Annotated in this window: 420 protein-coding genes, 1 tRNA gene, 1 other RNA gene, 4 pseudogenes and 1 riboswitch (1 of these 427 running past the window's edge); of the genes and pseudogenes, 197 read left to right on the top strand and 229 right to left on the bottom strand. The window is 60.1% G+C overall.

The features are described from left to right. The first annotated feature begins 17 nt into the window (after positions 1-17). Positions 18-587: a glycerol-3-phosphate 1-O-acyltransferase PlsY gene (gene plsY / locus ACYZT4_RS23535; RefSeq protein ID WP_461983213.1), complete on the top strand. Its 570-nt coding sequence runs from the start codon at positions 18-20 to the stop codon at positions 585-587. Positions 588-610: 23 nt separating this feature from the next. On the opposite strand, the gene tsaD is transcribed toward plsY, so the two are convergent. Beyond that, the gene (tsaD, locus tag ACYZT4_RS23530; RefSeq protein WP_461983212.1) at positions 611-1,636 is read right to left on the bottom strand and encodes a tRNA (adenosine(37)-N6)-threonylcarbamoyltransferase complex transferase subunit TsaD; all 1,026 of its coding nucleotides are present in this window, start codon (positions 1,634-1,636) and stop codon (positions 611-613) included. A 199-nt stretch (positions 1,637-1,835) separates the two neighbouring features. Between tsaD and rpsU the strand changes: the two genes are divergently transcribed. From rpsU to ACYZT4_RS23505, 5 genes are all read left to right on the top strand, one after another. Then, positions 1,836-2,051 carry a 30S ribosomal protein S21 gene (rpsU, locus tag ACYZT4_RS23525; protein ID WP_002551877.1) on the top strand — a complete coding sequence of 72 codons (216 nt, stop codon included), beginning with the start codon at positions 1,836-1,838 and terminating at the stop codon, positions 2,049-2,051. Positions 2,052-2,543: 492 nt separating this feature from the next. Continuing rightward, a complete protein-coding gene (dnaG, locus tag ACYZT4_RS23520; RefSeq protein WP_461983211.1) occupies positions 2,544-4,523 on the top strand; it encodes a DNA primase in 1,980 nt (659 codons plus the stop codon). 67 nt (positions 4,524-4,590) lie between these two features. Beyond that, on the top strand, positions 4,591-6,441 hold the full coding sequence (rpoD, locus tag ACYZT4_RS23515; RefSeq protein ID WP_461983210.1) for an RNA polymerase sigma factor RpoD: 1,851 nt from the start codon (positions 4,591-4,593) through the stop codon (positions 6,439-6,441). A 124-nt stretch (positions 6,442-6,565) separates the two neighbouring features. Further along, positions 6,566-10,312: a bifunctional diguanylate cyclase/phosphodiesterase gene (locus ACYZT4_RS23510; protein WP_461983209.1), complete on the top strand. Its 3,747-nt coding sequence runs from the start codon at positions 6,566-6,568 to the stop codon at positions 10,310-10,312. A 15-nt stretch (positions 10,313-10,327) separates the two neighbouring features. After that, positions 10,328-10,404, top strand: a tRNA-Ile gene (locus ACYZT4_RS23505). 69 nt (positions 10,405-10,473) lie between these two features. Here ACYZT4_RS23505 and ACYZT4_RS23500 read toward each other — a convergent pair. Beyond that, a complete protein-coding gene (locus ACYZT4_RS23500; protein ID WP_461983208.1) occupies positions 10,474-10,779 on the bottom strand; it encodes a helix-turn-helix domain-containing protein in 306 nt (101 codons plus the stop codon). Then, positions 10,772-11,137 carry a type II toxin-antitoxin system RelE/ParE family toxin gene (locus ACYZT4_RS23495; protein ID WP_461983207.1) on the bottom strand — a complete coding sequence of 122 codons (366 nt, stop codon included), beginning with the start codon at positions 11,135-11,137 and terminating at the stop codon, positions 10,772-10,774. The genes ACYZT4_RS23500 and ACYZT4_RS23495 overlap by 8 nt, the downstream gene beginning before the upstream one ends. 492 nt (positions 11,138-11,629) lie before the next feature. Here ACYZT4_RS23495 and ACYZT4_RS23490 point away from each other — a divergent pair, with 492 nt between their 5' ends. Continuing rightward, the gene (locus ACYZT4_RS23490; protein ID WP_461983206.1) at positions 11,630-11,938 is read left to right on the top strand and encodes a DUF3077 domain-containing protein; all 309 of its coding nucleotides are present in this window, start codon (positions 11,630-11,632) and stop codon (positions 11,936-11,938) included. A 70-nt stretch (positions 11,939-12,008) separates the two neighbouring features. On the opposite strand, the gene ACYZT4_RS23485 is transcribed toward ACYZT4_RS23490, so the two are convergent. Continuing rightward, positions 12,009-12,656: a peptidase M41 gene (locus ACYZT4_RS23485; protein WP_461983205.1), complete on the bottom strand. Its 648-nt coding sequence runs from the start codon at positions 12,654-12,656 to the stop codon at positions 12,009-12,011. Between the two features lie 118 nt (positions 12,657-12,774). Between ACYZT4_RS23485 and ACYZT4_RS23480 the strand changes: the two genes are divergently transcribed. The 10 genes from ACYZT4_RS23480 to ACYZT4_RS23435 all read left to right on the top strand — a co-directional run bounded on the left by ACYZT4_RS23480 (position 12,775) and on the right by ACYZT4_RS23435 (position 23,706). After that, positions 12,775-13,236: an Lrp/AsnC family transcriptional regulator gene (locus ACYZT4_RS23480; protein ID WP_461983204.1), complete on the top strand. Its 462-nt coding sequence runs from the start codon at positions 12,775-12,777 to the stop codon at positions 13,234-13,236. 180 nt (positions 13,237-13,416) lie between these two features. Further along, positions 13,417-15,099 carry a flavin monoamine oxidase family protein gene (locus ACYZT4_RS23475; RefSeq protein WP_461983203.1) on the top strand — a complete coding sequence of 561 codons (1,683 nt, stop codon included), beginning with the start codon at positions 13,417-13,419 and terminating at the stop codon, positions 15,097-15,099. A gap of 12 nt (positions 15,100-15,111) precedes the next feature. Beyond that, positions 15,112-15,906, top strand: a complete 795-nt coding sequence (locus ACYZT4_RS23470; RefSeq protein ID WP_461983202.1) for a carbon-nitrogen hydrolase family protein — start codon at positions 15,112-15,114, stop codon at positions 15,904-15,906. Between the two features lie 48 nt (positions 15,907-15,954). Next, a complete protein-coding gene (gene pqqF / locus ACYZT4_RS23465) occupies positions 15,955-18,381 on the top strand; it encodes a pyrroloquinoline quinone biosynthesis protein PqqF (RefSeq protein WP_461983201.1) in 2,427 nt (808 codons plus the stop codon). Positions 18,382-18,536: 155 nt separating this feature from the next. Next, positions 18,537-18,611 (top strand): pyrroloquinoline quinone precursor peptide PqqA, encoded by a 75-nt coding sequence (gene pqqA, locus ACYZT4_RS23460; RefSeq protein ID WP_009045898.1) that lies wholly within the window; start codon positions 18,537-18,539, stop codon positions 18,609-18,611. Positions 18,612-18,683: 72 nt separating this feature from the next. Continuing rightward, positions 18,684-19,595 (top strand): pyrroloquinoline quinone biosynthesis protein PqqB, encoded by a 912-nt coding sequence (gene pqqB / locus ACYZT4_RS23455; protein ID WP_461983200.1) that lies wholly within the window; start codon positions 18,684-18,686, stop codon positions 19,593-19,595. A 147-nt stretch (positions 19,596-19,742) separates the two neighbouring features. Then, on the top strand, positions 19,743-20,495 hold the full coding sequence (gene pqqC / locus ACYZT4_RS23450) for a pyrroloquinoline-quinone synthase PqqC (protein WP_461983199.1): 753 nt from the start codon (positions 19,743-19,745) through the stop codon (positions 20,493-20,495). Next, the gene (gene pqqD / locus ACYZT4_RS23445; protein ID WP_461983198.1) at positions 20,492-20,767 is read left to right on the top strand and encodes a pyrroloquinoline quinone biosynthesis peptide chaperone PqqD; all 276 of its coding nucleotides are present in this window, start codon (positions 20,492-20,494) and stop codon (positions 20,765-20,767) included. The genes pqqC and pqqD overlap by 4 nt, the downstream gene beginning before the upstream one ends. Positions 20,768-20,771: 4 nt before the next feature. Next, positions 20,772-21,914, top strand: a complete 1,143-nt coding sequence (gene pqqE / locus ACYZT4_RS23440) for a pyrroloquinoline quinone biosynthesis protein PqqE (RefSeq protein ID WP_461988775.1) — start codon at positions 20,772-20,774, stop codon at positions 21,912-21,914. Then, positions 21,880-23,706 carry a S9 family peptidase gene (locus ACYZT4_RS23435; protein ID WP_461983197.1) on the top strand — a complete coding sequence of 609 codons (1,827 nt, stop codon included), beginning with the start codon at positions 21,880-21,882 and terminating at the stop codon, positions 23,704-23,706. Before pqqE ends, ACYZT4_RS23435 begins: the two co-directional genes overlap by 35 nt. Positions 23,707-23,805: 99 nt before the next feature. Here the strand turns inward: ACYZT4_RS23435 and ACYZT4_RS23430 are convergent, their stop codons facing one another. From ACYZT4_RS23430 to bioB, 12 genes are all read right to left on the bottom strand, one after another. Then, positions 23,806-23,964 carry a YqaE/Pmp3 family membrane protein gene (locus ACYZT4_RS23430; protein ID WP_007904205.1) on the bottom strand — a complete coding sequence of 53 codons (159 nt, stop codon included), beginning with the start codon at positions 23,962-23,964 and terminating at the stop codon, positions 23,806-23,808. Between the two features lie 371 nt (positions 23,965-24,335). Next, positions 24,336-26,114: an acyl-CoA dehydrogenase C-terminal domain-containing protein gene (locus tag ACYZT4_RS23425; protein WP_461983196.1), complete on the bottom strand. Its 1,779-nt coding sequence runs from the start codon at positions 26,112-26,114 to the stop codon at positions 24,336-24,338. A 188-nt stretch (positions 26,115-26,302) separates the two neighbouring features. Then, positions 26,303-28,099: an acyl-CoA dehydrogenase C-terminal domain-containing protein gene (locus tag ACYZT4_RS23420; RefSeq protein ID WP_461983195.1), complete on the bottom strand. Its 1,797-nt coding sequence runs from the start codon at positions 28,097-28,099 to the stop codon at positions 26,303-26,305. 90 nt (positions 28,100-28,189) lie between these two features. Further along, positions 28,190-29,479 carry a GGDEF domain-containing protein gene (locus ACYZT4_RS23415; protein WP_461983194.1) on the bottom strand — a complete coding sequence of 430 codons (1,290 nt, stop codon included), beginning with the start codon at positions 29,477-29,479 and terminating at the stop codon, positions 28,190-28,192. Between the two features lie 152 nt (positions 29,480-29,631). Next, positions 29,632-31,740: a cytochrome-c peroxidase gene (locus ACYZT4_RS23410; protein ID WP_461983193.1), complete on the bottom strand. Its 2,109-nt coding sequence runs from the start codon at positions 31,738-31,740 to the stop codon at positions 29,632-29,634. A 278-nt stretch (positions 31,741-32,018) separates the two neighbouring features. After that, positions 32,019-33,824, bottom strand: a complete 1,806-nt coding sequence (locus ACYZT4_RS23405; protein ID WP_461983192.1) for a phenylacyl-CoA dehydrogenase — start codon at positions 33,822-33,824, stop codon at positions 32,019-32,021. A 278-nt stretch (positions 33,825-34,102) separates the two neighbouring features. Then, positions 34,103-34,399 carry a pyrroloquinoline quinone biosynthesis protein PqqE gene (locus ACYZT4_RS23400; RefSeq protein WP_461983191.1) on the bottom strand — a complete coding sequence of 99 codons (297 nt, stop codon included), beginning with the start codon at positions 34,397-34,399 and terminating at the stop codon, positions 34,103-34,105. Positions 34,400-34,520: 121 nt separating this feature from the next. Next, a complete protein-coding gene (gene bioD, locus ACYZT4_RS23395; RefSeq protein WP_461983190.1) occupies positions 34,521-35,201 on the bottom strand; it encodes a dethiobiotin synthase in 681 nt (226 codons plus the stop codon). After that, on the bottom strand, positions 35,198-36,010 hold the full coding sequence (bioC, locus tag ACYZT4_RS23390; RefSeq protein WP_461983189.1) for a malonyl-ACP O-methyltransferase BioC: 813 nt from the start codon (positions 36,008-36,010) through the stop codon (positions 35,198-35,200). The genes bioD and bioC overlap by 4 nt, the downstream gene beginning before the upstream one ends. Then, the gene (locus ACYZT4_RS23385) at positions 36,003-36,734 is read right to left on the bottom strand and encodes an alpha/beta fold hydrolase (RefSeq protein WP_461983188.1); all 732 of its coding nucleotides are present in this window, start codon (positions 36,732-36,734) and stop codon (positions 36,003-36,005) included. The genes bioC and ACYZT4_RS23385 overlap by 8 nt, the downstream gene beginning before the upstream one ends. Continuing rightward, on the bottom strand, positions 36,727-37,905 hold the full coding sequence (gene bioF, locus ACYZT4_RS23380) for an 8-amino-7-oxononanoate synthase (protein WP_461983187.1): 1,179 nt from the start codon (positions 37,903-37,905) through the stop codon (positions 36,727-36,729). The genes ACYZT4_RS23385 and bioF overlap by 8 nt, the downstream gene beginning before the upstream one ends. A 159-nt stretch (positions 37,906-38,064) precedes the next feature. Then, positions 38,065-39,120, bottom strand: a complete 1,056-nt coding sequence (bioB, locus tag ACYZT4_RS23375) for a biotin synthase BioB (protein ID WP_461983186.1) — start codon at positions 39,118-39,120, stop codon at positions 38,065-38,067. Positions 39,121-39,213: 93 nt separating this feature from the next. On the opposite strand from bioB, the gene ACYZT4_RS23370 reads away from it, so the two are divergent. The 5 genes from ACYZT4_RS23370 to rarD all read left to right on the top strand — a co-directional run bounded on the left by ACYZT4_RS23370 (position 39,214) and on the right by rarD (position 45,095). Continuing rightward, a complete protein-coding gene (locus ACYZT4_RS23370) occupies positions 39,214-39,954 on the top strand; it encodes a ComF family protein (protein ID WP_461983185.1) in 741 nt (246 codons plus the stop codon). Between the two features lie 194 nt (positions 39,955-40,148). After that, positions 40,149-40,913 (top strand): TOBE domain-containing protein, encoded by a 765-nt coding sequence (locus ACYZT4_RS23365; RefSeq protein ID WP_461983184.1) that lies wholly within the window; start codon positions 40,149-40,151, stop codon positions 40,911-40,913. A 57-nt stretch (positions 40,914-40,970) separates the two neighbouring features. Continuing rightward, on the top strand, positions 40,971-42,872 hold the full coding sequence (locus tag ACYZT4_RS23360) for a PhoX family protein (RefSeq protein WP_461983183.1): 1,902 nt from the start codon (positions 40,971-40,973) through the stop codon (positions 42,870-42,872). 209 nt (positions 42,873-43,081) lie between these two features. Then, the gene (locus ACYZT4_RS23355) at positions 43,082-44,056 is read left to right on the top strand and encodes a serine/threonine protein kinase (RefSeq protein WP_461983182.1); all 975 of its coding nucleotides are present in this window, start codon (positions 43,082-43,084) and stop codon (positions 44,054-44,056) included. Between the two features lie 151 nt (positions 44,057-44,207). Continuing rightward, positions 44,208-45,095 carry an EamA family transporter RarD gene (gene rarD / locus ACYZT4_RS23350; RefSeq protein WP_461983181.1) on the top strand — a complete coding sequence of 296 codons (888 nt, stop codon included), beginning with the start codon at positions 44,208-44,210 and terminating at the stop codon, positions 45,093-45,095. Positions 45,096-45,311: 216 nt separating this feature from the next. Here the strand turns inward: rarD and ACYZT4_RS23345 are convergent, their stop codons facing one another. Then, positions 45,312-45,830 (bottom strand): glycine cleavage system transcriptional repressor, encoded by a 519-nt coding sequence (locus ACYZT4_RS23345; protein ID WP_045059928.1) that lies wholly within the window; start codon positions 45,828-45,830, stop codon positions 45,312-45,314. 535 nt (positions 45,831-46,365) lie between these two features. Here ACYZT4_RS23345 and ACYZT4_RS23340 point away from each other — a divergent pair. After that, positions 46,366-48,543, top strand: a complete 2,178-nt coding sequence (locus ACYZT4_RS23340; protein ID WP_461983180.1) for a malate synthase G — start codon at positions 46,366-46,368, stop codon at positions 48,541-48,543. 58 nt (positions 48,544-48,601) lie between these two features. Here ACYZT4_RS23340 and ACYZT4_RS23335 read toward each other — a convergent pair whose 3' ends face one another. Beyond that, positions 48,602-49,048, bottom strand: a complete 447-nt coding sequence (locus ACYZT4_RS23335) for a response regulator (protein ID WP_461983179.1) — start codon at positions 49,046-49,048, stop codon at positions 48,602-48,604. 254 nt (positions 49,049-49,302) lie between these two features. Between ACYZT4_RS23335 and ACYZT4_RS23330 the strand changes: the two genes are divergently transcribed. From ACYZT4_RS23330 to ACYZT4_RS23295, 8 genes are all read left to right on the top strand, one after another. Beyond that, positions 49,303-51,243, top strand: coding sequence for a putative nucleotidyltransferase substrate binding domain-containing protein (locus tag ACYZT4_RS23330; protein WP_461983178.1), 1,941 nt, complete (start codon positions 49,303-49,305; stop codon positions 51,241-51,243). Then, a complete protein-coding gene (locus ACYZT4_RS23325) occupies positions 51,240-51,947 on the top strand; it encodes a 3'-5' exonuclease (RefSeq protein ID WP_461983177.1) in 708 nt (235 codons plus the stop codon). The genes ACYZT4_RS23330 and ACYZT4_RS23325 overlap by 4 nt, the downstream gene beginning before the upstream one ends. Positions 51,948-52,177: 230 nt before the next feature. Further along, the gene (locus ACYZT4_RS23320; RefSeq protein WP_461983176.1) at positions 52,178-52,696 is read left to right on the top strand and encodes an RNA polymerase sigma factor; all 519 of its coding nucleotides are present in this window, start codon (positions 52,178-52,180) and stop codon (positions 52,694-52,696) included. Further along, a complete protein-coding gene (locus tag ACYZT4_RS23315; RefSeq protein WP_461983175.1) occupies positions 52,693-53,664 on the top strand; it encodes a FecR domain-containing protein in 972 nt (323 codons plus the stop codon). Before ACYZT4_RS23320 ends, ACYZT4_RS23315 begins: the two co-directional genes overlap by 4 nt. A 208-nt stretch (positions 53,665-53,872) precedes the next feature. After that, positions 53,873-56,299, top strand: coding sequence for a TonB-dependent siderophore receptor (locus tag ACYZT4_RS23310; protein WP_461983174.1), 2,427 nt, complete (start codon positions 53,873-53,875; stop codon positions 56,297-56,299). 72 nt (positions 56,300-56,371) lie between these two features. Then, complete coding sequence (locus tag ACYZT4_RS23305) at positions 56,372-57,502, top strand: PepSY-associated TM helix domain-containing protein (RefSeq protein WP_461983173.1); 1,131 nt, start codon at positions 56,372-56,374, stop codon at positions 57,500-57,502. Then, positions 57,499-57,687, top strand: coding sequence for a hypothetical protein (locus ACYZT4_RS23300; protein ID WP_461983172.1), 189 nt, complete (start codon positions 57,499-57,501; stop codon positions 57,685-57,687). Before ACYZT4_RS23305 ends, ACYZT4_RS23300 begins: the two co-directional genes overlap by 4 nt. Before the next feature lie 50 nt (positions 57,688-57,737). Next, positions 57,738-58,367 carry a glutathione S-transferase family protein gene (locus ACYZT4_RS23295; protein ID WP_461983171.1) on the top strand — a complete coding sequence of 210 codons (630 nt, stop codon included), beginning with the start codon at positions 57,738-57,740 and terminating at the stop codon, positions 58,365-58,367. 202 nt (positions 58,368-58,569) lie between these two features. On the opposite strand, the gene creD is transcribed toward ACYZT4_RS23295, so the two are convergent. The 3 genes from creD to creB all read right to left on the bottom strand — a co-directional run bounded on the left by creD (position 58,570) and on the right by creB (position 62,132). Then, positions 58,570-59,940 (bottom strand): cell envelope integrity protein CreD, encoded by a 1,371-nt coding sequence (creD, locus tag ACYZT4_RS23290; protein WP_461983170.1) that lies wholly within the window; start codon positions 59,938-59,940, stop codon positions 58,570-58,572. 84 nt (positions 59,941-60,024) lie between these two features. Continuing rightward, positions 60,025-61,452 (bottom strand): two-component system sensor histidine kinase CreC, encoded by a 1,428-nt coding sequence (creC, locus tag ACYZT4_RS23285; protein ID WP_461983169.1) that lies wholly within the window; start codon positions 61,450-61,452, stop codon positions 60,025-60,027. Beyond that, positions 61,452-62,132, bottom strand: coding sequence for a two-component system response regulator CreB (gene creB, locus ACYZT4_RS23280; RefSeq protein ID WP_461983168.1), 681 nt, complete (start codon positions 62,130-62,132; stop codon positions 61,452-61,454). The genes creC and creB overlap by 1 nt, the downstream gene beginning before the upstream one ends. Positions 62,133-62,296: 164 nt before the next feature. Here creB and ACYZT4_RS23275 point away from each other — a divergent pair, with 164 nt between their 5' ends. Then, positions 62,297-63,118 carry an RHS repeat-associated core domain-containing protein gene (locus tag ACYZT4_RS23275; protein WP_461983167.1) on the top strand — a complete coding sequence of 274 codons (822 nt, stop codon included), beginning with the start codon at positions 62,297-62,299 and terminating at the stop codon, positions 63,116-63,118. 43 nt (positions 63,119-63,161) lie between these two features. Here ACYZT4_RS23275 and rloA2 read toward each other — a convergent pair whose 3' ends face one another. Together rloA2 and ACYZT4_RS23265 are read right to left on the bottom strand one after the other, a co-directional pair. Continuing rightward, complete coding sequence (rloA2, locus tag ACYZT4_RS23270) at positions 63,162-63,665, bottom strand: retropepsin-like aspartic peptidase RloA2 (RefSeq protein WP_461983166.1); 504 nt, start codon at positions 63,663-63,665, stop codon at positions 63,162-63,164. Positions 63,666-63,833: 168 nt separating this feature from the next. Beyond that, the gene (locus tag ACYZT4_RS23265; protein ID WP_461983165.1) at positions 63,834-64,382 is read right to left on the bottom strand and encodes a DUF2780 domain-containing protein; all 549 of its coding nucleotides are present in this window, start codon (positions 64,380-64,382) and stop codon (positions 63,834-63,836) included. Positions 64,383-64,622: 240 nt separating this feature from the next. On the opposite strand from ACYZT4_RS23265, the gene ACYZT4_RS23260 reads away from it, so the two are divergent. From ACYZT4_RS23260 to ACYZT4_RS23245, 4 genes are all read left to right on the top strand, one after another. Next, positions 64,623-65,216, top strand: a complete 594-nt coding sequence (locus ACYZT4_RS23260) for a fasciclin domain-containing protein (RefSeq protein ID WP_461983164.1) — start codon at positions 64,623-64,625, stop codon at positions 65,214-65,216. 56 nt (positions 65,217-65,272) lie between these two features. Continuing rightward, a complete protein-coding gene (locus tag ACYZT4_RS23255) occupies positions 65,273-65,908 on the top strand; it encodes a sigma-70 family RNA polymerase sigma factor (RefSeq protein WP_461983163.1) in 636 nt (211 codons plus the stop codon). Next, complete coding sequence (locus ACYZT4_RS23250; protein ID WP_461983162.1) at positions 65,905-66,579, top strand: anti-sigma factor; 675 nt, start codon at positions 65,905-65,907, stop codon at positions 66,577-66,579. Before ACYZT4_RS23255 ends, ACYZT4_RS23250 begins: the two co-directional genes overlap by 4 nt. A 129-nt stretch (positions 66,580-66,708) precedes the next feature. Next, positions 66,709-67,761 (top strand): RHS repeat-associated core domain-containing protein, encoded by a 1,053-nt coding sequence (locus ACYZT4_RS23245; protein WP_461983161.1) that lies wholly within the window; start codon positions 66,709-66,711, stop codon positions 67,759-67,761. A 102-nt stretch (positions 67,762-67,863) separates the two neighbouring features. Here the strand turns inward: ACYZT4_RS23245 and fdhA are convergent, their stop codons facing one another. The 8 genes from fdhA to ACYZT4_RS23205 all read right to left on the bottom strand — a co-directional run bounded on the left by fdhA (position 67,864) and on the right by ACYZT4_RS23205 (position 77,736). After that, positions 67,864-69,063 (bottom strand): formaldehyde dehydrogenase, glutathione-independent, encoded by a 1,200-nt coding sequence (fdhA, locus tag ACYZT4_RS23240; RefSeq protein WP_247291052.1) that lies wholly within the window; start codon positions 69,061-69,063, stop codon positions 67,864-67,866. Between the two features lie 118 nt (positions 69,064-69,181). Continuing rightward, the gene (gene purU / locus ACYZT4_RS23235) at positions 69,182-70,039 is read right to left on the bottom strand and encodes a formyltetrahydrofolate deformylase (RefSeq protein WP_461983160.1); all 858 of its coding nucleotides are present in this window, start codon (positions 70,037-70,039) and stop codon (positions 69,182-69,184) included. A gap of 19 nt (positions 70,040-70,058) precedes the next feature. Beyond that, a complete protein-coding gene (locus ACYZT4_RS23230; RefSeq protein ID WP_461983159.1) occupies positions 70,059-70,691 on the bottom strand; it encodes a sarcosine oxidase subunit gamma in 633 nt (210 codons plus the stop codon). Positions 70,692-70,841: 150 nt separating this feature from the next. Further along, complete coding sequence (locus ACYZT4_RS23225; protein WP_461983158.1) at positions 70,842-73,859, bottom strand: sarcosine oxidase subunit alpha; 3,018 nt, start codon at positions 73,857-73,859, stop codon at positions 70,842-70,844. Beyond that, positions 73,856-74,185 (bottom strand): sarcosine oxidase subunit delta, encoded by a 330-nt coding sequence (locus ACYZT4_RS23220; RefSeq protein WP_461983157.1) that lies wholly within the window; start codon positions 74,183-74,185, stop codon positions 73,856-73,858. Before ACYZT4_RS23220 ends, ACYZT4_RS23225 begins: the two co-directional genes overlap by 4 nt. 30 nt (positions 74,186-74,215) lie before the next feature. After that, complete coding sequence (locus tag ACYZT4_RS23215) at positions 74,216-75,466, bottom strand: sarcosine oxidase subunit beta (RefSeq protein ID WP_007947735.1); 1,251 nt, start codon at positions 75,464-75,466, stop codon at positions 74,216-74,218. Positions 75,467-75,489: 23 nt separating this feature from the next. Then, a complete protein-coding gene (glyA, locus tag ACYZT4_RS23210) occupies positions 75,490-76,743 on the bottom strand; it encodes a serine hydroxymethyltransferase (protein ID WP_461983156.1) in 1,254 nt (417 codons plus the stop codon). A gap of 282 nt (positions 76,744-77,025) precedes the next feature. After that, the gene (locus tag ACYZT4_RS23205; RefSeq protein ID WP_461983155.1) at positions 77,026-77,736 is read right to left on the bottom strand and encodes a TraX family protein; all 711 of its coding nucleotides are present in this window, start codon (positions 77,734-77,736) and stop codon (positions 77,026-77,028) included. A gap of 133 nt (positions 77,737-77,869) precedes the next feature. Here ACYZT4_RS23205 and ACYZT4_RS23200 point away from each other — a divergent pair, with 133 nt between their 5' ends. Then, entirely contained in the window at positions 77,870-78,910 is a 1,041-nt protein-coding gene (locus ACYZT4_RS23200; protein WP_461983154.1) for a threonine aldolase family protein, read from the top strand. A gap of 74 nt (positions 78,911-78,984) precedes the next feature. On the opposite strand, the gene gbcB is transcribed toward ACYZT4_RS23200, so the two are convergent. Beyond that, positions 78,985-80,085, bottom strand: coding sequence for a glycine-betaine demethylase subunit GbcB (gene gbcB / locus ACYZT4_RS23195; protein ID WP_461983153.1), 1,101 nt, complete (start codon positions 80,083-80,085; stop codon positions 78,985-78,987). A gap of 281 nt (positions 80,086-80,366) precedes the next feature. On the opposite strand from gbcB, the gene gbcA reads away from it, so the two are divergent. Further along, positions 80,367-81,662 (top strand): glycine-betaine demethylase subunit GbcA, encoded by a 1,296-nt coding sequence (gbcA, locus tag ACYZT4_RS23190; protein WP_461983152.1) that lies wholly within the window; start codon positions 80,367-80,369, stop codon positions 81,660-81,662. A gap of 782 nt (positions 81,663-82,444) precedes the next feature. Here gbcA and ACYZT4_RS23185 read toward each other — a convergent pair. The 7 genes from ACYZT4_RS23185 to ACYZT4_RS23155 form a co-directional block, all read right to left on the bottom strand. Then, positions 82,445-83,011, bottom strand: coding sequence for a GNAT family N-acetyltransferase (locus ACYZT4_RS23185; RefSeq protein ID WP_461983151.1), 567 nt, complete (start codon positions 83,009-83,011; stop codon positions 82,445-82,447). Then, entirely contained in the window at positions 83,011-83,781 is a 771-nt protein-coding gene (gene etfB, locus ACYZT4_RS23180) for an electron transfer flavoprotein subunit beta (RefSeq protein ID WP_461983150.1), read from the bottom strand. The genes ACYZT4_RS23185 and etfB overlap by 1 nt, the downstream gene beginning before the upstream one ends. A 15-nt stretch (positions 83,782-83,796) precedes the next feature. Next, positions 83,797-85,017 carry an electron transfer flavoprotein subunit alpha gene (gene etfA / locus ACYZT4_RS23175; protein WP_461983149.1) on the bottom strand — a complete coding sequence of 407 codons (1,221 nt, stop codon included), beginning with the start codon at positions 85,015-85,017 and terminating at the stop codon, positions 83,797-83,799. After that, positions 85,017-86,966, bottom strand: a complete 1,950-nt coding sequence (dgcB, locus tag ACYZT4_RS23170; RefSeq protein ID WP_461983148.1) for a dimethylglycine demethylation protein DgcB — start codon at positions 86,964-86,966, stop codon at positions 85,017-85,019. The genes etfA and dgcB overlap by 1 nt, the downstream gene beginning before the upstream one ends. 111 nt (positions 86,967-87,077) lie before the next feature. Continuing rightward, positions 87,078-89,138: a dimethylglycine demethylation protein DgcA gene (gene dgcA / locus ACYZT4_RS23165; RefSeq protein WP_265041350.1), complete on the bottom strand. Its 2,061-nt coding sequence runs from the start codon at positions 89,136-89,138 to the stop codon at positions 87,078-87,080. Positions 89,139-89,153: 15 nt separating this feature from the next. Continuing rightward, positions 89,154-89,684 carry a DUF5943 domain-containing protein gene (locus ACYZT4_RS23160; RefSeq protein ID WP_003194877.1) on the bottom strand — a complete coding sequence of 177 codons (531 nt, stop codon included), beginning with the start codon at positions 89,682-89,684 and terminating at the stop codon, positions 89,154-89,156. Between the two features lie 75 nt (positions 89,685-89,759). Next, complete coding sequence (locus ACYZT4_RS23155; RefSeq protein ID WP_008033250.1) at positions 89,760-90,737, bottom strand: dipeptidase; 978 nt, start codon at positions 90,735-90,737, stop codon at positions 89,760-89,762. Between the two features lie 220 nt (positions 90,738-90,957). Here ACYZT4_RS23155 and ACYZT4_RS23150 point away from each other — a divergent pair, with 220 nt between their 5' ends. The 4 genes from ACYZT4_RS23150 to ACYZT4_RS23135 all read left to right on the top strand — a co-directional run bounded on the left by ACYZT4_RS23150 (position 90,958) and on the right by ACYZT4_RS23135 (position 92,583). Further along, positions 90,958-91,359, top strand: a complete 402-nt coding sequence (locus ACYZT4_RS23150; RefSeq protein ID WP_461983147.1) for a lysozyme inhibitor LprI family protein — start codon at positions 90,958-90,960, stop codon at positions 91,357-91,359. A 214-nt stretch (positions 91,360-91,573) separates the two neighbouring features. After that, positions 91,574-91,828 (top strand): type II toxin-antitoxin system RelE family toxin, encoded by a 255-nt coding sequence (locus ACYZT4_RS23145; protein ID WP_461983146.1) that lies wholly within the window; start codon positions 91,574-91,576, stop codon positions 91,826-91,828. Next, positions 91,812-92,135 (top strand): helix-turn-helix domain-containing protein, encoded by a 324-nt coding sequence (locus ACYZT4_RS23140; RefSeq protein WP_461983145.1) that lies wholly within the window; start codon positions 91,812-91,814, stop codon positions 92,133-92,135. The genes ACYZT4_RS23145 and ACYZT4_RS23140 overlap by 17 nt, the downstream gene beginning before the upstream one ends. Positions 92,136-92,166: 31 nt before the next feature. Next, positions 92,167-92,583, top strand: a complete 417-nt coding sequence (locus tag ACYZT4_RS23135; protein WP_461988772.1) for a DUF3010 family protein — start codon at positions 92,167-92,169, stop codon at positions 92,581-92,583. Between the two features lie 51 nt (positions 92,584-92,634). On the opposite strand, the gene ACYZT4_RS23130 is transcribed toward ACYZT4_RS23135, so the two are convergent. Next, a complete protein-coding gene (locus ACYZT4_RS23130; RefSeq protein WP_461983144.1) occupies positions 92,635-93,582 on the bottom strand; it encodes a GlxA family transcriptional regulator in 948 nt (315 codons plus the stop codon). A 206-nt stretch (positions 93,583-93,788) separates the two neighbouring features. Here ACYZT4_RS23130 and choX point away from each other — a divergent pair, with 206 nt between their 5' ends. The 6 genes from choX to ACYZT4_RS23100 all read left to right on the top strand — a co-directional run bounded on the left by choX (position 93,789) and on the right by ACYZT4_RS23100 (position 99,145). Continuing rightward, entirely contained in the window at positions 93,789-94,733 is a 945-nt protein-coding gene (choX, locus tag ACYZT4_RS23125; protein WP_461983143.1) for a choline ABC transporter substrate-binding protein, read from the top strand. A 74-nt stretch (positions 94,734-94,807) separates the two neighbouring features. Beyond that, the gene (locus tag ACYZT4_RS23120; RefSeq protein ID WP_461983142.1) at positions 94,808-95,695 is read left to right on the top strand and encodes a beta-keto acid cleavage family enzyme; all 888 of its coding nucleotides are present in this window, start codon (positions 94,808-94,810) and stop codon (positions 95,693-95,695) included. A 143-nt stretch (positions 95,696-95,838) separates the two neighbouring features. Further along, positions 95,839-96,804: an L-carnitine dehydrogenase gene (locus tag ACYZT4_RS23115; protein ID WP_461983141.1), complete on the top strand. Its 966-nt coding sequence runs from the start codon at positions 95,839-95,841 to the stop codon at positions 96,802-96,804. 124 nt (positions 96,805-96,928) lie between these two features. Beyond that, a complete protein-coding gene (locus ACYZT4_RS23110; protein WP_461983140.1) occupies positions 96,929-97,417 on the top strand; it encodes a thioesterase family protein in 489 nt (162 codons plus the stop codon). A gap of 12 nt (positions 97,418-97,429) precedes the next feature. Then, positions 97,430-98,593, top strand: a complete 1,164-nt coding sequence (locus ACYZT4_RS23105) for a gamma-butyrobetaine dioxygenase (protein ID WP_461983139.1) — start codon at positions 97,430-97,432, stop codon at positions 98,591-98,593. A 288-nt stretch (positions 98,594-98,881) separates the two neighbouring features. Continuing rightward, a complete protein-coding gene (locus ACYZT4_RS23100) occupies positions 98,882-99,145 on the top strand; it encodes a hypothetical protein (RefSeq protein ID WP_461983138.1) in 264 nt (87 codons plus the stop codon). Between the two features lie 43 nt (positions 99,146-99,188). On the opposite strand, the gene gbdR is transcribed toward ACYZT4_RS23100, so the two are convergent. Further along, on the bottom strand, positions 99,189-100,292 hold the full coding sequence (gbdR, locus tag ACYZT4_RS23095; protein ID WP_008044799.1) for a choline metabolism transcriptional regulator GbdR: 1,104 nt from the start codon (positions 100,290-100,292) through the stop codon (positions 99,189-99,191). Positions 100,293-100,760: 468 nt separating this feature from the next. Next, the gene (locus tag ACYZT4_RS23090) at positions 100,761-102,137 is read right to left on the bottom strand and encodes an L-serine ammonia-lyase (protein ID WP_461983137.1); all 1,377 of its coding nucleotides are present in this window, start codon (positions 102,135-102,137) and stop codon (positions 100,761-100,763) included. A 446-nt stretch (positions 102,138-102,583) separates the two neighbouring features. Here ACYZT4_RS23090 and ACYZT4_RS23085 point away from each other — a divergent pair, with 446 nt between their 5' ends. From ACYZT4_RS23085 to choV, 3 genes are all read left to right on the top strand, one after another. Further along, positions 102,584-103,531, top strand: a complete 948-nt coding sequence (locus tag ACYZT4_RS23085) for a choline ABC transporter substrate-binding protein (protein WP_461983136.1) — start codon at positions 102,584-102,586, stop codon at positions 103,529-103,531. Positions 103,532-103,597: 66 nt separating this feature from the next. Next, positions 103,598-104,443 (top strand): choline ABC transporter permease subunit, encoded by an 846-nt coding sequence (gene choW, locus ACYZT4_RS23080; RefSeq protein WP_133835662.1) that lies wholly within the window; start codon positions 103,598-103,600, stop codon positions 104,441-104,443. Then, a complete protein-coding gene (gene choV / locus ACYZT4_RS23075) occupies positions 104,440-105,618 on the top strand; it encodes a choline ABC transporter ATP-binding protein (RefSeq protein WP_461983135.1) in 1,179 nt (392 codons plus the stop codon). The genes choW and choV overlap by 4 nt, the downstream gene beginning before the upstream one ends. Positions 105,619-105,827: 209 nt before the next feature. Here the strand turns inward: choV and ACYZT4_RS23070 are convergent, their stop codons facing one another. Continuing rightward, the gene (locus tag ACYZT4_RS23070; protein WP_461988770.1) at positions 105,828-107,777 is read right to left on the bottom strand and encodes a BCCT family transporter; all 1,950 of its coding nucleotides are present in this window, start codon (positions 107,775-107,777) and stop codon (positions 105,828-105,830) included. A 378-nt stretch (positions 107,778-108,155) separates the two neighbouring features. Here ACYZT4_RS23070 and betI point away from each other — a divergent pair, with 378 nt between their 5' ends. The 9 genes from betI to yccS all read left to right on the top strand — a co-directional run bounded on the left by betI (position 108,156) and on the right by yccS (position 121,823). Beyond that, complete coding sequence (gene betI / locus ACYZT4_RS23065) at positions 108,156-108,749, top strand: transcriptional regulator BetI (protein WP_461983134.1); 594 nt, start codon at positions 108,156-108,158, stop codon at positions 108,747-108,749. Positions 108,750-108,856: 107 nt separating this feature from the next. Continuing rightward, positions 108,857-110,329: a betaine-aldehyde dehydrogenase gene (betB, locus tag ACYZT4_RS23060; protein WP_461983133.1), complete on the top strand. Its 1,473-nt coding sequence runs from the start codon at positions 108,857-108,859 to the stop codon at positions 110,327-110,329. 130 nt (positions 110,330-110,459) lie between these two features. Beyond that, on the top strand, positions 110,460-112,163 hold the full coding sequence (gene betA, locus ACYZT4_RS23055) for a choline dehydrogenase (protein WP_461983132.1): 1,704 nt from the start codon (positions 110,460-110,462) through the stop codon (positions 112,161-112,163). 274 nt (positions 112,164-112,437) lie between these two features. Next, a complete protein-coding gene (locus ACYZT4_RS23050) occupies positions 112,438-113,880 on the top strand; it encodes a TldD/PmbA family protein (RefSeq protein ID WP_461983131.1) in 1,443 nt (480 codons plus the stop codon). Then, positions 113,880-115,217 carry a TldD/PmbA family protein gene (locus tag ACYZT4_RS23045; protein WP_461983130.1) on the top strand — a complete coding sequence of 446 codons (1,338 nt, stop codon included), beginning with the start codon at positions 113,880-113,882 and terminating at the stop codon, positions 115,215-115,217. Before ACYZT4_RS23050 ends, ACYZT4_RS23045 begins: the two co-directional genes overlap by 1 nt. 170 nt (positions 115,218-115,387) lie before the next feature. After that, complete coding sequence (mdtD, locus tag ACYZT4_RS23040) at positions 115,388-116,815, top strand: multidrug transporter subunit MdtD (protein ID WP_461983129.1); 1,428 nt, start codon at positions 115,388-115,390, stop codon at positions 116,813-116,815. Between the two features lie 105 nt (positions 116,816-116,920). Next, positions 116,921-118,258, top strand: a complete 1,338-nt coding sequence (gene dbpA / locus ACYZT4_RS23035; RefSeq protein WP_461988768.1) for an ATP-dependent RNA helicase DbpA — start codon at positions 116,921-116,923, stop codon at positions 118,256-118,258. A 70-nt stretch (positions 118,259-118,328) separates the two neighbouring features. Beyond that, the gene (locus ACYZT4_RS23030; RefSeq protein ID WP_461983128.1) at positions 118,329-119,507 is read left to right on the top strand and encodes a BaiN/RdsA family NAD(P)/FAD-dependent oxidoreductase; all 1,179 of its coding nucleotides are present in this window, start codon (positions 118,329-118,331) and stop codon (positions 119,505-119,507) included. Positions 119,508-119,639: 132 nt separating this feature from the next. Then, the gene (yccS, locus tag ACYZT4_RS23025) at positions 119,640-121,823 is read left to right on the top strand and encodes a YccS family putative transporter (RefSeq protein ID WP_461983127.1); all 2,184 of its coding nucleotides are present in this window, start codon (positions 119,640-119,642) and stop codon (positions 121,821-121,823) included. A 108-nt stretch (positions 121,824-121,931) separates the two neighbouring features. Here yccS and ACYZT4_RS23020 read toward each other — a convergent pair whose 3' ends face one another. Continuing rightward, positions 121,932-122,669 (bottom strand): substrate-binding periplasmic protein, encoded by a 738-nt coding sequence (locus ACYZT4_RS23020; RefSeq protein ID WP_461983126.1) that lies wholly within the window; start codon positions 122,667-122,669, stop codon positions 121,932-121,934. A gap of 256 nt (positions 122,670-122,925) precedes the next feature. On the opposite strand from ACYZT4_RS23020, the gene ACYZT4_RS23015 reads away from it, so the two are divergent. Beyond that, positions 122,926-123,378, top strand: coding sequence for a GNAT family N-acetyltransferase (locus ACYZT4_RS23015; RefSeq protein ID WP_461983125.1), 453 nt, complete (start codon positions 122,926-122,928; stop codon positions 123,376-123,378). 31 nt (positions 123,379-123,409) lie between these two features. Here ACYZT4_RS23015 and ACYZT4_RS23010 read toward each other — a convergent pair whose 3' ends face one another. Genes ACYZT4_RS23010 through ACYZT4_RS23000 form a run of 3 tightly spaced genes read right to left on the bottom strand, consistent with a single transcriptional unit; the run spans position 123,410 to position 126,383 of the window. Beyond that, a complete protein-coding gene (locus ACYZT4_RS23010) occupies positions 123,410-123,706 on the bottom strand; it encodes a winged helix-turn-helix domain-containing protein (RefSeq protein WP_461983124.1) in 297 nt (98 codons plus the stop codon). Positions 123,707-123,721: 15 nt separating this feature from the next. Beyond that, positions 123,722-124,213 (bottom strand): M48 metallopeptidase family protein, encoded by a 492-nt coding sequence (locus ACYZT4_RS23005; RefSeq protein WP_461983123.1) that lies wholly within the window; start codon positions 124,211-124,213, stop codon positions 123,722-123,724. Between the two features lie 46 nt (positions 124,214-124,259). After that, complete coding sequence (locus ACYZT4_RS23000) at positions 124,260-126,383, bottom strand: putative bifunctional diguanylate cyclase/phosphodiesterase (protein WP_461983122.1); 2,124 nt, start codon at positions 126,381-126,383, stop codon at positions 124,260-124,262. Positions 126,384-126,703: 320 nt separating this feature from the next. On the opposite strand from ACYZT4_RS23000, the gene ACYZT4_RS22995 reads away from it, so the two are divergent. The 3 genes from ACYZT4_RS22995 to ACYZT4_RS22985 all read left to right on the top strand — a co-directional run bounded on the left by ACYZT4_RS22995 (position 126,704) and on the right by ACYZT4_RS22985 (position 129,047). Then, the gene (locus ACYZT4_RS22995) at positions 126,704-127,372 is read left to right on the top strand and encodes a polysaccharide lyase family 7 protein (protein WP_461983121.1); all 669 of its coding nucleotides are present in this window, start codon (positions 126,704-126,706) and stop codon (positions 127,370-127,372) included. Positions 127,373-127,599: 227 nt separating this feature from the next. Next, the gene (locus ACYZT4_RS22990; RefSeq protein ID WP_461983120.1) at positions 127,600-127,851 is read left to right on the top strand and encodes a helix-turn-helix domain-containing protein; all 252 of its coding nucleotides are present in this window, start codon (positions 127,600-127,602) and stop codon (positions 127,849-127,851) included. Beyond that, the gene (locus ACYZT4_RS22985) at positions 127,848-129,047 is read left to right on the top strand and encodes a type II toxin-antitoxin system HipA family toxin (protein WP_461983119.1); all 1,200 of its coding nucleotides are present in this window, start codon (positions 127,848-127,850) and stop codon (positions 129,045-129,047) included. Before ACYZT4_RS22990 ends, ACYZT4_RS22985 begins: the two co-directional genes overlap by 4 nt. A 69-nt stretch (positions 129,048-129,116) precedes the next feature. Here the strand turns inward: ACYZT4_RS22985 and fba are convergent, their stop codons facing one another. The 6 genes from fba to tkt form a co-directional block, all read right to left on the bottom strand. Next, a complete protein-coding gene (gene fba, locus ACYZT4_RS22980; RefSeq protein ID WP_046045276.1) occupies positions 129,117-130,181 on the bottom strand; it encodes a class II fructose-bisphosphate aldolase in 1,065 nt (354 codons plus the stop codon). Between the two features lie 239 nt (positions 130,182-130,420). Next, positions 130,421-130,753: an MliC family protein gene (locus tag ACYZT4_RS22975; RefSeq protein WP_461983118.1), complete on the bottom strand. Its 333-nt coding sequence runs from the start codon at positions 130,751-130,753 to the stop codon at positions 130,421-130,423. Positions 130,754-130,809: 56 nt separating this feature from the next. After that, the gene (locus ACYZT4_RS22970) at positions 130,810-131,031 is read right to left on the bottom strand and encodes a hypothetical protein (protein WP_461983117.1); all 222 of its coding nucleotides are present in this window, start codon (positions 131,029-131,031) and stop codon (positions 130,810-130,812) included. Between the two features lie 34 nt (positions 131,032-131,065). Then, the gene (locus ACYZT4_RS22965; protein ID WP_461983116.1) at positions 131,066-132,229 is read right to left on the bottom strand and encodes a phosphoglycerate kinase; all 1,164 of its coding nucleotides are present in this window, start codon (positions 132,227-132,229) and stop codon (positions 131,066-131,068) included. A gap of 12 nt (positions 132,230-132,241) precedes the next feature. Further along, positions 132,242-133,294: an erythrose-4-phosphate dehydrogenase gene (epd, locus tag ACYZT4_RS22960; protein WP_461983115.1), complete on the bottom strand. Its 1,053-nt coding sequence runs from the start codon at positions 133,292-133,294 to the stop codon at positions 132,242-132,244. A gap of 114 nt (positions 133,295-133,408) precedes the next feature. Further along, a complete protein-coding gene (gene tkt / locus ACYZT4_RS22955) occupies positions 133,409-135,406 on the bottom strand; it encodes a transketolase (RefSeq protein WP_461983114.1) in 1,998 nt (665 codons plus the stop codon). Between the two features lie 273 nt (positions 135,407-135,679). Here tkt and ACYZT4_RS22950 point away from each other — a divergent pair, with 273 nt between their 5' ends. The 4 genes from ACYZT4_RS22950 to ACYZT4_RS22935 all read left to right on the top strand — a co-directional run bounded on the left by ACYZT4_RS22950 (position 135,680) and on the right by ACYZT4_RS22935 (position 140,190). Next, entirely contained in the window at positions 135,680-136,675 is a 996-nt protein-coding gene (locus tag ACYZT4_RS22950) for an ArsR/SmtB family transcription factor (RefSeq protein ID WP_461983113.1), read from the top strand. An 18-nt stretch (positions 136,676-136,693) separates the two neighbouring features. Further along, positions 136,694-137,884, top strand: coding sequence for a methionine adenosyltransferase (gene metK, locus ACYZT4_RS22945; protein ID WP_461983112.1), 1,191 nt, complete (start codon positions 136,694-136,696; stop codon positions 137,882-137,884). Positions 137,885-138,036: 152 nt separating this feature from the next. Continuing rightward, positions 138,037-139,704: an NAD-dependent DNA ligase LigB gene (gene ligB / locus ACYZT4_RS22940; RefSeq protein ID WP_461983111.1), complete on the top strand. Its 1,668-nt coding sequence runs from the start codon at positions 138,037-138,039 to the stop codon at positions 139,702-139,704. Positions 139,705-139,794: 90 nt separating this feature from the next. Continuing rightward, positions 139,795-140,190 carry a DUF1090 domain-containing protein gene (locus ACYZT4_RS22935; protein WP_461983110.1) on the top strand — a complete coding sequence of 132 codons (396 nt, stop codon included), beginning with the start codon at positions 139,795-139,797 and terminating at the stop codon, positions 140,188-140,190. Positions 140,191-140,202: 12 nt separating this feature from the next. Here ACYZT4_RS22935 and ACYZT4_RS22930 read toward each other — a convergent pair whose 3' ends face one another. Beyond that, entirely contained in the window at positions 140,203-140,652 is a 450-nt protein-coding gene (locus ACYZT4_RS22930; RefSeq protein ID WP_461983109.1) for a c-type cytochrome, read from the bottom strand. A 128-nt stretch (positions 140,653-140,780) separates the two neighbouring features. Between ACYZT4_RS22930 and mltA the strand changes: the two genes are divergently transcribed. Beyond that, entirely contained in the window at positions 140,781-141,953 is a 1,173-nt protein-coding gene (gene mltA / locus ACYZT4_RS22925) for a murein transglycosylase A (RefSeq protein WP_461983108.1), read from the top strand. A gap of 90 nt (positions 141,954-142,043) precedes the next feature. Here the strand turns inward: mltA and ACYZT4_RS22920 are convergent, their stop codons facing one another. From ACYZT4_RS22920 to ACYZT4_RS22905, 4 genes are all read right to left on the bottom strand, one after another. Then, positions 142,044-142,427: an MAPEG family protein gene (locus ACYZT4_RS22920; protein WP_461983107.1), complete on the bottom strand. Its 384-nt coding sequence runs from the start codon at positions 142,425-142,427 to the stop codon at positions 142,044-142,046. 41 nt (positions 142,428-142,468) lie between these two features. After that, on the bottom strand, positions 142,469-143,302 hold the full coding sequence (locus ACYZT4_RS22915; RefSeq protein WP_461983106.1) for an EamA family transporter: 834 nt from the start codon (positions 143,300-143,302) through the stop codon (positions 142,469-142,471). 70 nt (positions 143,303-143,372) lie between these two features. After that, positions 143,373-144,254: a formate/nitrite transporter family protein gene (locus ACYZT4_RS22910; protein WP_461983105.1), complete on the bottom strand. Its 882-nt coding sequence runs from the start codon at positions 144,252-144,254 to the stop codon at positions 143,373-143,375. 101 nt (positions 144,255-144,355) lie between these two features. Next, on the bottom strand, positions 144,356-144,748 hold the full coding sequence (locus ACYZT4_RS22905; RefSeq protein ID WP_461983104.1) for an acyl-CoA thioesterase: 393 nt from the start codon (positions 144,746-144,748) through the stop codon (positions 144,356-144,358). A gap of 200 nt (positions 144,749-144,948) precedes the next feature. After that, a riboswitch (S-adenosyl-L-homocysteine riboswitch) is annotated at positions 144,949-145,047 on the top strand. A 23-nt stretch (positions 145,048-145,070) separates the two neighbouring features. Here ACYZT4_RS22905 and ahcY point away from each other — a divergent pair. The 4 genes from ahcY to ACYZT4_RS22885 all read left to right on the top strand — a co-directional run bounded on the left by ahcY (position 145,071) and on the right by ACYZT4_RS22885 (position 150,624). Then, the gene (gene ahcY / locus ACYZT4_RS22900; RefSeq protein ID WP_461983103.1) at positions 145,071-146,480 is read left to right on the top strand and encodes an adenosylhomocysteinase; all 1,410 of its coding nucleotides are present in this window, start codon (positions 145,071-145,073) and stop codon (positions 146,478-146,480) included. 184 nt (positions 146,481-146,664) lie between these two features. Continuing rightward, positions 146,665-147,510, top strand: a complete 846-nt coding sequence (gene metF, locus ACYZT4_RS22895; RefSeq protein ID WP_461983102.1) for a methylenetetrahydrofolate reductase [NAD(P)H] — start codon at positions 146,665-146,667, stop codon at positions 147,508-147,510. 194 nt (positions 147,511-147,704) lie between these two features. Beyond that, positions 147,705-148,520 (top strand): substrate-binding periplasmic protein, encoded by an 816-nt coding sequence (locus tag ACYZT4_RS22890; RefSeq protein WP_461983101.1) that lies wholly within the window; start codon positions 147,705-147,707, stop codon positions 148,518-148,520. Between the two features lie 223 nt (positions 148,521-148,743). Continuing rightward, the gene (locus tag ACYZT4_RS22885) at positions 148,744-150,624 is read left to right on the top strand and encodes a DEAD/DEAH box helicase (RefSeq protein ID WP_461983100.1); all 1,881 of its coding nucleotides are present in this window, start codon (positions 148,744-148,746) and stop codon (positions 150,622-150,624) included. A gap of 67 nt (positions 150,625-150,691) precedes the next feature. Here the strand turns inward: ACYZT4_RS22885 and ACYZT4_RS22880 are convergent, their stop codons facing one another. The 3 genes from ACYZT4_RS22880 to ACYZT4_RS22870 all read right to left on the bottom strand — a co-directional run bounded on the left by ACYZT4_RS22880 (position 150,692) and on the right by ACYZT4_RS22870 (position 153,880). Continuing rightward, positions 150,692-151,276: a YceI family protein gene (locus ACYZT4_RS22880; RefSeq protein ID WP_461983099.1), complete on the bottom strand. Its 585-nt coding sequence runs from the start codon at positions 151,274-151,276 to the stop codon at positions 150,692-150,694. Between the two features lie 32 nt (positions 151,277-151,308). Continuing rightward, positions 151,309-151,860, bottom strand: coding sequence for a cytochrome b (locus ACYZT4_RS22875; protein WP_461983098.1), 552 nt, complete (start codon positions 151,858-151,860; stop codon positions 151,309-151,311). Between the two features lie 253 nt (positions 151,861-152,113). Beyond that, on the bottom strand, positions 152,114-153,880 hold the full coding sequence (locus tag ACYZT4_RS22870; RefSeq protein WP_461983097.1) for a flavin monoamine oxidase family protein: 1,767 nt from the start codon (positions 153,878-153,880) through the stop codon (positions 152,114-152,116). A 222-nt stretch (positions 153,881-154,102) separates the two neighbouring features. Here ACYZT4_RS22870 and ACYZT4_RS22865 point away from each other — a divergent pair, with 222 nt between their 5' ends. Next, positions 154,103-155,509: an adenosylmethionine--8-amino-7-oxononanoate transaminase gene (locus ACYZT4_RS22865; protein ID WP_461983096.1), complete on the top strand. Its 1,407-nt coding sequence runs from the start codon at positions 154,103-154,105 to the stop codon at positions 155,507-155,509. A gap of 58 nt (positions 155,510-155,567) precedes the next feature. Next, on the top strand, positions 155,568-156,287 hold the full coding sequence (locus ACYZT4_RS22860; protein ID WP_461983095.1) for a 16S rRNA (uracil(1498)-N(3))-methyltransferase: 720 nt from the start codon (positions 155,568-155,570) through the stop codon (positions 156,285-156,287). Positions 156,288-156,313: 26 nt separating this feature from the next. Here the strand turns inward: ACYZT4_RS22860 and trhA are convergent, their stop codons facing one another. After that, positions 156,314-156,931: a PAQR family membrane homeostasis protein TrhA gene (trhA, locus tag ACYZT4_RS22855; protein WP_461983094.1), complete on the bottom strand. Its 618-nt coding sequence runs from the start codon at positions 156,929-156,931 to the stop codon at positions 156,314-156,316. A 131-nt stretch (positions 156,932-157,062) separates the two neighbouring features. Between trhA and ACYZT4_RS22850 the strand changes: the two genes are divergently transcribed. Then, positions 157,063-157,977, top strand: coding sequence for a LysR family transcriptional regulator (locus ACYZT4_RS22850; protein ID WP_461983093.1), 915 nt, complete (start codon positions 157,063-157,065; stop codon positions 157,975-157,977). Between the two features lie 112 nt (positions 157,978-158,089). Here the strand turns inward: ACYZT4_RS22850 and madM are convergent, their stop codons facing one another. The 10 genes from madM to ACYZT4_RS22800 all read right to left on the bottom strand — a co-directional run bounded on the left by madM (position 158,090) and on the right by ACYZT4_RS22800 (position 166,261). After that, a complete protein-coding gene (madM, locus tag ACYZT4_RS22845) occupies positions 158,090-158,854 on the bottom strand; it encodes a malonate transporter subunit MadM (protein ID WP_461983092.1) in 765 nt (254 codons plus the stop codon). Between the two features lies 1 nt (position 158,855). Continuing rightward, positions 158,856-159,272, bottom strand: a complete 417-nt coding sequence (gene madL / locus ACYZT4_RS22840) for a malonate transporter subunit MadL (protein WP_008026228.1) — start codon at positions 159,270-159,272, stop codon at positions 158,856-158,858. Between the two features lie 64 nt (positions 159,273-159,336). Continuing rightward, entirely contained in the window at positions 159,337-160,248 is a 912-nt protein-coding gene (gene mdcH, locus ACYZT4_RS22835; RefSeq protein WP_461983091.1) for a malonate decarboxylase subunit epsilon, read from the bottom strand. Continuing rightward, positions 160,245-160,865 carry a malonate decarboxylase holo-ACP synthase gene (locus ACYZT4_RS22830; protein ID WP_461983090.1) on the bottom strand — a complete coding sequence of 207 codons (621 nt, stop codon included), beginning with the start codon at positions 160,863-160,865 and terminating at the stop codon, positions 160,245-160,247. The genes mdcH and ACYZT4_RS22830 overlap by 4 nt, the downstream gene beginning before the upstream one ends. Then, positions 160,859-161,662: a biotin-independent malonate decarboxylase subunit gamma gene (mdcE, locus tag ACYZT4_RS22825; protein WP_461983089.1), complete on the bottom strand. Its 804-nt coding sequence runs from the start codon at positions 161,660-161,662 to the stop codon at positions 160,859-160,861. The genes ACYZT4_RS22830 and mdcE overlap by 7 nt, the downstream gene beginning before the upstream one ends. Beyond that, the gene (locus ACYZT4_RS22820; RefSeq protein ID WP_461983088.1) at positions 161,659-162,510 is read right to left on the bottom strand and encodes a biotin-independent malonate decarboxylase subunit beta; all 852 of its coding nucleotides are present in this window, start codon (positions 162,508-162,510) and stop codon (positions 161,659-161,661) included. The genes mdcE and ACYZT4_RS22820 overlap by 4 nt, the downstream gene beginning before the upstream one ends. Next, entirely contained in the window at positions 162,503-162,802 is a 300-nt protein-coding gene (locus ACYZT4_RS22815; protein ID WP_461983087.1) for a malonate decarboxylase subunit delta, read from the bottom strand. The genes ACYZT4_RS22820 and ACYZT4_RS22815 overlap by 8 nt, the downstream gene beginning before the upstream one ends. Continuing rightward, the gene (locus ACYZT4_RS22810; protein WP_461983086.1) at positions 162,802-163,677 is read right to left on the bottom strand and encodes a triphosphoribosyl-dephospho-CoA synthase; all 876 of its coding nucleotides are present in this window, start codon (positions 163,675-163,677) and stop codon (positions 162,802-162,804) included. Before ACYZT4_RS22810 ends, ACYZT4_RS22815 begins: the two co-directional genes overlap by 1 nt. Then, positions 163,677-165,347, bottom strand: coding sequence for a malonate decarboxylase subunit alpha (mdcA, locus tag ACYZT4_RS22805; RefSeq protein WP_461983085.1), 1,671 nt, complete (start codon positions 165,345-165,347; stop codon positions 163,677-163,679). Before mdcA ends, ACYZT4_RS22810 begins: the two co-directional genes overlap by 1 nt. A gap of 284 nt (positions 165,348-165,631) precedes the next feature. Next, positions 165,632-166,261 (bottom strand): transcriptional regulator, encoded by a 630-nt coding sequence (locus tag ACYZT4_RS22800; protein ID WP_461983084.1) that lies wholly within the window; start codon positions 166,259-166,261, stop codon positions 165,632-165,634. 419 nt (positions 166,262-166,680) lie between these two features. Between ACYZT4_RS22800 and ACYZT4_RS22795 the strand changes: the two genes are divergently transcribed. Further along, positions 166,681-167,055 carry a DUF6124 family protein gene (locus ACYZT4_RS22795; protein ID WP_461983083.1) on the top strand — a complete coding sequence of 125 codons (375 nt, stop codon included), beginning with the start codon at positions 166,681-166,683 and terminating at the stop codon, positions 167,053-167,055. Between the two features lie 104 nt (positions 167,056-167,159). On the opposite strand, the gene ACYZT4_RS22790 is transcribed toward ACYZT4_RS22795, so the two are convergent. The 6 genes from ACYZT4_RS22790 to pilG all read right to left on the bottom strand — a co-directional run bounded on the left by ACYZT4_RS22790 (position 167,160) and on the right by pilG (position 177,185). Further along, positions 167,160-167,615: a chemotaxis protein CheW gene (locus tag ACYZT4_RS22790; protein ID WP_461983082.1), complete on the bottom strand. Its 456-nt coding sequence runs from the start codon at positions 167,613-167,615 to the stop codon at positions 167,160-167,162. After that, complete coding sequence (locus ACYZT4_RS22785) at positions 167,608-173,547, bottom strand: Hpt domain-containing protein (RefSeq protein ID WP_461983081.1); 5,940 nt, start codon at positions 173,545-173,547, stop codon at positions 167,608-167,610. The genes ACYZT4_RS22790 and ACYZT4_RS22785 overlap by 8 nt, the downstream gene beginning before the upstream one ends. A gap of 51 nt (positions 173,548-173,598) precedes the next feature. Beyond that, positions 173,599-175,656, bottom strand: coding sequence for a methyl-accepting chemotaxis protein (locus ACYZT4_RS22780; protein ID WP_461983080.1), 2,058 nt, complete (start codon positions 175,654-175,656; stop codon positions 173,599-173,601). A 142-nt stretch (positions 175,657-175,798) separates the two neighbouring features. Continuing rightward, positions 175,799-176,344, bottom strand: coding sequence for a chemotaxis protein CheW (locus tag ACYZT4_RS22775; RefSeq protein ID WP_461983079.1), 546 nt, complete (start codon positions 176,342-176,344; stop codon positions 175,799-175,801). A gap of 10 nt (positions 176,345-176,354) precedes the next feature. Continuing rightward, a complete protein-coding gene (gene pilH, locus ACYZT4_RS22770) occupies positions 176,355-176,720 on the bottom strand; it encodes a twitching motility response regulator PilH (protein WP_071552979.1) in 366 nt (121 codons plus the stop codon). Between the two features lie 60 nt (positions 176,721-176,780). Continuing rightward, entirely contained in the window at positions 176,781-177,185 is a 405-nt protein-coding gene (gene pilG / locus ACYZT4_RS22765) for a twitching motility response regulator PilG (RefSeq protein WP_008152601.1), read from the bottom strand. 235 nt (positions 177,186-177,420) lie between these two features. Here pilG and gshB point away from each other — a divergent pair, with 235 nt between their 5' ends. From gshB to ACYZT4_RS22730, 7 genes are all read left to right on the top strand, one after another. After that, positions 177,421-178,392, top strand: a complete 972-nt coding sequence (gshB, locus tag ACYZT4_RS22760) for a glutathione synthase (RefSeq protein WP_461983078.1) — start codon at positions 177,421-177,423, stop codon at positions 178,390-178,392. A gap of 106 nt (positions 178,393-178,498) precedes the next feature. Beyond that, a complete protein-coding gene (locus ACYZT4_RS22755; RefSeq protein WP_461983077.1) occupies positions 178,499-179,398 on the top strand; it encodes an energy transducer TonB in 900 nt (299 codons plus the stop codon). 183 nt (positions 179,399-179,581) lie between these two features. Beyond that, positions 179,582-180,154: a YqgE/AlgH family protein gene (locus ACYZT4_RS22750; protein ID WP_461983076.1), complete on the top strand. Its 573-nt coding sequence runs from the start codon at positions 179,582-179,584 to the stop codon at positions 180,152-180,154. Next, on the top strand, positions 180,154-180,591 hold the full coding sequence (gene ruvX / locus ACYZT4_RS22745; protein ID WP_310843647.1) for a Holliday junction resolvase RuvX: 438 nt from the start codon (positions 180,154-180,156) through the stop codon (positions 180,589-180,591). The genes ACYZT4_RS22750 and ruvX overlap by 1 nt, the downstream gene beginning before the upstream one ends. Positions 180,592-180,686: 95 nt before the next feature. Next, positions 180,687-181,190, top strand: a complete 504-nt coding sequence (gene pyrR, locus ACYZT4_RS22740; RefSeq protein WP_461983075.1) for a bifunctional pyr operon transcriptional regulator/uracil phosphoribosyltransferase PyrR — start codon at positions 180,687-180,689, stop codon at positions 181,188-181,190. 27 nt (positions 181,191-181,217) lie between these two features. Then, the gene (locus tag ACYZT4_RS22735; protein ID WP_095164512.1) at positions 181,218-182,222 is read left to right on the top strand and encodes an aspartate carbamoyltransferase catalytic subunit; all 1,005 of its coding nucleotides are present in this window, start codon (positions 181,218-181,220) and stop codon (positions 182,220-182,222) included. Continuing rightward, entirely contained in the window at positions 182,219-183,490 is a 1,272-nt protein-coding gene (locus ACYZT4_RS22730) for a dihydroorotase (protein ID WP_461983074.1), read from the top strand. Before ACYZT4_RS22735 ends, ACYZT4_RS22730 begins: the two co-directional genes overlap by 4 nt. A gap of 108 nt (positions 183,491-183,598) precedes the next feature. On the opposite strand, the gene ACYZT4_RS22725 is transcribed toward ACYZT4_RS22730, so the two are convergent. Further along, positions 183,599-184,030 (bottom strand): NINE protein, encoded by a 432-nt coding sequence (locus tag ACYZT4_RS22725; RefSeq protein ID WP_461983073.1) that lies wholly within the window; start codon positions 184,028-184,030, stop codon positions 183,599-183,601. 250 nt (positions 184,031-184,280) lie between these two features. Here ACYZT4_RS22725 and ACYZT4_RS22720 point away from each other — a divergent pair, with 250 nt between their 5' ends. Beyond that, positions 184,281-184,901, top strand: coding sequence for a C40 family peptidase (locus tag ACYZT4_RS22720; RefSeq protein WP_461983072.1), 621 nt, complete (start codon positions 184,281-184,283; stop codon positions 184,899-184,901). Positions 184,902-184,960: 59 nt separating this feature from the next. Here ACYZT4_RS22720 and ACYZT4_RS22715 read toward each other — a convergent pair whose 3' ends face one another. Next, a complete protein-coding gene (locus tag ACYZT4_RS22715; RefSeq protein ID WP_461983071.1) occupies positions 184,961-185,995 on the bottom strand; it encodes a type IV pilus twitching motility protein PilT in 1,035 nt (344 codons plus the stop codon). A 57-nt stretch (positions 185,996-186,052) separates the two neighbouring features. Here ACYZT4_RS22715 and ACYZT4_RS22710 point away from each other — a divergent pair, with 57 nt between their 5' ends. From ACYZT4_RS22710 to ACYZT4_RS22670, 9 genes are all read left to right on the top strand, one after another. Then, positions 186,053-186,739, top strand: a complete 687-nt coding sequence (locus ACYZT4_RS22710; protein WP_461983070.1) for a YggS family pyridoxal phosphate-dependent enzyme — start codon at positions 186,053-186,055, stop codon at positions 186,737-186,739. Between the two features lie 35 nt (positions 186,740-186,774). Then, entirely contained in the window at positions 186,775-187,593 is an 819-nt protein-coding gene (gene proC, locus ACYZT4_RS22705) for a pyrroline-5-carboxylate reductase (protein ID WP_461983069.1), read from the top strand. A 24-nt stretch (positions 187,594-187,617) separates the two neighbouring features. Further along, positions 187,618-188,205: a YggT family protein gene (locus ACYZT4_RS22700; RefSeq protein WP_008026173.1), complete on the top strand. Its 588-nt coding sequence runs from the start codon at positions 187,618-187,620 to the stop codon at positions 188,203-188,205. A gap of 179 nt (positions 188,206-188,384) precedes the next feature. Next, positions 188,385-189,524 carry a homoserine O-succinyltransferase MetX gene (metX, locus tag ACYZT4_RS22695; RefSeq protein ID WP_461983068.1) on the top strand — a complete coding sequence of 380 codons (1,140 nt, stop codon included), beginning with the start codon at positions 188,385-188,387 and terminating at the stop codon, positions 189,522-189,524. 14 nt (positions 189,525-189,538) lie between these two features. Further along, the gene (metW, locus tag ACYZT4_RS22690; protein ID WP_461983067.1) at positions 189,539-190,159 is read left to right on the top strand and encodes a methionine biosynthesis protein MetW; all 621 of its coding nucleotides are present in this window, start codon (positions 189,539-189,541) and stop codon (positions 190,157-190,159) included. Positions 190,160-190,185: 26 nt separating this feature from the next. Continuing rightward, positions 190,186-190,620, top strand: coding sequence for a DUF4426 domain-containing protein (locus ACYZT4_RS22685; RefSeq protein WP_461983066.1), 435 nt, complete (start codon positions 190,186-190,188; stop codon positions 190,618-190,620). After that, complete coding sequence (rdgB, locus tag ACYZT4_RS22680; RefSeq protein ID WP_461983065.1) at positions 190,617-191,213, top strand: RdgB/HAM1 family non-canonical purine NTP pyrophosphatase; 597 nt, start codon at positions 190,617-190,619, stop codon at positions 191,211-191,213. Before ACYZT4_RS22685 ends, rdgB begins: the two co-directional genes overlap by 4 nt. Then, positions 191,210-192,415 (top strand): radical SAM family heme chaperone HemW, encoded by a 1,206-nt coding sequence (gene hemW / locus ACYZT4_RS22675; RefSeq protein ID WP_461983064.1) that lies wholly within the window; start codon positions 191,210-191,212, stop codon positions 192,413-192,415. The genes rdgB and hemW overlap by 4 nt, the downstream gene beginning before the upstream one ends. 22 nt (positions 192,416-192,437) lie before the next feature. Further along, complete coding sequence (locus ACYZT4_RS22670; protein ID WP_461983063.1) at positions 192,438-192,761, top strand: DUF3392 domain-containing protein; 324 nt, start codon at positions 192,438-192,440, stop codon at positions 192,759-192,761. A 131-nt stretch (positions 192,762-192,892) separates the two neighbouring features. On the opposite strand, the gene trmB is transcribed toward ACYZT4_RS22670, so the two are convergent. Genes trmB through thiS form a run of 3 tightly spaced genes read right to left on the bottom strand, consistent with a single transcriptional unit; the run spans position 192,893 to position 194,683 of the window. Beyond that, on the bottom strand, positions 192,893-193,618 hold the full coding sequence (gene trmB / locus ACYZT4_RS22665) for a tRNA (guanosine(46)-N7)-methyltransferase TrmB (protein WP_461983062.1): 726 nt from the start codon (positions 193,616-193,618) through the stop codon (positions 192,893-192,895). 9 nt (positions 193,619-193,627) lie between these two features. Continuing rightward, positions 193,628-194,422, bottom strand: a complete 795-nt coding sequence (locus ACYZT4_RS22660) for a thiazole synthase (RefSeq protein WP_150767690.1) — start codon at positions 194,420-194,422, stop codon at positions 193,628-193,630. Between the two features lie 60 nt (positions 194,423-194,482). Next, positions 194,483-194,683 (bottom strand): sulfur carrier protein ThiS, encoded by a 201-nt coding sequence (gene thiS, locus ACYZT4_RS22655; protein WP_461983061.1) that lies wholly within the window; start codon positions 194,681-194,683, stop codon positions 194,483-194,485. 243 nt (positions 194,684-194,926) lie between these two features. Here thiS and ACYZT4_RS22650 point away from each other — a divergent pair, with 243 nt between their 5' ends. Then, complete coding sequence (locus ACYZT4_RS22650; RefSeq protein WP_461983060.1) at positions 194,927-196,918, top strand: acyltransferase family protein; 1,992 nt, start codon at positions 194,927-194,929, stop codon at positions 196,916-196,918. A gap of 16 nt (positions 196,919-196,934) precedes the next feature. On the opposite strand, the gene ACYZT4_RS22645 is transcribed toward ACYZT4_RS22650, so the two are convergent. After that, positions 196,935-197,306: a DUF423 domain-containing protein gene (locus ACYZT4_RS22645; RefSeq protein ID WP_461983059.1), complete on the bottom strand. Its 372-nt coding sequence runs from the start codon at positions 197,304-197,306 to the stop codon at positions 196,935-196,937. A 74-nt stretch (positions 197,307-197,380) separates the two neighbouring features. On the opposite strand from ACYZT4_RS22645, the gene mtgA reads away from it, so the two are divergent. Beyond that, positions 197,381-198,103 (top strand): monofunctional biosynthetic peptidoglycan transglycosylase, encoded by a 723-nt coding sequence (mtgA, locus tag ACYZT4_RS22640; RefSeq protein WP_461983058.1) that lies wholly within the window; start codon positions 197,381-197,383, stop codon positions 198,101-198,103. Positions 198,104-198,257: 154 nt separating this feature from the next. Here the strand turns inward: mtgA and rpoH are convergent, their stop codons facing one another. The 4 genes from rpoH to ftsY form a co-directional block, all read right to left on the bottom strand. Further along, positions 198,258-199,112 carry an RNA polymerase sigma factor RpoH gene (gene rpoH, locus ACYZT4_RS22635; RefSeq protein WP_401354197.1) on the bottom strand — a complete coding sequence of 285 codons (855 nt, stop codon included), beginning with the start codon at positions 199,110-199,112 and terminating at the stop codon, positions 198,258-198,260. Between the two features lie 112 nt (positions 199,113-199,224). Then, positions 199,225-200,247: a permease-like cell division protein FtsX gene (gene ftsX / locus ACYZT4_RS22630; protein ID WP_461983057.1), complete on the bottom strand. Its 1,023-nt coding sequence runs from the start codon at positions 200,245-200,247 to the stop codon at positions 199,225-199,227. Then, positions 200,244-200,915 (bottom strand): cell division ATP-binding protein FtsE, encoded by a 672-nt coding sequence (gene ftsE, locus ACYZT4_RS22625; RefSeq protein WP_461983056.1) that lies wholly within the window; start codon positions 200,913-200,915, stop codon positions 200,244-200,246. Before ftsE ends, ftsX begins: the two co-directional genes overlap by 4 nt. After that, positions 200,912-202,372, bottom strand: a complete 1,461-nt coding sequence (gene ftsY, locus ACYZT4_RS22620; protein ID WP_461983055.1) for a signal recognition particle-docking protein FtsY — start codon at positions 202,370-202,372, stop codon at positions 200,912-200,914. The genes ftsE and ftsY overlap by 4 nt, the downstream gene beginning before the upstream one ends. A gap of 342 nt (positions 202,373-202,714) precedes the next feature. Between ftsY and ACYZT4_RS22615 the strand changes: the two genes are divergently transcribed. Genes ACYZT4_RS22615 through ACYZT4_RS22600 form a run of 4 tightly spaced genes read left to right on the top strand, consistent with a single transcriptional unit; the run spans position 202,715 to position 207,221 of the window. Next, positions 202,715-204,070 carry a M16 family metallopeptidase gene (locus ACYZT4_RS22615; protein ID WP_461983054.1) on the top strand — a complete coding sequence of 452 codons (1,356 nt, stop codon included), beginning with the start codon at positions 202,715-202,717 and terminating at the stop codon, positions 204,068-204,070. Further along, the gene (locus ACYZT4_RS22610; protein ID WP_461983053.1) at positions 204,063-205,553 is read left to right on the top strand and encodes a M16 family metallopeptidase; all 1,491 of its coding nucleotides are present in this window, start codon (positions 204,063-204,065) and stop codon (positions 205,551-205,553) included. Before ACYZT4_RS22615 ends, ACYZT4_RS22610 begins: the two co-directional genes overlap by 8 nt. Beyond that, positions 205,553-206,167 (top strand): 16S rRNA (guanine(966)-N(2))-methyltransferase RsmD, encoded by a 615-nt coding sequence (gene rsmD, locus ACYZT4_RS22605; RefSeq protein ID WP_461983052.1) that lies wholly within the window; start codon positions 205,553-205,555, stop codon positions 206,165-206,167. Before ACYZT4_RS22610 ends, rsmD begins: the two co-directional genes overlap by 1 nt. A 55-nt stretch (positions 206,168-206,222) precedes the next feature. Further along, positions 206,223-207,221, top strand: coding sequence for a hydrolase (locus tag ACYZT4_RS22600; protein WP_461983051.1), 999 nt, complete (start codon positions 206,223-206,225; stop codon positions 207,219-207,221). A 72-nt stretch (positions 207,222-207,293) separates the two neighbouring features. On the opposite strand, the gene ACYZT4_RS22595 is transcribed toward ACYZT4_RS22600, so the two are convergent. Together ACYZT4_RS22595 and ACYZT4_RS22590 are read right to left on the bottom strand one after the other, a co-directional pair. Then, positions 207,294-208,148 (bottom strand): sulfurtransferase, encoded by an 855-nt coding sequence (locus ACYZT4_RS22595; protein ID WP_461983050.1) that lies wholly within the window; start codon positions 208,146-208,148, stop codon positions 207,294-207,296. A gap of 70 nt (positions 208,149-208,218) precedes the next feature. Then, complete coding sequence (locus ACYZT4_RS22590; RefSeq protein WP_461983049.1) at positions 208,219-208,890, bottom strand: TetR/AcrR family transcriptional regulator; 672 nt, start codon at positions 208,888-208,890, stop codon at positions 208,219-208,221. A 146-nt stretch (positions 208,891-209,036) separates the two neighbouring features. Here ACYZT4_RS22590 and ACYZT4_RS22585 point away from each other — a divergent pair, with 146 nt between their 5' ends. The 5 genes from ACYZT4_RS22585 (at position 209,037) to ACYZT4_RS22565 (ending at position 213,718) form a co-directional block, all read left to right on the top strand. After that, on the top strand, positions 209,037-210,467 hold the full coding sequence (locus ACYZT4_RS22585; protein ID WP_461983048.1) for a coniferyl aldehyde dehydrogenase: 1,431 nt from the start codon (positions 209,037-209,039) through the stop codon (positions 210,465-210,467). 28 nt (positions 210,468-210,495) lie between these two features. Next, a complete protein-coding gene (locus tag ACYZT4_RS22580; protein ID WP_461983047.1) occupies positions 210,496-211,041 on the top strand; it encodes a twin-arginine translocation pathway signal protein in 546 nt (181 codons plus the stop codon). 53 nt (positions 211,042-211,094) lie between these two features. Then, the gene (locus tag ACYZT4_RS22575; protein WP_461983046.1) at positions 211,095-212,690 is read left to right on the top strand and encodes a GMC family oxidoreductase; all 1,596 of its coding nucleotides are present in this window, start codon (positions 211,095-211,097) and stop codon (positions 212,688-212,690) included. 115 nt (positions 212,691-212,805) lie between these two features. Next, on the top strand, positions 212,806-213,285 hold the full coding sequence (coaD, locus tag ACYZT4_RS22570; protein ID WP_003177462.1) for a pantetheine-phosphate adenylyltransferase: 480 nt from the start codon (positions 212,806-212,808) through the stop codon (positions 213,283-213,285). A 181-nt stretch (positions 213,286-213,466) separates the two neighbouring features. Beyond that, positions 213,467-213,718 carry a YfhL family 4Fe-4S dicluster ferredoxin gene (locus ACYZT4_RS22565; protein WP_461983045.1) on the top strand — a complete coding sequence of 84 codons (252 nt, stop codon included), beginning with the start codon at positions 213,467-213,469 and terminating at the stop codon, positions 213,716-213,718. A gap of 120 nt (positions 213,719-213,838) precedes the next feature. Here ACYZT4_RS22565 and ACYZT4_RS22560 read toward each other — a convergent pair whose 3' ends face one another. From ACYZT4_RS22560 to ACYZT4_RS22550, 3 genes are all read right to left on the bottom strand, one after another. Beyond that, on the bottom strand, positions 213,839-214,162 hold the full coding sequence (locus ACYZT4_RS22560) for a multidrug transporter (protein ID WP_461983044.1): 324 nt from the start codon (positions 214,160-214,162) through the stop codon (positions 213,839-213,841). A gap of 62 nt (positions 214,163-214,224) precedes the next feature. Beyond that, positions 214,225-215,037: a bifunctional DNA-formamidopyrimidine glycosylase/DNA-(apurinic or apyrimidinic site) lyase gene (gene mutM, locus ACYZT4_RS22555; protein WP_461983043.1), complete on the bottom strand. Its 813-nt coding sequence runs from the start codon at positions 215,035-215,037 to the stop codon at positions 214,225-214,227. A 53-nt stretch (positions 215,038-215,090) separates the two neighbouring features. Then, on the bottom strand, positions 215,091-215,906 hold the full coding sequence (locus ACYZT4_RS22550; protein WP_461988766.1) for an HDOD domain-containing protein: 816 nt from the start codon (positions 215,904-215,906) through the stop codon (positions 215,091-215,093). Between the two features lie 226 nt (positions 215,907-216,132). On the opposite strand from ACYZT4_RS22550, the gene ACYZT4_RS22545 reads away from it, so the two are divergent. The 3 genes from ACYZT4_RS22545 (at position 216,133) to ilvD (ending at position 220,857) form a co-directional block, all read left to right on the top strand. Further along, positions 216,133-217,329 carry a class I SAM-dependent rRNA methyltransferase gene (locus ACYZT4_RS22545; RefSeq protein WP_461983042.1) on the top strand — a complete coding sequence of 399 codons (1,197 nt, stop codon included), beginning with the start codon at positions 216,133-216,135 and terminating at the stop codon, positions 217,327-217,329. Positions 217,330-217,535: 206 nt separating this feature from the next. Then, a complete protein-coding gene (locus ACYZT4_RS22540) occupies positions 217,536-218,735 on the top strand; it encodes a Bcr/CflA family efflux MFS transporter (RefSeq protein WP_461983041.1) in 1,200 nt (399 codons plus the stop codon). A gap of 280 nt (positions 218,736-219,015) precedes the next feature. Next, entirely contained in the window at positions 219,016-220,857 is a 1,842-nt protein-coding gene (gene ilvD / locus ACYZT4_RS22535; RefSeq protein WP_461983040.1) for a dihydroxy-acid dehydratase, read from the top strand. Positions 220,858-221,060: 203 nt separating this feature from the next. Here ilvD and ACYZT4_RS22530 read toward each other — a convergent pair whose 3' ends face one another. Next, positions 221,061-222,128: an HAD family hydrolase gene (locus ACYZT4_RS22530; RefSeq protein ID WP_461983039.1), complete on the bottom strand. Its 1,068-nt coding sequence runs from the start codon at positions 222,126-222,128 to the stop codon at positions 221,061-221,063. 239 nt (positions 222,129-222,367) lie between these two features. Between ACYZT4_RS22530 and ACYZT4_RS22525 the strand changes: the two genes are divergently transcribed. Further along, positions 222,368-223,759 carry an L-cystine transporter gene (locus ACYZT4_RS22525; RefSeq protein WP_461983038.1) on the top strand — a complete coding sequence of 464 codons (1,392 nt, stop codon included), beginning with the start codon at positions 222,368-222,370 and terminating at the stop codon, positions 223,757-223,759. 88 nt (positions 223,760-223,847) lie between these two features. Here the strand turns inward: ACYZT4_RS22525 and ACYZT4_RS22520 are convergent, their stop codons facing one another. Beyond that, on the bottom strand, positions 223,848-224,360 hold the full coding sequence (locus tag ACYZT4_RS22520; RefSeq protein ID WP_461983037.1) for a dihydrofolate reductase: 513 nt from the start codon (positions 224,358-224,360) through the stop codon (positions 223,848-223,850). 99 nt (positions 224,361-224,459) lie between these two features. Between ACYZT4_RS22520 and ACYZT4_RS22515 the strand changes: the two genes are divergently transcribed. After that, on the top strand, positions 224,460-225,830 hold the full coding sequence (locus ACYZT4_RS22515) for a DUF2868 domain-containing protein (RefSeq protein ID WP_461983036.1): 1,371 nt from the start codon (positions 224,460-224,462) through the stop codon (positions 225,828-225,830). Then, entirely contained in the window at positions 225,823-227,199 is a 1,377-nt protein-coding gene (locus ACYZT4_RS22510) for a GTPase/DUF3482 domain-containing protein (RefSeq protein WP_461983035.1), read from the top strand. Before ACYZT4_RS22515 ends, ACYZT4_RS22510 begins: the two co-directional genes overlap by 8 nt. Positions 227,200-227,290: 91 nt before the next feature. Here ACYZT4_RS22510 and ACYZT4_RS22505 read toward each other — a convergent pair whose 3' ends face one another. The 7 genes from ACYZT4_RS22505 to ACYZT4_RS22475 all read right to left on the bottom strand — a co-directional run bounded on the left by ACYZT4_RS22505 (position 227,291) and on the right by ACYZT4_RS22475 (position 236,321). Then, positions 227,291-227,848: a phosphonate degradation HD-domain oxygenase gene (locus tag ACYZT4_RS22505; RefSeq protein ID WP_461983034.1), complete on the bottom strand. Its 558-nt coding sequence runs from the start codon at positions 227,846-227,848 to the stop codon at positions 227,291-227,293. Then, positions 227,848-228,981: a TIGR03364 family FAD-dependent oxidoreductase gene (locus tag ACYZT4_RS22500; RefSeq protein ID WP_461983033.1), complete on the bottom strand. Its 1,134-nt coding sequence runs from the start codon at positions 228,979-228,981 to the stop codon at positions 227,848-227,850. The genes ACYZT4_RS22505 and ACYZT4_RS22500 overlap by 1 nt, the downstream gene beginning before the upstream one ends. A gap of 145 nt (positions 228,982-229,126) precedes the next feature. Next, positions 229,127-230,152, bottom strand: coding sequence for a putative 2-aminoethylphosphonate ABC transporter substrate-binding protein (locus tag ACYZT4_RS22495; RefSeq protein WP_461983032.1), 1,026 nt, complete (start codon positions 230,150-230,152; stop codon positions 229,127-229,129). A gap of 39 nt (positions 230,153-230,191) precedes the next feature. Next, a complete protein-coding gene (locus tag ACYZT4_RS22490) occupies positions 230,192-231,916 on the bottom strand; it encodes a putative 2-aminoethylphosphonate ABC transporter permease subunit (RefSeq protein ID WP_461983031.1) in 1,725 nt (574 codons plus the stop codon). After that, entirely contained in the window at positions 231,916-232,992 is a 1,077-nt protein-coding gene (locus ACYZT4_RS22485) for a putative 2-aminoethylphosphonate ABC transporter ATP-binding protein (protein WP_461983030.1), read from the bottom strand. The genes ACYZT4_RS22490 and ACYZT4_RS22485 overlap by 1 nt, the downstream gene beginning before the upstream one ends. A gap of 157 nt (positions 232,993-233,149) precedes the next feature. Then, complete coding sequence (locus ACYZT4_RS22480) at positions 233,150-234,013, bottom strand: LysR family transcriptional regulator (RefSeq protein WP_461983029.1); 864 nt, start codon at positions 234,011-234,013, stop codon at positions 233,150-233,152. Positions 234,014-234,029: 16 nt separating this feature from the next. Continuing rightward, a complete protein-coding gene (locus tag ACYZT4_RS22475; RefSeq protein WP_461983028.1) occupies positions 234,030-236,321 on the bottom strand; it encodes a heavy metal translocating P-type ATPase in 2,292 nt (763 codons plus the stop codon). Positions 236,322-236,406: 85 nt separating this feature from the next. Here ACYZT4_RS22475 and cadR point away from each other — a divergent pair, with 85 nt between their 5' ends. Next, positions 236,407-236,877 (top strand): Cd(II)/Pb(II)-responsive transcriptional regulator, encoded by a 471-nt coding sequence (gene cadR, locus ACYZT4_RS22470; protein WP_461983027.1) that lies wholly within the window; start codon positions 236,407-236,409, stop codon positions 236,875-236,877. A gap of 102 nt (positions 236,878-236,979) precedes the next feature. Here the strand turns inward: cadR and ACYZT4_RS22465 are convergent, their stop codons facing one another. The 3 genes from ACYZT4_RS22465 to ACYZT4_RS22455 form a co-directional block, all read right to left on the bottom strand. Continuing rightward, positions 236,980-237,951, bottom strand: coding sequence for a thymidylate synthase (locus ACYZT4_RS22465; RefSeq protein ID WP_461983026.1), 972 nt, complete (start codon positions 237,949-237,951; stop codon positions 236,980-236,982). A gap of 50 nt (positions 237,952-238,001) precedes the next feature. After that, positions 238,002-238,814 carry a prolipoprotein diacylglyceryl transferase gene (lgt, locus tag ACYZT4_RS22460; protein WP_392892331.1) on the bottom strand — a complete coding sequence of 271 codons (813 nt, stop codon included), beginning with the start codon at positions 238,812-238,814 and terminating at the stop codon, positions 238,002-238,004. 83 nt (positions 238,815-238,897) lie between these two features. Continuing rightward, on the bottom strand, positions 238,898-239,680 hold the full coding sequence (locus ACYZT4_RS22455; RefSeq protein WP_461983025.1) for a sulfite exporter TauE/SafE family protein: 783 nt from the start codon (positions 239,678-239,680) through the stop codon (positions 238,898-238,900). A gap of 133 nt (positions 239,681-239,813) precedes the next feature. Here ACYZT4_RS22455 and ACYZT4_RS22450 point away from each other — a divergent pair, with 133 nt between their 5' ends. Then, positions 239,814-240,560, top strand: coding sequence for an NRDE family protein (locus ACYZT4_RS22450; RefSeq protein ID WP_461983024.1), 747 nt, complete (start codon positions 239,814-239,816; stop codon positions 240,558-240,560). Between the two features lie 104 nt (positions 240,561-240,664). Here the strand turns inward: ACYZT4_RS22450 and ptsP are convergent, their stop codons facing one another. Together ptsP and ACYZT4_RS22440 are read right to left on the bottom strand one after the other, a co-directional pair. Beyond that, positions 240,665-242,944 (bottom strand): phosphoenolpyruvate--protein phosphotransferase, encoded by a 2,280-nt coding sequence (gene ptsP / locus ACYZT4_RS22445; protein ID WP_461983023.1) that lies wholly within the window; start codon positions 242,942-242,944, stop codon positions 240,665-240,667. 22 nt (positions 242,945-242,966) lie between these two features. Beyond that, positions 242,967-243,446 carry an RNA pyrophosphohydrolase gene (locus tag ACYZT4_RS22440; protein WP_007945562.1) on the bottom strand — a complete coding sequence of 160 codons (480 nt, stop codon included), beginning with the start codon at positions 243,444-243,446 and terminating at the stop codon, positions 242,967-242,969. A 143-nt stretch (positions 243,447-243,589) separates the two neighbouring features. On the opposite strand from ACYZT4_RS22440, the gene ACYZT4_RS22435 reads away from it, so the two are divergent. Then, positions 243,590-244,246 (top strand): histidinol-phosphatase, encoded by a 657-nt coding sequence (locus tag ACYZT4_RS22435; RefSeq protein WP_461983022.1) that lies wholly within the window; start codon positions 243,590-243,592, stop codon positions 244,244-244,246. A 93-nt stretch (positions 244,247-244,339) separates the two neighbouring features. Here ACYZT4_RS22435 and ACYZT4_RS22430 read toward each other — a convergent pair whose 3' ends face one another. Beyond that, positions 244,340-244,765, bottom strand: coding sequence for a DUF2269 domain-containing protein (locus ACYZT4_RS22430; RefSeq protein ID WP_461983021.1), 426 nt, complete (start codon positions 244,763-244,765; stop codon positions 244,340-244,342). Positions 244,766-244,804: 39 nt separating this feature from the next. After that, positions 244,805-246,319 carry a threonine ammonia-lyase, biosynthetic gene (gene ilvA, locus ACYZT4_RS22425; RefSeq protein ID WP_461983020.1) on the bottom strand — a complete coding sequence of 505 codons (1,515 nt, stop codon included), beginning with the start codon at positions 246,317-246,319 and terminating at the stop codon, positions 244,805-244,807. A 148-nt stretch (positions 246,320-246,467) separates the two neighbouring features. Between ilvA and rpiA the strand changes: the two genes are divergently transcribed. Then, positions 246,468-247,142: a ribose-5-phosphate isomerase RpiA gene (gene rpiA / locus ACYZT4_RS22420; RefSeq protein ID WP_461983019.1), complete on the top strand. Its 675-nt coding sequence runs from the start codon at positions 246,468-246,470 to the stop codon at positions 247,140-247,142. 52 nt (positions 247,143-247,194) lie between these two features. Here rpiA and ACYZT4_RS22415 read toward each other — a convergent pair whose 3' ends face one another. The 4 genes from ACYZT4_RS22415 to ACYZT4_RS22400 all read right to left on the bottom strand — a co-directional run bounded on the left by ACYZT4_RS22415 (position 247,195) and on the right by ACYZT4_RS22400 (position 251,513). Further along, positions 247,195-248,112: an SdiA-regulated domain-containing protein gene (locus ACYZT4_RS22415; protein WP_461983018.1), complete on the bottom strand. Its 918-nt coding sequence runs from the start codon at positions 248,110-248,112 to the stop codon at positions 247,195-247,197. Positions 248,113-248,229: 117 nt separating this feature from the next. Then, positions 248,230-249,159: an SdiA-regulated domain-containing protein gene (locus ACYZT4_RS22410; RefSeq protein WP_461983017.1), complete on the bottom strand. Its 930-nt coding sequence runs from the start codon at positions 249,157-249,159 to the stop codon at positions 248,230-248,232. Positions 249,160-249,415: 256 nt separating this feature from the next. After that, positions 249,416-250,081: a fumarylacetoacetate hydrolase family protein gene (locus ACYZT4_RS22405; RefSeq protein ID WP_461983016.1), complete on the bottom strand. Its 666-nt coding sequence runs from the start codon at positions 250,079-250,081 to the stop codon at positions 249,416-249,418. A 37-nt stretch (positions 250,082-250,118) separates the two neighbouring features. After that, a complete protein-coding gene (locus tag ACYZT4_RS22400; RefSeq protein ID WP_461983015.1) occupies positions 250,119-251,513 on the bottom strand; it encodes an FAD-binding oxidoreductase in 1,395 nt (464 codons plus the stop codon). A 207-nt stretch (positions 251,514-251,720) separates the two neighbouring features. Here ACYZT4_RS22400 and serA point away from each other — a divergent pair, with 207 nt between their 5' ends. Next, complete coding sequence (gene serA, locus ACYZT4_RS22395; RefSeq protein WP_461983014.1) at positions 251,721-252,950, top strand: phosphoglycerate dehydrogenase; 1,230 nt, start codon at positions 251,721-251,723, stop codon at positions 252,948-252,950. A gap of 116 nt (positions 252,951-253,066) precedes the next feature. On the opposite strand, the gene ACYZT4_RS22390 is transcribed toward serA, so the two are convergent. Beyond that, positions 253,067-253,492 carry a DUF4399 domain-containing protein gene (locus tag ACYZT4_RS22390; protein ID WP_461983013.1) on the bottom strand — a complete coding sequence of 142 codons (426 nt, stop codon included), beginning with the start codon at positions 253,490-253,492 and terminating at the stop codon, positions 253,067-253,069. A 135-nt stretch (positions 253,493-253,627) separates the two neighbouring features. On the opposite strand from ACYZT4_RS22390, the gene ACYZT4_RS22385 reads away from it, so the two are divergent. Next, the gene (locus ACYZT4_RS22385) at positions 253,628-254,215 is read left to right on the top strand and encodes a transporter substrate-binding domain-containing protein (protein ID WP_461983012.1); all 588 of its coding nucleotides are present in this window, start codon (positions 253,628-253,630) and stop codon (positions 254,213-254,215) included. Between the two features lie 128 nt (positions 254,216-254,343). On the opposite strand, the gene ACYZT4_RS22380 is transcribed toward ACYZT4_RS22385, so the two are convergent. Further along, positions 254,344-254,823: a 2-thiouracil desulfurase family protein gene (locus ACYZT4_RS22380; protein ID WP_461983011.1), complete on the bottom strand. Its 480-nt coding sequence runs from the start codon at positions 254,821-254,823 to the stop codon at positions 254,344-254,346. A gap of 2 nt (positions 254,824-254,825) precedes the next feature. Further along, positions 254,826-255,458, bottom strand: a complete 633-nt coding sequence (locus tag ACYZT4_RS22375) for a 2OG-Fe(II) oxygenase (RefSeq protein WP_461983010.1) — start codon at positions 255,456-255,458, stop codon at positions 254,826-254,828. 108 nt (positions 255,459-255,566) lie between these two features. Between ACYZT4_RS22375 and ACYZT4_RS22370 the strand changes: the two genes are divergently transcribed. Beyond that, positions 255,567-256,319 (top strand): DUF2059 domain-containing protein, encoded by a 753-nt coding sequence (locus tag ACYZT4_RS22370; RefSeq protein ID WP_461983009.1) that lies wholly within the window; start codon positions 255,567-255,569, stop codon positions 256,317-256,319. Positions 256,320-256,355: 36 nt separating this feature from the next. Here ACYZT4_RS22370 and bipL read toward each other — a convergent pair whose 3' ends face one another. Beyond that, the gene (gene bipL / locus ACYZT4_RS22365) at positions 256,356-257,303 is read right to left on the bottom strand and encodes a phospholipase BipL (protein ID WP_461983008.1); all 948 of its coding nucleotides are present in this window, start codon (positions 257,301-257,303) and stop codon (positions 256,356-256,358) included. Between the two features lie 97 nt (positions 257,304-257,400). On the opposite strand from bipL, the gene ACYZT4_RS22360 reads away from it, so the two are divergent. Next, the gene (locus tag ACYZT4_RS22360) at positions 257,401-257,982 is read left to right on the top strand and encodes a DUF6436 domain-containing protein (RefSeq protein ID WP_461983007.1); all 582 of its coding nucleotides are present in this window, start codon (positions 257,401-257,403) and stop codon (positions 257,980-257,982) included. Positions 257,983-258,095: 113 nt separating this feature from the next. After that, a complete protein-coding gene (locus ACYZT4_RS22355) occupies positions 258,096-260,507 on the top strand; it encodes a penicillin acylase family protein (RefSeq protein ID WP_461983006.1) in 2,412 nt (803 codons plus the stop codon). Positions 260,508-260,642: 135 nt separating this feature from the next. On the opposite strand, the gene ACYZT4_RS22350 is transcribed toward ACYZT4_RS22355, so the two are convergent. Further along, positions 260,643-261,608, bottom strand: coding sequence for a GlxA family transcriptional regulator (locus ACYZT4_RS22350; protein ID WP_461983005.1), 966 nt, complete (start codon positions 261,606-261,608; stop codon positions 260,643-260,645). A gap of 188 nt (positions 261,609-261,796) precedes the next feature. Between ACYZT4_RS22350 and ACYZT4_RS22345 the strand changes: the two genes are divergently transcribed. After that, the gene (locus ACYZT4_RS22345; RefSeq protein WP_461983004.1) at positions 261,797-262,438 is read left to right on the top strand and encodes an HD domain-containing protein; all 642 of its coding nucleotides are present in this window, start codon (positions 261,797-261,799) and stop codon (positions 262,436-262,438) included. A gap of 45 nt (positions 262,439-262,483) precedes the next feature. Here ACYZT4_RS22345 and ACYZT4_RS22340 read toward each other — a convergent pair whose 3' ends face one another. The 8 genes and pseudogenes from ACYZT4_RS22340 to ACYZT4_RS22305 form a co-directional block, all read right to left on the bottom strand. Then, positions 262,484-263,374, bottom strand: a complete 891-nt coding sequence (locus ACYZT4_RS22340) for an ABC transporter permease subunit (protein WP_219095012.1) — start codon at positions 263,372-263,374, stop codon at positions 262,484-262,486. Beyond that, the gene (locus tag ACYZT4_RS22335) at positions 263,371-264,252 is read right to left on the bottom strand and encodes an ABC transporter permease subunit (RefSeq protein WP_461988765.1); all 882 of its coding nucleotides are present in this window, start codon (positions 264,250-264,252) and stop codon (positions 263,371-263,373) included. Before ACYZT4_RS22335 ends, ACYZT4_RS22340 begins: the two co-directional genes overlap by 4 nt. 35 nt (positions 264,253-264,287) lie before the next feature. Then, on the bottom strand, positions 264,288-265,430 hold the full coding sequence (locus tag ACYZT4_RS22330) for an ABC transporter ATP-binding protein (protein ID WP_461983003.1): 1,143 nt from the start codon (positions 265,428-265,430) through the stop codon (positions 264,288-264,290). A gap of 72 nt (positions 265,431-265,502) precedes the next feature. After that, the gene (locus ACYZT4_RS22325) at positions 265,503-266,600 is read right to left on the bottom strand and encodes a polyamine ABC transporter substrate-binding protein (protein WP_461983002.1); all 1,098 of its coding nucleotides are present in this window, start codon (positions 266,598-266,600) and stop codon (positions 265,503-265,505) included. A gap of 247 nt (positions 266,601-266,847) precedes the next feature. Further along, positions 266,848-267,960, bottom strand: a complete 1,113-nt coding sequence (locus tag ACYZT4_RS22320) for a polyamine ABC transporter substrate-binding protein (RefSeq protein WP_461983001.1) — start codon at positions 267,958-267,960, stop codon at positions 266,848-266,850. A 171-nt stretch (positions 267,961-268,131) separates the two neighbouring features. Further along, positions 268,132-269,496, bottom strand: a complete 1,365-nt coding sequence (locus tag ACYZT4_RS22315; protein ID WP_461983000.1) for an aspartate aminotransferase family protein — start codon at positions 269,494-269,496, stop codon at positions 268,132-268,134. Positions 269,497-269,557: 61 nt separating this feature from the next. Next, on the bottom strand, positions 269,558-270,916 hold the full coding sequence (locus tag ACYZT4_RS22310; protein WP_461982999.1) for a glutamine synthetase family protein: 1,359 nt from the start codon (positions 270,914-270,916) through the stop codon (positions 269,558-269,560). A 145-nt stretch (positions 270,917-271,061) separates the two neighbouring features. Beyond that, positions 271,062-271,334 (bottom strand): annotated as a pseudogene (locus tag ACYZT4_RS22305) (gamma-glutamyl-gamma-aminobutyrate hydrolase family protein); the annotation flags it as partial. A gap of 279 nt (positions 271,335-271,613) precedes the next feature. Between ACYZT4_RS22305 and ACYZT4_RS22300 the strand changes: the two are divergent. After that, on the top strand, positions 271,614-272,990 hold the full coding sequence (locus ACYZT4_RS22300; protein WP_461982998.1) for a glutamine synthetase family protein: 1,377 nt from the start codon (positions 271,614-271,616) through the stop codon (positions 272,988-272,990). Between the two features lie 199 nt (positions 272,991-273,189). Next, positions 273,190-273,828, top strand: a complete 639-nt coding sequence (locus tag ACYZT4_RS22295; RefSeq protein ID WP_461982997.1) for a TetR/AcrR family transcriptional regulator — start codon at positions 273,190-273,192, stop codon at positions 273,826-273,828. A 172-nt stretch (positions 273,829-274,000) separates the two neighbouring features. On the opposite strand, the gene ACYZT4_RS22290 is transcribed toward ACYZT4_RS22295, so the two are convergent. The 11 genes from ACYZT4_RS22290 to argE all read right to left on the bottom strand — a co-directional run bounded on the left by ACYZT4_RS22290 (position 274,001) and on the right by argE (position 286,205). Then, on the bottom strand, positions 274,001-274,216 hold the full coding sequence (locus ACYZT4_RS22290) for a TOBE domain-containing protein (protein WP_003229256.1): 216 nt from the start codon (positions 274,214-274,216) through the stop codon (positions 274,001-274,003). A gap of 107 nt (positions 274,217-274,323) precedes the next feature. Then, entirely contained in the window at positions 274,324-275,127 is an 804-nt protein-coding gene (gene ssuB, locus ACYZT4_RS22285) for an aliphatic sulfonates ABC transporter ATP-binding protein (protein ID WP_461982996.1), read from the bottom strand. Then, positions 275,124-275,906, bottom strand: a complete 783-nt coding sequence (ssuC, locus tag ACYZT4_RS22280; RefSeq protein WP_461982995.1) for an aliphatic sulfonate ABC transporter permease SsuC — start codon at positions 275,904-275,906, stop codon at positions 275,124-275,126. The genes ssuB and ssuC overlap by 4 nt, the downstream gene beginning before the upstream one ends. A gap of 8 nt (positions 275,907-275,914) precedes the next feature. Further along, the gene (gene ssuD / locus ACYZT4_RS22275) at positions 275,915-277,063 is read right to left on the bottom strand and encodes an FMNH2-dependent alkanesulfonate monooxygenase (protein WP_461982994.1); all 1,149 of its coding nucleotides are present in this window, start codon (positions 277,061-277,063) and stop codon (positions 275,915-275,917) included. A 40-nt stretch (positions 277,064-277,103) separates the two neighbouring features. Next, positions 277,104-278,069 (bottom strand): sulfonate ABC transporter substrate-binding protein, encoded by a 966-nt coding sequence (locus ACYZT4_RS22270; RefSeq protein ID WP_461982993.1) that lies wholly within the window; start codon positions 278,067-278,069, stop codon positions 277,104-277,106. A 102-nt stretch (positions 278,070-278,171) separates the two neighbouring features. Further along, a complete protein-coding gene (gene ssuE, locus ACYZT4_RS22265; protein ID WP_461982992.1) occupies positions 278,172-278,765 on the bottom strand; it encodes an NADPH-dependent FMN reductase in 594 nt (197 codons plus the stop codon). Positions 278,766-278,968: 203 nt separating this feature from the next. Continuing rightward, on the bottom strand, positions 278,969-279,607 hold the full coding sequence (locus ACYZT4_RS22260; RefSeq protein WP_461982991.1) for a peroxiredoxin: 639 nt from the start codon (positions 279,605-279,607) through the stop codon (positions 278,969-278,971). A gap of 291 nt (positions 279,608-279,898) precedes the next feature. Continuing rightward, positions 279,899-281,263, bottom strand: coding sequence for an OprD family porin (locus ACYZT4_RS22255; protein ID WP_461982990.1), 1,365 nt, complete (start codon positions 281,261-281,263; stop codon positions 279,899-279,901). Positions 281,264-281,640: 377 nt separating this feature from the next. Continuing rightward, positions 281,641-282,990 carry an OprD family outer membrane porin gene (locus tag ACYZT4_RS22250; RefSeq protein WP_461982989.1) on the bottom strand — a complete coding sequence of 450 codons (1,350 nt, stop codon included), beginning with the start codon at positions 282,988-282,990 and terminating at the stop codon, positions 281,641-281,643. Between the two features lie 522 nt (positions 282,991-283,512). Continuing rightward, positions 283,513-284,811: an amino-acid N-acetyltransferase gene (argA, locus tag ACYZT4_RS22245; protein WP_461982988.1), complete on the bottom strand. Its 1,299-nt coding sequence runs from the start codon at positions 284,809-284,811 to the stop codon at positions 283,513-283,515. Positions 284,812-285,056: 245 nt separating this feature from the next. Further along, the gene (gene argE / locus ACYZT4_RS22240) at positions 285,057-286,205 is read right to left on the bottom strand and encodes an acetylornithine deacetylase (protein ID WP_461982987.1); all 1,149 of its coding nucleotides are present in this window, start codon (positions 286,203-286,205) and stop codon (positions 285,057-285,059) included. A gap of 157 nt (positions 286,206-286,362) precedes the next feature. Here argE and ACYZT4_RS22235 point away from each other — a divergent pair, with 157 nt between their 5' ends. The 5 genes and pseudogenes from ACYZT4_RS22235 to ACYZT4_RS22215 all read left to right on the top strand — a co-directional run bounded on the left by ACYZT4_RS22235 (position 286,363) and on the right by ACYZT4_RS22215 (position 290,816). Next, entirely contained in the window at positions 286,363-287,730 is a 1,368-nt protein-coding gene (locus ACYZT4_RS22235; RefSeq protein ID WP_461982986.1) for a CYTH domain-containing protein, read from the top strand. 165 nt (positions 287,731-287,895) lie between these two features. Beyond that, the gene (locus tag ACYZT4_RS22230; RefSeq protein WP_461982985.1) at positions 287,896-289,680 is read left to right on the top strand and encodes a GspE/PulE family protein; all 1,785 of its coding nucleotides are present in this window, start codon (positions 287,896-287,898) and stop codon (positions 289,678-289,680) included. Positions 289,681-289,753: 73 nt separating this feature from the next. Next, positions 289,754-289,972: pseudogene (locus ACYZT4_RS22225) on the top strand (band-7 C-terminal domain-containing protein); the annotation flags it as partial. Between the two features lie 8 nt (positions 289,973-289,980). Next, entirely contained in the window at positions 289,981-290,430 is a 450-nt protein-coding gene (locus tag ACYZT4_RS22220; RefSeq protein WP_461982984.1) for an NfeD family protein, read from the top strand. 68 nt (positions 290,431-290,498) lie between these two features. After that, positions 290,499-290,816: a DUF2388 domain-containing protein gene (locus ACYZT4_RS22215; RefSeq protein WP_461982983.1), complete on the top strand. Its 318-nt coding sequence runs from the start codon at positions 290,499-290,501 to the stop codon at positions 290,814-290,816. Positions 290,817-290,951: 135 nt separating this feature from the next. Here ACYZT4_RS22215 and gcvP read toward each other — a convergent pair whose 3' ends face one another. The 10 genes from gcvP to ACYZT4_RS22165 all read right to left on the bottom strand — a co-directional run bounded on the left by gcvP (position 290,952) and on the right by ACYZT4_RS22165 (position 303,343). Further along, positions 290,952-293,825, bottom strand: coding sequence for an aminomethyl-transferring glycine dehydrogenase (gcvP, locus tag ACYZT4_RS22210; RefSeq protein ID WP_461982982.1), 2,874 nt, complete (start codon positions 293,823-293,825; stop codon positions 290,952-290,954). Positions 293,826-294,058: 233 nt separating this feature from the next. After that, positions 294,059-294,442: a glycine cleavage system protein GcvH gene (gene gcvH / locus ACYZT4_RS22205; RefSeq protein ID WP_461982981.1), complete on the bottom strand. Its 384-nt coding sequence runs from the start codon at positions 294,440-294,442 to the stop codon at positions 294,059-294,061. A 50-nt stretch (positions 294,443-294,492) separates the two neighbouring features. Beyond that, entirely contained in the window at positions 294,493-295,575 is a 1,083-nt protein-coding gene (gene gcvT, locus ACYZT4_RS22200; protein WP_461982980.1) for a glycine cleavage system aminomethyltransferase GcvT, read from the bottom strand. Positions 295,576-295,730: 155 nt separating this feature from the next. Then, complete coding sequence (locus ACYZT4_RS22195; protein ID WP_461982978.1) at positions 295,731-297,347, bottom strand: ABC transporter permease; 1,617 nt, start codon at positions 297,345-297,347, stop codon at positions 295,731-295,733. Positions 297,348-297,419: 72 nt separating this feature from the next. Beyond that, the gene (locus tag ACYZT4_RS22190) at positions 297,420-298,424 is read right to left on the bottom strand and encodes an extracellular solute-binding protein (protein WP_461982977.1); all 1,005 of its coding nucleotides are present in this window, start codon (positions 298,422-298,424) and stop codon (positions 297,420-297,422) included. 107 nt (positions 298,425-298,531) lie between these two features. Continuing rightward, on the bottom strand, positions 298,532-299,749 hold the full coding sequence (locus ACYZT4_RS22185; RefSeq protein ID WP_461988763.1) for a 2-octaprenyl-3-methyl-6-methoxy-1,4-benzoquinol hydroxylase: 1,218 nt from the start codon (positions 299,747-299,749) through the stop codon (positions 298,532-298,534). Between the two features lie 9 nt (positions 299,750-299,758). After that, a complete protein-coding gene (locus ACYZT4_RS22180) occupies positions 299,759-300,244 on the bottom strand; it encodes a DUF4442 domain-containing protein (RefSeq protein WP_461982976.1) in 486 nt (161 codons plus the stop codon). Beyond that, positions 300,237-301,424 (bottom strand): 2-octaprenyl-6-methoxyphenyl hydroxylase, encoded by a 1,188-nt coding sequence (gene ubiH / locus ACYZT4_RS22175; protein WP_461982975.1) that lies wholly within the window; start codon positions 301,422-301,424, stop codon positions 300,237-300,239. Before ubiH ends, ACYZT4_RS22180 begins: the two co-directional genes overlap by 8 nt. Then, positions 301,421-302,755 (bottom strand): Xaa-Pro aminopeptidase, encoded by a 1,335-nt coding sequence (gene pepP, locus ACYZT4_RS22170; RefSeq protein ID WP_461982974.1) that lies wholly within the window; start codon positions 302,753-302,755, stop codon positions 301,421-301,423. The genes ubiH and pepP overlap by 4 nt, the downstream gene beginning before the upstream one ends. A 27-nt stretch (positions 302,756-302,782) precedes the next feature. Beyond that, positions 302,783-303,343, bottom strand: a complete 561-nt coding sequence (locus tag ACYZT4_RS22165) for a YecA/YgfB family protein (protein ID WP_461982973.1) — start codon at positions 303,341-303,343, stop codon at positions 302,783-302,785. A gap of 201 nt (positions 303,344-303,544) precedes the next feature. On the opposite strand from ACYZT4_RS22165, the gene ACYZT4_RS22160 reads away from it, so the two are divergent. The 4 genes from ACYZT4_RS22160 to ACYZT4_RS22145 all read left to right on the top strand — a co-directional run bounded on the left by ACYZT4_RS22160 (position 303,545) and on the right by ACYZT4_RS22145 (position 304,969). Then, positions 303,545-303,754: a TIGR02449 family protein gene (locus tag ACYZT4_RS22160; RefSeq protein WP_461982972.1), complete on the top strand. Its 210-nt coding sequence runs from the start codon at positions 303,545-303,547 to the stop codon at positions 303,752-303,754. After that, the gene (locus tag ACYZT4_RS22155; RefSeq protein WP_007942435.1) at positions 303,751-304,068 is read left to right on the top strand and encodes a cell division protein ZapA; all 318 of its coding nucleotides are present in this window, start codon (positions 303,751-303,753) and stop codon (positions 304,066-304,068) included. Before ACYZT4_RS22160 ends, ACYZT4_RS22155 begins: the two co-directional genes overlap by 4 nt. A gap of 30 nt (positions 304,069-304,098) precedes the next feature. Further along, positions 304,099-304,277, top strand: a non-coding RNA gene (ssrS, locus tag ACYZT4_RS22150) — 6S RNA. A gap of 86 nt (positions 304,278-304,363) precedes the next feature. Then, the gene (locus ACYZT4_RS22145; protein ID WP_461982971.1) at positions 304,364-304,969 is read left to right on the top strand and encodes a 5-formyltetrahydrofolate cyclo-ligase; all 606 of its coding nucleotides are present in this window, start codon (positions 304,364-304,366) and stop codon (positions 304,967-304,969) included. 42 nt (positions 304,970-305,011) lie between these two features. On the opposite strand, the gene ACYZT4_RS22140 is transcribed toward ACYZT4_RS22145, so the two are convergent. Further along, positions 305,012-305,161 (bottom strand): hypothetical protein, encoded by a 150-nt coding sequence (locus tag ACYZT4_RS22140; protein ID WP_461982970.1) that lies wholly within the window; start codon positions 305,159-305,161, stop codon positions 305,012-305,014. Between the two features lie 201 nt (positions 305,162-305,362). On the opposite strand from ACYZT4_RS22140, the gene ACYZT4_RS22135 reads away from it, so the two are divergent. Continuing rightward, entirely contained in the window at positions 305,363-305,812 is a 450-nt protein-coding gene (locus ACYZT4_RS22135; RefSeq protein ID WP_461982969.1) for an EVE domain-containing protein, read from the top strand. Positions 305,813-305,858: 46 nt separating this feature from the next. Here ACYZT4_RS22135 and ACYZT4_RS22130 read toward each other — a convergent pair whose 3' ends face one another. Continuing rightward, positions 305,859-306,272, bottom strand: a complete 414-nt coding sequence (locus tag ACYZT4_RS22130) for a flagellar basal body-associated protein FliL (protein WP_461982968.1) — start codon at positions 306,270-306,272, stop codon at positions 305,859-305,861. A 150-nt stretch (positions 306,273-306,422) separates the two neighbouring features. Between ACYZT4_RS22130 and ACYZT4_RS22125 the strand changes: the two genes are divergently transcribed. Beyond that, positions 306,423-307,400: an NADPH:quinone oxidoreductase family protein gene (locus tag ACYZT4_RS22125; protein ID WP_461982967.1), complete on the top strand. Its 978-nt coding sequence runs from the start codon at positions 306,423-306,425 to the stop codon at positions 307,398-307,400. Between the two features lie 199 nt (positions 307,401-307,599). Here ACYZT4_RS22125 and ACYZT4_RS22120 read toward each other — a convergent pair whose 3' ends face one another. From ACYZT4_RS22120 to ACYZT4_RS22090, 7 genes are all read right to left on the bottom strand, one after another. Beyond that, the gene (locus ACYZT4_RS22120) at positions 307,600-308,268 is read right to left on the bottom strand and encodes a gamma-glutamylcyclotransferase (RefSeq protein WP_461982966.1); all 669 of its coding nucleotides are present in this window, start codon (positions 308,266-308,268) and stop codon (positions 307,600-307,602) included. A gap of 207 nt (positions 308,269-308,475) precedes the next feature. Then, a complete protein-coding gene (locus ACYZT4_RS22115; RefSeq protein ID WP_461982965.1) occupies positions 308,476-309,441 on the bottom strand; it encodes a CDP-6-deoxy-delta-3,4-glucoseen reductase in 966 nt (321 codons plus the stop codon). Then, positions 309,441-310,907, bottom strand: a complete 1,467-nt coding sequence (gene ubiD, locus ACYZT4_RS22110) for a 4-hydroxy-3-polyprenylbenzoate decarboxylase (RefSeq protein ID WP_007942423.1) — start codon at positions 310,905-310,907, stop codon at positions 309,441-309,443. The genes ACYZT4_RS22115 and ubiD overlap by 1 nt, the downstream gene beginning before the upstream one ends. A gap of 78 nt (positions 310,908-310,985) precedes the next feature. Further along, positions 310,986-312,941: an acyltransferase family protein gene (locus tag ACYZT4_RS22105; protein ID WP_461982964.1), complete on the bottom strand. Its 1,956-nt coding sequence runs from the start codon at positions 312,939-312,941 to the stop codon at positions 310,986-310,988. A gap of 143 nt (positions 312,942-313,084) precedes the next feature. Next, complete coding sequence (gene rho, locus ACYZT4_RS22100; protein WP_007942421.1) at positions 313,085-314,344, bottom strand: transcription termination factor Rho; 1,260 nt, start codon at positions 314,342-314,344, stop codon at positions 313,085-313,087. 261 nt (positions 314,345-314,605) lie between these two features. Then, complete coding sequence (trxA, locus tag ACYZT4_RS22095; RefSeq protein WP_003177349.1) at positions 314,606-314,935, bottom strand: thioredoxin TrxA; 330 nt, start codon at positions 314,933-314,935, stop codon at positions 314,606-314,608. 120 nt (positions 314,936-315,055) lie between these two features. After that, positions 315,056-315,763, bottom strand: a complete 708-nt coding sequence (locus tag ACYZT4_RS22090) for a FadR/GntR family transcriptional regulator (RefSeq protein ID WP_461982963.1) — start codon at positions 315,761-315,763, stop codon at positions 315,056-315,058. A gap of 255 nt (positions 315,764-316,018) precedes the next feature. Between ACYZT4_RS22090 and ACYZT4_RS22085 the strand changes: the two genes are divergently transcribed. The 5 genes from ACYZT4_RS22085 (at position 316,019) to ppx (ending at position 320,506) form a co-directional block, all read left to right on the top strand. Then, positions 316,019-316,804 carry a transporter substrate-binding domain-containing protein gene (locus ACYZT4_RS22085; RefSeq protein ID WP_461982962.1) on the top strand — a complete coding sequence of 262 codons (786 nt, stop codon included), beginning with the start codon at positions 316,019-316,021 and terminating at the stop codon, positions 316,802-316,804. Positions 316,805-316,825: 21 nt separating this feature from the next. Further along, positions 316,826-317,506 carry an amino acid ABC transporter permease gene (locus tag ACYZT4_RS22080; RefSeq protein ID WP_461982961.1) on the top strand — a complete coding sequence of 227 codons (681 nt, stop codon included), beginning with the start codon at positions 316,826-316,828 and terminating at the stop codon, positions 317,504-317,506. Next, complete coding sequence (locus ACYZT4_RS22075) at positions 317,503-318,153, top strand: amino acid ABC transporter permease (RefSeq protein WP_461982960.1); 651 nt, start codon at positions 317,503-317,505, stop codon at positions 318,151-318,153. Before ACYZT4_RS22080 ends, ACYZT4_RS22075 begins: the two co-directional genes overlap by 4 nt. Further along, entirely contained in the window at positions 318,140-318,877 is a 738-nt protein-coding gene (locus ACYZT4_RS22070; RefSeq protein WP_461982959.1) for an amino acid ABC transporter ATP-binding protein, read from the top strand. The genes ACYZT4_RS22075 and ACYZT4_RS22070 overlap by 14 nt, the downstream gene beginning before the upstream one ends. A 126-nt stretch (positions 318,878-319,003) precedes the next feature. Then, positions 319,004-320,506: an exopolyphosphatase gene (gene ppx / locus ACYZT4_RS22065; protein ID WP_461982958.1), complete on the top strand. Its 1,503-nt coding sequence runs from the start codon at positions 319,004-319,006 to the stop codon at positions 320,504-320,506. 145 nt (positions 320,507-320,651) lie between these two features. Here ppx and ppk1 read toward each other — a convergent pair whose 3' ends face one another. After that, positions 320,652-322,874: a polyphosphate kinase 1 gene (gene ppk1, locus ACYZT4_RS22060; RefSeq protein ID WP_461982957.1), complete on the bottom strand. Its 2,223-nt coding sequence runs from the start codon at positions 322,872-322,874 to the stop codon at positions 320,652-320,654. Positions 322,875-322,892: 18 nt separating this feature from the next. Next, entirely contained in the window at positions 322,893-323,906 is a 1,014-nt protein-coding gene (gene hemB / locus ACYZT4_RS22055; protein WP_461982956.1) for a porphobilinogen synthase, read from the bottom strand. 208 nt (positions 323,907-324,114) lie between these two features. On the opposite strand from hemB, the gene ACYZT4_RS22050 reads away from it, so the two are divergent. Continuing rightward, positions 324,115-324,747, top strand: coding sequence for a DedA family protein (locus ACYZT4_RS22050; protein WP_461982955.1), 633 nt, complete (start codon positions 324,115-324,117; stop codon positions 324,745-324,747). Here ACYZT4_RS22050 and ACYZT4_RS22045 read toward each other — a convergent pair. Then, positions 324,728-325,963 (bottom strand): sterol desaturase family protein, encoded by a 1,236-nt coding sequence (locus ACYZT4_RS22045; protein ID WP_461982954.1) that lies wholly within the window; start codon positions 325,961-325,963, stop codon positions 324,728-324,730. The genes ACYZT4_RS22050 and ACYZT4_RS22045 overlap by 20 nt on opposite strands. Before the next feature lie 115 nt (positions 325,964-326,078). Between ACYZT4_RS22045 and elbB the strand changes: the two genes are divergently transcribed. Beyond that, entirely contained in the window at positions 326,079-326,747 is a 669-nt protein-coding gene (elbB, locus tag ACYZT4_RS22040) for an isoprenoid biosynthesis glyoxalase ElbB (protein WP_461982953.1), read from the top strand. A 126-nt stretch (positions 326,748-326,873) separates the two neighbouring features. Here the strand turns inward: elbB and ACYZT4_RS22035 are convergent, their stop codons facing one another. Continuing rightward, on the bottom strand, positions 326,874-327,329 hold the full coding sequence (locus ACYZT4_RS22035; RefSeq protein WP_461982952.1) for a YaiI/YqxD family protein: 456 nt from the start codon (positions 327,327-327,329) through the stop codon (positions 326,874-326,876). Positions 327,330-327,374: 45 nt separating this feature from the next. Beyond that, entirely contained in the window at positions 327,375-329,273 is a 1,899-nt protein-coding gene (locus ACYZT4_RS22030; protein ID WP_461982951.1) for an FTR1 family protein, read from the bottom strand. A gap of 315 nt (positions 329,274-329,588) precedes the next feature. Here ACYZT4_RS22030 and ACYZT4_RS22025 point away from each other — a divergent pair, with 315 nt between their 5' ends. Genes ACYZT4_RS22025 through ACYZT4_RS22010 form a run of 4 tightly spaced genes read left to right on the top strand, consistent with a single transcriptional unit; the run spans position 329,589 to position 332,738 of the window. Continuing rightward, the gene (locus tag ACYZT4_RS22025; protein ID WP_461982950.1) at positions 329,589-330,983 is read left to right on the top strand and encodes a COG3014 family protein; all 1,395 of its coding nucleotides are present in this window, start codon (positions 329,589-329,591) and stop codon (positions 330,981-330,983) included. A gap of 15 nt (positions 330,984-330,998) precedes the next feature. Next, entirely contained in the window at positions 330,999-331,370 is a 372-nt protein-coding gene (locus tag ACYZT4_RS22020) for a YcfL family protein (protein WP_461982949.1), read from the top strand. 33 nt (positions 331,371-331,403) lie between these two features. Further along, the gene (gene lpoB, locus ACYZT4_RS22015; protein WP_461982948.1) at positions 331,404-331,991 is read left to right on the top strand and encodes a penicillin-binding protein activator LpoB; all 588 of its coding nucleotides are present in this window, start codon (positions 331,404-331,406) and stop codon (positions 331,989-331,991) included. A 3-nt stretch (positions 331,992-331,994) separates the two neighbouring features. Next, on the top strand, positions 331,995-332,738 hold the full coding sequence (locus ACYZT4_RS22010; RefSeq protein ID WP_461982947.1) for a penicillin-binding protein activator LpoB: 744 nt from the start codon (positions 331,995-331,997) through the stop codon (positions 332,736-332,738). 55 nt (positions 332,739-332,793) lie between these two features. On the opposite strand, the gene rhtB is transcribed toward ACYZT4_RS22010, so the two are convergent. The 3 genes from rhtB to ACYZT4_RS21995 form a co-directional block, all read right to left on the bottom strand. Continuing rightward, entirely contained in the window at positions 332,794-333,426 is a 633-nt protein-coding gene (gene rhtB, locus ACYZT4_RS22005; protein WP_461982946.1) for a homoserine/homoserine lactone efflux protein, read from the bottom strand. A gap of 117 nt (positions 333,427-333,543) precedes the next feature. Then, positions 333,544-334,125 (bottom strand): mechanosensitive ion channel domain-containing protein, encoded by a 582-nt coding sequence (locus tag ACYZT4_RS22000; RefSeq protein WP_461982945.1) that lies wholly within the window; start codon positions 334,123-334,125, stop codon positions 333,544-333,546. Then, positions 334,125-336,032, bottom strand: coding sequence for an ATP-binding cassette domain-containing protein (locus tag ACYZT4_RS21995; RefSeq protein WP_461982944.1), 1,908 nt, complete (start codon positions 336,030-336,032; stop codon positions 334,125-334,127). Before ACYZT4_RS21995 ends, ACYZT4_RS22000 begins: the two co-directional genes overlap by 1 nt. A 50-nt stretch (positions 336,033-336,082) precedes the next feature. Between ACYZT4_RS21995 and ACYZT4_RS21990 the strand changes: the two genes are divergently transcribed. Next, positions 336,083-336,547, top strand: a complete 465-nt coding sequence (locus tag ACYZT4_RS21990; RefSeq protein WP_461982943.1) for a TIGR02444 family protein — start codon at positions 336,083-336,085, stop codon at positions 336,545-336,547. Here the strand turns inward: ACYZT4_RS21990 and ACYZT4_RS21985 are convergent. Continuing rightward, complete coding sequence (locus ACYZT4_RS21985) at positions 336,544-337,623, bottom strand: AlgP family protein (RefSeq protein WP_461982942.1); 1,080 nt, start codon at positions 337,621-337,623, stop codon at positions 336,544-336,546. The two genes, ACYZT4_RS21990 and ACYZT4_RS21985, sit on opposite strands and share 4 nt — an antisense overlap. 192 nt (positions 337,624-337,815) lie before the next feature. Between ACYZT4_RS21985 and ACYZT4_RS21980 the strand changes: the two genes are divergently transcribed. After that, the gene (locus tag ACYZT4_RS21980) at positions 337,816-338,481 is read left to right on the top strand and encodes an FKBP-type peptidyl-prolyl cis-trans isomerase (RefSeq protein ID WP_461982941.1); all 666 of its coding nucleotides are present in this window, start codon (positions 337,816-337,818) and stop codon (positions 338,479-338,481) included. A gap of 62 nt (positions 338,482-338,543) precedes the next feature. Here the strand turns inward: ACYZT4_RS21980 and ACYZT4_RS21975 are convergent, their stop codons facing one another. The 7 genes from ACYZT4_RS21975 to ACYZT4_RS21945 form a co-directional block, all read right to left on the bottom strand. Next, entirely contained in the window at positions 338,544-339,002 is a 459-nt protein-coding gene (locus ACYZT4_RS21975; RefSeq protein ID WP_059403934.1) for an Rsd/AlgQ family anti-sigma factor, read from the bottom strand. Between the two features lie 176 nt (positions 339,003-339,178). Beyond that, positions 339,179-339,730, bottom strand: coding sequence for a disulfide bond formation protein B (locus ACYZT4_RS21970; protein WP_461982940.1), 552 nt, complete (start codon positions 339,728-339,730; stop codon positions 339,179-339,181). Positions 339,731-339,976: 246 nt separating this feature from the next. Continuing rightward, positions 339,977-341,215: a heme biosynthesis HemY N-terminal domain-containing protein gene (locus ACYZT4_RS21965; protein ID WP_461982939.1), complete on the bottom strand. Its 1,239-nt coding sequence runs from the start codon at positions 341,213-341,215 to the stop codon at positions 339,977-339,979. After that, positions 341,212-342,372 (bottom strand): uroporphyrinogen-III C-methyltransferase, encoded by a 1,161-nt coding sequence (locus tag ACYZT4_RS21960; RefSeq protein WP_461982938.1) that lies wholly within the window; start codon positions 342,370-342,372, stop codon positions 341,212-341,214. The genes ACYZT4_RS21965 and ACYZT4_RS21960 overlap by 4 nt, the downstream gene beginning before the upstream one ends. A 16-nt stretch (positions 342,373-342,388) precedes the next feature. Then, positions 342,389-343,156: a uroporphyrinogen-III synthase gene (locus ACYZT4_RS21955; RefSeq protein WP_461982937.1), complete on the bottom strand. Its 768-nt coding sequence runs from the start codon at positions 343,154-343,156 to the stop codon at positions 342,389-342,391. Continuing rightward, on the bottom strand, positions 343,153-344,094 hold the full coding sequence (gene hemC, locus ACYZT4_RS21950) for a hydroxymethylbilane synthase (RefSeq protein ID WP_461982936.1): 942 nt from the start codon (positions 344,092-344,094) through the stop codon (positions 343,153-343,155). The genes ACYZT4_RS21955 and hemC overlap by 4 nt, the downstream gene beginning before the upstream one ends. Positions 344,095-344,232: 138 nt before the next feature. Beyond that, complete coding sequence (locus ACYZT4_RS21945) at positions 344,233-344,979, bottom strand: LytR/AlgR family response regulator transcription factor (protein WP_461982935.1); 747 nt, start codon at positions 344,977-344,979, stop codon at positions 344,233-344,235. 459 nt (positions 344,980-345,438) lie between these two features. On the opposite strand from ACYZT4_RS21945, the gene argH reads away from it, so the two are divergent. Further along, positions 345,439-346,833 (top strand): argininosuccinate lyase, encoded by a 1,395-nt coding sequence (gene argH / locus ACYZT4_RS21940; protein WP_461982934.1) that lies wholly within the window; start codon positions 345,439-345,441, stop codon positions 346,831-346,833. Between the two features lie 54 nt (positions 346,834-346,887). On the opposite strand, the gene ACYZT4_RS21935 is transcribed toward argH, so the two are convergent. Then, positions 346,888-347,559 carry a glutathione S-transferase family protein gene (locus ACYZT4_RS21935; RefSeq protein WP_461982933.1) on the bottom strand — a complete coding sequence of 224 codons (672 nt, stop codon included), beginning with the start codon at positions 347,557-347,559 and terminating at the stop codon, positions 346,888-346,890. Positions 347,560-347,739: 180 nt separating this feature from the next. Beyond that, on the bottom strand, positions 347,740-348,399 hold the full coding sequence (locus ACYZT4_RS21930; protein ID WP_461982932.1) for a glutathione S-transferase family protein: 660 nt from the start codon (positions 348,397-348,399) through the stop codon (positions 347,740-347,742). A gap of 124 nt (positions 348,400-348,523) precedes the next feature. On the opposite strand from ACYZT4_RS21930, the gene ACYZT4_RS21925 reads away from it, so the two are divergent. From ACYZT4_RS21925 to ACYZT4_RS21915, 3 genes are all read left to right on the top strand, one after another. Further along, positions 348,524-348,808: a hypothetical protein gene (locus tag ACYZT4_RS21925; RefSeq protein WP_461982931.1), complete on the top strand. Its 285-nt coding sequence runs from the start codon at positions 348,524-348,526 to the stop codon at positions 348,806-348,808. A gap of 289 nt (positions 348,809-349,097) precedes the next feature. Continuing rightward, positions 349,098-349,343, top strand: coding sequence for a TIGR02647 family protein (locus tag ACYZT4_RS21920; RefSeq protein WP_461982930.1), 246 nt, complete (start codon positions 349,098-349,100; stop codon positions 349,341-349,343). Positions 349,344-349,538: 195 nt separating this feature from the next. Continuing rightward, positions 349,539-352,382 (top strand): class I adenylate cyclase, encoded by a 2,844-nt coding sequence (locus ACYZT4_RS21915; RefSeq protein WP_461982929.1) that lies wholly within the window; start codon positions 349,539-349,541, stop codon positions 352,380-352,382. A gap of 6 nt (positions 352,383-352,388) precedes the next feature. Here ACYZT4_RS21915 and rnk read toward each other — a convergent pair whose 3' ends face one another. The 3 genes from rnk to cyaY form a co-directional block, all read right to left on the bottom strand. Further along, complete coding sequence (gene rnk / locus ACYZT4_RS21910; RefSeq protein WP_461982928.1) at positions 352,389-352,799, bottom strand: nucleoside diphosphate kinase regulator; 411 nt, start codon at positions 352,797-352,799, stop codon at positions 352,389-352,391. A gap of 155 nt (positions 352,800-352,954) precedes the next feature. Next, complete coding sequence (locus tag ACYZT4_RS21905) at positions 352,955-353,182, bottom strand: DUF1289 domain-containing protein (protein ID WP_461982927.1); 228 nt, start codon at positions 353,180-353,182, stop codon at positions 352,955-352,957. A 4-nt stretch (positions 353,183-353,186) separates the two neighbouring features. Then, entirely contained in the window at positions 353,187-353,519 is a 333-nt protein-coding gene (gene cyaY / locus ACYZT4_RS21900; RefSeq protein ID WP_150631413.1) for an iron donor protein CyaY, read from the bottom strand. A 220-nt stretch (positions 353,520-353,739) separates the two neighbouring features. Here cyaY and lptM point away from each other — a divergent pair, with 220 nt between their 5' ends. Genes lptM through ACYZT4_RS21870 form a run of 6 tightly spaced genes read left to right on the top strand, consistent with a single transcriptional unit; the run spans position 353,740 to position 358,350 of the window. Further along, a complete protein-coding gene (lptM, locus tag ACYZT4_RS21895; protein ID WP_461982926.1) occupies positions 353,740-353,913 on the top strand; it encodes an LPS translocon maturation chaperone LptM in 174 nt (57 codons plus the stop codon). 9 nt (positions 353,914-353,922) lie between these two features. Then, a complete protein-coding gene (gene lysA / locus ACYZT4_RS21890; RefSeq protein ID WP_461982925.1) occupies positions 353,923-355,170 on the top strand; it encodes a diaminopimelate decarboxylase in 1,248 nt (415 codons plus the stop codon). A gap of 4 nt (positions 355,171-355,174) precedes the next feature. After that, complete coding sequence (dapF, locus tag ACYZT4_RS21885; RefSeq protein WP_017341442.1) at positions 355,175-356,005, top strand: diaminopimelate epimerase; 831 nt, start codon at positions 355,175-355,177, stop codon at positions 356,003-356,005. 13 nt (positions 356,006-356,018) lie between these two features. Further along, positions 356,019-356,744, top strand: coding sequence for a DUF484 family protein (locus ACYZT4_RS21880; RefSeq protein ID WP_461982924.1), 726 nt, complete (start codon positions 356,019-356,021; stop codon positions 356,742-356,744). A 2-nt stretch (positions 356,745-356,746) separates the two neighbouring features. Then, complete coding sequence (xerC, locus tag ACYZT4_RS21875; RefSeq protein WP_461982923.1) at positions 356,747-357,646, top strand: tyrosine recombinase XerC; 900 nt, start codon at positions 356,747-356,749, stop codon at positions 357,644-357,646. Further along, positions 357,643-358,350 carry an HAD family hydrolase gene (locus ACYZT4_RS21870; RefSeq protein ID WP_461982922.1) on the top strand — a complete coding sequence of 236 codons (708 nt, stop codon included), beginning with the start codon at positions 357,643-357,645 and terminating at the stop codon, positions 358,348-358,350. Before xerC ends, ACYZT4_RS21870 begins: the two co-directional genes overlap by 4 nt. Before the next feature lie 124 nt (positions 358,351-358,474). On the opposite strand, the gene sutA is transcribed toward ACYZT4_RS21870, so the two are convergent. From sutA to glnK, 4 genes are all read right to left on the bottom strand, one after another. Further along, positions 358,475-358,795: a transcriptional regulator SutA gene (sutA, locus tag ACYZT4_RS21865; protein WP_461982921.1), complete on the bottom strand. Its 321-nt coding sequence runs from the start codon at positions 358,793-358,795 to the stop codon at positions 358,475-358,477. 101 nt (positions 358,796-358,896) lie between these two features. After that, a complete protein-coding gene (locus ACYZT4_RS21860; protein ID WP_461982920.1) occupies positions 358,897-359,322 on the bottom strand; it encodes a secondary thiamine-phosphate synthase enzyme YjbQ in 426 nt (141 codons plus the stop codon). A gap of 213 nt (positions 359,323-359,535) precedes the next feature. Then, positions 359,536-360,873 carry an ammonium transporter gene (locus ACYZT4_RS21855; protein ID WP_461982919.1) on the bottom strand — a complete coding sequence of 446 codons (1,338 nt, stop codon included), beginning with the start codon at positions 360,871-360,873 and terminating at the stop codon, positions 359,536-359,538. A gap of 36 nt (positions 360,874-360,909) precedes the next feature. Beyond that, the gene (gene glnK / locus ACYZT4_RS21850; protein ID WP_002555808.1) at positions 360,910-361,248 is read right to left on the bottom strand and encodes a P-II family nitrogen regulator; all 339 of its coding nucleotides are present in this window, start codon (positions 361,246-361,248) and stop codon (positions 360,910-360,912) included. 417 nt (positions 361,249-361,665) lie between these two features. Here glnK and ACYZT4_RS21845 point away from each other — a divergent pair, with 417 nt between their 5' ends. Both ACYZT4_RS21845 and ACYZT4_RS21840 read left to right on the top strand, forming a co-directional pair. Next, entirely contained in the window at positions 361,666-361,926 is a 261-nt protein-coding gene (locus ACYZT4_RS21845; protein WP_461982918.1) for an accessory factor UbiK family protein, read from the top strand. Between the two features lie 535 nt (positions 361,927-362,461). Then, entirely contained in the window at positions 362,462-363,955 is a 1,494-nt protein-coding gene (locus tag ACYZT4_RS21840) for a YifB family Mg chelatase-like AAA ATPase (RefSeq protein ID WP_461982917.1), read from the top strand. Here ACYZT4_RS21840 and ACYZT4_RS21835 read toward each other — a convergent pair. The 3 genes from ACYZT4_RS21835 to ACYZT4_RS21825 form a co-directional block, all read right to left on the bottom strand. Beyond that, the gene (locus tag ACYZT4_RS21835) at positions 363,952-365,166 is read right to left on the bottom strand and encodes an aldose 1-epimerase family protein (protein WP_461982916.1); all 1,215 of its coding nucleotides are present in this window, start codon (positions 365,164-365,166) and stop codon (positions 363,952-363,954) included. The two genes, ACYZT4_RS21840 and ACYZT4_RS21835, sit on opposite strands and share 4 nt — an antisense overlap. Before the next feature lie 140 nt (positions 365,167-365,306). After that, positions 365,307-367,283 carry a methyl-accepting chemotaxis protein gene (locus ACYZT4_RS21830; RefSeq protein ID WP_461982915.1) on the bottom strand — a complete coding sequence of 659 codons (1,977 nt, stop codon included), beginning with the start codon at positions 367,281-367,283 and terminating at the stop codon, positions 365,307-365,309. 181 nt (positions 367,284-367,464) lie between these two features. Next, positions 367,465-368,385 (bottom strand): LysR substrate-binding domain-containing protein, encoded by a 921-nt coding sequence (locus ACYZT4_RS21825; protein WP_461982914.1) that lies wholly within the window; start codon positions 368,383-368,385, stop codon positions 367,465-367,467. A 158-nt stretch (positions 368,386-368,543) separates the two neighbouring features. Here ACYZT4_RS21825 and ACYZT4_RS21820 point away from each other — a divergent pair, with 158 nt between their 5' ends. Beyond that, positions 368,544-369,941, top strand: coding sequence for a NorM family multidrug efflux MATE transporter (locus tag ACYZT4_RS21820; RefSeq protein ID WP_461988761.1), 1,398 nt, complete (start codon positions 368,544-368,546; stop codon positions 369,939-369,941). Between the two features lie 101 nt (positions 369,942-370,042). Here the strand turns inward: ACYZT4_RS21820 and ACYZT4_RS21815 are convergent, their stop codons facing one another. Beyond that, the gene (locus ACYZT4_RS21815) at positions 370,043-371,716 is read right to left on the bottom strand and encodes a putative bifunctional diguanylate cyclase/phosphodiesterase (protein WP_461982913.1); all 1,674 of its coding nucleotides are present in this window, start codon (positions 371,714-371,716) and stop codon (positions 370,043-370,045) included. 264 nt (positions 371,717-371,980) lie between these two features. On the opposite strand from ACYZT4_RS21815, the gene rep reads away from it, so the two are divergent. Both rep and ACYZT4_RS21805 read left to right on the top strand, forming a co-directional pair. Continuing rightward, on the top strand, positions 371,981-373,990 hold the full coding sequence (rep, locus tag ACYZT4_RS21810) for a DNA helicase Rep (protein ID WP_461982912.1): 2,010 nt from the start codon (positions 371,981-371,983) through the stop codon (positions 373,988-373,990). Positions 373,991-374,058: 68 nt separating this feature from the next. After that, the gene (locus ACYZT4_RS21805) at positions 374,059-374,631 is read left to right on the top strand and encodes a xanthine phosphoribosyltransferase (protein ID WP_130211024.1); all 573 of its coding nucleotides are present in this window, start codon (positions 374,059-374,061) and stop codon (positions 374,629-374,631) included. Positions 374,632-374,760: 129 nt separating this feature from the next. Here the strand turns inward: ACYZT4_RS21805 and ACYZT4_RS21800 are convergent, their stop codons facing one another. The 6 genes from ACYZT4_RS21800 to dadA form a co-directional block, all read right to left on the bottom strand. After that, the gene (locus tag ACYZT4_RS21800; RefSeq protein WP_461982911.1) at positions 374,761-376,683 is read right to left on the bottom strand and encodes an acetyl-CoA hydrolase/transferase C-terminal domain-containing protein; all 1,923 of its coding nucleotides are present in this window, start codon (positions 376,681-376,683) and stop codon (positions 374,761-374,763) included. 135 nt (positions 376,684-376,818) lie between these two features. Further along, on the bottom strand, positions 376,819-377,232 hold the full coding sequence (locus tag ACYZT4_RS21795; protein WP_461988759.1) for a c-type cytochrome: 414 nt from the start codon (positions 377,230-377,232) through the stop codon (positions 376,819-376,821). 182 nt (positions 377,233-377,414) lie between these two features. Further along, complete coding sequence (locus ACYZT4_RS21790; RefSeq protein WP_461982910.1) at positions 377,415-377,963, bottom strand: cupin domain-containing protein; 549 nt, start codon at positions 377,961-377,963, stop codon at positions 377,415-377,417. Between the two features lie 124 nt (positions 377,964-378,087). Next, positions 378,088-379,164 (bottom strand): alanine racemase, encoded by a 1,077-nt coding sequence (alr, locus tag ACYZT4_RS21785; protein WP_461982909.1) that lies wholly within the window; start codon positions 379,162-379,164, stop codon positions 378,088-378,090. A gap of 96 nt (positions 379,165-379,260) precedes the next feature. Further along, positions 379,261-379,614, bottom strand: coding sequence for a RidA family protein (locus tag ACYZT4_RS21780; RefSeq protein WP_461982908.1), 354 nt, complete (start codon positions 379,612-379,614; stop codon positions 379,261-379,263). Beyond that, positions 379,586-380,890, bottom strand: a complete 1,305-nt coding sequence (gene dadA / locus ACYZT4_RS21775) for a D-amino acid dehydrogenase (protein WP_461982907.1) — start codon at positions 380,888-380,890, stop codon at positions 379,586-379,588. Before dadA ends, ACYZT4_RS21780 begins: the two co-directional genes overlap by 29 nt. A 156-nt stretch (positions 380,891-381,046) precedes the next feature. Between dadA and ACYZT4_RS21770 the strand changes: the two genes are divergently transcribed. Continuing rightward, positions 381,047-381,535 (top strand): Lrp/AsnC ligand binding domain-containing protein, encoded by a 489-nt coding sequence (locus ACYZT4_RS21770; RefSeq protein ID WP_003177284.1) that lies wholly within the window; start codon positions 381,047-381,049, stop codon positions 381,533-381,535. A gap of 7 nt (positions 381,536-381,542) precedes the next feature. Here ACYZT4_RS21770 and ACYZT4_RS21765 read toward each other — a convergent pair whose 3' ends face one another. Further along, positions 381,543-381,896 (bottom strand): YkgJ family cysteine cluster protein, encoded by a 354-nt coding sequence (locus ACYZT4_RS21765; RefSeq protein WP_461982906.1) that lies wholly within the window; start codon positions 381,894-381,896, stop codon positions 381,543-381,545. Positions 381,897-382,042: 146 nt separating this feature from the next. On the opposite strand from ACYZT4_RS21765, the gene ACYZT4_RS21760 reads away from it, so the two are divergent. Then, positions 382,043-383,335 carry an NAD(P)/FAD-dependent oxidoreductase gene (locus ACYZT4_RS21760; RefSeq protein WP_461982905.1) on the top strand — a complete coding sequence of 431 codons (1,293 nt, stop codon included), beginning with the start codon at positions 382,043-382,045 and terminating at the stop codon, positions 383,333-383,335. Positions 383,336-383,375: 40 nt separating this feature from the next. Here the strand turns inward: ACYZT4_RS21760 and ACYZT4_RS21755 are convergent, their stop codons facing one another. After that, positions 383,376-383,621, bottom strand: coding sequence for a DUF1127 domain-containing protein (locus ACYZT4_RS21755; RefSeq protein WP_461982904.1), 246 nt, complete (start codon positions 383,619-383,621; stop codon positions 383,376-383,378). Between the two features lie 178 nt (positions 383,622-383,799). On the opposite strand from ACYZT4_RS21755, the gene ACYZT4_RS21750 reads away from it, so the two are divergent. Next, positions 383,800-385,233: an aminotransferase-like domain-containing protein gene (locus tag ACYZT4_RS21750; RefSeq protein WP_461982903.1), complete on the top strand. Its 1,434-nt coding sequence runs from the start codon at positions 383,800-383,802 to the stop codon at positions 385,231-385,233. A gap of 70 nt (positions 385,234-385,303) precedes the next feature. Continuing rightward, positions 385,304-386,872, top strand: a complete 1,569-nt coding sequence (locus tag ACYZT4_RS21745; protein WP_461982902.1) for a phospholipase D family protein — start codon at positions 385,304-385,306, stop codon at positions 386,870-386,872. Between the two features lie 50 nt (positions 386,873-386,922). Here the strand turns inward: ACYZT4_RS21745 and ACYZT4_RS21740 are convergent, their stop codons facing one another. Together ACYZT4_RS21740 and ACYZT4_RS21735 are read right to left on the bottom strand one after the other, a co-directional pair. Next, a complete protein-coding gene (locus tag ACYZT4_RS21740; RefSeq protein ID WP_461982901.1) occupies positions 386,923-388,068 on the bottom strand; it encodes an MFS transporter in 1,146 nt (381 codons plus the stop codon). Positions 388,069-388,222: 154 nt separating this feature from the next. After that, positions 388,223-389,716 carry an aldehyde dehydrogenase gene (locus tag ACYZT4_RS21735; protein ID WP_461982900.1) on the bottom strand — a complete coding sequence of 498 codons (1,494 nt, stop codon included), beginning with the start codon at positions 389,714-389,716 and terminating at the stop codon, positions 388,223-388,225. A 249-nt stretch (positions 389,717-389,965) separates the two neighbouring features. Here ACYZT4_RS21735 and ACYZT4_RS21730 point away from each other — a divergent pair, with 249 nt between their 5' ends. Together ACYZT4_RS21730 and ACYZT4_RS21725 are read left to right on the top strand one after the other, a co-directional pair. Beyond that, complete coding sequence (locus tag ACYZT4_RS21730) at positions 389,966-390,328, top strand: cupin domain-containing protein (protein ID WP_461982899.1); 363 nt, start codon at positions 389,966-389,968, stop codon at positions 390,326-390,328. A gap of 97 nt (positions 390,329-390,425) precedes the next feature. Then, complete coding sequence (locus ACYZT4_RS21725; protein ID WP_461982898.1) at positions 390,426-390,647, top strand: hypothetical protein; 222 nt, start codon at positions 390,426-390,428, stop codon at positions 390,645-390,647. A gap of 89 nt (positions 390,648-390,736) precedes the next feature. Here the strand turns inward: ACYZT4_RS21725 and rpmG are convergent, their stop codons facing one another. Together rpmG and rpmB are read right to left on the bottom strand one after the other, a co-directional pair. Further along, on the bottom strand, positions 390,737-390,892 hold the full coding sequence (gene rpmG / locus ACYZT4_RS21720; RefSeq protein WP_095057645.1) for a 50S ribosomal protein L33: 156 nt from the start codon (positions 390,890-390,892) through the stop codon (positions 390,737-390,739). Between the two features lie 11 nt (positions 390,893-390,903). Further along, entirely contained in the window at positions 390,904-391,137 is a 234-nt protein-coding gene (gene rpmB, locus ACYZT4_RS21715) for a 50S ribosomal protein L28 (RefSeq protein WP_007894701.1), read from the bottom strand. A gap of 444 nt (positions 391,138-391,581) precedes the next feature. Between rpmB and ACYZT4_RS21710 the strand changes: the two genes are divergently transcribed. Further along, the gene (locus ACYZT4_RS21710) at positions 391,582-393,168 is read left to right on the top strand and encodes an ABC transporter substrate-binding protein (RefSeq protein WP_461982897.1); all 1,587 of its coding nucleotides are present in this window, start codon (positions 391,582-391,584) and stop codon (positions 393,166-393,168) included. A gap of 118 nt (positions 393,169-393,286) precedes the next feature. Here ACYZT4_RS21710 and radC read toward each other — a convergent pair whose 3' ends face one another. Beyond that, the gene (gene radC, locus ACYZT4_RS21705; protein ID WP_461982896.1) at positions 393,287-393,961 is read right to left on the bottom strand and encodes a RadC family protein; all 675 of its coding nucleotides are present in this window, start codon (positions 393,959-393,961) and stop codon (positions 393,287-393,289) included. A gap of 136 nt (positions 393,962-394,097) precedes the next feature. Between radC and coaBC the strand changes: the two genes are divergently transcribed. From coaBC to argB, 4 genes and pseudogenes are all read left to right on the top strand, one after another. After that, complete coding sequence (gene coaBC, locus ACYZT4_RS21700; protein WP_461988757.1) at positions 394,098-395,306, top strand: bifunctional phosphopantothenoylcysteine decarboxylase/phosphopantothenate--cysteine ligase CoaBC; 1,209 nt, start codon at positions 394,098-394,100, stop codon at positions 395,304-395,306. Between the two features lie 5 nt (positions 395,307-395,311). Further along, positions 395,312-395,767, top strand: coding sequence for a dUTP diphosphatase (gene dut / locus ACYZT4_RS21695; RefSeq protein WP_201115687.1), 456 nt, complete (start codon positions 395,312-395,314; stop codon positions 395,765-395,767). 284 nt (positions 395,768-396,051) lie between these two features. Beyond that, positions 396,052-397,428 (top strand): annotated as a pseudogene (locus ACYZT4_RS21690) (phosphomannomutase/phosphoglucomutase); the annotation flags it as partial. A gap of 25 nt (positions 397,429-397,453) precedes the next feature. Beyond that, entirely contained in the window at positions 397,454-398,359 is a 906-nt protein-coding gene (gene argB / locus ACYZT4_RS21685; RefSeq protein ID WP_008007602.1) for an acetylglutamate kinase, read from the top strand. A gap of 170 nt (positions 398,360-398,529) precedes the next feature. Here the strand turns inward: argB and pyrE are convergent, their stop codons facing one another. Further along, a complete protein-coding gene (gene pyrE / locus ACYZT4_RS21680) occupies positions 398,530-399,174 on the bottom strand; it encodes an orotate phosphoribosyltransferase (protein ID WP_461982895.1) in 645 nt (214 codons plus the stop codon). 82 nt (positions 399,175-399,256) lie between these two features. On the opposite strand from pyrE, the gene ACYZT4_RS21675 reads away from it, so the two are divergent. Then, positions 399,257-400,036 (top strand): exodeoxyribonuclease III, encoded by a 780-nt coding sequence (locus tag ACYZT4_RS21675; protein WP_008030595.1) that lies wholly within the window; start codon positions 399,257-399,259, stop codon positions 400,034-400,036. 62 nt (positions 400,037-400,098) lie between these two features. Here ACYZT4_RS21675 and gltS read toward each other — a convergent pair whose 3' ends face one another. The 3 genes from gltS to rph form a co-directional block, all read right to left on the bottom strand. Beyond that, positions 400,099-401,304, bottom strand: coding sequence for a sodium/glutamate symporter (gltS, locus tag ACYZT4_RS21670; RefSeq protein WP_461982894.1), 1,206 nt, complete (start codon positions 401,302-401,304; stop codon positions 400,099-400,101). A gap of 459 nt (positions 401,305-401,763) precedes the next feature. Beyond that, on the bottom strand, positions 401,764-402,132 hold the full coding sequence (locus tag ACYZT4_RS21665) for a DUF4870 domain-containing protein (RefSeq protein ID WP_461982893.1): 369 nt from the start codon (positions 402,130-402,132) through the stop codon (positions 401,764-401,766). Between the two features lie 29 nt (positions 402,133-402,161). Beyond that, positions 402,162-402,884, bottom strand: a complete 723-nt coding sequence (gene rph, locus ACYZT4_RS21660) for a ribonuclease PH (protein ID WP_461982892.1) — start codon at positions 402,882-402,884, stop codon at positions 402,162-402,164. Between the two features lie 281 nt (positions 402,885-403,165). On the opposite strand from rph, the gene ACYZT4_RS21655 reads away from it, so the two are divergent. The 6 genes from ACYZT4_RS21655 (at position 403,166) to ACYZT4_RS21630 (ending at position 408,460) form a co-directional block, all read left to right on the top strand. Further along, positions 403,166-404,029, top strand: a complete 864-nt coding sequence (locus ACYZT4_RS21655) for a YicC/YloC family endoribonuclease (protein ID WP_461982891.1) — start codon at positions 403,166-403,168, stop codon at positions 404,027-404,029. Between the two features lie 12 nt (positions 404,030-404,041). Beyond that, positions 404,042-404,662 carry a guanylate kinase gene (gene gmk, locus ACYZT4_RS21650; protein WP_461982890.1) on the top strand — a complete coding sequence of 207 codons (621 nt, stop codon included), beginning with the start codon at positions 404,042-404,044 and terminating at the stop codon, positions 404,660-404,662. 167 nt (positions 404,663-404,829) lie between these two features. Continuing rightward, positions 404,830-405,093, top strand: a complete 264-nt coding sequence (gene rpoZ / locus ACYZT4_RS21645) for a DNA-directed RNA polymerase subunit omega (RefSeq protein ID WP_007894670.1) — start codon at positions 404,830-404,832, stop codon at positions 405,091-405,093. A gap of 57 nt (positions 405,094-405,150) precedes the next feature. Further along, positions 405,151-407,256, top strand: a complete 2,106-nt coding sequence (spoT, locus tag ACYZT4_RS21640; RefSeq protein ID WP_461982889.1) for a bifunctional GTP diphosphokinase/guanosine-3',5'-bis pyrophosphate 3'-pyrophosphohydrolase — start codon at positions 405,151-405,153, stop codon at positions 407,254-407,256. A 25-nt stretch (positions 407,257-407,281) separates the two neighbouring features. Then, positions 407,282-407,662 carry a RidA family protein gene (locus ACYZT4_RS21635; protein WP_003229509.1) on the top strand — a complete coding sequence of 127 codons (381 nt, stop codon included), beginning with the start codon at positions 407,282-407,284 and terminating at the stop codon, positions 407,660-407,662. A gap of 57 nt (positions 407,663-407,719) precedes the next feature. Further along, the gene (locus ACYZT4_RS21630; RefSeq protein WP_461982888.1) at positions 407,720-408,460 is read left to right on the top strand and encodes a hypothetical protein; all 741 of its coding nucleotides are present in this window, start codon (positions 407,720-407,722) and stop codon (positions 408,458-408,460) included. 58 nt (positions 408,461-408,518) lie between these two features. Here ACYZT4_RS21630 and ACYZT4_RS21625 read toward each other — a convergent pair whose 3' ends face one another. Then, positions 408,519-409,376, bottom strand: coding sequence for an SDR family oxidoreductase (locus tag ACYZT4_RS21625; RefSeq protein WP_461982887.1), 858 nt, complete (start codon positions 409,374-409,376; stop codon positions 408,519-408,521). A gap of 188 nt (positions 409,377-409,564) precedes the next feature. On the opposite strand from ACYZT4_RS21625, the gene exbB reads away from it, so the two are divergent. From exbB to ACYZT4_RS21590, 7 genes and pseudogenes are all read left to right on the top strand, one after another. Then, a complete protein-coding gene (exbB, locus tag ACYZT4_RS21620) occupies positions 409,565-410,524 on the top strand; it encodes a tonB-system energizer ExbB (protein ID WP_461982886.1) in 960 nt (319 codons plus the stop codon). A gap of 6 nt (positions 410,525-410,530) precedes the next feature. After that, positions 410,531-410,959 carry a TonB system transport protein ExbD gene (gene exbD / locus ACYZT4_RS21615; RefSeq protein WP_461982885.1) on the top strand — a complete coding sequence of 143 codons (429 nt, stop codon included), beginning with the start codon at positions 410,531-410,533 and terminating at the stop codon, positions 410,957-410,959. Next, positions 410,956-411,708 (top strand): energy transducer TonB family protein, encoded by a 753-nt coding sequence (locus ACYZT4_RS21610; RefSeq protein ID WP_461982884.1) that lies wholly within the window; start codon positions 410,956-410,958, stop codon positions 411,706-411,708. The genes exbD and ACYZT4_RS21610 overlap by 4 nt, the downstream gene beginning before the upstream one ends. A 160-nt stretch (positions 411,709-411,868) precedes the next feature. Beyond that, complete coding sequence (locus ACYZT4_RS21605; protein ID WP_461982883.1) at positions 411,869-412,798, top strand: LysR substrate-binding domain-containing protein; 930 nt, start codon at positions 411,869-411,871, stop codon at positions 412,796-412,798. 9 nt (positions 412,799-412,807) lie between these two features. Continuing rightward, the gene (gene recG, locus ACYZT4_RS21600) at positions 412,808-414,883 is read left to right on the top strand and encodes an ATP-dependent DNA helicase RecG (protein WP_461982882.1); all 2,076 of its coding nucleotides are present in this window, start codon (positions 412,808-412,810) and stop codon (positions 414,881-414,883) included. A gap of 78 nt (positions 414,884-414,961) precedes the next feature. Further along, positions 414,962-416,362: an aminoacyl-tRNA deacylase and HDOD domain-containing protein gene (locus ACYZT4_RS21595; protein ID WP_461982881.1), complete on the top strand. Its 1,401-nt coding sequence runs from the start codon at positions 414,962-414,964 to the stop codon at positions 416,360-416,362. Between the two features lie 147 nt (positions 416,363-416,509). After that, positions 416,510-416,761: pseudogene (locus tag ACYZT4_RS21590) on the top strand (hypothetical protein). Positions 416,762-416,829: 68 nt separating this feature from the next. Here ACYZT4_RS21590 and ACYZT4_RS21585 read toward each other — a convergent pair. The 16 genes from ACYZT4_RS21585 to tssA all read right to left on the bottom strand — a co-directional run bounded on the left by ACYZT4_RS21585 (position 416,830) and on the right by tssA (position 436,225). Beyond that, positions 416,830-417,213 (bottom strand): helicase, encoded by a 384-nt coding sequence (locus tag ACYZT4_RS21585; protein WP_461982880.1) that lies wholly within the window; start codon positions 417,211-417,213, stop codon positions 416,830-416,832. A gap of 262 nt (positions 417,214-417,475) precedes the next feature. Beyond that, the gene (locus ACYZT4_RS21580) at positions 417,476-418,477 is read right to left on the bottom strand and encodes a serine/threonine-protein kinase (protein ID WP_461982879.1); all 1,002 of its coding nucleotides are present in this window, start codon (positions 418,475-418,477) and stop codon (positions 417,476-417,478) included. Beyond that, positions 418,474-419,202 carry a PP2C family protein-serine/threonine phosphatase gene (locus ACYZT4_RS21575; RefSeq protein ID WP_461982878.1) on the bottom strand — a complete coding sequence of 243 codons (729 nt, stop codon included), beginning with the start codon at positions 419,200-419,202 and terminating at the stop codon, positions 418,474-418,476. Before ACYZT4_RS21575 ends, ACYZT4_RS21580 begins: the two co-directional genes overlap by 4 nt. Further along, the gene (gene tssM / locus ACYZT4_RS21570) at positions 419,202-422,738 is read right to left on the bottom strand and encodes a type VI secretion system membrane subunit TssM (protein WP_461982877.1); all 3,537 of its coding nucleotides are present in this window, start codon (positions 422,736-422,738) and stop codon (positions 419,202-419,204) included. Before tssM ends, ACYZT4_RS21575 begins: the two co-directional genes overlap by 1 nt. Before the next feature lie 13 nt (positions 422,739-422,751). Further along, positions 422,752-423,627 carry a type IVB secretion system protein IcmH/DotU gene (icmH, locus tag ACYZT4_RS21565; protein WP_461982876.1) on the bottom strand — a complete coding sequence of 292 codons (876 nt, stop codon included), beginning with the start codon at positions 423,625-423,627 and terminating at the stop codon, positions 422,752-422,754. A 5-nt stretch (positions 423,628-423,632) separates the two neighbouring features. Then, the gene (gene tssK, locus ACYZT4_RS21560; protein ID WP_461982875.1) at positions 423,633-424,964 is read right to left on the bottom strand and encodes a type VI secretion system baseplate subunit TssK; all 1,332 of its coding nucleotides are present in this window, start codon (positions 424,962-424,964) and stop codon (positions 423,633-423,635) included. Positions 424,965-424,966: 2 nt separating this feature from the next. After that, complete coding sequence (gene tssJ, locus ACYZT4_RS21555) at positions 424,967-425,467, bottom strand: type VI secretion system lipoprotein TssJ (RefSeq protein WP_461982874.1); 501 nt, start codon at positions 425,465-425,467, stop codon at positions 424,967-424,969. Positions 425,468-425,472: 5 nt separating this feature from the next. After that, positions 425,473-426,669, bottom strand: a complete 1,197-nt coding sequence (tagH, locus tag ACYZT4_RS21550; RefSeq protein ID WP_461982873.1) for a type VI secretion system-associated FHA domain protein TagH — start codon at positions 426,667-426,669, stop codon at positions 425,473-425,475. 17 nt (positions 426,670-426,686) lie between these two features. After that, positions 426,687-426,827 carry a type VI secretion protein gene (locus ACYZT4_RS21545; RefSeq protein WP_461982872.1) on the bottom strand — a complete coding sequence of 47 codons (141 nt, stop codon included), beginning with the start codon at positions 426,825-426,827 and terminating at the stop codon, positions 426,687-426,689. Then, positions 426,827-429,418 carry a type VI secretion system ATPase TssH gene (tssH, locus tag ACYZT4_RS21540; protein ID WP_461982871.1) on the bottom strand — a complete coding sequence of 864 codons (2,592 nt, stop codon included), beginning with the start codon at positions 429,416-429,418 and terminating at the stop codon, positions 426,827-426,829. The genes ACYZT4_RS21545 and tssH overlap by 1 nt, the downstream gene beginning before the upstream one ends. 13 nt (positions 429,419-429,431) lie before the next feature. Then, positions 429,432-430,439 carry a type VI secretion system baseplate subunit TssG gene (tssG, locus tag ACYZT4_RS21535; RefSeq protein ID WP_461982870.1) on the bottom strand — a complete coding sequence of 336 codons (1,008 nt, stop codon included), beginning with the start codon at positions 430,437-430,439 and terminating at the stop codon, positions 429,432-429,434. After that, positions 430,403-432,190: a type VI secretion system baseplate subunit TssF gene (gene tssF / locus ACYZT4_RS21530; protein WP_461982869.1), complete on the bottom strand. Its 1,788-nt coding sequence runs from the start codon at positions 432,188-432,190 to the stop codon at positions 430,403-430,405. Before tssF ends, tssG begins: the two co-directional genes overlap by 37 nt. 19 nt (positions 432,191-432,209) lie before the next feature. Next, positions 432,210-432,617 (bottom strand): type VI secretion system baseplate subunit TssE, encoded by a 408-nt coding sequence (gene tssE / locus ACYZT4_RS21525; protein ID WP_461982868.1) that lies wholly within the window; start codon positions 432,615-432,617, stop codon positions 432,210-432,212. Positions 432,618-432,631: 14 nt separating this feature from the next. Further along, positions 432,632-434,107, bottom strand: coding sequence for a type VI secretion system contractile sheath large subunit (gene tssC, locus ACYZT4_RS21520; RefSeq protein WP_461982867.1), 1,476 nt, complete (start codon positions 434,105-434,107; stop codon positions 432,632-432,634). A 25-nt stretch (positions 434,108-434,132) separates the two neighbouring features. Continuing rightward, positions 434,133-434,636, bottom strand: coding sequence for a type VI secretion system contractile sheath small subunit (gene tssB, locus ACYZT4_RS21515; RefSeq protein ID WP_461982866.1), 504 nt, complete (start codon positions 434,634-434,636; stop codon positions 434,133-434,135). A 32-nt stretch (positions 434,637-434,668) separates the two neighbouring features. Continuing rightward, complete coding sequence (gene tssA, locus ACYZT4_RS21510; protein WP_461982865.1) at positions 434,669-436,225, bottom strand: type VI secretion system protein TssA; 1,557 nt, start codon at positions 436,223-436,225, stop codon at positions 434,669-434,671. 891 nt (positions 436,226-437,116) lie between these two features. Here tssA and tssI point away from each other — a divergent pair. From tssI to ACYZT4_RS21485, 5 genes are all read left to right on the top strand, one after another. Further along, positions 437,117-440,554 carry a type VI secretion system tip protein TssI/VgrG gene (gene tssI / locus ACYZT4_RS21505; protein ID WP_461982864.1) on the top strand — a complete coding sequence of 1,146 codons (3,438 nt, stop codon included), beginning with the start codon at positions 437,117-437,119 and terminating at the stop codon, positions 440,552-440,554. Continuing rightward, positions 440,547-441,215 carry a DUF2931 family protein gene (locus ACYZT4_RS21500; RefSeq protein ID WP_461982863.1) on the top strand — a complete coding sequence of 223 codons (669 nt, stop codon included), beginning with the start codon at positions 440,547-440,549 and terminating at the stop codon, positions 441,213-441,215. Before tssI ends, ACYZT4_RS21500 begins: the two co-directional genes overlap by 8 nt. Further along, positions 441,202-441,906: a DUF2931 family protein gene (locus tag ACYZT4_RS21495; RefSeq protein ID WP_461982862.1), complete on the top strand. Its 705-nt coding sequence runs from the start codon at positions 441,202-441,204 to the stop codon at positions 441,904-441,906. Before ACYZT4_RS21500 ends, ACYZT4_RS21495 begins: the two co-directional genes overlap by 14 nt. Before the next feature lie 383 nt (positions 441,907-442,289). Continuing rightward, positions 442,290-442,685 (top strand): DUF6124 family protein, encoded by a 396-nt coding sequence (locus ACYZT4_RS21490; RefSeq protein WP_461982861.1) that lies wholly within the window; start codon positions 442,290-442,292, stop codon positions 442,683-442,685. A gap of 232 nt (positions 442,686-442,917) precedes the next feature. Next, positions 442,918-443,436 (top strand): Hcp family type VI secretion system effector, encoded by a 519-nt coding sequence (locus tag ACYZT4_RS21485; RefSeq protein ID WP_461982860.1) that lies wholly within the window; start codon positions 442,918-442,920, stop codon positions 443,434-443,436. A 158-nt stretch (positions 443,437-443,594) separates the two neighbouring features. On the opposite strand, the gene ACYZT4_RS21480 is transcribed toward ACYZT4_RS21485, so the two are convergent. The 3 genes from ACYZT4_RS21480 to ACYZT4_RS21470 all read right to left on the bottom strand — a co-directional run bounded on the left by ACYZT4_RS21480 (position 443,595) and on the right by ACYZT4_RS21470 (position 445,407). After that, the gene (locus ACYZT4_RS21480) at positions 443,595-443,870 is read right to left on the bottom strand and encodes an HU family DNA-binding protein (protein ID WP_003195589.1); all 276 of its coding nucleotides are present in this window, start codon (positions 443,868-443,870) and stop codon (positions 443,595-443,597) included. Positions 443,871-444,062: 192 nt separating this feature from the next. Further along, on the bottom strand, positions 444,063-445,211 hold the full coding sequence (locus ACYZT4_RS21475) for an NAD(P)/FAD-dependent oxidoreductase (RefSeq protein WP_461982859.1): 1,149 nt from the start codon (positions 445,209-445,211) through the stop codon (positions 444,063-444,065). 28 nt (positions 445,212-445,239) lie between these two features. Next, positions 445,240-445,407 (bottom strand): rubredoxin, encoded by a 168-nt coding sequence (locus tag ACYZT4_RS21470; protein ID WP_007954349.1) that lies wholly within the window; start codon positions 445,405-445,407, stop codon positions 445,240-445,242. Positions 445,408-445,619: 212 nt separating this feature from the next. Here ACYZT4_RS21470 and ACYZT4_RS21465 point away from each other — a divergent pair, with 212 nt between their 5' ends. Together ACYZT4_RS21465 and ubiA are read left to right on the top strand one after the other, a co-directional pair. Beyond that, entirely contained in the window at positions 445,620-446,171 is a 552-nt protein-coding gene (locus tag ACYZT4_RS21465; protein WP_461982858.1) for a chorismate--pyruvate lyase family protein, read from the top strand. Next, positions 446,171-447,061, top strand: a complete 891-nt coding sequence (gene ubiA, locus ACYZT4_RS21460) for a 4-hydroxybenzoate octaprenyltransferase (protein ID WP_461982857.1) — start codon at positions 446,171-446,173, stop codon at positions 447,059-447,061. Before ACYZT4_RS21465 ends, ubiA begins: the two co-directional genes overlap by 1 nt. Before the next feature lie 132 nt (positions 447,062-447,193). On the opposite strand, the gene ACYZT4_RS21455 is transcribed toward ubiA, so the two are convergent. Further along, positions 447,194-447,586 (bottom strand): COG4315 family predicted lipoprotein, encoded by a 393-nt coding sequence (locus tag ACYZT4_RS21455; protein ID WP_461982856.1) that lies wholly within the window; start codon positions 447,584-447,586, stop codon positions 447,194-447,196. A gap of 152 nt (positions 447,587-447,738) precedes the next feature. Here ACYZT4_RS21455 and phoB point away from each other — a divergent pair, with 152 nt between their 5' ends. The 3 genes from phoB to ACYZT4_RS21440 all read left to right on the top strand — a co-directional run bounded on the left by phoB (position 447,739) and on the right by ACYZT4_RS21440 (position 451,314). Continuing rightward, entirely contained in the window at positions 447,739-448,428 is a 690-nt protein-coding gene (phoB, locus tag ACYZT4_RS21450) for a phosphate regulon transcriptional regulator PhoB (RefSeq protein ID WP_008150066.1), read from the top strand. A 136-nt stretch (positions 448,429-448,564) separates the two neighbouring features. Further along, positions 448,565-449,851, top strand: coding sequence for a phosphate regulon sensor histidine kinase PhoR (gene phoR / locus ACYZT4_RS21445; protein ID WP_461988755.1), 1,287 nt, complete (start codon positions 448,565-448,567; stop codon positions 449,849-449,851). Positions 449,852-449,973: 122 nt separating this feature from the next. Further along, positions 449,974-451,314 carry a hemolysin family protein gene (locus ACYZT4_RS21440; RefSeq protein ID WP_461982855.1) on the top strand — a complete coding sequence of 447 codons (1,341 nt, stop codon included), beginning with the start codon at positions 449,974-449,976 and terminating at the stop codon, positions 451,312-451,314. Between the two features lie 54 nt (positions 451,315-451,368). On the opposite strand, the gene ACYZT4_RS21435 is transcribed toward ACYZT4_RS21440, so the two are convergent. The 6 genes from ACYZT4_RS21435 to pstB all read right to left on the bottom strand — a co-directional run. Next, positions 451,369-452,265: a peptidoglycan DD-metalloendopeptidase family protein gene (locus tag ACYZT4_RS21435; protein WP_461988753.1), complete on the bottom strand. Its 897-nt coding sequence runs from the start codon at positions 452,263-452,265 to the stop codon at positions 451,369-451,371. Positions 452,266-452,351: 86 nt separating this feature from the next. Continuing rightward, entirely contained in the window at positions 452,352-452,663 is a 312-nt protein-coding gene (locus ACYZT4_RS21430; RefSeq protein WP_461982854.1) for a helix-turn-helix domain-containing protein, read from the bottom strand. A gap of 4 nt (positions 452,664-452,667) precedes the next feature. Continuing rightward, complete coding sequence (locus ACYZT4_RS21425; RefSeq protein ID WP_461982853.1) at positions 452,668-452,991, bottom strand: type II toxin-antitoxin system RelE/ParE family toxin; 324 nt, start codon at positions 452,989-452,991, stop codon at positions 452,668-452,670. A 286-nt stretch (positions 452,992-453,277) separates the two neighbouring features. Next, positions 453,278-454,186 carry a response regulator gene (locus tag ACYZT4_RS21420; protein ID WP_461982852.1) on the bottom strand — a complete coding sequence of 303 codons (909 nt, stop codon included), beginning with the start codon at positions 454,184-454,186 and terminating at the stop codon, positions 453,278-453,280. Positions 454,187-454,354: 168 nt separating this feature from the next. Then, positions 454,355-455,116, bottom strand: coding sequence for a phosphate signaling complex protein PhoU (gene phoU, locus ACYZT4_RS21415; RefSeq protein WP_008150055.1), 762 nt, complete (start codon positions 455,114-455,116; stop codon positions 454,355-454,357). Between the two features lie 117 nt (positions 455,117-455,233). Continuing rightward, positions 455,234-455,668, bottom strand: partial view of a phosphate ABC transporter ATP-binding protein PstB gene (gene pstB / locus ACYZT4_RS21410; RefSeq protein WP_150711387.1) — the 3' portion only. It continues 399 nt past the right edge of the window; only the last 435 of its 834 coding nucleotides appear in the window; the start codon falls outside the window, past its right edge; its stop codon occupies positions 455,234-455,236.

Below are 455,668 nucleotides of genomic sequence, written 5' to 3'. Positions count from 1 at the left end.
CGCCCGGAATAGTTAGCATGTTTTGGTTACTGGCGACTCTCGCCTACCTGCTCGGCTCGCTGTCCTTCGCCATTTTGCTCAGCCGCCTGACCGGTAGCCCCGATCCGCGAATGAGCGGCTCGGGCAATGCCGGCGCCACCAACATGTTGCGGCTGGCTGGCAAAAAACTCGCCATCCTGACCCTCATCGGCGACCTCTGCAAAGGCCTGCTGCCGGTGCTGATCGCCTGCGTTGCCGGCCTTTCACTGCAAGAACAGGCCTGGGTCGGCGTTTGCGCCGTGATCGGTCATTTGTTCCCTGTGTACTTCCGCTTTCGCGGCGGCAAAGGCGTCGCCACCGCTGCCGGCATGTTGCTGGGGCTTTACCCCCCAGCGGCCCTGCTGGCGGTGTGCGCGTGGTTGCTGACGTTCTACCTGACCCGCACCAGCTCACTCGCCGCACTGATTGCCACACCATTGACCCTGCCGCTGCTAGCCTGGCAGGAACCAGCGGCCTTGTTGCCCATGAGTGCGCTCACGGCGCTGATCGTCTGGCGTCATCGCGGCAATCTACGCGACCTGTTTGCCGGGCGCGAACGGCATTTTTAAATGCCGGACGCGAGCATCGCTCATCACAAGCCTGACAATTGCTCCATCGGCCAGCGCGCCTGCACGCTGATCGCCAGGCTTTCGTGCTGACCGGCTCGTAAGCGCTGGCAGCCGGCAAACGCGATCATCGCGCCGTTGTCGGTGCAAAACTCGGGACGGGCATAAAACACATCGCCCTTCAGATCGCCGAGCATTTTCTCCAGGGAAACCCGTAACGCTTTGTTGGCGCTGACGCCGCCTGCGATCACCAGACGCTTCATGCCCGCCTGCTTCAGGGCTCGCTTGCACTTGATGGTCAAAGTCTCCACCACGGCCTGCTGGAACGCCAGAGAGATGTCGCAACGGGCTTGCTGATTGTCGTCCCCGGCGCTGACGCACTGGTGCCAGGTGTTCAACGCGAAGGTTTTCAGGCCGCTGAAGCTGAACGCCAGGCCCGGCCGGTCGCACATCGGGCGAGGAAAGGTGAAACGTCCGGCAACGCCCTGCTCTGCCAGTTTGGCAATCTCCGGACCACCCGGATAATTCAGGCCCATCATCTTCGCGGTCTTGTCGAAAGCTTCACCGGCCGCATCGTCGAGGGTCTCGCCCAAAAGCGTGTATTGACCGATTCCGTCGACCTGAACCAGCTGCGTATGACCGCCGGACACCAACAAAGCGACGAACGGGAATTCAGGCGGTTTCGCCTCCAGCATCGGCGCCAGCAAATGGCCCTCCATGTGATGCACGCCAAGAGCCGGAATGCCCCAGGCAAAGGCCAGCGCCTGAGCGCAGGAAGCCCCCACCAGCAAGGCACCAACCAACCCCGGACCCGCGGTGTAGGCGATTGCATCGATCTCGGTCGGCACACAGCCTGACTCGACCAACACCTGACGAATCAAGGGCAGCATGCGTTTGACGTGATCGCGCGAAGCCAGCTCAGGCACCACGCCGCCATAGGCGCGGTGCAGGTCGATCTGGCTGAACAGCGCGTCGGCCAGCAGGCCACGTTCACTGTCATATAATGCGACACCGGTTTCGTCGCAGGAGGTTTCTAATCCCAGTACTAGCATGGGTTTGCGCCTTGTTTAGGCTGAATTCGAAGGCGCGCATAATAGTCGCCATGCGATGCCCCGACTAGCGGTTTTCGATCAGAGGCTTTGCATTCCGAGCGATGAGGGGTTAACATCCGCAACCCTTAAAAACCGACGTCTTCAAGTGCTCTTTTGCCGCGAGGATGTTGACCCCGGTAATGAATGAAGGTAGCTCTGGATGCCAGCCGTCAAAGTAAAAGAGAACGAACCCTTCGACGTAGCTCTGCGTCGTTTCAAGCGCTCCTGCGAAAAAGCCGGTGTACTGGCTGAAGTTCGTAGCCGCGAATTTTACGAGAAGCCAACTTCTGAGCGTAAACGCAAAGCAGCAGCCGCTGTTAAGCGTCACGCCAAGAAAGTTCAGCGCGAACAGCGCCGCGCCGTTCGTCTGTACTAAAACACAGACGATCGTAGCAAGCTTCTGCCAAGCCCGGCCCTCAGCCGGGCTGATGGCATTTGCGGACAACGCTTGATGCTTCACCGTCAAAGCCGCACATGCGACCCAGACAAACCTGCTTCACAGCGTCAGACCTGGCTCTTTTGCCAGCGGTGCACGTCTTTTCTGACGAGCCTTCCAAGGCTACTGACGAGCACACCCACTGATTCCTCTCACGACGATCAGCCCAAGGCACCCTCTTGCGTGCCCGCTTATGAGCTATCCGGGGCCATCAACTGGTCGCAGCGGATTCAGCGAAACACTTTCAAATAGTCGAATACTGGTCGAATACTTAATGGTATTAACGTCAGTGGATTTTCGGCAGATACACTCCCCGACAGCGATTACGCAGACGACACTGGTCGAGCCGCTTTTTTTGCGCGCCTCAAACAACGACCTGCGTTCGGCCACATTTCGTTTCGGGTCCATTTCAGCGCAGTTGACGAGAACGCCATGGCCGGGCTAATTCCCCAGAGCTTCATTGACGACCTTCTGAACCGCACCGACATCGTCGATGTGGTCAGCTCGCGCCTGCAACTGAAAAAAGCCGGCAAGAACCACACCGCCTGCTGCCCGTTTCACAAAGAAAAAACTCCCTCTTTCAGCGTCAGTCCGGACAAACAGTTCTACTACTGCTTTGGTTGCGGCGCCGGCGGAAACGCCCTCGGCTTCATGATGGACCACGACAACCTGGACTTCATCCAGGCGGTCGAAGAACTGGCCAAAGCCGCCGGCATGGAAATCCCTCGCGAAGAGAGCGGCCGGCCGCACAAGCCGCGGCAGCCGACCGATTCGCCGCTGTACCCGCTGCTCACCGCCGCCGCCGACTTTTACCGCCAGGCATTGAAAAGCCATCCATCGCGCAAAGCCGCTGTGGATTACTTGAAGGGTCGCGGGTTAACCGGCGAAATCGCCCGGGACTTCGGCCTAGGATTCGCTCCGCCGGGGTGGGACAACCTGTTCAAGCATTTGAGCAGCGACACCCTGCAACAGAAAGCCATGGTCGATGCCGGCCTGCTGATCGAGAACGCCGAGACCGGCAAACGCTATGACCGCTTTCGCGATCGCGTGATGTTCCCCATCCGCGACAGCCGTGGGCGCATTATTGCTTTCGGCGGCCGGGTATTGGGCGACGACAAACCGAAATACCTGAACTCGCCGGAAACCCCGGTATTCCATAAAGGCCAGGAGCTCTACGGCCTTTATGAGGCACGCAAGAACAACCGCAACCTCGACGAAATTATCGTCGTTGAAGGTTATATGGACGTCATTGCCCTCGCCCAGCAGGGCTTGCGCAATGCGGTCGCGACGCTAGGCACCGCCACCAGCGAAGAGCACTTGAAGCGCCTGTTTCGCGTCGTGCCCAACGTGCTGTTCTGCTTCGACGGTGACCAGGCCGGACGAAACGCCGCGTGGCGCGCACTGGAAGCCACACTGCCCTGCCTGCAAGACGGACGCCGCGCGCGCTTCCTGTTTCTGCCCGAGGGAGAAGATCCGGACACGCTGGTGCGCTCGGAAGGCACTGACGCTTTTCGTGCGCGAATCAACCAGCATGCGCAGCCTTTGGCGGATTACTTCTTTCAACAACTGACCGAGGAATCCGATCCGCGCTCGCTTGAAGGCAAGGCTCACATGGCCACTCTCGCGGCGCCGCTGATCGACAAGGTTCCGGGCGCGAATCTGCGCATTCTGATGCGCCAGCGCCTGACCGAGATTACCGGGCTCAGCGGTGTGGCCGTGAGCCAGCTGGTGCAAAGCGCACCGCAGGACGCGCCACCCGCCTACGACCCGGGCATCGATTACGACGCCATGCCGGATTACAGCGACTACCATCAGCCGCAGGCCCAAGACACCTATGCGCCGCAGCAAGAATGGACGCCGAAAAAACCCGGCGCCGGCGGCAAGAAATGGGACAAGAAACCCTGGAACAAGAATGGCAAACGGGGCGGTGATCGCGATCAACAGTCCGCTCCGCGCACACCCATTGCCGTAGAAGCGCCGACATTGATCGCGCTGCGTACGCTCATCCATCATCCAGAACTGGCCGGCAAGGTGGAAACCGCCGATCACTTCGCCAATGAGAGCAACACCTACGCGCAATTGCTGGTAGCCCTCGTCGAGGCCGTACAAAAAAATCCTAAGCTAAACTCAATTCAATTGATGGCCCGCTGGCATGGGACTGAACAAGGGCGACTGCTCAAGGCATTGGCGGAAAAGGAATGGCTGATTGATGGCGACAACCTTGAACAACAGTTTTTAGACACCATTACTAGGCTATCCGCCGGTCAACACACGGATAGCCTGGAAGCACTTATCAGAAAAGCACGACAGCCGGGATTGACCGCAGAGGAAGCAAATCAGATCGCAAATCAGATGCGCGACCTGTTAAATCGCAATAAGGCTCTACCAAACCCGACCTCAACTGGCGCGTGAGGTCATAGCTCAGGTATAATCCTCGGCTTGTTTTTTGCCCGCCAAGACCTTCAGTGGATAGGGTGTTATGTCCGGAAAAGCGCAACAGCAGTCTCGTATCAAAGAGTTGATCACACTGGGTCGTGAGCAGGGCTACCTGACTTACGCAGAGGTCAACGACCACCTGCCGGAGGATATTTCAGATCCGGAACAGGTGGAAGACATCATCCGCATGATTAATGACATGGGGATCAACGTATTCGAGGTTGCGCCAGATAAGGATTCTCTTATGCTGGCCGACGCCGATACCGACGAAGCCGCGGCCGAAGAGGCAGCAGCAGCGTTGGCAGCGGTCGAAACCGACATCGGTCGCACCACCGACCCGGTGCGCATGTACATGCGCGAAATGGGTACGGTAGAGCTCCTCACACGTGAAGGCGAAATTGAAATCGCCAAGCGTATTGAAGAGGGCATCCGTGAAGTGATGGGCGCAATCGCGCACTTCCCTGGCACGGTTGACCATATTCTCTCCGAGTACACCCGCGTCACCACCGAAGGTGGTCGCCTTTCCGACGTCCTGAGCGGTTATATCGACCCGGACGACGGCATTGCGCCGCCTGCTGCAGAAGTGCCGCCGCCAGTCGATCCGAAAGCCGTGAAAGCGGACGACGAAACTGACGACGATGACGCCGAAGCAACGACTGACGACGAAGAAGAAGCCGAAAGCGGTCCGGACCCGGTCATCGCTGCACAGCGTTTTGGCGCTGTCTCCGATCAGATGGAAGTCACCCGCAAGGCGCTGAAAAAGCACGGTCGTGGCAATAAGCTGGCAATTGCCGAGCTGGTGCTGCTGGCTGAGCTGTTCATGCCGATCAAACTGGTGCCGAAGCAATTCGAAGGCCTGGTCGAGCGTGTTCGCAGTGCCCTGGACCGTCTGCGTCAGCAAGAGCGCGCGATCATGCAACTGTGTGTTCGTGACGCTCGCATGCCGCGTGCTGACTTCCTGCGCCAGTTCCCGGGCAATGAAGTCGACGAAAGCTGGACCGACGCACTGGCCAAAGGCAAAAGCAAATACGCTGAAGCCATTGGTCGCCTGCAACCGGACATCATTCGTTGCCAACAAAAGCTGGTCGCGCTGCAAACCGAGACCGGTTTGACGATTGCCGAGATCAAGGACATCAACCGTCGCATGTCGATCGGTGAGGCCAAGGCCCGCCGCGCGAAGAAAGAGATGGTTGAAGCGAACTTGCGTCTGGTGATCTCCATCGCCAAGAAGTACACCAACCGTGGCCTGCAATTCCTCGATCTGATCCAGGAAGGCAACATCGGCTTGATGAAAGCGGTAGACAAGTTCGAATACCGTCGCGGCTATAAATTCTCGACTTATGCCACCTGGTGGATTCGTCAGGCGATCACTCGCTCGATCGCCGACCAGGCTCGCACCATCCGTATTCCGGTGCACATGATCGAGACGATCAACAAGCTCAACCGTATTTCCCGGCAGATGTTGCAGGAAATGGGTCGCGAACCGACCCCGGAAGAGCTGGGCGAACGCATGGAAATGCCTGAGGACAAGATCCGCAAGGTATTGAAGATCGCTAAAGAGCCGATCTCCATGGAAACCCCGATCGGTGATGACGAAGACTCCCATCTGGGTGACTTCATCGAAGACTCGACCATGCAGTCGCCAATCGATGTTGCCACCGTTGAGAGCCTTAAAGAAGCGACTCGCGAAGTGCTGTCCGGCCTCACTGCCCGTGAAGCCAAGGTACTGCGCATGCGTTTCGGCATCGACATGAATACCGACCACACCCTCGAGGAGGTTGGTAAGCAGTTCGACGTCACCCGTGAACGGATTCGTCAGATCGAAGCCAAGGCGCTGCGCAAGCTGCGCCACCCGACGAGAAGCGAGCATCTGCGCTCCTTCCTCGACGAGTAATGACAGCCCCCCCGGCCCAGGCCGGGGGGTTTTGCTATCTACAGATAAAACGCCTCGTACTTCCCCCCCCGCCGAATTGCCCGTCTACACTCGAAACATTCCCCCGAGCCATAACGAGACCGTTATGCCCAGACTGCCGACCGTGCTTTTTTTGCTGTCGCTGATGACCTGGACCGCAACGGCTGGCGCGCTGACTCTGACCGACGATGAACGTAGCTGGCTGGCGGCCCACCCGGACTTGCGCCTGGGTGTCGATGCGTCATGGCCACCCTTCGAGTTTCGCGACGATCACGGCCGCTATCAGGGCCTTGCGGCGGATTACATCGACCTGATTCGCCAACGCCTGGCCGTAAAACTCACGCCCATTGAGCCCGTGAGCTGGACGGCGGTTCTCGACCAAGCCAAACAAGCCAAGCTGGACCTGTTGCCGGGTATCATGTCGACCCCGGAACGCCAGACGTACCTGTCATTTACCCGTCCTTACCTGGATTTTCCGATTGTCATTCTTGCCCACGTAGGGGGCGCCCAGCCGCGCAAACTCGAAGACCTCTACGGCCTGAAAATCGCCGTGGTAGAAAACTATGCCCCCCATGAACTGCTGCGCACCCACCATCCCGATCTGAACCTGGTGGGCATGCCCAATGTCAGCTCAGCCTTGCAGGCACTGGCGACCGATGAGGTGGACGCCGTGGTCGGCGACCTCGCTTCCAGCGTCTGGAGCTTGCGTCAGCTCAAGCTCGACGGGCTCTACGTCAGCGGCGAGACACCGTATCGCTATCAATTGGCCATGGGCGTGCCCAAAGACAACAAGATCCTGGTCGGAATTCTGGACAAAGTCCTGGCTGACATGACTCCGGATGAAATCAGCGCCATCCAGGAACATTGGGTCGGCAACGTGCTCGATCACCGGACTTTCTGGTCCGACCTGCTGGTGTATGGCCTGCCGGGATTGCTGTTGCTGATCACCGTGCTGGCGGTGGTCATTCGGATCAACCGCCGACTGAGCTCTGAAATCGCCCGCCGTGTCGACCTTGAACAGGAACTGCGCAGCAGCGAATATCACTATCGCGGTCTCGTGGAAAGCCTGTCGGCTATTGCGTGGGAAGCGCGGATCACTGATTTTACCTACAGCTACGTCTCGCCCCACGCCGAAGAATTGCTGGGTTACCCCTTGGCCCATTGGCTGATTCCCGGCTTCTGGCGCAACATCATCCACCCCGCCGACCTGACTCGAGCCCAGACCTTCTGTGATCACGAAGTCCTGGCCGGGCGCGATCATAGCCTCGATTACCGGGTGATCACCGCCGATGGCCGCTGCATCTGGGTGCGCGACATCGTCAGTCTGATCGAGCATGGGCAAGAGCCGGTGATGCGGGGGCTGATGATCGACATCAGCGAAGCCAAGCGCACCGAAGAGGCGTTGCGCCTGTCGGAACAGAAATTTGCCTCGGTATTCCAGCAATGCCCGGACATTCTGGTCATCGCGCGACTCTCCGACGGCTGCCTGCTGGAGGTCAACGAAGCCTTCGAGGAACAGATCGGGCTAACGGCTGACGAGGTCATCGGCCAGACCGCCACCAACCTGAATATCTGGGGCATTCCCGGCGTCGGACCAGGCTTGCTCCAGCGCCTGCAGGCCGGCAGCATTCGTAATCTGGAGATGCCTTTTCGCCGCAGCAATGGCCAGGTGTTTACCGGGCTGATCTCCGCCGAGCCGTTCGACCTCGATACCACCCCTGCGCTCGTGGTGGTCGTGCGCGACATCAGTCAGCTCAAGGAAACCCAGCAACAGCTGCAAACTTCTGAGGAAAAATTCGCTAAAGCCTTCCATGCGTCACCCGACGGCTTGCTGCTGTCACGCCAGAGCGATGGCTTGTTGCTGGAGGTCAACGAAGGTTTCAGTCGCATCACCGGTTTCAACAGTGCGATGTCTGTGGACCGCTCGGCTCTGGAACTGGGTATATGGGTCAATCTCAACGAACGCAAACAGATGCTCGACCTGCTGCACCGCGATGGTTTCGTTCGCGATTTCAGTTGCCATATCCGCCGCAGCGACGGGCAGATCCGCCTCTGCGAGGTGTCGAGTCGGCCACTGCCGATCGGCGATGAAGATTGCATGCTGACCATTGCCCGGGACATCACCGAGCGCCACTTGATGCAGGAAAAACTGCAACAGGCGGCGACCGTATTCGAGAGCACTGCCGAGGGCGTGCTGATCACCGATACCCAACAGCACATTAGCGCGGTCAATCGCGCGTTCACCGAAATTACCGGCTACAGCGAAAGCGAAGCGCTGGGCCACACCCCGCGCCTGCTCGCTTCGGGCCTGCATGACAGCGCGTTTTACGCTGCCATGTGGCATCAACTGACAGCCGAAGGTCATTGGCAGGGCGAAATCTCCAACCGACGCAAGAACGGCGAACTCTATCCGAGCTGGCTGACCATCAGCGCCGTGCGCAACCGCGATAAGTTCATCACCCACTTCGTCGCGGTGTTCGCCGACATCTCCAGCCTCAAGCACGCCCAAGCCAAACTCGATTACCAGGCGCATCACGACCCGCTGACTGGCCTGCCCAACCGCACCCTGTTCGAAAGCCGACTGCTGACCGCGCTCGACAACCAGCGAGAAAACGGTGGCCAGGGCGCGGTGTTGTTCCTCGACCTGGACCGTTTCAAGCACATCAACGACAGCCTTGGCCATCCCGTCGGCGACTTGCTGCTCAAGGGCATCGCCGTGCGCCTCAAAGAGCAACTGCGCGACATCGACACCGTTGCGCGCCTCGGCGGCGACGAATTCATCATCCTGCTGCCCGGCCTGCAGCAGCCCAGTGATGCCGACAACATCGCAACCAAGTTGCTCAACTGCTTTGGCGCACCGTTTCAGGCCGGTGAGCATGAGTTCTTCATCAGCGCCAGCATCGGCACCAGCCTGTATCCCAAGGACGGCGGTGACGTTGCCACACTGGTCAAGAACGCTGACGCGGCAATGTACCGCTCCAAGGCCAAGGGCCGCAATCGGGTCGAAAGTTACACCCGCGATCTGACGGCCCAGGCCAGCGAGCGCGTCGCACTCGAGCATGAACTGCGCCGCGCCATCGAGCGCAATGAACTGTTGCTGCATTACCAGCCGAAAATCAGCGTGGACGACAACCGCCTGGTGGGCGCTGAAGCCCTCATCCGCTGGCGTCACCCGACTTTTGGCGACGTACCGCCGGAACACTTCATTCCGCTGGCCGAAGAAAACGGCATGATCCTGCAGATCGGCGACTGGGTGCTGGAAACCGCGTGCCGGCAGATGTACGACTGGCATCAGGCCTATGAATGCTTCGGCTCGCTGTCGGTCAACCTCGCCGGTGCGCAACTGCGTCAGCCCAACCTGCTCGGCCGGATCGAACAACTGCTCAAGGACAACGGTCTTCATCCCAATTTATTGCAACTGGAAATTACCGAAAACTTCATCATGAGCCAAGCCGAAGAAGCGCTGGCGGTGCTGCATCAACTCAAACACTTGGGTGTGCAATTGGCGATCGATGACTTCGGAACCGGCTATTCCTCCCTGAGCTACCTCAAGCGCCTGCCGCTGGATATTCTCAAGATCGACCAGTCTTTCGTCCGCGGCCTGCCGGACGATCCCCACGATGCAGCGATTGTTCGCGCCATCATCGCGCTGGGTCGCAGCATGCAATTCACCGTGATTGCCGAAGGTGTAGAGACCTTGGCGCAACAGCAATTTCTCGCAGAAGAAGGCTGCGAACAGATTCAGGGTTACATCATCAGCCAGCCCTTGCCCGCAGACGAATTCGCCGCGACGTTTCTTCGTATAGCCATATCAGATTTTTCGCATAGCACAGTCGAGAAACCGTCGTTATAATCCGCGGCCTACTGAGGGCCTATAGCTCAGTTGGTTAGAGCAGAGGACTCATAATCCTTTGGTCCACGGTTCAAGTCCGTGTGGGCCCACCAAACAAAAAAAGCCGCGCTTTATGCGCGGCTTTTTCGTATCTGATTGAACAGCAGCGTGACGGATGTCACTCAGTTGGCGAAATTCTCGATCCTGACCTGGCCTTCGGGAAAGGTCGCGATTATTTCCAGTTCGCCACCCATGGCGCGGATGTAATTACGCAAGGTGCTGATGTACATGTCTGTGCGCCGTTCCATTCTGGAAATGGCAGCCTGGTTGACGTGTAGCGCCTTGGCCAGCGTTTCCTGGCTTAGTTCTTGAGCCTTGCGGAGCTCGTGCAGGGGCATTTCCTTGAGGTGTTGCTGGAACAGCCGCTCCGCGTCAGCTCGTGATTCCGGCGTCATGCGCGCTTGAAGTTCAGCAAATTTCTTAGCCATCGTTACGGCCCTCTTTACTCAATATGTCCAAATGTTCGTCATACAATTTTTCTGCCAGCGGGACCTGCACTTCATACCAGCGGCTCTGACCAGATTTGTTGCCTCCGATTAAAAGCAACGCGCATCGGCGCGGATCAAACGCATAGAGCACGCGGTAGGGTAGACCCGCATGCTGGACCCGAAGCTCACGCAGATTCCCCAATCGCGAGCCCTTGATATCGCTGCTGTGGGGAAAACCCAAGCCTGGACCGAAGCCCCCCAGTAAATCGACGCAGGCTGACACTGAGGCTTGCTCCTTGGCATCCAACCCTTCCCACCAGCCTTCAAACTCATCGGTGTATTCAACTTCCCAACCCATACCAATATGCCATCCAAGGAATATGATCTCAAGGGAATAACTTTAGGCGGTATCGGCAGTGCGACCACCTCGGTTGCCATTGGCAATTGTTAGCGCTAGTTACTCGTCAAAGGCGGCAACAAGGCTTCTGAAGTTTAGTTTTGTTTACTTCTGGTGGCGCAATATCGGATGACGTCCGCAGACCTTGTAGGCAAAATCCGAATCGTGTTTTTTGGGCACTTTGATGCCTTGTTGCGCTTTTATTCGACGGGATACTCTCGGGACGTCGCTGACTATTCAGCGGTCGGGCTTGGAAACCCGCCGAAATTAATCGCAACAGCACTCCTCCAGGATTGAAAGCTTTGTAGCTTGCCCTCCTGATTCATGGCGGCTGTGCGCGGGACGTCTTCGGACGTGCCGGTTTCCTAATTTCCCGGTTTTCCAACCTGCGCGTAGCCGTCACCCATTCGCTTGGAAACGAATGCGACGCCACTTCAAATTAGGAGTTTCACCATGACAGATACAAATTCGCCCCACCCCTCAGACCTGAAAACCATTGGCCTCACCCCCTTTCTTTATTGCTTAAACCAAGCCCAGTTCCACGTCACCCGCGGCGTCCCTCTCGCCGACGCCTTGGCGCAAGCCTCCAATCTGCTGTGCCTCGCCAAAGAGCTGACCATCGAAGCGGCCTACGCCAAGGACACCGACCGCTTCGCCTGGGCTGCGCATTACTTGACGTCAATGAGCAAAGCGGTGGTCGATGATGTGATGAAGGTACTGGAGCGCGGACCTGATGGCCCCGAGATGAAATCCAGAAAATAGCGGCACATTGGCCGTGGAATGAGTCCCGGATATTCGGGGCTTTCACATCGCGATGGGACGGCGAGCGGTTTTACTTCCGAGCGTTCAAGACTTGTATGGCCCGCACTGCTGGCAACCCCTCAAGCATTTCACGCGTAACAACGACCTCATACGTATCCTCTGCCCTGCCCCACTGCTCAACGATTACCATGCGACTGACCAATGCCAAGGCTAACTCGGTAATCGTATCGGCTACATCCTCAACGACTGTTTGAGTACGCAACCACACCCGCTCGGTGATCACTTTAAGCTCCGCCGTGACACGCTCATGCGAGGTGGACTCCGTGCCAGGACAGGTGAGATTGCGCAGCAAATTCTGTAACTCCTTTATCTTCGCGTAATCCTGTTCCGCACCCAGCGCGCCCTGCAGGATCGCGATGGCCGACGACTTGTCGACACGTGGGCCGGTGGAGCGAGGTGAAGAGAGTGTTTGCCCCATGGCTCCTGCAAAGAGCACCATCATCCGCGCTTCCAGGTATTCCCTCATCGCGTCCAGCGAAGTAATTGGCCGCGCCAAAGTAATGGATGCACCCCCTAGATGCCGCAAGTCCATGGTCACGGACAGCGTCACGCCACCCGTTGCAAACCCCAGGGCGCGGGCGATGACGTAGTGGCCCATTTCGTGATGGGCAATCTGCAATGCGCGATCCCGCACAGCGGCGGGCATGTTTTTGATCATTGATTGCCCCGCAACCTGGAACTCGCATTTGGCTGTAATGAGCCTAGATCAGACATTCGATTTCCGAGATGTCCCTGTAACATGCAGAACCACTGTTCTGCACCGCTGGAGACGCCCCTTGTCCGACACCCGCCCGCCCGTCCTTGATGAAATCGACCGCCAATTGATCGCGGCTCTGCAGATCAATGCCCGCGAAAGCGTCGCCATGCTTGCCCGGCAATTGGGCATCGCGCGTACTACGGTGACTTCGCGACTGTCGCGGCTGGAAAAGGCCAAAGTCATCACCGGTTACGGCGTGCGCCTGGGTCAGCGGGTGGTGGACGGCGGGTTGCAGGCGTACGTGGGGATTACGGTGCAACCGCGGTCCGGCAAGGAAGTGGTGCGTCGGCTAAGTGCCATGGCTCAGGTGCAGCAGTTGTGTGCGGTGAGTGGCGAATTTGATTATGTGGCGTGGTTGCGCACCGATTCGCCGGAGCAGCTGGATCAGTTGCTGGATCAGATCGGGAGCGTGGATGGAGTGGAGAAGACGACTACGTCGATCATTCTCAGCAGCAAGATTGATCGGGGACAACCGGTTTAAACGCCGGCGCAGGCTTGAACGCTGGGCGGTATGCAGTGATCAATCGTCATAGTGATCAGTAAATTGGCAAATCGACGACACATTGCGCCTTATTAACGTGCTCTACGCTCTCTAGAATGGCTGCCATCTTTTCCTATACTCAGATGCGTATCCCGCATCCGGTCGCCAGCAAGGTCAGCCATGAACAACAACAATCGCCATCCTGCAGACGGTAAAAAACCAGTCACCATTTTCGGCCCGGACTTTCCCTTCGGCTTCGACGACTGGATCGAGCACCCGGCTGGCCTCGGCAGTATTCCTGCGCATAATCTTGGCGCCGAAGTGGCGATCGTGGGCGCCGGCATCGCAGGTCTGGTGGCCGCTTATGAGTTAATGAAACTGGGCCTCAAGCCGGTCGTCTACGAAGCGTCGAAACTGGGCGGCCGCCTGCGTTCGCAAGCGTTCAACGGGACCGATGGCATCGTCGCGGAACTGGGCGGCATGCGCTTCCCGGTGTCATCCACGGCGTTTTATCACTACGTCGACAAACTCGGCCTACAGACCAAGCCCTTCCCTAACCCGCTGACACCTGCCTCGGGCAGCACCGTCATCGACATTGAAGGCAAAACCCACTACGCACAGAAACTGGCGGATCTGCCTGCGCTGTTTCAGGAAGTGGCTGACGCGTGGGCGGATGCGCTGGAAGCTGGCTCGCAGTTTGCCGATATCCAGCAAGCGATCCGCGACCGCGACGTACCGCGCCTTAAAGAACTGTGGAACACCCTGGTTCCGCTGTGGGACGACCGCACTTTCTACGACTTCGTCGCCACTTCCGAAGCCTTCGCCAAACTGTCGTTTCACCACCGCGAAGTATTTGGCCAGGTCGGCTTCGGCACCGGCGGCTGGGACTCGGATTTCCCGAACTCGATGCTGGAAATCTTCCGCGTGGTGATGACCAACTGCGACGATCACCAGCATCTGGTTGTCGGCGGCGTCGAACAAGTACCGCAAGGCATCTGGCGTCATGTGCCGGAACGTTGCGTGCACTGGCCCGAAGGCACCAGCCTGAAATCGCTGCACCGCGGCGCGCCGCGCTCCGGGGTGAAAAAAATCGCCCATGCCGCCGATGGCCGTTTTGCGGTCACCGACAACAACGGCGACACCCGCGAGTACGCCGCCGTGTTGACCACCTGCCAGAGCTGGCTGCTGACCACCCAGATCGAATGCGACGAAACCCTGTTCTCGCAAAAAATGTGGATGGCCCTGGACCGCACCCGCTACATGCAATCCTCGAAAACGTTTGTGATGGTCGACCGGCCGTTCTGGAAGGACAAGGACCCGGAAACCGGCCGCGACCTGATGAGCATGACGCTCACCGATCGCCTGACCCGTGGCACCTACCTGTTCGACAACGGTGACGACAAACCTGGCGTTATATGCCTGTCGTACTCGTGGATGAGCGACGCGTTGAAAATGCTTCCGCACCCAGTGGAGAAACGCGTTGAGCTGGCGTTGAATGCGTTGAAAAAAATCTATCCGAAAGTCGACATCGCCGCCCGCATCATCGGCGACCCGATCACCGTGTCGTGGGAAGCAGACCCACATTTCCTCGGGGCTTTCAAAGGCGCACTGCCCGGCCATTATCGCTACAACCAGCGCATGTACGCGCATTTCATGCAAGACCACATGCCGGCTGAACAACGCGGGATTTTCATCGCCGGCGACGACGTTTCATGGACGCCGGCGTGGGTTGAAGGCGCGGTGCAAACGTCGTTGAATGCGGTGTGGGGCATCATGAAACACTTCGGCGGTGAAACTCACGCCGAGAACCCGGGTCCAGGAGATGTGTTCAACGAGATCGGTCCGATCGCCCTGCCCGAGTAAAAGGAGTTCCCAATGCGCGTAGCCCTTTACCAATGTCCACCGCTGCCGCTTGACGTCGCCGGCAATCTGCAACGCCTGCATCAGCTGGCGCTGGAGGCCAAAGGCGCCGATTTGCTGGTGCTGCCGGAGATGTTCCTGACCGGCTACAACATTGGTGTCGATGCCGTCAGCGTGCTGGCGGAGGTGCACAACGGTGAATCGGCGCAGCAGATCGCGCGCATTGCCAAAACCGCAGGCATTGCCATTTTGTACGGTTATCCCGAGCGCACTGCGGACGGGCAGATCTACAACGCCGTGCAATTGATCGACGCCAACGGCGAGCGCCTGTGCAACTACCGCAAGACTCATCTGTATGGCGACCTCGATCACTCGATGTTCAGCGCCGGCCAGGATGATTTTCCGCTGGTGGAGCTCAATGGCTGGAAGCTCGGCTTCCTGATCTGCTACGACGTGGAGTTTCCGGAAAACGCGCGACGCCTGGCGCTGGCCGGCGCCGAGCTGATTCTGGTGCCGACGGCGAACATGATTCCCTACGACTTCGTCGCCGACGTCACCGTGCGTGCCCGGGCGTTCGAAAACCAGTGTTATGTGGTCTACGCCAACTACTGTGGCAGTGAGGGTGACATCCACTATTGCGGCCAGAGCAGCATCGCTGCACCGGATGGCAGTCGCATCGCCCAGGCCGGCCTGGACGAAGCACTGATTGTCGGCGAGCTGGATCGTCAGTTGATGGTCGATTCCCGTGCCGCCAATCGCTACTTCCTCGATCGCCGTCCAGAGCTTTACGGTGAGTTGAACAAGCGCTAGCACTCCGTAATCCGCTAGCATTAGCGCTTCTCTGTTCTGGAAGTGCTCATGCCTGCGTTGAATCACCCTCGCCCCCACATTGAAACCCTGGCCAACGGATTGCGGGTGACCCTGCGTCATGCCCCGGATCTAAAGCGCTGTGCAGCGGCGTTGCGGATCGCTGCGGGCAGTCATGACGTACCTTTGGCATGGCCCGGTCTGGCGCACTTTCTTGAGCATCTGTTGTTTCTAGGCACTGAGCGTTTCCCCGCAGAACAAGGCCTGATGGCCTATGTACAAAGTCGCGGCGGACAGGTGAACGCACGCACCAGCGAACGCACCACAGACTTCTTTTTCGAGTTGCCACCTCAGGCGTTCAGCGCTGGTCTGGAGCGTCTGTCGGACATGCTCGCTCATCCGCGTATGAATCCGGACGAGCAGCTGCGGGAACGGGAAGTGCTGCACGCAGAATTTGTCGCCTGGTCACAGAATCCCACGGCGCAACAGCAGTTGGCGCTGTTGAATGGGCTGTCGCCAGCGCATCCGTTGCGCGGCTTTCATGCAGGAAACCGCGACAGCCTGCCGGTGGCGCAAGCAGACTTTCAGCAAGCGTTGAAGGGCTTCCATCGGCGGTTTTATCAGACCGGGCAAATGACGCTGAGCCTGGCCGGCCCGCAAAGTATCGAAGAATTGAAGAAAATGGCGCTGGGTTTCGGCGCGGCAATTCCTGTCGGCGAAACCGTCGCACAACAACCGCCTGTGCCGTTGATGGAATCCTCGGACACACGTTATCAACAGGCTGGTGAGCGTCGGCTCGACCTGCTGTTTACCTTAGAAGCATTGCCCAAAGCATCGGCCGAAGCGCTGGCGTTCCTGTGTCATTGGTTGAACGCCGCGAAACCTGGGGGGCTGCTGACTGAGTTGCGTGCCCAAGGAATGGCGGAATATCTGAAGGCCGCGCCGCTGTATCAGTTTGCCGGGCAGGCCGTACTGCACGTTGAATTCAAGACGACTGCACCGGCGAGTGTCCTGCGTGAAAAGCTCCTGGATTGGCTGGGCTTTTTTGCCTCTCGGCGAGATTGGGACAGCCTGCGTGAGGAGTACGCGGCTTTACTCTACTGCCAGCATCAGGTCAGCAGTGCATTGCAACTGGCCCGAATCGACAGCGAACAACTTGAAACCGGCTTATCCGAACAGGGTGTGGTCGCCCTCAAGGATATCCTGAAGAAAATGGGTGCTGTGGATAACTTCAGCAGCGCATGGAAACTGCCGACGCCCAATCCGTTCTTGCGCGCCGAAGCGCCTGCGCCACATGCCGGACTGATTCGCGGGCAAACCAGTAAGCACCGTGGCCTGCGCACGTTTGCCCAGGATCGTTCGCGCAGCCGTCGGGAACAAACGCCGATGCAATTCAGCCAGGCGTGGCCGGATAACACGGCGCAAGGCGTGATTTATCTGCGCTGGCGACTGGAAGCTGAACCGCATCCGGGCCTCCAACAGCGTCTGGAAAATCGTTTGCAGTCATTGTTTGAAGACGCCCGTCACGCCGGCGTCGACGTTGCCTTCAGCGCATCGGGCAATGAATGGTTGCTGAAGTTGACGGGACTGCAACAGCCGATGCCCGCCGTCCTCGAACATGTGCTGAAAGAACTGACACAACCTGATAGCGGGTTCTCACAGGAAGAACCGAAAAGCCCTGCGCTGATACCGATTAAACAACTGCTGAAGATGCTGCCCGATCTTTGCCATCAGCACACCGGAGTCTCGGATGACGTGCAGCAGCTGTGGTCGAGTGCGCGCTGGGACGGTCTGGCGACCGGTCTGACGGCACAGACCCAAGCGGCAATGGGCTTGGCCCTGAGTCGCGTGCCCGGCGTAGCGGATACCCTACCGGCTCCGCCATCCCCGATCTGTTCTCAACGCCTGTGGACAACGCTCGATACCGAATCAAGCGAACACGCATTGTTGCTGTTCTGTCCGACGGCCACTCAGGAAATCTTCGACGAAGCCGCGTGGCGCTTGCTCGCGCACATGGCGCAGACCCCGTTCCACCAGCGGCTGCGCGTGGATCTGCAATTGGGTTACGCAGTGTTCAGCGCACTGCACCAGATCCATGGGCAGACGGGCATTCTGTTTGGCGTGCAATCACCGAGCGTCGCACCTCTGGATTTGCTGCATCACATTGAACACTTCTTCAGCGAATTGCCCGAAATGATCGCAGGCATGGATGAGGTCGCTTTCAACGATCAGCGCCAAGCGTTGGCCGACCAGTTTGATGTCACTGCGCTCCCCGGCGCAAAAGCCGCCGAACTGCTCTGGCACAGCCGTCTGGCTAACCGCTCGTCGGATTATCTGACGCAATTGCCCTTGTCGATCCTGGCCATCGACCGCCAAGGTCTGATCGCCGCCGCCCATCGACTCATCAATGCCGAAGGCGGCTGGCGCGGACTGGCCAGCAGCTCGGAACCGGACGCACCTTGGCCGGTAAAAACATGATCATTACCGTTGGTGCAATTAGCTTTTTCCGGGAACGCAGGGCAATCGTTTGGTAATTTTGAGTAACATAGCCACCTAACTATCTGAACATCTCCGGCTGGAGGTGGACTATATGTATAGATCTCAACCGTCCCATCACCTGAAGGAGCGCTTCCATGTCCTGGTCCAAACCCGCTTACACCGACCTGCGTATCGGCTTTGAAGTCACCATGTACTTCGCTAGCCGCTAAGCTTGTCCTGCCGTTCAGCGCCTCGGTTTACCGGGGCGTTTTTATGTTCAGCGTTGAAATGATGGAGCGCCCATGTTCGTCCAGATTCTAGGTTCCGCCGCCGGCGGCGGTTTCCCCCAGTGGAACTGCAACTGCGTCAATTGCGCGGGGTTTCGCAGTGGCACCCTGCGGGCGAAGGCGCGGACCCAGTCGTCCATCGCGATTTCCGATGACGGCGTGAACTGGGTGTTGTGCAACGCCTCGCCGGACATCCGTGCCCAGCTCCAGAGCTACACGCCGATGCAACCGGGCCGCGCCCTGCGCGATACCGGCATTAGCGCGATTATCCTGATGGACAGCCAGATCGATCACACCACCGGCCTGCTCAGTCTGCGCGAGGGTTGCCCGCACAATGTCTGGTGCACCGACATGGTCCATGAAGACCTGAGCACCGGTTTCCCGCTGTTCACCATGCTGACCCACTGGAACGGCGGGCTGAACTGGAACCGCATCGAACTCGACCAGAGCTTCACCATCGCGGCCTGCCCAAGCCTGCGTTTCACCCCGCTGCCGCTGCGCAGCGCCGCACCGCCTTACTCGCCACATCGCTTCGACCCGCACCCTGGCGACAACATCGGCCTGATGGTCGAAGACCTGAATACCGGCGGCAAACTGTTCTACGCGCCCGGCCTGGGCAAGGTCGACGCGCCGTTGCTGGACATCATGGCCGGCAGCGACTGCCTGCTGGTGGACGGCACGATGTGGGACGACGATGAAATGCAGCGCCGTGGCGTCGGCACCCGTACCGGTCGGGAGATGGGCCACCTGGCGCAGAACGGCCCCGGCGGCATGCTGGAAGTGCTGGAGCAACTGCCCAATCAGCGCAAGGTGCTTATCCATATCAACAACACTAACCCGATTCTCGATGAAGATTCGCCGGAGCGTGCGGAGTTGCTTCGGCGCGATGTTGAAGTGGCGTATGACGGTATGAGTATTGTGCTGTAAGTGCCGAGACCGCTGCGCGGCCTATCGCTGGCAAGCCAGCTTCCACAGGGTTTTGTGTGCACCGAAAATCCACGGTAGGAGCTGGCTTGCCAGCAATGAGGCTCGACCAGGCAACATCAATTTCGCGGTCGTACCCGGAGAACCGAAATGACTGACACCGCACTGTCCCCCACTGAATTCGAAGCCGCGCTGCGTGCCAAAGGCGCCTATTACCACATCCATCACCCTTATCATGTGACGATGTATGAAGGCCGGGCGACCCGAGAGCAAATCCAGGGCTGGGTTGCCAATCGCTTTTACTATCAGGTGAACATTCCCCTGAAGGACGCCGCGATCCTCGCCAATTGCCCGGATCGCGAGATTCGTCGCGAGTGGATTCAACGCTTGCTCGACCATGACGGCGCCCCCGGCGAAGACGGCGGCATTGAAGCCTGGCTGCGCCTGGGACAAGCTGTCGGCCTCGACCCGGACCAACTCCGGTCCCAGGAACTGGTGCTGCCCGGCGTGCGCTTCGCCGTGGATGCGTACGTCAACTTCGCCCGCCGGGCCAATTGGCAGGAAGCTGCCAGCAGCTCGCTGACCGAACTGTTCGCGCCGCAGATCCACCAGTCGCGCCTCGACAGCTGGCCGCAGCATTACCCCTGGATCGACCCGACCGGCTACGAGTATTTCCGTACTCGCCTGGGTCAGGCGCGTCGCGACGTCGAACACGGACTGGCGATCACGTTGCAGCACTACACGACGCGGGTCGGCCAAGAGCGCATGCTGGAAATTCTTCAGTTCAAACTGGACATTCTTTGGAGCATGCTCGATGCCATGAGCATGGCCTACGAACTGAAACGCCCGCCGTATCACAGCGTGACCGACCAGCGCGTCTGGCACAAAGGAATCACCTTATGAGTTTCGATCGCAGCAAGACTCCGACCTGGCGTCCCGGTTACCGTTTCCAGTACGAACCGGCGCAGAAAGGCCATGTGTTGCTCTACCCGGAAGGCATGATCAAACTCAATGAAAGTGCGGCGCTGATCGGTGGTTTGATCAATGGCGAGCGCGATGTCGCGGCGATCATCAGCGAACTCGACGCGCAATTTCCCGGTGTGCCTGAACTCGGTGAAGACATCGAGCAATTCATGGAGGTCGCCCGTGCTCAGCACTGGATCGAACTTGCCTGATTCCGTGTCGGACAAGTTACCGCCCAAGCCGGAAATCGGCCTGCCGTTATGGCTTCTCGCCGAATTGACCTACCGCTGCCCGCTGCAATGCCCCTACTGCTCCAATCCGCTGGACTTCGCCGAGCAAGGCCGGGAACTGAGCACCGAGCAGTGGATCAAGGTGTTTCGCGAAGCCCGGGAAATGGGCGCGGCGCAGTTGGGCTTTTCCGGCGGTGAACCCTTGGTGCGCCAGGACCTCGCCGAGCTGATTGCCGAGGCGCGCAATTTGGGTTTCTACACCAACCTGATCACCTCGGGCATTGGCCTGACCGAACAGAAAATCAGCGACTTCAAGAAGGCCGGTCTGGACCACATTCAGATCAGTTTCCAGGCAAGCGACGAACAGGTGAACAACTTGTTGGCCGGCTCGAAAAAAGCCTTCGCGCAAAAGCTGGAAATGGCCCGCGCGGTGAAAGCGCATGGCTATCCGATGGTGCTGAATTTCGTCACCCATCGGCACAACATCGACAAGATCGACCGGATCATCGACCTGTGCATTGCCCTTGAGGCGGACTTCGTCGAGCTCGCTACCTGCCAGTTTTACGGCTGGGCGCAGCTCAATCGTGTCGGTCTGTTGCCGACCAAAGAACAACTGGTTCGCGCCGAACGCATCACCAATGAATACCGCGCCAAACTGGAAGCTGAAGGGCATCCGTGCAAGCTGATTTTCGTCACGCCGGACTATTACGAAGAACGCCCGAAAGCTTGCATGAATGGCTGGGGCAGTATTTTTCTGACAGTGACACCGGACGGAACCGCCCTGCCCTGTCACGGTGCCCGACAGATGCCGGTGCAATTTCCTAACGTGCGTGATCACAGCATGCAGCACATCTGGTACGACTCGTTCGGCTTCAACCGTTTTCGCGGTTACGACTGGATGCCCGAGCCATGCCGCTCCTGCGACGAGAAAGAAAAGGATTTCGGCGGCTGTCGCTGCCAGGCATTCATGCTCACCGGTGACGCCAGCAATGCCGACCCGGTATGCAGCAAGTCGGAACATCACGGCGTGATCCTCAAGGCCCGCGAAGAAGCCGAGCACGCGACCCAGACCATTGAGCAACTGGCCTTCCGCAATGAACGAAACTCACGACTCATCGCCAAAAGCTGAACCCTTCAGCGCCGCCAAAGCGGTCGCTGCCGGTATTGACTTTGCCGAATTGCAGGTGGGCCGGCATGGCCTGCTCTGGAACGAATACCGTCCCGAGGACGGCGCTTGCCGGATCTGGCATTGGCGCGACGGCCAGGCGCATTGCCTCACGCCAGCCGGGTTCAGCGTGCGCAGTCGGGTGTACGAATATGGCGGCGGCGCGTTTTGCCTGACAGATGACGGGGTTGTTTTCGTCAACGAGGCAGATCAGCAGTTGTATCGGCAATCACTGAAGGGTGAAACGCCGGTCGTGCTCACCTCAGGTGAATGCCGCTATGGCGATCTGCAATTTGCCGACGGGCAGGTTCTGGCGGTTGAAGAGCATGGGGACCGGCATCGCCTGGTGGCCATCGATCTGGTGGGCGGTACGCGTCATCTGCTGGCCGAAGGTGCGGACTTCTATGCCGCGCCGACGTTGAGTCCTGACGCCAAACGGTTAGCCTGGATCGAGTGGAGCCGTCCCCACCAGCCATGGACTGCAACTCGCTTGATGGTTGCAGAGCTTCAAAGTGATGGCCGCTACGCTCGATTGCGTTGTGTGGCTGGCGAAGGTGTTCAGGAGTCGCTGCAACAACCGCGATTCGATGACAGTGGTCGACTGTATTGCCTGACCGATCGCGACGGCTATTGGCAGCCGTGGGTGGAATCTGCTGAAGGATTTAGCCCGCTGGCGAGTGCCGCGGCTGATCATGGGCCTGCACCGTGGCAACTGGGTGGCAGTACCTGGTTTCCGTTGGATGACGGTCGTTATCTGGCCAGCTGGACAGAAGGCGGATTCGGCCGAATGGGCATTTGCGGTGACACCACAGAAGATTTCACCGGGGACTACAGCCGTTTCCGACATCTCGCACTGGATGATCAATTCATCTACTGCATCGCTGCCTCGCCGACCTGCTCGTCCGCCGTGGTCGCCATCGACCGCAAAACCCGACAGGTCAAGGTCTTGGCCGGGGGAATCGCTCCGCTGCCCGCCGAGCAGATCAGCGTCCCGCAAACCTTGCGTTACCCGAGCGGTTCGGGCGAGGCGCACGGCTTCTTCTACCCGGCAATGACCGGGGGCACGAAACCGCCACTGGTGGTGTTCATCCATGGCGGCCCGACTTCGGCGTGCTACCCGATGCTCGATCCGCGCATCCAGTATTGGTCGCAACGCGGCTTTGCCGTGGCCGACCTCAACTACCGTGGCAGCAGCGGCTACGGCCGAGCGTATCGTCAGGCACTGCATTTGAGTTGGGGGGAAGTGGATGTGGAAGATGCCTGCGCGGTGGTCAGCCACCTCGCCGAGCGTGGGTTGATCGACGGCGACCGGGCGTTTATTCGTGGCGGCAGTGCCGGCGGCTACACCACGCTGTGCGCACTGGCCTTCCAGAAAGTCTTCCGCGCAGGCGCGAGCCTTTACGGTGTCAGTGATCCCGTTGCCTTGGGCCGGGCGACCCACAAGTTCGAAGGCGACTATCTGGATTGGCTGATCGGTGACCCCGTCAAAGACGCCGAGCGTTATGCCGACCGCACACCGCTGTTGCATGCCGGCAACATCAGCGTGCCGGTGATTTTCTTCCAGGGAGAACTCGACGCCGTTGTCGTGCCGCAACAGACCCGCGATATGGTCGAGGCGCTGGAGCAAAACGGCATTCTGGTTGAAGCGCATTATTACGCGGACGAACGTCACGGCTTCCGCAAGGCCGGGAATCAGGCGCATGCGCTGGAGCAGGAATGGTTGTTTTATCGGCGGGTGATGGCGTTGTCGAACTGAGACCGAGGTGCGCCCTTCGCGGGCAAGCCCGCTCCCACAGGATCTGCGGCGTGCACAAACCCTGTGGGAACTATGGCGATCTGCCTGACGCCGCGATAGTTAACGCTTGGCGATGATGTAAACCGCATGCACGATCCCCGGAATGTAACCGCACAACGTCAACAGAATATTCAGCCAGAATGCGCCGGCAAAACCGACTTGCAGAAACACACCCAATGGCGGCAGCAGAATAGCGATGATGATACGAATGAAATCCATGGGTCAGCTCCTGATTAGAAGTGGACTCGTGTGAGCCCTACTGCTAATCGACCAATACCGTTCGTCAGGGTTCAGTGCGGTGCTTCAAACCCGTGTCTCCAATCTGTGTCCACGCACTGAAGAAAGTGGATGGACTGCGCGGAAAACTTTTCTGCAGACAAAAGAAAACCCCGCCGAAGCGGGGCTTTGCAGACTGTTTCCCTGACATCCATTTCACTCCGCCGTCCTGGCAGAATCCTACGTGTCCCTGTTGTTGCTAGTGCGCTTCCTGCGCGACGTCCATGTGAAGTAGATTAGCTGTGGATCCAATTTGCAGCTATGGGAGAACAGCAGCACGTCATGTAAGAAAATGCTTACATGCCGCTACAGGTTCAGAACTGTGCCGCGTCCAGCAGGAACAGCGACTCGCTACCCGCCTTCACCGACGCACTCAACGAATGGATACGCGGCAGCAGGCGGGCGAAGTAGAACCGCGCCGTGCCCATTTTGCTCGCGTAGAAATCTTCCTGTGTCTCTTTGCCCAAGGCCGCTTTGGCCATCAGTGCCCACATGTAGGCGTAGGCCACGTAACCGAAAGTTTGCAGGTACTCGACCGAGGCCGCGCCGATTTCATTCGGGTTGTTTTTTGCCCGGTCCAGCAACCACGCGGTCAACTCGTCAAGGGTGGTCACGGCATCGTTGAGCGGCTTGGTGAACTCGGCCAGTTCAGCACTGGCGGTCGCGGTGAAGTGACGAATCTCGTCGGCGAACAGGTTGTAATACGCCCCGCCGCTACCGACGATCTTGCGTCCTACAAGGTCGAGCGCCTGAATGCCGTTGGTGCCTTCGTAGATCTGCGTGATGCGCACGTCGCGAACCAGTTGCTCCTGGCCCCACTCACGGATGTAACCGTGGCCGCCGAACACTTGCTGGCCGTGAATGGTGGTTTCCAGACCGAGGTCGGTCAGGAACGCCTTGGCCACCGGGGTCAGCAATGCCACCAGGTCTTCTGCGCGTTTGCGGGTGTTCGCGTCTTCGCTGAACTTGGCCGTGTCCAGTTGCATGGCCACATAGGTCGAAAACGCACGACCACCTTCGTTCGAGGCTTTCATGGTCAGCAGCATGCGCCGAACGTCCGGGTGGACGATGATCGGGTCGGCCACTTTGTCCTTGTTCTGCGCGCCAGTCGGCGAACGGCTTTGCAGACGGTCGCGCGCATACTCGACAGCGTTCTGGTAGGAGCGCTCGCCCGTGGCCAGGCCCTGGATACCGACGCCCAGGCGTTCGTAGTTCATCATGGTGAACATCGCCGCGAGGCCTTTGTTCGGCTCACCGACCACATAACCCACGGCTTCGTCGAAGTTCATCACGCAGGTCGCAGACGCCTGGATGCCCATTTTGTGTTCGATTGAACCGCACGTCGCCGGGTTCCGCGCGCCCAGGCTGCCATCGGCATTGACCATGAACTTCGGCACCAGGAACAACGAGATGCCTTTCGGCCCCGCCGGCGCGTCCGGCAGTTTGGCCAGCACCAGGTGGATGATGTTCTCGGTCAGGTCGTGTTCGCCGCCGGTAATGAAGATCTTGGTGCCGCTCACCTTGTAGGAACCGTCGGCCTGAGGCTCAGCCTTGGTGCGGATAATCCCCAGGTCTGTACCGGCGTGTGGCTCGGTCAAACACATTGAACCGGCCCAGACACCGGCGTACATATTCGGCAGGTACGCGGCTTTCAGCTCTTCGCTGGCGTGGGCGTTGATCGACAGGCAAGCGCCGGCGGTCAGCATTGGGTACAGACCGAACGACAGGCTCGCGGAGTTGACCATTTCTTCGACCTGAGCCGAAACCGCCTTGGGCATGCCCATGCCGCCGTAGGCCGGATCGCCACCAACGCCAACCCAGCCGCCTTCGGAATACGTCTGGTACGCCTGTGGGAAACCTGCCGGCGTGGTGACGGCACCGTCCGCCCAATGGCAACCTTCTTCATCAGCCGCACGGCTAAGGGGTGCGATGCTTTTGCTGGTGACCTTGCCGGCTTCTTCAAGAATGGCTTCAACGGTTTCCGCATCGACCGTCTCGGCCAGCGCAGGCAACTCGGCCCAAAGTTTAGCGACCTCGAATACTTCATTGAGGACGAAGCGCATATCGCGCAGGGGCGCTTTGTAGTCAGCCATGGCAAACCTCGCAGGATCTTTACAGGTGATTCGTAGGAAAGGTGCTTTCGTTGGGTCCGAGTGTAACCCAACAACTTTTGCGACACATAGGGTCAGGCGGTGACCGATTTGTAATTTTTAGTCATCAACGCCTTATGCCTGTCAGAACGCCTTCGCGGGCTTGCCCGCGAAGCTTTTTCAGCTATTCGTCAAAGCGCAAACAACTCCGCCGGCAGATTCATCAGACAATCACTCCCCGCCTCGATAGCCGAACGATGAGCCCCAGTGCGCGGCAGCAGACGCTTGAAGTAAAACTCACTGGTCGCCAGCTTGCCCCGGCAGTAATCAGCATCACCACTACCCGCGTCGAGTTGCCCCTGAGCCACCAATGCCATGCGCAACCATAGATAGCCGAGGATGATGTAACCGCTGTACATCAGATAATCCACCGACGCAGCGCCGACTTCGTCCGGATTTTTCATCGCGGCCATGCCGACCCGAGTGGTCAACTCGCCCCACTGCTGGTTCAACTCGCTGAGCTGCGCCACGTAACTGGCGAGCTGCGGATGCCCGGCGTTCGTCGCGCAGAATTTGTGAACAATTTTGGTGAAGCCCCGCAGCAGTTTGCCCTGGCTGCCGAGGACTTTGCGTCCCAGCAAATCCAGCGCCTGAATGCCATTCGTGCCCTCGTAAATCGGCGCAATCCGACAATCGCGAACCAACTGCTCCATGCCCCATTCGCGGATAAATCCGTGGCCGCCAAACACTTGCATGCCGTGGTTGGTCACTTCCAGCCCGGTGTCAGTCATAAAGGCTTTGCAGATTGGGGTCAGGAACGCCAACAGGTCTTCAGCGTCCTGCCGCGCGGTTTCATCCGGGCTCAAGTGCGCAACATCCAATAACTGCGCGGTGAAGTACGTCAGGGCGCGGTTGCCTTCATTGAAGGCCTTCATGGTCAGCAACATCCGGCGTACATCCGGATGAACGATGATCGGGTCGGCGGCTTTGTCCGGGGCTTTCGGACCGGTCAGCGAACGCATTTGCAGACGGTCGTTGGCATACTTGATCGCGCCCTGAAAGCTCGCCTCACCCAAGCACAACCCCTGCATCCCGGTGCCGAGCCGCGCATGGTTCATCATGGTGAACATGCAGTTCAGGCCCTTGTTCGCCTCGCCTATCAAGAAGCCCTTGGCCTCGTCGAAATTCAGCACGCAAGTGGCCGAGGCCTTGATGCCCATCTTGTGTTCGATCGAGCCGCAGGACACGCCGTTGCGCTCGCCGGCTTCACCGTCGGCATCGGGCAGGAATTTGGGAACGATGAACAGCGAAATACCCTTGGTCCCCACCGGCGCGTCCGGCAGTTTCGCCAGCACCAGGTGAATGATGTTGTCGCTCATGTCGTGCTCGCCGGCAGAGATGAAGATCTTGCTGCCGGAGATCGCGTAACTGCCATCCGCCGCAGGCACGGCGCGGGTCTTGATGATGCCCAGGTCGGTGCCGCAATGGGCTTCAGTCAGGCACATAGTGCCGGTCCATCGGCCAGCGGTGAGTTTGTTCAGGTAGGTGTTTTTCTGCTCGTCGGTGCCATGGGCATGAATGGCCGACATCGCGCCGTGGGTCAGGCCTGGGTACATGCCCCAAGAGGTGTTGCTGGACGCGACCATCTCGCTGATGACCAATCCCAGAGAACTCGGCAGGCCCTGGCCACCATAAGCGGGGTCCGCCGCCAGACCATGCCAGCCGCCCTCGACGTATTGTGCGAAAGCTTGCTTGAACCCTGCAGGCGTCGTCACCACGCCATTATCGAAATGGCAGCCTTCTTCGTCGCCGCTGCGATTGAGCGGTGCAAGTACGTTTTCGCAGAATTTCGCGCCCTCTTCGAGGATCGCGTTGACCATGTCCGGGCTGGCGTCGGTAGCACCCAGCGCTGCGTAGTTGCTGTGAAAATCGAAGACGTGGTCGATCAGAAAGCGCATGTCGCGCAGGGGGGCTTTGTACTCGGGCATGGTCATTTCTCCGGCAGCAGATCCCTTAAACCTACTGCCGCCGACCACGCCCCACAATCACAGTCCAGACGCTGAATGCGCCATCATCACTCAACCCGCAGCAGCGTCCATGCGCACCGCGCCACGGCGGTTCTGCCCGTAAGCCACTACGCAATTTCGCCCGGCACCTTTCGCGGCATACAGCGCTTCGTCGGCGGACTTCAGGACTTTTTCCGGGTTGCGCTGCTCCACGCGTTCGGCGACACCGATGCTGACGGTGACCGACACACTTGAAGCGGCGGAACCGGCACGACGCTGTCGCCCCTGCTGATCGTCCTGAGGACGGTTGTCCTGGTTACGCAGTTGGATGTTGTAAGTGGCGATCGATTCGCGGATGACTTCCAGGTGCGGCATGCACTCTTCGAGCGTCTTGCCCGCGAACACCAGGGCAAATTCCTCACCGCCGTAGCGATACGCCCTACCGCCGCCGCCGATTTTCGACAACTTGCTCGCCACCAGCCGCAGTACCTGGTCGCCGACGTCGTGGCCGTGGGTGTCGTTGAATTTTTTGAAGTGATCGACGTCGCCCATGGCGAGTACGTAATTGCGCCCCAGACGCTGCATGCGCTCGTTCAACGCGCGACGTCCCGGCAGACCGGTGAGCTCATCACGGAAAGCCATTTGATAGGCCTCGTGGGCAACCGCCGCGGCAATCATCAGCATCACTTGGCTGCACATGATGTTGAGCGTAAACGGCAGGATGAACGTCTTCGGCAACGCCCAGAACAATCCCAGCAGCCCGACCAATTGCGCGGCATGCAAGGGCCGCGGGTTACGCCAGTATTGCCAGCTCAGCAGCACGAACGATGCGATAAACACCGGATAGGCCAACTGGATCAGGCTCATCCACGCACCATGCAGGGCAGGCCAGCGGATCTCCGACAACCACATCAGCAGCGCCTGTGGGTAACTTTGCTCCAGTCCCAGCGCCACACTGCCGACGGCCAGCAATACCGCGAAGCGCGCGACCATGTCCTGAAACAAATGAGTACGTTCCTGCCACGCCGCGAACACCCCGAATAACAATGGCAACAGCAGACAACACAGGTGAAAGACCACCGCGGCGTCTTCGCGCACTTTGCCATTGTCGCGGTAATAGTCGGTCTGGGTATCGAGCAGGTAGTAGGCGATGTACACCGTGACCATCAGAAACAGCTCACGCTGACGTCGGTAAACCGCGCAGTAAGCGCCGCCAAGCAACAGCACCAAGGTTGGCAGCACGTTGAACAGCGAAGTAAGGAAGACGTTCAGGTCTTTAACGTACGCAGCCGCAAGCCCCGCGATCAAAAGCAGAAGTGACGGTAGGAAATGACTGAAATGTACAGCGGAAGAACGCGGCAAGGGTAAAGCTCCGACCCGTCATGTCTATAGATGGCATTGTGCCCACCTCTATAACGGCAGTACTACTGATTTTCTGAGCGTTTAGCCAAGGTTTTTTTGACGCCGCATTACTGACTGCCATTCGGGCAGCCAGTAATGCGCGATTCACCCGATCAAAGGTCGTTGTTGAACGGCTGCAAGGGCCCTTCTGCGGCTGCGCGACCTTCCGCGCCAACGGGTTTAAGCGTGACCAACGCATCCGCGCCCTGCCGGGTGGTGATCTTCGGACTGACCGGTTTTGGCGTCACCGCGTTTTCATCCCCCACATGCCCTTGCGGAATCACCAGCGACGGATGATCGAACGGCGCTTGCTCCCACGCCACCCGAGGATCGGTCAGGCCGGTCTCCATGAATTTGACCAGAGCATCGATTTCTTCGGGCGTCAGGTTCAACGCGGTCATGTCCGGATCGAGGTTCGAGGTGTTGTGCTGATTCACACTGGCATGCTCGAAACCGCTGGTGTTGTTGGCTTCCGAACCCCGCCGGTCGCCGCCCCGGTTGTAGAACTCCATCACCTGTTTGAGCGTCGCGCGGCTGCCGTTGTGGAAATACGGACCGGTCAACGCGATGTTGCGCAGTGTCGGGGTCTTGAAGGCACCGTCGACTGCATCGCGGAAACCGACATTGGGTTTGAGCGTGCCGTCGCAAGGCAATGCCGCGCTCAAGGGCGCTTCGAAGGTGCACACGTCGACATCCAGCGGATCAGGCACTTTGTTGCCCTGGATCTGCGTGTTGTATTCGCGGGTGAACGCCAGTGGATTACCCCAGGCATCCGTCCCGCCGAGCGCGAGGTCTTCCGACGTCGGGCGCACACCGGTGTTGTAGAAGCCGTTGTCGTACAGCGTGGTCAGGTTGTCGCCCATGACCATCCGCTCGATGCGCTCACGGGGATGGAACAGCAAGCGACTGCCGGCGTTGGTCAGCTCGGCGCCGCCATGGCAATTGACACACTTGCCCTTGCCGAGAAACAGATTCATCCCTTGGACTTGTTGAGCGTTCATGGCTTGATGATCGCCTTGCAGGTAAGCGTCCAGCGGCGCCTGATCGGAGATCAGCGTCGATTCGTACATCTGGATCGCGAGCCCGAAGAACAACGGAAAGTTAGCCTCGATCTGGGTATACGGCGCACCACCGAGTGAAACCTGCTGCGTAGCGTTCCACAGCCGCGGCTGGAAGGCGTTTTTGATCAGCTCACGGTAAGTCGGCCGCCTTGCCCCGGACACCGGGCCGAGCACCGAGTCGGTGGAAGAAATCCGTTGCTGCTTGAGCATTAGCGTATCAAGCATGCGCCGGCCGATGTCGGCAAAGGTACGCCCGCCGCAGGACATTTCCACCGGGCTGCCCGGCGGTCCAACGGCTTGCGAAGCCGCCGACGCATCATTGAGCGCCAGCCGCACTTTGGTTGCCACACCGCTGCGGTCACTGGTGACGAAGATCCCGGCGTCGGGATCGCGATTGCCAAACGGCGAAAACCCGTTGAAGACGTTGTTGGCCCGACCGTCCCAGAAGTTGCGCACGTTGAACGCGGCGTTGATCACCGACGGCGCGTTACGTCCCGTCGCGCGACGGACATTGATGCCGCCGACCTGGTAAATGCCGTCCGGCTGCTGCGTGCACTTGTCGAAACGCGGTTGATTCGGTTTGACGAAGTTAGCGTCGAACACGCCTTGGGAGCCGATCACGTCGTCGGAGGAATAGACGATGGGCGAGTTGCGATCCAGCGGATTCGCCAGCACGTGGGTCGGAAAGTCGGTTTTCTTCAACGTGTAGTTCGGGCCGCCCTTGCCTGCGGACAGGGTCGCGTAGGACGCCACGTCGCCGGGAATATCGGAAGCCACGAACGGCTTGTTGAAGATCGACGTCACGTTCGGATTGGTGTTCGCCTGGCCGGGGTTGATCTGGTTGGTGATTCGGTGGTCAACCCCCGCATGGAAGTGACAGGACGCGCAAGCCGTAGCGCTGTCGCTGCCGACTTCCATGTCCCAGAACAGCGCTTTGCCCAGCAGGATCGCCGCGCCACGGTTGAGGACGTAGTCGGTCATCAGATCGACTTTGCGTCCGCCTTCGGTGCCGGAGGGGTCGGGCGGCAGCATGCCGCGAAGTGATTGCAGGGATGGGACTTGCGGAACGACGGGATCAACTTCCGGCGCGGTCGCAGCGAATGCGCCTTGGACAGGCAGCGCGATCAGGCAGGTCAAACGGAGTATTCGAAGGATGTTCATGCGCGTCACCCTAGTGGCACTGTCGATTTGATATCGAGTGGCCGGAAGCAAGGGATCGCTGGCAGAGAATTCTTGTTTTTTGCCGCCGGTTTCCAGGTGTTTTGCAAATAGTCTGCCAAGCGCTCAATGGCCTTGTATCAACATATTTCTGCGCCTCGATTAGCTTCAGGCCGGGGAAAACGGCCCCAACCCTGGGGTTTCTTCACCAAAGTTGAGTGCAAAAAAAACCGCTACTCCCGAAGGAGCAGCGGTCTTTTCAAAACTGACTGCGTGAAGGCTTAGTAGCCCAGCGCGAAGTCTTCTTCTTTCATGTCCATCAGGTTGTTGGCGCCCGACAGCATGGTAACAACGTGAGTGCGGGTACGCGGCAGGATGCGCTGGAAGTAGAAACGCGCGGTCTGCAGCTTGGCGGTGTAGAACGCGGTTTCGGTAGTGCCGGAGGCCAGTTTTTCGGCAGCCAGACGTGCCATGTCAGCCCAGAAGTAAGCCAGGCAGGCGTAACCCGAGTACATCAGGTAGTCCACCGATGCCGCGCCGACTTCTTCACGGTCTTTCATGGCGGCCATACCGACCTTCATGGTCAGCTCGCCCCATTCTTTATTGATCGCAGCCAGCGGTGCGACGAATTCCTGAACGGCTTCGTTGCCTTCGTTGGTCTGGCAGAACTTGTGGACGATCTTGGTGAAGCCTTTCAGGGCCTCGCCTTGCGTCATCAGCACTTTACGGCCCAGCAGGTCGAGTGCCTGGATGCCGGTGGTGCCTTCGTACAGCATCGAAATGCGGCTGTCGCGGACGTTCTGCTCCATGCCCCACTCAGCGATGAAACCGTGACCGCCGTAGATTTGCACGCCGTGGTTGGCGGATTCGAAACCGACTTCAGTCATAAAGGCTTTGGCGATCGGCGTCATGAACGCCAGCAGCGCGTCGGCTTTCTTCTTCTCTTCTTCGTCCACGCCGTACTTGACGATGTCGACTTGCTTGGCGGTGAAGTAAACCATCGCGCGGTTGCCTTCGGCGAACGCTTTCATGGTCAACAGCATGCGGCGCACATCGGGGTGCACGATGATCGGGTCAGCAGCTTTTTCCGGCGCTTTCGGGCCAGTCAGCGAGCGCATTTGCAGACGATCGCGAGCGTATTTCAGACCGCCCTGGAAGCCGATTTCGGCGTGGGCCAGGCCTTGCAGCGCGGTGCCCAGACGTGCGGTGTTCATGAAGGTGAACATGCAGTTCAAGCCTTTGTTCGCCGGGCCGATCAGAAAACCGGTGGCCGCGTCGAAGTTCATCACGCATGTGGCATTACCGTGGATGCCCATTTTGTGTTCCAGGGAACCACAGGTCACAGCGTTGCGCGCACCGAGCGAACCGTCTTCGTTCGGCATGAACTTCGGCACGATGAACAGCGAAATGCCTTTGGTGCCAGCCGGTGCATCCGGCAGGCGAGCCAGCACGATGTGGACGATGTTGTCGGCCATGTCGTGTTCACCGGCCGAGATGAAGATCTTGGTGCCGGAGACTTTGTAGGAACCGTCGGCCTGAGGTTCGGCCTTGGTGCGCAGCATGCCCAGGTCGGTGCCGCAATGCGGTTCGGTCAGGCACATGGTGCCGGTCCATTCACCGGAGACCAGTTTGGTCAGGTAGGCATGTTGTTGCTCCGGCGTACCGTGCTCGGAGATGGTGTTCATCGCGCCATGGGACAGGCCGGGGTACATGCCCCATGACCAGTTGGCTTCGCCGACCATTTCGCTGACTGCCAGACCCAGAGACTCCGGCAGGCCTTGGCCGCCGTGCTCTACGTCGTGGGCCAGGCTCGGCCAGCCGCCTTCAACGAATTGCTTGTAGGCTTCTTTAAAACCAGTCGGGGTTTTAACGCCGGACTCGCTCCAGGTGCAGCCTTCGATGTCACCCACGCGGTTCAGCGGAGCCAACACCTGCTCACAAAACTTGGCGCCTTCTTCGAGAATGGCGTCAACCATGTCCGGAGTTGCGTCTGCACAAGCCGGAAGGCTTTGATAGTGCGCTTCGTAGCCGAGCAATTCGTCACGAACGAAGCGAATATCACGCAAGGGGGCCTTGTAGTCAGGCATAGCGATAAACCTCTGCTGATGTAACCGGGAATGAACGACCGCGTTGATTTGTTGTGACGGTCAAACAGTTGTTTGAAACATACGTTTACGCCCAAATCTTGTCAAGCGTCGATCTTTTGCCGTTCGTCATCGCATCGTTTAAATGCCAGGCACGCGATAACGCTGCACCGTTGCGCTGGGCAACCTGCAGTAGAGGAAAGTTTAGTTGGAGGAGAAGGACTTACACACAAAAACGCCGCGAAGGGTCGCGGCGTCAGAGGTGTGAATTCAGCGGTGTATCAGGCGAATGTATCGATCAGCGTGCCGAGCATTTTATCGGAAGCCTTGGCGAGGGCGACGCCCGCCTCGACCTGAAACTTGCCTTGGGCCATTTCCACCATGTTACTGGCAAGGTCCGATTGCTGGCTGCGATCAACCGAACGCAGGCGATCGACCTGGACCTCGGACGACTGGCTGGTGACCGAACGCTCGATCGTATTGTTGGCGATCTGCCCCGAGGCCTGATCGACACGGTTCTGCCCTGTCTGAATAGTGCTCAGACCGGCATAAAAAGCGGTACTTCCTGAGATTTCCATCGGAGAACTCGTCCCTGTGAAGGATCAACAGCCGCCATTGAACCAGACCAGCGAGCAAAAGGCCCGACAAAAACACTAATGGCACAGTGCCTTGTCATAGTTAAAACCATTGCCTGAATTATCAGTCGAGCAAATCCAGTTGGAGATGCTCGGCAACCGCCTCGGCCGTGACCAGCTTGAGTCTCGGCACCCGCCCCAGGCACGGCGCGGGGATTCGCTCGGCCAGCGTTGCGAGGTTTTCCTCCAGCCGCGAGGTTTTCGCATCGATGATATTGGCCACCCAACCCGCCAGTTGCAGACCGTCTCGGGCAATCGCTTCCGCGGTCAGCAACGCATGATTGATGCAGCCCAAGCGCACGCCGACCACCAGAATCACTGGCAGATCCAGCGCAATGGCCAGATCCGACAAGTTGTCCTGATCCGCCAACGGCACGCGCCAGCCACCAGCGCCTTCGATCAGGGTGAAATCCGCCTGCCTGTCGAGGATCTGCCGCATCGGCGTCAACAGGGATTGCACGGTCAACGCGACGCCCGCCTCACGCGCCGCCAGATGCGGAGCGATTGCCGGTTCGAAAGCGACCGGATTGACCTGCGCATAGGTCAGCGGCAGCGAGCATTCGGCCAGCAACGCCAACGCATCGGCATTGCGCAGGCCCTTGGGCGTCACATCGCAACCCGACGCCACCGGTTTGCCCGCCGCCGTGCTAAGCCCCGCCAACCGTGCCGCATGCAGCAACCCGGCGGCGACGGTGGTCTTGCCGACGTCGGTGTCTGTGCCGGTGATGAAATACGCTGCGCTCATAAGGGTTTCTCCAAAACGGCATACACCACTTGATAAGTCGCCGGCAGTCCTTCGGCCTGACGAAATTGCTCATAAGCCTCGACCAGGCCAAGAATCCGCGTCCTGCCGGTCAAACCGCCCGGCCTGCCAGGGTTGAGATTGTGCGCCCCCAACGCCTTGAGTTCGTGGGTCAGGCTACGCACATCCGGGTAATGCAGCACATGCGGCCGGGTTTGCAGGTTCACGACCCGCAAACCGCTGGCCGCACACAGTTGCTGATAAACCCCGAACTCGCGGAAGCGATTGACGTGCACCATGCCATCCACCTCGCGCCAACTGTCACGCAACTCAAACAGCGTGCCCACGCACAGACTAGCAAATGCGAATTTCCCGCCAGGTTTCAGCACGCGATGGGCTTCGCTGAGTACCGAGGCAAAGTCCGCACACCACTGAACGGCCAAGCTGGAATAAATCAAATCAAAGGTTGAGTCGCGCAGGGGCAACCGCTCCGCATCCCCAGCGATGAAATGCGTGGCCCCTCCCAAGGGCCGCGCGTGATTGAGCATGCCTTCGGCGATGTCCAGCGCTACGCCGTGACTGGCCGCAAAACGCTCGCCCAGCACACGACTGAAATGCCCGGTGCCGCACCCCAGATCGAGCCAGCGACCGGGCACAAAATCCTCCGGCAAACGGCTCAACAATTGGCTGCCGACGTCACGCTGCAATTCGGCGACGCTGTCGTAGCTGGCCGCCGCGCGGGAAAAGGACGCGGCCACCTGGCGCTTGTCCGGCAAGCTGCCGGGCAGGTTGGGAAGGGATAAATCAGTCATCACCACACTCATGCAAAAAGGCCTGGATTGCCCCCGCCACACCGTGGGGATCTTCCAGAAGAAACGCGTGGCCGGCCTGTTCAATCAGACCGATTTCGACATCGGGCAGCAATGCCACCAGCTCTCCGGCAGCTTCGGCCGGGACCAACCCGTCGAGGCCGGCAAAAAGATGCAATTGTGGGCCCTGAAAATCCAGCAAGGCCTGACGGGTGCTCAATCCGCCGAGCAACTGCAGTCCACTGAGCAACGCGGCGACCGGGGTTTTCGGGGCCGCCGCCAGCAGGAGTCGGGCCAGCGAGCGAGGGTCGGCAGATCCTTGTGCGCATAGCAGGCTGAAGCGCTTCAAGGTTGCGCCGGGGTCCAGGCGAAAGCCGTTGAGGAAGGCATTGAAATCATCTTCGTGCATCGCGTTGGACCAGCCAGACCACGCCACAAAACACGGATTGCTTGCCAACGTCAGCAAACCGCAGCAGCGATCACCGCGCCGCGCCGCCAACCCGGAAGCCAGCATGCCGCCCAGCGACCAGCCACCCAGCCAGACATCCTGCGCGATGGTCGAATCCAGCTCATCGAGCCACTCTTCAAGGTCGCTGGATTCCAGCTCCGGCAACGGCTCGATCTCGACGCGCAGGTGTTCATCCAGCCCTTGCAAAGCGGCGGCCAACGGTTCCAGCGGAGAAATGCCGAGGCCCCAGCCGGGCAGCAGAATCAGACGATCACGCATGGCTCGACTCCGCTCCAAGTTGTTGAAAACAATCGGCCAGTCCCTCCAACAATAGCTGCACCTGCGACTCGCTGTGCGCGGCGGTCAGGGTTACCCGCAGCCGGGCGCTGCCGGCGGGGACGGTCGGAGGCCGGATCGCCGTGACCATCAACCCGCGTTCGCGCAACATCTGCGACAGCCTGACTGCGCGCCCGGCGTCGCCGATCATGATCGGCTGGATTGGTGTGAAACTGTCCATCAATGCCAGGCCGATCTGCTCGGCACCTTGGCGGAACTGGCGGATCAGCGTGTTCAGATGCTCGCGTCGCCAATGTTCGGTGCGCAGCAATTCCAGGCTTTTCAGCGTCGCGCAGGCCAGCGCCGGCGGTTGGCTGGTGGTGTAAATGTACGGGCGGGCAAACTGGATCAGGCTTTCGATCAACTCTTCGCTGCCGGCGACAAAAGCGCCGGCCGTGCCGAAGGCCTTGCCGAGAGTACCGACCAGCACCGGCACGTCGTCCTGACTCAAGCCGAAATGCTCGACGATCCCGCCGCCATTCGCGCCCAGCGGGCCAAAACCGTGGGCATCATCGACCATCAGCCACGCGCCTTTGGCCTTGGCTTCCCGCGCGAGCGCCGGCAGGTCGGCAATGTCGCCGTCCATGCTGAACACGCCGTCGGTGACCACCAGCGTATTGCCGGTCGCTTTCTCAAGACGATTGGACAGGCTCGCGGCGTCGTTGTGCAGGTAACGATTGAAACGCGCACCGGACAACAGGCCGGCATCGAGCAACGAGGCATGGTTGAGCCGGTCTTCCAGCACCGTATCGCCCTGCCCCACCAATGCGGTGACTGCGCCGAGGTTGGCCATGTAGCCGGTGGTGAACAGCAATGCGCGCGGGCGACCGGTTAGATCGGCGAGGGCTTCTTCTAATGCGTGATGCGGCGTGCTGTGGCCGATGACCAGATGCGAAGCACCGCCGCCGACACCCCATTTCAAAGCGCCGGCACGCCAGGCTTCGATCACTTGCGGGTGATTGGCCAGACCCAGGTAATCGTTGTTGCAGAACGCCAGCAACGGCTGGCCGTCGACCACCACTTGCGGGCCTTGCGGGCTTTCGAGCAAGGGGCGCTGGCGGTAGAGATTGTCGGCACGACGGGCAGCAAGGCGTGCGGCGAGATCGAAAGACATGCAGGCCTCAACTATCAAATGACACAGTTCCCTTGTAGGAGTGAGCCTGCTCGCGATTGCATAGTGTCAGTCGACATCGTCATTAAATGTCATACCGCTATCGCGAGCAGGCTCGCTCCTACAAGGTTTTTGCATTTCTTCAGAACGACCGAAGAAGCCTTAAACAGCAGCGTTATAAAACTGCTCGCTGCTCTTCTGCTCCACCAGCGCCTGTTCGATAGCCGCCTGATGCACCTCGTCGGCGTGCTCTTCGCGCGCTTCCGGCAGGATGCCCAGGCGCGAGAACAGTTGCATGTCCTTGTCAGCCTGCGGGTTGGCGGTGGTCAGGAGTTTGTCGCCGTAGAAAATCGAGTTCGCACCGGCGAAGAATGCCAGGGCCTGCATCTGCTCGTTCATCGCTTCGCGGCCGGCGGACAGGCGCACATGGGACTGCGGCATCAGGATGCGCGCGACGGCGAGCATGCGGATGAAGTCGAATGGGTCGATGTCTTCGGCATTTTCCAGCGGCGTGCCAGCGACTTTCACCAGCATGTTGATCGGCACTGATTCCGGATGCTCCGGCAGATTGGCCAACTGGATCAGCAGGTTGGCGCGGTCATCAAGGGACTCGCCCATGCCGAGAATGCCGCCGGAGCAGATCTTCATCCCTGAATCACGGACGTAAGCCAGGGTTTGCAGGCGTTCAGCGTAAGTGCGGGTGGTAATGATGCTGCCGTAGAACTCCGGCGAGGTGTCGAGGTTGTGGTTGTAGTAGTCGAGACCGGCCTTGGCCAGCGCTTCGGTCTGGTCCTGATCGAGACGACCGAGGGTCATGCAGGTCTCCAGGCCCAAAGCCTTCACGCCTTCGACCATCTTCAACACATACGGCATGTCTTTGGCCGACGGATGCTTCCACGCGGCGCCCATGCAGAAACGGGTCGAACCGATGGCCTTGGCGCGAGCGGCCTCTTCGAGGACCTTCTGCACTTCCATCAGCTTTTCTTTTTCAAGGCCGGTGTTGTAGTGACCGGACTGCGGACAATATTTGCAATCTTCCGGGCAGGCACCGGTTTTGATCGACAGCAACGTGGAAACCTGGACGCGGTTGGCGTCGAAATGCGCGCGGTGCACGGTCTGCGCCTGGAACAACAGGTCATTGAATGGCTGAACGAAGAGTGCTCTGACTTCGGCCAAAGACCAGTCATGACGCAGGGTTGCAGAAGTGCTGGCGCTCATGGGCGTTTCCTTTGTTTTATGCTGGGCAAGCGGTCGGCGGGACGCAATACCCACAGACGCGACACGGATGTTCGGCATATTTAAGGAAGAGCGATGCGCTGTCAACCACGATACGAAGGACCGGTTTACATCTGGTTAAAAAACAAACAGATCTGTTTGCTGTGTAACGAGCCGGCCGATGAAGCCACGCCCATCTGCCTGGGCTGCGAGACGGACCTGCCGTGGCTTGGCGACCACTGTCAGACCTGCGCGCTGCCATTGCCCGCGGCGGGCCTGACGTGCGGCCAGTGTTTGCAGCAGCCGCCTGCCTTCGAACAGGTGATCACACCCTGGACCTACAGCTTTCCGGTGGACAGCCTGATCACCCGGTTCAAGCACAGCGCGAAGTGGCCGTATGGCCGTCTGCTTGGCGAACTGCTCGCTCAATTCTTGCACCATCGGTTCGATGAATATCTGGCGCGGCCTGACGCGCTGGTCCCGATACCGTTGGCGACCAAACGTCTGCGTCAGCGGGGTTTCAACCAGGCGGCGATGCTGGCTCGATGGCTGAGCACCAGCCTGGATATTCCGTGCGAGGAAGCGCTGGTGAAGCGGATTCAGGACACCGATGCTCAACAGGATCTCAACGCAGATGCCCGCAAAAAAAACCTGCGTAATGCCTTCGCCCTGATTCCCAATGCACCGATCAAAGGTCGACATCTGGCGCTGGTCGACGACGTACTGACCACTGGCGCCACGGCTCAGGCACTGGCTCGAATGTTAAGGGAGGCTGGCGCCGCGCGGGTAGATGTCTACTGCCTGGCCCGCACTCCAAAACCCGGCGACACGGTCTGACATGAGGATACATAACCCTGCAGGAGCGAGCCTGCTCGCGATGGACGCCAACGATGGCGCGGGGTATCAGGATGAACGCAGTGCCCTTAGGTCCATCGCGAGCAGGCTCGCACCTACAGGGATTCCCGCTGACTTGACTCTCGCGCCAAGAGCCGCCAACGTCGTGCCCATCGCCACAGCCCAAAGCGTCCGCCATGTCTCTGCCTACATTACTGTCCCAGCACATCGTCCGTCGCCCGCAGCGCATTGCGTTGCTGCAGCACATCGCCGAACAGGGCTCGATCACCCGCGCCGCGAAAAGCGCGGGGCTGAGTTACAAAGCGGCGTGGGACGCCATCGATGAGCTGAACAACCTGGCGCAGAAACCGCTGGTGGAGCGCAGTGTCGGCGGCAGGGGCGGCGGTGGCGCAAAGCTGTCCAGCGAAGGCGAGCGCGTTTTGCGCCTGTATCAAAAGCTGCAAACACTGCAAGCCCAAGTACTGGAAGCCGCCGAGGATGCCAGCGACCTGGACCTGCTCGGCCGCTTGATGCTACGCACAAGCGCGCGCAATCAGCTGCACGGCAAGGTCGTGGCCATCGAAAGTCAGGGCCGCAACGACCTCATTCAGCTTGAACTGGCCGCAGGCCTGACCGTCGATGCGCAGATCACCCACGACAGCACCGTGCGCCTGGAGCTGGAACCCGGCACCGAAGTCGTGGCCCTGATCAAGGCCGGCTGGCTCGATCTGCTGGCCATCGAAGACGGCGCAACACCTGGACACAATGACCTGACCGGCATCATCGAAGAAATTCTCGACGCCGAAGACGGCCCCAGCGAAGTGCGCATCGGTCTGCCCAACGGCCAGACGCTGTGCGCGCTGGCCGAGCCGCTGCATTTGCGCACGCGCGGCCTGACCTTCGATAAAGCCGTGCGGGTGCAATTCGCCCCGTCCAACGTCCTGCTCGGTACACCGCTCTGAAACACAAGCGTCATTAACGCGCTTTAAGGTGACTGCAAAACCCGCAGGGAGCCTGATGTGAGCCTATTAGAAGACAACCAATCCACCGACCTCGAAACCATGGTCGGCCTCAGCCGCCGTGGATTCATCAGCGCGGGCGCCTTGTGCGGTGCCGCGATGTTCCTCGGTGGCAACCTGTTGAGCCGCAGCGTGCTGGCCGCCAGTGTCAGCGCCGGTTCCAGCAAACTGTTGGGTTTTGACAGCATTGCCGCCGCCACCAGCGACGCCATCACCCTGCCGGCCGGCTATAAATCCTCGGTGCTGATCAGCTGGGGCCAGCCTCTGCACAAGAACGGGCCCGCGTTCGACCCGAGCGGCAACGGCAGCGCCGAGCATCAGGAAGTGCAGTTCGGCGACAACAACGACGGCATGAGCCTGTTCGAGTTTCCCGGCGAAAAAGACCGGGCGCTGATGGTGATCAACAACGAATACACCAATTACCGTTACCTCTATGCCCACGGCGGCATGCCGCAATCGAAGGAAGACGTGCGCAAGGCGCTGGCGAGTGAAGGCGTGTCGGTGATTGAAGTACAGCGCAAGAACGGTCAATGGCAATTCGTCCAGGGTTCGCGCTACAACCGGCGCATCCACGGTAATGCACCGATCAGCCTGAGCGGCCCTGCCGTTGGCCATGACCTGCTGAAAACCAGCGCCGACCCGCACGGCAAGAACGTCCTGGGCACCTTCCAGAACTGCGCCAATGGCAAGACGCCGTGGGGCACCTACCTGACCTGCGAAGAGAACTTCACCGACTGCTTCGGCAGCAGCAACGCCGAGCAGAAATTCGACGCTGCGCAGAAACGCTATGGTGCCGTCGCCGCGAGTAAAGAAATCAACTGGCACCCGCACGACGATCGTTTCGATATGGCGAAGAACCCCAACGAACTCAACCGTCACGGCTGGGTGGTGGAAATCGACCCGTTCGACCCGAAATCGACGCCGGTCAAACGCACCGCGCTGGGCCGTTTCAAACATGAAAACGCTGCCCTGGCCGAAACCCGTGACGGTCACGCGGTGGTGTACATGGGCGACGATGAGCGCGGCGAGTTCATCTACAAATTCGTCAGTCGCGACAAGATCAACCACAAAAACCTCAAGGCCAATCACGACCTGCTGGACCACGGCACCTTGTACGTGGCGCGCTTCGACGCGGGCGACAGCAATGCCGATCACCCCAAAGGCCAGGGCGAGTGGATCGAACTGACCCACGGCAAAAACGGCATCGACGCCAGCAGCGGTTTTGCCAATCAGGCCGAAGTGCTGATTCACGCGCGCCTCGCCGCCACCGTCGTGAAAGCCACGCGCATGGACCGTCCTGAGTGGATCGTCGTCAGCCCCAAGGATGGCCAGGTCTATTGCACGCTGACCAACAACGCCAAGCGCGGTGAAGACGGTCAACCGGTGGGCGGTCCGAACCCTCGCGAGAAGAATGTGTACGGGCAGATTCTGCGCTGGCGCACCGACCGCGATGATCACGGCTCGAAAAGCTTCGCCTGGGATCTGTTTGTGGTCGCCGGCAACCCGGGTGTGCACGCCGGTACGCCGAAGGGCGGTTCGTCGAACATTACCCCGCAGAACATGTTCAACAGCCCGGATGGCCTGGGTTTCGACAAGGCCGGCCGGTTGTGGATTCTCACCGATGGCGACATCAGCAATGCCGGGGATTTTGCCGGCATGGGCAACAACCAGATGCTCTGCGCCGATCCGGTGACCGGAGAGATTCGCCGCTTCATGGTCGGGCCGATTGGCTGCGAGGTGACGGGGATCAGCTTCTCGCCAGACCAGAAGACGCTGTTTGTCGGGATTCAGCATCCGGGGGAGAACGGCGGCTCGACGTTCCCTGAGCATTTGCCGAATGGCAAGCCGCGGTCTTCGGTGATGGCCATTACGCGTGAAGACGGCGGGATCGTCGGCGCCTGATAAACCGTGATCGCGAGCAGGCTCACTCCCACATTTGATCTCCTGTGTGCCACACATTTTGTGCACACCACAGACCTCATGTGGGAGTGAGCCTGCTCGCGATGTTGTCAGCCCAAACACCCTACATCTCAACCCCAACCACTATAGACAGCCCGTCTGCGCTACCATGCTTGGCCGGACGCGGCAGCCTGCTGCGCGCAGGAGTCAGCATGGCCCACCCGTTTGCAACCCTCACCCCAGACCTCGTGCTCGATGCCGTCGAAAGCATCGGCTTTCTCAGCGACGCGCGCATTCTGGCGCTCAACAGCTACGAGAACCGCGTCTATCAGGTCGGCATCGAAGACTCCGAACCGCTGATCGCCAAGTTCTACCGCCCGCAGCGCTGGACCAACGAAGCGATTCTCGAAGAGCATCAGTTCACTTTCGAACTCGCCGAGTGCGATGTACCGGTGGTAGCGCCGATGATTCACAACGGCGCCAGCCTGCACGAGCACAACGGTTTTCGTTTCACCCTGTTTCCTCGGCGTGGCGGTCGTGCACCGGAGCCGGGCAATCTCGATCAGCTGTATCGCCTGGGCCAGTTGCTCGGGCGCTTTCACGCCATGGGCTCGACCAAACCGTTCGAACACCGGGAAGCGTTGGGCGTGAAAAACTTCGGCCATGACTCGCTGGCGACGTTGCTCGAAGGCAACTTCATCCCGAAAAGCTTGCTGCCAGCCTACGAGTCGGTGGCCCGCGACCTGCTCAAGCGCGTCGAGGATGTTTACAACGTCACGCCGCACCAGAACATCCGCATGCACGGCGATTGCCACCCGGGCAACATGATGTGCCGCGACGAGATGTTCCACATCGTCGACCTCGACGACTGCCGCATGGGCCCGGCAGTGCAGGACATCTGGATGATGCTCGCCGGTGACCGTCAGGAATGTCTGGGGCAGTTGTCGGAATTGATGGACGGCTACAACGAGTTTCACGACTTCAACCCGCGGGAACTGGCGCTGATCGAACCGCTGCGCGCACTGCGCCTGATGCACTACAGCGCCTGGCTCGCCCGCCGCTGGGACGACCCGGCGTTCCCGCACAGTTTTCCGTGGTTCGGAACGGAGCGGTATTGGGGTGATCAGGTGTTGGCATTGCGTGAACAGTTGTCCGCCCTCAACGAAGAACCCCTGAAATTGTTTTGACCCTGTAGGAGCCGGCTTGCCGGCGATGAACGTTAACGCAGTCTTCCAGATAAACCGCGTCATCGTTCATCGCCGGCAAGCCGGCTCCTACAAAAAACTCGACATGTCTATACAATCCCCTCTTTGTTAGCTGCCTAAGCAAGGATTCTGCATGCAAGCCGCCAACCCGCGCCGCGGGTACATCCTGGGCCTCACTGCCTACATCATCTGGGGACTTTTCCCGCTCTACTTCAAAGCCATCGCCAGCGTGCCCGCCGTGGAGATCATCATTCACCGCGTGCTGTGGTCAGCGCTGTTCGGCGCACTGCTGCTGATGGTGTGGAAGCACCCGGGCTGGTGGCGCGAGTTACGCGACAACCCCAAACGATTGGCGATCCTGGCCCTCAGCGGCACGTTGATCGCGGCCAACTGGCTGACGTATGTGTGGTCGGTGAACAACGGGCGCATGCTCGAAGCCAGCCTCGGTTACTACATCAACCCGCTGGTGAACGTGCTGCTGGGCATGCTGATCCTCGGCGAGCGGTTGCGGCGCATGCAGTGGGTCGCGGTTGGACTGGCGGCCGTCGGCGTGGCGCAACAGGTATGGCAAGTCGGCAGCCTGCCGTGGGTATCGCTGGTCCTGGCGCTGACGTTCGGCTTCTACGGTTTGATCCGCAAGCAGGCTCCGGTCAAGGCCCTGCCCGGCCTGGTGGTGGAAACCTGGATGCTGGTGCCGATTGCCATTGCCTGGCTGCTGTTCAATCAGACTGCCATCAGCGCCCAGCCTGAGTTCTGGACTACATCCGAAGCCTGGTGGCTGGTGGCTGCCGGTCCGGTGACATTGGTGCCGCTGGTATGTTTCAACGCCGCTGCACGGCATTTGCCCTACACGACATTGGGATTTCTCCAGTACCTGGCGCCTACGCTGGTGCTGCTGCAAGCCGTGTTGCTGTTTGGCGAGCATCTGTCGTCCAGCACCTTGGTCGCGTTCATCTTTATCTGGGCAGGTCTGGCTATTTACAGCGTCGATGCGTGGATAAGTTTGCGCCGTCGCAGCTGATCAAAAATCATACAAACCCCCGCAGGCCACGTCCCCCTTGGCCTGCAAGCATCGTTCCCAAGGTTATCCACAGCGTGATCCCCGCCGAATGTGCGCAACTTATTGAAACTGATGGTTTTTTGATCAGATCGTGAAGAAGCCCGGCCGGCGTGGGCTGGCGGGCTGTCTCTACAGGTTATCCACAGGCAGGTGCACGTATAACTTGGATAACCGCAGTCAGGCTTCACTGCGCAGGACCAATTCGACCATCAAATCGTCCGCCAGGGTTTCCAGGCGTGACTGCAGGACGTCCAGTGACAAGGTCAGCGGCACCGCGAGAATCGCTTCGGCGTGAAACAACGGCTCGCTGCTCATCGGTGCGGGACGCACTTCGGTCACCAGCCGCTCCAGATTGACCCCCTGCTCACTCAACAGGCGCGTGATGTCGCGCACGATCCCGGGACGGTCATTGCCCACCAATTCCATCGCGATGGGTTTCCAGGTGCAGGACTGCTCGATGCCGCTTTCGGCAATCAACACGCGAATGCCGTGGGCTGACAATGCCTGTAGGGCATCGACCAATTCGTCGTAGGCCTCCGCCGGCACACCCACCCGAAGAATCCCGGCGAACTGCCCGGCCATGCGCGACATGCGGCTTTCCAGCCAGTTGCCGCCGTGCTCGGCAATGCACTGGGCGATGCGCTCGACCTGCCCGGGCTTGTCCGGGGCGAAAACAGTGAGTACGAGGTGGTCCATGGCGCAGCTCTCTTTTGTTATTGAAAAAGAAGTATAGGCACCGGGCGATTCTGTGTTGAATCGTCGGACGCCATCGCTGGCAAGCCAGCTCCCACAAGCAGCGACCCAGACCCGTGGGAGCCGGCTTGCCAGCGATTCGGAGCACCGCCGATCTGAAGCAAACAACAAATCGTGTACAACTTCTTATATTTAACTGGAACAATCTCATGGTTTTTTGAGAACATCCCCATCCCCGACGTGACTGCAATGCGTCACGGGGTCGCAGAACGACGTAATTAGTCTGATTTTCACAAGCGCAATTCATCATGTAGTATGCCGCAGCGCGCACTACATAACGTTGGATCGATGTCCGCCACAGGCGCGATCGCAGCCCCGAAAGCCCAGTCAGCAAGGCCTCAACGCCGTTGATCGGTTCCATTCCAGCCGCCCGAAATGGCATGTACTGGTGGAAGGGGTTTGTGGTTTAAATAGCCGGGGCTTCATTGTTAATTTGAAGAGCTGAAAAGCGAAATAGCTGAGCAGAGTGAGGCAAGCAATGACTGAACACGTTCAAGTCGGTGGCCTGCAGGTCGCCAAAGTCCTGTTCGACTTCGTGAACAACGAAGCCATTCCCGGAACCGGCCTCACCGCCGATAAATTCTGGGCCGGTGCTGACAAGGTCATTCACGACCTGGCGCCGAAGAACAAAGCCCTACTCGCCAAACGCGATGATATCCAGGCTCGTGTCGACGGCTGGCATCAAGCCCGTGCCGGTCAACCCCACGATGCCGTGGCTTATAAAGCCTTCCTGCAAGACATCGGTTATCTGCTGCCAGAAGCGGCCGATTTCCAGGCAACGACGCAAAACGTCGATGACGAAATCGCCCGCATGGCCGGACCGCAACTCGTGGTGCCGGTGATGAACGCGCGTTTCGCGCTCAACGCCTCGAACGCCCGCTGGGGTTCGCTGTACGACGCGCTCTACGGCACCGACGCCATCAGCGAAGCTGACGGTGCGGAGAAAGGCAAAGGCTACAACAAGGTTCGCGGCGACAAGGTCATCGCCTTCGCCCGCGCCTTCCTCGACGAAGCCGCGCCATTGGCCGCCGGCTCCCACATCGATTCCACCGGCTACAAGATCGTTGACGGCAAACTGGTGGTCGCCTTGAAAGGTGGCAGCAACAGCGGCCTGCGCAACGACGCTCAGATGATCGGTTTCCACGGCGATGCCGCCGCACCGACCGCGATTCTGCTGAAAAACAACGGCCTGCATTTCGAAATCCAGGTCGACGCCAGCACCCCGGTCGGCCAGACCGATGCGGCCGGCGTCAAAGACATCCTGATGGAAGCTGCACTGACCACCATCATGGACTGCGAAGACTCTGTCGCCGCTGTCGATGCCGATGACAAAGTGGTGATCTACCGCAACTGGCTGGGCCTGATGAAGGGCGACCTGGCGGAAGAAGTGTCCAAGGGCGGCAAGACCTTTACCCGCACCATGAACGCCGACCGTACCTACACCGGCGTCGATGGCAAGGAACTGAGCCTGCACGGTCGTTCGCTGTTGTTCGTGCGCAACGTCGGTCACCTGATGACCATCGACGCGATCCTCGATAAAGACGGCAACGAAGTCCCGGAAGGCATTCTCGATGGTCTGATCACCAGCCTGGCGGCGATCCACAGCCTCAACGGCAGCAGCTCGCGCAAAAACAGCCGAACCGGTTCGGTCTACATCGTGAAGCCGAAGATGCACGGTCCGGAAGAAGCGGCATTCACCAACGAGCTGTTCGGTCGCATCGAAGACGTCCTCGGTCTGCAACGCAATACGCTGAAAGTCGGGATCATGGACGAGGAACGCCGCACCACGGTCAACCTCAAGGCGTGCATCCAGGCCGCCAGCGAGCGCGTGGTGTTCATCAACACTGGTTTCCTCGACCGCACCGGCGATGAAATCCACACCTCCATGGAAGCCGGCCCGATGGTCCGCAAGGCGGACATGAAGGCCGAGAAGTGGATCGGCGCTTACGAGAACTGGAACGTCGATATCGGTTTGAGCACCGGTCTGCAAGGTCGCGCGCAGATCGGTAAAGGCATGTGGGCAATGCCGGACTTGATGGCAGCGATGCTCGAACAGAAAATCGCTCACCCACTGGCCGGCGCCAACACGGCCTGGGTTCCATCGCCGACAGCGGCTGCATTGCACGCTCTGCACTACCACAAGGTCGACGTGTTCGCCCGTCAGGCCGAACTGGCCAAACGTGCGCGCGCCTCGGTGGATGACATCCTGACCATCCCGCTGGCCGTTAATCCCGACTGGACGCCTGAGCAGATCAAGAACGAACTGGATAATAATTCCCAAGGCATTCTCGGTTATGTCGTGCGCTGGATCGATCAGGGCGTGGGTTGCTCAAAAGTGCCGGACATCAACGATGTCGGCCTGATGGAAGACCGAGCCACGCTGAGGATTTCCAGCCAGCACATTGCCAACTGGCTGCGTCATGGCATCGTCACCGAAGAGCAAGTGCTGGAAAGCCTCAAGCGCATGGCGCCGGTGGTTGACCGCCAGAACGCCAACGACACGCTCTACCGTCCGCTGGCGCCGAACTTCGACAGCAACATCGCCTTCCAGGCGGCGGTCGAACTGGTGGTTGAAGGCACTAAGCAGCCGAACGGCTACACCGAGCCGGTGCTGCACCGTCGTCGCCGCGAGTTCAAGGCTGCCAATGGCCTGTAACTGATCGCCGGACAAAAAAAGGCCCTGATCTTCGGATCAGGGCCTTTTTTTTGGCGGATCAGGGTTCCATCCCCAACTCATGCTTGACCAGTCCCAACAACTTCTCGGTATCAATCGGCTTGAGCAGAAAATCCACCACGCTCAAATGCATGGCGGCAATCGCGTCCTTCACGTCGGCATCGCCTGAAACAATGATGATCGGCATCGCCGCCCGTACCGATTCGCGCACCTGACGGATCAGGTCCAGACCATCAACGTGGCCCATGCGCAGATCAGTGATCACCAGCCCGATCGAGGGTTTTTCGCTCAACATCTTCAGCGCCGTTTCGCCGCTGGCAGCGGTCATGCAGCGAATGCCATCCAGACCCAGGATTTCCGACAACAGTTCGCGCGCATCTTTATCGTCATCGACGATCAGCACCCGTTGCGGCGGCAGGTCGGGTTCCAGCATGACGGCACTCAGCGCCTCGCGCTCGGCGTCACTCAAAATATCGTGGTCGGACATGGCTTTCTCTAAGTGTTCAAATTCTTTCCCTAGCACAGTGGTGAGACATCGCTAAGCGGGGCATCAATGTGCACTTCGTCGGATTTATTTCCTATAGGGGAAAGGATAGGTTCTTCCGAAGATTGCGTAGGGTATTTCCGAAATTTCCTCACGGCCAGCGCCACCCTAGACTTACGTCCAATGGGCACCCTGCGCTTGGGGGCCGACCATGGCCGAGTCATCCGACAACAACAATTCGAAAAACGACTGCGGTAATGGTTATGAGTAAAGCGGACGCCTTCACCCAGGCAGGGAAAACCGCGGTGTTGCAAAACATCCAGGGCACATTGCAATTCCTTCAGCGCTTCCCGCCCTTCAATCAAATGGAACACGCGCACCTGGCGTACCTGGTTGAACAGTGCCAGCTGCGGTTCTACGCGCCCGGCGAGAGCATCATCAAGCCCGCCGATGGCCCGGTCGAGCATTTCTACATCGTCAAGCAAGGCCGCGTCGTGGGTGAACGTCCCCACACGGCCAAGGGCGGCACTGAAACCACGTTCGAAATCACCACCGGCGAGTGTTTTCCCCTTGCCGCGCTGCTGGGTGAACGCGCAACGCGCACCGAGCATCTGGCGGCTGACGACACCTTTTGCCTACAGTTGAACAAGCTGGCGTTTATCAAACTGTTCGCCCTTTCTCACACGTTTCGCGACTTTGCCCTACGCGGCGTCAGCAGTTTGCTCGATCAGGTCAATCAGCAGGTTCAGCAAAAAGCCGTGGAAACCCTCGGCACCCAATATTCCCTCAACACCCGGCTCGGCGAATTGGCCATGCGCCATCCGGTGACGTGCAGCCCGAGCACGCCGTTGCGCGAAGCCGTGACCCTGATGCACGACCAACAGGTCGGCAGCATCGTGGTGGTCGATGAACATAAAGTGCCGCTGGGGATTTTCACCCTTCGCGATCTGCGCCAGGTGGTGGCTGGCGGCACCAATGACTTCAACGAAGCCATCGAACGGCACATGACCCAGGCACCGTTTTTCCTGTCGCCGGACCACAGTGCCTTCGATGCGGCGATTGCGATGACCGAGCGGCATATCGCCCATGTGTGCCTGGTCAAGGATCAGCGCCTGTGTGGCGTGGTTTCGGAGCGTGATCTGTTTTCACTGCAACGGGTCGATCTGGTGCATCTGGCGCGCACCATCCGCAGCGCGCAGCGCGTGGAAAACCTGGTGGCGCTGCGCGGCGAAATCGGCCAGTTGGTGGAACGCATGTTGGCTCATGGCGCTTCTTCGACGCAGATCACTCACATCATTACTTTACTCAACGACCACACCGTGTGCCGGGTCATCGAACTGACCCTCGCGGAAAAAGGCGACCCTGGCGTGCCGTTCAGTTGGTTGTGTTTTGGCAGCGAAGGACGTCGCGAGCAGACGCTGCACACCGATCAGGACAACGGCATTCTGTTCGAGGCGCGTGACGCAGCGCACGCGGCAGAGATTCGCGGCAAGCTGCTGCCCATCGCCCAGCAGATCAACCAGAGCCTGGCGCTGTGCGGCTTCACCCTGTGCAAGGGCAACATCATGGCCGGTAACCCCGAGCTCTGCCTGTCCCGGGGGGAATGGGCACGACGCTTTTCGGCGTTTATTCGCGAAGCGACGCCGGAGAACCTGCTGGGTTCGAGCATCTACTTCGATCTGCGGGTGGTCTGGGGCGACGAGCACGGTTGCGAACAACTGCGTCGCGGCATTCTCGACCAAGTCGCCGACAACCGCCTGTTCCAGCGGATGATGGCCGACAACGCCTTGCGCAACCGTCCGCCGGTAGGACGTTTCCGCGAGTTTGTGCTGGCGCGCAAAAATGGCGAAAAGGCCACGCTGGACCTGAAAGTCCAGGGCCTGACCCCCTTTGTCGACGGCGCCCGCTTACTGGCGCTGGCCCACGGCATCGAGACCAACAATACGCTGGAGCGCTTTCGCCAACTGGTCGAAAAAGAAGTCATCGAACGCCTGGACGGTGCGGCGTACGAAGAGGCTTATCACTTCATCCAGCAAACCCGCATGCAGCAACATCAGCTACAGACCCGGGAGAACTTGCCCTACTCCAACCGCGTCGATCCCGACAGCCTCAATCATCTCGACCGACGGATCCTGCGTGAATCCCTGCGCCAGGCGCAACGCCTGCAAAGCAGCCTGACCCTGCGGTATCAGCTATGAGCCTGTTTTCGTGGCTGCGCCCGGCCGGTCCAATGGTGTCCGGCGAATTGCAGCAACGCCTGCAAAAATTGCCAACCGTTGGCGAGCTGAGTGAATGCAGTCTGCGCGAGCAGCGCTGGGTGGTGCTGGACCTGGAAACCACCGGGTTGAATCTGAATAGGGATCGGGTGCTGTCTATCGGCGCGGTAGTGATCGAAGACGGGGCGATCGACTTCAGCCAGCAATTCGAACGCACCCTGCAATGCGCCGACATGAAAGTGGCGCCCAGCGTGTTGATCCACGGCCTGGGCCCGAGCGCGATTGCCGCCGGCAGTGATCCGGCACAAGCGTTGGTCGAGCTCATGGAGTTTGTCGGCGACAGCCCGGTGCTGGCGTTTCACGCGCCGTTCGATCAGCACATGCTCGGGCGCGCGTTGAAAGATCATCTGGGCTACAAGTTGCAGCATGCATTTCTGGACGTGGCCGACATTGCGCCGCTGCTGTGCCCGCAGGCGCAGATTCGCGAAGCGGGGCTGGATGCGTGGATCGAGTGGTTCAAGCTCGACGTGTTTGAACGCCACAACGCCAGTGCCGATGCGCTGGCGACGGCGGAACTGGCGCTGATCCTGTTCAGCCGCGCTCGCCAGCAGCAGATTCACAGCCCGTTGAATCTGCAGCAGCGGTTGAGTCAGTGGAAACGCCGGCAGCGCGCCCCGTCGTTTTGAGCGCCACACCGCGTCCCCCTGTAGGAGTGAGCCTGCTCGCGATGGAGCCCCAACGATAACGCACGCTTTCTGGATGAACGTGTTGTCTGGGCATTTTTCGCGACAGGCTCGCTCCTACAGGTCCTGCGTCAACTTCCCACCCGACCAGCGGCCAATTGCTTACCACCCCCGCCTCTGCCACAATCGCGAACAATTCTCGTTAGTTAACACTTCCCAATCGGTGATGCTGCGTGTCGTCAGTCCAAAGCCCCCACAGTGAGCTCGTCGGTGCGCTATATCGCGACCACCGCAGCTGGCTATTGGCCTGGCTTCGACGCAATGTCGCCTGCCCGCAACGGGCCGAAGACCTGAGTCAGGACACCTTTGTGCGTTTGCTGGGCCGTGATCAGCTGAATGAACCTCGCGAACCGCGGGCATTTCTGGTGGCGATTGCCAAGGGCCTGCTGTTTGATTACTTCCGTCGCGCCGCGCTGGAACAGGCCTACCTCACCGAACTGATGCTGATCCCCGAAGGCGAACAACCGTCGGTGGAAGAACAGCAGATGATCCTTGAAGACCTGAAAAACATCGATCGCCTGCTCGGCAAGCTATCGAGCAAGGCGCGGGCGGCGTTTCTCTTTAACCGTCTCGACGGCCTTGGCCACGCGGAAATCGCCCAGCGGCTTGGCGTGTCGGTGCCGCGCGTTCGCCAATACCTGGCTCAGGGCATTCGTCAGTGCTACATCGCCCTGTACGGCGAGCCGGTATGAACCCGGTCAGTTCCAAGCCGGTTTCGGCGCGGGTGCTGGACGCGGCGATTGCCTGGCAATTGTCGCTGGATTCCGGCAACCCGGTGGAGCGCGAAGAGTTTGCCAAATGGCACGCCGCCCATGAGGAACACGCCCGCGCCTGGCGCCAGCTGGGCATGCTCGATCAGCGTTTCAGCGTCGCCAGCGGCCCGGCCCGTACCGCGTTGCTGCAATCGCGCGAAAGCATCCGCCGACGGGTGCGCAATCTGGGCAGCGGCATGGCAAGCGTCGTCGCGGTGATCGGCCTGGCGCTGTTCGCCGGCGAGCGTTACTTGCCGGTCGATTACTGGCTGGCCGATCAGCGTACCGCCACCGGCGAGCAACGGGTCCTGCGCCTGAGCGACGGCACCGTGATCAACCTCAACACCCACAGTGCGGTGGATGTGCGTTTTGACGAGAAGCAACGTCGGGTGATTCTCCAGGACGGCGAAATCCTCGTCGAAACCGGCCACGGTGATGCCCGGCCGTTTATCGTCGAAACCCGTGAAGGCAGCCTGCGTGCACTGGGCACGCGCTTCCTGGTCAAGCGCGAAGTGGAAGGCACGCGCCTGAGTGTCTTGAAATCCGCCGTGGCGGCCCATCCCGAGTCGAGCCCTGAAGAGCAGATTCTGCGCGAAGGCCAGCAAGTGCTGATGCGCAGCAACGGTTTGGGGCAGATCGTTGCCGCCAACCTCGGCGCCGATGCCTGGACTCGCGGCATGCTGGTGGTCGACAACGCGCGGCTGGGAGACCTGGTCCACGAGCTTGGGCGTTATCGCCGTGGGCATCTCGGTGTTGCGCCGGAGATCGCCGATCTGCGGATTACCGGCAGCTTTCCTCTGCACGACACTGATCTGGCGTTGAGCGCCCTGTTGCCGACCCTGCCGGTGAAGATTGAGCAGCAGACAGCGTGGTGGGTGACGGTGGCGAAGGCCGATCCAATGCCCTGATGTTCGTGGCTACAGGTCAATCGCTATCGCGAGCAGGCTCACTCCCACAAGGGATCGCGATCAAATGTGGGAGCGAGCCTGCTCGCGAAGAGGCCAGCAGCTTCACCGCGAATACTGAATACAAATTATTTTCATCCAGCCCTATCACTTTTGGATTTTCATTCGGCACCTAGGCAATTGAGAAGTATTCCCTTTCAGGAGCCGCTGTATGTCCCGTTCGCTAGACACCTTGTTGCGCCCCAGTTTGCTGGCGGTCGCCATTGCCCTTTGCTCCCCGTTAGCCAGCAGCCAACTGATCGCCGCTGAACAGGCGTCCAGCGTCCGCGCCTACAACCTGCCGGCCGCGCCATTGGCCAGCACCCTGAATCAGATCGCCAGCCAGTCCGGCCTGGCACTGTCGTTGAATCCAGCCTTGGAGGCCGGCAAAACGTCGGCCCCGGTGAACGGCCAGTACGATGCGGTCGGCGCTTTGCGCGCAGCCTTGAGCGGCACCGGTCTGCAACTGGAACAGAGCAGCACTGGCACCTTCAGCCTCGTCGCCGCACCTGAAGGGGTGATGGCGCTGCCGGAAACCGCGATCATTGGCGTTGAAAGCACTGAAAGTGCCTGGGGGCCGGTAGAAGGTTATCTGGCCAAACGCACCGCCGCCGGCACCAAGACCGACACCGCGCTGGTCGAAGCGCCGCGCTCGATTTCGGTCGCGACTCGCCAGCAGATGGAAGATCGCGGTGTACAGAATCTCGATGACGCGGTGCGTTACATGCCGGGCATCACCGCCAGCAGCTACGGCAGCGACACCCGAGCCGACTGGATTAGGGTACGCGGTTTCGAACCGACCCAGTTCCTCGACGGGTTACCGCTACCCAAAGGGTCTTACGCCAACCCGAAACAGGAAACCTGGAACCTTGATCGTCTCGCGCTGCTGCGTGGCCCCGCCTCGTCGGTGTACGGCCAAACCCCGCCGGGCGGTCTGCTCGACATGGTCAGCCGCCGTCCGAGTGCGGAGTCGAGCAATGAAATCCAGGTGCAATACGGCAGCGATAATCACCGCCAGATCAACTTCGCCAGCACCGGCAATATCGATGACGAAGGCCAGTTCCTCTACGGCGTAAGCGGCGTGATACGCGACAGCGGCACGCAGATCGACCACGTCGACAACAAGCGCTACAACATTGCGCCGAGCCTGACCTGGAACATCGACGACGACACCAGGTTCACCTTGCTGACGCAATTCACCCGTGACGATACCGGGATCACCAGCCAGTTCCTGCCGGTACAGGGCACCCGCATTCATTCGCCGCTCGGCGAGATTTCCCACCACAAGAATCTGGGTGACCCCGATTGGGAATACTACGACCGCACCTACTACGCGTTGGGTTACGCCTTTGAACATCGCCTGAACGATGTCTGGCAATTCAAGCAAAACCTGCGTTACACCAAGTCGGACTTGTCGTTCCAGGCCCTTACCCCCGGTGCCTATCCGTTCACCCAAGTCGATGCCAACGGTAACGTCGGCCGGACCAGTACCACGACCGACGAGGACATCAGCCAGTTCGCCGTGGATAACAACTTCCAGGCTGACTTCGCCACCGGCGACATCCGCCACACGCTGTTGGTTGGCCTCGATCACCAACGCAGCAATACCAACTACACCTCGATCTTCGGTGATGGCCTGACCACCAATGTCATTAAACCGATTTATGGCCAACCGATCGTACGTCCGCCTCGCTCCTCTGCGTTTTATGACTACGACCAGAAAACCTATCAGACCGGTGTGTATGTTCAGGACCAGATGGCCCTCGACCCATGGCGCCTGACCCTGGGCGGCCGTGAGGACTGGGTACACACGGGCACCGAGTTCTTCAACAAAAGTGACGCCACCAACACCGAGCGCAGCAAGAACTTCAGTGGTAACGCGGCGATTAGCTACGTGTTTGACAACGGTATCGTGCCTTACCTGTCTTACGCCGAATCCTTCCAGCCCACCACGGGTGCAATTGCCTCGAGTACCGAAACGTTCAAACCCACCGAAGGCAAACAGTGGGAACTGGGGATCAAGTACCAGCCGCCGGGTAGCAACACGCTGCTGAGCGCAGCGGTGTATGACTTGACCCAGCAAAACGTTTCGGCCACCACCACCGTTGGCGCTGTACCGATCACCAACCAGACCGGCGAAGTGAAGGTCAAAGGCCTGGAGCTGGAAGCCGTCTCCGACGTCACCGACAACCTGAAAATAATCGCCGCCTACACCCTGGCCAAATCCGAAGTGCAGAAAGGCGACTTCAAAGGCAACCGCTTGCAACTGATGCCCAATCAACAGGCTTCTCTGTGGGCTGACTACACCTGGCACAAAGGTGTGCTGGACGGCTTCGGCATGGGTGCCGGCGCGCGCTACACCGGCAATACCTACGGCGACCAGGGCAACACCTGGCTGGGCAAGGCTAACGCCTACACCGTGTTCGACGCCGCTGTTCATTACGACCTGGGGCGCCTGGACAACAGCCTGAAAGGTGCCTCGCTGGCCGTGAACGCGACCAACTTGATGAACAAGGATTACATCTCCACCTGTGACGGTTTTTACTGCTACTACGGCGACCTGCGCAGTGTCGTCGCCAGCGCAACCTACAAGTGGTAATCGCTTGATTTGATACACGCTGAAACCAGGCCGTCCTCCATGGACGGCTTTGGTATTTCTGAAGGCTATGAAATGAAAAGCAAAACAATCCGCCGCTGGTCCCTCGTCCACACCTGGACCAGCCTGATCTGCGCGGTGTTTCTGTTGTTGCTGGCCCTGACCGGCCTGCCGTTGATCTTCCATCACGAGATCGATCACCTGCTGGGTGATGCCGCCGAGTTGCCGTCAATGCCGGCCGATACTCCGCAGCTGAATTTGCAGCAATTGGCGCAGGCCGCGGAAAAACATCGTCCCGGCGAAGTCATGCAATATTTCGGTTTCGAAGACGACGAACCCAACGGCGCCGTCGCGATCATGGCCGCCACTGCCGGCACCGAACCGAATTCTTCGCACACCTTCATGCTCGACGCCCGCACGGGCGAAGCGCTGGAAATGCCGTCGGCGAATGGCGGTTTGATGATGGTCATGCTGCGCCTGCACGTGGACATGTTTGCCGGCCTGCCGGGCAAACTGCTGCTGGCGTTCATGGGCATCATGTTCGTCGCCGCGATGGTGTCCGGGACCGTGCTGTACTTGCCGTTCATGCGCCGGTTGAAATTCGCCACCGTGCGCCAGGACAAATCCACCCGCCTGCGCTGGCTCGACCTGCACAACCTGATCGGCGTGGTGACCCTGAGCTGGGCGCTGGTGGTGGGGGTCACCGGCGTGATCAGCGCCTGCGCCGACCTGCTGATCGCCGCGTGGCGCAACGACAGTCTGAGCGCGATGGTCGCGCCGTACCGCGACGCTCCACCGCTGACGCAACTGGCGCCAGCGACCCGTTTGCTCGACATCGCCAAGGGCGCTGCGCCCGGCATGCAGCCGGATTTCATTGCCTTCCCCGGCACGCGGTTTTCCAGCGAGCATCATTACGCGGTGTTCATGAAAGGCAGCACGCACCTGACTTCACATCTGCTGACGCCGGTGCTGATCGACGCCAGCACATTGCAGGTCACCGCTGTGGCTGAGCGGCCGTGGTACATGGACGCCATGGGCATGTCGCAGCCGCTTCACTTCGGCGATTATGGCGGCATGCCGATGAAGGTCCTGTGGGCGACGCTGGATGTGCTGACCATCATCGTGCTCGGCAGCGGCGTCTACTTGTGGGTGGTGCGGCGCGAAGCCACAAAACCCGCGCTGGAAAAAACGGAGAGCGTGGCATGAAACCCCGGCAGTCGAACTTCTGGAAAGTCTTCGCCGCGCCGCTGGTCATCGCGCTGCTGGGCGGGACGGGGTTGTTTGCCGCGTTGCTGGGCGATGGTGCGTGGGATGCGCTGAGCTGGCTCGGCCTCGGCATCCCAGCAATCCTCGCCCTGCGCGGCCTCCTGCAACGCCGCAAAACCCTGTAGGAGCATCAACGCGCTATGCTGCCGCCACAGTCCACCGCCGAGATGTTGCCATGTCCGCCCCGAGCATGACCCTCTACCACAACCCGTTGTCGCCTTTCGTTCGCAAAGTCATGGTGCTGCTCTACGAGACCGGCCAGCAAGACCGCGTCGCGCTGCAAACCAGCGTGCTCACGCCCGTCAATCCGGACTTGGCTCTTATCGACGACAACCCTCTGAGCAAAATCCCGGCCCTGCGCCTGGCCGATGGCAACGTCATCCACGACAGCCGGGTGATCCTCGATTACCTCGATCACCAGCACGTCGGCAACCCACTGATCCCCCGCGACGGTCCGGCCCGCTGGCGCCGCCTGACCCTGGCCTCGATGGCCGATGGAATCATGGACGCGGCGGTGCTGGTGCGTTACGAAGTCGCCCTGCGCGCCCCGGAAAAACACTGGGACGAATGGCTCGACGGCCAGCGCGACAAGATTCGCCGCGCGTTGGCGTTGATGGAAAAAGACGCGATTGCCGAACTGACCAGCCATTTCGATGTGGCGGCAATTAGCGTGTCGTGTGCGTTGGGCTACCTGGATTTGCGCCATCCAGACCTGGAATGGCGCGAGCTGAATCCGCAGTTGGCGGGGTGGTATTTCGAGGTGAGTCAGCGGGCTTCGATGCTGGCGACGATGCCTGAGGTCTAGATTTTCGCTGCCTGTTCCGGCCTCTTCGTTGGATCGCCGCCCGGAGCCGGCTCGCTCCCACATTTTGATCCGCTGTGGGAGTGAGCGCTCCGGTCGGCGTTCCGATGCATGCACCCCACCGGGTCAAACGCAAACCACTCAACAATCAGCGTCGCCAACACCTCCCCCTCCCGCTGATCCTCGCGCAACCCCAGCGACCGGCTCATTCCACCGTCCCAAGATCAAACTCCAACGGTTTGGCTACCTTCTGCCCAACCCCATACCAATCCAGCTTGCGCGTCAGCACCATAAACACGCCCAGCAACCCGAACAGCAGCAACGAGCCCATCAACAGCGCGTAGTCCTCGGCACTCAACAAGCCATAAAGCAGGCCATACAACGCCGCCAATCCCGCCGAAAAACTCAAGCCGTGCCGCACGCTGCGAAGCACGTGGCAGACGTAAAAGCCGATCAGCAGCACGCAACCGCTCGCCGATAACAAGTAGGCCAACGCAAAACCAATGTGCTCGGACAGCGACAGCAACAACAAGTAGAAAAACGCCAGGGCCACGCCCACCAGTGCGTATTGCACCGGGTGCACCGCGAGGCTTTTCAGGACTTCGAAGAGGAAGAAACCGGCGAAGGTCAGGACGATGAACAGCAACGCGTATTTGATCGCCCGGTCGGTTTTCAAATACTGATCCACGGGATCGATGAAGCTCACGCCGAAGCTGCGGCTGTTGAAGGCGTCACAGTCTTGAGCGGATACGCAAATGCTCAAGGCTTCTTGCAGATTGGTCGAGAAAAACGAGGTCTGCCAATTGGCGGTGAAGCCCAGGTCGGTAACTTCACGTTGCGCCGGCAGGAAGTTGCCGATGAAGCTTGGATGCGGCCAGTCTGCACCCAGCGAGACTTTGCTGGTCTTGCCTACAGGGAGGATCTGCAACTGGCCGGTGCCCTGCAGTCGCAGGTTGAAACCGAAGGCCAGTTCCGTCGCCTGGTTGGGGTTGAGCGCTGGCAAGGTCACATGCACGCCCTCGCCCAGCCAACCCACCTGGCTGCCGGGAACGAAGTCCAGACGCAGATCATTGAGCTCCAGTTTCAACGCATTTTCGATGCCGCGAATGTCGCTGATGCCGACCGCGAGGAACGGCTGGTCGAATTGGTAATCGGCGAAATTTTCCTTGATGCCCAACTGCGCCGGGATCGAAAAGTGACCGCTGATGCGGTTGTCGGCGTGGAACAGCCGCGCCTCGTAAATGCCCCGGGCGCGCAGTTCGGTCTTGGCCTCGCCATCGAGTTCGAAGCGCTCCGGCAGAAAATACAAACGACCGCGTTCCTCTCCGACTTCCTGATAGCGCTGGTTGGTTTTCTCGTTGAGTTTCCAGGTGCGCACCACTTTGCGGTACGGAACCACCATCAGCGGCCCGCTGATGCGCTGGCTGTAACTGGAACTGCGGGCGATGTCTTCAAGCACGCCGTCGCGCAGTTGTTGGCGGTCCTGGATGACGCCGTTGATCATCAGCAACGGGATCAGCAACAACAGAATCAGCAGGGCAATGGCCCCGAGTTTTAGGGTCAGATTTCGATTCATGGGACTCTCCCTGTTTGGATCGGGAGAGTGTGGGGACGTTATGTGGGGGATTTGTGGGGGGAATGTGGAGACTGTGTGCGATCTTTAGCGGTCGGAAGGCAAATGCATCGCCACTTCAACTCCATTCTCAACATTACCAACGCTCAATGTCCCGCCATGCAACTTCACCACTTCCTCTACAAAATTGAGCCCTAATCCGGTGCTCTTGCGCCCACTGTCCGGACGCGGCAAGGAATAGAAGCGCTCACTCAATCGCGGCAACGCATAGTCAGGAATCGCCTCGGCCTCGTTGAATAATCTGAATTCGACCTGACCGCCAACCTTCGCAGCGCTCAATCGCAGCCCGCCCTTCACCGGCGTAAAATCCAGCGCATTTTCCAGCAGATTGCTCAGCGCCTGACGCAACAGAAACGGCTCGCCGGTCAGCATCAGATCTTCGGTAATCACGTGTTCCACCCGCAACTGTTTGCCTTGGATACGCCCGGCCTGAGCGCTGAGCAATTCATCGACCAAAGTCGCCAACGGTATGGCCACCCGTTCCTCTAGCCCTTGCCGCTGCTCAACCTGGGCCAGGTTAAGCAGCCGTTCGATCAACTGCTGCATCCGCACACTTTCGCTGTCGATGTTGCTGACGAATCGCTGCCGCTGCGCCAACGGCATTTCACTCTGCAGCAATTCCGCCGCGCCGCGAATCGCCGCCAGCGGGCTTTTCAATTCATGGGTCAAGGTGTGCACGTAACGCTCGACATATGCCTTGCCTTCGAGCTGCGTGCGCATCTGTTCCACGGCGGTCGCCAATTGCTCCAGTTCGCCGCCGCGATAGTGCGGCACCTCGACCCGTCGCCCTTCACTCACAGCCTGTGCATAAGCGGTCAAGCGCCGCAGCGCCGCGCTCAACCACCACGACAACAGCGCGCCGAACAGCAAACCGAGACCGATCAGACCGGCGCCATACGCGAGCAACCGGCGCTCGGCACGATCCACGTAAGGCTGCAACGAACTATTGGGTTTGGCCACGGTGACCACGCCAATGATCTGGCCGTTGTCGCGGATCGGCGCGCCAACGTGCATCACCGAAGAGCTCGCATCGTTCGGATCGCTGCGACTGGAGCGCGCGCCGTACTCACCGCGCAGGGTCAGCAGCACGTCGTTCCAGCGCGAGTAATCCTGGCCCACCGCGACACCGCTGGAATCCAGCACCACAATGCCTTTGGCGTCGGTGACGTAGATGCGATGGTTGACCTGATTTTTCGGCAGTCCCCAGATGCTGGCGTTCGGTTGCCGTTCGCCATAGGCCTTGAGCAATTGCGGCCAACGGTTCTGATTGAGCGTGCCGGCCTTGAAATCATCTCGCAGGATTTCCGCCATCAGGTTGGCGGTGTCGACCAGGGTTTCTTCGGTGGATTGCCGCACACCGGGGCGGATTTCCTCCATTACGGTATTGAGCACGAAGTAGCCGGTCAGGCCGATGAACAGCACATAGACCAGGAAAATCCGGATGCCCAACGGCATCAGCTGTGTCCCGGGCTGTAGCTGTAACCGAGACCACGATGGGTCTGGATCGGCTCGGCATCGGCTTGCACCAGACGCAGCTTGGCGCGCACGCTCTTGATGTGGCTGTCGATGCTGCGCTCGTAGCCGGCGTCGGCGGCCACGCCCAGCGCATCGAGCAGTTGCTCGCGGCTGAACACGCGTTCGGGCTGTTCGAGCAGGCATTGCAGCAGGCGGAATTCATGGCGGGTGAGAGTCAGCAGCTGACCGCGATAGCAGATCTGCACGCGCTCGCTGTCGATGCGGAACAGCGGCGATGCCGCTTCAGCCACTGCACGCGGCGCCATGCGTTTGAGAATGGCCCGGACCCGTGCGGCCACTTCCCGCGGGCTGAACGGCTTGACCACGTAATCGTCAGCGCCGATTTCCAGGCCCACCACGCGGTCGATCTCCGCATCGCGGGCACTGAGAAAAATCACCGGCACTTCGCTGAAACGCCGCAGTTGCTTGCAGGTTTCAAAACCGCTGATGTCGGGCAGGCCGATGTCCAGGATGATCAAGTCGGCCGGTGTTTGCCGCTGATGATCGAGCGCCGCCGCGCCCAGGCTCAGCCACGTCGTGGTGAAGCCCTCGCCCTCCAAGGCGAAAATCAAAGTGTCGGCAATTGAGGCTTCGTCTTCGACAATCAGGATATGAGGCATGCCGTCCGGGTCTGGTAGTGGGGTGGAGCGAACGGTGAACCAAGGAGGATTCGGCGTCAATCGGGGTGCGGTAATTAGTGGTTTGGTCTGTAGGAACTAACAGTTTTGATAGTAGGCAATGACTGAAAAAAGTCCGATGCTGGAAACTTTTCTTAAGCGAACTGATGCGGGGCTGGCTAATGCCTACGAATTCAAGCAGATCAATTTTGTTAGCGACCGATCAACAGCGCTCGGTGTTTAGCGCCGTAGGTGAGGGTCCGCCCCTTCCCGTTGCCTATATGCCTTACGGGGATCGCCTACGGGTAAACGGCATGCTCAAGATGCTCGGGTTCAACGGCGAACTGCCTGATCCGCGTACAGGGCACTATCATCTGGGGAAGGGATATCGGCAGTTCAATCCACTGTTGATGCGTTTTAACAGCCCGGACAGTTGGAGTCCGTTTGGGGATGGGGGCCTGAATGCATATGCGTATTGTGGGGGAGATCCGATTAATCGGCACGATCCGACGGGACATACTTTTGTATGGCTGAAAATCGTTCGACGCGAATTCGGGTTAATGAGTCCCCCCAACCGGAGAGCGATCACGGTGAAAACGGTATTACCCCGATCACCTGACTTGGCTCAGATAAATACTCAAAAAAATATGCAACTACCCATCCCAGGTAAGCGAAGGCCTGAGCGAATTTCTCGTACACAAAATCGCTTGGAATCGAAACGCCAAAATCACGTTTTTCAAACTGAACACAATCCTGATAATCCTACTCAGAGCATAAGGTCGAAGGTGAAGCGCGACCGAAAGGTAGAATCGCTAAGGCAAAAGTACTCCAGGCTCGTCTCACAACATCACAACGCAGCGCGAACCCCTGTCGTTCCCGAACGCCAAAAATTCCTGACCTTTGCAGATTTTCATTCCATACACGAAGTCGAGATCTTGGTACCGGAACCTGTCGGCGGATTAGATCAGTTAGCGAGCATACGAAGGTGACAGCAGGCAACTCAGCGGAAATGCCTTGCCCCAAACACGGTATTTAACAATCCGGCTTATCCGCCGTAAACCGTCGCGCCGGATTCACCGCCGCCCCAAACTCACGCAGCGCTTTGGAACCAATCAATAACGGATAGTTAAAGCTACTGCGATCCGTCAGGTTGACCTCAACCGTGCGCTTGACGTTACCGAGGCACAATTCCAGATCCACCACTGGCCGCTTGGTTGGCGCTGCCGTGTCTTCATCTTCGTCTTCTTCAGAACGGGTCTTGATCTTGCTGATCCGCGCGATTTTGTGTTCGTAGACCTTATTGCTCGCCTCTTTGGTGGCGAGGCGGAAACGTACCCACTCGTCGCCGTCACGGGTGAAGGTTTCGATGTCCTTGGCCGACAGCGAGGCGGTCAAGGCGCCGGTGTCCATTTTGGCCTTGAGCACTTCGCCGCCGATTTCCGGGAGCGCGATGTATTCATAACGTCCGTACAGGGTCGGCTCGGCCGCCAGGACCGGCAGCGCCACGAGGGAAAGCAGGGCTAGGAGGGATTTCACGTGAGGGGCATCCTGGAAGAGTGGGCAGCGGAATTTTAGACCGTGGTTTGATTGATCGTTCCCCCGCTCTGGAACGATCGCTGAGATTAACGGTTTAAAGGTGAAACATTCGTCATCCCCGATTTGACCTCTCGCCCGAAGCTGATGAGCGCACCGGGCGCCACTGAATCAGCTGCCGGTACCCCAAATGCCGCCGAGGCTTTGCAGCAACGAACCGCCAACACCCTGCTGACCGAGGTATTGCAGAATCACCGGGGCAAACTGGCCGATCATCCCGCTGTCCATGCCCAAGGCGCTGAATGCGTTGTTCAGGTCGCTGGTGTCCTTGACGTTACCCAGCGCGTTATCCAGACCGGCCGCCTTGCCGGACGAACCGAGCAACCCGCTCAAAGCACCCAGTTCACCACCACCCGACAGCTTGTCGATGCCCGGTACGCTTTTTGCCAGTTCCGAATAGTCGGTCGAACTCAGTTTATTCTTGGCCAACCCGAGCATCGCCCCGGTGCCGCCCACGGCTTGTTGCGGCGTCACGTTCAATTGGCTGAGCGCGCTCAACAGGCCCGCCGTTTCAGACGTCGGTGCAGCCTTCGCAGCGGCATCTCCGCCCTGCATGCTCGCAGCCGCTTTGGTCACGTCGTCGAGGCTGAAGCCTGCGAAGACCGGGCTGGCCACCAGGGTCATGAACGATGCCAGGGCAAAACCGCGTGAAATCTTCATTCAGACATCCTCTATGAACACCGCCCGGTAATGGACGGCGAAAAACTGTGCGTTGGACTGGCATCCACAGGGATTGTTCCCAGCCTTGCGACGGCGAACATTCGTTCCATCCATGCCGGTGAAACGCAAAACCTGTGGGTGCTCAAAAGAATTACCACGCGCTGCATCCAGTCTCGGTAGGCCCGCGTATATCAAGCACGGACAGACACTCCTGGCCGATTCCCCACAAGGATCATCACCATGAAACGCACTTCGATCAAAACGCCGCTGATTGCCAGCCTGCTGACCCTGGCCCTTGGCGGCGGACTCAGCTTGAGCACCGTGCAAGCGGCGACCATGAGCCACGACAGCGTCATGGTCGGCGGGCAAAGCATGCTGCCGAGCAAAGACATCGTCGATAACGCGGTGAACTCCTCCGACCACACCACGTTGGTCGCAGCGGTGAAAGCGGCCGGGCTGGTTGACACCCTCAAGGGCAAAGGTCCGTACACCGTGTTCGCACCGGTCAATTCGGCCTTCACCGCCCTGCCCGCCGGCACTGTCGATACGTTGCTGAAACCGGAAAACAAGGCAGCGCTGAGCAAACTCCTGACCTACCACGTCGTCGCCGGCAAACTCGACATGATGACCCTCGCCGAGAAGATCAAGGCCGGCGGCGGTAAAACCGAACTCACCACCGTGGCAGGCGGCAAGCTGTGGGCGATGATGAACGGCCCGCACAACATCACCATCAAGGATGAAAAAGGTGACGTCGCCGACATCACCACCTACGACGTGTACCAGTCCAACGGGGTGATTCAGGTCATCGACAAAGTGCTGATGCCGAAAAGTTGAGTGGTACCGCCGGCCCTGCGCATCGGGGTCGGCGGATTTTTTCGAGGTGTCCGTCCGTGAATGGAACAACTGCGCGTCGTGTACTAACCTCTGGCTGCAATCGCCCCCTCACACAACTCGCTTCGATTGCCTGGAGAACCGTTATTTCCGTCGCCGACACCGATCAACTCAGGCAGCTCCTGGCCCAGTGCTCACTGGGTGACCGCCGCGCTTTCGAGACGCTTTACCGCAGTGTCGGCCCGCGTTTGCAGGGTGTTGCCCTGCGCTTTATGGGGCGGCCCGATCTGGCGGAGGAGGTGTTGCAGGAAAGTTTCGTGCGCATCTGGAACAACGCCTCGCGCTATGAGGCGCATCTGTCCGCGCCGTTGACCTGGATGATCAACATCACCCGCAATCAAGCGATTGACCAGTTGCGTAAACACCGCGACCGACCGCTGACCGAACTTGAAGAACAGGCGCTGGTGGATGAGAGTCCCTCGGCCCACGAACAATTGAGCAGCGCCCGCGAGGCCAGTGCCTTGAATCGCTGCCTGGACAGCCTTGAAGGCATGCAGCGCCAGTCGATCACCGTCGCGTACTTTCAGGGGCTGTCCTGCTCTGAACTGGCCGAACACCTGGCCGCGCCGCTGGGTTCGGTGAAGTCCTGGATTCGCCGCGGCATGGAGCGCCTGCGCAGGTGCCTTGAATCATGAACTATCAAACCCCGACCCTGCGCCGCGCCCTCGCCGCCGACTATGCGATTGGTTTGATGCCCTCTGCCGCACGTCGGCGCTTCGAACAATTGTTGCTGGACGACGCAGTGTTGCGTTCTGAACTGGCGCAGTGGCAGGAAAGCCTCGCCAGCCTGACCGACGCCCTGCCCGAACAACCGGTACCGGGTCGCGTGTGGCAAGGAATTACCGCGCGCATCGATCCGCAAGTGCTGCATGTGCCGCAGAAGCGTCCGTTCTGGAACTGGCTGCGGATTACCGCGGCAGTGTGTTCGCTGGTGATCGCGGTGACCTTGGGTGTGATCTATAACCGTGACAGTGCGCGTTACAGTGCGACATTGCTGACCGCCGATGCGCAGCCGGCGCTGAAGGTTGAGGCGCATGAGGGCTATCTGAACGTCGAGCCGCTGACGCTGGCGGCGGTTGATCCGCAACGCAGTCTGGAGTTGTGGGCGATTCCGGCGGATGGCAAACCGATTTCCCTTGGCGTGATTCCGGCGGGCGGCAAGGGTCGCGTAGTACTGAGCGACGCGCAGAAAACGTTGATCGCCAAGCCGATGGCGCTGGCGGTGAGTCTTGAGCCGAAGGGCGGGTCGCCGACCGGGCAACCGACGGGGCCGGTGTTGTATCAAGGGGCGTTGGCGGCGCTTTGAAACTGAAGGTTTTTCCAATGTTCGTGGGGAGGATCAGCTTGCGAGCCTATCAGTTCTGTTAGTAGGCAGTGCTGATGAATTGCGTCACAGTTGAACCCTGAAACGAGGGCAATTCGGGGGTTACATCTCATGCAGCAAAATAGCCTCGCGCTGCTCTGCAGCTACCATTACGACGCGCTCGATCGACTGATAACGAGTTCATCGCCGACGCAGGCCGCCGCCGTGCGTTTTTACCAGCAGGAACGCTTCGTCACCGAGATTCAGGGCGACGTGCAGCGTTCGATCATTCAGCACGAAGATCAACTGCTGGCGCAGCAGACTCGTCAGGGCAGCAATGCTGCGGCGACGACGACGACGTTGCTTACTACTGATCAACAGCGTTCGGTATTTAATGCGGTAGACGCTACTCATCTTCTCCCACTCGACTACACGCCCTACGGCAATGGATCGCTTGGGAACGGCTTACTCAACCTGCTCGGTTTTAATGGCGAAGGGCAGGATCGGGTGACGGGGTTGTATTTATTGGGGACTGGCTATCATCGACCGTTCAATCCAGTGTTGATGAGATTTATTTGTCCGGACAGTTGGAGCCCATTTGGAAAGGGTGGGCTGAATGCATACGCGTATTGTGCGGGAGATCCAATAAATAAATCCGACCCGACGGGTCATGTATTGGCTAAATTTTCAGGGCTTGCCAAGAAACTTGCTAACAATGTTCTTATGTTTGTTAGCGAGGAGAAAGGTATTAAAACTCTGAATCTGGATATTCACGGAGGCGTCGGCATCGTTAAATTCGCAAATAAAACGCTGGATGCAAATCAACTCGCAGCTGAGCTCACCAGCCGCAATGTAGTTTTTAGCGATTATGACGAAGCCCACCTAATTGCCTGTTTTTCTGCCAACTCAGGCAGCGACAATTCCGTATCTTTAGCTCAAACCTTCGCCAACACTACCAAACTCAAGACAACAGGCTACAACGGCAGAATTTTTCCGACAGATACCATTACCCCGCGAAAAGGCGCCCTATCTACAGTGGACATTGAACTAACTAACTACGGAGTCGCTACCGAAAATCCTTTCAAACGATCCGATAGCGAATACAAGCACTTCAATTATTCGCCTGTCGCGTTTAATCCACAAAAAAAAATGTCGATCGTCAAAAAAGTGCGACAAAACAGGTGAGGTTTATGCAAAAAAATGACTTTGCCATCAAGGCCCGTAGCGGGTTGGAACAATCGAACAAACGGCGCCCTGTAGCAGCGCCGTTTGGTTGTGCTGGAGGCATTACGCCGCACTAAACAACTTATGCGGATCAATCACAAACTTCTTCGGCACGCCCGCATCAAACTCGCCATAACCGCGCGGTGCATCATCCAGGCTGATGACTTCCACGCCGACGATGTCGGCAATGTGAATGCGGTCCCACATGATCGCCTGCATCAGCTGGCGGTTGTACTTCATCACAGGCGTCTGGCCGGTGTGGAAGCTGTGGGATTTGGCCCAGCCCAGACCGAAGCGGATGCTCAGGCTGCCCATTTTCGCGGCGGCGTCCACGGCACCCGGATCTTCGGTCACGTACAGGCCAGGGATACCGATTTTGCCCGCTACTCGAACCACGCCCATCAGCGAGTTGAGCACGGTGGCCGGAGCCTCGTGCTTCACGCCGTCATGCCCGTGACCGCGCGCTTCGAAGCCTACGGCGTCGACGGCGCAGTCCACTTCTGGCTCGCCCAGCAGCGCAGCGATCTGTTCGTGCAGCGGCGTGTCCAGCGACAAGTCGGCGATTTCAAAACCCTGGGCCTTGGCGTGTGCCAGGCGAACGGTGTTGACGTCACCGATGATCACCACCGCAGCGCCCAACAGGCGAGCGGACGCGGCAGCGGCCAGACCGACCGGACCGGCGCCGGCAATATACACGGTGCTGCCCGGACCCACGCCCGCTGTCACCGCGCCGTGGTAACCGGTTGGCAGGATGTCGGAGAGGCAGGTCAGGTCGCGGATTTTTTCCATCGCGCGATCGCGATCCGGCAGTTTCAGCAGGTTGAAGTCCGCGTACGGCACCAGCGCGTATTCAGCCTGGCCGCCGGTCCAATCGCCCATGTCGACGTAACCGTACGCACCGCCCGGACGCGCCGGGTTAACGCTGAGGCAGACACCGGTGTGCATCTCTTTGCAGGAACGGCAGCGCCCGCAAGCGACGTTGAACGGAACGGACACCAGGTCGCCGATCTGCAGGTTCTCGACGTCGCTGCCTTTCTCGATCACTTCACCGGTGATTTCGTGGCCCAGTACCAGGCCGGTTTGCGCGGTGGTACGACCGCGCACCATGTGCTGGTCGGAACCACAGATGTTGGTGGACACCACACGCAGGATGACAGCGTGGTTGATCTTCCTGCCGCGCGGGTCCTGCATTTTTGGATAGTCGATTTTCTGAATTTCGACTTTGCCATTGCCGAGATACACCACACCACGATTGCCAGACATGCCATCACCTCTATATTTGTTGTTGGTTAGAGAGTGGATCGAGCTTCAAGCGGCAAGCTACAAGCCGCAGGAAGTGTACATACCGCTTTGCTTGCGGCTTGAAGCTTGAAGCTTGCAGCTACAGCACTACCGTTCTGTTGGCGTTCAAAAACACCCTTCTTTCGATGTGATACCCAACTGCCCGCGCCAACGTCTGCCCTTCGATATCCCGGCCCTTGGCGATCAAATCTTCCGGGTAATGACTGTGGTCCACGACCTCGACGCCCTGGGCAATGATCGGACCTTCGTCCAGGTCGTTGTTGATGTAGTGCGCCGTCGCGCCGACCAGCTTCACGCCCTTGTTGTAGGCCTGGTGATACGGCTTGGCGCCCTTGAAACCGGGCAGCAGGGAGTGATGAATATTGATCGCCTTGCCATCGAGCTTGCGGCACAGCTCGGGCGACAACACCTGCATGTAACGCGCAAGGATCACCAGTTCGGCGCCGGACGCCTCGATCACCTGCAACACCTGCCGCTCCTGTGACGGTTTGTCGTTCGGGTCGAGCGGGAAATGGTAATAGGGAATCTGGTGCCAGTCGGCCAACGGCTTGAGGTCAGGGTGGTTGGAGACCACGGCGGCAACGTCCATCGACAGCTGGCCGATGCGTTGGCGGTAGAGCAGATCGTTGAGGCAGTGATCGGCCTTGGAGACCATGATCACCACTTTCGGCCGGTAATTCGGCGGCGTCAGTTCGAAGATCATGCCGAAAGCTTTGCCGCGTTCTTCAAGGCCGGCGCGGAACGCCCGTTCGTCGAAACCGTCCGGCTGGCGGAATTCCACGCGAATGAAGAAGCGGGCCGAGAGCCGGTCATCGAACGAATGGTGTTCGGTGACGTAGCAGCCCTGCTCGAACAGAAAGCGGGTCACCGCGTCCACGGTGCCGAGCACGCTTGGGCAGTCGGCGGTCAGAATCCATGTGTCTGGGGCGCGGCTCATAGTGTTGCTCCTCTGATCATTACGCCTGAACGCTAAGGCCGTATTCGGCCGACGCATCCTGCAACCACAACCACCAGTAATCCGAAAAGCTGCGGCGAATCAGCAGTTCCCAGGTGTCTTCGGCCGTGTGGCGGATCACCAGTTGCGACTTGGCGAACACGGTGCCGACGGCCTTGCCGACCGGGAAGCTGTTCGGGTGCACGTCGTAGCTGGTGGATTTCATCAATAACTGGCGCACGTTCGGGCCGCTCAGTTCGAGAACCTGCTGGCCGCCGCTGACGTTGACGATCTGAATGTGCAGGTCGCCCAGCGCTTCGCGGAGTTTCTGCTCGGCGGCGAATTCTTCGCCGGTCGGCACGATCAGCAGAAACTCATCCGGTCCGACCCATTGCAGGCTGGTTTCGCCCTTGACGATGACGCTCAGGGCGCCTGGCAGTTCGATGCCCAGGGCCTTGTGCACGCCAGCGGCGAACGCGGCATCGTGGCCATCGCCACGAATGGTCAGGTGGCCCAGGAGTTTCTTCTCTCGCACGATCACGCCGGCGTTTTTGCGGCCCTTGCCCACCAGGCTGGCGAGGTCGGCGTGATGCAGCGACGACTCGGCCTTGGCCCCGGTGGTTGGGCGTTGTTGGTACACATTGGCTGCGGTCATAAAGCACCTTTCCTGAATTCTGTTAGCCCTGTGGAGGCTGTTCTGCCGTCTTAGCGAGCAAGCCCGCTCCCACATTTTTGAACGCGTTCCCCTGTGGAAGCGGGCTTGCTCGCGAAAGCGATAGCAGCCCACCCACAGCAGCCGAGGCCATCAAATGTTCTGGCGATCACCTTTCGGATCGAAGAACACCGAAGAAACGATTTCCGCCTCGATCACGCTGCCATCCGCCAGCGGCGCAAACACGCGCTCGCCGATGCGCTTCAAGCCGCCCTTGACCACACCCATGGCAAACGAATAACCCAGGGAGTTGTGCAGGTAACTTGAGGTGACGTGACCGACCATCGACATCGGAATCGCCTGCTTGGTGTTGAACACCAGCTGCGCGCCTTCCGGCAGCCATTTGGTCGGATCGATCGGCTTCAGACCGACCAACTGTTTGCGTTGATCACGCACACAGTCTTCGCGGTTCATGCCACGCCAGCCGATCCACGAGAACGGTTTGGTACGACCGACACACCAGCCCATGTTCAGGTCATCGGGCGTCATCGACCCATCGGTGTCCTGCCCAACGATGATGAAGCCCTTCTCCGCCCGCAGGATGTGCATGGTCTCGGTGCCGTACGGCGTCAGGTTGTACGGCTTGCCCGCCTCGACGATTTTATCGAGCACGCCCATCGCGTAGTCGGCTTGCACGTTGACTTCGTAAGACAGCTCACCAGTAAACGAAATCCGGAATACCCGCGCCGGCACACCGCCAACCAGGCCTTCTTTCCAGGTCATGAACGGGAACGCTTCGTTGCTCAGATCGATGTCGGTAACAGCGCTGAGCAGCTTGCGGCTGTTCGGCCCGGACAGGGTCATGGTTGCCCAGTGATCTGTCACGGAGGTGAAGTACACCTTCAGTTCTGGCCACTCGGTCTGCGAGTAAATTTCCAGCCATTGCAGCACGCGTGCCGCGCCGCCCGTGGTGGTGGTCATGACGAAATGGTTGTCGGCGAGACAGGCGGTTACGCCGTCGTCGAAGACCATGCCGTCTTCTTTGCACATCAGGCCGTAACGCGCCTTGCCCACGTCGAGCTTGGTCCAGGCGTTGGTGTAGATGCGGTTGAGGAACTCACGCGCATCCGGGCCCTGAATGTCGATCTTGCCGAGGGTCGAGGCGTCCAGCAGGCCAACGCTGGCGCGCACGGCTTTGCATTCGCGTGTGACGGCGGTGTGAATGTCTTCACCGCTTTTCGGGAAGTACCACGGACGTTTCCACTGACCGACGTCTTCAAATTCGGCGCCGTTTTTCACGTGCCAGTGATGCAGCGCGGTGTGACGAACCGGTTCGAAGATGTGCCCGCAGTGACGGCCGGCCACGGCGCCGAAGGTCACCGGCGTGTAGTTCGGACGGAACATGGTGGTGCCCATCTGCGGGATGGTCACGTTCAGCGAACGGGCGGCGATGGCCAGGCCGTTGACGTTGCCGAGTTTGCCCTGATCGGTACCGAAGCCCAACGCGGTGTAGCGTTTGACGTGCTCGACCGACTCGAAGCCTTCGCGGGTCGCCAGTTCAATGGCGGCGGCGGTGACGTCGTTTTGCAGGTCGACGAATTGCTTCGGCGCCCGTGCGGTGTTCTTTTCATGCGGCACCTGGAACAGCGCCAGGGTCGGCTCTTCGAGACGGCTCAGGGCTTTCGGCAGTACGCCTTCGACCACGCTGAAACCGGCTTCGCTGGCTGCGCGAACGCCGCCTTCAAAACCATCGGCCAGCGAATCGCCGAGACCATAAACGCCATTGATGCCACCGACGCACACGCGTTTCTGCGGTGCTTCGCCCGGTACGAACCCAAGGATGTCTTCACGCCAGGTCGGCTTGCCACCCAGGTGCGAAGCCAGGTGAACCACCGGGCTGTAACCGCCGGAACTGGCGACCAGGTCGCAATCGAGCCACTCGCCAGGACTGGTCACGGCGTGAGCTTTGACGTCGATTGCGGCAACGCGAGCGGCGGTCACGTGCTTGCTGCCACGGGCCTCGATCACGGCACTGCCGGTCAGGATGCGAATGCCTTTGGCGCGCGCTTCTTCAACCAGGGCACCGCGCGGATTGCTGCGGGCATCGGCGATGGCCACGACTTGCAGGCTGGCATCGAGCCAATCCAGCGCCACACGGTAGGCGTGATCGTTGTTAGTGCTCAAGACAAGCTTCTTGCCCGGTGCCACGCCGTAACGACGCACATAAGTCGACACAGCGCCGGCGAGCATGTTGCCCGGCACGTCGTTGTTGCCGTAAACCAGTGGACGCTCGTGGGCGCCGGTGGCCAGCACCACACGCTTGGCACGAACCCGGTGAATGCGCTGACGTACCTGGCCAATCGGCGCGCGGTCGCCGAGGTGATCGGTCAGGCGTTCGTGAATGGTCAGGAAGTTATGGTCGTGGTAGCCGTTAACCGTGGCGCGCGGCAACAGCAGCACGTCCGGGGTGTCTTTCAGTTCGGCGATAACGCTGGCAACCCATTCGGTGGCCGGTTTGCCGTCGAGGCTTTCGCGGGAATCGAGCAGGCTGCCGCCGAACTCTTCCTGCTCATCGGCGAGGATCACGCGGGCACCGCTGCGAGCTGCTGCCAGTGCGGCGGCCAAGCCGGCGGGACCACCGCCGACGATCAGCACGTCGCAGTGCTGGTTCATGTAGTCGTAGGTGTCCGGATCGTTCTCGGTCGGCGAACGGCCCAGACCGGCGGCTTTGCGAATGTACTTCTCGTAAGTCATCCAGAACGATTGCGGGTACATGAAGGTTTTGTAGTAGAAGCCCGGCGGCATCAGCTTGCCGCCGACCTTGCCGAGAATCCCCATCATGTCGTTGTTCACGCTCGGCCAGCCGTTGGTGCTGGTGGCGACCAAGCCTTGATACAGCGCTTGTTGCGTGGCGCGTACGTTCGGTACTTGCGTGGCTTCGGTGGCGCCGATCTGCAACACCGCGTTCGGCTCTTCGGCACCGGCTGCGAAAATGCCGCGCGGACGGGAATACTTGAAGCTGCGACCGATGATGTCGACGCCGTTGGCCAGCAGTGCAGCGGCCAGCGAGTCGCCTTCAAAGCCTTTGTAGGTCTGGCCGTTGAAGGTAAAGCTCAGGACTTTGTTGCGGTCGATCCGTCCGCCGTTGGACAGGCGATTGATCTGGCTCATACCTTCTCTCCCAGAGCCGTCGTAGCCGCTTTCGAGCTATCGGTCTTGTCGGTGAATTGTGGCTTGGTGCCGATCTTGTAGGTTTCGAGAATCTCGTAGGTCAGAGTGTCGCGGGTCGCATTGAAGTACTGACGGCAACCGGCAACGTGATCCCACAGTTCGTGGTGCAGGCCGCGAGGGTTGTCGCGGAAGAACATGTAGTCGCCCCACTCCTCGTCGGTGCAAGTGGTCGGATCCAGTGGACGCGGGATGTGCGCCTGGCCGGATGCGTGGAATTCCTCTTCTGAGCGCAGTTCGCCGCAGTGAGGACAGAAGATATGCAACATGGGGGTTTCTCCTCTTTATTAGGTCGACGGCTAGTGGGCAACGGCAGCAGCGCCGTGTTCATCGATCAACGCACCGTTGTGGAAACGGTCGATGGAGAAAGGTGCGGCCAATGGGTGCATTTCACCTTTGGCCAGGCTCGCGGCAAATACGTTGCCCGAGCCAGGCGTTGCCTTGAAACCACCGGTACCCCAACCGCAGTTGAAGAACATGTTCGGCACCGGGGTTTTCGAAATGATCGGGCAGGCATCCGGCGTGGTGTCGACGATGCCGCCCCACTGCCGGTTCATGCGCACGCGCGACAACACCGGGAACATCTCGACGATGGCCTGGATGGTGTGCTCGATCACCGGGTACGAACCACGCTGGCCGTAGCCGTTGTAGCCGTCGATTCCGGCGCCGATCACCAGGTCGCCTTTGTCGGACTGGCTGATGTAGCCGTGTACGGCGTTGGACATGATGACGCTGTCTATAATCGGTTTGATCGGCTCGGACACCAGCGCTTGCAGCGGGTGGGATTCGATCGGCAGGCGGAAACCGGCGAGCTTGGCCATGTGCCCGGAGTTACCGGCAGTCACCACGCCGACGCGCTTGGCGCCGATGAAACCCTTGTTGGTTTCAACGCCGATGCACACGCCGTTTTCCTTGCGGAAACCGATCACTTCGGTCTGCTGGATCAGGTCGACGCCCAAGGCATCGGCGGCACGGGCAAAGCCCCACGCCACGGCATCGTGGCGAGCAACGCCGCCGCGACGCTGGACGGTGGCGCCCATTACCGGGTAGCGGGTGTTTTTCGAGCAGTCGAGGTACGGAATCTCGTCGGCCACTTGCTTGGCATCCAGCAGTTCGCCATCGACGCCGTTGAGGCGGTTGGCGCTGACGCGACGCTCGGAATCACGAATGTCTTGCAGGGTGTGGCACAGGTTGTAGACGCCGCGCTGGGAGAACATCACGTTGTAGTTCAGGTCCTGGGACAGGCCTTCCCACAGTTTCATCGCATGTTCATACAGGTGCGCCGACTCGTCCCACAGGTAGTTGGAACGAACGATGGTGGTGTTGCGCGCGGTGTTACCGCCGCCCAGCCAGCCTTTTTCGACCACAGCCACATTGGTGATGCCGTGCTCTTTCGCCAGGTAGTAAGCCGTGGCGAGACCATGCCCGCCGCCGCCGACGATGACCACGTCATAGACCTTTTTAGGGGTTGGCGTGCGCCACATTTTTTGCCAGTTTTCGTGATGGCTGAGGGAGTGTTTGAAGAGGCCGAAGCCCGAGTAGCGTTGCATAGTCATTTACTCCAAAACCGCGCTCAGCGATAAACCGGGAAGTCTGCGCACAGGGCCGAGACTTGCTGCGCGACGTTCGCTTCGACATCGGCGTCGCCGAGGTTGTCGAGGATGTCGCAGATCCAGCCGGCCAGCGTCACGCACTGGGTCACCTTGAAGCCGCGAGTGGTCACCGCCGGGGTGCCGATGCGCAGGCCGGAGGTCACGAACGGCGACTGTGGATCATTCGGGACAGCGTTCTTGTTCACGGTGATGTGGGCGCGACCGAGCGCTGCATCCGCCTCTTTGCCGGTGAGGCCCTGACGGATCAGGCTGACCAGGAACAGGTGGTTGTCGGTACCGCCGGACACTACATCGTAGCCGCGTTTGATAAAGATGCCGGCCATGGCCTGGGCGTTGTCGATCACTTGTTGCTGGTACGCCTTGAAGCCGGGCTCCAGCGCTTCCTTGAAGCACACCGCTTTACCGGCGATCACGTGCATCAGCGGGCCGCCCTGTGCGCCGGGGAATACGGCGGAGTTGAGCTTTTTCTCGATCTCTTCGTTGGCCTTGCACAGGATCAGGCCGCCACGTGGACCGCGCAGGGTCTTGTGGGTGGTGGTGGTGACCACGTCGGCGTAAGGCAGCGGGTTCGGGTACAGGCCGGCGGCGACCAGACCGGCAACGTGGGCCATGTCGACGAACAGCAGCGCGCCGACCTTATCGGCGATCTGACGGAAACGTGGGAAGTCGAGGGTCTTGGAGTAAGCCGAGAAGCCGGCGACGATCATCTTTGGCTGGCATTCAACCGCCAGACGCTCGACTTCGTCGTAGTCGATCAACCCGGTTTTGGTGTCGATGCCGTATTGCACGGCGTTGTAGAGCTTGCCCGAGGACGACACTTTCGCGCCGTGGGTCAAGTGGCCGCCGTGGGCCAGGCTCATGCCGAGAATGGTGTCGCCTGCCTGAATCAGGGCCAGGTAAACAGCGCTGTTTGCGGAAGAACCGGAGTGCGGCTGGACGTTGGCATAATCGGCGCCGAACAGTTGCTTGGCGCGTTCGATGGCCAGGGCTTCGACCTTGTCCACGTGCTCGCAGCCACCGTAATAGCGCTTGCCCGGATAACCTTCGGCGTATTTGTTCGTCAAGCCACTGCCTTGCGCTTCCATGACGCGTTTGCTGGTGTAGTTCTCTGACGCGATCAGCTCGATGTGATCTTCCTGGCGTTGCTCCTCGGCATTCATCGCCGCCAGCAGTGCATCGTCGTAACCCTGGATCTGGTCTTGCTTGCTGAACATCGCGTCTCTCCCAGCGGCGGCGGTGCGCCATTCGTCTCGGTGAGGCACGTACCTTGCGGCAGTGCCCTTTGATGCGATGGTATGACCGGCGCAGACAGGTCAAATGCCTACGGACGCCACGCAAAGGTGCGTTTACGACATGGCGGGAAATGGCAGGCCGAACACACCCTCCAAAGCCGCGCAAATCCCCTGCAGGAGTGAGCTTGCTCGCGAAGAGGGAGTGTCAGGAGACATCAATGTTGCTGACACACCGCCATCGCGAGCAGGCTCACTCCCACAGGGTTAGGCGGTGATTTGGCGGATGAGTAGCAGCAGCAGGAAATGCAGCGGATACAAGGCATACGCCCAGCGGCGCATCGGCGGTGGCTTGAGAGCCTGGGCATGTCGCAACAAGATCAATCCCATCCATGGCGCAATCAGACAAGTGCCTATGCCGAGGATCGCGGCCTTATTGCCTAACCGCGCCGCGTGATACAGCACCTCCCACTGATTGGCCGCCAGACAGATCAACCCCGGCAACAGGCAGAAATACCAAGGCTGCCTGATCACCAGCAGCATCGCCAGCGGCAACAGAACGCCAAAGAAACCGAACATCAGTTGCTCCGGAAATACCGCCGCCAGTGTTAGAGCGCCAGCCGCGAGCAGTCGCGATTGCAGCGCCGGATGCTGCCAGCCACGGGCGACCAATAGCCCCAGCGCCAGCGTCGGCAGCACGTTCAAGGTGTCGGGATCGGGAATGAACAGTCGGTACGGAATTTCGCTGATGGCACTGAACAGCAGTAACCAACCCAGATATCGCCACTGATGTGTTACCTCTCGTGAACGACCAATATTCGCCGCCATCGCCAAGCAGAACCACGGAAACGCCAGCCGCCCCGGCACATACAGCAGATCGACGGAATAACCGACATATCGCAGGTGATCGAGCACCATGCTTAGTAGCGCCAGCCACTTGAGCAGATCCAGTGCCCCATCCCGTTGCGTCATGTGCATAATTGCCCGTCGTCTTTGTACTTTTCTGCCAGACGCACCCCGTGTGCTCGCCGGATGATCTTCGGTAAAGTGCGCACCATCATTGACCACGAGGCGCTTCACCATAAGCGACTCGACCACGGAAAGCAGGGCCATGACCGATAAGAGCCAACAATTCGCCAGCGACAACTATTCCGGTATCTGCCCTGAAGCCTGGGCCGCCATGGAACAGGCCAACCATGGCCACCAACGCGCCTATGGCGACGACGAATGGACCGCCCGCGCGTCCGATCAATTCCGTAAATTATTCGAAACCGACTGCGAAGTGTTCTTCGCCTTCAATGGCACCGCCGCCAACTCCCTGGCCCTGTCGTCGCTGTGCCAGAGTTACCACAGCGTGATCTGCTCGGAAACCGCCCACGTCGAAACCGATGAATGCGGCGCGCCGGAATTCTTTTCCAACGGCTCCAAGCTCCTCGTCGCCCGCACTGAAAACGGCAAGCTGACCCCGGAATCGATCCGCGAAGTGGCCCTCAAGCGCCAGGATATCCACTACCCGAAACCGCGCGTCGTGACCCTGACCCAGGCCACTGAAGTCGGCAGCATCTACACCCCGGAAGAAATCCGCGCCATCAGCGCCACCTGCAAAGAGCTCGGCCTGAACCTGCACATGGACGGCGCGCGTTTTTCCAACGCCTGCGCATTCCTCGGCTGCACGCCGGCCGACCTGACCTGGAAAGCCGGCGTCGACGTGCTGTGCTTTGGCGGCACGAAAAACGGCATGGCGGTGGGTGAAGCGATTCTGTTCTTCAACCACAAACTCGCCGAAGACTTCGACTACCGCTGCAAGCAGGCCGGGCAGTTGGCCTCGAAAATGCGCTTCCTGTCGGCGCCTTGGGTCGGCATTCTGGAAAACGACGCCTGGCTCAAATACGCCCGCCACGCCAACCATTGCGCGCAACTGCTCGCGGAACTGGTCAGCGACATCGAAGGCGTGGAACTGATGTTCCCGGTGCAGGCCAACGGCGTATTCCTGCAACTCTCGGAACCGGCCATCGCCGCACTGACCGCCAAGGGCTGGCGCTTCTACACCTTCATCGGCAACGGCGGCGCACGCTTCATGTGCTCGTGGGACACCGAAGAAGAGCGCGTACGTGAGTTGGCGGCGGATATTCGCGAAGTGATGTCCCGCTAAGCATCGCGACGCCATCTCCGTAGTGTTGATCGTTCCCACGCGGAGCGTGGGAACGATCAGGTCTGGGGCGTGGTTTAGAAGTCGATACGCACATCGCCCTTCGGCACGCTGCAGCACGACAGGATGAACCCGTCCGCTTCGTCTTCCTCGGTGATCCCGCCGTTGTGCTCCATCTCGACTTCGCCACCCAGTTTCATCACTTTGCACGTCCCGCAGATCCCCATGCCGCAGGCTTTGGGAATCAGCAAGCCAACCTTCGCCGCCGCGGCATGAACGGTCTCGCCCGGCGCCACACGAATGCTCTTGCCGGACGCGGTGAATTCCACTTGATGCAGGTCCGCCAGATCGACTTCGGGTGCGTCGGCGGCGATTTCGGCTTGCTCCACCGCGTCCGCACGGGCTTCCGGTGGCGTCGCGCCGAAGGACTCTTCGTGATAACGCGACATGTCGAAGCCGACCGACTCCAGCATGCGCTTGACCGCGTTCATGTACGGCGTCGGGCCGCAGCAGAACACTTCGCGCTCCATGAAATCCGGGGTCATCAGTTCGAGCATTTTGTGGTTCAGGTAACCGCGATAACCGGCCCATGGCTCGCCGAGTCCATGCTTCTCACAGATCAGGTGCAGGCTGAAGTTTTCGATCCGCGACGCCATGTGCTCCAGCTCGCGGTGATAAATGATGTCTTTCGGCGAACGGGCGCTGTGGATAAACACCATGTCGACGTTGCCGTTGGTGTCGTAGAACCAGCGCGCCATCGACATGACCGGGGTGATGCCGACGCCGCCGCTGAGGTAGAGCACCTTCGGCGCGGTGAAGTCCATGGCGTTGAACAGCCCGACCGGCCCGTGCACCGCCAGCTCCTGGCCCTCATGCAGGGTGTCGTGCAGCCAGTTGGAGACCTTGCCGCCGGGTACGCGCTTGATCGTTACCGAAAAGCTGTAAGGCACCGAGGGCGAGCTGGAAATGGTGTAGGAGCGCATGATCGGCACGCCTTCGATTTCCAGCTCCAGGGTGACGAACTGACCCGGTTTGAAGAAGAACAGGATTGGCTGGTCGGCCATGAAACAGAAGGTGCGCACGTCCCAGGTTTCCTGGATGACTTTGACGCAACGGACGATGTGTCGACCATTGGCCCAGGTCTGGGTGGTTACCGGATTCAGGAAGCTGTTGGACATGCTGTTCTCCACCGCCGATGGTCGGCCTTATGTTGGCGATTCTGCGTATAGCGCCGATCACCCATTTACCTATCTGCGACATTCACATACTTATCGCGACCAGCCCGCAACTACCGGGGGTTGCGCGTCGGGAACAGATTGGGCCATGTCGCCCATGGATAAGGTTCCGGGCAACGGCGGCCCCACACTCGCCCCATACCAAGACACTGTCTTTACACCTTGCGTAGCAACCCTGATCAGCCACTTTCGCGGCCACGCAGATGGCCTTGAGGAAACACACGATGGACGTCACCGCAAAAATCAGCCTGGGCGATCCGCTGGAACCCGCACGCAAGGCCACCGCGCAGATGCTGCAAGAGCGCGAACGCACGTACTCGCTGCCGCAGCCGTTTTACTCTGACGAGCGGCTGTTTGATATCGACATGCAGGAAATCTTTCAGAAAGAGTGGTTGATCGCCGGCATGGCCTGCGAGATCCCGAGCAAGGGCAACTACTTGACCCTGCAAGTCGGCAAGAACCCGATCATCGTGATTCGCGGCGCCGAAGGCGTGATCCACGCGTTCCACAACGTTTGCCGCCATCGTGGCTCGCGGCTGTGCACCAGTGAAAAAGGCAAAGTCGCCAAACTGGTGTGCCATTACCACCAGTGGACCTACGAACTGGACGGGCGCCTGTTGTTCGCCGGCACCGAAATGGGCGCTGACTTCGACATGAAGCAGTACGGCCTGAAACCGGTAAACGTGAAGACCGCCGGCGGCTACGTCTTCATCAGCCTGTCAGAGAATCCGCCGGCCATTGATGACTTCCTGTCGACGCTGAACCATTACATGGAACCGTACGACATGGAGAACACCAAGGTGGCCATCACCACCACCTTGATGGAAAAGGCCAACTGGAAACTGGTGCTGGAAAACAACCGCGAGTGCTACCACTGCAACGCGTCGCACCCGGAACTGCTGAAAACCCTGCTGGAGTGGGACGACGTCACCGACCCACGCGCCGACCAGGCGTTCAAGGACCACGTCGCCGCCTCCGCCGCTGCCTGGGAAGCCGAAAAAATCCCTTACGCCCACGCCAGCTTCGGACTGCGTAACCGCATCGTGCGCATGCCGCTGCTCAAAGGGACCGTGTCGATGACCATGGACGGCAAGCAAGGCTGCGCCAAACTCATGGGCCGCATCAAGAACCCGGACCTCGGCTCGATGCGCATCCTGCACCTGCCCCACTCGTGGAACCACTGCATGGGCGACCACATCATCGTGTTCACCGTGTGGCCGATCAGCGCCCAGGAAACCATGGTTACCACTAAGTGGGTCGTGCACAAAGACGCGGTCGAAGGCGTGGACTACGACGTTGAGCGCATGCGCCAGGTGTGGGATGCGACCAACGATCAAGACCGTCGCCTGGCCGAAGAAAATCAGCGCGGGATTAACTCCACGGCTTATCAGCCTGGGCCGTATTCCAAGACTTATGAGTTTGGGGTGGTGAACTTCGTGGATTGGTACAGCGAGCGGTTGCTAAGCAACCTGGGGGCGGAGCCTGCGCCGTACCTTAAAGGCGTGCCAGTTCAAGGCTAGACACCCACCCTGTAGGAGCGAGCTCGCTCGCGAAGAACCCGAGTGCGCCGTTGCCATCTGGTTCTACGCGTTATCGTTCACGCCCATCGCGAGCAAGTTCGCTCCTACAAGGGTTTCTAATTATAGAACTGTACGAAATATGATCTATTCCGTTCAGCACTATATCCCCCTTGGCTTCCAGCCTTCCGCAAACAAGTTATCCACACCTTCACCCACAGCTATTGGGGACAAGTGCGGCATCAAGGATAACTTTCTCCCCAGAAACCGAAAAAAATCCGTGACTTATCCAAAAGTCTGGGTTTAAACAGCGTTTGATTATTTCTTGATCAGCAGGCTGAAAGCCATGTAATTCCTGGCTCCCATAGGATGGCGAACACCTTATCCACAGAACGGCCAACAGACTTCGGGGACAACTCGCGTACATCTGTGGAAAACCGCTGAAAGCTACGATAAATCGGGTTCTGCGCGTCTTTTGTTACTTCGAAACTTCGAATTGTTCATTTTTCACACAACATCTTGAAAGCCCCGTTTCATAAGGGCTGCGTCGGACAGTGAACATCTTATCCACAGAAGCGCCAACAGAGATTGGGGGCAACTATTGCCGCTCGTTAAAACTTAGCCAGCGGAAAAAGCCTTTAAAAACCGAAAGTTACGCTGGTTGTTTTTTGTACGAAACGCTGCAAGGCCTGAATTGCATGGCTTGCAGCGATGGACAAACATGTTATCCACAGAAGCGCCAACAGGGATTGTGGGTAAATAGCTCTCAGGGATTGGCGGGGTACTTACGGACGATGCATCAGAAACGCTTCTCCCGTCACCTGAATCATCGGATGCGGCGTGATCAGGCACGTATCGACGACGCGGAAACCATGGCGCTCGTAGAAACGACGGGCGCCAGTGTTGGCGGCGTAGTCGATCAGGCTCAAACCCTTGAGGCCCAGTTGGGTCGAACGCTCCTGTGCGTGGGCGAGGAATTGCTTGCCCAGGCCCTGGTTGCGCCAGCCGTCATGCAGCGCCAGGCTGGAGATGTAGAGCGTGTCGGGGATTTCCATGTCGGCATACGGCGCCAGCACCGGGTCGGTGGTGGGTTCAGCCAATGGGTCGTGGCGCATCGCGTAGCTGTGCAGCATGCCGACGACGTGGCCGTTTGCCTCGGCGATCAGGCAGTTCTGCCAGGAGAAATCCACGTCGTCTCGGGCGTAGCGGAGCGCGCCTACGTCCAGCAGGTCTTGGCCGGGTTCGGCGAGTTGGCTCCAGATGTAATCGGAAGCACCCTCTGACGAAATCTGGAACAGGCGGGCAATTTCCCCCGAATCCGCGCGCACTGCCGGGCGAAAGACCACTGACATTAGCGAACCACGCCTTCTTCAATCAGCAATTTAAGAATCGCCTCAGCCCCCGCTTGCGCGGTCACGCCCTTGAGCACTTGCCCGCCACCGCCACTGGCCTTGGCCGTTGCGGCTTTCATGCGATCGGCGCCGCTTTTGGCCTTGATCACTTTCAAGCGTTTAGGTCGGGGTTTGGCCGGTTGCAACGTGGCGACTGCCAACAGTTCATCGTCGATCACTTCGACGTCATCCGCCTGTAACACCCCACGGCGCGCCGGGCCGTAAGCGCTTTGACGCGGCTTGGGCGCGGCGTTATCCACCGTCGCCAGAAACGGCAGCCGTACTTTCAAACGACGACGCTGGCCACGGGGCAAGGCTTGCAGGACGAGCGCAGAATTGCCGTCGATGGATTCGACTTGCGCCAGTCCGACCACCAGCGGCCAGCCGAGGCTTTCCGCCAGCAGGAACGGCAACATGCCCGAACCTTCACCGGTTTCCGCCTGACTCCCTGTCAGCACGACCTGAGCGCCAGCGTCACGCAGATACGCGGTCAACGCTGGAAGCGCATCGGCGCCAACCGGTTGTTCCAGTACATGCAGCTGTTCCAGGCCCATGCCCAGATAAGCGCGCAGCGCCGGTTCCGCAACGTCACCGGCGTGCAGCACCTGCAAATTATCCCCAGCCAGTTGCAGGCCCAGCTCCACCGCCCGCGCATCCTGTTCCGCGCGACGTGGCCGGCCGGAGGTCGGGTGGGCGCCGATGGACACCAGGCTGATGATTTTCGTGCTCATAACCCTTTCCTTCCCTTAAGCCGCATCGCGCTTGGCGTCGTTGCGGTAGGCCGCTACCGCATCGATCAAGGCTTGAAGAATCCCGGCGCTCTCGCCGATCACCGACAGGTCGGCCCGTTTGATCATGTCGCAACCAGGGTCGAGGTTGATCGCCACCACCTTGTCGCAGGCACCGATGCCTTGCAGGTGCTGAATCGCTCCGGAAATCCCCACGGCCACGTAGACCCGCGCGGTGACCCAGGTGCCGGACGCGCCGACCTGCCGATCACGCGCCATGAAGCCGTCGTCGACCGCCACCCGGGATGCGCCTTCTGTAGCGCCGAGCGCTTCGGCGGTCTTGTGGAAAAGTCCCCAATCGCGGACGCCGTTGCCGCCGGAGAAAATGAATTCGGCTTCGGCCATCGGAATGGCCGCCGGGTCTACTGCCACTGCGCCCAGATCTTCGATACGCGACAGACTGCGGACCACGGCTGTGGATAACTCCACCGGCAACGCTTCGTGACGGGTTTCGCTGACCGGTTCCGCACATTCGACGGCCGCCAGAATCAAGCGGGCAACTGGACGTGCAAGGTCCTGTAGCCCGGCACCCGCGCGACCGATGCATTCCTGATCCTTGACCTGCCAGACCCGCGTAGCCGGGCGTTCGCCCAGTGCGGCGGCAAAGCGTCGACCCAGTTCACCGCCTCCGCTACGGCTGTCCGGCAGTAGCCAGTGACGCGGGCTGAACTGGTTATCCACAGCCCGCAGGCCCTGGACACGTTGCTCCGGTGCATAACCGCTGAATTCGTCGCCCTCCAGCACCAGCAAGCGATCGACACCGGCGGTGGCAAAGGCATTCTCTTTGTGTTCGCCGAAGACCACGGCCAGCACCGCGCCGTCTTTGCCCGCCAACTGATGGGCCAGGCCAAGCAAATCGCGGTCGTGACTGCTCAAGCGACCGCCGACCATGTCCGGCACCACGCTGATGTAAAACGCCGGTTCCGGCACCTGATGCAACGGCAATTGCACTTCAACAGCGGCCGAACGCTTGGTTGCGCCGCCCTGTTGTGCGCCGCTGCGGTCGATGCGCTTGATGCCGTTGGGACCGATAAAACCGATGCCGTGGAGGTTTTTGCGAATGACGCCGCTCGGCCCCATCCAGCTGTGTTCCGCCGGTTGCATGGCCGCGTGCAGCGGGTGCAGGCGGTTACGGGCAATCCATTCGGCGCGGGGGTCGCGGCGGATAATGTCGCTCATCAGTGGGCCTCCGCAGGTTCACGTTGGGCCGGGGTGGACGGTTTGCTCGGCGCTGCGTCTTCGAGCAACGCGTCCGCCACCAGTTCGGCGATGTCCTTGATCAACGGCCGCGGTTCGACCACGCCTTCGAGCATCGCGGTGCACTGCGGGCAACCCACGGCCACCAGTTCGGCGCCGGTTTCGCGGATGTCGTCCATGCGCATGTCGGGAATGCGTTGCTTGCCCGGAATGTCAGTGATCGGCGCGCCGCCACCGCCGCCGCAGCATCGCGAGCGGAAGCCGGACCGTTGCATCTCCTTCACTTCGATCCCGAGCGCGCGCAACACATCGCGCGGTGCCTCGTATTCGCCGTTGTAGCGGCCGAGGTAGCACGGGTCGTGATAGGTCACGCTGCTGCCTTTGTGCTGGCCGAGATTGAGCGCGCCAGCGTCGATGATTTCCGCCATGTAGGTGCTGTGATGCTGCACCAGGTAGTTGCCGTCGAACGCGCCGTACTCGTTTTTCAGTACGTGGAAGCTGTGCGGATCGCAGGTGACGATGCGGTTGAAGCTGTACTTGGCCAGAGTCTGGATATTGCGCTTTGCGAGCAACTGGAAAGTCGCTTCGTCGCCCAAGCGGCGGGCCACGTCACCGCTGTCGCGCTCTTCAAGTCCGAGCACCGCGAAGTCGACCTTGGCCGCTTTCAGCACTTTGATGAAGGCGCGCAAGGTGCGCTGGTTGCGCATGTCGAACGCGCCGTCGCCGACCCAGAACAACACGTCGACGGATTTTTTCTCGCTGAGCAGATTGAGGTTCAGATCCGCCGCCCAGTTCATCCGTCCGCCCGGCGCAAAACCGCCCGGGTTGTCGGTGGCGATCAGGTTTTCCAGGACTTCGGCGCCCTTGTTCGGGGTCGCGCCTTTTTCCAGGGTCAGATGGCGGCGCATGTCGACGATGGCATCGACGTGCTCGATCATCATCGGGCATTCCTCAACGCACGCGCGGCAGGTGGTGCACGACCACAGGGTGTCGGCATCCACCAGACCGTTGACGATGGGTTGATGTGGATTGCCGGCGTGTAATCCGACTTCTTTGCCGGGGTACGGACTGCCGGCGAACTTGGCATCGGTGCCACCGGCCAGGCCGACGACCATGTCCTGAATGAGTTTTTTCGGGTTCAGCGGCTGACCGGCGGCGAACGCCGGGCACGCGGCTTCGCATTTACCGCACTGCACGCAGGCGTCGAAACCGAGCAGTTGGTTCCAGGTGAAATCCTTGGGTTTTTCTACCCCCAGTGGCGCGGAGGTGTCGTTCAGGTCCAGGGGTTTCAAACCGGTGGAACGGCCGCCACCAAAGCGTTCGGCGCGACGGTGCCAGGCCAGGTGCAAGGCGCCGGCGAAGGCGTGCTTCATCGGCCCGCCCCAGGTCATGCCGAAGAACAATTCGCTGACGCCCCACAGCACACCGACGCCGAGGATCGCTGCGACGATCCAGCCACCGAAGTTTTCCGGGAGGATGCCGGCCACCGGCAGGGTCACCAGGAAGAACGACGCCGAGAACGCCAGCAGGCTTTTCGGCAGGCGCATCCACGGGCCTTTGGACAAACGGGCGGGCGGGTTGCGACGGCGCAGATAGACAAAGATCGCGCCGACGAACATCACCGCTGTCATCAGCAGTAATGCGTAACCGAGGAAGCGGTTATGCAGGCCGAAACCGTGGACCAGAATCGCCAGTACCGCCGACGCCACCGCACCACCGGCCGTGGCCACGTGGGTGTTGGCGATGTATTTGTCCCGCGCGACGACGTGGTGCAAATCGACCATGTAGCGCTTGGGCATGGCGAACAGGCCACCGATTAGGTCGACTTTCGAAGCTCGCCCCCGGCGCCACATGGCCACCCGCCGCAACGCGCCAAGGACCGCAAGGCCCAGGGCGGCGAACAACAGGATTGGAAGAAGGGTGTTCAACATCAGAGTCACCTCTAGCGAGGTGCAAGCTGCAAGCTACAAGCTGCAAGAAAGGGCAGCGGCGAGGCTGGGCTTTTACTTGCGGCTTGCAGCTTACGGCTTGCAGCTGCGCCGTCAAAAATCCTTACAGAGCCGCAGTGCGTCATAGATGGCGGCGTGTGTGTTGCGTTGCGCCACGCAGTCGCCGATGCGGAACAGCAGGTAGCCGTCGCCCGCCTGGCTCAGCGAAGGTTGCGGCTTGATGGCGAACAGAGCTTCGATGTCCATCTGGCCCTTGTTGCGCGACGCTTCCTTCAACGCGTAGTAGATTTCTTCGTCCGGACGCACGCCGTTTTCGACGACGACCTGGTCCACCACCCGCTCCTCTTTGGCGCCCGTGTATTCGTTTTCCAGCACCGCGACCAACTTGTCGCCTTCGCGGTAGACCTTCTCCAGCATCATGTCGCCGGTCATGATCACTTCTTTCGGGTACATGCTGCGGTAGTAAGTCGGGAACGAGGTGCCGCCAATCGCTACGCCCGGCTTGATGTCGTCGGTAACGATCTCGACCTGGCTGCCCTTGTCGGCAAGGAAGTCAGCGGTCGACATCCCGGTGAATTCGCAAATGGTGTCGTAAACCAGCACGTTTTTGCCCGGCGCAACCTTGCCGTCAAGGATGTCCCAACTGCTGACCACCAAGCCTTCAGCCGCGCCCCAGTGCTCGTTCTGCTCCAGGAACGGATGACCGCCGACAGCGAGCACCACCACGTCCGGACGCAGGTCGAGAATGGTCGCCGCATCGGCCGCGACGCCAAGGCGCAGGTCTACTTTCAAACGTGCCAATTCCAATTGGAACCAGCGGGTGATGCCAGCAATCTGGTCCCGTTGCGGCGCTTTCGAGGCGGTAGTGATCTGCCCGCCGATGAATTCTTTCTTCTCGAACAAGGTCACGTCGTGGCCACGTTCGGCGGAGACGCGAGCCGCTTCCATCCCGGCCGGGCCAGCACCGACGACCACGACTTTGCGTTTCACACCGGTCGATTTCTCGATGATGTGCGGCACGCCCATGTATTCACGGGAAGTCGCGGCGTTCTGGATGCACAACACGTCCAGGCCCTGGTACTGACGGTCGATGCAGTAGTTGGCGCCGACGCACTGCTTGATCTGGTCGACCTGGCCCATCTTGATCTTGGCAATCAGGTGCGGGTCGGCGATGTGGGCACGGGTCATGCCAACCATGTCGACGTAACCGCCTTCGAGAATCCGCGTGGCCTGGTTCGGGTCCTTGATGTTCTGCGCGTGCAGCACCGGTGCCTTCACCACTTCCTTGATACCGGCGGCCAAATGCAGGAACGGCTCCGGTGGATAACTCATGTTCGGGATCACGTTGGCCAGGGTGTTGTGCGTGTCGCAACCCGAGCCGACCACGCCGATGAAGTCGATCATGCCGGTGTCGTCGTAATACTTGGCGATCTGTTTCATGTCCTCGTGGGACAAGCCGTCCGGGTGGAATTCATCGCCGCACAGACGGATGCCGACGCAGAAATCCGGGCCGACCTCAGCCCGCACAGCCTTCAGTACTTCGAGGCCGAAACGCATGCGGTTTTCGAAGCTGCCGCCCCATTCATCGGTACGTTTGTTGACGCGCGGGCTCCAGAACTGGTCGATCATGTGCTGGTGCACGGCGGACAGTTCGACGCCGTCCAGGCCACCGGCCTTGGCCCGCGCGGCGGCGCTGGCGTAGTTGCCGATCACCCGCCAGATTTCTTCCGGCTCGATGGTTTTGCAGGTCGCACGGTGCACCGGTTCACGGATGCCCGACGGCGACAGCAGGGTCGGCCAATGCTCGCCGTCCCAACGGGAACGACGGCCCATGTGGGTGATCTGAATCATGATCTTCGCGCCATGCTTGTGCATGGCATCGGCCAGGTTCTGGAAGTGCGGAATGATCCGGTCGTCGGCCAGGTTGACCGACTTCCACCAGCCTTGCGGGCTGTCGATGGCCACGCTGGAGGAACCGCCGCAAATCGCCAAGCCGATCCCGCCCTTGGCTTTCTCTTCGTAATACTTGACGTACCGGTCGGTGGTCATGCCGCCGTCGGTCGCGTAGACCTCGGCGTGCGCGGTGCTGAGCACGCGGTTACGGATGGTCAGTTTGCCGATCTGGATCGGCTGGAACATTGCTTCGAAAGCCATGGCGGGTTCCTCGACTTACAACGGCTTGACGGTGAACAAACCGTCGTCGTGGCCTTCTTCGGAGCCACCGTAAACCTGTTCGGCAACCGTGCGGATGTTGCTGCCGCGGGCCTGAAGAATCTGGTCCATGGCGCCGGCAAACCAACCGGTGAACATGTAGTCGACTTTGCGCCCGACCTTGCCGTACACGTAGACGAACGCCGAGTGTTCGAGCTTGACGCTGGCGGTGCCTTTATCGAGGTCGATGTCCTGGATCTTGAACAGGCCCCAGCCGCGTTGCGACAGACGCTTCATGTAGTGCTCGAACACCGCGACGCCTTCCAGGCCGTGGCACTCGGCTTCTTTCTCACACCAGTGCCAGGCGGATTTGTAGCCGGCCTTGTAGAGGATTTCGGCATAGGCGTCAGCGCCCAGCACTTCCTCGATACCCATGTGGTTGTTGACGAAGAAATGGCGCGGCACGTACAGCATTGGCAGGGCGTCGGAGGTCCAGACACCGGTCTCGCTGTCGACTTCGATTGGCAATTGCGGGGCGATTTTAGCCATGGAAACTTAACTCCAGAAAATTTCGGGTATTGCCCCCGGCGCGGACGGCCGGGGGAAAGATTCTTCAGATGCGGCTTACTCGCCCCAGACGTCTTTCAAGACGTTGACCCAGTTCTCGCCCATGATCTTGCGGACCACGCGCTCGGAATGGCCGCGCTTGAGCAGGGTTTCGGTCAGGTTCGGGAACTCGCCGACGGTGCGGATACCCAGCGGGTTGATGATCTTGCCGAAGCTGGTCAGGCGGCGGGCGTAGCCCTTGTCATGGGTCAGGTATTCGAAGAAGTCCTGGCCATGGCCCTGGGTGAAGTCGGTGCCGATGCCGATGGCGTCTTCGCCGACGATGTTCATGGTGTATTCGATGGCTTCGGCGTAGTCGTCGATGGTTGAATCGATGCCCTTGGCGAGGAACGGCGCGAACATGGTCACGCCGACGAAACCGCCGTGATCGGCGATGAACTTCAGCTCTTCATCGGATTTGTTGCGCGGGTGAATCTTCAGGCCCGACGGCAGGCAGTGGGAGTAGCAGACCGGCTTCTTCGATTCGAGGATCACTTCTTCAGAAGTCTTCGAGCCAACGTGGGACAGGTCGCACATCACGCCGACGCGGTTCATCTCGGCAACGATTTCACGACCGAAACCCGACAGGCCGCCATCGCGCTCGTAGCAGCCAGTGCCCACCAGATTCTGGGTGTTGTAGCACATCTGCACGATTCCGACGCCGAGCTGCTTGAACACCTCGACGTAGCCGATCTGGTCTTCAAAAGCATGGGCATTCTGGAAGCCGAAGAGGATGCCGGTCTTGCCCTGCTCCTTGGCCTTGCGGATGTCGGCGGTGGTGCGCACCGGAATCACCAGGTCGCTGTTTTCGCGAATCAGCTTCTGGCTGGCGGCGATGTTGTTGACGGTGGCCTGGAAGCCTTCCCACACCGACACGGTGCAGTTGGCCGCGGTCAGGCCGCCCTTGCGCATGTCTTCAAACAGCTCGCGGTTCCACTTGGCGATAATCAGCCCGTCGATAACGATACTGTCGGCGTGCAATTCGGCTGGGCTCATCAGGCTGTCCCCTATTAGCGATTCGTGCGCCGAATCGTGTGCCGGCGCTTTGGGGCCAGCATATGCCTGAGGGCCGGGCCAGCCGGGTGCAAAAACGACAGGGGGTTTGCCGAAAGCGTCAATCGGCGACAAAGGGTCGTCGCCGGCCGTCATTGGCCACCTGTTCAAGGGCGCCCGCATGGGCCAGAATTCGCGGCATTACGGAATTTGGGGTGGAACAATGAAATCGATATTCCTGGCTTTGGCACTGATAACGACCGGCATACAGGCGGCTGAAGAGTCCGACAACAACCCCTGCGATGCCGTCGAAAACGACGTCCAGACCCTGGAATGCTCGGTCTACAGCAAAACCACCGCCGAAGACCTGCTCAAAGACAACTTCCAGGGCCTGACCGAGCGCATGCAGACGTCCTACGGCAAGAACCCGACGCAACTGGCCGACATCACCGCCAAGCTCAAAGCCGCCCAACAGCAATGGCTGAAGACCCGCGACGCAGATTGCGCGGTAGAAGCGTTCCCGGCGACCAGCGGCAGCAAGGCCTTCACCATCGCGCTGAATGATTGCGTGGCCCGGATGAGTGATGAGCGGTCGGAGTTTTTGGAGTCGATTGGGCAGGAGTGATGTCGTTCGTTCATCGATCGCTGGCATCACCGCCAGCTTTCACCCCTCTAGAAATGATCTTTCCCACAGACGTGGCTGACCGGGCCTACAGCGCTCCCAACCCCCCGGAGCAGACCCTATGGGCCGGGCAACATCCCGACATGCATCGTGTGAATTGGCCGTAGTGAAAATATAAGTAAAGATTAGTAAATCTTATAAAAGACTTATATTCTCCATGAACAGCATTCACTGGACTCGAAAGGCCGTTAAACAGCTCCTGAAATTGCATTCCGTTCACCAGATCCAAGTTCGTGATGCCGTTACGGCGCTGACTGGCATGCCTGATACAGGCAATGTCAAAGCATTGGTCGGTCATGACTACGCCTATCGACTTCGAGTGGGTAATTATCGAGTCATGTTCGACTGGGATGGCGCAATCAAAGTGGTCAGTATTCAAGAGGTCAAAAAACGCGATGAACGCACCTACTGACGTTCAAATCATCAATGACGCAGACGGAAACCCCGCGTTCGTGGTCATTCCTTACGCACAATACGTCGCACAAAAAACTGAGCCCGACCTGATCCCTCACGAAGTGGTCAGTCGCATAGTCGATGGCGCAACGCCGATTCGCGCCTGGCGCGAACACTTGAACCTTACGCAGGATGAAGTGGCCAAACGCATGGGCGTTTCTCAACCGGCTTTTGCCCAGCAAGAGACCGTCGCCAAGCCTCGCAAGGCCACTCGGGAAAAAATTGCTGCAGCGTTTGGAATCATGGCTAATCAACTTGAGTTGTAGGCAGCACATAACCACTGGTAAAGGGATCGAAATGAAAATCTGCGGCATTGAAATTAAAGGCAGTGAAGCGATCATCGCCGTGGCGTCTCTCGATGGTCAGGTGTTGAGCCACGTCCCGCTAGCCACCAAGAAAATCGCCCTCGACGATGACGACGAAGCTGCCAACGTCAAAATCTTCGCCGCTCACGTGGCGTCGTTTGTGCGGGAGAATTCCATCGACCGGATTGCGATCAAGAAGCGCAGCAAGAAGGGCGAGTTCGCCGGGGGGCCGACGACGTTCAAGATCGAGGGCGTTTTTCAGTTGCTGGAGAGTTGCGAGGTGACGCTGTTGTCGCCGCAGACGATCAATGCGCAGAACAAAAAACACGATTTTGAGCTGCCGGGGACGCTGAACAAGTATCAGCATGAAGCTTACAAAGCGGCGTGCTCGGCATTAGTGAAGAAATAACTGACACACCTACAGTAGGAGCCGGCAAGCCGGCTCCTACTGTAATCAGCGTCAAGCTTTCTGGGTTTGTCGGCGGTCTTCCCGGGGACAACACTCAAACCGTGCCCGATAACTGCGGGTGAAATACGACGGCGATTCGAATCCGCACGCAATGCTCACCTCCAGCACGCTCATGTCCGTCTGTCGCAGCAACTGCCGCGCCTTTTCCAGCCTTAACCGCAGATAAAAGTTGCTCGGCGTGTCGTTCAAGTGCAGCCGAAACAACCGCTCCAGTTGCCGACGCGTCACTTTGATCGACTCCGCTAATGCCAGCGTGCTCAGCGGCGGTTCGCTGTGTTGTTCCATTTCCCCGATCACGTGAACCAGTTTTTTGTTGCTGATGCCATAGCGCGTGGCGACTTCCATGCGCTGGTGGTCTTTGCGCGGGCGGATGCGGCCGAGTACGAATTGTTCGCTGACCTGGATCGCCAGTTCCGGGCCGTGGGCCTGGGCGATGAGGTCGAGCATCAGGTCGATAGAGGCGGTGCCGCCGGCGGAGGTGATGCGCCGGCGGTCGATCTCGAACAGCTCCTGGGTGACGGTCAGCTGTGGATAAGATTCCTTGAAGGCGTCGATGGCTTCCCAGTGCAAGGTCAGGCGATGGCCGTCAAGCAGGCCGGCTTCGGCGAGAACGAAGCTGCCGGTGTCGATGGCGCCGAGGGTCACGCCCTCGTTGTCCAGTCGTCGCAGCCAGTGCTCCAGCGCCGAAGTGGCGAATTTCAGCGGTTCGAATCCGGCGACCACCCATAACGTCGCGCCTTTCTTCAGCGGCTCCAGCGCAGCATCGGCGTTAACCGACATGCCGTTACTGGCGAGCACCGCCCCGCCGTCCGCGCTCAACGCATGCCAGCGATACAGCTCGCCGCGAAAGCGATTGGCGACTCGCAGCGGTTCGATGGCCGAGATAAAACCGATGGCCGAGAAACCCGGCATCAACATGAAGTAGAAATCCTGGGACATGGTGCGCACTCGATGGCCGGTAACGAGAGGGCGGTTAGCGTGTGATGTTGATACGCCACTTGCGAGCGGCATTCAAGAGCACAGGTCGCTGCAGTGCAAGTGCTGGTCGCCGCTGTGCGCTTTCATGCGCGCTTAGCTGCGTAACTTGGCATCACCGGCGCGCAGACACCGGAATCCACAATAATGAACTGCCGAGGAAACCTGAGATGAAACGACTGATCAGCAGCTGTGTTCTTGCACTCAGCGGTACCGCTTTCCTGAGCGCCAGTGTCATGGCCGCCGAACCCGCCGCGTGCCAGAACGTGCGCATGGGTGTAGTGAACTGGACCGACGTGATCGCGACCAGTGCCATGACCCAGGTATTGCTCGATGGCCTCGGCTACAACACCAAACAAACCAGCGCGTCCCAGCAAATCATTTTTGCCGGGATCCGCGACCAGCGCCTGGACCTGTTCCTGGGTTACTGGAACCCGCTGATGACCCAGACCATCACGCCGTTCGTCGCCGCCAATCAGGTCAAGGTCCTTGAAGCGCCGAGCCTGAAAGATGCGCGCGCCACCCTCGCCGTGCCGACTTACCTCGCCGACAAGGGCCTGAAAACCTTCGCCGATATCGCCAAGTTCGAAAAAGAACTGGGCGGCAAGCTCTACGGGATCGAGCCAGGTTCGGGCGCCAACACCCAGATCAAGGCGATGATTGCCAAGAATCAGTTTGGCCTCGGCAAATTCCAGCTCGTTGAATCCAGTGAGGCCGGCATGCTCGCGGCGGTGGATCGCGCTGTGCGGCGCAATGAGGCCGTGGTGTTCTTCGGCTGGGCGCCGCACCCGATGAACGTCAACGTGAAAATGACTTACCTGACCGGCAGCGAAGACGCGCTGGGCCCGGACGAAGGCATGGCCACCGTCTGGACCGTGACCGCGCCGACCTACGCTACGCAATGCCCGAACATCGGCCGCTTGCTGAGCAACCTGACCTACACCGCCGAAGACGAGAGCCGGATGATGCAGCCGCTGCTGGATCACAAGGACGCCTTCGAATCCGCCAAGCAATGGCTGAAAGATCACCCGCAAGACAAACAGCGCTGGCTCGAAGGCGTCACCACTTTCGATGGCAAACCCGCGGCTGACAATCTGAAACTCACCAGCAAATAACCCTGACTGAACCACCGATTCGCAGCCCGACCGGGCTGCGACACGGGACCACTACGCCTGTAAGGAACCGTCTAATGAACCACGACGTCATCATCACCTGCGCACTCACCGGTGCTGGCGACACGACCGCCAAGAGCCCACACGTGCCGGTCACGCCGAAGCAAATCGCCGCCGCTGCCGTGGAAGCCGCCAAGGCCGGCGCCACCGTGGTCCACTGCCACGTCCGCAATCCGGAAACCGGCAAGTTCAGCCGTGACGTGGCGCTGTACCGCGAAGTCATGGAGCGCATCCGCGAAGCCGACGTCGACATCATCGTCAACCTCACCGCCGGCATGGGCGGCGACCTGGAAATCGGCGCCGGCGAGAACCCCATGGAGTTCGGCCCGAACACCGATCTGGTCGGTCCGTTGACCCGTCTGGCCCACGTCGAAGCATTGCTGCCGGAAATCTGCACCCTCGATTGCGGAACCCTGAACTTCGGCGATGGCGACACCATTTACGTGTCCACCCCGGCGCAACTGCGGGCGGGCGCCAAACGCATTCAAGAGCTGGGCGTGAAAGCCGAGCTGGAAATTTTCGACACCGGTCACCTGTGGTTTGCCAAACAGCTGATCAAGGAAGGCCTGCTCGACAACCCGCTGTTCCAGCTGTGCCTGGGCATCCCGTGGGGCGCGCCGGCCGACACCACCACCATGAAAGCCATGGTCGACAACCTGCCGGCGAATGCGGTCTGGGCCGGTTTCGGCATCGGGCGCATGCAGATGCCGATGGCGGCGCAAGCGGTGCTGCTGGGCGGCAACGTGCGAGTCGGCCTGGAAGACAACATCTGGCTGGACAAAGGCGTGCTGGCGACCAACGGCCAACTGGTCGAACGCGCCTCGGAAATCCTCAACCGCCTCGGCGCCCGGGTTCTGACGCCGGCGGAAGGCCGGGTAAAAATGGGCCTGACCCAGCGCGGCTGACCAGCGACAACTCTCCACCCTGTGGGAGCGGGCTTGCCCGCGATGAGGCCGGTACATCCGCCACATGTTCTGTGAATTGACCACCGCCATCGCGGGCAAGCCCGCTCCCACAGGTTTCTCGACCAATCCTCAGGACCGCATTCATGACTTTTATCACTGAGATCAAAACCTTCGCCGCCCTCGGCAGCGGCGTCATCGGCAGCGGCTGGGTGTCCCGCGCCCTCGCACACGGCCTTGACGTAGTGGCCTGGGACCCGGCGCCCGGCGCCGAAGCGGCCCTGCGTAAACGCGTCGCCAATGCCTGGGGCGCCCTAGAAAAACAAGGCCTGGCACCGGGTGCATCGCAGGAGCGCCTGCGCTTCGTCACGACCATCGAAGAATGTGTGCGTGACGCCGATTTCATTCAGGAAAGCGCCCCGGAACGCCTCGACCTGAAACTGGAACTGCACAGCAAAATCAGCGCGGCAGCCAAGCCCAATGCCTTGATCGGCTCCAGCACCTCGGGCCTGTTGCCCAGCGAGTTCTACGAGAGCTCGACCCACCCGGAACGCTGCGTCGTCGGTCATCCGTTCAATCCGGTTTACCTGCTGCCGCTGGTGGAAGTGGTCGGCGGCAAGAACACTGCGCCGGAAGCGATTCAAGCGGCGATAAAAATCTACGAATCCCTGGGCATGCGTCCATTGCATGTGCGCAAGGAAGTGCCAGGATTCATCGCCGACCGCTTGCTCGAAGCACTGTGGCGCGAAGCACTGCACCTGGTGAACGACGGCGTGGCGACGACCGGTGAAATTGATGATGCGATCCGCTTTGGCGCCGGCCTGCGCTGGTCGTTCATGGGCACGTTCCTCACCTACACCCTGGCCGGTGGCGATGCCGGCATGCGGCACTTCATGGCGCAGTTCGGCCCGGCGTTGCAGTTACCGTGGACCTATCTGCCTGCACCGGAACTGACCGACAAACTGATTGATGATGTGGTGGACGGCACCACTGATCAGTTGGGCAACCACAGCATTTCGGCGCTGGAGCGCTATCGTGATGACTGCCTGCTGGCAGTGCTGGAGGCAGTAAAAACCACCAAAGAGAAGCATGGGATGGCGTTCAGCGAGTAATTCACCCGCAGGACCGGCCACATCGCGAGCAGGCTCACTCCTACATTGGAGCGCGTCCCCCTGTGGGAGTGAGCCGGCTCGCGATGACGGCCGCCCAGTCACCACCTATTTTGGATGCCATGAAATGCCCTCACTTACCACCTACCAAACCAGAATCATCCCCGACTGGGTCGATTACAACGGTCACCTGCGCGACGCCTTCTACCTGCTGATTTTCAGCTACGCCACTGACGCCCTGATGGATCGCCTGGGCATGGACAGCGACAACCGCGACGCCAGCGGCAACTCGCTGTTCACCCTCGAACTGCACCTCAACTACCTGCACGAAGTGAAGCTCGACGCCGACGTTGAAGTGCACACGCAAATCATCGCCCACGACAGCAAACGCCTGCACCTCTATCACAGCCTGCGCTTGGTCGGTGATGGGGTCGGTGATGCCAAGGAGCTGGCGGGCAATGAGCAAATGCTGCTGCACGTCGACCTCGCCGGGCCACGCTCCACACCGTTCAGCGAAGAAACCCTGGGCAAGCTGCAGGCCATCGTTGCCGAACAGACCGACCTGCCAACCCCCGCCTACCTCGGCCGAGTGATCGCATTACCACCTAAAAAATAACAAGGAGCTCGCATGAACACTGCCGCTGCGTTTGCCGACTTCCGTACTTATCCGTTGATCAGCGCGCTAGTTGGCGTGCAGGCGCTGGCGGATCGCGTTCAAGTGACCTGGGCCGATGACCGTGTCAGCCCCTTCCATTACCAATGGCTGCGGGACACCTGCCCGTGCTCGCAATGCGTCTACACAGTGACCCGTGAGCAAGTGCTGGAAATCGTCGACGTGGCGGAAAACCTCACGGCGACAAAGGCCGTCGTCGATGCCGAAGGTTGTCTGTGCGTCGATTGGCACGACGGCCACCAGAGCCGCTTTGATCCGGGCTGGTTGCGGGCCCACGCCTATGACGACGAATCCCGCGCCGAGCGCCGGGCGGGCAAGCCAAAAGCAAGCCTTTGGCGCAGCGATTTGCAGCTGCCAGTGTTCGACTATCAAGCGTTGATGAACGACAACACTGCCCTGTTGCAATGGCTGCTGGCGGTGCGCGATATCGGTCTGACCCAAGTGCATGGCGTGCCCACCGAACCCGGTTCGCTGAAACTGATTGCCGAGCGGATTTCCTTCATCCGCGAGAGCAATTTCGGCGTGCTGTTCAACGTGCAATCCAAGGCCGACGCTGACAGCAATGCCTACACCTCGTTCAACCTGCCCTTGCACAGCGACTTGCCGACCCGGGAGTTGCAACCGGGGCTGCAATTCCTGCATTGCCTGGTCAATGACGCCGACGGTGGCGAGAGCATTTTCGTCGACGGTTTTGCCATCGCCCAGGCGTTGCGCGAGGAAGATCCGCAAGCGTTTAAAGCCCTGTGTGAAATCCCTGTGGAATTCCGCAACAAGGACCGCCATAGCGACTACCGTTGCCTCGCTCCGATCATTGCTCTGGATACGTTGGGGCAGGTGTCGGAAATCCGGATGGCGAACTTTTTGCGTGGGCCGTTTGATGCAACGGTGGAGGAAATGCCCGGATTGTATCGGGCCTATCGGCGCTTTACCGCGATGACTCGCCAGGCGCGGTTTCGGCTGATGACGCGGCTCAATCCCGGCGAACTGTGGTGCTTTGATAACCGCCGTACTCTGCATGCGCGCAATGCGTTTGACCCCGGCAGCGGTGCGCGGCATTTTCAGGGCTGTTATGTCGATCGGGATGAGTTGTTGTCGCGGATTCTCGTGCTCCAACGATAGCGGTCTGATGATCAACACAAATCCACCGGATTCAGAAACAAAAAAAACCCGATCAAGCCGTGACAGGATCGGGGCAGAGGTGGGTACTGTTGAGGAGCCGTTGCGCGAGGGTGACCAAACCTTCGTGAAGCCAGCTGACACCAGTGTGCCCACTCTCCCCTCCCGCAGGTTAGCCGAAAACGACCTGTTCATAGCCATTGCGGCCATTGCGACAAATCCTCCTTGCCGCCAGTCCACACCCCTACGAGAATCGATTCACGACACCGTTCCCTGAAGAAGGATTGCGTGATGATGTACGCCGATTTGATTGACCAGGAAGACCTGTTGGGCCAGCTGAAATCGTTGGGGTTTCCAGTGCCGAGCGGTTCCACCGCCGAGCAGGCTTGCGAGTGTGCGGTGCGGGGTTTGAACGATGAACGGGCGATGACGCTGCGGACCATGGTCAAGCAGATGTACACCAGCAGCGCGACCATTCTGCCGGCGGTGCGCCAGGCGATTGATAAGCAGTTGTTACCTGCTTTGGCGCAATACCAGCAGAGTCGTAGCGCCTGACAGGACGCCAACGCGGGCAAGCCCGCGATGAAGTCGGCTCGGTCTAGAGCCTTACGCTAGCGAACGTCGACTCGTTGCGCGCCTGACTCAACGCCGACAACGGCCCGGACAATGGCGACAGCACCAGCGCCTGCGGCAGCGGCATCATCGCCACCTGTTGCGTGGTATTGGAGCCTACGCGCTCGTCACGCGGCGGAATGCCGAAGTATTCGCGGTAGCACTTGGAGAAGTGCGGCGTGGAAACGAAGCCACACACCGACGCCACTTCGATGATCGACATCGGCGTTTGCTTGAGCAACTGGCGGGCGCGGATCAGGCGCAGCTTCAGGTAGTAACGTGACGGCGAACAATGCAGGTATTTCTGAAACAGTCGTTCGAGCTGACGACGGGACACCGCGACGTACACCGCCAGTTCGTCGAGGTCGATCGGCTCTTCGAGGTTGGCTTCCATCAGCGCGACGATTTCCTGCAACTTCGGCTGATTGGTGCCAAGCATGTGCTTGAGCGGCACGCGCTGGTGATCCTGTTCGTTGCGAATACGCTCGTAGACGAACATCTCCGAAATCGCGGCGGACAGTTCACGACCGTGATCGCGGCTGATCAGGTGCAGCATCATGTCCAGCGGCGCGGTGCCGCCGGAGCTGGTGAAACGGTTGCGGTCGAGGGTGAACAGGCGAGTGCTCATGGCCACACGCGGGAAGGCTTCCTGCATCGAGGCGAGGCATTCCCAATGCACGCTGCAATCGAAGCCGTCGAGCAGGCCGGCGCAGGCCAGGGCCCAGCTGCCGGTGCAGACTGCGCCGAGACGCTTGGATTGACGCGCCTGGCTTTGCAGCCATGAGACGTGTTCGCGGGTGACAGTGCGCTGAATACCGATACCGCCGCAGACAATGATGGTGTCCATCGACGGTGCTTTGTGCATGGAGGCGTCGGGGGTGATCTGCAGACCGTCACTGGCCCATACCTGACCGCCATCAACCGTAAGCGTGGTCCAGCGATACAGCTCGCGACCGGACAATTGGTTGGCCATACGCAGAGGTTCCACGGCGGAGGCCAGAGAAATCAGCGTGAAATTGTCCAGCAGCAAAAAGCCGATGGATTGAGGCGCACGGTTCTGGGGTTGGGCCCCGGAGTTGAACGACGTCATCGCAGTATCTCCTCACACAAAGCGGGTGATGGCCTCAGGCGGAGGCTCTTGTTATTGCCATCATTCTCGCGTGGGAGACGGGCTTTGTAATGACAGAGCAATTGCCATGCCTAAAATTGAATGCACGTTCAATAACTCCTGAAAACGACGTCGCGGCGTGTCTATATAAGCCGCGTCGAGAGTGGGGGTTATATGCGGTAATCGAGGGGGCAAGCGCTCTGCTCCGTTGCGTGTGAGCAAATCGGTAGCACTTGTGGGAACGGGCTTGCGAGCACTCTGAAAAGAGTGTCACCGCAAGCACGGGGGACGGACGGTCAGGACCGGACTGGAGACCTGATTGGTTGCAAGGGGCGTATCTGTAAGCGACGCGCTAAAAGGTGGCGTGTTTTGAATCCGGTGTTCACTTACCGCGCAGTTTTGACTGATCTGGCGCAATCGCTGGCAAGCCAGCGATAGGCGGCTGCGGTCTCAGCACTCAACCGCGCTCACCGCCAACCCACCCCGCGATGTCTCCTTATATTTGTCATGCATATCCGCCCCGGTATCACGCATGGTGCGGATCACCCGATCCAGCGAGATGAAATGCTCGCCATCCCCGCGCAACGCCATCTGCGCGGCGTTGATCGCTTTCACCGCGGCAATCGCGTTGCGCTCGATGCACGGCACCTGCACCAGCCCGCCCACCGGATCGCAGGTCAGGCCGAGGTTGTGTTCCAGGCCGATCTCCGCCGCGTTGCACAGCTGCTCCGGCGTCGCACCGAGAATTTCCGCGAGTCCCGCCGCCGCCATGGCGCAGGCTGAACCCACTTCACCCTGGCAACCGACTTCCGCGCCAGAGATCGACGCGTTCTTTTTGCACAGAATCCCTACCGCCGCAGCGCTGAGGAAATAATCAACGACGTTGGCGTCCGTCACCACTTCACTGAACTTCATAAAGTAGTGCAGCACCGCCGGGATGATCCCCGCCGCGCCATTGGTCGGCGCCGTCACCATGCGCCCGCCGGCGGCGTTTTCTTCGTTGACCGCGAGGGCGAACAGGTTCACCCATTCCATGGCGCTCAAGGTCGAGCCGATCACGTTGGGCTTGTTCAACTCCTGCAGGCTGCGGTGCAATTTGGCTGCACGACGACGCACATTCAGGCCGCCGGGCAGGATGCCCTCGTGTTTAAGGCCCTGCTCGACGCAATCCTGCATCGCCGCCCAGAGTTTCATCAGGCCGGCACGGATTTCCTCTTCGCTGCGCCAGACTTTCTCGTTGGCCATCATCAATTCGGCCACGCGCAGGTTGTGCTGCTTGCACAGGCTGAGCAGCTCGACGGCGCTGGAGAAATCGTATGGCAACACCGTGCGATCCAGATCCACCACGCCACTGGAGGCCTGTGCTTCATCGACGACAAAGCCGCCGCCGATGGAATAGTAGGTGTCGCGATGCAGTTCGCCGTTATCGTCTTCGGCAATCAGGGTCATGGCATTGGGATGAAATGGCAGGTTTTCTTCGATGAGGCGCATGTCCCGCGCCCAGATGAACGGCACCGACAGGCGACCATCGAGCAACAGGGTGTGAGTTTCGCGCAAGGTTTCAATGCGAATGCCGATTTGCGACGGGTCGATTGCGTCCGGCCACTCGCCCATCAGCCCCATGATCACGGCGTTGTCGCTGCCGTGGCCGATGCCGGTGGCCGACAACGAGCCGTAAAGCTGAACTTCGACGCGGCGCACTTGTTCCAAAAGACCTTGTTCACGCAAACCCTGCACGAATAGCGCCGCCGCGCGCATCGGCCCGACGGTGTGGGAACTGGAAGGGCCGATACCGATTTTGAACAGGTCGAAAACGCTGATAGCCATTACTGCCGAACTCCTGGATGTGCCAACTCCAGGCGCAGGAGCGCCCGGTGACGGAGCTGCTACGCTCAAGCTGCAATCCGCCGGGATGGCCGCATCATCAGGCTTTTACGGTGTCTTTCGACGTCTCACACCGACGCACTCATGCCCACGAACGCCGCAGGTCTTTTACGCCGCATTTTCGCCGTTTTTTTGCGGCTCAGGTGACCAAACAGGGCTGAAAAAAGCTGTAAACGACGTCACCAACACTGGATGCGACCATCCCTGTACTGGTTACGACGCCCCCTGTAGGCGTCAGATTTTCACTGGTACATGATCGTATCGACTCGATTGCAAGGCGCCGCGGGAGAGCCGAGGTAGAGCGGTCTCCAAAACGCCATCCAACCGCAACCTATAAGTGCGGTGGTCCAGTCGGAACACTGCCAAAAAAAACACCAAGGAGTCCATCCATGAAAGGTTCCCCGTCGTTGTTGTTGGCCGCCATGCTGAGTCTGCCGTTACTGGCTCAAGCCGCAGAACCCGCTCAGTGCAGCACCGTAAACTTTTCCGATGTCGGCTGGACCGACATCACCGCGACAACCGCCACCACCAGCGTCGTGCTCGATGCCCTGGGCTACAAGACCAAAACCACCATGATTTCCGTGCCGGTGACCTACAAGTCCCTGGCCGACGGCAAGAACATGGATATTTTCCTCGGCAACTGGATGCCGACCATGGAAAACGACATCAAGGCCTATCGCGATGCCGGTACCGTGGACGTCGTGCGCACCAACCTCACTGGCGCCAAGTACACCCTCGCCGTCCCGCAGGCGCTGTACGACAAAGGGCTGCATGACTTCGCCGACATTGCCAAATTCAAGAAAGAGCTCGACGGCAAGATCTACGGCATCGAGCCAGGCAACGACGGCAACCGTCTGATCCAGAGTATGATCGACAAAAACGCCTTCGGCCTGAAAGACGCCGGTTTCAAGATGGTCGAATCCAGCGAAGCGGGCATGCTGTCGCAAGTTGACCGCGCGCAGAAACGCGACACCGCCGTGGTATTCCTCGGCTGGGCGCCGCACCCGATGAACAAGCGCTTCAAGATCCAATACCTGACCGGTGGCGATGACTTCTTCGGCCCGGACTTCGGTGCCGCCACCGTGGCAACCAACACCCGCAAGGGGTACACCCAGGAATGCAGCAACGTCGGCACCCTGCTGAAAAACCTGGAGTTCACCGTCGACATGGAAAGCTCTCTGATGGGCAACATCCTGGACGACAAGATGAAGCCTGACGCGGCCGCCAAGGCCTGGCTCAAAAAGAATCCACAGGTCCTCGATACCTGGCTCGCTGGCGTGACCACCATTGACGGTAAACCAGGCCTGGAGGCCGTGAAAGCCAAGCTCGCGCAGTAAATCGTTTACGCCGGGCGACTCTGGTCGCCCGGGCTGTTTATTCCTTGCATGCGGACGTTCACTACCATGCTGATTGATCAGAAAATACCTCTAGGCCAGTACATCGCGGGCTTCGTCGAATGGTTGACGCAACACGGCGCCAACACCTTCGATGCAATCGCCGTGACACTGGAAACGATGATCCACGGCGTGACTTTTGCGCTGACCTGGTTCAACCCGCTGGCATTGATCGGCCTCATCGCGCTACTGGCACACTTTATTCAACGCAAATGGGGACTGACGGTTTTCGTCATCGCCTCCTTTCTGCTGATCCTCAATCTGGGGTACTGGCAGGAAACCATGGAAACACTCGCCCAGGTGTTGTTCGCCACCCTGGTCTGCGTGGTCATCGGCGTGCCGCTGGGCATCGTCGCTGCACACAAGCCGATGTTCTACACACTGATGCGTCCGGTACTCGATCTGATGCAGACCGTACCGACCTTCGTTTACCTCATTCCTACCCTGACCCTCTTCGGTCTGGGCGTGGTCCCGGGTCTGATCTCCACGGTGGTGTTTGCGATTGCCGCGCCCATCCGCCTGACCTACCTGGGTATCCGTGATGTTCCCGCAGAATTGATGGACGCCGGCAAAGCCTTCGGCTGCTCGCGCCGTCAACTGCTCGCACGCATTGAACTGCCTTATGCGATGCCAAGCATTGCGGCCGGTATCACCCAGTGCATCATGCTGTCGTTGTCGATGGTGGTGATCGCGGCACTGGTGGGCGCCGACGGCCTGGGCAAACCCGTGGTCAACGCACTGAACACTGCTGATATCGCCCTCGGCTTTGAAGCCGGCCTGGCGATCGTATTGCTGGCGATCATGCTCGACCGTATCTGCAAACAACCCGACGCTAAAGTAGGGGGTGACGCATGAGCATTATTCGCTTCGAAGACGTCGACGTAATTTTCTCCAAAGACCCGCGTGAAGCACTGAAACTGCTCGACCAGGGCATGACCCGTGACCAGATCCTGAAAAAGACCGGGCAGATTGTCGGCGTTGAAAAGGCCAGCCTCGACGTCGAAAAAGGTGAAATCTGCGTGCTGATGGGCCTGTCCGGCTCCGGCAAGTCCAGCCTGCTGCGCTGCATCAACGGTCTCAACACCGTGAGCCGTGGCAAGCTGTTCGTCGAACACGAAGGCCGGCAGATCGACATTGCTTCCTGCACCCCGGTGGAACTGAAAATGATGCGCACCAAGCGCATCGCCATGGTGTTCCAGAAGTTCGCCCTGATGCCTTGGCTGACGGTGCGCGAGAACATCAGCTTCGGTCTGGAAATGCAGGGTCGCCCGGAAAAAGAACGGCGCAAACTGGTCGACGACAAACTTGAGCTGGTCGGCCTGACCCAGTGGCGCAACAAGAAACCCGACGAACTTTCCGGCGGCATGCAACAGCGTGTGGGCCTGGCTCGGGCGCTGGCGATGGACGCCGACATTCTGCTGATGGACGAACCGTTCTCGGCGCTCGACCCCTTGATCCGCCAGGGCCTGCAGGACGAACTGCTGGAACTGCAAAGCAAGCTGAACAAAACCATCGTCTTCGTCAGCCACGATCTGGACGAGGCACTGAAGCTGGGCAGCCGTATTGCGATCATGAAAGACGGCCGGATCGTCCAGTACAGCAAGCCTGAGGAGATCGTCTTGAACCCGGCGGATGATTACGTGCGGACCTTCGTCGCGCACACCAACCCGCTGAACGTGTTGTGCGGTCGCAGCCTGATGCGCACCCTGGACAACTGCAAACGCATCAACGGTTCAGTCTGCCTCGATCCGGGTGGCGATTCGTGGCTCGACCTGGCCGAAGGCAACACCATCAAGGGCGCCCGCCAGAACGGCGCGAGCCTCGACCTGCAGAACTGGGCTCCTGGGCAAGCGGTGGAAGGTCTGGGGCGTCGGCCAACGCTGGTGGACTCCAACATCGGCATGCGCGATGCACTGCAGATTCGTTATCAAACCGGCAACAAACTGGTGCTGCACGACAACAACCAAGTGGTCGGGATTCTCGGTGACAGCGAGCTGTACCATGCGCTGCTCGGCAAAAACCTGGGTTAAGGCAACAGACACAAAAACGCCGCGAGAGAATCGCGGCGTTTTTGTTTATAGAGTATCGGGCAGATCTGCATTGCCCGTTACGGCCCCATCGCGAGCAGGCTCACTCCCACATTGGATGTGTGAACACCACAGATCAATTGTAGGAGTGAGCCTGCTCGCGATGAACGCAACACGGTGCTTCTGACTGAAACACCGCGTCACTTCACCACTCAGCTATAGACACGGCCAAGGAGCTGCCGATGGCTTTCAAACTGATCGAGCACGTCACGGGTGATCTGATCCTGAGTGAAGCCCATGAGGTCATAGTCCTGGCTGCCATTGTGCAAATACACCTCGGCGCGGTAGTAACGTGCGCGGGGCTCGTCAGCACTTTCAGCCGACACCGTTTCGCTCGCCGCCGCAAGATAGCCGTCCAGGCTCACTTCGTAGACAAACGGGTTGCCCTCTTCCCTCTCGATCCGCAGGCCCATGCAACGCTTGGACTTGCCCAGCAACGTTTGCACATCAAGGCCCTGAGCGCGCAGTTGCACAGCGGCATCTTCCAGCGCCGGGCTGACTTGCTTGTCCATGAAGCGCTGAACGACCGACTGGTTCGGTTGCAGATCCAGTTGGGTCAGGCGCTCGCTGAAACCACGACGGCCACGCGCAGCCAGTTCCGCTTGCTCCTGTTCAATCTGCACATCCTGGCGCATGGCCTTGTGCAAGCCGAACATGAACAACACCAGTACCACCGAGAACGGCAGGCCGGCCAGCACCACCATGGTTTGCATGGCTTCAAAATTACCGGCGAACAGCAGGCCGATGGTCACCAGCGTAATCACCGCCGACCAGAAAATCCGCAGCCAGTGCGGCGCATCTTCGTCGACGTTGCCGCCCTTGCACGAAAGGTTGGCCATCATCACCGCACCGGAATCCGCCGGGGTCAAGAACAGCACGAAACCGACGAAAATCGACACGCCGATCACGATTTTCGAGGCAGGGTAGTGTTCCAGCAACTGATAGATCGCCATCGACGGCTGTTCCAGCGCCGTCTTTCCGAGCTCCACCGCCCCATGGTTCATCACCAGGTCCAGGGCCGAGTTACCGAAGATCGACAGCCAGGCCAAGGTGAAACCCAGCGGGATCAACAGCACGCCGGCCACCAGTTCACGCACGGTACGACCACGGGAAATACGCGCGATGAACATGCCCACGAATGGCGCCCAGGAAATCCACCAGGCCCAGTAGAACAGGGTCCACAGGCCCAACCAGCGGTCAGACTTGTCGCTGTCGCCCTCGTACACATAGAGGTCGAAAGTCTTCAGCACTACGCCGTTCAGGTAGTCGCCAACGTTCTGCACAAAACCGTTGAGCAGGTGCAAGGTCGGGCCGAACAGCAGGACGAAAATCAGCAGGCCGCTGAACAACACGATGTTCAGGTTGGACAGACGGCGAATGCCGTTTTCCACCCCGGACACGGCAGCGATGGTCGCCACGGTGCTCATCACGATGATCACGATCAGCAGGTTGGTGTTGCTGTGCTGCATGCCGAACAGGTTTTCCAGCCCGGACGACACTTGCAGCGAACCAATCCCCAGGTTCGTCACCAGCCCCAGCAGCGTCACGAACATGCCGAAGCCGTCCACCGCGTGACCGGCCGCGCCTTTGACCCAACGCTCGCCCACCAGCGGGTACAGCGCCGAACGCAACGCCAGCGGCTGGTTATGACGGTAGGCAAAGTACGCCACGGCCAGGCCGACCAAGGCGTAAATCGCCCAGCCGTGCAAGCCCCAGTGCAGGAAAGTCAGCTGTACCGCCTGACGTGCGGCCATGTTGCTGGCGGCCACGCCTTCCGGCGGATTGAAGTAATGGTCAAGCGGCTCGGAAGCACCGAAGTACAACAGCGAGATGCCGATACCGGAGGAGAACAGCATCCCCGCCCAGGCGCCATAGCTGAAGTCCGGGGTGTCGTCCTTGCTCCCCAGCTTGAGCTTGCCGTAGGACGAAAACGCCAGGCCGACCACGAAGACCAGGTAAGCGGCGATCACCACCATGTAGTACCAGCCAAAGCTGCGGGACAACCAGGCCTGGGCGATACCGAGCAATCTGCCGGCCTCTTGCGGGGCGATGATCAGAATGGCGGTCAACAACAGGATCAGCGCGGTAGAGGTGTAAAACACCCAACCGTTGACCGTCACCTTCTCGGGCGGGGTCTTTATAAGAGAGGCAGAACTCATGGCACAGATGCTCCGGGCAGTGCGGGAGAAGAACACAAGGCAACGCGTTACCCGACCAATCGGTTTGATGGCAGCCGACCGGCGGGTGATATAAAGACACCCCGAAAAAAGCCCGAAGCCCGGAGCGCCAGTACGCAAGGGTTTCGAGCCGTTTTGAATGTCGGTTTGCCGCCATTTACACGTAGGAAAAATCTGTAAATAGCGACGATTTGTCGCAGATCTTATTCTTTGTTGATTGAACGTTCAATCAAAACAAAATAGACTGGCCTTCAATCCGATAGACGTTCTGCGTCTGCCGGAAGGCCTAAGGAGATGTGCAAGATGCCCAAGGTCGGTATGCAACCCATCCGCCGCCAGCAATTGATCGAAGCCACATTGCAGGCCGTCGATCAGGTCGGGATGGGGGACGCCAGCATTGCGCTGATCGCCCGTTTGGCCGGTGTCTCGAATGGCATCATCAGTCACTATTTTCAGGACAAGAATGGCCTGATCGCTGCCACGGCGCAGTACCTGATGAGTGTCCTCAGCGAGAACGTCACCGCGCGTCGTCAGGCGCTGACAGATGCCAGCCCGCGGGCGCATCTGCAGGTGATCATCGAAGGCAACTTCGACGCCAGCCAGGTCAACGGCCCGGCAATGAAAACCTGGCTGGCCTTCTGGGCCACCAGCATGCACCACCCGTCTTTGCACAGGTTGCAGCGGATCAACGATCACCGTCTGTATTCCAACCTGTGCTGCCAGTTCCGCCGTGTATTGCCGCTCGATCAAGCGCGCAGTGCCGCCCGGGGCTTGGCAGCCCTCATTGACGGTTTGTGGTTGCGCGGCGCGCTGTCGGGAGATGCTTTCGACACCGAGCAGGCGCACCGGATCGCTTACGAATACATGGATTTCCAACTGGCCAAGCAGGTGAGTTAGAGCACACATAAAACGCTCAACCCCTGAACGCTACCGATGGCGATGCCAACTGCTACACGGCACACCCGGTGGTTAACGCCAACCACTTATGCACTTGCGAGGACTTTATGGCCCGTTTCGAACTGCAAAAACTCTACATCGATGGCGGCTACTCCGACGCCAGCAGCGACGCCACTTTCGAAGCCATCAACCCGGCTAACGGTGAAGTCCTCGCAAACGTCCAGCGTGCGAGCAAGCAAGACGTCGAGCGCGCCGTGGTCAGCGCTGAAAAGGGCCAGAAAATCTGGGCCGCGATGACCGCCATGGAGCGTTCCCGCATCCTGCGTCGCGCCGTCGACATCCTGCGCGAGCGCAACGATGAACTGGCCGCCCTGGAAACCCTGGACACCGGTAAGTCGTTCTCGGAAACCAAGTACGTTGACATCGTCACCGGCGCAGACGTGCTGGAATACTACGCAGGCCTGGTGCCGGCCATCGAAGGCGAGCAGATTCCTCTGCGCACCACCTCGTTCGTCTACACCCGTCGCGAGCCGTTGGGCGTCGTCGCCGGTATCGGCGCGTGGAACTACCCGATCCAGATCGCCCTGTGGAAATCCGCCCCAGCCCTGGCGGCCGGTAACGCGATGATCTTCAAGCCAAGCGAAGTCACCTCGCTGACCACCCTGAAACTGGCCGAGATCTACACCGAAGCAGGCCTGCCTGCTGGCGTATTCAACGTTTTGACCGGCAGCGGCCGTGAAGTCGGCACCTGGCTGACCGAGCACCCGCGCATCGAAAAAATCTCCTTCACCGGCGGCACCGACACCGGCAAGAAGGTCATGGCCAGCGCTTCCGCTTCGTCGCTGAAAGACGTGACCATGGAACTGGGCGGCAAATCCCCGCTGATCATTTTCGACGACGCCGACCTTGATCGCGCCGCTGACACCGCGATGATGGCCAACTTCTACAGCTCCGGTCAGGTCTGCACCAACGGCACTCGCGTGTTCGTACCGAGCCATCTGAAAGCTGCGTTCGAAGCCAAGATCGCCGAGCGTGTTGCGCGCATCCGCATCGGCAACCCGGAAGACGAAAACACCAACTTCGGCCCGCTGGTCAGCTTCGCCCACATGGAAAGCGTGCTCGGCTACATCGCCAAAGGTAAGGAAGAAGGCGCTCGCGTGCTGTGCGGCGGTAGCCGTCTGACCGACGGCGACTTCGCCAAAGGCGCATTCGTCGCACCGACCGTGTTCACCGACTGCACCGACGAAATGACCATCGTGCGTGAAGAAATCTTCGGCCCGGTGATGGCGATCCTCTCTTACGAAACCGAAGAAGAAGTGATCCGTCGCGCCAACGACACCGACTTCGGCCTCGCAGCCGGTGTTGTCACCAAGGACCTGAACCGCGCTCACCGCGTGATTCATCAACTGGAAGCCGGTATCTGCTGGATCAACGCCTGGGGCGAGTCCGACGCGAAGATGCCGGTCGGCGGCTACAAGCAGTCGGGCGTGGGCCGTGAGAACGGGATCAGCTCTCTTAATAACTTCACGCGTATCAAGTCCGTGCAAGTCGAACTGGGTGAGTACGCCTCAGTGTTCTGAGGAGCTACAAGCGGCAAGCTTCAAGCTGCAAGTAAAAGCAGTTTGGGGCTGCCGCACGCTCCCACTCACCCCGCTCGCTGCTCTTCCTTGCAGCTTGAAGCTTGGAGCTTGCCGCTCCCCCGGAGACCCTATGGCTAACGAATACGACTACATCATCATCGGTGCCGGCTCCGCCGGTAACACCCTGGCGACCCGTCTGACTGAAGACGCTGGCGTCACCGTCCTGCTGCTCGAAGCCGGCGGCCCGGACTATCGCCTCGACTTCCGCACGCAAATGCCGGCCGCCCTGGCCTTCCCGCTGCAAGGTCGTCGCTACAACTGGGCCTACGAAACCGATCCAGAGCCACACATGGACGGTCGCCGGATGGAGTGCGGTCGCGGCAAGGGCCTCGGCGGCTCTTCGCTGATCAACGGCATGTGCTACATCCGCGGCAACGCGATGGACTACGACAACTGGTCGAAACTGCCAGGCCTGGAAGATTGGGACTACCTCAACTGCCTGCCGTATTTCCGCAAGGCCGAAACCCGCGATATCGGCCCGAACGACTACCACGGTGGCGAAGGCCCGGTCAGCGTGACCACGCCGAAAGCTGGCAATAACCCGCTGTTCCACGCCATGGTTGAAGCCGGCGTGCAAGCCGGTTACCCGCGCACCGAAGACTTGAACGGTTACCAGCAAGAAGGCTTCGGCCCGATGGACCGCACCGTGACGCCGAATGGCCGCCGCGCCAGCACCGCGCGCGGTTACCTGGACACGGCCAAGAAGCGTTCGACCCTGACCATCGTCACCCACGCCCTGACCGACAAGATCCTGTTCGAAGGCAAGCGCGCGGTCGGCGTGCGTTACCTGATCGGCGCCGCTGAAGAGCGCGTTGAAGCCCGCGCCCGCAAAGAAATCCTGCTGTGCTCCGGCGCCATCGCTTCGCCGCAGATCCTGCAACGCTCCGGCGTCGGCCCGGCCGCACTGCTGAATACGCTCGACATCCCGGTGGTCCACGACCTGCCAGGCGTCGGCGAAAACCTGCAGGATCACCTCGAGTTGTACCTGCAATACGCCTGCACCCAACCGGTCTCGCTGTACCCGTCGCTGCTCTGGTACAACCAGCCGGCCATCGGTGCCGAGTGGCTGTTCAACGGCACCGGCATCGGCGCCAGCAACCAGTTCGAAGCCGGCGGTTTCATCCGCACCCGCGAAGAATTCGATTGGCCGAACATCCAGTACCACTTCCTGCCGGTCGCGATTAACTACAACGGCAGCAACGGCGTGAAAGAACACGGTTTCCAGGCGCACATGGGCTCCATGCGTTCGCCGAGCCGTGGTCGCATCCAGGCCAAGTCGAAGGACCCCCGCGAGTACCCGAGCATCCTCTTCAACTACATGGCCACCGAGCAGGACTGGCAGGAATTCCGCGACGGCATCCGCCTGACCCGCGAAATCATGCAACAGCCGGCGCTGGACCAGTACCGTGGCCGCGAAATCAGCCCGGGCATCGACGTACAAACCGATGAGCAGCTGGACCAGTTCATCCGCGAACACGCCGAAACCGCGTTCCACCCGTCCTGCTCGTGCAAGATGGGCACCGACGACATGGCCGTGGTCGATGGCGAGGGTCGTGTACACGGCCTGCAAGCCCTACGCGTGGTCGATGCCTCGATCATGCCGATCATCACCACCGGCAACCTGAACGCGCCAACGATCATGATCGCCGAGAAAATCGCCGACAAGATCCGCGGCCGCCAGCCATTGCCGCGCAGCACGGCGGACTACTACGTCGCGGGCGATGCGCCGGTGCGTGGGAAGCCGTTGCGGGATGTGAGCCCTACTCCTCAGTAAGTCGACATACCGCATCACGGCTAATCGCGGGCAAGCCCGCTCCCACAGTTTCTGGGGTGAATTACAAATATGTAATCCAACTCGGACCTTGTGGGAGCGGGCTTGCCCGCGATGGGGCCCGACCAGACTTAACAAATCTCCCGGCAATCCTTTTCTAGGCCTCTCCAAGCTTGATCCCTCCCCCCGCACAGGCCTAATCTAGCGCCACGCAAACGTTTCACCTCTCCCCCCGCTCCACCGTTCCGCCGCCACTCCATTCCAAGGAGGTTCCCGAATGTTCGATTTCCACCCCCAGCTCAAGCAGCGTTTTGCTGCCTTGCGTACGGGCGCTGAATTCTTTTCGCTGCGTTATGTGCGCGAGTCCGGCCAGTACCTGTCGGTGCGCAAGAATGTTGCCGAACCGCCGAGCCTGAGCCGTGATGAAGGGGCGATGCTGACCGTTCGCGTCAATGGCGTCGAAGCTTATGCGGCGACCAACGATCTGTCGCAGTCCGGCCTGCAAGCCGCGGTGGATAAGGCCGAGCAACAAGCCCGTCGCCTCAAGCCCCACGCGCTGCTCGACCTGCGCGAGCAAGCTGTTTCCAGCGACCACGCCGACTATTTCTCGCCGAACCTCGACCAGCCCTTCCCGTCACTGAGCGATTGCTACCAGTTGCTCGGCGCGGAATCCGCGTCCGTGCCCAAGGACGAACGCCTGGTGAGCTGGCAGGTCAGCATCGGCATTACCCACGTCGAGCAGATTTACCTCAACAGCGCCGGCGCCGAGTTGCGTCAGGCCCAGCGTTTCGTCTACCCCGGTCTCGACGTTACGGCCTACGACGGCAACGACAGCCAGACCCGCAGCCTCGGCCGCGAGAACTTCGGCCAGCAGGGCGCCGCCGATGTGATCAGCCGCTGCGGCCTGATCGGCGCCGGCCCGGCCATCGCCGATCAAGCGCTGCAATTGCTGCTGGCACCGAACACCCCGCAAGGTCCACGGGACCTGCTGTTGATGCCGGACCAGATGATGCTGCAGATCCATGAATCCATCGGTCACCCGCTGGAACTGGACCGAATCCTCGGTGACGAGCGCAATTACGCCGGCACCAGTTTCGTCAAGGCCGAAGACTTCGGCCATCTGCAATATGGCTCGAAACTGCTCAACGTGACCTTCGATCCGGACATCCCCGAGCAGCTCGCGAGCTACAGGCATGACGATGACGGCAGCGCCGCAAGCAAACAGTTTTTGATCAAGGAGGGCTTGCTGCTCAAGCCACTGGGCGGCGCCCTCTCGCAATTCCGTTCCGGTATGGACGGCGTCGCCAACAGTCGCGCCTGCGGCTGGAACCGTCCGCCAATCGACCGCATGGCCAACCTCAATATCGAGCCCGGCGATCAGCCGCTTCAGCAACTGATCGGCAATATCGAGCACGGGATTTTGATGAGCACCAACCGCTCTTGGTCCATTGACGATGCGCGTAATAAATTCCAGTTCGGTTGCGAATGGGCGCAGTTGATCGAAAACGGCGAACTCAAAGGCGTGGTGAAAAATCCGAACTACCGGGCGATTTCCGCGCACTTCTGGAAAAGCCTCAGCGCCGTCGGCGACGCCAGCACCTTCAAGGTTTTGGGCACGCCGAACTGCGGCAAAGGCGAACCGAATCAGGTGATCCGCGTCGGCCATGCGTCGCCGGCCTGCGTGTTCAGCAACGTGGATGTGTTTGGGGGAGACGCCTGATGAGTACGTCGAACAGTCAGGCCGATGGGTTCAAGGCCTTGGTCAAATGGCTGTGCGAGGCGATTCGCGAGCCCGAGCAGTTCACCCTCGGCTATGCCGCCGAATCCTCGGCCTTCGTGCGCTTCAACCATGGGAAGGTGCGTCAGGCCGGCCAGGTGCAACAGGCGAGCATCGGTTTCAAACTGATCAACGAGGGCCGGCATGCAGACCTCGACATTACGCTGTCGGGCGATGCCGAGGTCGACCTGCAACGGCTGGCCGAAGGGCTGCAACAGCTGCGCGACACCTTGCCGTTGCTGCCGCAGGACCCATACCTGCTGCTCAACCACACTGGCTGGCAGAGCAAGAATGTACAGGCGCATCCGCTGCCGGACACTGAGCAGGCAGTCGCTGAAATCACCCGGGCCGCCGAAGGGCTGGACCTGGTGGGCTTCTACGCGGCCGGGCCGATCAGTCGCGGTTTCGCCAGTTCCTCAGGCGCGTTTGGCTGGCATCAGGCCAACAGTTTCAACTTCGACTTCAGTCTGTTTCACCAAAACGGTCAGGCGGTGAAAGCCAGCTACGCCGGGCACGACTGGAACAGTGAAGGGTTCGCCAGACGTTTCCAGCAAGCGCGAGAGCAGCTTGAATTCTTCGGTCGGCCATTGCGCACGCTGGCGCCGGGTCAATACCGCGCCTATCTGGCACCGGCCGCGCTGGAAGAAATCATGGGACTTTTGTCCTGGGGCGGTTTCTCGGCGCAGTCGGTGGCGAGCAAGAGCAGTCCGTTGCAGAAACTCTACGCGGGTGACCAGTCGTTCAGCCCGCTGCTGTCTCTCGATGAGAAAGTCAGCGGCTCGTTGAGCCCGGCGTTTTCCGGAGAAGGTTATCCGCGCAGTGATCTGAAACTGATCGTCGAGGGTCAGGCCGGTGCGCAACTGGTCGGCTCGCGCAGCGCCGCCGAGTACGGCCTGACTGCCAACGGCGCCAGCGGCGGTGAATCGCCGAGCGCGTTAAACATGGCGCCCGGCGCACTGCCGGAGGCCGATATACTCAAGCAACTGGGCACCGGCTTGTACATCAGCAATCTCTGGTACCTGAACTACTCGGACCAGCCGATGGCACGCATGACCGGGATGACGCGGTTTGCGACGTTCTGGGTTGAAAACGGGGAGATCCAGGCGCCGGTGAGCACCATGCGGTTCGATGACAGCGCCTACAGTTTGCTCGGTTCGCAACTGGAGGCATTGACTGAAGAGCGGGAGTTGCTGCTGTCGGCGAGTACGTACAGTCAGCGGGCCACGGCCTCGGCGTTGTTGCCGGGTGCGCTGATCAGCAAGCTGACCCTGACCCTGTAAACGCATTTCCTGTAGGAGCAGCCGGTCGACGCTCGATTGCTCGCGAAAAACCTGAGCTCACCGCGTTGAATCAGGATGCCGGCGTTATCGTTGACCTCCATCGCGAGCAATCGAGCGTCGACCGGCTGCTCCTACAGGGGCGGGTGTTATCCCAATTGACAAGAGGTCCCATGCCCAACCGCCCAGCTCTCGACCCTGTCACCGCCCGCTGGTTGCCGTGGGTCGTCGCCATTGCCTTCTTCATGCAGTCCCTCGACGGCACCATCCTCAACACCGCTCTACCGGCCATGGCCCGCGACCTGGCGGAAAACCCGTTGCGCATGCAAGGCGTGATTATCGCCTACATGCTCACCGTCGCCCTGTTGATCCCCGCCTCGGGCTGGATCGCCGACCGCTTTGGCACCAAGAAAATCTTCTTCGGCGCGATTCTGTTGTTCAGCATCGGCTCGTTGCTCTGTGCTCTTTCGAGCAGCCTGAGCATGCTGATCGGCGCGCGGATCATTCAAGGTCTGGGCGGCGCACTGATGCTGCCGGTGGGAAGACTGGTGGTGCTGCGGGCCTACCCACGCTCGGAACTGGTGCGGATCATGGGCTTCATCACCATTCCCGGCCTGCTCGGGCCGCTGATCGGCCCGACCATGGGCGGCTGGATGGTCGAATACCTGACCTGGCACTGGATTTTTCTGATCAACCTGCCGGTGGGCGCTATCGGTTGCTACGCGGTGTGGAAGTTCATCCCCGACCTGCGCGGCAGCGAGCGCACGCGCTTCGACAGCCTGGGCTTTTTGCTGTTCGGCGCGGCGATGGTGCTGATCACCATCGCCATGGAAGGTCTGGGTGAACTGCACTTGCCGCATTTGCGCGTGATGTTGCTGCTGTTCGGCGGCATGGCGTGTCTGGCGGCGTACTGGCTGCGGGCCGGGCAGATTGATAATCCGTTGTTTGCACCGTCGCTGTTCAAGACTAGAACGTTCGCCGTAGGCATTCTCGGAAACCTGTTCGCCCGTCTCGGCAGTGGCGCACTACCGTTCCTCGTGCCGTTGCTGCTGCAAGTGGCGCTGGGTTATTCGCCGTCCCAGGCCGGGATGAGCATGTTGCCGCTGGCCGCGGCGGCGATGTTCGCCAAGTGGTTCGCCCGTCCACTGATCGAGCGCCTGGGTTATCGCATCGTGCTCACCGGCAATACGCTGGCGCTGGGCATCATGCTGGCGAGCATGGGTCTGGTGAGTGAGCAGACGCCGTACTGGCTGCTGCTGGGGATGCTGGCAATTCTCGGCGCAATCAACTCGTTGCAGTTCACCGCGATGAACACCGTAACCCTGATCGACCTCGACGATGCGAGCGCCAGCAGCGGCAACAGCTTGCTGTCGGTGGTCGCGCAATTGTCCCTGAGCCTCGGCGTGGCCTGCGCCGGCGCCTTGCTCGGCGGGTTTACCGCAGAGGTCGGCAACGATGGCGTGGAAACGGTTCTCGGCGCCTTCCAGCTGACCTTTGTCACAGTCGGAATCATGGCGATGCTGGCGGCGACGATCTTCTCGCAGCTCTCAAAGGAAGACGGACGGCGTGTCAAACGTCCGGAAGAACACATCGAACCTTAGGGCCAATGGCCACGGGACTGATACACTGCGCGACATTTTGTTTTGCAGGCCAGTCCCGTGACCACCATCGCCACCGCTTTTAATACTTTGCCGCTGTCCGCCGCCATGCTGGCTAACCTCGACTCCCTCGGTTATGCCCAGATGACGCCGATCCAGGCGCAAAGCTTGCCGGTGATCCTCAAGGGGATGGACCTGATCGCCCAGGCCAAGACCGGCAGCGGCAAGACCGCGGCCTTCGGTATCGGCCTGCTGAACCCGATCAATCCGCGCTTCTTCGGTTGCCAGGCGTTGGTCATTTGCCCAACGCGGGAACTGGCTGACCAGGTCGCCAAGGAAATCCGTCGTCTGGCCCGTGCCGAAGACAACATCAAGGTCCTGACCCTGTGTGGCGGCGTGTCCTTCGGCCCGCAGATCGGTTCGCTGGAGCACGGCGCGCACATCATCGTCGGCACGCCGGGTCGCATCCAGCAGCATTTGCGTAAAGGCTCGCTGATTCTTCACGGCCTGAACACGCTGATCCTCGACGAAGCCGACCGCATGCTCGACATGGGGTTCTACGATTCCATCGAAGAAATCATCGCCCAGTGCCCGGAGCGTCGCCAGACCCTGCTGTTCTCCGCCACCTATCCGGTGGGCATCAAGCAGCTCGCGTCGAAATTCATGCGCAACCCACAGCAAGTGAAGGCCGAAGCGTTCCACGACGACACGCAGATCGAGCAGCGCTTCTACGAGATTTCTCCAGACGAGCGCATGGACGCTGTGGTCAAGGTCCTCGCGCATCACCGTCCGGCGTCCTGCGTGGCGTTCTGCTTCACCAAGCAGCAAGTGCAGGAAACCGTTGATCACCTGACCTCGAAGGGCATTTCCGCCGTCGGCCTGCACGGCGATCTGGAACAGCGTGATCGTGACCAGGTGCTGGCGATGTTCGCCAACCGCAGTACCTCGGTGCTGGTTGCCACCGACGTCGCCGCTCGCGGTCTGGACATCGATGCGCTGGACATGGTGATCAACGTCGAACTGGCTCGTGATTCGGAAATCCATATTCACCGTGTTGGCCGTACCGGTCGTGCCGGTGAAAAAGGCATCGCAATCAGTCTGGTCGCCCCGTCCGAAGCGCACCGCGCCCAGGCCATCGAGCAGCTGCAGAAGTCACCGTTGAGCTGGGATCAGTTGGACAACCTCACGTCCCAGGGCGGCGGTCCGTTGCTGCCGCAAATGAGCACGCTGGTCATCGGCGCCGGTCGTAAAGACAAAGTGCGTCCGGGCGACATTCTGGGTGCATTGACCGGTGATGCCGGGATTCCAGGCGCACAAGTCGGCAAGATCGCGATTTTCGATTTCCAGGCCTATGTGGCAGTGGAACGCGGGGTTGCCAAGCAGGCGGTTCAACGCCTGAACGAAGGCAAGATCAAAGGCCGCTCGCTGCGGGTTCGTATTTTGTAAGAAAACTTCGACTCAACGAAGATCCCACATTGGTTTGCCGGTGAATTGAAATTTGTATGAGGACACCGTTTTGCGCTCTACCGAAGTCGTGATCATTGGCGCTGGCGCCGCAGGGTTGATGTGTGCGCTGACCGCCGCCGGGCGCGGGCGCAAGGTGATGTTGCTCGACCATGCAAACAAGGCCGGCAAGAAAATCCTGATGTCGGGCGGTGGCCGCTGCAATTTCACCAACATGTATACCGAACCCGGCAATTTCCTCTCGCACAACGAACATTTCTGCAAATCCGCACTGGCGCGTTACACCCAGTGGGATTTCATCGGCATGGTCGCCAAGCATGGCGTGCCGTACCACGAGAAAAAACTCGGCCAGCTGTTCTGCGATAACAAATCCAGCGACATCCTCGACATGTTGCTCAACGAGTGCGATCAGGTCGGCGTCAGCCTGCACCTGGACACCTCGATCCAGAGCATCGAAAAGCTGGAAAGCGGTTATCTGCTGGACACTACGCTGGGCCAGACCACCTGTGAATCCTTGGTGATCGCCACGGGCGGCCTGTCGATCCCGACGTTGGGCGCTACGGGTTTCGGTTATCAGGTCGCCAGGCAGTTCGGCCACGAGCTACTGCCCACCCGCGCCGGCCTGGTGCCTTTCACCATCACCGATCAGCTCAAGGAGTTGTGCACCGAGCTGTCCGGCACCTCGGTGGATTGCCTGGTGAGCTGCAACGAGCAGAGTTTCCGCGAGAACATCCTGTTCACCCATCGCGGCCTCAGTGGCCCGGCGATTTTGCAGATTTCTTCGTTCTGGGAATCCGGCGACACGGTCGAAATCAACCTGATGCCGGATCACGACGTGCCGGGCTGGTTGCAACAGCAACAGGCCGAACGCCCGAACAGCGAGTTGAAAACCCTACTCGGCGAGATCTTCACCAAGAAGATGGCCAACCTGCTGGCGGACAACTGGTTCGTTTCCAAACCGATGAAGCAGTACACCCACGCGGAAATTGCCGACATCGCCGAGAAGCTGGCGAGCTGGAAAGTGGTACCGGCCGGCACCGAAGGCTATCGCACGGCCGAAGTGACCCTGGGCGGCGTCGATACCCGCGAAGTTTCGTCCAAGACCATGGAATCGATGAAAAGCCCAGGGTTGTATTTCATCGGCGAAGTACTCGACGTGACCGGGCATCTGGGCGGTTTCAACTTCCAGTGGGCGTGGGCCTCGGGTTACGCGGCCGCGCAATTCGCGTGACAAACACAAATCCCTGTAGGAGTGTTGAGCTTTAAGGGAACAGATTTTGCTGTCAGATGTGATCGGCGCCATTGCGTCGGCGTCATTACTGGCTCAATTTAGCGTCATTGCCTCGGAAGGCCCTCGCACTTCATGTCATCGACCCCATTTCGTCAGTCTCTGCGTCGCCTATGGGCACTGGATAAATTCAGTTACAGCGTGCGCGTGTTCATCGCCCTGACCGGCAGCATGGCGCTGTGTTGGTATCAGGATGAAATGGGATTGCTGATCCCGTTGTTCCTCGGGATTATCGCCAGCGCCCTGGCCGAGACCGACGACAGTTGGCAAGGCCGCCTCAATTCGCTCGCCGTGACCCTGGTGTGTTTCCTGGTCGCCGCGCTGTCGGTCGAATTGCTGTTCCCCTACCCCACCTTTTTCATCTTCGCCTTCGCCCTCGCAGCGTTCTGCCTGACCATGCTCGGCGCCCTCGGCGAACGTTATGGCGCGATTGCCTCGGCGACGTTGATTCTGTCGGTCTACACCATGATCGGCGTGGACCAGCGCGGCGGTGCGGTGACCGATTTCTGGCACGAACCGGTGCTGTTGGTGGCCGGTGCGGCGTGGTACGGCTTGCTCTCAGTGTTGTGGCAGGCGATGTTTTCCAATCAGCCGGTGCAGCAAAGCCTGGCGCGGTTGTTTCGTGAACTGGGTTTTTACCTGAAGCTCAAATCGTCGCTGTTCGAGCCGATCCGGCAGATGGACGTGGAAGCGCGCCGACTGGAACTGGCACAGCAGAACGGTCGGGTCGTGGCGGCACTGAACGCGGCCAAGGAGATCATTCTGCACCGGGTCGGCAATGGCCGGCCGGGCTCGAAAGTCAGCCGCTACCTGAAACTTTACTTCCTCGCCCAGGACATCCACGAGCGCGCCAGCTCCTCGCACTACCCATATAACGCCCTGGCCGAGGCCTTTTTCCACAGCGACGTGCTGTTCCGCTGTCAGCGCCTGCTGCGCCAACAGGGCAAGGCATGCCGGGCGTTGGCGGAATCGATCCAGATGCGCCAGCCGTTCATTTATGACGCCAGCTTCGCCGAAGCCCTCAGCGACTTGCACGCCTCCCTCGAACACCTGCGTATCCAGAGCAACCCGGCCTGGCGCGGACTGCTGCGATCCTTGCGCGCACTGGCCGCCAACCTTGGCACGCTCGACCGTTTGCTCAGCGACGCGAGCAACCCGGACGCCCTCGCCGACGCCACCGACAGCAGCCTGCTCGACCGTTCGCCACGCAGTCTCAAGGACGTCTGGATTCGTTTGCGCACGCAGCTGACGCCGACCTCGCTGCTGTTCCGCCATGCCCTGCGGTTGCCCCTCGCGTTGAGCATCGGCTACGGCATGGTGCATTTGATTCACCCGTCCCAGGGTTACTGGATCATCCTGACCACGCTGTTTGTCTGTCAGCCGAACTACGGCGCGACCCGACGCAAACTCGGTCAGCGAATCATTGGCACTGCCATCGGCCTGACCCTGGCCTGGGCGCTGTTCGACCTGTTCCCCAACCCGCTGATCCAGTCGTGCTTCGCGATTGCTGCCGGCGTTGTGTTCTTTACCAACCGAACGACCCGCTACACCCTGGCGACGGCGGCGATCACGTTGATGATCCTGTTCTGCTTCAACCAGGTGGGCGACGGTTACGGGCTGTTCCTGCCGCGGCTGTTCGATACCTTGCTCGGCAGCCTGATCGCCGGACTCGCGGTGTTCCTGTTCCTGCCGGACTGGCAAGGCCGTCGTCTGAACAAAGTGCTGGCCAACACCCTGACCTGCAACAGCATTTACCTGCGTCAAATCATGCAGCAATACGCCGCCGGCAAAAGCGACGACCTCGCCTATCGACTGGCCCGACGCAACGCGCACAACGCCGACGCGGCGCTGTCGACGACGCTGGCGAACATGCTGATGGAGCCGGGGCATTTCCGTAAGGAAGCCGATGTCGGGTTTCGCTTCCTGGTGCTGTCACACACGTTGCTCAGCTATTTGTCCGGGCTCGGCGCACACCGCGAAACCTTGCTGCCGGCTGACGTGCGAGAGCACTTGATCGAGGGAGCCGGGGTGAAACTCGCGGCGAGCATTGATGAGATTGCCCAAGGCCTGGCGAGCAAACTGCCGATTGCGATTCAGAGCGATGAAGAAGAGTCGCTGGCCAACGAGCTGGAGCAGATGCCCGACGAGATCGATGAAGGCCAGCGCCTGGTGCAGACACAGTTGGCGCTGATCTGCCGGCAGTTGGGGCCGTTGCGCACGCTGGCAGCGCACTTGATCAAAGACACCCGCGAGGATTGAGATGTGTGTTGGCTGGACCGGCCTTATCGCGAGCAGGCTCACTCCCACATTTGAAATGCATTCCTATGTGGGAGTGAGCCTGCTCGCGATAAGGCCATCAGCCACACCTCACATCCCATGCTGCTTCATCAGCCGCGCATAGCTGCCATCCGCCTTCATCTGCGCAATCTCCCGATCGAAACCGGCCACAATCTGCTCATGCTGCGGGTTTTTCAGGCTGACCAGAATATGCAGGCTGTTTTCGCTCAGCGGCTTGGGCAAGAACTCCACGGCATTGCGCACCTTGGCCGATTCCCGGGCCAGGTAATAACGCGCCACGTATTCATCCTCCAGGGTCAGCTTCACCCGGTCGGCGGCGACCATGCGCACGGCCATGGCGAAACTGTGCACCGGGATTTTCTGCAGCGACGCGTCGTCATCGAACGCCGGCGAATAGGCATAACCGCGCACCACCGCAATCGGGTAGGTGTGCAGTTGCTGCAGGTTATTGAATTCGATCGGCGCGTCCTTGCGCTTGAGAAAGCGCACGCGGTTGAGCAGGTACTCGCCGGAAAACTGGCCGAGCTTGGTCCGCTCATCGGTGTACCAGGCGTTTACCAGTACATCGTAGCGCCCCTCGCCGACCCCCATCAGCGCCCGCGCCCACGGCACCTGCTCAAAATCGCTGGCAAAGCCTGCGCGGGCCAGCGCGGTGCTGACGATGTCGGTGGCCAAGCCTCCGTTGACCAGCGTGGCGTCGGTAAAAGGCGGCCATGAATCGGCGACCAGTCGCAGCTTTTCGGCGGCGGCGCCCTGGGCCAGTAACAGCAATCCGATCAAGACCAAAGCTCGATGCATTCGCAGCATGCTCGACAATCCTTAGCGGGCGGGTGGCCCGACGTGTTTTCAGCCAAAACGCCAAGGCCCCGTACCGGCACAACCCAGGTACTAACACTAGCTTATCGACGCCACTGCACAGCGCTTCAGCCCAGATTACACAAAGAAGACAACGCCGCGCGAAATGAATGATGGCATTTTGGCCTTTGTCACAGATTTCTCCGCCATAAAGACAACTTCCGTCCGGGCGCTTAGTATCAGGGCCATCGGGTAAAGGAATGTGAAGATGACAATCGACTGGATCTGCAAACACCACAGCGATCTCGGCAAGGAGCAGCTGTACGCCGTTCTGCAGCTGCGCGCAGAGGTGTTCGTTGTTGAGCAGAAATGCGTGTATCAAGACGTGGATGGTCAGGATCTGGAAGGTGACACCTGCCACTTGATGGCCTGGGAAGGCGATCGACTGGTGGCGTACCTGCGGTTGCTCGATCCGGAGCTACAGGGCGGTGATGTTGTGATCGGGCGGGTGATTACCGCGCCGGGCTCTCGCGGCAAGGGATTGGGTCATGAGTTGATTGCGCAGGCGTTGAAGCAAGCTGAAAAGCGCTGGCCGGACGTACCGGTTTATCTGTCAGCGCAGGCGCATTTGCAGGGGTATTACGGACGGTACGGGTTTGTCGTGGCGGGCGAGGAATACCTGGAAGATGACATTCCACACATCGGAATGCGTCGTCCTTGAAGGCCTCATCGCGAGCAGGCTCGCTCCTACATTAAGGGTATTCAAGCACCGCTTTAACCTGCCGCAGATTACGCTCGATCCAGTCCCGATCAATTGCCCCCCACTCGCGAATCCGATACCGCCCGGCATGGTTGCGCGCGCCCTCTTCCTGCTCGAACTCACAGACAATATCCAGATCCGCCAACGCGGCAATGGTGTCCTGCGCCGTCCGCCGGGGCATGCCGGTCACTTCGGTCAACGCCGGGACGCTGCTGGCCAGCCCGCTGTCGATCAGGTACGCCACGTACAAACGGCGATAGAAGCTACTTTTGGTCTTGCTGACGTCCATCCACACACTCCTTGGCTACTGCATTTCCCGCCACGTCAGGTACACCCGCAAATCGAACTCGACCTGCTGATACCCCGGCAACATGTGTTCGCACAGCTTGTAGAACGCCTTGTTGTGATCCGATTCCTTGAAGTGCGCCAGTTCATGCACCACGATCATTTTCAGGAACTCGGCGGGCGTTTCCTTGAACAGCGAGGCGACCCGGATTTCCTTCTTGGCTTTGAGCTTACCGCCCTGCACCCGGGAAATCGTGGTATGCAGGCCCAGGGCACGGTGGGTCAGATCCAGGCGGTTGTCGAACAAGACCTTGTCGATGGGCGGGGCGTTGCGCAGGTATTCCTGCTTCAGGTCCAGCGCATAGGCGTACAAAGCCTTGTCGCTCTGCACATCATGCTTTTGCGGGTAGCGTTTTTCCAGGTACTCGCCCAGCCGACCTTCGGTGATCAGCCGGCGCACTTGGTCCTGCAAATCAACGGGATAGGCCTGAAGGTATTTCAACGCGGTCATCGGGGCGGGCAACATCGGTTACGGAAAGGTCGCCAGTGTAGCGAATTCAGCCTATCAGCGTGCTCCAGTCGAACGGTTGCACAAAGTCGCCGACTTCTTCGGCCATCATTGGCCGCGCCACCAGAAAGCCTTGCACATACTCGCAACCGTTGGCTTGCAGCCATTCGTACTGCTCAACAGTTTCCACCCCTTCAGCGATCACCAGAATTGCGTATTCCTTGCACAAGTCGATGACATTGCGCACCAGCGCCGCATCCCGCGATGAGGCTGGCAACCGGGAGATTACGTACCGGTCGAGCTTGAGCGTGTCCAACTCAAGATCTCGCAGATGCGCCAGCGAACACGGCCCCGAACCGAAATCATCCAGCGCCACCCGTACGCCGAGGTTACGCAACAGGCGCAGTTGTTTGCGGGTCTCCTCGGGGTTGTGCATCAGGGCCTCTTCCGTGACCTCGACTTCCAGATGTCGGGCCTGCAAGCCATGGCGCTCCAGCACCTGACGCAATTCGGTGACCAGGTTGGGCATGCCAAACTGGGTACTGCTCAAACTCACGCCAAGCACCAGGTCTTCGGCAAACAGGGTTTCCCAGGCTTTGCGTTGACCGGCACCGCGATGATAAATCCAGCTGCCGAGACGGCTGATCAGTCGCGCCTCTTCCAGCAACGGCAAAAATAGCCCGGGCGGCACATCGCCGACACTCGGATGCTGCCAGCGCAGTAACGCTTCGAACCCGCGAATCTTGCCGTCAGCAATGGCCACCTGAGGCTGGTACACCAGATTGAAATCACGATTTTCGATGGCAGTACGCACACTTTCTTCGAGCATCAATCGCGAACGCGCCCGGCCGTTCATGTCGTGGTCATAGAAACGATATTGCTGACGACCCGCCCGCTTCGCTTCATACATGGCGATGTCGGACGCGCGCATCAAACCATCAAGGTTAGCCCCGCAATCCGGGTAGGTTGCTATGCCGATGCTGGCACCCAGTGCGATGTCCAGGCCATCGATCTGCTGACAGATCGACACCCGTTCGATCAGCTTTTCCGCAATCTTCGCCGCTTGCTCGGGAAACTCAAGATCGAGCAGCGCCGTGAACTCATCGCCGCCCATGCGCGCGAGAATGTCGAAGGGCCGCAGGCAGGATTTCAATTGCTCGGACACCCAACGCAACACCCGGTCGCCGGCATCGTGGCCGAGGGAATCGTTGACCCGCTTGAACCCGTCGAGATCGAGGTACAGCAGCACCCAAGCGCTGTCCGTGCGCTCACCGCGCAGCAGCAGGTTTTCCACTGTTTGATAGAAACCACGGCGATTGAGTAAACCGGTCAATGGGTCGGTAACCGCCTGGAATTCCAGTTGCTGATGCAGGTGGCGCACCACCGACATGTCCAGCACCGTCACGACCATCGCGCGTTGCTCGGCGGGCAGCGGCGCGCAGGACAATGCCACAGGCACCTGCTGACCGGGTGCGGTGCGCAACAGTGCGTCATGCAGGCGCAAGGTTTCGCCGCGTTTGTAACCGGCGAACAACTCGGAATCAGTCCACACCGGGATATGCGGTTTTTGCAGGTAATCGAGAAATTCCTTGCCCTGCAAATCTTGCAGCGTGGCATTGAGCAGCCGCGACATGGCCGGGTTGGCAAAGCGAATCAGGCCGTCCTCGCTGACCACCAGGATGCCTTCGGCCGCATTGTCCAGCACCGAGGCATTGAAGGCGCGCGCGACCTCCAGATCGTGACTCAGGCGCTGCAATGCCCGGCGACTGCGCTGGTGCTCGAGCAACGCCTGAACTTTGGGCTTGAGAATCTGCGGGTCGAACGGTTTGAACAGGTAATCCACCGCACCGCTGGCGTAACCCTTGATCACGGCGTCCTGAGACTGCTCGTTGGCGGTAAGGAAAATAATCGGCGTGAGGCGGGTTCGCTGGCTGCCGCGCATCAGGCGCGCCACTTCAAAACCGTCCATCCCCGGCATCTGCACATCCAGCAGTACCAGGTCGACATCGTGTTCCAGTAAAAGGCTGAGGGCTTCAAAACCGGACGCTGCGGTAATGACCTGCCAATCCTGACGCTGCAACAACGCTCGCATGCTGATCAGGTTTTCAGGGTAATCATCGACGATTAAAAGAGTTGAGGTGCCGTCGGCTGGCGTAGTGCGCGCGCATTCCATGCTGCTTCTCTTGTCGGGGCGTCAGGCCGGTTTCTCGTGAAAACCGGACAAATAACAAGTCTTCACTCTAGACCGGGAATGGTCAAAGCAGAAGATATCAGTACGCCATCATTTAACCAATGAGTCCATTTGCCGACTAACGGTCACCCCCACAGGCCCCTGAAACCGGGAAAGATGGCCTTTTAACAGGATTTTGACGTCATCCATTTGTCAGGCAGGCGTTAACAAATAAGCCTTCTACGCTTATAAAGGCTGCCCTCCAGGCGCGTGCTAGAGCTTCTGGTACGTGCGTGCTGCAAAAATCCGTGGAAGCTTTGCCTATGATCGATCTCGCATCCTGGAACCTCAGTGTTCCCGTCGGCAACCCGCCGTACACCGTTGAAACAGCCAAACTGGTGAAAGGGTTCAAGGATCAATACTTTCACTCCGACACCGGCACGTTGTTTTTCTGGTCGCCGGTGACCGGCACCAAAACCGAAAACGCGAAGTATCCGCGCACCGAATTGCGAGAAACCTACAGCAACGGCACCCTCAAAAACTGGCTCTACCCGGACGCCGACAATACCCTGCGCGCCACTCTGGCCGTAAATCAGGTACCAAGCTCGGGGAAGATCGTCATTGGCCAGATCCACGCCTATGAGAGCCAAAAGCCCTTGGTCAAAGTCGAGTATCAGTACAAGACCAGCACCAAAACCGGCAACATCGTCGCCAAAGTGCGCATGCACCCCGATGACGGCGAAGGTCGGGTGATCACCATTGCCACGGGGGTAAAAATGGATCAGGAGTTTTCCTACCTCATCCACCTCAGCCGGGGCGGTGCACTGGGTATCAGTGCGGCGGGTTACCAGTGGGATACCAATATCAGCGCGACGTGGCGGGTAAAACCGCTGTACTTCAAGGCCGGGGTTTATGTGCAAGACAACACCGGATACACCAGCGAAGGCGGCAAAGTGACGTTCAGCAAGCTGGATATTGATCACGACAAGTAGCCCCATCAATCTCCCCTGTAGCAACTGCCGAGCCGCACTCAGGCTCGGCAGCTGCTACAGATGAGGATGATTCGGCCATAAAACAACCCGCATCGCTGCGGGTTTTTTATGCGCCGGGTATCAGTTGACCTTGGCGTTCCACTCACCGGTACATCGGAGGCAAATACAAAGTGGATAAAATGTTGCGAATACACTACATTCAAATATTAATGTTACGGTAACGGAACATGGATTATTTTTTATTGATCAGCCGTCTTGGCGGCCAATTACGCGAAAAACGTATAAATCGCGGCCTTACGCAAGCACAGCTTGCCGACCTCGCGGGACTGACTCGATACAAAGTCATCGCAGTAGAGAAAGGCACTCTGTCTGTCGGCATGATCGCCTATGCGCGTGTCCTCGGCGCCCTGGATTGTGAGCTTGCTGTCGTTCCAGCCGCAATGCCGACCCTTGAGGAGCTTGGGGATTTATTCGAATGAAAATGACTTCTCTCAAGGTCAGCACACCCGAGGGGCGTAGCGGCAGCCTTTTCAGCGATGCCGACGACTTCACCTTCCGTTATCACGATAATGCCTCGCCAGAAATGGCTATCAGCTTGTCGATGCCAGTAAGGCATGACGAGTTTCGTCGGCGCGAACTCCACCCCATTTTCCAGATGAACCTGCCGGAAGGCTATGTACTGGAGCAACTGCGCAATCGCTTGGCCAAGACTGTGAACGTCGATCCGATGCTTTTGCTGGCTCTTTCCGGCAGCACTTCACCCATTGGCAGGGTTCAAGTGCGCTCTGAAACGGTTGACGCCTTGCTGGAGGAGCAACAATTTCCAGGGGAAAAACTCGAAGAGATTCTGACGTGGGACGGCACGGAAGATATCTTCGCTGACATTCTTGATCGCTACATTCTGCGTGCCGGTATTTCCGGCGTTCAACCCAAGGTGTTGGTACCGGAACGTCAGGGAACCGGATTACCGCGAGTGACCTCGAAAACTTCAGACCTGATCATCAAAAATGGCCGTGAGGAATTTCCCGGTCTAACAATCAACGAGTTCCTTTGCATGTCCATTGCGAAGGAGGCCGGCATTCCCGTTCCGCCGTTTTACCTTTCCGATAATGCCAAGCTGTTTGTCATGCGTCGCTTTGATCGTGACGACCAGCTCAACCCAATCGGATTTGAAGACATGGCGGTGCTGATGGGGCTATCGGCCCACCAGAAGTACAGCAAAAGCTACGCGGCAATCGCCAAGGCTATTCGCGTGTTCTGCCCGACTAAACATGTACGCACCTCCCTTGATCAACTCTTCGACAGCGTTGCCCTGAGCTGTATTGTCGGGAATGGCGACGCTCACTTGAAAAACTTTGGATTGCTCTATTCCGAGCCTACGCGTCGCGATGCAAGCCTGGCGCCGGCCTACGACATCGTCAACACCACGGCTTATATTTCGGAAGATGTTTTGGCGTTGGATCTGGCGGGCAACAAGTCAATGTTTGCCTCACGACAAGGACTGCTGGAGTTTGCGCACACCTGCGAGATCGAGCGACCCCGAGAGCGCATTCAGCAATTGCTTGCCTCGGTTGAAGCAGTACTCGAGCGCCATCCCGAGTATCGGGAACAAGCGCCTCATGTAGTCAGTGCCATTGAGCAAGCGGCAGCGCCATTTTCTCTGACGTTTGGGTAGTTATTGCACGCAAAAATCCCAGCCCATAAAAAAACCCGCATCGCTGCGGGTTTTTTTATGCGCCGGGTCTTAGTTGACCTTGGCGTTCAACTCACCTTTCAGATAACGCTGATACATCGCTTCCAGCGAGATCGGCTTGATCTTCGAAGCGTTGCCGGCCGTACCGAACGCTTCATAACGTGCAATACACACGTCGCGCATCGCCGTCACAGTCGCGCCGAAGAATTTACGCGGGTCGAACTCGCTCGGGTTGGTGGCCATCAGGCGACGCATCGCGCCGGTGGAAGCCAGGCGCAGGTCGGTGTCGATGTTGACCTTGCGCACGCCGTGCTTGATGCCTTCGACGATTTCTTCAACCGGTACGCCGTAGGTTTCTTTGATGTCGCCGCCGTACTGGTTGATGATCGCCAGCCAGTCTTGTGGCACCGAAGACGAACCGTGCATCACCAGGTGAGTGTTCGGGATGCGTTTGTGGATCTCTTTGATGCGGTCGATGGCCAGCACGTCGCCGGTAGGCGGCTTGGTGAACTTATACGCGCCGTGGCTGGTGCCGATGGCGATGGCCAGGGCGTCAACCTGAGTGCGCTTGACGAAGTCAGCAGCTTCTTCCGGGTCGGTCAGCATCTGGCTGTGATCCAGAACGCCTTCAGCACCGATGCCGTCTTCTTCACCGGCCATGCCGGTTTCCAGCGAACCCAGGCAGCCCAGCTCGCCTTCTACCGAAACACCGCAGGCGTGAGCCAAGGCGACGGTTTGCTGGGTAACACGGATGTTGTAGTCGTAGTCGGTCGGCGTCTTGCCGTCTTCGCCCAGGGAACCGTCCATCATCACCGAGCTGAAGCCCAGCTGGATGGAACGCTGGCAGACGTCAGGGCTGGTGCCGTGGTCCTGGTGCATGCACACCGGAATGTGCGGGAATTCTTCGATTGCCGCCAGGATCAGGTGACGCAGGAACGGCGCGCCGGCGTATTTGCGGGCACCTGCCGAAGCCTGGACGATCACCGGGGAGTCAGTCTTGTCAGCGGCTTCCATGATGGCGCGCATCTGCTCAAGGTTGTTGACGTTGAAGGCTGGAACGCCGTAGCCGAACTCGGCTGCGTGGTCCAGCATCTGGCGCATGCTGATAAGTGCCATTGTGTCTGTCTCTCCCGGTTTGGGTCGTTAATCATGCCAGCCTGCCGGAGCGGCGGCGGCTATTCAAGTTTTTGCAGATCGGGGGTTAGGCCCAGGCCTGCGAATTGGGTGGTGCAATACGGGCCAACACATCCCCTGTATGAGCCGGCTTGCCGGCGATGACGTCCGCAAAGACACCACCTGCCTCAAGGGCCTCATCGCTGGCAAGCCAGCTCCCACAGGATTTGCGGCAACCGTTGTCAGTTGGCTTTACAACCGCGGCCAATCAAATCGTTGGTGGCGACCCAGTACACCAGGCCTTCCTCACCTTTTACATGAAACGCCAGCATGTCATTGCTGTACAACGAACCTTCGGCGCCCGGCTCAAGCTTCAGGCGATACACCTGATCAGCCCCGCCGAGGCGTACATCGACGGCTTTGTGGCTATCATCGGTATAGCGCCAAAGTACTTTGGCCTGGCTGTCGCAGGTCCAGGTGGTCCAGTTGTCTGTCGATTCGGCAGGCTTGAACAGGTTGAAATTCGAGCAACCTGCCAGCAGTGCCAGCGCCGTAATGGCGATAAAACCTTTCATCCGTGTTCCTCGACTGACGGCGCACGCCGCCAGCCCTGAGTAAGGAGTCAGACCCGTCAAGGGCAACCACGTTCCTTGGCGGGGGTCTGTGTTTCGTATTTGTCCAGGCCATCCGGCCCGGAACGCTTGTTGATGACCGGATTGGTTTCCGCTTGCCAGTCCGCCTGGTAGCAGCCTTTTTCCACGGCTTGCGGCGCAGGTTCCGGCTTGGCTTTCGGGTTACTCCCGCAAGCCGTCAGCGAACCCGCTACGATCAACAGCGCTAGCATCCTGACCATGTGAACACTCCCTTGCCTGGCCAAATCCGCGACCTCAGGCCTTGGCCCGACTTTCCAGGACTTCCACGGCTGGCAACACTTTGCCTTCGACGAACTCAAGAAACGCGCCGCCACCAGTGGAAATGTAGGAGATCTGATCCGCCACGCCATATTTGTCGATGGCCGCGAGCGTGTCGCCGCCGCCCGCAATCGAAAACGCCGAGCTGTCCGCGATGGCCTTGGCCAGCACTTTGGTGCCGTTACCGAACTGGTCGAATTCGAACACGCCAACCGGACCGTTCCACAGAATGGTCTGGGACGACTTCAACAGTTCGGCGAAATTCGCCGCGGTCTGTGGGCCGATGTCCAGGATCATGTCGTCTTCCGCCACATCGGCGATCAGCTTGACCGTGGCGGTGGCGCTTTCGGCAAATTCCTTGGCCACCACAACATCCACCGGCAACGGCACGCTGACTTTGGCAGCGATGGCGCGAGCGGTGTCCAGCAGGTCCGGTTCGTACAGAGACTTGCCGACCGGGTGACCGGCAGCCGCGAGGAAGGTGTTGGCAATGCCGCCGCCGACGATCAGTTGGTTGCAGATCTGGCTCAGGCTGTTCAGCACGTCCAGTTTGGTCGAGACCTTGGAACCGGCAACGATGGCTGCCATCGGCTGAGCCGGCGAGCCCAGGGCCTTGCCGAGTGCGTCCAGTTCGGCGGCGAGCAGCGGGCCAGCGGCGGCGACTTTGGCGAACTTGGCCACGCCATGGGTCGAACCCTCGGCGCGGTGAGCGGTGCCGAAGGCGTCCATTACGAACACGTCGCACAGGGCGGCGTATTGCTGGGCCAGTTCGTCAGCGTTCTTTTTCTCGCCTTTGTTGAAGCGTACGTTTTCGAACAGCACGATATCGCCGGCCTTGACGTCGACACCGCCCAGGTAATCGGCGACCAGCGGCACTTCGCGGCCCAACGCTTTGCTCAAGTAGTCAGCGACTGGCTTGAGGCTGTTCTCGGCCGAAAATTCGCCTTCGGTCGGACGGCCAAGGTGCGAGCAGACCATCACGGCCGCGCCTTTTTCCAGGGCCAGCTTGATGGTCGGCAGCGAGGCCAGGATACGCGCGTCGCTGGAGACAACACCGTCCTTGACGGGGACGTTGAGGTCTTCGCGAATCAGTACGCGCTTACCTTGCAGATCGAGGTCGGTCATCTTCAACACGGTCATGGGTCGCATTTCCTACTGTTTTTTTGAAGTCGCTGACTGCAGATAGTGCTCTGCAACATCCAGCATTCGGTTGGCAAAACCCCATTCGTTGTCGAACCAGGCCAGGATGTTCACCAGCCGTGGGCCGGAAACGCGGGTCTGACTGGCATCGACGATTGCCGAATGTGGGTCATGGTTGAAATCACAGCTTGCGTGGGGGAGCTCGGTGTACGCCAGCAAGCCTTTGAGCGGGCCGCTGGTGGCGGCCTCGCGCAAAATCCGGTTGACCTCGGCGGCGTCGGTGTCGCTGACGGTCTGCATCGTAATGTCGAGGCAGGACACGTTAACCGTCGGCACCCGCACGGCTTTGGCCTGAATTCGCCCGGCAAGTTCCGGCAGCAGGCGTTCGATGCCACGCGCCAGACCGGTGGAGACCGGGATCACCGACTGGAACGCCGAACGGGTGCGGCGCAGGTCTTCGTGATGATAGGCGTCAATCACTGGCTGATCGTTCATCGCCGAGTGGATGGTGGTGATCGACACGTATTCCAGACCAATGGCCTGATCCAGCAGGCGCAACAGCGGCACGCCGCAGTTGGTGGTGCAAGACGCGTTGGACACCAGCAACTCGGCGCCGGTCAGGCAATCCTGGTTTACACCGTAGACGATGGTAGCGTCGACATCCGCCTCGCTGGCCATCGGCTGGGAAAACAGCACACGCGGCGCGCCGGCGTCGAGGAAACGCTGGCCGTCTTCACGGGTGTGGTAAGCGCCGGAGCATTCCAGCACCAGATCGACGCCGAGCGACGCCCAATCGATGCCTTCGGGGGTGGCACTGCGCAGGACCTTCACGCAGTCGCCATTAATATGCAGACAGTCGCCGTCGATTTTCACTTCCCCGGGAAAACGCCCGTGGGTGGAGTCGAAGCGTGTCAGGTATTCGATGCTGGCCATGTCCGCCAGATCGTTGATCGCGACAATTTCAAACCCGGCCTTCTCACCTCGCTCGAACAACGCACGCAAGACGCAACGGCCAATCCGGCCGTAGCCGTTGAGTGCAACTTTGTAGGGACGCGGTTGAGGCATGGGGTTCTCGATAGACGCAGGCAAACGAACTCTCGTTAACAACACGACCCTTGCAGGAGCTGGTTTGCCAGCTCCTGCAAGGGATTGCGGTGGCCATGGACCACCGCTTCGCGCTTAGTCTTCCAACAGTTCTTCAGCCTGACCCAGGATGTTTTCCAGGGTGAAGCCGAACTCTTCGAACAACGCTGGCGCAGGCGCCGATTCGCCGAAGGTGGTCATGCCGATCACACGGCCTTCCAGGCCCACGTACTTGTACCAATAGTCCGCGTGAGCCGCTTCGATCGCGATACGCGCGCCAACCTGCAACGGCAGAACCGCCTGCTTGTAGTCGGCATCCTGGGCGTCGAACACGCTGGTGCAGGGCATCGAAACGACGCGCACCTTGCGCCCCTGTTCGGTCAGTTTGTCGTAAGCCTGAACCGCCAGGCCAACTTCGGAACCGGTGGAAATAAGGATCAGCTCAGGCTCGCCTGCGCAGTCCTTCAGCACGTAACCGCCACGGGCGATGTCGGCGATCTGACCAGCATCACGCTCCTGATGCTGCAAGTTCTGACGCGAGAAAATCAGCGCCGATGGACCGTCCTTGCGTTCGATCGCCAGTTTCCAGCACACCGCCGATTCAACGGCGTCGGCTGGACGCCAGGTGTCGAGGTTCGGCGTGCTGCGCAGGCTGGTCAATTGCTCGACCGGCTGGTGCGTCGGGCCGTCTTCACCCAGACCGATGGAGTCGTGGGTGTAGACGAACACCACACGCTTCTTCATCAGCGAGGCCATGCGCACCGCGTTGCGTGCGTATTCCATGAACATCAGGAAAGTCGCGCCGTAAGGCACCAGGCCGCCGTGCAGGGTCACGCCGTTCATGATTGCGCTCATGCCGAATTCGCGAACGCCGTAGTGCACATAGTTGCCGCTGGCATCTTCGCCGGTGATGCTTTTGCAACCTTTCCACAAGGTCAGGTTGGAACCGGCCAGGTCAGCGGAGCCGCCGAACAGTTCAGGCAACAGCGGACCAAATGCATTCAGGGCGTTTTGGCTGGCTTTACGGCTGGCGATGGTTTCGCCCTTGGCCGCAATTTCAGCAATATAAGCAGAGGCTTTTTCAGCGAAGTCAGCCGGCAATTCACCGCTCAGACGGCGGACCAGTTCGTTGGCCAACTCAGGGAAAGCGGCGGAGTACGCAGCGAAACGCTGATCCCACTCGGCTTCAGCAGCGCGGCCTGCTTCTTTGGCGTCCCACTCGGCATAGATGTCAGCCGGGATCTCAAACGGGCCGTAGCTCCAGTTCAGCGCCTTGCGGGTCAACGCGATTTCCGCGTCGCCCAATGGAGCGCCGTGGCAATCTTCCTTGCCTTGCTTGTTCGGCGAACCGAAACCGATGGTGGTCTTGCAGCAGATCAGGGTTGGCAGCGGGCTTTTGCGCGCGGTCTCGATGGCGGTTTTGATCTCTTCTGGATCGTGACCGTCGACGTTGCGAATCACCTGCCAGTTGTAGGCTTCAAAACGCTTCGGGGTGTCGTCGGTGAACCAGCCTTCGACTTCGCCGTCGATGGAGATACCGTTGTCATCGTAGAAGGCGATCAATTTGCCCAGGCCCAAAGTACCGGCCAGCGAGCCGACTTCGTGGGAAATGCCTTCCATCATGCAGCCATCACCCAGGAACACATAGGTGTGGTGATCGACAATGTTGTGGCCCGGGCGGTTGAACTGCGCCGCCAGGGTTTTTTCTGCCAGGGCGAAACCCACGGCGTTAGCCAGGCCTTGGCCGAGTGGACCGGTGGTGGTTTCAACGCCTGGGGTGTAGCCGAATTCAGGGTGACCCGGGGTGCGACTGTGCAGTTGGCGGAAGCTTTTCAGGTCATCGATCGACAGGTCGTAGCCGGTCAGGTGCAGCAGCGAGTAGATCAGCATCGAGCCATGACCGTTGGACAGCACGAAGCGGTCACGGTCGGCGAACGATGGATTGCTCGGGTTGTGCTTCAGGTAGTCACGCCACAGTACTTCGGCGATATCCGCCATACCCATCGGGGCACCGGGATGGCCGCTGTTGGCTTTTTGCACGGCATCCATGCTGAGGGCACGAATGGCGTTGGCACGCTCACGACGGCTTGGCATCGCTGTTCTCCTGAGGGTTCTGAATAAAGAGTGAATAAAACGAATCGGAAAAAAGGCGAGCATTTTCCCTCACGGGCATGCCTCGGGGCAATGACAGATAGTCATCTGGAGGCGTTTTTCCGGTGGATAAATTCTCATTCGCCTGATGAAACCTTTCCGCTGACGATTTGTAGAGTGACCCTTTCCCCGAGAAGTGCCATCTATCGAGCAATATCAAAACTTTTTGATATTGCTCTTGCGGTGTTTTCTGAGCGTCACTAGACTGCTGGCCCTATGAATTTACGCGTGCCTTCCATTCAACATGACGATTGCGACGAACTGGCAGCCCTGTGCAAGGCCGGCGGCGATCCTCTGCGACTGAATGTACTGCGTGCGCTGGCCAACGATTCGTTTGGCGTGCTGGAACTGGCGCAGATCTTTGGCATTGGTCAGTCGGGCATGAGCCATCACCTCAAAGTGCTGGCCCAGGCCGACCTGGTGGCAACGCGCCGTGAAGGCAATGCGATTTTCTACCGTCGCGCCCTGCCCCATACCGACCTGCTGGGCGGCAAGCTGCACGCTGCACTGCTCGACGAAGTCGACAACCTGACCCTGCCTGCCGATGTGCAGTCGCGGATCGGCCAGGTTCACGGGCAACGCGCGGCGGCCAGCCAGGACTTTTTCTCACGAGTGGCGGAGAAATTTCGCGCCCAGCAGGACTTGATTGCCGGCCTGCCGCAGTACCGCGAAAGCGTGGTGGCCTTGCTCGACAAACTGAGCCTCAGTGCAGAGGCCACGGCCATTGAAGTCGGCCCCGGTGACGGCGCTTTTCTGCCGGAACTGGCGCGCCGCTTCAGTCACGTCACGGCGCTGGACAACAGCCCGGCGATGCTCGAACTGGCGCGCCAGGTCTGCGAACGTGAAACGCTGGCTAACGTCAGCCTGCAACTGGCCGATGCATTGAATGGCGTGAGCCTCAAGGCCGATTGCGTTGTACTTAACATGGTGCTGCACCATTTTGCCGCGCCGGCCGATGCGCTCAAGCACATGGCCGATTTGCTGCAACCGGGTGGTAGCCTGCTCGTGACAGAGTTATGTAGCCACAACCAGAGTTGGGCCAAGGAGGCCTGCGGTGATCTCTGGTTGGGGTTTGAACAGGACGATTTGGCCCGTTGGGCCACCGCTGCGGGACTCGTTCCCGGGGAAAGCCTCTATGTAGGCTTACGTAATGGTTTCCAGATCCAGGTCCGCCATTTTCAGCGACCGGCTGGCGACACTCACCATCGGTAAATTCAGGAAAAAATCGAGATGAGCGAATACTCCCTCTTCACCTCCGAGTCCGTGTCCGAAGGGCATCCGGACAAAATCGCCGACCAGATTTCCGATGCGGTGCTGGACGCCATCATTGCTGAAGACAAGTTCGCCCGTGTGGCGTGCGAGACTCTGGTGAAAACCGGCGTGGCAATCATTGCAGGTGAAGTCACCACGTCGGCGTGGGTCGATCTGGAAGAAATCGTGCGTAACGTGATTCTCGACATCGGCTATAACAGCTCCGACGTCGGCTTCGACGGCGCCACGTGCGGCGTGATGAACATCATCGGCAAGCAGTCCCCTGACATCAACCAGGGTGTCGACCGTGCCAAGCCTGAAGATCAGGGCGCCGGCGACCAGGGCCTGATGTTCGGCTACGCCAGCAACGAAACCGACGTGCTGATGCCAGCACCGATCACGTTCTCGCACCAGTTGGTACAACGTCAGGCTGAAGCCCGTAAATCCGGCCTGCTGCCTTGGCTGCGCCCGGACGCCAAGTCGCAAGTGACTTGCCGTTACGAAGGCGGCAAGGTTGTCGGTATCGACGCTGTTGTCCTGTCGACCCAGCACAACCCGGAAGTGTCGTACAAAGACCTGCGCGAAGGCGTGATGGAGCTGATCGTCAAGCACGTGCTGCCTGCCGAACTGCTGAGCAAAGACACCCAGTTCCACATCAACCCGACTGGCCAGTTCATCATTGGCGGCCCGGTAGGTGACTGCGGTCTGACCGGTCGCAAGATCATCGTCGACAGCTACGGCGGCATGGCCCGTCACGGCGGCGGCGCGTTCTCCGGTAAAGATCCATCGAAAGTTGACCGTTCGGCGGCCTACGCCGGTCGTTACGTGGCCAAGAACATCGTCGCTGCCGGCCTGGCCGAGCGCTGCGAGATTCAGGTTTCCTACGCAATTGGTGTGGCCCAGCCTACGTCGATCTCGTTGAATACCTTCGGCACCGGCAAGATCAGCGACGACAAAATCGTCAAACTGGTTCGCGAAATATTCGACCTGCGTCCATACGCAATCACCACCATGCTCGACCTGCTGCACCCGATGTACCAGGAAACCGCAGCGTACGGCCACTTCGGTCGTACCCCGGCGACCAAGACTGTGGGCGAAGACACTTTCACCACGTTCACCTGGGAAAAAACCGACCGTGCTGACGACCTTCGTCTGGCTGCCGGCTTGTAAGATTTCCCTGGCGGTACCCAAAGCCCCGCACGGTTTGCCGTGTGGGGCTTTTTGCTGGCGTTCGCTCCAGAAACACCAGGCAAAACACCCACGCTCTCTCGCCAAAATTACTGGCTAGCCTTAAGCACTCCCCTTGAGCAAGGACGCTCACGATGCGCTTGTTTTCTGTTTTATTCCTGACCCTGATCTGCTCGATTTCAATAGCTGCCGACTGTCCCGACTGGCCACCCGCACGCGCTCTGAACGAAATCACCACCCTGCAACAACAAATCGACACGTGGGACGAGAGTTATCACCGTCATGGAACATCACTGATTGCCGACGAACTCTACGATCAATCCCGCGGGCGACTGACCGAATGGCGTGCATGCTTTGACTCAGGGCTCCACCCAGACCCGTTGCTGACCGCAGCCGGCAAAATAACCCACCCCATCGCCCACACCGGTCTGGAAAAATTGCGTGATGGTCGAGCAGTAGAATCCTGGCTGCGCGATCGCAAAAACATCTGGGTACAACCCAAAATCGATGGCGTGGCCGTGACCCTGATCTACCGCAAGGGCCTGCTGCACCGGGCGATCAGTCGCGGTGACGGCGTCAATGGACAGGACTGGACGACTTCGGCGCAACTCATTCCTGCCATTCCCCGGCAGTTGTCACGATCGCAGGACTTGCTGGTGCAAGGCGAACTCTACTGGCGCCTGACCGATCATGTACAAGCCAGCGCCGGCAGCCTCAATGCCCGTTCCACTGTGGCGGGTCTGATGGCCCGCAAGGCACTCACTCCGGAGGAATCCGCCGGCATCGGACTGTTTGTCTGGGACTGGCCACAAGGGCCGGTCGACTTGCCTGCTCGCATTGCCGCTCTGGATAAGCTGGGCTTGCCAAGTACGGGGTCTTACAGTCAGCCGATCGAGACGGTTGCCGATGCCGAACGCTGGCGCGATCACTGGTACCGTTCGCCGCTGCCCTTTGCCACTGACGGTGTCGTCCTCCGGCAGAGCCAGCGCCCCTCGGCCGAGCGCTGGCAGGCAAAACCCCCTTACTGGGCTATCGCCTGGAAATACCCTTTCGCCCAAGTACTGGCCGAGGTGCAAACGGTCGACTTCAAAGTCGGCAGGACCGGGCGGATCACACCCATACTGGAACTGAAACCGGTGACGCTCGATGACCGGCAGATCACGCGTGTCAGTGCCAGCTCTCTACGACGCTGGGAGGAACTGGATATCCGCCCCGGCGATCAAGTGTCGATCAGTCTCGCGGGGTTGACCATTCCAAGGCTCGATGGCGTGGTCCTGCGAGCCGCCGAACGAGCCGAATTAAACGCGCCATCGGCAGCCGACTTTCATTCCTTGAGTTGCTGGCAGCCGACGCCGGGGTGCGAAAGCCAGTTTCTCGCGCGCCTGACCTGGCTCAGCGGCAAACAGGGACTGGCCTTGCCGCATGTCGGCCCTGGCACATGGAAGAAACTTCTCGAAACAGGCCACCTGAACGGCCTGCTGGATTGGTTGACCCTCGATGCTCAAGAGCTTGCTAACATCAACGGCTTCGGCGAGCGCAGCAGTGCTCGTCTTTTAATCAGCTTCGATAGCGCCCGCCAACGCCCTTTTATCCGCTGGCTCAAAGCCCTGGGTTTACCGCCGACCGGCCAGGCGCGCCTCGCCGATTCGTGGCAGGCGCTGGCGCGACGAAACACCGAACAATGGCAGGCAGAAGACGGCATCGGACCGGGACGCGCAGCGCAATTGAGCGCATTTTTCCGCGACCCGCAGGTCCTGGCGTTGAGTGACACATTACGCGCGGCGGGGATCGACGGGTTTTAGTCGGCGCGATTCCCGTCCGCCCTGGGAACCCAAATGTGCCGACGGGCTCCAACGCCCATCGCCACGATTGCACTCGCACATGGAGCTTTTATGAAATTTCTTTCACCGCTCGCCCTGCTGACCCTTTGCAGCGTGATGGCCGCTCCGCTGATAGCTGCCGAAGAGGCTCCGGGTCTCACCGGTTGTGCCGCCAGGAAGCAGGGCATCATCAACCAGATCGAACTGGCCAAGTCCCACGGTAACGCCGATCAGCAAGCGGGCCTGGAAACAGCGTTGAGCGAAGTCACCGCCCATTGCACCGACGCTTCGTTGAAGAAAGAGCGGGAAAACAAAGTCCTCGACGCCAAGCATGAAGTCAGCAAGCGTCAGGCAGACCTGGACAAAGCCATGAAGAAAGGCGATCCCGAGAAGATCAACAAGCGCAAAGACAAACTGGCCGAGTCGCGTAAGGAGTTGCAGGACGCGCTCGACGAGCTGGACAAGTAAGCGCTGCGGTAATCAATGATCCCGAAACTCTTTATGACAGGCACTGCACGCATCCTCGACTTTCTGCACCGCCGGCCCGAGGTTACTGGCCTTGTAAGGCTGAACCTTGCTGGCAACCACCAGCTCACCGGTGGCGGCTTCGAGGGTGCGGGCCATGTCCTGAAAGCGTGCCTGCTTTTGCCAGACATCGTCCTTGGCGCTGGTGTGATCTTCTTCGCGCACCTGCGGAAAATGCTTCCACGGCTCATGGGACAACGCATCGAGTTTCAACGCGCCGTCGGCGAATTTCGCACCGTCAAACGCAATGCGCCCGCGCAACATGCCGCCAAGGTCTTCGCCGGTCTTGAGCATTTGCTTGAAGATTGCCTTGCGCTGGCCCAGTGGCGAGTTCGGGTCGACGCCGCCACACGCAGACAAGGTCAGGCAGGCCAGCAATACAACGGAAAGTCGTTTCAAAGTCATGGTGGCTTCAGGTCACGGGGAACGGCGGCCAGTATCCTCGCGTCACCGCTAAACACCAATAGCCCTATTATCATTACGGGTTGTTCGAGCGCAGGGAGCACTCAGGCAACCGGCAAAGGAATCACTTCATGAACAGCCTTTTCAAGGCATGCCGTCACCCCCTCACGTGGACACTCCCACTAGTGGCCGTGCTCGCAGGTTGCACCGGCGGCGACAGCAACAAACCGAAAACCCACGCACTGGCAACGTATTCCAGCGCAACCTGGGAAGCACTCCCAGCCGTTTCCGATAGTGATCTGGTTGCCGGTTTCGGTTCGTGGCGCAGTGCCTGCAACCGACTCAAAGCCGACGCGGTCTGGGGTTCGACCTGCGCCGCGGCCACCAATGTTCCGCCAACTGCCAACGAGATACGCGGCTTCCTCAAACAGAACCTCGACGTCTACGGCCTGCGCGCCGCCAACGACAATCCCAACGGCTTGATCACCGGTTACTACGAACCGGTCTACCCTGGCAGCCTGGCCCAAACCGCTGTGGCGAACATTCCGGTGTATGGCGTGCCCGAGGACATGATCATTGTTTCCCTCGACAGCATTTACCCGGAGCTCAAGGGCAAACGCCTGCGCGGACGACTCGAAGGCCGCGTGCTCAAGCCTTACGACGACGCCGCAACCATCGAAACCAAAGGCGTCAAGGCGCCGGTCGTGGCGTGGCTTACCGACCCGATGAACCTGCAATTCCTGCAGATCCAGGGCTCCGGCCGCATCCAGCTCAATGACGGGCGCCAGTTGCGCATTGCCTACGCCGACCAGAATGGCCATCCGTATCGGCCGATTGGCCGCTGGCTGGTGGAACAAGGCGAGCTGAAGAAAGAAGACGTGACCATGGGCGCGATCAGCAACTGGGCCAAGGCGAATCCGACGCGCATCCCGGAATTGCTCGGCAGCAACCCCAGCTATGTGTTTTTCACCCGCAACCCGGACAGCAACGAAGGCCCACGTGGCTCGCTGAACGTCCCGCTCACGGCGGGTTACAGCGCGGCCGTGGATCGCAAAGTGATTCCGCTGGGCAGTCTGTTGTGGTTATCCACTACCAAACCGGACGGTACGGCACTGGTTCGTCCGGTGGCAGCGCAGGACACTGGCGGCGCGATTGCCGGCGAAGTGCGTGCGGATTTGTTCTGGGGCACCGGCGAGGCGGCCGGGCAATTGGCCGGCGACATGAAGCAGCAGGGGCAAATCTGGATGTTGTGGCCCAAAGGCGCGGCGTTACCACAAGTGCCGCAGGTAGCTGACACGCTCTAAAGTCAAAAGATCGCAGGCTGCGCCAGCTCCTACAACGACCCATGAGGTTCAATGTAGGAGCTGGCGCAGCCTGCGATCTTTTGATCCTGCTTAAACAGAAACCACAAAAAAACTCGCAATCAACCCCATCCCCACGAACCACACCAGCGACCGCAGAATCGCCCAGTCCGCCAGGTAGCAGATGATGTACAGCAGCCGACTGGTAATGAACAACACCGACAGCACATTGATCGTCACCAGCTCGGCGTTGCCGGCCAAGTGTGCGACGATCACCGCCGCCGCAAACGCCGGTGTGACTTCAAAACTGTTCAGTTGCGCCGCGTGCGCTCGTCGACCCAGACCGTTCAGTGACTCGAGAAAATCCCGGGGATCATGGTTGTCTTTCAGACCATACCCGCCACTGGCCTTGGCAATGCCCGTGCAGATATAAGGCAGGAAGATCGCGATCAAAATGCACCACAGAGCAACCGTCATACGCAGTCCTTTTCTTCAAGTTTAAAAAATTCGGGCGCCGGTCAAAACTTCATCACCAGTATGCCGATCAACACCAGCCCACAGGCTAAGAGCCGTGGCCGACCGAAAGGTTCTTTCAGGTAACGCATGCCCAACAGCACTACCAGGATCACGCTGATTTCGCGCAGCGCCGCCGCTTCGGCAATCGAGCCCAGCTGCATTGCCCACAGCACCAAAGCGTAGCTGAACAACACGCAAAATCCGACCGTCAACCCCAGCCACCACTGTGCACGCCAGAACAGCATGAACGCCGGTCGCTTGCTCACTAGCGCCAGTAACGGAAACGGCCAGGCGCTGATCAACGTCACCCACACCAGATAATCCAGCGGATGCGACCATCGCCGTAACGCCTGGCCATCGATAAAGGTGTAGCCGCCGATGCACAGTCCGATCAGCGCCACCACCGGCAGCATCGACCAGGGCAAACGCGCCCCGCCACCGCCCTGCCACAGCAGGCACAGCATGCCGAACGGAATCAGCAGGATTCCGAAGATCTGCTGGTTCGTCAGCACTTCCCCGGCAAAGATCAGCGTCAGAGCCAACACGACCAATGGCGATAAGCCACGCATCAGTGGATAAACCAGACCGAGGTCGCCGACCCGATAGGCCTGAATCAGCAGATAGCGATACAGCAATTCAAACGCCGCCGATGCCAGGATCCACGGCCAGATTTCAATTGGCGGGAACGCCACGAATGGCAGCATTACGGCGACAAACAACATCGCCACGCTGTCCATGCAGGCCACGACCAACAGCCGCTCCGCACTGAACTTGATCAACGTATTCCACGCCGCGTGCAACAGCGCCGCCACTAACACCAAAGCCGTTGCAAGCACGGCACACTCCTTTTCAACGTCACCCAACCGACTGTAGGAGCAGCGGCTGGTGACGGCCAGGCGTCACTGATTACTCTTTGATCTTGCGCGGGTCGGGTTGCTGCTCTGCGCCCTGCTTCGGCGGCCCGCTTTCACTGCGGATCTGCGCATGGCTCAACAGCGCAAAGATGAAGCTGCCGCCGATGATGTTGCCCGCCAGCGTCGGCCCTGCGAATACCAGCCAGAAGTCTTTCCAGGGCAACTCGCCGGCAAACACCAGGTACGAGACTTCAGCCGAACCGACCACAATGTGCGTGAAATCCCCCAATGCCATGAGGTAGGTGATGAGGATGATGATCCACATCTTGGCGCTCTCCATGGACGGGATCATCCAGACCATGGTCGCAATCATCCAGCCTGACACGATGCCTTTGGCAAACATCTTGCCGATGTCGTTTTCCATGACCTTGCGCCCGATATCGAGGAAAGCCAGGTCCGTCTTGGTGTCGAAAATCGGCAGATGCAGCATCACATAAGCTACCAGCAACGTGCCGCACAGGTTGCCCACGAGTACGACCGACCACAGGCGCAGCAAGCGACCGAAATTGTTCAAGGTGGGTTTGGTCATGACCGGCAGCACCGCCGTCAGTGTGTTCTCGGTGAACAACTGCTGGCGGGCGAGGATGACCGCGAGAAAACCGGCGCAGTAACCGAAACTGGCGATCACCTTGAAGTGCTCGCCATCCGGCAAACGCGAATTGAGCAATCCCATGGCCATCAGCGACAAGCCCATGGTCAGGCCGGCGGCCAGCGCCGACCACCAGAGCGCCGCGACACTGCGCTCAAGCTCCTGATCGCCCTGGGTGCGGATGATTTCGTGCAGCACCGCCGCACGGGGCGGCTGGTTTTTGTCGACTTCGTGCTTCTCTTGTTCCGAAAGGTTCGGGGTCTTGCCGTCTTCTTGCTTGTCCATAAAGGTGTGTAACCGGTGGCGTGCGATTTTAATACGACATGCGCGGCTCGGAGCTGTTCACTGCGTCCACAGACAGAAAACACATTCTGTAGCAGCTCGCATTACTCGTCTATGAACTGGTCTTTGACGTACTTGATCTCGGTCCGGCCGTGCGGTGCCGGCAGGCCGTCTTCACCAAGGTTGACGAAGACCATCTTCTCCACCGTCAGAATGCTTTTGCGGGTGATCTTGTTGCGCACTTCGCAGGTCAGGGTGATCGAGGTGCGACCGAACTCGGTAGCGGTGATGCCCAGTTCAATGATGTCGCCCTGGCGCGAGGCACTGACGAAGTTGATTTCGGAAATGTACTTGGTGACCACGCGCTGATTGCCCAGCTGGACGATCGCATAGATTGCCGCTTCTTCATCGATCCAGCGCAACAGACTGCCGCCAAACAGCGTGCCGTTGGGGTTGAGGTCTTCGGGTTTTACCCATTTTCGGGTGTGGAAGTTCATGGGGGGCTCCGGGCTTGAGGTGCTTGGGCGATAGCTTATGCCCCCCAGCTTCAAGTTTTAAGCGACAAGCTGCAAGTTAAAAGCGGATTCGCTTTTACTTGCCGCTGGTAGCTTGCCGCTTGCCACTAGCCGGACAAAGAAAGCTATAATCGCCACCGTTTCAGAACGGTCATCTTCTATTGGTACCGTTTTCCCGCCACCTGTCCGAGGGGCGCTGCAGCAGGTTCGACCTGTCAGGCTCGGATGGGGCGTTGCCTGGCCACGGCCAGACACTAAACGCACAACGGCGCCCATTCGCATACATTACGAATGGAGGCTCTTCATGAGCGCTGTTATCACGCCTGCAGATTTTACCGATTACAAAGTCGCCGACATGTCCCTGGCTGCCTGGGGTCGTCGCGAAACCATCATCGCCGAATCCGAAATGCCAGCCCTGATGGGTCTGCGCCGCAAGTACGCCGGTGAGCAGCCGCTCAAGGGCGCGAAGATTCTCGGCTGCATCCACATGACTATTCAGACTGCCGTCCTGATCGAAACCCTGGTTGCCCTGGGTGCCGAAGTGCGTTGGTCGTCCTGCAACATTTTCTCGACTCAAGACCAGGCCGCTGCTGCTATCGCCGCCGCCGGCATCGCGGTTTACGCCTGGAAAGGCGAAACCGAAGAAGAGTACGAGTGGTGCCTGGAACAAACCATCCTCAAGGATGGCGCGCCTTGGGATGCCAACATGATCCTCGACGATGGCGGCGACCTGACCGAGCTGCTGCACAAGAAATACCCGGCGATCCTCGACCGCGTCCACGGCGTGACCGAAGAAACCACCACCGGCGTTCACCGCCTGTTGGACATGCTGGCCAAGGGCGAGCTGAAAATCCCGGCCATCAACGTCAACGACTCGGTGACCAAGAGCAAGAACGACAACAAGTACGGCTGCCGTCACAGCCTGAACGACGCGATCAAGCGCGGCACCGACCACCTGCTGTCCGGCAAGCAAGCGCTGGTCATCGGTTACGGTGACGTGGGCAAGGGCTCCGCTCAGTCCCTGCGTCAGGAAGGCATGATCGTCAAAGTTTCCGAAGTCGACCCGATCTGCGCCATGCAGGCGTGCATGGACGGTTACGAGCTGGTTTCGCCGTTCATCGACGGCATCAACAACGGCACTGAAGCAAGCATCGACAAGGCACTGCTGGGCAAGATCGACTTGATCGTGACCACCACCGGCAACGTCAATGTTTGCGACGCGAACATGCTCAAAGCTCTGAAGAAGCGCGCTGTTGTCTGCAACATCGGCCACTTTGACAACGAAATCGACACCGCTTTCATGCGCAAGAACTGGGCATGGGAAGAAGTGAAGCCGCAGGTTCACAAGATCCACCGTACCGGTTCCGGCGCATTCGACGCCCAGAACGACGACTACCTGATCCTGCTGGCCGAAGGCCGTCTGGTAAACCTGGGTAACGCTACCGGTCACCCAAGCCGCATCATGGACGGTTCGTTCGCCAACCAGGTTCTGGCGCAGATCTTCCTGTTCGGCCAGAAATACGCCGACCTGTCGCCAGCCCAGAAAGCCGAGCGCCTGACCGTTGAAGTACTGCCGAAGAAACTCGACGAAGAAGTGGCCCTGGAAATGGTCCGCGGTTTCGGCGGCGTCGTGACTCAACTGACCAAGACCCAGGCCGACTACATCGGCGTGACCGTTGAAGGTCCGTTCAAGCCGCACGCTTATCGGTACTGACCGCAGCTGCAAGCTCCAAGCTTCAAGCGGCAAGTAAAAGCGTTTGGTTTACTTGCGGCTTGAGGCTAGGAGCTTCCTTCTTCATCGCTTTTTCGCAGCCGTAAGCTGCTGGCTCAAGCACAAGATTCCGGCACACCGCCCTCTTGCGGCTTAAAGCTTGCAGCTTGCAGCTGGAGGCCCCCCCATGTCCCAAGACCGTCGCTACAGCTTCGAGTTCTTCCCTACGAAGACCGACGCTGGGCATGAAAAGCTGCTCGCCACTGCTCGCCAGTTGGCCACGTACAACCCCGATTTTTTCTCCTGCACCTATGGCGCTGGCGGTTCGACCCGTGATCGAACCCTCAACACCGTGTTGCAACTCGAAAGCGAAGTCAAAGTCCCCGCCGCGCCGCATCTGTCTTGCGTGGGCGACAGCAAGGACGATTTGCGCGGCCTGCTGGCGCAATACAAGACTGCCGGCATCAAGCGCATCGTCGCCCTGCGCGGTGACCTGCCTTCGGGCATGGGCATGGCCAGCGGTGAACTGCGCCACGCCAATGACCTGGTCGAATTCATTCGTGAAGAGACCGGCGATCATTTCCACATCGAAGTCGCCGCTTACCCGGAGATGCATCCGCAGGCGCGCAATTTTGAAGACGATATCGCCAACTTCGTGCGCAAGGCCAATGCCGGCGCTGACAGCGCGATCACCCAGTACTTCTTCAACGCCGACAGCTACTTCTACTTCGTCGAGCGTGTGCGGGCGCTGGGCGTGAACATACCGATCGTGCCGGGCATCATGCCGATCACCAACTACAGCAAGCTCGCACGCTTCTCCGACGCCTGCGGTGCGGAAATCCCGCGCTGGATCCGCAAGCAACTCGAAGCCTACGGCGACGACACCCAAAGCATTCAACGCTTTGGTGAGCAGGTCATCACCGAGATGTGCGAACGCCTGCTGCAAGGTGGCGCGCCAGGGCTGCACTTCTACACACTGAATCAGGCTGAAGCGAGCCTGGCGGTGTGGAACAACCTGAAGTTGCCACGCTAATAGTTGTTACACGCAAGATCAAAAGATCGCAGCCTGTGGCAGCGCCTACATCGGATTGTTTAATCACTGTAGGAGCTGCCGCAGTCTGCGATTTTTTGCTATCCACGCACTTTTATTGTGATGCAACACACGGAGATAGAGCATCTGCCGCCGGTTTCTGGCTCTTTCCCGTTTCTCGTCGTAATCTCAAGCCCATGCCTTTGATCACCCAGTTACTGACCGTGGTTTTATTCACTTGCCTGAGCTTCGCCGCTCGGGGCGAGAAACTGCGTATTGTCACTGAACCGTGGGCGCCTTACGTCTACGAAGAAAACGGTAAAGCCCTGGGCCTGGACTACGAAACCACCGCGATTGTGTTCAAGCGTCTGGGCATCGAAGTCGAGTGGCAATTCCTGCCGTGGAAACGCTGCCTGTCGATGCTCGAAACCGGCCAGGCCGATGGCGCGCTGGACATTTTTCACAGCGTCGAGCGTGATGCAACCCTGCTTTACCCCAGCGAACCGCTCTCGGAAGTCGAGTTCGTGCTGTTCTACGCCAACGAGCGACCCCACTCGTTCCGCACCCTCGAGGACCTGAAAGGCCTGACAATCGGCACTTCGCCGGGCTATCTGTACAGCCCCGATTTCAGCCAGTCGACCCTCTTCACTCGGGAGCCAGCACCCACCCACGAAGCCAATTTCGGCAAACTGGTGCGCGGGCGGATCGACCTGCTGATCACCGACCGCCGGGTCGGTCAGCATCTGCTCGACGAATTGAATATCCGCGACAAGATCAGCGAAAACCCCACCGTCATCAGCCAGCAGAGCCAGTTCCTGGCGGTGCGCCGCAACGCAGGCATGGATTTGCTGGTGCAACGCTTCGGCGCCGAACTCAAGCGCTTCAAGCACGAACCCGCTTACGCCGAAATGAGCGCCCGTTATGGCGCCGATCCGAAGGCCATCACCAAAGCCGCCGGGGCCACCGCTGTCCGCGAAAAAACCGTTGAGCAGCAGGAAAGCGGCGCGCAGTGATTGCTCTGTTATACTCCGGCCTTCCCGCCAGGCTCACGCCCGGACGCTCGGACTTGTTCAAGGCATCTCGACCCCGCTACAGCGCAGCTTTTCAGCCCGCGCGAGCGCTCCTGACGAGCTTGCAAGGCCCAGCAGGACCGGACGGGATTACGTTCCTCTTAAACGTCATTCGCGCCAGGCAAGACTCCCATTGGGCCAAGCCCTAACTAAAACAGGATTACTCATGTCCTTTGCTTCCCTCGGTCTCTCCGAGGCTTTAGTCCGCGCCATCGAGGCAGCGGGCTATACCGAGCCTACTCCGGTGCAACAGCGGGCCATTCCCGCCGTGTTGCAAGGTCGCGATCTCATGGTTGCGGCTCAGACAGGGACTGGTAAAACCGGCGGCTTCGCCCTTCCGATCCTGGAACGGCTGTTCCCCAACGGTCACCCGGACAAGTCCCAGCGTCACGGTCCGCGCCAACCGCGCGTGCTGGTCCTGACCCCAACCCGCGAACTCGCGGCTCAAGTCCACGAGAGCTTCAAGGTTTATGCTCGTGACCTGAAGTTCGTCAGCGCGTGCATCTTCGGCGGCGTCGGCATGAACCCGCAGGTTCAGGCCATGTCCCGCGGTGTTGACGTGTTGGTGGCCTGCCCTGGCCGCCTGCTCGACCTCGCCGGCCAGGGCAGCGTCGATTTGTCCCACGTGGAAATCCTCGTGCTGGACGAAGCCGACCGCATGCTCGACATGGGCTTCGTCCATGACGTGAAGAAGGTCCTGGCCCGTCTCCCGGCCAAGCGTCAGAACCTGCTGTTTTCGGCGACCTTCTCCAAAGACATCACCGACCTCGCCGGCAAGCTGCTGCACAACCCGGAACGCATCGAAGTCACGCCGCCGAACACCACGGTCGAGCGCATTGAACAGCGTGTGTTCCGCCTGGCCTCCAGCCACAAGCGTTCGTTGCTGGCGCACCTGATCACCGCAGGCGCCTGGGAACAGGTGCTGGTGTTTACCCGCACCAAGCACGGCGCCAACCGTCTGGCCGAGTACCTGGACAAACATGGCCTGAGCGCCGTCGCGATCCACGGTAACAAGAGCCAGAACGCGCGCACCAAAGCTTTGGCCGATTTCAAGGCCGGCGAAGTTCGCATCCTGGTGGCCACCGACATCGCCGCTCGCGGCCTCGACATCGACCAGTTGCCGCACGTGGTCAACTTCGAGCTGCCAAACGTCGACGAAGATTACGTTCACCGTATCGGCCGTACCGGCCGGGCCGGTCGTTCGGGCGAAGCGATCTCGCTGGTCGCTCCGGATGAAGAAAAGCTGCTGAAAAGCATCGAGCGCATGACCAAGCAGAAAATCGCCGACGGCGACCTGATGGGCTTCGATTCCAGCGCTGTGGAAGCCGAGAAACCGGAAGTGCGCGAGCGTCCGGATGTGCGTAACCCGCGCAACCCACGTGGCCCGCGCGGCGACGGCCCGAATGGCAGCGGCGGTGGCGGCGGTCGTAAAGACAAGGGCAAGGACAAGGGCGGCAAGGAAAAACCTGCGGCCAGCGCTCGTGGCGAACGCCCTGCGCGTGAGCAGAAACCACGTGAAGGCACGCCGGCTCGCGAGCAACAGCGTCCGGCGCCACGCGCTGCCGCTGATCGCGCTCCGGACGAGTTCCTGGACGATGACGTTGATAACTTCGGTAACCGCGTCGACTACGTGCCGCAAGCCAAACCGGCCCAAGGCCGTGGCCGCCGTCCAGGTGCTCCGGCACAAGGTTCGGCTGCTGGCGCTGGCGCAGGTGCTCCGCGCACCGGCGGCAAGCCTCAAGGTCGCCAAAGCGGTCCACGCAGCAGTGACGGCGCGACCACCGGTACTCCACCGGCCAAGCGCAGCGGTCCACGCAACGGTGCTCCTCGTGACGGTCAGGCCCGTCGCGAAGAAGGTCGCAACCGTCGCCCGGCACGTGACGACAAGCCGCTGGCGGAACCGGCCGTGCAAAACCCGCGCGGTCCGGCACCGAAGATCATTCACAAGGAGTCGAAAACCGATCGTTTTCCAACTCCCGAGCAGCTTGATCAATTGCCAGGCCGTCCCCGTGGCGAAAAACCAGCGTTGCTGACCCGCAATCGCTGATTGATCGCTGCCATAAAAAATGCCCCGGATCTCACGATCCGGGGCATTTTTTTGTCAGGCGCGAATGTTATTTCGCTTTGACACCTTCAAACGTGATGTACAGCTCAACAGCATCAGACTGTGGACCCAGGTCCATCATCTTGCCGAAATCAGAACGCTTGATGCTGGTGGTGCCTTCGAAGCCGGCACGGTAGCCGCCCCATGGATCTTTGCCTTCACCCAGGAAAGTGGCTTTGACGACGACTGGCTTGGTCACGCCCAGGATAGTCAGGTCGCCGGTCACGTCGGCAGTGTCTTTGCCAGCGGCGTTTTTGCCGGTGGATTTGACGCCGGTGGAAACGAACGTGGCTTTGCTGGCGTTCAGGAAGTCTTTGCTGGAGATGTGCTTGTCACGCTCGGCATTGTTGGTGAAAACGCTGGCGGTGTTCACATTGAACTCGATCTTGCTGTCTTCCGGCTTGGCAGCGTCAAAGCTGAACTTGCCATCGATGTCCTTGAAAGTACCGGTGATGTAGCTGTAGCCCAGGTGGCTGATCTTGAAATCGACGAAGGCGTGCTGGCCAGTTTTGTCGACGACGTAGTCAGCCGCCATAACGTTGGCGGACAACAGTGCGGTACCGATTGCCAGAGCGGCGAGAGTCTTTTTCAACATGCTTTTTATTCCTAAGGAGTCGAGGTTGAACATCAGGCTTTGCGACCCAGCATTCGCTTCAGGGTCACATCACGGTCGATAAAGTGGTGCTTCAGTGCTGCCAACGCATGGAGACCGGAAAAAATGACCAGCAACCACGCCAGATACAGATGAATCGCACCGGCGTTATCCGCCTGGTCCGGTAGTCCGGAAACCAGTGCAGGCACTTCAAACCAGTCAAACACCGGAATCCCGACACCTTCTGCGGTGGAAATCAGGTAACCGGCAATCATCACAGCGAACAGGTTCAGATAAAGAAACACATGGCCGAATTTGGCGCCAATGCGCGTTATGCGGCTATAGCTTTGCAGCGTTGGCGGCGGCGGGCTGACAAAGCGCCACAGCACGCGCACCACCATGCAGCCCAGCAATATCAACCCGATGCTCTTGTGCAGATCCGGACCTGCCTTGCGCCATGGATCGTAGTAGCCGAGATCGACCATCCACAGACCCAACGCGAACAAACCGAACACTGCCAGCGCTACGCCCCAGTGCAAAAAGAGGCTGACCCAACCGTAGCGAGAAGTAGAGTTACGTAATTGCATGACCGAGTCCCTGTGAGTGCTGGCCCAAGACTATCGACTTACCTATCGAATTAAAGCGGAAAATTTCGCTTTGAAATATCGAGAAATACGATCAAGAGTCTGAAATCGGTGAGTTAAGGCCAGATTAAGAGGCCAATGCGTGACAAAGAATGTAGTCCAACCGTAGAACACCTCCACACCACGATTTATTCAGATCTTTTCCCCAGGCGTAAAAAAACGCGACATTTCTGCCGCGTTTCTTTAACCCAGACGCTTACTGCGCCTTGGTTTCCGTTTCCGGAGTCGCAGCGGGTTTGGCCGCTGGTTTCTTCGCCGGTTCGGCTTTCTTCACCGGGGCTTTCTTGGCCTCAGCCTTCGCCGCCGGTTTCTTCGCCGCTGCTTTCGCCGGCGCCTTCTTGGCAGGCTCGGCTTTCACCGGTGCCGCAGGCTTCGGCGCTTCAACCGGCGCAGGAGCAGGCGTCGGGGCTGGCGCTGGGGCCGGTGCCGGAGCAGCCGGTGCGACAGGTTCTGGCGCCTTCACAGGTTCTGGCTTCTTGTCGTCGTCCGAACCACCGAACAGGTTGCTGAAGAAGTTGCCCTTCTTCGCGGCAACTGCGCCAGCACCCGCCGCCGCAGCGGCTACCGGAACAACTTTCGCCGGTTCAAACGACTTGCCAGCCGCCAGGTCTTCAACCTGACTGGCTGCCCGCTGACCGGTACGCAATGCGCCTTCCAACGTGCCCGGGTACAAGGTGTCGGTGTGTTCGCCGGCGAACGCTACGCGTTGCAGTGGACGTTCCCAAAGACGCCAGTATTTGCTGATCTGGCCCGGGCCGAAGGCCAGGTAGGCGCCGCCCATGGACGGGTCGGTGCTGTAGCGGCGAATTTCGTAACCGGTGAATGCACCGCGCGCCTGTGGATAAAACTCGTGCAGGCGAATCAGCACCTGATCGGCCATCTGCTTGTCGCCAAACGCTTGCATCACTCGGGCGTTGTCGCCGGACAGGTTGATCACCACGTTGGCACCCCCCTTCAGGGCGGGCTCGACCCACAACATGCCGAGGCCGGCGTTGCTGTAGATCTCGCCGGACATCCGCGCCTTGCTTTCCCACACGGGCGTCTTGAACTTCAGCATGATCTGGTCGCGCCAACCGTAGTTGGTGCCTTTGATCGCGCCCAGGTGCTGGGCATCAAGGGCCGGGGTCATGGTGATTTTGTTCAGGGCGCGCAACGGTACGGCGACCACAACGTAGTCAGCCTGATAACCGACGCTACCGACCTTGACGGTCACGCCGTCCTTGTCCTGGGTGATCGACGAGACCGGCGAGCTGGTCTTGATGGTTTTCAGCTGCTTCACGAATGCCTGGGCCAGCACCAGGCTGCCGCCGAGCAGGCGCGAAGCACGCAGATCACGGTCCGACACACCGAGATAAACCCGGCTTTGCTGTGCGAAATACAGCAGCGAAAGGCGCGAAGGTTCGTCATAGCGGGTACGAATTTGCTGATTGATCAACTGACGGGCCGTCGGTGGCAATGTCAGACGATCAAGCCAGTTGGAGACGTTGATCTGATCCAGGGCATGCAGCGTGCTGTTGGCCGCCGGGTTCTGCGGGTCTTCAATGGAACGCGCCAGGTCATCCAGGGTTTTTTCGTAGCGCTTGAGCGCGTCGGCGGTGGCCGGTTCCTTGGTGGCCAGGTCGGCAGCGGTGTAATACACACCGTCGATCAGGTAGCTCGGCGTGCGCACGAATTCCGGGGCCGGCGTGGTGCTCAGCTTGAAGGTCGAGACGTATTTGTTCAGCACCGGCTGAGTCTTGTCGTTACCGATCCACTCGCTGGTGGCCATGCCGGAACGGCCGCCCAGGCCTGGCTTGGCTTCCAGCAGGGTGACCTGCCAGCCTTTGTTCTGCAGCTCGTAGGCCGCCGTCAGGCCCGAGAGCCCGCCGCCGATCACGATTGCCGTTTTATCCTTGGCCAGCGCAGACACGCTGAACAGCCCCAACATCACCAGCGCACAGGCGCGCAGCCAACCAGCAGACATTCAGCGAACTCCGGAAATACACGAGAAAACAGCAGTTTCACGAGTCAGACGACTCAAAGAACCGCGAAGAATACGTCAGGCATCTGTACGCCGCCAGCAACGTCTATCGGCTCTAGTAAAGTAGCTCAATCCACACAATGGGTTGTTCCCGCGCGACGCATTGCATAGGCTTGCGCGATTGTTTGCCCCGCTACGCCGCGGGTAGCCTCGAGGAGACTGGATATGGGCCTGAATAAACAGTGGATGGAACGCGATCTCGCGGTGTTGTGGCATCCCTGCACCCAGATGAAAGACCACGAACAACTGCCGCTGATCCCGATCAAGCGCGGTGAAGGCGTGTGGCTTGAGGACTTCGAGGGCAAACGCTATCTCGACGCGGTCAGTTCCTGGTGGGTCAACGTGTTTGGCCACACCAACCCGCGTATTAACCAGCGCATCAAGGATCAGGTCGATCAGCTGGAGCATGTGATCCTGGCCGGCTTCAGCCATCAGCCGGTGATCGAGCTCTCTGAACGCCTGGTGAAAATGACGCCGGAAGGCCTGACCCGGTGCTTCTACGCCGATAACGGTTCGTCGTGCATCGAAGTCGCGCTGAAAATGAGCTTTCACTACTGGCTCAACCGCGGCCAGCCGAACAAGAAGCGCTTCGTCACCCTGACCAACAGTTACCACGGCGAAACCATGGCGGCGATGTCGGTGGGCGACGTGCCGCTGTTTACCGAGACCTACAAGGCGCTGCTGCTCGACACGATCAAGGTGCCGAGCCCTGATTGCTATCTGCGTCCCGACGGCATGAGCTGGGAAGAGCATTCGCGCAACATGTTTGCCGCCATGGAACAGACCCTGGCCGAGAATCACGAGACCGTCGCGGCGGTGATCGTCGAGCCGCTGATCCAGGGCGCCGGCGGCATGCGCATGTACCACCCGGTGTACCTCAAATTGCTGCGCGAAGCTTGCGACCGCTATGGCGTGCACCTGATCCATGACGAAATCGCCGTCGGCTTCGGCCGCACCGGGACAATGTTCGCCTGCGAACAGGCCGGCATCCGTCCGGACTTCCTCTGCCTGTCCAAGGCCCTGACCGGTGGTTACTTGCCGCTGGCGGCCTGCCTGACCACCGAGGATGTCTACAGCGCCTTCTACGACGACTATCCAACCCTGCGCGCCTTCCTGCACTCGCACAGCTACACCGGCAATCCGCTGGCGTGCGCCGCGGCCCTGGCGACGCTGGATATCTTCGAAGAAGACAACGTGATCGAGAACAACAAGGCGCTGGCCCAGCGCATGGCGACTTCTACTGCGCATCTGGCCGATCATCCGAACGTGTCGGAAGTGCGCCAGACCGGCATGGTGCTGGCCATCGAGATGGTCAAGGACAAGGCGACCAAGGAAGCCTGGCCGTGGCAGGAACGTCGCGGCTTGAAGGTGTTCCAGCATGCGTTGGAACGCGGTGCTTTACTTCGACCGCTGGGCAGCGTGGTGTATTTCCTGCCGCCTTACGTGATCACCCCGGAGCAGATCGACTTCCTGGCTGAAGTAGCCAGTGAAGGGATCGACATCGCGACCCGCAACAGCGTCAGCGTGTCGGTGCCGAAGGATTTTCATCCGGGTTTCCGCGATCCGGGTTGATTGAACAGCGCTTGTTCCCACGCTCTGCGTGGGAAAGATCAAATTAAAGAGAACCCGCATGAGACTGTCCCGCTTTTTCATCGACGCCCCGCTGAGCATTGGCCAACACGAATTGCCAGAGGCCCAGGCCCATTACATCAGCCGCGTGCTGCGCATGGCCGAGGGTGATGCATTGCAGTTGTTCGACGGCTCGGGCCAGGAATTTCGCGCGACGCTGGCGGAGGTCGGCAAGAAACGTGTGGTGGTGCAGATCAATGAAAGTTTTGCCGGGCAAGACGAGTCGTCCCTGCACATCCACCTCGGCCAGGGCTTGTCCCGTGGCGAGCGAATGGATTGGGCGATTCAGAAAGCCACGGAACTGGGCGTGACGGAAATCACGCCAATTTTCAGCGACCGTTGCGAAGTGCGATTGAAAGACGAACGCGCCGACAAACGCCTGATGCACTGGCGCCAGGTCGCAATCAGCGCGTGCGAGCAGTGCGGGCGTTCACGGGTGCCGGTGATTCATCCGCCGTTGCTGCTGGCGGACTGGTTGAAGCAAACCGAGGCGGAGTTGAAGCTGGTGCTGCATCCGGTGGCCGAGCCGTTGGTGAGCCATGCCAAACCTGGGACGCTGGCGTTCCTGATCGGGCCGGAGGGTGGGTTGTCGGAGGCTGAGGTGGATTCGGCCAAGGCTTCGGGGTTTCATGCGGCGCGCCTTGGGCCGCGGGTGTTGCGCACCGAGACCGCGCCGGTGGTGGCGTTGGCGGTGGCCCAGCAGCTATGGGGTGACTTCTAGGGCCCCAGCGATGGCCGCGACGCGGCCTAAAGCACGTAAACCAGAATCGCCACAAAGTGCAGCAAGCTCCCCGCAATCACGAACAAATGCCAGATCCCGTGGGCATGCCGCAACCGATGATCCAGGGCGAAAAAGATAATCCCCACGGTGTACAAAATCCCGCCCGACGCCAGCCAGGCAAACCCTGCCGTGCCCAGCGCCGCCAGCAACGGCTTGACCGCCACCAGCACGATCCAGCCCATCACCGCATAAATCACGATCGACAAAATCCGTGCTTCTGAACGCGGTTTGATTTCCTGCAGGATGCCGATCAGCGCCAGCCCCCAGACGATCCCGAACAGCGTCCAGCCCCACGGCCCGCGCAGGGTCACCAGGCAAAACGGTGTGTAGCTGCCGGCAATCAACAGGTAGATCGAAAAGTGATCGACCTTCTGCATGATCGCTTTTTTCCGCCCGCGCACGCTGTGGTACACGGTCGATGCACTGTAGAGCACCATCAGCGTGAACCCGTAAATCGCCACGCTGACGATCTTCCACGGGCTGCCGTCCATGCCGGCGATCACCAGCATCCACACCACCCCGACCGCCGCCGCTACCGCCCCGACCAAATGCGTCCAGGCGTTCAATCTTTCCCCGTGATACATGCGTTGCTCACCTCACAATCCAATACAACATCGCGCAAGGCTCAGGCCTCAAGCGTAAAAGCGCAATGTTTCAAAACACAAACACCCCAACATGCGTGCACAATCGAGCCATTCGAACAAGAGTCACGCCCATGCTGATCGACGAAGAATTGACCCTGAAAAAACTCGAGGTGTTCCTCGCCTTCATGCGCACCGGCAACCTGGCCCGCGCCGCTGCCGAGCTGGAGACCAGCAACGTCAGCGTGCACCGGGCGATTCATTCCCTGGAAAGCGCCCTGCGTTGCCCACTGTTCAAACACGAAGGGCGCAACCTGACGCCGCTGGAAAGCGCGTATGTGCTGGAGGAAAGGGCACAAAAACTCATTCAGGACGTCGTCGAGACCGTGCGCCTGACCCGCGAAGCCGCCGGTTTCTCCGCTGAACGCTTCAAGCTGGGCTCGCTGTATTCGCTGACGGTGAAGACCGTACCGCAGCTGATCATGGGCCTGAAAATCCGCCGCAGCGAACTCAACATCGACCTGATTCTCGGCTCGAATTTCGACTTGCTCTACAAGCTCAAGAACATGGAAGTCGACGCGATTCTGGTGTCGCTGGACGACAGCGTCAACGACCCGGATTGCGCGCAGATCCCGCTGTTTTCCGACGACATCTTCCTCGCCACACCGGCGGATTCGAAGTTTGCGCAAAGAACCGAAGTGGATCTTGCCGAAGTCCGCGATGAAACCTTCATCACCCTGACCCAAGGCTTCGCCACGCATCAGGACGGTAATCGGGTGTTCAAGCAGGCGGGGTTCGAGCCGAAGGTGGCGATGCAGGTCAACGACATCTTCACCCTGCTGAGCATGGTCAGTTCGGGGGTGGGTTATGCGTTGCTGCCGGGGCGGATTGCGGCGGTGTATGAGAACCGGGTGAAGCTGATTCCATTGCAGGAAAAGTACCGGTTGCAGCAGCACATCGGCGTGGTGTTCCTGAAGGCCAAGGAGCGTGATCCGAATTTGCTGGCGTTGCTGGCGGAGTGCCGGATGTATGCCAATCGCCAGACCTGAAACCGAGTTGCGCCCATCGCGAGCAGGCTCACTCCTACATTTGGAATGCAATCCCCAGTAGGAGCGAGCCTGCTCGCGATGGCGTCAGTACATTCAGCAACGATGTAGCGGGTTAACCCACAATCCCGCGAACAATGAAGTACAGCAACGAAGGCCCAAGCAGGCAGCCAAGCCCGGTGTGGAACGTCGCCGTCAGCGCGCCATAAGGCACCAGCCGCCGATCCGTCGCCGCCAACCCGGCCGTCACGCCGCTGACGGTGCCGGCCAACCCACCGAACACCATCGCCGAACGCGGGTTATCCAGGCCCATCCAGCGTGCGGCCATCGGCGTGCCGACCATCACCAGAATCGCCTTGATCAACCCGGTGGCAATCGACAGCGCCACCACATCGGAACTGGCGCCAATCGCCGCGCCGGTCACTGGCCCGACGATGTACGTCACCGCGCCCGCGCCAATAGTCGTCATGCTGATTGCGTCGCGATAACCAAAAGCCCAGGCCATGCTCGCCCCGACAATGAACGGCAGAATCGTGCCGAGCAGCAATGCGATCACGCCGATCAGCCCGGCCTTCTTCGCTTCGGTGGCCTGCACTTCGAACGCCGTGGCAACGATGGCGAAGTCGCGCAACATCGCGCCGCCCATCAAACCGATGCCGGAAAACAGCGTCAGGTCCGCCAGGCCTTTTTGCCCGCCGGTCATGGTGCCGCCGACCCAGGCCAATACCAGGCCGATGACGATGGCGATGGCCGAGCCATGAATCCGTCCGAACGTCAGGCGTTTGGACAACACCACCGACACCCACATGATCACGCCGACAAACGCGAACGCCGTGACCAGACCGTTATTGGCCAGGCCTTTCTGAATGATTTCCAACATATCAGCGGCCTCCTACTGGGGTGCCGACCGGCGTGAGTTCCGCCGGTTCATCGGGCAACGGTTCACCTTTGTGAGTCCGGCTGATCAACGCAATGGTGCACCCGCAAAGCACCACCGAACCGATGGCCGCAAGCACCGCCACCGGGCCGCCATGCAGTGCGGTGACGACGTTTTGTTGTGCGGCCATCGCCACCACCACCGGAATGTACATGGCGCCCCAGAAGCCGACGCCCATCTCGCAATCCTTGGTCATGCCACCGCGCTTTTGCATCCACAACCGCGCGCAGATCAGCAGGATCATCGCGATCCCGACCCCGCCCACGTTGGATTTCACGCCGAGCAACACGCCTAGCGCATCGCCCAGGATCACCCCTGCCAGCGTACAGATCGCCAACAGCGCCACACCGTAAATAATCATTGTTGTTTCCTCAAAGTGCATCGTCGAATGTTGTTTTTGTTGTTCGAAGGCCTGAGTCGGTGCCCTAGCGTTGGCGGCTTCCCTCCTCACGCAACAGCGCCTGCAAGGTGTCCAGGCGCGCACCGTCGAAAGCGATCACGGTGCCCTGCTCGAATACCCGGCGCGCCAGCCCGGTCAACACCGCACCGGGCGGCAGTTCTATTTGTAAACGTACGCCACGCTCGTAAGCGCTTTGCAGCGTGCCGCGCCAATCGACGACGCGACACATGTTGAAAGCGAGGTCGTCGCGCAACGCATCCGTGCTGCTGATCGGCCGGGCGCGGCTGCCGCTCAGGTAACCCAGCGTCGGCGTTTTCAGCTGAACGCTGGCGAACGCTTCGGCGAGGGTCTTCGCGGGTGTATCCAGCAGCGGACAATGCGACGGCACGCTGACCGCCAGGCGTTTTGCCAAGCCGGCACCGCGACCTTTTGCCAGCGCGGCGACCGCTTTCATCGCCTCATCGCTGCCGGCGATAACCACCTGGTTATCGGCATTGATGTTGGCCAGGTAAACCGGTGAATCGACGCTGTGGATGTTCGCCAGCAAGTCTTCCACTGTGGCCAGTTCCAGGCCGATGATCGCGGTCATGCCGTAGCCTTTTGGATAAGCCTGCTGCATCAGCTCACCGCGCAGGCTGACCAGACGCAGTGCATCGGGGAAGCTCATGGCACCTGAAACCACAGCCGCTGGATAAGCGCCGATGGACAATCCCGCGACGTAATCCGGCGCGATTGATAACTGGCGCGCAGCCGCGACACCAGCGATCAGCAAGCAGAGCTGAACCGCCCGTGTCGACTGCAATGCTTCGCTGGAATCCAGCAGCAGCGCATCTTCACCGAGTACGTCACTCGCCTCGATCAGCGTTTCGTGCGGTACACGATGGAGCATGCCCGGCTGCTGCGCGCCCTGGCCGGGGAACACCAGCAAACTGCTCACGCGGCTTGCTCCTGCGGGTTCCACGGGTCCAGCACCAGGCAGGCTTCGCGGGCACTTTTGAGCAAAACCCGGCGTGCAGAACCGGCCCATTCGCGCAGAGCGACGGCGCCATGAGGCGTTTGCAATTGCAGGTCCACCGGGCACGCAGCGCTATTCAGAATCTTCAGCAGTTCCTGTGCCTGAGCACGTTCCAGCGGTTGCGGCGTGCGCAGGATCAAATCGAGGTCGCTGCCATCGTGCAAGGCAACCACGCCGCTGGCCAATTCGAACCCGGCACTGCCGCTGACACCCCAGACCCAGCCACAGCCATCGAGCAGCGGCCGCAGGTGTCCGAGGGCGCGAACCGCCGGCAAATCCCGCTCGATCAAAACCTGACAAAGATCTTCCGGTTTGACCCGACGCTGAATTGAATCAACCGCCATCAGCGTCGCAAAGCGCTGCTCACGCAACGGCCCACGCACCCCGACCGAGATGAAACCCGGCGCACTCAGCGCACGCCGGACCACCACCGGATGACCCGTGCTGATCGATTCGATCACCCACGCAGGCGCCTCCGCCGGCAACTGCTGTGGGGTCATGCCCCAGAGCAGGTCGTGAGCCAGGAGCGTGTTCACCACTGCGCTCTCAGCAATTGGCGAACCTTTTTAGAAACGGCACGGTTGCTGGCGCCGAGGCGACTGCTCAAGTCACGGCCACTGGCAGTGACATCGCCAATCGCCTGCGTCAGGCATTCCGTCACGCGCGCCAGATCGGCGGCGGTCGGCTGTTCGATCTGTTCAACCGACAAGGTTTCCCAGAGCAATCCGAGGCTCGCATAGCTGTCGATGTCATAGGCCATCGGCGGCACGCTGGCGGCCAGTGCCTCCAGCTCTTCGACACTGCGCAAGGTCACCCGCGCCGCCGAGGCCTTGCCCATCGCATGCACCATCACCCCCGGATCGCGCAGGGCGATCAAGCGATTGGCCTGGTAGCCGTGCGCCAGAAATGCCCCGGACATCGCCTTGCCCACCAGTAAACCGATCACCGCGTGGCCAGCCAACCGGGCGCGGGCATAACTGTCCGCCGCACCGGCCAGGGCCTGATGAATACCGAGTGCTTCTTCGCGCCGACCGTAAGCCTGGCTCGGCACATCGACGATGGCGATCAAGGCGCGCTTCTGCGATTTATCCGCATCCGCGGCGATGACTTCATCGACTGCCTTGGCCAGGCCCCACCCTTCAAGCAAGCCGACTTCGCCGTTGCGCGCACGGACGAAACGATTGTCGGGGTCAGCGACCACGGCGATAAAGCGCACCGGTTGTTCGCCCAACGCGCCGTCCGCGACTTTCAGCGACGCGGGCAAACCCTCGACCGATTTCGCGCCCGCACTCAAAGCGTCAAACCAGTGCAGACCTCTCAGGGAATACGAACTCATGAGCGCTCTCCTTGGTACAGATCGCGAACCGTCGCCGGCTCGATTTGCGGCTCGGCGTCTAGACGGGCCAGCCGTTGCAGGAACAGATCGGCCTGGCGGCTGCGTTGCTGTTCCGGCAAGCCTTGCTGGAGCAATTCACTGACCTGCTGCTGAATCTGCGCCACGTCATCGGCGACGTAGCGATCAACCAGTCCACTGGCGAAGCGTTGCTCGCCACCGGTCAGGCTCCAGATGAACGGACGGTCGCGAGAGTCGTATTCCTCAAGCCCGGCTTCCTGCTCGATCACCTGCGGGCCGTTTAAACCGAGCCGCGCTTCCTGGGTCACCAGCAGATAGCTGCACAACCCGGCCGCAATCGACATCCCGCCGAAGCAGCCCACGCTGCCGGCCACCACACCGATCACCGGTTGGTACTGGCGCAAGTCGACAATCGCCGCATGAATATCGGCAATCGCGGCCAAGCCGAGGTTGGCTTCCTGCAAGCGCACGCCGCCGGTCTCCAGCAGCAACACGGCGCGGGTCGGGATGCCGTTGCGGTTGTCTTCGGCCGCCAGTTCCAACGCTCCGGCCATCTTCGCGCCGCCGACTTCACCGAGGCTGCCGCCCTGAAATGCACCTTCGATCGCGGCGATCACCACCGGCAAACCACCGATGCTGCCCTTGGCGATCACGACGCCGTCATCGGCTTGCGGCACCACGCCCTGGCGCGACAGCCAGGGCGACATGACACGTTGAAACGGGTCGAGTAATTCACGGAAAGTGCCGGCATCGAGCAAGGCTTTTGTCCGTTGCCGCGCGCCGAGTTCGACGAAGCTGTGCTTATTGAGGAGTTCTGCAGTGTCAGTCATGGCTGATCTCCTCAAAGCCTTGTTCCAGGCGCAAGCGCACCACGCCGGGTGTCGCGCCGAAGTCGTGAATATCGATGGCCATCGCCGGCGGCGTCTGGCCCTCGAACATCCGCGCAAAAAGATGCTGCCAGCGTTGTTCGCTGCCATTCACCGAGGTCTGCACAGTGATGCTCAGCTTGCCGGCCTGGCCCGGCTCGATCAGCACTTCAAGATCGCCGGAACCGACACAGCCGACCAGCGTACGACCGCGTGGCGGCTGCCCGGCGGGGAATTCAAAGGACAAGGTTTCCATCACAGCGCTCCTTGATTGTTGCCGTCAGCCGACTCGATGCGGTCGAGAAACAGGCAGGCTGCGAGCAAATCCGCAGCGCCGCCGGGCGAGGCATTCAACGCGATTAATTGTTGGTCCAGCTCATGCAGACGGCGGCGACCGGCGAGGCTGGCACTGCCACCCGCGTCGAGCACCGCTTGGGCGCCAAGCTGCATGGCGTGCAGGCCTTGTTCGCCGGCGCGGTAGAGCACGCAGGTGTCGGACAGTCGAGTCATGATCGCCAGCAGCGCATCGAGGCGTGCATTCTGCTCGCCATGGCCGGCGGCGCGGCTGTGTTTGAGTTGCGGCAAGGCGCGTTGCATCACGGCAGGGAAACCCAACTGCGCTTCTTCACGGGCACCGCGCGCGCCGTAACGCTGGGCGACTTGCGCGCCGTGGCTCAGCGGGCGTGGCGCGTAGCGGTCATCGAGCAGCGCCAAGCGTGCGGCGCGCAACGTGATTGAACCGGCGGAAGTGGATTGCGGCTCCAGTGCCGCAGCGACGACCAGCAGACCGAGGGCCCAGATCGCCCCGCGATGGGTGTTCACGCCGCCCGTGGTGGCAAACATGGCTTGCTCACCTTCCCGGCCGAGTCGCCCCACCGCTTGGCGCAGCGGCAAACCAATGTCGCCGAAAGCTATGGCGGCTTCCGCCATTTCCTTGAACGCCGGCCACAGCGCCAACGCCGACGCGTGCATCAATCCGAGGTGCAGATCGGTGTGCGCGCCATTGCCGCGACGATCCACCAGTGCGGGTTTCGGCGACAGGTCCGCTTCGTCGATCAGCGCGTCGACTGCCAGATCCGCCAGTCGTTCGGCCAGCGAAAGAGGTTTGGGTTGCAGGTTGAATGCGTGCATTACCAGCTCCTGAATTTGGCGGGCGGGTTGTACAGGCCACCGGACCACTCGACCAGATCGGCCACGCTTTTCGCCGCGAGCAACTCGCGGGTGGCATCGGTGCGGCGAATGCCGAGGTCTTCCGGCAAGGCAATCAAGCCTTCGCGGCGCATGCGTGCGGTGTCTTTCGGGTTGTGCCGCAGGCCGATGATGGTCACCCCAGCGACGGCGGCGATCATCGCTTGGCGCTCTTCCAGCGAACGCGCCTTGTACAGATACGCGATGCCTTCTTCGGTCAGCAGGTGGGTGACGTCGTCGCCGTAGATCATGATCGGCGCCAGCGGCATGCCGCTTTTCTTCGCCACGTCGATGGCATCGAGGGTTTCGACGAAGGTCGGTTTGCCGCCCTCCTGGAACGTCTCGACCATTTGCACCACGAGTTTTTTGCCGCGTTCGAGCAAGGGTTCAGGCGCATCGCCGTGGCGCATGTCGAGCCAGGCCGGCGTGCCGTGGCGACGACCGCGCGGGTCGTGGCCCATATTCGGCGCACCACCAAAACCGGCCAGGCGTCCGCGCGTCACGGTGGAAGAATGACCGTCGCCATCGACTTGCAGCGTCGCGCCGATAAACAAATCCACGGCGTATTGCCCGGCCAGTTGGCTGAACATCCGGTTGGAGCGCAGCGAGCCGTCGCGGCCGGTGAAGAACACGTCGGGCCGCGCGGCGATGTAGTTTTCCATGCCCAGTTCGGTGCCGAAGCAATGCACGCTTTCGACCCAGCCGCTTTCGATGGCCGGGATCAGGGTCGGGTGCGGATTGAGCGTCCAGTTGCGGCAGATTTTGCCCTTGAGCCCGAGGGATTCGCCGTAGGTCGGCAGGATCAATTCGATGGCGGCGGTGTTGAAACCGATGCCGTGGTTCAGCGACTGGACGTTGTGTTTTTCGTAGATGCCGCGGATCGCCATCATCGCCATCAACACATGCACAGGCTTGATGTGCCGTGGGTCGCGGGTGAACAGCGGCTCGATGTAAAACGGCTTGTCGGCCACCACTACGAAATCGACCCAGGACGCGGGGATGTCGACGCGAGGCAAGTCGGTCACGTCGTCGACCAGCTGATTGACTTGCACGATGACAATACCGTCACTGAAAGCCGCCGGCTCGATCAACGCCGGGGTGTCTTCGGTGCTCGCGCCGGTGTAGATATTGCCGGCGCGGTCGGCCATGAAACCCGCCGAGAGCACGACGTTGGGAATCAGGTCGACCACCAGCCGCGCGTAAAGCTCGATGTAGGTGTGAATCGCACCGATCTCCAGCAGGCCGTCTTCCAGCAACTGGCTGATGCGCAGGCTCTGGGTGCCGGCGAAGGAAAAGTCGAGCTTGCGGGCGATGCCGCGTTCGAACAGGTCCAAGTGCTCGGAGCGCCCGACGCTGGGCATGATCATGTGCAGGTTGTGAAGCTTGGCCGGATCGGCCTTGACCAGCGAGCGGGAAAGGAAATCCGCCTGCTTCTGGTTGTTGCCTTCCAGCACCACGCGGTCGCCGGGCAGGATCAGGGCTTCGAGCGCGGCAACAATATTGTCGGTGGGCAGGACCACACCATCGGCCAGGCCCTTGACCAATTCAAGACGCCGCTGCTTCTCGCTGCGCCGCCGCGTCCATCGCGAGTCGGGGGATATTGTTGTTGTCATGACCACTCCACGGGTTCGCTTTCGTGAGGGTCACCTTAGGAGTGTTGGGTGGGGGCATCAATCAAGCACAGCGATGGATCGTTACGGTCAGGGTAATGGTTGATGGGTGTTTCGGCCCTTTCGCGGGCAAGCCCGCTCCCACAGGGTCCGCGTGCAGAAAAATTTGCGGTAGACGCAATACCTGTGGGAGCGGGCTTGCCCGCGAAGGGGTCAGACGATCCACAGCCGAACGCAGCAACCCTTCACATTCCTTGCGGTCTGGCGGCTCCGCTTTGAGTCCGCCGCTACGTAACAGGTTTTCCAGATTTTCGTTGCTGCCCATCCATGGACTCCAAAGGGTTTCCCCCGATCAGATTGATTTTGTCCTGCTGGGAGACCCGCAAGACAAAACTGTTGTCAGCCGCCAGTTTCGCCGCCCAGTCCTCAGGGGTGTAGATCGTAGGGTTGAGGACACGGCCTAATTGCTCTTCCAGAGGCAACAGCTGCTCCATCACTTCACTGTAGTGCAGGCCTTCGCCGATCAGCATGAGATCAATGTCACTGGATGCGTTTGCCTGATCCTTGGCGATCGAACCGTACACAAATGCCCAGGTAATCTGCTTGGCAGAGGGTTCGAGCGCCTGGCGAAGAGGCTCGGCAATACCGAAGGTCTTACGAGTGATGCCCAGCAGTTCGGCATAGATTGGACATCCAGGATTGGCTTGATAGTGGGTCTGATTGCCCTGCCGACTCAGGGTCAGCACGCCTGCCCGCTGCAACCGATCCAGCTCACGCATGAGGCTGCCTTTACCCACTTGAGCCCAGCGGGCAATTTCGTTGGCGTAAAAACTTCGGTCGGGTTTACCGAACAGCAGGCCCAGCACTTTTTGCTGGGTGGTGGTGAACAAGGCTTCGCTCAATGACAGGTTATTCACGGTATAGACCGACAAGTCCCAAAAAAGGAACGATAGGTCCCTTTTTGGGAATCTTCAAGGTGAGGTTTTTGTTTAAAAACTTGTCCGCAGGAATGGTGGGCGGCTACGCAGTCTGGCGTCGCTACCTACAGCAATGCCGGAAGCCGCTGACTGGTGCGCTTTTGTGCTGAGCTTTATCGTTTGGGTGTCGCTGCCAATTCAGCGACCGGGTCTGGAAAACCCGAAGAACAGGATCAATGCACATGACATAATGCGGCGCTTTTTTTGCTCCGTAGTTCTAAGTTATGGCGGCTGTACGTGGGAGACCTTCGGGTCTGCCGGGTTTGATCCTTTCTCGGTTTTTCCAGTCCGCGTACAGCTGCCACCCTTTTCGCCTGGAAACGAAACACGGCAGCTCCATCACTACAAGGATCTTTGCCATGTTCAAACCAACTCCCAACCCGCCGGAAACCGACCCCGATTCCGAAGCATCCCTAGAAGCCGCAAAACTCAAGGAAGCCGCCGACTGCGTCTTTTCCCACTACTTTCCACCTCCTGAAACACCGGGCAAGCACCGCAAACATTACCTGTTCAGCGTCTCCCCCGACATTGACACCGAAGCCCTTCTGGCCAATGCATCCGAAGACCTGCTGTCCATCAGCGCCATTGCTGCCGCTCTGGCGGACGATGTGGAAGGCTCACGCCGCTCTGTAGCCTTGGCGCTCAGCCGTATGGCGGATGGGGTGCAGTTGTTGGTGGAGCGGGCGCTGGATCATCACGAGTCGGCGCAGATGAAGGCTCAGGCGAAGGTTTAGCCTTCAGGTCAGTGGTGATGTGGAGGCCATCATCGCGAGCAGGCTCGCTCCCACAGGGGAACGAGTCATTCCTGTAGGAGTGAGCCTGCTCGCGACGGGGCCAGTCAGCTCAACCCGGCACTGACTAACAACTCCTCCAACGCCAGCAAGTCCGGCACCTTCGCTACTTGCTCACCTACCTGCACCGCCGCCTGCTCCAGCGCACACAACGGCACATCCACATAGCTCAGCTGACTATCAAGCTTGTAAGACCGAGGAATCCCCTGCACCAGCAACGCGATGAATTTCAATTCAGGTCGCCCGCCGAGGGCATTGAGAATCACGATCCGCGCGCGCTCGCCGATGACGATTTTGTTGCCACACGCCGACTCGAAACTCAGCAGCGGAATCTGCCGCTCCCGCCAGCTCACCCGGCCCAGGTACCACGGCGGCGTATCGAGATCGAAGGCGCCCGGCTGATAGTCGATCAGCTCCGCAACGGCGACGTTGGGCAGGATCAGGTGGCGGTCAGCCAGGGGCAGCAGCAGCCCGGTGAGGTTGCTGGTGCGGTGTTCAAGCATGGGTTCTGCTCCACAGTGCGATGCTCTCGAGCAGCACCGATTCCTGGTATGGCTTGCCGAGGTAGTCGTTGACGCCAATGGCCATGGCACGGTCGCGGTGTTTCTGGCCGGTGCGCGAGGTGATCATGATGATTGGCAGGTGCTGCAAGCGTTCGTCGGCGCGCACCTGGGTCGCCACTTCGAAACCGTCCATGCGCGGCATTTCGATGTCCAGCAGCATCAGGTCGGGCCTGTGTTCTTCAAGCAACAGCATGGCATCGACGCCGTCCTTGGCCGTCAGCACGTTCATGCCGTGGCGTTCGAGCAAGCGGCTGGTGACCTTGCGCACCGTGACCGAATCGTCGACCACCAGCACCAGCAAGGGTTTGTGCGGTTCGGGTTCGACGTCTTGAATCCGCGGTCGTTGTGGAGCCTGCATGGCGCGGATCGGCGCGAGCAAATCGATAATCAGCACCACCCGGCCATCGCCGAGGATCGTCGCCCCGGACAAGCCCTGCACCGCCGCAAATTGCGGGCCGAGGCTTTTCACCACGATCTCGCGGGTGCCGGCCATCGAATCGACCTGCACCGCGATGTGCCGTTCGTTGCATTGCACCAGCAACACCGGCAGCGGCAGGCTCTGGCCCAACAGTTTCGGGCGGGTGCTGGTTTTCAGCAGTTCGCCGAGGTAGCACAGCTCGTAGTGCTGCCCGGCGTATTTGTAGGTCGGGGGATCGAGTCGGTAATGCCCTTCGAGTTCGTTGGGCAGCACGCGCACGATGCCGTCGATGGTGTTCAGCGGGATCGCATACTGGTCCTCAGCGCACTGCACCATCAGCGCCCGATTGACCGACACGGTGAACGGCAGGCGCAGGCGAAAATGCACGCCCTGCCCCGGCACCGAGTCGATGCTCATGCTGCCGCCCAGTTGCCGAACCTCTTCATGGACGACGTCCATGCCCACGCCGCGCCCGGAAATCTGGGTGATTTTCTCGGCGGTGGAAAATCCCGGTTGCAGGATGAACTGCAGCACGTCGCGGTCGCTGATGTCGCTGTCCGGGGCGAGCAAGCCGCGCTTGATCGCCTTGCGCCGCACCGCGTCCAGCGGCACGCCGGCGCCGTCGTCGCGGATGTCGAAAATGATGTCGCCGCCCTCGCGGGACAGGTCGAGGGTGATCCGGCCTTGCGCCGGTTTCCCCGCTGCGAGGCGCACTTCAGCGGATTCCAGGCCATGGTCGACGGCATTGCGCAGCATGTGTTCCAGCGGCGCAGCCATGCGTTCAAGGACGTTGCGGTCCATCTCGCCTTCGGCGTTGCCGACCACGAACTCCACGTCCTTGCCCAGCTCACCGGACACCTGGCGAACGATGCGTTTCAAGCGCGGCAACATCCGCTCGAAGGGCACCATGCGCGTGCGCATCAAGCCTTCCTGCAACTCGGTGTTGATGCGGCCCTGCTGTTGCAGCAGGTTCTGCGCGTCCTGATTGCGCCCGTCGAGGGTTTCCTTGAGGTCAAGCAGGTCGGAGGCCGATTCGAACAATGCACGCGACAGTTGCTGCAACTGCGAATGGCGGTCCATTTCCAGCGGATCGAAGTCTTCGTAGCCCGAGCGCTCGGCGTCGATTTGCTGGCGGCTGAGAATCCGCCCCTGGGTTTCGGTATCGAGCCGGCGCAACTGATCGCGCATCCGCTCGATGGTGGTTTCCATCTCGTTCAGCGCAACCTGTGCATCGCTGACTTGCTGTTCGATACGGCCACGAAGGATCGAGGTTTCCCCGGCCAGGTTGACCAGATCGTCGAGCAGTTCCGCCGAGACCTTGACCATGTCGGCGCCGGCATCCGCTTGCGGCGCAGGCGTCTCGACCTTGGGCGCCGCGGGCGCTGCAACCGGCGCTTCCGCAACAGCCGGATGGCTGAAATTGCGGATCGCGTCGATCAGCCGATCAGTCGGTGGCATGGGTTGACCGGCGCGTGTCGCGTCAAGCATTTGCGCCAGTCGGTCATGGCTGCTTTGCAGCAGCGCGAACAGTGCGGCCGTCGGTTTCAGCGTGCCGGCGGATACGCCTTCGTAGAGAAATTCCAGTTCATGGGCGAGGTCGCCGATCGGGGCGATTTCGACCATCCGCGCGCCACCCTTGAGCGTGTGCAGATCGCGCAGCAGGGTTTCCATTTCCTGACGATTCGCCGGTTCGGCCTGCCAGCGCAGCAGCGCCGCGCCGGAATTTTCGATGATGTCGAAGCCTTCCTCGAGGAAGATTTCCAGCAGCTCCGGATCATGCCCCGGTGAGTCCTGCACCCGTGCCGGTTCGACGGGTTCTGGTGCGCTGGGGATGCCTTGGCGCAATTCACGGAGGGCGTCGATCAGCTCGCCCGGATCGCTCAGCGGCTTGTGGTGCTGCAATTGATCGAGCAACTGTGCCAATCGGTCATGGCTTTGTTGCAGCCATTGCGCCAGCGCCGCGCTGTGGTTATAGCGGCGATCGACCAGCCCTTCATACACGCTTTCCAGCTCTTGGGCGAGGTCGCCGACCGGCTCGACATCTGCCATTCGCGCGCCGCCCTTGAGCGTGTGCAAATCCCGTTGCAACGACAGCAGCGGCGCGGCGTTTTCCGGGTCCTTCAACCAGCGGTGCAAAGCCTGGCCGGCGCTCTCGAGGATGTCCACTGCCTCTTCGAGGAAGATCGAAACGATCTCGTCGTGGAGGCTATCCCCTGTAGGAGCCGGCTTGCCGGCGATGGACGTCAACGATGACGCCAATACAGGCGTTTGTGCCAGTTCGGCGGTGGCGGCGCCCAGTTCGCGAATGCTCAGGGTGCGGCTGCCGTCGCTGCGAATCAGGCCCGTGGCCGACGGGTCGAGGCTCTCGTCGAGCAAGCCGCGCAATGCCCGGATGCGCTCCGGTTGCGGGCTGACTTCCTGGCCGGCGGCCAGTTCGTCGAGCATGTTGATCAGCGCTTCGTGGGCACCTTGCGCCTCGTGGAAAAACCGGTCACTGACCGCCAGGCTGCTTTCTTCCACCGCGCCATAAAGATCCAGCAGGGCTTCGCAGAGTTCGTCCACCGGGTGCAGATCGGCCAGGTGCGCGCCTTCGCCCAGGGTGGTTAATTCGTCCAGCAGCGCACTGAGTTCCTGACGTTCGCCGGGGTGTTGCTGCCAGCGCTGCAACAGGCTTTCGGCATCGAGCAGGATGTCCATGCCCTGGGCCAGGAAGTTGTTGATCAACTGCGGATCGCGCTTGGTTCGCAACGCGGTATTAGGCGCACTCAAAAGCGATTCCAGACGCTCGGTCAGCAGCGCCTGGGTTCTCTCGATCAGCGAACGGGCGCCGGGAATCTCGGCCAGCGGATCGACCTTGAGCTGACGCAAGCCGAGGCGGAATACCCCTTCGGCCTCCAGCAGCAACTCGACTTCGTCCAGATCCAGCGCAATCCAGTGCGCCTTGTACTCGCGGGCCAGTTGATCCAGCGGTGTCGCCAGCTCGGCAATTGGCAGCACGCCGGCCATCGAGGCGCTGCCCTTGAGTGTATGCAAGGCTCGCTGCAACTCGTCGCTGGCCTGCAATGGCACATGCTCGGCGGCCTGATCGAGGAAACGGTTGAGACTGGCCAGGTGGGTTTCGGCCTCGTTGCGGAAGATCTCCAGCAACAATGGATCAAGGGCCGCGACGTCCTGCACGTCTTCATCGGCCAAGGGTTCGTGGCCCTTGGCGAGGGCGTGGGCGCGCGCGGCCAATTGGTCGACATCGTTGCGCTGACGCTGGGTGTTTTCGGCAAATTCAGACACCAACGATGGCAGCAGCGTCAGCACTTCAGCGAGCAGTTGCTGCACCGCCGGGCCGGGCTGAACGCTGTGCTCCAGCACGCGGTTGAGCAGGTTTTCCACCGCCCATGCCAGCTCACCCAACACCAGCGCACGAACCATGCGCCCGCTGCCCTTGAGCGTGTGAAAGGCCCGGCGCAATTCGCTCAGGGCCGCTTCGTCTTCAGGCTCGGCGGACCAGCGCGGCAGGTTTTCGCGGAGTATTTCCAGGACTTCATCGGTTTCCTCGAGGAACACTTCACGCAACTCGTCGTCCACCGGCGCCTCGTCCGCCGGCGGCGGCAACAGGCTGCCCGGCGTGTTCAGCGCGGGCGGGTTAACGGCGGACAGCGGGTTGGCGAGCACGTCGGCCAAGGTCTGCACCACCAGCGGTTCGTCCAGCTCCTGCCGGGTTTGCATGGCCTGCGCTTCGCTCGGGCTGAGCACATCGTCCAGCACGGGCACCTGGTGTTCGCTGGGGAAAAACCCGAGTGAAGCCAGGCTGGTTTCGGCGACGTCGAGCAACTGCTCACTGGCAGACTCGGGATCGTCACTGAGGCGTTCAAGGTAATACTCGATGCTGGTGATGACGTCGGCGAGGCTGTCCAGTTCTTCCCAGCCCGGTTGGCCAGGGTCGAGTAGCAGGTGATCGCGGATAAAGTGATTGCAGGTGTCGATCAGGCTCGCTGCGCGGCTCAGCGGAATCATCGCCAGCGCCCCACGGACCTGAGTCAGCAAGGCCGGCAACGGCTGCAAATGCTGGCGGTCCCAGTCGGCGTCGATGTAGTCGACGATCATGTCCTTGGCCTGTTGCAGGCAGATCCGCGCTTCCTTGATCACGATCTGGTGAATCTGCGTCAGGTCGGTGGTTGGCAGGCGGCTGTCTTCCTGGCTTTCCGGCTCGACGGTGCCAACCATCCCGGCCAGTGTCGCCTCGACGTAAAGCAAGGCGCCGGCAACGTCCATCAGGATCGCGTCGCTGGGTTCGCGCTGGCCCTGCACGAGGCTGAGCACCACCGCCAGTTGATCGATGATGACCTTGCGCGGCTGGCCGAATCCGAGCACCGCCAGTGTGTCGGCGATTTGCCGCAGCGGCGCGAGCAGGCTTTCGAGGTCTGAGGTGTGCTGACGGTCACTGCGCACGAACAGGTCGAGGCGCTCCTTGACCCGAACCAGTTCTTCGCACAGCGCCGCGAGCACCGAGCGCATCGCATCGCGGTCAGGGCCGGCCAGCCGCGCCCGTTCTTCATCGACCATGGCGCTGTCAGGCAACGCATCATCCAGTCCGTAGCGATCTTTCATGGTCAGCATCTGCCCGGTGGAGTGTTCGGCTTTGGCGATATAGAACAGCAAACTCTTGAGCAGCTCCGGCGGCGCCGGTTGATTGATCGCCGGCATGCCCTGTTCAAGCAGACGCTTGAGCTCTTTGTCGGCGTCCTTGAACAGACTACGCAGGGCCGGGCTGTTGGCGATCGACCCGGCACGCATACCTTCGACCAGCGCCGAAGCGACTTGCCACAACGGGCTCAACGGCGCGTCACCGCAAAGCCCTTCGAGGCGGGAAAACACTGTGGCCAGATAACCAAGGTGTGTCTCGTCATCCTGTTCGCGCAGCAAGCCGACCAGGGCCATTTGCAACATCTGGCGCAATTTGCGTAGCACGTTCGGCAGATCTGCTGGCTCCAGCAGCGCCAGTGATGCCTTATCCAGCGGCAACAGGTCCGGCAATTGCGGGGTGAACAGGCTGGTTTCCGACAACAGGCTTTCACCTCGGGCGCTGCGCAAGTCGTTGATCAGCGGCAACACCACCAGCGGCAGGTCACGGCGCGCGTTTTGTACGCGATCAAGGTAAATCGGCAATTGCCCGAGGGCCTGCAGCAACAGGTGGATCGCCTCGTCGCGATGGCTGACGCGGTTCTGCTGCAAGGCCGTGGTCAGTTGCTCCATTTCCTCGGCGAGCAGGGCCGCGCCGTAGAACTCGACCATGTGCAAACTGCCGTGAACCTGATGGATGCACGCCAGGCACTCATTGAGCGCGTGCGTCGCCTGCGGGTCATCCAGCAGCGTTTCAATCGCCTGGTGAGCGACTTTCAGCGTTTCGGCAATCTCGCCCTTGACCCATTCGAGGGCCACATAGTCGTGCCGATCACCCATAACTGCTCCGTTCACTGCTCTACTCAAAAAAAGCATAGGTCGTCGGGCGTTTCACACTTTGTCCACAGTCTGCGCCTTGGCAGCCGGCAACGTGAAACCCGACACCGAGCGTCGCAACTGGCTGGCCATTTTTGCCAGGTTGCCGATGCTTTCCGCCGTGGCGGTGGAGCCGGACGAGGTCTGCGAGGTGATCTGCTGGATCACGTTCATCGTCAGGGAAATCTGCCCGGCCGACGACGTCTGCTGTTGCGCCGCATTGGAAATGCTCTGGATCAGCGCCGCCAGGGTCTTCGACACACCTTCGATTTCTTCCAGGGCCACACCGGCATCCTGCGCCAGCCGCGCGCCGCGCACCACTTCGGTGGTGGTCTGCTCCATGGAAATCACCGCTTCATTGGTGTCCGCCTGGATCGCTCGAACCAGGGTTTCGATCTGCCGGGTCGCGGCGGACGAGCGTTCGGCCAGCCGCTGGACTTCGTCGGCCACCACCGCAAACCCGCGCCCGGCGTCACCAGCCATCGAGGCCTGGATCGCCGCGTTGAGCGCGAGAATGTTGGTTTGATCGGCGATATCATCGATCAGGCTGACAATGTCGCCAATTTCCTGGGACGACTCGCCCAGGCGCTTGATGCGCTTGGCGGTGTCCTGGATCTGTTCGCGAATGTTGTCCATGCCGTGGATGGTGTTGTGCACCACCTCGTTGCCCTTGTTGGCAATTTCCACCGAACGCTCGGCCACCGCCGACGATTCGGCCGCATTCGCCGAGACCTGATCGATGGATTGCGCCATGTCGCTGATCGCGGTGGAGGCTTCGCTGATCTGCTGCGCCTGATGTTCCGAGGCCTGGGCCAGGTGCATGGCGGTGGCCTGGGTTTCCTGCACGGCGGCGGCGACCTGGCCGGCGGTGAGGTTGATGGTCGCGACGAGATCACGCAATTGGTCGACGGAATAGTTGATCGAGTCGGCGATGGTCCCGGTGAAGTCTTCGGTCACGGAGGCCGTCACCGTCAGGTCGCCGTCGGCCAGGTCTTCGATTTCATCGAGCAGGCGCATGATCGCGGTCTGGTTGCGCTCGTTCTTCTCGGCGGTTTCGCGCAGCTGGCGGTTGGTTTCGCGCACCATGACCATGCCGATCAGGATAATCGACATCAACGCCGCCAGCCCCAGCACGTAACCGCCGATGGTGTCGGTGTCGCGCCCGCCCGCGAGGTTTTCAAACCCGGTGGCCAGGTGCGAGGCTTCGTCGAGCAGGGTTTGCGACAGGTTGAAAATGTTACCCGCCGACTCGCGGACCTTGAACAGCTCGGGAGAGGTTTCGAGGATTTCATCGACGGAGCCGGAAACGAATTCGAACAGCTCGGAAATCTCCACCAGCCGCGCGCGGGCGTCGCGGTCTTCGACCTGGGTGACCTTGAGTGCCGGATCGCCCTGCAGCATGCCGGTCAGCACTTTGCCGAACTGCGTGGCGTCGCGACCGAACGCGTCCGCAGCCTGTTGCGAATTTTCGTCGCCGGACAGCACGGTGTTTACCGCGCCGAGAATCCGTTCGGCCAACAGCGACTGCCGCTGGGCCATCGCGACTTGAGCCGCGGGTGCACCCCGTTGCAGGAGAATTTCGACAACTTTTTCGTACTCGACCTGCAACTGCGGCACGGTTTCGGCCAACGTCGCGGCGACTTGATGCAGCGACAACACCGTCTGCTCGCTGGACAGAATCGCGTCAGTATTTTTCAGCAGGCGTTCCCAGTCCATCTGCACGGCGCGCATTTCCTGGCGCACGCTGGACGGTGCCGGAGGCAGGCCGGTGGCCGGGTCACCTTTTTTCAGATAACCCCAGCGCTGGGCGAAATCGTTGCGCGCATCGCTGAGCAACTTGAACGCGGCAGCCTTGCCGGCGGCCGCTTCGGTGGCGTTTTTGGCAATGCGCTGGGACAGCACGCGCAGCTCGCCGGCGTGGCCGATGTACTGTTTGTCGTACGTGGCTTGCGTGTTGAGGTAAGCGAAGTTGGCGAACAGCAGCATGATGAAGACGATCAGCGCGATGAACAGCGCGACGATCTGCGAACGGCTGCGCGATCCTTCTGGCCTGCCTGTTTTTGCTTTAATCATCGGTCCTCGCCTGTTAACCCACACCTGTGAACCTTGCCGAGCACCTTGTGGGAGCTGGCTTGCCAGCGATGGCATCACCTCGGTTCCAAGTGAGACCGGGGCGTCTGCATCGCGGGCAAGCCCGCTCCCACAGGGTCGGTGTTTACAGCGCTACATGCATGAAGCTTTGCGACTGCGCCAGCGCAAACGGGCTGAACACCTGCCAATCCTGCTCGCGCTGAAACCGGCCTTTGATGAACGGTGCAATCGGGCCGCTCAAGGTATCTACCCGCTCAAGGCTGTCTTGCGCAAAGTGCTGAAGGCCGAAAACTTCATCGACCATCAACCCGGCGAACACGTCGTTATGCTCGACCACCAACACTCGCCGCTGCTTGCGCGAAGGCAATTCATGGCAGAGTTCTTTATCGGAAAAGAACGCACACAAATCCATCATCGGCAGCAATCGCCCACGCAGGTTGGCCACGCCCTTGACCCAGGGTTTGACGCCCGGCAACTGGGTGAACCGCGGTTCGTGGAGGACTTCGCTGACCTCGCCCATGGGCGCGACATACCAGTGCTCCCCCAGGCGGAAACCGATGCCGCTCCAACTGTCCTGCCGGGTCGGCTGGGACGGCAGATCCGCCGCCAGCAGACGACAACGCTCGTCGATCTGCAGCAGCAGTTCGAAAGCCGTCAGCGACTCGGTCATGGCCGGGCGATCAACCGGCCAGCACGTTGTTCAGGGTCTTGATCAGGGTTTCTTCGTCCACCGGTTTGGTCAGGTAATCCCTGGCGCCCTGGCGCGTACCCCAGACCTTGTCGGTTTCCTGATCCTTGGTGGTGATGATGATCACCGGGATGTGCCCGGTTTCCGGGTCTTTGGTCAGCTGGCGGGTCGCCTGGAAACCGTTGAGTCCGGGCATGACGATGTCCATCAGCACCGCGTCGGGTTTTTCCTGACGGGCCAGGGCCACGCCGTCGGCACCGTTTTCGGCTTTCAACACTTCATGACCGTGCTTTTCCAGCATGCCAGTCAGTTTGTACATTTCGGTCGGCGAATCATCGACGATCAGAATACGTGCCATGGTTTTCCCCATTCTTCTTGTCGACGCCGGGCCCGCTGGCCGAGCGTCACTGTGCTTGTCCTACTGCGGCAAAACAGCGGCGAAGCCCGGTACATGGGCCTGGATCGCGTTCAGCAGTTCTTCCTTGCTGAAAGGTTTGGTCAAAAACTGATCGGAGCCGACGATGCGCCCCTTGGCCTTGTCGAACAACCCGTCCTTGGACGACAGCATAATCACTGGCGTGGACTTGAACGCACTGTTGTTCTTGATCAGGGCGCAGGTCTGATAGCCATCCAGACGCGGCATCATGATGTCGACAAAGATGATGCCGGGATGATTGTCGGCAATCTTGGCCAAGGCATCGAACCCATCGATGGCCGTGATCACCTCACATCCGACGTTCTTCAACAGCGTTTCGGCGGTGCGGCGAATCGTCTTCGAATCGTCGATCACCATGACCTTCAAGGCGCTGGAATGCTGTTCCATATATGCTCTACCGTCGCCTTTGCGAATCAATTTGTCCGTTTACGGACCTTCAGTGGCTCGAAACCCTTGATGCTTAAGGGCCAGCATGACATGGCAGCCTTTTTAGCACAGTCTCCAACACCAATCTATCGGCCGACTGGCGCAGTGGTTTTTCCTTGACCGGGAACACACTCGGCGCCACTCTGACGCCACTTTTTCGTGTCCTTTCGGACCTCCCAAATTCGAGGAAAAACCCATGAGCGTTCGCGTCGGGATTGTCATGGACCCTATCGCCAGCATCTCCTATAAAAAGGATAGCTCGCTGGCCATGTTGCTGGCCGCACAGAAGCGCGGCTGGGAGCTGTTCTATATGGAACAGCAGGATTTGTACCAGGGCGAAGGTGAAGCGCGGGCGCGGATGCGGCCATTGAAAGTCTTTGCCAACCCGGAAAAATGGTTCGAACTGGAAGCCGAGACCGACGCGCTGCTGAGCGATCTGGACGTGATCCTGATGCGCAAGGACCCACCGTTCGACATGGAGTTCGTCTACGCGACTTACCTGCTGGAGCAGGCCGAGCGCGCCGGCGTGCTGGTGGTCAACAAGCCGCAGAGCCTGCGTGACTGCAATGAAAAGCTGTTCGCCACACTGTTTCCGCAGTGCACGCCGCCGACCGTGGTCAGCCGCCGCGCCGACGTATTGCGTGAATTCGCCGCCAAACACGGTGATGTGATCCTCAAGCCGCTGGACGGCATGGGCGGCACCTCGATCTTCCGTCACCGCGTGGGCGATCCGAACCTGTCAGTGATTCTCGAGACCCTCACCGCGCTGGGCACCCAGCAGATCATGGGCCAGGCCTACCTGCCCGCGATCAAGGACGGCGACAAACGCATCCTGATGATCGACGGCGAGCCGGTGGATTACTGCCTCGCGCGCATCCCGGCCGCTGGAGAAACCCGCGGCAACCTGGCCGCCGGTGGTCGTGGCGAAGCCCGTCCGCTGAGCGACAAGGATCGCTGGATCGCCGCACAAGTCGGCCCGACACTGCGCGAGAAAGGCCTGCTGTTCGTGGGCCTGGACGTGATCGGCGAGCACCTGACCGAAATCAACGTCACCAGCCCGACCTGCATTCGCGAGATTGATAACGCGTTCGGCACCGACATCGGTGGCCTGCTGATGGAGGCCATTGAGAAGAAGCTGCAGGCTGCAAGCCACAAGACGCAAGATTGAAACGCGCCACTTACAGCTTGTCGCTTAAGGCTTGCAGCTTGAAGCTAAAAACCAACATTGCGTTATCATGCCCAGCCCACAAAAACGCGATGTTGGTTTTTGCCTGATGACACTCCCGTCCGATCTGCCCGCAGAACTCGCCCATCGTGGCGTGCGCCCGGCCGATCGCCTCGGATTTACCCTGTTTCTCGCGGCGCTGATTCACCTGGCCTTGCTGTTGGGCATCGGTTTCACCATGGTGGAGCCCAAGCAAATCAGCAAAACCCTGGAAATCACCCTCGCCACTTTCAAAAGCGAAAAGAAGCCGGCCAAGGCTGACTTTCTCGCCCAGGAAAATCAGGAAGGCAGCGGCACCCTGGATAAAAAGGCGATTCCCAAGACCACCGAGGTCGCGCCGTTCCAGGACAACAAGGTGCAGAAAGTCACGCCACCACCGGCTGCCAAGCCCGAAGTGCAGGAAGCAGCGCCCAAGGCTTCAGTGACCACCGTCGCCCCTCAGCCGAAAAAAGCCCCGGCGAAAACCGAAGAAGCCAAGCCCGAGACCAAACCCGCGATCGCCGCGCCGACGTTCGACACGGAACAATTGTCCAGCGACATTGCCAGCCTCGAAGCGGAACTGGCCAACGAACAGCAGCTGTACGCCAAACGGCCGCGCATCCACCGCCTGAGCGCCGCCTCGACCATGCGCGACAAAGGCGCCTGGTATAAGGACGAATGGCGCAAGAAGGTCGAGCGCATCGGCAACCTCAATTACCCCGACGAAGCCCGGCGCCAACAGATTTACGGCAATTTGCGCCTGATGGTCTCGATCAATCGCGACGGTTCGCTGTATGAGGTGCTGGTGCTGGAGTCGTCCGGGCAACCGCTGCTGGATCAGGCGGCACAGCGGATCGTCAGGCTGGCGGCGCCGTTTTCGCCGTTTACCGGCGATTTGTCCGATATCGACCGCCTGGAAATTATCCGCACTTGGAAATTTGCCCGCGGAGACAAACTTTCCAGTAACTGACACCCATTGGACCTGTAGGAGCCGGCTTGCCGGCGATGGCGTCCCGGAGATCGCCATCGCCGGCAAGCCGGCTCCTACAAGGTCCGTGTTTACTCGGTTTGACCCCGCTAGCCAGCGATTCATCTGAGCGAACATTGATTCCCCAGCTTGTCAGTTCGCCCCTCCAACGCCACACTAGCGCTCATGAAAAACGTCAGCCCCAGCTACCTCAAGCATCAATTCCTGATCGCCATGCCTCACATGGCCGACCCGAACTTTGCGCACACCTTGACCTACATCGTCGAGCACACGGCCAATGGTGCCATGGGGCTGGTGGTCAACCGCCCGCAAGACCTGAATCTTGCCGATATCCTCGAGCAACTGCGCCCCGATATCGAGCCGCCGCCGCTCTGCCAGCATGTGCCGATCTTCATCGGCGGCCCGGTGCAAACCGACCGCGGATTTGTCCTGCACCCCACCGGCAAGACGTTTCAGGCGACCGTTGATCTGGAAGGCGACTTGTCCTTGTCCACGTCCCAGGATGTGCTGTTCGCCATCGCCGACGGCGTCGGTCCGGCCAAGAGTGTCATCACTCTGGGGTACGCCGGCTGGGAAGCCGGGCAGCTGGAGGCCGAACTGGCGCAAAACGCCTGGCTGACCTGCCCGTTCGACGCCGACATCCTGTTCAACACCAGCAGCGAACTGCGCCTCGACGCGGCGGCCAAGCATCTGGGCGTCAATCTCAGCCTGCTCACCAGCCAGGCGGGGCACGCCTGATGGCCCTGCGGTTGATTCTGGGGTTTGACTACGGCACCAAACAGATCGGCGTAGCGGTCGGCCAGGTGATTACCGGCCAGGCCCGCGAGCTGTGCACGCTGAAGGCGCAAAACGGCGTTCCCGACTGGAATCAGGTCGAAGCCCTGATCAAGGAGTGGAAGCCCGACGCCGTGGTGGTCGGCCTGCCGTTGAACATGGACGGCACGCCCAGCGAGATGTGCCTGCGCGCCGAGAAGTTCGCCCGCCGCCTCAATGGCCGCTTCAACCTGCCCTTCTATACCCACGATGAACGCCTGACCACCTTCGAAGCCAAGGGTGAACGGCGTGATCGTGGCGGGCAGAAAGGCAGTTACCGCGACAACCCGGTCGACGCCATCGCCGCCGCCCTGTTGCTGCAAGGCTGGCTCGACGAAAACACCGCATTGTTTGAATCCTGACGCACCAAATCCTGAAGAGCCGTTACGGCGTCTCTCTTAGCTACAACCCGAGCCACGCCTGGCACCACCCGGCTCGGGCCCAAGAAGGAGCAACCATGAGCCTGCCCAATCCCGCCGAACTGATCAGCCAGATGGCGATCCGTCTCCAGGCACACCTGGAACACCGTGGCATCAGCGAACCGCGTTACATCGGTATTCGTACCGGCGGCGTCTGGGTTGCCCAGGCGTTGCTCGAGGAACTGGGCGGCGATGCGCCGCTCGGTACGCTGGACGTGTCTTTCTACCGCGACGACTTCAGCCAGAACGGCCTGCACCCGCAAGTGCGCCCCTCCGCCCTGCCGTTCGAAATCGAAGGTCAGCACCTGGTGCTGATCGACGACGTACTGATGAGTGGTCGTACCATTCGCGCCGCGATGAACGAACTGTTCGACTATGGCCGCCCGGCCAGCGTGACGCTGGTGTGCCTGCTGGACCTGGACGCCGGCGAACTGCCGATCCGCCCGAACGTGGTCGGCGCGACCCTGTCGCTGGCCGCCCACGAGCGGGTGAAGCTGTCCGGCCCGGAACTCAAGCTCGAACTGCAAGACCTCGCCCTTTAATTCGCCCTATTGAGAGTCCCCCTCGCGATGACGCCTCTAGACACCAAGCGCCCGCTGCAGCTCAATGATCAGGGCCAGCTGCGCCACTTCCTCTCGCTCGACGGTTTGCGCCGCGAGCTGCTGACGGAAATCCTCGACACTGCCGATTCGTTCCTCGAAGTCGGCGCCCGGGCGGTGAAAAAAGTCCCGTTGCTGCGCGGCAAGACCGTGTGCAACGTATTCTTCGAAAACTCCACCCGCACCCGCACCACCTTTGAACTGGCGGCCCAGCGCCTGTCCGCCGACGTGATCACCCTCAACGTGTCGACGTCGTCGGCGAGCAAGGGCGAAACCCTGCTCGACACCCTGCGCAACCTCGAAGCGATGGCCGCTGACATGTTCGTCGTGCGCCACGGTGACTCCGGCGCCGCACACTTCATTGCCGAACACGTGTGTCCGCAAGTGGCGATCATCAATGGCGGCGACGGCCGACACGCGCACCCGACCCAAGGCATGCTCGACATGCTGACGATCCGTCGGCACAAGGGCAGCTTCGAAAACCTCTCGGTGGCCATCGTCGGCGACATCCTGCATTCGCGGGTCGCGCGCTCGAACATGCTGGCACTGAAAACCCTCGGTTGCCCGGATATCCGTGTGATCGCGCCGAAAACGCTGCTGCCGATCGGCATCGAGCAATACGGAGTGAAGGTCTACACCGACATGACCGAAGGCCTTAAAGACGTCGACGTGGTGATCATGCTGCGCCTGCAGCGTGAACGCATGACCGGTGGCCTGCTGCCGAGCGAAGGTGAGTTTTACCGCCTGTTCGGCCTGACCACCGCGCGCCTGGCCGGGGCCAAGCCGGATTGCATCGTCATGCACCCGGGACCGATCAACCGTGGGGTGGAGATTGAGTCGGCGGTGGCCGACGGCCCGCACTCGGTGATCCTCAACCAGGTGACCTACGGCATCGCGATTCGTATGGCCGTGCTGTCCATGGCCATGAGCGGGCAAACGGCCCAACGCCAATTCGAGCAGGAGAACGCCCAGTGAAGCTCAGCATTCTCGGCGCCCGCGTGATCGATCCAGTCAGCGGGCTGGATCAAGTGACTGATATCCACATCGAAGCCTGCAAGGTCGTCGCCCTGGGCGCTGCACCGGCCGGTTTCGTCGCCGTCGACACCATCGACGCGCAAGGCCTGGTGGCCGCTCCCGGTCTCGTCGACCTGAACGTCGCCCTGCGCGAACCGGGTTACAGCCGCAAAGGTTCGATCGCCAGCGAAACCCGCGCCGCCGCCGCCGGTGGTGTCACCAGCCTGTGCTGCCCGCCAAAAACCAAACCAGTGCTGGACACTTCGGCCGTGGCCGAACTGATCCTCGACCGCGCCCGCGAGGCCGGCAACACCAAAGTCTTCCCGATCGGGGCGTTGAGCAAAGGTCTGGAGGGTGAACAGCTCGCAGAGCTCGTTGCCCTGCGCGATGCCGGCTGCGTGGCCTTCGGCAACGGTCTGGACAGCTTCCGCAATTCCCGCACCCTGTGCCGGGCGCTGGAATACGCGGCGACGTTCGACCTGACGGTGATTTTCAACTCCCAGGACCATGATCTGGCCGAAGGTGGCTTGGCCCATGAAGGTCCGACCGCCAGTTTCCTCGGCTTGCCGGGCATTCCGGAAACCGCGGAAACCGTGGCCCTGGCCCGGGACCTGCTGCTGGTCGAGCAAAGCGGCGTGCGCGCGCACTTCAGCCAGCTCACCAGCGCTCGCGGCGTGGCCCTGATCGCTCAAGCCCAAGCCCGCGGCTTGCCGGTGACCGCCGATGTCGCGCTGTATCAGCTGATCCTGACCGACGAAGCACTGATCGACTTCAGCAGCCTCTATCACGTACAGCCGCCGCTGCGCACCCGCGCCGACCGCGATGGCCTGCGTGAAGCGGTGAAGTCGGGCGTGGTGTCGGCGATTTCCAGCCATCACCAACCCCACGAGCGGGACGCCAAACTGGCGCCGTTCGGTGCGACCGAGCCGGGGATCAGCAGCGTAGAACTGCTACTGCCGTTGGCGATGACGCTGGTGGAAGACGGCTTGCTGGATCTGCCGACGCTGCTGAAGCGCTTGAGTGCCGGGCCGGCAGAAGCGTTGCGCCTGCCAGCGGGCAAGTTGGCCGTCGGCGGGCCGGCAGACATCGTGCTGTTCGATCCTTCGGCGTCCACCGTGGCCGGCGAAACCTGGTTGTCCAAGGGCGAGAACTGCCCATTCATTGGGCATACCTTGCCGGGTGTGGTGCGTTACACGCTGGTGGATGGGCGGATCAGCCACCAGGCTTAAGACCGAGGCGCTCCAATCGCCGGCAAGCCGGCTCCCACACTGTTGCGTGCGGCCACAAATTGTGTGGCCGACCGATCACCCTGTGGGAGCTGGCTTGCCAGCGATGGCCTACTGGAAAGTGCCGCGATTCTGCGCGTTGCGCACCGACACCTGATCATTCAGCGTCCAGAAGTCATACAAGACCCCCACAAAGAACAACCCGCCCGTCACCAGGTACAGCAATCCGCTGATCCACTTCCCTTGATACATCCGGTGCACACCGAATACCCCGAGAAACGTCAGCAGAATCCACGCTACGTTGTATTCGAGCGGTCCAGCGGTGAAACGCAGGTCCGCCTCACGGTCCATGGCCGGGATCAGGAACAGGTCGATCAGCCAGCCGATACCCAACAAACCGAAGGTGAAAAACCAGATCGTCCCGGTTACCGGCTTGCCGTAATAGAAGCGGTGAGCGCCGGTGAAACCGAGAATCCACAGCAGGTAACCGATCACTTTGCTGTGGGTGTCCTGCTGTGGAACGGGGTGTTGATAGGTGTTCATGAAGGACCTCGATTCACACGATAGATAAATATTCTTGAATTCTTTGTGACTTTTTTACAGGCAGCCGACGTATGGCAAATGTTACTTTGTCTCCCGTCAAACCCTTATAGCACCTGACTTCTGTCCGACAATTGCGTCCATTTGCCGCGCATTTGGTTCCGTTAGCCGCCGAATGCAATCGACCAACGGCCTCGGAATGACAAAAAAAGCTGTTATAAAGTTTCGCGCTAACTTATATGAGCCTTGCCTAATGCGTCCATTTTTCAAGACATGGCTAACCATTTGCCTTTTGATGCCACTGGCCGCACACGCCACCAATCGTGAGCAACGTCTTCCTAACGTTAATGGTTACACCCCGAAATCCCATGTTTCTGCTCCTTCGAGCAAAAACAAGCAAACAGCCAAACATTCGACCCAATTGAGCAAGGCCAACAGCCAACTGGTCCCGCCGATGGCGAACAAAACCAGCAGCAATGTGTTGAGCCGTGCGGTAAACGTCCTCGGTACACCTTACCGTTGGGGCGGCAGCAGCCCAAGTAAAGGCTTCGATTGCAGCGGCCTGGTGAAATACGCGTTCAACGACGCCACGTTTGACCTGCCACGCACCTCGAACGCCATGGCCAGCGGGCATGGCGAGAAAGTCGAGCGCGGCGACTTGAAGCCGGGCGATCTGATTTTCTTCAACATTCAGAGCCGTCGGGTCAACCACGTTGCCATCTACCTGGGCAACGACCGCTTCATCCACGCACCACGCCGTGGCAAGTCGGTGACCATCGACACCTTGAAGAAACCGTACTGGGAAAGCCACTACGTGGTTGCCAAGCGGGTTCTGCCAAAAGAGAAGAACAGCCTGCAGGTTGTTCAGCGCTGATCTGAAATCCCGGACGAGATGATCGTTCCCACGCTCTGCGCGGGAACGATCAACTGCCTTCAGAAGTTATCCGGCGAACGCGCCTTCTCCCGCGCATGCTCGCGAGTGATCAAGCCCTTGGTCACTAACTCCTTCAAACACATATCCAGCGTCTGCATCCCCAGATTCCCACCGGTCTGAATCGACGAGTACATCTGCGCCACCTTGTCTTCGCGGATCAGGTTGCGAATCGCCGACGTCCCTAACATGATTTCATGGGCCGCGACCCGCCCACCGCCGATCCTCTTCACCAGCGTCTGCGACACCACTGCCAGCAACGACTCGGACAGCATCGATCGCACCATGGATTTCTCATCCCCCGGAAACACATCGACGATCCGGTCGATGGTTTTCGCCGCCGATGTTGTGTGCAGCGTGCCAAACACCAAGTGACCGGTCTCGGCCGCCGTCAGCGCCAGGCGAATGGTTTCCAGATCACGCATCTCGCCCACCAGAATCACATCCGGGTCTTCGCGCAGCGCTGATCGCAGTGCGGTGGCGAAACTGCGGGTATCGCGGTGGACTTCGCGCTGATTGATCAGGCATTTGCGCGATTCGTGGACGAACTCGATTGGGTCTTCGATGGTAAGAATGTGGTGATGGCGATGGTTGTTCAGGTAATCGATCATCGCCGCCAGCGTGGTGGACTTGCCGGAACCGGTCGGGCCGGTCACCAGCACCAGGCCACGGGGAGAATCGGTAATCTTGCGAAACACTTCGCCCATGCCCAGATCATCCATGCTCAGGACTTTCGTTGGAATGGTCCGAAACACCGCACCCGCGCCACGGTTCTGGTTGAACGCGTTGACCCGAAAGCGCGCCACACCGGGCACTTCAAAAGAGAAGTCGGTTTCCAGATGCTTTTCGAAGTCCACCCGCTGGGTGTCGTTCATGATGTCGTAGATCAGCTCCTGAACCTCCTTGTGACCCAGCGCCGGCAGGTTGATGCGGCGCACATCGCCATCGACGCGAATCATCGGTGGCAGGCCGGCGGACAGGTGCAAGTCGGACGCGCCCTGTTTAGCGCTGAAAGCCAGCAGTTCAGTGATATCCATAGCACTCCTCAATTCCAGTAGAATGCCGCCAACCTCAGACCCGCTGGCGCCTCTTGAATGTCCACGATAGCAGACAACATTGCCCTGGTTAGTGCTCGCATCCGGGCTGCCGCCCTTGCCGCCCACCGTGACCAACACAGCGTTCAGCTATTGGCCGTGAGCAAGACCAAGCCCGCCGAGGCCTTGCGCGAAGCCCACGCCGGCGGCCTGCGCGACTTTGGCGAGAACTACCTGCAGGAAGCCCTGGGCAAACAGCTCGAATTGGCCGACCTGCCCTTGATCTGGCACTTCATCGGCCCCATTCAATCGAACAAGACTCGCGCCATCGCCGAGCATTTCGCCTGGGTGCATTCCGTGGATCGTCTGAAAATCGCACAACGCCTGTCCGAACAACGTCCTGCCGATCTGCCACCCTTGAACATCTGCATCCAGGTCAACGTCAGTGGCGAAGCAAGCAAATCCGGCTGCACTCCCGCCGACCTGCCCGCCCTGGCCAACGCCATCAGCGAACTGCCGCGCATCAAGCTGCGAGGGTTGATGGCCATCCCCGAACCGACTGAAGATCGCGCCGAACAGGACGCCGCTTTTGCGACCGTGCAAAGCCTGCAAGCCAGCCTGAACCTGCCGCTCGACACACTTTCCATGGGCATGAGCCATGACCTCGAGTCCGCCATCGCCATGGGCGCCACGTGGGTCCGAGTGGGTACGGCCCTGTTTGGCGCCCGCGACTATGGTCAGCCGTGACCAATGGCCGACTCTTCTATTTATAAGGACCTGACATGAGCAAGACTCGTATTGCCTTTATCGGTGCCGGCAACATGGCCGCCAGTCTGATCGGCGGCCTGCGCGCCAAAGGTCTCGACGCCGGGCAGATCCGCGCCAGCGATCCGGGCGAGCAAACCCGCGCCAAAGTGAGCGTCGAGCACGGCATCGAAGTGTTCGCCGACAACGCCGAGGCCATTCAAGACGCTGACGTGGTCGTGCTGGCGGTCAAACCGCAGGCGATGAAAGCCGTCTGCGAAGCCATTCGCCCAAGTTTGAAACCCCATCAATTGGTGGTGTCGATCGCTGCCGGCATTACTTGCGCCAGCATGAACAACTGGCTCGGCGCGCAACCGATTGTGCGCTGCATGCCCAATACTCCGGCGCTGCTGCGTCAGGGCGTGAGCGGTTTGTTCGCCACCGCCGAAGTCAGCGCCGAGCAACGCCAACAGGCCGAAGAATTGCTGTCGGCAGTCGGCATCGCCCTGTGGTTGAACGAGGAACAGCAACTGGACGCCGTCACCGCCGTTTCCGGTTCCGGCCCTGCGTACTTTTTTCTGCTGATCGAAGCGATGACCGCTGCCGGGGTAAAACTCGGGCTGCCTGCGGAGATCGCTGCGCAACTGACCCTGCAAACCGCGTTGGGCGCCGCGCACATGGCGGTTTCCAGCGATGTCGACGCTGCAGAATTGCGTCGTCGCGTAACCTCGCCGGCGGGCACTACAGAAGCTGCAATCAAATCCTTCCAGGCTGGGGGCTTCGAAGCCCTGGTAGAAAAAGCACTCGGCGCCGCTGCGCACCGCTCGGCCGAGATGGCTGAGCAGCTCGGTCGCTAATCAGCTCTCATAAAGGAATCAATAATGCTTGGACTCAATGACGCTGCCATTTTCATCATCAAAACCCTGGGCAGCCTGTACCTGCTGATCGTGCTGTTGCGTTTCATCCTGCAACTGGTCAGGGCAAACTTCTACAACCCGCTCTGCCAGTTCATCGTCAAAGCCACCCAACCGCTGCTCAAGCCGCTGCGCCGGGTCATCCCGAGCATGTTCGGGCTGGATATGTCGTCGCTGGTGCTGGCGCTGATTGTGCAGATGCTGTTGATCGCAGTCATCGTCTCGCTCAAGGGCTTCATGGTCGACTGGGTGTTGCTGGTGCCGTGGGCGCTGATCGCGTTGTTCTCGCTGTTCCTGAACATCCTGTTCTACGCGATGATCATCAGCGTGATCCTGTCATGGGTTGCCCCGGGCAGCCACAATCCGGGCGCGGAGCTGGTCGCGCAAATTACGGAGCCGGTACTCGCCCCGTTCCGCCGGATCATTCCGAACCTGGGTGGCCTCGATATCTCGCCCATCTTCGCGTTCATCGTGATCCAGTTGCTGCAAAGCTGGCTGATCCCGCGCCTGGCGTACTTTGCGCTGATGCCGCAGGGGCTGCTCGGCCTGATTTGATCCGCGAAGACCGAGTCGCGGCCATCGCGAGCAGGCTCGCTCCCACAGGGGAATGCGTTTCCCTGTAGGAGTGAGCCTGCTCGCGATGGGTACAACGCGGTGTGACTGAACTGATCGTCGCTTGCTGCTGGTGGCAGCGGTCTTTAGACTTACGCCTCATTTCAACGAGAGCAGGGTCGATGCCAACTGCCTTTCCCGCCGATTCTGTTGGTCTGGTGACGCCGCAACTGGCGCACTTCAGCGAACCCCTGGCCCTGGCCTGCGGCCGTTCACTTGCGGCCTATGACCTGATTTACGAAACCTACGGCACGCTGAACGCCACGGCGAGCAACGCCGTGCTGATCTGCCACGCCTTGTCCGGTCATCATCACGCGGCCGGCTTCCACAGCCCCGACGAGCGCAAGCCCGGTTGGTGGGACAGCTGCATCGGCCCCGGCAAACCGATCGACACCACCAGGTTCTTTGTCGTCAGCCTGAACAACCTCGGTGGCTGCAACGGTTCCACCGGCCCCAGCAGCCTCAACCCGGAAACCGGCAAGCCCTTCGGCGCCGATTTCCCGGTGCTGACCGTGGAAGACTGGGTGCACAGCCAGGCGCGCCTGGCCGACCGCATCGGCATCAGCCAATGGGCGGCCGTGATTGGCGGCAGCCTCGGTGGCATGCAGGCGATGCAATGGAGCATTACCTACCCCGATCGCATTCGTCACTGCGTGGCCATCGCTTCGGCACCGAAGCTGTCGGCGCAGAACATCGCGTTCAACGAAGTGGCCCGTCAGGCGATTCTCACCGACCCCGAGTTCCACGGCGGTTCGTTCCAGGAAGCGGGCGTGATCCCCAAGCGCGGCTTGATGCTGGCGCGCATGGTCGGGCACATCACCTACTTGTCCGACGATTCCATGGGCGAGAAATTTGGCCGTGGACTAAAGAGCGAGAAGCTCAACTACGACTTCCACAGCGTCGAGTTTCAGGTCGAAAGCTACCTGCGTTATCAGGGAGAAGAGTTCTCCGGGCGTTTCGACGCCAACACTTACCTGCTGATGACCAAGGCGCTGGACTACTTCGACCCGGCGGCAAACTTCGAAGACAACCTGGCCAAAACCTTTGTCGGCGCCACCGCCAAGTTCTGCGTGATGTCCTTCACCACCGACTGGCGCTTCTCCCCTGCCCGCTCGCGGGAACTGGTGGACGCGCTGATGGCCGCCAGAAAAGACGTGTGCTACCTCGAGATCGATGCTCCGCAAGGCCACGACGCCTTCCTGATTCCGATCCCGCGCTACCTGCAGGCGTTCAGCAATTACATGAACCGCATAAAGTTGTGAGAAGCGAGAAAGCCATGAGAGCTGATCTGGAAATCATCCAGGAATGGATCCCCGCCGGCAGCCGCGTGCTCGACCTCGGTTGCGGTGACGGCGAACTCCTGACCTGGCTGCGCGACAATAAGCAAGTCACCGGCTACGGCCTGGAAAACGACCCGGATAATATCGCCCAGTGCGTGGCCAAGGGCATCAACGTGATCGAGCAGGACCTGGACAAGGGCCTCGGCAACTTTGCCAGCAACAGCTTCGACATCGTGGTCATGACCCAGGCGCTGCAGGCCGTGCATTACCCGGACAAGATTCTCGACGAAATGCTGCGGGTCGGTCGCCAGTGCATCATCACCTTCCCCAATTTCGGTCACTGGCGCTGCCGCTGGTACCTGGCGAGCAAGGGCCGGATGCCGGTGTCGGACTTCCTGCCCTACACCTGGTACAACACGCCGAACATCCACTTCTGCACCTTCGAAGACTTTGAAGCGTTATGTCGCGAACGTGACGCCAAGGTCATTGATCGGCTGGCCGTGGATCAACAGCATCGGCATGGGTGGGCCAGCAAGCTATGGCCTAATCTGTTAGGTGAGATCGGTATCTACCGCGTCAGCAGCCCGATGCTGCAGGATCACCGGATCGCGGTCTGAACCACGCCATTTCAAGGAGAACGATCATGGGTCGTCTAGCGCTGTTTTTACTCACTGCCTGCCTGAGCGTGACCGCCATGGCTGCCGACGTCATCAAGGGCGAGCGCCAGGAAACCTTTGGCGATGTGACGGTGCATTACAACACCTTCAACTCGACCTTCCTGACACCCGACATCGCCAAGGCCGCCGAGCTGATCCGCAGCAAGAACCAGGGCGTAATCAATGTTTCGGTGATCAAGGCCGGCCAGCCGCTGATCGCTCAAGTGAGCGGTTCGGTCAAAGACCTGACCAGCCAGAGCGTGCCGCTCAAATTCAGACAGGTCACCGAGCAAGGCGCGATCTACTACATCGCGCAGTACCCGGTTGATCATCAGGAAATCCGCACCTTCGAGATCAAGGTGCAGAACGGCGACAAAATCAACACCATCAATTTCAACCAAGAGCTTTTCCCCGGCGAATGATCAACCTCACGCAACTCGTACTGGCCAGCCACAACGCCGGCAAACTCAAAGAACTCCAGGCCATGCTTGGCGACTCGGTGCAACTGCGCTCAATCGGCGAGTTCAGCAACATTGAGCCTGAAGAAACCGGCCTGTCGTTCGTCGAAAACGCCATCCTCAAGGCGCGTAATGCCGCGCGCATCTCCGGTCTGCCGGCACTGGCTGACGATTCCGGGCTGGCGGTGGATTTCCTCGACGGTGCGCCGGGCATCTACTCCGCGCGTTACGCGAACGGTCAGGGCGATGCGGCGAACAACGCCAAACTGCTCGACGCACTGAAGGATGTGGCGGAAGCCGAGCGCGGCGCGCAGTTCGTCTGCGTGCTGGCGCTGGTGCGTCACGCGGATGATCCGCTGCCGATCCTCTGCGAAGGCCTGTGGCACGGGCGCATCCTGACCCACGCCAGCGGCGAGCATGGCTTTGGTTACGATCCGCTGTTCTGGGTGCCGGAGCGCGATTGCTCCAGCGCCGAACTGAGCCCGGGCGACAAGAACCAGATCAGCCACCGCGCCCGAGCAATGGATCTGCTGCGCCAGCGTCTGGGCCTGAAATGACCCACGACTCATCCGCGTCGCCGCTGATTTTCGGCGGTGCCGCCCAATCGCCTCGGGCCGCGCTCCCCGTGCTGCCGCCCTTGGCGCTGTACATCCACATCCCGTGGTGTGTGCGCAAATGCCCTTATTGCGACTTCAACTCCCACACCGCCAGCCCGGTGCTGCCGGAACACGAGTATGTCGACGCGTTGCTGGCTGATCTCGCTCAGGATTTGCATGCGGTGTACGGCCGCAAGCTGAGTTCGATCTTCTTTGGCGGCGGCACGCCTAGCCTGTTCAGCGCCGAAGCCTTGGGCCGGTTACTCAAAGGCGTCGAACAGCGCATCCCATTTGCCAGTGATATCGAAATCACTCTGGAAGCGAATCCGGGGACGTTCGAGCAAGAGAAGTTCGTTGCCTACCGCAAGCTGGGGATCAATCGCCTGTCGATTGGCATTCAGAGTTTTCAAGAAGAAAAACTCAAGGCGCTAGGGCGGATTCACAACGGTGACGAAGCCGTACGCGCGGCCGGCATGGCGCGTCAGGCCGGTTTCGATAACTTCAACCTCGACTTGATGCACGGTTTGCCGGATCAATCGCTGGACGATGCGTTGGGCGACCTGCGCCAGGCCATCGCCTTGAAACCGACGCACCTGTCCTGGTATCAGTTGACGCTGGAACCGAACACGGTGTTCTGGAACCAGCCGCCGACGCTGCCGGAAGACGACACGCTGTGGGACATTCAGGAAGCCGGTCAGGCGCTGCTCGCCGAGCACGGTTACGCGCAATACGAAGTCTCAGCGTATGCACTGCCCGGCCGCCCGGCGCGGCACAACCTCAATTACTGGAGTTTCGGCGACTTCATCGGCATCGGCGCCGGCGCCCACGGCAAACTCAGCCATCCGGACGGTCGCATCGTGCGCACCTGGAAGACGCGCTTGCCGAAGGACTACCTCAATCCGGCAAAAAGCTTTCAGGCTGGCGAGAAAGCCCTGACCAACGATGAACTGCCGTTCGAATTTCTGATGAATGCCTTGCGCCTGACCGAGGGCGTCGATTCGCGGCTGTACCCGGAACGCACCGGGCTGCCTCTGAAAAGCCTCGCCGAAGGCCGCCTGGACGCAGAACAAAGTGGCCTGTTGCAGGTCGAACCGTCACGCCTGGCGGCCACCGAGCGCGGGCAACTGTTCCTCAACGACTTGCTGCAAAAATTTCTGAGCTGATTTCAGCCTAAAGGGAAAACCAATGGATTTGATATTCGACCTGCTCGCCACCGCCTCCCGCTGGAGCCGCAGCAACCTGTCGGAAATCTCACTGGCGCTGGTGGGTTGCCTGCTGGTGCTGTTCGGCGCGGACATCAAAGGCTGGATCGACCAGCGCCTGGGCAGCATCGCCGGCGCCTTGCGCATCCCGTTGCTCGCACTGGTGTGCATGATCGGCAGCGGCCTGGCACTGATCTACGCGACGCCGTGGATCGTCCGCGGCCTGAGCCAGTTCAACAACTACAGCCTGGCGCCGGTGTTGTTGGTGGTGTTGGTGTTGATTGGCGTAGTCGCCGACCGCCGCTGATTTTTCGTTACGCCTAAAACAACTGTAGGAGTGAGCCTGCTCGCGATAGCGTCATGACATTCAACCTATCAGGTGACTGTCACACCGCCATCGCGAGCAGGCTCACTCCTACATTTTTTACCGTGTAGGGCTTAGGACAGTTTCTCGAACTTAAGATCCCAAACCCCATGCCCAAGACGTTCGCCGCGGCGTTCGAACTTGGTGATCGGGCGCTCGGTCGGGCGCGGGACGCACTTGCCGTCTTCGGCCAGGTTGCGATAACCCGGTGCGACGTTCATCACTTCCAGCATGTACTCGGCGTACGGTTCCCAATCGGTTGCCATGTGCAGGACACCGCCGACTTTCAACTTGCTGCGCACCAGTTCAGCGAACGATGCCTGAACGATACGGCGCTTGTGGTGGCGGCTTTTGTGCCACGGGTCCGGGAAGAACAGCATCAGGCGATCGAGACTGTTGTCGGCGATGCAGCGATCGAGCACTTCGATCGCGTCGCAATCGTAGACGCGCAGATTGGTCAGGCCCTGGGTCAGCACGCCATTGAGCAGCGCGCCGACACCCGGACGGTGAACTTCCACGCCGATGAAGTCCTGTTCCGGCGAGGCTGCGGCCATTTCCAGCAGCGAGTGGCCCATGCCGAAACCGATTTCCAGCGAGCGCGGTGCCGAGCGGCCGAACACCTGGTCGTAATCCACAGGAGCGTCGGCCAATGGCAGCACGAACAGCGGCGTGCCTTGATCCAGGCCTTTTTGCTGGCCTTCGGTCATGCGCCCGGCGCGCATCACGAAACTCTTGATGCGGCGGTGTTGACGCTCGTCGCCTTCTTCCGTCTGGATTGGCGTGTCGTTTGATTCAGTCATCAATGGCTCTTACTTGATCAGACCATCCAGCGGCGAAGAGGCGCTGGCATAGAGTTTTTTTGGCATGCGGCCGGCGAGGTAGGCCAGGCGGCCTGCGACGATCGCGTGTTTCATGGCTTCGGCCATCATGACCGGCTGCTGGGCGTGAGCGATGGCCGAGTTCATCAGCACCGCTTCGCAGCCCAGTTCCATGGCAATAGTCGCGTCAGACGCGGTACCGACACCGGCGTCGACCAGAACAGGAATCTTGGCTTCTTCGAGGATGATCTGCAGGTTGTACGGGTTGCAGATCCCCAGGCCCGTGCCGATCAGGCCGGCCAGCGGCATGACCGCGATGCAGCCGATTTCCGCCAGTTGACGGGCAATAATCGGGTCATCGCTGGTATAGACCATCACGTCGAAACCTTCTTTGACCAGCACTTCGGCGGCCTTGAGGGTTTCGATCACGTTGGGGAACAGGGTTTTCTGGTCCGCCAGCACTTCCAGCTTCACCAGGTTGTGGCCGCCGAGCAGCTCCCGGGCCAGACGGCAAGTGCGCACCGCTTCGGTAGCGTCGAAGCAACCGGCGGTGTTCGGCAGGAAGGTGTAGCGATCCGGCGACAGGACTTCGAGCAGGTTCGGTTCGCCCGGGTTCTGGCCGAGGTTGGTGCGGCGCACGGCGAAGGTGACAATCTCGGCACCCGAGGCTTCGATGGCCAGACGGGTTTCTTCCATGTCGCGGTACTTGCCGGTGCCTACCAGCAAACGCGACTGGTAAGTACGACCGGCCAGGACGAAGGGCTTGTCGCTACGAACGATGCTCATGGGAAATCCTCTGTAGGGGTGAGGTTCTTGCAGAATTCTGTGCCCTTGCGGGCCAAGCGACTAGCCGCCGCCGATGGCGTGCACGACTTCGACATTGTCGCCGTCGTTCAACGTGGTTTCTGAATGCTGGCTGCGCGGGACGATATCCAGATTGAGTTCGACCGCCACCCGGCGTCCAGTCAGTTCCAGACGGGTCAGCAGGGCCGCAACGGTTTCACCGTCGGGCAGTTCAAGGGATTCGCCGTTCAACTGAATGCGCATGCCGGATGCCGCCATCATTTTTAGGGGCTGGCATTCTAGCCCGATCAGTCTTGGCGACCCAAGCCATTCGTCATGAAATGGACCACCCGGTCAGATCAACCGCCAGGCGGCGCTCGCTGCGCAGGCAATGGGTACGGACCAGTCTTGCAACAAACTGCGCAGTCCACGCCGTGCCCTAATCTTCTATATTCGCCCTCTCGCGTCGACGCCGCACCCCATTACTGACGCGCCCAAGGAGGGCTTGTGTCCAGCGTCCACACGACAACGAACGTCCCCGCTATCGACGGCCTACGCGCCTTGGCTGTCCTGAGCGTGATCATCTTTCACGCCGACTTCCTGAACGTCTTGCCCGGCGGTTTTACCGGTGTCGACATCTTCTTCGTGATCTCAGGCTACGTCATCAGCCAGTCGCTTTCCGCTCGCTCCCACTTGGGCTTCCCAGCCTATCTCGCAGACTTTTATCGCCGCAGGCTCTTGCGAATTGTCCCGGCATTGCTGGTGGTTCTGCTGGTGTGCAGCCTGGTCTCGGCGATGTTCGTGCCGCAAGCCTGGCTAAGCATGCAGAATGACCGTACCGGCCTGGCCGCCTTCTTTGGCATGAGCAACTTCGTACTGGCCTGGGCCACCGACAGCTATTTTTCGCCTTCTACTTTGCTAAATCCCTATACGCACACCTGGACCCTCGCCGTAGAAGAGCAATTCTACCTGTTGTTCCCGCTTATCTACTTCGCCTGGTTGCGCTACAAAGAACGCCATACCTTCATCTGGGCCCTCCTTCCTCTTCTGGCCCTGATATCACTGGTGTTCAGTGCCATTCAGACACAGGCCGATCCGCTGGAAGCGTTCTATCTGCTGCCCAGCCGGTTCTGGGAGCTGGCCGCAGGGGCAATCCTTTATCAGACGATCGGCACAGGCCGTTTAACCCTGTATCCGGCTGCCGCAACCCGAGCCATGCTGCTCGGCGGACTCGCCTTGATCATCGGCGCACTGCTTCTTGCCGACAAAAATCACTTCCCCTTCCCTTGGGCACTCGTCACAGTTTCCGGCACCTTGCTGGTCATCACCGCTCTGGTACAGCAAACCAACACACCTTCTCTACCCCAGCGCCTACTGCAATCGTCCCCCGCAACCTATATAGGCCGGCTGTCCTACTCGTTGTATCTCTGGCACTGGCCAGTCCTGGTGTTCCTGCGCTGGACCACCGGCCTGGAGCATCTGGCCGTGCAATTGGCCTACCCCCTCATCATCACTGCACTCGCTGCGGTCTCCTACCACACGGTTGAGACACCGATGCGCGCTGGCAATTGGCTCCCGCAACGCCCCGTCTGGATCACGATCGCCTCGTGCCTGGCGGCAATCGGCCTGTCCTGGTCAGCTGCGCGGTGGGTGTCGGAGAATCCCGAAGCGCTATCGCTGAGCAAAACCAGCGATACCTATACCTGGTTCTCCCGGCGTCTGCCGCAACGCGCGCCCAGCGAACCGCTCAAGGACTTGCAATGGCAAGGACGTCAGCTGTTTGTCATCGGCGATTCGCACACAGCCGCCTACCGCACGATGTTAAGCCTCGCATCGCAACAACTGGGTATCAAGGTGGTGGAATATGAGCGCGGCGGCTGCGCGGTGGTCAGCCTCATTGCACCCGATCCGCAAGGGGCATGCACTCAAGCTCGGGAAAGCGCCCTGCGCAATATTGAAGCGCAAGCAAACCCGGGAGATATCGTCTTCCTCGCTTCGTTGCGCATGCCCGAGATCGCAGGGCGCGAGTGGGCACGTGGAGAACAGGACGTCGTCAACGACGTGCTTTCTGAACTCACGCCGCAGCAGATTGAAGGCGCCCAGGCCTCCGCCGAAGCAGTGCTGACGCGCTTGATAACCGCCAGATTGCACGTGCTGATCGACGCTCCCAAGCCACTATTCAAAGCCCCACCCTATCGCTGTTCGGACTGGTTCAACCGCATGAACCCGATCTGCGCCCCCGGCTTCACCATGGAGCGCGACCAACTCGAACAGCTACGCGCGCCGCAAATGGCGCTGATCGACCGGTTGACCCGCCTGTATCCAACGCTGCAGGTCTGGGACCCGTTACCGCTGTTGTGCCCGGGCCGAACCTGTTCAGCCTTTGACGAGGATAAACCGCTGTTCCGCGATGCCGATCACCTCAGCGGTCATGGCAACCGCGTCCTTGAGCCGGCTTTCACGCAGGCACTGCTGAATGCATTGAGAGGCGCAGGTTGAGGTTGATTGCGCGCCGTCAATTCAACCGCCAGGCCGCGAGGCCCAGCAGAACCCAGCCGATCAGGAACGCCAGGCCACCGAACGGCGTGATGATGCCGAGCTTGCTGACGCCGGTCAGGGTCAGCAGATACAGGCTGCCGGAGAACAGCACAATGCCGATGGCGAACGACGCGCCGGCCCATGTGACTAGCCGCCCGGGAATCTGCGTGGCGAGCAACGCAATGCCCAACAGCGCCAGCGTATGCACCAGTTGGTAGGTGACGCCAGTGTGGAAGATCGCCAGGTATTCGGGGGTCAGACGGTTTTTCAAGCCATGGGCGGCGAACGCGCCGAGGGCAACGCCGGTGAAGCCGAAGAAAGCGGCCAGCATCAGAAAGCCACGCAACATGAGGAACTCCAGTCAGACTCGATCAACAGGGTCTGTATAATGGCCCGCTCAACGGGTTCGGCCAAGCCATCTCTATGCTGCGTTTATTTCTGCGACGATTCACGAAGGCCCTGCTCTGGTTCGCGGGCGGCAGCGTATTACTGGTGCTGGTTTTTCGCGTGGTGCCACCGCCGGGAACGGCGCTGATGGTCGAGCGCAAGGTCGAATCCTGGATCGACGGCGAGCCGATTGATCTGCAACGCACCTGGAAGCCCTGGGATGAAATCTCCGATGACCTGAAAGTCGCGGTGATCGCCGGCGAGGATCAAAAATTCCCGGAGCATTGGGGTTTTGACTTGGGCGCGATCCGCGCCGCACTGGCGCACAACGAGCTCGGCGGTTCGGTTCGCGGTGCCAGTACCCTGAGTCAGCAGGTGTCGAAAAACCTTTTTTTGTGGTCCGGCCGCAGTTGGCTGCGTAAAGGCCTTGAAGCCTGGTTTACCGGGTTGATCGAAGTGTTCTGGCCCAAGCAGCGGATCCTCGAGGTATATCTGAACAGCGTCGAGTGGGATGACGGGGTGTTTGGCGCGGAAGCGGCGGCTCGGCATCACTTTGGGGTCGGCGCCAGGTCGCTGTCCCGGCAGCAGGCCAGTTATCTGGCGGCAGTATTGCCTAACCCGCGGGTGTGGAACGCTAGCCATCCGACCTCCTATGTATTGCGTCGGGCCGGGTGGATTCGGCAGCAAATGAGTCAATTGGGTGGCGACAGTTATCTGCTGGGCCTCAATGATTCGCGCCGGGCACCTTGGGCCGAATAACAGCGCAACTCCTGCAGGAGCTGGCTTGCCAGCGATTGCGATTGGCCTGACTCACCGCGTTGTCTGGATCGCCAGCAAGCAGGCGCCTACAAAAGGCACAAACAAAAACGCCCCGATCCATGATCGGGGCGTTTTTTATTGCCGGGTGCGCAGCTTAGGCGGCGATCGACAACTTGAGCTTGTTCATCGCGCTCTTCTCGAGCTGACGAATACGCTCGGCCGACACGTTGTACTTCTGCGCCAGGTCGTGCAGCGTGGCTTTCTCTTCAGCCAACCAGCGCTGATAGAGGATGTCACGGCTGCGGTCGTCCAGTACGTCCAGCGCTTCGTGCAGGTTGTGGTTGGAGTTGTCGCTCCAGTCGGCATCTTCCAGTTGACGGGCCGGATCGTACCGGTGGTCTTCCAGATAGTTGGCCGGCGACTGGAAAGCGCTGTCGTCGTCCGCTTCCGCGGCCGGGTCGAAAGCCATGTCATGGCCGGTCAGGCGACTTTCCATCTCACGCACTTCCCGCGGCTCTACGCCGAGGCTTTCCGCAACACGGTGGACTTCCTCGTTGTTCAGCCACGCCAGACGTTTCTTCTGGCTGCGCAGGTTGAAGAACAGCTTGCGCTGGGCCTTGGTGGTCGCGACTTTCACGATGCGCCAGTTGCGCAGGATGAACTCGTGAATTTCCGCCTTGATCCAGTGCACAGCAAACGACACCAGGCGCACCCCCATTTCCGGGTTGAAGCGCTTGACCGCCTTCATCAGGCCGACGTTGCCTTCCTGGATCAGGTCAGCCTGAGCCAGACCGTAGCCGGAATAGCTACGGGCGATATGTACGACAAAACGCAGGTGGGCGAGGACCATCTGCCGAGCCGCCCCCAAATCCTGCTCATAATAGAGACTCTCGGCCAGTTCACGCTCCTGCTCCGGCGTCAGCAATGGAATGCTGTTCACGGTGTGCACATAGGCCTCCAGGTTCGCACCCGGGACCAGAGCATATGCAGGTTGCAAAGAATTGGTCATACGAAAAAACCTCCGACTTACAAACTCGTGCAGTTCAGCACTGCGAAAATTGACCGGAAACCGAAAGACAAGTTCCCAAAAACGCTGAAAGGTCAATACGAGCAAAATGATATTACTTAGGCGCAAGCTCCCTCAGGTGGCGTGCGACTGCAATCCATGCACCGATATACCCCAACAGCACCGCGCCAAGCAAGAGAGACAGACCGTCGGCTGCTGGCACTCCCGCCAGCGCGAAATTACTGCCGTACAGACCGGCCAGTCCCACTACCGCCTCGTTCAACCAGTTCAGGCCGAACGCCAATACACCCCAGGAAAGAATCCCCGCACCGAAGCCATACAGCGCGCCCATATAAAGAAAGGGCCTGCGTACATAACTGTCAGTGCCGCCGACGAGTTTAATCACTTCTATCTCTGTGCGGCGGTTTTCAATATGAAGACGAATGGTATTGCCTATCACCAAAAGTAATGCAGAAACCAGAAGCACGGTCAGACCGAAGACAAAACGGTCGCCGAGCTTGAGGATGGCTGCCAGACGCTCGACCCAGACTAGATCAAGCTGCGCCTGTTGTACCTTCGGCAGTTCGGAAAGTTTTTGTCTTAATGCTTCAAGCGCAGGCTTGTCGACTTCGTTCGGCGTCACCAGCACCACGCCGGGCAGCGGGTTTTCCGGCAATTCCTTCAAGGCTTCGCCCAGGCCGGATTGCTGCTGAAACTCTTCCAGCGCCTGATCACGGCCGACATATTCAGCATCAGCTACGCCCGGCATGCCTTTGATCTGCTCGCGCAGCGACTCGCCTTCAGCCGGGCTGGCTTCAAGTTGCAGATATAGGGAAATCTGCGCCGCACGCTGCCAGGAACCGCCGAGGCGTTCGACGTTACTCAGCAAAAGCGACAGGCCCATCGGCAAGCTCAGTGCAACCGCCATCACCATGCAGGTGAAAAAACTGCCGATCGGCTGTTTGCCCAGTCGACGCAAACTGTCCACCAGGCTGGCGCGATGGCTTTCGATCCAGGCACGGAACAGCGTGGCGAAATCCGGGCCGTCGTCGTCGTCGCGTTTTTTCTTCTGCGGTTGCGGATCGGCGGCTTTCGGGGCCACGCGTTCGGAAACCTTGGGGCTGCGAGTCGCACTCATTCGGCGGCCTCCCCGTCGCCGATCAGTCGGCCGCGTTGCAGGGTCAGCATGCGGTGGCGCATGCGGGCGATCAGCGCCAGGTCGTGGCTGGCGATCAGCACGCTGGTGCCCAGGCGATTGATATCTTCGAACACCCCCATGATCTCGGCCGCCAGACGCGGGTCGAGGTTACCGGTGGGTTCATCCGCCAGCAGCAAGGCCGGGCGGTGAACGATGGCGCGGGCGATGCCGACACGTTGTTGCTGGCCGGTGGACAGGTCGCCGGGGTACAGATCGGTTTTATCCGAGAGCGCCACGCGCTCCAATGCAGAATCCACGCGCTTGGCGATCTCGGGCTTCGACAATCCCAGAATCTGCAACGGCAGCGCGACGTTGTTGAACACGGTGCGATCGAACAATAACTGGTGGTTCTGGAACACCACGCCAATCTGCCGGCGCAAGTACGGGATCTGCGCATTGCTGATGGTACCGAGGTCCTGGCCGGCCAGCAGCAATTTGCCGGTGGTCGGTCGCTCCATCGCCAGCAACAGTCGCAGCAAGGTGCTTTTACCGGCGCCGGAATGGCCGGTGACAAACAAGAATTCGCCCCGACGGACTCGAAAGCTCAGCTCATGCAAGCCGACGTGACCGTTCGGGTAGCGTTTACCGACCTGTTCGAAACGAATCATGAACGCTCCCGCTCGGCAAACAGTGCCTGGACAAAGGGTTCTGCTTCAAAAGTACGCAAATCATCGATGCCTTCTCCGACGCCGATGTAGCGAATCGGCAAGCCAAACTGCTTGGCCAGGGCGAAAATCACCCCGCCCTTGGCGGTGCCGTCAAGCTTGGTCAGCGCCAGGCCGGTCAGTTCGACGGTCTGGTGGAATTGCTTGGCCTGGCTGATCGCGTTCTGCCCGGTGCCGGCGTCGAGCACCAGCAGCACTTCGTGCGGTGCGTCGGCGTCGAGCTTGCCGATGACCCGGCGAACCTTCCTCAACTCTTCCATCAAATTGTCTTTGGTGTGCAGGCGACCGGCGGTGTCGGCGATCAGCACATCGATGCCACGGGCCTTGGCGGCCTGCACAGCGTCGAAGATCACTGAAGCCGAGTCAGCGCCGGTGTGCTGGGCAATTACCGGAATCTTGTTGCGCTCACCCCAGACCTGCAGCTGCTCGACCGCGGCCGCGCGAAAGGTATCCCCCGCCGCAAGCATGACTTTTTTGCCTTCGAGCTGCAGCTTCTTCGCCAGTTTGCCGATGGTGGTGGTCTTGCCGGCGCCGTTGACGCCGACGACCAGAATCACGAACGGCTTGTTCTGCGAGGTGATTTTCAGCGGCTGTTCGACGGGCTTGAGCATCGCTGCCAATTCCGCTTGCAGGGATTTGTACAGCGCGTCGGCGTCGGCCAGCTCCTTGCGGGCGACCTTCTGGGTCAGGCGCTGGATGATCACCGACGTGGCCTCAACGCCCACATCGGCAGTCAGCAGACGGGTCTCGATATCTTCGAGCAACTCGTCATCAATGATTTTTTTGCCGAGGAACAAGCTGGCCATGCCTTCGCCGATGCTGGCGCTGGTCTTGGACAGCCCTTGCTTCAGGCGGGCGAAGAAACCGGCCTTGGATTCCTCGCTGCGCGGCGGCTCGCCGGGCGTTTCGACCGGCACGACGGTGGCGCCGACCGGCGCAGGCGCCTGGACAACCGGAGCAACCGGAGCAACCGGAGCAACGAATGCGGGAGTCACAGGTTCTGCAACGGCCGGCACAGGCTCGGCCACTACGGAAGGCTCAGCCACAAACGCACTCGGTGCTGGAATCGGCGGCACAATATGCGGTGCCAGCTCGTCTTCGACCAACGCCACTGGCTCTTCCGCCACCGGCAACGTCAACCATGGCGTAGCAGCCGGGATCGGCGGCTGTTCAGCCACGACTTCAGGTTCCACCTCACCGACCGGTTGCAGCACCGGCTCGGCGAGTGGCAACACTATCGGCTCCGGCGCTTCTTCTATGACCGGCGTCGGAATGGGCTCAGGTAGCGGCTGTGACTGTTCGACGACGGTTTCCTGCGGCTTTTTGCGCAGCCATCCGAACAGGCTTTTTTTCTCGCCAGCCGCAGCTGGGTCTTTCTTGTCGTCGTTGGAACCAAACATGGAGGACGGCTATCTCACGGTAGCGACGCGCCAAAGGGCGCCTCGGCAATAAATATTCGATGCAGAACAGACTGCGATTGACTCAGCTTGTTCACGCGCAACATTTTGTAGAGGTGCAAACAGCGCCTCAAAGGTCGACTAACACGAAGGTCTGGAACGGCATCGTCGGCGAAAACGCAGAGTCTAGTTGATAAACCGCAACCTTTTCCCGCAAACCATTCAACCAAATCAAACACAAAGAATTGATAGGCGTGGCCGCCAGTAAAACGGATCAGTATCCTAGCACCCTCTCGCCCGCCGACGCTAAGAACAAGCGGGCAGTCCCAAAGGTTTAAAAAACGAATGAATGCTCTAGCCCGCCGCGCTGCAGGCCTGCTGTTCAGCACAGTTTGCCTGCCACTTTCAGTCTTCGCTGCCGATCCGCAACCCACCCACGAATTCACTCTCGACAATGGCTTGAAGGTCGTCGTGCGCGAAGACCATCGTGCGCCCGTGGTGGTTTCCCAGGTCTGGTACAAGGTCGGTTCCAGCTACGAGACGCCGGGGCAGACCGGTTTGTCCCACGCCCTGGAACACATGATGTTCAAGGGCAGCGAGAAAGTCGGGCCGGGCGAAGCCTCGCTGATCCTGCGCGACCTCGGCGCCGAAGAAAACGCCTTTACCAGCGACGACTTCACCGCCTATTACCAAGTGCTGGCCCGCGACCGCCTGGGCGTGGCCTTCGAACTGGAAGCGGATCGCATGGCCAGCCTGCGCCTGCCGGCCGACGAGTTCGCCCGTGAAATCGAAGTCATTAAAGAAGAACGTCGCCTGCGCACCGACGACAAGCCGATGTCCAAGGCCTACGAGCGTTTCAAGGCCATGGCGTACCCGGCCAGCGGCTACCACACGCCGACCATCGGCTGGATGGCTGACCTCGACCGCATGAAGGTCGAAGAGCTGCGCCACTGGTATCAGTCCTGGTATGTGCCGAACAACGCCACATTGGTGGTGGTTGGCGACGTGACGCCGGACGAAGTCAAAGCCCTGGCCCAACGCTACTTCGGCCCAATCGCCAAGCGCGATGTACCGCCGGCGAAAATCCCGCTGGAACTGGCCGAACCCGGCGAGCGCCAGATCACTCTGCATGTGCAGACGCAACTGCCAAGCCTGATGCTGGGCTTCAACGTGCCGAGCATCGCCACCGCTGAAGACAAGCAATCGGTCAATGCCTTGCGCCTGATCTCGGCCCTGCTGGACGGCGGCTACAGCGGGCGCATCCCGACGCAACTGGAACGCGGCGAGGAACTGGTGTCCGGCGGCTCGTCGAGCTACGACGCTTATACCCGCGGCGACAGCCTGTTCACCCTGTCGGCCACGCCGAACACCCAGAAAAACAAGACCATGGCCGAGGCCGAAGCGGGTCTGTGGAAGCTGCTTGAGCAGCTGAAAACCACCGCGCCGTCCGCCGAAGAACTGGAGCGGGTTCGCGCTCAGGTCATCGCGGGCCTGGTCTATGAGCGTGACTCGATCACCAGCCAGGCCACTGCCATCGGCCAATTGGAAACCGTCGGCCTGTCGTGGAAACTGATGGACACCGAACTGGCCGAACTGGAAAGCGTGACCCCGCAAGACATCCAGAACGCCGCCAAGCTGTATTTCACCCGCGAACGTCTCAGCGTCGCCCATGTACTGCCACTGGAGACGCCCCATGAGTGAGCGTAAAAAAACACGTCTGGTCTTGATCGGCCTGATCACTGTTGCCTTGATCGGCTCGGCTGCCGTGTATTTCCTGAAGACTGACGAATCGGTGGCCAGCGAAGCGCTGGACAAGGCCAAGTCCAGCCTGAAACTTCAATCCCTGGCCGAACTCGACAGCAAGGCACCGAGCCACCGCAGCCTGAACGTCCAGACGTGGAACACCGCCGAAGGCGCCAAGGTGCTGTTCGTTGAAGCCCGTGAGTTGCCGATGTTCGACATGCGCCTGATTTTCGCCGCGGGCAGCAGCCAGGACGGCAATGCACCGGGACTGGCGGTGCTGACCAACGCGATGCTCAACGAAGGCGTGGCCGGCAAAGATGTCGGCGCGATTGCTCAGGGTTTTGAAGGCCTGGGCGCCGACTTCGGCAATGGTGCGTTCAAGGACATGGCGCTGGCTTCGTTGCGCAGCCTCAGTGCTCCGGACAAACGCGAGCCTGCGCTGAAGCTGTTCTCTGAAGTCATCGGCCAGCCGACGTTCCCCGGTGATTCGTTTGCGCGCATCAAGAACCAAATGCTCGCCGGCTTCGAATATCAGAAACAGAACCCCGGCAAACTCGCCGGCATCGAACTGATGAACCGCTTGTACGGCGACCACCCATACGCGCATTCAAGCGACGGCACGGCGAAAACCGTGCCTGCCATCACCCTCGATCAACTGAAGGCTTTCCATCAGAAAGCCTACGCCGCCGGCAACGTGGTGATCGCGCTGGTAGGCGATCTGTCCCGCGCCGAGGCCGAGGCGATTGCCGCACAAGTCTCCAGCGCGCTGCCAAAAGGCCCGGCACTGGAGAAACTGCCGCAACCTGAAGAACCGAAAGCCAGCATTGGCCACATCGAGTTTCCGTCAAAGCAGACCAACCTGATGCTCGCGCAACTGGGCATCGACCGTGATGATCCGGATTACGCGGCGCTGTCCATGGGCAACCAGATCCTCGGCGGCGGTGGTTTCGGCACGCGTCTGATGAGCGAAGTGCGCGAGAAGCGTGGCCTGACCTACGGCGTGTATTCGGGCTTCACCCCGATGCAGGCGCGCGGCCCGTTCATGATCAACTTGCAAACCCGCGCCGAAATGAGCGAAGGCACGCTGAAACTGGTGCAGGACGTCCTCGCCGACTACCTGGAAACCGGGCCGACCGAGAAAGAACTCGACGACGCCAAGCGTGAACTGGCCGGCAGCTTCCCGCTGTCCACCGCCAGCAACGCCGACATTGTCGGTCAACTCGGCGCGATGGGTTTCTACAACCTGCCGCTGAGCTATCTGGAGGACTTCATGCAACAGTCCCAGAGCCTGACCGTCAAGCAGGTCAAAGCCGCACTGAACAAACACCTGAGCACAGACAAAATGGTCATCGTCACCGCCGGCCCGACCGTGCCGCAAAAGCCGTTACCGGCCCCATCTGATAAACCTGCCGAGCAGCCGCTCGGGGTTCCGGAGCATTAATGGCCACTTCCCGTCCAAAAAAACCCGTTCACAACGTGCATAACGGCGTGAACCAACTGCGCATCATTGGCGGTGAATGGGGCAGCCGAAAACTGAGCTTCCCTGATGCACCCGGTCTGCGCCCGACCCCGGACCGGGTGCGCGAGACCCTGTTCAACTGGCTCGCGCCGTATGTTGCGGGCGCCAAGGTGCTCGATCCGTTCGCTGGCAGCGGCGCGCTATTTCTCGAAGCCTTGTCCCGTGGCGCGGCCATGGGCCAAGCGCTGGACGCCAGCAACATTGCGGTGTCCAGCATCAAGGAACATCTGGGCACCCTGCGCTGCACCACCGGCCAGGTGCAAACCGCAGACGCGCTGCGTTACCTGGAAACCCAGACTTCAGTGGCTTACGATCTGGTGTTCCTCGATCCGCCGTTCAACCAGAACCTGCTGCCCGCCGTATGCACCCTGCTCGAAGAGCGCCAATGGCTGGCGGACGATGCCTGGGTCTACACCGAAAGCGAAACCGCGCCGTCGACACTCGGTTTGCCGGCGAACTGGCGCCTGCACCGCGAGCAGAAATCCGGGCGCGTCTACTACGCGTTGTGGCACCGTATGGCAGAGATCGCCGGTTAACCGACCGGCCTGAAAAGGTGCGCACAGGTTGCGCACCGCTGTATCGAGAGCAATCGTGTCCCTTCCGTCAGAACGCTTCAGCCCCGCCTTCGGCCTCGGCAACCCGCACTTGCAAACCTTGTGGGGACCGCTGTGGCGCAAAACCACGCACATCGAACGCGAGCGCGAACGCTTGTGGCTTGAGGATGGCGACTTCCTCGACCTCGACTGGCACGGTCCGCACAGCGCCGATGCGCCACTGGTGCTGGTGCTGCACGGCCTCACCGGTTCTGCCAACTCGCCTTACGTGGCCGGCGTGCAAAAAGCGCTGGGCGAACAGGGTTGGGCCAGCGTCGCGCTGAACTGGCGCGGTTGTTCCGGTGAACCGAATCTGTTGCCGCGCAGCTATCATTCCGGCGCCAGCGACGACCTCGCCGAAACCATCAAACACCTGAGGGCCAAACGGCCGCTCGCGCCACTGTATGCGGTCGGTTATTCCCTGGGGGGAAACGTCTTGCTCAAACACCTGGGCGAGACCGGCAGCAACAGCGGCGTGCTCGGCGCCGTCGCGGTGTCGGTGCCGTTCCGGCTCGATCAGTGTGCCGACCGCATCGGCCAGGGCTTTTCCAAGGTGTATCAGGCGCACTTCATGCGCGAGATGGTCGCCTACATCAAGAACAAGCAGCGGCAGTTCCAGCATGACGGGCGCGAGGATGGCCTGGCGAAGCTGGCGGCGCTGGGTTCGCTGGAAAACATGCGCACGTTCTGGGATTTCGATGGCCGGGTCACCGCGCCGCTGCACGGCTTCACCGATGCGCAGGATTACTATCGGCGCGCGTCGAGCCGCTATTTCCTTGGGGAAATTCGCACACCGACGCTGATCATTCAGGCGGCCGATGACCCGTTTGTGTTTCCGCACAGTTTGCCGCATGCCGAAGAGTTGTCCGTCTGCACGCAGTTCGAATTGCAAGCCAAGGGTGGGCACGTTGGTTTCGTCGATGGCTCGTTTCGCCAGCCGGGTTACTACCTCGAACGGCGTATCCCACAGTGGCTGACCACCGTGGGTCGTGAGTAAGCCGATGGTCGGCGGTTCAAGCAGGTTTACGGGGTTGGGCCGGGTCGTATCGCAGTGCTCGACTTTTGATCTTTACTCGCCTTTGGCGACGCCACGCGCAGGATCGTTGATCCACTCGCTCCACGACCCGGCATACAACGAACCCAACGGATAACCCGCCAGGCACAGGGCAAACAGGTTATGACACGCCGTCACGCCCGACCCGCAATACGCCACCAGATCGGTCGACGAGCGACTACCCAGTTTCGCAGCGAACCGCCGATTGAGTTGATCGGCCGACAGGAAACGTCCGTCGCTGCCCAGGTTGTCGGTGAACGCCGCGCATTGCGCGCCGGGAATGTGGCCGGCAATCGGGTCGATCGGTTCCACTTCGCCCCTGAAGCGCGGCAAGGCACGGGCATCGAGCAAGGTCAGCGCGGGTTGGGCGAGACGTTGTTGAAGTTGTTCGGCGCTGAGGACCAGCGCGTTGTCCGGCGCGCCGTTGAAAGTACCGCGCTCGTTGGGCGGCGCATCCAGGCTCAGCGGCAATCCCGCCGCGTGCCAAGCCTTGAGCCCGCCATCGAGGATAAACACGCCGTCACGTTTGCCCAGCCAGACCAGCAGCCACCAGGCCCGCGCCGCGAAAGCACCGGGACCGTCGTCGTACAAAACCACCTCGCTGTCGGCGTTGATGCCCAAGGCTTGCAGGCGCTCGATCAAGTCTTCGGGTTCCGGCAACGGATGGCGCCCGGTCACACCTTTGACCACTGTACCGCTCAGGTCACGCTCAAGATCGATGAAGCCCGACCCGGCGATATGCCCTTCGGCATAGCTGCGCTGGCCGTAATCCGGGTCTTCGAGGGCAAAACGACAATCCAGAATCACCAGCCCCGGCTGGTTCTTCTTCAGGTCCAGTGCCTGCGGGCTGATCAGTTGCGCAATGGGCATAACGGGCTCCAGTGAATGGGCGATAGTCGATCCTACTGCACTTTGCATCCCAAATCCCTATCCCGAATCCCTAGCCTACCTCTTCCAACGCCTGGGCCAGCGGCACGTAAAACTCCTCGAACAATGCGTTGACCGCATCGCGGGATTGATCCGTGACAAACCCGGCTTCCAGCACCAGCACCTGGTAAACGCCGCGCTTGATCGCCTGCTCGCTCAGGTGATTGGAGTTCTCCCGCGTGGTGCACAGGAATCGAACCCATGAGGTCAGGATGATCCAGGCATTCAGCGTCAGGGATTCAATCTGCACCCGGTCCATCTTAAGGATGCCGGCCTCGACGAACCCTTTGTAGATCGCCGAACCCTGAATAACGCAGCGCTGGGAAAAGCGTCGGTAACGGGCGGCCAGCTCCGGATCGCTGTCGAGCAGATGCTCGAGGTCACGGTGCAAAAACCGGTAACGCCACATGGCCGACAGCAGCTCCTTGAGGTAGTAACGCTTGTCCTCCACCGTGGCGGCGCGACCTTGAGGCGGGCGCAGGAAGCTGTCCACGAGGTTTTCGTACTCACTGAACAGCACGGCGATAATCGCCTGCTTGTTGGGAAAGTGGTAGTACAGATTGCCCGGGGAAATTTCCATGTGGGCAGCAATGTGGTTGGTGCTGATGCTGCGTTCACCCTGCTGGTTGAACAACTCCAGGCTGTTCTGCACGATGCGCTCGCTGGTTTTTATTCGTGGGGCCATGGCTTGAGCTTTAATTCAGAGTGCGTTGCCGGGCATCTTACGACCTATCCGCGAGTGGATAAAACAAAGCTGTGCCCGGATGTCGTTTGACTTTATAGAGCATAGACTCTAAAAAGCTCATCATTACAATAAATCCGGAGATGACCATGACTGCTGAAATTGCCTACCTGCAGAACCTGCAGCAGCCACTGGAAGAACTTCAAAACCTGTTCGACGCCCAGCGCGCCGCCTATGCTGCCCACCCGATGCCGCCTGCGGCAGAGCGTCAGCAATGGCTCAAAGCACTGCGGAATTTGTTGAGCACCGAGCGCCAGGCGCTGACCGAAGCGATCAGCCAGGACTTCAGCCACCGCAGCGCCGATGAAACCCTGCTCGCCGAACTGATGCCGAGCCTGCATGGCATTCACTATGCGAGTCAGCACCTCAAAGGCTGGATGAAGCCTTCGCGGCGTAAGGTCGGCATGGCGTTTCAGCCTGCCTCGGCGAAAGTCATTTACCAGCCGCTTGGCGTGGTCGGGGTGATCGTGCCGTGGAATTACCCGCTGTACCTGGCCATCGGACCGCTGGTGGGCGCGTTGTCGGCGGGCAATCGGGTGATGCTCAAACTCAGCGAATCGACGCCCGCCACCGGTGCGCTGCTCAAGGAGTTGCTGGGCCGGATCTTTCCCGAAGACCTGGTCTGCGTCGTGCTCGGCGAGGCCGACATGGGCGTGGCGTTTTCCCGTTTGCGTTTCGATCACCTGCTCTTCACCGGTGCCACCAGCATTGGCAAACATGTGATGCGCGCCGCAGCAGAAAACCTGACGCCGGTGACACTCGAACTGGGCGGCAAGTCGCCAGCGATCGTTTCCCGCGATGTGCCACTGAAGGATGCCGCCGAACGCATTGCGTTTGGCAAGACGCTAAACGCCGGACAAACCTGTGTAGCGCCGGACTACGTACTAGTGCCGGAAGACCGCGTAGGCTCTTTCGTTGAAGCCTACCGGCAGGCGGTTCGCGGGTTTTATCCGACCTTGACGGACAACCCGGACTACACCGCGATCATCAACGACCGACAACTGGCCCGGCTCAACGGCTACGTCAGCGATGCCACCAGTAAAGGGGCGCTGCTGATTCCGCTGTTCGACCAGGGGCAGGGTCGGCGCATGAGCCACAGCCTGTTGCTCAAGGTCACGGACGACATGACGGTGATGCAGGACGAAATCTTCGGTCCGCTGCTGCCGATCGTTCCTTACAAGGAACTGGATGACGCATTTGCCTACATCAATCAGCGACCGCGGCCACTGGCGCTGTATTACTTCGGCTACGACAAACGCGAACAACAGCGCGTGCTGCACGAAACCCATTCCGGTGGGGTGTGCCTGAACGACACCCTGTTGCACGTGGCTCAGGACGATATGCCGTTCGGCGGCATCGGCGCCTCGGGCATGGGCCATTACCACGGCCACGAAGGGTTTCTGACGTTCAGCAAGGCCAAGGGCGTGTTGATCAAACAACGTTTCAACGCGGCGAAACTGATCTACCCGCCGTACGGCACATCCATTCAAAAACTGATCCAGAAGCTATTTATCCGCTAATGATCTTCACCGTCGGGTAATAACAATAATGAGCCCAGGCCTGTCCGATTCACCCGCGTTGTCACGGCGCGGTCTGCTTAAATTCAGCCTCGGCGCCAGTGCTTTCCTGGCCACAGCCGGGCTGGGTGCGAGCCTCAGTGGCTGTTCGTCGAGCATTCCTGCCAACGGTTTCGCGACACTGCGCGGCGGTGACCTGCTGTTTTTGCGCGCACTGATTCCGGTGATGCTCAAGGGCGCCGTGGCCCACGAACAAATGCCTGAGGCGGTCGAGGGCACCTTGAAAAACCTGGATAACGCGCTCGATCACCTGTCGCCGGAAATGCTCAAGCTGACCCGGCAACTGTTCGATGTGCTGGGAATGGCCGTGACGCGCGGGCCGTTGACCGGGATCTGGGGTAGCTGGGAAAACGCTGGTGGACATGCGATCCGGCATTTTCTTCAGCGCTGGGAAAACAGTTCGTTGAGCCTGTTGCGCATGGGCCACAGCTCGTTGCAGCAAATGGTGATGATGGCGTGGTACGGCCGGCGGGAGTCCTGGGGGCATTGCGGGTATCCCGGGCCGCCCGCGGTCTGAGACCGAGTCTGCCACCTCACCACCGAACCCAAAAATAATAAGAGACCCTGAATATGCCCGTACCCGACCCGTTCCGCGAAGGCATGGCCCGTGGCTGGAAAACCCGCAACGGCGCGCAGCTCACCGAAGACCTGACCCTTGAAGCCGAAGTGGCGATCATCGGCAGCGGCGCGGGTGGCGGCACCACGGCGGAAATCCTCAGCGCCGCCGGCTACAAGGTGTTGCTGATCGAAGAAGGTCCGCTCAAGACCAGCAGCGACTTCAAGATGCTCGAAGACCAGGCCTATTCCAGCCTCTATCAGGAAGGAATCGGCCGCATGAGCAAGGACGGCGCGATCACCATTCTTCAGGGCCGAGCGGTGGGCGGCACCACGCTGATCAACTGGACGTCGAGCTTTCGCACCCCCGACCCGACGCTCGAACACTGGGCGAAAGAACACGGCGTCAAAGGCCACAGCCCGGCAGAAATGTCGCCATGGTTCGAGAAAATGGAACAACGCCTGGGTGTCGCCCCGTGGAGGGTTCCGCCCAACGCCAACAACGACGTAATTCGCAAAGGTTGCGAGAAACTCGGCTACGCCTGGCATGTGATCCCACGCAATGTACGCGGCTGCTGGAACCTCGGCTATTGCGGCATGGGCTGCCCGACCAACGCCAAGCAATCGATGATGGTGACGACGATTCCGGCCACTCTGGAAAAAGGTGGCGAGCTGCTTTACCTCGCCCGCGCTGAACAATTGATGATCAAGGATGGCAAGGTCACCAGCCTCCAGTGCGTGGCCATGGACGAGCGCTGCGTTGCCCCCACTGGCAAGACAATCACAGTCAAGGCGCGGCATTACGTGTTGGCCGGCGGCGGGATTAACAGCCCCGCGCTGCTGTTGCGCTCCGATGCGCCAGACCCGCACAAACGCCTGGGCAAGCGGACTTTCCTGCACCTGGTAAACATGTCCGCCGGGCTGTTCGATGAAGTGATCAATCCGTTCTACGGCGCACCGCAGTCGATCTACTCCGATCATTTCCAGTGGCAGGACGGCACGACCGGCAAGATGTCCTACAAACTCGAAGTACCCCCGTTGCACCCCGCGCTCGCGGCCACCCTGCTCGGCGGCTACGGCCAGGAAAGCGCGCAGCACATGGAAAACCTGCCCCACACCCACGCCATGCTGGCATTGCTGCGCGATGGTTTTCACCCGGACAGCCCGGGCGGCAGCGTCGAACTGCGCGGTGACAACACGCCCGTGCTTGATTATCAGGTGTCGCCCTACGCCTGGGACGGGTTGCGTCGCGCGTTCCACAGCATGGCCGAGATCCAGTTCGCCGGTGGCGCCAATGCGGTCATGCCGATGCACGCCGATGCGCGTTACGTGAAAAGCCTGGCCGAGGCGCGCAAGCTGATCGACGGTTTGAGCCTTGAGCTGTATCGCACCCGCCTCGGCAGTGCCCATGTAATGGGCGGTTGCGCCATGGGCGAAGACCCGAAAAACGCGGTGACCGACAGCCTTGGCCGTCATCACCAACTCAGCAATCTGTCGATCCACGACGGCTCGCTGTTCCCCACCAGCATTGGCGCAAACCCGCAATTGTCGGTCTACGGGTTGACGGCGCAACTGGCGACTTCGCTGGCCGACCGTTTGAAAAACCCGTGAAAAGAGCGAATATTCCGATCGTCTATAGTGCTTTCTTACCCAACAGGCGACTTGGCCGACCGGGTAGGCTGCGATACCATCCGACTCCCCAACGGACTCCCGCCAGGACGACGCGATGAACCGAGTGTTGTACCCAGGTACCTTCGACCCTATTACCAAGGGCCATGGCGACTTGGTCGAACGCGCCGCGCGCCTGTTCGATCACGTGATCATTGCCGTCGCCGCCAGCCCGAAGAAAAACCCGTTGTTTCCCCTGGAACAGCGCGTGGAGCTAGCCCGCGAGGTCACTAAACATCTGCCGAACGTTGAAGTCGTCGGATTCTCGACGCTGCTGGCGCACTTCGCCAAGGAGAAGAACGCCAACGTGTTCCTGCGTGGTTTGCGCGCGGTGTCGGACTTCGAGTACGAATTTCAGCTGGCCAACATGAACCGTCAGCTGGCGCCGGATGTGGAAAGCCTGTTTCTTACACCGTCCGAGCGTTATTCGTTCATCTCTTCGACACTGGTCCGTGAAATCGCGGCACTGGGCGGCGATATCACCAAGTTCGTCCACCCTGCGGTGGCGGACGCTTTGACACTTCGATTCAAGAAATAACCCGAACTGTAGGAGCCGGCTTGCCGGCGATTAATATGACGCGGTCCGCCTGATACACCGCCATCGCCAGCGAGCCGGCTCCTACAGAACGTCGCGCAAGCGTGCAGTACGCTCGCCAATGCGGCACAATTGCGCGCATTGGTTTATTGTGCCCGGGCCTCGCGCCCCGGCTGGAGTTAGCATGTCCCTGATCATCACCGACGATTGCATCAATTGCGACGTCTGCGAACCCGAGTGCCCGAACGCCGCCATTTCCCAGGGCGAAGAGATCTACGTGATCGACCCGAACCTGTGCACCCAGTGTGTCGGCCACTACGACGAACCGCAGTGCCAGCAAGTCTGCCCGGTGGATTGCATTCCACTGGACGAGGCACATCCGGAGACGCAAGAGCAGTTGATGGCGAAGTATCGGGTGATTACCGCTAAAGCTTGACCCAGATCGTTTTGTAGCGCTAATACGGACCCTATCGCGAGCAGGCTCACTCCCACATTTGGAATGCATTCCCCTGTTGCAGTGAGCCTGCTCGCGATGGGTCCATCACCAACACCGAAATCACTCCCGCTGCTCAAACCCCTCCCCGATGCACCCCAGACACCGCACAAACGCCGCTTTCGCCGGATCAACCACCAGCGCCTGCCCGGCGTCGCCGACATTGCCGCCCAGCGCAGTAAACGGCAACGACACTACAAACGCGCCCGCACCGATTACCGTCGCCACCACCAGCAAGGGTCGGGCAATCAGCAAGTCGCCGAGCATGGCGTACGCCGGAGGATTCTGGATGGTGTAACGCGGGTCGCCGCTGCCAGTGGTGTCCGCCAGCGCTGGCGCACCAACACTCAGCAGCACAACTGCGGCAAGGGTTCGAAACAGATTCATGGCACGGTCCTTCGACTAGGCGTTGAGACACTGACTAACTCTGACTATAGCCCTTAAGTGCCTCAGCTCTGACAACGCGGGCAAAACACACTGGCGCGCTGCCCGAGTTTGACGTCCCGCAACTCCGTCCCGCAGACCTTGCACGGCTGGCTGCCGCGCCCATACACGAACAATTCCTGCTGAAAATAACCAGGCTGGCCATCGCCACCGATAAAGTCGCGCAACGTAGTGCCACCCCGCTCAATGGCGGCGGCCAGGATGCGTTTGATCTCGATCGCCAGCTTCAGATAGCGCGCCCGGGAGATGCTCTTGGCCTCGCGACGGGGGTCGATACCGGCGGCGAACAACGCTTCGGTCGCGTAGATGTTGCCGACGCCGACCACCACCGCGTTGTCCATGATGAACGGCTTGACCGCCATCGAACGCCCGCGGGATTGCTGGAACAGGCGTTCGCCGTCGAACAGGGCAGTCAACGGCTCCGGGCCGAGACGAATCAGCAATTCGTGGTTGAGCGGGTCGAGACTCCAGAGCATCGCGCCAAAGCGTCGCGGGTCGGTGTAGCGCAGCGCCAGGCCCGACTCCAGTTCGATGTCCACATGCTCGTGCTTGGCGGCCGGCAGGCCAGCTTCCACCAGGCGCAAATTGCCCGACATGCCCAGATGGCTGATCAGCGTGCCCACTTCGGCGTTGATCAGCAGGTACTTGGCGCGCCGTTCCACCAGCACAATGCGCTGGCCGGAGAGCCGCACGTCGAGGTCTTCAGGGATCGGCCAGCGCAGCCGGCGATCACGCACGATCACCCGGCTGACGCGCTGGCCTTCCAGATGCGGGGCGATCCCGCGGCGGGTGGTTTCGACTTCCGGCAGTTCAGGCATGGCACTCTCGAATCAGGTTCTCGAATCAAGCTCGCACATCAAGCCCTCAATGCTCAGCGGTGAGCGCCGAGGTCGCGAATCGTTTGCTTGAGGGTTTCGAAGTCGTAATCCGACAGGCCGACGTAATCGAGCACCAGCGACGAAATGCTGTCCCACTCGTGGTCCTCGTTCTGGTTGCCCAGTACCCGGTAGGACGCGCAAATGTGCTCGGCCATTTTCAGGATCGCCAGCAGGTTTTTCAGCTGACTGTTGCGGGAAGACTCGTCGCTGAAAATCGCCAGTGCATTGTGGTGATTGGCGATCGCGGCGCTGACGTGTTCCGGCAGGCGCCAGGATTTAGCCGTGTAATAGCCGACCACCGCATGGTTGGTATTGAACACTCGATTCTCGGTGTCCACTACCCGGCACTCCGCGCTCGCGTTGGCGTAGGCCTCTTCAAGTGTCTTCATGTACTCAGGGAATTTCTGCAGCATCAGCGGTACGCCGCAATCGTGGAACAGACCGAGGGCATAGGCTTCATCGCCGGGCTGAACGCCGATGCGCTTGGCCAGGGTCAGGCAGGTCATCGCCACGTCTTGAGCCGTGTCCCAGAAACGGTTCAGGGTGACGATGGTGTCATCGTTCATTTCTCCCTTGATCGACTGCGCGTTGATCAGGTTGATGATCGAACGGCTGCCCAGCAGGTTCACCGCGCGCTGGATCGAGGTGATCTTGTTGGTCAGGCCGTAATACGGCGAGTTGACGATTTTCAACAAGGAACCCGAGAGGCCCGGGTCCTGGGAGATCAGTTTGGCGATCGTCTCCAGGTCCGGGTCGGGCATGTACTGCTCCATCTGCAGATCCACCATGATCTGCGGCTGCGCCGGCACGCTGATGCCTTGCAGGGACTGTTGGATCTGTTCGGTGGTCAGCTCTTGGGACATAAGTACACACTCTTGGACAGGCGCCGATTCTAACCCTTATAAAGTTGGATCCGACAGGTCGGCCTGCGCGATCTTTTCAGCACCATCACGAAACCACCTGCGTTCATCGCCCTCCCGGCCCGCAGCCACCCTCAACGCGCTATACTCCCGCTCTTTTTTCCGGAGCGACGTCATGTCCCTGCCTAGCCTGCGCCTCAAAGCCAACGCCGACCGTCGCCTGCGAAACGGCCACTTGTGGGTCTACAGCAACGAAATCGATGTCGCCGCGACCCCTTTGCACGGCTTCAAGGCCGGTGACCAGGCGATCCTCGAAGCCGCCGGTGGCAAGCCGCTGGGCATCGTCGCCATGAGCCCGAACAACCTGATCTGCGCTCGTCTGCTGTCGCGCGACATCAAGTTGCCGCTGGACAAGTCGTTGCTGGTACACCGCCTGAACGTCGCCCTGTCCCTGCGCGATCGCCTGTTCGACAAGCCGTTCTATCGCCTGGTCTACGGAGATTCCGACCTGTTGCCAGGTCTGGTAGTCGACCGTTTCGGCGACATCCTGGTGGTGCAGATCGCTTCGGCAACCATGGAAGCGCATAAAGACGACGTGATCGCGGCGCTGACCCAAGTGCTCAAGCCAAGCGGCATTTTGTTCAAGAACGACTCCGCCGCCCGCGACGCCGAAGGGCTCAACCGCTACGTCGAAACCGTGTTCGGCCTGGTGCCGGAGTGGGTAGCGCTGGAAGAGAACGGCGTGAAATTCGAAGCCCCGGTCATTCAGGGTCAGAAAACCGGCTGGTTCTACGACCACCGCATGAACCGCGCACGCCTGGCCCCTTACGCCAAAGGCAAGCGCGTCCTCGACCTGTACAGCTACATTGGCGGCTGGGGCGTGCAAGCGGCTGCGTTCGGCGCCAGTGAAGTGTTCTGCGTCGACGCTTCGGCCTTCGCCCTCGACGGCGTCGAGCGCAACGCCGCACTGAACGGTGTCGCCGAGAAAATGACCTGCATCGAAGGCGACGTCTTCGAAGCCCTCAAAGAACTGAAAGCCAGCGAAGAACGTTTCGACGTGATCGTGGCCGACCCGCCGGCGTTCATCAAGCGCAAGAAAGACATGAAAAACGGCGAAGGCGCCTACCGTCGCCTGAACGAGCAAGCCATGCGCCTGCTCAGCAAGGACGGCATCCTCGTCAGCGCCTCGTGCTCGATGCACCTGCCGGAAGACGACCTGCAAAACATCCTGCTGAACAGCGCCCGCCACCTGGACCGCAACATCCAGATGCTGGAACGCGGCGGCCAGGGCCCGGATCACCCGGTGCACCCGGCGATTGCTGAAACGCGTTACATCAAGAGCATCACTTGCCGGTTGCTGCCAAACAGCTAACCACACAAAACCACTGTAGGAGCGAGCTCGCTCGCGATGGTCGTCAACGATAACGCTGGCAGCCTGACTCTCCGCGTCGCCTGTTCGTTTTTCGCGAGCAGGCTCGCTCCTACAATGGATTCGGAACAGTCCCACACCTTCTGCATTGACTTCCCCGTTCCTCAAGTCAACTCTCGTTCCCCCCTCACGGAACGAGAGCGTTGTTGATGAATACTTCCGCGCACACCACAAAAAAATCCTCACTCATCCTGCTGTTGATGACGATGACGCTACTGGGCGTTTTCCCGCTCGACGTCGTACTCCCCTCCTTCCCCGCGCTCACTGACTACTTCCGGACCACCGCGTCCAACATTGCGCTGTCCGTCAGCCTGTTCGCCATCGGCCTCGGGCTATCCGTGGTGCTGGTCGGACCGCTGTCGGACTTGTGGGGGCGCAAAAACCTTTTGTTGACCGGTATCGCCGTCTCGATAGTTGGTGCAGCCGGTTGCCTGGTTTCCAGCGAATACAGCTGGTTCCTGGTGTTTCGCGTGATTCAGGCCGTAGGTTGCGGGTCCTTCGTACTCTCGCAGGCGTTGATTCAGGATTTGTTCGTCGGCAAGGAACAGGAGCGAATCAGGATCTGGATGACCACCGGCGCCGGGGTGTTCATTTCCCTATCGCCGCTGCTCGGCACCTGGCTGCAGATGCATCTGGGCTGGCACGGCAGCTTCTCTGTCTTTATCACGCTGGCCGTCATTGTCTGGCTGAGGGTTGCCGTCCTGCTCAAGGAAACCCCGCGCGGTTGCAACGCCTCACACGGCGGCTTTTTCAATGCTTACTGGCGGCTGTGTTCCGATCTGCGATTCATGGGCTACTGGCTGATTTCAGCGTTGGCCTTTGCCTGCCATTTTTCATTCATCGTCATGTCGCCGATCATTTTCATGGAGCGCCTGGCACTTTCGCCCTACGAATTCGCCTGGACATTGTTGCTGTATGGCGTGGCCTATGTGTTCGGCGGCATCGTCGCCAGCGCGCTGCATCGGCGGCTGCCGGCCCATTTGCAGATCGTCATCGGCCTGGGGCTGATCGCACTGTCGGGATTGGTCATGCTGTGGCTGGCGAATCAGTTCGGGCTGACTGCGGCGGCGGTGCTGATCCCCATGCTCATGTGTACCGCCGGCACCACCATTGCCCGGCCCATCGCCAATTCCAAAGCCATGACCCTCTATCCACAAGATGCCGGCACGTCCTCGTCGGTCGGCGGCGTGATGGTCTTCATGTGCGGCGGCGTGATCAGCGTGGTGGTCAACCTGGCATCCGAAGACCTGAGTACGGCGCTGGCCATGTGTTTCCTCGTCTTGAGCGCCGCGGGCCTTGTCGTGAATGCGTTGATCACGCAACGCAATCCTGCATTGAACGTGAGCTGAGGTGCTGAAAACAGAGCGGGAGATTGCGCTGCTTACGCATCCGCACGTCTCGTTAGCGCCGTCTCGGCACGTCCCGGCATTCCCTCCCGCCGTCAGCCGTGTAGAATCGCGACATTCATCGCCAGTCATCCCCCGGCGGGTTTATGAGCTCAAGCTGAAGCGCGCGGCGATCCCGCAAAGTTATCGGCAACTTCCGGACACACGGCCATTTCTGAGTGTTCCAGACGTCAATAGAAGCTCACTTCCCTTTTGATACCTGATTAGCCGCCCGGAGTGCTTCATGCCTGATTACCGCTCGAAAACATCCACCCACGGCCGCAACATGGCCGGCGCCCGCGCACTGTGGCGCGCCACGGGGATGAAAGATGACGACTTCAAAAAGCCGATCATCGCCATTGCCAACTCGTTCACCCAGTTCGTACCGGGCCACGTCCACCTCAAGGACCTCGGCCAACTGGTCGCCCGCGAGATCGAACGCGCTGGCGGCGTGGCCAAGGAATTCAACACCATCGCTGTCGATGACGGCATCGCCATGGGCCACGACGGCATGCTGTATTCGCTGCCGAGCCGCGAGATCATCGCCGACTCCGTCGAGTACATGGTCAACGCCCACTGCGCCGATGCCATCGTCTGCATCTCCAACTGCGACAAGATTACCCCCGGCATGCTGATGGCGGCCCTGCGCCTGAATGTCCCGGTGATCTTCGTCTCCGGCGGCCCGATGGAAGCCGGCAAGACCAAACTCGCCAGCCACGGTCTCGACCTCGTCGACGCCATGGTGATCGCCGCCGACTCCACCGCTTCTGACGAGAAAGTCGCCGAGTACGAGCGCAGCGCCTGCCCGACGTGCGGCTCGTGCTCCGGCATGTTCACCGCCAACTCGATGAACTGCCTGGTTGAAGCCCTGGGCCTGGCGTTGCCGGGCAACGGTTCGACCCTCGCCACCCACAGCGACCGCGAGCAGCTGTTCTTGCAGGCCGGCCGCACCATCGTCGAGCTGTGCAAGCGTTACTACCACGACAACGATGAGTCGGTGTTGCCGCGCAATATCGCCAACTTCAAGGCGTTCGAAAACGCCATGACGCTGGACATCGCCATGGGCGGTTCCACCAACACTATCCTGCACTTGCTGGCTGCGGCCCAGGAAGCCGAGATCGATTTCGACCTGCGCGACATCGACCGTCTCTCCCGCCATGTGCCGCAACTGTGCAAAGTCGCGCCGAACATCCAGAAGTACCACATGGAAGACGTGCACCGTGCCGGCGGGATCTTCAGCATCCTCGGTTCGCTGGCCCGTGGCGGCCTGCTGCACACTGACCTGCCGACCGTGCACAGCAAGACCCTGGCCGAAGGCATCGCCAAGTGGGACATCACCCAGACCGACGACGAAGCGGTGCATCACTTCTTCAAGGCAGGTCCGGCGGGCATCCCGACGCAAACCGCGTTCAGCCAGTCGACCCGCTATGAAACCCTGGACGACGACCGTGAAAACGGCTGCATCCGCAGCGTCGAACACGCTTACTCGAAAGAAGGCGGCCTGGCCGTTCTCTACGGCAACATTGCCGTGGACGGCTGCGTGGTGAAAACCGCCGGCGTCGACGAGTCGATCCACGTGTTCGAAGGCAACGCAAAAATCTTCGAAAGCCAGGACAGCGCCGTACGCGGCATCCTCGCGGATGAAGTGAAGGCCGGCGACATCGTGATCATCCGTTACGAAGGCCCGAAAGGCGGCCCGGGCATGCAGGAAATGCTCTACCCGACGTCGTACCTGAAATCCAAAGGCCTGGGCAAAGATTGCGCCCTGCTCACCGACGGCCGTTTCTCCGGCGGCACCTCGGGCCTGTCCATCGGCCATGCCTCGCCAGAGGCTGCCGCCGGTGGCGCGATTGGCCTGGTGCAGGACGGCGACAAAGTGCTGATCGACATTCCGAACCGCTCGATCAACCTGTTGATCAGCGACGAAGAAATGGCCGGGCGCCGTGCCGAGCAGGATCAGAAAGGCTGGAAGCCTGTGGAAAAACGTCCACGCAAGGTGACCACCGCGCTCAAGGCCTACGCCCTGCTGGCGACCAGCGCCGACAAGGGCGCCGTGCGTAACAAGGCGATGCTTGACGGGCTGTAAGGCTTAACCGTCGAACAAAAAATACCCCGCCAAGTGCGGGGTATTTTTTTGGGCACGGCTCGGTCAACTGTAGGAGCTAGCCTGCTCGCGAAGCACGCAAAGACGCCGGGTTAAATCAGACAGTAAGCGTCATCGTTAACGCCCATCGCGAGCAGGCTCGCTCCTACAGGGGGATGTGCGGTGACCACAGGTTCAATTCGGGCTTACTGGATTTCTTCAGGCTTCACGATCACCCAATTCTTGTCCGCCGTGACCGGCAGCCCTTCCTTGGCCTGGGCCGCAGCATGCTTGGCCATCATGCCGGTAATCTGGGTCATGTATTTGTCTTTGCGGTTGACCCACAAGTGGATGCCGCCCTTTGCCACGTCGACGCTGTGGAACAGCATGTAGCCATCGCTGCTCGGGGTATCGCCGCCGACCAGCACCGGTTTTTTCCACTCGTCGATGTAGGTCAGGATCGCCGCTTGCTTGCCAGCCATCCAGGTTGCCGGGGTCCACAGGTAAGGGGTCAGTTCGAGGCCGAGATTGGCCTTCTCGTCATACTTGCCAGCGGTGATTTGCTTGCGCGCGGTGGTCAGCTCGCCGGACTTCTTGTCCTTGAGCAGCAAGCTCACGCCGATAACGTTTTGCGGTTTGACGTTGTAGCCGTACTGCGGATCGGAAGCGACCATGCGCACCAGCTCTTCCGAGGCGGCGGTCATCACGTAGACCTCGATGCCGTTTTCCATCAGCTTGTTGTACAGCTCGGCCTGGCCAGTGAAGACTTTTGGCGGGTTGACGTCGAGCGTCTTGACCACGTCGCCTTCGTAATAGGTGGCCGGCACCGGTTTTCCGGAGGCCATTAATTCGTCGACGTAGCCCTTGAGCTCCTGGAGCGTAAACCCGGAGAACACTTGGGCGACCCATGGATAACACACCATGTCGTCGATTTCGCAGAGGCGGTAGTAGTAGCTGAACAGGCTTTCCTTGTGGTCGGCGGTGTCCTTGAACGGAATCAGTTTCAGGGAGGGATCGAGTTTCTCGCGGGTGATCAGGCCCTTGTTTTCCATGTACGGCAGCAACGACTCTTCGAGGTCATAGCGGTAACTGGTGTTGTCCATGTCGAACACCGCGTAGTTACCCTTATTGGCGTTGGCCGCGATCATCGCGTCCAGTGCCTTGGCCTGATCGGCCGGCCAATGCTTCAAATCCGTGGCGAAGGCCTGGCCGGAGAGGCCAATACCCAAACTCAATCCCAGTGCAGCGAGCAGAAATTTCGGTGCGAGTCTCATGACAGTTCTCCCTGATTCAAAGACACCGACGCTAACAAATATCTGTGACAGTCCTCGCCTGTCAGCGACCGCTCACGTTCCTTTCGCGTCAGCTGCATCCTGGACAGCGACACCGGCTTATTCCAAAAACGACAGTCATCCAACTTTTTTGATATTAATTCATTGAAAATCAAGCTGTTAGGCTTGCCGGTTCGAAGTCACGCAAGAAAGTGACTGGCACAAGTCTTAATGGAGTGTTCATGAATCTGCCGCTGATGCTCAATCTGCTGGTGTTCCTCGCCCTGCTCTTCGGCCTGGCGCAAACCCGTAACACGACGTGGAGCCTGGCGAAAAAAGTGTTGCTCGCGTTGGTGTTGGGCGTGGTGTTCGGTGTTGCGTTGCACGCGATTTATGGTGCCGGCAACCCGGTGCTTAAGGCCTCGATCAGCTGGTTCGATCTGGTGGGCAACGGTTACGTGCAGTTGCTGCAAATGATCGTGATCCCACTGGTCTTCGCTTCGATCCTCAGCGCCGTGGCACGGCTGCACAACGCGTCGTCGCTGGGCAAGATCAGCTTCCTGACCATCGGCACGTTGCTGTTCACCACCGCCATCGCAGCGTTGATCGGCATCGGCCTGACCAACCTGTTCGGCCTGACCGCTGAAGGTCTGGTCGCCGGCACCCAGGAAATGGCCCGTCTGCAAACCATTCAGACCGACTACGCGGGCAAGGTCGCCGACCTGAATGTGCCGCAGTTGCTGCTGTCGTTCATCCCGCAGAACCCGTTCGCCGACCTGGCTCGCGCGAAGCCGACGTCGATCATCAGCGTGGTGATTTTCGCCGCGTTCCTTGGCGTCGCCGCGCTGCAACTGCTGAAGGATGATGTCGAGAAAGGTCAGAAAGTGATCAACGCCATCGACACCCTGCAAGCCTGGGTCATGCGCTTGGTGCGTTTGGTGATGAAGCTGACCCCGTACGGCGTGCTGGCGCTGATGACCAAAGTGGTCGCCGGCTCCAACCTGCAAGACATCATCAAGCTCGGCAGTTTTGTCGTGGTGTCGTACATCGGCCTGGGCCTGATGTTTGTGGTCCATGGCGTGCTGGTGTCGGCGGCAGGGATCAACCCGCTGCGTTTCTTCCGCAAGATCTGGCCGGTGCTGACCTTTGCGTTCACCAGCCGTTCGAGTGCGGCGACAATTCCGCTGAGCATCGAAGCGCAGACCAGCCGTCTGGGCATCCCACAATCCATCGCCAGTTTCGCCGCTTCGTTCGGCGCGACCATTGGCCAGAATGGCTGCGCCGGTCTGTACCCGGCGATGTTGGCTGTGATGGTGGCGCCGACCGTGGGCATCAACCCGCTGGACCCGCTGTGGATCGCGACGCTGGTGGCGATTGTGACGCTGAGTTCGGCCGGTGTGGCCGGGGTTGGCGGTGGCGCGACGTTTGCGGCGCTGATCGTGTTGCCGGCGATGGGGTTGCCGGTGTCATTGGTGGCGTTGCTGATTTCGGTCGAGCCGCTGATCGATATGGGGCGTACGGCGCTGAACGTGAGCGGTTCGATCACGGCCGGGGCGATCACCAGCCAGATCATGCAGCAGACCGACAAGGCGCTGCTGGATGCGGATGAGCATTCGGAGTTGGCGCAGGCTTGAATAGCGCCTGACAGACCGCTATCGCGAGCAGGCTCACTCCTACATTGGAATGAGTTCCCCTGTAGGAGTGAGCCTGCTCGCGATGCTTTTAAGCCTTTTCCCAAACCTCGAAGCTGTACGCCGGCTTATCCCCTTGCGCCGCATTTGGTGTATCAGACACTAACTTCCATTCAGTCAAATCAAACTCCGGAAACCACGCATCCCCTTCCGGGCTCAACGCCACGCGTGTCAGATACAACCGATCCGCCTGCGCCAGGCCTTGCGCATACAACTGCGCCCCGCCAATCAGCATCAGCTCATCAACGCCCTGTTCTTTCGCCCATTCCTCGGCGCGAACCACGGCAGCCTCCAGCGACGGATAAACCTCGGCGCCTTCCAGCACCAGATCGGCCTGACGGCTGACCACGAGGTTCAACCGGCCCGGCAGCGGACGGCCGAGGGAATCCCAGGTCTTGCGACCCATGATGATCGGCTTGCCCAGGGTGGTGGCCTTGAAGTATTTGAAATCCCCCGGCAAGTGCCAGGGCATGCTGTTGTCGACGCCGATCACGCGGTTTTCACCGAGGGCTGCGATCAGGCTGAGGGGGAGTGATTTAGTCATGCCGGCGAGGATACCAGAGGCTCAGCTTCTCGCAACGTAGCCCCCCGACCAGCGCCACAGCGGTTATGCTCACAGCTCAATTGAGCGACGGGATGCCGCGTGACTGAACTGAATAACCTCTGGCTCACGGAAACCATTCGCCTGCGTGAAGAACACGCCGGCGCCCTGGATGATCTGGAAGCCAACCGACTGGCCCGAGCGGCGGGCGGCGACTTGCCGGCACGCATTCAACGGCGGGCATTGTGGCTGGCCGAGCGCGATGGCTTGAGTGAAGCCCTCAGACACTGGCTGCAAGGTGCGCGGTTGGCGCTGATCGTCATGGCAGTGCTGGCGGTGGTCAGCGGCAGCGGCCTGGCGTTTGCCGCTCTGGGCGACGGGCAAACTGCGGTGAATGTGTTCTGGGCCTTGGGCAGTTTGCTTGGGGTGAACCTGATTCTGCTACTGAGCTGGGCGCTGGGCCTGGTGTTCACTGGCGAGCACGGCGCGACGCTGGGCCGCTTGTGGTTGTGGCTCAGCGAAAAACTCGCCCGCGACGCTAAAGCCGCGCAACTGGCACCGGCGTTGCTGTTATTACTGCAACGCCAGAAACTCAATCGCTGGGCGCTCGGCTTACTGGTCAACAGCCTGTGGTCGCTGGCGATGCTGAGCGCGCTGGTCATTCTACTGATGCTGATGGCGACCCGGCGTTATGGCTTCGTCTGGGAAACCACCCTGCTCAGCGCCGACACTTTCGTGGCCATGACGAAGGCACTGGGCACCCTGCCCGCCTTGCTGGGGTTCAACGTGCCGACGGTGGAGATGATCCGCGCCAGCGGCGATGCCGCGCTGAACATCGAAAGCGCTCGTCAGGCCTGGGCAACGTGGCTGGTCGGCGTGCTGGTGGTTTACGGCGTGGTGCCGCGCCTGCTCCTGGCGCTGTTCTGCCTGTGGCGCTGGAAGCGCGGCCGCGCCAATCTGCATCTTGACCTGAACCTGCCTGGCTACGCGCAACTGCGCGAACGCCTGATGCCCAGCAGCGAACGCCTGGGCATCAGCGATGCCGCGCCGGAACATCTGCATCGCGTGGAAAGCACCGTCAGTGAATTGCACAGCGACGGCGCGCTGCTGGTGGCCATCGAGCTGGACGATCAACGCCCATGGCCGCCGCCCCTGCCGAAAAACGTCAGCGACGCCGGCATTCTCGACAGCCGCGAATCGCGCAACAAACTGCTGGAACAGCTCAGCCGTTTCCCGCCCGCGCGCCTGGCCGTCGCCTGCGATCCACGGCGCTCGCCGGATCGCGGCAGCCTCGCGCTGATCGCCGAACTGGCGCGCAACGCCAGCGCCACCCGCGTCTGGTTGCTGCAAGCGCCCACCGGCGAAGCGCTGGATGCCGCGCGTCTTGGCGACTGGCACGTGGCGTTGCAACAGCTTGAACTGCCATTCGCTGATTGCGCGCCCTTGAACTGGCTGGAGACCGGTCATGACTAATCCGTGGAAACCACCGTTGAAGCTCGCCGTGGTGGGCCACACCAACGTCGGCAAGACCTCGTTGCTGCGCACGCTGACCCGGGATGTCGGCTTCGGCGAGGTCTCCCATCGCCCCAGCACCACGCGCCACGTCGAAGGCGCGCGGTTGTCGGTGGACGGCGAGCCCCTGCTCGACCTGTTCGACACTCCGGGACTGGAAGACGCCATCGCCCTGCTCGACTACCTCGAACGCCTGGAGCGTCCCGGCGAACGTCTCGACGGCCCGGCGCGACTGGTACGTTTTCTTGAAGGCAGTGAAACGCGGCAACGGTTCGAACAGGAGGCCAAGGTGCTGCGGCAACTGCTCACCTGCGACGCTGGCCTCTATGTGATCGACGCCCGCGAACCGGTGTTGGCCAAATACCGCGACGAACTGGAAGTGCTGGCCAGCTGCGGCAAACCGTTGCTGCCGGTGTTGAATTTTGTCAGCAGCGCCAACCACCGCGAACCGGACTGGCGTGAGGCGCTGGCACGTCTGGGCCTGCACGCCCTGGTACGTTTCGACAGCGTGGCGCCGCCGGAAGATGGCGAGCGCCGGCTGTATGAAAGCCTCGCCCTGCTGCTGGAAAACTCCCGCGAACAACTGCAACGTCTGATCGCTGATCAACAGGCCCAGCGTCTGGCGCGGCAGCACAGCGCGGCGCGCTTGATTGCCGAATTATTGATCGATTGCGCAGCGTGTCGGCGCAGCGTGGTCAGCGATGCCGAACAGGAACAGCAGGCCATCAGCGAACTGCGCAAAGCGGTTCGCCAACGTGAGCAACGCTGCGTCGAAGCCCTGCTCAAGCTCTACGCCTTTCGCCCGCACGATGCGGCGGCCAGTGATCTGCCGCTGCTCGATGGCCGCTGGGGCGACGACCTGTTCAACCCGGAGACCCTCAAGCAACTCGGCGTGCGGGTCGGCGGTGGTATCGCGGCCGGCGCGGCAGCCGGCGCCGGGGTGGATCTGCTGGTCGGCGGCCTGACCCTCGGCGCGGCGGCACTGGCCGGCGCGATTGCCGGCGGCGCCCTGCAAACCGCCCGCAGCTATGGCAGCCGGTTGCTCGGCAAGATCAAGGGGCAGCGCGAGTTGACGGTGGATGACAGCGTGTTGCGGCTGTTGGCGTTGCGGCAGCGGCAGTTGTTGCAGGCACTGAATGCGCGGGGGCATGCGGCGATGGACAGCATCCAGGTCGCCACGCCGCAGGACAAGAGCTGGCGCGAAGGCAAGTTGCCCGAGGCGCTGAACAAGGCTCGGGCGCATCCGCAATGGTCATCGCTGAATCCGCATCCTAAATTGAGTCAAGCGGAGCGCCAGGAGCAGGTTGAGGTGTTGGCGCAGCAGCTTTGAGTTGTGTGGTGCCTGAGGCGGCCCCATCGCGAGCAGGCTCACTCCTACAGGGATACGCGGACTCCTTTGGGCGCAACTCGGTTCCAGGTGTTTACGCCGCCAACAACCGCAAAGCCTTGACCTTCAACACGTCGAGATCAATCACCGGTACCCACATTTCCTTGGCCAGTTCATCCCACTGGCGCATGCGCAAACTCACCGCGCATAACGGGTCCTGCTCGAACGCCTCAGCCTCTTCAGCGCTCATCATGCCGCCCTGGAATTCCAGGGTTCGACGGCTCGCTTCGCTCAATCGCTCGTAGTACCCCGGCTCCTTGAGCGTCAGATAACGCTTGGCCTGCACGTGGTATTCCACCAGCCGCGCCATGCGTTCGCTGAAACCGGCGCGGCGCAGGTAATCGGCGCCCAGCCGTTCGTGGCTGGCCACACCGAAACCGTCCATGTTCTCGGTGCTCTCGGTGCAGATATGGCCGATGTCGTGGAAGAACGCGGCCAGCACCACTTCGTCGTCGTAGCCTTCCGCGATGGCCAGTTCGGCGGCCTGGGACATGTGCTCGATCTGCGACACCGGCTCACCGATGTAGTCAATGTCGCCAAAGCGTTCGTAGAGCGCGAACACCTGGTCGATCACCTGCGCATGACGGTCCATCACAGCTCTCCCAATACAGTCGCGACGTTACGTTCGGCCATCGCCGGCCCCACGCTCATGCCGACGCCAGTGTGCATCAGTGCCACGCTCACGCCCGGCATCGGCCGCAGGAACGAGAACGGTCCCGGCCCCCGTGCACCATAGACACCCTGCCAGCGCTCGACCACCTGCACCTTGCAGCCCAAGGTCTGTTCGGCCAGTTCGATCATCCAGTCATCCACCTGTTCGGCGTTGAAGGGCGAGGCGTCGCTGCCGTAGCGGTGGGAATCGCCGATGATCAGTTCGCCGTAAGGCGTCGGGCTGATCAGCAGGTGAATGCCGTTTTCGTGCAGGTGCGGTTGCTCGCGCACGATCTGCGCCTGCACCGCCGCCGCTTCCGGCAGATCGGCAAACGCGCCGTAATGCACGCAACTCAAACCGGTGAGCAGCGCGTGTTGCAGGTTGAGGTTGATGTGCGGGCGGGCGCGGAGCATTTGCAGGCGACAGATTTGCGGATCGAGTTTGGCGATCGGTTCGGCGAGCAAGGTCTGATAATCGTGGCCGGAGCAGACGATGATCTGCTCCGCGCTGAAGCTGCCGGCGGTGCTGTGCAGACTTCCGGGTTCGATGTCGCGCACGAGGGTGGAGAAGTGAAACTCGACGTTCATTTCCCGGCGCAGGTAATCGATCAACGCCGGAATCGCTTCTCGGGAATACAGTTGCTGGTCGTCCATGCCGTGCAATGCGGCGCGGTGATGGCTGAACTGGCCGGCGTATAAATCGCGCAAGGCAGCCTCGCGCAGCAGTTCGACGCGGTAGCCGTGCTCTTTGGCGCGACCGGCGCAGAAGGCTTCCAGTAATTGCTCTTCGGCTTCGGTGCGGGCGAACAAATATGAGCCGTTGCGCTTGAGTTGCAGGCCGGCGAGTTGCGCCCATTGGCCCCAGATTTCACGGCTGGCTTTCGCCAGTTCGAGCATCGGGCCAGGTGGCTGGCCCGTGACGAGGGCCTGGCCGAAGTTGCGGACCGAGGCGCCAAGCGGAGTTGCGCTACGTTCGAAGACCGTGACCTTGAGGCCGCGTCTGGCGGCGGCGTAGGCGTGGGACAGGCCGAGAATGCCGGCGCCTACGATCAGCATGTCGTTGTGGTGTGTCATGGAGGTTTTGTCCTGAATTCAAGACCGCTATCGCGAGCAGGCTCACTCCCACATTTGATCGGGGATAACCCGCAATCCCCATCCCCTGGAGATCCAATGTAGGAGTGAGCCTGCTCGCGATGAGGCCCTTCAGCCGATAAAGATCTTACTTGGCAACCACTTTCTCGGACTTGCCGTCATAACGCTTGCGCCATTCGGTCAGGATTTCATCGCGATTCTTCGAGGCCCAGGCAAAGTCATTCTTGATCAGGCGCTGCTCATAATCCGCCGGCAATTCGGTCTGCGGCTTGGCAATCCCTGGCTGAGCAAGCACTGCGAAGTTCTCTTTATAAAGATCCATCGCCGCCGGGCTGGCCGAGAAGTCCGCCAGTTTCTTCGCCGCGTCTTCGTGCGGCGTACCCTTGATCACGGCGGTCGCTTCGATCTCCCAGCCCAGGCCTTCTTTCGGCAGGATGATGTCCAGCGGTGCGCCCTGGCGCTTCAACTGTACCGCTGGATATTCGAAGGAAATGCCGATCGGGAATTCACCGGACGCCGCCAGTTTGCAAGGCTTGGAACCGGAGTGAACGTACTGGCCGATGTTCTGGTGCAGGTCGTCCATGTACTGCCAGCCCTGCTTCTCGCCGAATGTTTGCAGCCAGGCGCTGACGTCGAGGAAACCGGTGCCGGACGACGCCGGGTTCGGCATCACGATCTTGCCTTTGTACTCAGGCTTGGTCAGGTCCTGCCAACTGACAGGTTTGGTCAAACCCTGCTTCTCGGCTTCGACAGTGTTGAAGCAAATGGTCGCGGCCCAGACGTCCATGCCGACCCAGGCCGGCGGATTGGCGGCGTCGCGGTAATTGCCGCCGATCTTGCCCAGGTCCTTAGGCGCGTAGCTTTGCAGCATGCCTTGCTGATCGAGGATCGCCAGGCTCGACGCCGCCAGGCCCCAGACTGCATCAGCCTGCGGACGGGCTTTTTCGGCCAGCAGTTTGGCGGTGATGATGCCGGTGGAATCGCGCACCCACTTGATCTCGACGTCCGGGTTGGCCTTCTCGAAGGCGTCCTTGTAGGTCTTCAGTTGTTCGGCTTCGAGGGCGGTGTACACCGTCAACTCGGTTTTCGCCGCGAAGGCGTTCAGGCTGAAAGCGGTAAGGACAGCAGCGGCCAGGGCCAGGGGCTTGAACATGATCTTTTCCTGTTTTGAGTTGAGGTGCGGGAGTGGAAATCAGTGGCCGGGCGCGGTCTGCCGCCAGGCCTGGGAGCGGCGCAGCAAACCGCGCGAAGCCCAGGCCAGCAGCAGGGACACGCCCGCCGAGGTGAACAGAATCAGAGTCGACATCGCCGCCGCGCCGCCGACGTTGCCGGCGTCATCCATGTTCAGCACCGCCACCGCCGCGAGGATGGTGTCGGGGCTGTAGAGGAAGATCGCCGCCGAGACAGTGGTCATGGCCGAGACGAACAGGTAGCGCACGATGTCCAGCAGCGCCGGCAGGCAGATCGGCACGGTGACGCGCAGGTAATGCCGATACAACGGCGCCTTGAGCGACAGCGCGGCGGCTTCGAACTCGGCGTCGAGCTGGCGCAGCGCGGTGGTCGCGGTCATTTGCGCGGTGGTCAAATAGTGCGCAATGGTGCAGACCACCAACAGGGTCATGGTGCCGTAGAGCACATGCAGCGGATTGCCGTTGAGGTTGAAGAAGAAGACGTAACCCAAACCCAGCACCAGGCCCGGCACCGCCATCGGCACGAAACTGAGCATGCGCAGGGCCAGGTTCAGGCCGCGCTGGCCCTTGGTTTTTTCCATCAGATAAGCGCCGGTGAAGATCAGCACGCTGCCGATCAACGCCGTGCACAACGCCATCTTCACGCTGTTGCCATAGGCCAGCCAGCCGCCGCCGGCCGTGTCGTTGAACTGGTAGTGGTTGAGCGACAGCGACAGGTTGTACGGCCAGAACTTCACCAGCGACGAGAACACCGCCATGCCGAACACCAGCAACAACGCCGCGCAGATCAGCAGCACAATGGCCAGATAGCAACCGTCGCGAAGTGTCGACGGCGCCGGTTGAAAGACTTGCGCGCGACCGCTCATGGAATCGCCGTGACGCCGACGCAACCAGGCATCGACGCCGAAGCTGAACAGCGCCGGCAGCAGCAAGACCATGCCGATCAACGCGCCGCGTCCAAATTGTTGCTGGCCGACCACGGCTTTGTAGGCTTCCAGCGCCAGTACCTGATAGTCGCCACCGACCACCACCGGCACGCCGAAGTCGGTGATGGTCAGGGTGAACACCAGACAAAACGCGGCGAACACTGCTTGGCGGGTTGCCGGCCAGGTGATGCTGCGGAAGGCTTTGGCCGGACTGGCGCCCATGCTCGACGCGGCATCGAACAGACGCGCATCCGCCAGGGACAGCGCCGACAGCAGAATCATCAAGGCGTGTGGGAAGGTGTAGATGACCTCGCCCAGGACAATGCCCCAGAAGCCGTAGATGTTGTCCGAGAGCAAACCACGCAACATACCCTGGTTGCCGAACAGATAAACCAGCGCAATACCCGGCAGCATCGACGGCGCCATCAATGGCAACAATGACATCCCACGCCAGATGCCCTTGCCGGGAATCAACGTGCGCTGCAGCGCGTAGGCAAACAGGTAAGCCAGCGGTACGACGATGGCCGCAACGCTGAGGGAAACTTTCAGGCTATTGCCGAGCAACCAGTGGAAATTCGCACTCGTAACCAGCTCGCGGGCAGCCACCAGACCGCCGCCCTGCCCGGCCTCGGCACTGAAGCCGCGCCAGAAGATCGCCAGTAATGGCATCAACACCGCGAGGCCGAGCAGCACCAGCAACAGGACTTTGCCACCCACCACGAACACCCGGTCGCCGATCTCGGCACGGGACGTCCGCCGAACCTGCTTGTGCGGTATCGGCAGCGCGATGTTCGCGCTCATCAGGCAAACACCTGCAGGCTGCGCGGTGGCAAGGCGACCATGATCTGCTGCGCACCGAGGCGTGGCATGGCTTCCGGTGCCACTTCAGCCAGCAGGGCATGACCCGGCAATTGATCGAGTTCGAAGCTCATACGGCAGCGGTTGCCGAGGAAAGTGATTTCACGCACCTTGGCCGGGAACAGGTTTTCTTCGTGCACCAGCGGATTGACATTGATCGCCTCGGGCCGGCAGAACAACCGGCCCGACGCAGTCTTCGCACTACCATCGGCCAGGCGCATGTTCATCCCGCCGACTTGCGCATGGCTGTCGCTGCTGCGCTGGAACGGCAGCCAGTTGCCCTGGCCGACAAATTCCGCCACGAATGGCGTGGCCGGTCGGTTGTAGATGTCCTGCGGCGAGGCGTATTGCTCGACCTTGCCGTTGTTCATCACGGCGATGCGGTCGGCCATCAACATGGCCTCGTCCTGATTGTGGGTGACCATCAGCGTGGTGACGCCGAGGTTGCGTTGCAATTGGCGCAGTTCGGTGCACAGATGCTCGCGGACCCGGGCGTCAAGGGCCGACATCGGTTCGTCCAGCAGCAACAACGAAGGCGCCGGCGCCAAGGCTCGAGCCAGTGCAACTCGCTGCTGCTGGCCGCCGGACAATTGGCCGGGGTACTTTTTCTCGCTGCCGGTCAGGCCGACCAGTTCCAGCATCTGACCGACACGCTTGCGCACTTCGTCGCGACCGCTGCCGGCGAGGCCGTAGGCAATGTTCGCTTCGACGGTGAGATTGGGGAACAGCGCGTAGGACTGAAACAGAATTCCGTAGTCCCGGGCTTGCGGAGCGAGGTGGGAAACGTTGCGATCGCCGAGGTACAACTCGCCGCTGTCCTGCTTCTCCAGACCGGCGATGCAGCGCAGCAAGGTGGTTTTGCCGCACCCCGACGGGCCCAGCAGGCACACCAGCTCACCGGCCGCCACGTCGAGGGACACGTTGTCCAGGGCGGTGAACGCGCCGAAGCGTTTCTGCACGCCACGCACCTTCATCGGGGCGCCGGGGTTGGTCAGGGCAGTTGCGATCGAGTGGTTCATGGACGGGCCTCTTCAAGCTGATGGAGGCCATCCTAGGGATGTAATGCGTCCGTCATGTGGCAGTGAGGCCAAAACGGCTGATAGTGGTATTCAGAGATTTGGGTTGAGTGATGGGTTGCCTGTATGGGCCCCTTCGCGGGCACAGGCAATAGAGATTTCAGGCTGGGGCCATTTCCTGCGCCAAACCGAGGAACGCCGCCGGCAACCGTGCGCCTTTGCGTTCCTTGAGGCAGTACAGATACTCGGGAATCTGCGGCGCATTCTCGATGGTCAGCACACGCAGTTGCGGGTCATGCGGCACTTCCTGCCGGGCGATGATGCTGATGCCGATATTGCGCAACACCGCCTCGCGAATCGATTCGCGGCTGCCAATCTCCAGCAACGGCCCGAAACTCACCCCGGCACTGGCCAGCAACTCCTCGGTCAAGCGCCGGGTGGTCGAGCCCGATTCGCGCATCAAAAGTGTATGCCCGGCCAACGCGCTGAGTGGCACATGATCGTGCACCGCCAGCGGGTGGTTGCGGTGCACCGCCAGCACCAGTGGATCGCTGCCCAGCACCCGACGAATCAGCCGCGCATCATCGAGCAATTGCGACGAAGCGGCGACATCCACCCGATAATCCTCCAGCGCTTCCAGCACCTGCTGCGAGTTGCCAATTTCCACCGACACTTCCACTTGCGGCAGGCGCTCGCGAAAGGTCTTCACCAGATCAAGGATGTAGTAGGGCGCCGTGGCCGCGATGCGCAACGTGCCCTGGACCTGGCCGCTGTTGCGCAGGAAAAACTCGATGTCGGCTTCCTGCTGCAACAACGCCTTGACCATCGGCAGCAACCGCGCGCCTTCATCGCTGACACTGAGACGGCGTCCGCCACGGTAGAACAGCTCGACCGAGTAGTGGTTCTCCAGATTGCGGATTTGCGTGGTCACGGTGGGTTGGCTCAGGCCGAGCTTTTTCGCCGCCAGGGTTATGCTGCCCAGGCGGGCCACCATGTAAAACGCCTTCAGCTCGGCACTCAGCACACCCGCTCCTCATCGCTTACTTGCGCAACAGGCGCAAACCATTGAACACCACCAGCAGGCTCACGCCCATGTCGGCGAACACCGCCATCCACATGGTGGCGATCCCGGCGAAGGTTACCCCAAGAAAGATCGCTTTGATGACCAATGCCAATGCGATGTTCTGCTTGAGGATACTTGACGTCTGCCGCGATAAGCGGATGAAAGCCGGGATCTTGCGTAAATCGTCGTCCATCAGGGCGACATCAGCGGTCTCGATGGCGGTGTCGGTGCCCGCGGCGGCCATCGCGAAACCGATTTCGGCCCGCGCCAGCGCCGGGGCGTCGTTGATGCCGTCACCCACCATGCCGACCCGATGGCCCTGTGCATAAAGCGCTTCGATGGCGTGCAGTTTGTCGGTCGGCAGCAGATCGCCCTTGGCTTCGTCGATGCCGACTTGCGCAGCAATCGCCTGGGCGGTATGGACGTTGTCGCCCGTGAGCATCAGGGTTTTGATGCCCAGATCATGCAATTGCTGGATCGCTTCGCGACTGGATTCCTTCACCGTGTCGGCCACGGCAAACAGCGCCAGCGGGCCAGACGCGTCGAGCAGCAGCACCACGGATTTGCCCTGTTTCTCCAGCGCAAACAGCTTTTCTTCCAACGCGGGTGAACACAGGTTCAGCTCTTCCACCAGGCGGTGATTGCCCAAGTAGTAGACTTGACCGTTGATTTCACCGCGCACACCGCGACCGGCGAGGGCTTCGAAGTTACCCACAAGCAGTGGCGCCGTGGACTTATCCACAGCGGCGTTGGCGATGGCCAGCGAGACCGGGTGATCCGAACGCCCGGCCAGCGCCGCAGCAATCGCCGGGGCAGTTTTATCGGCGGTGGGCTCAAGCGACAGGTAATCGGTCTGCACCGGTTTGCCGTGGGTGATCGTGCCAGTCTTGTCCAGCGCCAGAAAGTCGAGTTTGTAACCGCCCTCCAGATAAACGCCGCCCTTGACCAGAATCCCTTTGCGCGCCGCCGCCGCGAGGCCGCTGACGATAGTCACTGGCGTAGAGATCACCAACGCGCATGGACACGCGACCACCAGCAACACCAGCGCCCGGTAGATCCAGTCGAACCAGACTGCACCCATGAACAGCGGAGGGATCACCGCGACGGCCAGCGCCAGGGCGAATACGGCGGGCGTATAGATTTTCGAGAACTGGTCAACGAAACGCTGGGTCGGTGCTCGTGCTCCCTGGGCCTGTTCGACGGCGTGGATAATCCGCGCCAAGGTGGAATTGTTCGCAGCGGCCGTCACCGAGTATTCCAGTGAACCTGCCTGATTGATGGTGCCAGCAAACACCTTGTCGCCCAGGGTCTTCTCGACTGGCAGGCTCTCGCCGGTGATCGGCGCCTGGTCGATGGTGGAACTGCCGGACACCACTTCACCGTCCAGGCCGATCCGTTCGCCGGGCCGCACGCGTACCCGCGCGCCCAGCTCGATGGCTTTGACGTCCTGCTCGACCCAGCTGCCGTCGGCCTGCAACACCGTGGCCTGCTCCGGCGTCATCTGCATCAGACCGCCGATGGCGTTGCGCGCACGGTCCAGGGACTTGGCTTCGATCAATTCGGCGATGGTAAACAGGAACATCACCATCGCGGCTTCAGGCCACTGGCCGATCAGGATCGCACCGGTCACCGCGATGCTCATTAGCGCGTTGATGTTGAGGTTGAGGTTTTTAAGGGCGATCCAGCCTTTTTTGTAGGTGGTGAGGCCACCGCTGAGGATCGAGATCAGCGCGATGATCGCCACGACCCAGGTCGGGGCCGCGTTGGTGAGATGGATCACTTCAGCAGCGAGCGCGCCGACGCCGGACAGCGCCAGTGGCCACCAGGGTTTTTTCTCGGGTATCGGGGTCGGCGCTTCGACGCCCTGCTCCAGCGGCTCGGCTTGCATGCCGAGGGATTTGATCGCGTCGATGATCGGCGCGGTGCTCGGCAAGTCGTGGGTGACGCCCAGCACGCGATTGATCAGGTTGAATTCCAGCTGCTGCACACCCGTGAGCTTGCCGAGTTTGTTCTGGATCAGCGTCTGCTCGGTCGGGCAGTCCATGGCGTCGATGCGGAAGGTGCTGAGGCGCGAATCGGCGGTCGGCGCTTCGCTGAGTTTGATCAGCGACGGCGCAGCCACTTTCGCGGAACAGCAGGAATCCCCGTGGCTGGCAGGGTCATGCTTCTGCACAGGCTGCGGCGTGTGGCTGTGATCGTGATCGTGATCGTGATCGTGATCGTGATCGTGCCCATCGTCGGGCTTGTGGGTGTGAAGGGAATCGCTCATCGGGTTGCGTCCAGAAAGGTGCCTGTTGCCAAGTAAAGACCCTGTAGCCACTATAGGGTCAAGCACCCATTTGGAGATCGCCGTCATGAAGATCGGAGAACTGGCCAGGCTCACCGACTGCGCCGTGGAAACCATCCGCTATTACGAGCGCGAAAACCTGCTACCGGAACCGGCCCGCAGCGACGGCAACTACCGCGTCTACACCCAGGCCCATGTCGAGCGCCTGACCTTCATCCGCAACTGCCGCACCCTCGATATGACGCTGGAAGAAATCCGCAGCCTGCTGGCGTTGCGCGACAGTCCGCAGGATCAGTGTGAAAGCGTGAATGCGTTGATCGATGAGCATATTCATCACGTGAAAGCGCGAATCGATGGCTTGATGGCGCTACAGGCACAACTGCTCGACCTGCGCCAACGGTGTGGCGAAGGGCCGGAAATCGATCAGTGCGGGATTTTGCAGCGGCTGGAAGTGAGTGGCGGGGTGGTGGCGACGGAGGTGGAGCATTCACATGTGGGCCGCAGCCACGGCCATAAACCCACCACAAATCAAATGTAGGAGTGAGCCTGCTCGCGATAGCGGTTGTTCAGTCACATCGATATTGGATGTGCCGACGTCATCGCGAGCAGGCTCACTCCCACAGGGTTATTGCGTGGTCCTTCAGACCGCCATCGGCGCGGTCATTGGCGGGTGATGTTCGTAGCCTTCCAGCGAGAAATCGCCCGGCTCGATCAACTCCAGCCACTCCGGCTGATACACGCCAGTCTTGGCGAACTCCGGCACGCGGTCCGAAATTTTCAGCTTCGGCATCGGGAAAGGCTCGCGCTTGAGCTGCTCATTCAGCATGTCCAGATGGTTTTCGTAGACGTGCGCGTCACCGATGAAATAGGTGAACCAGCGCGGCGTGTAACCCGTCAGGCGACCGATCAGGCTCAGCAGCGCGGCGCCTTCGGTGAGGTTGAACGGCGTGCCCAGGCCCAAATCATTGGAGCGAATGTAGAGGGTCAAAGAAATCTCTTTGGTCGCGACATTCGGGTGGAACTGATACAGCAAGTGGCACGGTGGCAAGGCCATTTCATCGAGCTGCGCAACGTTCCAGCCGTGGAACAGGATGCGGCGGCTGCCCGGGTCCTTGATGATGGTGTCGACACACTGGCGGATCTGGTCGATCGCCTTGTACAGCACCACGTAGGCCTGACCGTCTTCTTCGCCTTCGGCAATCTGACGATAACCTTGCTTCAGGGTCTGCTCGATGGCGGCGCTGTTGCTGAGCGGAATCTGCTTGTACGCCGGCCATTTGCGCCATTGCACGCCGTAGATTTCGCCGAGGTCGTCTTCACCCTGACGGAACGGGTTGGCCAGCCACTGCGCATTTTCGTTGGCGTTCTGGTCCCAGACCTTGCAACCCAGCGCACGGAATTCGGCGGCGCTGCTCACCCCACGCAGGAAACCGCACATCTCGCCGATGGCCGATTTGAAGGCCATCTTGCGCGTGGTGATCGCCGGAAAACCTTCTTGCAGGTCGTAACGCAGCATCGCGCCGGGAAAACTGATGGTGTTCACGCCGGTACGGTTAGCTTGCTTGGTGCCGTTCTTGATGACGTGGGCGACCAGTTCGAGATATTGCTTCATGAGTTACCTGTGTCCTTGAACCCGGAGGCCGTCGCCCCCGGGGTTCGAATTTATACCGCTGCCGCCGGGGTCGCCGGTGCGCGACGATACGCCAGCCAGATCAGGAACAGCCCGCCGACGATCATCGGCACGCAGAGCACTTGGCCCATGGTCAGCCAGTTCCAGGCCAGATAGCCCAGTTGCGCATCCGGTACGCGGACGAATTCGACAATGAAACGGAAGATGCCGTAGAACAGCGCGAACATCCCGGACACCGCCATGGTCGGCCGCGGCTTGCGCGAGAACAGCCACAGGATCAGGAACAGCGCGACGCCTTCCAGTGCGAACTGATACAGCTGCGACGGGTGACGCGGCAATTGCGCCGGGTCGCTGAACGGCGGGAAGACCATGGCCCACGGCACGTCGGTCGCCTTGCCCCATAACTCGGCGTTGATGAAGTTGCCGATCCGCCCGGCGCCCAGGCCGATCGGCACCATTGGCGCAACGAAATCCATCAATTGGAAAAATGACTTGTTGTTCTTTTTACCGAACCACAACGCCGCCAGCATCACGCCGATGAAGCCGCCGTGGAACGACATGCCGCCCTTCCACACCTCGAAAATCAGCGCCGGGTTAGCCAGATACGCGTGCAGATCGTAGAACAGCACATAGCCCAGGCGCCCGCCGACAATGACGCCCATCGACATCCAGAAGACCATGTCGGAGAGTTTCTCCTTGGTCCAGGTCGGGTCGAAGCGGTTGAGCCGGCGCGACGCCAGCAGCCACGCACCGCCGATGCCGATCAGGTACATCAAACCGTACCAGTGGATTTTCAGCGGACCGATGGCCAGGGCCACCGGGTCGATCTGCGGGTAAGGCAGCATTGCGACTCCTCATTAGAGTTGAAAGCTTCAAAATTCCCGGGCGACGCTGCCACCTCAGGATTAAGCCAGGATTGCGCTGCGGTTCAGATCAGGAAATTCAAACCCACGCAGAACAGCAAAGCGGCGAACAGTCTTTTCAGCAACTTCGGCGACAAACTGTGCGCCAGTCGCGCACCGAAGCGGGCGAAGAACATGCTCGTCAGGGCAATGCCCAGCAGCGCCGGCAAATAAATAAAACCGAGACTATGGGCCGGCAGCAACGGATCGTGCCAGCCCAGAATCATGAAACTTAATGCACTGGCCAACGCGATGGGCAGGCCACAGGCGGACGACGTAGCCACCGCCTGCTGCATTGGCACGCTGCGCCAGGTCAGGAACGGCACGGTCAGCGAGCCGCCGCCAATCCCGAAAATCGCCGAGGCCCAGCCAATCACACTACCGGCCACGGTCAGACCGACTTTACCCGGCACCGTTCGGCTGGCCTTGGGTTTGAGGTCCAGCGCCAATTGCGCGGCGATGACGAGGGCGAACACGCCAATGATCTTTTGCAGGTTCGGCCCGGAGATCGCCTCGGCGGTCAGTGCACCGAAACCGGCGCCGATCAAAATGCCGACGGTGAGCCAAGCAAAAATCGGCCAGCGCACCGCACCGCGACGATGATGCTCGCGCACCGCATTGACCGAGGTAAAGATAATCGTCGCCAGCGAGGTTCCGACGGCGAGGTGGGTCAGGATCGATGGATCGAACCCCTGCGCCTTGAAACTGAACACCAGCACGGGAACGATGATGATCCCGCCGCCCACGCCGAACAGCCCGGCCAGCACGCCTGCGCAGGCGCCGAGCGCCAGATAGAGCAGAAATTCCATGTGCGATCCCTACGCTTCACCCAAAACCGGAGCGGCATGGTAACGGATGCATGACCTTCGGCTCCACTGGATGGCGATGGATACCCGCACAATGACTGCGTAGAGTGGGTAAAAAACACACTAGGACCACCTTATGTGCCTGATTGTCTTTGCCTGGCGCCCGGGTCACGCGCAACCGCTGATCGTCGCTGCCAACCGCGACGAATTCTACGCCCGGCCCAGCCTGCCGCTGGCGCAGTGGCCCGAAGCGCCGCACGTCTACGCCGGTCGCGACCTGGAAGCCGGGGGCACCTGGCTCGGTGTCGGCGCCAACGGGCGCTTCGCGGCGCTGACTAATATCCGCGATCCCCATCAACCGCCGGCACGCAAATCCAGGGGTGAGCTGGTGGCGCGTTTTCTCAATGGTGACATGCCGATTGATGACTACTTGGCCGACGTTGTCGTACGTTCGCTGGAATATGCCGGGTTTAACCTGCTGATAGGCAACGCCAATGAGCTATGGCACTACAACGCGCGGGACGCTGAAGCGGTGATGTTGCAGGCCGGAATTTACGGGTTATCGAATGCGGGACTGGATACGCCGTGGCCGAAGTTGCTCAAGGCAAGGGCAGCGCTGGAGGCGGTGCTGGACGATCCACGGCCGGAGACGCTGTTGGGGTTGCTGAACGATGCGCAGACGGCGCCGTTTGCAGAACTCCCGGATACCGGGGTGGGGTTGGCGACCGAGACGTTGTTGTCGAGTGTGTTTATCGCCAGCCAGAGTTACGGGACCCGGGCGAGTACGGCGTTAATTGTGCAGGCGGACGGGACGCGGCAGATGGTGGAGCGCAGTTTCGGGCCGTATGGCGGGCATTTGGGCGAGGTGGAGATCAGGGTTTAGATTTTCGGTGTTTTCAGTGACGCCATCGCAGGCAAGACAGTTTCTACAGAGTAATCGTGATCCCCTGTAGGAGCTGGCTTGCCAGCGAGGAGGCCTGCCGACTTTTAGAGAACCTTGGCCGCTGCCGGATTGACCATCTTCGCCAACCCAAGATTTTTCAGCGCCAGTTGCAGCGAGCTGTGGATCACTTGCGGGTTGTCGATGGTCATCAGCTCCGCGAGCAATTCCTTGGCCCGGCTCAGGTTGATCTGACGCAGCATCCACTTCACCTTTGGCAGGTTGGTGGCGTTCATCGACAGACTGTCGAAACCCATCGCCATCAGCAGCACCGCCGCCGCCGGATCACCGGCCATCTCACCGCAGATACTCACCGGCTTGCCTTCGGCATGGGCATCACGCACAACGTTCTGCAATGCCTGGAGCACCGCCGGGTGCAAGTAGTCGTAGAGGTCGGCCACCCGCGGGTTATTGCGGTCCACGGCCAACAGGTACTGCGTCAGGTCGTTAGAGCCGACCGAGAGGAAGTCCACTTGCCGTGCCAATTCCTTGGTCTGGTAAACAGCCGCCGGAATTTCGATCATCACGCCAATCGGCGGCATCGGCACGTCGGTGCCTTCGTCGCGGACTTCGCCCCAGGCCCGGTGAATCAGGTGCAGGGCTTCTTCGAGTTCGTGGGTGCCGGAGATCATCGGCAGCAGGATGCGCAGGTTGTTCAGGCCTTCGCTGGCCTTGAGCATGGCGCGGGTCTGCACCAGGAAGATTTCCGGATGGTCCAGGGTGACGCGAATACCGCGCCAGCCAAGGAACGGGTTGTCTTCCTTGATCGGGAAGTACGACAGCGACTTGTCGCCACCGATGTCCAGGCTGCGCATGGTCACCGGTTGCGGGTGGAACGCGGCAAGCTGCTCGCGATAGATCGCCAGCTGCTCTTTCTCGCTCGGGAAGCGCTGGTTGATCATGAACGGCACTTCGGTACGGTACAGACCGACGCCCTCGGCACCGCGTTTCTGCGCCCGCGCCACGTCCGCCAGCAGGCCGGTGTTGACCCACAGCGGCATGCGGTGACCATCGAGGGTCACGCACGGCAGGTCGCGCAAGGTATCGAGACCGAGCGCCAGTTGCTTCTCTTCTTCCACCACCTCGGCGAACTGCTTGCGCAGCAATTCGCTGGGGTTGGTATAGACCTCGCCCTTGGTGCCATCGACGATCAATTCGATGTTGTCGACTTTGGCATAGGGCAGATCAACCAGGCCCATCACTGTCGGGATACCCATCGCCCGCGCGAGGATCGCGACATGGGAGTTACCCGAGCCGAGGACCGAGACCAGACCGACCAGCGTGCCTTCCGGCACCTCGCCGAGCATCGCCGGCGTCAGCTCTTCGCTGACCAGAATGGTTTTTTCCGGGTAGACCAGGTTCTGCTGGCGCTCTTCCTGCAGATACGCCAGCAAACGCCGGCCAAGGTCCTTGACGTCCGAGGCGCGCTCACGCAGGTAAGCGTCGTCCATCAATTCGAAGCGGTTGACGTGCTCGGTGACCACCTGGCGCAGCGCGCCCTGGGCCCACTGACCGGTCTTGATTACGGTGGTGACTTCGTTGCCCAACGCGGCATCGTCGAGCATCATCAGATAGACGTCGAACAAGGCCCGCTCTTCAGGGCGCAACTGCGAAGCGAGTTTGGCGGACAAGGCCCGCATGTCGGCGCGCACGCCTTCAATGGCGGTCTTGAACAGCCCGAGCTCGGCTTCGATGTTGACGATGGTCTTGTCCGGCACCACATCCAGATCAGCCGGTGGCAGCATGACCACCGCCGTACCGACTGCCGCACCCGGCGAACCCGGCACGCCGACGAACTTGGCTTCCTGAATGCCTTTGCCCTGACGGCCCAGGCCACGGATCGAACCGGTCGCCTCGGCGTGGGCGATAACGCCGGCGAGCTGTGCGCTCATGGTCACGAGGAAGGCTTCTTCACCTTCGTCAAACTGGCGGCGTTCTTTTTGCTGGATCACCAACACGCCGACAACGCGACGGTGGTGAATGATCGGTGCCCCCAGGAATGAAGCGTAACGCTCTTCACCGGTCTCGGCGAAGTAGCGGTAGCGCGGGTGGTCCGCGGCGTTTTCGAGGTTCAGGGGTTCTTCACGCGTGCCGACCAGGCCAACCAGACCTTCGTTGGGTGCCATGCTGACCTTACCGATCGAGCGCTTGTTCAAGCCCTCGGTGGCCATCAGCACAAACCGGTTGGTTTCAGGGTCAAGCAGGTAGACCGAGCAGACCTGGCTGCCCATGGCCTCTTTGACGCGCAACACAATAATCCCCAACGCCGCCTTGAGATCCTTGGCGGAGTTAACTTCCTGGACGATCTTGCGCAGCGTATTGAGCATGGCTCGGGGTCGAACTCCGTCGTCAGTCGCGCGTTAAAAGGCGCGGGGCAAGCTCTTTGAGAGCGCGTCGATACACCTCGCGCTTGAATGTCACCACCTGGCCCAACGGATACCAATAACTGACCCAGCGCCAGCCATCGAATTCCGGTTTACCGGTCAAATCCATCCGCACCCGCTGCTCGTTCGAGATCAGGCGCAGGAGAAACCATTTCTGTTTCTGGCCGATGCACAGCGGTTGGCTGTGGGTACGGACCAGACGTTGCGGCAAACGATAGCGCAACCAGCCCCGGGTGCAGGCGAGAATTTCAACATCTTCGCGCTCCAGACCCACTTCTTCATTCAACTCGCGGTACAAGGCGTCTTCCGGCGTCTCCTGGGGATTGATGCCTCCCTGCGGAAACTGCCAGGCGTCTTGATTGATACGGCGAGCCCATAGCACCTGTCCGGCATCATTCGTGAGAATGATCCCGACATTGGGGCGGAAACCATCGGGGTCGATCACGGCAACAACCTCGCAAACGCATGTCGCCGCATTGTTCCACAAAGGTTGTGAAGGCAGCAACGAGCCGGCCTACCTTATGTGCACTCTTGTGAAAAGTCCGTATTCTGGACGCCTTTCTACAGACTTTTCAGCGAGTAACCGCAATGCGCCTGGCTTTATTCGACTTGGACAACACGCTTCTGGGCGGCGACAGTGACCACGCCTGGGGCGATTACCTGTGCGAACGCGGCTTCCTCGACGCCGTCGCCTACAAGACCCGCAACGATGAGTTCTATCAGGACTACCTGGCCGGCACGCTGGATAACGCCGCCTACCTGAATTTCTGCCTGGAAGTCCTCGGCCGCACCGACATGGCCACGCTGGGTCAATGGCACCGCGATTACATGCGCGATTGCATTGAACCCATCGTGCTGCCCCAGGCAATTGAACTGCTGGCCAAGCACCGCGCCGCCGGCGACAAACTGGTGATCATTACCGCCACCAACCGTTTCGTGACCGGGCCGATTGCCGAGCGCTTGGGGGTTGAAACCCTGATCGCAACTGAATGCGAAATGGTTGATGGCCGTTATACCGGGCGCAGCACTGATATCCCGTGCTTCCGTGAAGGCAAGGTGACGCGATTGAATCGTTGGCTGGAGGAGACCGGGTTCACGCTGGAAGACAGTTATTTCTACAGCGACTCGATGAATGACTTGCCGTTGCTGGAGCAGGTGGCGAACCCAATCGCTGTCGACCCGGACCCCAATCTGCGCGCTGCAGCCGAGACGCGTGGCTGGCGGATAATTTCGTTGCGCGACTAATATCGCTATCGCGAGCAGGCTCACTCCTACATTGGAATGCGTTCCTCTGTAGGAGTGAGCCTGCTCGCGATTGGGTCACTTCGGTTTCAAGCCTTAAACAGGTTTAGCGCCCATCAACCCGGCAATCGCAATCAAACAGACGAAGCTGAACAACGCGAGGGCGAAGGTAAATTTGCCGCTGCCGCCCGGCGCCTTGCGCAACTTGTTAAGCCGCACCAACACCCAGAACCAGCCCAACGCCGCCACGGTGTAAAGCACGCTCGACGCCAGCAACCACATCTGCCCCAACGGCCAGCCCACCAGGTGCACCATCCACCAGCCGGTGAACGGCATGCTCAGCAACGCCAGCCCCATCAACAGCCAGACAAACACCCTTGGCCGCTGTAGCGTGCGTGCCGCAGCAGTCGCATCGCCACTACGCCGCGTTTGCCAAACCCAAATCCCCAGGCCCAGCGCACTGCCCAACAATATCGCCGTCGCCGCGGTGTGCGCCATTTTCAGGGCGGTTAACGTTTCCATGGATCGATTTCCTTATGACCTGCCCATTAGCGTAGCCGCTCAGCCAAGAAACAGCTTGTAGGCCGGGTTGTCGCTTTCGTCCCAGTACGGGTAGCCAATTTCTTCCAGCGCGGCGGGCACCAGATGGCGTTCGTCGTGCGGCACTTGCAGGCCGGCGACCACTCGGCCATCCGCCGCACCGTGGTTGCGGTAGTGGAACATCGAGATGTTCCAGCGCCCGCCGAGTTTATTGAGAAAGTTGAACAGCGCGCCCGGCCGCTCCGGGAATTCGAAACGCAGCACCACTTCATCGACGACCTGGGCTGCGCGGCCACCGACCATATGGCGGATGTGCAACTTGGCCAGTTCGTTGTCGGTCAGGTCCAGCACCGGGAAACCCTGCTCGGTCAGGCTGGCCAGCAGCGCGCTGCGCGGATCGTTTTCCGGGTGCGTCTGCACGCCGACGAAGATGTGCGCTTCGCTGCCGGTGTTGTAGCGATAGTTGAATTCAGTGATCTGGCGCTTGCCGATGGCTTCGCAGAACGCCTTGAAGCTGCCCGGCTTCTCGGGGATGGTCACGGCGATGATGGCTTCGCGGCCCTCGCCCAGTTCGGCGCGCTCGGCCACGTGGCGCAAGCGGTCAAAGTTGACGTTGGCCCCGGAATCGATGGCAACGAAGGTGTGGCCGGTGACGCCATTCTGTTCGACGTACTTCTTGATTCCGGCCACGCCCAAGGCGCCGGCGGGTTCAGTGATCGAGCGGGTGTCGTCGTAGATGTCCTTGATTGCCGCACAGATTTCGTCGGTCGTGACCGTGATCACGTCATCGACGTAATCCTTGCAGATGTCGAAAGTGTGCTGGCCAATCTGCGCCACTGCAACGCCATCGGCGAAAATGCCCACGGTCGGCAGCACCACGCGCTCGCCGGCGGCCATGGCAGCTTGCAGGCAATTGGAATCATCCGGCTCGACGCCGATGATCTTGATTTCCGGGCGCAGGTATTTAACGTATGCCGCGATGCCGGCGATCAGCCCGCCGCCGCCGACTGGAACGAAGATCGCGTCAAGGCGCCCTGGGTGCTGGCGCAGGATTTCCATGGCCACTGTGCCCTGCCCGGCAATGGTGTGGGGATCGTCGTAAGGGTGAATGTAGACGTAGCCTTTTTCGTCGACCAGTTTCAGCGAGTAGGCCAAGGCTTCGGGGAACGAATCGCCGTGCAGCACCACTTTGCCGCCGCGTGAACGCACGCCTTCGACTTTGATTTCCGGGGTGGTCTTGGGCATGACGATGGTGGCTTTGACGCCGAGGACTTTCGCCGCCAGGGCCAGGCCCTGCGCATGATTGCCCGCCGACGCCGTGACCACGCCGCGCGCACGCTCCTCATCGCTCAGTTGCGTGAGCTTGTTGTAGGCCCCACGAATCTTGAACGAGAACACCGGCTGCAAGTCTTCGCGCTTGAGCCAGATGTGATTGCCCAACCGCTCGGAGAGCTGGCGGGCAGTCTGCAATGGGGTTTCTACGGCAACGTCATAAACGCGCGAGGTGAGGATCTTCTTGACGTACTGTTCGAGCATCGGAAAGCATCACTGAGCGGGCTGGGCAGGGCCAAGGAGTCTAACCCGGCTTTCGGGCGGGCGACCACACGAATCAAGAGGTTTTAGCCGGGCATGCGGCTATAATGCCGGCCTTTCCGTTTTCCCCTTGCCCGCTTTCGGAGCCCGCATGACCCAGGATCAACTCAAACAGGCAGTAGCCCAGGCCGCCGTCGACTTCATCCTCCCGAAACTCGACGACAAGAGCGTCGTCGGTGTCGGCACCGGCTCCACCGCCAACTGCTTCATCGATGCACTGGCCAAGCACAAAGGCGCGTTCGACGGTGCCGTCGCCAGCTCCGAAGCCACCGCCGCGCGGCTTAAGGGCCATGGCATTCCGGTGTACGAGCTGAATACCGTCAGCGACCTGGAGTTCTACGTCGATGGCGCGGATGAAAGCGACGAGCACCTGAACCTGATCAAGGGCGGCGGCGCAGCCCTGACCCGCGAGAAGATCGTTGCGGCCGTGGCCAAGACTTTCATCTGCATCGCTGACGCCAGCAAACTGGTGCCGGTGCTCGGTGAATTCCCGCTCCCGGTGGAAGTGATCCCGATGGCCCGCAGCCACGTGGCCCGCGAACTGGTAAAACTGGGCGGCGACCCGGTTTACCGTGAAGGCGTGCTGACCGACAACGGCAACATCATTCTGGATGTGTTCAACATGCAGATCACCCATCCGGTCGAACTGGAAAAGCAGATCAATGCGATCGTCGGCGTGGTGACCAATGGCTTGTTCGCGGCGCGTCCGGCGGATGTGCTGTTGCTGGGAACCCGCGAAGGCGTCAAGACCCTGCGCGCCCAATAAGCTCTGCACAAGATCCTGTAGGAGTCGGCTCCTACAGGGGTGGCGTTAATGCTTAGGGCTGGGTTGGTTTTTTGAAGACGTAGAACAGGTTCGGCTCACTCACCAGGTAGATCGTTGCGTCGTCGTCCATGGCGATCCCTTCCGCTTGCGGCACGGTTTTCTGCAAGCCTTGACGCCCTTTGCTCAGTGACATCGTACTCAGCGGTCGCCCGTCCACATCCAGTTCCAGAATCAGCCGCGACTCGTCGGACAGCGCCAGCAAATGGCCGCTGCGTTCGTCGTATTGCAGGCTCGACAGGTCTCGCACAAACATCCCGGCATCGCGCTTGGGATTGTTGACCACGTGCACCGTGTAGGGTTTTTCCGGGTTGTAATGCGGGAAGCCCTGCACTTCGTAGATCAGCATCGGGTCGCGCTCCTTGGCGACAAACAGCCGCTTGCCCACCGAATCGTAGGCCAGGCCTTCAAAGCCCTTGTTGCCACTCATGTGCACGCCGAGAGTCATCTGCTCGGCATCCGCCGCGTCGAGAAAGGTGGTGTCCTTCTCCAGATGAATCTTGATCAACCGCTGCTGACTCTCGTCGCTGATCACGTAGGTGTCGGCGCTGATGAACTCCACCGCCTCCGGATCGCCGAAGCCGATCAGGGCGATGCGCCGGATGATCCGGCCTTCCAGCGACAGCTCGATCAGCTCGGAGTTTTTGTTGGTGACGGTAAACAGACTCTTGCGTACCGGATCGAACGTCAGCGCCGACACGTCGTCATCCAGGCCATCGATGACCTGCGCCTCCACGGTGACTTGATAGTGACCCAGGCCCATGGACAGCTCGCTCTCCGGCTGCCAAAGCGTATGCACATTGAACCAGGCGCGCTCGAACAGCCGCAGGTACTGGCCGATGGCAACCAGCACGATCAGTGCGATTACCAAGACGATCAGGATCAGGGGTTTGGGACGGGCAAGTCGGCGCATTCAGGCAAGCTCGGCATCAGGACGGGCGGATGAAATACCACGGCGGTCTGAATTGAAGCTTAAAGGCCGCTGGGCTGGTCCTACAATTGAGCGTCGCGCGTCCTACGCCGTCCCGAATCAGTGCTGCTTTTCAAAACGGTAGAACAGGTTCGGCTCGCTCACCACGTACAGCGTGCCCGCCTCGTCCATGGTCACGCCTTCGGCGCGAGGAATGGTCTTCTTCAGACCGTTGAAGCCACCGAGCAAGGTCATGAAGCTCACCTGCTCGCCCTTCTCGTCCAGCTCCAGCAACAGATGGGACTCCGCGGACAGCACCAGCGTGTGGTGGGTGCGCGGGTCAAGCGCCAGGGCCGACAGGTTGCGGACATCCAGCGCGTCACTGGCCAGCTTCTGTTTGTCGCCGGTGAGCGTCAGGCCATCGGCGCTTTTCCAGGTGAACAACGCCGGTGGACGTTCCTCACCCAGCAGCATGTGCTTGTTTTGCGCGTCCCAGACGACCGCTTCGAACGCTTTGTTCTGGTCTTTCGACGGGCCGAGGTCGTACTTGGGGAAGTTGGCAATGTTCAGCTCGCGGGTTTGCGCGTCGACTTTGACGATGGTCAGCAAGTGCTCGCGCTCATCGACAATGGCCAGCAGACCGTTGCCCATGACCGTCACCGCTTCCGGATTACTCCAGCCCACCAGCGGGATTTTGCGCAGCACGTCGCCCTGCAGGGTCAGCTCGGCCAGGAACGGGTTCTTGCCCATCACCGAAAACAGGGTTTTGGTTTGAGGGTCGTAGGCGAGGTCGGACGCTTCGTCCTTTTCCATCCCGGTTAACGGTTTGGCATCGATCACTGCCCGGTAATCCGGGAGCCAGATACTGGCTTGGCGTTCAGCCGGGCTTACGAAACGCTCCTTCACCCAAATCACACCGCGATCATCCCAATGCATGGCGAATGCAAGGCCATACGCGGCGGCCAGGGCCAGCAATAACCAGGCATACCAACGCAGGAAAAAGCGCGGGCGACGGGCAGTATCAAGCGTGGGCAGCGGTTGGATGGCCATCGAGGAATGCGTTCCAGAAATTCAGGCTAAGGGTAATAGCACAATGGGCGCCAGCTCAGAGGGCGCAGGCCCCGGAATTATCCAGACGGGATGTGAAAAAAACGGCAAATGGCGGGATTGACCTGAATGGACGCCGGACACAATCCCTGTGGGAGCTGGCTTGCCAGCGATGGCGATTGAAAATTCAACACAGAGGTTGAATTGGCTGGCCTCATCGCTGGCAAGCCAGCTCCCGCACGGCTTTGTTGCATCTGATCTATCGGACGCTGCTAGTGAAACTGCTGGCGCCCGGCAACTCCAGCACGATCTCGTCGCCCACATTCAGCGGGCCAACACCCACCGGCGTGCCGGTGAGGATCACGTCGCCGGCCTGCAGCGAGAAGCAGCCGGCCATGTGCTGGATCATCGGCACGATCGGGTTGAGCATCGCGCTGCTGTTGCCATCCTGGCGCACTTCGCCGTTGATGGTCAGGCGAATGCCGATGTCGGTCAGGTCCGCAAAAGTGCTGCCGGATACGAACGGCGCGATGACTGCCGCGCCGTCGAACGATTTGGCAATTTCCCACGGCAGGCCTTTGGCTTTCAACTCGGCCTGCTTGTCGCGCAAGGTCAGGTCCAGCGCAGGGGCAAAACCGGAAATCGCGTCGAGCACTTCTTCACGGCTCGGCTTGGTCGACAGCGGCTTGCCGATCAACACGGCGATTTCCGCTTCGTAATGCACCGAACCGCGCTCGGTCGGAATGCTGAAACCACCTTCCAGCGGCACGACGCAGCTGCCCGGCTTGATGAACAGCAAAGGTTCTGTTGGGACCGGGTTGTCCAGTTCCTTGGCGTGTTCGGCATAGTTACGGCCGATGCACACCACTTTTCCCAGCGGGAAATGGATACGCGTACCGTCGACATACTGGTGCTGATAGCTCATTGCCCGACTCCTGGTTCGTTGCATTTAAGTTCAAAACTCAAACAGCGAAAATCTTGCCCGGGTTCATGATCCCGTTCGGGTCGAACACCGCTTTGAGCGCTTTCATGTACTCGATCTCAACCGGGGAACGGCTGTAGGTCAAGTAATCACGCTTGGTCATGCCCACGCCGTGTTCGGCGGAAATCGAGCCGTTGTACTTCTCCACGGTTTCGAACACCCATTTGTTCACGGTCGCGCACTTGGCGAAGAACTCGTCCTTGCTCAGGTTATCCGGCTTGAGGATGTTCAAGTGCAGGTTGCCGTCGCCGATATGGCCGAACCAGACAATCTCGAAATCCGGATAGTGTTGGCCGACGATCGCGTCGATTTCCTTCAGGAACGCCGGCACTTTCGACACGGTGACCGAAATGTCGTTCTTGTACGGTGTCCAGTGGGAGATGGTTTCTGAGATGTACTCGCGCAGCTTCCACAGGTTCTGCAACTGGGTTTCGCTCTGGCTCATCACGCCGTCCAGCACCCAGCCCTGCTCGACGCAATGCTCGAAGGTTTCCAGGGCATCGTTGGCCACTTCTTCGGTGGTCGCTTCAAATTCCAGCAGCGCATAGAACGGGCAATCGGATTCGAAAGGCGCTGGCACGTCGCCGCGCGCCAGGACTTTGGCCAGCGCTTTGTCGGAGAAGAATTCGAATGCAGTCAGGTCGAGCTTGCTCTGGAATGCGTGCAGCACCGGCATGATCGAGTCGAAATCGGTGGTGCCGAGGACCATCGCGGTGAGGTTTTTCGGCGCACGGTCCAGACGCATGGTCGCTTCGACGACAAAACCGAGGGTGCCTTCAGCACCGATGAACAACTGACGCATGTCGTAACCGGTGGCGTTCTTGATCAGGTCGCGGTTCAGCTCCAGCACATCGCCCTTGCCGGTGACCACTTTCATGCCGGCAACCCAGTTACGGGTCATGCCGTAGCGAATCACCTTGATCCCGCCGGCATTGGTGCCGATGTTGCCGCCAATCTGGCTCGAACCTGCGGAGGCGAAGTCCACCGGGTAATACAGGCCTTTTTCTTCGGCGACGTTCTGCAGATGCTCGGTCACGACGCCCGGCTGGCAAACGGCGGTGCGGTCGGTGAGGTTCACGTCAAGGATCTGGTTCATGTAGTCGAAGGACACGACCACTTCGCCATTGGCGGCCACGGCGGCGGCAGAAAGACCGGTGCGACCGCCGGACGGGACCAGGGCCACCTTGCGTTTATTGGCCCACAGGACAATGGCCTGGACCTGTTCGGTAGTCTTCGGGAACACGATCGCCGTAGGCGCCGGGGCGAAGTGCTTGGTCCAATCCTTGCCGTAAGCATTCAGGGAGTCGGCATCGGTCAGCACCTTGCCAGGCTCAACCAGGGTCTTCAGCTCATCAATCAGGGCAGGATTGGTCATCGACAGAACTCTCGAACAATTCATGGTCATCCTGAGAACGCTTCACGTCGCAGGAATGAGTGTTTAGCGGGGCGCCTATGCTAGCATACCGACCCCGCAGGGTAGTGCCGAAAGGCTGTTCTGCGGCGACGGCCTACTTGCCGTCCGGGTCAGCTCCAGGCTGCTCCATTTCCTGCCATTTTTCTCCGGGATACAGGGTTTACGCAGATGAGCAAGACTTCTCTCGATAAGAGCAAGATCAAGTTCCTTCTTCTCGAAGGCGTCCACCAATCGGCTGTCGACGTCCTCAAGTCGGCGGGCTACACCAGCATCGAGTACCTGACGGGTTCTCTGCCGGAAGCCCAGCTGAAGGAAAAGATTGCTGATGCTCACTTCATCGGCATTCGCTCCCGCACTCAACTGACCGAAGAGATCTTCGATCACGCGAAGAAACTCGTGGCGGTCGGGTGTTTCTGCATCGGCACCAACCAGGTTGACCTGAACGCCGCTCGCGAACGCGGGATTGCCGTGTTCAACGCGCCGTACTCCAACACGCGCTCCGTTGCCGAGCTGGTGCTGGCCGAAGCGATCCTGTTGCTGCGCGGCATCCCTGAGAAAAACGCTTCCTGCCACCGTGGCGGCTGGATCAAGAGCGCGGCCAATTCCTTCGAGATCCGCGGCAAGAAGCTCGGCATCGTCGGTTACGGCTCGATCGGCACGCAGCTGTCGGTCCTGGCGGAAGGCTTGGGCATGCAGGTGTATTTCTACGACACCGTGACCAAGCTGCCTCTGGGCAACGCCACCCAGGTCGGCAAGCTTCACGATCTGCTGGCCATGTCCGACATCGTCACCCTGCACGTTCCGGAAACCGCTGCGACCCAGTGGATGATCGGCGAGAAGGAAATCCGCGCCATCAAGAAGGGCGGCATCCTGATCAACGCGGCGCGCGGCACTGTGGTTGAGTTGCAAGCCCTGGCAGATGCGATCAAGGACAAGCACCTGATCGGCGCGGCCATCGACGTATTCCCGGTGGAGCCACGTTCCAACGACGAAGAGTTCGAAAGCCCGCTGCGTGGCCTGGACAACGTGATCCTGACCCCGCACATCGGTGGCTCCACCGCTGAAGCACAGGCCAACATCGGTCTGGAAGTCGCGGAAAAACTGGTCAAGTACAGCGACAACGGTACTTCGGTATCGTCCGTGAACTTCCCGGAAGTGGCCCTGCCGGCTCACCCTGGCAAGCACCGTCTGCTGCACATCCACGAGAACATTCCGGGTGTGATGAGCGAGATCAACAAGGTCTTCGCCGAAAACGGTATCAACATTTCCGGTCAGTTCCTGCAGACCAACGAGAAAGTCGGCTACGTGGTCATCGACGTCGATGCCGATTACTCGGAAATCGCCCAAGAGAAGCTGCAACACATCAACGGCACTATTCGTTGCCGCGTGTTGTTCTAGAAGGGCAGCTCCAAGCAGCAAGCTTAAAGCGGCAAGTTGAGTTGGCATTAGCTTGTAGCTTAAAGCTTAAAGCTTGCCGCTATAAAAAACGGGAGCCCCCTTGGGGCTCCCGTTTTTTATTTCACATTGACCGTGATCTTTTTCGACACGATCGGCGGATCGAACGGCATGTGACCGCTGTCACCCAGCTCCAGCTGCAGGGTGTGCTTGCCGGGAGCGAGCTTGATGGTGGCTTCAGTCTGCGCCTTGCCGAAGTGCATGTGGTTGGCATCCAGCGGAATCGGGGCGCCGGCAGCCGGTAACTTGTCGACGTCAATCAGCAGGTGATGGTGGCCGGTATTCTTGGTGACATCCCCAGCCGGGGCGAGCGAGACATCCTTGACGCCGAATTTGACCAGGAACTCCGGGCTGACCGTGGCGCCGTCAGCCGGGGAAACGATGAACACTTCCGCGCCCTTGGGGGCCGGTGTCGCAGCCGACGCCAGCACCGAGACGCCCATCAACAGGCCAGCCAATGCTGCTCGTGACATAAAGGTTTTCATTCTCTTCTCCAGTTTTTTCATAAAAACCGCGCGGCCATGACAACTTCACGGCCATTCGTTGTCGAAGGCTCACGACAACCATAGCAAAGCGAGCCTGAACCAGCGCATCGCGATAAATGTATTCAAGGAGTGACCATGCGCTTTTTGCCTGGCCTGATCTGCCTGTTACCCCTTTTGAGCCCTTTGGCTCATGCCGAACTGATTGACGATGTAAACGACCGTGGCGAATTGCGCATTGCCCTTGAGGCTAATACACCGCCCTTCAGTTTCAAGGACGACGGCAAACTCTCGGGCTTCGACGTCGAACTGGGCCAGCTCCTGGCCAACGAACTCGATGTGCGGGCCGACTTTGTCGTCACCGACGCCAGCGACCTGTTGACCGGCGTTGAAACCGGCAAGTACGACGTTGCGATCAACCACATAACAGAGACCCCGGAGCTCAAGGATCGTTTCGACTTCAGCGAACCTTACCTTCACACCAACGCGCTATTGATCGCTCAGAAAGATGAACCGCCGCAATCCATCCTGCTGGTGCAGTCGCTGACGGAAGAAAAGCCGAAAGTTGCCCCGGCGGTGAGTCTGGCGATTCCGTTTCAGAAGGGTAACCCGGCGTTTCATGCCAGCCTGGCGAGTGCGTTGCAGCGGATCAAGGCAGATGGGCGGATGGAGGCGCTGGAAAAAAAATGGTTCGAGGCGGATGCGGGTGCGGCGCCGAAACCCTGAGGCAACCTGCGACCCTGGTGATCACTGTGGGAGCCGGCTTGCCGGCGATGAGGCCATCACCTTCAAAGGTGATGTTGGCAGACAGGCCGCCATCGCTGGCAAGCCAGCTCCCACAGGTTTTGGGGGGTCTAGAGTTGTAGCGAGGCGGCTGCTTCGGCAAGCTCCAGCTCGCTGAACACCTGCACACCATGGCGCTTGAGCAACGCAGCGGTAACCCCTTCGCCACTGACCTTCACCCCGCTGAACGTCCCGTCGTAGGCCAGCAGATTCCCACATGACGGGCTGTTAGCCTTGAGCACGGCGATGCGGATGTCGTGCTTGCGCACCAGTTCCAGCGCCTGATACGCGCCGCTCAGAAACTGCGTGCTGACATCCTCGCCCTCGATCGTCATCACCAACGCCCGCCCCTCCAGCACTTCGCTACCCTGCCCGCCCGGAATCTCCGCCGCCGCCCGCGGCGTCGGCAACCCCCCGGCGACTTCCGGGCACAACGGCACGACACGACCTTCGTCGAGCCATTGTTGAAGCTGATCGAACGGCCCGCTGGCCCCGCCGTCGTAACGCACGCGGTGGCCCAGCAGGCAGCGGCTTACCAGAATTTTTTGCATGATCAGAACGGCTCGCTGCCACGACGGCGGAACCAGCCGGTCAATGACAGGCGATTCCGGGTCGCGGGCAGGACTTCGTGGGGCACCTCGCCCGAGAGGAATACCACCAGGCATCCGCCGGTAGGCACCACGTCGCGTTCGACGCCATCCTTGAGGTACAGGCGCAACTGTCCACCGTGTTCCGGCAACCAGCCTTCGTTGAGGTAGACCACCGCTGACACCGCGCGGCGGTCGTCGTCGCGGAAACGGTCGACATGCTTGAGGTAGAACGCGCCGGGCGGGTACAGCGCGAAATGGCTTTCGAAATTTTCGAGGCCGAGGAACAAACTGCGATTCATCGCTTCGCGCAGGCTGTCCATCAGCTCCAGATAACGGTTGCAAGCTAACGAATCACTCGGCTCGATCCATTGAATGTGGTCGCCACGTATCCCTTCACGAATCTCCGACGACGGCCCACGCCCCACGCCGGCCGGGGCCAATTCACCCTCGGCAGCACGTTTATGGCACTCAGCCGCCAGTTCCCGGGTCAGAGCCAGAGGCAGGAAAATATTCTGCTGCGACCAGCCGTGTTCAGCCAGGTCGTCGACGATACGTAACAGCAGCGGGTGGTCAGAGGATATTCGCATGGCGCGCATAGTATTCCTGTGCCCGAAAATCTGACAGAGCCGCGCGGCGGCTTGATACGAATTCTCGACAAGTCTGTATGCCACACGGAGAATAGTCGCCTGCTGACAGGAGTCCCTATGCGCCGTTTGCTTTTTTCCATGTTGATGTTCTGCGTTATGCCCGCCTGGGCAGACGGCCACGACCAGTTGTACAAGGTAGCCGGCTGGCCGGAACAACGCGCGCATTTCAACGACGCCCTTTCGGCCGCTCAGCAGCGTTACCAGAACAGCCTGCCGCCCGCGGTGTTCCAGGCCCTGGTCAACAATAGCAACCAGCGCTTCGCGCCGCAGGCCGTCGACCAGCGTGCCGAAGCGCAATTACGCAAAACCCTGGCCGATCCGAAACCTGCCCTGACGTTCTTCCAGTCGCCACTGGGCAAGAAAATCGTCGCGGCCGAGTTACTGGCGACCCGTCGTGATCAACTGGCGAAAAATGCCAAGGGCCTGCCCAAGATCCAAGCCAGCGACAGCCGCATGCTGATCATTGGTCACCTGGCTCAGGCGCTGCCGGCGAAAGAGGCCGGCGCGGAGGTCAGTCTGGCGATTGCCGGTGTGGCGGCGGACAGCTTGAGCTCGATGATTCCCGGACTCCTTGGCGGCGGTCAGGCGCAAGGCTTGTTGAACGGTCAGCGCCAGCGTTTGATGGATCAGATCGGCAGCGACCTCAACAACACGCTGCTGTATGTCTATCGCGACCTGTCGGATAACGAGCTGGAAGAGTTCGCCACGTTTGCCGAGTCGGCTGAGGGCAAGGCGTATTACCAGGCGGCGCTGGCGGCGATTCGGGCGGGGTTGGCGGTGGGGCAGAGTCCTTCGAATCTAAGCCAGTAATCTGCGGCGCCTGAAAGGGCCTCATTGCCAGAATCACTAAAGATTTCGGCCTTTGATCCGCTTGGTCAAAAACCCGAAATACTCCCCCCGCAACGCCGCACTCTCATTCGCCAAATGATGCCGCCCTTGCGGCAACATCAACACCTGCGGCCGATCGAACTTCGCTTTCAACACCTCAAGGTTGTGCTGCCAATCCACCGTCATGTCCGCCTGCCCCTGTACGATCAATGGCCGCCGAGTGCTGGCCGGCGCGGCTTCGATGCGCTTGATCCAGCGCGCCAGTGCACCGACCCAGGCCGTCGGCAGGCGCAGCGGCTGTAACGGATCGGCCTGCAGGAACGGCAGGAAGTCCGGGTCGTTGGAATTTTCGCTGAAACGCCGGGCGATGGCGTTGACGAAAGGCTTGAGCAGGTAATAACTGAGCTGCGACCAACCCCAGGCGCGCGGTCTCACCAGCGGCGACAGCAGAATCACCTGCCCCTGGGCCGGACTGTTCGCGCCTGCGTTGAGCACATGATCGATCACGATCGCGCCGCCGGTACTTTGCCCGCAGAGGTGCCACGGCTGCGGCAGATCGAGGGATTTCGCCTCGGCGAACAGCCCTTGCAGGGTGTCCTGGTACTCGGCAAAATCCTTGATGCTCGCCCGCTCGCCGCTGGACAGACCGTGCCCCGGCAAATCGCAGGCAATCACCGCGAAGCCCTGATCCAGCGCCCACTCGATCACATGCCGGTACAGCCCGGTGTGATCGTAGAAACCGTGGAACACAAACAGCGTCGCCTTCGCCCGCTCCGGCCACCAGAGCTGGCTGACCAGCTCATAACCATCGAGCTCGAAACGCCCCAAGCCACTGCGCAACTCACGCCCCGGAAAATCCAGTCCATAAAACTGCTGATAAGCCAGCGCCTCTTCAGATAGCGGCTGCCACTCGGCCAACGGCCGCAGGCCGGCACGCAGATGATCAGGGTCGAAAGTGGCGGACATGAGCGATTCCAAAGCACGAAGCGGACTTTATAAGCCTGCGATATTCATCTGTCGCGGCAAGCATGGCAAGCTGAGCGACCTTCGAGGATCGCCCCCCATGCGTTCGCCCTACCGCACCCCACTGCTTGCCAGCCTGCTCGTCCTCGTCTGCGCCGGTGTTTTGTGGGCGGCTTACGACTGGTTTCAGGGACGCTATTTGCGTGCGTTCAGTGAACACACGGCCGTGTTTTCCGGCGACCCGTTGCGCTTGCCCGACAACCACGCCGGCCCCGGCGCCATCCGCCTCGTGCATTTCTGGGACCCGGCCTGCCCGTGCAACGTCGGCAATCAACAGCACCTCAGCGAACTGGTCGAACGCTATGTACCGCAAGGCGTCGAGTTCTACGCGGTGCAAAAACCCGGCAGCCACGGCCAGTTGCCCAGCACCTTGAGCAGCCTGAAACCCCTCGCCGTCCTACCGGGCTCGGAACAGATTCCCGCCAGCCCTGCCGTGGCGATCTGGGACCGCAGCGGCAAACTGGCGTATTTCGGCCCGTACAGCGAAGGCCTGACCTGCAATTCGAACAACAGCTTTATCGAGCCAATCCTGCAAGCTTTGAACGAAGGCCGCACGGTGAGTGCCACGCACACGCTGGCGGTCGGCTGTTACTGCCCGTGGCCTGTCGATACACCGAAGTAGCGACAAACAAGGCAACACGAATCCCTCCTACGGATGATGGGCGGATGCAGCGGGTCGTGTTAAACAGTGTCGCCAGGGAATTGCCGCACTCAAAACAAGAACAAGGAATCACCATGAAACGTCTCCTGACTGTCCTCTTGCTGCTGATCGTCGTGCTCGCCGCGGGCGTCGGCGGGTACGTCTACAGCAAGCAGCCGACACGCCAGGGCATGGTGGAACTGCAACACCTGCAAGGCTCGGTGACCGTGCGTTACGACGAGCGCGGCGTCCCGCACATCCGCGCCGAAAACGAGATCGACCTGTATCGTGCCCTCGGCTATGTGCACGCTCAGGATCGGCTGTTCCAGATGGAAGTCCTGCGCCGCCTCGCCCGTGGTGAACTGGCCGAGGTGCTGGGCCCGAAACTGCTCGGCACTGACAAATTGATGCGCAGTCTGCGCATTCGCGAACGCGCCGAAACCTACCTCGCGAATATGGACAAGCAGTCGCCAGCGTTCATCGCCATGCAGGCCTATCTCGATGGCATCAACCAGTATCAGGACAGCCACGCAAAACCCGTGGAGTTCGATGTGCTGGGCATTCCGAAACGCCCGTTCACCGCGCAAGACACCATCAGCATCGCCGGTTACATGGCCTACAGTTTTGCCGCGGCGTTTCGCACCGAACCGTTGCTGACCTACGTCCGTGATCAATTGGGTGCCGAGTACCTCAACGTCTTCGACCTCGACTGGCAGTCCAAAGGTGTGCTGACGAAAAACACCAGCGGCGCCGTGCCGGCCCTCGCCAGCGCCGACTGGAAAGACCTCAACGCCCTCGCCCGCCTCAGCGAACAGTCATTGGCCGACAACGGCTTGCCGCAGTTCGAAGGCAGCAACGCCTGGGTCGTTTCCGGCAGCCGGACTCAAAGTGGCAAGCCGCTGCTCGCAGGTGATCCGCATATCCGCTTCTCCGCGCCGTCGGTGTGGTACGAAGCGCAGCTCTCGGCGCCGGGCTTCGAACTCTACGGGCACTATCAGGCATTGATGCCGTTCGCCTCGCTGGGGATGAACCGCGAGTTCGGCTGGAGCATCACCATGTTCCAGAACGACGACCTCGACCTGATCGCCGAGAAGGTCAACCCGGACAACCCCAATCAAGTGTGGTATCGCGGCCAGTGGGTGGACATGACCACCAGCGAACAGCAGATCGCGGTCAAGGGTCAGGCGCCGGTGACATTGACGCTGCGCCAGTCGCCGCACGGGCCGATCGTCAACGATGCGCTGGGCACCGCCGCCGGCAAAACGCCAATCGCCATGTGGTGGGGTTTTCTCGAAAGCCAGAACCCGATCCTCGACGGTTTCTACCAGCTCAACCGCGCCGACACCCTGGCCAAGGCGAGAACCGCCGCCGCCAAGGTGCAGGCACCGGGTCTGAACATTGTCTGGGCCAACGCCAAGGGCGACATCGGCTGGTGGGCGGCGGCGCAATTGCCCAAGCGTCCGGAGGGCGTGCGGCCGTGGTTCATCCTCGACGGCAGCAGCGCTGAAGCGGACAAGGACGGTTTCTACCCGTTCAGCGCCAACCCGCAGGAAGAGAACCCGGCGCGTGGATATATCGTCTCGGCCAACTTCCAGCCCGTGTCGCCGACCGGCATGGAAATCCCCGGTTACTACAACCTGGCTGATCGAGGTCAGCAGCTCAATCGCCAGCTCGCCGATAAATCCGTGAAGTGGAATCTGGAAACCAGCCAGCAGCTGCAACTGGGCACTACAACCGCCTACGGGCCCCGCTTGCTCGCGCCGTTGTTGCCCGTGCTGCGCGACGTGGTGATCGATCCCGCCGAACTCAAACTGGTGGAGCAACTGGCGCAATGGACCGGCGACTACCCGCTGGATTCCACCAGCGCCACGCTGTTCAACCAGTTCCTGTTCAACTTCGCGGACGCGACCATGCACGATGAGTTGGGCAACGACTTCTTCGAAACGCTGCTCTCGACCCGGGTGATCGACGCCGCGCTGCCGCGTCTGGCCGCGAGCCCCGACTCGCCGTGGTGGGACAACCGCAACACCTCTGCAAAGGAAACCCGCGTCGACACGGTGAAAGTGGCGTGGCAAGCGAGCATCGCGCACCTCAAGACCACGCTGGGCAATGACTTTGCGCAATGGCAGTGGGGCAAGGCGCACACGCTGACCCATGGTCATCCGCTGGGGCAGCAGAAGCCGCTGGACCGGATTTTCAATGTCGGCCCGTTCGCGGCACCGGGCTCGCATGAAGTGCCGAACAACCTGTCGGCGAAGATCGGGCCGGCGCCATGGCCGGTGACTTACGGGCCGTCCACCCGACGCCTGATCGACTTCGCCGACCCGGCCCACAGTTTGACGGTTAACCCGGTGGGCCAGAGTGGTGTGCCGTTTGACCGTCATTACGAGGATCAGGCGGAGGCGTATGTCGAAGGCATGTACTTTCAAGCGCATCTTGATGAGGTGGAAGTGACGGCGAATACGCGGAGTACGTTGAAGCTGTTGCCTGCGCGAGCTGTGCCTTAGTTTTTTGTTGTCTGGGCCGACGCCATCGCGAGCAGGCTCACTCCTACAGTTGACCGGGTTGCCTAAACGGACTCGGTCAACTGTAGGAGTGAGCCTGCTCGCGATGAGGCCCTTGTAGGCGACACAAAATGTCCGCTAAACCATCACCGCAAAATTCAACCTGAACTGCTGTGGCGTCACACCGAGCCGGCGGTTGAATACCGTGCGCATGTGCTGGGCATCGCGAAACCCGCATTGATAGGCCACTGTCTTTAGCGGCGAATGGGTGCTTTCCAGCATCACCCGCGCCGCATCCACCCTCGCCCGTTCGACGAACTCTGCCGGGGTGATTTTCGCTTCCTTGGCAAACACCCGGGAAAAGTTGCGCGCGCTCATGTTGGCCGCGTTGGCCAGATCCGCGATGGTCAGGTCGCCCGTCAGATTGGCCAGCACGTGCAGCTGAACCAGCGCCACCGCCGAGGTCGGCTCGGCATGGGGCGTGAGGAATGGACTGAACTGTGACTGCCCGCCCGAACGCTGGGTGAACACCACCAAGCGCTTGGCCACGCTCAACGCCACTTCCGGTCCATGGTCCCGGGCCAGCAGGTACAGCGACAAATCGATACCCGCCGTGACGCCGGCCGAGGTGTAGAGCTCGCAGTCCTGGACGTACAAGCGGTCGGCTTCGACCTGAGTCGACGGGCATAGCGCCGCGAGCGCCGCCGCATCGCCCCAATGCGTCGTCACGGTGCGCCCCTCGAGCAAACCGGCCCGCGCAAGCATGAACGCGCCGTTGCAGATCGAGCCAAACCGTCGCGCCCGTGCGCTGGCATCCCGCAGCCAGGCATTGAAGGCTGCACCGAAATCCATGAACGGCAACTGCGGCCCACCGGCCACCAGCAACAGGTCGTACGCCTCCAGCGCCTCGCTGAAGTGCCGATGGGCGTTGAGCGACAAACTGTTGGAGCACGGCATCATCCCGCGCTCGACGCCGATCACGTCCAGCCGATAGTGATCCTCCGGCGCCAGGAAACGATTGGCCTCGGCAAACACATCCATGGGACCGGTGACGTCCAGCGACTGAACGCCGGCGAAGACCACGATGGCAACGGTTTTACTCATGGCAGGACTCGCCCTCAATGGCTCGGAATGCACGCAAACTTAGCCAATCCGCGCCCAACAAGCGAGGTTGGCGCGATATGCCGCTTCATTGGCAAGGATCGCAGCCATGGTCCGATTGTTCGGTCCGGGGGGTGAGAACAGACTGGTTCCATCAGCGCCGCCACGGCGTTCCCCACGAGGACAGCACCATGAGCAGCACCATCGCCGGTATTAAAATCCCCGACAGCGCATTGGCCAAGGCCACCACCGAATACATCCGCGACGTCGAATCCGACCTGCTTTACCACCACTCGCGCCGAGTGTTTCTGTTCGGTGCATTGAGCGGTGAGCGCAAGCAACTGACCTACAACCCGGAGTTGTTGTACGTCGGTGCGATGTTCCATGACCTGGGTCTGGTAGAAGGTCATCGCAGCGACAATGAACGTTTCGAAGTCGACAGCGCCAACGCCGCCAAGGCGTTCCTCAAGCCTTACGGTTTCAGTGATGACGACATCGAGCAAGTGTGGTTGTCGATTGCCCTGCACACCACCCCGAATGTGGTGCATCACTTGCGTCCCAATGTGGCCCTGGTGACCGCAGGTGTGGAAATGGATGTGCTGGGTATCGACTACGCCGCGTTTCCCACCGCGCAACGCGAAGCAGTGGTGCATGCGCATCCACGCGGTGAAGGGTTCAAGGAGTGCATCCTGTGTGCATTCGCCAACGGCTTCAAACACAAGCCGGATACCACGTTCGGTACGGTGAATGCCGATGTGCTGGTGGACAGCGAGCCGGGGTTCAAGCCGATGAACTTCGTCGAGATCATCCGCAAATCCCCGTGGGTGGCGTAAAGCCTGACCGTTCCCACGCTTCGCGTGGGAACGATCATTACCGGCTCAAGCCGCTTCCGGCGCCGGTGCGCGACGCACGTCCGGTTGCTTCCACGAGTCGGCAGCACTTTCTTCGATGGCTTGCTGGATCGCACGCTTGCGCGCTTCTTCGGCACGGCGGCTGAAGAACCATACCAGGAAGGTCATCAGCGACACCGCCAACAGAATCAGGCTGGCCACGGCGTTGATCTCGGGTTTAACCCCCAGGCGCACCGCCGAGAACACTTCCATCGGCAAGGTCGTCGACCCCGGACCCGACACGAAGCTCGCCAACACCAGGTCATCCAGCGACAAGGCGAAGGACATCATGCCGCCCGCGCCCAGCGAGGGCGCGATCATCGGGATGGTGATCAGGAAGAACACCTTCCACGGCCGCGCGCCGAGGTCCATCGCCGCTTCTTCGATGGACAGGTCCAGCTCACGCAAGCGCGCAGACACAACGACCGCCACATACGCCGCACAGAACGTGGTGTGGGCAATCCAGATGGTGACGATGCCGCGTTCCTGCGGCCAGCCGATCATCTGCGCCATGGCCACGAACAGCAGCAACAGCGACAGACCGGTGATCACTTCGGGCATGACCAGCGGCGCGGTGACCAGGCCACCGAACAGCGTGCGACCCTTGAAGTGGGTGATGCGGGTCAGGACGAACGCGGCCAATGTACCCAGCGCCACCGCGGCAACCGCCGTGTAGCAGGCGATTTCCAGCGAGCGCACCACCGAGCCCATCAGTTGCGTGTTGTCCATCAGGCCGACGTACCACTTGATCGACCAGCCGCCCCACACTGTCACCAGTTTCGAGGCGTTGAACGAGTAGATCACGAGGATCAGCATCGGCGCGTAGATGAACAGCAGACCCGCGACCAGCATGAAACTTGAGAAACGGAAGCGTTTCATTCCTTGCCCTCCATTTCTTTGGCTTGACTACGGTTGAACAGGATGATCGGCACGATCAGGATCAGCAGCATGACCACTGCCAGCGCAGACGCCACCGGCCAGTCACGGTTGTTGAAGAATTCTTGCCAGAGCACTTTACCGATCATCAGGGTTTCCGGACCGCCGAGCAGTTCCGGAATCACGAACTCACCCACCACCGGAATGAACACCAGCATGCAGCCAGCGACGATGCCGTTCTTGGACAGCGGAATGGTGATCTTCCAGAAGCTGTTGAAGGTGCTTGAACCCAGGTCGGATGCGGCTTCCAGCAGGCTGTGGTCGTGCTTCACCAGGTTGGCGTAGAGCGGCAGGATCATGAACGGTAGATAGGAGTAAACGACCCCAATGTAGACCGCGAGGTTGGTGTTGAGGATCTGCAGCGGTTCGTTGATCCAGCCCATGGTCATCAGGAAACCGTTGAGCAGGCCGTTGTTGCTGAGGATGCCCATCCACGCGTAAACGCGGATCAGGATCGCAGTCCAGGTCGGCATCATGATCAGCAACACCAGCACCGTTTGCATCTCTTTGCGGGCACTGGCAATGGCGTAGGCCATCGGGTAGCCGATCACCAGGCAGAGGATGGTGCTGATCAGCGCCATCTTCAGCGAGCCAAGGTAGGCGGCGATGTACAACTCGTCGTCGCCGAGCATCGCGTAGTTGCCGAGGTTGAGCAGCACCTGCAGTTTCTGTTCAACGAAACTGTAGATCTCGGTGTACGGCGGAATGGCCACGTCGGCTTCGGCGAAGCTGATCTTCAGGACGATGAAGAACGGCAGCATGAAGAACATGAACAGCCAGATGAACGGGACCCCGATGACCAGCTGACGGCCACCGGGAATTATTCGGTTGAGGCGGCGTTTGAATTTGCGCATGTTCATGAGCGAAGTACCACGCCGCTGTCGTCTTCCCAGTACACGTAAACCTGGTCACCCCAGGTTGGACGCTGGCCACGACGCTCGGCATTGGCGACGAACGACTGGACGATCTTGCCGCTCGGCAATTCGACGTAGAACACCGAGTGGCCGCCGAGGTAGGCGATGTCGTGCACCTTGCCGCTCGACCAGTTGTATTCGCAGGTCGGCTGGGTCGGGGTTACCAGCAGTTTTTCCGGACGAATCGCGTAAGTCACGGACTTGTCCTGCACCGAGGTACTGATGCCGTGGCCGACGTAGATTTTGCGGTCGAGGTCTTTGCAGGTGATGATCGCGTGGCCTTCGGCGTCGTCGATCACTTCACCGTCGAAGATATTGACGTTGCCGATGAATTCGCAGACCAGGCGGCTGGTCGGAGTTTCGTAGATGTCGATCGGGCTGCCGATCTGGGCGATCCAGCCCAGGTGCATGATCGCGATGCGCTCGGCCATGGTCATGGCCTCTTCCTGATCGTGGGTCACCATGACGCAGGTGACGCCGACGCGCTCGATGATCTCGACCAGCTCAAGCTGCATTTGCGAACGCAGTTTCTTATCCAGTGCGCCCATCGGTTCGTCGAGCAGCAACAGCTTCGGCCGCTTGGCCAGGGACCGCGCCAACGCCACACGCTGACGCTGGCCACCGGACAACTGATGCGGCTTGCGCTTGGCGTACTGCGTCATCTGCACCAGCTTGAGCATGTCCGCGACACGGGCATCGACTTCAGCGGCGGGTATCTTGTCCTGCTTGAGGCCGAAGGCGATGTTCTGAGCCACGGTCATGTGCGGGAACAAGGCGTAGGACTGGAACATCATGTTGATAGGCCGCTCGTACGGCGGCATATCGGTGATGTCTTCGCCATCGAGGAAAATGCGCCCCTCCGTGGGCCGTTCGAAACCTGCGAGCATGCGCAGCAAGGTGGACTTGCCCGATCCCGAGCCGCCGAGCAGGGCGAAAATCTCGCCTTTCTTGATTTCCAGGGACACATCGTCCACGGCAATCGTCTCGTCGAACTTCTTCGTGACCCGGTCGATTTTGACCAGCACCTGTTTAGGTGTCTGGTCGCCCTCGAGGGCTTTCTTATAGGCGCCGGAGGCAACTGCCATTTACAAAACTCCCAAAAAAAAGAGTGCAGTTCGCTCAAGGTGAGCCAACCCTGGATAGTTTGAGCTCTGAAACTATTTACCCGTCTTGACCTTGGTCCAGCTGCGGGTCATCAATCGTTGAATGTTTGGTGGTAATTCGACCGACACGTAGGTCTTGTCGAGGACTGCTTGCGGCGGATAAACCGACTCGTCGGTACGGATGGACTGTTCCATCAGCTTGTCCGACCCGGGGTTGGGGTTGGCGTAACCGACGTAATCACTGACCTGCGCGATGACTTCAGGTTTCAGCAAATAGTTGATGAAGGCGTGCGCCTCTTTGACGTTGGCCGAATCCTTTGGAATCGCCAGCATGTCGAACCACAGCGCGCCACCTTCCTTCGGAATGGTGTAGGCGATGTTCACACCCTTCTTCGCTTCCGCCGCGCGGTTGCGGGCCTGGAACATGTCGCCGGAGAAACCGATGGCGATACAGATGTCGCCGTTGGCCAGGTCTGCGATGTACTTGGAGGAATGGAAGTAAGTGACGTACGGCCGCACTGCCAGCAACTTGGCTTCGGCTTTTTTGTAATCGTCGGGGTTGGTGCTGTTGGCGTTGAGACCCATGTAGTTGAGGACGGTGGGCATCATTTCATCGGCGGAATCGAGGAACGCCACGCCGCAGTTGTGCAGTTTCTTGATGTTTTCCGGTTCGAACACCACAGCCCAGGAGTCGATCTTGTCGACACCCAGTACCGCCTTGATCTTGTCGACGTTGTAACCGATGCCGTTGGTGCCCCACAGGTACGGCACGGCGTACAAGTTACCCGGATCATTCTGCTCCAGACGCTTGAGCAGCACCGGGTCGAGGTTGGCATAGTTGGTCAGCTTCGACTTGTCGAGCTTCTGGAACGCGCCAGCCTTGATCTGTTTGCCAAGGAAGTGGTTGGACGGCACGACCACGTCATAGCCGGTACGCCCGGCCAGCAACTTGCCTTCCAGGGTTTCGTTGGAGTCGAAGACGTCGTAGACCGGTTTGATGCCGGTCTCTTTCTGGAAATCGGCCAGGGTGGTCGAACCGATGTAGTCCGACCAGTTATAAATATGCACGGTACCGACAGCCTGGACACTGACAGCAAGCGTCAGCCCCGCGCCGAACAGCATGGCATTGCGCAACAAAGAAAAAATAGGCACGTGGCGGTCCTCTAAAATTAGTTGGGCCCAAGTTGCCCCGCGTTACATGACAGTCATGGCAGTCATGGCTGCCCGGCAACAAAACCGGCGCGCAACTTACCCTCGAAAAACCGTTCCAGCAAACTTTATGAAGATCTGTAGCAGCTGCCGCAGGCTGCGTTCAACTGCGGAGCAGTTGTGCTGTTGAAATCGCGGAGGTCCTTCGGACCTCAACGCAGCCTTCGGCAGCTGCTACAGGTTTTACGGCTTACTTACCGGATTTGATCTTGGTCCAGCTGCGAGTCAGGATTCGCTGGGTCGCGGCCGGCAAGTCGGCAATCGCGTACAGCTTGGCCTGCACGTCGGCTGGCGGGTAGATGCCCGGATCACCGGTGATGTCTTTTTCAACCAGCGGCGTGGCAGCCGCGTTACCGTTCGGGAAGCGCACGGCGTTGGTGATGGCCGCCATGACTTCCGGCTTCTGCAGATAAGTCATGAACTTGTAGGCGCCTTCGACGTTTTCGGCATCTTTAGGGATGGCGACCATGTCGTAGAAACTGCCGGCACCTTCTTTCGGAATGTTGTAGCTGACTTTGACCTTGTCGCCGGCTTCAGCCGCGCGGGACTTGGCCTGGTAGATGTCACCCGAATAACCGACGGCTACGCAGATGTTGCCGTTGGCCAGATCGGAGATGTACTTGGACGAGTGGAAGTAGGCGATTGAAGGACGGACTTTCAACAGCAGGGCTTCTGCCTTGTCGATGTCTTCTTTCTTCTGGCTGTCGGTTGGCAGGCCCAGGTAGTGCAACGCCGCCGGAATCATCTCGGTCGGCGAATCCAGCAGGCTGATACCGCACGACTTCAACTTGGCGGCGTTTTCAGGCTTGAAAATCAGGTCCCAGGAATTGGTCGGGGCATCGGCGCCCAATGCAGCCTTGACCTTTTCGGCGTTGAAGCCGATACCGATCGAACCCCACATGTACGGGAAAGCATGTTCGTTGCCCGGGTCGCTCACCGACACCGCTTTGAGCAGGTCGGGGTTCAGGTTTTTCCAGTTAGGCAGCTTGGACTTGTCCAGCTTCTGGTAAACGCCGGCCTTGATCTGCTTGGCCAGGAAGTTGTTCGACGGGACGACGATGTCGTAGCCGGACTTGCCTGCCAGCAACTTGGCTTCGAGGGTTTCGTTACTGTCAAAAACGTCGTACACCACCTTGATCCCGGACTCTTTCTCGAAGTTCGCGATGGTGTCCGGAGCGATGTAATCGGACCAGTTATAGACGTGCAACACCTTGTCGTCCGCCTGAACTGCACTCGCCATTATGCCCATCAGGGACATGGCGAGGAGTGTCTTGCCAGCAAGCTTCTTTCCTAATGCCTTCATGCGTAATGCTCCAAATTTTTTTCTTTTTTGAACCACTTTGTTCAGCGGCCGAATCCGGGCAACTGGAACCGCGGCTAGTCTGGCAAGATCCGGGGCGGTCTTTCAAGGAAAGGCCGCCCCTTATGACTGCGCCGAGCGAAAGTTTCATGTCTGCCGCTCAGAGCCTAGCACTTAGCCCTGCAATGCACTGAGGGTCAGGTCCAGGCACTTGCGAGCCTTTGTTACCAGCTCATCGATCTCAGCCTTGGAAATCACCAGCGGCGGAGAAATGATCATGGTGTCGCCCACGGCACGCATGATCAGGCCATTGTCGAAGCAGAACGTGCGGCAAATCATGCCGACGCCCTTGCCTTCGTAACGCTTGCGCGTGGCCTTGTCCTGAACCAGTTCGATAGCCCCCAACAGACCGACCCCACGCACTTCCCCCACCAGCGGGTGATCGCTCAGTTCCCGTAGACGCTTTTGCAAATAGGGTGCCGTTTCTGCATGCACGCGCTCGATAATTTTTTCTTCGCGCAGGATGCGGATGTTTTCCAGTGCGACGGCAGCCGCCACCGGGTGACCGGAGTAAGTGAAACCGTGGTTGAAATCGCCGCCTTCATTGAGCACAGCCACCACTTCGTCACGCACGATCAGGCCACCCATCGGGATGTAGCCGGAGGTGAGTCCCTTGGCGATGGTCATCATGTCGGGCTTGAGGTCGTACAAATCTGCACCGAACCACTCGCCGGTGCGGCCGAAACCGCAGATCACTTCGTCCGCCACGAACAGGATGTCGTACTTGGCGAGGATTTCCTTGATACGCGGCCAGTAGCTGTCTGGCGGAACGATCACACCGCCGGCGCCCTGGATTGGCTCGGCAATAAAGGCACCGACGTTATCCACGCCGATTTCCAGAATCTTCTCTTCCAGCTGATTGGCTGCCCACACACCGAACGCTTCTGGTGTCATGTCGCCGCCTTCGCCGAACCAGTAAGGCTGGGCGATGTGGACGATCCCCGGGATCGGCAAGTCGCCCTGTTCGTGCATGTAAGTCATACCGCCCAGGCTCGCGCCGGCCACGGTGGAACCGTGATAACCGTTCTTGCGGCTGATGATGACTTTCTTGTTCGGCTGGCCTTTGATCGCCCAATAGTGGCGGACCATACGCAGCATGGTGTCGTTGCCTTCAGAACCGGAACCGGTGAAGAACACGTGGTTCATGCCTTGCGGCGCGATGTCGGCAATCGCCTTGGCCAATTCCAGTACCGGTGGGTGAGCGGTCTGGAAGAACAGGTTGTAATAAGGCAGTTCGCGCATTTGTTTGCTGGCGGCATCGGCCAGTTCATCGCGACCGTAGCCGATTGCTACACACCACAGGCCGGCCATGCCGTCGAGGATCTTGTTGCCTTCGCTGTCCCAGAGGTAAACACCCTTGGCGCTGGTGATGATCCGCGGGCCCTTCTCTTTCAGCTGTTTGAAGTCGCTGAACGGGGCCAGGTGGTGATCATTGCTCAGGGCTTGCCATTCACGGGTTTGCGGGTTGTTACTGGTCATGCGAACTCTCCTAAGATTTCAGTGAAAGGCGCGGCAAATTCCAGCCGCCGCGCCCGGCGTATCAGACGGCGAAGAGCAGGAATTCCCGCTCCCAGGAGCTGATCACGCGCTTGAAGTTTTCATGCTCGGCCCGCTTGACCGCGACGTAGCCCGTGATGAAATTTTTGCCCAGGTACTTCTCGACGGTCGCGCTGTTTTCCATGCGTTCCAGCGCATCTTCGATGGTCAGGGGCAGGCGCAGGTTGCGGCGTTCGTAGCCACGGCCCACTACCGGCGCGCTCGGGTTCAGGCCTTCGACCATGCCGATGTAACCGCAGAGCAGGCTCGCGGCAATCGCCAGGTACGGGTTGGCATCGGCCCCCGGCAGGCGATTTTCCACCCGACGGTTTTGCGGCCCGGCATCCGGAACCCGCAGGCCCACGGTGCGGTTCTCTTCGCCCCATTCGACGTTCACCGGTGCCGAGGTGTCCGGCAGGAAGCGGCGGAACGAATTGACGTTGGGCGCAAACAGCGGCAACAACTCGGGAATCAGTTTCTGCAAACCACCGATGTGGTGCAGGAACAACTGGCTCATGGTCCCGTCTTCATTGGAGAAGATGTTCTTGCCGGTTTCGATGTCGATAATGCTCTGGTGCAAGTGCATGGCGCTGCCCGGCTCGCCGGTCATGGGTTTGGCCATGAAGGTCGCCGCCACGTCATGCTTGAGCGCCGCTTCGCGCATGGTGCGCTTGAACACCAGGATCTGGTCGGCCAGAGACAGGGCGTTGCCGTGACGGAAGTTGATTTCCATCTGCGCCGTGCCGTCCTCGTGGATCAGCGTGTCGAGGTCCAGCTTCTGCAATTCGCACCAGTCATAGACGTCTTCGAACAGCGGATCAAACTCGTTTGCCGCTTCGATGGAAAACGACTGGCGACCGATTTCCGGGCGACCGGAACGGCCGATGGGCGGTTGCAGCGGGTAATCCGGATCGTCGCTGCGCTTGGTCAGGTAAAACTCCATTTCCGGCGCCACGATCGGCTGCCAGCCCTTGTCGGTATAGAGTTTCAGAACCTTTTTCAGCACGTTGCGCGGCGACAGCTCGATCGGGTTGCCTTGCTTGTCGTAGGTGTCGTGGATCACCTGGGCGGTCGGCTCGATGGCCCACGGCACCAGGAACACCGCGTTATGATCGGGACGGCAGATCATGTCGATGTCGGCCGGGTCGAGCAGTTCGTAATAGATGTCGTCTTCGACATAGTCGCCGGTCACGGTCTGTAACAGAACGCTCTCTGGCAGGCGCATGCCTTTTTCAGCAATGAACTTGTTGGTCGGCGAAATCTTGCCCCGGGTAATCCCGGTCAAGTCGGCGATCATGCATTCGACTTCTGTGATCTTGTGGTCTTTCAACCAATCAGTGAGCTGGTCGAGGTTGTGACTCATAAATGCCTCTTAGGCTGAGTTTCCTGACTCTCGCAAGTCAGGCGTTGTTTGACGCGTGGGCGTCGCGCGGTACAGATTGCCACTGCAATTGCCGCGCACAAACACCCGATCGGGTAATGGCGCGGAGGAGCGATTAGGGATCGGGGCGTGCGGAATCATGAGCAATGCTCGACACGTTAGTCGGGCCAGCTCGGTAAAACGGTTCTATATTGGAAGGACGAGCAGTCACAAGAATGCCTTGCGGACCGTCCAGAATATCGGACGGCGCCAGCCGGTTCACCGGGGAAGGAAGAGTCGACGGCACGCCTTGGGCAACAAGGGCCTTGGCATGAACGTAACGATCGCCACTGATGTGATAAGCATGCAGACCGATCTGCCTGGAGCAGATGGCGACGCCGATTAACGGCAGGCGAGACATGAAGCACCCCGGTATTATTGCTGTTATGGGTTTGAATCGGAGCTTAGCCTTGTTCATTTTTTTACACAACACCCCCGTAAAAAATACAACACGGCCCGCTCAAGCCCGCGGACGGCAAAGCGCTCAAAGGCATAAAAACGCCCCAAAGTGCCTCAAAAAAGCCTCACGGGCGCTTTTTTAGGGCAAAAAAGGCCTCGCTTGACTTCGGCATGCCGTTCGGGTTGACTGAAACCCGAAGAGATCAATGATTGATATTTTTAACAACAAAGGTGTTGCATCATGTCGGTACCCCCGCGTGCCGTTCAGCTTAACGAAGCGAACGCGTTCCTTAAGGAACATCCTGAGGTTCTGTACGTTGACCTTCTGATTGCGGATATGAATGGTGTGGTGCGCGGCAAGCGCATTGAACGCACCAGTCTCCACAAGGTTTACGAGAAAGGCATCAACCTGCCGGCCTCTCTATTTGCTCTGGATATCAATGGCTCGACGGTGGAAAGCACCGGCCTGGGTCTGGACATCGGCGATGCTGACCGAATCTGCTATCCAATCCCTGACACGCTGTGCAATGAGCCCTGGCAGAAGCGCCCGACTGCGCAACTGTTGATGACCATGCACGAACTCGAGGGCCAGCCGTTCTTTGCCGACCCGCGCGAAGTGCTGGCCAATGTCGTGCGCAAGTTCGACGAAATGGGCCTGACCATCTGCGCTGCGTTCGAACTGGAGTTCTACCTGATCGACCAGGAGAACGTGAACGGTCGTCCGCAACCGCCACGCTCGCCGGTCTCCGGCAAGCGTCCGCACTCGACCCAGGTCTACCTGATCGACGACCTCGACGAATACGTCGACTGCCTCCAGGACATCCTGGAAGGTGCGAAAGAGCAAGGCATCCCGGCTGACGCCATCGTCAAGGAAAGTGCCCCGGCGCAGTTCGAAGTGAACCTGCACCACGTGGCCGACCCGATCAAGGCGTGCGATTACGCGGTCCTGCTCAAGCGTCTGATCAAGAACATCGCCTACGACCATGAGATGGATACCACCTTCATGGCCAAGCCTTACCCGGGCCAGGCGGGCAATGGTCTGCACGTACACATTTCGATTCTGGACAAAGACGGCAAAAACATTTTTGCCAGCGAGGATCCCGAGCAGAACGCCGCGCTGCGTCACGCGATCGGCGGTGTGCTCGAGACCCTGCCGGCGCAGATGGCTTTCCTCTGCCCGAACGTCAACTCCTACCGTCGTTTCGGCGCACAGTTCTACGTGCCGAACTCGCCGTGCTGGGGCCTGGACAACCGTACCGTCGCGATCCGCGTTCCCACCGGTGCCGCCGATTCCGTGCGCATCGAGCACCGCGTTGCCGGCGCCGACGCCAACCCGTACCTGCTGATGGCTTCGGTCCTGGCAGGCGTGCACCACGGTCTGACCAACAAGATCGAACCGGGCGCACCCGTGGAAGGCAACTCCTACGAGCAGAACGAGCAAAGCCTGCCGAACAACCTGCGCGATGCATTGCGCGAGCTGGACGACAGCGAAGTCATGGCCAAGTACATCGATCCGAAATACATCGATATCTTTGTGGCCTGCAAGGAAAGCGAGCTGGAGGAGTTTGAACACTCCATCTCCGACCTCGAATACAACTGGTACCTGCATACCGTTTAAGCGGTTGCAGTAAAAAGAACGCCGCAGGCTGATTAGGCTTGCGGCGTTTTTTTATGGCCGCCTTCGGCGGATCGCGAGCAGGCTCGCTCCCACAGGGGTATGCAGTCTAAATGTGGGAGCGAGCCTGCTCGCGAAGGCGTCTGACAAGACAACATCAAACCCTGCTCGTACAATGCCCGCTGCCCCGCAGGAGACTCCAATGACGCGCACCGCCACCGTTCGCAAACCCCGCGCCCGCAGCCAGGCCCGGATCGATTCGATACTCGATGCCGCCCGCACGCTGCTAGCCGCCGAGGGTGTGGCCAGCCTGTCGATCTACAGCGTCGCCGAGCGCGCGCAAATCCCTCCTTCCTCCGTCTACCACTTTTTCGCCAGCGTCCCGGCCCTGCTCGAAGCGCTGACCGCCGACGTCCATGCCGCGTTCCGCGCCTGCCTGCAAGCCCCGATCGACCACGCCGCGCTCACTGATTGGCGCGACCTGTCGCGGCTGGTGGAACAACGCATGCTCGACATCTACGACGAGGACGCCGCGGCCCGCCAACTGATCCTCGCCCAGCACGGCTTGACCGAAGTTACCCAGGCCGACCGCCAGCACGACATTGAACTCGGCGACTTGATGCACAAACTCTTCGATCATCACTTCGAATTGCCGAGGCTGTCGAACGATGTCGATGTGTTTGCGCTGGCCATGGAGCTGGGTGATCGGGTGTATGCGCGCTCGGTGCAACAGCACGGGCTGATTACACCGCGCATGGCCGAGGAAGGGATGCGAGTGTTTGATGCTTATCTGGGGCTCTATTTGCCACCGTATTTGCCGAAGCGCGTCATTACTGCCTGATTCTTTTCAGCTGCACCGAATTCATCGCGAGCAGGCTCGCTCCTACAGGGGAATGCATTCCAAATGTAGGAGTGAGCCCGCTCGCGATGGCCGGCCGCCGAATTGACTGACTAACGCGCGTAAAAAACCCCGAAGGGCTAAGGCCCTCCGGGGTTGGGTGCAGTGCACGCCCTTACAACTTGGCGATCGACACCTCGGTGGATTTCACGAATGCGATCACTTCGCTGCCGACCACCAGTTCCAGCTCTTTCACCGAGCGAGTGGTGATCACCGAAGTCACGATGCCGGAAGCGGTTTGAACGTCGATTTCCGACAGCACGTCACCCAGTACGATTTCCTTGATCGAGCCTTTGAACTGGTTACGAACGTTGATGGCTTTGATAGTCATACGATTTCTCCTAGAGTCGAAATGAGCTTCAAGCTCCAAGCTGTAAGCCACAAGTGAAAGCGCTCTGCCTCTTCTTGCCGCTTGTAGCATGTAGCTTGCCGCTGCTTCTATTGCGCCCAACGCAGTTGCGTAGGCAATGGTGAAACAGGTTCCGGTTCCGGCGGTTGGCCGGGCAATGCGAGGACGCGATTGAGCACTTCGGTTTCCAGCGCCGCCAGCCGATGGGAGCCACGCACTCGAGGGCGCGGCAACTCAACGTGCAGGTCGAGGCCGACTTCGCCTTCTTCGATCAGGATCACCCGATCGGCAATCGCTACCGCTTCACTGACGTCATGGGTCACCAGCAACACGGTAAAACCGTGCTTCTGCCAGAGCCGTTCGATCAGTTGCTGCATTTCAATTCGGGTCAGGGCATCCAGCGCGCCCAGCGGTTCGTCCAGCAACAGCAAGCGCGGTTGGTGAATCAGCGCGCGGGCCAGGGCCACACGTTGCTTCTGCCCACCGGACAGCGCCGCCGGCCACTCATTGGCGCGGTCCGCCAGGCCCACCGATTCCAGCGCTTCCAGCGCTTGCGCACGCCAGTTGCCTGAAAGTCCGAGGCCGACGTTGTCGATGACCTTTTTCCATGGCAGCAAACGCGCTTCCTGGAACATTAATCGAGTGTCTTCACGGGCATCGCTCAGTGGTGCGGAGCCGGCCAGCAGCTCACCACCGGTGGGCTTGTCGAGACCCGCCAGCAGGCGCAGCAAAGTACTTTTGCCACAACCGCTGCGCCCGACCACGGCGACAAATTGCCCGGCCGGAATGTGCAGATCGATCTCGCGCAACACCTGGCGCGAACCAAAGGTTTTTTGCAGCTTGCGCACCACCAGCGGAATACCGCGCAGCAGGCGTGGAGGTTGAGCGGTCATGCGGCGCCTCCTTTGACAACCTGATACGCCGGATGCCAGCGCAGCCAGACACGTTCCAGTCCACGGGCCGCGAGGTCGGCGAGTTTGCCGAGTACCGCGTACAGCAGAATCGCCAGCACCACCACATCGGTCTGCAAGAACTCCCGGGCATTCATTGCCAGGTAGCCAATGCCGGAGCTGGCGGAAATGGTTTCCGCGACGATCAGGGTCAGCCACATGAAGCCCAGCGCGAAGCGCACGCCGACCAGAATCGAAGGCAATGCGCCCGGCAGGATCACCTGACGAAACAGGCTGAAGCCGGACAGGCCATAACTGCGCGCCATTTCGACCAGCGCCGGATCGACGTTGCGGATGCCGTGGTAGGTGTTGAGGTAAATCGGGAACAACGTGCCCAGTGCCACCAGGAAAATCTTCGCCGACTCATCGATGCCGAACCACAGGATCACCAGCGGAATCAGCGCCAAATGCGGCACGTTACGGATCATCTGCACCGAACTGTCGAGCAGGCGTTCGCCCCACTTCGACAGGCCGGTAATGAAACCCAGGACCAGACCGATGCTGCCACCGATGGTGAACCCCAGCGCGGCACGCCAGCCGCTGATTGCCAGGTGGGTCCAGATTTCACCGCTGCGCACCAGGCTTACGCCGGCCTCGATCACAGCGATGGGGGCCGGCAGAATCCGTGTCGACAACCAGCCCGCCGACACCGACAACTGCCACACCGCCAACAGCAGGATCGGCAACGCCCAGGGCGCCAGGTTGTGGATGATTTTCTTCATGGCGCGCCTCAACTCTGGGACGCGGCTTTGGGAAGAATGTCGTTGGCGACCATCTCACCAAACGGGCTGACGTAGTTGGCACCTTGCGGTGCCTGCGGGCGCGCGATGTCGAGGTGCGGGAACAGCAACTCGGCAACGCGATACGACTCTTCAAGGTGTGGGTAACCGGAGAAGATGAAGGTATCGATGCCCAGGTCCGCGTATTCCTTCACGCGGGCGGCCACCGTCGGACCGTCACCCACCAGCGCGGTACCCGCACCGCCACGCACCAGGCCGACGCCGGCCCACAGGTTCGGGCTGACTTCCAGGTTGTCGCGATTGCCGCCATGCAGTGCGGCCATGCGCTGCTGGCCGACGGAATCGAAGCGCGCCAGGGAAGCCTGGGCGCGAGCGATGGTGTCGTCGTCCACGTGAGAAATCAGTTTATCCGCCGCGGCCCAGGCTTCGGCGTTGGTTTCACGAACGATGACGTGCAGACGAATGCCGAAGCGTAGCGTGCGGCCGAGCTTCTCGGCTTTCGCCCGCACTTGGGCAATTTTTTCGGCGACGGCGGCCGGTGGCTCGCCCCAGGTCAGGACCATTTCCACCTGCTCAGCGGCCAAGTCCTGCGCGGCGTCCGATGAACCACCAAAGTACAGTGGCGGACGCGGTTGCTGGATCGGCGGATAGAGCAACTTGGCGCCTTTGACGCTGATGTGCTCACCGTCGTAGTCAACGGTTTCGCCTTCCAGCACGCGACGCCAGATGCGGGTGAATTCCACCGAAGCCTGATAGCGTTCTTCGTGGGTCAGGAACAAACCATCGCCGGCCAATTCTTCCGGATCACCGCCGGTCACCAGGTTGAACAGCGCACGACCGCCGGACAGGCGATCCAGCGTCGCGGCCTGACGCGCGGCCACCGTCGGGGAAATGATCCCGGGGCGCAGGGCGACGAGGAATTTCAAACGCTGGGTCACCGGGATCAGCGACGCGGCCACCAGCCACGAGTCTTCACAAGAACGGCCGGTGGGAATCAGCACCCCGCCGAAGCCCAGGCGATCCGCCGCTTGCGCGATCTGTTGCAGGTAACCGTGGTCAACGGCGCGAGCGCCTTCGGCGGTGCCAAGGTAATGGCCGTCGCCGTGGGTAGGCAGGAACCAGAAGATATTGAGGCTCATGGAGTGGTCTCCTTGGGAATCGAATTGACTGCGCTGTTGTTTACTGAGCTTTGGCAACGGCTGCCGGCGGCGTCCAGATCACGTCTTTGATGCTGAGCGGCTTCGGAATCAGCTTGAGCTGGTAGAAGCTGTCGGCGATTTTCTGTTGCGCGGCGACCACTTCCGGGGTCAGGAACAACGCGCCGTAGCCTTGGCGTTTCACCGAGGTCAGGGTGATGTCTTCCGGCAGGCCGAGCAGTGGCGAGACCTGTTTGGTCACGTCTTCAGGATTGGCCTTGGACCATTCACCGACAGCGCGAACTTCTTCCACAAGGGTCTTGATCACCTCAGGATTTTTCAGTGCGTAAGGCTTGGTCGCCAGGTAGAACTGGTGGTTGTCGACGATGCCTTGGCCATCACGCAGGGTGTGCGCTTGCAGCTGTTTCTCGGCGGCCGCCTGGTACGGGTCCCAGATAACCCAGGCATCCACGCTGCCACGTTCGAACGCGGCGCGGGCATCGGCTGGCGGCAGGAACACGGTCTGGATGTCGGTGTATTTGAGGCCGGCGTCTTCAAGCGCGCGGACCAGCAGGTAGTGAACGTTGGAGCCTTTGTTCAGGACGACTTTCTTGCCCTTGAGGTCCTTCACCGATTTGATCGGCGAATCCTTCGGCACCAGGATCGCTTCGCTGTGCGGCGCTGGCGGCTCGTAGGCGACGTAGAGCAGATCGGCACCGGCCGCCTGGGCAAACACGGGCGGGGTTTCGCCGGTGACGCCGAAGTCGATGGAGCCGACGTTCAGGCCTTCCAGCAGCTGCGGGCCGCCGGGGAATTCAGTCCATTGCACGTCCACGCCTTGGGCGGCGAGGCGTTTTTCCAGCGTGCCCTTGGCTTTGAGCAGCACCAGGGTGCCGTACTTTTGATAACCGATCCGCAGGGTCTCGGCTTGAGCTTGAGTAATGGCGCCGAGGGACACAGCCGCAACAAACAGAGCGACCAGACCGCGACGCAAAATGACAGGGCGCATGGCGCTCTCCTTTTTACAGTGGGGTTTTTGGCTGCACCTGCTTGGCCGTTAGCGGCTGAGTAAGGTGAGTACTTCAAATTCAGGTGTGACGTACGCGGTGGCTTAAATGCTCCAGCGAGCACTCAACAGACGTTCGTTCAACAGGTTTGGATCGAGCGGCTTCGGCCGTCGCGCCATGGCGCTGAAAAACAGCTCCAGGGATTCGTTAAGTCGTTCTTCCAGCTCCGGCGCCAGTTGCGCTTGCGCGCTGCCTTCGCCGTAGGCGATCTGGCTGTCCACAGCGAAAATCCCGTGGAGCATTTCCTGGGCTTTCAGCGCGGACAGCACCGGTTTCAGCGCGTAATCCACTGCCAGCATGTGGGCGATGCTGCCGCCGGTAGCCATGGGCAACACCACTTTGTGCGCCAGTGCGCGCTCGGGCAGCAAATCCAGCACGGTCTTCAATGCGCCGGAAAACGACGCTTTGTAGACGGGCGTCGCAATCAGCAAACCGTCGGCGTTTTCAATCTGTTGCAGCAGATCGACGACTTTCGGGCTGTCGAAACGTGCGTGCAGCAAGTCTTCGGCCGGGAAGTCCCGTACCTGGTAACTCACCACTTCCACACCCTGTTCCTGCAACCAGCGTTGGGAGCGCTCCAGCAACACCCCGGATCGGGAGCGTTGGCTGGGACTGCCACCGAGTGAGACAACCAGCATTCAGGCGATTCCTTGAACGGTGTGGCGATTCGCAGTGTGCGATCTCGCTTGGATGGAAGTGACCTTAACAGGTGATTTATATATCCATAAATCATATTTATTCATTTGGTTATGCGTTTCGGCGATATACAAAAACCTTTTTTCCAGGCAAAAAAAAAGGCCATCGAAACGGCCCTGAATTCCCCTGCTTTTTGGTGATCGGCTTACCTGTTCGGCTGTGGCGTCAGGCGCAGGTACGGCTTCACCGCGCGATAGCCTTTGGGAAAACGTTTCTTGATTTCATCTTCATCCTTGAGCGAAGGCACGATCACTACTTCATCACCATCCTGCCAGTTAGCCGGGGTGGCCACCTTGTAGTGGTCGGTGAGTTGCAGCGAGTCGATCACCCGCAGGATTTCATGGAAGTTACGGCCGGTGCTCGCCGGGTAGGTGATGGTCAGCCGCACCTTTTTGCTCGGGTCGATCACGAACAGCGAACGCACGGTCAGGGTGTCGTTGGCGTTCGGATGGATCAGGTCGTACAGGTCTGAAACCTTGCGATCGTCGTCGGCCAGGATCGGGAAATTGACGATCGTGCTCTGGGTCTCGTTGATGTCCTCGATCCACTTGTGGTGCGAGTCCACCGGGTCCACGGACAGCGCGATGGCCTTGACCCCGCGCTGGGCGAATTCTTCCTTGAGTTTGGCGGTGAAGCCCAGCTCGGTGGTGCACACCGGGGTAAAGTCCGCCGGGTGGGAAAACAGTACGCCCCAGCTATCGCCCAGCCATTCATGGAAACGGATAGTGCCGGCGCTGGAATCCTGCTCGAAATCGGGGGCGATGTCGCCGAGTCTGATGGTCATGGTGGGCTCCTGATGGTGTGTTTTAGAGCTCAACTGTAGCCGGGTTCAGGATGCAGTAAAAAGAATAAATAACGACATTATTAGATCTAAAATGAATATTAAAGATCTGTTCACTGGACCTGCAAAGCCATCGCGACGACTTTCGCTTCCAAGGTTCGAGAAGGCCTTGAGTAGCTGCAAAAGAGGGAATTTCAGCGCGGGATTACGGGGGTGACCCCGCCTTGAAAACGCAAAAGCCCCGCCCGGCGTGATGCCGGGCGGGGCTTTTTTTCAGCGGTTACGCGAGCGCTGTTACAACAGCGGGATCGAGTAGCTGAGGATCAGGCGGTTTTCATCCTGGTCGCGTTGACCCACGATGTCGTTGCGCCAAGTAGCGTTCTTCCACATGAAGCCGACGTTTTTCAGCGGGCCTTCAGGTACTACGTACGCCAGGGTGAAGTCGCGTTCCCACTCGGAGCGGCCGCTATTGTTAACAGGGTGAGCGACCGTGTTCGCGGTGGTGTCGATGTTATCGCCACGCAAGTAAACCATACCGGCGGTCAGGCCTGGCACACCCACTTTAGCGAAGTCATACGAGTAGCGAGCTTGCCAGGTTTTCTCGCCGGCACGGCCGAACTTCTGGATTTGCATGTCGGTGATGGTGTAGTTCGACGAACCGTCGCCCTGGTTCAGCCAAGGGAAGTCGCTGCTGCCATTGCTGACCTGGTAACCGCCACCGAAGGTGTGACCGGCAACGGAGTACAGGAACAAGCCGCTGTACAGGTTGTTGTCGACTTTACCGCGGCCGGCACGGAAGCCTTGGTAGTTACCCGAGCTGAAGTAAGCGGAATCGTGACCGTTCAAACCGTCGTCGGAGCTGTTGAAGTAACGCAGGTCAGACTTCAACACGCCCGGGCCGATTGCCCAGTTGTGAACCAGACCCAGGAAGTGTTGCTTGTAAAAATCTTCCAGGTTGCCGTAGTAGTACTGGGCAGTCAGGTCCTTGGTGATTTTGTAGTCACCACCGGCATAGATGAACTTGTTGCTGTCGCGGAATGCCGTGCCACGGGAGTTGGCGCCGCCGATGCTCAGCTGTTCATTGTTGCTGGAGTTACGCCCTTTCACGTGCTCGATCTGACCACCGACCAGCGTCAGGTCCTTGATCTCGCCGGAAGTGATCTGGCCACCCTGCCAAGTTTGCGGCAGCAAACGACCGTCGTTGGTCACGATAACCGGGTTCTTCGGCTGCAAGGTACCCAGCTTCAATTCGGTCTGGGAGATCTTGGCTTTTGCTGTCAGACCCAGGCTGGAGAAGTCATCAACTGCTTCGCCGTTGGATTTGCTCGGGAACACAGTGCCGCCGTACGAAGCGGCAGTGGCGCCGTTAGTACCGCCGCCCGAATCCAGTTTGACGCCCAGCAGGCCGATGGCATCGATACCGAAGCCGACGGTGCCTTGGGTGTAGCCGGAGATGAAACGCAGATCGAAGCCTTGGCCCCATTCTTCTTGCTTGTTCTGAGCACCAGCCGCTTTGGTGCCGGAATCACGGTTATCCGTGTTGATGTAGTAGTTACGCAGCCCCAAAGTAGCCTTGCTGTCTTCGATGAAACCGGCGGCGCCTGCCTGCTGCGCCAAAACCCCTACGGCCACAGCCAGGGCCAAGGTGGACTTGTTCATTGTTTCGCTCCTATCGTTTCTAATTTTTTTAGTCCGGTGCTGAGTCGAATGCTCGGGATCCGGACATGTACGCTCATCTTCAAAAACGGGCATCTCTGCGCCCCATGCGTCTACACCAAGGGGCTCGGCCCCGGCGTGTGCGGCCCGCATGGTAAACGTTAAAAAATTTATTTCATTATTTTTCATGCCGTAAGGGATTAAAACGGCAGAACTATTTCACTGCGGACACACGCTATCGGCCCCTGAGGCATGCACTTTAGGGGTTTACGCTAAAAGCTAAAAAGAATAATAAATTCCAACAAAAGATCTAATTGGAATATCAAAAAAAACCCAAAAAAAAAGCCTCGCCAATCGGCGAGGCCTTCTTCAGCAGCCTGTTACAGGAAGCTGTAGGTGTAGTTGAAGATCAGACGGGTCTGGTCTTGGTCAGCGGTGGCGTTACCACCGTAATTACCGTGACGCAGCGTAGTGCCGAACCCTTTAAGCGGGCCCGTTTGAATCACGTAGTCAATGCGCGCGTCGGTCTCGTGCTCATTCAAGTCTTTGCCAGCACCGCTAACAGTCTTGATGTCCTGGCCATCCAGGTATGCGATCGAAGCTTTCAAACCTGGCACGCCCAGCGAGGCAAAGTCATAGGAGTACTGACCGTACGTGGTGTTTTCACCTGCACGGATAAAACTGCCAACCGTCGCATCGGTGAACGAGTAGAAGCTGGCGCCGCCAGCACCTTCGTTGCGACCGTTGCCATCAAGAACACTACCTTGGTTCAAGAAGACAAAACCGCCGTCATCGCTGACACGCTGATGCCCGAGCAGGAAGGCACTGCCACCCAGGGTGTAGGTGAAGGTGGCACTCCAGGTCTTGTTGTCGACTTCTCCCAAGTGTTTGGCGTAGCCACCGTTGTTGTTGAAGCGGTAGCCTGGGTCACCATTCTTGCCGTCGGAGCTGCTGTCGAAATAACGCAGATCGGTTTTGAACGATTGGTTCGGCGCGATCGGGAAAACGTGTACCAGGCCGAGGAAGTTCTGCTTGTAGTAATCTTCCAGATTCGCGTAGTAGTACTGCAGCGTCAGTTCTTTGGTGACCTTCCAGTCTGCACCGGCGTAGCGGAACTGGTTGCTTTCCTCAGTACCGCCATTCACAGCCAGGCCAGTGCTGTTGGACGAGGCGCGACCTGTCGCGCGCTCCAACTGACCCAGGTTGAAGGTCACGTTGTCGATTTCCTTCGAGGTGATGGTGCCACCTTCGAAAGTTTGTGGCAGCACACGACTGTCGTTCGCGATCAGGATCGGCATGTTTGGCTGCAGAGCGCCACCGAGGTGGGCCTCTGTTTTCGAGAAGCGTGCCTTGACGTTGCCTGCCACGCGACTCCATGAATCCGTTGCCGAACCATCGGAATCGCTAGGGCTGAAGGAGTTGTTGTTCGGGTGATGGCCTCTGCCGCCATCCAGATGGATACCGACCAGCGCCTGGGCATCGAAACCAAAACCCACAACACCTTGGGTAAAGCCCGACAGGTAATCGAACTTCAGACCTTCTGCGGCCTCTCGTTGTCTGTTACCAGCATTACTAGGAGCAGTACTGGTAGGAGCTTCACGAACGTCGGCGTCGAAATAATAAGTACGCGAACTGACGGAAGCCTTGCTGTCTTCGATAAAACCGGCGGCGCCTGCTTGCTGCGCCAAAACCCCTACGGCCACGGCCAGGGCCAAGGTGGACTTGTTCATTGTTTAGCTCCTATCGTTTCTAATTCTTGTGTTCCTGGCCCTGGGTTAGATGCCCGGGATCCTAGGGTTCGCGATTAGCGCCGGACCGTGACCCACAAGTCAATCGTAACCTTGTGTGTCTACGACCATGGTCTAACCCCCGGTTTTCGGGGGCGTGCAAAGTTTTTCGCTCGCTATAAAGCTAAAAAGACGCGCGCGACTTGTTTCCATACCTTTTAGGAATTTAGATCGGCTGCAACACCGAGGCGTAACGCCTCACAGAATCATTCCTAAAAACTATTATTTAGTGTTTTCTTAGATCGATTGGATTTGATAAATCCACATTCAATCTGATCGATGAAGGCCATGCCGTGACGATCAAGCGCGCACTATCCAGCTCAATTGTTACAGTTTATGTATCGTATTTATTTCTTTTGGCGCTCGGGCCGAGAACGTCACCGTGGGCTATCGCACCGGCATTGAAGCCAGCACGAGAGGCGGCTGCCAGACAGCCGTTCCCACGCTCACGTGGGAACGGTCAGATCAGAGGGTTTTTTCGAAGATCTTCGAATTGCGCTGGTAGTTGTACAGCGAGGCCCGCGCCGACGGCAGGCGCTCGACGCTGCTCGGGACAAATCCGCGCTCACGGAACCAGTGGGCCGTGCGTGTGGTGAGGACGAACAGCGTCTTCAACCCCTGAGCCCGGGCGCGGGTTTCAATGCGTTCCAGCAACTCATCGCCACGGCCGCCGTGTCGATACTCCGGGTTCACCGCCAGGCACGCCAGCTCCCCCGCGTCCGAATCGGCAATCTGATACAGCGCCGCGCAGGCGATGATCATGCCTTCGCGTTCGACCACGCTGAACTGTTCGATCTCGCGTTCGAGCACTTCGCGCGAACGGCGCACCAGAATCCCCTGCTCTTCCAGCGGACTGATCAAATCCAGCAAACCGCCGACGTCTTCAATCGCCGCCTCGCGCACCACCTCGAATTGCTCTTGCGCCACCAGCGTACCGCCACCGTCGCGAGTGAACAGTTCGGTCAGCAGCGCACCGTCTTCGACGTAGCTGACGATATGACTGCGCGCCACACCGCCCCGGCAAGCTTCAGCCGCCGCATCCAGCAGTTCGCCTTGATAGTTATTGCCCAGACGTTGCAAATGCGCCGGTACTTGTTGCGGGCGCAGTTCGCGGACCAAGCGGCCGTGTTCGTCGATCAAACCGAGGTCCGCGCCGAACAGCAGCAACTTATCGGCCCCCAGGTCGATGGCCGCCCGGGTGGCGACGTCTTCGCACGCGAGGTTGAAAATCTCGCCGGTCGGCGAGTAGCCCAGCGGCGACAACAGCACGATGGAGCGCTCGTCGAGCAGACGATTGATGCCCTTGCGGTCAACCCGACGCACTTCGCCGGTGTGGTGATAGTCGACACCTTCGAGCACGCCGATCGGCCGCGCCGTCACCAGGTTGCCGCCCGCCACCCGCAGGCGCGAGCCCTGCATCGGCGACGACGCCATGTCCATCGACAACCGCGCTTCGATGGCGATACGCAGTTGGCCAACCGCATCGATCACACATTCAAGGGTTGCCGCATCGGTGATGCGCATGCCGTGGTGGTAATGCGGGGTCAGGCCGCGGGCGGCGAGGCGCGTTTCGATTTGCGGACGGGAGCCGTGCACCAGCACCAGGCGCACCCCGAGACTGTGCAGCAGCACCAGGTCGTGAACGATATTGCCGAAGTTCGGATGCTCCACGCCGTCGCCGGGCAGCATGACGACGAAGGTGCAATCGCGGTGGGCATTGATATAAGGGGAAGCGTGACGAAGCCAATTAACGTATTCGGGCATGAACCTGGGCCTGTAATAAATAGCAGCCAAAAAATGGGCGAAGCAGAAAATACACAGCGGGCTGATGGTTATCGTCGGAACAGGCTTGGCGACACGCGCGCTCTCCTCATGAATACGGGTTAAAACACCAGTCATTTAGACCTGTAGGAGCCTGCCTGCTGGCGGTGAACGATGACGAGGCTCACCTGATGAACCGCGGCGTCTGATCGTCGGAACGCCGCCCGCAGCAAGCAGGCTCCTAGAGGTCATGTGGCCGTCAGGCAATAATGTTCAATCAACTGACGCAATAGATGCACCGTAGGCTGCAAACGTGACATTTCGAGGTATTCCCCCGGCTGGTGGGCGCAGGCGATGTCGCCGGGGCCGAGCACCAGTGTTTCGCAGCCAAGGCGCTGAAGATAAGGCGCTTCGGTGCCGAACGCCACTGCTTCGGCCCGATGACCGGTGAGCTTTTCCGCGACCCGGACCAATTCTGCATCTTCAGCCTGCTCGAATGGCGGCACCTCGGGGAACAGCGGCGCGTAATCGATCTTCACCTGATGGCGTTCGGCAACCGGTTTGAGCCGTTGCAGAATTTCTGCGCGCAGGAACTTGGGGTCCATGCCCGGCAGGGGCCGCAAGTCAAATTCCAGCGAGCACTGGCCGCAAATACGATTGGGGTTGTCGCCGCCATGGATGCAACCGAAATTCATCGTCGGGGTCGGCACGCCGAATTGCGGATTGCGGAATTCGCGCTGCCACAACAGACGCAGGCCACGCAGCTCGCCGATGGCATCGTGCATGGCTTCGAGGGCGCTATGGCCCAGGCTCGGGTCGGAGGAATGGCCGCTCTGACCGAGAATGTCGATGCGCTCCATCATGATGCCTTTGTGCATGCGGATCGGCTTGAGCCCGGTCGGCTCACCGATCACCGCTGCACGGCCCAGCGGGCGACCGGCTGCGGCCAGGGCGCGCGCGCCGGCCATCGAGCTTTCTTCATCGCAGGTGGCGAGGATCAACAGCGGCTGCTTGAACGGCAGGTCGAGCAAAGGGATCACGGCTTCGATGGCGAGGGCGAAAAAGCCCTTCATGTCGCAACTGCCCAGCCCGACCCAGCGGCCATCGACCTCGGTGAGTTTCAGCGGATCGGTCTGCCACAACGCGCCATCGAATGGCACCGTGTCGCTGTGCCCGGCCAGTACCAGACCGCCGGGGCCGGAACCAAAACTGGCCAGCAAATTGAATTTTCCCGGGCTGACCTGCTGGATATCGCAGGCAAAACCGAGGTCGCCGAGCCACGTTGCCAGCAGGTCGATCACCGGTCGGTTGGTTTGATCAAGGCTCGCCTGGGTGCAGCTCACCGACGGTGCGGCAATCAGCGCAGCGAACTGATCTTTCATGGACGGCAAAGGCATCGCTGACTCCCACTCGCGAATTGAGGTCCATCATAGAACCATCCGGTGACAGGAATAAACCGTCGCGGCGCGTAGGACTTGGTAGTCCTGTACACTGCACGACCTTGGCAGCCACACATTCCCCCCGGCTGCGCTCCCGATCCTGGATTTTCCGGCCATGCAGAAAGAAACTGAAATCAAACTCCGCGTCAGCCGCGAAACCCTCGCCGCCCTGCGCGAGCACCCGCTACTGAAAAAACGCAACAAAAGTGGCTGGGAACGCCGTGAACTGATGAACCAGTACTTCGACACGCCTGAGCGCGACCTGGCCCGCGCCAAGGTTGCCCTGCGCCTGCGCCGCGATGGCGAAGAAGTGATTCAGACCCTCAAGACCCGTGGCCAGAGCGTCGCCGGTCTGTCCGAGCGTAACGAATACGACTGGAACCTGCCCAAAGCCAAGCTCGATGTGAAAAAACTCGACGGCGAATGCTGGCCTGAAGAACTGGCCGAGCTGGACAAGAAATCCCTGAAGCCGATTTTCACCACCGATTTCGTCCGCGAACGCGCTGAAATCGCTTGGGGCCGTGGCAAGACCAAGGTGGTCATCGAAGCCGCGCTGGACTTGGGTCACGTGGTCGTTGGCAAGCAGAAAGAAGAAATCTGCGAGCTGGAACTGGAATTGCGCGAAGGCGAACCGGCCGCGCTGCTGGAGCTGGCCGCCGAACTGGCCGCGACCTTCGCGCTGATGCCGTGCGACATCAGCAAGGCTGAGCGCGGTTATCGCTTGTACGACGCCAACAGCTATTCGTTGAGCCTGCCGGCGCCGCAGATCAGCGCCGAAACACCGCTGGACGACGCGTTTGCTGCACTGAGCTGGCACCTGTTGGGCAGCAGCCAGCGTCTGGCCGAGCAATATCGCTTCAATGGCCACTGGCGCCTGTTGCAGGACTGGGTCGAAAACCTCGCCGAATTGCGCGCCCTCCTGAGCAGCCTCGGTCAAGCCGCCCCGCGTCAGTCGACCCACGATTTGCGCCTCGCGCTGGATGCCTTGCTCGAAGACTGGCGCCCCCTGGTGCAAGCCGGCCTCGACGACGAAGACGTGCGCAAAGCCGCGCCGGAGCAGTTCCTCGAAGAACTGGAAGATCCGCGCTGGGGCTTGTTCTCACTGAGCACTTCGCGCTGGTTGCTGGCCCGCACGTGGACCGCCGATCGCAACGTTCGTGGCAATCGCCAGGGCGCTGCGCAATTGGGCAGCTGGTTGCCGCGCTTGCTGGGTGAAGAAGCCACCTCGTTGCAATTGCAGCGTTACCAGCAGCAGCCGGAAGACCTGGCTGAGCAACTGCCGCGTATCGAACGCATCCAGGCCTGGCTGCACCACGCCCGTCACGTGCTGGACATCCCGGAAATGGATCGCCTGTACGGTGAGCTGAAGCAGCTTGCCTTACTGGCTAACGAGCCAATCACCGATGAATCGCTGGATGCGCGCAAGCAGCAGGCGATTGCGGTGTATCAAAACCGTGCGTGGAAGATGTTGCTGCGTATGTAAGACCGCCATCGCTGGAAAGCCAGCTCCTACAGGGTTCGTGTGTACGATAAACCCCCTGTAGGAGCCGCTTGCCGGCGATAAGGCCCGCACATCCAACACGTAGTGGCCCAACGGACGCCGCGTCCACTACTATCCTTGGCGAACTGTTGTTCACGAGGAGCCCGCATGTCCGTTCAACTTGCCATTCAGGACCGCTGGCTGGATCTCAACGATTTGCTGCGCGAATTGGTCGCCCAGGGCTTTATCAGCCAGGACTCGGCCGAGCATGCGCTGAACGCCCGCCGTCGACACGCCGCCAATGGCCAGATGCACCCGCTGGAATTCATCGCCAGCCAGCAGCTGGACGACCTGAGTCGTCCCGGCAAACACCTCGACCTGGAAAGCCTCACTCTGTGGCTGTCGCAGCAGGCCGGCCAGCCTTACCTGCGCATCGATCCGCTGAAAATCAACGTCGCGGCCATTACCCCGCTGATGTCCTATGCCTTTGCGCAGCGCCACAAGATCCTCGCGGTATCCATCGACCGTGACGCCGTGACTGTGGCCAGCGCCCAGCCTTACGTCACAGGTTGGGAAGCCGACCTGACCCACGTATTGAAGCTGCCGATCAAACGGGTCGTGGCCAATCCGCTGGACATCCAGCGCTTCAGCGTCGAGTTTTTCCGCTTGGCCAAATCGGTCAGTGGCGCGACCAACGCCGATCAGCAGAGCAACACTCTGGGCAACTTCGAACAGTTGCTCAACCTCGGCGCCAGCGACCAGGAACCGGACGCCAATGACGCGCACATCGTCAACATCGTCGACTGGTTGTTTCAGTACGCCTTCCAGCAGCGCGCCAGCGATATCCACATCGAACCCCGGCGCGAGCAAGGCACCGTGCGTTTTCGCATCGACGGCGTGTTGCACAACGTCTATCAATTCCCACCGCAGGTGACCATGGCGATCGTCAGTCGCCTGAAGAGCCTGGGCCGGATGAACGTCGCGGAAAAACGCAAACCCCAGGACGGCCGCGTAAAAACCAAGACGCCGGACGGCGGCGAAGTCGAGTTGCGGCTGTCGACGTTGCCGACAGCGTTCGGCGAAAAAATGGTCATGCGGATCTTCGACCCGGAAGTGTTGCTCAAGGACTTCGACCAGTTGGGCTTTTCCGCCGAAGACCTGCGCCGCTGGCAGGACATGACGAGTCAGCCCAACGGCATCATTCTGGTCACCGGCCCAACGGGTTCAGGCAAGACCACCACGCTGTACACCACCCTGAAGAAACTGGCGACGCCGGAGGTCAACCTCTGCACCATCGAAGACCCGATAGAAATGGTCGAGCCGGCGTTTAACCAGATGCAGGTCCAGCACAACATCGACCTGACTTTTGCCGCCGGCGTGCGCGCGTTGATGCGGCAGGACCCGGACATCATCATGATCGGCGAGATCCGCGATCTCGAAACCGCGGAAATGGCGATCCAGGCCGCCCTCACCGGCCACTTGGTGCTCTCGACGCTGCACACCAACGACGCGCCCAGCGCTATCAGTCGCCTGCTGGAACTCGGCGTGCCGCATTACCTGATCAAGGCCACGGTGCTCGGTGTCATGGCGCAGCGTCTGGTGCGCACCTTGTGTCCGCACTGCAAGGCACCGCTGACACTGGGCGAAGAAGACTGGCAAACCCTGACCAGACCCTGGCAAGCACCGCTGCCGGGCAATGCCCAACGCGCCATCGGTTGCCTGGAATGCCGCGACACCGGCTATCGCGGCCGCGCCGGGGTTTACGAAATCATGCAACTGACCGACGGGGTCAAGGCGCTGATCAACCCGGACACCGACTTGCTGGCGATCCGGCGCCAAGCGTTCAAGGAAGGCATGCGCAGCTTGCGGCTATCGGGGGCGCAGAAAGTTGCCGCAGGCCTGACCACGATCGAGGAGGTGTTGCGGGTGACGCCGCAGAGCGAGCAGAAGTGAGACCTTTTATGTCTCCTGATGATGCGAGGGCCGCCTAACGGTACTTATCCCGGACCCGCGCCGCTACACTCCAGCGATCGCAACTTCATTGGTGACCGAAGCCATCGCCGGCGGCAACGTGCAGGCGGTCAATTATTTCGTCGCGCAAAAGTACATCGATGCGCTGGGCAAACTGGCCTCGGCAAACAACAGCAAAGTCATCCTGATGCCGCTTGAGGCCAGCTCGATGATCGGCGCTGTGGGCGGTATCGGCGAGATCGTCAAAGCCACGTTCGACAACAAGAAAGCCTGAGGCGCGATATGTGGGAATTCCTGCAGCATTTATCGTTCTGGGACTGGCTGGCGCTGGGCACCGTGCTACTGATTCTCGAAGTATTCGGCGCCGGCGGTTATCTGCTGTGGATCGGCATCGCCGCCGCCGCCGTGGGTGTGCTCACGTTCGTGCTTCCGCAGATGTCCTGGGAGTTGCAGTTTCTACTGTTCGGCCTGCTCTCGATCGCCACTGCGCTGTATTGGTGGCGACGCCAGCGCAGCGCGGTGCGCCAGAGCGATGAGCCGAACCTCAACCTGCGCGGTCAGGAACTGATCGGCAAAACCTTTGTGGTGCACGAAACAATTGTCGACGGTCGCGGCAAAATCAAGGTGGCTGATGGCGTGTGGATGGCGCGCGGCGCGGATGCCGTGATCGGTACCCGTGTTCGGGTGATCGGGCAGCAAGGTGCAATTTTGCTGGTGGAACCGGCGGAATGACCGGTGATGGAACTCGACTGGGGGATCGGCAATCAAACGCCGTAGATAACTCAGTGGAGTCACCCATCATGCGTCTTAAACTTGCTGTCGCTACTGTTGCGCTGTTGTCCCTTCCGATCGGTTCTGCAATGGCCGACGGCTTTTGGCGTGACGTCATTTCTTCCGGTGCCACTACCGGCTCGACCTATCTGACGTTCAAGGATCATAAGCTGATCATTGCTGCCCAGGACGATGCCGGCAGTTTCGTCGCCAGCGACGGCGGCATTCGCGGCCCGTACCTGGAAGCCGCGATGCAGAAAGTCCGCGCCGACAACCCTGGCCTGAAGGCCACGGACATGGAACTGGCGAATGCGATCCTGGCGAAAAATGCCATCGCTTCGGAATAGGATCTACGGCTGAACAAAAATGCCGCTCATATGAGCGGCATTTTTTTGCCTGACGCAATTCAATGTGTGAGCAAACTGTCTTGATGTCTTTTTTCAAAGAAGACTAATCAAGGGCCAGCCGAACTCCCACATTGCTCAGCGGTAATCGTCCACCGGGACGCACGCGCAAAACAGGTTGCGGTCGCCGTAGACGTTATCCACCCGATTCACCGCCGGCCAGTACTTGTGCGCCTTGGTGTGCGCATCCGGGGTGACGGCCTGTTCGATGGAGTACGGTCGCTCCCAAACCCCGGTGATGTCAGCCAATGTATGCGGCGCGCGTTTCAGCGGGTTGTCTTCGGCGGGCCAATTGCCGTTCTGCATTTCGGTGATTTCCGCGCGAATGCTCAACATCGCGCCGATAAAGCGATCAAGTTCGGCCTTCGATTCACTTTCCGTCGGCTCGACCATCAAGGTGCCCGGCACCGGGAACGACATGGTTGGCGCATGGAAACCGTAATCCATCAGGCGTTTGGCCACGTCCTCTTCGCTGATCCCGGTCAGCGCTTTGAGCGGCCGCAGATCAAGGATGCATTCGTGGGCCACCCGCTCGTTGCGCCCGGTGTAGAGCACCGGAAATGCACCGGACAGATGCTGCGCCAGGTAATTTGCGGCAAGGATCGCCACCTCGCTGGCGTCCGCCAGTTGCGGCCCCATCATCGCGATGTACATCCAGCTGATCGGCAGAATGCTCGCGCTGCCCCAAGGCGCCGCGCTGACCGCGCCGTTCTGCGGCAACGGCCCGTCAATCGCCACCACCGGATGGTTGGCAACGAAGGGCGCGAGGTGCGCCCGCACACCAATCGGTCCCATGCCGGGCCCGCCACCGCCGTGGGGAATGCAGAAGGTCTTGTGCAGATTCATGTGCGAGACATCGGCGCCTATGTCCGCCGGCCGCGCCAGCCCGACTTGCGCATTGAGGTTGGCGCCATCCATGTACACCTGGCCACCATGGCTGTGGATAACTTCACAGATGTCGCTGATGCCTTCCTCATAAACGCCGTGCGTCGAGGGATATGTGGCCATCAGGCAGGCGAGTTTTTCCCCGGCGTGCGCGGCTTTTTCCTTCAGGTCATCGAGATCGACGTTGCCGGCCTCGTCGCACTCGACAATCACCACGCGCATACCGGCCATCTGCGCGGAAGCAGGGTTGGTGCCGTGGGCCGAGGACGGGATCAGGCAAATATCCCGCGCCCCCTGATGACGGCTCTCATGGTATTTGCGGATGGCCAGCAGCCCGGCGTACTCGCCCTGGGCGCCCGAGTTGGGCTGCATGCAGATCGCATCGAAACCGGTGATCGCGCAGAGCCAGCGTTCCAGCTCTTCGATCATCAACGTATAGCCGACCGCCTGTCCTTTCGGCACAAACGGGTGCAGGTTGGCGAACTGCGGCCAGGTGATGGGGATCATCTCGCTGGTGGCGTTGAGTTTCATGGTGCAAGAGCCCAGCGGAATCATGGACTGGTTCAGGGCCAGGTCCTTGTTCTCCAATTGCTTGAGGTAACGCAGCATCTCGGTTTCGCTGTGATGCGCGCTGAACACCGGGTGACGCAAGTAAGGCGAGGAGCGCAGCAAACCGACGGGAATTCCGGGTGACAGGGTTTCAGCATCCAGCGCTTCGACAGTGAGCCCATGATCAGCGCCGAGGAATACATCGAACAGCTTGGCAACGGTGGTTTCGTCAGAGGTTTCGTCAAGGCTCAGTCCCAACCGGCCGCGCCCGAGAATGCGCAAATTGATCTGCGCGGCTTGGGCGCTTTCGATGATTGCGGTCTGGGTGCCGCCGACCTCCAGCGTCAGCGTGTCGAAAAAGTGTGCGTTCAAACGGGTGATGCCGTGGCGCTCCAGCCCGGCAGCGAGAATGCAGGTCAATCTGTGCACTCGTTGGGCAATGCGCTTCAGTCCTTCCGGACCGTGATAGACCGCGTAAAAACTGGCGATGTTGGCCAACAGCACCTGGGCGGTGCAAATGTTCGAGTTGGCCTTCTCCCGGCGAATATGCTGCTCGCGGGTTTGCAGGGCCATGCGCAATGCGCTGTTGCCGCGCGCGTCTTTCGAGACACCGATGATGCGGCCGGGAATCGCCCGTTTGTACTCGTCGCGACTGGCAAAAAACGCTGCATGCGGGCCGCCGTAACCCATCGGCACACCAAAGCGCTGGGATGAGCCGAACACCACGTCGGCGCCCAGTTCGCCCGGTGGCGTCAGCAGCAACAGGCTCAACAGATCGGTGGCGACGCAGGCAAGCGCCTGCTGGGCATGCAGGTGATCGATGAGCGGGTGGAGGTCGCGGATCTCACCATGGGTGTCGGGATATTGCAGCAGCGCGCCGAACACCTGGTGCTGCTTCAGGTTGTCCACAGCGTCGACGATCAGCTCGAAACCGAAACCTTCGGCACGGGTTTGCACCACGGAAATCGTCTGCGGATGACAGTTCTCGTCTATGAAAAACAGATTGCTCTTGGACTTGGCGACACGCTTGGCCAAGGCCATGGCTTCCGCCGCCGCCGTGGCTTCATCAAGCAACGAGGCGTTGGCCAATTCCAGGCCGGTCAGGTCGATGGTCAGTTGTTGAAAGTTGAGCAGCGCTTCGAGGCGACCTTGGGCGATTTCCGGTTGATAGGGTGTGTAAGCGGTGTACCAACCGGGATTTTCCAGCACGTTGCGCAAGATGACGGTGGGCGTCAGGGTGCCGTGGTAACCCATGCCGATCAGGCTGGTCCAGACCTGATTCTGCGCGGCGTACCCGCGCAGTTTGGCCAGCGCGGCTTGTTCGTCGAGGGCGGGCGGCAGGTCGAGCGCGCGGTTCAGGCGGATTCCCGGCGGCACCGTTTGCTCGATCAACTCGACGCGGCTGCCGACACCCAGGCTGTCGAGCATCGCCTGTTGCTCGGCGGCATCGGGCCCGAGGTGGCGGCGAAGGAAGGCGTTGGGGTCGCGTAACTGGCTCAAGGACGGCAACTGGGACATGACGGGCTCTCTCTGGACTGGCGCTCAGCGTCGATGCAACACGGTCAAACCAGCATAGCAGCCACTGTCGGATGCAAATCCTGTGGGAGCGGGCTTGCTCGCGAAAGCGGCGTGTCAGACGGTATTTATGTAGCCTGACACACCGCCTTCGCGAGCAAGCCCGCTCCCACATTGGATAGACATCGGCCACAAAAAAGCCCCGACGGGTCGGGGCTTTGGGTGACGCTGAAGGCTTACTCGCCGATGTGGTTCTTGTAGGCGCCTGCATCGAGCAGCTTGTCCAGGTCAGCGGTGTTGCTTGGCTTCAATTTGAAAATCCACGCACCGTACGGATCGGTGTTGAGCGATTCAGGCGTAGCGCCCAAATCTTCGTTGATCGCAATCACTTCACCGGCCACCGGGGAATAGATGTCCGATGCGGCTTTGACCGACTCCACCACACCGGACTGATCACCGGCAGCGAAGACCTTTCCGATTTCGGTCAGCTCGACGAACACCACGTCGCCCAAGGCTTCCTGAGCGTGATCGCTGATGCCAACGGTGACGGTGCCATCAGCTTCGAGACGGGCCCATTCGTGACTTTCGGCAAAACGCAGGTCGGCAGGGATATCGCTCATGTTCTGTGTCCTCAAGGAAATTGTCAGCGGTCGTTGCCCGCCAGAAAAGGTTAGATCAAGGTTTTGCCATGGCGTACGAAGGTCGGTTTGACCACTCGGACCGGGTACCACTTGCCACGGATTTCCACTTCCGCGCGGTCGGCTGTCGCCATCGGCACGCGCGCCAGTGCAATCGACTTGCTAAGCGTAGGAGAGAAACTACCACTGGTGATCTCCCCTTCGCCAACATTGGCGATGCGGACCACCTGATGAGCGCGCAAAACACCACGTTCTTCAAGGACCAGACCGACCAGTTTGTGCTGTACGCCCCCCGCTCGCTCGGCTTCCAGCGCTGCGCGGCCGATGAACTGACGTGTGGCCGGCTCCCAGGCAATGCTCCAGGCCATGTTCGAGGCCAGCGGCGAAACGTTCTGGTGAATGTCCTGCCCGTAGAGGTTCATGCCGGCTTCAACACGCAAGGTATCCCGTGCGCCGAGCCCGATCGGCGAGATGCCTGCGCCGACCAGGTCATTGAAGAAACCCGGCGCCTGACTGGCCGGCAGAATGATTTCCAGCCCGTCTTCACCGGTATAGCCGGTGCGCGCGATGAACCAGTCACCGTCAGGCTGACCTTCGAACGGCTTCAGCAACTGGATCAGGTTGCCGCGAGACTGGGTGACCAGTTCAGAGATTTTGTGCCGGGCGTGAGGGCCCTGGATGGCCAGCATCGCCATGTCCGAGCGCTCGTCGATTTTGACGTCGAAGCCATTGAGGTGCGCCTGCATCCACGCCAGGTCCTGATCGCGGGTGGACGCATTGACCACCAGGCGATAACCGCCGTCGAGGCGATAGACGATCATATCGTCGACGATGCCGCCGTGTTCGTTGAGCATGGTGCTGTACAAGGCACGGCCTGAGCTGTGCAGGCGTTCGACGTCATTGGCCAGCAAATGCTGGAGCCAGTCCTTGGCCTGACGGCCGCCGACATCGATCACGGTCATGTGGGATACGTCGAAAACACCGCAATCGCGGCGCACCTGATGGTGTTCCTCGACCTGCGAGCCGTAATGCAAAGGCATATCCCAACCGCCAAAATCGACCATCTTCGCGCCGAGGGCGAGATGAAGGTCGTACAGAGGCGTACGCTGTCCCATGGGTTTCTCCTTCCGGGCGTGGCGAAGGTGCGGCCGGTGCTGCACGGGGTAAAAGCCTTGAAACACAAGGCTTTTAGCCAATCTCAGCTACCAGGTCTGTAGGACGGACCGCACCGAATGCCGCGCATTGTAGCCTCAAGGTGTAGGACTGACACCTAGCTGTTTCGATGCGCCGAACGTCGGATCAATCCGATGACCGGTAACAACCCGACCAGAACCAGGGTCAGCGCCGGTAACGATGCTCTCGCCCATTCGCCTTCGCTGGTCATTTCAAAAATGCGCACCGCCAGCGTATCCCAGCCAAACGGGCGCATCAGCAGGGTCGCGGGCATTTCCTTGAGCACGTCGACGAATACCAGCAGCGCCGCACTCAGCGTTCCGGGCAGTAACAACGGCAGATACACTTTGAAAAACAGTCGTGGCCCACTGACGCCAAGGCTACGTGCCGCTTCGGGCAAAGAAGGCCGTATTCGCGCCAGACTGCTTTCCAGCGGCCCATAAGCCACGGCGATGAAGCGCACCAGATACGCCAGCAACAGTGCAGACAGACTGCCCAGCAGTAACGACTTGCCAGAGCCGCCGAGCCAATCCGACGCCGGGATCACCAGTTCGCGATCCAGATAACTGAACGCCAGCATGATCGATACCGCCAGCACCGAACCCGGCAGTGCGTAGCCAAGATTGGCCAGACTGACGCCGGAGCGGATCGCCCGGGTGGGCGCCAGACGCCTGGCGAACGTCAGCACCAGTGCGACGCCAACGGTGATCAGCGCCGCCACGCCACCCAGGTACAGCGTGTGGACAATCAGTCCGGTGTAGCGCTCATCCAGATCGAAACGCCCGCGCTGCCAGAACCACACCACCAATTGCAGCATCGGAATGATGAAGGCACAGGCAAACACCAGACCGCACCAGCCCATCGCTACGAGGGCTTTGAACCCCCTCAGGTGGTACAGCGCCTTGACCCGCGGTCGTTCGTTGCCCGCCCGGTTGGCCCCGCGCGCACGACGCTCGCCGTACAGTACGACCATCACCACCAGCAGCAACAGGCTGGCCAGTTGCGCGGCGGTGGAAAGACTGAAGAAGCCGTACCAGGTCTTGTAGATCGCCGTCGTAAAGGTGTCGAAATTGAACACCGACACCGCGCCGAAATCCGCCAGGGTTTCCATCAGCGCCAACGCCACACCCGCGCCGATCGCAGGGCGCGCCATCGGTAAAGCCACGCGCCAGAACGCCTGCCACGGCGATTGCCCAAGGACCCGCGCCGCTTCCATCAGGCCTTTGCCTTGGGCCAGAAACGCGGTGCGTGCCAACAGGTAAACGTAGGGATAGAAGACCAGCACCAGCACCAGGATGACGCCGCCGGTCGAGCGCACCCGTGGTAAGCGCAGGCCGCTGCCAAACCACTCACGCAGCAGGGTTTGCACCGGGCCGGCGAAATCCAGCAGGCCAACGAAGACAAACGCCAGCACGTAGGCGGGAATCGCGAACGGCAGCATCAGCGCCCAGTCCAGCCATTTTCTGCCGGGAAATTCGCAGAGGCTGGTGAGCCAGGCGAGGCTGACGCCCAGCAGCGTTACGCCGATGCCGACGCCAAGCACCAGGGTCAGCGTATTGGCCAGAAGGCGCGGCATTTGAGTGTCCCAGAGGTGGGACCAGATTTGCTGATCGATGGTTTGCCAGGAGAGCAGCAGGACGCTAAGGGGCAGCAGGACCAGCGCAGCGATGGTGAAGACCAGGGGATACCAGCGGCGTTGGGCGGGGTGGGCCAAGGAAAAACTCTCAAGCGGTTGGGATATACACAAATGCCCTGGTAGGAGCGAGCTTGTACGTCAGAAAGGGGCTCAGTTCCAGCCTGCCCGATCCATCATCCGGATCGCTTCTGCCTGACGCTTGCCCGCAATCTCCACCGGCAAGGTATCCGCGACGAACTTGCCCCAACTCGCCACTTCGGCGGACGGCTGAACCGCAGGGTTGGCCGGGAATTCCTGATTCACGTCGGCGAAGATCTTCTGCGCTTCCGGCGTGGTCATCCACTCCACCAAGGCTTTGGCCGCTTCCGGGCGCGGCGCATGTTTGGTCAGGCCGATGCCCGACAGATTGACGTGCACGCCACGATCCCCCTGGTTCGGCCAGAACAGCTTCACCGCCAGGTCCGGCTTCTGCTTGTGCAGGCGACCGTAGTAGTAGGTGTTGACGATGCCGACATCGCATTGGCCGGCGTTGATCGCATCCAGCACCGCGATGTCATCGGAGAACACGTCGGTGGACAGGTTGCTCACCCAGCCCTTGAGGATTTTCTCGGTTTTTTCGGCGCCGTGGACTTCGATCATGGTGGCAGTCAGCGACTGGTTATAGACCTTCTTCGCCGTGCGCAGGCACAGACGACCTTCCCAGTTCTTGTCGGCCAGACCTTCATAGGTGGTCAGCTCACCGGGTTTCACACGCTCGGTGGAGTAAGCGATGGTCCGCGCCCGAAGGCTCAGGCCGGTCCAGGCATGGGAGGCCGCGCGGTATTGCAGCGGGATGTTGGCGTCGATGGTTTTCGATGTGAATGGCTGGAGGATGCCCATCTGCTCGGCCTGCCAGAGGTTGCCGGCATCCACGGTCAGCAGCAGGTCGGCGGTGGCGTTTTCGCCCTCGGCCTTGATGCGCTGCATCAGCGGCGCTTCCTTGTCGGTGATGAACTTCACCTTCACGCCGGTTTTCGCGGTGTAGGCATCGAATACCGGTTTGATCAGCTCGTCGATACGCGAGGAGTAAACCACCACCTCGTCGGCGGCCTGGGCGACGGTGCTGCCGATCAGGGTCAGGGCGAGTGCGGTCAGTAGACGCTTCGGTGCCAACATGGGAGCGATCTCTCGATTGGAAAAGTGAGGCCAAATGATAAGGACTCACATTTAGCTTCTCAATCGAACAGTTCGCGGGTGAGTTACCAGATGTTGCACAGGCAATTTCAGGCCTTGGCCAGCGCCGGCAAATCCCCGGTCAACCCCAGCGCCTCACGCACAAACAACGCCTTGGCCTCTGGCATCTGCTCAACCATCTTCAACCCGGCATTACGCAACCAGCGCACTGGCAACGGATCAGCCTGGAACAAGCGCTCGAAGCCCTCCATCGCCGCCATCAACGCCAGATTGTGCGGCATACGCCGACGTTCGTAGCGGCTCAGCACTTTCACATCCGCCAGACGCTCGCCCCGTTCGGCCGCTTGCAACAGCACTTCGGCGAGTACGGCCGCATCGAGAAAACCGAGGTTCACACCCTGCCCAGCCAACGGATGAATGGTGTGAGCCGCGTCGCCGATCAGCGCCAGGCCTTCAGTCACGTAACGCTTGGCGTGGCGTTGACGCAGCGGCACACACAGGCGCGGATCGGCGCTGACCACCGCACCCAAACGGCCTTCAAAGGCGCGTTCCAGCTCGCGGCAGAAACCCTCGTCATCCAGTGCCATCAAGCGTTCGGCTTCACCTGGCGTAGTCGACCAGACGATCGAGCACCAGTCCTGCTGACCGTCACGCTCCAGCGGCAGAAACGCCAACGGACCGTTATCGGTGAAGCGCTGCCAGGCGGTCATTTGATGCGGTCGGGCGCTGCGCACACTGGTGACGATCGCATGGTGCAGATAATCCCACTCTCGAGTCGCCACGCCGGTCAGGCGCCGCACCGCCGAGTTAGCGCCATCCGCCGCGATCACCAACGGCGCACGCAGGGTGCGGCCATCGGCCAGGGTCAGCAGCCAATCGTCGCCGGAGCGGCGCATCTGTTCCAGGCGGGCATTGGCCAGCATGCCGAGGTCGCAATCGTGCAAACGGTCGAGCAAAGCGTCTTGAACCACACGGTTCTCGACGATATGCCCCAGCACCTCGGCATGTACGCTGGCGGCGGAAAAGTGGATCTGCCCGGTGCCGCTGCCATCCCAGACGTGCATGTCGGTGTAGGGGCTGCTGCGCCGGTTGGCGATGCCGTCCCACACACCCAGACGCTCGAGAATCCGCTGGCTGGCTGCCGACAGGGCGCTCACGCGCGGCTCGAACGGCGCTTGCCCGTCGAAGGGTTTGACCGTCATCGGGCTGCCGTCCAGCAGCAGCACTTCCAGCCCGCTGTCCTGCAACGCCAGCGCCAGGGCGCTGCCGACCATTCCAGCCCCGACAATCAGCAGATCTGCGCGCATGTCCATGCTTTAAGCCTGTCTCGCTTGCGGCTTGAGCCGCACGTAAAGGGTTTTCTGGACCCGCGCCACCAGGGTGCCGGCGCCGTCGTGAATATCCACCTGCAATTGCGGCAGGTACTTTTCGCCGCTTGCCGTTTGGCGGCGGATCTCGTCGAGCAACGTCTCGTCGATCCTGAAACTGGCGAACACCGGACCTTTGCCCGGCGAGATGAAATCGATGTCCGCGGCTTTGTCCCAGACAATGTATCGGTGGCCGAGGTTTTCCATCAGCATCAGCATGTAGAACGGGTCGACCATCGAATACAGGCTGCCACCGAACTGGGTGCCGACGTAATTGCGGTTGTACCAGCCCAACCCCATGGACACCTTGATCTCGCGGAAGTCATCGCTGATATGTCGAACCCGAACGCCCGCGCCCAGATAAGGCGGGTACAAGGTCATGAACCAACGCATCAAATGCGCTTTGCCGAAGGTGCTCATCAGCCACTTAAGCATCGGGACGCGTACCCAGGCCCATGGCCTGCCGGGCAAACCAGCGCTTGGCCGGCGGCAGCAGATCGAGGCCCAGCAGGCCGATGTTGCGGCCCAGCGAGACCAGCGGCTGAGTGCTGCCGAACAATCGCGTGACCTGGTCGGAGAAGCCCACGGTCAGGTTCTGGTCCATGCGCTGGCGTTCGCGATACGCCTGCAGCGTCGCGAAATCACCAGGCGAAGTCTCGCTGGCCAACAGCGCATCCGCCAAGGCCTGCGCATCCCGCAGCGACAGGTTGAAACCCTGGCCGGCAATCGGGTGCAGGCTGTGAGCGGCGTTGCCGAGAATCGCCAGATGCGGACGCACCTGCTCCTCGGCTTCAATCAGCGTCAGCGGGTAAAGGTGTCGGGCGCCAACCTGCTTCAAGGTGCCCAGACGGTAACCGAACACGCCCTGCAATTCGCTGAGGAAGCTGCGGTCATCGAGGTCTGCAAGCCGTTGCGCGTCCATGCCCAGTCGGGTCCAGACCAGGGCGCAGCGGTTGTCCGGCAGCGGCAATAACGCCATGGGGCCGTCGTCGGTAAAGCGCTCGAACGCCATGCCGTTGTGCGCTTCGCTCGGGGTGATGTTGGCGATCAGCGCGCTCTGGTTGTACGGGCGCTTCTTGATGCCGATCCCCAGTTGCTCGCGCAGGCCGGATCGGCCGCCATCAGCAAGCACCGCGAGGTCGCATTCCAGGGTGGTTTCATCGTTGAGGGTCAGGCGATAGCCATCGGTCAGCGGCTCCATGCGCGTGACTTCCGCCGGGCAACGCCAAGCGATCACGTCCTTGTCCAGACCCTGCCAGAGGCATTGGCCCAGCCAGGCGTTTTCCACCACATAACCCAGCGCCGGCACGCCCTCTTCCATCGCCGAAAGACGCGCGGTGGAGAAGCGACCTCGGTCGGAGACATGAATCTGCTTGATCGGCTCGGCGCGACGGGAGATTGCCTGCCACACACCCAACCGCTGATAAATCTGCTTGGCCCCGTAGGACAGCGCCGAAGAACGGGCGTCGTAGCTCGGCTGATACGTGTCGCCGGGGGCGAAGGGTTCGATCAGCACGATCTTCCAGCCACGAGCCTTGGCCCCGGCCTGCAACGCCAACGCCAGGCTGGCACCGACCAGGCCGCCACCGATGATTGCCAGATTGACTCGACTCATGCCGCTTGTGTCCGTGCTTGCGCCATCAAGGCTTCGATCTCGGCGACCGTTTTCGGTACGCCGTTGGTCAGGATTTCACAGCCGGTTTTGGTGACCACGACGTCGTCCTCGATGCGCACGCCAATGCCGCGCCATTTCTTCGCTACGTTCTGGTTATCCGGGGCGATGTAGATCCCCGGTTCCACGGTCAGCGCCATGCCGACTTCCAGCACGCGCCATTCGCCGCCGACCTTGTACTCGCCGACGTCATGCACATCCATGCCCAGCCAGTGGCCGGCGCGGTGCATGTAAAACGCTTTATAGGCTTCGCTGGCGATCAGCTCGTCGACCTCGCCCCGCAACAGGCCCAGCTTGACCAGCCCGGCAGTAATCACTTGAACCGTGGCTTCGTGCGCCTGATTCCAGTGTTTGTTCGGGGCGATTTCGGCGAAGGCGGCTTCCTGCGAAGCCAGCACCAACTCGTAGATCGCCTTCTGTTCTGGTGAATACTTGCCGTTGACCGGCCAGGTGCGGGTGATGTCGCTGGCGTAGCAGTCGATCTCGCAACCGGCGTCGATCAGCACCAGATCGCCATCCTTGAGCACTGCGTCATTCTGCTGGTAATGCAGGATGCAACTGTTGCGCCCGGTAGCGACGATCGAACCGTAAGCCGGCATCTTCGCCCCACCCTTGCGGAACTCGTAATCGAGCTCGGCTTCGAGGCTGAATTCGTGCAGCCCGGCCTGGCTGGCCTGCATCGCACGGATATGCGCCTGGGCAGAAATCCGCGCAGCCTCGCGCATCACTTTCACTTCTGCCGTGGATTTATACAGGCGCATGTCGTGCAGCAGATGATCCAGCGCAACAAATTCTTTCGGCGGCTGGGCACCGCGGTGCGTGTTGGCGCGGATGATGTTGATCCAGTCCATCAGGTGCCGGTCGAATTCCGGGTTGCTGCCCATGGCCGAATACACCCGGTCGCGCCCTTCGATCAGGCCCGGCAGGATGTCGTCGATGTCGGTGATGGGAAAAGCGTCGTCGGCGCCGAAGTCGCGGATCGCGCCTTCCTGGCCGGCGCGCAGGCCGTCCCACAGTTCCCGCTCGGGATTGCGTTCACGGCAGAACAACACATATTCGCCGTGCTCACGGCCGGGCATCAGCACGATGACAGCCTGAGGCTCGGGGAAACCGCTGAGGTACTGGAAATCGCTGTCCTGACGGTAGACGTGCTCGACGTCGCGGTTGCGGATGGCCACCGCGGCGGCGGGCAGAATCGCGATGCTGTTGGGTTCCATCTGCGCCATCAAGGCCTTGCGGCGACGGCTGTATTCCGCTTTCGGGATATGGATCATGGGCAGATGGCTTTTCCTGGCTCGCGATTAATGCAACGACGGTTTGGCGGCAGCCGGCGCGTCCGGCTTGCGGGTTTCGGAAAACAACAGCAACGGCGCGACACGCAGGTATTCCATTACTTCCATGTAGTCGCTTTCGCCGTCGTCGGATTCTTCCAGCGCGTCTTGCACCTGGGAGATGGCCGCCAGGTCCTGCAGAACTTCGGTGGCTTCGGTGCTCAGCATGCTGCTGTCACGGCAGTTCAGGCCGAAACCGCTGAGGAAACCCTGACACCATTGGCCCAGTGCCGCAGCACGGTCCGCCAACGGCTCGTCATCAACGGGCAGCAGCAGAACGACGGTGACGTCGTCACCGGTGAGTTCACCCTTGACCATCTCTTGCAGGCCGATCAAGGCATTGCGAACGTTGTCTTGCGGCTCGCTTTCGAGCAGCTCGGCGGCATCTACCAGCCAGCCTTCGGCATCGAAACCGGCCCCGGCGCAACTGCGACCGAGCAGCAGGCCGTGCAGTTCGGCAGGCGAGACGTTATGACCGCTGGAAGTCAGCAGGGTGGCGAAGGCTTGGTACGGAGAATTCTGAATGGGCATGGGCAGCTAGGCGCCAGACGGCGCTATGTCTAGAATGAAGGCCTTGTATCCTACATCGACTCCTCTGTAGGAGCGAGCTTGCTCGCGATGAACCCGAGAACACAACGGGGTAACAGGTACCCAGTGTTATCGTTGACGTCCATCGCGAGCGAGCTCGCTCCTACAAAGTCCGTCACCCATCAGACATTTTCAGTGGACACAATGGAAGACACCGACCTGCAAGCGCTGATGGCCAGACTCGAATTGCTAATTAGTCGGGTCGAGCAACTTAAGAGTCAAAACGGACTCCTATTAGCTCAGGAAAAGACCTGGCGCGAGGAACGCGCTCACCTCATTGAAAAGAACGAAATCGCCCGGCGTAAGGTCGAATCGATGATTTCGCGCCTCAAGGCCCTGGAGCATGACTCATGAGTTCAAGCAATAGCGTAACCGTGCAGATACTCGACAAAGAGTATTCGATCATCTGCCCCCAGGAAGAGCGCAGCAATCTGGTGAGCGCGGCCCGTTACCTGGACGGCAAGATGCGTGAAATCCGCAGCAGCGGCAAAGTCATTGGCGCCGATCGCATCGCTGTGATGGCCGCGCTGAACATCACGCATGACCTGCTGCACAAGGAAGAACGCCCGGATGTGCAGGCCAGCGGCTCGACCCGCGAGCAGGTACGCGATCTGCTCGACCGCGTCGATCTGGTGCTCGCCACCGATCCGGACGTCACCAAAGGCTGATTCGCCGGATTGCTTGGGGTATACTCGCAGCACTCCCTGGGGTGCTTGCCAGTTGACCACGTCCCTGAGCCGATTCGCACTACCCTGGAGGCTGCACGTTGGGCTGGTGTGCATGTCCGCTAGACGGAAAGCCTTAAAGCCTACTGCATCTTCCACCTTGAACTTTCGGGTTCAAGGGCTAAGTCAGCAGCGGTTCATCCGGGGAGCCTGATTCCAGTCCGATGCCGGTTTAAATACCGGCATCGGCTTTTTTGCGGGTACGCTTTGTGTACCCGCACTGCCGAAGCCCTGATCCATGACCGAACCTGCGCTGCCCACCCGCCCGCAACTTCGACGCATGCTGCGCAAGGCCCGCCGTGCACTGACGCCCAGTCAGCAACGCCAGGCCGCTCGCGGGCTGTATAAACAATTGGCCCAGCAGCCCTTGTTTCGCCGCGCCAGGCACATCTCCCTGTACTTGCCCACCGACGGTGAAATCGATCCGCGCCTGTTGCTGCGCGCGGCGCAACGCCGCGGCAAGGCGACTTATCTGCCGGTGCTCAGTGCTTGGCCGCGAACCAAAATGGTGTTCCAGCGAATTCGCCCCGGGGAAAAACTCAAACCCAACCGTTTCCGTATTCTGGAACCACGGGAGAACATCGCCCGCCAACGCAAGATCTGGGCATTGGACCTGGTGCTGTTACCGTTGGTCGGGTTTGACGATGCCGGCGGACGCCTGGGCATGGGTGGAGGTTTTTACGATCGCAGCCTGGCTTATCTGGCGCAACGCAAAAACTGGCGCAAGCCGACGTTATTGGGGCTGGCCCATGAGTGTCAGAAGGTCGAGAAACTGGCTCAAGCGAGCTGGGATGCGCCGCTGCAAGGAACGGTGACAGACAAGGCCTGGTATTTAGCTGGCTAGACGCAACTAATGTCAGCTATCAGCGACGTCGAAAAAACAGGCTCAGCGCTTGAAGGCTGATGGCTGCGGTTGCTGCGCGATTTCAATCGGCGCATCGGTCTTGTTCCACAGGCTTTGGGCATAGCCAGTGGTCACGACACCAAGGCCGAACAAAATAACCAATATCCATAGTAAATCCGGTTTGCGTTTCATCGATTGCCCCCCAAAGGCACATCAACACGATGACAGCAGCGGTTTCCGTTGTAGGTGTAGGCCGTGCAGCAGCGTCAAGCTTAGAAGGCGGGCATTTTGCGGCAACGTGAACTGACACGCAAACACTGGCGTCAACCGACCGTCGGTTTGTCATAAAATTGCCCGACAACTTGCCCACCCGACTCGCAAGGAGCAAAACCCATGGCCTATTGGCTGATGAAATCCGAGCCCGACGAACTCTCGATCAAAGGTTTGGAGAAGCTTGGCAAAGCGCGCTGGGACGGGGTTCGTAACTACCAGGCGCGCAATTTTCTACGGTCAATGGCGGTGGGTGACGAGTTCTTCTTTTATCACTCAAGCTGCCCAGAGCCCGGGATTGCCGGGATCGGCAAGATTGTCGAAGCAGCTTATCCGGACCCGACGGCGCTGGAGGCAGAGAGTCATTATTACGATCCAAAGGCCAGCGCCGAGAAAAATGCCTGGAGCGCGATTGGTGTTGCGCATGTGGAGACGTTTTCGCGGGTGTTGAAGCTGGATTATTTGAAGCAGCAGACGACGCTGGCGCAGATGCCGCTGGTGCAGAAAGGTTCGCGGCTGTCGGTGATGCCCGTTACCGACGAGCAATGGGCGGCGGTGTTAGCGCTGCGTTGAAATGCTTTTGTAGGAGCTGGCTTGCCGGCTCCTACACGATCCAGCATTACTGGATGATCAGGTTGTTGAACAACAAATCCTCAACCACCGGCTTGCCGGTTTCGTCATTCATGACTTGCTGAGCCTGCTTCAAGGCCTCCTGACGCAACTTTTCCTTGGCCTCGACATTGTTCATCGCCTCGGTCGTCTGCTGGGCAAACAGCGCCACCAGCTGATTTCGAATCAACGGCTCATTGGCCTTCACCAGTTTGGTCGCCTCGTCGCCGGTCACCCGCAATGCCACATCAGCCTTGTAGACCTTGAGCTTCGGTGTGCCATCCAACCCGTAGTTGCCCACAAACGGCGGGCTCAGGGTGATGTAATTGACCTTCGGCGCCTCGCCTTCTTTAACTTCTTTGGCTTCTTCAGCCGCTGCCACCACAGGCAGAGACAAGGCCAACAACATGATCCACGCTTTCACAATTCGCTCCTTATCCGGTTTGCGGCCTAGCATAACGACCCGCCGCGCAAGCACAAGCTTATGGCTGACTATCAGGGCGGGGCATGCTCGTTGACCCGTCGACTCACACACCTACACTTATCGGCCATCACTCCCAAAGGAATAGCCCTGATGAAAGCCGTGCTGTGCAAAGCCTTCGGCCCTGCCGAATCGCTGGTGCTGGAAGACGTCGCCAGCCCTGTCGCCAAGAAGAACGAAATCCTCCTGGAGGTGCACGCCGCCGGGGTGAATTTCCCGGACACGCTGATCATCGAGGGCAAATACCAGTTCAAGCCACCCTTCCCGTTTTCCCCGGGGGGCGAAGCGGCCGGCATGGTCAGCGCCGTGGGCGAAAAGGTCAGCCACCTGAAGGTCGGTGACCGGGTCATGGCGCTAACGGGCTGGGGCAGCTTCGCCGAAGAAGTCGCCGTTCCGGGCTACAACGTGCTGCCAATTCCGCCGTCCATGGACTTCAACACCGCCGCGGCGTTCAGCATGACCTACGGCACGTCGATGCACGCGCTCAAGCAACGCGCCAACCTGCAACCGGGCGAAACCCTGCTGGTACTCGGCGCGTCCGGCGGTGTCGGCCTGGCCGCCGTGGAAATCGGCAAAGCCATGGGCGCCCGCGTGATCGCTGCCGCCAGCAGCGCCGAAAAACTCGCCGTGGCCAAGGCGGCCGGCGCTGACGAACTGATCAACTACAGCGAAACCAGCCTCAAGGACGAAATCAAACGCCTGACCGATGGCCAGGGCGCGGACGTGATCTATGATCCGGTGGGCGGCGACCTGTTCGACCAGGCCGTCCGCGCCATCGCCTGGAACGGCCGGTTGCTGGTGGTCGGTTTCGCCAGCGGACGCATTCCCGAATTTCCGGTCAACCTCGCCCTGCTCAAGGGCGCCGCGGTGGTCGGCGTGTTCTGGGGTTCGTTCGCCCAGCGGCAACCGCAGGACAACGCGGCGAACTTCCAGCAGCTGTTTGGCTGGTTTGCCGAAGGCAAGTTGAAGCCGCTGGTGTCGCAGGTTTATCCGCTGAGCAACGCGGCGCAGGCAATCAATGATCTTGGCCAGCGCAGAGCGGTCGGGAAAGTGGTGGTGCAGGTTCGCTGAGCCGAGTTCACCTGGAATGAAAAAAGCGGTTTGAACCTCACCCTGTTCAAACCGCTTTTTTACGCCAAGACTCAATAAGCTTTGGGTCCGCCCCGCTTCGCGCAGATCCACGTCATAAAACCTCGCGAGGTAACAATTCTGCATGCCTGCTGGCGATGGCCTTCCTTGCGCCGACGTTGTGGCACAAGCAGGTCGCCAGTCAGACCCGCGAAGCGATTGCCTGATCGACCTTTGATTTGCAGCGCTTGAGCCGCGCCTCCAGATTCCGGTCTGGCATGGCGTGGCTACGCAGGGCGTTAGCGGTCTGCTCGACATAATCGCGAGTGGTGCCGTAACGCCCGCAAGCGTTTTCGAAGACATGGCTGAGCACGTGATCCGGCAAGTTGCCGGCATAGCTGGGCAGATGCCGTTCCAATACGAATCCCAATGCCTGAACCTGGCTTCCGTCTTCGAGACGGCAGTTAAGCCAGTGCGGGCGATAGGAGGGAAATGGCATTTCGCGCTGCCACAGTGCGTAGAGAGAAGCGTCGAGTTGCTCTTCCGGCAAGCGATAGGCAAAACCACTGCAAGAGCCGCCGCGATCCAGGCCAAACACCAGCCCCGGCACTTCCGGGGTGCCACGATGTTCGTGGGACCACAAATACAAACCGCGATGGTAGCCATGCACACGACCGCGAACACGCTCGACCGCCGGGCATTCGGGACGCCAGATCAACGAGCCGTAAGCAAACAACCAGACCGGTCCACCCTTGTGACGCGCCATCGTTGACTGCATCGAGCTGAGCAATTGTTCGTGAGTGAGCTGCGGTCCCAGATCGAGCCGCGGCGGGTAAGGCAGATTCAGAAAAGCAGGTTCAATAGCGCTCATGGCGAATAGCGTTCAGCTCCCCGCGGGTGATGAATTACTTAATAGAACGCACCGCTGTAACAATAAGGCACATATGTTTTAAGGCAATTTAAGTGCCATGGCACAGTTTTAGATAATTGTCTTACTGCGATATAACCTACCGGCATTTATAAAATTGTATAAATACCGATCGGCTATATAGAGAGTTATATGCAGGAGCGTCATTGCTTACCTGGGCGCATACGCAAAAGCATCTGCGCGCATCTGGTGAGCATCCATCCCCGCTTCAACCAAGGCGTCCAGCGTTCCGTAGACCATCGCCGGTGAGCCGCTGGCGTACACATGCAAGGCCTTCAGATCAGTGAAGTCCTCAACTACCGCCTCATGCAGCATCCCGCAGCGTCCCGGCCAACCACATTGATCGCTGACGATTTTATGCAGGAACAGGTTGGGCAGCTTCAGCCACTCATCCCAATGTTCGATTTCATAAAAGTCTTCAGGACGACGCACGCCCCAATACAGATGCACCGGGTGCTTGAAGCCAGTCGCCCGGCAGTGTTCGATCAGGCTGTGGATCTGGCCCATGCCGGTGCCCGCAGCGATCAGCACCAGCGGACCGTCCGGCAATTCCGCCAGGTGTGTATCACCGAAGGGCAGCTCGACCCGCACCAGCGGATTGCGTTGAAGTTGCTCGATCAGGCCTAGCGCACTGCTTTCGCGCGCCAGCACATGAATTTGCAAATCACGCCCGGCGTGGGGGGCCGAAGCCAGGGAGAAGGCGGATTTCTCGCCGTTCTCGCGCTCGATCATCAAATACTGGCCGGCGTGATAGCGTGGCGGCTTGCCAGCCGGCGCTCGCAGGCTGACGCGCCAGGTATCGCCGCCGACGTCCCTGCACTCAATGACCTGACACGACACACTGCGCACCGGCAACTCTCCCAGCGCAAGCACGCCATCCCACAGCACGATGCAGTCTTCCAGCGGCTCTGCTATGCAAGTGTAGAACTCGCCATGGTCGCGCACACTGCCAGCCTGCGCGACCCGCCCTTCCACCAGAAGCGCAGCGCACACGTGGCAATTGCCGTTGCGGCAGCTTTGCGGGCATTCAAAACCCAGACGCCGGGCGCCATCGAGAATCCGCTCGCCGGGCAGAATCTCAAGCACTGCTCCGGAAGGCTGCAAGGTTACACGCATCAATCTATTCCTAACTGGTTCCAGATGGCATCGATCCGTTGGGTCACGGCATCATCCTTGACGATGACCCGGCCCCACTCCCGCGTGGTTTCGCCCGGCCATTTATGCGTGGCATCGAGGCCCATTTTCGAGCCCAGGCCAGACACTGGCGAGGCAAAATCGAGGTAGTCGATCGGCGTGTTATCGATCATCACCGTGTCGCGCTTGGGGTCCATGCGCGTGGTGATGGCCCAGATCACGTCGTTCCAGTCCCGTGCGTTGATATCGTCGTCGGTGACAATAACGAACTTGGTGTACATGAACTGTCGCAAAAACGACCAGACACCCAGCATTACCCGCTTGGCATGACCGGGATACGACTTCTTCATGGTCACGATGGCCATGCGGTACGAGCAGCCCTCGGGTGGCAGGTAGAAGTCGGTGATCTCCGGGAACTGCTTCTGCAGGATTGGCACGAACACTTCGTTCAGCGCCACGCCGAGGATTGCCGGCTCATCCGGTGGACGGCCGGTGTAGGTGCTGTGGTAAATCGGTTTGATCCGGTGAGTGATGCGCTCGACGGTGAACACCGGGAAGCTGTCGACTTCGTTGTAGTAACCGGTGTGGTCGCCGTACGGACCTTCATCGGCCATTTCGCCGGGATGAATCACGCCTTCGAGGATGATTTCGGCGGTGGCCGGGACTTGCAGGTCGTTGCCTCGACACTTCACCAACTCAGTACGGTTACCGCGTAGCAGGCCGGCGAAGGCGTATTCGGAGAGGCTGTCCGGCACTGGTGTCACGGCGCCAAGGATGGTTGCCGGGTCCGCACCCAGCGCCACGGAGACCGGGAACGGCTGGCCCGGATGCTTCTCGCACCATTCGCGGTAATCCAGCGCGCCGCCTCGGTGGCTCAGCCAGCGCATGATGACCTTGTTGCGCCCGATCACTTGCTGACGGTAGATGCCGAGGTTTTGGCGATCCTTGTTCGGGCCCTTGGTGACGGTCAGGCCCCAGGTGATCAGCGGGCCGACGTCGCCGGGCCAGCAGGTCTGTACCGGCAGCATCGCGAGGTCGACGTCGTCGCCCTCGATGACCACTTCCTGGCACACCGCGTCTTTGACGACTTTCGGCGCCATGGCGATGATCTTGCGGAAGATTGGCAGCTTGGACCAGGCGTCTTTCAAGCCTTTCGGCGGCTCGGGCTCCTTGAGGAACGCCAGCAGCTTGCCGATCTCGCGCAGCTCGCTCACGGCTTCGGCGCCCATGCCCATGGCCACCCGTTCCGGGGTGCCGAACAGGTTGCCCAGTACCGGGATGTCGTAGCCAGTGGGGTTCTCGAACAATAGCGCCGGACCCTTGGCCCGCAGCGTGCGGTCGCAGACTTCCGTCATCTCCAGCACTGGAGAGACGGGAATCTGGATGCGTTTCAACTCTCCGCGCTGCTCAAGTTGCTGCACGAAATCCCGAAGGTCCTTGAATTTCATTGAAGATGCCACCCCGAAAATAGGCGTACATCCTACCTGCTCTGGCGCGCAAACAGCAGCCCGTCCGCGCTGCAGGCCTCAATTGTGAGTGATGCCCAGCAGCATCGGGACGAACAACGGGCTCAGTCGAGCGCTGCCGGCATCCGACAGGTGCCCCTCGTCCCGGTACTGCGAATGACCGTTGACCTCGATGTTGCAGACTTGCTCACCACACATCATTGGCGTCGGATCGATCACGTGTACACCGGGGTCAGCAGCGCTCATCGAGCTGAACAGGTCGCTGAGAAAATGCTGGCGCGCCAGGTGCTCTTCAAGCGGACGCCCCTGCCCTTCGGTCGAACGGCCGATCCGGGCCAGGCTGGTCAGCCGCTCGACGGAACCCTTGCGCTGCTGCGGCACCTCTTCAAACAACCAGACTTGCGCGCCCGCTTCCCTGATCGCCGCCACCCGCGCCTTGACCGCGGCGGCCATGCGGGCCTCGGCCTGGGCGGCATTATCGTGCTTATTGAGCAGCACGGTCTTGTCACCGTCTTCGCGACCGTAGACGTATAGATTCCAGTTGGAAGCCAGGACCACATCCTTGATCTGCAATCGGCGAACCTGCTCCATGGTCTTTTCGTTGAAGTCCCTGCAACGCTGGCGCGGTTCATCGCTGAGAATCGGCGGGCAGGCACTCATGCTGTAAAGCCAGACAGGGCGACCCTCAAGCGTGGCGCTGCGTTCGACGGCCGGCATCAGTGCCGCGGCATGGCTGTCGCCCCAGACCATCCGGGTCGCGGGCAGCTGTTTGTTCGCACCCAGCAGACACGCCTTGTCGAGGTTTTTATCCTTGGTCACCACCATGCATTTCAATTGCCCGGCCCGCCATTCACGAGCCTGCGCATATTCCTGCGCCTTGCCGGTCAGACGATTGGGGAAACCATCCTGCGAACGCACCACAGTACCGGTCACCGCCAAGACAGCCATGACCAACAAACCGCCCACCAACACCGGTTTACGCCCGGCCAGCAGACGTTTTTCACGAAACGGAAGTTCAACGTAGCGCAAGCTCAACCATGCCAGGCCGAGTGCCAGCAGCATCCAGCCCGCCGCCTCCAAGGGCTGGATGCCGTCGATTGAAATGGCGTTGGCATAGACGTAGACCGGCCAGTGCCACAGATACAGCGAATAAGACAGCAAGCCGATCCAGACCAGCGCACGAGCACTCAGTATCTGACTGACCCAGGTCGACCCCTGCGCGCCGGACCAGATCAGCGCAGTGGCGCCGAGCACGGGCAATGCGGCGGCCCAACCCGGAAATACCGTCGCCTTGGTAAACGTGAACACCGCTACCAGCACCGCCGCCAGACCGGCCATGCCTACAGTTTGAGAAATCCACGGTTTCACCGCATGTTTCGGCGCCGGCAATACCGCGAGCATCGCGCCACACAACAACTCCCAGGCGCGAGTCGGCAGGGAGAAGAAGGCCACGTCGGGTTTGTGGTCGATATAGGCGATGTTCAGCCCAAAGGACACCAGCAACACGGCAAACAGCACCCAGCGCCAATGGCGGATATGGCGCATCAGCAGCACCATCAACAACGGAAAGAAGATGTAGTACTGCTCTTCAACCGCCAGAGACCAGGTGTGCAGCAAAGGTTTCAGCTCCGAAGCCGGCTGGAAGTAGCCGTCTTCGCGCATGAACAGAATGTTTGAAATGAACAGCGCCTGGTAACGAACCGTTCTTCCCAGTTCGGAGAAGTCCTTGTCCGTCAGCAACATCCAGCCCAGCGCCAGGGTCGCCACCAGCACCATACTCAACGCCGGGATAATGCGTCGGGCACGCCGGGCCCAGAAATCGATGAAGCTGAAACGCTGCGCGTTGATTTCGCGGAACAGGATGCTGGTGATCAGGAATCCGGAAATGACGAAAAACACGTCAACGCCGACAAAGCCGCCACTGAACGTACTGAAACCGAAATGAAAAAGTACAACCGGAACAACGGCCAGAGCCCGCAGCCCATCGATGTCACGGCGATTTCCGAATGTGTGCATAGCGTCTCTTGATATTTTTTGACACAAAACCGATTTGACAGAGACATCGGCGGGGTAAGGAAGTTATCACTTCGGATACAAATATCAAGACACACAAAAAAAGGCGCCCGGTTAGGGCGCCTTTGTTTGCAGCGGACTGCGTGTTACTTGCGTTTCATCGACAGGAAGAACTCGTCGTTGGTCTTGGTCGTTTTCAGCTTGTCGACCAGGAACTCGATGGCGGCGATTTCGTCCATCGGGTGCAGCAGCTTGCGCAGGATCCACATGCGCTGCAACTCGTCGTCGGCCGTCAGCAACTCTTCGCGGCGGGTGCCGGAACGGTTGATGTTGATGGCCGGGAACACGCGTTTTTCAGCGATACGACGATCCAGCGGCAGCTCCATGTTGCCCGTACCCTTGAATTCTTCGTAGATCACTTCGTCCATCTTCGAGCCGGTTTCAACCAGCGCGGTGGCGATAATGGTCAGCGAACCGCCTTCTTCGATGTTCCGCGCGGCGCCGAAGAAACGTTTCGGTTTCTCCAGGGCGTGGGCATCGACACCACCGGTGAGCACTTTGCCGGAGCTCGGGATCACGGTGTTGTAGGCGCGAGCCAGACGGGTGATGGAGTCAAGCAGGATCACCACGTCTTTCTTGTGTTCGACCAGGCGCTTGGCCTTCTCGATCACCATTTCGGCAACCTGCACGTGGCGGGTTGGCGGCTCGTCGAACGTCGAGGCAACCACTTCGCCGCGCACGGTGCGCTGCATTTCGGTCACTTCTTCCGGACGTTCGTCGATCAGCAATACGATCAGATGAACTTCAGGATTGTTACGTGCGATGTTCGCTGCGATGTTCTGCAGCATGATGGTTTTACCGGCTTTCGGCGGTGCAACGATCAGACCGCGCTGGCCTTTGCCGATCGGGGCGCACAGGTCGATGACACGACCGGTCAAGTCTTCAGTGGAACCGTTGCCGGCTTCCATCTTCATGCGCACAGTCGGGAACAGCGGGGTCAGGTTCTCGAAGAGAATCTTGTTTTTCGCGTTCTCGGGACGATCGTAGTTGATCGTGTCGACCTTGAGCAGTGCGAAATAACGCTCGCCTTCCTTCGGAGGGCGGATCTTGCCAACGATGGTGTCACCGGTGCGCAAGTTGAAGCGGCGGATCTGGCTCGGCGAGACGTAGATATCGTCCGGGCCGGCGAGATAGGAAGCGTCAGCGGAGCGCAGGAAGCCGAAGCCGTCCTGGAGAATCTCCAGCACGCCATCACCGGAGATTTCCTCGCCGCTTTTAGCGTGCTTTTTGAGCAGGGAGAAAATCACGTCCTGCTTGCGCGAACGGGCCATATTTTCTATGCCCATCTGTTCGGCCAATTCGAGCAGTTCGGTAATCGGCTTTTGCTTGAGTTCAGTCAGATTCATATAGGAATGACGTAATCATTTATGGAGGGGGGGAAATTAAGCTTTTGGGCTTAATGAGGCCGCGCCGCAGAGAAGGCGACAGGATCGCGTACTTATTCGAAAAGGAGTGCGTCGGCGACGGCTAGCAGGGGGCAGTGGAGAAACCAGTGCGGGGCCGAATGTACCACCTGAGTTTCGGACCGTCTAGCCCTCAATAACGAAAAAGCCCCGCAATGTGCGGGGCCTTTTTTCGGACACTTTACAGCGACGCTTGGACGACGATTAGATATTGGCGTCGAGGAAAGCCGCCAGTTGCGACTTCGACAGTGCGCCGACCTTGGTCGCTTCAACGTTGCCGTTCTTGAACAGCATCAGGGTCGGGATGCCACGCACGCCATGCTTGGCCGGGGTTTCCTGGTTTTCGTCGATGTTCAGTTTGGCAATGGTCAGCTTGCCTTTGTACGTCTCGGCAATCTCGTCCAGGACCGGAGCGATCATTTTGCAAGGGCCACACCATTCAGCCCAGTAGTCGACCAGCACAGCGCCTTCGGCCTTGAGTACATCGGCCTCGAAGCTAGCGTCGCTAACGTGTTTGATAAGATCGCTGCTCATGGAAGTCTCCAGGTTGTAAGCAAAAAAACGTGGCCCATCATAGCCGCCCTTCCCTCGTTCAGGAAGGTCCGAATGATTGAGTCTCGCTATGGTGGTGCATGAGTCTGGGTATAGCTCAAGTCACGAAGGGGCGGGAGCGACGAAGGCAATCCCGGTGCGCAGGGCGGCGTTGCGCACATGTTCGTGCATGGCCTTCTGCGCCGCACTTGAAGAACGCCGCGCCAGCGCACGGAGGATTTTGCGGTGCTCGTGCCAGGTCTCCATGGCGCGGTCGGCCCGGATGAACGGTAGCTTCTGACTCTCCAGAAAGATCTCGGCACTGGCCGTGAGGATGCTCAACATCGCCTGATTGCCGCTCGCCAGCAGGATTCGCCGGTGAAAATCGAAGTCCAGTCGCGCCGCCGCCTCAAAGTCGCCGGCCTTCAATTCGTTGCGCATTGCGGCGACGTTGTCCTCCAGCGCATCAAGCGCTTCGAGCGTCAACGTCACGGCCGCGAGTCCGGCGGCAAACCCCTCAAGGGCATAGCGCAACTGGAAGATATCCAGCGGCGAGGCCTGGGCCGCGAATGGCCAGCTCAGCGCCGCATCGGAGCGCGGCAGGTCTACCGGCGCCTGCACGAACACGCCCTTGCCCGGCTGAATGCTGATCACGCCCAACGCGCTCAACGACGACAAGGCTTCGCGCAGCGACGCCCGGCTCACGCCCAATTGCAACGCCAGGTCGCGTTGCGAAGGTAACGCGTCTCCTGGTCCGAAGCCTTGCTCGGTGATCAATTTGCGGATGGCTTGCAGCGCCACTTCTGGTACGGCTCGGGAGATCGAATTCATGGTTGTTCAGACGAACCAGGCGAATGAGCGGCTAGTTTTAAAGCTATTCGCGACGTCCGGCAAGTCGTGCCCCAGCAGGGTTCGATGAGGGACGTCGATGCGCTATCGCAGTGCGAAACGCAGCCCGACTGTTCAGACCAGTAAGACCGAACAAACCAGCAAAACCGGGGCCTCGCATGGCAAAAACTCAATGTTGGCATGCCCCGTGCTCTGTCGATCCGCAGAATTCTTTCCTCGCCGATCCGGAGATTTGCCATGACCCTGCGTTACAGCGCCCTCCTCGCGTCCCTGTTTGCCAGCCTGATGCTGAGCCAGGCGCCCGCCCACGCTGACGGTCTGGAGGACGTGGTCAAACGCGGCGTGCTCAAGGTCGCCGTGCCGCAGGACTTCCCGCCGTTTGGTTCGGTCGGTCCGGACATGAAACCCCGCGGCCTCGATATCGACACTGCGAAACTGTTGGCCGACCAGCTCAAGGTCAAACTCGAACTGACGCCGGTCAACAGCACTAACCGCATCCCTTTCCTGACCACCGGCAAGGTTGATCTGGTGATCTCCAGCCTCGGCAAGAACGCCGAACGTGAGAAGGTCATCGACTTCTCCAGCGCCTACGCGCCGTTCTACCTCGCGGTGTTCGGTCCGCCGGACGCCGAGATCAAAAGCCTCGATGACCTCAAGGGCAAAACCATCAGCGTCACCCGTGGCGCCATCGAAGACATCGAGCTGACCAAAGTTGCACCCGAAGGCGTGACCATCAAGCGCTTCGAAGACAACAACTCCACCATCGCCGCCTACCTCGCCGGCCAGGTTGACCTGATCGCCAGTGGCAACGTGGTGATGGTGACCATCAGCGAACGCAATCCAAAACGCATTCCCGCGCTGAAAGTGAAGCTCAAGGATTCACCGGTCTATGTCGGCGTGAACAAGAACGAGCCGGCGCTGCTGGGCAAGGTCAACCAAATCCTCGCCACCGCCAAGACCGACGGCGCGCTGGAGAAAAACTCCCAGACCTGGCTGAAAGAACCGCTGCCGGCCGATCTCTGATCGCCACTCGGGAGATTTGACATGGCCTATCAGTTCGACTTTTTGCCGGTGGTGCAAAACACTGACCTGCTGCTGCGCGGTGCGCTGTTCACCCTTGAACTGACGGCCATCGGCGCGGTGCTCGGCGTCGGCCTGGGCATCGTCGGGGCGCTGGTGCGGGCGTGGAACATCCGTCCGTTCTCGGCGATCTTCGGGGTTTACGTCGAGTTGATCCGCAATACGCCGTTCCTGGTGCAGCTGTTCTTCATCTTTTTCGGTCTGCCCTCGCTGGGCTTGCAGATTTCCGAATGGCAGGCGGCGGTGCTGGCGATGGTGATCAACCTCGGGGCGTATTCGACCGAAATCATTCGTGCCGGCATCCAGGCGATTCCGCGCGGGCAACTGGAAGCCGCAGCGGCACTGGCGATGAGCCGCTTCGAAGCCTTCCGCCACGTGATCCTGCTGCCGGCACTGGGCAAGGTCTGGCCGGCGCTGTGCAGCCAGATCATCATCGTCATGCTTGGCTCGGCAGTGTGTTCACAAATCGCCACCGAAGAACTGAGCTTCGCCGCCAACTTCATTCAGTCGCGCAACTTCCGCGCCTTTGAAACTTACGCGCTGACCACGCTGATTTACCTGTGCATGGCGCTGCTCATCCGTCAGTTGCTGAACTGGATCGGACGCCGCTGCCTCTACAAAAGCAGCGGGAGGAGCGCCCAATGAGCGATTTCACCTTCTGGGACGTTGTGCGCAATCTGCTCACGGGCCTGCAATGGACGCTGGCGCTGTCGCTGGTGGCGTTTATCGGCGGCGGGCTGATCGGCTTGCTGATCATGGTCATGCGCATTTCGAAAAAGGCCCTGCCGCGCAACGTCGCCCGCACCTACATCGAGCTGTTCCAGGGCACGCCGCTGCTGATGCAACTGTTCCTGGTGTTCTTCGGCGTAGCGCTGGCCGGCGTGGAGATTTCACCGTGGGCCGCGGCGGCGCTGGCCCTGACGTTGTTCACCAGCGCTTATCTGGCGGAGATCTGGCGCGGGTGCGTCGAGTCGATTGCCAACGGCCAGTGGGAAGCCTCGGCGAGCCTGGCGCTCAATCCGCTGGAGCAACTGCGCTACGTGATTTTGCCCCAGGCGCTACGCATTGCCGTGGCACCTACCGTGGGGTTTTCGGTGCAGGTGGTGAAAGGCACCGCCGTCACTTCGATCATCGGTTTCACCGAGCTGACCAAGACCGGCGGCATGCTCGCCAACGCGACGTTCGAGCCGTTCATGGTCTACGGCCTCGTCGCCCTCGGTTACTTCCTGCTCTGCTACCCCTTGTCCCTCAGCGCGCGCTACCTGGAAAGGAGACTGCATGCCTCTGCTTAGAATTTCCGCCCTGCATAAATATTACGGCGACCACCATGTGCTCAAAGGCATCGACCTGAGCGTCGAGGAAGGCCAGGTGGTGGCGATCATCGGTCGCAGCGGCTCTGGCAAATCCACGTTGCTGCGTACGCTCAATGGCCTGGAATCGATCAATGACGGCGTGATCGAGGTCGATGGCGAATACCTCGATGCCGCGCGTGCCGATCTGCGCACCCTGCGCCAGAAAGTCGGGATGGTGTTTCAGCAGTTCAATCTGTTCCCGCACCTGACCGTTGGCGAGAACGTGATGCTGGCGCCGCAAGTGGTGCAGAAAGTGCCGAAGGCCAAGGCAAAAGAATTGGCGCGGGAGATGCTGGAACGGGTCGGGTTGGGCGAAAAGTTCGATGCGTTCCCGGATCGGCTGTCCGGCGGCCAGCAACAGCGCGTGGCGATTGCCCGGGCGCTGGCGATGTCGCCCAAGGTGTTGCTGTGCGACGAGATTACCTCGGCGCTGGACCCGGAGTTGGTCAATGAAGTGCTGAGCGTGGTTCGGCAACTGGCCAGGGAAGGGATGACGTTGATCATGGTCACCCACGAAATGCGCTTTGCCCGGGAGGTTGGAGACAAATTGGTGTTTATGCATCAAGGGAAGGTGCATGAGGTGGGAGATCCGAAGATCCTGTTCGCGAATCCGCAGACGACGGAGCTGGCGAATTTCATCGGGACCGTCGAACACGCCACCTGATCGTTCCCATGCTCCGCGTGGAAACGATCGGAGTGGTGAGGTGGATCAACGCTTTGAACACTGCGCGTTGGCGTCAGCGGTTGATCGTGGCACGATGTCTGGGTTATCGACCGAGACCCCCAGACCATGCCGCAATTCCAAGCCAAGAATCTGTCCCTGATCGCCGCAATCGACCTGGGCTCGAACAGCTTTCACATGGTCGTGGCCAAGGCCCAGAACGGCGAAATCCGCATTCTCGAACGTCTCGGGGAGAAGGTTCAGCTGGCCGCCGGCATCGACGATGAGCGCCGCCTCAGCGAAGACTCCATGCAGCGCGGGCTCGATTGCCTGAAGCGTTTTGCCCAACTGATCAATGGCATGCCGACAGGCACCGTGCGCATCGTCGGCACCAACGCCCTGCGTGAAGCGCGCAACCGCGCCGAATTCATTCACCGCGCCGAAGAAATCCTCGGTCACCCGGTGGAAGTCATTTCCGGCCGTGAGGAAGCGCGCCTGATCTACCTCGGCGTTTCCCACACCCTCGCCGACACGCCGGGCAAACGTCTGGTGGCCGACATTGGCGGCGGCAGTACCGAATTCATCATTGGCCAGCGTTTCGAACCGCTGCTGCGCGAAAGCCTGCAAATGGGCTGCGTCAGCTTCACCCAACGCTATTTCAAGGACGGCAAGATCACCCCGGCCCGCTACGCCCAGGCGTACACCGCGGCGCGGCTGGAGATCATGAGCATTGAACACGCCCTGCACCGCCTGACCTGGGATGAAGCCATCGGCTCCTCGGGCACCATTCGCGCCATCGGCCTGGCGCTGAAGGCCGGCGGTCACGGCACCGGCGAGGTCAACGCCGAAGGCCTGGCCTGGCTCAAGCGCAAACTGTTCAAACTGGGCGACGCCGAAAAAATCGACTTCGAAGGCATCAAGCCTGACCGCCGGGCGATCTTTCCGGCAGGCCTGGCGATCCTCGAAGCGATTTTCGACGCCCTCGAGCTGCAACGCATGGACCACTGCGAAGGCGCCCTGCGTGAAGGCGTGCTCTATGACCTGCTTGGCCGTCATCATCACGAAGACGTCCGCGAGCGCACCCTCAGCTCGTTGATGGAGCGTTATCACGTTGACCTGGAACAAGCGGCACGGGTGGAGCGCAAAGCGCTGCATGCGTTCGATCAGGTAGCCGCAGATTGGGAACTGGATGACGGCGTCTGGCGCGAACTGCTGGGCTGGGCCGCCAAGGTCCATGAAGTAGGCCTGGACATCGCTCACTATCAGTACCACAAGCATGGCGCCTACCTGATCGAGCACTCGGACCTCGCCGGTTTCTCCCGTGAAGACCAGCAAATGCTCGCCCTGCTGGTGCGTGGCCATCGCCGCAACATTCCCCGGGACAAGTTTGCCGACTTCGGCGACGACGGCATCAAGCTGATTCGCCTGTGCGTGCTGCTGAGGTTTGCGATCCTGTTCCATCACATCCGTGGCACCCAGGAAATGCCTCAGGTGGTGCTGCACGCCAACGGCGACAGCCTCGATGTGCAATTCCCGACGAACTGGCTGGACGAAAACCAGCTGACCCAGGCTGATTTTGCGCTGGAAGCGGAATGGCTGACGCGGGTGGGTTTCACCCTCAACGTCCGATAAATAAAAAAGGCCTTCTTCGGAAGGCCTTTTTTTGTGCGATTGCCCTGTGGGAGCGAGCCTGCTCGCGAAGAGGCCATCACAGCCAACATCTATGTTGACTGATCTGACGCCTTCGCGAGCAAGCCGCTCCCACAGGTTATGCGCGTTAACGCACCGCCAGAATCGGGCTGCCCAACCGCTCCAGCAACGTCGCCTGCGCACTGCGCGGGTTCTGGTTGCCGGTCGGCGTGTTGCGGATGTAGCGACCGTCCGCCTGCAAGCTCCAGCTGTGGGTGTTATCGGTGAGATAAAGCTCCAGCTCTTTCTTGACACGCATGATCAGCTTCTTGCCTTCCACCGGGAAGCAAGTCTCGACGCGCTTATCGAGGTTACGCTCCATCCAGTCCGCGCTGGAGAGGAACATCTGCTCTTCACCGCCATTGAGGAAGTAGAAGACCCGGGTGTGTTCGAGGAAGCGGCCAATGATCGAGCGCACGTGGATGTTGTGCGAAACCCCGGCAATCCCCGGACGCAGGCAGCACATGCCGCGCACCACCAGATCAATCCGCACGCCCGACTGGCTGGCCTTGTACAACGCACGGATGATCTTCGGATCGGTCAGCGAGTTGAACTTGGCGATGATGTGCGCCGGTTTGCCGTCCAGGGCGAACTGCGTTTCCCGGGCAATCATGTCAAGCATGCCCTTCTTCAGCGTGAACGGCGCGTGCAGCAGCTTCTTCATGCGCAGGGTTTTACCCATGCCGATCAGTTGGCTGAACAGTTTGCCGACGTCTTCGCACAAGGCGTCGTCCGAGGTCAGAAGGCTGTAGTCGGTGTACAGACGGGCGTTGGCAGCGTGGTAGTTGCCCGTGCCCAAATGCGCATAGCGCACGATTTCGCCGGCCTCGCGACGCAGAATCAGCATCATCTTGGCGTGGGTCTTGAAGCCGACCACGCCGTAGATCACCACTGCACCGGCCGCTTGCAGGCGGCTGGCCAGTTGCAGGTTGGATTCTTCGTCGAACCGCGCGCGCAGCTCGATCACCGCAGTGACTTCCTTGCCGTTGCGCGCGGCGTCCACCAGCGCATCGACGATTTCCGAGTTGGCGCCGGAACGGTACAGCGTCTGGCGGACCGCCAGCACATGCGGATCTTTCGCCGCCTGGCGCAGCAAATCGACCACCGGCGTAAACGACTCGAACGGGTGCAACAGCAGAATGTCCTGCTTGCTGATCACGCTGAAAATGTTCTCGCTGTTCTGCAGCAGTTTCGGGATCTGCGGCGTGAACGGCAGGTATTGCAGCTCCCGCTGGCTGTCGAGGCCGGTGATGCTGAACAGGCGGGTCAGGTTGACCGGACCGTTGACCTGATACAGCTCGGTTTCGTGCAGGTTGAACTGCTTGAGCAAGTAGTCGGACAGCTGTTTCGGGCAGGTATCGGCCACTTCCAGACGCACCGCGTCACCGTAGCGACGGGAGAACAACTCGCCGCGCAGGGCGCGGGCCAGGTCTTCCACGTCTTCGGTGTCGACGGAAAGGTCGGCGTTTCGGGTCAGACGGAACTGATAGCAGCCCTTGACCTTCATGCCCTGGAACAGGTCATCGGCGTGCGCGTGGATCATCGATGACAAGAACACATAGTTGTCGCCAGCGCCGCCGACTTCTTCCGGCACCTTGATGACACGTGGCAGCAGACGCGGCGCCGGGATGATCGCCAGACCGGAATCGCGACCGAAGGCGTCGATGCCTTCGAGCTCGACGATGAAGTTCAGGCTCTTGTTCACGAGCAAAGGGAACGGGTGCGTCGGGTCGAGGCCGATCGGGGTAATGATCGGCGCGATTTCGTCGCGAAAATAACGGCGGACCCAGGTTTTGAGCTTGGTGGTCCAATGGCGGCGACGGATAAAGCGGACCTGATGTTTCTCCAGTTCCGGCAACAGAATGTCGTTGAGGATCGCGTACTGGCGATCGACATAACCGTGCACCAACTCGCTGATCCGGGCCAGGGCCTGGTGCGGTTGCAGACCATCGGCGCCGGCCTGCTCACGGGCAAAGGTGATCTGTTTCTTGAGGCCGGCGACGCGAATCTCGAAGAACTCATCGAGGTTGCTGGAGAAAATCAGCAGGAACTTCAGCCGTTCCAGCAACGGGTAGGACTCATCCAGCGCCTGCTCCAGCACACGAATGTTGAACTGCAGTTGCGAGAGCTCGCGATGGATGTACAGGCTGCTGTCATCCAGGCCTGGCACGACAATCGCTGGCGCCGCCGGTGCGGTTTCGACGATCACCGCGGGTGGAGCAGGCTCCAGCTCCGGCGGGGTCTCGGCGATTGGCTCCACCACGGGTTGAGCCTCTTTTACGGCAACTTCAGTGAGTCCTTCGGTATTCATGGAATGTTCCTGGGAGGGCTATTGTTGCTCTCGTAACAATTGAGCAGCACGAACGGCAAAGTAGGTCAGGATGCCATCCGCGCCTGCGCGTTTAAAAGCGGTCAGGGATTCGAGGATAACCCCTTCGCTCAACCAGCCATTCTGGATCGCCGCCATGTGCATGGCGTATTCACCGCTGACCTGATAGACAAATGTTGGCACTTTGAATTCTTCTTTGACCCGGTAAAGGATGTCCAGGTACGGCATGCCTGGCTTGACCATGACCATATCCGCGCCTTCTGACAAGTCCGCCGCCACTTCATGCAGGGCTTCGTTGCTGTTGGCCGGGTCCATCTGATAGGAGGCCTTGTTGGCCTTGCCCAGGTTCAGCGCCGAACCCACCGCATCGCGGAACGGGCCGTAATAGGCACTGGCGTACTTCGCCGAGTAGGCCATGATCCGCACGTTGACGTGATCGGCCAGCTCAAGGGCTTCGCGGATCGCCTGGATGCGACCGTCCATCATGTCCGACGGGGCCACCACCTGAGCGCCGGCGTCGGCAAGGGACAGGGCCTGCCTGACCAGTGCGTCGACGGTAATGTCGTTCTGCACGTAGCCTTCTTCGTCGAGGATGCCGTCCTGACCGTGGGTGGTGAACGGGTCCAGCGCGACGTCGGTGATCACACCGAGTTCAGGGAATTGCGCACGCAACGCGCGGGTGGCGCGCTGGGCAATGCCGTTCGGGTTCCACGCTTCAGCGCCATCCAGCGACTTCAGCTCCGGCGGCGTGACCGGGAACAGCGCCACGGCTGGAATGCCCAATTCGACCCATTTGGCGGCTTCTTCAAGCAACAGGTCGATGGTCAAGCGCTCGACGCCCGGCATCGAGGCCACCGCTTCACGACGGTTTTCACCGTCCAGCACGAACACCGGCAGGATCAGATCATCGACGGTCAGTACGTTTTCACGAACCAGTCGGCGCGAAAAATCATCACGGCGGCTACGACGCAGGCGAGTGGCAGGAAACAAACGATTGGCGGGGGTAAAACTCACGGCAGACTCCAGAGCCCGCGCTGGCAGGCGAGCGTGACAGTTATAAGCGGCCATTATGACGGTGGTGTTACAGATATGTGCACCCCTGCGACAGGTAGCCGCATTCCATTGTCCTTGTAGGAAATGTTCACGTCGAGACACATTTGGACACTTTCATGAATGTGCACGAAGGGTTAGGCTGCGCGTTCATTTCGCCAGCACCCAGACAATGCTCCAACAATTTCTGCATGACTTCGGCTACTTTGCCCTTTTTCTCGGCACGTTCTTCGAAGGCGAAACCATTCTGGTGCTCGCAGGCTTCCTCGCGTTCCGTGGATACATGGACATCAACGTGGTGGTGGTCGTGGCCTTTTGTGGCAGTTATGCCGGCGACCAGCTGTGGTACTTCCTGGGACGCAAGCACGGCCGCAAGTTGCTGGCGCGCAAACCCCGCTGGCAGTTGATGGGCGATCGGGCACTGGAACACATCCGCCGGCACCCGGATATCTGGGTGCTGAGTTTCCGCTTTGTCTACGGTTTGCGCACGGTGATGCCGGTGGCGATCGGCCTGTCAGGCTATCCGCCAGGCCGTTACTTGCTGCTCAACGGGATTGGCGCAGCGATCTGGGCAACCGCCCTGGCGGCCGCTGCCTATCACTTCGGCGCGGTGCTCGAAGGCATGCTGGGCAGCGTCAAGAAGTACGAGCTGTGGGTGCTCGGCGCCCTGCTGGTGCTGGGCGTCGGCCTGTGGCTGCGTCGGCGCTTCAAGAATGCGCGTCTGGCGAAGCAGGTCTACGCCGACGAGCAGGCCTTGAAAGCCGAACAGGCCAAGGCCGCCGAGATCAAGACGCCAGGCGAGTGAAGCGGTTTCTGCAACAGTAGAGACCGATGACGCTGAGCAGGCTGTAACTCAGCAGGCCGACCCAGCCCACCGCGCTGGCCGGCCAAAGCCCGAGCACCGGCGCCAGCCACGTCAGCGGCACATTCGAGGCCAGCCGCAAGAGCTCCAGCTTCAACGCCCACCGGCGATTCTCCAGGGCCACGCCCAACGTGAACAACCCCAGCGCCATCGCACTCCAGCCGAGCACCAGAGCGGCGGTTGGCAGATGCTGTTCAAAGTTCATCAGGTAACTGCCCAGCGCGACGTAAACGCCGAATTGCAACACGACGTAAATCTGCTGGCGCCCGTCCAGCGACACTTCGAATTTGCGGAACTGGCTCAGGTCCGGCTTGTTCATCGGGTACTTCGCCGCTACATCCGCCGGCCGCCAACCGGTGCGCATGAACCAGATCCGCAGCTTGTCCCACAGGCTTTCGGACCGCCGCGCGTCATCCCATAACTGCGCGTAAAACTGCACATTCGCCCACAACGGATTCCAGCTCGCCAGCGGCGTGGTCACGCCGAAAATCACCGGCTCGTTGTCGTCTTCTTCCTGGAACGAGCCAAACAGACGGTCCCAAATAATGAACACCCCGCCGTAGTTGCGATCCATGTAGAGAGCGTTCTGCGCATGGTGGGCCCGATGATTGGACGGCGTGACGAAGAACCACTCGAACCATCCCAGTTTGGGAATGTGTCGGGTATGCACCCAGAATTGATACAGCAGGTTGAGCGCCGCAACGCTGACAAACACCAGCAGCGGCACGCCCGACACGGCCATCGGCAAGTAGAAGATCCAGCTCAACAGGAAACCCGTACTGGTCTGGCGCAACGCCGTGGAAAGGTTGTAATCCTCGCTCTGGTGATGCACCGAATGCGCCGCCCAGAGAATGTTTCGCTCGTGGCCCATGCGGTGCAGCCAGTAGTAGCAGAAGTCGTAGAGGACAAAGGCAAACACCCAGACCCAGACGCTGTCGGCAGCGAGGTCGAACAGTGCCAGGTGCTGGAGGGCAAAGGTATAGGTCAGCAGCCCCACGCCTTTGGTCAGCAGGCCCGTGGTGGTCGAGAGCACGCCGGTGCTGATGCTGTTGATCGCGTCCGCCACCCGATAGTTGCTGACCCCGCGCCAACGGTCGGCCAGCAGTTCGATGGCAATCAGCACAAAGAAAAACGGCACCGCATACAGAATGAAGTCCATGACGCGCCCTGATCGGAATTTTAAGCACAGATCCTAGGTGTAGCCGCGAATTAACCCTATGGCAACGAGTGACAAATTAGTGGACATTTAACGCCATGAATCTGGAGAAAAACCCATGAGCAAAAAAATTGCAGTGATCCTTTCCGGTTGTGGCGTCTACGACGGCGCCGAGATCCACGAAAGCGTGATCACCCTGCTGCGCCTGGACCAGCGTGGCGCTCAGGTGCAGTGTTTCGCCCCGAACATCGCGCAATTGCACGTGATCAATCACTTGAACGGTGAGGAGATGCCCGAGTCGCGAAACGTGCTGGTCGAATCGGCGCGGATCGCCCGGGGCAACATCAAGGACATTCGCGAAGCGGACGTCGAAGCGTTCGATGCGCTGATTGTCCCCGGCGGTTTTGGGGCAGCCAAGAATCTTTCCAACTTTGCCATCGAAGGCGCCGGCTGCACCGTGCAACCGGATGTGCTGGCCCTGACCGAAGCGTTTGCCGAGGCCGGTAAGCCGGTCGGGCTGATCTGCATTTCCCCGGCGCTGGCGGCGAAGATTTACGGGCCCGGCGTGGTCTGCACAATCGGCAACGACGCCGACACGGCGGCGGCGATGAACAAGATGGGCGCGACCCACAACGACTGCGCGGTGAGCGAGATTGTTGAAGACAAGGCGCGCAAACTGGTGAGCACGCCAGCGTACATGTTGGCGCAGACCATCAGCGAAGCGGCTTCCGGGATTAACAAACTGGTCGACCGCGTGCTCGAACTGACCCACGAAAACGACGCCTGACCCCGATTACTGTAGGAGCGAGCTTGCTCGCGATGGACGTTAACGATAATGCGTGCGTCCAGAATAGACGCGGCGCTCTTAAATCCATCGCGAGCAAGCTCGCTTCTACAGGGCTCAGCGCAAGGTTCAGCACTTCCTCGTTAGCCGGGTAAGAATCCGGTCCAGCGCATTGGCAAACGCCTGTTTCTCACGATCGCCGAACGGCGCGGGGCCGCCGCTCATTTGTCCCTGTTCACGCAGATCGGTGAACAGGTTACGCACAGCCAATCGATCGCCCATGTTCTGCGCATCGAACTCCTTGCCCCGCGGGTCCAGCGCCGCGACGCCCTTCTTTACCAGCCGATCGGCCAGCGGCACGTCGCTGCAAATCACCAACTCGCCTGGCACCGCGTGTTCCACCAGATAATCGTCTGCCGCATCAGGACCACTGGGCACAACGATCAACTTCACTATTGCCAGCGCGGGTTTGATCTGTGGCTGCCCCGCCACCAGCACCACTTCGTACTGACGTTTGAGGGCGAACTTCACCACCAGATCCTTCGCCGCCCGCGGGCAGGCGTCGGCATCGATCCATACACGCATTGTGTTTTTTCCTCCTCCGAAAAGCTTCGCGGGCAGCGAATGCCCTTAGGAAACCTGCACCCGCCGCTTCTCGACCAACCGGCTACGACCATACAACACGATGATCGCAATGATCGCCACCGCCTGCGCACTCAGCGAATAGGCATCGGCATGAATACCCAGCCAGTCGAAGTCAAAAAACGCCACCGGCCGCGTGCCGAAAATCCCGGCTTCCTGCAACGCTTTCACGCCATGCCCGGCAAACACCACCGACAACGCGCACAGCAACCCGGCGTTGATGCTGAAGAACAGCGCCAACGGCAATTTCGCCGAACCCCGCAGTATCACCCACGCCAGACCGACCAGCAGTACCAGCGCCGTCGCACCGCCCGCCAACACCGCGTTATGCCCCGCTGGTCCCGCCTGCAACCACAGGGTTTCGTAGAACAGAATCACTTCGAACAACTCGCGATACACCGAGAAGAACGCCAGCGTCGCAAACCCGAAACGCCCGCCCCCACCCACCAGACTGGTCTTGATGTAATCCTGCCACGCAGCTGCGTGGCGACGGTCGTGCATCCACACGCCAAGCCAGAGCACCATGACCGCGGCGAACAAGGCTGTCGCGCCTTCAAGCAGCTCTCGCTGGGAACCGCTGACATCAATCACATAGGCCGCCAGCGCCCAGGTCGCCAGCCCGGCAAGCAACGCCAGGCCCCAACCGACGTTGACACTGCGCACCGCCGATTGCTGGCCGGTATTGCGCAGGAACGCAAGGATCGCCGCCAGCACCAGAATCGCCTCCAGGCCTTCGCGCAACAGAATCAGTAGACCGGAGATGTAGCTCAGCGACCAGCTCAGGGCATCACTGCCAAGCAGGCCGGCGGATTCCTTCAACTTGGCTTTCGCTGCATCCAGACGCTGCTGAACTTCAGCCACCGGCAAACCGTCCTGCAACGACTGACGGTAAGCCATCAGGGATTTTTCAGTGTCCTTGCGAACGTTCGCATCGACGTTGTCCAGGGAGCTTTCAACCAGCTCGAAACCTTCCAGGTAAGCCGCCACCGACAAGTCATACGCCTGATCATGATCACCAGCGCGGTAGGCCGCGACGCTCCTGTCCAGGGTCGCCGCCGTGTAATCGAGCAACTGCGCCGGGCCACGTTTGACCTGCGGCGGTTGGGCGCGCTGCACACGGAAGGTCGCCGCCGCTTGCGGGCCTTCGGCGGCCAGCACTTCGGCGGGCGTCTGACGGGCCAGATCGGCAATGTTGTAGGTTTTTTCGGTTTTTGCCGCCGCTGGATCGGCGCTGAAACTGGCGATATAAGTCGCCAGGTCCCAGCGCTGACGGTCATCCAGTTGATCGGCAAAGGCCGGCATGTCAGTGCCTTCGACGCCCAGGCCCAAGGTACTGTAGAGCGCGTACAGGCTCAGGTGATCGAGTCGCTGGGCGTCGCGCAGATTGGCCGGTGGCGGCGTCAGGCCGACACCGGCCGGGCCATCGCCGGCACCCGCATCGCCATGGCACACCGAACAATGCTGGGCGTACAACGGCGCGCCGCGAGTCGGGTCCGGCGTGATGATCGGCGCCTGGCTGATTTCATACGCCACCGCGAGTTTCGCGCCGAGTTGCCGTGCCTGACGGGCGACATCCGCGCCGCCCTGACGTGCAGTCATGCCGTCGCGCAGCGTGCTCACGCCCTGCTCCAGCGCGGCTTTTTCCGGTTTGGCCGGCATCGCCGCGATCAAATCCTGCAACACCTTGATGAATTCCAGTTGTTCACGGTATTCGGATTCGTCGGTAACCTTGCCCGCCTGCACCGTCTGCGGGTAATCCGCACCGATGTAATCGAGCAAATGAAGCGCTTGCGGTGCGCCTTCCACGGTATCCGCCAGCAGATTGAAACTGCATAGAGCAAAGAACGGCAACACCAGCCAGGCCAGGAAACGGGACGGGGCAGTCATGAATGAATCTCAATTGGTAATACGAAGTAACACATTGTTCACTTCGAATGAGTTTCGCTCAAGCTTTGTTGTGTGAAACGCCGAAGACGACGTTCCGCTCACGCTTTTAATCGATGATGGCACTTTATGAAGAGACGCAATTAAAAAGCCATTACGTAGCCACCATCCGGGCTTATAATGCCGCGCCTTCAGTTGATCGATATGGCACTCAAGCTCCTCTGTGTTGGAGGAATTGGCAGGACGCCCGTCTGCGCCGATAGGTCTCAACAGCCCGACCAGCAAGCCCGGCTGCTTACATTCAGGGAAGAAGTATTCATGGCCTCCCGCGCCCTTGTTTTGATCGCGCTCAGCGCTGTCACGCTGCTCTCCGGCTGTTCGGCCTTCCGCAACTACGATTCGGAACTGGCACAAACCAACGAGCAACTGGCCTCCGGCAAGGTCGATGCCGCGTTGACCCTGCTGGAAAAAAACAACACCGGCACCGACAAAGACCTGCTCTATTACTTCGAAAAGGGTGAACTGCTGCGTGCCAAGGGCGATTTGTCCGGCAGCCAGAACGCCTGGAGCAGCGCCGACGTCGTGGTCGGCCAATGGGAAGATTCGGTCAAGCTGGACACCGGCAAATACCTCGCCCAGTTCGGCAGCTTCCTGGTCAACGACAAGGTCCGCCGTTACGAAGGCTACGACTACGAAAAAGTCATGCTGACCACTCAGATGGCTTTGAATCTGCTGGCCGTGAACGATTTCGACGGCGCACGCACCGCGATCAAGAAAACCCACGAGCGTGAAGCGGTGATCGCCGACCTGCGCGACAAGGAATACCTCAAGAGCGAAGAGGAAGCCGAGAAAGAAGGCATCAAGACCGAGTACAAGGACCTGCAGGGTTACCCGGTCGCCAGTCTGGATGCGCCGGAAGTGGTCGGTTTGAAAAACAGCTACCAGAGTGCGTTCAGCCATTACCTGGCCGGTTTCGTCTACGAAGCTCTGGGTGAAAAAGATCTGGCCGCGCCGGGCTATCGCAAAGCCGCCGAGCTGCGCCCGAACACCCCGCTGCTGGAACAGGCGTTGAAAGACCTAGACAAGAAAAACGCCAAGGACGAGGACAGCGACATCCTGATCGTCGTGCAAAGCGGTCTGGCGCCGGCCCGGGATTCGATCCGCGTACCATTGCCTCTGCCCATCAGCGGCAACGTCGTTATCACCCCGCTGTCGTTCCCGATCATCAAGCCTGACACCTCCACCGTCACCGTCGCGCAGATCGGCGTCGACGGTCAGCAGGTGAACCTGACGCAACTCAACAGCACCACCGCCATGTCCCGCCGTGCGCTGCGTGATGACATGCCGGGGATTATCTTGCGCACCACCGTACGCGCCGTGACCAAAGGCATCGCGCAGAAAAAAATCAACGAGACCAACCCGCTCGCGGGCCTGGCGGTTGGCCTCACTTCAGCCGTGCTCGAAGGTGCCGATACCCGTACATGGCGCACTCTGCCGGACAACACTCAGGTGGTGCGCCTGCGCATGAAGAAAGGCGAGCACCAGGTTTCGTTGCCAAGCGCAGTCGGTGGTTCGTTGGTCAAGATCACCGTAGACCAGCGTTATCAGGTCATCACCCTGCGTGCCGTGGGCAACCAGGTATTCGCCAGCGGCCTCGCGGCCCATGTAATCACGAGCGCGAGCCCGACCGCCGTGGCCAGCCTCAAACCTTAAGAACGGAGTCTTTACATGCGTTTCAAATTCATCGCTGTCGTTGCACTGGCCCTGTTGGCCGGTTGCGCCACACCGCCGACTCCGGAGCCGGGCAGCGCCGCGAGCAAAGTCGTGGCCATGGGCAAGCTGAAGAACATCGTGGTGGGCGCCATGCGCGTCGCCCGGGAAAACGGCTTCATGACGGTCAACGTGCAGTTGAGCAACACCAGCTTCAACAACAAGACCTTCTACTACCGCTTCGCATGGCTCGGCCCTGAAGGCTTCCCGATTGCCGAAGAGGAAACCTGGAAAAGCCAGATGATGTACGGCGAACAGACCAGTTTCATTCAGGCGATCGCGCCCACCGCCAAAGCCGTGGATTTCCGCCTCGAAATCAAAACGCCTTAACCCCCTATTCGTTCAGTTTTAGAGAGCATTCCCATGTTTGCACGCTTTTCGTTTATCGCTGTTATTGCCCTGCTGGCCAGTGGTTGCGCCAATACTTCGCCAACCCTGGGCAGCAAGAACATCAGCTACGGCGACACCAAGGCCGTGGAAACCGTGACCAACGAGTTCGGCTCCACCGACCTGCAGATGATCGCAGAATCCATGACCCGCTCCCTCGCTCAGTCCGGCATTCTGCAAGGTCGTCCGGTGGTTCAGGTCTACGACGTGAAGAACAAGACCAGCGAATACATCGACACCCGCGAAATCACCACCAGCATCAAGACCCAGCTGATGAAGACCGGCACCGCCCGCTTCGCCAGCGACAACACTGAAATGCAGAGCCAGGTTGATCAGCTCAAGCTGCAAAACCAGAGCGGCTTGTACAAGAAAGGCACCGTGGCCAAGACCGGCAACATGATCGCCGCCAAGTACCGTATCGAGGGTTCCATTAGCTCGATCGTCAAGCGCAGCAGCGATTACAAGGACGTCTTCTACAAATTCAGCCTGCAATTGATCGACGTTGAAAGCGGTCTGGCTGAGTGGATGGACGAAAAAGAGATTCGCAAAACCACGGAGCGTTAATCAATGCGCGCATGGATTGGCATGATGGCCCTGGCTTGCGCGTGCAGCGTGCAAGCGGCCCCGAAGGTCGCGGTGACTGACCTGGCGTATCAGGAGCGCGTGGAGCAATACATCCACATCGTTTCCGCCAAGAGCAATTACCGCGAGGGTTACTACAGCGCCAGTGGTTCTTCGAGCTACAACGAAATCGAAGCCACCAGCAGCTATATCGAGCAAACCGAGCTGCGCAAATTCACCGGTGACATCAAGGGCGAAATGCTCCGTTCGGGGATGTTCCAACTGGTGCAAGGCACGCCGTACACTGCCGCGTCCAAAGGTGATGTCTATGACGTAATCAAGCGGATCAAGGCCGGTAACTTCAAGGGTGCCGACTACGTACTGTTCGGCACCGTGTCGGACATCGACTTTAACCGTGACGTCAACGAACTCGCCAACACTGACAGTTATTCCGCGGTGCTGGCGTTGACGCTGGTGGCGGACTTCAGCCTGATCAACACCAAAACCTTCGAAATCACCTCGGCCTTCACGGCGATGGGCGAAGGTCAGGACACCAAGCTGTTGAACAATCGAGACGTGCGCATCTCACTGAATCGCCCGCGGGTGGTGCGTGACGTGTCCAGGTCCTTGGGCGAGGACGTGGCCCGGCAGTTGAACGAGCAACTCGGCGGCGGTGGGTCTGAGCAACCGGGGCAAGCCCCATTGAGAAACAACCTGCCACGGGATTCGGCGCCGGTGATTTTGCGCTGATCCGTTGAACGAAAAATGGCGACCCCTGGGGTCGCCATTTTTTTGCCCGATCGGTTTACACCACCGCTTTACGCAATGTGGCCATGAACGCTGCAGCGCCAATGAACAGCCCGGCAAACGTGCGGTTCATGCGTTTTTGCTGCTTCGGTGTGCGCAACAGACGCAGCACCTTGGACGCCAGACCGGTGTAACCCGCCATGACGACCAGGTCGACGCAGACCATGGTCACGCCGATGATCAGGTATTGAGCCAGCAGCGGCGCGTGCGGGTCGATGAACTGCGGTAATACCGCAAGCATAAACACCAGCGCCTTGGGGTTACTGATGTTGACCAGAAAGCCACGAAACACCAAAGCCATCGGCTTGCCGATCTGGCGCACCGCTGCGTCGTCACTCATGTCGCCAGGCAACGCGCGCCATTGTTTGATCGCGAGATAAACCAGATACGCCACACCGAACCATTTGATCGCATAAAACGCGCTGGCCGAGGCGGTAAGAATCGCCCCAACACCGGCGCCGACAATCGCGATCTGCACCGCCAGGCCCAATTGCAGGCCCAAGGCATTCCAATACCCGCGCCAGAAACCGTATTGCAGACCGCTGGACATCGACGCAATCGCGCCAGCACCGGGAGACAGGCTGATCACCCAGCAGGCGGCAAAAAAAGCCAGCCATGTTTGAAGCTCCATCGCACACCTCGACTCAGACTCGTGACAGACGTCTAAGCTAATGCGGCTTTGGGCGGATGACTATCGAATTTTGGGGAAGTTACAGGGGTTGGCAATTGTTTTGAGTTTGGAGATGGCTTACTTCTCGAACCCGCCAGACGAGAACACATCCGTACCCCGCCAACGCCGAACCGAGCGCTGGAAGAACAGGCTGTTCGGAACCTGCACCATCGCACTGCCCGTCCCGAGCTCTTCTGCCTCGATCAACGTGGTGTACAGCAGATTGATCGCCACCACCCGACCTTTGACGCCGGGCTTGTCGGTGGTGTCCACCAACTCGACCACGTCGCCAATCCGGAACGGGCCGACGGTAAAAATCAGGATCGCGCAGAGCAGATTGGAGAGTACGCTCCACATGGCGAAAAACGCCACCGCCGCCACCGCGACGAATCCCGACAACGCGGTCCAGAGCACCGTGGCAGACACACCCAGGCGTTCGAGCACGAAAATCAGCGCGCTGCCCATGATCAGCCAGCGTAACCCGCCCCGCAGCGGCATCAGCAACTGCGGTGGAAACGGGTAGCGCTCGCCCAGGCGAGTCAGGCCTTTGGCAACGAAGCGTTGCGCGAAGTAGCCCGCCAACAGGATCAGCAGGATTTGCACGACGAGCCAGATCGGCTCGATCCAGACAGCCGGCAGCGGCAGCTTTAACGCGTCCATCAGGACAGCGCCTCCAGCTCCGCCTGCATGCTTTCGAGCAATTCCAGGGCTTCCATCCAGGTTTCTTCCAGCTCGGCTTCGCGCACTTTCAGTTTGGCTTGCTCGGCCAGCAGATCACGCAGATCGTTTTTGCGTGCCGGTTCGTAGATATCACTGTCGCCGAGGCTGGTGTCGATCTTCGCCAGTTTTTCGTGCAGCTTGCCCAGCTCGGCTTCGAGCTTGTCAGCCTCGCGCTTGTGCGGCGCCAGTTGCTGGCGCAGCGCGGCGGCGGCCTGACGCTGGGCCTTCTTGTCGGTCTTGTCCGGGTTGACCGGCGTGCTGACCGGGGCATTGCGCTGACGGTACTCGACCAGCCAACGCGCATAGTCTTCAAGGTCGCCGTCAAACTCTTCGACCTTGCCGTCTGCCACCAGATAGAAATTGTCGGTGGTGCTTTTTAGCAAATGACGATCGTGGGAGACCACCAGCACCGCACCACTGAATTCCTGCAGGGCCATGGTCAGCGCCAGGCGCATTTCCAGGTCCAGATGGTTGGTCGGCTCATCGAGCAGCAACAGGTTCGGCCGCTCCCAGGCGATCAACGCCAGTGCCAGGCGAGCTTTCTCACCACCGGAAAAATTCAGCACCGGCTCGTCGATCCGCGCACCGCGAAAGTCGAAGCCACCGAGGAAGTCGCGCAGGGTCTGCTCGCGTTCGGTCGGCGCCAGACGCTGCATGTGCAGCAACGGGCTGGCCTTGGAGTCGAGAGAGTCAAGCTGATGCTGGGCGAAGTAACCGACAACGGTGTTCTCGCCACGGGTAAGCCGACCGCCCAACGGCGAAAGTTCACCGGCAAGGTTTTTGATCAGGGTCGATTTACCGGCACCGTTCGGTCCGAGCAGACCGATGCGCGCGCCAGGGGTCAGTTGCAGCTTGACCTTCTCCAGCACGGCTTTGTCGCCGTAGCCCAAACGGGCGTCGGACAGGTCGATCAACGGGCTGGAAATCTTCGTCGATTCGCGGAAAACGAAGTCGAACGGCGAATCGACATGAGCGGCGGACAACTCTTCCATCCGCTCCAGCGCCTTGATCCGGCTCTGGGCCTGACGGGCCTTGGTGGCCTGGGCCTTGAAGCGGGCGATGTAGCTTTCCATGTGCGCGCGTTGCACTTGCTGCTTCTCGTAAGCCTGCTGTTGCTGGGCCAGACGCTCGGCACGGGCGCGTTCGAAAGCGCTGTAGCCACCGCGATAAAGCGTGATCTTGCGTTGATCGACGTGAGCGACGTGATCGACCACGGCGTCGAGAAAGTCCCGGTCGTGGGAAATCAGCAACAGAGTGCCGGGGTAACTTTTCAGCCATTCTTCGAGCCAGATGATGGCGTCGAGGTCCAAGTGGTTGGTCGGTTCGTCGAGCAGCAACAGGTCCGAAGGGCACATCAACGCCTGCGCCAAATTCAGACGCATCCTCCAGCCACCGGAGAAATCGCCTACAGGGCGATCCATCTGTTCGTTGGTGAACCCGAGGCCGGCCAGCAGCTTGCGGGCCCGGGCATCGGCGGTGTAACCGTCGGCGCTGTCGAGTTCCGAGTGCAGGCGGGCCTGAGCAGCACCGTCATGGGCAGCTTCGGCCGCGCCGAGGTCACGTTGCACCTCGCGCAGGCGCAGGTCGCCATCGAGCACGTAGTCGACCGCCAGGCGTTCGAGCGTCTCGATTTCCTGGCGCATGTGGGCGATGCGCCAGTCGGCCGGCAGAAAGCAGTCGCCCGAGTCCGGGTGCAGTTCGCCCCGGATCAAGGCGAACAGGCTCGATTTGCCGGCGCCGTTGGCACCGATGAGGCCGGCTTTGTGGCCGGCGTGCAAGGTCAGCTCGGCGTCTTCTAGCAGACGTTGAGGGCCACGCTGTAAAGTCAGGTTCTGAAGTCGAATCATAATGGCGGCGGAGTCTACCAGCTTCGCTCGCAACTGGCGCGAGTAGCACTATGTCCTCTGACCTGTGGAGCTTTTCCCTTGGCACTTACGCCCGGCCCGGCGTTGAAGCCGCATGCCTGAACTTGCAGTCCGGGGGGGTGAATGTGTGTCTGTTGCTGTGTGGATTGTGGCTGGGGCAGAGAGGCGTTGCCTGCAATGAGCGACGATTGCAGCAGCTTTGCAATGTCGCTGAACCTTGGGATGCGGACGTCGTGCGGCCGCTTCGAGCCTTGCGTACGCAATGGAAAGTCATCGCGATCGAGGATGCAGGACTGAAAGTGTTGCGCGAACAAGTGAAGGCGCTGGAGCTGGATGCCGAGCGGCATCTGTTAATTCGACTGGAAAGGTTGGCGTTGAATTGGCCGCAGAACGAGGCGACCGATTTATCAGTCTGGCTGGACGGTGTGGCGGCGGGCGCCGCACACCTGGACCGCGACGCGCTGCATCAGCTGCGCGTCGCGGCAACCGGCACTTAGGAAGCGCTGGTTGGGGTGGTGCTGGTGCTCGACGACGCAACTGGCGTTGGCGCAGTGGTGGCGGTCGAGGTGGAAGCTGCTGGAGCGGCCGATGCCGAAGCAGATGGCGCAGGCGTTGCAGGCTTGGCAGCAGCAGCCGGAGTCGGCTTGGCAACAGCGGCCGGTTTTTTCACAGCGGGCTTGGCGGCAAGTTTGGCGACCGGTTTGGCAGCAGCGGGCTTGGCTGCTGGTTTCGCAGCGGCGGGTTTGGCAGCAGCAGTTTTCGCAGCAGCAGTTTTAGCCGCTGGTTTTGCAGCTGGCTTGGCTGCAGTTTTTGCTGCGGCTGGTTTGGCAGCAGGTTTCGCAGCGGCGGCTTTGGCGGCTGGTTTGGCAGCGGCGGTTTTCGCTGCAGCAGGTTTGGCGGCAGCGGTTTTGGCAGCAGGTTTGGTAGCAGCAGTTTTTGCAGCCGGTTTCGCAGCAGCAGTTTTCGCAGCGGCAGGCTTGGCGGCAGGTTTGGCAGCGGCAGTTTTCGTAGCCGGTTTCGCAGCGCTGGCAGCGACCGGTTTTTTCGCGGCAGGTTTAGCGGCTGGTTTAGCGCCAGCTTTCACAGGTGCCTTGGCAGCAGGCTTGGCCGGTGCTTTTGCAGCAGCCGGTTTGGCAGCAGCTTTCCTGGCGGGGGCCGCAGCGGACTTGGCCGAACGCAGGGACAACGCCTTGCCGACAGCCTCTTGTACACGACCGACGCCCTGGGCCAGTTTCAGGCTTTCTTGAGCATCGCGCTTGAGTTGCAGAATGTAGGCACGGGTGTCGGACTGACGATCCTTGAGGGCATCGAGCACGTCTTCAAGTTGCTGCACGCCGTCCTTCGCCTTGGCTTGTGCTTTGGCTTTGCCGGCCGCCGCGGCGTCCTGCAATTTGGTGCGGGATTTATGCAATTTTTCCTGCGCTTTTCCGCGCTGTTTTTCCAGTTTGGCGAGCAGTTTTTCAGCATCAGCCAAGGCTTGGGAGCAAGCGATTTCCAAATGCTCGAGCAGGCTGCCCGAGAGTTGTTGGAGTAAGTGCAACGGGGTATTTACAGGCTTCTTGGTGGCCGACATGGTTTACCTCCTGGCTGACGTGGGTGCGGCTCATACTAGACCTCTGTAAGGACCGCCGCTAGCGCATGTTGACAGTATCGAAAGCAGTGCGTTGCAACGAATCGAAAATCTTCTGTGCTTGCGTAAAACAAGTTCACTGTCGAAGGCATTCACACTGGCATAATCTGTCGCATTCCAGGCCGGAGAGTACCGATGTCGCGCTACCTTTTTTTATCGCTATGCATGTTTTTTTCCGTAGCCCAGGCCGCTGAAAAAACCAAGGAAACAGAAGCTCACGATCTCGCTTACAGCCTGGGTGCGAGCCTCGGTGAACGCTTGCGACAGGAGGTGCCCGAGTTGCAGCTCCAGGCACTGATCGAAGGGTTGCAACAAGCCTATCAAGGCAAACCCCTGGCGCTGAAAGATGAGCAGATCGAACAGATTCTGACCGAGCACGAAGCCCAGGTGTCGTTGCAACAAAGCGCACCGCAGACTGAAGTCGTCCTCGAAAAAGAACAGCGTTTTCTCGCCGTGGAAAAAGCCAGGCCCGGTGTCCGTGAATTGGCCGACGGCGTATTGATGACTGAGTTGGTTCCTGGCACCGGCGCCAAGGCCGGTCCGAATGGCAAAGTCCAGGTGCTGTACGTCGGTCGTCTTCCCGATGGCACCGTGTTCGATCAGAACAGTCAGCCGCAGTGGTTCAGCCTCGACAGCGTGATCAGCGGATGGCGCAGCGCGCTGCAAAACATGCCGGTCGGTGCGAAGTGGCGGTTGGTGATTCCATCGGCCCAGGCCTATGGCGCCGACGGTGCCGGAGACTTGATCGAGCCGTTCACGCCGCTGGTATTCGAAGTCGAATTGCGCGGCGCTACGAGCTGAATGACGGAAACGAAAAACGGCGCGCAGAGCGCACCGTTTTTGAAGGTGTTGCCGGGAGGGATTCAGGCTTGAACCGAGTCCTCTTCCTTGTGAGCGGTGTGCAGCACTTCGATCAGGCAGTCTTCCAGTTCGAAGCGTTCGTGCAACAGACCGCCCAACTCCTTGAACTTCTCTGCCACGCACTTGCCTGCATCGCACAGGTCGTTGAACGCGAGCAGCTTCTCGGTAATAACGTCAATGCGCGGGTAGATCGTCTCGGCCAACTCGAGCCCGCGAGTATCGCCGAACGCCTTGGCTTCCCCCGTCAGCTGTTCGTAGATCTCGAAGTGTCCGGCGGACACGTAATCGACCAACACCCCGCAGAATTCCTGCAATGGCTTGCGGTCCTCGCCCAGAGCCTCTGGCTTGGCGCCGAGAGCATCATAGGCCCGAACCAGTTCGTGACGCTCCTGCAACCAGCGATCGATCAGCAGATGCACTCCACCCCAGCGTTCCTGAGCATTCTGACAACTTTCGAGCATGGTGATCTCTCTTCCCTTGTGGGTCATGCTGCCCTACACCCGACGCCCACTTGAAGGTCAAGTTCGCCAGGCAGAGCGTCATCCGAGCAACACAATTCCAATGACACGTGCGGGCCAGATTATGCCCGCACGACAATGGCTTCAAGTTACGCAGGAGATAAAGTTCATACAAGTGTTTAATCGCCCGCCAGCGCCGCATGCGACGACTCGCCGCTGGGCGGTCGCTGGAGGGTCATGCGCAGAAGGCGCAGCAACTGATAAACACCCACAATCGTGGCCCCGACAAAAAACAGCAAACTCCATTCCGGCAGGCTCAGGTCGAACAGCGTCCAAGAAATCTGAGCGCAGTCGGCCGTGCCGTTGAACATTTGCTGCACCGTGCCAACCCAGGAATTGTTGGCGAACAGCTCGACGAAATTGGGCGAACAAGGGGATAGCTGTTGCAGCGGGTCGCCTTGCAGCAATACCTGGCGCCCTGCGATTACAGTTCCCGCCAGGCTGCACAGCACACCCAGTAACCAATACAGGAAAGCACCCAGGCGATCGGGCCCATGCACTGAAGCCACCAGACAGACACCCGTGAGCAGCGCCAGACACACCCTTTGCAACAAACACCTGCCGCAGGGTTGAAGGCCGACTGCATATTCCAGGTAATAGGAAATGCCCAAGGCCAGGGCACCGGCGACGAAAACCATGAAAAACAAGGAGCGTGAGCAGGCCAAAGACATGGCTTTTCCGTACCAGTAGAGACAAGTGGTTACGGTAGAGGAAAGCGTGCCAGCCTTTCAAGATAAGGCAGCAGGGACACTTCCACGCAAGCGTAGGGAATTCCCGACAGAATCGAGAGGATCAGATGTAGTCCTCTGTAGGACTTTGCCACCACCGGAAAAAAGCTGTAGGAAAACGACGATTCCGTGAGGCTGAACAACGAACTTTGTAGCAGCTAGCGCAGCTTGCTGCTACAAAAGCGATCGTCAAGCGCGGACGGGTACAGGCAACGGCGCCGCCAGCAAGCGTTCATCCAGAAGGCCAAGGCCTTCCTGGAACAACTGATTGCTGCGCTCTGTGTCGCCCAACTGCGCCAGCAATCGCGCCAGCTCCGCGCAGGCTTCCGGATTGCGCTGCACGCTCAAGCTGCCTTCAAGGTAGTCACGCGCCTTGCCCCACAGGCTGTTTTGCAAACACAGGCGACCCAGGGTCAATAGCAGGCTCGGATCAGCCGGATGATTCTTCAACCACCCCTCGGCGGTCTGCAGCTGACGCGCCGGATCACTGCCGCGCACCAACCCGTAAAGACGTGCGAGATGGCTGTCGTAGCTGCGTTTGAGCGCAGTCCGTAGAATGTCTTCAGCCTCGACCTGGGCTCCTAACTGCCGCAATTGCTCGGCATACGCCAACACCAGTTGCGGCTCCTGACGCTGCGCTGAAGAGAGTTGCTGCCAGGCGCCGTTGAGCGTCTGCAAACCGACCGTACCGTTTTCTTCCTGATGCGCCGCCAAGGACAAGTTTTCCCCCCACGCCCGGCGCTCCAGTTCGGCCAGTTCGGCGGGCGGCAGGACTTTGTCCTTGCGCAACTCCGGCAGCAGGCGAATCACCGCTGACCAGTCACCGCGCTGTTGATGCAAACGCTGCAGCTGACGCAAGGTCTGGACGTTATGCGGATGACGCTCATGCATCGCCTGCAACGTCGCCAGGGCGCCGTCGGTGTCGCCACGGTCGGTTTGCAACTGCGCATGACTCAAGGCGATGGCCAACTCCGCCTGGGGCTGACGCTCCAGCGCACGCTCCAGCAGACTGTCGCTTTCCTCGTAGTGACCTTGTTCGTTCGCGGCGCGCGCGGCGCCGAGGTAGTAGAGCAGCGGCTGGCGCTCGGCCTCGGCGGCACGATGCAAATGACGCTGCGCACTGGCCCAGCGACCTTCGGCCAGGTCCAGCTGACCATGTTCGATCGCCACCTGCACCCGCCGACTGCGGTTGCGCCGCGACCAGGGATTGACCACGCCGCTGGAGGTGGTGACCAGTTCGACAAGCGCCTTGATACCCCAGAACACCAGCCACAGCACCGCCACCAGCGCCAGCATCGCCCACAGGCTCGATTCGAAACGGAAACTTTTGTAGGCGATCAGCACGTAGCCGGAATGCTCGGCGATCGCCAACCCCAGTGCAGCCGCTGCGGCGATGACCGCAAACACGATCACATAAAGGCGTTTCATGGCGTCGCCTCCTGCGTCGTGTCTGCGGCAGGTTTCGCCATCGGCTTGATCGAGTCCTCGGCGTTGACGTTGCGCCGCTCAAGGTAACCTTGAACCGCGCTCAGCGTGCCGGTCAGGTCAGGCGTCACCACCGTGACTGGCTCCTTGCTCAACTCACCCACCTGGTCGAGCATCACTTTGCTCTGCGGATTGTCCGGGTTGAAATTGCCCTTGAGCACGTCCCGTGCCTCGGTCAGCGCCTGGGTATACACCGGCGCCTGGCCATTGAGCGCTGCCCATTGCGCCTGCTCCAGCGCCAGGCTCAGGGCCAGGCGCACCTGGCTCAGGCTCTGCCCGGCCAGCAGCGGACGGACGTTTTTGTCAGCATTGAAATCGATACGGATGTAGCGCGAGATCTGGTCCCACCACTGCGCCCAGCGACTGGCGCCGTCGCCATCGGCGGTCAGGCCCAGCAGGGATTCACCGCGGTCCTTGTACTCGGGGGCCAGCTCGGTGAGGTTGATCACCTGATCGCGCAACGCACCCAGTCGCAGGAACAGGCCGGTGCGGTCGGGCTGTTCGGTGCTGCGCAAGGCGACCAGGGTTTTCGCCACTTGTTCGCGGGCGGCGAAGGAGCCCGGATCGTTCTGTTCGCGAAGAATTTCGTCGGCACCCTGCACCAGGGCCTGGGCGCTGTTGATGTCCTGCAACGCCGAAAGTCGCAGGCTGGCCAGGCGCAGCAAGTGCTCGGCCTCGGCCAGACGCCAGTCCTTGCGGCTTGCACCGAGGACCGTTTCGAGACGTTGATTCAAGCGTTGCTGATCGCCTTGCAACTGGGTCACCAAGCGGCTGCGAGCATCCAGTTCGTCGGCGGCCGGCATTTGTTCCAGCCGCGCGCTCAGGCGCTGTTCGTTGAGCTTCAGACTCTGCGCCTGATCGTTCAACGCCTGCACCTGACTCAACTGCTGCTGCGTATTGGCTTGCAGGTGACGCACCTGCCAGACGCCCCAACCACCCACCGCCACACCGGCGGCGCCGAGCAGCAGTGCGACGATTGCCAGCCCATTGCCTCGGTGCTGCATGGCAGCCGGGGGTGCGTTTTCAACCGGAGGGTCAATCGGCTTATCGAGATCGATCACTGGCCGGGAGTCATCTTTAGGCAAGGCAGTTTCGTTCACGTATCCATCCTTTGCATTAGAGAACGGGTTCGGGATGCTCCCGCAACGCCGTCAGCAAAGCCGCGGCACTGGCGCCACGACAATCCACAACTGTTTGGGCTCCAGCGGCACGTGCCAGCTCGGCGACCCTGGGGCTTGGAACAAACAACGGCAACCGCGCCAATTGCGGCCAGGCATCGCCGGCCAATTGATGCAGGTGCTCAAAACCCATTCCACTGCTGACCACCAGCCCGTTCAAGCGTTCCGCTTTGATCCGTTCTGGCAGCGCCACGGGCGGATAGTGCGGCATGCCCCGACGGTACAATTCCAGATACTCGACACTAGCACCAAGCTTGCGCAAACGCTCAGCGAGCAACTCACGCCCGCCCTCTCCGCGCATGATTAGCAGCCGTGGATCTGGCTGTGCGACAGCGTCGCGCAACCGGGTCAATGCCAGCAAGGCTTCGCTGTCATCGCCCTCGTCGGGAAAACTGACGTCCAATCCGTGTTCGTCGAGAATCTGCGCCGTCGCCGCGCCTACGGTGAACCACTGTAGACGCGGTGGTTGCGGCCAATACTGGTCGATCAGATCCACCGCGATTCTGGCAGCAGGTTTGCTGACCACAATGATTGCGCAGTAACGATCCAGCTCGCGAATGACCTGACGCATTGTGTCAGAGGCGGGAATCGGTTCGATTTCCAAAAGCGGCAGACTGCTGCTGAAAATCCCCTCTTGCGCCAAAGCAACACTCAGCGCCGCCGACTCATCCGCCGGACGCGTCAGCAGCAGGCGCCAGCCCTTCACTCGTGACCAGCCTCGCCGTAGACCGCTTTCAAAATGTCATTGGCACCTTGGCTCAGCAGGTCTTCGGCCACTTGCACACCCAGGGTTTCAGCATCACTGCGCGGCGCGCGGGCTTCGGCGCTGAGCAGCAGGCCGCCGCTCGGATCGCCCACCAGACCGCGCAACCAGATCTGCTCGCCTTCCAGCACTGCGTAACAAGCGATCGGCACCTGGCAACCACCATTCAGGTGTTTGTTGAGGGCACGTTCTGCGGTCACGCGGGTGGCGGTGTCCAGATGGTGCAGGGGGGCGAGCAAGGCATGGATTTCGTTGTCGACGGTACGGCACTCGATGCCCACGGCGCCTTGGCCACCGGCCGGCAGGCTGTCGTCGACACTGATGGCTGAGGTGATGCGATCTTCGAAGCCCAGGCGAATCAGGCCAGCGGCGGCGAGGATGATGGCGTCGTATTCGCCGGCATCGAGCTTGGCCAGACGCGTGTTGACGTTGCCACGCAGGAAGCGGATTTGCAGGTCCGGGCGGCGGGTGAGCAACTGGGCCTGACGGCGCAGGCTGGACGTGCCGACGATGCTGCCTTGGGGCAATTCTTCCAGGCTGGCGTAGGTATTGGAGACGAAGGCGTCGCGCGGATCTTCGCGTTCGCAAATGCAGAACAGACCCAGACCTTCGGGGAAGTCCATCGGCACATCCTTCATGGAATGCACGGCGATGTCGGCTTCGTTTTCCAGCAGCGCGGTTTCAAGTTCCTTGACGAACAGGCCCTTGCCACCGATCTTCGACAGTGGCGAGTCCAGCAGCTTGTCGCCACGACTGACCATGGGCACCAGCGTCACGAGCAGACCCGGATGGGCAAGTTGCAGACGGGCTTTGACGTATTCGGCCTGCCACAGGGCGAGAGCACTTTTGCGGGTGGCGATGCGGATTTCGCGAGAGGACATGGATCAATCCGTACTGAATAGATACGGCGGATAATAACAGCTCAGCCAAATCCACTTTGACTTGTATCAGGTATTGCCCGGCCTCCCTGGCCCCGGATTTCCGGCAATCGGGTGCGGAATGCGCCTGGAAACGTTGAATTAAAGCTGTTGCATCATTTTGCGCACGCCAGCCACATGACGTCGACTGACAATCAGGGCGTCGCCATTCAGGCCTTTGAGGAATAGCTGAAAATGCCCGAGAGGCGTACGTTGCAGTCGCTCGATGCGCTCGCGAGCGACCAGGGCGTTGCGGTGGATGCGCACGAACCGGTCACCAAATTCATCTTCGAGGGCCTTTAGCGGCTCGTCCAGTAACACTTCGCCGCCTTCGTGGCGCAGGGTCACGTATTTGTGGTCGGCAATAAAATAGACCACCTGACCCAGCGGGATCAGCTCAATACCTTTACGGGTTCTGGCACTGATATGGCTGCGCGGACCGCTGCCGGTTTCGGCGGCGGGACGGGTCAGGGCCGCGAGCTGCACACGATTGGGCCGCTCGGCTTTTTTCAACGCATCATGCAAATGTTCAGTACGCACAGGTTTCACCAGATAGCCTACGGCGCTGGCCTGTAAGGCTTCCACGGCAAATTCATCGGGACCTGTGCAAAACACCACGGCGGGCGGGGTTTCGCGTTCGCACAATCGAGCAGCCACTTGCAGGCCATCGAGGCCCGGCATGCCGATATCGAGCAATACGATATCGGGCTTGTGGCTGTCGATCAGTGCCAACGCTTCTTCGCCGTTCGTGGCGCTGGGCTCCAGGACACTGTATCCCTCGAGTTCACCGACCATTCGGCTCAGGCGCTCGCGGGCAAGGGGTTCGTCATCAACGATCAGGACATTCATATTGCGCTGGATTCCTGCGTGAGTCTCGCACAAGGATAGCGTAGACAGGTGAAGTGACGTCCGTCACCGCGATCCACGCTAAGACTAGCGCGAGGGCCAAAAAGTGCCGCCAGGTCGACGGCTAAATTATCATCTGCCAGGCAATGGGCGGCCCTGGCCCGCGTTGGCGAGGCATCGCCGTAGGGTTTGCTGATACACAATATGAACACCCCCTCTTCTTATAGCCAGCTTGCGAATCGAGAAGCGCGCTGATCCTACTGTCCAACTGTAGACGGTTGCCGGGACGTTATTGCTCAAATGAAAAATATCGTTGCGCAATTCCGGTCACGCTGGCGTCGAGCATAGGCCGGGACATGAGAAAAAAACGTATCGACCAGTGCCAGCGACAGGATTGGCAACCCTGTTATTATCCGCGACAGCTTTCAACGCCATCTTTCTTCAGCCGATACGAGCGAATTCATGAGCACTGACAAGACCAATCAGTCCTGGGGCGGCCGCTTCAGTGAACCCGTCGACGCTTTCGTCGCCCGCTTCACCGCCTCCGTCACCTTCGACCAGCGCCTGTATCGCCACGACATCATGGGCTCGATTGCCCACGCCACCATGCTGGCCAAAGTCGGCGTGCTGACGGATGCCGAGCGCGACAGCATCGCTGATGGCCTGAAGACCCTCCAGGGTGAAATCGAGGCCGGCCAGTTCGACTGGCGCATCGACCTCGAAGACGTGCACATGAACATCGAGGCGCGCCTGACCGACCGCATTGGCGTGACCGGTAAAAAGCTGCACACCGGGCGCAGCCGTAACGACCAGGTTGCCACCGACATCCGCCTGTGGCTGCGGGACGAGATTGACCTGATCCTGGCGGAAATCACCCGCCTGCAAAAAGGCTTGCTGGAGCAGGCCGAACGCGAAGCCGGCAGCATCATGCCCGGTTTCACTCACCTGCAAACCGCGCAGCCGGTGACCTTCGGGCATCACATGCTGGCGTGGTTCGAAATGCTCAGCCGCGACTACGAGCGCCTGGTCGACTGCCGCAAGCGCACCAACCGCATGCCGTTGGGCAGCGCTGCGCTGGCCGGCACCACGTACCCGATCGACCGCGAATACACCGCGCAACTGCTGGGCTTCGATGCCGTGGGCGGCAACTCGCTGGACAACGTGTCCGATCGTGACTTCGCTATCGAGTTCTGCTCGGCGGCGAGCATCGCGATGATGCACCTGTCGCGATTCTCCGAAGAGCTGGTGCTGTGGACCAGCGCGCAGTTCCAGTTCATTGATCTACCGGACCGTTTCTGCACCGGCAGTTCGATCATGCCGCAAAAGAAAAACCCGGACGTGCCGGAACTGGTTCGCGGCAAGACCGGCCGCGTTTTCGGCGCACTGATGGGCCTGTTGACCCTGATGAAAGGCCAGCCGTTGGCCTACAACAAGGATAACCAGGAAGACAAGGAACCGCTGTTCGACGCCGCCGACACCCTGCGCGATTCGCTGCGTGCCTTTGCTGACATGATTCCGGCAATCAAACCCAAACACGCAATCATGCGCGAAGCGGCGCTGCGCGGTTTCTCCACCGCCACTGACCTCGCCGACTACCTGGTTCGCCGTGGCCTGCCGTTCCGTGACTGCCACGAAATCGTCGGCCATGCGGTGAAGTACGGCGTGGAAAGCGGCAAGGACCTGGCGGAAATGAGTCTGGAAGAGCTGCGCAAGTTCAGCGACCAGATCGATCAGGACGTCTTCGCCGTGCTGACCCTGGAAGGCTCGGTGAACGCCCGCGACCACATCGGCGGAACTGCACCGGCACAGGTCAAGAAGGCTGTGGTTCGCGGTCAGGAATTGCTCGCCAGCCGCTGAGTCGACTGTAATACCTGAGCTCGATGGCCGCCCGGCCATCGAGCTTTTTTATGCTCAGCTTTTCGCGCCCACTTTCCCCACCCGTTCCAGAAAGGCCGGCGCTTCGGCCAACCGGTCAGCGGCAACTTTTTGTACATTCGGATTTTCGGCCAGACGCTCCAGCAAGGCTTTAGCGTCGCGCATGTCGGACAGGTAATCGATGTTGAACAACCGCTTGCCAACGTCTAGCGCCAACTCGACGCTGTACAGAAAGTACAGATCAGCCAGGGTGAACTGCTCGCCCGCCACGTAAGGAGCGAACCGCGCCCGGTGTTTCAAGGCGGTAAACCCTTTGATCAGGTCTCGCTCGGACTTGGCCCTCAGCGCTTCGGGCGTCGGCCTGCCCCCAAAGAACACTTCGACGTAACAGACTCGCGCCGGGAGCTCGATGTACAACTCGATTTCCTTGGCCAATGCTCGAACCCTTGCCCTTGCGAACGGATCTTTGGGCAGCAGCGCAATTCCACCTTGAGTATCTTCGATGAAATCGAGAATGGCGTCCGTCTCGCTCAGGAAACCTTGCTCGGTCTCCAGCACCGGCACTTTCCCGCGAGGGCTGACAGCGAGGATGTCCGGGTTCTGGCACCCATGGAACGGGATGGTTTCAAACGGCACGCCTTTTTCCAGAAGGGCCAGTTTGACCATGTTGAAATAGTTGCTGGCAGCAAAGCCATAGAGCTTGAGCATCGTCGGGTCTCCTTGACCGTATGAATTCGTTGCTCAAGGTAAACATTGCCCGAAGGCCTGTGAGCGTTCGCGTATTACCGGATGCGACGAAAACGCACAGAAGCGCCGCCCGACGTGGATGGCGGCCTAATGGGACAAAAGATTACGAATCTTCTGACACGCAAGATGGCCGCTTCTTTTTTATCGCTTGCCCGCCACCATCGCCATAAACGCCGGCATCGCCGCTTCCTTGTCCGCCGCAATCCGCTGCACGTTCGGATTCTGCTCCAGACGCTCCAGCAGCGCCTTGGCCGCCGGCATCTCAGCCAGCAAATCCAGCCCGAATAGCTTGTGTCCCACCGCACAGGCCAGCGGCACGCTGTACAGGAAATACAGATCCGCAAGGCCCAGGCTGTCGCCGGCAACATAAGGGGCGAACTTGCCGTGCCGTCCCAGCGCAGCAAACCCCTGCTGCAACTCGGCCCTGGCCTTGTCCTTGATCGCTTCCGGCACTGGCATGCCGAAAAACGCCTCTCCATAACAGGCGCGACCCGGCAGTTCGATATAAAGCTCGATTTCCTTGGCCAGCGCCAGGACCTGCGCTCGCTCGAAGGGGTCGATCGGCAGCAGCGGTACGCCCTGCTGGCTCTGCTCGATGTACTCGAGTATCACCGCCGTTTCGTTGATGAAACCTTGCTCGACGCGCAAAACCGGCACCTTGCCACGTGGACTGATCGCCAAGGCTTCGGGGCTGGTCCCGGCGTAGAACGGCACTTCTTCGAACGGCAGCCCTTTCTCGAGCAGCGCCAGTTTCACCATGTTGTAGTAGTTGCTGACGGAAAATCCATAAAGCTTGAGCATCACAAAGCCTCCGGGCCGTGCGGGGTTGGCAGTGCGTGTTTATAGAACGCCTGGCCGTATCTCGCCAGCAGCATCACGGCGATGAATGCAGGTAAACTGCCCGCCTTAACTTGAGGAGCCTGCCATGAGCGAGCCAACAGAGATCGAAATCGACGAAGAAGAGTTCGCCGAAAACACGCTGGTCGAAGCAATCGAAAACCAGATCGAAAGCGACAACCCGCCGGCCGCCAAGGCGACCTTCAACAAGCTGACCCTGGTGGGTTACGAGCGTGAGGAAATCCTCAACCTGATGGCTCACGTTTTAGCGGTAGAAATCGACGCAATCCTCGAAGAAGACCGCGCGTTCAATACCGAATGGTACGAAGCGGCGCTGCGTGCGTTGCCGGAATTGCCGCCGGAAAAGAAGTAAGCATATAACGCTGTCGGAGCGGGCTTGCTCACGAAAGCGATGTGTCAGTTGACCTCCATGCTGCCTGACCCACCGCTTTCGCGAGCAAGCCCGCTCCCACACAGTTTGTGACCAATCACTCCTGCCTTCCCCCAGACCCTGACTACACTGGTACGCACCCCGCTGCCGCACCACCCGCCGGGGAATGCACCTCGAGGTGAAAAACCCTGTCGCGAGCACTGGACATGCCGCACGAGTGGGATCACCTTAGGGGCGCTGTCGTCCAATTCCTAGAAAGTCTGGAGTCCTTATGTCGCTTACCCCTGAGTTGGTTGCCGAACTGGAAATCCTCGCCCTCTTCAACCTGGACAGTTCCCAGGAAGGTTTGAAAATTCATCAGACCGCTGCCCCGAAAGCCATTGCTGCCGCTCAACGCCTGTACCAAAAAGACCTGATTGACCAGCCCGACGGTGGTTATCTGACCAGCCTGGGTCGTGACGCCGCGCAAAATGTGCAAACGGTTCTGACCATTCTGAGTGTCCAGGAAACAGCCTGACCCTACTCGTATCGCCCACGGAAACCTCCAGTGACGGGATTTCCGCGGGCACTCCCTGATACAACTGTCGCCCAGCGATAGAAATCTGACGCCAAAAAAACACAATCAGCCTGAAGGTGTCGCGACCGAGGCGCTAAACTGCCCTACATTCCGTGATACCCGACGTCCGTGCCCTGCGAGCCGGTTTGAGCAAACATGACCCGCACCCATGAAATCCGCCCCGATCTGGACGAGGGAATCGACCGCAAGGTTCTCAGCCAACTGCGCGCACGTTTTCTAAAGCTTAACGAAGGCCGCATGGCGCGCGCCATGGAAGGGTTGTCGACCCGCCAGCAAGGCGTGTTGACCCTGCTGCCGCTGTTTTTCCACGTGAATCACCCGCTACTGCCGGGCTACGTTTCGGGCAGCACACCCGCCGGGCTGTCAAACTTCGAACCTGACGCCAACGTCCTCACCGAAGCCCAACGGCTGACCCGATCGTTTTCCTACAAGCCGCGCCATGGCAGTAATCCGCCGCGACCGATCCATGGCCTGTTCCTGATGGGCAGCCTCGGAACCCTCGCTCAGGCTGATCAAAGCGACATGGACGTGTGGGTCTGCCACGCGCCGGACCTGACGGAAAACGAACTCGCCGAGCTGCGCAAAAAGTGCCAGTTGCTCGAAACCTGGGCCGCCAGCCAGGGCGCCGAGGCGCACTTCTTCCTGATCGACCCGGCCCGCTTCGTGCTCGGCGAGCGCGATACGCAATTGAGTTCGGAAGACTGCGGCACCACCCAGCACTATTTGCTGCTGGACGAGTTTTATCGCACCGCCATCTGGCTGGCCGGACGCACGCCGATCTGGTGGCTGGTGCCGGTCTACGAAGAGGCCGCTTACGACCGCTACACCCACACGCTGTTGTCCAAACGCTTCATCCGTGCCGACGAGAGCCTGGACCTGGGCAATCTGGCGTACATCCCGCCTGGCGAATTCATCGGCGCCGGGCTCTGGCAGTTGTTCAAGGGCATCGAGTCACCCTACAAATCCGTGCTCAAGCTATTGCTGACCGAGGTTTACGCCAGCGAACACCCAAGGGTTCAGTGCCTGAGCCTGCGTTTCAAGCAAGCGGTGTTTGCCAATCGGCTCGATCTCGACGAGCTGGACCCGTACGTCGTTGTCTACCGACGCATCGAGGAGTACCTCACCGCCCGTGGCGAACCAGAGCGTCTGGAACTGGTGCGGCGCGCGCTGTACCTCAAGGTCAACCGCAAGCTTACCGGCAACAGTCGCACCCAGAGCTGGCAGCGCTCGCTGCTGGAGCGGCTGGCCCAGGAATGGCATTGGGATCAGCGCCAACTGGCCCTGCTCGACAGTCGCAGCCAATGGAAAGTCCGCCAGGTCAGTGCCGAGCGCCGGGCACTGGTCAACGAATTGAATTACAGCTACCGCTTCCTGACCGAGTTCGCCCGCAACGAGCAGACAGTCAGCCTGATCAATAAACGCGACCTCAACGTGCTGGGTCGACGTCTGTACGCGGCGTTTGAACGCAAGGCCGACAAGGTCGAGTTCATCAACCCCGGCATCGCTCCAGACCTGGCAGAAGACACCCTGACGCTGGTGAACGCGCCCAACAAGAAAGAAGCCGGGCAAACCCAGTGGGGCTTGTACAACGGCAGCCTGACCGCGCTGGAATGGGAGCATTTCGCCCCGATCAAGCGCAGCCGCCAATTGCTGGAACTACTGACCTGGTGCCATCGCAACGGCGTGATCGACAGCAGCACCCGCCTCGCTCTGCACCCCGGCGAGAGCGACTTGAGCGAGTTCGAACTGTTCAACCTGCTCGGCAGCCTGCAACAGAGCATCGCCCTGCCCTTGCCGACCGTTGCCGAAGAACCGTTGCTGTGCGCCAGTGTGCCAAGCGAGGTGCTGATTCTGGTGAATGTCGGCGTCGATCCGCTCAAACATCATCGCGACCTCAACATCCTGATGACCACCGAACGCACGGACTCCCTGAGTTACGCCGGAGTCCGGGAAAACCTGGTGCTGACCCTGGATCAGGTCACCCTCAACAGCTGGAATGAGGTGCTGGTCAATCGCTTTGACGGTCCTCACGCCCTGCTCGACTGCCTGCGCGATTACCTCAACAATTTGCCGAACGACCTTCGACAGCCGACGTTGCGGGTGCGCTGCTTCTGTCATAACCGCGCACAGTTCATCGCCCAACGGGTCGAGGAAATTATCGACACCGCGCAGAATCTACTGCTGAGCAAACTCAACCATCGCTACCTGATTCAGGTCCAGCAGCATTACCACGTGCTGGAATTGGTGCCGGGCCAGGTCAATCATGTCGCCCTCGCCACGTTGCCGGCGCTGTTCGATTACCTCGGCGAAGAACTGGCGAACTACAGCCCGCTGCACCTCGACCCGATGGCGCTGGAAGACCAGGACATCGCGTTGATCCTGCCCATGGGCCAGCCAGAATGCATTCAGGTGTTCTACCGGACTCACGAAGACCAGGCCGATGTGTACGTGCTGGATGAATTCAATGCCTTGTGGCAGCAGCGCTTGCCCTATCACGAGGATCAAAGCCTGTTAGTGCCGTTGCAGCGTTTCCTGCAATCGATCCAGTACCGGCGCGATGCCTTGCTGCCGATGGACGCCGCCCAGCCATTGAGCCTGGACACGCTGTATTACCAACTGCTGCCGTCCGGCCCCGGGCGCGCGCGGCGGGTCGAATCTCGCAGCGCCCCGCAAACGCCGATCAACAAGCCGTTCTACGACGTACAGGCGATCATCGGCAAGGCCGCACCGGGCCAGGTGCAAGTCACGTTGTATTGCAATCAGCGGGAATTTTCAGAACTGGAGCATGGCGCGCAGCTGTTCAGTGTGGTCGCCCGGGAAATCGTCGAGCAGCGCCGCGAGACCGAGCGCTACCGCTGCTACATCACCGACCTGGACCTTTCGGGCCTGCTCGGTGATGTTCAGAGTTCGAGCAATTTGTATTTGCGCTACAAGGCCGACCTGGAGCGCGCATTAAACGACGCGCTCGACCTGATCTGAAGACCGTTATTCCGGGAAAGCGCCGCCATTGGCGGGCTGCGATTCGACTTCAAGCAGGGTCAGTTTGAGGGTTTTGCCGCCCGGTGCCGGCCAGTCGATGTGTTGACCCACCTTTAGGCCGAGCAGCGCGCTGCCGACCGGCGCCAGAATGGAGATCTTGCCTTCGTCAGCGTTGGCATCCTTGGGATACACGAGCGTCAGGTGATAGTCCTTGCCGCTGCTTTCTTCACGGCAATGCACTTTGGAATTCATGGTCACGACGTCAGCAGGCACTTCTTCGTGACCGACCAGCGTATCAGCGCGATCCAGTTCGGTTTGCAGCGCGATAACGCCCGGCAGCGTGTCGTCCAGGCTGTCGATCAGGCGTTCCAGACGTTGCACGTCCAGTCGGGTAAGGGTGATGGAAGGTGCGGTCATGATCAGGGCAGACTCCTTTCTTCTGCACGAAAAAAGCAAAACCCCGCCAGAAAAAGGCGGGGTTTTCACGAACCTCGATGGGTTGAGGCGTTCCCGGACACTATCACAGCTCAATAAATATACAAGCCAGGCCATTTTGTAGGAGCGAGTTGCTCCTACAAGGGGTCGGCGCTGGCTTTGCGATTGGAGGCTTGGGCGCAAATCGTGCGGCGCCGCTCATCATCGGCCGAACGCCATTCGCGGATGTCTTCGACAGCGCGGAAACACCCCAGGCAGACCTTCTGTTCGTCCAGCCGGCACACGCCGCTGCACGGCGAGGGCACCGCGGGGCTGACGTTGCTGTAAAGCGGCTTGGGCGGACGAACGGGTGCAGGTTGGCTCACGATTTCACAGACCTTCGAAATCCAGTTCAACGCCGGCCTGCTGCTGGACGATGCGTTCAAGCATCTCGCCGAGCTGCTCTTCGCTCTTGTCGCACATCCAGCGCTCGCTCTCTTCGTCGTAGTCGAAATGAAAACCACCGGACACCGCCGCCAGCCACAGCTGACGCAGGGGTTCCTGACGGCTGAAGATCAACTGGCTGCCGTTTTCGAACTTGACGGTGAGCACACCGGCCGAGCTCTCCAGGTCGATGTCCAGGTCGCTCTCATCGAAAATATCCTCCAGCGATTGCTGGGTAGCATCGACCAGATCGTGGAAACGGGCTTCGGTCAAACTCATTACGGCAACCTCGAAAATTGTCTGTTCACGCTCAAGCGCCGCAAGATACGGCCGAGCCCCGGTGATTGCAAAGGATAACCGACAGATCACTTAACCTGGGAGCGGGCTTGCTCGGGAAGGGATCTGCCCAGCCCCGCCGGACGGGAGCCCGGTCGCATAGGCAAGCTGCCGGGTGGCCGGTATACTCCGGCGCAATTAACGCATTTTCAAGGATTTCGCCATGAAGCGCCTGATCTCTTCCCTTGCCGCGCTCCTAGCGGTTGCCTGTCTTGTGTCGGCCTGTGGTCAAAAAGGCCCGCTGTACCTGCCTGACGATTCCCAGGACCCTGCCGAGCAGGCCCAGTCCTCGCAAAAGACGCCGTCGAAAGCACACAAGCACGACGTCTACCAATAAGGGAACGCCATGGACGCTTTTAACTACCGTGACGGCGAGCTGTTCGCGGAAAGGGTTGCCCTGTCCGCCATCGCCGAACGTTTCGGCACGCCGACCTACGTTTATTCCCGCGCCCACATCGAAGCCCAGTATCTGGCTTTTGCCGATGCACTGGCCGGCATGCCGCACCTGGTCTGCTACGCGGTCAAGGCCAACTCCAACCTCGGTGTACTGAATGTCCTGGCGCGTTTGGGCGCCGGTTTTGACATCGTCTCCCGTGGCGAGCTGGAACGTGTGCTGGCCGCCGGCGGTAGCGCCGACAAGATCGTGTTCTCCGGTGTCGGCAAGACCCGTGACGACATGCGTCGAGCCCTGGAAGTCGGCGTGCATTGCTTCAACGTCGAGTCTACCGATGAGCTGGAGCGCCTTCAGGTTGTAGCGGCCGAGCTCGGCGTTCGCGCGCCCATCTCGTTGCGCGTCAACCCGGATGTCGATGCCGGCACGCACCCTTACATTTCCACCGGTCTCAAAGAGAACAAGTTCGGCATTGCGATTGCCGACGCCGAGGACGTGTACATCCGCGCCGCGCAGTTGCCGAATCTGGAAGTGGTCGGCGTCGATTGCCACATCGGTTCGCAACTGACTACCCTGCCGCCCTTCCTCGATGCCCTCGACCGCCTGCTCGGCCTGGTCGACCGCCTCGGCGATTGCGGCATTTACCTGCGTCACATCGATCTTGGTGGTGGTTTGGGCGTGCGTTATCGCGATGAAGAGCCGCCGTTGGCTGGCGACTACATCAAAGCCGTGCGCGAGCGTCTCGACGGTCGCGACCTGGCGCTGGTGTTCGAGCCGGGCCGCTTCATCGTTGCCAACGCCGGCGTGCTGCTGACTCAGGTCGAGTACCTCAAGCACACCGAACACAAAGACTTCGCCATCGTCGATGCGGCCATGAACGACCTGATCCGTCCAGCGTTGTATCAAGCCTGGATGGACGTCACCGCTGTGCGCCCTCGTGCAACTGCCGCTCGCGCCTACGACATCGTGGGGCCGATCTGCGAGACCGGCGACTTCCTGGCCAAGGATCGTCAGCTGGCGCTGGAAGAGGGCGATTTGCTGGCCGTGCATTCGGCGGGCGCCTATGGGTTTGTCATGAGTTCCAACTACAACACCCGCGGCCGTACCGCCGAAGTGTTGGTGGACGGTGATCAGGCATTTGAAGTGCGTCGCCGTGAGACGGTAGCCGAGTTGTTTGCTGGCGAAAGCCTGCTGCCGGAGTAAAACCATGCTGCTGCGTTTTACCAAGATGCACGGCCTGGGCAATGACTTCATGGTCCTCGACCTGGTCAGCCAGCACGCGCACATTTTGCCCAAACACGCCAAGCAATGGGGCGATCGGCATACAGGGATCGGTTTCGACCAGTTGCTGATCGTCGAAGCGCCGAGCAACCCGGACGTGGATTTCCGTTATCGGATTTTCAACTCCGACGGTTCCGAAGTGGAACAGTGCGGCAACGGTGCTCGCTGTTTCGCCCGCTTCGTGCTCGACAAGCGTCTGACTGCAAAACGGCAGATTCGCGTCGAAACCAAAAGTGGCATTATCGAACTGGATATCCGCAGCGACGGCCAGATCAGTGTCGACATGGGCGCACCGCGCCTGGTGCCGGCGGACATTCCGTTCGTTGCCGACAGTCAGGCGCTGAGCTACTCGCTCGACGTCGACGGCGCAGCGGTCGAACTGGCCGCCGTGTCGATGGGCAACCCGCATGCGGTGTTGCGCGTCACGGATATCAACAACGCACCGGTGCATGAGCTGGGACCGAAAATCGAACATCACCCGCGCTTTCCTGCGCGGGTCAACGTCGGTTTTCTCCAGGTCATCGACCGGAACCGCGCGCAGTTGCGCGTCTGGGAACGCGGCGCCGGGGAAACCCAGGCCTGCGGCACCGGCGCCTGTGCAGCGGCGGTGGCCGCGATCAGCCAGGGGTGGATGGATTCGCCGCTATTGATCGACCTGCCCGGCGGGCGCCTGTCCATTGAATGGGCAGGCCCTGGCCAACCGGTGTTGATGACCGGCCCGGCAGTCCGAGTTTATGAAGGACAAGTGCGTCTTTGAGTGAGTCAAACCCATGACCGACAAGCCCCAGGTTCCCGCCCTACAGCCCGACGAATCCCCTTCCGAAAGCCTTGAGGCGGCGGCGATTGCCGCGTACCTGGAGGCTCACCCGGACTTCTTTGTCGAGCACGAAGAACTGCTCCCGGCCCTGCGCATTCCGCACCAGCGTGGCGACACGATTTCGCTGGTCGAGCGCCAGATGACCCTCCTGCGCGACCGCAACATCGAGTTGCGTCATCGTTTGTCGCACTTGATGGACGTGGCCCGCGACAACGACCGCCTCTTCGACAAGACCCGCCGCCTGATTCTCGCGCTGATGGACGCCACCAGCCTGGAAGACGTCGTCATCAGCGTCGAAGACAGTCTGCGTCAGGACTTTCAGGTGCCTTTTGTCAGCCTGATCCTGCTGGGCGACAACCCGATGCCCGTCGGCCGCTGGGTGACCCACGCCGACGCGCAAACGGCGATTGGCGGTTTGCTCTCGGAAGACAAGAGCGTCAGCGGCAGCCTGCGCGAGCACGAACTCGACTTCCTGTTCGGCGAAGAGCAGCGCAAGCAGATCGGTTCGACCGCCGTCGTTGCCATCAGCCACCAAGGCATCCACGGCATCCTGGCGATCGCCAGCCGCGATCCGCAGCACTACAAAAGCTCCGTCGGCACGCTGTTCCTCAGCTACATCGCCGAAGTCATGGGCCGCGTGCTGCCACGGGTCAACAGCTCGCTGCGCTCGGTACGCTGATCGTGGAACGACAACTGGACGCTTACTGCGAACACTTGCGCAGTGAGCGGCAGGTGTCGCCTCATACGCTGTACGCCTACCGCCGCGATCTCGACAAGGTGCTGGGCTGGTGCGTCAAGCAGAACATCGGCAGCTGGGCCGCGCTGGATATTCAGCGCCTGCGCAGCCTGATCGCGCGTTTGCATTCCCAAGGTCAATCGTCGCGCAGCCTGGCGCGGCTCCTTTCGGCCGTGCGCGGGCTCTATCACTATCTGAACCGCGAAGGCCTGTGCGACCACGACCCGGCCAATGGTCTGGCGCCGCCCAAAGGCGAACGCCGACTGCCGAAAACCCTCGACACCGACCGCGCACTGCAACTGCTTGAAGGGGCGGTGGAAGATGATTTTCTCGCGCGTCGCGATCAGGCGATTCTGGAGCTTTTCTATTCCTCCGGGTTACGGCTATCGGAACTGACCGGGCTTAATCTCGATCAATTGGACCTGGCCGACGGCATGGTCCAGGTGCTCGGCAAGGGCAGCAAGACCCGCCTGTTGCCCGTCGGCAAAAAGGCCCGCGAAGCACTGCAATTGTGGCTGCCCCTGCGCGCCCTGACCAACCCGGCAGATGACGCGGTGTTTGTCAGCCAGCAAGGCCGACGCTTGGGTCCACGGGCGATCCAGGTGCGGGTCAAGGCCGCGGGCGAGCGCGAACTGGGGCAAAACCTGCACCCGCACATGCTGCGACATTCGTTCGCCAGCCACTTGCTGGAATCTTCTCAAGACCTGCGCGCCGTGCAGGAATTACTTGGCCACTCGGACATCAAGACCACGCAGATCTACACCCACCTGGACTTCCAGCACCTGGCGACGGTCTACGACAGCGCCCATCCACGGGCCAAACGTATTAAGGGCGATGATTCATGACTATCCAGCTGATCACCTTCGACCTCGACGACACCCTGTGGGACACCGCCCCGGTGATCGTCAGCGCTGAAGCCGTACTGCGCGAATGGCTGAGCGAACATGCGCCGAATCTTGGCGGGGTACCGGTCGAGCATTTGTGGGCGATTCGCGAACGCGTCCTGAGCAGCGAACCCGGGCTGAAACATCGCATCAGCGCGTTGCGCCGGCGGGTGCTTTTCCATGCATTGGAAGAGGCCGGCTACAACCACGGCCAGGCGTCGGATCTCGCGGACCAGAGTTTTGAAGTGTTCCTGCATGCTCGGCATCAGATCGAGGTGTTCCCCGACGTCGAGCCGACATTGGAGTCGCTGGCCAAACACTATGCACTCGGCGTGGTCACCAACGGCAATGCCGATGTGAGTCGCCTGGGGCTGGCGGATTACTTCAAGTTTGCGTTGTGCGCCGAAGACATCGGCATCGCCAAACCGGATGCGCGCCTGTTTCATGAGGCATTGCAACGCGGCGGCGCGACGGCAGAGACAGCGGTGCATATCGGCGATCATCCCGGCGATGACATTGCCGGAGCACAGCAAGCGGGATTGCGGGCGATCTGGTTTAACCCGCAGGGCAAACTGTGGGAAGCGCAGAAAGCGCCGGATGCCGAGATTCGCAGTCTGACCGAATTGCCGGCGCTGTTGGCGCGGTGGAACACGGCCTCAGCCTGACGCAAAACCTGTGGGAGCGGGCTTGCTCGCTCCCACAGGGGATCATACAAGTCTTCGGGTTTTCACCCGCCCATGAAAAAGCCCGCAGCGACGGCGGGCTTTTTCAGCAAGCAAAGTCAGACGCCTAGATAGGCCGGCTGCCGTACTTGTTATCCGGTTTCTTGGGCGGATCGGCGACCACATTGGCCTCCACTTCCTGCACCTTGCCACCTTTGGCCAGGAACTCTTCCATGGCTCGCGCGAGGGCATCGCGCTCCTTGTTCTTGGCTTCGACACTCGGCAGCTCATCGACCGATACCGCAGCCTTGGCCTTGCCTTTGGCGGTCGGAACGGGCGTTTCACCGCCGTCGTCTTCAGCGGGGTCTTCCGCCGCTGCTTCCAGACCTTCTTCGGTTTCGTCGTCGCCGACTTCGAGGTCGTCGTTTTCCAGATCATCGTCGCTCATGTTCTACCTCATGACTTGCGAAAAGCAGATTAGTTATAGCCCAGCTTCACCGTCTGTCGACAGTCGCCGGAAAAATTCAATAACCGCTGGTGACCAGCGGTTCATGCCTCTTCACCGTGCACGGTGGCGAGGACTTTACGGGCACCGCCAAAATCACGGTGCTCGCCCAGATAAACACCTTGCCAGGTCCCCAGCGCCAATCGGCCTGCCGAAATCGGCAAACTGAGCTGACAGCCAAGCACGCTGGCCTTGAAGTGCGCCGGGAGGTCGTCCAGGCCTTCGTCGTTATGCTCATAGCCGTCTGTTCCTTGTGGGATCAGACGATTGAAAAATCGTTCGAAGTCGCGACGTACCGCTGGATCGGCGTTCTCGTTGATGGTCAACGACGCCGAGGTATGCTGCAGCCACAAATGCAACAGACCGACCCGGCACGCCTTGACTTCAGGCAGGCCGGCGAGTAACTCGTCCGTCACCAGATGAAAGCCCCGGGGCCGTGCCCGCAGGGTAATCAGAGTCTGTTGCCACATACAGTTCTCCGCACGTTCGGGGCGCATTCTAGCGCGCTCTGGGAAAAAACAAAGGCCCTAATATTCCTTCAATCATGTAAGCCATTGCCCGTACAAAAGCGCCCGTCGCAAACAGCGCATAACCTGTACGAAAAAACCTTTCAGCAGTTCCTTAACCGACAAATTCCAGACAAAAAAATGCCCGGCAAGCCGGGCAAATTTTTATGCGCGTGCTTACAAGTTGTAGCCGCGTTCGTTGTGGAGTGCCAGATCGATACCGACGGCCTCTTCTTCTTCAGTAATACGCAGACCCATGACGGCATCCAGTACCTTGAGAATGACGTAGGTGACGATCGCGGTGTAGATCACCGTGAAGCCCACACCTTTGCACTGAATCCAGACTTGTGCGGCGATGTCGGTGACGGTGCCGAAGCCACCCAGGGACGGTGCAGCGAACACACCGGTCAGGATCGCGCCGAGGATACCGCCGATACCGTGCACACCGAAGGCGTCCAGGGAATCGTCATAGCCGAGTTTGCGTTTCAGGGTGGTTGCGCAGAAGAAGCACACCACACCCGCGGCCAAACCGATGACCAGCGCGCCCATCGGGCCCACGGTGCCAGCGGCCGGCGTCACGGCAACCAGGCCAGCCACAACGCCCGAAGCAATACCCAGCGCACTTGGTTTACCGTGGGTGATCCACTCGGCAAACATCCAGCCCAGTGCAGCCGCGGCGGTCGCGATCTGGGTGACCAGCATCGCCATACCGGCAGTGCCGTTGGCTGCCGCAGCGGAACCGGCGTTAAAGCCGAACCAGCCGACCCACAACATCGCGGCGCCCATCAGCGTGTAACCAAGGTTGTGCGGAGCCATCGGGGTGGTCGGGAAGCCTTTACGCTTGCCGAGTACGATACACGCCACCAGCCCGGCCACACCGGCGTTGATGTGAACCACCGTGCCGCCGGCGAAGTCCAGCACGCCCCAGTCCCACAACAGGCCGCCGTTACCGGACCAGACCATGTGCGCGATCGGTGCGTATACCAGGGTGAACCAAACGCCCATGAAGATCAGCATCGCGGAGAACTTCATCCGCTCGGCGAAGGCACCGACGATCAGCGCGGGGGTGATGATGGCGAACGTCATCTGGAAGGTGATGAACACCGCCTCAGGGAACAATGCCGCAGGCCCGGTCAGGCTGGCTGGCGTGACACCGGCGAGGAACGCCTTGCCCATGCCGCCAAAGAACGAGTTGAAGTTGACGACGCCCTGCTCCATGCCGGTGGTGTCGAACGCGATGCTGTAGCCATAAATGACCCACAGAATGCTGATCAGACCGGTAATGGCGAAGCACTGCATCATCACGGAAAGAATGTTTTTCGACCGAACCATGCCGCCGTAGAACAGCGCGAGGCCGGGAATGGTCATGAACAGCACGAGGGCTGTCGAGGTCATCATCCAGGCGGTGTCGCCGGAATTGAGGACTGGGGCCGCCACTTCGTCTGCCGCCATGGCCAGGCTGGGCATTACGAGGGACAACAGGGCTCCTAGCCCTGCGAATTTACGCAGAGTCATATTGTTTTCTCCTGGGGCGTTGGGGTGTGTGGCGGCTTAAATCGCGTCGGTATCGGTTTCGCCGGTACGGATGCGAATCGCCTGTTCCAGATTGACCACGAAGATCTTGCCGTCACCGATTTTGCCAGTGTTGGCAGCCTTGGTTATCGCCTCGATAACCCGGTCAAGATCCTTGTCGTCAATGGCGACATCGATCTTCACCTTGGGCAGGAAATCGACCACGTATTCCGCGCCGCGATACAGCTCGGTGTGACCCTTCTGCCGCCCGAAGCCTTTGACTTCAGTAACGGTAATGCCCTGCACGCCGATCTCGGACAGCGATTCGCGCACGTCGTCCAACTTGAACGGCTTGATGATGGCAGTGACTAGCTTCATGAAAACTCTCTCCCGAATTGGTGGACTTGCCCCAGGAAAACAAACCCGGCTCAAGTCTAAGCGCAGTGCCTGGCTTTGTAACGCATCGTCGGCCTTACCTGCCCGTCCGACGCCAGCTAACCACTCCGCACGAAACACTTCCCCGTTTCGCTTGGCGCACTGCATTCGTCACATCGACTGCATCAGTGCATGGGTCACAAGGCACTTTGCAGAAAGCTTGCCATCTCCACAAAACTTCCTGTTTTCAAGCCTTTGCCAGCAAATGCCCGCCACATCGCGGCAACACCTGACGCGTTACGCACAACAACGGTGCGGAGCCGTCCGTCCGCATGCGCGAAAAGCGTGCATCCCTGCCGTCGGGATTGACTATAGACACTGCGTGATACACTGCCCGCCATTGTTTCCAGGACCTTTCCCATGCTCGCGCCCAAAGACTTCCTCGACGCCCTGACCGGCACCGCCTCCCGCCTTTTCAGCGGCGAAACCCCGCTGCCTAAGAGCGAAATCGAAAGCCAGTTCAAGGCGTTGCTGCAGAGTGGGTTCAGCAAACTGGATCTGGTGAGCCGGGAAGAGTTTGATAGTCAGATGGTGGTGCTGGCGCGGACCCGCGCACGTCTTGAAAGTCTTGAGACGAAAGTCGCGGAGCTGGAAGCAAAGCTCAATCCCCCGGCCGAGTAACCTCGCAAATCCACTGTAGAAACCCAATCCACAGTGGGAGCGAGCCTGCTCGCGATTGAGGTAGGAACGACCTGTAGGAGCTGCCGAAGGCTGCGATCTTTTGATCTTCCAGCCCGCAAAAATCCCTGCAACTTCCTACAACAAAACCACCGCCGTCCGATTGCGCCGCCAAGCCCCGGTTCCTAAGCTCACCCAATGCTGAATGTTCAGCACCGGGTTTGGCGACCCGGAACCAAGCAATGCCGCGCACCTCGTTCGACATCAGGTATTAATTTCCCGATTCGAGTTATGGCGCCTGTGTGTGTGGGAGACCTTAGGGTCTGCCGGGATTTGCTTGGCCGGTTCGCCAACCCGCACGCAGCTGCCTTGAAAAAACCGCCTGAATGGCGGTTTTTTGTACCTCTCGATTAGCCTGCTTTTTACTCGCAACATTCAGTGAAGTTTTACCAGCTGAACCGCCCCCCAAATCCACCTACTCCGTCTACCCTTAAAAAACCCGCAGGAAGCGGACCCCGTAAAGCTCAAGGAACGATCCATGTCCCTGTCCATCGTCCACAGCCGCGCCCAGATTGGCGTGGATGCGCCTGCCGTTACCGTTGAAGTGCATCTGGCCAACGGTTTGCCATCACTGACGATGGTCGGTTTACCCGAAGCGGCGGTGAAGGAAAGCAAGGACCGGGTACGCAGCGCGATCATCAATTCAGGTCTTCAATTTCCGGCGCGACGGATCACGTTGAATCTCGCCCCGGCGGATTTACCAAAGGACGGCGGTCGATTTGATCTGGCGATTGCCTTGGGGATTCTGTCCGCCAGTGTGCAGGTGCCGACGTTGACGCTGGATGACATCGAATGCCTGGGAGAGTTGGCGCTGTCCGGCGCGGTGCGGGCGGTGAGGGGCGTGTTGCCGGCCGCCCTGGCCGCGCGCAAGGCCGGACGGTCGTTGATGGTGCCGCGAGCGAATGCCGAGGAGGCGTGTCTGGCGTCGGGGTTGAAGGTGTTCGCGGTGGATCATTTATTGGAGGCCGTTTCGCACTTCAATGGGCACACACCGGTCGAGCCTTACGTTTCAAATGGTTTGCTCTATGCCAGCAAGCCGTATCCAGACTTGAATGAAGTTCAGGGCCAACTTTCCGCCAAACGCGCGTTGCTGATCGCGGCGGCGGGCGCTCATAACCTGCTGTTCAGCGGCCCACCGGGGACGGGCAAAACACTGCTGGCGAGCCGCTTGCCGGGGTTGCTGCCGCCGTTGCCGGAACATGAAGCGCTGGAAGTTGCGGCCATTCAATCCGTCGCCAGTTGCGCGCCCATGAGCCATTGGCCTCAACGACCGTTCCGCCAACCGCATCACTCCGCTTCCGGGCCGGCGCTCGTGGGCGGCGGCTCGCAACCACAACCGGGGGAAATCACCCTAGCCCACCACGGCGTTCTGTTTCTTGATGAATTGCCGGAATTTGATCGCAAGGTGTTGGAGGTTTTGCGAGAGCCGATGGAATCCGGCCACATCGTGATTTCCCGCGCCAAGGATCGCGTGCGGTTTCCAGCCCGCTTTCAACTGGTCGCCGCGATGAACCCTTGCCCCTGTGGATACCTTGGCGAACCCAGCGGCAAATGCAGTTGTACACCGGACATGGTCCAGCGTTATCGCAACAAACTGTCGGGGCCGCTGCTGGATCGTATAGATCTGCACCTGACCGTCGCCCGGGAAGCCACGGCATTGAACCCGGCGATTAAACCGGGTGACGACACCGCGACTGCCGCGCAACTGGTCGCCGATGCGAGGGAGCGGCAACATAAACGTCAGGGCTGTGCGAATGCTTTTCTCGATTTGCCGGGTCTGCGTAGACACTGCAAGTTATCCACAACCGACGAAGCATGGCTGGAAACCGCATGTGAACGGCTCACCTTATCGCTCCGCTCAGCCCATCGACTGCTCAAAGTCGCACGAACGCTGGCGGACCTTGAGCATGTCGACCGCATCACCCGCGACCATCTGGCCGAGGCGTTGCAGTATCGGCCGAGTACAAACTAGTCCTTGGAAAGATCCACCAGAGGCGCTTGTCTGACTTGGGTTTCACGCCCGCCCTGAATCTCGGTGACGCGCTTCAATGCGTTATCCACAGCGCGTTTGTCCGCCAGCAAGCTGTAATTGATCTGGAATTGCTTGTGCTCTTTCGGCGCAATCGTTGGCACTAGACCGAGTGGGCGTTGATACCGTCGGTTGTAGGAAAAACTAGTGCCCGGCTCCAGCCCGGTGACATAACCCTGGCCCTGGGTATCAGTGTTTTTCCACAGGGAAAAGACCGGAAGTGTCTGGGTGTTGAAGCCAAGCGAAACGCCCAGGCTGCCCGCCTTGTTGTGCAACACGGTCAAGGTGTCACCCTTGGCGTCGGCATAAGGCACAACGTTGTAGACCGTCTCGTCGTAATCCTTGGTCGGCGCGCGGTAGGTTTGCCAGTCCGGCAAGTCCGCTTTGGCTTTGTCGTTGAACGGCGACACCTGTTTCACCGGCGCGGCAAATTGGGCGCCCTGCTCGAGGAACGGCGTGCTGAAGTTGCTGTGATACAGCGCCTGGTATTCCTTCGGATAATCCCCGTTGTTGGTCAGCGTGTCGTTGAGGCTGAAGCTGACACTGCCGGGCTCGGTGACCAGTTCGGTGGCGACGGAGAAGTCGACCTTCTTGAACGCCTGCTCTTTGAGTTCGCCGCGCAGGCTGATCGCATAAGGCGGCTTTTCGTCGATGTGCAGGGTGACCTTGCTCGCAGGGATGTTGGCGGCGCGACCGTGCAGGGTCAGCAGTTCGCCATTGTCCATCCCGGGATGGCCGACCCACTCGTAGCCGCAGCGGGCGACCAGTTCGTTAAAACCTTCGAGCCAGCCCAGTCCGCCGCGCCCGTTGAGTTCGATGAAAGAGGGATTGACCACATCTTTGACCGGCGAATCCCAGCCCATTCGGGTATTGCCTACAGACGCCTGTAAGACGTTCATTCCGCGAGTCGGCACCACCGAGAGTTTCATTGTGCCGTTATCGATGTCGACGATGCTGACGCCCTCCTGTCGACCGCCGTGCAAGGTTCGCAGGGTAACGGAGAACGGTTTGGCGGTTTTTACGCCGAGTTGCTGGCTGGTGATCTGCCAGTTTTGCGCGGCTTTGTCGGCATCGAGGAGAACGTAATCCCAAGCCGAAGCGTGGGTGGCAGCGGAGAGCGCGCTGAGGGCAACGAAGAGTTTGAGCGGGGTCATGGCAGCAGCCTTTCTTGGAGTTGTGCCATTTGTATAGACTTGCTGAAACGATTCATCAAGCAAAATGTATGAACAGCTAGCGGTGCTCGAACTGTGGATCCATTCGCGGGCAAGCCCGCGAAGACGATTGCCGCAGCGCCTCAACGAAACCGGTCTACCTCTTGGCGCAATTCCGCCGCCAGGCTTTCCAGTTCCTTCGCGGTGATCGCCAGGTTCGACACCACTTCGCGCTGTTCACTGTTCGCCAGCGCAATGCTTTGCAGGTTGCTGCTCAGCAAGGTCGCCGTGCTGCTCTGCTCCTGAGTCGCAGTGGTGATCGCCGCAAATTGCTCACCGGCAGAGCGGCTTTGCTCGTCAATTCGCGCCAGTGCCGAAGCGACGTTGGCATTTCGCGACAGGCCTTCCTGCATCAGGACGTTGCCCTGTTCCATGGTGCTGATGGCGTTGCCGGTTTCTTGCTGGATGCTCGAAATCATCCCGGAAATTTCATCAGTCGCCTGACGAGTACGCGAAGCCAGGTTACGCACCTCATCAGCCACCACCGCAAAACCGCGACCTTGCTCACCGGCACGGGCCGCTTCGATGGCGGCGTTGAGCGCCAGCAAGTTGGTTTGTTCGGCGATCGAAGTAATCACACCGACAATGCCGCCGATTTCCTGAGAACGCTGACCCAAGGTGTTGATCACCGTGGCGGTGCTGTTCAACGCGCCAGCGATCTGCTCCAGGGACGAGGACGCTTCGTCCATCGATGTGCGACCGATCTGGGTTTGCTGCGCGTTTTCCTGCGCCAGACGCTGCGTGCTGCCCATGTTGTCGGCAATGTTCAGCGAGGTGGCGCTGAATTCTTCCACGGCACCGGCCATGCTGGTGATTTCGCCGGACTGCTGTTCCATGCCTTCATAGGCACCACCGGACAAACCGGACAAAGCCTGAGCTCGGCTGTTGACCTCTTGCGAGGCTCTGCGGATGTGCTCGACCATGGTCGACAGCGCCTGGCTCATCTGGTTGAACGCCCGGGACAACTGACCGATTTCGTCATTGCTGGACACGTTCAGACGCACGCTCAGATCACCTGCACCCAAGGCCTCGGCCTGACGCACCAGATCACCCAGCGGCGCGAGTTTGCTGCGCAGCAGCCAGACCGCCGAACCCACCGCGATCAACATCGCCAAGAGACTGCCAATCGCCAGTTGAATACCGACGCTCCAGGTCACTGCACTGATTTCTTTCTGCGGCATGCTCGCCACGACCGACCATGGCCCGCCGTCGAACGGCACGGCTACGCTGTAGAAGTCTTCCGAAGTGTCACTCCAGAAATCACCTTTGCCCGGCGTTTTCGCCAATGCGGCGATGGCCGGGACGGCTTTTTCCAGCGCTTGCACGCCGGCAATCGGCACCAGCCATTTGTTTTGCTCGTCCAGTAGCGCCAACGAGCCGGTCTGGCCGATACGGAAGCGTTTGAGGTTGGCGAACTGCGCGTTCTGCGCGTCGGTGTAATCGAATCCTACGAACAGCACGGCAATCACCTTACCGCCGCTGTCGCGCACGGGGGTGTACTGGGTCATGTAGGAGCGTTCGAACAGCAAGGCCCGACCGACGTAACTCTGGCCGGCGATCAAGCGCGCATAGGCCGGATTGGCATGATCCAGCAATGTGCCGATGGCGCGCGTGCCGTCCTGTTTGCTCAGGGAGGTGCTGACCCGAATGAAATCCTCGCCGCTGCGCACGAACACCGTCGCCACGCCCGCGGTCATTTGCTTGAACTCGTCCACTTCCTTGAAGTTGTTGTTCAACACTTCGCTGCCCAGGTGCAGGCCCGGCGCCTGCGTGCCTGCCACGGCCACCGGTTCGTCCGGATGCACATTCAAGCCTGCGCTGAAGCGTTTCTCGAACAATCCGGCCAAGCGCTGGGTGCTCTCACGCAGCGTGCCGTGAAAGGTGCTCAACTGGTCGGCCAGCAAACGGGCTTCACTGGCCAGGTGCTCTTCGCGAGTGGCAAGGTTGGCCGTGTCCAGCGAACGCAACGCGAACAGGGTACTGCCGCTGATGACAATCGCCAGAATCACGGCGAGCGCGAGACCAAGCTGTGAGGCGATCCGGGCACGAGGTTGAGACATGACAGCTCCTGGCCGAGCGACCGGATCTACCTTGATCGGCTGCTCAGCAAAATTTCTAATAATGGGAAAACGTCGAACCTGCACGAAGGTTCCACTTGCAGATTCTTCGGCGGCAAACCTGAATACTTGAGTAATTAGCCGGGGTATGGCGCAACGCCTCTATTTGGAAGGCTTCATCGATTCAGCTCAAGTGCTCGACGTCTGGCAATGTCATGGCTCGGACTTCCCCTTGCAGGAAATCGCTTAAACGGCGCAACCGTTCACCTCCGGGGCGCGTTTTCGGCCAGACGAGGTAATAATTCTCACCACTGGCGACGGCGGTCGGCCACGGTAAACTCAGGCGCCCCTGAGCCACGTCTTCGGCGACCATCAGCAAATCGCCCATCGACACGCCATAGCCTCGGGCGGCGGCAATCATGCCCAGTTCCAGCGTATCGAACACCTGCCCGCCCTTGAGCGACACCTGATCTGTCAGCCCCATGCGCTCCAGCCAGTTGCGCCAGTCACGACGGTCCGGCGTCGGGTGCAGTAACTCGGCATTGACCAGACGCGCGACATCCCACGGTTGATCCTTCAGAAGATTCGGCGCGCCCACCGGAATCAGTTCCTCCGGGAACAGGAAACTCGCCTCCCAGTCCGGTGGAAAATGCCCGTTGCTGAGGATGACGGCGCAGTCGAATGGCTCATGGTTGAAGTCCACCGAGTCGATGTCCATCCAGGCGCTGGTCAGTTGCACTTCGTTGCCCGGTTGCAGGTGCCGGAAACGGCTGAGCCGCGCCAATAACCAGCGCATGGTCAGGGTCGACGGCGCCTTCATGCGCAGGATGTCGTCTTCGGCGCGCAAGGTGTTGCAGGCGCGTTCGAGTGCGGTGAAGCCTTCGCGAATGCCGGGCAGGATCAGCCGCGCCGACTCCGTCAGTTGCAAGTTACGCCCACTGCGATGAAACAGCCGACAGGCGAAATGCTCTTCGAGGGTACGAATGTGCCGACTGACCGCGCTCTGGGTAATCGACAGCTCTTCGGCGGCGCGGGTAAACGAGCTGTGCCGCGCCGCCGCTTCGAAGGCGCGAAGGGCATAAAGAGGAGGAAGACGACGGGACATTCGGAAAGCTCCTATTGCGCAATGACCTCAACTTATCAGAAGTTCTCCAGGATGAGTTTTAATCATGCCACCCATCCTTTTTATCCCTTTGTGCAAACCCCGCGGAGCGCCGAGAATCGACGCTTTCCTGTCAACTTTACCTACAGAGCGTGATGACCATGCAGCATCCTGCGCGTATTGAACTCTGGGCCATCCTGCGGCTGGCGGGGCCGTTGATTGCCTCGCAGTTGGCGCACATGCTGATGGTTCTCACCGACACGTTGATGATGGCGCGCCTGAGCCCCGAGGCGCTGGCCGGCGGCGGGCTTGGCGCGGCGACGTATTCGTTTGTGTCGATTTTCTGCATCGGCGTGATCGCGGCGGTCGGTACGTTGGTGGCAATCCGTCAGGGCGCGGGCGATATCGTCGGCGCTGCCCGGCTGACTCAGGCCGGGCTGTGGCTGGCGTGGTTGATGGCGCTGGTGGCCGGGTTGCTGCTGTGGAACCTCAAACCGGTGTTGCTGCTGTTCGGCCAGACCGAAACCAACGTCCGGGCCGCCGGGCAATTCCTGTTGATCCTGCCGTTCGCCCTCCCCGGCTACCTGAGCTTCATGGCGTTGCGTGGTTTCACCAGCGCCATCGGCCGGGCGACGCCGGTCATGGTCATCAGCCTCGGCGGCACGGTGGCCAATTTCGTGCTCAATTACGCGTTGATCACCGGGATGTTCGGCCTGCCGAAAATGGGCCTGGTGGGCATCGGCCTCGTCACAGCGATTGTCGCCAACCTGATGGCCGTGGCCTTGGCGCTGCACATTCGCCGGCATCCTGCGTATGACGCGTATCCCCTGCGTCAGGGTCTGTCACGGCCCAATCGTCAGTACCTGAAAGAGCTGTGGCGCCTAGGCCTGCCGATTGGCGGCACCTATGCGGTGGAAGTCGGGCTGTTTGCCTTTGCGGCATTGTGCATGGGCACCATGGGCAGCACGCAACTGGGCGCGCATCAGATCGCCCTGCAGATTGTCTCGGTGGCGTTCATGATTCCGGCGGGGCTTTCGTATGCGATCACCATGCGCATCGGCAAGCACTACGGCGCCGGGCAGTTGCTCGACGCGCGACTGGCGGGAAGGGTCGGGATCGCCTTCGGCGCGGCGTCGATGCTCGGCTTTGCGATGGTCTTCTGGTTTTTGCCAAATCAGTTGATCGGCCTGTTCCTCGACCACAACGACCCGGCGTTCCGCGACGTCATCAACCTCGCTGTGAGCCTGCTGGCGGTGGCCGCGTGGTTCGAGCTGTTCGATGGTACGCAAACCATCGCCATGGGCTGCATTCGCGGGCTCAAGGACGCGAAGACCACGTTTCTGGTCGGGCTGGGTTGCTACTGGCTGATCGGCGCGCCGGCCGCGTGGTGGATGGCCTTCAATTTGAACTGGGGGCCGACGGGCGTCTGGTGGGGATTGGCGCTGGGCCTGGCGTGCGCGGCGGTGAGCCTGACGCTGGCGTTTGAGTGGAAGATGAAGCGGATGATTCGGCGGGAGCCGGCGTCAGCGCAGAATTTCGCAAACGTCCAGACTGAATGATCCCCCTGTAGGAGCGAGCCTGCTCGCGATGGTGTGTCAGCCGACACTTACTTAGCTGACCCACCATCGCGAGCAGGCTCGCTCCTACAGGGGATTGGTGTTTAGCTCACGATCTCTAGCAGCGGTTGCTGACTGCTGCCAAACGTCAAATACTCAACCAACTGCGCCAGCGGCAACGGCTTGCTGATCAGATACCCTTGCACCTGATCGCAACCAAACCCGCGCAACAAATCCAGCTGTTCCGTGGTTTCCACACCTTCGGCCACCACTTCGAGATTGAGGTTGTGCGCCAGGTTGATCATTGCGTGAACCAGTTTGCGGTTCTCCTCCCGAGTCTCCATTCCGCCAACAAAACTCTTGTCGACCTTCAACAAGGCAATCGGCAGGCTGTTGAGGTGCACGAAGGATGAGAATCCGGTGCCGAAGTCATCCAGCGAGAAGCGCACGCCCAGACGCCCGAGGGCGTCCATGGTCTGCTTGACCAGATCGCTGCGACGCATGACGGCGGTTTCGGTCAGTTCGAATTCCAGCCACTGCGCCTCGACGCCACGCTCGGCAATCAGCCGGCTCAGGGTCGACAGCAACTGACTGTCCTGAAACTGCCGGAACGACAGGTTGATCGCCATGTGCAACGCCGGCAGACCGCTTTCGCGCAATGCTTGCATGTCGCGAAGTGCGCGGGAAATCACCCAGTAACCGAGCGGTACGATCAACCCGCTTTGCTCGGCCAGTGGTACGAACTCGCTGGGCGGCAACAACCCGCGCTCGGCGTGACGCCAGCGCACCAGAGCTTCAAGGCCGACGATCTGGCCGTCTTCCAGGTTCAGGCGTGGCTGGTAATGCAGTTCCAGCTCATCGCGACGCAACGCCCGACGCAGCTCGCTTTCAAGGTCGGCCATGCTGCGGGCATTGCGGTTGATGCGTTCGTTGAAAATGTGAAAGGTGCAGCCTTGAGTGCTCTTGGCCTGTTGCATGGCGATGTGTGCGTGCCACATCAACGGGTCGGCGCCGGCCTGGGCGCGGGCGTGGGCGATGCCCAGGCTGGAGCCGATCAACAGGCTCTCGCCGTCGACCCAATAAGGTTCGGCGAGCGCTTCGGTGATGCGTTCGGCCATCCATTCGGCGCGTTGCGGCGCGCGGCGGGTGTCGATCAGCAAGGCAAATTCATCGCTGCCCAGGCGCGCCAGTTGATCGCCGGCCTCTAGCTGGCTTTTCAGCCGTGAGACCACTTGCAGGATCAAGCGGTCGCCGGCTTGGTGGCCGAGGGCGTCGTTGGCGTGGCGAAAGTTATCGAGGTCAAGGTGACCGAGGGCCAAACCACGGCCGTCGTTGTCCGCCAGGCGCGCGGCCAGCAAGGTCTGGAAACCCTGGCGGTTGGCGATGCCGGTCAGCGGGTCTTGCTCGGCCAGGCGTTGCAGGGTGTTTTCCAGCACACCGCGCTCGCGCACATGCCGCAGGCAGCGGCGCAACATGCCCGCGTCGAGATGATCGCGCACCAGCCAGTCGCTCACCCCATCGGGCGGCAACAGCGGTTCGTGCTCGAGCAGCAACACCGTCGGCAAATTGCAACGACCGGGCGCCGGCTGAAGAGCCGGTATGGTCAACAACACCGCGCTGCGGTTGTCATCGAACAGAGTGCTGACCGAATCCCAGCTCGGAGCGCTGATGAGCACGGCCGAGCTCCCCATCGGAGCCAGACACTCGCGCAACAACGCTGCCCATGCTGGCTCTTCGGCCAATAGCAGCAAACGCAAGGGTTCGACAGGCGTAGACAAGCTAGCTCCCTAGACTCTGCAATGATGTAGGCGGCGGGCATTATGCCGTGCCGATAACCAATGACCAAATGACATCAGTTATCAAACGAGACCTTTGTATCCGGAATTACGAACATTAGACGCAAATCCCCCCTGCATCCTGCGTGAAAGTAACAAAACCGGCAAATATAGATAGCGTGTTGCGTCACAAGTCGGAGAGAGCAGCACAATTCGCTGAGCCTGTTAAAATGCCGGCCCATTTCGCAAACGACTTCCTGACTTCGTATGTCCCGACTCAATCCCCGGCAGCAAGAAGCCGTGAACTACGTCGGCGGCCCTCTTTTGGTGCTCGCCGGCGCGGGCTCCGGCAAGACCAGTGTGATCACGCGCAAGATCGCGCACTTGATCCAGAACTGCGGCATCCGCGCCCAGTACATCGTCGCCATGACCTTCACCAACAAGGCCGCGCGCGAGATGAAGGAGCGGGTCGGCACCCTGCTGAAGGGCGGCGAAGGCCGTGGCCTGACGGTGTGCACCTTCCACAACCTGGGCCTGAACATCATCCGCAAGGAACACGTGCGGCTGGGCTACAAACCGGGCTTCTCGATCTTCGATGAGACCGATGTCAAAGCGCTGATGACCGACATCATGCAGAAGGAATACGCGGGGGACGACGGCGTCGACGAGATCAAGAACATGATCGGCTCGTGGAAAAACGACCTAATCCTGCCGCCCGAAGCGTTGGAAACCGCGCGCAATCCCAAGGAACAGACCGCCGCCATCGTCTACACCCACTATCAGCGCACGCTCAAGGCGTTCAACGCGGTGGACTTCGACGACCTGATCCTATTGCCGGTGAAACTGTTTCAGGAACACGCCGATATTCTCGAAAAGTGGCAGAACAAAGTCCGCTACCTGCTGGTAGACGAATATCAGGACACCAACGCCAGCCAGTATTTGCTGGTGAAGTTGCTGATCGGCACGCGCAACCAGTTCACCGTGGTGGGCGACGATGACCAGTCGATCTATGCCTGGCGCGGCGCGCGCCCGGAAAACCTGATGCTGCTCAAGGACGACTATCCGTCGTTGAAAGTGGTGATGTTGGAGCAAAACTATCGCTCCACCAGCCGCATCCTGCGTTGCGCCAACGTGCTGATCTCGAACAACCCGCACGAATTTGAAAAACAACTGTGGAGCGAGATGGGTCACGGCGACGAGATCCGCGTGATCCGCTGCCGCAACGAAGATGCCGAAGCCGAGCGCGTGGCGGTCGAACTGCTGACCCTGCACTTGCGCACCGACCGGCCATACAGCGATTTTGCGATTCTGTACCGCGGTAACTATCAGGCGAAGCTGATCGAACTGAAGCTGCAACATCACCAGATTCCTTATCGGCTGTCGGGCGGCAACAGCTTTTTCGGACGTCAGGAAGTGAAAGACCTGATGGCCTACTTCCGACTGATCGTGAACCCGGACGACGACAACGCCTTCCTGCGCGTGATCAACGTCCCACGCCGGGAGATCGGTTCGACGACGCTGGAAAAGCTCGGCAACTACGCCACCGAACGCAAAATCTCGATGTACGCCGCCACCGACGAAATCGGCCTGGGCGAGCATCTGGACACGCGCTTCACTGATCGCCTCTCGCGTTTCAAGCGCTTCATGGACAAGGTCCGCGAGCAGTGCTCCGGCGACGACCCGATCTCGGCGCTGCGCAGCATGGTCATGGACATCGACTACGAGAATTGGCTGCGCACCAACAGCTCCAGCGACAAGGCCGCCGACTATCGCATGGGTAACGTCTGGTTCCTGATCGAGGCGTTGAAAAACACTCTGGAGAAGGACGAAGAAGGCGAGATGACCGTCGAGGACGCCATCGGCAAACTCGTCTTGCGCGACATGCTGGAACGTCAGCAGGAAGAGGAAGATGGCGCCGAAGGTGTGCAGATGATGACCTTGCACGCCTCCAAGGGCCTGGAATTTCCCTACGTGTTCATCATGGGCATGGAGGAGGAAATCCTCCCGCACCGCTCGAGCATCGAAGCTGACACCATCGAAGAAGAACGTCGCTTGGCCTACGTCGGCATTACCCGCGCGCGTCAGACGTTGGCGTTCACTTTCGCGGCCAAGCGTAAGCAATACGGCGAGATCATCGACTGCGCACCGAGCCGCTTCCTCGATGAGCTGCCGCCGGATGACCTGGCGTGGGAAGGCACCGACGACACGCCGGTGGAAGTCAAAGCCGTTCGCGGAAATACCGCACTGGCCGATATACGCGCGATGTTAAAGCGCTAGAATTGAGCACTTTTTAACCGACACTATTAAAAAACTAGGCGCATATGGCGCCAGTAGAGGAAAGCTTCATGGAAGCACTGCACCAGAAAATTCGCGAACAAGGCATCGTGCTTTCCGATCAGGTCCTGAAAGTCGACGCCTTCCTGAACCACCAGATCGACCCGGCCCTGATGAAGCTGATCGGCGATGAATTCGCCACGCTGTTCAAGGATTCGGGGATCACCAAGATCGTCACCATCGAGGCCTCGGGCATTGCTCCAGCGATCATGACCGGGCTGAACCTCGGCGTGCCGGTGATTTTCGCGCGCAAGCATCAGTCCCTGACCCTGACCGAAAACCTGCTGTCGGCGACCGTCTACTCGTTCACCAAGCAGACCGAAAGCACCGTGGCGATTTCCCCGCGCCACCTGACCAGCAGCGACCGCGTGCTGATCATCGATGACTTCCTGGCCAACGGTAAGGCGTCGCAAGCGCTGATCTCGATCATCAAACAGGCCGGCGCGACCGTGGCCGGTCTGGGGATCGTGATCGAGAAATCGTTCCAGGGCGGACGTGCGGAGCTGGATGCGCAAGGGTATCGCGTTGAATCGTTGGCTCGCGTTCAGTCGCTGGCTGGCGGTGTTGTGACCTTCATCGAGTAACCCGCCACACCGCCTATCCCCTGTAGGAGTGAGCCTGCTCGCGATTGCGGTGCATCAGTCGACATCTTCGGTGACTGATACCTCGCGATCGCGAGCAGGCTCACTCCTACAGTTGTTTTGGGCGGCCAGTTATTGCGCCGTGGCTTTGAGGCCAGTGAGCAGCAGCCGCTGAAACAGATCCTCTTTCAACCCTTCCGGGTTCGTCAGTTGCATGCGCTCCAGATGCTCAGGAAACGCTGCCGGCTCCGGTGCATCCAGCGCGGCCTTGCCCAACTCCAGAATCTCCGTCAGCTTGAACTTGCTCTTCAGCCAGTTCAGCGCCCGCAACAAATCCCGCTCTTGCGCGGTGAAATCACACCCCAGCGGATACTCCGGGAACAACTGCGGATGCCGCGTCTGGATCGCCTGCAAACGCTCCGGGTGGTTGTCGGCGAATCGCGGATCGAGGCGGAAATTCTTTGGTAATTTGCCGACGTTTTGCGCCTGCTCGATCAACCCCGATTGAAAGCGTGAATCGCTGATGTTCAGTAACGCTTCGATCACTGCTGCATCATTCTTGCCGCGCAAATCGGCGATGCCGTATTCGCTGACCACAATGTCGCGCAGATGCCGCGGAATCGTGCAATGGCCGTATTCCCAGACGATGTTGGAACTGACCTCCCCGCCCGACTCACGCCAGCTGCGCAACAGCAGAATCGAACGCGCGCCTTCAAGCGCATGGCCCTGGGCGACGAAGTTATATTGCCCGCCGACGCCACTGAGCACCCGTCCGTCTTCCAGTTGATCGGCCACACCGGCGCCGAGTAACGTCATGGTGAACACCGTGTTGATAAATCGCGCATCGAGGCGCTGCAAGCGTTTGAGTTCTTCCTGACCGTACAGCTCGTTGATGTAGCTGATGCGGGTCATGTTGAATTCGAGCCGCTTGTTTTGCGGCAACTCGCGCAGGCGCTCGTAGAAACTGCGCGGCCCGAGGAAGAAACCACCGTGCACCGAGATGCCGTCGGCTTGCGCCGTTTCGTCGAGAGTGCCGTCGTTAGCCTGCTGCTGAGTCGGCACGTCCGGATAGACCTTTCGCCGTACGATGCCGGCATCGGCCAGCACCAGCAGGCCGTTGACAAACATTTCACTGCAACCGTAAAGACCTTTGGCGAACGGTTCGACGCCGCCTTCGCGATCGATCAACTGCGCCCATTGGCTGAGATTCACATCCGCCAGCAACGCTTTGTACCCGGCGTTGTTGGCCTGCCGCGCCAGCAACGCGGCGGTCAGCGCATCGCCCATCGCGCCGATGCCGATCTGCAAGGTCCCGCCATCACGCACCAGTGCGCTGGCATGCAGCCCGATGAAATGGTCCTGGAAACCCACCGGCATGTTCGGTGTGGAGAACAGTGTGGTGTTGTCTTTTTCGTCGACCAGCAGGTCGAACGCGTCCATACCGATCTCGGCGTCACCGGGCATGTACGGCAAGTCGTTGTGCACCTGCCCCAGTATCAGGACTGTTTCCCCCGCCGCCCTGCGTTTGGCGATCATCGGAAACAGGTCGAGGGTGATGTCCGGATTGCAACTCAGGCTCAGGCGATCCGGGTGCTCGGAATGGCTGGCGACCAGTTGCGCGATCAAATTCAATCCCGCCGCGTTGATGTCGCGTGCAGCATGGCTGTAGTTGCTGCTGACGTAATCCTGCTGGGCAGAGACGCTGTGAAGCAGGCTGCCGGGTTGCATGAAGAATTGCTGAACGTGGATGTTCGGCGGCAGGTTGTCCTTGTGCAGGCCCGCGAGGAAATCCAGCTCCGGATAGTTGCCGAAGACGCGTTCGACGAAAGGCTCGAGGAAGCGCTTTTGCAAGCCGTCGCCCAATGCAGGTCGGCCGAGGCACAGTGCGGTATAGATCGTCAGCCGCCGTTCGGGCAGTTGCGCAACGCGTTGATACAGCGCGTTGACGAAGTGGTTGGGTTTGCCCAGACCGAGGGGCAGGCCCATGTGGATATGCGCCGGCAACCGCGCCAGTACCTCATCGACCGCTTGCTCGATAGAACACAGCTGCACCATCTGATCCTCCCTTTTATTCCGTGAATGGGGGTTGGACCGAGCTTGCCGGGTCTTTGCTGCAATGAACAGTCTCGGACGGAAAATCGCAGGCACAAAAAAACCGCTCGAAAGCGGCTTTTTGCTGAAAATGAACGCTTATTTCAAGCCGGACATTTTCTGGATGGCGCCTTTGAGATCGGCGTCGGTGCAATCGGCGCAAGTGCCTTTAGGCGGCATCGAGTTGATACCGGTAATGGCTTTCGCCAGGATGCCATCGAGGCCGCCCTGGTGGTCGGCACGTTCTTTCCAGGCCGCGGTGTCGCCGATTTTCGGCGCGCCCAACAGGCCAGTGCCGTGGCAAGCGTTGCAGTGTTTAGCAATCACGGAATCGGGCGTCTTGGCATCGCCGCCGCCACTCGAAGCAGCGACTTCCATGCCTTTGCACTCTTGACCGGTCACGCAGACCTGGCCAACCGGCTCCAGGCGTTTCGCAATATCGTCGTTGGTCGCAGCTTGAGCGCTGACAGCCCATAGGGCCAATACGGTTGCTGGTACGGCCAGCATTTTCATAATTAGGTTCACGCGTTCACCCTCAATGGTGGCTAGTCACGCCTACGGCCACGGTTCGCAGGCGGGCGCAAGTATAGCGGTAAGCCCGCCGCACTGAAACAACCCCAAAGTCGAAGGGGTCTTGTTGCGCCGCGGAAAAACCCTTCGGGTGTCGCTGCCGTGCTGGCAGGACGCCTCTTCTGTCAGAAATTCGCTGGCGTGGCTGCGCTGATTAGTCGCGCCGGCGCGTCGAACGGATTACGAAAACGGTGAGGCTTGGTACTTTCAAAGTAGTAGCTATCGCCGGCTTCGAGCACAAAAGTTTCCAGCCCGACCACCAGCTCCAGTTTGCCTTCCACCAGAATCCCGGTTTCCTCGCCCTCATGGGTGAGCATCTCTTCACCGGTGTCGGCGCCTGGCGGGTAGATTTCGTTGAGGAACGCGATGGCCCGGCTCGGGTGCGCCCGGCCGACCAGTTTCATGGTCACTGCGCCATCGGAAATATCGATCAGCTCGTTGGCCTTGTAGACGATCTGAGTCGGTTTTTCCTGCAGGATTTCTTCGGAAAAGAACTCGACCATGGACATGGGAATCCCGCCCAGAACTTTGCGCAGCGAACTGATCGAGGGGCTGACGCTGTTCTTCTCGATCATCGAAATGGTGCTGTTGGTGACGCCCGCGCGCTTGGCGAGTTCACGCTGCGAAAGACCTTTGAGCTTACGGATGGATTGCAGTCGTTCACCGACGTCCAAGCTTGCGCCTCCAAGATTCAGGTTGTAGAAATATGAGCGTTATCATGGCGACAGCGTTCAGTATTTACAACACTTTGACCTGAATCCTGTTCAGCGAGGCGATTCCCGGTTCGCGGGGTTTGGCTCAAGCCCCGGAATAGAGCAGTGGGACCCGGCGCAAGTTGCAGAAGATCTGGTAAGGAATCGTGTCCGCCGCATCCGCCACCGTGCTGGCAAGCACGTTTTTGCCCCACAATTCGACGGTCGAACCGAGGCCGGCTTGAGGCACGTCGGTCAAATCTATGCACAGCATGTCCATCGATACCCGGCCAATCAACTGGCTGCGCTGCCCAGCCACCATGACGGGCGTACCGGTCGGTGCGTGGCGTGGATAGCCATCGGCATACCCCATGGCCACGACGCCCACGCGCATCGGTTTCTGAGTGATGAATTTCGCGCCGTAACCAATCGGCTCGCCGGCCGGCAGTTCACGCACGCAAATCACTTTCGATTCCAGCGTCATCACCGGCTGCAGGCGGGACGCCACGGCGTTGGCTTCTTCGAAAGGCGTGGCGCCATAAAGCATGATGCCCGGGCGAACCCAGTCGCTGGGAATCTGCGGCCAACCCAGCACCGCCGGCGAATTACGCAGGCTGACCTCAGCGGACAAGCCCTGACGCGCGGCTTCGAACACCGCGACCTGCTCGGCACTGGCTTGGCTGTGCAGCTCATCGGCGCGGGCGAAGTGGCTCATCAGTACGACCTTCGAGACCTTGCCGCTGGCCAGCAGCCGTTGATAAGCCGCCTGGTAATCCTTGGGATGCAGGCCGACGCGGTGCATGCCCGAATCGAGTTTGAGCCAGACGGTGATCGGCTTGCTCAGCGTGGCTTTTTCGATGGCGTCGAGTTGCCACAGCGAATGCACCACACACCAGAAATCATGCTCGACGATCAGCGCCAGCTCGTCGGCTTCGAAAAAACCTTCCAGCAACAACACCGGTGCGCGGATGCCTGCGGCGCGCAGCTCCAGTGCTTCTTCGATGCATGCCACGGCAAAACCGTCCGCCTCGGCTTCCAGCGCCTGGGCGCAACGCACCGCGCCATGGCCATAGGCATCGGCCTTGATCACCGCGAGGGCCTTGGCCCCCGCCGTCAGTTCACGGGCGATTTGGTAGTTGTAGCGCAGGGCTTGAAGGTCGATCAGGGCACGGGCTGGACGCATGGCGGCAGGCTTCTAGGCGGTCGTGGGGATAAAAACCGGCGCTGGCGGGCGGCGTGAACCGCCAACAGCACCGGGAGAGGGATCTTTCTGACAGGCTTATGGCAGAGCGGCTACTACCGACAGTTCGACCAGAATTTCCGGTTCGCACAGCTTCGACTCAACGGTCGCACGCGCCGGAGCGACGCCTTTTGGCAGCCACTTGTCCCACACCGCGTTCATGCCAGCAAAATCCGCATTGATGTCTTTCAGGTAAATCGTCACCGACAGCAAACGGGTCTTGTCGGTCCCGGCCAGATCGAGCAAACGCTCGATGTTGGTGAGGGTTTCACGGGTCTGCTGTTCAATCCCGGCACTCATGTCGTCGCCGACTTGCCCTGCCAGATAAACGGTGCCGCTGTGGACAACGATCTGGCTCATGCGCTCATTGGTGAGCTGGCGCTGGATTGACATGTTTTGCGGACTCCTGAGTTGTGTGACCGTAACGAGAAATATCGAGGCCTTCGGCGCTGATCTGCGGCGTTTTCTTCGCCATCAGGTCAGCCAGCAAACGGCCGGAGCCGCATGCCATGGTCCAGCCGAGCGTGCCGTGACCAGTGTTCAGAAACAGGTTGCTGAAGGTCGTTGCACCAACGATTGGCGTGCCGTCCGGCGTAGTCGGGCGCAGGCCGGTCCAGAAACTCGCCTGGGCCAGATCGCCGCCCTGAGGATAAAGGTCGTTGACGATCATCTCCAGGGTTTCGCGCCGACGCGGGTTCAGCGACAGGTCAAAACCGGCTATCTCAGCCATGCCGCCGACACGAATGCGGTTGTCGAAACGGGTGATTGCGACCTTGTAGGTCTCGTCGAGAATGGTCGACGTTGGCGCCATCGCCGAGTTGGTGATCGGTACCGTCAGCGAGTAACCCTTGAGCGGATACACCGGCGCCTTGATGCCCAACGGTTTGAGCAGTTGCGGCGAGTAGCTGCCGAGCGCCAACACATAGCGGTCAGCGGTTTCCAGTTTGCCGTCGATCCACACACCGTTGATGCGATCACCAGCGTAGTCGAGCTTCTGAATGTCCTGGCCGTAACGGAATTCCACGCCCAGCTTCGCGGCCATTTCGGCCAAACGGGTCGTGAACATCTGGCAGTCGCCCGTCTGGTCGTTCGGCAGACGCAAGGCACCGGCAAGGATGTCGGTGACGCTGGCCAACGCCGGCTCGACCCGGGCAATGCCGGCGCGGTCGAGCAATTCGTACGGCACGCCGGACTCTTTCAGCACGGCGATGTCTTTCGCGGCGCCATCGAGCTGCGCCTGGGTGCGGAACAGCTGTGTCGTCCCGAGGCTGCGGCCTTCGTAGGCAATGCCGGTTTCGGCGCGCAATTCGTCGAGGCAGTCACGGCTGTACTCGGACAGACGGACCATGCGCTCCTTGTTCACCGCGTAACGGCTGGCGGTGCAGTTGCGCAGCATCTGCGCCATCCACAAGTATTGGTCGATGTCGGCGGTGGCCTTGATCGCCAGCGGCGCGTGGCGTTGCAACAGCCACTTGATGGCCTTGAGCGGCACTCCTGGCGCGGCCCACGGCGAGGCATAACCCGGCGATACCTGACCGGCGTTGGCGAAACTGGTCTCCATGGCCGCAGCCGGCTGACGGTCCACCACCACCACTTCAAATCCGGCACGCGCCAGATAGTAAGCACTGGTGATGCCGATGACGCCGCTACCCAAGACCATAACGCGCATTTTCATATCCCTCATCGCGGCACGCCGCTGACGTTTGTAGTTCAGACCATAGATGTGGGCAGTTTAAAAAAGATTAGCCAGTGCATTTCACTATATAAGCACCTATATTTGGCGACAATTCTCGGCAAAAACGCTTTTCACGGAGGCGCATCCCCTATGCGTACCAACACTCAGACCAAACGTGAGCTGGACAAGATCGACCGCAACATCCTGCGCATCCTGCAAGCGGACGGGCGCATTTCCTTCACCGAGCTGGGGGAGAAAGTCGGGCTCTCGACCACGCCGTGCACCGAGCGGGTCCGACGGCTGGAGCGCGAAGGGATCATCATGGGCTACAACGCCCGGCTCAATCCGCAGCATCTGAAGGGTAGTTTGCTGGTGTTCGTCGAGATCAGCCTGGACTACAAATCCGGCGATACTTTCGAAGAGTTCCGACGCGCGGTGCTGAAACTGCCTCACGTGCTGGAGTGCCACTTGGTGTCAGGGGACTTCGACTACCTGGTGAAGGCGCGGATTTCCGAGATGGCCTCGTACCGCAAGCTGCTGGGCGACATCCTGCTCAAGCTGCCGCATGTGCGTGAATCCAAGAGCTATATCGTGATGGAAGAGGTGAAGGAGAGTTTGAGTCTGCCGATTCCGGATTGAGTGACCATCAGACCAGAACCTGCCGGGTGCTGACCATGTACGCATGAATCTGCTTCTCGACCCGAGGATGAATCAGCTCCACCGGCCCGCGCCCATTCGGGCATGGCAAGGTTTTGGTCGTCCCGAACAACCGGCAAATCAGCGGGCGCTCGTCATACACCGTGCAGCCATTCGGTCCGAGGTGCACACAGTTCAGCTCATCCATCGCCGCGTCCTGTTCGGCGCGGGTCTTGCGCGGCAGGCGGGACATTTCCTCCGGTGAGGTGGTCACCGGCCCACAGCAGTCATGGCAGCCGGGCACGCACTCGAACGAGGGAATCTGCTGGCGCAGTGTGCGAATTTTCTGACTGTTGCAGCTCATCGAAACGGTGACTCACAGCGGATGAAGCGCGATTCTGACGCATAACCCCCGATCCAGACAGCCACTACCGACCAGTGTTGCCCGCGCCGGAAGGTCCGGCTTATGCTCCGTCCCATTTTCCAGACACCCGCATCAGGATGACGCGCATGAATGCCCGTGACCAGCACACCGCCTCCTACTACGCCGCCAGCAGCCTGCCGCAGCCCGATCATCCGGTGTTGCAAGGCGCGCTGGTCGCCGATGTGTGCGTGGTCGGCGGCGGGTTTTCCGGGCTGAACACCGCACTTGAGCTCGCGGAACGCGGCCTCAGCGTGGTACTGCTCGAAGCGCACAAGATTGGCTGGGGTGCGAGCGGTCGCAATGGCGGGCAGCTGATTCGCGGCGTTGGGCATGGTCTCGATCAGTTCGCTAACGTCATCGGTGCGGACGGCGTCCGTCAGATGAAACTGATGGGCCTGGAAGCCGTGGAAATCGTCCGACAGCGCGTCGAGCGTTTTCAGATTCCCTGCGACTTGACGTGGGGTTACTGCGATCTCGCCAACAAGCCTCGTGACCTGGAAGGTTTCGCCGAAGACGCCGAAGCGTTGCGCGGGCTCGGCTACCGCTACGAAACCCGGCTCCTGCAAGCCCATGAAATGCACAGCGTGGTGGGTTCCGACCGTTACGTCGGCGGCTTGATCGACATGGGCTCGGGCCATTTGCATCCGCTGAACCTGGCGCTGGGCGAAGCCGCCGCCGCGCAGCAATTGGGCGTGAAGCTGTTCGAACACTCGGCGGTGACGCGCATTGATTACGGCCCTGAAGTCAGCGTCCACACGACCCAGGGCTCGGTCCGCGCGAAAACACTGGTGCTGGGTTGCAACGCCTACCTCAACCAGCTCAACCCGGAACTCAGCGGCAAGGTATTGCCCGCCGGTAGCTACATTATCGCCACCGAACCCTTGAGCGAAGAACAGGCCCTCGCGTTGCTGCCGCAGAACATGGCGGTATGTGATCAGCGAGTGGCGCTGGATTACTACCGGCTCTCGGCGGATCGGCGTTTGCTGTTTGGTGGTGCCTGCCACTATTCGGGACGCGATCCGAAGGACATTCCCGCGTATATGCGGCCAAAAATGCTGGAGGTTTTTCCGCAATTGGCCGGCGCGAAGATTGATTATCAATGGGGCGGCATGATCGGCATTGGCGCGAACCGTCTGCCGCAGATTGGCCGGCTCAAGGACCAGCCAAACGTGTATTACGCCCAGGCTTATTCAGGTCATGGCGTGAATGCCACGCATTTGGCGGGCAAGTTGCTGGCCGAGGCGATCAGTGGGCAGCAGGGTGGCGGGTTTGATCTGTTTGCCAAAGTGCCGCACATCACCTTCCCCGGCGGCAAGCATTTGCGCTCGCCGTTGTTGGCGTTGGGGATGTTGTGGCATCGGCTTAAGGAGTGGGTCTGAGGAATTAGCAGCGAAAGCGTCCGAAAGTGCACCGCAGAACTCAGATCCGCCAAAAAGGCTTGAGCCCCTCCTCCCGAGCCTGCTCCCGACTCAGACCGATATCCCGCAACTGCTCCGGCGTCAGCTCCAGCAACGCCTTGCGCGTGTGCAGACGATGCCAGAACAGACTCCAGCGACTCAGGCCGGACGGTGCATTTCGCATCAGCGTCCCGCGCGCACCGTTGATTTGCCCTGCCACCAGTTCCTGACTGCGTAACGTCAGCCGCACATCGCTCAAGCCGTTCATTTTGATCGCTCCTGTTTACTTGGGTAGCCAGAGCTTTCATGATGCGCGGACGATAAAAAGCGTTACAGATTCAACCTCACAGTATTAATTCAATACAGATTCGACGATTTAGCTCTGAATCCAGATTTTTCACCTCATCTGTGCTGGTTTACCTACTCATCCATACCGGAACTGCGCCATGACGCTTTACGTCAACCTCGCCGAATTGCTCGGCACGCGGATCGAACAGGGCTTCTATCGCCCCGGTGACCGGCTGCCGTCGGTCCGGGCATTGAGTGTTGAGCACGGGGTCAGCCTGAGCACGGTGCAGCAAGCCTATCGAGTACTGGAAGACAGCGGCCTGGCCATGCCGAAACCCAAGTCCGGCTATTACGTCCCGGTCAGTCGCGACCTTCCAGAGTTGCCGGCGATTGGCCGACCGGCGCAACGTCCGGTGGATATTTCGCAGTGGGACCAGGTGCTGGAACTGATTCGCGCAGTGCCGCGCAAGGACGTGGTGCAACTGGGGCGCGGCATGCCGGACATCACCACGCCGACCATGAAGCCGTTACTGCGCAACCTCGCGCGCATCAGCCGGCGACAGGACATGCCCGGCCTGTATTACGACAACATCCACGGCACCCTCGAACTGCGCGAGCAAATCGCTCGCCTGATGCTCGACTCCGGCTGCCAATTGACCGCGAACGACCTGGTGATCACCACCGGCTGCCACGAAGCGCTGTCCACCAGCATTCGTGCGATCTGCGAGCCGGGCGACATCGTCGCGGTCGATTCGCCGAGCTTTCATGGCGCTATGCAGACGCTGAAGGGCTTGAACATGAAGGCCCTGGAAATCCCCACCGATCCGCTGACCGGGATCAGCCTCGATGCACTGGAACTGGCCTTGGAGCAATGGCCGATCCGGGCCATACAGCTGACCCCCAACTGCAACAACCCGCTGGGCTACATCATGCCGGAATCGCGCAAACGCGCGTTGTTGACGCTCGCACAACGTTTTGACGTAGCAATTATCGAGGACGATGTGTATGGGGAACTCGCCTATAACTACCCGCGACCGCGCACGATCAAATCCTTCGACGAGGATGGCCGCGTCCTGCTGTGCAGCTCATTTTCCAAGACCCTGGCGCCGGGTTTGCGCATCGGCTGGGTAGCGCCGGGCCGCTACCTTGAGCGCGTATTGCACATGAAATACATCAGCACCGGCAGCACGGCACCACAACCGCAAATCGCGATCGCCGAGTTTCTGAAATCCGGTCACTTCGAGCCGCATTTGCGGCGGATGCGCACGCAATACCAGCGTAATCGCGACATCATGATTGACTGGGTCACTCGCTATTTTCCCACGGGCACCCGGGCCAGTAGGCCGCAAGGCAGTTTCATGCTCTGGGTTGAGCTACCGGAAGGCTTCGACACGCTGAAGCTGAATCGCGCGCTGCACGATCAAGGCGTACAGATCGCGGTCGGCAGTATCTTTTCCGCCTCGGGCAAATACCGCAATTGCCTGCGGATGAACTACGCTGCCAAGCCCACACCGCAGATCGAAGAAGCGGTGCGCAAGGTTGGCGCCGCGGCCATCAGACTGCTCGCGGAAAATGACAGCTTCACTGACTGACCTTTCGCCGCAATCCAGCGTCCAATCGCCCGTAACTGCCGATAACTGCCACCAATCGGAACGATCCTACGTGAGAGTCAGACAGTCCCTGCCCGCGCTTCTGCTACTCGCCTCGCTTCTGGGCGGTTGTACCAACCTCGATGTTCAACGGGAACCGAGCCAGGCGCTGCCCGCCAGCGACTCGGCGTTCGGCCGTTCCATCCAGGCGCAAGCCGCGCCCCATCAAGGGCAATCCGGTTTTCGACTGTTGGCCAATAGCAGCGAAGCCTTCATGGCCCGTGCCGAGCTGATCCGCAACGCTCAGAGCAGCCTCGACTTGCAGTACTACATCGTCCACGACGGCATCAGCACGCGAATGCTGGTGGACGAGTTGCTCAAGGCCGCTGATCGCGGCGTCCGGGTGAGAATCCTGCTGGATGACACCACCAGCGACGGCCTCGACTGGATCATCGCCACGCTGGCCGCGCACCCGCAGATCCAGATTCGCCTGTTCAACCCGCTGCACCTGGGCCGCAGCACCGGCGTGACGCGGACGATGGGTCGGCTATTCAACCTGTCGCTGCAACACCGGCGCATGCACAACAAACTGTGGCTGGCGGACAACAGCGCGGCCATCGTCGGCGGCCGCAACTTGGGGGACGAGTATTTCGATGCCGAACCCAACCTGAATTTCACCGACATCGACATGCTGAGCGTCGGGCCGGTCGCCGAGCAGCTTGGCCACAGCTTCGACCAGTACTGGAACAGTGCGCTGAGCAAGCCGATCGATGAATTCCTGTCGAGCCGACCGACGCAAAAAGATTTGCAGAATACGCGCACGCGCCTGGAAGAATCGCTGGAAGAGACGCGTAAACAGAATCACGCGCTGTATCAACAATTGATGACTTACACCACGCTGCCGCGCATGGACATCTGGCGCCGGGAATTGATCTGGGCCTGGAACCAGGCGTTGTGGGACGCGCCGAGCAAGGTATTGTCAAAAGGCGAGCCTGACCCGCATTTGCTGCTGACCACGCAGTTGGCGCCTGAACTCAGAGGTGTCAGCAAGGAGCTGATCATGATCTCGGCCTACTTCGTACCGGGGCAGCCGGGGCTGGTTTATCTCACCGGCCGCGCCGATGCCGGGGTCTCGGTGACCCTGCTGACCAATTCGCTGGAGGCCACCGATGTGCCCGCGGTGCATGGCGGTTACGCGCCCTATCGCAAGGCGCTGCTCGAACATGGCGTCAAGCTATACGAATTACGCCGCCAGCCCGGTGAAGGCGGTGGCAGCGGGCCGCGTATTTTCTCCAGCAAGTCGTACCAGGGCTCCGATTCCAGCCTGCACAGCAAGGCGATGATCTTCGATCAGCAGAAGTCCTTCATCGGCTCGTTCAACTTCGACCCCCGCTCGGTGCTATGGAACACCGAAGTCGGGGTGCTGGTGGACAGCCCGGAACTCGCCGCGCATGTGCGCAAAGCGGCCATGGAAGGTATGGCGCCACCCTTGAGTTATCAGGTGAAGCTCGAGAATGGCCGGATCGTCTGGGTGACCGAGGACGACGGAAAAATGCACACGCTGACCAAGGAGCCCGGCAGCCTGTGGCGCCGGTTCAATGCGTGGATGAGCACTGCGGTGGGCTTGGAGAAGATGCTCTGACCAGCGATAAACCCCTGTGGGAGCGAGCAACCTCGCTCCTACAGTTGTTGTCAGGCAGGCTCGGCGACGGCGCCGAATGCACCTTGGCGCATCAGCAAAATCACCAACCCCAGCGCACCCGCTGCCATCAACAACGGCAACGCATGCCCGCTGACCCACTGGCTACCGGCACCGGCCGCCAAGGGTCCAATCAGGCAACCAATGCCCCACAACTGCGCAATATGCGCATTGGCCCGCACCAGCGCATCGTCGCGATAACGTTCGCCAATCAGGATCAGTGACAAGGTGAACAAGCCCCCGGCACTGGCGCCGAACAGCACCCACAACGGCCAGATCAGCAATGTGTCGATCAGCATCGGAATCGCCAGGCTCGACGCCAGCAGCACCAAGGCACACCCGGTGAACAACGTGCGTCGCGAGAGATAATCCGCCAGCGCACCAATCGGCAGTTGCAGCAAGGCATCGCCGACCACCACGGTACTGACCATCGCCAAGGCGATTTCCGTGGTGAAGCCCTGACGCAGGCAATAGACCGGCAGCAAGGTCAGGATCATCGCTTCGAACGCCGCAAACAGCGCCACGCCCCAGGCAATCGCCGGCAGGCCTCGACAGAACGCCCACAAGTCGCTGAAGGTTACGCTGCAGGCTTCGCTCGTCGGCGCACCGCTGCGGCGCAGCAGCAGGAACGGCGCCGCCGAGAGCAAGGCGACACCGACCCAGAACCCGTAATCGTGGTCGGTGCCCAGAGCGCCCAACAGCACCGGCCCGGCCAGCTGACTCAGTGCATAGCTGCTGCCATACAGCGCCACCAGCCGCCCGCGCCATTGCTCGACAACCAACTGGTTGATCCAGCTTTCACCGAGGATGAAGACGAGAGTCAGGATCACCCCGATCATCAGGCGCAACGCCAGCCACACCGGATAACTTGGCAACAGCGCCAGCAAGCCGATAGACACTGCGCCCGCCCACAGGCACAGGCGCATCAGATTCGCCGTGCCAAACCGTGCGGCGAGATGACTGGAGATCTTCGCCCCCAGCAGCACCCCAATCGCCGGCATCGCAGCCATTACGCCAATGGCAAACGAGCCGTACCCCCAGCCTTCCAGGCGAAACGAGACCAGCGGCATGCTGACGCCCAACGCCAGGCCGACACTCAAGACAGACGCCAACACGGCGAAATAAGTCGCCCAACGCATGTTCCACGCTCCTGTGGATATTTTTATATACAGCACAAAACATTGTGGGAGCGGGCTCGCCCGCGAAGAGGCCATCACATCCAACATCATCGTCGGCTGTCACGGCGCTTCGCGAGCAAGCCCGCTCCCACAGGGGATCTACGTTGCGTGGAGCTTACAACTTGATCCAGGTCGCCTTCAGTTCGGTGTACTTGTCGAATGCGTGCAGCGATTTATCGCGACCGTTGCCCGACTGCTTGAAACCACCAAACGGAGCGGTCATGTCGCCGCCGTCGTACTGGTTGACCCACACGCTACCGGCACGCAGTGCGCGGGCAGTCAGGTGCGCCTTCGAGATGTCCTTGGTCCACACCGCAGCGGCGAGGCCGTACGGCGTGTCGTTGGCAATCGCGATGGCTTCTTCGGCGGTATCGAAAGCGATGACCGACAACACTGGGCCGAAAATCTCTTCCTGGGCGATTTTCATGGCGTTGTTCACACCGTCGAAAATCGTTGGCTCGACGTACGTGCCACCGGTTTCCTGAAGAATGCGCTTTCCTCCAGCAACAAGCTTGGCGCCATCGGTGTGACCGGCTTCGATGTAGGACAACACTGTGTTCATCTGCTGCGTATCCACCAGCGCGCCGACGTTGGTCGCCGGGTCCAGCGGGTTGCCCGGCTTCCAGGTTTTCAGGGCCTCGATCACCAGCGGCAGAAACGTATCCTTGATCGAACGCTCGACCAGCAAACGCGAACCGGCGGTGCAGACTTCCCCCTGGTTGAAGGCGATGGCGCCAGCAGCAGCTTCAGCAGCTTCCTGCAGATTCGGCGCATCGGCGAACACGATGTTCGGGCTCTTGCCGCCCGCTTCGAGCCAGACGCGCTTCATGTTCGATTCGCCGGAGTAGACCAGCAATTGCTTGGCGATCTTGGTCGAACCGGTAAACACCAGGGTGTCGACATCGTTGTGCAGGGCCAGTGCCTTGCCGACGGTGTGACCGAAGCCCGGCAGCACGTTCAATACGCCTTTCGGGATACCGGCTTCAACAGCCAGTGCAGCGATGCGGATGGCGGTCAGCGGCGATTTTTCCGATGGCTTGAGGATCACCGAGTTACCGGTGGACAGCGCAGGGCCGAGTTTCCAGCAGGCCATCATCAACGGGAAGTTCCACGGCACGATGGCGCCGACAACGCCGACGGGCTCACGGGTGACCAGACCCAGTTGATCGTGCGGGGTCGCGGCCACTTCGTCGTAGATCTTGTCGATGGCTTCACCGCTCCAGCTCAGGGCTTGCGCCGCGCCGGGAACATCGATGTACAGGGAATCGCTGATCGGCTTGCCCATGTCGAGGGTTTCAAGCAGGGCCAGCTCTTCGGCGTGCTGTTTCAGCAGGCCGGCAAAACGGATCATGGTGGCTTTGCGTTTGGTCGGCGCCAGGCGCGACCAGACGCCGGAATTGAACGTGGTGCGAGCGTTTTCAACAGCACGCTGAGCGTCGGCGGCGTCACAGCTGGCGATTTTGCCCAGCAGACGGCCATCGACGGGGCTGATGCACTCGAAAGTCTCGCTGGAGACGGAATCGGTGTATTCGCCATTGATGTAGGCGCGGCCTTCGATCTTCAGATCGCGAGCCCGTTGTTCCCAATCGGCACGAGTCAGGGTGGTCATTCGAGTGTCCTCCTCTTGTTGAATACGAGCGCCCCGCGTTCTTCGCGGACGTCCTCAGGAATTCTGCCAGTCCAGCCTGCTTGTTCGACCGAAGGCAACCGCCACCCTAAACCAGTGGCCGGGGTTGTTTCAATATATTTGACATAAGGTCGGCAAACGGCCTTGCGGTGTTCATTTTAATAAACATAGACTTTGGGCTTTCCAGCACCTTTCCAGCCACTCGCGCCGCAATCACGGGGGATTACAACAATGAGCATCCAGAACATCGTCGACTTCAGCCAGGCCACTACTGCGCCCGAGCGCTATCGGCCGGACCCGGCAAAAATCCTCAAGGGCGATCCCGAGCAAGCGGTGTACAACCACTACAACAGCCCGTGCGGCCAGTTGAATGCCGGGGTTTGGGAAGGCGCAGTCGGTCAGTGGCACGTGAATTTCACCGAGCATGAATACTGCGAAATCGTGCAGGGCGTTTCCGTACTGCGCGACAACGACGGCAACAGCAAAACCGTGCGCGCGGGGGATCGCTTTGTGATTCCGGCGGGGTTCAGGGGCACTTGGGAAGTGCTGGAGCCGTGCCGCAAGATTTATGTGGCCTTTGAACAAAAAGACTAAATATATACCTCACCCGGCCACTTCCACGGGCAGATTATCGACAGGCGCTGCGAAGGACGTAGCGCCTCGATTAGTGAACTCGCCGCAAGGAAGCAATATGCCAAACGCAACCACCTACACCGACGACCAGGCACTCGAACTGATCAGTTCCGTCATCGGCTCGCCTTACTCCGAAGCACTGCGCCAACAGGTCGAAGACACTACCGGTCGCCCCACTCGCCCTTGGGGCCATTATGTGGCGACGTACGACTCGCGGGCTGAACGTATCAACCTGGTCGTTGATGAAAAGGACAACGTCACAGCCATCTACTTCGGGTAATTGCCCGGCTCAGTTGATGGGGAAACCGCAGAAACAAAAAAGGCCCGTATCTCGCGATACGGGCCTTTTTCGTAAGAGGGAAAAATCAATTACTTGATTTTGCCTTCTTTGTAGATCACGTGCTTGCGAACAACCGGATCAAATTTCTTGATCTCGAGTTTGTCCGGGGTAGTACGCTTGTTCTTGTCGGTAGTGTAGAAGTGACCAGTACCGGCGCTCGAAATCAAACGAATCAATTCACGCATGATTAGCTCCCTTAGATCTTGCCAGCTTTGCGAATTTCGGCCAGCACGACAGTGATGCCACGCTTGTCGATGATACGCATGCCTTTGGCAGATACGCGCAGACGCACGAAACGTTTCTCTTCTTCAACCCAGAAGCGGTGATGCTGCAGGTTCGGCAGGAAACGACGACGGGTTTTGTTGTTTGCGTGGGAAATGTTATTCCCAGTCACCGGACCCTTACCGGTAACTTGACATACTCTCGACATGCCTCAGCCCTCTAAAACCACATGCCCAACCCGGCATGGGTTGGCCGCTTAATCTCTCAGTTGGCGCCGAGGCGCCGCGTTTCTTTAGGGGTCTTACCGGCTACACCTACAAACGAAGGAACCGGGCCCCTAGAAAAGAGCGCTGCTTTATACCAGAAAGACTTGGGTGCAACAACATTCCGTGTGAACTGACTTGATAAAAACCCCGTTTTTCAGGCTGCGAGTGCCTTGGATAAAGGCTATCGTCGATGAAGACCGCTCGTCGCAGAGAACGGTCCGACCGGTCGATTCAGGGTTTCGCTCGGGCAGCACACACCCAAAACAATCGCACATAGTCCCCTTAAAATGAAAAAGGGGATAGTCATTTGCAAAAGAGCCCACTAGGGTAGGCCTTTTCCAGACTGCACTTGCAGATGGGCCTTCGATCTGTAAAGGAATCCGACCATGCGCCTTGCTGCCCTACCGCTATTGCTCGCCCCGCTTCTACTCAGCCCGTTGGCCCATGCCGCCGCCCTGAGCGTCTGCACCGAGGCCAGCCCCGAAGGGTTCGACGTGGTGCAATACAACTCGCTGACCACCACCAACGCCTCGGCCGATGTGTTGATGAACCGCCTGGTGGACTTCGACACGGCCAGCGGCAAAGTGGTCGCCGGTCTCGCGGACAGCTGGGAAGTCACCCCCGACGGCCTGACCTACGTGTTCAAGTTGCACCCGCAGGTGAAATTCCACCACACCGAATACTTCACGCCCACGCGGGACCTGTCCGCTGAAGACGTTAAATTCAGCTTCGACCGCATGCTCGACCCGGCACACCCATGGCACAAGGTGGCGCAGAGCGGTTTCCCGCACGCGCAATCGATGCAATTGCCTGCACTGATCAAGAAGATCGACGCCCTCGACCCGCTGACCGTGCGCTTCACCCTTGATCATCCGGATTCGACCTTCCTGCCGACGCTGAGCATGGGCTTCGCTTCGATTTACTCCGCCGAATACGCCGACAAGCTGCTCAAGGCCGGCACCCCGGAGAAGCTCAACAGCCAGCCGATTGGCAGCGGCCCGTTCATTTTCACGCGTTTCCAGAAAGATGCGTCGATTCGCTACAAGGCGAATCCGGACTACTTCCGTGGCAAGCCTGCGGTGGACACGCTGATTTTCGCGATTACCCCGGACGCCAACGTTCGACTGCAGAAACTGCGCCGCAACGAGTGCCAGATCGCCTTGTCGCCAAAACCTCTGGACGTACAGGCAGCACAGAAAGAGCCGACGCTGAAGGTCGAGAAAACCGACGCGTTCATGACCGCGTTCGTGGCCATCAACAGTCAACACCCACCGCTGGACAAGCCTGAAGTGCGCCAGGCGATCAACCTCGCCTTCGACAAGGCCAGCTACATCAAAGCGGTGTTCGAAGACACCGCGCAACCCGCCGACGGCCCGTACCCGCCGAACACCTGGAGCTACGCTAAAGGCTTGCCGGGCTATCCGCACGACGTTCAAAAGGCCAAGGCGCTGATGGCTAAAGCGGGTTTGAAAGATGGCTTCCAGACGACGATCTGGACGCGCCCGTCCGGCAGCCTGCTGAACCCCAACCCGAGCCTCGGCGCGCAGATGCTGCAGTCGGACCTGGCGGAAATCGGCATTCAGGCGGAGATCCGCGTGATCGAATGGGGTGAAGTGATCCGTCGCGCCAAGGCCGGCGAACACGATCTGCTGTTCATGGGCTGGGCCGGCGACAACGGTGACCCGGATAACTTCCTGACGCCGCAGTTTTCCTGCGCGGCAGTCAAGTCCGGTACCAACTTCGCCCGCTACTGCAATCAGGACCTGGACAAGCTGATCAGTGCCGGCAAGACCACCTCCGAGCAAGGCGTGCGCACCAAGCTGTATGAACAGGCGCAGGCGCAGATCCAGCAGCAAGCACTGTGGCTGCCGCTGGCGCATCCGACGGCTTTCGCGCTGATGCGCAAGGAAGTCGAGGGGTATTCGGTGAGCCCGTTTGGCCGCCAGGACTTTTCCAAGGTCAACCTGAAGTAGCACCGCAACCCCTTGTAGGAGCGAGCTCGCTCGCGAAAAACGCACAGACAACGCTGGTAACCAGACACGCTGCGTCATCGTTGACGTTCTTCGCGAGCAAGCTCCCTCCTACAGGGGCCTACATCCATCCATATTCGGCCATCGACAATGGATCGCCATCGCCGATGATGAAGTGATCAAGAATCCTCACATCGACCAGGTCCAGTGCCTCTTGCAGGCGCTTGGTCAGCATCCGGTCGGCCTGGCTGGGGTCGCAATTGCCCGACGGATGGTTGTGGCAGAGGATCAGCGCTGCGGCGTTATGGGCCAGAGCGCGTTTGACCACCTGACGCGGATAAACGCTGGTGCAGTCGATCGAGCCGCGAAACAACGATTCAAATGCCAACACTCGATGTTTCGAGTCCAGAAACAGGCAGCCGAAGACCTCATGAGGCTCGTGCCGCAGCATCGACTTGAGGTAGTCACGTACGGCCAGCGGATTTTCCAGCACCGATTTGTGGCGCAAGCGCTCCGCGAGATGCCGTCGTGCCATTTCCAGCACGGCCTGCAATTGCGCGAACTTCGCCGGCCCGAGCCCTAACTGTTTGCTGAATGTTGGTTGATCCGCCTCAAGCAGCGAACGCAGGCTGCCAAACTGATTCAACAAATGTCGCGCCAGATCCACCGCGCTTTTGCCGGACACTCCGGTCCGTAAAAAAATCGCCAGCAGCTCAGCGTCCGAAAGACTCGCCGAACCCAACTCCAGCAACCTCTCCCGCGGTCGTTCCGCCGCCGGCCAATCACGAATACTCATAACACCTCCCTGGTCTGTGGGCGCCGCTGTTCCGTCGCGGTCGCTGTGATATCGTAGCCCATCTTTTTTGCGAGCGATTTCACTCCTGGGGAGGGGGTATCGCCACGCAGTCATTAACGAAATGAAAGGCAGACCTATGCAGCGGCTGTATCGGAAACGCATCGTTCTGGGCGTCGGCGGCGGCATCGCGGCCTACAAAAGCGCTGACCTGGTTCGCCGCCTGATCGACCAGGGTGCCGAAGTGCGCGTGGTCATGACCCGAGGCGGCAGCGAGTTCATTACCCCGCTGACCATGCAGGCCTTGTCCGGGCACCCGGTTCATCTGGACCTGCTGGACCCGGCGGCCGAAGCTGCCATGGGCCACATCGAGCTGGCCAAATGGGCCGACATGGTGCTGATCGCACCGGCCACTGCGGACCTGATCGCCCGGCTGGCGCAAGGCGTTGCCGACGACCTGCTGACCACGCTGGTGCTGGCCACGGACGCCGTGGTCGCGATTGCCCCGGCGATGAATCAGGCCATGTGGCGCGACCCGGCGACCCAGGCCAACCTGCAAACCCTCGAAAGCCGAGACATCAAAGCCTTTGGCCCGGCCTCCGGCAGCCAGGCCTGCGGCGACGTTGGCCTGGGCCGCATGCTCGAAGCCGTCGAACTGGCCCAGTGCGCGGCGGACTGCTTCAAGCGCCAGGCGCTGACCGGCAAACACGTGCTGATCACCGCCGGCCCGACTCAGGAAAACATCGACCCGGTGCGCTACATCACCAACCACAGCTCCGGGAAAATGGGCTTCGCCCTGGCCGAAGCCGCGGTGGAAGCCGGGGCCCGCGTGACCCTGATCACCGGCCCGGTGCACCTGCCGACCCCGGATCGCGTCACGCGCATCGACGTGGTCAGCGCCCGCGACATGCTCGCTGCCTGCGAAGCCGCGATCCCCTGCGACCTGTTCATCGCCTCGGCGGCGGTCGCGGACTACCGCCCGGAAGTCGTCGCCCCACAGAAACTCAAGAAAGACCCTACGAACGGCGACGGCTTGCTGCTACAGATGGTCCGCAACCCGGACATCCTGGCCAGCATCGCCACGCGCCCCGACCGTCCATTCAGTGTCGGTTTCGCCGCCGAAACCGAACACCTGCTCGATTACGCCGCACGCAAGCTGAAAGACAAAAACCTTGATCTGATCGTCGCCAACGACGTTGCCAACCCGAGCATTGGCTTCAACAGCGAAGAAAACGCCTGCAGCGTGATCGACCGTGAGCTACACGCCACACTTTTCGCCCAGACCAGCAAGAGCAAAATCGCTCGCCAGCTGATCACTTTTATCGCCGAACGTCTGAACCAGGTTTAATTTACATGCACGCTTTGCAAGCCAAGATCCTCGACCCCCGCATCGGTAGCGAATTCCCGCTGCCGCAATACGCCACGCCAGGCTCCGCCGGCCTCGACCTGCGCGCCATGCTGGAAAAAGACACCGTGATCAAGCCGGGTGAAACCGTACTGATCCCGACCGGCCTGTCCGTCTACATCGGCGATCCCGGTCTGGCCGCGCTGATTCTGCCGCGCTCGGGCCTGGGCCATAAGCACGGCATCGTGCTGGGCAACCTGGTCGGTTTGATCGACTCCGATTATCAAGGCCCGCTGATGGTCTCGTGCTGGAACCGTGGTCAGACCGATTTCAACATGGTCGTTGGCGAGCGTCTGGCCCAGCTGGTGCTGGTGCCGGTGGTTCAAGCACACTTCGAAATGGTCGAAGAGTTCGTCGAAACCGAGCGCGGCGCGGGCGGTTTCGGTCACTCCGGCAGCCATTGATTTCAGGTTTTTCAGTCCGGGCGCCCTGCCCGGCCTGAAAGGTAATCAACATTTTCAGGATGAAAATTGCACAGTCGTCATCTGCAAGGTTTAACACTGCAAATCAACGCATTGGCCGGCCAAATGCTCAGTGAAACCGGCGTCATGGCCTTTTCGCACCACGAACTCTCTGTGGAAAAAGCCGTCATACCCTTCAGTTTGAGCCACCCGCCGAAATCCTCGTGCGAAGGTCCAGCCACTTTCGAGATGGAGTATTCCTACAGATGAGCACCCCCGCCCACGTCGCACCCAAGTTCCCTGACAGCATTTTCCGCGCCTACGACATCCGCGGCACCGTCCCTGAATTCCTCAACGCTGAGACCGCTTACTGGCTCGGCCGCGCCATCGGCGCCCAGAGCCTGGCTCAGGACGAACCGAATGTTTCCGTGGGTCGCGACGGTCGCCTGTCCGGTCCGGAACTGGTCGAGCAATTGATCAAAGGCCTGGCCGACGCCGGTTGCCACGTCAGCGACGTCGGCCTGGTGCCGACGCCTGCGCTGTATTACGCCGCCAACGTACTGGCCGGAAAATCCGGGGTGATGCTGACCGGCAGCCACAACCCGTCGAACTACAACGGCTTCAAGATCGTCATTGCTGGCGACACTTTGGCCAACGAACAGATCCAGGCCCTGCACGACCGCCTCAAGACCAACGACCTGAGCAGCGGCAACGGCAGTGTCACCAAGGTCGAGATCCTCGATCGCTACAACACTGAAATCGTCCAGGACATCAAACTCGCCCGTCGCCTGAAAGTCGTGGTCGACTGCGGCAACGGCGCGGCTGGCGTGATTGCCCCGCAGCTGATCGAAGCCCTGAACTGCGAAGTTATCCCGCTGTTCTGCGAAGTCGACGGCAACTTCCCGAACCACCACCCGGACCCGGGCAAGCCTGAAAACCTGGTGGACCTGATCGCCAAGGTCAAGGAAACCAACGCCGACCTCGGCCTGGCTTTCGACGGCGACGGCGACCGCGTCGGCGTGGTGACCAACACCGGCAGCATCGTCTACCCGGACCGCCTGCTGATGCTCTTCGCCCGTGACGTACTGGCGCGAAACCCTGATGCGGAAATCATTTTCGACGTCAAATGCACCCGCCGCCTGACCCCGCTGATCAAGGAATATGGCGGCCAGCCGCTAATGTGGAAGACCGGTCACTCGTTGATCAAAAAGAAGATGAAACAAACCGGCGCCTTGTTGGCCGGCGAAATGAGCGGGCACATCTTCTTCAAGGAACGCTGGTTCGGTTTTGATGACGGCATCTACAGCGCCGCACGCCTGCTGGAAATCCTCAGCAAGGAAAAATCCAACGCGGAAGAGCTGTTTGCGACCTTCCCGAACGATATTTCTACGCCGGAAATCAATATCCATGTGACCGAAGAGAGCAAATTCAGCATCATTGATGCACTGCACGACGCGAAGTGGGGCGAAGGCGCTGACCTGACCACCATCGACGGCGTGCGGGTCGACTACGCCAAAGGCTGGGGCCTGGTGCGCGCGTCCAACACCACGCCGGTGCTGGTGCTGCGCTTCGAGGCTGATGACGAGGCTGAACTGCAGCGCATCAAGGACGTTTTCAAAGTCCAGTTGAACCGCGTTGCACCTGATCTCCAATTACCGTTTTGATCTTCTGATTCACCCGGAGCCCTGAATGACCCTCGAACGCGAAGCCGCCGCCAATACCGCCAAGGTCCTGTCCGAAGCGCTGCCTTACATTCGCCGCTATGTCGGCAAGACGCTGGTGATCAAATACGGCGGCAACGCGATGGAAAGCGAGGAGCTGAAAACCGGCTTCGCCCGCGACATCGTGCTGATGAAAGCCGTCGGCATCAATCCGGTGGTGGTTCACGGGGGCGGCCCGCAAATCGGCGACCTGCTCAAGCGCCTGTCGATCGAGAGCCACTTCATCGATGGTATGCGCGTGACTGACGCGCAAACCATGGACGTGGTGGAAATGGTCCTCGGCGGCCAGGTCAACAAGGACATCGTCAACCTGATTAACCGCCACGGCGGCAGCGCCATCGGCCTGACCGGTAAAGACGCCGAGCTGATTCGTGCGAAAAAGCTCACCGTGACTCGCCAGACGCCGGAGATGACTCAACCGGAAATCATCGACATCGGGCAAGTGGGCGAAGTGGTCGGGATCAACACTGACCTGCTGAACCTGCTGGTCAAAGGCGACTTCATCCCGGTGATCGCGCCAATCGGCGTCGGTGCCAATGGCGAGTCTTACAACATCAACGCTGATCTGGTGGCCGGTAAAGTCGCCGAAGCGCTGAAGGCTGAGAAGCTGATGCTGCTGACCAACATTGCTGGGTTGATGGACAAATCGGGGACTGTGCTGACTGGGCTGACGACTCAACAGGTCGACGACCTGATCGCCGACGGCACGATTTACGGCGGCATGTTGCCGAAGATCCGTTGTGCGCTGGAAGCGGTTCAGGGTGGTGTTGGTAGCTCGCTGATTATCGATGGCCGGGTGCCGAATGCAATTCTGCTGGAGATCTTCACCGATACCGGTGTGGGTACTTTGATCAGCAATCGCAAGCGTCACTAAGCAGCAAATGTAAAAAGACCCCGCTCAACCTGGCTGAGCGGGGTCTTTTTTTGCCCACCGACAAACCTGTGGGAGCGAGCCTGCTCGCGAAACCGGTCTTGCAGTCACATCAATATTGAATGTGAATGCCTCTTCGCGAGCAGGCTCGCTCCCACAACAATGGGTCGGTGTCAGACGCCGAACTGGGCGCGGTAAGCTTCGACGGCAGGCAAGTGCTGCTTGAGCTGCGGATCGTCCGCCAGGAATTCCAGCACTTGGTTTAGCGAAACAATGCTGATGACCGGAATTCCGAAATCTCGCTCCACTTCCTGAATCGCCGACAGCTCACCATTGCCGCGCTCCTGGCGGTTGAGGGCGATCAGCACGCCCGCCGCCTTGGCGCCATCCTGCGTAGCGATGATCTGCATCACCTCACGGATCGCGGTGCCAGCGGTGATCACGTCATCGATGATCAGCACTTCGCCGATCAATGGCGCGCCGACCAGACTTCCGCCTTCGCCGTGAGCCTTGGCCTCTTTACGATTGAAGCACCATGGCAAATCACGGTCGTGATGTTCGGCCAGCGCAACCGCGGTGGTCGCCGCCAACGGGATGCCTTTGTAGGCCGGACCGAACAATACGTCGAAGGAAATACCGCTCTCGACAATGGCGGCTGCGTAGAAACGACCCAGCTGCGCCAGGGCCGAACCCGAGTTGAACAGGCCGGCATTGAAGAAGTAAGGACTGGTGCGCCCGGACTTCAGGGTGAACTCACCGAAGCGCAAAACGCCGCGATCGATGGCAAAACGAATGAAATCGCGCTGATACGCTTGCATGAAAAAAACCCCAAATACCACGGATTTAGCTAATTAGGTTGACGCCGTGTATCATACACGCACGCGATTTTTGGGGCCATTTATGCGGATCATCAGTGTGAACGTCAATGGTATTCAGGCTGCAGTGGAGCGAGGTTTGCTCAGTTGGCTGCAAGCACAGAATGCCGACGTCATCTGCCTGCAGGACACCCGCGCCTCCGCCTTTGAACTGGACGATCCAGCCTTCCAACTGGATGGCTACTTCCTTTATGCCTGCGAAGCTGAAGTTCCCGCCCAGGGTGGCGTGGCTTTGTACTCGCGGTTGCAGCCGAAGGCAGTCATCAGCGGTCTCGGGTTCGAGACAGCCGACCGCTACGGGCGCTACCTGCAAGCCGATTTCGACAAGGTCAGCATCGCGACCTTGCTGCTTCCTTCGGGGCAGAACGGCGATGAAGACTTGAACCAGAAGTTCAAGCTAATGGACGACTTTGCCCGTTATCTGGATAAACAGCGACGCAAACGTCGCGAGTACATTTACTGTGGCTCGCTGTACGTGGCGCAACAGAAGCTGGATATCAAGAACTGGCGGGACAGCCAGCAATCTCCGGGCTTCCTGGCACCTGAACGTGCCTGGATGGACGAGATTGTCGGCAATATGGGTTATGTCGACGCCCTGCGAGAAGTCAGCCGTGAGGGCGATCAGTACAGCTGGTGGCCGGACAACGAACAGGCTGAGATGCTCAACCTGGGCTGGCGTTTCGATTACCAGATACTGACGCCGGGCCTGCGCCGCTTTGTACGAAGCGCTCGCTTGCCACGTCAGCCACGGTTTTCGCAGCACGCGCCGCTGATCGTAGACTATGACTGGACGCTGACGATCTAGTTGAACGCTTGACGAAAATGCCCGTATCGAAAGATACGGGCATTTTTTTATGCGTTACATGTTTAAACAACAGCGAAAAACGGCAGCGCCAAATAAAATTTGATCACGATGACATTAATAATGTCGATGAAGAACGCCCCCACCATTGGCACCACCAGAAATGCGATTTGTGAGGGTCCATAACGTTGCGTCACTGCTTGCATGTTAGCGATGGCAGTGGGCGTTGCACCCAACCCAAAACCGCAGTGCCCCGCCGCCAGTACTGCCGCGTCATAGTTGCTGCCCATGACTCTGAACGTGACGAAAATCGCGAACAACGCCATCACTAATGCTTGCGCGGCCAGGATGATGAAAATCGGCAACGCCAGCGCAGCCAGATCCCACAGTTTGAGTGACATCAGAGCAATCGCCAGAAACAGCGACAAACTGACATTGCCCAGTACCGAGACCTCACGCTCAAAAACTTGATACAGGCCAAACGCTGAAAGCCCGTTGCGTAAAATCACACCGACGAACAGTACGCAAACAAACGTCGGCAATTCAAACGCCGTTCCGTGAAGCAGGCCATTAAGGAGAGTGCCCGCCATCAAGCTGACGGCGATCAGTGCAAGGGTCTCGATAAACGAGAACGGTGTGATCGCGCGCTCTTTGTTGGGCTGCTCAAAACCCTTTGGCAGGCGCGGCTTCTCGTGTCCGCAGCCGGGTGTCTGGACACGCTTGATCAGCAGGCGAGCGACCGGACCACCAATCAACCCGCCCAGCACCAAACCGAACGTCGCAGAGGCCATGGCAAGCTCAGAGGCAGACGCGAGACCGAACTTCTCGCTGAACGTTGCGCCCCAGGCCGCGCCTGTACCGTGACCGCCAGACAGCGTAATCGAGCCCGTCAACAAGCCCATCAACGGATCAAGGCCCAGAATTTTGGCGAGACCGATACCCATGGCGTTTTGCACCACGAGGAGCCCGATAACCGCCAGGAGAAAAAGCCCGACTACGTGCCCGCCTTTCTTCAAACTGGCGAAATCCGCACTCAAGCCAATGGTGGCAAAAAAAGCCAGCATCAACGGCGTCTGCAGTGAGGTATCAAACCGTACTTCAATCTCGAGGATGCGCAGCGCCAAGAGAATCACGGCAACTACAAGGCCACCTGCAACAGGTTCGGGGATATTGTAGATACGTAGAAATCCGACCCGTGCGACAAGTGCGCGCCCCAACAGAAGGACTAAGGAGGCGGCCACAAGTGTTCCATAAAAATCCAGCTCAATCATTGGATACTCTTGGACTATGTATTCAGAGGCGAACTGTTTACCCGGACACGCCTCTAGAACAGGTTGATTTTTATCAACACTAATTGGTATTGGATTCAAGAACCGTCAATGGTCTGAACGTATCTAAATATTTTTTTGATGGATATTGTTTGAGGCAACTTTAACAATCGACAAGTCCCGCTGCCAACAACATAGGTCGTGTTGAAGCATTGTAGTTGTGACTAAAAGTGTTTAAAAACAGATATACACGAAACCCTGAAGAGAGCGGCTCCAGATGGTAAGCAACAAGAGGCAACTTAGAAAGTTTTCCAACTGAAAATAAGATAAGTCCTACAAATGATGGGATTAACGTTCAGCCGTAACGAGCTGCGCTTTGCACGCAAACTCATTGTATGGGGCACGCAAATGGTGACTCATCGTAGGAGCATGTTTGCTCCCACAAGGATTATGCGTTGCTCGCTATTTGATCAATCGCCAGGTAAACGGATACCGATACGGCACCCCTTCATTGGCTTTCACTCCAGCAATAATCGTCAGTACCAACGCACCAATCGCCACCAGACCCAACAGAAAGAACCCGACGATCACCACCATCAGCAGAAAGCAGATGGCGGAAGCAATGGCGACGGTGATCTGGAAGTTCAGCGCCTCCTTGCCCTGCGCATCGACGAACGGGTCCATCTCTCGCTTCATCTGCCAGAGAATCAGCGGACCGATCAACGTACCGAACGGAATCCAGATCCCCAGCAAGGCGGACAGGTGACAAAACATCGCCCATTGCCGAACGTCTTTGCTCGGGATGGGAAGCACCTCTTGCTCGTCACTCATAATGTCCTCCTTGTCTGGAGCGGGTCCGGTCAGTCGGCCAGTGCGGCCTTTTGCAGTTCGAAGATCTCGGTCATGCCTTTCTTCGCCAGTTCGAGCATGGCGGTCAGCTCTTCAGGCTGGAACGGTGCGCCTTCAGCAGTGCCCTGAACCTCGATGAAGCCACCAGTGCTGGTCATCACTACGTTCAGGTCGGTCTCGGCAGCCGAGTCTTCAGGGTAGTCGAGATCGAGCACGGGTTCGCCTTGGTACATGCCCACCGAAACGGCAGCGATCATTTGCTTGAGTGGGTCGCCGCCTTTCAGGCCGCCGCGCTTCTTGATCACTTTCAAGGCATCGACCAATGCAACCATGGCGCCGGTGATGGACGCGGTGCGGGTGCCGCCGTCAGCCTGGATCACGTCGCAATCGACGTACAGGGTGACGTCGCCCAGCTTGGACATGTCCAGCGAAGCGCGCAGCGAACGACCGATCAGACGCTGGATTTCGAGGGTGCGGCCGCCTTGCTTGCCGCGGCTGGCTTCACGCTGGTTACGCTCGCCAGTGGCGCGCGGCAGCATGCCGTATTCGGCGGTCAGCCAACCCTGGCCCTGCCCCTTGAGAAAACGCGGCACGCCGTTTTCAACGCTGACGGTGCAGATGACTTTGGTATCACCGAACTCGACCAGTACGGATCCCTCGGCGTGTTTGGTGTAGTTGCGGGTAATGCGGATCGAGCGGAGCTGATCGGCAGCGCGACCACTTGGACGTTTCATAGGGAATACCTGTACTGGGGACGGAAAACTGCCGAGCATTATAGAGCCGCGCGCCAAGCCTGGGCACTTCTAAAAAATCCGCCCGACGATTGAAGGCTCTCGTTTGAGCTTAGAACACGGCTTTACCGACGGCCTGCACGCCTTTGTCACACCGTGTGTTTGGGCGCATCCGCCCCACTGCGCTACAATCCTGCGCCTTTGCTGCCTGTCGGCTTAAATTCACAGATAGCGGGTCCGCGAAACCTTTGGTAATGCTCGGACCTGCATTGCGAGGTACCTCCATGGTGCACAGCATGACCGCCTTCGCCCGCGTCGAAAAAGCCGGCGCTCAGGGCACCCTGAGCTGGGAATTGCGCTCGGTCAACAGCCGCTACCTGGAACCGCATTTGCGTCTGCCAGAGTCGTTTCGTGATCTTGAAGGCGCGGTCCGCGAAGCGTTGCGTCAGGAAATCTCCCGGGGCAAGCTCGAATGCACCCTGCGCTTCACCGAAGAAAACACCGATAAACCTCTTCAGGTCGACCGCGCACGCGCCGCGCAGTTGGTCGCTGCCGCCGAGACCATCGCCAGCTTGATCAAGAACCCGGCCGCGCTGAACGCGCTGGAAGTGTTGGCCTGGCCCGGCGTGCTGGTGGGCGATGCCACCGACCCGCAAGCGTTGAATGCCGAAGCACGGGCGCTGTTCAATGAAGGCCTGAAGGAACTCAAGGCCGGCCGCGAGCGCGAAGGCGCGGAGTTGGCGCGGTTGATCAACGATCGCCTGACTTCCATCGAACAAGACGTGGTGACCCTGCGCGAGCTGGTTCCGCAGATGCTCGCGACTCAACGTCAGCGAGTCCTCGACCGCTTCGCCGACATGAAAGCCGAGATGGACCCGCAGCGCCTGGAACAGGAAATGGTCATGCTCGCTCAGAAGAGCGACGTTGCCGAGGAACTGGATCGCCTGAGCACCCATATCATCGAAGTTCGCCGGGTGCTCAAATCCGGCGGTGCTGCCGGCCGGCGCCTCGACTTCCTGATGCAGGAACTGAACCGTGAAGCCAACACACTGGGCTCCAAAGCCTTCGACCCGCGCAGCACCCAGGCGGCGGTCAACCTCAAAGTGTTGATCGAGCAGATGCGCGAACAAGTGCAGAATATTGAGTAAGGCAAACCCGACATGACCCACAGCACCGGCACCCTGTACATCATTTCCGCACCTTCGGGCGCGGGCAAGAGCAGCCTGGTCAAGGCCCTGACCGACGCTAATCAGGAGATCCGCGTTTCGGTCTCCCACACCACCCGCGCCATGCGCCCCGGTGAAGTGAATGGTGTGAACTACCACTTCGTCGAACGCGGCGAGTTTGTGAAGATGATCGAGCACGGCGATTTTCTCGAGCGCGCCGAAGTCTTCGGCAACCTCTACGGCACGTCGCAAAGTCACTTGCAGCAGACGCTGGACGAAGGCCACGACCTGATTCTGGAAATCGACTGGCAAGGCGCCGAGCAAGTGCGCAAGTTGATGCCACAGGCCCGTTCGATCTTCATCCTGCCGCCGTCCTTGCAGGCATTGCACCAGCGCCTGACCAATCGCGGCCAGGACAGCGACGAAATCATTGATGGCCGGATGCGTGAAGCCGTCAGCGAGATGAGCCACTATGTCGACTACGACTACCTGATCATCAACGACAATTTCGCCCATGCATTGCACGATTTGCAGGCGATTTTCCGCGCCAATCAGCTGCATCAGAAGCGCCAGCAACAACGTAACGGCAAACTTTTGGCTGAATTGCTTGGTTAAAGAGCACTTCCCAAAACCGCTGCAAGGGCTTTACATTGGCAGTTGCAGCGCGTTGAAGGGCTTGGTCAAAAAATCAGCGCTTCCCTAATTGCTGGTGATTTTTTAAACTGTTGAGTCCGCTCGCCCACCCGGGCAGCGCGCATATTGCATTCGCTCCGAGGAATACCATGGCCCGCGTAACCGTTGAAGACTGCCTGAACCATGTGGAAAACCGTTTTGAACTGGTCATGCTGTCCACCAAGCGTGCCCGTCAACTGGCCACCGGCGGTAAAGAGCCTCTGGTTCAGTGGGAAAACGACAAGCCTACCGTCGTAGCGCTGCGTGAAATCGCTGAAGGCCTGATGAGCTACGAGTTCATCGCCAATGCTGAAATCGTCGAAGACGAACCGCTGTTCGCAGCGTTCGAAGACGAGTCCAACGAGGCCGTCTAAGCCTATGCCTGGTCGACGTAGCACGGCGCGGGGTCACAGCGAACGGCAGGAGTCATCATGCCGAGCATAGACGCCCTCGCCGATCGCTTATCGACCTACCTCGGCAAGGACCAGGTCAATCTGGTCCGCCGAGCGTATTTCTACGCCGAACAAGCCCACGACGGTCAACGCCGCCGTAGCGGTGAGGCGTACGTCACGCACCCTCTTGCGGTGGCGAATATTCTTGCCGACATGCACATGGACCATCAGAGTTTGATGGCTGCGATGCTGCATGACGTGATCGAAGACACCGGTATTGCCAAGGAAGCGCTGCAAGCGCAGTTCGGCGAAACCGTGGCCGAACTGGTCGATGGCGTCAGCAAGCTGACACAGATGAACTTCGAGACCAAAGCCGAAGCGCAAGCCGAAAACTTCCAGAAAATGGCCATGGCCATGGCGCGTGACATTCGCGTGATCCTGGTCAAACTCGCCGACCGCCTGCACAACATGCGCACACTGGAAGTCCTGTCCGGCGAAAAACGCCGGCGGATCGCCAAGGAAACCCTGGAAATCTACGCGCCTATCGCCAACCGGCTGGGCATGCACGCCATCCGCATAGAATTCGAAGACCTCGGCTTCAAGGCGATGCACCCGATGCGTTCCGCGCGGATCAACCAGGCGGTCAAACGCGCCCGGGGCAACCGCAAGGAAATCGTCAACAAGATCGAAGAATCCCTCAGCCACTGCCTGGCTATCGACGGCATTCAAGGGGAGGTCAGCGGTCGTCAGAAACACCTTTACGGCATCTACAAGAAAATGCGCGGCAAGCGTCGGGCCTTCAACGAGATCATGGACGTCTATGCGTTCCGGATCATCGTCGACAAGGTCGATACCTGCTACCGCGTGCTGGGTGCTGTGCATAATTTGTACAAACCGTTACCGGGGCGCTTCAAGGATTACATCGCGATCCCCAAGGCCAACGGCTACCAGTCGCTGCACACCACGCTGTTCGGCATGCACGGCGTGCCGATCGAGATCCAGATCCGCACCCGTGAAATGGAAGAGATGGCCAACAACGGCATCGCCGCCCATTGGCTGTACAAATCCAGTGGCGACGAGCAGCCCAAAGGCACTCACGCCCGCGCCCGCCAGTGGGTCAAGGGCGTGCTGGAGATGCAGCAACGCGCCGGCAACTCGCTGGAATTCATCGAAAGCGTGAAGATCGACCTGTTCCCGGACGAGGTCTACGTGTTCACGCCCAAAGGCCGGATCATGGAGCTGCCCAAAGGCTCCACGGCGGTCGACTTCGCTTACGCGGTGCACACCGACGTCGGCAATAGCTGCATTGCCTGTCGGATCAATCGCCGTCTCGCACCGCTGTCCGAACCGCTGCAAAGCGGCTCCACGGTCGAGATCGTCAGCGCGCCCGGCGCCCGGCCGAACCCGGCGTGGCTTAACTTCGTGGTCACCGGCAAGGCGCGTACGCACATCCGCCACGCGTTGAAACTGCAACGCCGCTCCGAGTCCATCAGCCTCGGCGAACGCCTGCTGAACAAGGTCCTCAACGGTTTCGACAGCTCCCTGGACAAAGTCCCGGCCGAGCGCGTCAAGGCGATGCTGGCCGAGTACCGCCTCGAACTGATCGAAGACTTGCTTGAAGACATTGGCTTGGGCAATCGCATGGCTTACGTGGTCGCCCGCCGCTTGTTGGGCGAAGGCGAACAACTGCCAAGCGCGGAAGGCCCGCTGGCGATTCGCGGCACTGAAGGCCTGGTGCTCAGCTATGCCAAATGCTGCACGCCGATTCCGGGCGACCCGATTGTCGGTCACCTGTCCGCGGGCAAAGGCATGGTGGTGCACCTGGATAACTGCCGCAACATCAGCGAAATCCGCCACAACCCGGAAAAATGCATCCAGCTTTCGTGGGCCAAGGATGTCACCGGCGAATTCAACGTTGAGCTGCGCGTCGAGCTGGAACACCAGCGCGGCCTGATCGCGTTGCTGGCCAGCAGCGTCAACGCGGCCGACGGCAATATCGAAAAAATCAGCATGGACGAACGTGATGGTCGCATCAGCGTGGTCCAACTGGTGGTCAGCGTCCACGACCGTGTGCACCTGGCCCGCGTGATCAAGAAACTGCGCGCACTGACCGGGGTGATTCGCATCACCCGCATGCGTGCCTAATCCAACCTATTACAAGGAGTCATTCATGACCAAGACTGTTATCACCAGCGACAAGGCCCCGGCTGCCATCGGTACTTACTCCCAGGCGATCAAGGCTGGCAACACCGTTTACATGTCCGGCCAGATCCCACTGGACCCGAAAACCATGGAACTGGTTGAAGGCTTCGAAGCCCAGACCGTCCAGGTGTTCGAGAACCTCAAGGCTGTAGCAGAAGCGGCTGGCGGTTCGTTCAAGGACATCGTCAAGCTGAACATCTTCCTCACCGACCTGAGCCACTTCGCCAAGGTCAACGAGATCATGGGCAAGTACTTCGATCAGCCATACCCAGCCCGCGCCGCCATCGGCGTGGCTGCCCTGCCAAAGGGTTCGCAGGTTGAAATGGATGCCATTCTGGTCATTGAGTAATACGTTCGGCGCAGCTACCAAAGGCTGCGCCGCTTCTGTTTTTGGAAGGATTCCACCATGCGCCACGCGCTAGCTCTCTCGCTGGTCGCCCTACTCTTGGGCGGATGTGCCAGCAACCCTGCCGACCGTGACATCAGCGGCACCTGGATTAACCAGGTGGCGATCGACGCTGCGTCCAAAGGCGGCCCCCTGCGTGAAGCGCTCCAGGCCTATGGTCCGAACCTGGAATGGGACGTCAACACCAAGGCCGCTCAGGCCCGCTACACCAACGGTTTTGAAAACGTCGAAGGCAAGCTGCTGGGCGAAAAGTCCGGGGCATGGAAAGTCGACTTTTATGGCAGTTCCGCCAGCGAGCTGAAGCGTGACGGCAAACAACTGGCCCAGGCCGCCAGCGACAACGAACCCGCGCAGGTCTTCGACCGCGCGCTAATCCCGGTACCGGAAGGCGCACCGATCGGCGCCAGCTTCGAGCGCGCGCTGTACTCGGCCTACATGGGCGGCAGCTGGACCGTTGTCAGCGGCCCCGGCGAGGGCAGCACCGTGCAATTCCAGGCCGACGGCCAGGTAACCGGCCTGTCAGGGGCGGATCGCTATGCGCTGTGTCTGGCCGGCGATTGCGCTTCGATGAGCGGCGGCCACGACAACATGTGGTTGCAACAGAACGGCCAGGGCAACACCTGGATCTTTGCGCGTAAAGGCAAGGAGCTGGAGATTCTGCAGGCGGTGAACACCGCGCAGGCAGATGAGATGCCATCGTTTACGCCGGGTGAGCGCAAGTGGTTACTCGAGAAGCAGTAACCCGGCCTTAAGGCCAACGCACAACCAACTGTAGGAGCCGGCTTGCCGGCTCCTACAGTCAGCTGCGGCCTTCGAGAATCGCGGCATAACCTTCGCGGTAGCTCGGGTACTTCGGCACCCAGCCCAAGGCCTTCGCCCGCGCATTGCTGCACTGTTTGCTGCCGGTGCGCCGCACGCTCGCGTCGTCAGCCCATTCAGTCACGCCCAGATACTCGCGCAACCATCCCACCACTTCGGCCAACGGCACCGGCGCATCGTCCACGCCGATGTAGCAGCCATCCAGCGCCACGCCGCGATGATCCGCCTCAAGCAAAAACGCCATCAAACCCGCCGCGTCATCAGCGTGAATGCGGTTGCCGTACAGCGGAGGATCAGTCGCCACGCGGTATCCGCGACGAACCTGGGTCAGCAACCACTCACGACCCGGACCATAAATGCCAGTCAAGCGCACGATGCTCGCCGGGATACCACTATTGAGGGCAATCTGCTCGGCTTCGAGCATCACGCGCCCGGAGTAACCCGCCGCCATCGCGGGTGAAGTCTCGTCGACCCACTCGCCTTCCTGCTGGCCATAGACGCTGCTGCTGGAAACGAACAGCAGTCGACTCGGTACCTGCCCGTAGTCGCCCAGCCACTCCAGCACATGCTGCAATCCCTGCACATACGCCGCCCGATAACCGGCCTCATCGTGGTCGGTGGCCGCCGCGCAATACACAAGGTAGTCCACCGCACCAATTGGCCAGGTCGCTGGACACTCTTCATTGAACAAGTCGCCAGCAACACCGATGACACCGTCCGGCAAGCGTGAAACGTCACGGCGCAGGCCATGAACTTCCCACCCGGAAGCCAGCAATCGGGCGGCCAGACGACTGCCGACATCACCGCAGCCGGCGATCAAAACAGATGGCGCGGACATCAAAAAACTCCTATCGGAAAGCCACAAACTAGCGCCGGCAATGAACGAGCGGCTAGCAATGAAGGAAAAAAAGAGACTCTATTACTTCTGTTAACAAGAATTACTTGCAATAATGCCTGCCCCTTTTGTTCTCGGCTTCCGAGGCCTTGAAGAACATTTACCGTCTTTTTATCTCAGGTCCGGCCAGCATGACACGCAATCAATTCTCCGCTTCGCCAACCAAACGACCTCGCGCCTGGGGCGCGGTGGCCGCCCTGCTGCTCAGCCTGATGCTCGCGCCTGTCGCCGCATTCGCTGACGCAACGGCACCCGCCACCCCGGCTGCTGCTGCCGCGACACCTGTGCCGGCCGATCACGCTGCTCCGGCTGCCACCGATCCCGCTCAAGCCGTGGATACTAGCGCGGAAGACGCTCCTGAGGTGCTCGAAGCCGACAACACCTTGGGCATGGCTCATGACCTGTCGCCGTGGGGCATGTACCAGAACGCCGATATTATCGTGAAAATCGTGATGATCGGCCTGGCCATCGCATCGATCATCACCTGGACAATCTGGATCGCCAAGGGCTTTGAACTGATGGGCGCCAAGCGTCGTCTGCGCACTGAAATCGTCCACCTGAAAAAAGCCACCACCCTTAAAGAAGCCAGCGCTTCCGCCGCCAAGCCCGGCACTCTTGCCAACTTGCTGGTGCACGATGCGCTGGAAGAAATGCGCCTGTCGACCAACAGCCGCGAGAAAGAAGGCATCAAGGAACGCGTGGCTTTCCGTCTCGAGCGTCTGGTTGCAGCGTGCGGTCGCAACATGAGCAGCGGCACCGGCGTGCTCGCCACTATCGGTTCCACGGCACCGTTCGTGGGCCTGTTCGGTACCGTGTGGGGCATCATGAACAGCTTCATCGGCATCGCCAAAACCCAGACCACCAACCTTGCCGTTGTAGCTCCCGGCATCGCCGAAGCCTTGCTGGCCACCGCACTGGGCCTGGTAGCAGCGATTCCAGCCGTTGTGATCTACAACGTCTTCGCCCGCTCCATTGCCGGTTACAAGGCGCAGGTGTCCGACGCGTCGGCAGAAGTCCTGCTGCTGGTCAGCCGCGACCTCGATCACCAGCCTGAGCGCAGCTCGCAACCGCACATGGTGAAAGTGGGGTAATCGGCCATGGGCCTGCATTTGAAAGAAGGCGCAGACGACGATCTGGCCGAGAACCACGAAATCAACGTCACGCCGTTCATCGACGTGATGCTGGTGCTGCTGATCATCTTCATGGTGGCCGCACCGCTGGCCACCGTGGACATCAAGGTTGACCTGCCTGCCTCGACCGCCAAACCGGCGCCGCGGCCGGAGAAACCGGTATTCCTCAGCGTCAAGGCTGACCAGCGCCTGTTCCTCGGCGAAGACGAAGTGAAGGCCGATGCCCTCGGCGCCACGCTCGACGCCCGGACCAAAGGCAAGAAAGATACGACGATCTTCTTCCAGGCCGATAAAGGCGTGGACTACGGCAACCTGATGAGCGTGATGGACAACCTGCGCTCGGCTGGCTACCTGAAGGTCGGCCTGGTCGGACTCGAGTCGGCAGTCAAGAAATGATCACGACGCGCCATAAGCTGACGCGTTACGGCGGGAGCCTGGCCGTGGTGCTGGGCGTCCATGCGCTGGCCATTGCGCTGGCGTTGAACTGGACGTCGCGCCCACCGCTCGAGCTGCCGCCGCAGGCCATGATGGTCGAATTGGCGCCGGTTCCGGCCCCGCCTCCACCGGCACCGCCGAAGGTGATAACGCCGCCACAACCACCGGCCCCGGTGGAGGAGTTGCCGATCCCGAAGCTGGCTGAAGCGCCGAAGGCCGAGATTGCCGTGCCGAAACCGGTAAAACCCAAGCCCAAGCCCAAGCCTCAGCCGCCCAAGCCTGTGGAGAAAAAGCCGGAGCCGCCGAAAGAGAAGCCGTCCGAGGAAAAACCGAGCGACGCGCAACCCACCCAGGCACCGACAGATAAATCCGCACAACCGGCACCGGGCCCATCGCCCGCGCAGCAAGCGGCCAAGGCCAGTTGGCAAGGCACGCTGCTCGCTCACCTAGCCAAGTACAAAAAGTACCCGGCCAGTGCTCAGGCGCGGGGCAAGGAAGGTTTGAACCGTCTGCGCTTCGTGGTGGATGCTGAAGGCAATGTGCTGTCGTTCGAACTGGTGGGCCGCTCTGGCAACGCCGATCTGGACCGGGCCACCCTGGAAATGATCCGCCGCGCCCAACCGCTTCCCAAGCCACCGGCCGATATGCTTAACAACGGCTCGATAGAAATTGTTGCGCCGTTTGTTTACTCGCTGGAGCGCCGCCGCTAAGCCAAACGCAGCCCCCTGTAGGAGCCAGAAAGGCACCGAAAGGTGCCTTTTGCGTATCCGCCAGCGCATTGCCCGGTGTCGCGCAACACACTCTCTCTGATAACGTGCGTCTATCGATTGCAGCCGGTATGCTTGGCCCGCAACTTCATGGACGCCCGCTATGACTCTTACAGAATTACGCTACATCGTTACCCTCGCCCAAGAGCAGCACTTCGGCCACGCGGCCGAGCGTTGCCACGTCAGCCAGCCGACCCTGTCGGTGGGCGTGAAAAAGCTTGAAGACGAACTCGGTGTGCTGATTTTCGAGCGCAGCAAGAGCGCCGTGCGCCTGACCCCGGTCGGCGAAGGCATCGTGGCCCAGGCGCAAAAAGTTCTGGAGCAGGCCCAAGGTATTCGCGAACTGGCCCAGGCCGGCAAGAACCAGCTGACCGCCCCGCTGAAAGTCGGTGCGATCTACACCGTCGGCCCGTACCTGTTTCCGCACCTGATTCCGCAACTGCACCGGGTCGCCCCGCAGATGCCGTTGTACATCGAAGAAAACTTCACCCACGTCCTGCGCGACAAGCTGCGCAACGGCGAACTGGACGCGATCATCATCGCCCTGCCGTTCAACGAAGCCGACGTGCTGACCTTGCCTCTCTACGACGAGCCGTTCTACGTCCTGATGCCTGCACAACACCCATGGACACAAAAAGAATCCATCGACGCCAGCCTGCTCAACGACAAGAGCCTGCTGCTGCTCGGCGAAGGCCACTGCTTCCGCGATCAAGTGCTTGAAGCCTGCCCGACACTGGCCAAAGGCAACGACGGCGCCAAGCACACCACGGTGGAATCCAGCTCGCTGGAAACCATCCGCCACATGGTCGCCTCCGGCCTCGGGATTTCGATCCTGCCGTTGTCCGCCGTTGACAGTCATCATTACGCTCCCGGCATTATCGCCGTTCGTCCGCTGACACCGCCCGTACCGTTCCGCACCGTGGCCATCGCCTGGCGCGCAAGCTTTCCGCGGCCGAAGGCGATTGAAATCCTCGCGGACTCCATTCGCCTGTGCTCGGTGGCCAAGCCAACCGCGCCGGTGGCTGCGGCTTAAGTTGGCGTCATGACCGAGTTGTCGCAAGTGTCGGTGACGGCACTCAAGGGTGTCGGCGAGGCCATGGCCGAGAAACTGGCCAAGGTCGGCCTGGAGAATCTCCAGGACGTACTGTTTCATCTGCCGTTGCGTTATCAGGACCGCACGCGCGTGGTCCCGATCGGCCATTTGCGACCCGGGCAAGATGCGGTCATCGAAGGCACCGTCAGCGGCACCGACGTGGTGATGGGTCGCCGCCGCAGCCTGGTCGTGCGCTTGCAGGACGGCACCGGCGGGCTCAGCCTGCGCTTCTATCACTTCAGCAACGCGCAGAAAGAAGGCCTGAAACGCGGCACGCGGATTCGTTGCTACGGCGAAGCGCGGCCGGGTGCGTCGGGGCTGGAAATCTATCACCCGGAATACCGCGCCATCACCGGCGACGAACCGCCGCCAGTGGATGAAACCCTGACGCCGGTCTATCCGCTGACCGAAGGCCTGACCCAGCAACGCCTGCGCCAGTTGTGCATGCAGACACTTACGATGCTCGGCCCGACCAGCCTGCCCGACTGGCTCCCGACTGAATTGGCGCGCGACTATCAACTGGCGCCGCTGGCCGACGCGATCCGCTACCTGCATCACCCGCCCGCCGATGCCGACGTCGACGAACTCGCCCTCGGTCATCACTGGGCGCAGCACCGATTGGCGTTCGAAGAGCTGCTGACTCATCAACTGTCGCAACAACGCTTGCGCGAAAGCATGCGCTCCTTGCGTGCGCCAGCGATGCCGAAAGCCACCCAGTTGCCGCCCAAGTATCTGGCGAATCTGGGTTTCGCACCGACCGGCGCTCAACAACGCGTCGGCAACGAAATCGCCTACGACCTCAGCCAGCACGAACCCATGCTGCGCCTGATTCAAGGTGACGTGGGCGCGGGTAAAACCGTGGTTGCCGCGCTCGCCGCGCTCCAGGCCTTGGAAGCGGGTTATCAAGTCGCCTTGATGGCGCCCACGGAAATTCTCGCCGAGCAGCACTTCATCACCTTCAAGCGCTGGCTCGAACCGCTGGGTATCGAAGTTGCCTGGCTGGCCGGCAAGCTCAAAGGCAAGAACCGCGTGGCCGCGCTGGAGCAGATCGCCAGTGGCACACCGATGGTGGTCGGCACCCACGCGCTGTTCCAGGACGAGGTGAAGTTCAAGAACCTCGCGCTGGCGATCATCGACGAGCAGCATCGCTTCGGCGTGCAACAGCGGCTGGCATTGCGCCAGAAAGGCGTTGGCGGGCGGATGTGCCCGCATCAACTGATCATGACCGCCACGCCGATTCCACGAACGCTGGCGATGAGCGCCTACGCCGACCTCGACACCTCGATCCTCGACGAACTGCCGCCAGGCCGAACCCCGGTCAACACCGTGCTGGTCACCGACACCCGACGCGTCGAAGTGATCGCGCGGGTACGCGGCGCCTGTGCCGAAGGGCGTCAGGCCTATTGGGTGTGCACGCTGATCGAAGAATCGGAAGAACTGACCTGCCAGGCCGCCGAAACCACTTACGAAGACCTCACCGCCGCCCTCGGCGAATTAAAGGTCGGGCTGATTCACGGCCGCATGAAGCCAGTCGAGAAAGCCGCCGTGATGGCAGAGTTCAAGGCCGGCAACCTGCAATTGCTGGTGGCGACCACTGTGATTGAAGTCGGCGTCGACGTGCCGAACGCCAGCCTGATGATCATCGAAAACCCCGAACGCCTCGGCCTCGCGCAGCTGCACCAATTGCGTGGCCGCGTCGGTCGAGGCAGCGCCGCCAGCCATTGCGTGCTGCTCTACCATCCGCCGCTGTCACAGATCGGTCGTCAGCGTCTGGGCATCATGCGCGAAACCAACGACGGTTTTGTCATTGCCGAAAAAGACCTCGAACTGCGCGGCCCCGGCGAAATGCTCGGCACGCGTCAGACCGGCCTGCTTCAATTCAAGGTCGCCGACCTGATGCGCGACGCCGACCTGCTGCCCGCCGTGCGCGACGCCGCCCAGGCGCTGCTCGAACGCTGGCCCGATCATGTCAGCCCGCTGCTCGACCGCTGGCTACGCCATGGGCAGCAATACGGCCAAGTGTGAGCACCGTCGCACTTTCTGGACGATGCCTTCCAGCAAGCTGGTTATACTCCTGCAATTGTTTGAATACGGATACAGACCATGACTGAAGCTGCCCTCGCCCCCGAAACCCCGCACGCTCCGTCTGTTATTCGGCTGATGCTCGGCAAGCTGGGCATCGCCTACGAAGAAGTACTCGACCACCACGGCCTGAACGCCTCGCGCAAAGTGCAGGCGGTTTTGCTCGACGACGCTGTGGGCGCGCTGATGGTGCTGTTTCCGCAAAGCCAATTGCTCGACCTCAATCGTCTGGCTGAACTGACGGGCCGCCGCCTCACTGCCGTACCGACCGAGCGCCTGGAAAAGATGCTCGGCAAACACAGCCTGAGCCTGCTCCCCGGCCTGCCGGCGCTGACCAGTTCGCCGTGCCTGTACGAAGAAAGCCTGCTGCGCGAACCGAAGTTGTTGATCAACTCGGGCGAGCCAGGCGTGCTGCTGGAGATCACCAGCGAAGCGTTCAAGACCATGCTGACCAAGGCCAGCGCCGCCAACTTCGGCGAGAACCTGACCAGCATCCGCCCGAACCTCGACCGTCCCGACGATGACGGCAAGGAAATCACCCAAGCCGTTCAGGCCTTCACCGCGCGCCGTATCCAGCAACGCCTGGAAGCAACCATCGAAATTCCGCCGCTGGCCGAGACTGCTCAGAAAATTATCAAACTGCGCGTCGACCCCAACGCCACCATCGACGACATCACTGGCGTCGTGGAAACCGACCCGGCCCTGGCCGCACAAGTGGTGAGCTGGGCCGCGTCACCGTACTACGCGTCGCCGGGCAAGATTCGTTCGGTTGAGGACGCCATCGTCCGCGTGCTGGGTTTCGACCTGGTGATCAACCTCGCGCTGGGCCTGGCCCTGGGCAAAACCCTGAGCCTGCCCAAAGACCACCCGCAACACACCACGCCGTACTGGCAGCAATCGATCTACACCGCCGCCGTCATTGAAGGCCTGACCCGCGCCATGCCACGCGCCCAGCGCCCCGAAGCCGGCCTGACCTACCTTGCCGGCCTGCTGCATAACTTCGGTTATTTGCTGCTGGCCCACGTGTTCCCGCCGCACTTCTCGCTGATCTGCCGTCACCTGGAGGTCAACCCGCACCTGTGCCACAGCTACATCGAGCAACACCTGCTGGGCATCAGCCGCGAACAGATCGGCTCATGGCTGATGCGCTACTGGGACATGCCCGAAGAACTGGCCACCGCGCTGCGCTTTCAGCATGACCCGGGCTACGATGGCGCCTACGCCGAGTACCCGAACCTCGTCTGCCTGTCTGTGCGCCTGCTGCGGGGTCGCGGCATCGGTTCCGGCCCGGACGAAGACATCCCCGAAGCGTTGTTCGAGCGCGTCGGCCTGACGCGTGATAAAGCGAACGACGTCGTGAGCAAAGTCCTCGAAGCCGAAGTGCTGCTGCGCGAACTGGCTTCGCAATTCGGCCAGGCCTGAAGCATTCGTCGGAACGCCTTCGCGAGCAGGCTCGCTCCTACAGGGGATTACTAAACCCCGTGGGAGGGAGCTTGCTCGCGAAGACTTCAACTCGGTCTGCAGACCACCCCCGCGCAACACTAGTACGTCACCCCAGAGGGCTTTCAGATGACTCAGTCAGCGACTGTCAGTGTTGCAAGCCAAGTCCGCAAATTGCCAAAGACAACAAGGTCACCGCTGAACGCGACCGCCTGAGTCTCATGGCCGTAAGCATTACGCATTTAATGGGCGACGTCGTCGAGCTGGATAACATCGAACAGCCACTCGTCAATCTCAAAAAAAGGCGTTCTGAGCAAATCAGAGATCTTGGCACTTCAAGGCCGCTACCTTCAGGAAAGGCGCTCACAGAAAAGTAGCTGACGACTTCCGTTCCGTTAGGCCACTTAGAAACTGCTGAGTAACTTCAAAAATTCCAGCCACGGAAAGACCTAAACCTTCGGCTTAGCCTTGCGTGGCTTCAAATACTTGGTCAACCCCTGAAACCAGATCACCAACGCCGGGTTGCCCTTGATCTGAATCGACTTGTCCTGAATCCCCGTCATAAACGCCAACTGCTTGTTTTTCGCCTGCATCGTGGCGAAACCATACGTCGCATCTTTAAAAGCAATCGCAAACGCCGGCTCGGCATACACGCCCGACTTGCTGGTAATGCGCTGATCCTTCACAAAGAAATGCCGCGCCACTTTCCCGTCGTGGGTCTGTAGTTGAAACACCAATTCCTTGTCACCCAGCTGCTGCTGGAACGCAGGATTAGTCCGACTGGCCTTACCCATCAACAAACCCAGCATCCACAGCAGAAAACGAAATTTCATGCGCACAGCCTCAAAAGGAAAATGAACGGCCGGCGCAGTGTAGCGGCTTAAAGCGAGAACGCCACCATTGAGCGTTAGAAGAAGATGCCGTGCTTTTTGACGCTGATGACTACCAAGTCATTGACGAAACGCCGCTGTTTAAAAGTGCAAGATTATTGAGCTTTCTACGCTCGACGCTATCGGACATTTCCTTCAATACGCGGTGCTGTACATGATCGCCGGCAAGCCGGCTCCCACAGTGGGAGTTGTCAGCCAAAAAATGTTACGCCCAAAGTTGCAGACGTTGCAGCCAGGACGAAGTAGCACCGAAGGCGTCTCGCAGCTGCGCGGCAGTGATCGTTCGGTCAACCGCATCGAATGCCAATGCCGTTCGCAGGGCTGGCCAACACTGTTTGGGTAAATTCAGAGGGATTTGCAGCTCACTATCCAAGCGTTCATCGCGGGCCTGGGTCGAAGGCAAGCGGCGGAACGGATGTTTGCCGCCCGCCAATTCGTAGAGCACACACGCCACGCCGTACACATCCGCACTGGCCGACAGCGGCTGGCCTTCAAGCAATTCCGGCGCGGCGTACCCCGGGGTCCAGGCGTTGAAACGCTCGCGGCTCAGGTGTGGCAAACCGGCCAAGATACCCTCTTCGGCCTGGCCCAGACCGAAGTCGAACAGGCGCACGCCGTCTTCGCTGAGCATCACATTGCCGGGTTTCATGTCGCCGTGTAGCACGCCGCGCGCGTGAGCGTAGGCCAGCGCGTCGAGCAGCGGCAGCGCGATGTCGCGCAGTTCTTGCCACGGCAGGCCGAGGGGCCGTTCGCAGAGCAGTTTGTCCAGGGTCATTCCACGCATGAGTTCCATGGTGATGAAGGCGCGCTGGCAATCGGTGTCCACTTCAAAGGTGTGCGGGCGCAGCACGTTGTCGTGGCGCAGGCGTCGGGTCAGGGCGAACTCGCTGTAGAGCAAGGCGCTGGCGTCCGGCGATTCGGCAAATTCTTCGCTGAGGATTTTCAGCGCAATGTAAGGGTCGGGATCGCCGAACTGTTCACTCAGCAGATCGCGTGCGCGGTAAACCGCACCCATGCCGCCGGCACCGAGCAGACGCTCGATGCGGTAACGGCCTGCCAGCACATCAGGCAGCTCACCGACGCTGGCTCGTGTCGGCACCCGAGCGGGGTCACCCTCAAGTGATTTGGCGAACGCAAAGTAAGTCAGGTTATTGGCCTGCTCTTCGCTCATCAGCAGGTCGTCGAGCGGCTGCATAAGTTGGGTCATTGGCGGATCACCACGGCAGTCAGGTTGTCCCGGGCCGAGCCGCGCAACGCGCCGGCGAACAGACGCTCCAGCGCAACGTGCGGCGTGGTCAGGCTCAGGGCACTGCCCAAAGCGTCGGAGCTCAGCCCGTTGTACAAACCATCGCTGCACAACAGAAACGCATCGCCGGGACAGACCTCGAGTTCGAGCACATCCAGCGTCAGCTGCTCAGCCGCCCCGACCGCACGGGTCAGGGCGTGCGCGGCAGGATGGGTACGGGCGTCTTCGACGCTCATCTGCTGCTCGTCGATGAGTTGCTGTTGCAACGAATGGTCCTTGGACAGCTGATACAAACGCTGGCCACGTCGCAAATAGCAGCGGCTGTCGCCGGCCCAGATGCAGGCCGCACGATTGCCTTCCACCAGCAGCGCCACGACGGTGCTGCCCATGATGCTGTCGGGGCGCCCCGCAGTGACGGTCAACTCCTGACCCAAGCGGCGGTTGAGCCAGTGCAGACACTGGCGAATGCCTTTGAGTCGTTCGTCGAAGTCATTCTGCACCGGCAATTCCGCCAGGCTGGCGACGATTAACTGGCTGGCGATGTCGCCCCTCTGATGACCGCCCATGCCGTCCGCGACCACCCACAACCCGCGCTGTGGACAGTCGAGAAAAGCATCTTCGTTGCGCGCCCGCACCTTGCCGGCGTCGGTACGCGCAGCGCTGCGCCAGGCACTGGCCACCCGCATCAGAGCTGCACCGGCATACGAAAGGTGCGCAGCACGCCCATGTCGAACGGGTTCGGCGTGCGCTGGCTGGTCAGCAAGTAGTTGGCGCGCAGGCCACCCACGTCAGCCTTCAGCACCAGCACATCGCGACCGCTCAGGTACTCAGTCTGCATCAGGTCGAACAGACGGAACAGCGACCAGGGCCCGGTGTTCTTTTCAATGCCGATCGGGCGGCCGGCCATCTTGTCGAGGACCAGGCTGGAACGACCGTCATCCGCATCGGTCGGCCATTTGAACGAAACCGGCACGATAGGGCCGTGGCGGTATTCGATGGTCTTGTCGCCGAACTTGAACTCGGAACGGCTGACGGCCGGATCGAGGGTGTACGGCTCCAGTTTGAACTGCACTTGCGGTTCGGCCGGATTGATCGAGAAGAAGCTCTGGCGAATCACTTGGGCCGCGGCCATCTGGTCAAGGTAAAGCTTGGAGATCGGCATGCTGTGACCGTCAATGCTGCGCAAACGGTAGTTGCCCGGATCGCCACTCACGAACGGACGCATGTAGTTCTCGAAGAACCGGTCGGCAATCCCCTGCGCCTTGAAGAACTCGCGGAAATCACTGATCGCCACGTCGCTGGTACTGTGGGCCGTGAACGGGTAACGCTTGTTGATCGCCTTGCCATAGAAGCTGTACAGCTCGCTCTGATAGCGCTGGTTCAGGTACTGGTAGGAATCGTTGAGCACCAGACGCCAGGTGTCTTGCGCCAGCACGTTGAACCACACGCTGACCGGCCGCGGCAGGCGGTTCGACGCATTGCGCAGGTTGCTCAGCGCATCGCGCTGGCCGCTCATGCGAGTCTTGGCCATGTCGAACGCGGCCTGTTCCGGCGCACTGGCACGGGCGAGGCTCGCCAGTTGCATTTGCAGGTCGTTGAGCGCCGCCAGTGCCGGGGTCAAATCAGCGGCCGGGCCGTTGTTGTCATCCAGCAAGCGGTGCAGCGTTTCGAAGCGGCGTTGCAGGATTTTTTTTGCAGTGTCGGGCAACTGCTTTGTTACAAGAGCGGACATGTCGCCGGCTTTGTCCGCAGCCGCCGCAGCCAGTTTACCGAGCGTGCCACCCTTCTCCGCCAGCCGCCCGACCACATCGGCGGCGTCGTCCGCACTGTCGGCAATCACCGGGAACCGCGTGTTCTCGCGCACTGCCACCAGCAGTTGCAGCACCGGCGAGTTGGCCGAGGTCAGGCCCGCCAGTTGTTCGGCGCCCTCACTGAAATCGCTGATCGGAGGCAATGCAACCTGACCCACCGCTTCGCTCCAGAAATTGGCGTAGTCGCGAAAGTACAGTTGCTCCAGCTCGACCATCAGACGGCGCAAGTCCATGCCGCTGATGCCCGCGCCTTCGCCCAGCACCCAGTTGTCACGCAGAATATCGCTGACCAATGCGGCGCCCTGAACGGAGAAATACTGCTGATAACCCTGCTGCGTGTAGAAGCCCGGGATCACGTATTCGGTGCCGACAAACAGCGAGCCCTGCGGGCCAAGGTGTTGGCTCAGGCGGTACTCCGGCAGGTTGCGGGCCTGCTCGCGCAGCATCCGGTAAACCACATTGGCCAGCGACTCGCTGCGCAATACCTGACGCGCCTGAGCCACCAGTTGATCGTTCAGCGGGAAGATAAACGGCTGCTTGAGCAAGCGCTCGAAGTGGGTGTTCAAACCGTTCTGCACCGCGGTATTGCCGGCGTAACGCTGGGACCATTCGGTGGCGACCCAATCCTTGAGCCACGCGCCGTCACGACGGTCTTTCATGTTCAGCATCAGGTACGCACGCAAGCTGTTGAGCAGGCGCTCGCGGTCTTTCATGTTGGCGCGTATCTGCCCTTCCAGCAGGGTCGAGACCTTCGGCAGCAACTGCGTTTGAAGCTCGCGCTCGTAGCCGGCCCTGACCACCGGATTCACATCTTCACCCTGATACAGGCCGCCACGCTCGTGGTACGAAACATCGCCCTTTTTCGGAAAGACCTGAGTCGCCGCGTAGCTGGCGTCGAGGGGTTTGAGCACGGCCCTGGAGTCATCACGCGCAGTCAGCGCCAAGCGTTGTTGCGTCCAGGTTTGCGCGATGTTTCGCAGGTTTTCCAGACGCTCGTAGTTGGCCGAAAAACCACCCGCCCACAGCAGTCCGAAAAGGCCCAGCGCCGCCAATGCGCCGACGTACAACGCACGCTGGCCCCAATGGATGCGGCTGCGTTCGCGCTTGTCCAGACCGGCCAAATCGGCCTCGGGGAAAATCACCCGGCTGAGCAAATGATGAATGAACCGTGAACGGCCACTGCGCAGGGTTGGCAGAACACCCGCTTTCATCCCCAAATTGGCGCCGACAGCGGCGGCGTCCGGGTCCATTGTTTCAGTCAGGTAGGGTGCACTGGTCAGGTAAAAACCGCGCAACTGGCTGGCCCGCTGGTAACGGTTGCCGGAGAACGCCAACTCGACGAACACGCACAGACGCTCGCCGATCTGCCCCAACTGATGCGGGAAGTCTAGGATGCGGCCACGGCGCTGGGTGTCGCGCTCCTGGTGCATGCGCATAATCACCTGACTGTTCAGGCGCCGCAGCAGCTCCTCGAACTCGGCGCGCAGCACGGTGACGTCGGTGCCGCTCTGCGCTCTGCGGAAGCTGGTGCCGAGCACCTGTTCGCTTTCTTCGCGGGTCAGTTGATCAAAGAACTCGTCGAAGCCGAGCAACGTGTCCGCTTTGCTCAGCACCAGATAGACCGGCACATCGACGTGCAGCGTCTGATGCACCTCTTGCAGGCGCGCACGCACCTGACGGGACAGGAGTTCCAGGTCCTCTTCGTTTTCGCCGACCAGCATTTCCACGGGAATGGTCACCAGCACGCCGTTTAACGGGCGGTTGCGGCGACGCTTGCGCAGCAGGTCGAGCAAGGTGCTCCAGGCACTGCTATCGACTGCGGCATCGGTCTGGGTCAGGTAACGCCCGGCGGTGTCGATCAGCACGCCGTGGTCGGCGAAATACCAGTCGCAATGCCGGGTACCGAGGGTGTCGCGGGTCAGTTTGCGGTCGATCCTGTTGATCGGAAACTCAAGGCCCGAAAAGTCCAGCAGGCTGGTCTTGCCGCTGCCCTGCGGGCCGATCAGCAAGTACCACGGCAAATCACTGCGCCAGCGCTCGCTGCGACCGCGATACAGGCTCGAAGTCTTGAGGGTTTTCAACGCATCCTTGAAGCGCACGCGGAGCTCTTTCTGCTCGTCGTCGATCTGCTCTTCGCGACGGATCTGGTCCTGACCGTCTTCAGTGGCTTCGATGGCTTTGTTACGCACCCCGGCGCGCCAGCTGACGAAGACCATGCTCAGGCCCCAGACCAGGCACAACACACTGATGGTCAGCAAACGAGAGGTCGAACCCTCCCAGAACTTGTAGTCATCGACTGCTAACAGTGGCCCGACGAACCACACCAGCAGCGCGACGAACAGCACCAGCAGCAAGGTCCAGACCCAGGTCTGGCGCACGAACGCGCCGACTGTCTTGAAAAACTTTTTCATCAAACGTCCCTGTTTACGGCTGTGACAGCGGCTGGGCCGCGGCGGAATCCAGCGGCTGATACGGTTGCAGAACGGTGTCGCGTTGCTCGCCCAAGACCCAGGCGAACCCCGAATACATCACCACCAGGCAGACCGAGGTAAACAGCACGACCATCCACGCGGGCACGATGCGCACCAGGCTGCGGCGCTGATTGTTCAAACCTTGCCAGTGCGGCGATAACTCACGCGGTACGTCGCCGCGCAGCTGACGAATCTGCCGATACAAGGCGTCGCGCAGGCCTTCAAGTTCGAGCATGCCGCGCGTTTGCACGCGGTACTTGCCTTCGAAACCGAGGGACAGGCACAGGTACATCAACTCCAGCATCGGCAGGTGCTTGACCGGGTTTTTCGACAAGCTATCCAGCAGCTGGAAAAACTTCTCGCCACCGAAGGTTTCGTTGTGGAAGCTGCTCAGCAGGCTCATCTGCGACCACTCGCTTTCGTTTCCCCACGCGGTGGTCACGACGGCTTCATCGACCACGGTGCACAGCACATAACGCGCGGTCATGACCTGGCTGCTTTCGGTGCCGTCGTGCAGGGCGCGCACTTCGAACAGTTTCAGCCCGGCGCTCAGGCGCTCGTTGAGCGCGTACAGGTCTTCGCGGGTGGCGCTGTGCTTGAGGCGCACCACTTCCGATAGCAGGTCGGACCCGGCGGCCACCAACGCATTGAGGCTGATGTTGAACGACTCCGCCGGACGCAGGCGCGCGGCGTAGATCATCCGTGCTTCGAGCTGCTCGAAACGCGGCGGTGCAGCGAAGTCGGTCAGCGGGCTTCGCGTCGGGCCGTGGCCCTGGCGGTCGAGCAAGACGGTTCTATCGTCCTGAGGGTGTTCCATGTCCTTGATCATGTCGGTCAGTTCCTGATGGCCCAGAATGTCAGTTCAAGCTCGGAAAATTCGCCGGACACGTGAAACGCGAAACCGCCAGAGCGCTCGAGTTGTGCCAGGTCTTCGGAACTGAGTTCGAGGATGAAATAGGTTTTGTTGGCGTGGAACGCAATTTGCCGCGGCGCCACCGGCAATGGTCTGACCTTGATGCCCGGCAGGTGCAGGTTGACCAGTTGGCGGATGCGTTCCACCGGGCCGACCTTGAGGTGCGCCGGCAAGCGGTGGCGCAGTTCTTCGCAATCGCAGTTAGCACTGGCCGCGAGCACGAACGAGGCCGAGCCCAGCAATGTGTGGTCATGCAACGGGGCGACGATGATCCCGTACTGACGCGCTTGCAGCACCAATTCTATGGCGTGCTGTTCAAGCACCATCGACAGCACCTGACGAATCGCTTCCATCAGTTTGCGGAAGCTCGCGCCCTGGTCGCTGTGCTGGTAATGGCTGTACAGGCGCGGGCGCTTACTGTCGCTGGAGAAAGTCGCCAGATCACCAAGCATGGTCAGCAGCGTGCGGTACAACTCTTCCGGGTGAACCTGCTCCAGTCCGAGGTAGTGACGCAGCAGCAATTCAGTGCGGTTGATCAATTGCAGCATCATGAAATCGCCGACTTCCGCACCACCGACCTTGCCGCTGGAGCGGATGCGCTCGGCGATGGTATCGCCCCGGTGACCGAGCATGCTGATCACTTCTTTCAGGCACGACAGCAAATAGCTGGAGGAATGCGCCTGAATGTAGGTCGGCACGAAGTCCGGATCGAGGCTAATCACGCCATCGGGCGTGGTGTCGAGCACGTCGCATATTTTCAACTTCACGTAGGCCTGATCGCTCTGCTGCTCGCCGAGCAACAGTTTGAAGTCCGGACGACCGCAGCTCACCTGGCTGGCGGAATCATCGCCGGCGTTGGAATCGGTCACTTGCGCTTCGTACGCGGTGTAACGCGCCAGCACGTCGGATTGCTCTGGCCGGCGCGACTCGATGTGGTTGCCGGTGACCAGTGGCAGCGCCAGGTAAATCGGCGTGTTGCCGGTGTTCGGCGGCACGTCCAGCGCCAGCGGTTCGGTGCTGCCACCGAGTTCGAACAGGCTGCCATCCGGCAGAATTCCCGAGGCCTGGCTGAGCACCAGTTTGCCCATGTTGAGGAACTGCAAATCGATGTCGAGATTGAGGAAACCCCAGGTGTAACTTCCCAGCAATTGGGTGCGGGTTTTCATCTGGTAGTCGTAATAGCGATCGTTGTGCTGGAAGTGCTGCGGACGCAGCAGCATGCCTTCCTGCCAAATGACTTTATGGGAATTCATGATCAGTCATCCGCCTTGGCGAGCGTTTCATTGCTGTTGCGAATTCCGGCCTGGTCGAGGGTCAAGTCAGCCTCGGTCACTTCCACGGGCTTAATTTGCACCGTGTACCGCCACTTGGTTTCCGGCAGGTCGCGGTAGGCGGCGAGGATGCCGACATAACGGCTGCCCTCCTCCACGCTGAGCTTGAGCTTGACGGTTTCACCCGGACGCAATTCAATTTCTTCGCTGGCCACCAGGTCCGGAGCCAGGGATTCCTTGGCGCGTTCGTAGAGGCTGAAGAAGTCGGCGTTCTCGAACGTCACCGGGTGCTTGAGCTCGAACAGGCGCACGACAATCGGCGACGGACGTCCGTTGAGGTCGGGGTTCAACTGATCGCTGCCGGTGAGTTTCAGGTTGACCTTGGTGACATGGGAATACGGCGACAGCGACGAGCAGCCGGCCAGCAGCACCACGGCCACGAGCGCCGTCAGCGTCTTGAAAAAAACGGTCGAGCAGCGAGACATGCGCATCATCCTTGGTGGTCGGTGTGGAAGGTGGAAATCAGGCGGATCTGTTCTTCGTAGGCCTGAGCAAAGTCGCGAGCCAACAGGCGTTCGCTCCAGTCGTTGTCCTGACGCAGGGCCTGGTGATAACGACCGTAGGCTCTCCAGCGACTGCCGGACGTGGCCAGCAACGGCTTGTTGTCGCGCTCGAAACGCAGGGTCAATTGCTGCGGCGAGAAGTGCTCCAGGGTGCCCCGAACGGCGGCTCGGCTCGCGGTCAGCAATGCCACCTGGTGCGCCTGCAAATCGCGGAATGCGCGGGAGATCGACTGCTCGGCCGGCAACTGGCCCGGCTTGTTTGGTTGCAACAATATGCCCAACGCTTCACTGGCATCGACGGCGAATTTCAGCGGGTTCTTTTGCGAGCCTTGCACGGTGGTCTGGGCCAGCCGCAGTTCGTTTTTCAGTTCGCTGCGGGTGCGCAGGCTCTGTTGCAAACCACTGACGCTTTGCTTGAGCAGACGCGCAGCGTTCAGCGCCAGGGCCTCGCGGGCATCGTGATCGAGGCCTTTGAGGTCAACGCCCAGCGCAGCACCGAAGTGCTCCCAGAAACCCTCGCGCTGGCGCTCGATCGCTTTCTGCGGCGGCGCTGGCGCAGGTTCGACCGGGGCGTCGATCAGCTCCGGGACCATTAGGTTTTCCATGTCGATGCGCGCGTAGTCGGCGCGCTGACGGGTGTCCTCGATCGTGGTGCTCGAAGTGATCAGCTCTTCGATTTCCGAGTACACGCGCTCTTGCTGATCAAGAGCGTTCAGCGGATCGAGGTCAAGAAACGCGTCGTCCGGAATGATGCTACCGGCGGGTTGCGGACGACCGACTTCAACGTCAAAGGTCGCCGGATCGCGCACCAGCCGCGCACGGATCTCGAAATCCCCCAGCACGTACACGCTGCCGTGTTCGATGCGCATCGCTTCGCCCTTGCGCAGGCGCGCGCCGCTGTTGCTGTCCTGGATACCGTTGCTGCTGGTATCGGTCAGGAAAAACGTGCCGTCGCGGTAGCTGATCACCGCGTGGTGATTGGACAGGTGACGTTTGCGGTCCGGGATGATCCAGTCGCAATCCTCGCCCCGGCCAATCACGCCACCGGCCTGATTGAAAGTCTTCTGACACAGTTCCGTGGGCACAAATTGCCTGGTGCTGAGGATTTCGAAAACCAGTTCCATGGTGCTACTCCTTGCGGTCACTTGCCGCGATTGACCGCCTGCGGATCACCCAATGGGCGATAGGTGTTGTCGTTGTATTTGTAATTGCCGCTGCAGCCGCCGAGGCCGCATAGAACGGCGAGGGTCAGCAGGACGGCGTGCCAATGACGAACAGGCATCAGAGAATCTCCAGGGTCACGCTGGCGTGGCCGTCGAGCGTTACGTGCACGCGCTTGAGGTTTTCACCGGTCGCCATCGCATCCAACAAGCGGTCGGCCACCAACGGCAGCACGTGAAGGTCAAGCAAATGGTCGACCAGGCGCGCACCGCTGTCGCCTTGAGTGCAACGTTCGGCGAGGTGATCGACGAGGTCTTGCGAGTAGCTGAAATGCAGCTGACGACGGTTCAGGCGCTCGCCCAAACGGCCCAGTTTGATTTCGATCAGCTCGCGCAGCACCGGGCCGCCGACCGGGTAATAAGGCACCACGCGCATCCGCGCCAGCAGCGCCGGTTTGAAGTGCTTGCTGAGCACCGGGCGGATGGTTTCTTCGAGCACTTCGGCGCTCGGTCGCGCGCCGTTTTCGCAGAGTTCGCTGATACGCTCGCTGCCCAGGTTCGAGGTCATCAGGATCAGTGTGTTGCGAAAGTCGATCTCACGTCCTTCGCCATCGTTGGCCACGCCCTTGTCGAAGATTTGGTAGAACAGGTTGAGCACGTCCGGATCGGCCTTTTCGACTTCATCGAGCAGCACGACGGAGTACGGCTTCTGGCGCACCGCTTCGGTGAGCATGCCGCCCTCGCCGTAACCGACGTAGCCCGGCGGCGCACCGATTAAACGCGACACGGTGTGCTTCTCCTGGAATTCAGACATGTTGATGGTGGTGATGAAGCGATCGCCGCCGTAGAGCAAGTCGGCCAGTGCCAGCGCGGTCTCGGTCTTGCCGACGCCGCTCGGACCGACCAGCAGAAACACGCCGACCGGAGCGTCCGGTTTGTTCAGACCGGCAGCGGTGGCGCGCATCGAACGGGCCAGCGCGTGCACGGCTTGTTCCTGACCACGGATGCGGGTGCGCAGGTCGGTGGCGAAGCTGGCGACCTTGGCGTTGTGTTCACGGGCCAGTTGCGCCAGCGGCACACCGGTCCAGGCGCTGATCACTTCAGCCACCAGACGCGGGCAGACTTCGAAGCTGACCAGGCGTTCTTTGACTTGTGCATCGGTCAGGGCTTTGTGGGTTTCGTTGAGTGCAGCTTCCAGCGACGCGACGCTTTGCGCCTCGTCCAAGACGGCAGCAGCTTCGCGCGCCTTGGCGAGTTGCTGACGCAGATCCAGCAAGCGCTCGGCCAGTTCTTTCTGCTCGGTCCACAGCGTTTCCAACGCGACCCTTTCAACTTCGGCAGCCGCCAGACGATCTTCCAAAGCGTCCAGCGCTTCGTGATCGATCAGCAACCCGGCTTCGGCATCGCGGCGCAACGCCTGACGCTGGCGGCCACCCTCAGCCAGTTCGCCACGCAGGCGCTCCAGGCTTTCGGGTGCAGCGGCGAGGCTGATGCGCACGCGGGCACAGGCGGTGTCCAGTACATCGACGGCCTTGTCCGGCAGCTGACGACCGGCGAGGTATCGCGCGGACAGTTGCGCCGCCGCCACCACCGCGTCATCGCGCAGGTAGATGCCGTGGCTCTTCTCATACACCTGAGCCAGACCGCGGAGGATGGTCACCGCTTCGCTGACGGTCGGCTCGTGCAGTTGCACCGGTTGGAAGCGGCGGGCCAGCGCCGGGTCTTTTTCAAAGTACTTCTTGTACTCGGCCCACGTGGTGGCAGCGATGGTGCGCAACTCGCCACGAGCCAAGGCTGGTTTGAGCAGGTTGGCCGCGTCGGAACCACCGGTATTACCGCCCGCGCCGATCAGCGTGTGCGCTTCGTCGATGAACAGGATGATCGGTTTCGGCGAGGCTTTGACTTCGTCGATCACGCCTTTGAGGCGACGTTCGAATTCACCTTTGACACTCGCGCCGGCCTGCAACAAACCCATGTCCAGCGACAGCAACTCCACGCCTTTCAACACCTGCGGCACTTCACCGGCGGCGATGCGCGAAGCCAGACCTTCGACGATTGCGGTTTTACCGACGCCGGCTTCACCGACCACAATCGGGTTGTTCTTGCGGCGACGGGCGAGGATGTCGACCATCTGCCGGATCGCGCCATCACGGCACAGCACCGGATCGAGTGTGCCGTCGCGGGCCTGCTGGGTCAGGTTGTGGGTGAAACGCTGCAGCAGCGGTTCGCCGGGAAAGGCCGGTTTGCCGGTGGCCGGTTGTTCTTTCTGCGACAGGGCGAATTCTTTCAGGCGCTCGATGTTCAGCCTGGCCAGCAAAGCCTGGTAGCGGCTGCCGGCGTAGCGCAACGGGTTGCGCAGCAGCGCGAGGATCAACGCGGCCTGCTCGACCTGACTCTGGCCCAGTTCAAGGTTGGCCGCCAGCAACGCATCTTGCAACCACTGCACCAGTTCCGGGGCGAACACCGGGTTGCGCGACGCACTGTGCTCGACTCGTGACTGCAACGCGGCGCTCAGTTCACCGGCATCCACTTCGGCGTCTTGCAGCGCGCGTGCGAGCAGGCCTTGCGGGCGCTCCAGCAGGCCCAGCAGCAAGTCTTCGACGAGGATTTTGCTGCCGCCACGGGCGACGCAACGCTCGGCAGAACTTTCCAGATCACGACGGGTTTCGGCGTCCAGCGCCTGGATAAGTTGTTGCAGGTCTACGTTGATCATGGGTCATCTGTCCTTAATGAATTTTGCTGCCGAGGGTCACCACGCCGTCCGCTTTTTCTCGGCCCAGCCAACTGGTCCATCCCAGGCGACAGGCGTTCTGCTCGCCGATGCGCAGTTCGCGGATTTCTTTCTGGCGCAGTACCAGGCGAATGTCGTAGTCGAGCGGGTCGCGCAGGGTGAAGCGCACCAGCGCACACAGCGGCTGATAGCCAACACCGATCGGCAGGAATTCGTGAAAGCGTTGCCAGTCGAGCTCGCGGATGTGGATGCGGAATTTGCCGCTGCGATCGCGCACGTACTCGCCCAGCACCAGGTCTTCGCCGAGCAGGCTGTTGGCGCGACCCAGACGATTGCGCTGCTCGTCGAGAATTTCCACGCGCCGCTCGATGCACTGCTCGATGGTCAGTTCGGCGTGCTTGAAGTAGTAGCGCAGCACCGCTTCGATCAGCGCCGCCGAGTGCGCGCGCAAGCTGAGCAATCCAAGGTATGGCAGCAGGCGTTTCCAGTTCAGTTCCTGAGCCTTGCGGATCTCTTCGCCACCGAGGCCGATCAAGGCAAACAGCTGCGCCGAAAACGGGTCGAGGGCGCCGTTCTGGAAACTGGCGCGATAGCGGTATTTGCGCCAGATCGGCAGCATCAGCCGTTGCAGGCGATGGTGAAACAGGTCGAGGAAATTACGCGTTGGGTTGCCGTCTTCGCTGTCGCCCAACGCCTGTTCGCCGTAGAACGCCGGCAGCGGCGAACCGGAACCGACCAGGCCGATCAGGTTGAAGCGCAGGCGCGCGCGCATCTGCCCGTGCTCGTGGAAAAACTCCACGCGATCGACGTCGCTGCCCGGAAAACCCAGGCTCGGGTTGGCCTGGAATTCCAGCTGATCGTACAGGTCGTCTTCGCTCAGGTGCGGGTGTGCATCGCGCAGCCGGTCAACCACCAGCAGCACGGCCTGAAAAAGCGAGTACTCGCGTATTCCCTGGGTCAGCCCGCTTAAAGCAGCGGCTGCAGGCCCATACGTGGCGTCCATTGGTACACCTCTCCTTGTGTACTTTTTACCCGCAGCTCGTGGTACGAATTGAGGCTGGCGTAAAGCGCAAAAAACTCGTTGAGAACCGAGGCGAAAATGAACAGGTCGCCCTCGCCGATGTAGCCTTCCGGGTCGATGGTCAGCTCGGTGCGCAACCCGCGAACCGGTAGCCCTCGGTGCAACCGATCAACGTGTTGATGCTTGATCGCCTTCAGTCCGCCGAGCAGACGCTTGCTGACTTTTTCTGCGTGCTGGTCGTAGTAGCGCGGCAGGTCGTAGGTTTCGAGAATCACCTTCAACGCGTTGACGTCGGCCAGGGACAAATAGTTAAGCGACATGTTGCTGATCAGCTTCCACAGGAAGTCGCGGTTCAGCGGCGGCGCGAAGCTCGACGTGGCCGGGGTGATGTTGCGGAAACTCAGGAACTCCGGCGTGTGTTCGCTGGCCATGCAGATGTCGCCGAGCTTGAGCTTGCGCGGCAGGTTCTGGTTGGTGCACATCAGCTCGATCGACAGGGTTTCGTGGGCTTCGGTGTGGCGGATGTCAAAGCTCAGATAAGTGTCGAGGCCGTCGTGCAGCGAGGACGAACGCTGACGAATGCTGTAGTGCGGACGGCTGTTGGGCACGTCGAAACTCCGGTCGTGCTCGAAGGATTCGAACGGCACGTATTCCTGATAACCGAGGCCGCCAGGTTTCCAGCCGGTCACGGTTTCCACTGAAAACACACCGCAGTTTTGCAGATCGAATTCGGCGGGCAGCAGCAGGTATTCGTCCTGTTTGCCGTCGAGGCGGATCGGCAGTGCGTCGTGCTTGAACAGGTTGACGATGGGCGTGCAGTAGAGCTTCACGTTGTCCAGGGTCGGACGCATGCGCAGGATGCCGCTCTTGCGAATATCGAAGCGCAATTCGAGGCCACGTATTTGCTTGAGCGTGTCTTCCGGCAGCGCTTTGAGCAGGTCCAGACCGTTGATATCGGCGAAGAGGAACTTGTCCTGAAAGGCGAAATATTCCTGCAAGTAGCGATAGCCACGGAAGGTGTTCAGCGGATACGGGATCAACGCTTCTTCTTCGGCAAACCCCACCGGCTGCACGCGGTCGCCAGGCATCTTGAACGCCATCGGTGTTCCGTTGGCGCCGTTGATGGGCTTGCCGGCGCCGTCCAGCGGGATTAATTCGATGCCTTGCAGATTGCGCAACAGGTTGAGGTACAGCATCTGGCTGATGTAGCGCTCGCCGGCGAAGTGCAGACGCAGGCAGCTCAACTCCAGCTCGCCGAGGTGACCTTCAGCGCTCATCTCCAGTCGCAGGCTCAACAGCGAACCGTCGCCCTTCACCGAGTAATTCAGCGCGGTCATCTCCAGCGGCAAGACTTCGGTCGGATAGCACGTGCGAAAGCGGCAACGTACGTCATCGATCGGCTTGCTCTCGACATGCGTATCGCGCTCGACCCGCAACGCAGGACCCGAACGCTTCAGTGGGTCGAACTGCAAAATGCTGAACGCCGGCAACGGGCGCATGTAGTTGGGCCACAGCAGGTGCATCAGGGAATGGCTGAGTTCCGGCAGTTCGTCATCGAGTTTTTGGCGCAGGCGACCGGTCAGGAACGCAAAACCCTCCAGCAACCGCTCCACGTCCGGATCCCGCCCGGCCTGCCCGAGAAAAGGCGCCAACGCCGGACTTCGCTCGGCAAATCGACGACCTAACTGGCGAAGTGCGGTGAGTTCGCTTTGGTAGTAGTGGTTAAAGGACACGCGCAATACCTGTATTGGGTCAGCTGACGTTGACTTGCCCGCGGCCATCCAGGCGCGCCGCGAAACTGACCTGGCGCTTGAAACCATCCACTTCCAGCAGCCCTTCGATGCTGAAGGACAGACGAAGCTGATCGTGTTCACGCGGCAGGGAGATGACATGCACGTTGCTGAGGCGCGGTTCGTAGGCTTCGATGAAGCTTTCGATGGCCAGGCGGGCCTGACTCAGGGAGTCGTGCAGGCTCAGGCGCATGTCATTGAGATCGGGCAGCCCGTAGTCGGACAGCGTTTGCACGCTGCCCGCACGGGTGCTGAGCATCTTGGCCAGATGGGCAGCCACGGACGCCTTGGCGCACGCCTCGCGGCTCCAGCCGACGCGTTTGTCCGCGTCGCCACCCAGGCGTTCCAAAAGGCTGCCGTATCCAGTCATGAGTTGGGCTCCGCTTACTCTTTGTCCAGCTTGCCAACCAGCGACAGGGTGAAATCGGCACCCATGTACTTGAAGTGCGGGCGCACGTTCAGGCTGACGCGGTACCAGCCAGGCTCGCCTTCGACATCGCTGACGATGATCTCGGCAGCGCGCAGCGGACGACGGCCACGGACTTCGGCGCTCGGGTTTTCCTGGTCGGCCACGTACTGACGAATCCACTTGTTCAGTTCCAGCTCAAGGTCGGTGCGTTCTTTCCACGAACCGAGCTGCTCGCGCTGCAGCACTTTCAAGTAATGGGCCAGGCGGTTGACGATCATCATGTACGGCAGCTGGGTGCCGAGCTTGTAGTTCAGCTCTGCCGTCTTGTTTTCTGCGCTGATGCCGAAGAACTTCGGCTTCTGCACCGAGCTCGCGGAGAAGAACGCCGCGTTGTCGGAGCCCTTGCGCATGGTCAGGGAGATGAAGCCTTCCTCGGCCAGCTCGTATTCCCGACGGTCGCTGACCAGAACTTCCGTAGGAATCTTGGTTTCGATTTCGCCCATGCTTTCGAAGTGGTGCAACGGCAGATCTTCCACCGCGCCACCGCTCTGCGGTCCGATGATGTTCGGACACCAGCGGAATTTGGCGAAGCTGTCGGTCAGCCTGGTACCGAACGCGTAGGCCGTGTTGCCCCACAGGTAGTGCTCGTGGCTGTGGGCGACAGTCTCTTTGTACACGAATGATTTGACCGGGTTTTCTTCCGGGTCGTACGGGTTACGCAACAGGAAACGCGGCACGGTCAGACCCACGTAACGGGCGTCTTCCGACTGGCGGAAGCTCTGCCATTTGGCGAAGTGCGGGCCTTCGAAATGATCTTTCAGATCCTTCAGGTCCGGCAGGCCGGTGAAGCTTTCCAGGCCGAAGAATTTTGGTCCGGCCGCCGCAATGAACGGCGCGTGGGACATGCAGGCGACGCTGGACACGTACTGCATCAGTTTCACGTCCGGCGAGCTTGGAGACATGAAGTAGTTGGCGATGATCGCGCCCACCGGCTGACCACCGAACTGGCCGTATTCAGCCGTGTAGATGTGCTTGTACAAGCCAGCCTGCATCACTTCTGCCGAATCTTCGAAGTCGTCCAGCAGGTCTTCTTTGGAGACGTTGAGGATTTCGATCTTGATGTTTTCGCGAAAATTGGTGCGTTCGACCAGCAACTGAAGGCCGCGCCACGACGATTCCAGGGACTGGAAATCAGGGTGGTGAAGAATTTCGTCCATCTGACGGCTGAGCTTGGCATCGATCTCGGCGATCATGCGGTCAACCATGGCTTTCTTGACCGGCTCACCGCTGTTCTGCGGCTTGAGCAGCTCTTCGATGAAGGCCGACACACCGCGCTTGGCGATGTCGTAGGCTTCGTCGTTCGGGGTCAGGCGGGTTTCGGCGATGATGCTGTCGAGAAGGCTGTAGTCGCCATTCTCTTTACTCTTTTGCTGCGCTGCACTCGTGCTCATGTTGGCTTCCTTGGCTGATGGAGACTCAAGCGTCCTGGGCGGTGGCGTTCAAGCCCAGCTCACCCATTACGCGACCGCGGGATTCGTCGTCGGCGAGTACGCCTTCGATGGCTTTGCGGAACGCAGGTGTGTTACCCAGCGGGCCTTTGAGGGCCACCAGCGCGTCGCGCAGTTCCATCAGTTTTTTCAGCTCTGGCACTTGCACGACCAGGCTGGCCGGGTTGAAGTCCTTCATCGAATTGATGCGCAGTTTCACGGCCAGTTCTTCAGTGCCACCTTCCTCCTGAAGACGGTTCGGTACGCTCAACGTCAGCTGCAAACCCTGCTTGGCCAGTACCTCGTCGAAGGTCACTTTGTCGATGCTGATCGGCTTGCGATCTTCGACTTTGCGTTCGTCCTTGCGGTGGGTGTAGTCACCGATTGCCAGTAGTTTCAACGGCAGCTCGATCTCTTCCCGGGCACCACCGGTGGCAGGCTTGAAAGTGACGTTGATGCGTTCCTTGGGGGCTACCGAGCCTTCTTTGGCCATGGCATTTCTCCTTGCGGTTGCGGCCCTGGGGCCTATTCGAGTACCACTTCAAGATCGAGGTGGCACAGCCTGCGATAAATCTCTTCCTTGCGTTCACGGACGGCATGGTTCTGCGGCAGCAACTCGTAGCAGCCATGCAGTAAATGCAGCACTTCCAGCGCAAGATCGGGCTCCCAGGCGTGCAGGCCTGAGTCCTGTAATGTCTGGTCGAGGGTTTCGAGTTGGGTCTTGGCCAGTTCGTACTTCTTGGCCAGAAAACACAGCCGCGCGAGGGCGAACTGCCAGGAGAACCGAACGCGTCCGCCCTGGGCACTTTGCAGGCCCTGCTTGAGGATTTGCACGGCAGCCTTGAGGCCGTCCTTGCGCAAAATGGGCAGGACTTCTTCGAGGGCCAGTTCCCAGGAAGGCTGGCTGTCGGCGACTTCAACCTTGCGCGGCGCACTGGCGCTTTGCAGGTGCGGCATGACGTGGGCGCTGATCCAGGCACGGGTGGCCGGATCGGCGAACGGCGCGCCGTCGTGGAAACGCAATTCGACGACACCGGGCAGGCGCTGAACCAAAAGCGCGAAGTGGATTTCCACCTCGTGCATCGCCATTTCCGCGTTAAGCGCCTGGAGGCATTCCCAGACCATTCGCTGGCCATCGAACCAGAACGGCGCCTTCGCCAGACTCGCCTCCAGCTCCACCAGCAGGTCGGCGTATTTGCCTTGGTCGTAACGATCCTGACAGGCCTTGAGTTTGTCCGCCGGCAAGCCACGCAACGCGGTGATCTGCTCGGCGTTGCGTTCCGGGACGGCGTCGATGGGCAACCACAGCAACGCTCGATTGAGGCGCAAGGCGCGCAGGTCGGTGGCCTTCTGCTTGAGCCACCAGGCACACAACGGACGCGCGCTTTCCTGCTGGGCGCGCAGGGCTTTGTGAGCTTCTTTTTCGTTGTCGATCGGCGCGATCGGCGTGAGCAATTGCGTGGCGACTTGCTTGACCTGAGCCACGGCGGCACCGACCACACCGGGTTCCGGCTGGTTGTCGGCGGCGCGTTGCACGCGGTTTTTCAAACGGCGGGAGATCGGCAGCAGCAGCGGCGCATCGTCACCCAGGTGATCGGTGCAAGCGGCGTCGAGGCCCTCCAGGTGTTCCACCAAACGGCGGAACATCGGCAGCTGATCTTTGATGGCAACGTTATCGGTGAGCACTTGCTCAAGTCGCGTCAACAGCCAACTGATCGCCGCAGCGCGGGTGCGGGCCTTGTTCGGGTGGACTTCGGCCCAGTGTTTTTCGCACAGGTAGTGCAGCAGACCGAGGCCGGCGAGCAGCCCTTGAAAGGATTCGCGCTGGTACAAAGCCCAGGTCAGCCAGGCGCCAACACGCAAATCCTTGGACTGGGTGCGCAGCAGGTTTTCACTGGTTTCACGGATTTTCAGCCAGTCGATCTGACCGCTTTCGTGCATGGACGAGGCTTTGGCCAGCTCGCTTTCCAATGCCTCATAATCGCTCGAAAAACGAACGTCCTCACCCGCGAAACTCTCTTTGGAAACAGAGACTTTTGCGAGCTCAAGGTAATGAGCAGAAAGTTTGTTTGAGTACGACATCCATGGCCTTTAGTTTGGATTACGGTTGTACGTCCATTGGAGTTCCAACGCCGGCGGACAGGAACAAATAGCTACGAAAAGTCTCATCCAATTGAGAACATGCTCTTTAAAAGTGGGCGCCACGCACTAACGATGGTGGCCACTGGCAAGCAATCGACTGAACAGTAATGAAGTGCGTTTATCTACCCTGGGAGATCGCCATCCGGGGGATTCCTGACGTCAATTTAATAATTCAGCGCTCTACCCAACGACCTGAAACCTTCGAGATAGAGCAGTAACAGTCTTTAAACCGAATGAATGGCGCGCTCATTGCCGATTGCTCCCTTTTGGCAGGCGCGCAGCATGGCAAAAAAATAAAAATAAAAATGTAGGACCATTCCTAAATGTTGCTGCCATTAATGAATAAATCGTCAAGGGGCAGCAGACAATGAGAAAAATGCTGTGAATGTGATGGCCACGCTGAATTTAAAACAAAGTTCCACAATGAAACTTTGGATATTCAACGAGCTTTTTCTTACCGAGCCTCGAAATTTTTCCTACATCAACGCATTACATGCTTCGTTCACCTGACCGGCGTTTTTTCGACACATGCTTTGGCTCGGCTGTCGTGCTTGCACTACTGGACTTTTTGGCTGGATAGAAAACCATTGGTGACCGTTCAAAGTTGCACCACCCGAACGTCTTAACTGGCTGACTCTCGACGTGCTCTGCGAGCAACATTCGGTAACGGCAGGAAGTTTCTGACACTGCTTCGAGACGCGTCTTACATCACTCCTACCCGCGCGCTGATAGCTTTTCGGATTCTTGCGACTCGCTCAGACCAGAACAAGTGCGTCGTAACTTTTTTATCTCTCAGCTCAAGGATGGGCAAAAAAGCAAAAGGACAAGCGCATGCTCGCACCCGCCATCGCCCCTCAATTCACTTTAACCATCCCCAACGTTCGCAACGATTTTAAGGTTCTGGCTTTTGAAGGCACTGAAACCATCAGCGCGTTGTACTCAATCAATGTCGATCTGGTCAGTGAATATCCCTACCTCGACCTGGAAAGCTTTCTCCACCAACCTGCATTTCTGCGATTCGGCCTCAACGGTGAAGGAATTCACGGGTACATAGACGGTGTGTCCGAAGGTGATCCTGGCAAACGCCTGACCCGCTATCACGTTAACTTGGTGCCGGCGCTGTATTACCTGCAATTCAGTCAGGACCAGCGCATTTTTCAGAATCAGACGGTGCCGCAGATCATCGCTCAGGTCCTCAAAACCCACGGCATTCACGCCGATACATTCACCTTCCACGTCAAAGCAAATCCCCCGCGTGAATATTGCACTCAGTACCGGGAAAATGATTTGGAGTTTGTCCAGCGGCTTTGCGCCGAGGACGGCATTTCGTGGCATCACCAGCATTCTTCGCAAGGGCATATGCTGGTGTTTACCGATGCCCAGACCTACTTCCCCAAACTGGGAGAAACTCCGTATCAGCAAGACGCCGGCATGGTGGCTGAGCACCCTGTCGTCAGCCATTTTTCCATGGGGTTCAACACCCGTCCCAGCGTCGTCACCCGCCGTGACTTCGACCTGAAACGACCGAGCGCGTTGCTGGAAAGTCGCTTTACAGCAGAATTCGGCCCCAAGCTCGAGGACTACCGCTATCCCCTGTTCTTCGATAGCAAAAAACGCGGCGAAGAACTTGCCCGCCAAGCACTGGAACGACACCGATCCGATTATCAGGTGGCGGAAGGGAAAAGCGACCAGCCCACACTGCGCAGCGGGCACTTTTTCGGTCTGACGGACTACCCACACGAAGCGCACAACGACCTGTGGCTGTTGCTAAGCGTGAGCCACTTTGGAAAGCAGCCTCAAGTGCTCGAAGAGTTCGCCACCAGCACGACCAAACCCGAGGACGGCTTTGTGCAGGGCTATCGCAACAGCTTCAGTGCGATTCCCTGGGATGTGTTTTATCGGCCCCCAATGCCTGCAACCAGACCCCTGCTGAATTGCCAGACTGCCCGCGTCACCGGTCCCGTCGGTGAGGAGATTTACTGCGACGAATACGGCCGCGTCAAAGTCAAGTTTCACTGGGACCGGTCTGAACGCAACAGCGAAAACAGCAGTTGCTGGTTGCGAGTAGCGTCCAGCTGGGCGGGGGACAACTTTGGCACGGTGATCATTCCCCGGATTGGGATGGAGGTCCTCGTCACCTACCTCGAAGGCAATCCCGATAATCCGTTGATCACGGGCTGCCTGATCAACAAGGTCACGCCACCGGCCTACCCATTGCCCGAAAACAAAACCAAAACTGTGCTTCGCACCCACAGCTCCCCCACAACGGGTGGCTACAACGAACTGTCGATGGACGATCGCGCTGGCGATGAGTTGGTCCACCTGCGTGCTCAGCGGGATATGGAGCAGAAGGTTGGAAACGACAGCCGGCTGGAAGTGGGGAATGAGAGTCGAGCAACCATCAAGGGCGACCGTATTACGGTGCTGGGATCTGAGGAGCACCTCACTATCAAGTCGGATCGAAAAATCCAGATCAGCGGCAATGACTACCTGCATGTCTCGGGCGAGAGCCACACAAGATCTGACGAAACGCTGGTTATCGAAGCCGGTCAGCACGTGCACATCAAGGCAGGTACACACTTGGTGATTAGCGCGGGTGAAAGCATTTCCGTGAAGGTCGGCGGCGAGCACATCGTGGTTAGCGCCGATGGCATTTTTAGCAGTAGCGCGATTGATGTCGGGGGGGCTCCAATGCCGGGTACGCCTGTGCACAGGTTGTTGCAGGGGGCCGCCACGGGTGTGTTGGTAGCCGTCGCATCTGAGCCTTCGCCATTGGAAGCGGATGAGCTGGAGGAAGAGGAGGAGGAAGTTGAAGAGGCAGGGATTACGTTGCGCATCGGGGTGTTTTTTGATGGCACGGGCAACAATAAAAACAACAGTGAGACGGTGGCCGCGTGTTATGCACCAGACGCGAACCTGGCGGAGGCGGCCGAAGAAGTACAAAAATATTGCGCGATTTATGGGTACGACGGCGATGGGAGCTCGCCGGATAATAGTTATGGGAATGATGTGAGCAATATTGCGAGGCTTTATGACCTGTATGCAGATCACTCATCCAAACCTATTCCCGCGGACGAGGAAAAAGCCTTTTTGCGCATCTATGTGGAAGGCATCGGTACAAAAAGCAACGGTGAAGATTCGTACCACGGGCTTATCACAGGTAGGGGCGAAACTGGCGTAGTTGCCCGCGTTGAACAGACTCCTGCAAAAATCCTGGAGCAAATACGGTTGTTCCAAGAGGGAAACCCAAACGTAGTTATCGAAAAAATCGAGTTCGACATTTTTGGTTTTAGTCGAGGAGCCGCAGCGGCCCGGCATTTCGCGAACGAAGTGCTTAACGGTGAGAAAAGCGTTTTAGCGCTGGCACTCCCCGCTACGTCAACGATCTTTTCACGTAGCTTTAACTGGCGCATAAAAGCCGGGGTTTCCATCAATTTTATCGGCCTGTTCGATACCGTTGCAGCCATTGCCAAGCCTGGTTTTTTCGATTTTACGGTCGCCAACGATAGAAACCCAGGAGTCAATCTCAGGCTCCCCGACGGCTGTGCTGAAAAAATAGTGCACCTGGTCGCGCGAGACGAAGCCCGCGAAAATTTCGCCCTCAACAGCCTGGGTGATAAGGACCTGGTTTTACCCGGTGTGCACTCAGACCTTGGCGGCGGTTATCTGCCAATTGCCCATGAAAAACTCCTGTTAGGTAAACCTGCAACCAGCACAGTAGACGAGAGCATGGCGGCAACCCGAAGTACCGCTTACCTTTCCGCCGAAAAAGAGGCATTCGCCTGGTATGGAAAAGGCGTCATCGACGTCGAGGGGCCGCGTAACAAAATCAAAGTGGCGTATTGGGAAAGGCGACTGCCTTACTCAAAAGGGCCCGCCAGGACCAGGATCGAATCACAGAAGAAGGTTTTCGCAGCTGCCTCGATTGAACGCCCGGTGCGAGGCGAACTGTCGCTCGTGTATTTACGAATCATGCGCGAGCTGGCGGTCAGGCACGATGTCCCGTTAGACATCATTGATGCCAACGACCCAAAACTAGCCCTGCCTGACGACTTGGTACCCATCCACAAAAAGTTGCAAGCCTATGCCCTTGGCGAGACAGCAGTTGAGGGTTTAACCCTCCAGGAACGAGCATTGCTGCGCAGTCGCTACATCCACATTTCCGCTAGCTGGAACGCAGCCAGAGGCTTTGACAGCAGCGACATGAGCATCATCTTTATCAACCGGCCTGCCAATGGCGGCAAACGTGTGGTGCACCCACATGAGTAACCTCCTGCACTCTAAAAAAATAAGCGCCAGTCTACTTTTAGGTTTGCTACTGACCGCAAACGTACAAAGTTTTGCGCAATCAGGGCATGACGAGCCATGGTCTCTCGGCTTCGGAGCGCCGGATTACATGGAAGTCTGGATTGAGACAGCGGACGTTGTGGATATCCGTGAACATGTTTTTCGTCGTGCTGGCTCTGGGATCGCATCGGTACTGACACCAAAACACAACAAGGGAGAGCCCTCTGGCTGGCCTAAAAATCCCGGCCGAGGTGCCGGTCGCGACGTCATTGGCGCGGACCTACCTCGTCTGATTTACGTGCGCTGGCAGTCGTTGGCAGAACCACAAACCTATGAGGCTTATATCGTCATTCCCGAATCAGCGCGGGAGATCATGCGCAAACCTGAAAAAGCATTTTGTAGAGCGGACGGTAAATGGATTACCGACTACCGCGATGATATTGGCATTGGTCTGGCGCCGGGCGGTATTGCCAAGGTCTGGTTGGGCGGCCCTTGCTTGCAGGCGGTCGAGATAGGTCGAGTAGAAGGAACCAAAAACCCAAGGGGTCCTTATGAAGGCAAATCTGGTGGCAAGCATCGGCCCTTATCCGAAACGTCCAGAACTTACATAGAACAGTTCGGCATTCCTTATGGCTCTTGGTAACGACTACCTCGCGGCCTTGCCAATCATCAAACCGGCCAAGCCAATCAAGATATGCACCGGCCTGTTGGCTGGATTGCTGCTGGCTTTCAGCTCGCCAAGCTTCGCGCAATCGGAGACAAAATTACCCTGGTTCCTGGGTTTTTCAGCGCCGGCTTATATGGAGGTCTGGATTGAAACTGCTGACGTGGTGGATATCCAAGAGAGGGTATTCCGAGGGGCGGGAGGTGGTATCGCTTCTGTGCCAAAGCCACCGAATAGTCGGGGTATTGCCAGAGGGTGGGTCAGCAGTAATGGCGCGGGTAAGGGCCGGTATGTCACGGGTGCGGATCTGCCTCGTTCGATCTACGTGCGCTGGCAATCGCTGGCGGAACCGCAAACCTATGAGGCCTATATTGTTATCCCTGAATCCGCACGAGAAATTATGCGCAAACCTGAAAAGGCGTTTTGTAGCTTCGGTGCCGAATGGATCACCGAATCCCGTGACAACATCGGAATTGGTTTGGCGCCAGGCGGTATTGCAAAAGTCTGGCTTGGTGGTGCCTGCCTGGAGGCTATTGAAATTCTTAGGGTTGAAGGAACCATCAACCCAAGGGGCCCCTACGAAGGAAAATCCGGTGGCAAGCATCGACCCTTGTCTGAAACATCCAGGAGTTACATAGAGAAGTTCGGAATTCCGTACGGCAGTTGGTAAGAAATGCCTACATTCCCGATGATTAAACGCCATTTAATAGCGTGCGTTTAAAACGCCTCAAGGTTACCTCTCGCAAGCTACAACACCTTGCGTCGTTGCCTACGGCTACGCCAGAATCGGCCGGCTTGTGCGCTTTGGGATCGGTCGGTAGCTTGGTTCCTGTCACTGCCCATCAGTGATCGGGTTTAGTCGCTCGGCTAGTCATCTACGGTTGCACAAGTGTCATCCAGTCAGGTGTTCGCCTGCACTTGATGGTGGCTGTGCGCATGGCGCCCTCGGGCGCGCCGGGTTTGGTGACGTTACCGGTCGACTAACTTGCGCACAGCCGCCTCCCTTTCGTTTAGTCGCGAGATGGTCACGGCCCTATATATAGGAAAGTCACCATGTTCAAGGTAACGCCCAACCCGCCAGACGCCGATCCAGTCTCCCCATACGAAAGCCCCGATTCAAACAAACTCAACGAAGCCGCCGAGCGTGCCCTCGACCATCACTTCCCGCCCGCAGAACCCAAACCAGCAAAACGCAACGGCCAACTCTTCAGCGTCTGCCCGGGCATCAACACCGAAGCCCTGCTTGCCAACGCCTCGGAAGACCTGCTGTCCATCAGCGCCATCGCCGCCGACCTCGCCGACGATGTGGACGGCTCACGCCGCTCAAAAGCCCTGGCGCTCAGCCGCATGGCCGACGGCGTGCATTTGCTGGTAGAGCGCGCGCTGGATCATCTGGATGAACCGGAAATGGCGGCGATTTTCGCCAGGCAAGAAAACCAAGTCGGTTAACTCCACCAAGCAATAAATAACCCCGATGGTGTGTTCCTCCCATCGGGGTTTTTCTCGCCAGGGCAATTACCAAACAGTTGAGAGCACAAAAACCAACACAGTTATCTTCCCTGTTTCCGGAACACGCGTAGGACGCGTCTGGTTCGGTCTGTTGATCTTGAAATACCTTTCTGCGCCGCTAATGTTCACCTACTGCCATTGAGGCATTCAACCACCGGCAAGGAGCACACCCATGGCTACACCCGCGTATATGTCCGTCACTGGCGAAAAACAGGGATTGATCACAGCCGGCGCCTTCACCGCCGATTCCATTGGCAACACCTACCAGGAAGGTCATGAAGATCAGGTCATGGTTCAGGCTTTCGCGCACGACGTGATCATCCCGCGTGACCCGCAATCCGGTCAGCCCACCGGCCAGCGCATTCACAAACCCGTGGTGATTACCAAGGTTTACGACAAGGCTTCGCCGCTGCTGCAAGCGGCGCTGACTTCCGGCGAGCGCATGAGCGAGATCGTTATCCAGTGGTTCCGTACCTCCGCTCAAGGTACTCAGGAGCACTACTACACCACCAAACTGGAAGACGCGGTCATCGTTGCCATCAACAACAAAATGCATAACTGCCAGGACCCGTCGAACTCCCACTTCACCCATCTGGAAGAAGTGCAATTCACCTACCGCAAAATCACCTGGACCCACGAAGTATCCGGTACGTCGGGTTCCGATGACTGGCGGACCCCGGTCACCAGCTGACAGCCTCACCGCACACCTTGTAGCAGCCGAACGCAGGCTTCGCCATCTGCTACAGGGATAGTGTTGTGGCTTGAGCGGGCACAAAAAATGGGCACCCAACTCAGTTGGCGTGCCCATTTTTTATTCCGCGCTCCCGCGAGGCGGGTCGGGAATACTGATTACGGGTTGACGCTGTCTTTCAACGATTTGCCTGGCTTGAATGCAACGGTGTTGCTGGCCTTGATTTTCACAGGCTCACCGGTTTGCGGGTTTTTGCCGGTGCGGGCGCCGCGGTGGCGTTGCAGGAAGGTGCCGAAGCCGACCAGTGTCACGCTGTCCTTGCGGTGCAGGGCGCCGGTGATTTCTTCGAGAACGGCGTTGAGGACGCGGTTCGCCTGTTCTTTGGTGAGATCTGCTTTTTCCGCGATGGCGGCGGCGAGGTCTGGTTTGCGCATTAGTGAAGCCCCTTTGACGGTTTTTTGTTGTTATGTCCGTGCTGTTCTCGTTGGAACAGCGCCAAAAGCGCCGCAGGTGCTCTACTCTGCGGCAGACGGGAGTGAGAATGGCACGCACAGAAGAGCCGCGCCAGTCTCGGCGCGACGTTTGTGGGGGCAAAAGAGGGGTTATTCCGACAGAACGACCGGTATTTACGCCAGCAGTGGCGGAAGCTCTTTGTTCAGCGCGAGTTTTTCCATCACCGCCGTGCCTGTCAGGGCATAACCGAGGAGTTTTCCGGCGCTGTCGCGGCATAAAACCTTGATGTCCGCGCCCTGCCCTTCAACGGTCCAGACGCCGTCCAGACCCCGTGGCGGCGGGGATACCACTAGCGGGCAGACCGGCGTTTTGACGGTGATCGGCATCGCGCCGTAGCTCACCGCCGTCGGATTGCCGGCGAGGGTTTGTGCCAGCGCTCTCGCACACGTCATGAGGGGCATCACATACAACAGATTCAGCCCATCGACTTCGGCGCAGTCGCCCAGGGCGTAGATGTTGGCGTGCGAGGTTTTCAGGTGGCGGTCGACGACGACGCCGCGATTGACCTGCACACCCGCCGCCGCTGCCAGGTCGATACGCGGACGCAGGCCGATGGCTGACACCACAACGTCGCACGGGATGACTTGCCCGTCGGAAAGATGCGCTTCCAATCCATCTGCCACACGCTGCAGACGGTTGAGCACCGGCCCGAGGTGGAACCGCGCGCCGAGGCCTTCCAGCCCGGCCTGCAATGCAGTGGCGGCGGCCGGATGCAGCAGGGTCGGCATGACCTGCTCGCACGGTGCAACCAGTTGCACATCAAGCCCGCCCAGGATCAGGTCGTTGGCGAATTCACAGCCGATCAGGCCGACACCCAGCATCAACACCCGGCGTTTGCCTTCGGCAAAGGCACGGAAGCGTGCGTAGTCTTCGAGGTCGTTGATCGGGAACACCGCGTCCGCGGCGTCGCCTTCAATGGGTACCCGCACGGTTTCAGCGCCCCACGCCAGGATCAGGTCCCGGTAATTCACCGATTCTTCGCCGATCCACAGGCGCTTGTGGCCAGGGTCGATACCGCTGATGCGCGTGTGGGTGCGCACTTCGGCCTTCAGGGTGTCGGCCATGGCGCCGGGTTCGGCCATGCTCAGGCCGTCGGCGTTTTTGTTTTTGCCGAAACCGGTGGAGAGCATCGGCTTGGAGTAGGAGCGCCCGTCATCGGCGGTAATCAGCAGCAGCGGGGTTTCGCTATCGAGCTTGCGAAACTCCCGGGCGAGGTTGTAGCCAGCCAGGCCGGTGCCGACGATCACGACAGGTGCGTTCATTCCTTACTCCTCTTTAATGCTTACAGTCTTAGTTGATTTCGATCATTTCAAAATCCATCTTGCCGACGCCGCAGTCCGGGCACAGCCAATCTTCCGGCACGTCTTGCCACAGCGTGCCCGGCGCAATGCCGTCGTCCGGCCAGCCGTCGGCTTCGTTGTAGATCAGGCCGCAGACCACACATTGCCACTTTTTCATTCAGTTACTTCCTCAGGATTCAGGCGTTTGCCGGCGCGAACGGTTGATGAAACGGTTTATGGTTAAAACGTCGCCGTACGGCTCAGGGCGTTTTGTACTGATCGAGCCCGGCAGATGCAAGCCTGTTCGACGCAATGGCACGGCGGATCACTCAAAATCGCCGACCGACATGGTAAGCTCGCCGCCTCATTTGCTGCCAATAATGACTCACTGTGCCGCACTCAAAACCCCCATTTTGGCTTGCTCAAAGCCAACTCGCGCCCCTCCCCGACGCCCCTACTCTCGACTGGTTGTTCGACGAAGGTTCGCTGACCCGTCGGCTGATCCGCCTGTCGAATGACGGTTTCAGTGTCACGCCGCTGTTCGAAGGCTGGCAAGCGCTGCGCACGGACGAATGTGCGGCGCTGGACCTTGCCGAGGGCAGTGAAGGCTGGGTGCGCGAGGTGTACCTGCGTGGCCACGGCGAGGCCTGGGTGTTTGCCCGCAGCGTGGCGTCCCGCAGCGCGCTGCAGGGCGATGGCTTGCACATGGACGAGTTGGGCAGCCGCTCGCTGGGCGAACTGCTTTTCTGCGACCAGGCGTTTCAGCGTCGCGCCATTGAGGTTTGTCACTATCCTCAGGAATGGCTGCCGCTGGAATCCAGAGCACCCGGCTTATGGGGCCGTCGCTCGCGCTTCGACCGGGGCGCCTTGAGCGTGCTGGTAGCCGAAATATTTTTGCCGACCCTGTGGAGCGCCGCCCTCGCCCATCCGGAGAACTGCTGATGTACCAGAGCCTGCTCAAGTCCCTGAATCGCATGAACCCACGGGCCTGGGATTTCATTCAATTGACACGCATGGACAAGCCGATCGGCATTTACCTGCTGCTGTGGCCGACGCTGTGGGCGCTGTGGATTGCCGGCAAAGGTTCGCCGTCGCTGGCCAACGTGGTGATTTTCGTCCTCGGCGTGGTCCTGACCCGCGCCGGCGGTTGCGTGATCAATGACTGGGCGGATCGCAAAGTCGACGGTCATGTGAAGCGTACCGAGCAGCGGCCACTGGTGAGCGGCAAAATCAGTTCCAAGGAAGCCTTGGTGTTTTTCGCGCTGCTGATGGGCGTGAGTTTCCTGCTGGTGCTGTGCACCAACGCGGCGACGGTGTGGCTGTCGTTCGGCGGGCTGGCGCTGGCGTTCAGTTACCCGTTCATGAAGCGCTACACCTATTACCCGCAAGTGGTGCTGGGCGCGGCGTTTTCCTGGGGCATGCCGATGGCGTTCACCGCCGAGACCGGTGAACTGCCGGCGGCGGCGTGGTTGCTGTGGATTGCCAACCTGTTGTGGACGGTGGGCTATGACACGTATTACGCGATGACTGATCGCGACGACGATTTGAAGATCGGCGTGAAATCCACGGCGATTCTGTTTGGCGAAGCGGACCGGGTGATCATCCTGACGCTGCAGGGGTTGGCGTTGGGTTGCCTGCTGCTGGCCGGGTCGAAATTCGAGCTCGGTGGCTGGTTCCACTTGGGGCTGCTGGCAGCGGCAGGCTGTTTTGCGTGGGAGTTCTGGTACACCCGAGGCAAGGACCGGATGCGCTGCTTCAAGGCGTTTTTGCACAACCACTGGGCCGGGTTGGCGATTTTCGTCGGGATTGTGCTGGATTACGCACTTCGCTGAACCACACATAAAATTGCAGGAGCGAGCCTGCTCGCGATGGACTCAAGAACGCCTCGGAGTGTCAGGCGCCCAGCGTTAACGTTAACGTCCATCGCGAGCAGGCTCGCGCCCACAGGTAGATCGGAAGAATGTTTACATTTTCGGCCCGTTGTTGGTGATGACGTGCCAGACTTCCTTTATGTTGTCGCCTTCCTTTTCACCCGCTTTCTTGTCCTTCATGAAGTAGTACAACGGTTTGCCCATGTAGGCCCATTGCATCGTGCCGTCGTCACGCTTGACGACCGTCCACTTGCCATCGTCCTTGGCGCCCGCTTCAGCTTTCAGCGGCGGCCAGTTTTCTGCGCACTGGCCGGTACACACTGACTTGCCGCCCGTGTCCTTGTCGAACGTATAAAGGGTCATGCCCTTGTGGTCGACCATCACACCGTCTTTCATCATCGCAGGCTCGGCCGCGAAGGCCATTGCCGGCAAGGACAGGGCAGCTGCCAGCATCAGGGCTTTAAGGGATTGTGTGTATTGAGTCATGGAAACCTTCTTTTGTGGTTGTCAGGGTTCGGACTTAGAGAATAGTTCAGGATCGTGACAATGGCGGGGCGACTAAAATACTGTCACACGACTGCAATAATTCCGTTATCTAATGCGGCGCAAGACAGTTAAATGACAAGAGGATTAAAGGCATGGTTGGCAGAAGCATTCTGATCGTCGACGACGAAGCGCCCATTCGCGAAATGATCGCCGTTGCGTTGGAGATGGCCGGCTATGACTGCCTGGAGGCCGAGAACTCGCAGCAGGCCCACGCGATCATCGTCGACCGCAAGCCGGACCTGATCCTGCTCGACTGGATGCTGCCCGGCACCTCCGGTATCGAACTGGCCCGCCGCCTCAAGCGCGATGAGCTGACCGGGGACATTCCGATCATCATGCTTACCGCCAAGGGCGAAGAGGACAACAAGATCCAGGGCCTGGAAGTCGGCGCCGACGACTACATCACCAAACCGTTTTCCCCCCGCGAGCTGGTGGCGCGCCTGAAGGCCGTGCTGCGTCGCGCCGGCCCTACCGATGGCGAGACGCCGATCGAAGTCGGCGGCCTGCTGCTGGACCCGATCAGCCACCGCGTGACCATCGACGGCAAACCCGCCGAGATGGGCCCAACCGAATACCGCTTGCTGCAATTCTTCATGACCCACCAGGAACGCGCCTACACCCGTGGCCAGTTGCTCGATCAGGTCTGGGGCGGCAACGTCTATGTCGAAGAGCGCACCGTCGACGTGCACATCCGCCGTCTGCGCAAAGCCCTCGGCGATGCCTACGAAAATCTGGTACAAACCGTGCGCGGCACCGGTTATCGCTTCTCTACGAAAGCATAAAAGCAGCTGCAAGCCTGAAGCTACAAGCGGCAAGTGAACGCCATGCCGCTCTGACTTGCGGCTTGCGGCTTGAAACTTGAAGCTGCCTTTAGGACTCTCCGTGAACCAAAACTGGCATGGCACCCTGATTCGCCACATGCTGCTACTGGTCACCGCCTGCCTGGTGATCGGCCTGATCACCGGCTACTACGGCTGGAGCCTCGCCGCGGGCCTGGGCCTTTACCTGGCCTGGACCCTCAAGCAATTGCTGCGTCTGCACGAGTGGCTGCGCCTGCACAAACCCGATGAAGCGCCGCCCGATGGCTATGGCCTGTGGGGCGAAGTGTTCGACAGCATCTACCACCTGCAACGCCGCGACCAACGCGTGCGCGGACGCCTGCAAGCGGTGATTGACCGGGTGCAGGAATCCACCGCTGCGCTGAAAGACGCGGTGATCATGCTCGACACCGACGGCAACCTCGAATGGTGGAACCGCGCGGCGGAAACCCTGCTTGGCCTCAAGACGCCACAGGACAGCGGCCAGCCCGTAACCAACCTGGTGCGCCATCCGCGGTTCAAGGAATACTTCGAGCAGGACAGCTACGCCGAGCCGCTGGAAATACCCTCGCCGATCAACGATCGCCTGCGCATTCAGCTGTACATCACCCGCTACGGCAACAACGAACACTTGATGCTGGTGCGCGACGTGACGCGCATTCATCAGCTGGAACAGATGCGCAAGGACTTCATCGCCAACGTTTCCCACGAATTGCGCACGCCGCTGACGGTGATCTGCGGCTATCTGGAAACCCTGCTCGACAACGTCGAGGACGTGAACCCGCGCTGGAGCCGTGCCCTGCAGCAAATGCAGCAGCAAGGTGGGCGTATGCAAACGTTGCTCAACGACTTGCTGCTACTGGCGAAACTGGAAGCCACGGATTACCCGTCGGACAATCAGCCGGTGGCCATTGATGGCTTGCTGCAATCGATCAAGAGCGATGCTCAGCAGTTGTCAGGGCAGAAAAACCAGTGCATCACCCTGGAGGCCGATCCGACGATTCTGCTCAAGGGCAGTGAAGCCGAATTGCGCAGCGCGTTCTCCAACCTGGTGTTCAACGCGGTGAAATACACCCCGGCCGAAGGCAATATCCGCGTTCGCTGGTGGGGCGATGAACAAGGCGCGCACCTGAGCGTGCAGGATTCCGGCATCGGCATTGACAGCAAACATTTGCCGCGCCTGACCGAGCGTTTCTACCGCGTCGATTCCAGCCGCAACTCCAACACCGGCGGCACCGGGCTTGGGCTGGCGATCGTCAAGCACGTGTTGCTGCGCCACCGGGCACGCATGGAGATCAGCAGCGTGCCGGGGCATGGCAGTACGTTTACCTGCCACTTTGCGCCGGCGCAGGTCAGCCAATCCCGGGTCATCAGCGCGACCGACTGATACCGGCCAGCGTTCCCCCCTAGTCAATCGCACGGTCAGCCGCTACATTGGCTGACTTGTGCCTGCCCTTCAGGCACCGCATTGACCCCTTTTCGAATACACGGAACCCGCAAAACTCCATCATGGACCCTTCCCCTGGCTTGACCCTCGCGACACTCTTTGCCGATTTCGGCATGATTCTTTTTGCTCTGATCCTGGTTTTGCTCAACGGATTTTTCGTTGCGGCGGAATTTGCCATGGTCAAATTGCGCTCGACCCGGGTCGAGGCCATCGCCGATAAAAACGGCTGGCGCGGGCACATTCTGCGCACTGTTCACAGCCAGCTCGATGCTTATCTTTCGGCTTGCCAATTGGGTATCACCCTCGCCTCCCTGGGCCTTGGCTGGGTCGGTGAACCGGCGTTCGCGCATATTCTCGAGCCAATGCTTGAAGCCATCGGCGTGCAGTCGGCCGAAGTGATCAAGGGTGTGTCGTTCTTCGCCGCGTTCTTCGTCATCTCGTACCTGCACATCGTGGTCGGCGAATTGGCGCCGAAATCCTGGGCGATCCGCAAACCTGAATTGCTGTCGCTGTGGACCGCCGTGCCGCTGTACCTGTTCTACTGGTCGATGTACCCGGCGATTTACCTGCTCAACGCCAGCGCCAACACGATTCTGCGCATTGCCGGCCAAGGTGAACCCGGCCCGCATCACGAGCACCATTACAGCCGTGAAGAACTGAAACTGATCCTGCACTCCAGCCGTGGCCAGGACCCGAGCGACCAGGGCATGCGTGTTTTGGCCTCGGCGGTGGAAATGGGCGAGCTGGAAGTAGTCGACTGGGCCAACTCTCGGGAAGACCTGGTGACGCTGGAGTTCAATGCGCCGCTGAAACAAATCCTGTCGATGTTCCGTCGGCACAAGTTCAGCCGTTATCCGGTGTACGACAGCGAAAGCCAGGAGTTCGTCGGCCTGCTGCACATCAAGGATCTGCTGCTGGAGCTGGCGGCCCTGGATCATATTCCCGAATCGTTCAACCTGGCTGAGCTGACCCGACCGCTGGAGCGCGTGTCGCGGCACCTGCCGCTGTCGCAGTTGCTGGAGCAGTTCCGCAAGGGTGGCTCGCACTTCGCGTTGGTCGAAGAGGCCGACGGCAACATCATTGGTTACCTGACCATGGAAGACGTGCTGGAAGTGCTGGTCGGCGACATTCAGGACGAACACCGTAAAGCGGAACGCGGGATTCTCGCGTATCAGCCGGGCAAGTTGCTGGTGCGGGGCGACACGCCGTTGTTCAAGGTCGAGCGCCTGCTGGGCATCGATCTGGATCACATCGAAGCCGAGACCCTTGCCGGGCTGATCTATGAAACCCTGAAACGGGTGCCGGAAGAGGAGGAAGTGCTGGAAGTCGAAGGCTTGCGGATCATCATCAAGAAGATGAAGGGACCGAAGATTATCTTGGCCAAGGTGTTGATGCTGGATTAAGTGGTCTCAGGCCTAAACCGAGTCGACCCCTTTGCGGGCAGTCAAGACGACACATCATTGTTTGCCGAGCGCGAAATTGGGCAGCGCGCCCACCGGTTGATTGAACTGGTACGGAATCGACACCAGCCCCAACCCGGTATTACGCTGCACCACGAAATGCAGGTGCGGCCCGCTGCTGTTGCCGGTATTGCCTGACAGCGCCAACGGACTTCCCACCGACACCCGCTGCCCCTCGCGCACACTCACTGAGCCTTGCTTGAGGTGCAGGTACACGCCCATCGTCCCGTCATCGTGCAGCACCCGCACGAAATTGCCGGACGCGTCGGTCCCACGTCCGGTCTGCGCATTCTCGGTTTTCACCACCACCCCGCCTCGCGCCGCAATGATCGGCGTGCCCTCAGGCATCGCGATATCCATGGCATAGCGGTTCTTCGGCCCGAAGTGGCTGTACTGACCGTTGGCTCCCTGACTCAGCCGAAACGGCCCCCCGCGCCAGGGGAACGGGTAACGATAGGCCATGGCAGCTCCTGACGGGTCGCCCAGAAAGTATTCGAACTTCGGGGTATAGACGAGCGGGATCTCGGTGTTCATGGCCGTGAGCAGCGCCAGACGAATGCTGCTGCGCGCCGGCATGACCCGACGAATCGGCCGGCTCGGCGCACCATTGACGTTCTCCAGCCCGGCGAAACTCAACTCGACCTCTACCGGCGCATAAAGGTCATTGCGCACGTAAACGCTGTCCGCGCCCTTCTTCCTGGTGATGACGAGGTACACCTGGCGCTCAAGGTGCTCGACCATGCGATCGCGAAACGTGAACACCTGCGAGCCCTGCGTGGGGCGGTCGCTGTAGGAGACCACGCCACTGGCATCGGTGGACTTGTAGATCGTCACGGCCCACGTCGAGGCGGAGGCCATGAACAGACCGCAAAAAAACAGCAAGCGCGCGAGCATGGGCAAGATTCTGTCGAGGAAGGCCTGGATTGGAGCCTAGCAGGTGCAATGGACCCGGGGAGTCGGCAGATGTTTCACTCGTCGAATCACACCAACGAAACGGGCTCAGCCTGGGAGAAGCAAATGTCGATGTTCAATCGGGCAGCAGCGGACAGATTCACCAATGCATCCAGAGAAAATTTATCGATTTTACCGCTGAGCACATCGTTGAGCCGTGGCTGGGTGATTTTCAGCCGCGCTGCTGCGTCCTTCTGCGAAAGCTGCCACCCGCGAATGGTCTTGCATAACTCCAGCATTAATTTGGAGCGTAACCGCATGTTCGCGGCTTCCTGAGGCGTGTCTTCCAGCGCATCCCAAACGCTGGCAAAGCGCTGATTATCGGTTTGATGATTCTTCATGTCGTTAACCTATTTCCTGCAGTCTGGCGCGTGCCAGTTCGATATCCCGTGTTTCGGTTTTTCGCGTGGTCTTGTTGAACGCATGGAGCACGTAAATGGCTTCAGGCCGATTGACCACGTAAAACACTCGAAACGCCCCTGACTCCTCCGCAACTCTGATTTCATTGACCCCCCGTCCCACCGTTTTCATGGGTCTCCAATCGAAAGGGTCCTCGCCCTGTTGCAACAGGTCCAACTGAAAACCGGCAGCTCTGCGCGCATCGAGTGGAAAAGCCCGCAAATCCTTGAGCGAACTACCTGTGAACACCACATCCTTGTGCCTCACCATCGACTTCTCCTGTTGATGAGAGGGAAGCGTAATCGACGAAGCTGGCTTGAGAGGGCTGAGGTTGTTTCAGGGCATGGCTGAGAGAGAACCCTGCCATAGACTTTATATCGGAACAGATATAAATCAAGACGATAATTGAGAGATCGGACGCACGGAGTAAAACGTTGGTGTCGACTATGGCCCCATCGTCGGAGCGCCGCCCGGAGCAAGCTCGCTCCTACAAGGGAACGAATTCCAAATGTGGGAGTGAGCCTGCTCGCGATGACGGACTATCGGGCGACGAAGATCATGCGCCCGGTATGAAATGCTTCTGTGCCGTACCACGTGCTATCAAACGCGAGATGTAGTCGAGCTTCTGCGCATCCTGATCGACGAAGCGGAATGTCAGTTGCAGCCATTCGCTGTCGGGCTTCTGCTCGTGGGCGACGATGGCGTGCAGGTAGCCGTTGAGGCGCGCGACTTCGGCGTTGTCGCCCTGCTCCATGTCGAGCACGGCGCTGTCGAGTACTTGCGGCAGCGCTTCGCCGCGCTTGATCACCAGCAAGGCTTCCTTGAGGCTCAAGGCTTTGATCACGCATTGTTGAGTGCCGTTCGGCAGGCGCAACTGGCCTTGGCCACGGCTTACGGAAGCTGCCGCTGCGGCGACCGGAGCCTTGACCGGCGGGCTGTTGAGCAGGCCACGGGCAGGCGCAGGCGCGGGGGTCGGTGCGGTCGCGAGCACTTCAGCCTTGCCGCCGGTCAGTGCGCTCAGGGAATCGTTGCCGAACGCCGAGTTCATTTTGGTCGGCGCAATGTTCATCAGGGCGTCGAGCTTGCCCACCTTGTTGAGCGCCTGCTTGACCTTGGTCAGCAGTTGTTCGTTGGTGAATGGCTTGCTGACGTAACCCGAAACCCCGGCCTGGATCGCCTGGACGACGTTCTCTTTGTCGCCACGGCTGGTCACCATCACGAAGGGCATGGTCTTGAGGTTGTCCTGCTGGCGGCACCAGGTCAACAGTTCGAGCCCGGACATTTCCGGCATTTCCCAGTCGCACAGCACCAGGTCGAACGCTTCCTTGGCCAGCATGGCCTGAGCCTTCTTGCCGTTGATGGCGTCTTCTGTCCGGATGCCCGGGAAGTAATTACGCAGGCACTTTTTTACCAGGTCACGAATGAATGCCGCATCGTCCACCACCAACACACTGATCTTGCTCATCCATCACCCCTCGAAAAAATCCCGGCAAGCATACCGCTTTGCTGATGGCACATTGCCAAAAACCTTCAGTCACGCCGGGACTTTTCGTTCGCGGGTGCTGCGTCCAGCCTCTAACACCACCCACAAAAAAAGCCCGGTCAAAGGACCGGGCTTTTTTCTCGGGCAGTCTTACTTATCGTCAGCTTTGCCCGGAACATTAGCGGTTTCGCCACTTGTGCCTTCAACTTCTTCCTTCATGCGCTTGAGGCCCAGGTGTCGCACGTCGGTACCGCGCACCAGGTAAATCACCAGTTCCGAGATATTGCGCGCGTGGTCGCCGATGCGCTCCAGCGAACGCAGGACCCAGATGATGCTCAGAACCCGCGAGATAGAGCGCGGGTCTTCCATCATGTAGGTGGCGAGTTCACGCAGTGCGGTCTTGTACTCGCGGTCGATGATCTTGTCGTACTGCGCCACCGACAACGCCAGGTCGGCGTCGAAACGGGCAAACGCGTCCAGTGCGTCGCGGACCATGTTGCGCACTTGGTCGCCGATGTGGCGCACTTCGACGTAGCCGCGCGGCGCTTCGCCTTCTTCGCACAGCTGGATGGCGCGGCGGGCGATCTTGGTCGCTTCGTCGCCGATGCGCTCCAGGTCGATCACCGACTTTGAAATGCTGATGATCAGACGCAAGTCGGACGCCGCCGGCTGACGACGGGCCAGAATGCGCAGGCATTCTTCGTCGATGTTGCGTTCCATCTGGTTGATCTGGTCGTCGATCTCGCGAACCTGCTGGGCCAGGCCGGAATCGGCCTCGATCAACGCGGTGACCGCGTCGTTGACCTGCTTTTCCACCAGCCCGCCCATGGCCAGGAGGTGGCTGCGCACTTCCTCCAGCTCGGCGTTGAACTGCGCGGAAATGTGGTGGGTCAAGCCTTCCTTAGAAATCATGGTTTGCTCCGCAAAAGCTGTGTGCCAAGAGCTGCAAGCTGCAAGCTGCAAGCTGATGTGTGTCGTTACTCGGATCGCTTCTACTTGCCGCTTGAAGCTTGAAGCTTGAAGCTGCCACTAACCATATCGCCCCGTGATGTAGTCTTCGGTCTGCTTCTTCGCCGGATTGGTGAACAGCGTATCGGTGTCGCCGAACTCCACCAGTTTTCCCATGTACATGAACGCCGTGTAGTCGGAAACCCGCGCGGCCTGTTGCATGTTGTGGGTGACGATGACGATGGTGAATTTCGATTTCAGTTCGTAGATCAGCTCTTCGACTTTCAGCGTCGAGATCGGATCCAGTGCCGAGCACGGTTCGTCGAGCAGCAGCACTTCCGGCTCCACGGCGATGGTGCGGGCGATCACCAGACGTTGCTGTTGACCACCGGACAGGCCGAGTGCCGACTCGTGCAGACGGTCTTTGACTTCGTCCCACAGTGCCGCGCCTTTCAACGCCCACTCCACCGCTTCGTCGAGGATGCGCTTCTTGTTGATGCCCTGGATTCGCAGGCC

It is taken from the genome of Pseudomonas sp. GB2N2, assembly GCF_054897705.1.
Note: the sequence above shows the minus strand (reverse complement) of the source record. Positions and strands in the feature narration are given on the sequence as shown.

Excerpts from the sequence above, each read along its gene's own strand:
- plsY (WP_461983213.1), top strand. The coding sequence starts at position 18 with ATGTTTTGGTTACTGGCGACTCTCGCCTACCTGCTCGGCTCGCTGTCC.
- tsaD (WP_461983212.1), bottom strand. The coding sequence starts at position 1,636 with ATGCTAGTACTGGGATTAGAAACCTCCTGCGACGAAACCGGTGTCGCA.
- rpsU (WP_002551877.1), top strand. The coding sequence starts at position 1,836 with ATGCCAGCCGTCAAAGTAAAAGAGAACGAACCCTTCGACGTAGCTCTG.
- dnaG (WP_461983211.1), top strand. The coding sequence starts at position 2,544 with ATGGCCGGGCTAATTCCCCAGAGCTTCATTGACGACCTTCTGAACCGC.
- rpoD (WP_461983210.1), top strand. The coding sequence starts at position 4,591 with ATGTCCGGAAAAGCGCAACAGCAGTCTCGTATCAAAGAGTTGATCACA.
- ACYZT4_RS23510 (WP_461983209.1), top strand. The coding sequence starts at position 6,566 with ATGCCCAGACTGCCGACCGTGCTTTTTTTGCTGTCGCTGATGACCTGG.
- ACYZT4_RS23500 (WP_461983208.1), bottom strand. The coding sequence starts at position 10,779 with ATGGCTAAGAAATTTGCTGAACTTCAAGCGCGCATGACGCCGGAATCA.
- ACYZT4_RS23495 (WP_461983207.1), bottom strand. The coding sequence starts at position 11,137 with ATGGGTTGGGAAGTTGAATACACCGATGAGTTTGAAGGCTGGTGGGAA.
- ACYZT4_RS23490 (WP_461983206.1), top strand. The coding sequence starts at position 11,630 with ATGACAGATACAAATTCGCCCCACCCCTCAGACCTGAAAACCATTGGC.
- ACYZT4_RS23485 (WP_461983205.1), bottom strand. The coding sequence starts at position 12,656 with ATGATCAAAAACATGCCCGCCGCTGTGCGGGATCGCGCATTGCAGATT.
- ACYZT4_RS23475 (WP_461983203.1), top strand. The coding sequence starts at position 13,417 with ATGAACAACAACAATCGCCATCCTGCAGACGGTAAAAAACCAGTCACC.
- ACYZT4_RS23470 (WP_461983202.1), top strand. The coding sequence starts at position 15,112 with ATGCGCGTAGCCCTTTACCAATGTCCACCGCTGCCGCTTGACGTCGCC.
- pqqF (WP_461983201.1), top strand. The coding sequence starts at position 15,955 with ATGCCTGCGTTGAATCACCCTCGCCCCCACATTGAAACCCTGGCCAAC.
- pqqB (WP_461983200.1), top strand. The coding sequence starts at position 18,684 with ATGTTCGTCCAGATTCTAGGTTCCGCCGCCGGCGGCGGTTTCCCCCAG.
- pqqC (WP_461983199.1), top strand. The coding sequence starts at position 19,743 with ATGACTGACACCGCACTGTCCCCCACTGAATTCGAAGCCGCGCTGCGT.
- pqqD (WP_461983198.1), top strand. The coding sequence starts at position 20,492 with ATGAGTTTCGATCGCAGCAAGACTCCGACCTGGCGTCCCGGTTACCGT.
- ACYZT4_RS23435 (WP_461983197.1), top strand. The coding sequence starts at position 21,880 with ATGAACGAAACTCACGACTCATCGCCAAAAGCTGAACCCTTCAGCGCC.
- ACYZT4_RS23430 (WP_007904205.1), bottom strand. The coding sequence starts at position 23,964 with ATGGATTTCATTCGTATCATCATCGCTATTCTGCTGCCGCCATTGGGT.
- ACYZT4_RS23425 (WP_461983196.1), bottom strand. The coding sequence starts at position 26,114 with ATGGCTGACTACAAAGCGCCCCTGCGCGATATGCGCTTCGTCCTCAAT.
- ACYZT4_RS23420 (WP_461983195.1), bottom strand. The coding sequence starts at position 28,099 with ATGCCCGAGTACAAAGCCCCCCTGCGCGACATGCGCTTTCTGATCGAC.
- ACYZT4_RS23410 (WP_461983193.1), bottom strand. The coding sequence starts at position 31,740 with ATGAACATCCTTCGAATACTCCGTTTGACCTGCCTGATCGCGCTGCCT.
- ACYZT4_RS23405 (WP_461983192.1), bottom strand. The coding sequence starts at position 33,824 with ATGCCTGACTACAAGGCCCCCTTGCGTGATATTCGCTTCGTTCGTGAC.
- ACYZT4_RS23400 (WP_461983191.1), bottom strand. The coding sequence starts at position 34,399 with ATGGAAATCTCAGGAAGTACCGCTTTTTATGCCGGTCTGAGCACTATT.
- bioD (WP_461983190.1), bottom strand. The coding sequence starts at position 35,201 with ATGAGCGCAGCGTATTTCATCACCGGCACAGACACCGACGTCGGCAAG.
- bioC (WP_461983189.1), bottom strand. The coding sequence starts at position 36,010 with ATGACTGATTTATCCCTTCCCAACCTGCCCGGCAGCTTGCCGGACAAG.
- ACYZT4_RS23385 (WP_461983188.1), bottom strand. The coding sequence starts at position 36,734 with ATGCGTGATCGTCTGATTCTGCTGCCCGGCTGGGGCCTCGGCATTTCT.
- bioF (WP_461983187.1), bottom strand. The coding sequence starts at position 37,905 with ATGTCTTTCGATCTCGCCGCACGCCTTGCTGCCCGTCGTGCCGACAAT.
- bioB (WP_461983186.1), bottom strand. The coding sequence starts at position 39,120 with ATGAGCGCCAGCACTTCTGCAACCCTGCGTCATGACTGGTCTTTGGCC.
- ACYZT4_RS23370 (WP_461983185.1), top strand. The coding sequence starts at position 39,214 with ATGCGCTGTCAACCACGATACGAAGGACCGGTTTACATCTGGTTAAAA.
- ACYZT4_RS23365 (WP_461983184.1), top strand. The coding sequence starts at position 40,149 with ATGTCTCTGCCTACATTACTGTCCCAGCACATCGTCCGTCGCCCGCAG.
- ACYZT4_RS23355 (WP_461983182.1), top strand. The coding sequence starts at position 43,082 with ATGGCCCACCCGTTTGCAACCCTCACCCCAGACCTCGTGCTCGATGCC.
- rarD (WP_461983181.1), top strand. The coding sequence starts at position 44,208 with ATGCAAGCCGCCAACCCGCGCCGCGGGTACATCCTGGGCCTCACTGCC.
- ACYZT4_RS23345 (WP_045059928.1), bottom strand. The coding sequence starts at position 45,830 with ATGGACCACCTCGTACTCACTGTTTTCGCCCCGGACAAGCCCGGGCAG.
- ACYZT4_RS23340 (WP_461983180.1), top strand. The coding sequence starts at position 46,366 with ATGACTGAACACGTTCAAGTCGGTGGCCTGCAGGTCGCCAAAGTCCTG.
- ACYZT4_RS23335 (WP_461983179.1), bottom strand. The coding sequence starts at position 49,048 with ATGTCCGACCACGATATTTTGAGTGACGCCGAGCGCGAGGCGCTGAGT.
- ACYZT4_RS23330 (WP_461983178.1), top strand. The coding sequence starts at position 49,303 with ATGGTTATGAGTAAAGCGGACGCCTTCACCCAGGCAGGGAAAACCGCG.
- ACYZT4_RS23325 (WP_461983177.1), top strand. The coding sequence starts at position 51,240 with ATGAGCCTGTTTTCGTGGCTGCGCCCGGCCGGTCCAATGGTGTCCGGC.
- ACYZT4_RS23315 (WP_461983175.1), top strand. The coding sequence starts at position 52,693 with ATGAACCCGGTCAGTTCCAAGCCGGTTTCGGCGCGGGTGCTGGACGCG.
- ACYZT4_RS23310 (WP_461983174.1), top strand. The coding sequence starts at position 53,873 with ATGTCCCGTTCGCTAGACACCTTGTTGCGCCCCAGTTTGCTGGCGGTC.
- ACYZT4_RS23305 (WP_461983173.1), top strand. The coding sequence starts at position 56,372 with ATGAAAAGCAAAACAATCCGCCGCTGGTCCCTCGTCCACACCTGGACC.
- ACYZT4_RS23300 (WP_461983172.1), top strand. The coding sequence starts at position 57,499 with ATGAAACCCCGGCAGTCGAACTTCTGGAAAGTCTTCGCCGCGCCGCTG.
- ACYZT4_RS23295 (WP_461983171.1), top strand. The coding sequence starts at position 57,738 with ATGTCCGCCCCGAGCATGACCCTCTACCACAACCCGTTGTCGCCTTTC.
- creD (WP_461983170.1), bottom strand. The coding sequence starts at position 59,940 with ATGAATCGAAATCTGACCCTAAAACTCGGGGCCATTGCCCTGCTGATT.
- creC (WP_461983169.1), bottom strand. The coding sequence starts at position 61,452 with ATGCCGTTGGGCATCCGGATTTTCCTGGTCTATGTGCTGTTCATCGGC.
- creB (WP_461983168.1), bottom strand. The coding sequence starts at position 62,132 with ATGCCTCATATCCTGATTGTCGAAGACGAAGCCTCAATTGCCGACACT.
- ACYZT4_RS23275 (WP_461983167.1), top strand. The coding sequence starts at position 62,297 with ATGCGGGGCTGGCTAATGCCTACGAATTCAAGCAGATCAATTTTGTTA.
- ACYZT4_RS23265 (WP_461983165.1), bottom strand. The coding sequence starts at position 64,382 with ATGAAGATTTCACGCGGTTTTGCCCTGGCATCGTTCATGACCCTGGTG.
- ACYZT4_RS23260 (WP_461983164.1), top strand. The coding sequence starts at position 64,623 with ATGAAACGCACTTCGATCAAAACGCCGCTGATTGCCAGCCTGCTGACC.
- ACYZT4_RS23250 (WP_461983162.1), top strand. The coding sequence starts at position 65,905 with ATGAACTATCAAACCCCGACCCTGCGCCGCGCCCTCGCCGCCGACTAT.
- ACYZT4_RS23245 (WP_461983161.1), top strand. The coding sequence starts at position 66,709 with ATGCAGCAAAATAGCCTCGCGCTGCTCTGCAGCTACCATTACGACGCG.
- fdhA (WP_247291052.1), bottom strand. The coding sequence starts at position 69,063 with ATGTCTGGCAATCGTGGTGTGGTGTATCTCGGCAATGGCAAAGTCGAA.
- purU (WP_461983160.1), bottom strand. The coding sequence starts at position 70,039 with ATGAGCCGCGCCCCAGACACATGGATTCTGACCGCCGACTGCCCAAGC.
- ACYZT4_RS23230 (WP_461983159.1), bottom strand. The coding sequence starts at position 70,691 with ATGACCGCAGCCAATGTGTACCAACAACGCCCAACCACCGGGGCCAAG.
- ACYZT4_RS23225 (WP_461983158.1), bottom strand. The coding sequence starts at position 73,859 with ATGAGCCAGATCAATCGCCTGTCCAACGGCGGACGGATCGACCGCAAC.
- ACYZT4_RS23220 (WP_461983157.1), bottom strand. The coding sequence starts at position 74,185 with ATGTTGCATATCTTCTGTCCTCACTGCGGCGAACTGCGCTCAGAAGAG.
- ACYZT4_RS23215 (WP_007947735.1), bottom strand. The coding sequence starts at position 75,466 with ATGCAACGCTACTCGGGCTTCGGCCTCTTCAAACACTCCCTCAGCCAT.
- glyA (WP_461983156.1), bottom strand. The coding sequence starts at position 76,743 with ATGTTCAGCAAGCAAGACCAGATCCAGGGTTACGACGATGCACTGCTG.
- ACYZT4_RS23205 (WP_461983155.1), bottom strand. The coding sequence starts at position 77,736 with ATGCACATGACGCAACGGGATGGGGCACTGGATCTGCTCAAGTGGCTG.
- ACYZT4_RS23200 (WP_461983154.1), top strand. The coding sequence starts at position 77,870 with ATGACCGATAAGAGCCAACAATTCGCCAGCGACAACTATTCCGGTATC.
- gbcB (WP_461983153.1), bottom strand. The coding sequence starts at position 80,085 with ATGTCCAACAGCTTCCTGAATCCGGTAACCACCCAGACCTGGGCCAAT.
- gbcA (WP_461983152.1), top strand. The coding sequence starts at position 80,367 with ATGGACGTCACCGCAAAAATCAGCCTGGGCGATCCGCTGGAACCCGCA.
- ACYZT4_RS23185 (WP_461983151.1), bottom strand. The coding sequence starts at position 83,011 with ATGTCAGTGGTCTTTCGCCCGGCAGTGCGCGCGGATTCGGGGGAAATT.
- etfB (WP_461983150.1), bottom strand. The coding sequence starts at position 83,781 with ATGAGCACGAAAATCATCAGCCTGGTGTCCATCGGCGCCCACCCGACC.
- etfA (WP_461983149.1), bottom strand. The coding sequence starts at position 85,017 with ATGAGCGACATTATCCGCCGCGACCCCCGCGCCGAATGGATTGCCCGT.
- dgcB (WP_461983148.1), bottom strand. The coding sequence starts at position 86,966 with ATGTTGAACACCCTTCTTCCAATCCTGTTGTTCGCCGCCCTGGGCCTT.
- dgcA (WP_265041350.1), bottom strand. The coding sequence starts at position 89,138 with ATGGCTTTCGAAGCAATGTTCCAGCCGATCCAGATCGGCAAACTGACC.
- ACYZT4_RS23160 (WP_003194877.1), bottom strand. The coding sequence starts at position 89,684 with ATGGCTAAAATCGCCCCGCAATTGCCAATCGAAGTCGACAGCGAGACC.
- ACYZT4_RS23155 (WP_008033250.1), bottom strand. The coding sequence starts at position 90,737 with ATGAGCCCAGCCGAATTGCACGCCGACAGTATCGTTATCGACGGGCTG.
- ACYZT4_RS23150 (WP_461983147.1), top strand. The coding sequence starts at position 90,958 with ATGAAATCGATATTCCTGGCTTTGGCACTGATAACGACCGGCATACAG.
- ACYZT4_RS23145 (WP_461983146.1), top strand. The coding sequence starts at position 91,574 with ATGAACAGCATTCACTGGACTCGAAAGGCCGTTAAACAGCTCCTGAAA.
- ACYZT4_RS23140 (WP_461983145.1), top strand. The coding sequence starts at position 91,812 with ATGAACGCACCTACTGACGTTCAAATCATCAATGACGCAGACGGAAAC.
- ACYZT4_RS23135 (WP_461988772.1), top strand. The coding sequence starts at position 92,167 with ATGAAAATCTGCGGCATTGAAATTAAAGGCAGTGAAGCGATCATCGCC.
- ACYZT4_RS23130 (WP_461983144.1), bottom strand. The coding sequence starts at position 93,582 with ATGTCCCAGGATTTCTACTTCATGTTGATGCCGGGTTTCTCGGCCATC.
- choX (WP_461983143.1), top strand. The coding sequence starts at position 93,789 with ATGAAACGACTGATCAGCAGCTGTGTTCTTGCACTCAGCGGTACCGCT.
- ACYZT4_RS23120 (WP_461983142.1), top strand. The coding sequence starts at position 94,808 with ATGAACCACGACGTCATCATCACCTGCGCACTCACCGGTGCTGGCGAC.
- ACYZT4_RS23115 (WP_461983141.1), top strand. The coding sequence starts at position 95,839 with ATGACTTTTATCACTGAGATCAAAACCTTCGCCGCCCTCGGCAGCGGC.
- ACYZT4_RS23110 (WP_461983140.1), top strand. The coding sequence starts at position 96,929 with ATGCCCTCACTTACCACCTACCAAACCAGAATCATCCCCGACTGGGTC.
- ACYZT4_RS23105 (WP_461983139.1), top strand. The coding sequence starts at position 97,430 with ATGAACACTGCCGCTGCGTTTGCCGACTTCCGTACTTATCCGTTGATC.
- ACYZT4_RS23100 (WP_461983138.1), top strand. The coding sequence starts at position 98,882 with ATGATGTACGCCGATTTGATTGACCAGGAAGACCTGTTGGGCCAGCTG.
- gbdR (WP_008044799.1), bottom strand. The coding sequence starts at position 100,292 with ATGACGTCGTTCAACTCCGGGGCCCAACCCCAGAACCGTGCGCCTCAA.
- ACYZT4_RS23090 (WP_461983137.1), bottom strand. The coding sequence starts at position 102,137 with ATGGCTATCAGCGTTTTCGACCTGTTCAAAATCGGTATCGGCCCTTCC.
- ACYZT4_RS23085 (WP_461983136.1), top strand. The coding sequence starts at position 102,584 with ATGAAAGGTTCCCCGTCGTTGTTGTTGGCCGCCATGCTGAGTCTGCCG.
- choW (WP_133835662.1), top strand. The coding sequence starts at position 103,598 with ATGCTGATTGATCAGAAAATACCTCTAGGCCAGTACATCGCGGGCTTC.
- choV (WP_461983135.1), top strand. The coding sequence starts at position 104,440 with ATGAGCATTATTCGCTTCGAAGACGTCGACGTAATTTTCTCCAAAGAC.
- betI (WP_461983134.1), top strand. The coding sequence starts at position 108,156 with ATGCCCAAGGTCGGTATGCAACCCATCCGCCGCCAGCAATTGATCGAA.
- betB (WP_461983133.1), top strand. The coding sequence starts at position 108,857 with ATGGCCCGTTTCGAACTGCAAAAACTCTACATCGATGGCGGCTACTCC.
- betA (WP_461983132.1), top strand. The coding sequence starts at position 110,460 with ATGGCTAACGAATACGACTACATCATCATCGGTGCCGGCTCCGCCGGT.
- ACYZT4_RS23050 (WP_461983131.1), top strand. The coding sequence starts at position 112,438 with ATGTTCGATTTCCACCCCCAGCTCAAGCAGCGTTTTGCTGCCTTGCGT.
- ACYZT4_RS23045 (WP_461983130.1), top strand. The coding sequence starts at position 113,880 with ATGAGTACGTCGAACAGTCAGGCCGATGGGTTCAAGGCCTTGGTCAAA.
- mdtD (WP_461983129.1), top strand. The coding sequence starts at position 115,388 with ATGCCCAACCGCCCAGCTCTCGACCCTGTCACCGCCCGCTGGTTGCCG.
- dbpA (WP_461988768.1), top strand. The coding sequence starts at position 116,921 with ATGCTGGCTAACCTCGACTCCCTCGGTTATGCCCAGATGACGCCGATC.
- yccS (WP_461983127.1), top strand. The coding sequence starts at position 119,640 with ATGTCATCGACCCCATTTCGTCAGTCTCTGCGTCGCCTATGGGCACTG.
- ACYZT4_RS23020 (WP_461983126.1), bottom strand. The coding sequence starts at position 122,669 with ATGCTGCGAATGCATCGAGCTTTGGTCTTGATCGGATTGCTGTTACTG.
- ACYZT4_RS23015 (WP_461983125.1), top strand. The coding sequence starts at position 122,926 with ATGACAATCGACTGGATCTGCAAACACCACAGCGATCTCGGCAAGGAG.
- ACYZT4_RS23010 (WP_461983124.1), bottom strand. The coding sequence starts at position 123,706 with ATGGACGTCAGCAAGACCAAAAGTAGCTTCTATCGCCGTTTGTACGTG.
- ACYZT4_RS23005 (WP_461983123.1), bottom strand. The coding sequence starts at position 124,213 with ATGACCGCGTTGAAATACCTTCAGGCCTATCCCGTTGATTTGCAGGAC.
- ACYZT4_RS23000 (WP_461983122.1), bottom strand. The coding sequence starts at position 126,383 with ATGGAATGCGCGCGCACTACGCCAGCCGACGGCACCTCAACTCTTTTA.
- ACYZT4_RS22995 (WP_461983121.1), top strand. The coding sequence starts at position 126,704 with ATGATCGATCTCGCATCCTGGAACCTCAGTGTTCCCGTCGGCAACCCG.
- ACYZT4_RS22990 (WP_461983120.1), top strand. The coding sequence starts at position 127,600 with ATGGATTATTTTTTATTGATCAGCCGTCTTGGCGGCCAATTACGCGAA.
- ACYZT4_RS22985 (WP_461983119.1), top strand. The coding sequence starts at position 127,848 with ATGAAAATGACTTCTCTCAAGGTCAGCACACCCGAGGGGCGTAGCGGC.
- fba (WP_046045276.1), bottom strand. The coding sequence starts at position 130,181 with ATGGCACTTATCAGCATGCGCCAGATGCTGGACCACGCAGCCGAGTTC.
- ACYZT4_RS22975 (WP_461983118.1), bottom strand. The coding sequence starts at position 130,753 with ATGAAAGGTTTTATCGCCATTACGGCGCTGGCACTGCTGGCAGGTTGC.
- ACYZT4_RS22970 (WP_461983117.1), bottom strand. The coding sequence starts at position 131,031 with ATGGTCAGGATGCTAGCGCTGTTGATCGTAGCGGGTTCGCTGACGGCT.
- ACYZT4_RS22965 (WP_461983116.1), bottom strand. The coding sequence starts at position 132,229 with ATGACCGTGTTGAAGATGACCGACCTCGATCTGCAAGGTAAGCGCGTA.
- epd (WP_461983115.1), bottom strand. The coding sequence starts at position 133,294 with ATGCCTCAACCGCGTCCCTACAAAGTTGCACTCAACGGCTACGGCCGG.
- tkt (WP_461983114.1), bottom strand. The coding sequence starts at position 135,406 with ATGCCAAGCCGTCGTGAGCGTGCCAACGCCATTCGTGCCCTCAGCATG.
- ACYZT4_RS22950 (WP_461983113.1), top strand. The coding sequence starts at position 135,680 with ATGAATTTACGCGTGCCTTCCATTCAACATGACGATTGCGACGAACTG.
- metK (WP_461983112.1), top strand. The coding sequence starts at position 136,694 with ATGAGCGAATACTCCCTCTTCACCTCCGAGTCCGTGTCCGAAGGGCAT.
- ligB (WP_461983111.1), top strand. The coding sequence starts at position 138,037 with ATGCGCTTGTTTTCTGTTTTATTCCTGACCCTGATCTGCTCGATTTCA.
- ACYZT4_RS22935 (WP_461983110.1), top strand. The coding sequence starts at position 139,795 with ATGAAATTTCTTTCACCGCTCGCCCTGCTGACCCTTTGCAGCGTGATG.
- ACYZT4_RS22930 (WP_461983109.1), bottom strand. The coding sequence starts at position 140,652 with ATGACTTTGAAACGACTTTCCGTTGTATTGCTGGCCTGCCTGACCTTG.
- mltA (WP_461983108.1), top strand. The coding sequence starts at position 140,781 with ATGAACAGCCTTTTCAAGGCATGCCGTCACCCCCTCACGTGGACACTC.
- ACYZT4_RS22920 (WP_461983107.1), bottom strand. The coding sequence starts at position 142,427 with ATGACGGTTGCTCTGTGGTGCATTTTGATCGCGATCTTCCTGCCTTAT.
- ACYZT4_RS22910 (WP_461983105.1), bottom strand. The coding sequence starts at position 144,254 with ATGGACAAGCAAGAAGACGGCAAGACCCCGAACCTTTCGGAACAAGAG.
- ACYZT4_RS22905 (WP_461983104.1), bottom strand. The coding sequence starts at position 144,748 with ATGAACTTCCACACCCGAAAATGGGTAAAACCCGAAGACCTCAACCCC.
- ahcY (WP_461983103.1), top strand. The coding sequence starts at position 145,071 with ATGAGCGCTGTTATCACGCCTGCAGATTTTACCGATTACAAAGTCGCC.
- metF (WP_461983102.1), top strand. The coding sequence starts at position 146,665 with ATGTCCCAAGACCGTCGCTACAGCTTCGAGTTCTTCCCTACGAAGACC.
- ACYZT4_RS22890 (WP_461983101.1), top strand. The coding sequence starts at position 147,705 with ATGCCTTTGATCACCCAGTTACTGACCGTGGTTTTATTCACTTGCCTG.
- ACYZT4_RS22885 (WP_461983100.1), top strand. The coding sequence starts at position 148,744 with ATGTCCTTTGCTTCCCTCGGTCTCTCCGAGGCTTTAGTCCGCGCCATC.
- ACYZT4_RS22880 (WP_461983099.1), bottom strand. The coding sequence starts at position 151,276 with ATGTTGAAAAAGACTCTCGCCGCTCTGGCAATCGGTACCGCACTGTTG.
- ACYZT4_RS22875 (WP_461983098.1), bottom strand. The coding sequence starts at position 151,860 with ATGCAATTACGTAACTCTACTTCTCGCTACGGTTGGGTCAGCCTCTTT.
- ACYZT4_RS22870 (WP_461983097.1), bottom strand. The coding sequence starts at position 153,880 with ATGTCTGCTGGTTGGCTGCGCGCCTGTGCGCTGGTGATGTTGGGGCTG.
- ACYZT4_RS22865 (WP_461983096.1), top strand. The coding sequence starts at position 154,103 with ATGGGCCTGAATAAACAGTGGATGGAACGCGATCTCGCGGTGTTGTGG.
- ACYZT4_RS22860 (WP_461983095.1), top strand. The coding sequence starts at position 155,568 with ATGAGACTGTCCCGCTTTTTCATCGACGCCCCGCTGAGCATTGGCCAA.
- trhA (WP_461983094.1), bottom strand. The coding sequence starts at position 156,931 with ATGTATCACGGGGAAAGATTGAACGCCTGGACGCATTTGGTCGGGGCG.
- ACYZT4_RS22850 (WP_461983093.1), top strand. The coding sequence starts at position 157,063 with ATGCTGATCGACGAAGAATTGACCCTGAAAAAACTCGAGGTGTTCCTC.
- madM (WP_461983092.1), bottom strand. The coding sequence starts at position 158,854 with ATGTTGGAAATCATTCAGAAAGGCCTGGCCAATAACGGTCTGGTCACG.
- madL (WP_008026228.1), bottom strand. The coding sequence starts at position 159,272 with ATGATTATTTACGGTGTGGCGCTGTTGGCGATCTGTACGCTGGCAGGG.
- mdcE (WP_461983089.1), bottom strand. The coding sequence starts at position 161,662 with ATGAGTTCGTATTCCCTGAGAGGTCTGCACTGGTTTGACGCTTTGAGT.
- ACYZT4_RS22820 (WP_461983088.1), bottom strand. The coding sequence starts at position 162,510 with ATGACTGACACTGCAGAACTCCTCAATAAGCACAGCTTCGTCGAACTC.
- ACYZT4_RS22815 (WP_461983087.1), bottom strand. The coding sequence starts at position 162,802 with ATGGAAACCTTGTCCTTTGAATTCCCCGCCGGGCAGCCGCCACGCGGT.
- ACYZT4_RS22810 (WP_461983086.1), bottom strand. The coding sequence starts at position 163,677 with ATGCACGCATTCAACCTGCAACCCAAACCTCTTTCGCTGGCCGAACGA.
- mdcA (WP_461983085.1), bottom strand. The coding sequence starts at position 165,347 with ATGACAACAACAATATCCCCCGACTCGCGATGGACGCGGCGGCGCAGC.
- ACYZT4_RS22795 (WP_461983083.1), top strand. The coding sequence starts at position 166,681 with ATGTTCAAACCAACTCCCAACCCGCCGGAAACCGACCCCGATTCCGAA.
- ACYZT4_RS22790 (WP_461983082.1), bottom strand. The coding sequence starts at position 167,615 with ATGCTTGAACACCGCACCAGCAACCTCACCGGGCTGCTGCTGCCCCTG.
- ACYZT4_RS22785 (WP_461983081.1), bottom strand. The coding sequence starts at position 173,547 with ATGGGTGATCGGCACGACTATGTGGCCCTCGAATGGGTCAAGGGCGAG.
- ACYZT4_RS22780 (WP_461983080.1), bottom strand. The coding sequence starts at position 175,656 with ATGATTAAAGCAAAAACAGGCAGGCCAGAAGGATCGCGCAGCCGTTCG.
- ACYZT4_RS22775 (WP_461983079.1), bottom strand. The coding sequence starts at position 176,344 with ATGACCGAGTCGCTGACGGCTTTCGAACTGCTGCTGCAGATCGACGAG.
- pilH (WP_071552979.1), bottom strand. The coding sequence starts at position 176,720 with ATGGCACGTATTCTGATCGTCGATGATTCGCCGACCGAAATGTACAAA.
- pilG (WP_008152601.1), bottom strand. The coding sequence starts at position 177,185 with ATGGAACAGCATTCCAGCGCCTTGAAGGTCATGGTGATCGACGATTCG.
- gshB (WP_461983078.1), top strand. The coding sequence starts at position 177,421 with ATGAGCGTTCGCGTCGGGATTGTCATGGACCCTATCGCCAGCATCTCC.
- ACYZT4_RS22755 (WP_461983077.1), top strand. The coding sequence starts at position 178,499 with ATGACACTCCCGTCCGATCTGCCCGCAGAACTCGCCCATCGTGGCGTG.
- ACYZT4_RS22750 (WP_461983076.1), top strand. The coding sequence starts at position 179,582 with ATGAAAAACGTCAGCCCCAGCTACCTCAAGCATCAATTCCTGATCGCC.
- ruvX (WP_310843647.1), top strand. The coding sequence starts at position 180,154 with ATGGCCCTGCGGTTGATTCTGGGGTTTGACTACGGCACCAAACAGATC.
- pyrR (WP_461983075.1), top strand. The coding sequence starts at position 180,687 with ATGAGCCTGCCCAATCCCGCCGAACTGATCAGCCAGATGGCGATCCGT.
- ACYZT4_RS22735 (WP_095164512.1), top strand. The coding sequence starts at position 181,218 with ATGACGCCTCTAGACACCAAGCGCCCGCTGCAGCTCAATGATCAGGGC.
- ACYZT4_RS22725 (WP_461983073.1), bottom strand. The coding sequence starts at position 184,030 with ATGAACACCTATCAACACCCCGTTCCACAGCAGGACACCCACAGCAAA.
- ACYZT4_RS22720 (WP_461983072.1), top strand. The coding sequence starts at position 184,281 with ATGCGTCCATTTTTCAAGACATGGCTAACCATTTGCCTTTTGATGCCA.
- ACYZT4_RS22715 (WP_461983071.1), bottom strand. The coding sequence starts at position 185,995 with ATGGATATCACTGAACTGCTGGCTTTCAGCGCTAAACAGGGCGCGTCC.
- ACYZT4_RS22710 (WP_461983070.1), top strand. The coding sequence starts at position 186,053 with ATGTCCACGATAGCAGACAACATTGCCCTGGTTAGTGCTCGCATCCGG.
- proC (WP_461983069.1), top strand. The coding sequence starts at position 186,775 with ATGAGCAAGACTCGTATTGCCTTTATCGGTGCCGGCAACATGGCCGCC.
- ACYZT4_RS22700 (WP_008026173.1), top strand. The coding sequence starts at position 187,618 with ATGCTTGGACTCAATGACGCTGCCATTTTCATCATCAAAACCCTGGGC.
- metX (WP_461983068.1), top strand. The coding sequence starts at position 188,385 with ATGCCAACTGCCTTTCCCGCCGATTCTGTTGGTCTGGTGACGCCGCAA.
- metW (WP_461983067.1), top strand. The coding sequence starts at position 189,539 with ATGAGAGCTGATCTGGAAATCATCCAGGAATGGATCCCCGCCGGCAGC.
- ACYZT4_RS22685 (WP_461983066.1), top strand. The coding sequence starts at position 190,186 with ATGGGTCGTCTAGCGCTGTTTTTACTCACTGCCTGCCTGAGCGTGACC.
- rdgB (WP_461983065.1), top strand. The coding sequence starts at position 190,617 with ATGATCAACCTCACGCAACTCGTACTGGCCAGCCACAACGCCGGCAAA.
- hemW (WP_461983064.1), top strand. The coding sequence starts at position 191,210 with ATGACCCACGACTCATCCGCGTCGCCGCTGATTTTCGGCGGTGCCGCC.
- ACYZT4_RS22670 (WP_461983063.1), top strand. The coding sequence starts at position 192,438 with ATGGATTTGATATTCGACCTGCTCGCCACCGCCTCCCGCTGGAGCCGC.
- trmB (WP_461983062.1), bottom strand. The coding sequence starts at position 193,618 with ATGACTGAATCAAACGACACGCCAATCCAGACGGAAGAAGGCGACGAG.
- ACYZT4_RS22660 (WP_150767690.1), bottom strand. The coding sequence starts at position 194,422 with ATGAGCATCGTTCGTAGCGACAAGCCCTTCGTCCTGGCCGGTCGTACT.
- thiS (WP_461983061.1), bottom strand. The coding sequence starts at position 194,683 with ATGCGCATTCAGTTGAACGGCGAATCCCTTGAACTGCCCGACGGTGAA.
- ACYZT4_RS22645 (WP_461983059.1), bottom strand. The coding sequence starts at position 197,306 with ATGTTGCGTGGCTTTCTGATGCTGGCCGCTTTCTTCGGCTTCACCGGC.
- mtgA (WP_461983058.1), top strand. The coding sequence starts at position 197,381 with ATGCTGCGTTTATTTCTGCGACGATTCACGAAGGCCCTGCTCTGGTTC.
- rpoH (WP_401354197.1), bottom strand. The coding sequence starts at position 199,112 with ATGACCAATTCTTTGCAACCTGCATATGCTCTGGTCCCGGGTGCGAAC.
- ftsX (WP_461983057.1), bottom strand. The coding sequence starts at position 200,247 with ATGAGTGCGACTCGCAGCCCCAAGGTTTCCGAACGCGTGGCCCCGAAA.
- ftsE (WP_461983056.1), bottom strand. The coding sequence starts at position 200,915 with ATGATTCGTTTCGAACAGGTCGGTAAACGCTACCCGAACGGTCACGTC.
- ftsY (WP_461983055.1), bottom strand. The coding sequence starts at position 202,372 with ATGTTTGGTTCCAACGACGACAAGAAAGACCCAGCTGCGGCTGGCGAG.
- ACYZT4_RS22615 (WP_461983054.1), top strand. The coding sequence starts at position 202,715 with ATGAATGCTCTAGCCCGCCGCGCTGCAGGCCTGCTGTTCAGCACAGTT.
- ACYZT4_RS22610 (WP_461983053.1), top strand. The coding sequence starts at position 204,063 with ATGAGTGAGCGTAAAAAAACACGTCTGGTCTTGATCGGCCTGATCACT.
- rsmD (WP_461983052.1), top strand. The coding sequence starts at position 205,553 with ATGGCCACTTCCCGTCCAAAAAAACCCGTTCACAACGTGCATAACGGC.
- ACYZT4_RS22595 (WP_461983050.1), bottom strand. The coding sequence starts at position 208,148 with ATGCCCATTGCGCAACTGATCAGCCCGCAGGCACTGGACCTGAAGAAG.
- ACYZT4_RS22590 (WP_461983049.1), bottom strand. The coding sequence starts at position 208,890 with ATGGCCCCACGAATAAAAACCAGCGAGCGCATCGTGCAGAACAGCCTG.
- ACYZT4_RS22585 (WP_461983048.1), top strand. The coding sequence starts at position 209,037 with ATGACTGCTGAAATTGCCTACCTGCAGAACCTGCAGCAGCCACTGGAA.
- ACYZT4_RS22580 (WP_461983047.1), top strand. The coding sequence starts at position 210,496 with ATGAGCCCAGGCCTGTCCGATTCACCCGCGTTGTCACGGCGCGGTCTG.
- ACYZT4_RS22575 (WP_461983046.1), top strand. The coding sequence starts at position 211,095 with ATGCCCGTACCCGACCCGTTCCGCGAAGGCATGGCCCGTGGCTGGAAA.
- coaD (WP_003177462.1), top strand. The coding sequence starts at position 212,806 with ATGAACCGAGTGTTGTACCCAGGTACCTTCGACCCTATTACCAAGGGC.
- ACYZT4_RS22565 (WP_461983045.1), top strand. The coding sequence starts at position 213,467 with ATGTCCCTGATCATCACCGACGATTGCATCAATTGCGACGTCTGCGAA.
- ACYZT4_RS22560 (WP_461983044.1), bottom strand. The coding sequence starts at position 214,162 with ATGAATCTGTTTCGAACCCTTGCCGCAGTTGTGCTGCTGAGTGTTGGT.
- mutM (WP_461983043.1), bottom strand. The coding sequence starts at position 215,037 with ATGCCTGAACTGCCGGAAGTCGAAACCACCCGCCGCGGGATCGCCCCG.
- ACYZT4_RS22545 (WP_461983042.1), top strand. The coding sequence starts at position 216,133 with ATGTCCCTGCCTAGCCTGCGCCTCAAAGCCAACGCCGACCGTCGCCTG.
- ACYZT4_RS22540 (WP_461983041.1), top strand. The coding sequence starts at position 217,536 with ATGAATACTTCCGCGCACACCACAAAAAAATCCTCACTCATCCTGCTG.
- ilvD (WP_461983040.1), top strand. The coding sequence starts at position 219,016 with ATGCCTGATTACCGCTCGAAAACATCCACCCACGGCCGCAACATGGCC.
- ACYZT4_RS22530 (WP_461983039.1), bottom strand. The coding sequence starts at position 222,128 with ATGAGACTCGCACCGAAATTTCTGCTCGCTGCACTGGGATTGAGTTTG.
- ACYZT4_RS22525 (WP_461983038.1), top strand. The coding sequence starts at position 222,368 with ATGAATCTGCCGCTGATGCTCAATCTGCTGGTGTTCCTCGCCCTGCTC.
- ACYZT4_RS22520 (WP_461983037.1), bottom strand. The coding sequence starts at position 224,360 with ATGACTAAATCACTCCCCCTCAGCCTGATCGCAGCCCTCGGTGAAAAC.
- ACYZT4_RS22510 (WP_461983035.1), top strand. The coding sequence starts at position 225,823 with ATGACTAATCCGTGGAAACCACCGTTGAAGCTCGCCGTGGTGGGCCAC.
- ACYZT4_RS22505 (WP_461983034.1), bottom strand. The coding sequence starts at position 227,848 with ATGGACCGTCATGCGCAGGTGATCGACCAGGTGTTCGCGCTCTACGAA.
- ACYZT4_RS22500 (WP_461983033.1), bottom strand. The coding sequence starts at position 228,981 with ATGACACACCACAACGACATGCTGATCGTAGGCGCCGGCATTCTCGGC.
- ACYZT4_RS22495 (WP_461983032.1), bottom strand. The coding sequence starts at position 230,152 with ATGTTCAAGCCCCTGGCCCTGGCCGCTGCTGTCCTTACCGCTTTCAGC.
- ACYZT4_RS22490 (WP_461983031.1), bottom strand. The coding sequence starts at position 231,916 with ATGAGCGCGAACATCGCGCTGCCGATACCGCACAAGCAGGTTCGGCGG.
- ACYZT4_RS22485 (WP_461983030.1), bottom strand. The coding sequence starts at position 232,992 with ATGAACCACTCGATCGCAACTGCCCTGACCAACCCCGGCGCCCCGATG.
- ACYZT4_RS22475 (WP_461983028.1), bottom strand. The coding sequence starts at position 236,321 with ATGAGCGATTCCCTTCACACCCACAAGCCCGACGATGGGCACGATCAC.
- cadR (WP_461983027.1), top strand. The coding sequence starts at position 236,407 with ATGAAGATCGGAGAACTGGCCAGGCTCACCGACTGCGCCGTGGAAACC.
- ACYZT4_RS22465 (WP_461983026.1), bottom strand. The coding sequence starts at position 237,951 with ATGAAGCAATATCTCGAACTGGTCGCCCACGTCATCAAGAACGGCACC.
- lgt (WP_392892331.1), bottom strand. The coding sequence starts at position 238,814 with ATGCTGCCTTACCCGCAGATCGACCCGGTGGCCCTGGCCATCGGTCCG.
- ACYZT4_RS22455 (WP_461983025.1), bottom strand. The coding sequence starts at position 239,680 with ATGGAATTTCTGCTCTATCTGGCGCTCGGCGCCTGCGCAGGCGTGCTG.
- ACYZT4_RS22450 (WP_461983024.1), top strand. The coding sequence starts at position 239,814 with ATGTGCCTGATTGTCTTTGCCTGGCGCCCGGGTCACGCGCAACCGCTG.
- ptsP (WP_461983023.1), bottom strand. The coding sequence starts at position 242,944 with ATGCTCAATACGCTGCGCAAGATCGTCCAGGAAGTTAACTCCGCCAAG.
- ACYZT4_RS22435 (WP_461983022.1), top strand. The coding sequence starts at position 243,590 with ATGCGCCTGGCTTTATTCGACTTGGACAACACGCTTCTGGGCGGCGAC.
- ACYZT4_RS22430 (WP_461983021.1), bottom strand. The coding sequence starts at position 244,765 with ATGGAAACGTTAACCGCCCTGAAAATGGCGCACACCGCGGCGACGGCG.
- ilvA (WP_461983020.1), bottom strand. The coding sequence starts at position 246,319 with ATGCTCGAACAGTACGTCAAGAAGATCCTCACCTCGCGCGTTTATGAC.
- rpiA (WP_461983019.1), top strand. The coding sequence starts at position 246,468 with ATGACCCAGGATCAACTCAAACAGGCAGTAGCCCAGGCCGCCGTCGAC.
- ACYZT4_RS22415 (WP_461983018.1), bottom strand. The coding sequence starts at position 248,112 with ATGCGCCGACTTGCCCGTCCCAAACCCCTGATCCTGATCGTCTTGGTA.
- ACYZT4_RS22410 (WP_461983017.1), bottom strand. The coding sequence starts at position 249,159 with ATGGCCATCCAACCGCTGCCCACGCTTGATACTGCCCGTCGCCCGCGC.
- ACYZT4_RS22405 (WP_461983016.1), bottom strand. The coding sequence starts at position 250,081 with ATGAGCTATCAGCACCAGTATGTCGACGGTACGCGTATCCATTTCCCG.
- ACYZT4_RS22400 (WP_461983015.1), bottom strand. The coding sequence starts at position 251,513 with ATGACCAATCCTGCCCTGATTGATGAGCTGAAGACCCTGGTTGAGCCT.
- serA (WP_461983014.1), top strand. The coding sequence starts at position 251,721 with ATGAGCAAGACTTCTCTCGATAAGAGCAAGATCAAGTTCCTTCTTCTC.
- ACYZT4_RS22390 (WP_461983013.1), bottom strand. The coding sequence starts at position 253,492 with ATGAAAACCTTTATGTCACGAGCAGCATTGGCTGGCCTGTTGATGGGC.
- ACYZT4_RS22385 (WP_461983012.1), top strand. The coding sequence starts at position 253,628 with ATGCGCTTTTTGCCTGGCCTGATCTGCCTGTTACCCCTTTTGAGCCCT.
- ACYZT4_RS22380 (WP_461983011.1), bottom strand. The coding sequence starts at position 254,823 with ATGCAAAAAATTCTGGTAAGCCGCTGCCTGCTGGGCCACCGCGTGCGT.
- ACYZT4_RS22375 (WP_461983010.1), bottom strand. The coding sequence starts at position 255,458 with ATGCGCGCCATGCGAATATCCTCTGACCACCCGCTGCTGTTACGTATC.
- ACYZT4_RS22370 (WP_461983009.1), top strand. The coding sequence starts at position 255,567 with ATGCGCCGTTTGCTTTTTTCCATGTTGATGTTCTGCGTTATGCCCGCC.
- bipL (WP_461983008.1), bottom strand. The coding sequence starts at position 257,303 with ATGTCCGCCACTTTCGACCCTGATCATCTGCGTGCCGGCCTGCGGCCG.
- ACYZT4_RS22360 (WP_461983007.1), top strand. The coding sequence starts at position 257,401 with ATGCGTTCGCCCTACCGCACCCCACTGCTTGCCAGCCTGCTCGTCCTC.
- ACYZT4_RS22355 (WP_461983006.1), top strand. The coding sequence starts at position 258,096 with ATGAAACGTCTCCTGACTGTCCTCTTGCTGCTGATCGTCGTGCTCGCC.
- ACYZT4_RS22350 (WP_461983005.1), bottom strand. The coding sequence starts at position 261,608 with ATGAGTAAAACCGTTGCCATCGTGGTCTTCGCCGGCGTTCAGTCGCTG.
- ACYZT4_RS22345 (WP_461983004.1), top strand. The coding sequence starts at position 261,797 with ATGAGCAGCACCATCGCCGGTATTAAAATCCCCGACAGCGCATTGGCC.
- ACYZT4_RS22340 (WP_219095012.1), bottom strand. The coding sequence starts at position 263,374 with ATGAAACGCTTCCGTTTCTCAAGTTTCATGCTGGTCGCGGGTCTGCTG.
- ACYZT4_RS22330 (WP_461983003.1), bottom strand. The coding sequence starts at position 265,430 with ATGGCAGTTGCCTCCGGCGCCTATAAGAAAGCCCTCGAGGGCGACCAG.
- ACYZT4_RS22320 (WP_461983001.1), bottom strand. The coding sequence starts at position 267,960 with ATGAAGGCATTAGGAAAGAAGCTTGCTGGCAAGACACTCCTCGCCATG.
- ACYZT4_RS22315 (WP_461983000.1), bottom strand. The coding sequence starts at position 269,496 with ATGACCAGTAACAACCCGCAAACCCGTGAATGGCAAGCCCTGAGCAAT.
- ACYZT4_RS22310 (WP_461982999.1), bottom strand. The coding sequence starts at position 270,916 with ATGAGTCACAACCTCGACCAGCTCACTGATTGGTTGAAAGACCACAAG.
- ACYZT4_RS22300 (WP_461982998.1), top strand. The coding sequence starts at position 271,614 with ATGTCGGTACCCCCGCGTGCCGTTCAGCTTAACGAAGCGAACGCGTTC.
- ACYZT4_RS22295 (WP_461982997.1), top strand. The coding sequence starts at position 273,190 with ATGACGCGCACCGCCACCGTTCGCAAACCCCGCGCCCGCAGCCAGGCC.
- ACYZT4_RS22290 (WP_003229256.1), bottom strand. The coding sequence starts at position 274,216 with ATGACTATCAAAGCCATCAACGTTCGTAACCAGTTCAAAGGCTCGATC.
- ssuB (WP_461982996.1), bottom strand. The coding sequence starts at position 275,127 with ATGACCGCTCAACCTCCACGCCTGCTGCGCGGTATTCCGCTGGTGGTG.
- ssuC (WP_461982995.1), bottom strand. The coding sequence starts at position 275,906 with ATGAAGAAAATCATCCACAACCTGGCGCCCTGGGCGTTGCCGATCCTG.
- ssuD (WP_461982994.1), bottom strand. The coding sequence starts at position 277,063 with ATGAGCCTCAATATCTTCTGGTTCCTGCCTACCCACGGCGACGGCCAT.
- ACYZT4_RS22270 (WP_461982993.1), bottom strand. The coding sequence starts at position 278,069 with ATGCGCCCTGTCATTTTGCGTCGCGGTCTGGTCGCTCTGTTTGTTGCG.
- ssuE (WP_461982992.1), bottom strand. The coding sequence starts at position 278,765 with ATGCTGGTTGTCTCACTCGGTGGCAGTCCCAGCCAACGCTCCCGATCC.
- ACYZT4_RS22260 (WP_461982991.1), bottom strand. The coding sequence starts at position 279,607 with ATGACCATCAGACTCGGCGACATCGCCCCCGATTTCGAGCAGGATTCC.
- ACYZT4_RS22255 (WP_461982990.1), bottom strand. The coding sequence starts at position 281,263 with ATGAACAAGTCCACCTTGGCCCTGGCTGTGGCCGTAGGGGTTTTGGCG.
- ACYZT4_RS22250 (WP_461982989.1), bottom strand. The coding sequence starts at position 282,990 with ATGAACAAGTCCACCTTGGCCCTGGCCGTGGCCGTAGGGGTTTTGGCG.
- argA (WP_461982988.1), bottom strand. The coding sequence starts at position 284,811 with ATGCCCGAATACGTTAATTGGCTTCGTCACGCTTCCCCTTATATCAAT.
- argE (WP_461982987.1), bottom strand. The coding sequence starts at position 286,205 with ATGCCTTTGCCGTCCATGAAAGATCAGTTCGCTGCGCTGATTGCCGCA.
- ACYZT4_RS22235 (WP_461982986.1), top strand. The coding sequence starts at position 286,363 with ATGCAGAAAGAAACTGAAATCAAACTCCGCGTCAGCCGCGAAACCCTC.
- ACYZT4_RS22230 (WP_461982985.1), top strand. The coding sequence starts at position 287,896 with ATGTCCGTTCAACTTGCCATTCAGGACCGCTGGCTGGATCTCAACGAT.
- ACYZT4_RS22220 (WP_461982984.1), top strand. The coding sequence starts at position 289,981 with ATGTGGGAATTCCTGCAGCATTTATCGTTCTGGGACTGGCTGGCGCTG.
- ACYZT4_RS22215 (WP_461982983.1), top strand. The coding sequence starts at position 290,499 with ATGCGTCTTAAACTTGCTGTCGCTACTGTTGCGCTGTTGTCCCTTCCG.
- gcvP (WP_461982982.1), bottom strand. The coding sequence starts at position 293,825 with ATGTCCCAGTTGCCGTCCTTGAGCCAGTTACGCGACCCCAACGCCTTC.
- gcvH (WP_461982981.1), bottom strand. The coding sequence starts at position 294,442 with ATGAGCGATATCCCTGCCGACCTGCGTTTTGCCGAAAGTCACGAATGG.
- gcvT (WP_461982980.1), bottom strand. The coding sequence starts at position 295,575 with ATGGGACAGCGTACGCCTCTGTACGACCTTCATCTCGCCCTCGGCGCG.
- ACYZT4_RS22190 (WP_461982977.1), bottom strand. The coding sequence starts at position 298,424 with ATGTTGGCACCGAAGCGTCTACTGACCGCACTCGCCCTGACCCTGATC.
- ACYZT4_RS22185 (WP_461988763.1), bottom strand. The coding sequence starts at position 299,749 with ATGCGCGCAGATCTGCTGATTGTCGGGGCTGGAATGGTCGGCAGCGCC.
- ACYZT4_RS22180 (WP_461982976.1), bottom strand. The coding sequence starts at position 300,244 with ATGCTTAAGTGGCTGATGAGCACCTTCGGCAAAGCGCATTTGATGCGT.
- ubiH (WP_461982975.1), bottom strand. The coding sequence starts at position 301,424 with ATGAGTCGAGTCAATCTGGCAATCATCGGTGGCGGCCTGGTCGGTGCC.
- pepP (WP_461982974.1), bottom strand. The coding sequence starts at position 302,755 with ATGATCCATATCCCGAAAGCGGAATACAGCCGTCGCCGCAAGGCCTTG.
- ACYZT4_RS22165 (WP_461982973.1), bottom strand. The coding sequence starts at position 303,343 with ATGCCCATTCAGAATTCTCCGTACCAAGCCTTCGCCACCCTGCTGACT.
- ACYZT4_RS22160 (WP_461982972.1), top strand. The coding sequence starts at position 303,545 with ATGGAAGACACCGACCTGCAAGCGCTGATGGCCAGACTCGAATTGCTA.
- ACYZT4_RS22155 (WP_007942435.1), top strand. The coding sequence starts at position 303,751 with ATGAGTTCAAGCAATAGCGTAACCGTGCAGATACTCGACAAAGAGTAT.
- ACYZT4_RS22145 (WP_461982971.1), top strand. The coding sequence starts at position 304,364 with ATGACCGAACCTGCGCTGCCCACCCGCCCGCAACTTCGACGCATGCTG.
- ACYZT4_RS22140 (WP_461982970.1), bottom strand. The coding sequence starts at position 305,161 with ATGAAACGCAAACCGGATTTACTATGGATATTGGTTATTTTGTTCGGC.
- ACYZT4_RS22135 (WP_461982969.1), top strand. The coding sequence starts at position 305,363 with ATGGCCTATTGGCTGATGAAATCCGAGCCCGACGAACTCTCGATCAAA.
- ACYZT4_RS22125 (WP_461982967.1), top strand. The coding sequence starts at position 306,423 with ATGAAAGCCGTGCTGTGCAAAGCCTTCGGCCCTGCCGAATCGCTGGTG.
- ACYZT4_RS22120 (WP_461982966.1), bottom strand. The coding sequence starts at position 308,268 with ATGAGCGCTATTGAACCTGCTTTTCTGAATCTGCCTTACCCGCCGCGG.
- ACYZT4_RS22115 (WP_461982965.1), bottom strand. The coding sequence starts at position 309,441 with ATGCGTGTAACCTTGCAGCCTTCCGGAGCAGTGCTTGAGATTCTGCCC.
- ubiD (WP_007942423.1), bottom strand. The coding sequence starts at position 310,907 with ATGAAATTCAAGGACCTTCGGGATTTCGTGCAGCAACTTGAGCAGCGC.
- ACYZT4_RS22105 (WP_461982964.1), bottom strand. The coding sequence starts at position 312,941 with ATGCACACATTCGGAAATCGCCGTGACATCGATGGGCTGCGGGCTCTG.
- rho (WP_007942421.1), bottom strand. The coding sequence starts at position 314,344 with ATGAATCTGACTGAACTCAAGCAAAAGCCGATTACCGAACTGCTCGAA.
- trxA (WP_003177349.1), bottom strand. The coding sequence starts at position 314,935 with ATGAGCAGCGATCTTATCAAACACGTTAGCGACGCTAGCTTCGAGGCC.
- ACYZT4_RS22090 (WP_461982963.1), bottom strand. The coding sequence starts at position 315,763 with ATGAATTCGATCTCCCGAGCCGTACCAGAAGTGGCGCTGCAAGCCATC.
- ACYZT4_RS22085 (WP_461982962.1), top strand. The coding sequence starts at position 316,019 with ATGACCCTGCGTTACAGCGCCCTCCTCGCGTCCCTGTTTGCCAGCCTG.
- ACYZT4_RS22080 (WP_461982961.1), top strand. The coding sequence starts at position 316,826 with ATGGCCTATCAGTTCGACTTTTTGCCGGTGGTGCAAAACACTGACCTG.
- ACYZT4_RS22075 (WP_461982960.1), top strand. The coding sequence starts at position 317,503 with ATGAGCGATTTCACCTTCTGGGACGTTGTGCGCAATCTGCTCACGGGC.
- ACYZT4_RS22070 (WP_461982959.1), top strand. The coding sequence starts at position 318,140 with ATGCCTCTGCTTAGAATTTCCGCCCTGCATAAATATTACGGCGACCAC.
- ppx (WP_461982958.1), top strand. The coding sequence starts at position 319,004 with ATGCCGCAATTCCAAGCCAAGAATCTGTCCCTGATCGCCGCAATCGAC.
- ppk1 (WP_461982957.1), bottom strand. The coding sequence starts at position 322,874 with ATGAATACCGAAGGACTCACTGAAGTTGCCGTAAAAGAGGCTCAACCC.
- ACYZT4_RS22050 (WP_461982955.1), top strand. The coding sequence starts at position 324,115 with ATGCTCCAACAATTTCTGCATGACTTCGGCTACTTTGCCCTTTTTCTC.
- ACYZT4_RS22045 (WP_461982954.1), bottom strand. The coding sequence starts at position 325,963 with ATGGACTTCATTCTGTATGCGGTGCCGTTTTTCTTTGTGCTGATTGCC.
- elbB (WP_461982953.1), top strand. The coding sequence starts at position 326,079 with ATGAGCAAAAAAATTGCAGTGATCCTTTCCGGTTGTGGCGTCTACGAC.
- ACYZT4_RS22035 (WP_461982952.1), bottom strand. The coding sequence starts at position 327,329 with ATGCGTGTATGGATCGATGCCGACGCCTGCCCGCGGGCGGCGAAGGAT.
- ACYZT4_RS22030 (WP_461982951.1), bottom strand. The coding sequence starts at position 329,273 with ATGACTGCCCCGTCCCGTTTCCTGGCCTGGCTGGTGTTGCCGTTCTTT.
- ACYZT4_RS22025 (WP_461982950.1), top strand. The coding sequence starts at position 329,589 with ATGGCCTCCCGCGCCCTTGTTTTGATCGCGCTCAGCGCTGTCACGCTG.
- ACYZT4_RS22020 (WP_461982949.1), top strand. The coding sequence starts at position 330,999 with ATGCGTTTCAAATTCATCGCTGTCGTTGCACTGGCCCTGTTGGCCGGT.
- lpoB (WP_461982948.1), top strand. The coding sequence starts at position 331,404 with ATGTTTGCACGCTTTTCGTTTATCGCTGTTATTGCCCTGCTGGCCAGT.
- ACYZT4_RS22010 (WP_461982947.1), top strand. The coding sequence starts at position 331,995 with ATGCGCGCATGGATTGGCATGATGGCCCTGGCTTGCGCGTGCAGCGTG.
- rhtB (WP_461982946.1), bottom strand. The coding sequence starts at position 333,426 with ATGGAGCTTCAAACATGGCTGGCTTTTTTTGCCGCCTGCTGGGTGATC.
- ACYZT4_RS22000 (WP_461982945.1), bottom strand. The coding sequence starts at position 334,125 with ATGGACGCGTTAAAGCTGCCGCTGCCGGCTGTCTGGATCGAGCCGATC.
- ACYZT4_RS21995 (WP_461982944.1), bottom strand. The coding sequence starts at position 336,032 with ATGATTCGACTTCAGAACCTGACTTTACAGCGTGGCCCTCAACGTCTG.
- ACYZT4_RS21990 (WP_461982943.1), top strand. The coding sequence starts at position 336,083 with ATGTCCTCTGACCTGTGGAGCTTTTCCCTTGGCACTTACGCCCGGCCC.
- ACYZT4_RS21985 (WP_461982942.1), bottom strand. The coding sequence starts at position 337,623 with ATGTCGGCCACCAAGAAGCCTGTAAATACCCCGTTGCACTTACTCCAA.
- ACYZT4_RS21980 (WP_461982941.1), top strand. The coding sequence starts at position 337,816 with ATGTCGCGCTACCTTTTTTTATCGCTATGCATGTTTTTTTCCGTAGCC.
- ACYZT4_RS21975 (WP_059403934.1), bottom strand. The coding sequence starts at position 339,002 with ATGCTCGAAAGTTGTCAGAATGCTCAGGAACGCTGGGGTGGAGTGCAT.
- ACYZT4_RS21970 (WP_461982940.1), bottom strand. The coding sequence starts at position 339,730 with ATGTCTTTGGCCTGCTCACGCTCCTTGTTTTTCATGGTTTTCGTCGCC.
- ACYZT4_RS21965 (WP_461982939.1), bottom strand. The coding sequence starts at position 341,215 with ATGAAACGCCTTTATGTGATCGTGTTTGCGGTCATCGCCGCAGCGGCT.
- hemC (WP_461982936.1), bottom strand. The coding sequence starts at position 344,094 with ATGTCCTCTCGCGAAATCCGCATCGCCACCCGCAAAAGTGCTCTCGCC.
- ACYZT4_RS21945 (WP_461982935.1), bottom strand. The coding sequence starts at position 344,979 with ATGAATGTCCTGATCGTTGATGACGAACCCCTTGCCCGCGAGCGCCTG.
- argH (WP_461982934.1), top strand. The coding sequence starts at position 345,439 with ATGAGCACTGACAAGACCAATCAGTCCTGGGGCGGCCGCTTCAGTGAA.
- ACYZT4_RS21935 (WP_461982933.1), bottom strand. The coding sequence starts at position 347,559 with ATGCTCAAGCTCTATGGCTTTGCTGCCAGCAACTATTTCAACATGGTC.
- ACYZT4_RS21930 (WP_461982932.1), bottom strand. The coding sequence starts at position 348,399 with ATGCTCAAGCTTTATGGATTTTCCGTCAGCAACTACTACAACATGGTG.
- ACYZT4_RS21925 (WP_461982931.1), top strand. The coding sequence starts at position 348,524 with ATGAGCGAGCCAACAGAGATCGAAATCGACGAAGAAGAGTTCGCCGAA.
- ACYZT4_RS21920 (WP_461982930.1), top strand. The coding sequence starts at position 349,098 with ATGTCGCTTACCCCTGAGTTGGTTGCCGAACTGGAAATCCTCGCCCTC.
- ACYZT4_RS21915 (WP_461982929.1), top strand. The coding sequence starts at position 349,539 with ATGACCCGCACCCATGAAATCCGCCCCGATCTGGACGAGGGAATCGAC.
- rnk (WP_461982928.1), bottom strand. The coding sequence starts at position 352,799 with ATGACCGCACCTTCCATCACCCTTACCCGACTGGACGTGCAACGTCTG.
- cyaY (WP_150631413.1), bottom strand. The coding sequence starts at position 353,519 with ATGAGTTTGACCGAAGCCCGTTTCCACGATCTGGTCGATGCTACCCAG.
- lptM (WP_461982926.1), top strand. The coding sequence starts at position 353,740 with ATGAAGCGCCTGATCTCTTCCCTTGCCGCGCTCCTAGCGGTTGCCTGT.
- lysA (WP_461982925.1), top strand. The coding sequence starts at position 353,923 with ATGGACGCTTTTAACTACCGTGACGGCGAGCTGTTCGCGGAAAGGGTT.
- dapF (WP_017341442.1), top strand. The coding sequence starts at position 355,175 with ATGCTGCTGCGTTTTACCAAGATGCACGGCCTGGGCAATGACTTCATG.
- ACYZT4_RS21880 (WP_461982924.1), top strand. The coding sequence starts at position 356,019 with ATGACCGACAAGCCCCAGGTTCCCGCCCTACAGCCCGACGAATCCCCT.
- ACYZT4_RS21870 (WP_461982922.1), top strand. The coding sequence starts at position 357,643 with ATGACTATCCAGCTGATCACCTTCGACCTCGACGACACCCTGTGGGAC.
- sutA (WP_461982921.1), bottom strand. The coding sequence starts at position 358,795 with ATGAGCGACGATGATCTGGAAAACGACGACCTCGAAGTCGGCGACGAC.
- ACYZT4_RS21860 (WP_461982920.1), bottom strand. The coding sequence starts at position 359,322 with ATGTGGCAACAGACTCTGATTACCCTGCGGGCACGGCCCCGGGGCTTT.
- ACYZT4_RS21855 (WP_461982919.1), bottom strand. The coding sequence starts at position 360,873 with ATGACTCTGCGTAAATTCGCAGGGCTAGGAGCCCTGTTGTCCCTCGTA.
- glnK (WP_002555808.1), bottom strand. The coding sequence starts at position 361,248 with ATGAAGCTAGTCACTGCCATCATCAAGCCGTTCAAGTTGGACGACGTG.
- ACYZT4_RS21845 (WP_461982918.1), top strand. The coding sequence starts at position 361,666 with ATGCTCGCGCCCAAAGACTTCCTCGACGCCCTGACCGGCACCGCCTCC.
- ACYZT4_RS21840 (WP_461982917.1), top strand. The coding sequence starts at position 362,462 with ATGTCCCTGTCCATCGTCCACAGCCGCGCCCAGATTGGCGTGGATGCG.
- ACYZT4_RS21835 (WP_461982916.1), bottom strand. The coding sequence starts at position 365,166 with ATGACCCCGCTCAAACTCTTCGTTGCCCTCAGCGCGCTCTCCGCTGCC.
- ACYZT4_RS21830 (WP_461982915.1), bottom strand. The coding sequence starts at position 367,283 with ATGTCTCAACCTCGTGCCCGGATCGCCTCACAGCTTGGTCTCGCGCTC.
- ACYZT4_RS21825 (WP_461982914.1), bottom strand. The coding sequence starts at position 368,385 with ATGTCCCGTCGTCTTCCTCCTCTTTATGCCCTTCGCGCCTTCGAAGCG.
- ACYZT4_RS21820 (WP_461988761.1), top strand. The coding sequence starts at position 368,544 with ATGCAGCATCCTGCGCGTATTGAACTCTGGGCCATCCTGCGGCTGGCG.
- rep (WP_461982912.1), top strand. The coding sequence starts at position 371,981 with ATGTCCCGACTCAATCCCCGGCAGCAAGAAGCCGTGAACTACGTCGGC.
- ACYZT4_RS21805 (WP_130211024.1), top strand. The coding sequence starts at position 374,059 with ATGGAAGCACTGCACCAGAAAATTCGCGAACAAGGCATCGTGCTTTCC.
- ACYZT4_RS21800 (WP_461982911.1), bottom strand. The coding sequence starts at position 376,683 with ATGGTGCAGCTGTGTTCTATCGAGCAAGCGGTCGATGAGGTACTGGCG.
- ACYZT4_RS21795 (WP_461988759.1), bottom strand. The coding sequence starts at position 377,232 with ATGAAAATGCTGGCCGTACCAGCAACCGTATTGGCCCTATGGGCTGTC.
- alr (WP_461982909.1), bottom strand. The coding sequence starts at position 379,164 with ATGCGTCCAGCCCGTGCCCTGATCGACCTTCAAGCCCTGCGCTACAAC.
- ACYZT4_RS21780 (WP_461982908.1), bottom strand. The coding sequence starts at position 379,614 with ATGTCAATCCAGCGCCAGCTCACCAATGAGCGCATGAGCCAGATCGTT.
- dadA (WP_461982907.1), bottom strand. The coding sequence starts at position 380,890 with ATGCGCGTTATGGTCTTGGGTAGCGGCGTCATCGGCATCACCAGTGCT.
- ACYZT4_RS21770 (WP_003177284.1), top strand. The coding sequence starts at position 381,047 with ATGCGTACCAACACTCAGACCAAACGTGAGCTGGACAAGATCGACCGC.
- ACYZT4_RS21765 (WP_461982906.1), bottom strand. The coding sequence starts at position 381,896 with ATGAGCTGCAACAGTCAGAAAATTCGCACACTGCGCCAGCAGATTCCC.
- ACYZT4_RS21760 (WP_461982905.1), top strand. The coding sequence starts at position 382,043 with ATGAATGCCCGTGACCAGCACACCGCCTCCTACTACGCCGCCAGCAGC.
- ACYZT4_RS21755 (WP_461982904.1), bottom strand. The coding sequence starts at position 383,621 with ATGAACGGCTTGAGCGATGTGCGGCTGACGTTACGCAGTCAGGAACTG.
- ACYZT4_RS21750 (WP_461982903.1), top strand. The coding sequence starts at position 383,800 with ATGACGCTTTACGTCAACCTCGCCGAATTGCTCGGCACGCGGATCGAA.
- ACYZT4_RS21740 (WP_461982901.1), bottom strand. The coding sequence starts at position 388,068 with ATGCGTTGGGCGACTTATTTCGCCGTGTTGGCGTCTGTCTTGAGTGTC.
- ACYZT4_RS21735 (WP_461982900.1), bottom strand. The coding sequence starts at position 389,716 with ATGACCACCCTGACTCGTGCCGATTGGGAACAACGGGCTCGCGATCTG.
- ACYZT4_RS21730 (WP_461982899.1), top strand. The coding sequence starts at position 389,966 with ATGAGCATCCAGAACATCGTCGACTTCAGCCAGGCCACTACTGCGCCC.
- ACYZT4_RS21725 (WP_461982898.1), top strand. The coding sequence starts at position 390,426 with ATGCCAAACGCAACCACCTACACCGACGACCAGGCACTCGAACTGATC.
- rpmG (WP_095057645.1), bottom strand. The coding sequence starts at position 390,892 with ATGCGTGAATTGATTCGTTTGATTTCGAGCGCCGGTACTGGTCACTTC.
- rpmB (WP_007894701.1), bottom strand. The coding sequence starts at position 391,137 with ATGTCGAGAGTATGTCAAGTTACCGGTAAGGGTCCGGTGACTGGGAAT.
- ACYZT4_RS21710 (WP_461982897.1), top strand. The coding sequence starts at position 391,582 with ATGCGCCTTGCTGCCCTACCGCTATTGCTCGCCCCGCTTCTACTCAGC.
- radC (WP_461982896.1), bottom strand. The coding sequence starts at position 393,961 with ATGAGTATTCGTGATTGGCCGGCGGCGGAACGACCGCGGGAGAGGTTG.
- coaBC (WP_461988757.1), top strand. The coding sequence starts at position 394,098 with ATGCAGCGGCTGTATCGGAAACGCATCGTTCTGGGCGTCGGCGGCGGC.
- dut (WP_201115687.1), top strand. The coding sequence starts at position 395,312 with ATGCACGCTTTGCAAGCCAAGATCCTCGACCCCCGCATCGGTAGCGAA.
- argB (WP_008007602.1), top strand. The coding sequence starts at position 397,454 with ATGACCCTCGAACGCGAAGCCGCCGCCAATACCGCCAAGGTCCTGTCC.
- pyrE (WP_461982895.1), bottom strand. The coding sequence starts at position 399,174 with ATGCAAGCGTATCAGCGCGATTTCATTCGTTTTGCCATCGATCGCGGC.
- ACYZT4_RS21675 (WP_008030595.1), top strand. The coding sequence starts at position 399,257 with ATGCGGATCATCAGTGTGAACGTCAATGGTATTCAGGCTGCAGTGGAG.
- gltS (WP_461982894.1), bottom strand. The coding sequence starts at position 401,304 with ATGATTGAGCTGGATTTTTATGGAACACTTGTGGCCGCCTCCTTAGTC.
- ACYZT4_RS21665 (WP_461982893.1), bottom strand. The coding sequence starts at position 402,132 with ATGAGTGACGAGCAAGAGGTGCTTCCCATCCCGAGCAAAGACGTTCGG.
- rph (WP_461982892.1), bottom strand. The coding sequence starts at position 402,884 with ATGAAACGTCCAAGTGGTCGCGCTGCCGATCAGCTCCGCTCGATCCGC.
- ACYZT4_RS21655 (WP_461982891.1), top strand. The coding sequence starts at position 403,166 with ATGGTGCACAGCATGACCGCCTTCGCCCGCGTCGAAAAAGCCGGCGCT.
- gmk (WP_461982890.1), top strand. The coding sequence starts at position 404,042 with ATGACCCACAGCACCGGCACCCTGTACATCATTTCCGCACCTTCGGGC.
- rpoZ (WP_007894670.1), top strand. The coding sequence starts at position 404,830 with ATGGCCCGCGTAACCGTTGAAGACTGCCTGAACCATGTGGAAAACCGT.
- spoT (WP_461982889.1), top strand. The coding sequence starts at position 405,151 with ATGCCGAGCATAGACGCCCTCGCCGATCGCTTATCGACCTACCTCGGC.
- ACYZT4_RS21635 (WP_003229509.1), top strand. The coding sequence starts at position 407,282 with ATGACCAAGACTGTTATCACCAGCGACAAGGCCCCGGCTGCCATCGGT.
- ACYZT4_RS21630 (WP_461982888.1), top strand. The coding sequence starts at position 407,720 with ATGCGCCACGCGCTAGCTCTCTCGCTGGTCGCCCTACTCTTGGGCGGA.
- ACYZT4_RS21625 (WP_461982887.1), bottom strand. The coding sequence starts at position 409,376 with ATGTCCGCGCCATCTGTTTTGATCGCCGGCTGCGGTGATGTCGGCAGT.
- exbB (WP_461982886.1), top strand. The coding sequence starts at position 409,565 with ATGACACGCAATCAATTCTCCGCTTCGCCAACCAAACGACCTCGCGCC.
- exbD (WP_461982885.1), top strand. The coding sequence starts at position 410,531 with ATGGGCCTGCATTTGAAAGAAGGCGCAGACGACGATCTGGCCGAGAAC.
- ACYZT4_RS21610 (WP_461982884.1), top strand. The coding sequence starts at position 410,956 with ATGATCACGACGCGCCATAAGCTGACGCGTTACGGCGGGAGCCTGGCC.
- ACYZT4_RS21605 (WP_461982883.1), top strand. The coding sequence starts at position 411,869 with ATGACTCTTACAGAATTACGCTACATCGTTACCCTCGCCCAAGAGCAG.
- recG (WP_461982882.1), top strand. The coding sequence starts at position 412,808 with ATGACCGAGTTGTCGCAAGTGTCGGTGACGGCACTCAAGGGTGTCGGC.
- ACYZT4_RS21595 (WP_461982881.1), top strand. The coding sequence starts at position 414,962 with ATGACTGAAGCTGCCCTCGCCCCCGAAACCCCGCACGCTCCGTCTGTT.
- ACYZT4_RS21585 (WP_461982880.1), bottom strand. The coding sequence starts at position 417,213 with ATGAAATTTCGTTTTCTGCTGTGGATGCTGGGTTTGTTGATGGGTAAG.
- ACYZT4_RS21580 (WP_461982879.1), bottom strand. The coding sequence starts at position 418,477 with ATGACCCAACTTATGCAGCCGCTCGACGACCTGCTGATGAGCGAAGAG.
- ACYZT4_RS21575 (WP_461982878.1), bottom strand. The coding sequence starts at position 419,202 with ATGCGGGTGGCCAGTGCCTGGCGCAGCGCTGCGCGTACCGACGCCGGC.
- tssM (WP_461982877.1), bottom strand. The coding sequence starts at position 422,738 with ATGAAAAAGTTTTTCAAGACAGTCGGCGCGTTCGTGCGCCAGACCTGG.
- icmH (WP_461982876.1), bottom strand. The coding sequence starts at position 423,627 with ATGATCAAGGACATGGAACACCCTCAGGACGATAGAACCGTCTTGCTC.
- tssK (WP_461982875.1), bottom strand. The coding sequence starts at position 424,964 with ATGAATTCCCATAAAGTCATTTGGCAGGAAGGCATGCTGCTGCGTCCG.
- tssJ (WP_461982874.1), bottom strand. The coding sequence starts at position 425,467 with ATGTCTCGCTGCTCGACCGTTTTTTTCAAGACGCTGACGGCGCTCGTG.
- tagH (WP_461982873.1), bottom strand. The coding sequence starts at position 426,669 with ATGGAACTGGTTTTCGAAATCCTCAGCACCAGGCAATTTGTGCCCACG.
- ACYZT4_RS21545 (WP_461982872.1), bottom strand. The coding sequence starts at position 426,827 with ATGCCTGTTCGTCATTGGCACGCCGTCCTGCTGACCCTCGCCGTTCTA.
- tssH (WP_461982871.1), bottom strand. The coding sequence starts at position 429,418 with ATGATCAACGTAGACCTGCAACAACTTATCCAGGCGCTGGACGCCGAA.
- tssG (WP_461982870.1), bottom strand. The coding sequence starts at position 430,439 with ATGGACGCCACGTATGGGCCTGCAGCCGCTGCTTTAAGCGGGCTGACC.
- tssE (WP_461982868.1), bottom strand. The coding sequence starts at position 432,617 with ATGACTGGATACGGCAGCCTTTTGGAACGCCTGGGTGGCGACGCGGAC.
- tssC (WP_461982867.1), bottom strand. The coding sequence starts at position 434,107 with ATGAGCACGAGTGCAGCGCAGCAAAAGAGTAAAGAGAATGGCGACTAC.
- tssB (WP_461982866.1), bottom strand. The coding sequence starts at position 434,636 with ATGGCCAAAGAAGGCTCGGTAGCCCCCAAGGAACGCATCAACGTCACT.
- tssA (WP_461982865.1), bottom strand. The coding sequence starts at position 436,225 with ATGTCGTACTCAAACAAACTTTCTGCTCATTACCTTGAGCTCGCAAAA.
- tssI (WP_461982864.1), top strand. The coding sequence starts at position 437,117 with ATGCTCGCACCCGCCATCGCCCCTCAATTCACTTTAACCATCCCCAAC.
- ACYZT4_RS21500 (WP_461982863.1), top strand. The coding sequence starts at position 440,547 with ATGAGTAACCTCCTGCACTCTAAAAAAATAAGCGCCAGTCTACTTTTA.
- ACYZT4_RS21495 (WP_461982862.1), top strand. The coding sequence starts at position 441,202 with ATGGCTCTTGGTAACGACTACCTCGCGGCCTTGCCAATCATCAAACCG.
- ACYZT4_RS21490 (WP_461982861.1), top strand. The coding sequence starts at position 442,290 with ATGTTCAAGGTAACGCCCAACCCGCCAGACGCCGATCCAGTCTCCCCA.
- ACYZT4_RS21485 (WP_461982860.1), top strand. The coding sequence starts at position 442,918 with ATGGCTACACCCGCGTATATGTCCGTCACTGGCGAAAAACAGGGATTG.
- ACYZT4_RS21480 (WP_003195589.1), bottom strand. The coding sequence starts at position 443,870 with ATGCGCAAACCAGACCTCGCCGCCGCCATCGCGGAAAAAGCAGATCTC.
- ACYZT4_RS21475 (WP_461982859.1), bottom strand. The coding sequence starts at position 445,211 with ATGAACGCACCTGTCGTGATCGTCGGCACCGGCCTGGCTGGCTACAAC.
- ACYZT4_RS21470 (WP_007954349.1), bottom strand. The coding sequence starts at position 445,407 with ATGAAAAAGTGGCAATGTGTGGTCTGCGGCCTGATCTACAACGAAGCC.
- ubiA (WP_461982857.1), top strand. The coding sequence starts at position 446,171 with ATGTACCAGAGCCTGCTCAAGTCCCTGAATCGCATGAACCCACGGGCC.
- ACYZT4_RS21455 (WP_461982856.1), bottom strand. The coding sequence starts at position 447,586 with ATGACTCAATACACACAATCCCTTAAAGCCCTGATGCTGGCAGCTGCC.
- phoB (WP_008150066.1), top strand. The coding sequence starts at position 447,739 with ATGGTTGGCAGAAGCATTCTGATCGTCGACGACGAAGCGCCCATTCGC.
- phoR (WP_461988755.1), top strand. The coding sequence starts at position 448,565 with ATGCTGCTACTGGTCACCGCCTGCCTGGTGATCGGCCTGATCACCGGC.
- ACYZT4_RS21440 (WP_461982855.1), top strand. The coding sequence starts at position 449,974 with ATGGACCCTTCCCCTGGCTTGACCCTCGCGACACTCTTTGCCGATTTC.
- ACYZT4_RS21435 (WP_461988753.1), bottom strand. The coding sequence starts at position 452,265 with ATGCTCGCGCGCTTGCTGTTTTTTTGCGGTCTGTTCATGGCCTCCGCC.
- ACYZT4_RS21430 (WP_461982854.1), bottom strand. The coding sequence starts at position 452,663 with ATGAAGAATCATCAAACCGATAATCAGCGCTTTGCCAGCGTTTGGGAT.
- ACYZT4_RS21425 (WP_461982853.1), bottom strand. The coding sequence starts at position 452,991 with ATGGTGAGGCACAAGGATGTGGTGTTCACAGGTAGTTCGCTCAAGGAT.
- ACYZT4_RS21420 (WP_461982852.1), bottom strand. The coding sequence starts at position 454,186 with ATGAGCAAGATCAGTGTGTTGGTGGTGGACGATGCGGCATTCATTCGT.
- phoU (WP_008150055.1), bottom strand. The coding sequence starts at position 455,116 with ATGATTTCTAAGGAAGGCTTGACCCACCACATTTCCGCGCAGTTCAAC.